At 63.4% G+C, this 451,062-nt stretch carries 431 protein-coding genes, 4 pseudogenes and 2 riboswitches (2 of these 437 running past the window's edge); of the genes and pseudogenes, 205 read left to right on the top strand and 230 right to left on the bottom strand.

From position 1 onward, the window contains the following. The 5 genes from coxB to AC0NIH_RS29280 all read right to left on the bottom strand — a co-directional run. Positions 1–1,114 carry the 5' portion of a cytochrome c oxidase subunit II gene (gene coxB, locus AC0NIH_RS29300; protein WP_473562740.1) on the bottom strand. The gene continues 227 nt to the left of window position 1, outside the view, so only the first 1,114 of its 1,341 coding nucleotides appear in the window; the start codon lies at positions 1,112–1,114; the stop codon falls past the left edge of the window. Next, positions 1,009–1,887 (bottom strand): cytochrome c oxidase assembly protein, encoded by an 879-nt coding sequence (locus AC0NIH_RS29295; RefSeq protein WP_473468487.1) that lies wholly within the window; start codon positions 1,885–1,887, stop codon positions 1,009–1,011. Before AC0NIH_RS29295 ends, coxB begins: the two co-directional genes overlap by 106 nt. Positions 1,888–1,945: 58 nt before the next feature. Then, a complete protein-coding gene (locus AC0NIH_RS29290; RefSeq protein WP_473468489.1) occupies positions 1,946–2,908 on the bottom strand; it encodes an alpha/beta fold hydrolase in 963 nt (320 codons plus the stop codon). A gap of 22 nt (positions 2,909–2,930) precedes the next feature. Then, complete coding sequence (locus AC0NIH_RS29285; protein WP_473468490.1) at positions 2,931–4,685, bottom strand: thiamine pyrophosphate-dependent enzyme; 1,755 nt, start codon at positions 4,683–4,685, stop codon at positions 2,931–2,933. 105 nt (positions 4,686–4,790) lie between these two features. Then, entirely contained in the window at positions 4,791–5,789 is a 999-nt protein-coding gene (locus AC0NIH_RS29280) for an ATP-dependent DNA ligase (RefSeq protein WP_473468492.1), read from the bottom strand. Between the two features lie 277 nt (positions 5,790–6,066). Between AC0NIH_RS29280 and AC0NIH_RS29275 the strand changes: the two genes are divergently transcribed. The 3 genes from AC0NIH_RS29275 (at position 6,067) to AC0NIH_RS29265 (ending at position 8,757) form a co-directional block, all read left to right on the top strand. Next, positions 6,067–6,621 (top strand): LysE family translocator, encoded by a 555-nt coding sequence (locus tag AC0NIH_RS29275; RefSeq protein ID WP_245272793.1) that lies wholly within the window; start codon positions 6,067–6,069, stop codon positions 6,619–6,621. A gap of 271 nt (positions 6,622–6,892) precedes the next feature. Then, positions 6,893–8,185 carry an Nramp family divalent metal transporter gene (locus AC0NIH_RS29270; RefSeq protein ID WP_473468493.1) on the top strand — a complete coding sequence of 431 codons (1,293 nt, stop codon included), beginning with the start codon at positions 6,893–6,895 and terminating at the stop codon, positions 8,183–8,185. An 80-nt stretch (positions 8,186–8,265) separates the two neighbouring features. Next, positions 8,266–8,757 (top strand): hypothetical protein, encoded by a 492-nt coding sequence (locus tag AC0NIH_RS29265; protein ID WP_473468495.1) that lies wholly within the window; start codon positions 8,266–8,268, stop codon positions 8,755–8,757. A gap of 66 nt (positions 8,758–8,823) precedes the next feature. On the opposite strand, the gene katE is transcribed toward AC0NIH_RS29265, so the two are convergent. Further along, positions 8,824–10,935, bottom strand: a complete 2,112-nt coding sequence (gene katE, locus AC0NIH_RS29260; protein ID WP_473468497.1) for a catalase — start codon at positions 10,933–10,935, stop codon at positions 8,824–8,826. A 248-nt stretch (positions 10,936–11,183) separates the two neighbouring features. Here katE and AC0NIH_RS29255 point away from each other — a divergent pair, with 248 nt between their 5' ends. After that, the gene (locus tag AC0NIH_RS29255; RefSeq protein ID WP_023768116.1) at positions 11,184–11,747 is read left to right on the top strand and encodes a sigma-70 family RNA polymerase sigma factor; all 564 of its coding nucleotides are present in this window, start codon (positions 11,184–11,186) and stop codon (positions 11,745–11,747) included. Here AC0NIH_RS29255 and AC0NIH_RS29250 read toward each other — a convergent pair whose 3' ends face one another. The 11 genes from AC0NIH_RS29250 to AC0NIH_RS29200 all read right to left on the bottom strand — a co-directional run bounded on the left by AC0NIH_RS29250 (position 11,748) and on the right by AC0NIH_RS29200 (position 20,765). Then, positions 11,748–11,924, bottom strand: a complete 177-nt coding sequence (locus AC0NIH_RS29250; protein WP_023780192.1) for a hypothetical protein — start codon at positions 11,922–11,924, stop codon at positions 11,748–11,750. Positions 11,925–12,084: 160 nt separating this feature from the next. Next, positions 12,085–12,303 carry a hypothetical protein gene (locus tag AC0NIH_RS29245; protein WP_023780191.1) on the bottom strand — a complete coding sequence of 73 codons (219 nt, stop codon included), beginning with the start codon at positions 12,301–12,303 and terminating at the stop codon, positions 12,085–12,087. A 39-nt stretch (positions 12,304–12,342) separates the two neighbouring features. Continuing rightward, positions 12,343–13,194, bottom strand: a complete 852-nt coding sequence (locus AC0NIH_RS29240; RefSeq protein ID WP_473468499.1) for a class I SAM-dependent methyltransferase — start codon at positions 13,192–13,194, stop codon at positions 12,343–12,345. Between the two features lie 109 nt (positions 13,195–13,303). After that, positions 13,304–14,296 (bottom strand): GNAT family N-acetyltransferase, encoded by a 993-nt coding sequence (locus AC0NIH_RS29235; protein ID WP_473468501.1) that lies wholly within the window; start codon positions 14,294–14,296, stop codon positions 13,304–13,306. After that, positions 14,293–15,399 carry a glycosyltransferase gene (locus tag AC0NIH_RS29230; protein ID WP_051508615.1) on the bottom strand — a complete coding sequence of 369 codons (1,107 nt, stop codon included), beginning with the start codon at positions 15,397–15,399 and terminating at the stop codon, positions 14,293–14,295. Before AC0NIH_RS29230 ends, AC0NIH_RS29235 begins: the two co-directional genes overlap by 4 nt. A 61-nt stretch (positions 15,400–15,460) precedes the next feature. Further along, positions 15,461–16,393, bottom strand: coding sequence for a glycoside hydrolase 5 family protein (locus AC0NIH_RS29225; RefSeq protein ID WP_473468503.1), 933 nt, complete (start codon positions 16,391–16,393; stop codon positions 15,461–15,463). After that, the gene (locus AC0NIH_RS29220; protein WP_023768123.1) at positions 16,386–17,147 is read right to left on the bottom strand and encodes a TIGR04290 family methyltransferase; all 762 of its coding nucleotides are present in this window, start codon (positions 17,145–17,147) and stop codon (positions 16,386–16,388) included. Before AC0NIH_RS29220 ends, AC0NIH_RS29225 begins: the two co-directional genes overlap by 8 nt. A gap of 3 nt (positions 17,148–17,150) precedes the next feature. Then, positions 17,151–17,954, bottom strand: a complete 804-nt coding sequence (locus tag AC0NIH_RS29215) for a sugar phosphate nucleotidyltransferase (protein ID WP_473468504.1) — start codon at positions 17,952–17,954, stop codon at positions 17,151–17,153. Further along, positions 17,954–19,054, bottom strand: a complete 1,101-nt coding sequence (locus AC0NIH_RS29210) for a CgeB family protein (protein WP_473468506.1) — start codon at positions 19,052–19,054, stop codon at positions 17,954–17,956. Before AC0NIH_RS29210 ends, AC0NIH_RS29215 begins: the two co-directional genes overlap by 1 nt. Before the next feature lie 14 nt (positions 19,055–19,068). Beyond that, positions 19,069–19,665, bottom strand: coding sequence for a histidine phosphatase family protein (locus AC0NIH_RS29205; RefSeq protein WP_473468508.1), 597 nt, complete (start codon positions 19,663–19,665; stop codon positions 19,069–19,071). Beyond that, positions 19,662–20,765 (bottom strand): inositol-3-phosphate synthase, encoded by a 1,104-nt coding sequence (locus tag AC0NIH_RS29200; protein ID WP_031258385.1) that lies wholly within the window; start codon positions 20,763–20,765, stop codon positions 19,662–19,664. The genes AC0NIH_RS29205 and AC0NIH_RS29200 overlap by 4 nt, the downstream gene beginning before the upstream one ends. Positions 20,766–20,921: 156 nt before the next feature. On the opposite strand from AC0NIH_RS29200, the gene AC0NIH_RS29195 reads away from it, so the two are divergent. Continuing rightward, positions 20,922–22,664 (top strand): hypothetical protein, encoded by a 1,743-nt coding sequence (locus tag AC0NIH_RS29195; protein ID WP_473468510.1) that lies wholly within the window; start codon positions 20,922–20,924, stop codon positions 22,662–22,664. Between the two features lie 9 nt (positions 22,665–22,673). Here AC0NIH_RS29195 and AC0NIH_RS29190 read toward each other — a convergent pair whose 3' ends face one another. The 9 genes from AC0NIH_RS29190 to AC0NIH_RS29150 all read right to left on the bottom strand — a co-directional run bounded on the left by AC0NIH_RS29190 (position 22,674) and on the right by AC0NIH_RS29150 (position 31,890). Beyond that, positions 22,674–22,859 carry a hypothetical protein gene (locus AC0NIH_RS29190; RefSeq protein ID WP_031250531.1) on the bottom strand — a complete coding sequence of 62 codons (186 nt, stop codon included), beginning with the start codon at positions 22,857–22,859 and terminating at the stop codon, positions 22,674–22,676. Between the two features lie 86 nt (positions 22,860–22,945). Beyond that, on the bottom strand, positions 22,946–23,992 hold the full coding sequence (locus AC0NIH_RS29185; protein ID WP_473468512.1) for a UDP-glucuronic acid decarboxylase family protein: 1,047 nt from the start codon (positions 23,990–23,992) through the stop codon (positions 22,946–22,948). A gap of 23 nt (positions 23,993–24,015) precedes the next feature. Then, positions 24,016–25,119 (bottom strand): CgeB family protein, encoded by a 1,104-nt coding sequence (locus tag AC0NIH_RS29180; protein ID WP_473468514.1) that lies wholly within the window; start codon positions 25,117–25,119, stop codon positions 24,016–24,018. Beyond that, complete coding sequence (locus AC0NIH_RS29175; RefSeq protein ID WP_473468515.1) at positions 25,116–26,210, bottom strand: CgeB family protein; 1,095 nt, start codon at positions 26,208–26,210, stop codon at positions 25,116–25,118. Before AC0NIH_RS29175 ends, AC0NIH_RS29180 begins: the two co-directional genes overlap by 4 nt. Beyond that, the gene (locus tag AC0NIH_RS29170; protein ID WP_473468517.1) at positions 26,207–27,337 is read right to left on the bottom strand and encodes a CgeB family protein; all 1,131 of its coding nucleotides are present in this window, start codon (positions 27,335–27,337) and stop codon (positions 26,207–26,209) included. The genes AC0NIH_RS29175 and AC0NIH_RS29170 overlap by 4 nt, the downstream gene beginning before the upstream one ends. A gap of 2 nt (positions 27,338–27,339) precedes the next feature. Next, complete coding sequence (locus tag AC0NIH_RS29165) at positions 27,340–28,440, bottom strand: glycosyltransferase family 4 protein (RefSeq protein WP_473468519.1); 1,101 nt, start codon at positions 28,438–28,440, stop codon at positions 27,340–27,342. Further along, complete coding sequence (locus AC0NIH_RS29160; protein ID WP_473468520.1) at positions 28,425–29,717, bottom strand: TIGR04295 family B12-binding domain-containing radical SAM protein; 1,293 nt, start codon at positions 29,715–29,717, stop codon at positions 28,425–28,427. Before AC0NIH_RS29160 ends, AC0NIH_RS29165 begins: the two co-directional genes overlap by 16 nt. Next, positions 29,714–30,787, bottom strand: a complete 1,074-nt coding sequence (locus AC0NIH_RS29155) for an NAD-dependent epimerase/dehydratase family protein (RefSeq protein ID WP_473468522.1) — start codon at positions 30,785–30,787, stop codon at positions 29,714–29,716. Before AC0NIH_RS29155 ends, AC0NIH_RS29160 begins: the two co-directional genes overlap by 4 nt. Continuing rightward, positions 30,784–31,890 (bottom strand): NAD-dependent epimerase/dehydratase family protein, encoded by a 1,107-nt coding sequence (locus tag AC0NIH_RS29150; protein WP_473468524.1) that lies wholly within the window; start codon positions 31,888–31,890, stop codon positions 30,784–30,786. The genes AC0NIH_RS29155 and AC0NIH_RS29150 overlap by 4 nt, the downstream gene beginning before the upstream one ends. 219 nt (positions 31,891–32,109) lie before the next feature. On the opposite strand from AC0NIH_RS29150, the gene AC0NIH_RS29145 reads away from it, so the two are divergent. Then, positions 32,110–32,382: a hypothetical protein gene (locus AC0NIH_RS29145; RefSeq protein ID WP_023780171.1), complete on the top strand. Its 273-nt coding sequence runs from the start codon at positions 32,110–32,112 to the stop codon at positions 32,380–32,382. A gap of 203 nt (positions 32,383–32,585) precedes the next feature. On the opposite strand, the gene AC0NIH_RS29140 is transcribed toward AC0NIH_RS29145, so the two are convergent. Next, positions 32,586–33,176, bottom strand: coding sequence for a response regulator (locus AC0NIH_RS29140; RefSeq protein ID WP_473468525.1), 591 nt, complete (start codon positions 33,174–33,176; stop codon positions 32,586–32,588). 300 nt (positions 33,177–33,476) lie between these two features. Between AC0NIH_RS29140 and AC0NIH_RS29135 the strand changes: the two genes are divergently transcribed. Further along, positions 33,477–36,617 (top strand): CheR family methyltransferase, encoded by a 3,141-nt coding sequence (locus tag AC0NIH_RS29135; protein WP_473468527.1) that lies wholly within the window; start codon positions 33,477–33,479, stop codon positions 36,615–36,617. After that, positions 36,614–36,991: a response regulator gene (locus AC0NIH_RS29130; RefSeq protein ID WP_224685885.1), complete on the top strand. Its 378-nt coding sequence runs from the start codon at positions 36,614–36,616 to the stop codon at positions 36,989–36,991. The genes AC0NIH_RS29135 and AC0NIH_RS29130 overlap by 4 nt, the downstream gene beginning before the upstream one ends. Before the next feature lie 432 nt (positions 36,992–37,423). Here AC0NIH_RS29130 and AC0NIH_RS29125 read toward each other — a convergent pair whose 3' ends face one another. Further along, positions 37,424–38,581, bottom strand: coding sequence for a zinc-dependent alcohol dehydrogenase (locus AC0NIH_RS29125; protein ID WP_473468528.1), 1,158 nt, complete (start codon positions 38,579–38,581; stop codon positions 37,424–37,426). A gap of 99 nt (positions 38,582–38,680) precedes the next feature. Beyond that, positions 38,681–39,466, bottom strand: a complete 786-nt coding sequence (locus AC0NIH_RS29120) for an SDR family NAD(P)-dependent oxidoreductase (protein WP_473468530.1) — start codon at positions 39,464–39,466, stop codon at positions 38,681–38,683. A 350-nt stretch (positions 39,467–39,816) separates the two neighbouring features. Between AC0NIH_RS29120 and AC0NIH_RS29115 the strand changes: the two genes are divergently transcribed. Together AC0NIH_RS29115 and AC0NIH_RS29110 are read left to right on the top strand one after the other, a co-directional pair. Then, on the top strand, positions 39,817–40,203 hold the full coding sequence (locus tag AC0NIH_RS29115; protein WP_473468532.1) for a hypothetical protein: 387 nt from the start codon (positions 39,817–39,819) through the stop codon (positions 40,201–40,203). Further along, entirely contained in the window at positions 40,200–40,418 is a 219-nt protein-coding gene (locus tag AC0NIH_RS29110; RefSeq protein WP_031258393.1) for a hypothetical protein, read from the top strand. Before AC0NIH_RS29115 ends, AC0NIH_RS29110 begins: the two co-directional genes overlap by 4 nt. A gap of 79 nt (positions 40,419–40,497) precedes the next feature. On the opposite strand, the pseudogene AC0NIH_RS29105 reads toward AC0NIH_RS29110, so the two are convergent. Continuing rightward, positions 40,498–42,408 (bottom strand): annotated as a pseudogene (locus AC0NIH_RS29105) (FdhF/YdeP family oxidoreductase); the annotation flags it as partial. Here AC0NIH_RS29105 and AC0NIH_RS29100 point away from each other — a divergent pair. From AC0NIH_RS29100 to AC0NIH_RS29080, 5 genes are all read left to right on the top strand, one after another. Beyond that, a complete protein-coding gene (locus tag AC0NIH_RS29100) occupies positions 42,371–42,604 on the top strand; it encodes a hypothetical protein (protein WP_473468534.1) in 234 nt (77 codons plus the stop codon). The pseudogene AC0NIH_RS29105 and the gene AC0NIH_RS29100 sit on opposite strands and share 38 nt — an antisense overlap. Positions 42,605–42,929: 325 nt before the next feature. Continuing rightward, complete coding sequence (locus AC0NIH_RS29095; protein ID WP_473468535.1) at positions 42,930–43,466, top strand: hypothetical protein; 537 nt, start codon at positions 42,930–42,932, stop codon at positions 43,464–43,466. Continuing rightward, positions 43,463–44,683: an Nramp family divalent metal transporter gene (locus AC0NIH_RS29090; protein ID WP_473468537.1), complete on the top strand. Its 1,221-nt coding sequence runs from the start codon at positions 43,463–43,465 to the stop codon at positions 44,681–44,683. The genes AC0NIH_RS29095 and AC0NIH_RS29090 overlap by 4 nt, the downstream gene beginning before the upstream one ends. Beyond that, positions 44,683–45,042 (top strand): hypothetical protein, encoded by a 360-nt coding sequence (locus AC0NIH_RS29085; RefSeq protein ID WP_473468539.1) that lies wholly within the window; start codon positions 44,683–44,685, stop codon positions 45,040–45,042. Before AC0NIH_RS29090 ends, AC0NIH_RS29085 begins: the two co-directional genes overlap by 1 nt. Before the next feature lie 2 nt (positions 45,043–45,044). Then, the gene (locus AC0NIH_RS29080) at positions 45,045–45,377 is read left to right on the top strand and encodes a hypothetical protein (protein WP_473468541.1); all 333 of its coding nucleotides are present in this window, start codon (positions 45,045–45,047) and stop codon (positions 45,375–45,377) included. Positions 45,378–45,406: 29 nt separating this feature from the next. On the opposite strand, the gene AC0NIH_RS29075 is transcribed toward AC0NIH_RS29080, so the two are convergent. The 3 genes from AC0NIH_RS29075 to AC0NIH_RS29065 form a co-directional block, all read right to left on the bottom strand. Continuing rightward, positions 45,407–45,733, bottom strand: coding sequence for a hypothetical protein (locus tag AC0NIH_RS29075; RefSeq protein ID WP_473468542.1), 327 nt, complete (start codon positions 45,731–45,733; stop codon positions 45,407–45,409). A 73-nt stretch (positions 45,734–45,806) separates the two neighbouring features. Beyond that, entirely contained in the window at positions 45,807–46,187 is a 381-nt protein-coding gene (locus tag AC0NIH_RS29070) for a DUF982 domain-containing protein (RefSeq protein ID WP_287277014.1), read from the bottom strand. 52 nt (positions 46,188–46,239) lie between these two features. After that, a complete protein-coding gene (locus AC0NIH_RS29065) occupies positions 46,240–46,671 on the bottom strand; it encodes a GNAT family N-acetyltransferase (RefSeq protein WP_473468544.1) in 432 nt (143 codons plus the stop codon). A 234-nt stretch (positions 46,672–46,905) separates the two neighbouring features. On the opposite strand from AC0NIH_RS29065, the gene AC0NIH_RS29060 reads away from it, so the two are divergent. The 5 genes from AC0NIH_RS29060 (at position 46,906) to AC0NIH_RS29040 (ending at position 50,400) form a co-directional block, all read left to right on the top strand. After that, positions 46,906–47,646, top strand: a complete 741-nt coding sequence (locus AC0NIH_RS29060) for a DUF4142 domain-containing protein (RefSeq protein ID WP_473468545.1) — start codon at positions 46,906–46,908, stop codon at positions 47,644–47,646. A gap of 22 nt (positions 47,647–47,668) precedes the next feature. Beyond that, a complete protein-coding gene (locus tag AC0NIH_RS29055; RefSeq protein WP_287277019.1) occupies positions 47,669–48,271 on the top strand; it encodes a general stress protein in 603 nt (200 codons plus the stop codon). 129 nt (positions 48,272–48,400) lie between these two features. Next, positions 48,401–48,598, top strand: a complete 198-nt coding sequence (locus AC0NIH_RS29050; RefSeq protein ID WP_287277021.1) for a hypothetical protein — start codon at positions 48,401–48,403, stop codon at positions 48,596–48,598. Positions 48,599–48,851: 253 nt separating this feature from the next. Continuing rightward, complete coding sequence (locus AC0NIH_RS29045) at positions 48,852–49,661, top strand: nucleotidyltransferase family protein (protein WP_473468548.1); 810 nt, start codon at positions 48,852–48,854, stop codon at positions 49,659–49,661. A gap of 52 nt (positions 49,662–49,713) precedes the next feature. Continuing rightward, positions 49,714–50,400 (top strand): metallophosphoesterase family protein, encoded by a 687-nt coding sequence (locus AC0NIH_RS29040; RefSeq protein WP_474025089.1) that lies wholly within the window; start codon positions 49,714–49,716, stop codon positions 50,398–50,400. Positions 50,401–50,440: 40 nt separating this feature from the next. Here AC0NIH_RS29040 and AC0NIH_RS29035 read toward each other — a convergent pair whose 3' ends face one another. The 3 genes from AC0NIH_RS29035 to AC0NIH_RS29025 all read right to left on the bottom strand — a co-directional run bounded on the left by AC0NIH_RS29035 (position 50,441) and on the right by AC0NIH_RS29025 (position 51,842). After that, complete coding sequence (locus tag AC0NIH_RS29035) at positions 50,441–50,626, bottom strand: hypothetical protein (RefSeq protein WP_023780149.1); 186 nt, start codon at positions 50,624–50,626, stop codon at positions 50,441–50,443. A 130-nt stretch (positions 50,627–50,756) separates the two neighbouring features. Next, positions 50,757–51,275: a YciE/YciF ferroxidase family protein gene (locus tag AC0NIH_RS29030; RefSeq protein WP_023780148.1), complete on the bottom strand. Its 519-nt coding sequence runs from the start codon at positions 51,273–51,275 to the stop codon at positions 50,757–50,759. Positions 51,276–51,599: 324 nt separating this feature from the next. Further along, positions 51,600–51,842 (bottom strand): DUF1236 domain-containing protein, encoded by a 243-nt coding sequence (locus AC0NIH_RS29025; protein ID WP_473468552.1) that lies wholly within the window; start codon positions 51,840–51,842, stop codon positions 51,600–51,602. A gap of 99 nt (positions 51,843–51,941) precedes the next feature. Here AC0NIH_RS29025 and AC0NIH_RS29020 point away from each other — a divergent pair, with 99 nt between their 5' ends. Both AC0NIH_RS29020 and AC0NIH_RS29015 read left to right on the top strand, forming a co-directional pair. After that, positions 51,942–52,373: a hypothetical protein gene (locus AC0NIH_RS29020; RefSeq protein WP_473468553.1), complete on the top strand. Its 432-nt coding sequence runs from the start codon at positions 51,942–51,944 to the stop codon at positions 52,371–52,373. 342 nt (positions 52,374–52,715) lie between these two features. Next, the gene (locus tag AC0NIH_RS29015; RefSeq protein ID WP_474025273.1) at positions 52,716–54,116 is read left to right on the top strand and encodes a coiled-coil domain-containing protein; all 1,401 of its coding nucleotides are present in this window, start codon (positions 52,716–52,718) and stop codon (positions 54,114–54,116) included. 350 nt (positions 54,117–54,466) lie between these two features. On the opposite strand, the pseudogene AC0NIH_RS29010 reads toward AC0NIH_RS29015, so the two are convergent. The 6 genes and pseudogenes from AC0NIH_RS29010 to AC0NIH_RS28985 all read right to left on the bottom strand — a co-directional run. After that, positions 54,467–54,670: pseudogene (locus tag AC0NIH_RS29010) on the bottom strand (DUF3363 domain-containing protein); the annotation flags it as partial. Between the two features lie 52 nt (positions 54,671–54,722). After that, the gene (locus tag AC0NIH_RS29005; RefSeq protein ID WP_224685908.1) at positions 54,723–55,361 is read right to left on the bottom strand and encodes a helix-turn-helix domain-containing protein; all 639 of its coding nucleotides are present in this window, start codon (positions 55,359–55,361) and stop codon (positions 54,723–54,725) included. A 173-nt stretch (positions 55,362–55,534) separates the two neighbouring features. Then, positions 55,535–55,984, bottom strand: a complete 450-nt coding sequence (locus AC0NIH_RS29000) for a pyridoxamine 5'-phosphate oxidase family protein (protein ID WP_224685909.1) — start codon at positions 55,982–55,984, stop codon at positions 55,535–55,537. A gap of 88 nt (positions 55,985–56,072) precedes the next feature. Further along, a complete protein-coding gene (locus AC0NIH_RS28995; RefSeq protein ID WP_013897088.1) occupies positions 56,073–56,507 on the bottom strand; it encodes a DUF2267 domain-containing protein in 435 nt (144 codons plus the stop codon). Positions 56,508–56,609: 102 nt separating this feature from the next. Beyond that, positions 56,610–57,887, bottom strand: coding sequence for a 5-aminolevulinate synthase (hemA, locus tag AC0NIH_RS28990; protein WP_473469868.1), 1,278 nt, complete (start codon positions 57,885–57,887; stop codon positions 56,610–56,612). A 504-nt stretch (positions 57,888–58,391) separates the two neighbouring features. Then, entirely contained in the window at positions 58,392–58,748 is a 357-nt protein-coding gene (locus AC0NIH_RS28985; RefSeq protein WP_352710086.1) for a hypothetical protein, read from the bottom strand. A gap of 198 nt (positions 58,749–58,946) precedes the next feature. On the opposite strand from AC0NIH_RS28985, the gene AC0NIH_RS28980 reads away from it, so the two are divergent. From AC0NIH_RS28980 to AC0NIH_RS28970, 3 genes are all read left to right on the top strand, one after another. Continuing rightward, on the top strand, positions 58,947–59,759 hold the full coding sequence (locus AC0NIH_RS28980) for a universal stress protein (protein WP_473469725.1): 813 nt from the start codon (positions 58,947–58,949) through the stop codon (positions 59,757–59,759). A gap of 207 nt (positions 59,760–59,966) precedes the next feature. Then, complete coding sequence (locus AC0NIH_RS28975) at positions 59,967–60,236, top strand: DUF6455 family protein (protein WP_473469723.1); 270 nt, start codon at positions 59,967–59,969, stop codon at positions 60,234–60,236. Between the two features lie 370 nt (positions 60,237–60,606). Beyond that, entirely contained in the window at positions 60,607–60,822 is a 216-nt protein-coding gene (locus tag AC0NIH_RS28970) for a DUF1858 domain-containing protein (RefSeq protein ID WP_473469721.1), read from the top strand. Positions 60,823–60,825: 3 nt separating this feature from the next. Here the strand turns inward: AC0NIH_RS28970 and AC0NIH_RS28965 are convergent, their stop codons facing one another. Next, positions 60,826–61,527 (bottom strand): Crp/Fnr family transcriptional regulator, encoded by a 702-nt coding sequence (locus AC0NIH_RS28965; RefSeq protein WP_023764642.1) that lies wholly within the window; start codon positions 61,525–61,527, stop codon positions 60,826–60,828. Between the two features lie 152 nt (positions 61,528–61,679). Here AC0NIH_RS28965 and AC0NIH_RS28960 point away from each other — a divergent pair, with 152 nt between their 5' ends. Further along, a complete protein-coding gene (locus tag AC0NIH_RS28960; protein WP_013897078.1) occupies positions 61,680–62,114 on the top strand; it encodes a pseudoazurin in 435 nt (144 codons plus the stop codon). Between the two features lie 118 nt (positions 62,115–62,232). Continuing rightward, entirely contained in the window at positions 62,233–63,408 is a 1,176-nt protein-coding gene (locus AC0NIH_RS28955; protein ID WP_473469727.1) for an NnrS family protein, read from the top strand. Positions 63,409–63,498: 90 nt separating this feature from the next. On the opposite strand, the gene AC0NIH_RS28950 is transcribed toward AC0NIH_RS28955, so the two are convergent. From AC0NIH_RS28950 to ccoN, 9 genes are all read right to left on the bottom strand, one after another. Beyond that, positions 63,499–63,741: a hypothetical protein gene (locus tag AC0NIH_RS28950; RefSeq protein WP_473469719.1), complete on the bottom strand. Its 243-nt coding sequence runs from the start codon at positions 63,739–63,741 to the stop codon at positions 63,499–63,501. Between the two features lie 203 nt (positions 63,742–63,944). Further along, a complete protein-coding gene (gene ccoS / locus AC0NIH_RS28945) occupies positions 63,945–64,106 on the bottom strand; it encodes a cbb3-type cytochrome oxidase assembly protein CcoS (protein WP_013897073.1) in 162 nt (53 codons plus the stop codon). Beyond that, complete coding sequence (locus AC0NIH_RS28940; RefSeq protein WP_474025088.1) at positions 64,103–66,391, bottom strand: cation-translocating P-type ATPase; 2,289 nt, start codon at positions 66,389–66,391, stop codon at positions 64,103–64,105. The genes ccoS and AC0NIH_RS28940 overlap by 4 nt, the downstream gene beginning before the upstream one ends. Then, positions 66,388–66,885: a FixH family protein gene (locus AC0NIH_RS28935; RefSeq protein WP_023764648.1), complete on the bottom strand. Its 498-nt coding sequence runs from the start codon at positions 66,883–66,885 to the stop codon at positions 66,388–66,390. The genes AC0NIH_RS28940 and AC0NIH_RS28935 overlap by 4 nt, the downstream gene beginning before the upstream one ends. After that, the gene (gene ccoG / locus AC0NIH_RS28930; protein WP_474025087.1) at positions 66,882–68,441 is read right to left on the bottom strand and encodes a cytochrome c oxidase accessory protein CcoG; all 1,560 of its coding nucleotides are present in this window, start codon (positions 68,439–68,441) and stop codon (positions 66,882–66,884) included. Before ccoG ends, AC0NIH_RS28935 begins: the two co-directional genes overlap by 4 nt. 172 nt (positions 68,442–68,613) lie before the next feature. Continuing rightward, a complete protein-coding gene (gene ccoP, locus AC0NIH_RS28925) occupies positions 68,614–69,477 on the bottom strand; it encodes a cytochrome-c oxidase, cbb3-type subunit III (protein WP_473463934.1) in 864 nt (287 codons plus the stop codon). A 2-nt stretch (positions 69,478–69,479) separates the two neighbouring features. Next, positions 69,480–69,629: a CcoQ/FixQ family Cbb3-type cytochrome c oxidase assembly chaperone gene (locus tag AC0NIH_RS28920; RefSeq protein ID WP_023764650.1), complete on the bottom strand. Its 150-nt coding sequence runs from the start codon at positions 69,627–69,629 to the stop codon at positions 69,480–69,482. Positions 69,630–69,641: 12 nt separating this feature from the next. After that, positions 69,642–70,373, bottom strand: a complete 732-nt coding sequence (gene ccoO, locus AC0NIH_RS28915; RefSeq protein ID WP_473463937.1) for a cytochrome-c oxidase, cbb3-type subunit II — start codon at positions 70,371–70,373, stop codon at positions 69,642–69,644. 11 nt (positions 70,374–70,384) lie between these two features. After that, positions 70,385–71,995, bottom strand: a complete 1,611-nt coding sequence (gene ccoN, locus AC0NIH_RS28910; RefSeq protein ID WP_140780795.1) for a cytochrome-c oxidase, cbb3-type subunit I — start codon at positions 71,993–71,995, stop codon at positions 70,385–70,387. A 207-nt stretch (positions 71,996–72,202) separates the two neighbouring features. On the opposite strand from ccoN, the gene AC0NIH_RS28905 reads away from it, so the two are divergent. Then, entirely contained in the window at positions 72,203–72,637 is a 435-nt protein-coding gene (locus AC0NIH_RS28905; RefSeq protein WP_473464374.1) for a hemerythrin domain-containing protein, read from the top strand. A 6-nt stretch (positions 72,638–72,643) separates the two neighbouring features. Here the strand turns inward: AC0NIH_RS28905 and AC0NIH_RS28900 are convergent, their stop codons facing one another. Further along, positions 72,644–73,372 (bottom strand): Crp/Fnr family transcriptional regulator, encoded by a 729-nt coding sequence (locus tag AC0NIH_RS28900; RefSeq protein ID WP_473464376.1) that lies wholly within the window; start codon positions 73,370–73,372, stop codon positions 72,644–72,646. A gap of 162 nt (positions 73,373–73,534) precedes the next feature. On the opposite strand from AC0NIH_RS28900, the gene hemN reads away from it, so the two are divergent. Further along, positions 73,535–74,884 carry an oxygen-independent coproporphyrinogen III oxidase gene (hemN, locus tag AC0NIH_RS28895; RefSeq protein ID WP_473463939.1) on the top strand — a complete coding sequence of 450 codons (1,350 nt, stop codon included), beginning with the start codon at positions 73,535–73,537 and terminating at the stop codon, positions 74,882–74,884. A gap of 50 nt (positions 74,885–74,934) precedes the next feature. Here hemN and AC0NIH_RS28890 read toward each other — a convergent pair whose 3' ends face one another. The 4 genes from AC0NIH_RS28890 to AC0NIH_RS28875 all read right to left on the bottom strand — a co-directional run bounded on the left by AC0NIH_RS28890 (position 74,935) and on the right by AC0NIH_RS28875 (position 78,492). Next, entirely contained in the window at positions 74,935–75,279 is a 345-nt protein-coding gene (locus AC0NIH_RS28890; RefSeq protein ID WP_013897062.1) for a DUF779 domain-containing protein, read from the bottom strand. A 66-nt stretch (positions 75,280–75,345) separates the two neighbouring features. Further along, on the bottom strand, positions 75,346–76,863 hold the full coding sequence (adh, locus tag AC0NIH_RS28885) for an aldehyde dehydrogenase (protein WP_473463942.1): 1,518 nt from the start codon (positions 76,861–76,863) through the stop codon (positions 75,346–75,348). A 143-nt stretch (positions 76,864–77,006) separates the two neighbouring features. Next, positions 77,007–77,975 (bottom strand): GAF domain-containing protein, encoded by a 969-nt coding sequence (locus tag AC0NIH_RS28880; RefSeq protein WP_473464379.1) that lies wholly within the window; start codon positions 77,973–77,975, stop codon positions 77,007–77,009. A gap of 379 nt (positions 77,976–78,354) precedes the next feature. After that, positions 78,355–78,492, bottom strand: coding sequence for a hypothetical protein (locus tag AC0NIH_RS28875; protein ID WP_352710408.1), 138 nt, complete (start codon positions 78,490–78,492; stop codon positions 78,355–78,357). Between the two features lie 262 nt (positions 78,493–78,754). Between AC0NIH_RS28875 and AC0NIH_RS28870 the strand changes: the two genes are divergently transcribed. Continuing rightward, positions 78,755–80,251 (top strand): aldehyde dehydrogenase family protein, encoded by a 1,497-nt coding sequence (locus AC0NIH_RS28870; RefSeq protein WP_473463944.1) that lies wholly within the window; start codon positions 78,755–78,757, stop codon positions 80,249–80,251. Positions 80,252–80,268: 17 nt separating this feature from the next. On the opposite strand, the gene AC0NIH_RS28865 is transcribed toward AC0NIH_RS28870, so the two are convergent. Further along, a complete protein-coding gene (locus AC0NIH_RS28865; protein ID WP_473463946.1) occupies positions 80,269–80,769 on the bottom strand; it encodes an ABC transporter permease in 501 nt (166 codons plus the stop codon). 50 nt (positions 80,770–80,819) lie between these two features. Here AC0NIH_RS28865 and AC0NIH_RS28860 point away from each other — a divergent pair, with 50 nt between their 5' ends. Next, positions 80,820–81,167, top strand: coding sequence for a hypothetical protein (locus AC0NIH_RS28860; RefSeq protein ID WP_473463948.1), 348 nt, complete (start codon positions 80,820–80,822; stop codon positions 81,165–81,167). Between the two features lie 228 nt (positions 81,168–81,395). On the opposite strand, the gene AC0NIH_RS28855 is transcribed toward AC0NIH_RS28860, so the two are convergent. Continuing rightward, positions 81,396–82,283, bottom strand: a complete 888-nt coding sequence (locus AC0NIH_RS28855) for a LysR family transcriptional regulator (RefSeq protein ID WP_473463950.1) — start codon at positions 82,281–82,283, stop codon at positions 81,396–81,398. A 91-nt stretch (positions 82,284–82,374) separates the two neighbouring features. On the opposite strand from AC0NIH_RS28855, the gene AC0NIH_RS28850 reads away from it, so the two are divergent. Together AC0NIH_RS28850 and AC0NIH_RS28845 are read left to right on the top strand one after the other, a co-directional pair. Further along, the gene (locus tag AC0NIH_RS28850) at positions 82,375–83,298 is read left to right on the top strand and encodes an NAD-dependent epimerase/dehydratase family protein (protein WP_473463953.1); all 924 of its coding nucleotides are present in this window, start codon (positions 82,375–82,377) and stop codon (positions 83,296–83,298) included. Positions 83,299–83,321: 23 nt separating this feature from the next. Further along, a complete protein-coding gene (locus tag AC0NIH_RS28845) occupies positions 83,322–84,041 on the top strand; it encodes an SDR family NAD(P)-dependent oxidoreductase (RefSeq protein WP_473463955.1) in 720 nt (239 codons plus the stop codon). A 31-nt stretch (positions 84,042–84,072) separates the two neighbouring features. Here the strand turns inward: AC0NIH_RS28845 and AC0NIH_RS28840 are convergent, their stop codons facing one another. The 4 genes from AC0NIH_RS28840 to AC0NIH_RS28825 form a co-directional block, all read right to left on the bottom strand. Next, on the bottom strand, positions 84,073–84,885 hold the full coding sequence (locus tag AC0NIH_RS28840; RefSeq protein WP_473463957.1) for an SDR family NAD(P)-dependent oxidoreductase: 813 nt from the start codon (positions 84,883–84,885) through the stop codon (positions 84,073–84,075). 183 nt (positions 84,886–85,068) lie between these two features. Next, positions 85,069–85,572 carry an SRPBCC domain-containing protein gene (locus AC0NIH_RS28835; protein WP_224685928.1) on the bottom strand — a complete coding sequence of 168 codons (504 nt, stop codon included), beginning with the start codon at positions 85,570–85,572 and terminating at the stop codon, positions 85,069–85,071. Positions 85,573–85,575: 3 nt separating this feature from the next. Further along, the gene (locus tag AC0NIH_RS28830; RefSeq protein ID WP_473463961.1) at positions 85,576–86,175 is read right to left on the bottom strand and encodes an NADPH-dependent F420 reductase; all 600 of its coding nucleotides are present in this window, start codon (positions 86,173–86,175) and stop codon (positions 85,576–85,578) included. 74 nt (positions 86,176–86,249) lie between these two features. Further along, a complete protein-coding gene (locus AC0NIH_RS28825; RefSeq protein ID WP_473463964.1) occupies positions 86,250–86,984 on the bottom strand; it encodes an SDR family NAD(P)-dependent oxidoreductase in 735 nt (244 codons plus the stop codon). 277 nt (positions 86,985–87,261) lie between these two features. Here AC0NIH_RS28825 and AC0NIH_RS28820 point away from each other — a divergent pair, with 277 nt between their 5' ends. Beyond that, positions 87,262–88,170, top strand: a complete 909-nt coding sequence (locus AC0NIH_RS28820; RefSeq protein ID WP_473463966.1) for a LysR family transcriptional regulator — start codon at positions 87,262–87,264, stop codon at positions 88,168–88,170. Positions 88,171–88,282: 112 nt separating this feature from the next. Here the strand turns inward: AC0NIH_RS28820 and AC0NIH_RS28815 are convergent, their stop codons facing one another. The 7 genes from AC0NIH_RS28815 to AC0NIH_RS28785 form a co-directional block, all read right to left on the bottom strand. Next, positions 88,283–89,095: an SDR family NAD(P)-dependent oxidoreductase gene (locus AC0NIH_RS28815; protein WP_023777157.1), complete on the bottom strand. Its 813-nt coding sequence runs from the start codon at positions 89,093–89,095 to the stop codon at positions 88,283–88,285. Positions 89,096–89,114: 19 nt separating this feature from the next. Next, entirely contained in the window at positions 89,115–90,092 is a 978-nt protein-coding gene (locus AC0NIH_RS28810) for a sugar phosphate isomerase/epimerase family protein (RefSeq protein ID WP_473463970.1), read from the bottom strand. A 29-nt stretch (positions 90,093–90,121) separates the two neighbouring features. Further along, a complete protein-coding gene (locus AC0NIH_RS28805; protein ID WP_473463972.1) occupies positions 90,122–90,901 on the bottom strand; it encodes an SDR family NAD(P)-dependent oxidoreductase in 780 nt (259 codons plus the stop codon). A gap of 35 nt (positions 90,902–90,936) precedes the next feature. Then, on the bottom strand, positions 90,937–92,043 hold the full coding sequence (locus AC0NIH_RS28800; RefSeq protein ID WP_473463975.1) for an ABC transporter ATP-binding protein: 1,107 nt from the start codon (positions 92,041–92,043) through the stop codon (positions 90,937–90,939). Positions 92,044–92,110: 67 nt separating this feature from the next. Then, positions 92,111–93,019: a carbohydrate ABC transporter permease gene (locus AC0NIH_RS28795; RefSeq protein ID WP_473463977.1), complete on the bottom strand. Its 909-nt coding sequence runs from the start codon at positions 93,017–93,019 to the stop codon at positions 92,111–92,113. Next, a complete protein-coding gene (locus AC0NIH_RS28790) occupies positions 93,012–93,947 on the bottom strand; it encodes a carbohydrate ABC transporter permease (RefSeq protein WP_013897044.1) in 936 nt (311 codons plus the stop codon). The genes AC0NIH_RS28795 and AC0NIH_RS28790 overlap by 8 nt, the downstream gene beginning before the upstream one ends. 66 nt (positions 93,948–94,013) lie before the next feature. After that, entirely contained in the window at positions 94,014–95,279 is a 1,266-nt protein-coding gene (locus AC0NIH_RS28785) for an ABC transporter substrate-binding protein (RefSeq protein WP_473463980.1), read from the bottom strand. A gap of 220 nt (positions 95,280–95,499) precedes the next feature. Between AC0NIH_RS28785 and AC0NIH_RS28780 the strand changes: the two genes are divergently transcribed. After that, positions 95,500–96,630 (top strand): ROK family protein, encoded by a 1,131-nt coding sequence (locus AC0NIH_RS28780; RefSeq protein WP_474025086.1) that lies wholly within the window; start codon positions 95,500–95,502, stop codon positions 96,628–96,630. Positions 96,631–96,643: 13 nt separating this feature from the next. Here the strand turns inward: AC0NIH_RS28780 and AC0NIH_RS28775 are convergent, their stop codons facing one another. After that, a complete protein-coding gene (locus AC0NIH_RS28775; protein ID WP_473463985.1) occupies positions 96,644–97,465 on the bottom strand; it encodes a substrate-binding domain-containing protein in 822 nt (273 codons plus the stop codon). Between the two features lie 43 nt (positions 97,466–97,508). Between AC0NIH_RS28775 and AC0NIH_RS28770 the strand changes: the two genes are divergently transcribed. The 3 genes from AC0NIH_RS28770 to fghA all read left to right on the top strand — a co-directional run bounded on the left by AC0NIH_RS28770 (position 97,509) and on the right by fghA (position 98,952). Beyond that, positions 97,509–97,658, top strand: a complete 150-nt coding sequence (locus AC0NIH_RS28770; protein WP_023764669.1) for a hypothetical protein — start codon at positions 97,509–97,511, stop codon at positions 97,656–97,658. A gap of 45 nt (positions 97,659–97,703) precedes the next feature. Next, positions 97,704–97,865: an FCD domain-containing protein gene (locus AC0NIH_RS28765; RefSeq protein ID WP_287270980.1), complete on the top strand. Its 162-nt coding sequence runs from the start codon at positions 97,704–97,706 to the stop codon at positions 97,863–97,865. Positions 97,866–98,106: 241 nt separating this feature from the next. Next, the gene (fghA, locus tag AC0NIH_RS28760) at positions 98,107–98,952 is read left to right on the top strand and encodes an S-formylglutathione hydrolase (protein ID WP_473463990.1); all 846 of its coding nucleotides are present in this window, start codon (positions 98,107–98,109) and stop codon (positions 98,950–98,952) included. Positions 98,953–99,256: 304 nt separating this feature from the next. On the opposite strand, the gene AC0NIH_RS28755 is transcribed toward fghA, so the two are convergent. Continuing rightward, entirely contained in the window at positions 99,257–100,540 is a 1,284-nt protein-coding gene (locus AC0NIH_RS28755) for an NAD(P)/FAD-dependent oxidoreductase (protein WP_473463992.1), read from the bottom strand. A 381-nt stretch (positions 100,541–100,921) separates the two neighbouring features. Between AC0NIH_RS28755 and AC0NIH_RS28750 the strand changes: the two genes are divergently transcribed. From AC0NIH_RS28750 to AC0NIH_RS28715, 8 genes are all read left to right on the top strand, one after another. After that, the gene (locus AC0NIH_RS28750; protein WP_352710161.1) at positions 100,922–101,695 is read left to right on the top strand and encodes an SDR family NAD(P)-dependent oxidoreductase; all 774 of its coding nucleotides are present in this window, start codon (positions 100,922–100,924) and stop codon (positions 101,693–101,695) included. An 82-nt stretch (positions 101,696–101,777) separates the two neighbouring features. Next, positions 101,778–103,100: a histidinol dehydrogenase gene (hisD, locus tag AC0NIH_RS28745; protein ID WP_473463995.1), complete on the top strand. Its 1,323-nt coding sequence runs from the start codon at positions 101,778–101,780 to the stop codon at positions 103,098–103,100. 15 nt (positions 103,101–103,115) lie between these two features. Beyond that, positions 103,116–104,177 carry a zinc-dependent alcohol dehydrogenase gene (locus tag AC0NIH_RS28740; RefSeq protein ID WP_473463998.1) on the top strand — a complete coding sequence of 354 codons (1,062 nt, stop codon included), beginning with the start codon at positions 103,116–103,118 and terminating at the stop codon, positions 104,175–104,177. Beyond that, a complete protein-coding gene (gene hutC, locus AC0NIH_RS28735; RefSeq protein WP_473464000.1) occupies positions 104,174–104,905 on the top strand; it encodes a histidine utilization repressor in 732 nt (243 codons plus the stop codon). Before AC0NIH_RS28740 ends, hutC begins: the two co-directional genes overlap by 4 nt. Before the next feature lie 108 nt (positions 104,906–105,013). Further along, the gene (locus AC0NIH_RS28730) at positions 105,014–106,306 is read left to right on the top strand and encodes a hypothetical protein (protein WP_473464002.1); all 1,293 of its coding nucleotides are present in this window, start codon (positions 105,014–105,016) and stop codon (positions 106,304–106,306) included. Positions 106,307–106,551: 245 nt separating this feature from the next. After that, on the top strand, positions 106,552–107,559 hold the full coding sequence (locus AC0NIH_RS28725) for an ABC transporter substrate-binding protein (RefSeq protein WP_023777140.1): 1,008 nt from the start codon (positions 106,552–106,554) through the stop codon (positions 107,557–107,559). Positions 107,560–107,683: 124 nt separating this feature from the next. Next, positions 107,684–108,451, top strand: coding sequence for an ABC transporter permease (locus tag AC0NIH_RS28720; protein WP_198023944.1), 768 nt, complete (start codon positions 107,684–107,686; stop codon positions 108,449–108,451). 10 nt (positions 108,452–108,461) lie between these two features. Next, positions 108,462–109,244 carry an ABC transporter ATP-binding protein gene (locus AC0NIH_RS28715; RefSeq protein WP_023764680.1) on the top strand — a complete coding sequence of 261 codons (783 nt, stop codon included), beginning with the start codon at positions 108,462–108,464 and terminating at the stop codon, positions 109,242–109,244. Positions 109,245–109,288: 44 nt separating this feature from the next. On the opposite strand, the gene AC0NIH_RS28710 is transcribed toward AC0NIH_RS28715, so the two are convergent. The 3 genes from AC0NIH_RS28710 to AC0NIH_RS28700 all read right to left on the bottom strand — a co-directional run bounded on the left by AC0NIH_RS28710 (position 109,289) and on the right by AC0NIH_RS28700 (position 113,657). After that, a complete protein-coding gene (locus AC0NIH_RS28710; protein ID WP_473464005.1) occupies positions 109,289–109,618 on the bottom strand; it encodes a hypothetical protein in 330 nt (109 codons plus the stop codon). Between the two features lie 172 nt (positions 109,619–109,790). Beyond that, positions 109,791–111,683, bottom strand: a complete 1,893-nt coding sequence (locus AC0NIH_RS28705; RefSeq protein ID WP_473464008.1) for an ABC transporter ATP-binding protein — start codon at positions 111,681–111,683, stop codon at positions 109,791–109,793. A 48-nt stretch (positions 111,684–111,731) separates the two neighbouring features. Beyond that, positions 111,732–113,657 (bottom strand): ABC transporter ATP-binding protein, encoded by a 1,926-nt coding sequence (locus AC0NIH_RS28700; RefSeq protein ID WP_473464010.1) that lies wholly within the window; start codon positions 113,655–113,657, stop codon positions 111,732–111,734. A gap of 274 nt (positions 113,658–113,931) precedes the next feature. Between AC0NIH_RS28700 and AC0NIH_RS28695 the strand changes: the two genes are divergently transcribed. Together AC0NIH_RS28695 and AC0NIH_RS28690 are read left to right on the top strand one after the other, a co-directional pair. After that, on the top strand, positions 113,932–115,278 hold the full coding sequence (locus AC0NIH_RS28695; protein WP_473464382.1) for an NAD(P)/FAD-dependent oxidoreductase: 1,347 nt from the start codon (positions 113,932–113,934) through the stop codon (positions 115,276–115,278). Between the two features lie 127 nt (positions 115,279–115,405). Next, on the top strand, positions 115,406–116,845 hold the full coding sequence (locus AC0NIH_RS28690; RefSeq protein WP_473464013.1) for an NAD(P)-dependent oxidoreductase: 1,440 nt from the start codon (positions 115,406–115,408) through the stop codon (positions 116,843–116,845). A gap of 51 nt (positions 116,846–116,896) precedes the next feature. Here the strand turns inward: AC0NIH_RS28690 and AC0NIH_RS28685 are convergent, their stop codons facing one another. The 5 genes from AC0NIH_RS28685 to AC0NIH_RS28665 form a co-directional block, all read right to left on the bottom strand. Then, the gene (locus AC0NIH_RS28685; RefSeq protein ID WP_473464015.1) at positions 116,897–118,393 is read right to left on the bottom strand and encodes an HAL/PAL/TAL family ammonia-lyase; all 1,497 of its coding nucleotides are present in this window, start codon (positions 118,391–118,393) and stop codon (positions 116,897–116,899) included. A 147-nt stretch (positions 118,394–118,540) separates the two neighbouring features. Beyond that, on the bottom strand, positions 118,541–119,644 hold the full coding sequence (locus tag AC0NIH_RS28680; RefSeq protein ID WP_473464018.1) for an alcohol dehydrogenase family protein: 1,104 nt from the start codon (positions 119,642–119,644) through the stop codon (positions 118,541–118,543). A 9-nt stretch (positions 119,645–119,653) separates the two neighbouring features. Continuing rightward, positions 119,654–121,033, bottom strand: a complete 1,380-nt coding sequence (locus AC0NIH_RS28675) for an aminotransferase (RefSeq protein ID WP_473464020.1) — start codon at positions 121,031–121,033, stop codon at positions 119,654–119,656. Positions 121,034–121,131: 98 nt separating this feature from the next. Further along, positions 121,132–122,625, bottom strand: coding sequence for an NAD-dependent succinate-semialdehyde dehydrogenase (locus tag AC0NIH_RS28670; protein ID WP_473464023.1), 1,494 nt, complete (start codon positions 122,623–122,625; stop codon positions 121,132–121,134). A gap of 129 nt (positions 122,626–122,754) precedes the next feature. Continuing rightward, complete coding sequence (locus AC0NIH_RS28665) at positions 122,755–123,246, bottom strand: Lrp/AsnC family transcriptional regulator (protein ID WP_041165110.1); 492 nt, start codon at positions 123,244–123,246, stop codon at positions 122,755–122,757. Positions 123,247–123,329: 83 nt separating this feature from the next. Here AC0NIH_RS28665 and ehuR point away from each other — a divergent pair, with 83 nt between their 5' ends. The 12 genes from ehuR (at position 123,330) to AC0NIH_RS28605 (ending at position 135,460) form a co-directional block, all read left to right on the top strand. Continuing rightward, complete coding sequence (gene ehuR / locus AC0NIH_RS28660) at positions 123,330–124,715, top strand: MocR-like ectoine utilization transcription factor EhuR (protein WP_473464025.1); 1,386 nt, start codon at positions 123,330–123,332, stop codon at positions 124,713–124,715. Positions 124,716–124,895: 180 nt separating this feature from the next. Next, on the top strand, positions 124,896–125,687 hold the full coding sequence (gene ehuA / locus AC0NIH_RS28655) for an ectoine/hydroxyectoine ABC transporter ATP-binding protein EhuA (protein WP_473464028.1): 792 nt from the start codon (positions 124,896–124,898) through the stop codon (positions 125,685–125,687). Between the two features lie 101 nt (positions 125,688–125,788). Next, positions 125,789–126,640: an ectoine/hydroxyectoine ABC transporter substrate-binding protein EhuB gene (gene ehuB / locus AC0NIH_RS28650; protein ID WP_023777129.1), complete on the top strand. Its 852-nt coding sequence runs from the start codon at positions 125,789–125,791 to the stop codon at positions 126,638–126,640. Between the two features lie 166 nt (positions 126,641–126,806). Further along, positions 126,807–127,466: an ectoine/hydroxyectoine ABC transporter permease subunit EhuC gene (gene ehuC, locus AC0NIH_RS28645; protein ID WP_140572843.1), complete on the top strand. Its 660-nt coding sequence runs from the start codon at positions 126,807–126,809 to the stop codon at positions 127,464–127,466. Between the two features lie 33 nt (positions 127,467–127,499). Continuing rightward, a complete protein-coding gene (ehuD, locus tag AC0NIH_RS28640) occupies positions 127,500–128,159 on the top strand; it encodes an ectoine/hydroxyectoine ABC transporter permease subunit EhuD (protein ID WP_013896966.1) in 660 nt (219 codons plus the stop codon). A 3-nt stretch (positions 128,160–128,162) separates the two neighbouring features. Next, positions 128,163–128,942 carry an ectoine utilization protein EutA gene (gene eutA / locus AC0NIH_RS28635; RefSeq protein WP_473464032.1) on the top strand — a complete coding sequence of 260 codons (780 nt, stop codon included), beginning with the start codon at positions 128,163–128,165 and terminating at the stop codon, positions 128,940–128,942. Positions 128,943–128,947: 5 nt separating this feature from the next. Continuing rightward, the gene (gene eutB, locus AC0NIH_RS28630) at positions 128,948–129,934 is read left to right on the top strand and encodes a hydroxyectoine utilization dehydratase EutB (RefSeq protein ID WP_473464035.1); all 987 of its coding nucleotides are present in this window, start codon (positions 128,948–128,950) and stop codon (positions 129,932–129,934) included. Continuing rightward, complete coding sequence (gene eutC, locus AC0NIH_RS28625) at positions 129,931–130,923, top strand: ectoine utilization protein EutC (RefSeq protein ID WP_473464038.1); 993 nt, start codon at positions 129,931–129,933, stop codon at positions 130,921–130,923. The genes eutB and eutC overlap by 4 nt, the downstream gene beginning before the upstream one ends. Before the next feature lie 138 nt (positions 130,924–131,061). Beyond that, positions 131,062–132,240 (top strand): ectoine hydrolase DoeA, encoded by a 1,179-nt coding sequence (gene doeA, locus AC0NIH_RS28620; RefSeq protein ID WP_473464041.1) that lies wholly within the window; start codon positions 131,062–131,064, stop codon positions 132,238–132,240. Positions 132,241–132,245: 5 nt separating this feature from the next. Then, entirely contained in the window at positions 132,246–133,247 is a 1,002-nt protein-coding gene (gene doeB, locus AC0NIH_RS28615) for a N(2)-acetyl-L-2,4-diaminobutanoate deacetylase DoeB (protein WP_473464043.1), read from the top strand. 286 nt (positions 133,248–133,533) lie between these two features. Continuing rightward, positions 133,534–134,652, top strand: coding sequence for an acyltransferase family protein (locus AC0NIH_RS28610; protein ID WP_473464046.1), 1,119 nt, complete (start codon positions 133,534–133,536; stop codon positions 134,650–134,652). 127 nt (positions 134,653–134,779) lie between these two features. Further along, positions 134,780–135,460, top strand: coding sequence for a GntR family transcriptional regulator (locus tag AC0NIH_RS28605; RefSeq protein WP_352710220.1), 681 nt, complete (start codon positions 134,780–134,782; stop codon positions 135,458–135,460). Between the two features lie 22 nt (positions 135,461–135,482). On the opposite strand, the gene AC0NIH_RS28600 is transcribed toward AC0NIH_RS28605, so the two are convergent. The 8 genes from AC0NIH_RS28600 to AC0NIH_RS28565 all read right to left on the bottom strand — a co-directional run bounded on the left by AC0NIH_RS28600 (position 135,483) and on the right by AC0NIH_RS28565 (position 142,795). Beyond that, a complete protein-coding gene (locus AC0NIH_RS28600; protein WP_352710221.1) occupies positions 135,483–135,935 on the bottom strand; it encodes a MaoC/PaaZ C-terminal domain-containing protein in 453 nt (150 codons plus the stop codon). Next, complete coding sequence (locus tag AC0NIH_RS28595) at positions 135,935–137,011, bottom strand: Gfo/Idh/MocA family protein (protein WP_473464049.1); 1,077 nt, start codon at positions 137,009–137,011, stop codon at positions 135,935–135,937. The genes AC0NIH_RS28600 and AC0NIH_RS28595 overlap by 1 nt, the downstream gene beginning before the upstream one ends. Further along, positions 137,004–137,333: an L-rhamnose mutarotase gene (locus AC0NIH_RS28590; RefSeq protein ID WP_473464051.1), complete on the bottom strand. Its 330-nt coding sequence runs from the start codon at positions 137,331–137,333 to the stop codon at positions 137,004–137,006. The genes AC0NIH_RS28595 and AC0NIH_RS28590 overlap by 8 nt, the downstream gene beginning before the upstream one ends. A 10-nt stretch (positions 137,334–137,343) precedes the next feature. After that, positions 137,344–138,456 carry a mandelate racemase/muconate lactonizing enzyme family protein gene (locus AC0NIH_RS28585; protein ID WP_473464054.1) on the bottom strand — a complete coding sequence of 371 codons (1,113 nt, stop codon included), beginning with the start codon at positions 138,454–138,456 and terminating at the stop codon, positions 137,344–137,346. 3 nt (positions 138,457–138,459) lie between these two features. Further along, positions 138,460–139,557, bottom strand: a complete 1,098-nt coding sequence (locus AC0NIH_RS28580) for an ABC transporter ATP-binding protein (RefSeq protein ID WP_473464056.1) — start codon at positions 139,555–139,557, stop codon at positions 138,460–138,462. Positions 139,558–139,561: 4 nt separating this feature from the next. Next, a complete protein-coding gene (locus tag AC0NIH_RS28575) occupies positions 139,562–140,428 on the bottom strand; it encodes a carbohydrate ABC transporter permease (RefSeq protein WP_224685970.1) in 867 nt (288 codons plus the stop codon). A gap of 2 nt (positions 140,429–140,430) precedes the next feature. Continuing rightward, positions 140,431–141,327, bottom strand: coding sequence for a carbohydrate ABC transporter permease (locus AC0NIH_RS28570; RefSeq protein WP_224729338.1), 897 nt, complete (start codon positions 141,325–141,327; stop codon positions 140,431–140,433). A gap of 148 nt (positions 141,328–141,475) precedes the next feature. Beyond that, entirely contained in the window at positions 141,476–142,795 is a 1,320-nt protein-coding gene (locus tag AC0NIH_RS28565) for an ABC transporter substrate-binding protein (RefSeq protein WP_473464060.1), read from the bottom strand. Between the two features lie 169 nt (positions 142,796–142,964). Here AC0NIH_RS28565 and AC0NIH_RS28560 point away from each other — a divergent pair, with 169 nt between their 5' ends. Further along, positions 142,965–143,750, top strand: coding sequence for an IclR family transcriptional regulator (locus tag AC0NIH_RS28560; RefSeq protein WP_224729337.1), 786 nt, complete (start codon positions 142,965–142,967; stop codon positions 143,748–143,750). 66 nt (positions 143,751–143,816) lie between these two features. Then, positions 143,817–144,656 (top strand): amidohydrolase family protein, encoded by an 840-nt coding sequence (locus tag AC0NIH_RS28555; protein WP_473464063.1) that lies wholly within the window; start codon positions 143,817–143,819, stop codon positions 144,654–144,656. Positions 144,657–144,663: 7 nt separating this feature from the next. Here AC0NIH_RS28555 and AC0NIH_RS28550 read toward each other — a convergent pair whose 3' ends face one another. From AC0NIH_RS28550 to AC0NIH_RS28515, 8 genes are all read right to left on the bottom strand, one after another. Beyond that, the gene (locus tag AC0NIH_RS28550; protein ID WP_473464065.1) at positions 144,664–145,635 is read right to left on the bottom strand and encodes an ABC transporter permease; all 972 of its coding nucleotides are present in this window, start codon (positions 145,633–145,635) and stop codon (positions 144,664–144,666) included. 1 nt (position 145,636) lies between these two features. Beyond that, positions 145,637–146,587: an ABC transporter permease gene (locus AC0NIH_RS28545; protein ID WP_473464068.1), complete on the bottom strand. Its 951-nt coding sequence runs from the start codon at positions 146,585–146,587 to the stop codon at positions 145,637–145,639. Beyond that, complete coding sequence (locus tag AC0NIH_RS28540; RefSeq protein WP_473464071.1) at positions 146,584–147,324, bottom strand: ATP-binding cassette domain-containing protein; 741 nt, start codon at positions 147,322–147,324, stop codon at positions 146,584–146,586. Before AC0NIH_RS28540 ends, AC0NIH_RS28545 begins: the two co-directional genes overlap by 4 nt. Continuing rightward, positions 147,317–148,054 (bottom strand): ATP-binding cassette domain-containing protein, encoded by a 738-nt coding sequence (locus AC0NIH_RS28535; protein ID WP_473464073.1) that lies wholly within the window; start codon positions 148,052–148,054, stop codon positions 147,317–147,319. Before AC0NIH_RS28535 ends, AC0NIH_RS28540 begins: the two co-directional genes overlap by 8 nt. Before the next feature lie 72 nt (positions 148,055–148,126). Continuing rightward, a complete protein-coding gene (locus AC0NIH_RS28530) occupies positions 148,127–149,314 on the bottom strand; it encodes an ABC transporter substrate-binding protein (protein WP_473464076.1) in 1,188 nt (395 codons plus the stop codon). A 24-nt stretch (positions 149,315–149,338) separates the two neighbouring features. After that, positions 149,339–150,484 carry an extracellular solute-binding protein gene (locus AC0NIH_RS28525; RefSeq protein ID WP_473464385.1) on the bottom strand — a complete coding sequence of 382 codons (1,146 nt, stop codon included), beginning with the start codon at positions 150,482–150,484 and terminating at the stop codon, positions 149,339–149,341. Between the two features lie 32 nt (positions 150,485–150,516). Then, the gene (locus AC0NIH_RS28520) at positions 150,517–151,677 is read right to left on the bottom strand and encodes a CaiB/BaiF CoA transferase family protein (protein ID WP_473464078.1); all 1,161 of its coding nucleotides are present in this window, start codon (positions 151,675–151,677) and stop codon (positions 150,517–150,519) included. A 2-nt stretch (positions 151,678–151,679) separates the two neighbouring features. Then, positions 151,680–152,231 (bottom strand): MaoC family dehydratase, encoded by a 552-nt coding sequence (locus tag AC0NIH_RS28515; protein ID WP_473464081.1) that lies wholly within the window; start codon positions 152,229–152,231, stop codon positions 151,680–151,682. 199 nt (positions 152,232–152,430) lie between these two features. Here AC0NIH_RS28515 and AC0NIH_RS28510 point away from each other — a divergent pair, with 199 nt between their 5' ends. After that, a complete protein-coding gene (locus tag AC0NIH_RS28510; protein ID WP_473464083.1) occupies positions 152,431–153,528 on the top strand; it encodes a lactonase family protein in 1,098 nt (365 codons plus the stop codon). A 47-nt stretch (positions 153,529–153,575) separates the two neighbouring features. Here AC0NIH_RS28510 and AC0NIH_RS28505 read toward each other — a convergent pair whose 3' ends face one another. The 3 genes from AC0NIH_RS28505 to AC0NIH_RS28495 form a co-directional block, all read right to left on the bottom strand. Continuing rightward, positions 153,576–154,556 (bottom strand): Tim44 domain-containing protein, encoded by a 981-nt coding sequence (locus tag AC0NIH_RS28505; protein WP_473464087.1) that lies wholly within the window; start codon positions 154,554–154,556, stop codon positions 153,576–153,578. Between the two features lie 73 nt (positions 154,557–154,629). Beyond that, positions 154,630–154,917 (bottom strand): TFIIB-type zinc ribbon-containing protein, encoded by a 288-nt coding sequence (locus AC0NIH_RS28500; RefSeq protein WP_352710265.1) that lies wholly within the window; start codon positions 154,915–154,917, stop codon positions 154,630–154,632. 195 nt (positions 154,918–155,112) lie between these two features. Then, positions 155,113–156,102, bottom strand: coding sequence for a zinc-dependent alcohol dehydrogenase family protein (locus AC0NIH_RS28495; protein ID WP_473464089.1), 990 nt, complete (start codon positions 156,100–156,102; stop codon positions 155,113–155,115). Between the two features lie 102 nt (positions 156,103–156,204). On the opposite strand from AC0NIH_RS28495, the gene AC0NIH_RS28490 reads away from it, so the two are divergent. Then, positions 156,205–157,107, top strand: a complete 903-nt coding sequence (locus tag AC0NIH_RS28490; RefSeq protein WP_473464092.1) for a LysR family transcriptional regulator — start codon at positions 156,205–156,207, stop codon at positions 157,105–157,107. 115 nt (positions 157,108–157,222) lie between these two features. After that, positions 157,223–158,869 carry an acetolactate synthase large subunit gene (locus tag AC0NIH_RS28485; RefSeq protein WP_473464095.1) on the top strand — a complete coding sequence of 549 codons (1,647 nt, stop codon included), beginning with the start codon at positions 157,223–157,225 and terminating at the stop codon, positions 158,867–158,869. Between the two features lie 48 nt (positions 158,870–158,917). On the opposite strand, the gene AC0NIH_RS28480 is transcribed toward AC0NIH_RS28485, so the two are convergent. The 8 genes from AC0NIH_RS28480 to AC0NIH_RS28445 all read right to left on the bottom strand — a co-directional run bounded on the left by AC0NIH_RS28480 (position 158,918) and on the right by AC0NIH_RS28445 (position 167,985). Further along, the gene (locus AC0NIH_RS28480; RefSeq protein ID WP_023764723.1) at positions 158,918–160,087 is read right to left on the bottom strand and encodes a substrate-binding protein; all 1,170 of its coding nucleotides are present in this window, start codon (positions 160,085–160,087) and stop codon (positions 158,918–158,920) included. A gap of 82 nt (positions 160,088–160,169) precedes the next feature. Continuing rightward, complete coding sequence (locus AC0NIH_RS28475; RefSeq protein WP_473464098.1) at positions 160,170–160,871, bottom strand: ABC transporter ATP-binding protein; 702 nt, start codon at positions 160,869–160,871, stop codon at positions 160,170–160,172. Positions 160,872–160,873: 2 nt separating this feature from the next. Beyond that, positions 160,874–161,578, bottom strand: a complete 705-nt coding sequence (locus AC0NIH_RS28470; RefSeq protein ID WP_023777100.1) for an ATP-binding cassette domain-containing protein — start codon at positions 161,576–161,578, stop codon at positions 160,874–160,876. Next, on the bottom strand, positions 161,575–162,561 hold the full coding sequence (locus AC0NIH_RS28465) for a branched-chain amino acid ABC transporter permease (protein ID WP_473464101.1): 987 nt from the start codon (positions 162,559–162,561) through the stop codon (positions 161,575–161,577). The genes AC0NIH_RS28470 and AC0NIH_RS28465 overlap by 4 nt, the downstream gene beginning before the upstream one ends. Beyond that, positions 162,558–163,457, bottom strand: a complete 900-nt coding sequence (gene urtB / locus AC0NIH_RS28460; RefSeq protein WP_287271084.1) for an urea ABC transporter permease subunit UrtB — start codon at positions 163,455–163,457, stop codon at positions 162,558–162,560. The genes AC0NIH_RS28465 and urtB overlap by 4 nt, the downstream gene beginning before the upstream one ends. Continuing rightward, positions 163,420–164,541 (bottom strand): class II histone deacetylase, encoded by a 1,122-nt coding sequence (locus tag AC0NIH_RS28455; RefSeq protein WP_473464103.1) that lies wholly within the window; start codon positions 164,539–164,541, stop codon positions 163,420–163,422. Before AC0NIH_RS28455 ends, urtB begins: the two co-directional genes overlap by 38 nt. An 85-nt stretch (positions 164,542–164,626) precedes the next feature. After that, on the bottom strand, positions 164,627–167,341 hold the full coding sequence (locus AC0NIH_RS28450; RefSeq protein ID WP_473464106.1) for a winged helix-turn-helix domain-containing protein: 2,715 nt from the start codon (positions 167,339–167,341) through the stop codon (positions 164,627–164,629). Next, positions 167,338–167,985 carry a GNAT family N-acetyltransferase gene (locus tag AC0NIH_RS28445; protein ID WP_473464108.1) on the bottom strand — a complete coding sequence of 216 codons (648 nt, stop codon included), beginning with the start codon at positions 167,983–167,985 and terminating at the stop codon, positions 167,338–167,340. The genes AC0NIH_RS28450 and AC0NIH_RS28445 overlap by 4 nt, the downstream gene beginning before the upstream one ends. 173 nt (positions 167,986–168,158) lie before the next feature. On the opposite strand from AC0NIH_RS28445, the gene AC0NIH_RS28440 reads away from it, so the two are divergent. Genes AC0NIH_RS28440 through AC0NIH_RS28425 form a run of 4 tightly spaced genes read left to right on the top strand, consistent with a single transcriptional unit; the run spans position 168,159 to position 172,499 of the window. Continuing rightward, on the top strand, positions 168,159–169,460 hold the full coding sequence (locus tag AC0NIH_RS28440; RefSeq protein ID WP_473464111.1) for an ArgE/DapE family deacylase: 1,302 nt from the start codon (positions 168,159–168,161) through the stop codon (positions 169,458–169,460). Then, positions 169,457–170,515 carry a phosphotransferase gene (locus AC0NIH_RS28435; RefSeq protein ID WP_473464113.1) on the top strand — a complete coding sequence of 353 codons (1,059 nt, stop codon included), beginning with the start codon at positions 169,457–169,459 and terminating at the stop codon, positions 170,513–170,515. Before AC0NIH_RS28440 ends, AC0NIH_RS28435 begins: the two co-directional genes overlap by 4 nt. Further along, the gene (locus AC0NIH_RS28430; RefSeq protein WP_473464116.1) at positions 170,516–171,832 is read left to right on the top strand and encodes an aspartate aminotransferase family protein; all 1,317 of its coding nucleotides are present in this window, start codon (positions 170,516–170,518) and stop codon (positions 171,830–171,832) included. It begins immediately after the preceding gene. Between the two features lie 10 nt (positions 171,833–171,842). Next, positions 171,843–172,499 carry a GntR family transcriptional regulator gene (locus AC0NIH_RS28425; RefSeq protein ID WP_287271099.1) on the top strand — a complete coding sequence of 219 codons (657 nt, stop codon included), beginning with the start codon at positions 171,843–171,845 and terminating at the stop codon, positions 172,497–172,499. A gap of 27 nt (positions 172,500–172,526) precedes the next feature. Here AC0NIH_RS28425 and AC0NIH_RS28420 read toward each other — a convergent pair whose 3' ends face one another. The 5 genes from AC0NIH_RS28420 to AC0NIH_RS28400 are packed head-to-tail and all read right to left on the bottom strand — an operon-like array spanning position 172,527 to position 177,250. Further along, a complete protein-coding gene (locus tag AC0NIH_RS28420; protein WP_473464119.1) occupies positions 172,527–173,831 on the bottom strand; it encodes an NAD(P)/FAD-dependent oxidoreductase in 1,305 nt (434 codons plus the stop codon). Next, positions 173,828–174,811: a branched-chain amino acid ABC transporter permease gene (locus AC0NIH_RS28415; RefSeq protein ID WP_473464388.1), complete on the bottom strand. Its 984-nt coding sequence runs from the start codon at positions 174,809–174,811 to the stop codon at positions 173,828–173,830. The genes AC0NIH_RS28420 and AC0NIH_RS28415 overlap by 4 nt, the downstream gene beginning before the upstream one ends. Then, positions 174,808–175,716, bottom strand: a complete 909-nt coding sequence (locus AC0NIH_RS28410) for a branched-chain amino acid ABC transporter permease (RefSeq protein WP_473464121.1) — start codon at positions 175,714–175,716, stop codon at positions 174,808–174,810. Before AC0NIH_RS28410 ends, AC0NIH_RS28415 begins: the two co-directional genes overlap by 4 nt. Beyond that, positions 175,713–176,459, bottom strand: a complete 747-nt coding sequence (locus AC0NIH_RS28405; RefSeq protein WP_473464124.1) for an ABC transporter ATP-binding protein — start codon at positions 176,457–176,459, stop codon at positions 175,713–175,715. Before AC0NIH_RS28405 ends, AC0NIH_RS28410 begins: the two co-directional genes overlap by 4 nt. After that, entirely contained in the window at positions 176,456–177,250 is a 795-nt protein-coding gene (locus tag AC0NIH_RS28400; RefSeq protein ID WP_473464127.1) for an ABC transporter ATP-binding protein, read from the bottom strand. The genes AC0NIH_RS28405 and AC0NIH_RS28400 overlap by 4 nt, the downstream gene beginning before the upstream one ends. A 127-nt stretch (positions 177,251–177,377) precedes the next feature. Between AC0NIH_RS28400 and AC0NIH_RS28395 the strand changes: the two genes are divergently transcribed. The 7 genes from AC0NIH_RS28395 (at position 177,378) to AC0NIH_RS28365 (ending at position 183,358) form a co-directional block, all read left to right on the top strand. Continuing rightward, on the top strand, positions 177,378–178,109 hold the full coding sequence (locus tag AC0NIH_RS28395; protein ID WP_473464129.1) for a GntR family transcriptional regulator: 732 nt from the start codon (positions 177,378–177,380) through the stop codon (positions 178,107–178,109). After that, positions 178,106–178,588, top strand: a complete 483-nt coding sequence (locus tag AC0NIH_RS28390; RefSeq protein ID WP_023777084.1) for a DUF3830 family protein — start codon at positions 178,106–178,108, stop codon at positions 178,586–178,588. Before AC0NIH_RS28395 ends, AC0NIH_RS28390 begins: the two co-directional genes overlap by 4 nt. Position 178,589: 1 nt before the next feature. Continuing rightward, positions 178,590–178,943 (top strand): TIGR04076 family protein, encoded by a 354-nt coding sequence (locus tag AC0NIH_RS28385; protein ID WP_023777083.1) that lies wholly within the window; start codon positions 178,590–178,592, stop codon positions 178,941–178,943. After that, entirely contained in the window at positions 178,940–179,995 is a 1,056-nt protein-coding gene (locus AC0NIH_RS28380) for an aldo/keto reductase (protein ID WP_023764742.1), read from the top strand. The genes AC0NIH_RS28385 and AC0NIH_RS28380 overlap by 4 nt, the downstream gene beginning before the upstream one ends. Beyond that, on the top strand, positions 179,992–180,423 hold the full coding sequence (locus tag AC0NIH_RS28375) for a DUF4440 domain-containing protein (RefSeq protein ID WP_023764743.1): 432 nt from the start codon (positions 179,992–179,994) through the stop codon (positions 180,421–180,423). Before AC0NIH_RS28380 ends, AC0NIH_RS28375 begins: the two co-directional genes overlap by 4 nt. A gap of 60 nt (positions 180,424–180,483) precedes the next feature. After that, complete coding sequence (locus tag AC0NIH_RS28370) at positions 180,484–181,743, top strand: ABC transporter substrate-binding protein (RefSeq protein ID WP_023764744.1); 1,260 nt, start codon at positions 180,484–180,486, stop codon at positions 181,741–181,743. A 214-nt stretch (positions 181,744–181,957) separates the two neighbouring features. Next, complete coding sequence (locus tag AC0NIH_RS28365; RefSeq protein ID WP_473464133.1) at positions 181,958–183,358, top strand: FAD-binding oxidoreductase; 1,401 nt, start codon at positions 181,958–181,960, stop codon at positions 183,356–183,358. Between the two features lie 79 nt (positions 183,359–183,437). Here AC0NIH_RS28365 and pcaQ read toward each other — a convergent pair whose 3' ends face one another. After that, a complete protein-coding gene (pcaQ, locus tag AC0NIH_RS28360; RefSeq protein ID WP_473464135.1) occupies positions 183,438–184,355 on the bottom strand; it encodes a pca operon transcription factor PcaQ in 918 nt (305 codons plus the stop codon). Positions 184,356–184,447: 92 nt separating this feature from the next. Between pcaQ and pcaD the strand changes: the two genes are divergently transcribed. From pcaD to pobA, 6 genes are read left to right on the top strand one after another with little or no spacing between them, the layout of a single operon-like run. Then, positions 184,448–185,257 (top strand): 3-oxoadipate enol-lactonase, encoded by an 810-nt coding sequence (gene pcaD / locus AC0NIH_RS28355; RefSeq protein ID WP_473464138.1) that lies wholly within the window; start codon positions 184,448–184,450, stop codon positions 185,255–185,257. Continuing rightward, positions 185,250–185,657 (top strand): 4-carboxymuconolactone decarboxylase, encoded by a 408-nt coding sequence (pcaC, locus tag AC0NIH_RS28350; RefSeq protein ID WP_473464140.1) that lies wholly within the window; start codon positions 185,250–185,252, stop codon positions 185,655–185,657. The genes pcaD and pcaC overlap by 8 nt, the downstream gene beginning before the upstream one ends. Then, on the top strand, positions 185,647–186,402 hold the full coding sequence (pcaH, locus tag AC0NIH_RS28345) for a protocatechuate 3,4-dioxygenase subunit beta (protein WP_473464143.1): 756 nt from the start codon (positions 185,647–185,649) through the stop codon (positions 186,400–186,402). The genes pcaC and pcaH overlap by 11 nt, the downstream gene beginning before the upstream one ends. Beyond that, positions 186,402–187,016, top strand: a complete 615-nt coding sequence (gene pcaG, locus AC0NIH_RS28340; RefSeq protein ID WP_473464145.1) for a protocatechuate 3,4-dioxygenase subunit alpha — start codon at positions 186,402–186,404, stop codon at positions 187,014–187,016. Before pcaH ends, pcaG begins: the two co-directional genes overlap by 1 nt. A gap of 19 nt (positions 187,017–187,035) precedes the next feature. Next, positions 187,036–188,088 carry a 3-carboxy-cis,cis-muconate cycloisomerase gene (locus tag AC0NIH_RS28335; protein WP_473464148.1) on the top strand — a complete coding sequence of 351 codons (1,053 nt, stop codon included), beginning with the start codon at positions 187,036–187,038 and terminating at the stop codon, positions 188,086–188,088. Beyond that, a complete protein-coding gene (pobA, locus tag AC0NIH_RS28330) occupies positions 188,088–189,260 on the top strand; it encodes a 4-hydroxybenzoate 3-monooxygenase (RefSeq protein ID WP_473464151.1) in 1,173 nt (390 codons plus the stop codon). The genes AC0NIH_RS28335 and pobA overlap by 1 nt, the downstream gene beginning before the upstream one ends. Before the next feature lie 92 nt (positions 189,261–189,352). Here pobA and AC0NIH_RS28325 read toward each other — a convergent pair whose 3' ends face one another. Further along, positions 189,353–190,024: a FadR/GntR family transcriptional regulator gene (locus AC0NIH_RS28325; RefSeq protein WP_013896893.1), complete on the bottom strand. Its 672-nt coding sequence runs from the start codon at positions 190,022–190,024 to the stop codon at positions 189,353–189,355. A 222-nt stretch (positions 190,025–190,246) separates the two neighbouring features. Between AC0NIH_RS28325 and AC0NIH_RS28320 the strand changes: the two genes are divergently transcribed. From AC0NIH_RS28320 to AC0NIH_RS28270, 11 genes are all read left to right on the top strand, one after another. Then, complete coding sequence (locus tag AC0NIH_RS28320; RefSeq protein ID WP_473464153.1) at positions 190,247–191,125, top strand: fumarylacetoacetate hydrolase family protein; 879 nt, start codon at positions 190,247–190,249, stop codon at positions 191,123–191,125. Further along, on the top strand, positions 191,122–191,901 hold the full coding sequence (locus tag AC0NIH_RS28315; RefSeq protein WP_473464156.1) for an alpha/beta fold hydrolase: 780 nt from the start codon (positions 191,122–191,124) through the stop codon (positions 191,899–191,901). Before AC0NIH_RS28320 ends, AC0NIH_RS28315 begins: the two co-directional genes overlap by 4 nt. A gap of 52 nt (positions 191,902–191,953) precedes the next feature. Next, on the top strand, positions 191,954–193,282 hold the full coding sequence (locus AC0NIH_RS28310) for a metal-dependent hydrolase family protein (RefSeq protein WP_013896890.1): 1,329 nt from the start codon (positions 191,954–191,956) through the stop codon (positions 193,280–193,282). Continuing rightward, positions 193,279–194,328 (top strand): branched-chain amino acid ABC transporter permease, encoded by a 1,050-nt coding sequence (locus AC0NIH_RS28305; protein ID WP_473464159.1) that lies wholly within the window; start codon positions 193,279–193,281, stop codon positions 194,326–194,328. Before AC0NIH_RS28310 ends, AC0NIH_RS28305 begins: the two co-directional genes overlap by 4 nt. Continuing rightward, positions 194,325–195,350: a branched-chain amino acid ABC transporter permease gene (locus AC0NIH_RS28300; protein ID WP_473464162.1), complete on the top strand. Its 1,026-nt coding sequence runs from the start codon at positions 194,325–194,327 to the stop codon at positions 195,348–195,350. Before AC0NIH_RS28305 ends, AC0NIH_RS28300 begins: the two co-directional genes overlap by 4 nt. 52 nt (positions 195,351–195,402) lie before the next feature. After that, the gene (locus AC0NIH_RS28295; protein ID WP_473464165.1) at positions 195,403–196,650 is read left to right on the top strand and encodes an ABC transporter substrate-binding protein; all 1,248 of its coding nucleotides are present in this window, start codon (positions 195,403–195,405) and stop codon (positions 196,648–196,650) included. Positions 196,651–196,672: 22 nt separating this feature from the next. After that, positions 196,673–197,458: an ABC transporter ATP-binding protein gene (locus AC0NIH_RS28290; RefSeq protein ID WP_473464168.1), complete on the top strand. Its 786-nt coding sequence runs from the start codon at positions 196,673–196,675 to the stop codon at positions 197,456–197,458. Then, positions 197,451–199,676, top strand: coding sequence for a Tm-1-like ATP-binding domain-containing protein (locus AC0NIH_RS28285; RefSeq protein WP_473464170.1), 2,226 nt, complete (start codon positions 197,451–197,453; stop codon positions 199,674–199,676). The genes AC0NIH_RS28290 and AC0NIH_RS28285 overlap by 8 nt, the downstream gene beginning before the upstream one ends. Positions 199,677–199,759: 83 nt before the next feature. Beyond that, positions 199,760–201,946 (top strand): flotillin domain-containing protein, encoded by a 2,187-nt coding sequence (locus tag AC0NIH_RS28280; protein ID WP_473464173.1) that lies wholly within the window; start codon positions 199,760–199,762, stop codon positions 201,944–201,946. A 306-nt stretch (positions 201,947–202,252) separates the two neighbouring features. After that, positions 202,253–202,690 carry an SRPBCC family protein gene (locus tag AC0NIH_RS28275; RefSeq protein WP_352710354.1) on the top strand — a complete coding sequence of 146 codons (438 nt, stop codon included), beginning with the start codon at positions 202,253–202,255 and terminating at the stop codon, positions 202,688–202,690. 9 nt (positions 202,691–202,699) lie between these two features. Further along, positions 202,700–204,214 (top strand): SRPBCC family protein, encoded by a 1,515-nt coding sequence (locus tag AC0NIH_RS28270; RefSeq protein ID WP_473464175.1) that lies wholly within the window; start codon positions 202,700–202,702, stop codon positions 204,212–204,214. 13 nt (positions 204,215–204,227) lie between these two features. Here AC0NIH_RS28270 and AC0NIH_RS28265 read toward each other — a convergent pair whose 3' ends face one another. Both AC0NIH_RS28265 and AC0NIH_RS28260 read right to left on the bottom strand, forming a co-directional pair. Continuing rightward, a complete protein-coding gene (locus AC0NIH_RS28265; RefSeq protein WP_473464178.1) occupies positions 204,228–205,511 on the bottom strand; it encodes a D-tagatose-bisphosphate aldolase, class II, non-catalytic subunit in 1,284 nt (427 codons plus the stop codon). Next, positions 205,508–206,461, bottom strand: coding sequence for a tagatose kinase (locus tag AC0NIH_RS28260; RefSeq protein ID WP_473464180.1), 954 nt, complete (start codon positions 206,459–206,461; stop codon positions 205,508–205,510). The genes AC0NIH_RS28265 and AC0NIH_RS28260 overlap by 4 nt, the downstream gene beginning before the upstream one ends. Positions 206,462–206,713: 252 nt before the next feature. Between AC0NIH_RS28260 and AC0NIH_RS28255 the strand changes: the two genes are divergently transcribed. Continuing rightward, positions 206,714–207,748 (top strand): LacI family DNA-binding transcriptional regulator, encoded by a 1,035-nt coding sequence (locus AC0NIH_RS28255; RefSeq protein WP_473464183.1) that lies wholly within the window; start codon positions 206,714–206,716, stop codon positions 207,746–207,748. Here the strand turns inward: AC0NIH_RS28255 and AC0NIH_RS28250 are convergent. From AC0NIH_RS28250 to AC0NIH_RS28240, 3 genes are all read right to left on the bottom strand, one after another. Then, positions 207,736–208,686, bottom strand: coding sequence for an alpha/beta hydrolase (locus AC0NIH_RS28250; RefSeq protein WP_473464186.1), 951 nt, complete (start codon positions 208,684–208,686; stop codon positions 207,736–207,738). The genes AC0NIH_RS28255 and AC0NIH_RS28250 overlap by 13 nt on opposite strands. 101 nt (positions 208,687–208,787) lie before the next feature. Continuing rightward, on the bottom strand, positions 208,788–209,936 hold the full coding sequence (locus AC0NIH_RS28245) for a Gfo/Idh/MocA family protein (RefSeq protein WP_473464188.1): 1,149 nt from the start codon (positions 209,934–209,936) through the stop codon (positions 208,788–208,790). Between the two features lie 263 nt (positions 209,937–210,199). Further along, the gene (locus AC0NIH_RS28240; RefSeq protein ID WP_023764767.1) at positions 210,200–210,961 is read right to left on the bottom strand and encodes a DeoR/GlpR family DNA-binding transcription regulator; all 762 of its coding nucleotides are present in this window, start codon (positions 210,959–210,961) and stop codon (positions 210,200–210,202) included. 162 nt (positions 210,962–211,123) lie between these two features. Between AC0NIH_RS28240 and AC0NIH_RS28235 the strand changes: the two genes are divergently transcribed. From AC0NIH_RS28235 to AC0NIH_RS28180, 12 genes are all read left to right on the top strand, one after another. Continuing rightward, positions 211,124–211,924, top strand: coding sequence for a beta/alpha barrel domain-containing protein (locus AC0NIH_RS28235; RefSeq protein ID WP_023756676.1), 801 nt, complete (start codon positions 211,124–211,126; stop codon positions 211,922–211,924). A 3-nt stretch (positions 211,925–211,927) separates the two neighbouring features. Further along, the gene (locus AC0NIH_RS28230; protein WP_473464191.1) at positions 211,928–212,878 is read left to right on the top strand and encodes a PfkB family carbohydrate kinase; all 951 of its coding nucleotides are present in this window, start codon (positions 211,928–211,930) and stop codon (positions 212,876–212,878) included. 89 nt (positions 212,879–212,967) lie between these two features. Continuing rightward, positions 212,968–214,113 carry an ABC transporter ATP-binding protein gene (locus AC0NIH_RS28225; protein WP_473464194.1) on the top strand — a complete coding sequence of 382 codons (1,146 nt, stop codon included), beginning with the start codon at positions 212,968–212,970 and terminating at the stop codon, positions 214,111–214,113. Positions 214,114–214,220: 107 nt separating this feature from the next. After that, on the top strand, positions 214,221–215,468 hold the full coding sequence (locus AC0NIH_RS28220; RefSeq protein ID WP_473464196.1) for an ABC transporter substrate-binding protein: 1,248 nt from the start codon (positions 214,221–214,223) through the stop codon (positions 215,466–215,468). Between the two features lie 133 nt (positions 215,469–215,601). Further along, on the top strand, positions 215,602–216,498 hold the full coding sequence (locus AC0NIH_RS28215; RefSeq protein WP_337122668.1) for a carbohydrate ABC transporter permease: 897 nt from the start codon (positions 215,602–215,604) through the stop codon (positions 216,496–216,498). A 5-nt stretch (positions 216,499–216,503) separates the two neighbouring features. Continuing rightward, positions 216,504–217,346, top strand: coding sequence for a carbohydrate ABC transporter permease (locus AC0NIH_RS28210; protein WP_473464200.1), 843 nt, complete (start codon positions 216,504–216,506; stop codon positions 217,344–217,346). 98 nt (positions 217,347–217,444) lie between these two features. Further along, positions 217,445–218,266 carry a sugar phosphate isomerase/epimerase family protein gene (locus AC0NIH_RS28205; RefSeq protein ID WP_473464202.1) on the top strand — a complete coding sequence of 274 codons (822 nt, stop codon included), beginning with the start codon at positions 217,445–217,447 and terminating at the stop codon, positions 218,264–218,266. Between the two features lie 11 nt (positions 218,267–218,277). Continuing rightward, positions 218,278–219,354: a Gfo/Idh/MocA family protein gene (locus AC0NIH_RS28200; protein ID WP_473464205.1), complete on the top strand. Its 1,077-nt coding sequence runs from the start codon at positions 218,278–218,280 to the stop codon at positions 219,352–219,354. Continuing rightward, positions 219,354–220,172 carry a sugar phosphate isomerase/epimerase family protein gene (locus tag AC0NIH_RS28195; RefSeq protein WP_473464209.1) on the top strand — a complete coding sequence of 273 codons (819 nt, stop codon included), beginning with the start codon at positions 219,354–219,356 and terminating at the stop codon, positions 220,170–220,172. Before AC0NIH_RS28200 ends, AC0NIH_RS28195 begins: the two co-directional genes overlap by 1 nt. After that, complete coding sequence (locus tag AC0NIH_RS28190) at positions 220,172–221,005, top strand: alpha/beta fold hydrolase (protein ID WP_473464211.1); 834 nt, start codon at positions 220,172–220,174, stop codon at positions 221,003–221,005. The genes AC0NIH_RS28195 and AC0NIH_RS28190 overlap by 1 nt, the downstream gene beginning before the upstream one ends. Continuing rightward, positions 221,002–221,724 (top strand): ribulose-phosphate 3-epimerase, encoded by a 723-nt coding sequence (locus tag AC0NIH_RS28185; RefSeq protein ID WP_473464214.1) that lies wholly within the window; start codon positions 221,002–221,004, stop codon positions 221,722–221,724. Before AC0NIH_RS28190 ends, AC0NIH_RS28185 begins: the two co-directional genes overlap by 4 nt. Beyond that, positions 221,721–222,740: an ROK family protein gene (locus AC0NIH_RS28180; RefSeq protein ID WP_473464217.1), complete on the top strand. Its 1,020-nt coding sequence runs from the start codon at positions 221,721–221,723 to the stop codon at positions 222,738–222,740. The genes AC0NIH_RS28185 and AC0NIH_RS28180 overlap by 4 nt, the downstream gene beginning before the upstream one ends. Before the next feature lie 120 nt (positions 222,741–222,860). Here the strand turns inward: AC0NIH_RS28180 and AC0NIH_RS28175 are convergent, their stop codons facing one another. Continuing rightward, positions 222,861–224,189: a dicarboxylate/amino acid:cation symporter gene (locus AC0NIH_RS28175; RefSeq protein WP_023764778.1), complete on the bottom strand. Its 1,329-nt coding sequence runs from the start codon at positions 224,187–224,189 to the stop codon at positions 222,861–222,863. Between the two features lie 243 nt (positions 224,190–224,432). Between AC0NIH_RS28175 and AC0NIH_RS28170 the strand changes: the two genes are divergently transcribed. The 3 genes from AC0NIH_RS28170 (at position 224,433) to AC0NIH_RS28160 (ending at position 228,205) form a co-directional block, all read left to right on the top strand. After that, positions 224,433–226,334, top strand: a complete 1,902-nt coding sequence (locus tag AC0NIH_RS28170; protein WP_473464219.1) for a sensor histidine kinase — start codon at positions 224,433–224,435, stop codon at positions 226,332–226,334. Further along, the gene (locus AC0NIH_RS28165; RefSeq protein ID WP_473464222.1) at positions 226,331–227,710 is read left to right on the top strand and encodes a sigma-54-dependent transcriptional regulator; all 1,380 of its coding nucleotides are present in this window, start codon (positions 226,331–226,333) and stop codon (positions 227,708–227,710) included. The genes AC0NIH_RS28170 and AC0NIH_RS28165 overlap by 4 nt, the downstream gene beginning before the upstream one ends. Positions 227,711–227,782: 72 nt before the next feature. Beyond that, the gene (locus AC0NIH_RS28160; protein ID WP_023764781.1) at positions 227,783–228,205 is read left to right on the top strand and encodes a GNAT family N-acetyltransferase; all 423 of its coding nucleotides are present in this window, start codon (positions 227,783–227,785) and stop codon (positions 228,203–228,205) included. On the opposite strand, the gene AC0NIH_RS28155 is transcribed toward AC0NIH_RS28160, so the two are convergent. From AC0NIH_RS28155 to murA, 9 genes are all read right to left on the bottom strand, one after another. After that, positions 228,202–229,317, bottom strand: a complete 1,116-nt coding sequence (locus AC0NIH_RS28155; protein WP_473464225.1) for an anhydro-N-acetylmuramic acid kinase — start codon at positions 229,315–229,317, stop codon at positions 228,202–228,204. The genes AC0NIH_RS28160 and AC0NIH_RS28155 overlap by 4 nt on opposite strands. A 10-nt stretch (positions 229,318–229,327) precedes the next feature. Next, the gene (locus AC0NIH_RS28150; RefSeq protein WP_473464227.1) at positions 229,328–230,326 is read right to left on the bottom strand and encodes a serine hydrolase domain-containing protein; all 999 of its coding nucleotides are present in this window, start codon (positions 230,324–230,326) and stop codon (positions 229,328–229,330) included. Between the two features lie 229 nt (positions 230,327–230,555). Then, complete coding sequence (locus AC0NIH_RS28145; protein WP_473464230.1) at positions 230,556–232,304, bottom strand: ABC transporter ATP-binding protein; 1,749 nt, start codon at positions 232,302–232,304, stop codon at positions 230,556–230,558. Further along, a complete protein-coding gene (locus AC0NIH_RS28140; protein WP_473464232.1) occupies positions 232,301–233,140 on the bottom strand; it encodes an ABC transporter permease in 840 nt (279 codons plus the stop codon). Before AC0NIH_RS28140 ends, AC0NIH_RS28145 begins: the two co-directional genes overlap by 4 nt. Then, positions 233,140–234,099 carry an ABC transporter permease gene (locus AC0NIH_RS28135; RefSeq protein WP_473464235.1) on the bottom strand — a complete coding sequence of 320 codons (960 nt, stop codon included), beginning with the start codon at positions 234,097–234,099 and terminating at the stop codon, positions 233,140–233,142. Before AC0NIH_RS28135 ends, AC0NIH_RS28140 begins: the two co-directional genes overlap by 1 nt. 91 nt (positions 234,100–234,190) lie before the next feature. Then, on the bottom strand, positions 234,191–235,708 hold the full coding sequence (locus AC0NIH_RS28130) for an ABC transporter substrate-binding protein (RefSeq protein ID WP_473464237.1): 1,518 nt from the start codon (positions 235,706–235,708) through the stop codon (positions 234,191–234,193). Positions 235,709–235,829: 121 nt separating this feature from the next. After that, complete coding sequence (murQ, locus tag AC0NIH_RS28125; protein WP_473464240.1) at positions 235,830–236,753, bottom strand: N-acetylmuramic acid 6-phosphate etherase; 924 nt, start codon at positions 236,751–236,753, stop codon at positions 235,830–235,832. 173 nt (positions 236,754–236,926) lie between these two features. Then, complete coding sequence (locus AC0NIH_RS28120) at positions 236,927–237,808, bottom strand: glucosamine kinase nucleotide-binding domain-containing protein (RefSeq protein WP_473464242.1); 882 nt, start codon at positions 237,806–237,808, stop codon at positions 236,927–236,929. Further along, complete coding sequence (gene murA / locus AC0NIH_RS28115; RefSeq protein ID WP_473464245.1) at positions 237,805–239,061, bottom strand: UDP-N-acetylglucosamine 1-carboxyvinyltransferase; 1,257 nt, start codon at positions 239,059–239,061, stop codon at positions 237,805–237,807. Before murA ends, AC0NIH_RS28120 begins: the two co-directional genes overlap by 4 nt. 205 nt (positions 239,062–239,266) lie before the next feature. On the opposite strand from murA, the gene AC0NIH_RS28110 reads away from it, so the two are divergent. Beyond that, on the top strand, positions 239,267–240,127 hold the full coding sequence (locus AC0NIH_RS28110; RefSeq protein ID WP_473464248.1) for a MurR/RpiR family transcriptional regulator: 861 nt from the start codon (positions 239,267–239,269) through the stop codon (positions 240,125–240,127). Between the two features lie 15 nt (positions 240,128–240,142). Here the strand turns inward: AC0NIH_RS28110 and fhuB are convergent, their stop codons facing one another. The 3 genes from fhuB to AC0NIH_RS28095 are packed head-to-tail and all read right to left on the bottom strand — an operon-like array spanning position 240,143 to position 245,223. Next, positions 240,143–242,140 carry a Fe(3+)-hydroxamate ABC transporter permease FhuB gene (gene fhuB, locus AC0NIH_RS28105; protein WP_473464250.1) on the bottom strand — a complete coding sequence of 666 codons (1,998 nt, stop codon included), beginning with the start codon at positions 242,138–242,140 and terminating at the stop codon, positions 240,143–240,145. Beyond that, the gene (locus tag AC0NIH_RS28100) at positions 242,133–243,008 is read right to left on the bottom strand and encodes an ABC transporter substrate-binding protein (RefSeq protein WP_352709285.1); all 876 of its coding nucleotides are present in this window, start codon (positions 243,006–243,008) and stop codon (positions 242,133–242,135) included. Before AC0NIH_RS28100 ends, fhuB begins: the two co-directional genes overlap by 8 nt. Positions 243,009–243,045: 37 nt before the next feature. Then, entirely contained in the window at positions 243,046–245,223 is a 2,178-nt protein-coding gene (locus AC0NIH_RS28095; RefSeq protein WP_473464392.1) for a TonB-dependent siderophore receptor, read from the bottom strand. Between the two features lie 343 nt (positions 245,224–245,566). Between AC0NIH_RS28095 and AC0NIH_RS28090 the strand changes: the two genes are divergently transcribed. The 3 genes from AC0NIH_RS28090 to cuyB are packed head-to-tail and all read left to right on the top strand — an operon-like array spanning position 245,567 to position 248,566. Next, complete coding sequence (locus tag AC0NIH_RS28090) at positions 245,567–246,397, top strand: substrate-binding periplasmic protein (RefSeq protein WP_473464253.1); 831 nt, start codon at positions 245,567–245,569, stop codon at positions 246,395–246,397. A 1-nt stretch (position 246,398) separates the two neighbouring features. Then, positions 246,399–247,760 carry a dicarboxylate/amino acid:cation symporter gene (locus AC0NIH_RS28085; RefSeq protein ID WP_474025085.1) on the top strand — a complete coding sequence of 454 codons (1,362 nt, stop codon included), beginning with the start codon at positions 246,399–246,401 and terminating at the stop codon, positions 247,758–247,760. Beyond that, the gene (cuyB, locus tag AC0NIH_RS28080; RefSeq protein WP_473464258.1) at positions 247,757–248,566 is read left to right on the top strand and encodes a cysteate racemase; all 810 of its coding nucleotides are present in this window, start codon (positions 247,757–247,759) and stop codon (positions 248,564–248,566) included. The genes AC0NIH_RS28085 and cuyB overlap by 4 nt, the downstream gene beginning before the upstream one ends. Before the next feature lie 238 nt (positions 248,567–248,804). Here the strand turns inward: cuyB and AC0NIH_RS28075 are convergent, their stop codons facing one another. From AC0NIH_RS28075 to AC0NIH_RS28060, 4 genes are all read right to left on the bottom strand, one after another. After that, positions 248,805–249,689 (bottom strand): helix-turn-helix domain-containing protein, encoded by an 885-nt coding sequence (locus AC0NIH_RS28075; protein WP_473464261.1) that lies wholly within the window; start codon positions 249,687–249,689, stop codon positions 248,805–248,807. Positions 249,690–249,828: 139 nt separating this feature from the next. Beyond that, the gene (locus tag AC0NIH_RS28070; RefSeq protein ID WP_287271207.1) at positions 249,829–251,184 is read right to left on the bottom strand and encodes a glutamine synthetase family protein; all 1,356 of its coding nucleotides are present in this window, start codon (positions 251,182–251,184) and stop codon (positions 249,829–249,831) included. Positions 251,185–251,614: 430 nt separating this feature from the next. Next, positions 251,615–252,313 carry a GntR family transcriptional regulator gene (locus tag AC0NIH_RS28065; protein WP_352709273.1) on the bottom strand — a complete coding sequence of 233 codons (699 nt, stop codon included), beginning with the start codon at positions 252,311–252,313 and terminating at the stop codon, positions 251,615–251,617. Positions 252,314–252,497: 184 nt separating this feature from the next. Further along, a complete protein-coding gene (locus tag AC0NIH_RS28060) occupies positions 252,498–254,549 on the bottom strand; it encodes a N,N-dimethylformamidase beta subunit family domain-containing protein (protein WP_473464263.1) in 2,052 nt (683 codons plus the stop codon). Positions 254,550–254,961: 412 nt separating this feature from the next. Between AC0NIH_RS28060 and ftsZ the strand changes: the two genes are divergently transcribed. The 6 genes from ftsZ to AC0NIH_RS28030 all read left to right on the top strand — a co-directional run bounded on the left by ftsZ (position 254,962) and on the right by AC0NIH_RS28030 (position 263,618). Next, on the top strand, positions 254,962–255,999 hold the full coding sequence (ftsZ, locus tag AC0NIH_RS28055; RefSeq protein ID WP_023764795.1) for a cell division protein FtsZ: 1,038 nt from the start codon (positions 254,962–254,964) through the stop codon (positions 255,997–255,999). Between the two features lie 210 nt (positions 256,000–256,209). Beyond that, complete coding sequence (locus AC0NIH_RS28050; RefSeq protein ID WP_352709268.1) at positions 256,210–257,601, top strand: SWIM zinc finger family protein; 1,392 nt, start codon at positions 256,210–256,212, stop codon at positions 257,599–257,601. Beyond that, positions 257,598–259,025 (top strand): DUF5691 domain-containing protein, encoded by a 1,428-nt coding sequence (locus AC0NIH_RS28045; RefSeq protein WP_473464266.1) that lies wholly within the window; start codon positions 257,598–257,600, stop codon positions 259,023–259,025. Before AC0NIH_RS28050 ends, AC0NIH_RS28045 begins: the two co-directional genes overlap by 4 nt. A gap of 31 nt (positions 259,026–259,056) precedes the next feature. After that, entirely contained in the window at positions 259,057–260,136 is a 1,080-nt protein-coding gene (locus tag AC0NIH_RS28040) for an ATP-binding protein (protein ID WP_224687483.1), read from the top strand. Positions 260,137–260,140: 4 nt separating this feature from the next. After that, the gene (locus AC0NIH_RS28035) at positions 260,141–262,390 is read left to right on the top strand and encodes a DUF5682 family protein (RefSeq protein ID WP_473464269.1); all 2,250 of its coding nucleotides are present in this window, start codon (positions 260,141–260,143) and stop codon (positions 262,388–262,390) included. Continuing rightward, a complete protein-coding gene (locus AC0NIH_RS28030) occupies positions 262,383–263,618 on the top strand; it encodes a VWA domain-containing protein (RefSeq protein WP_473464272.1) in 1,236 nt (411 codons plus the stop codon). The genes AC0NIH_RS28035 and AC0NIH_RS28030 overlap by 8 nt, the downstream gene beginning before the upstream one ends. Positions 263,619–263,645: 27 nt before the next feature. On the opposite strand, the gene AC0NIH_RS28025 is transcribed toward AC0NIH_RS28030, so the two are convergent. After that, entirely contained in the window at positions 263,646–264,371 is a 726-nt protein-coding gene (locus AC0NIH_RS28025; RefSeq protein WP_473464274.1) for an MgtC/SapB family protein, read from the bottom strand. 56 nt (positions 264,372–264,427) lie between these two features. Further along, positions 264,428–264,586, bottom strand: coding sequence for a peptide ABC transporter permease (locus tag AC0NIH_RS28020; protein WP_352709255.1), 159 nt, complete (start codon positions 264,584–264,586; stop codon positions 264,428–264,430). 241 nt (positions 264,587–264,827) lie between these two features. On the opposite strand from AC0NIH_RS28020, the gene AC0NIH_RS28015 reads away from it, so the two are divergent. The 10 genes from AC0NIH_RS28015 to AC0NIH_RS27970 all read left to right on the top strand — a co-directional run bounded on the left by AC0NIH_RS28015 (position 264,828) and on the right by AC0NIH_RS27970 (position 276,754). Continuing rightward, positions 264,828–265,802 (top strand): sugar-binding transcriptional regulator, encoded by a 975-nt coding sequence (locus tag AC0NIH_RS28015; RefSeq protein WP_023764803.1) that lies wholly within the window; start codon positions 264,828–264,830, stop codon positions 265,800–265,802. A gap of 45 nt (positions 265,803–265,847) precedes the next feature. After that, positions 265,848–267,293, top strand: a complete 1,446-nt coding sequence (locus AC0NIH_RS28010; RefSeq protein ID WP_013896838.1) for an ABC transporter substrate-binding protein — start codon at positions 265,848–265,850, stop codon at positions 267,291–267,293. 268 nt (positions 267,294–267,561) lie between these two features. Beyond that, complete coding sequence (locus tag AC0NIH_RS28005; protein WP_023764804.1) at positions 267,562–268,485, top strand: carbohydrate ABC transporter permease; 924 nt, start codon at positions 267,562–267,564, stop codon at positions 268,483–268,485. Between the two features lie 9 nt (positions 268,486–268,494). Beyond that, positions 268,495–269,352, top strand: coding sequence for a carbohydrate ABC transporter permease (locus AC0NIH_RS28000; protein ID WP_095198845.1), 858 nt, complete (start codon positions 268,495–268,497; stop codon positions 269,350–269,352). Between the two features lie 2 nt (positions 269,353–269,354). Next, positions 269,355–270,473: an ABC transporter ATP-binding protein gene (locus AC0NIH_RS27995; RefSeq protein WP_473464279.1), complete on the top strand. Its 1,119-nt coding sequence runs from the start codon at positions 269,355–269,357 to the stop codon at positions 270,471–270,473. After that, positions 270,470–271,594, top strand: coding sequence for an ABC transporter ATP-binding protein (locus tag AC0NIH_RS27990; RefSeq protein ID WP_473464281.1), 1,125 nt, complete (start codon positions 270,470–270,472; stop codon positions 271,592–271,594). The genes AC0NIH_RS27995 and AC0NIH_RS27990 overlap by 4 nt, the downstream gene beginning before the upstream one ends. Further along, complete coding sequence (locus AC0NIH_RS27985; RefSeq protein WP_473464284.1) at positions 271,594–273,147, top strand: FGGY family carbohydrate kinase; 1,554 nt, start codon at positions 271,594–271,596, stop codon at positions 273,145–273,147. The genes AC0NIH_RS27990 and AC0NIH_RS27985 overlap by 1 nt, the downstream gene beginning before the upstream one ends. A 10-nt stretch (positions 273,148–273,157) precedes the next feature. Then, the gene (locus tag AC0NIH_RS27980; RefSeq protein ID WP_473464285.1) at positions 273,158–274,198 is read left to right on the top strand and encodes a 2-hydroxyacid dehydrogenase; all 1,041 of its coding nucleotides are present in this window, start codon (positions 273,158–273,160) and stop codon (positions 274,196–274,198) included. Between the two features lie 46 nt (positions 274,199–274,244). Next, a complete protein-coding gene (locus tag AC0NIH_RS27975; protein WP_473464288.1) occupies positions 274,245–275,762 on the top strand; it encodes a glycerol-3-phosphate dehydrogenase in 1,518 nt (505 codons plus the stop codon). Between the two features lie 50 nt (positions 275,763–275,812). Further along, positions 275,813–276,754: a sugar phosphate isomerase/epimerase family protein gene (locus AC0NIH_RS27970; RefSeq protein ID WP_473464290.1), complete on the top strand. Its 942-nt coding sequence runs from the start codon at positions 275,813–275,815 to the stop codon at positions 276,752–276,754. 63 nt (positions 276,755–276,817) lie between these two features. Here AC0NIH_RS27970 and fba read toward each other — a convergent pair whose 3' ends face one another. Then, positions 276,818–277,882, bottom strand: a complete 1,065-nt coding sequence (fba, locus tag AC0NIH_RS27965) for a class II fructose-bisphosphate aldolase (RefSeq protein WP_023764812.1) — start codon at positions 277,880–277,882, stop codon at positions 276,818–276,820. A gap of 265 nt (positions 277,883–278,147) precedes the next feature. Between fba and AC0NIH_RS27960 the strand changes: the two genes are divergently transcribed. The 3 genes from AC0NIH_RS27960 to derI all read left to right on the top strand — a co-directional run bounded on the left by AC0NIH_RS27960 (position 278,148) and on the right by derI (position 280,214). Beyond that, a complete protein-coding gene (locus AC0NIH_RS27960) occupies positions 278,148–278,918 on the top strand; it encodes a DeoR/GlpR family DNA-binding transcription regulator (protein WP_473464294.1) in 771 nt (256 codons plus the stop codon). Positions 278,919–279,010: 92 nt separating this feature from the next. Beyond that, positions 279,011–279,739, top strand: a complete 729-nt coding sequence (locus tag AC0NIH_RS27955) for a triose-phosphate isomerase (protein WP_474025272.1) — start codon at positions 279,011–279,013, stop codon at positions 279,737–279,739. 34 nt (positions 279,740–279,773) lie between these two features. Beyond that, complete coding sequence (gene derI, locus AC0NIH_RS27950) at positions 279,774–280,214, top strand: D-erythrulose-4-phosphate isomerase (protein ID WP_023777010.1); 441 nt, start codon at positions 279,774–279,776, stop codon at positions 280,212–280,214. Here the strand turns inward: derI and dhaL are convergent. The 4 genes from dhaL to AC0NIH_RS27930 form a co-directional block, all read right to left on the bottom strand. After that, positions 280,211–280,846, bottom strand: coding sequence for a dihydroxyacetone kinase subunit DhaL (gene dhaL / locus AC0NIH_RS27945; protein WP_473464300.1), 636 nt, complete (start codon positions 280,844–280,846; stop codon positions 280,211–280,213). The two genes, derI and dhaL, sit on opposite strands and share 4 nt — an antisense overlap. 14 nt (positions 280,847–280,860) lie before the next feature. Continuing rightward, on the bottom strand, positions 280,861–281,868 hold the full coding sequence (locus AC0NIH_RS27940) for a dihydroxyacetone kinase subunit DhaK (RefSeq protein ID WP_473464302.1): 1,008 nt from the start codon (positions 281,866–281,868) through the stop codon (positions 280,861–280,863). 74 nt (positions 281,869–281,942) lie between these two features. Beyond that, entirely contained in the window at positions 281,943–282,416 is a 474-nt protein-coding gene (locus AC0NIH_RS27935; RefSeq protein WP_473464304.1) for a 6,7-dimethyl-8-ribityllumazine synthase, read from the bottom strand. 76 nt (positions 282,417–282,492) lie between these two features. Then, positions 282,493–282,707: riboswitch (FMN riboswitch) on the bottom strand. 57 nt (positions 282,708–282,764) lie between these two features. Next, a complete protein-coding gene (locus tag AC0NIH_RS27930; RefSeq protein ID WP_473464307.1) occupies positions 282,765–283,955 on the bottom strand; it encodes an MFS transporter in 1,191 nt (396 codons plus the stop codon). Between the two features lie 48 nt (positions 283,956–284,003). Here AC0NIH_RS27930 and AC0NIH_RS27925 point away from each other — a divergent pair, with 48 nt between their 5' ends. Further along, complete coding sequence (locus AC0NIH_RS27925) at positions 284,004–284,543, top strand: Lrp/AsnC family transcriptional regulator (RefSeq protein WP_352709232.1); 540 nt, start codon at positions 284,004–284,006, stop codon at positions 284,541–284,543. 155 nt (positions 284,544–284,698) lie between these two features. Further along, positions 284,699–285,511, top strand: coding sequence for a class I SAM-dependent methyltransferase (locus AC0NIH_RS27920; protein ID WP_473464310.1), 813 nt, complete (start codon positions 284,699–284,701; stop codon positions 285,509–285,511). Between the two features lie 18 nt (positions 285,512–285,529). Here the strand turns inward: AC0NIH_RS27920 and AC0NIH_RS27915 are convergent, their stop codons facing one another. Together AC0NIH_RS27915 and oiaX are read right to left on the bottom strand one after the other, a co-directional pair. Then, entirely contained in the window at positions 285,530–286,852 is a 1,323-nt protein-coding gene (locus tag AC0NIH_RS27915) for a four-carbon acid sugar kinase family protein (protein ID WP_473464395.1), read from the bottom strand. An 8-nt stretch (positions 286,853–286,860) separates the two neighbouring features. Next, positions 286,861–288,111, bottom strand: a complete 1,251-nt coding sequence (gene oiaX / locus AC0NIH_RS27910) for a 3-oxo-isoapionate-4-phosphate decarboxylase OiaX (protein WP_473464312.1) — start codon at positions 288,109–288,111, stop codon at positions 286,861–286,863. Between the two features lie 187 nt (positions 288,112–288,298). Here oiaX and AC0NIH_RS27905 point away from each other — a divergent pair, with 187 nt between their 5' ends. Beyond that, positions 288,299–289,012 (top strand): transcriptional regulator NanR, encoded by a 714-nt coding sequence (locus tag AC0NIH_RS27905; RefSeq protein ID WP_023764824.1) that lies wholly within the window; start codon positions 288,299–288,301, stop codon positions 289,010–289,012. A gap of 6 nt (positions 289,013–289,018) precedes the next feature. Here AC0NIH_RS27905 and apnL read toward each other — a convergent pair whose 3' ends face one another. The 10 genes from apnL to AC0NIH_RS27855 form a co-directional block, all read right to left on the bottom strand. Continuing rightward, on the bottom strand, positions 289,019–290,857 hold the full coding sequence (gene apnL / locus AC0NIH_RS27900; RefSeq protein ID WP_473464315.1) for a D-apionate lactonase: 1,839 nt from the start codon (positions 290,855–290,857) through the stop codon (positions 289,019–289,021). Further along, positions 290,854–291,888 carry a Gfo/Idh/MocA family protein gene (locus AC0NIH_RS27895; RefSeq protein ID WP_473464318.1) on the bottom strand — a complete coding sequence of 345 codons (1,035 nt, stop codon included), beginning with the start codon at positions 291,886–291,888 and terminating at the stop codon, positions 290,854–290,856. The genes apnL and AC0NIH_RS27895 overlap by 4 nt, the downstream gene beginning before the upstream one ends. Positions 291,889–291,890: 2 nt before the next feature. Beyond that, on the bottom strand, positions 291,891–292,955 hold the full coding sequence (locus tag AC0NIH_RS27890; protein ID WP_473464320.1) for an ABC transporter permease: 1,065 nt from the start codon (positions 292,953–292,955) through the stop codon (positions 291,891–291,893). Next, positions 292,955–294,550 (bottom strand): sugar ABC transporter ATP-binding protein, encoded by a 1,596-nt coding sequence (locus AC0NIH_RS27885; protein WP_473464323.1) that lies wholly within the window; start codon positions 294,548–294,550, stop codon positions 292,955–292,957. The genes AC0NIH_RS27890 and AC0NIH_RS27885 overlap by 1 nt, the downstream gene beginning before the upstream one ends. Beyond that, positions 294,547–295,209, bottom strand: coding sequence for a DUF2291 family protein (locus tag AC0NIH_RS27880; protein ID WP_473464326.1), 663 nt, complete (start codon positions 295,207–295,209; stop codon positions 294,547–294,549). The genes AC0NIH_RS27885 and AC0NIH_RS27880 overlap by 4 nt, the downstream gene beginning before the upstream one ends. Before the next feature lie 77 nt (positions 295,210–295,286). Next, the gene (locus AC0NIH_RS27875) at positions 295,287–296,228 is read right to left on the bottom strand and encodes a substrate-binding domain-containing protein (protein WP_473464329.1); all 942 of its coding nucleotides are present in this window, start codon (positions 296,226–296,228) and stop codon (positions 295,287–295,289) included. Positions 296,229–296,657: 429 nt separating this feature from the next. After that, entirely contained in the window at positions 296,658–297,485 is an 828-nt protein-coding gene (locus AC0NIH_RS27870; RefSeq protein WP_473464332.1) for a phosphogluconate dehydrogenase C-terminal domain-containing protein, read from the bottom strand. Between the two features lie 111 nt (positions 297,486–297,596). After that, a complete protein-coding gene (locus tag AC0NIH_RS27865) occupies positions 297,597–298,628 on the bottom strand; it encodes an ABC transporter permease (RefSeq protein WP_473464334.1) in 1,032 nt (343 codons plus the stop codon). Beyond that, entirely contained in the window at positions 298,625–301,099 is a 2,475-nt protein-coding gene (locus AC0NIH_RS27860) for an ATP-binding cassette domain-containing protein (protein WP_473464337.1), read from the bottom strand. Before AC0NIH_RS27860 ends, AC0NIH_RS27865 begins: the two co-directional genes overlap by 4 nt. A gap of 68 nt (positions 301,100–301,167) precedes the next feature. Next, positions 301,168–302,190 carry an ABC transporter substrate-binding protein gene (locus tag AC0NIH_RS27855; protein ID WP_287271257.1) on the bottom strand — a complete coding sequence of 341 codons (1,023 nt, stop codon included), beginning with the start codon at positions 302,188–302,190 and terminating at the stop codon, positions 301,168–301,170. Positions 302,191–302,550: 360 nt separating this feature from the next. Here AC0NIH_RS27855 and nanR point away from each other — a divergent pair, with 360 nt between their 5' ends. The 3 genes from nanR to AC0NIH_RS27840 all read left to right on the top strand — a co-directional run bounded on the left by nanR (position 302,551) and on the right by AC0NIH_RS27840 (position 305,216). Beyond that, the gene (gene nanR, locus AC0NIH_RS27850; RefSeq protein ID WP_473464341.1) at positions 302,551–303,264 is read left to right on the top strand and encodes a transcriptional regulator NanR; all 714 of its coding nucleotides are present in this window, start codon (positions 302,551–302,553) and stop codon (positions 303,262–303,264) included. 245 nt (positions 303,265–303,509) lie between these two features. Then, positions 303,510–304,355, top strand: a complete 846-nt coding sequence (locus AC0NIH_RS27845; protein WP_023776993.1) for a phosphogluconate dehydrogenase C-terminal domain-containing protein — start codon at positions 303,510–303,512, stop codon at positions 304,353–304,355. A 60-nt stretch (positions 304,356–304,415) separates the two neighbouring features. Continuing rightward, positions 304,416–305,216 (top strand): sugar phosphate isomerase/epimerase family protein, encoded by an 801-nt coding sequence (locus AC0NIH_RS27840; protein ID WP_473464343.1) that lies wholly within the window; start codon positions 304,416–304,418, stop codon positions 305,214–305,216. Positions 305,217–305,244: 28 nt separating this feature from the next. Here the strand turns inward: AC0NIH_RS27840 and mtnA are convergent, their stop codons facing one another. Both mtnA and mtnK read right to left on the bottom strand, forming a co-directional pair. After that, on the bottom strand, positions 305,245–306,339 hold the full coding sequence (mtnA, locus tag AC0NIH_RS27835; RefSeq protein ID WP_023764626.1) for an S-methyl-5-thioribose-1-phosphate isomerase: 1,095 nt from the start codon (positions 306,337–306,339) through the stop codon (positions 305,245–305,247). Next, the gene (gene mtnK / locus AC0NIH_RS27830; protein WP_023764625.1) at positions 306,336–307,610 is read right to left on the bottom strand and encodes an S-methyl-5-thioribose kinase; all 1,275 of its coding nucleotides are present in this window, start codon (positions 307,608–307,610) and stop codon (positions 306,336–306,338) included. Before mtnK ends, mtnA begins: the two co-directional genes overlap by 4 nt. Positions 307,611–307,747: 137 nt before the next feature. Between mtnK and AC0NIH_RS27825 the strand changes: the two genes are divergently transcribed. From AC0NIH_RS27825 to AC0NIH_RS27815, 3 genes are all read left to right on the top strand, one after another. Next, complete coding sequence (locus AC0NIH_RS27825) at positions 307,748–309,259, top strand: sugar ABC transporter ATP-binding protein (RefSeq protein ID WP_023764624.1); 1,512 nt, start codon at positions 307,748–307,750, stop codon at positions 309,257–309,259. Between the two features lie 82 nt (positions 309,260–309,341). After that, positions 309,342–310,337 carry an ABC transporter permease gene (locus tag AC0NIH_RS27820; RefSeq protein ID WP_473464346.1) on the top strand — a complete coding sequence of 332 codons (996 nt, stop codon included), beginning with the start codon at positions 309,342–309,344 and terminating at the stop codon, positions 310,335–310,337. 48 nt (positions 310,338–310,385) lie between these two features. Continuing rightward, a complete protein-coding gene (locus tag AC0NIH_RS27815; protein WP_023764623.1) occupies positions 310,386–311,438 on the top strand; it encodes a substrate-binding domain-containing protein in 1,053 nt (350 codons plus the stop codon). Between the two features lie 83 nt (positions 311,439–311,521). Here AC0NIH_RS27815 and AC0NIH_RS27810 read toward each other — a convergent pair whose 3' ends face one another. The 4 genes from AC0NIH_RS27810 to AC0NIH_RS27795 form a co-directional block, all read right to left on the bottom strand. Continuing rightward, positions 311,522–311,794, bottom strand: a complete 273-nt coding sequence (locus AC0NIH_RS27810) for a type II toxin-antitoxin system YafQ family toxin (RefSeq protein ID WP_023764622.1) — start codon at positions 311,792–311,794, stop codon at positions 311,522–311,524. 1 nt (position 311,795) lies between these two features. Further along, positions 311,796–312,053, bottom strand: coding sequence for a type II toxin-antitoxin system RelB/DinJ family antitoxin (locus AC0NIH_RS27805; protein WP_023764621.1), 258 nt, complete (start codon positions 312,051–312,053; stop codon positions 311,796–311,798). Between the two features lie 85 nt (positions 312,054–312,138). Next, positions 312,139–314,193, bottom strand: coding sequence for a bifunctional aldolase/short-chain dehydrogenase (locus AC0NIH_RS27800; RefSeq protein ID WP_473464350.1), 2,055 nt, complete (start codon positions 314,191–314,193; stop codon positions 312,139–312,141). Between the two features lie 83 nt (positions 314,194–314,276). Next, the gene (locus AC0NIH_RS27795; RefSeq protein WP_473464353.1) at positions 314,277–315,242 is read right to left on the bottom strand and encodes a sugar-binding transcriptional regulator; all 966 of its coding nucleotides are present in this window, start codon (positions 315,240–315,242) and stop codon (positions 314,277–314,279) included. Between the two features lie 184 nt (positions 315,243–315,426). On the opposite strand from AC0NIH_RS27795, the gene AC0NIH_RS27790 reads away from it, so the two are divergent. From AC0NIH_RS27790 to AC0NIH_RS27770, 5 genes are all read left to right on the top strand, one after another. After that, a complete protein-coding gene (locus AC0NIH_RS27790) occupies positions 315,427–317,067 on the top strand; it encodes an acyl-CoA synthetase (protein WP_473464357.1) in 1,641 nt (546 codons plus the stop codon). A 189-nt stretch (positions 317,068–317,256) separates the two neighbouring features. After that, positions 317,257–317,865 (top strand): TetR/AcrR family transcriptional regulator, encoded by a 609-nt coding sequence (locus AC0NIH_RS27785; RefSeq protein ID WP_023764617.1) that lies wholly within the window; start codon positions 317,257–317,259, stop codon positions 317,863–317,865. A gap of 54 nt (positions 317,866–317,919) precedes the next feature. Beyond that, positions 317,920–319,062: an efflux RND transporter periplasmic adaptor subunit gene (locus tag AC0NIH_RS27780; protein WP_473464360.1), complete on the top strand. Its 1,143-nt coding sequence runs from the start codon at positions 317,920–317,922 to the stop codon at positions 319,060–319,062. A gap of 238 nt (positions 319,063–319,300) precedes the next feature. After that, complete coding sequence (locus tag AC0NIH_RS27775) at positions 319,301–322,441, top strand: efflux RND transporter permease subunit (protein WP_473464362.1); 3,141 nt, start codon at positions 319,301–319,303, stop codon at positions 322,439–322,441. A gap of 195 nt (positions 322,442–322,636) precedes the next feature. Then, complete coding sequence (locus AC0NIH_RS27770) at positions 322,637–323,992, top strand: LLM class flavin-dependent oxidoreductase (protein WP_473464365.1); 1,356 nt, start codon at positions 322,637–322,639, stop codon at positions 323,990–323,992. 61 nt (positions 323,993–324,053) lie between these two features. Here AC0NIH_RS27770 and AC0NIH_RS27765 read toward each other — a convergent pair whose 3' ends face one another. Next, positions 324,054–325,763 (bottom strand): APC family permease, encoded by a 1,710-nt coding sequence (locus tag AC0NIH_RS27765; RefSeq protein ID WP_023764613.1) that lies wholly within the window; start codon positions 325,761–325,763, stop codon positions 324,054–324,056. Between the two features lie 240 nt (positions 325,764–326,003). Beyond that, positions 326,004–328,373 carry a DUF1989 domain-containing protein gene (locus tag AC0NIH_RS27760; RefSeq protein WP_473464368.1) on the bottom strand — a complete coding sequence of 790 codons (2,370 nt, stop codon included), beginning with the start codon at positions 328,371–328,373 and terminating at the stop codon, positions 326,004–326,006. 442 nt (positions 328,374–328,815) lie between these two features. Here AC0NIH_RS27760 and AC0NIH_RS27755 point away from each other — a divergent pair, with 442 nt between their 5' ends. Further along, positions 328,816–330,105 (top strand): IS4 family transposase, encoded by a 1,290-nt coding sequence (locus AC0NIH_RS27755; RefSeq protein WP_474025084.1) that lies wholly within the window; start codon positions 328,816–328,818, stop codon positions 330,103–330,105. Between the two features lie 54 nt (positions 330,106–330,159). Here the strand turns inward: AC0NIH_RS27755 and AC0NIH_RS27750 are convergent, their stop codons facing one another. From AC0NIH_RS27750 to AC0NIH_RS27685, 14 genes are all read right to left on the bottom strand, one after another. Further along, positions 330,160–330,810: a sarcosine oxidase subunit gamma gene (locus AC0NIH_RS27750; RefSeq protein ID WP_473466803.1), complete on the bottom strand. Its 651-nt coding sequence runs from the start codon at positions 330,808–330,810 to the stop codon at positions 330,160–330,162. Next, positions 330,788–333,769, bottom strand: a complete 2,982-nt coding sequence (locus AC0NIH_RS27745) for a sarcosine oxidase subunit alpha (RefSeq protein WP_473466805.1) — start codon at positions 333,767–333,769, stop codon at positions 330,788–330,790. The genes AC0NIH_RS27750 and AC0NIH_RS27745 overlap by 23 nt, the downstream gene beginning before the upstream one ends. 202 nt (positions 333,770–333,971) lie before the next feature. Further along, on the bottom strand, positions 333,972–334,247 hold the full coding sequence (locus AC0NIH_RS27740; protein WP_473466807.1) for a sarcosine oxidase subunit delta: 276 nt from the start codon (positions 334,245–334,247) through the stop codon (positions 333,972–333,974). A 10-nt stretch (positions 334,248–334,257) separates the two neighbouring features. Further along, positions 334,258–335,511, bottom strand: a complete 1,254-nt coding sequence (locus tag AC0NIH_RS27735) for a sarcosine oxidase subunit beta family protein (protein ID WP_473466808.1) — start codon at positions 335,509–335,511, stop codon at positions 334,258–334,260. A gap of 93 nt (positions 335,512–335,604) precedes the next feature. Continuing rightward, the gene (glnT, locus tag AC0NIH_RS27730) at positions 335,605–336,912 is read right to left on the bottom strand and encodes a type III glutamate--ammonia ligase (RefSeq protein ID WP_013896783.1); all 1,308 of its coding nucleotides are present in this window, start codon (positions 336,910–336,912) and stop codon (positions 335,605–335,607) included. A 61-nt stretch (positions 336,913–336,973) separates the two neighbouring features. Then, the gene (locus tag AC0NIH_RS27725; protein ID WP_010914750.1) at positions 336,974–338,302 is read right to left on the bottom strand and encodes an FMN-binding glutamate synthase family protein; all 1,329 of its coding nucleotides are present in this window, start codon (positions 338,300–338,302) and stop codon (positions 336,974–336,976) included. 6 nt (positions 338,303–338,308) lie between these two features. Continuing rightward, positions 338,309–339,040: a GltB/FmdC/FwdC-like GXGXG domain-containing protein gene (locus AC0NIH_RS27720; protein WP_473466810.1), complete on the bottom strand. Its 732-nt coding sequence runs from the start codon at positions 339,038–339,040 to the stop codon at positions 338,309–338,311. Positions 339,041–339,044: 4 nt separating this feature from the next. After that, positions 339,045–339,941: a class II glutamine amidotransferase gene (locus tag AC0NIH_RS27715; RefSeq protein WP_287271275.1), complete on the bottom strand. Its 897-nt coding sequence runs from the start codon at positions 339,939–339,941 to the stop codon at positions 339,045–339,047. Between the two features lie 85 nt (positions 339,942–340,026). Then, entirely contained in the window at positions 340,027–340,356 is a 330-nt protein-coding gene (locus AC0NIH_RS27710) for a hypothetical protein (protein WP_473466812.1), read from the bottom strand. After that, complete coding sequence (locus AC0NIH_RS27705; RefSeq protein ID WP_473466813.1) at positions 340,353–341,042, bottom strand: hypothetical protein; 690 nt, start codon at positions 341,040–341,042, stop codon at positions 340,353–340,355. The genes AC0NIH_RS27710 and AC0NIH_RS27705 overlap by 4 nt, the downstream gene beginning before the upstream one ends. 45 nt (positions 341,043–341,087) lie before the next feature. After that, a complete protein-coding gene (locus AC0NIH_RS27700; RefSeq protein WP_013896778.1) occupies positions 341,088–342,494 on the bottom strand; it encodes an APC family permease in 1,407 nt (468 codons plus the stop codon). A gap of 14 nt (positions 342,495–342,508) precedes the next feature. Next, positions 342,509–342,670: a hypothetical protein gene (locus tag AC0NIH_RS27695; RefSeq protein WP_023764600.1), complete on the bottom strand. Its 162-nt coding sequence runs from the start codon at positions 342,668–342,670 to the stop codon at positions 342,509–342,511. A gap of 33 nt (positions 342,671–342,703) precedes the next feature. Further along, complete coding sequence (locus AC0NIH_RS27690) at positions 342,704–343,081, bottom strand: hypothetical protein (protein ID WP_023764599.1); 378 nt, start codon at positions 343,079–343,081, stop codon at positions 342,704–342,706. Positions 343,082–343,092: 11 nt separating this feature from the next. Further along, positions 343,093–343,380 (bottom strand): hypothetical protein, encoded by a 288-nt coding sequence (locus AC0NIH_RS27685; RefSeq protein WP_023777959.1) that lies wholly within the window; start codon positions 343,378–343,380, stop codon positions 343,093–343,095. A gap of 285 nt (positions 343,381–343,665) precedes the next feature. On the opposite strand from AC0NIH_RS27685, the gene AC0NIH_RS27680 reads away from it, so the two are divergent. Genes AC0NIH_RS27680 through AC0NIH_RS27665 form a run of 4 tightly spaced genes read left to right on the top strand, consistent with a single transcriptional unit; the run spans position 343,666 to position 347,449 of the window. Continuing rightward, a complete protein-coding gene (locus AC0NIH_RS27680; RefSeq protein ID WP_023777958.1) occupies positions 343,666–344,799 on the top strand; it encodes an aminomethyl transferase family protein in 1,134 nt (377 codons plus the stop codon). A 41-nt stretch (positions 344,800–344,840) separates the two neighbouring features. Then, positions 344,841–345,437, top strand: coding sequence for a dimethylamine monooxygenase subunit DmmA family protein (locus AC0NIH_RS27675; protein WP_473466816.1), 597 nt, complete (start codon positions 344,841–344,843; stop codon positions 345,435–345,437). Further along, complete coding sequence (locus tag AC0NIH_RS27670; protein WP_224687535.1) at positions 345,434–346,399, top strand: PDR/VanB family oxidoreductase; 966 nt, start codon at positions 345,434–345,436, stop codon at positions 346,397–346,399. Before AC0NIH_RS27675 ends, AC0NIH_RS27670 begins: the two co-directional genes overlap by 4 nt. A gap of 9 nt (positions 346,400–346,408) precedes the next feature. Continuing rightward, positions 346,409–347,449, top strand: a complete 1,041-nt coding sequence (locus AC0NIH_RS27665) for a heme-dependent oxidative N-demethylase family protein (RefSeq protein WP_473466818.1) — start codon at positions 346,409–346,411, stop codon at positions 347,447–347,449. Between the two features lie 122 nt (positions 347,450–347,571). On the opposite strand, the gene AC0NIH_RS27660 is transcribed toward AC0NIH_RS27665, so the two are convergent. Together AC0NIH_RS27660 and AC0NIH_RS27655 are read right to left on the bottom strand one after the other, a co-directional pair. Continuing rightward, positions 347,572–347,943 carry an endonuclease domain-containing protein gene (locus AC0NIH_RS27660; RefSeq protein ID WP_023764593.1) on the bottom strand — a complete coding sequence of 124 codons (372 nt, stop codon included), beginning with the start codon at positions 347,941–347,943 and terminating at the stop codon, positions 347,572–347,574. Between the two features lie 149 nt (positions 347,944–348,092). Beyond that, on the bottom strand, positions 348,093–348,812 hold the full coding sequence (locus AC0NIH_RS27655) for a helix-turn-helix domain-containing protein (RefSeq protein ID WP_224687537.1): 720 nt from the start codon (positions 348,810–348,812) through the stop codon (positions 348,093–348,095). A gap of 258 nt (positions 348,813–349,070) precedes the next feature. Between AC0NIH_RS27655 and AC0NIH_RS27650 the strand changes: the two genes are divergently transcribed. Further along, complete coding sequence (locus AC0NIH_RS27650) at positions 349,071–350,429, top strand: NAD(P)-binding domain-containing protein (protein WP_473466819.1); 1,359 nt, start codon at positions 349,071–349,073, stop codon at positions 350,427–350,429. 23 nt (positions 350,430–350,452) lie between these two features. On the opposite strand, the gene AC0NIH_RS27645 is transcribed toward AC0NIH_RS27650, so the two are convergent. From AC0NIH_RS27645 to AC0NIH_RS27615, 7 genes are all read right to left on the bottom strand, one after another. Beyond that, on the bottom strand, positions 350,453–350,830 hold the full coding sequence (locus AC0NIH_RS27645; protein WP_473466821.1) for a GFA family protein: 378 nt from the start codon (positions 350,828–350,830) through the stop codon (positions 350,453–350,455). A 37-nt stretch (positions 350,831–350,867) separates the two neighbouring features. Continuing rightward, positions 350,868–352,847 carry an ABC transporter permease gene (locus tag AC0NIH_RS27640; protein ID WP_473466823.1) on the bottom strand — a complete coding sequence of 660 codons (1,980 nt, stop codon included), beginning with the start codon at positions 352,845–352,847 and terminating at the stop codon, positions 350,868–350,870. Then, entirely contained in the window at positions 352,844–353,923 is a 1,080-nt protein-coding gene (locus AC0NIH_RS27635) for a quaternary amine ABC transporter ATP-binding protein (protein WP_023778603.1), read from the bottom strand. The genes AC0NIH_RS27640 and AC0NIH_RS27635 overlap by 4 nt, the downstream gene beginning before the upstream one ends. Before the next feature lie 75 nt (positions 353,924–353,998). Further along, entirely contained in the window at positions 353,999–354,973 is a 975-nt protein-coding gene (locus AC0NIH_RS27630) for an ABC transporter substrate-binding protein (RefSeq protein WP_023778604.1), read from the bottom strand. Positions 354,974–355,419: 446 nt separating this feature from the next. Continuing rightward, positions 355,420–356,184 carry an SDR family oxidoreductase gene (locus tag AC0NIH_RS27625; protein ID WP_473466825.1) on the bottom strand — a complete coding sequence of 255 codons (765 nt, stop codon included), beginning with the start codon at positions 356,182–356,184 and terminating at the stop codon, positions 355,420–355,422. Positions 356,185–356,274: 90 nt separating this feature from the next. Continuing rightward, positions 356,275–357,072, bottom strand: coding sequence for a DUF427 domain-containing protein (locus tag AC0NIH_RS27620; RefSeq protein WP_245264173.1), 798 nt, complete (start codon positions 357,070–357,072; stop codon positions 356,275–356,277). A 92-nt stretch (positions 357,073–357,164) separates the two neighbouring features. Beyond that, positions 357,165–358,820: an ABC transporter substrate-binding protein gene (locus tag AC0NIH_RS27615; protein ID WP_473466827.1), complete on the bottom strand. Its 1,656-nt coding sequence runs from the start codon at positions 358,818–358,820 to the stop codon at positions 357,165–357,167. Positions 358,821–358,936: 116 nt separating this feature from the next. Between AC0NIH_RS27615 and AC0NIH_RS27610 the strand changes: the two genes are divergently transcribed. After that, on the top strand, positions 358,937–359,839 hold the full coding sequence (locus tag AC0NIH_RS27610; protein WP_473466828.1) for a LysR family transcriptional regulator: 903 nt from the start codon (positions 358,937–358,939) through the stop codon (positions 359,837–359,839). 37 nt (positions 359,840–359,876) lie between these two features. Here the strand turns inward: AC0NIH_RS27610 and AC0NIH_RS27605 are convergent, their stop codons facing one another. The 10 genes from AC0NIH_RS27605 to AC0NIH_RS27560 form a co-directional block, all read right to left on the bottom strand. Then, entirely contained in the window at positions 359,877–361,934 is a 2,058-nt protein-coding gene (locus AC0NIH_RS27605) for a dipeptide ABC transporter ATP-binding protein (RefSeq protein ID WP_473466830.1), read from the bottom strand. Next, on the bottom strand, positions 361,927–362,805 hold the full coding sequence (locus AC0NIH_RS27600; protein ID WP_473466832.1) for an ABC transporter permease: 879 nt from the start codon (positions 362,803–362,805) through the stop codon (positions 361,927–361,929). Before AC0NIH_RS27600 ends, AC0NIH_RS27605 begins: the two co-directional genes overlap by 8 nt. Next, entirely contained in the window at positions 362,802–363,755 is a 954-nt protein-coding gene (locus AC0NIH_RS27595; RefSeq protein ID WP_023764581.1) for an ABC transporter permease, read from the bottom strand. The genes AC0NIH_RS27600 and AC0NIH_RS27595 overlap by 4 nt, the downstream gene beginning before the upstream one ends. Positions 363,756–363,826: 71 nt before the next feature. Then, a complete protein-coding gene (locus tag AC0NIH_RS27590) occupies positions 363,827–365,491 on the bottom strand; it encodes an ABC transporter substrate-binding protein (protein WP_023764580.1) in 1,665 nt (554 codons plus the stop codon). A 264-nt stretch (positions 365,492–365,755) separates the two neighbouring features. Then, positions 365,756–366,940 (bottom strand): mandelate racemase/muconate lactonizing enzyme family protein, encoded by a 1,185-nt coding sequence (locus AC0NIH_RS27585; protein WP_473466834.1) that lies wholly within the window; start codon positions 366,938–366,940, stop codon positions 365,756–365,758. Position 366,941: 1 nt separating this feature from the next. Next, positions 366,942–368,048 (bottom strand): mandelate racemase/muconate lactonizing enzyme family protein, encoded by a 1,107-nt coding sequence (locus tag AC0NIH_RS27580; RefSeq protein WP_473466836.1) that lies wholly within the window; start codon positions 368,046–368,048, stop codon positions 366,942–366,944. Between the two features lie 29 nt (positions 368,049–368,077). Further along, on the bottom strand, positions 368,078–368,764 hold the full coding sequence (locus tag AC0NIH_RS27575; RefSeq protein ID WP_473466838.1) for a GntR family transcriptional regulator: 687 nt from the start codon (positions 368,762–368,764) through the stop codon (positions 368,078–368,080). A gap of 313 nt (positions 368,765–369,077) precedes the next feature. Next, positions 369,078–370,229 (bottom strand): efflux RND transporter periplasmic adaptor subunit, encoded by a 1,152-nt coding sequence (locus AC0NIH_RS27570; protein ID WP_023778615.1) that lies wholly within the window; start codon positions 370,227–370,229, stop codon positions 369,078–369,080. 15 nt (positions 370,230–370,244) lie between these two features. Next, positions 370,245–373,421, bottom strand: coding sequence for an efflux RND transporter permease subunit (locus AC0NIH_RS27565; protein WP_473466840.1), 3,177 nt, complete (start codon positions 373,419–373,421; stop codon positions 370,245–370,247). Then, the gene (locus tag AC0NIH_RS27560) at positions 373,415–373,669 is read right to left on the bottom strand and encodes a hypothetical protein (RefSeq protein ID WP_013896751.1); all 255 of its coding nucleotides are present in this window, start codon (positions 373,667–373,669) and stop codon (positions 373,415–373,417) included. Before AC0NIH_RS27560 ends, AC0NIH_RS27565 begins: the two co-directional genes overlap by 7 nt. 245 nt (positions 373,670–373,914) lie before the next feature. Here AC0NIH_RS27560 and AC0NIH_RS27555 point away from each other — a divergent pair, with 245 nt between their 5' ends. Beyond that, a complete protein-coding gene (locus tag AC0NIH_RS27555) occupies positions 373,915–374,505 on the top strand; it encodes a TetR/AcrR family transcriptional regulator (protein WP_287271296.1) in 591 nt (196 codons plus the stop codon). 350 nt (positions 374,506–374,855) lie between these two features. On the opposite strand, the gene AC0NIH_RS27550 is transcribed toward AC0NIH_RS27555, so the two are convergent. From AC0NIH_RS27550 to AC0NIH_RS27530, 5 genes are all read right to left on the bottom strand, one after another. Beyond that, positions 374,856–375,878 carry a LacI family DNA-binding transcriptional regulator gene (locus tag AC0NIH_RS27550; RefSeq protein WP_023764572.1) on the bottom strand — a complete coding sequence of 341 codons (1,023 nt, stop codon included), beginning with the start codon at positions 375,876–375,878 and terminating at the stop codon, positions 374,856–374,858. A 137-nt stretch (positions 375,879–376,015) separates the two neighbouring features. Continuing rightward, a complete protein-coding gene (locus tag AC0NIH_RS27545) occupies positions 376,016–376,807 on the bottom strand; it encodes an ATP-binding cassette domain-containing protein (protein WP_473466842.1) in 792 nt (263 codons plus the stop codon). 3 nt (positions 376,808–376,810) lie between these two features. Beyond that, positions 376,811–377,797, bottom strand: coding sequence for an ABC transporter permease (locus AC0NIH_RS27540; protein ID WP_013896747.1), 987 nt, complete (start codon positions 377,795–377,797; stop codon positions 376,811–376,813). 120 nt (positions 377,798–377,917) lie between these two features. After that, positions 377,918–378,853 (bottom strand): sugar ABC transporter substrate-binding protein, encoded by a 936-nt coding sequence (locus AC0NIH_RS27535; RefSeq protein WP_473466844.1) that lies wholly within the window; start codon positions 378,851–378,853, stop codon positions 377,918–377,920. A 286-nt stretch (positions 378,854–379,139) separates the two neighbouring features. Beyond that, entirely contained in the window at positions 379,140–380,297 is a 1,158-nt protein-coding gene (locus tag AC0NIH_RS27530) for a fumarylacetoacetate hydrolase family protein (RefSeq protein ID WP_473466846.1), read from the bottom strand. Between the two features lie 295 nt (positions 380,298–380,592). On the opposite strand from AC0NIH_RS27530, the gene AC0NIH_RS27525 reads away from it, so the two are divergent. The 5 genes from AC0NIH_RS27525 to AC0NIH_RS27505 all read left to right on the top strand — a co-directional run bounded on the left by AC0NIH_RS27525 (position 380,593) and on the right by AC0NIH_RS27505 (position 385,263). Further along, positions 380,593–381,477, top strand: a complete 885-nt coding sequence (locus AC0NIH_RS27525; RefSeq protein ID WP_473466847.1) for an ABC transporter permease — start codon at positions 380,593–380,595, stop codon at positions 381,475–381,477. Beyond that, entirely contained in the window at positions 381,474–382,340 is an 867-nt protein-coding gene (locus tag AC0NIH_RS27520; RefSeq protein WP_473466849.1) for an ABC transporter permease, read from the top strand. Before AC0NIH_RS27525 ends, AC0NIH_RS27520 begins: the two co-directional genes overlap by 4 nt. Beyond that, positions 382,325–383,404: an ABC transporter substrate-binding protein gene (locus AC0NIH_RS27515; RefSeq protein ID WP_473466850.1), complete on the top strand. Its 1,080-nt coding sequence runs from the start codon at positions 382,325–382,327 to the stop codon at positions 383,402–383,404. The genes AC0NIH_RS27520 and AC0NIH_RS27515 overlap by 16 nt, the downstream gene beginning before the upstream one ends. A 175-nt stretch (positions 383,405–383,579) precedes the next feature. Continuing rightward, entirely contained in the window at positions 383,580–384,188 is a 609-nt protein-coding gene (locus AC0NIH_RS27510; protein ID WP_473466852.1) for a cupin domain-containing protein, read from the top strand. Then, positions 384,178–385,263 (top strand): ABC transporter ATP-binding protein, encoded by a 1,086-nt coding sequence (locus AC0NIH_RS27505; protein WP_473466854.1) that lies wholly within the window; start codon positions 384,178–384,180, stop codon positions 385,261–385,263. Before AC0NIH_RS27510 ends, AC0NIH_RS27505 begins: the two co-directional genes overlap by 11 nt. A gap of 236 nt (positions 385,264–385,499) precedes the next feature. Here AC0NIH_RS27505 and AC0NIH_RS27500 read toward each other — a convergent pair whose 3' ends face one another. Beyond that, complete coding sequence (locus AC0NIH_RS27500; RefSeq protein ID WP_224687561.1) at positions 385,500–385,715, bottom strand: hypothetical protein; 216 nt, start codon at positions 385,713–385,715, stop codon at positions 385,500–385,502. 15 nt (positions 385,716–385,730) lie between these two features. Further along, positions 385,731–386,435 (bottom strand): SOS response-associated peptidase, encoded by a 705-nt coding sequence (locus tag AC0NIH_RS27495; protein ID WP_473466856.1) that lies wholly within the window; start codon positions 386,433–386,435, stop codon positions 385,731–385,733. Between the two features lie 164 nt (positions 386,436–386,599). On the opposite strand from AC0NIH_RS27495, the gene AC0NIH_RS27490 reads away from it, so the two are divergent. Beyond that, positions 386,600–386,953, top strand: a complete 354-nt coding sequence (locus AC0NIH_RS27490) for a SnoaL-like domain-containing protein (protein ID WP_023764560.1) — start codon at positions 386,600–386,602, stop codon at positions 386,951–386,953. Between the two features lie 203 nt (positions 386,954–387,156). Continuing rightward, positions 387,157–387,504 (top strand): ArsC family reductase, encoded by a 348-nt coding sequence (locus tag AC0NIH_RS27485; RefSeq protein ID WP_473466857.1) that lies wholly within the window; start codon positions 387,157–387,159, stop codon positions 387,502–387,504. 248 nt (positions 387,505–387,752) lie between these two features. Here the strand turns inward: AC0NIH_RS27485 and AC0NIH_RS27480 are convergent, their stop codons facing one another. Genes AC0NIH_RS27480 through AC0NIH_RS27470 form a run of 3 tightly spaced genes read right to left on the bottom strand, consistent with a single transcriptional unit; the run spans position 387,753 to position 390,371 of the window. Further along, a complete protein-coding gene (locus AC0NIH_RS27480; RefSeq protein WP_023778630.1) occupies positions 387,753–388,106 on the bottom strand; it encodes a DUF488 domain-containing protein in 354 nt (117 codons plus the stop codon). A 16-nt stretch (positions 388,107–388,122) separates the two neighbouring features. Beyond that, positions 388,123–389,379, bottom strand: a complete 1,257-nt coding sequence (locus AC0NIH_RS27475; RefSeq protein ID WP_352709145.1) for an aminopeptidase — start codon at positions 389,377–389,379, stop codon at positions 388,123–388,125. 29 nt (positions 389,380–389,408) lie between these two features. Then, a complete protein-coding gene (locus AC0NIH_RS27470; protein ID WP_473466858.1) occupies positions 389,409–390,371 on the bottom strand; it encodes a LysR substrate-binding domain-containing protein in 963 nt (320 codons plus the stop codon). Between the two features lie 97 nt (positions 390,372–390,468). On the opposite strand from AC0NIH_RS27470, the gene AC0NIH_RS27465 reads away from it, so the two are divergent. The 3 genes from AC0NIH_RS27465 (at position 390,469) to sbmA (ending at position 393,351) form a co-directional block, all read left to right on the top strand. After that, a complete protein-coding gene (locus AC0NIH_RS27465) occupies positions 390,469–390,693 on the top strand; it encodes a hypothetical protein (protein WP_473466860.1) in 225 nt (74 codons plus the stop codon). A 120-nt stretch (positions 390,694–390,813) separates the two neighbouring features. Next, positions 390,814–391,974: a YbfB/YjiJ family MFS transporter gene (locus tag AC0NIH_RS27460; protein WP_473466862.1), complete on the top strand. Its 1,161-nt coding sequence runs from the start codon at positions 390,814–390,816 to the stop codon at positions 391,972–391,974. Positions 391,975–392,088: 114 nt separating this feature from the next. Then, positions 392,089–393,351 (top strand): peptide antibiotic transporter SbmA, encoded by a 1,263-nt coding sequence (gene sbmA, locus AC0NIH_RS27455; RefSeq protein WP_013896731.1) that lies wholly within the window; start codon positions 392,089–392,091, stop codon positions 393,349–393,351. A 24-nt stretch (positions 393,352–393,375) separates the two neighbouring features. Here the strand turns inward: sbmA and AC0NIH_RS27450 are convergent, their stop codons facing one another. Next, positions 393,376–394,383: a polysaccharide deacetylase family protein gene (locus tag AC0NIH_RS27450; protein WP_473466864.1), complete on the bottom strand. Its 1,008-nt coding sequence runs from the start codon at positions 394,381–394,383 to the stop codon at positions 393,376–393,378. Positions 394,384–394,645: 262 nt separating this feature from the next. Between AC0NIH_RS27450 and AC0NIH_RS27445 the strand changes: the two genes are divergently transcribed. Together AC0NIH_RS27445 and der are read left to right on the top strand one after the other, a co-directional pair. Beyond that, entirely contained in the window at positions 394,646–395,311 is a 666-nt protein-coding gene (locus AC0NIH_RS27445) for a tetratricopeptide repeat protein (RefSeq protein WP_352709136.1), read from the top strand. A 63-nt stretch (positions 395,312–395,374) separates the two neighbouring features. Beyond that, the gene (gene der / locus AC0NIH_RS27440; protein WP_023764553.1) at positions 395,375–396,805 is read left to right on the top strand and encodes a ribosome biogenesis GTPase Der; all 1,431 of its coding nucleotides are present in this window, start codon (positions 395,375–395,377) and stop codon (positions 396,803–396,805) included. A 121-nt stretch (positions 396,806–396,926) separates the two neighbouring features. Here der and AC0NIH_RS27435 read toward each other — a convergent pair whose 3' ends face one another. Beyond that, positions 396,927–397,847: a LysR substrate-binding domain-containing protein gene (locus tag AC0NIH_RS27435; RefSeq protein ID WP_473466866.1), complete on the bottom strand. Its 921-nt coding sequence runs from the start codon at positions 397,845–397,847 to the stop codon at positions 396,927–396,929. A 118-nt stretch (positions 397,848–397,965) separates the two neighbouring features. Here AC0NIH_RS27435 and AC0NIH_RS27430 point away from each other — a divergent pair, with 118 nt between their 5' ends. The 7 genes from AC0NIH_RS27430 (at position 397,966) to AC0NIH_RS27400 (ending at position 403,551) form a co-directional block, all read left to right on the top strand. Beyond that, on the top strand, positions 397,966–399,264 hold the full coding sequence (locus AC0NIH_RS27430) for an MFS transporter (protein ID WP_473466867.1): 1,299 nt from the start codon (positions 397,966–397,968) through the stop codon (positions 399,262–399,264). A 145-nt stretch (positions 399,265–399,409) separates the two neighbouring features. Continuing rightward, positions 399,410–400,594, top strand: coding sequence for a cell wall hydrolase (locus AC0NIH_RS27425; protein WP_473466868.1), 1,185 nt, complete (start codon positions 399,410–399,412; stop codon positions 400,592–400,594). Between the two features lie 256 nt (positions 400,595–400,850). Continuing rightward, entirely contained in the window at positions 400,851–401,258 is a 408-nt protein-coding gene (locus tag AC0NIH_RS27420) for an AtpZ/AtpI family protein (RefSeq protein WP_473466870.1), read from the top strand. A gap of 56 nt (positions 401,259–401,314) precedes the next feature. Next, on the top strand, positions 401,315–402,073 hold the full coding sequence (locus AC0NIH_RS27415; RefSeq protein ID WP_224687032.1) for a F0F1 ATP synthase subunit A: 759 nt from the start codon (positions 401,315–401,317) through the stop codon (positions 402,071–402,073). Positions 402,074–402,160: 87 nt separating this feature from the next. Then, positions 402,161–402,385 (top strand): F0F1 ATP synthase subunit C, encoded by a 225-nt coding sequence (locus tag AC0NIH_RS27410; RefSeq protein WP_013896722.1) that lies wholly within the window; start codon positions 402,161–402,163, stop codon positions 402,383–402,385. Positions 402,386–402,449: 64 nt separating this feature from the next. Further along, positions 402,450–403,049 carry a F0F1 ATP synthase subunit B gene (locus tag AC0NIH_RS27405; RefSeq protein ID WP_013896721.1) on the top strand — a complete coding sequence of 200 codons (600 nt, stop codon included), beginning with the start codon at positions 402,450–402,452 and terminating at the stop codon, positions 403,047–403,049. Positions 403,050–403,059: 10 nt separating this feature from the next. Beyond that, a complete protein-coding gene (locus tag AC0NIH_RS27400; RefSeq protein ID WP_023778640.1) occupies positions 403,060–403,551 on the top strand; it encodes a F0F1 ATP synthase subunit B in 492 nt (163 codons plus the stop codon). A gap of 286 nt (positions 403,552–403,837) precedes the next feature. On the opposite strand, the gene AC0NIH_RS27395 is transcribed toward AC0NIH_RS27400, so the two are convergent. Together AC0NIH_RS27395 and AC0NIH_RS27390 are read right to left on the bottom strand one after the other, a co-directional pair. Continuing rightward, positions 403,838–404,533 (bottom strand): ribonuclease HII, encoded by a 696-nt coding sequence (locus tag AC0NIH_RS27395; protein ID WP_473466873.1) that lies wholly within the window; start codon positions 404,531–404,533, stop codon positions 403,838–403,840. Between the two features lie 130 nt (positions 404,534–404,663). Further along, complete coding sequence (locus AC0NIH_RS27390; protein WP_023778642.1) at positions 404,664–405,818, bottom strand: PA0069 family radical SAM protein; 1,155 nt, start codon at positions 405,816–405,818, stop codon at positions 404,664–404,666. 150 nt (positions 405,819–405,968) lie between these two features. Here AC0NIH_RS27390 and AC0NIH_RS27385 point away from each other — a divergent pair, with 150 nt between their 5' ends. Next, a complete protein-coding gene (locus AC0NIH_RS27385; RefSeq protein ID WP_352709307.1) occupies positions 405,969–406,490 on the top strand; it encodes a glycosyltransferase in 522 nt (173 codons plus the stop codon). Positions 406,491–406,506: 16 nt separating this feature from the next. Beyond that, positions 406,507–406,775: pseudogene (locus AC0NIH_RS27380) on the top strand (hypothetical protein); the annotation flags it as partial. On the opposite strand, the gene AC0NIH_RS27375 reads toward AC0NIH_RS27380, so the two are convergent. The 7 genes from AC0NIH_RS27375 to AC0NIH_RS27345 all read right to left on the bottom strand — a co-directional run bounded on the left by AC0NIH_RS27375 (position 406,765) and on the right by AC0NIH_RS27345 (position 411,117). Beyond that, positions 406,765–407,238 carry a GFA family protein gene (locus tag AC0NIH_RS27375; RefSeq protein ID WP_473466875.1) on the bottom strand — a complete coding sequence of 158 codons (474 nt, stop codon included), beginning with the start codon at positions 407,236–407,238 and terminating at the stop codon, positions 406,765–406,767. The pseudogene AC0NIH_RS27380 and the gene AC0NIH_RS27375 sit on opposite strands and share 11 nt — an antisense overlap. A gap of 102 nt (positions 407,239–407,340) precedes the next feature. After that, a complete protein-coding gene (moaB, locus tag AC0NIH_RS27370; RefSeq protein ID WP_473466877.1) occupies positions 407,341–407,895 on the bottom strand; it encodes a molybdenum cofactor biosynthesis protein B in 555 nt (184 codons plus the stop codon). Next, positions 407,882–408,781: a 4-(cytidine 5'-diphospho)-2-C-methyl-D-erythritol kinase gene (locus AC0NIH_RS27365; RefSeq protein ID WP_473466878.1), complete on the bottom strand. Its 900-nt coding sequence runs from the start codon at positions 408,779–408,781 to the stop codon at positions 407,882–407,884. Before AC0NIH_RS27365 ends, moaB begins: the two co-directional genes overlap by 14 nt. A 26-nt stretch (positions 408,782–408,807) precedes the next feature. After that, the gene (locus AC0NIH_RS27360; protein ID WP_013896713.1) at positions 408,808–408,993 is read right to left on the bottom strand and encodes a membrane protein; all 186 of its coding nucleotides are present in this window, start codon (positions 408,991–408,993) and stop codon (positions 408,808–408,810) included. A gap of 141 nt (positions 408,994–409,134) precedes the next feature. Next, positions 409,135–409,998: a S49 family peptidase gene (locus AC0NIH_RS27355; protein WP_013896712.1), complete on the bottom strand. Its 864-nt coding sequence runs from the start codon at positions 409,996–409,998 to the stop codon at positions 409,135–409,137. A gap of 79 nt (positions 409,999–410,077) precedes the next feature. Continuing rightward, on the bottom strand, positions 410,078–410,893 hold the full coding sequence (locus AC0NIH_RS27350) for a tRNA1(Val) (adenine(37)-N6)-methyltransferase (RefSeq protein WP_473466880.1): 816 nt from the start codon (positions 410,891–410,893) through the stop codon (positions 410,078–410,080). Beyond that, positions 410,893–411,117 (bottom strand): putative signal transducing protein, encoded by a 225-nt coding sequence (locus AC0NIH_RS27345; RefSeq protein WP_013896710.1) that lies wholly within the window; start codon positions 411,115–411,117, stop codon positions 410,893–410,895. Before AC0NIH_RS27345 ends, AC0NIH_RS27350 begins: the two co-directional genes overlap by 1 nt. Positions 411,118–411,331: 214 nt before the next feature. Here AC0NIH_RS27345 and AC0NIH_RS27340 point away from each other — a divergent pair, with 214 nt between their 5' ends. The 5 genes from AC0NIH_RS27340 (at position 411,332) to AC0NIH_RS27320 (ending at position 416,288) form a co-directional block, all read left to right on the top strand. Further along, positions 411,332–412,348, top strand: a complete 1,017-nt coding sequence (locus AC0NIH_RS27340; protein WP_473466881.1) for a polyprenyl synthetase family protein — start codon at positions 411,332–411,334, stop codon at positions 412,346–412,348. Positions 412,349–412,457: 109 nt separating this feature from the next. Further along, positions 412,458–413,126, top strand: a complete 669-nt coding sequence (locus tag AC0NIH_RS27335) for a GntR family transcriptional regulator (RefSeq protein ID WP_023764537.1) — start codon at positions 412,458–412,460, stop codon at positions 413,124–413,126. A gap of 188 nt (positions 413,127–413,314) precedes the next feature. Next, on the top strand, positions 413,315–413,905 hold the full coding sequence (locus tag AC0NIH_RS27330; RefSeq protein ID WP_473466883.1) for a biotin transporter BioY: 591 nt from the start codon (positions 413,315–413,317) through the stop codon (positions 413,903–413,905). A gap of 14 nt (positions 413,906–413,919) precedes the next feature. After that, entirely contained in the window at positions 413,920–414,369 is a 450-nt protein-coding gene (locus tag AC0NIH_RS27325; RefSeq protein ID WP_473466884.1) for a DUF1284 domain-containing protein, read from the top strand. Between the two features lie 143 nt (positions 414,370–414,512). After that, positions 414,513–416,288: a tetratricopeptide repeat protein gene (locus AC0NIH_RS27320; protein ID WP_473466953.1), complete on the top strand. Its 1,776-nt coding sequence runs from the start codon at positions 414,513–414,515 to the stop codon at positions 416,286–416,288. 65 nt (positions 416,289–416,353) lie between these two features. Here AC0NIH_RS27320 and AC0NIH_RS27315 read toward each other — a convergent pair whose 3' ends face one another. Then, entirely contained in the window at positions 416,354–416,815 is a 462-nt protein-coding gene (locus AC0NIH_RS27315) for a GNAT family N-acetyltransferase (RefSeq protein ID WP_473466886.1), read from the bottom strand. 209 nt (positions 416,816–417,024) lie between these two features. Here AC0NIH_RS27315 and AC0NIH_RS27310 point away from each other — a divergent pair, with 209 nt between their 5' ends. Next, a complete protein-coding gene (locus AC0NIH_RS27310; protein ID WP_473466954.1) occupies positions 417,025–417,957 on the top strand; it encodes a glycine--tRNA ligase subunit alpha in 933 nt (310 codons plus the stop codon). Positions 417,958–417,983: 26 nt separating this feature from the next. Here AC0NIH_RS27310 and AC0NIH_RS27305 read toward each other — a convergent pair whose 3' ends face one another. After that, the gene (locus tag AC0NIH_RS27305; protein WP_352709114.1) at positions 417,984–418,148 is read right to left on the bottom strand and encodes a hypothetical protein; all 165 of its coding nucleotides are present in this window, start codon (positions 418,146–418,148) and stop codon (positions 417,984–417,986) included. A 227-nt stretch (positions 418,149–418,375) separates the two neighbouring features. On the opposite strand from AC0NIH_RS27305, the gene AC0NIH_RS27300 reads away from it, so the two are divergent. The 3 genes from AC0NIH_RS27300 (at position 418,376) to AC0NIH_RS27290 (ending at position 421,604) form a co-directional block, all read left to right on the top strand. Then, positions 418,376–418,774 (top strand): endonuclease domain-containing protein, encoded by a 399-nt coding sequence (locus tag AC0NIH_RS27300; protein ID WP_473466887.1) that lies wholly within the window; start codon positions 418,376–418,378, stop codon positions 418,772–418,774. Between the two features lie 69 nt (positions 418,775–418,843). Next, positions 418,844–421,222 carry a glycine--tRNA ligase subunit beta gene (gene glyS / locus AC0NIH_RS27295; RefSeq protein WP_473466889.1) on the top strand — a complete coding sequence of 793 codons (2,379 nt, stop codon included), beginning with the start codon at positions 418,844–418,846 and terminating at the stop codon, positions 421,220–421,222. 112 nt (positions 421,223–421,334) lie between these two features. Beyond that, a complete protein-coding gene (locus AC0NIH_RS27290) occupies positions 421,335–421,604 on the top strand; it encodes an ATPase (protein WP_473466890.1) in 270 nt (89 codons plus the stop codon). Positions 421,605–421,679: 75 nt separating this feature from the next. Here AC0NIH_RS27290 and AC0NIH_RS27285 read toward each other — a convergent pair whose 3' ends face one another. Together AC0NIH_RS27285 and AC0NIH_RS27280 are read right to left on the bottom strand one after the other, a co-directional pair. Then, positions 421,680–422,069, bottom strand: a complete 390-nt coding sequence (locus AC0NIH_RS27285; protein ID WP_473466892.1) for a hypothetical protein — start codon at positions 422,067–422,069, stop codon at positions 421,680–421,682. 152 nt (positions 422,070–422,221) lie between these two features. Further along, positions 422,222–422,659, bottom strand: coding sequence for a hypothetical protein (locus AC0NIH_RS27280; protein ID WP_473466894.1), 438 nt, complete (start codon positions 422,657–422,659; stop codon positions 422,222–422,224). A 171-nt stretch (positions 422,660–422,830) separates the two neighbouring features. Between AC0NIH_RS27280 and AC0NIH_RS27275 the strand changes: the two genes are divergently transcribed. From AC0NIH_RS27275 to AC0NIH_RS27265, 3 genes are all read left to right on the top strand, one after another. Beyond that, positions 422,831–423,805, top strand: a complete 975-nt coding sequence (locus tag AC0NIH_RS27275) for an L-threonylcarbamoyladenylate synthase (RefSeq protein WP_473466895.1) — start codon at positions 422,831–422,833, stop codon at positions 423,803–423,805. Positions 423,806–423,814: 9 nt separating this feature from the next. Continuing rightward, positions 423,815–425,245, top strand: coding sequence for an FAD-binding oxidoreductase (locus tag AC0NIH_RS27270; protein ID WP_473466896.1), 1,431 nt, complete (start codon positions 423,815–423,817; stop codon positions 425,243–425,245). A 184-nt stretch (positions 425,246–425,429) separates the two neighbouring features. Next, a complete protein-coding gene (locus tag AC0NIH_RS27265) occupies positions 425,430–425,996 on the top strand; it encodes a DUF6101 family protein (RefSeq protein ID WP_352709103.1) in 567 nt (188 codons plus the stop codon). A gap of 205 nt (positions 425,997–426,201) precedes the next feature. On the opposite strand, the gene ubiA is transcribed toward AC0NIH_RS27265, so the two are convergent. Together ubiA and AC0NIH_RS27255 are read right to left on the bottom strand one after the other, a co-directional pair. Next, entirely contained in the window at positions 426,202–427,185 is a 984-nt protein-coding gene (gene ubiA, locus AC0NIH_RS27260; protein ID WP_473466956.1) for a 4-hydroxybenzoate octaprenyltransferase, read from the bottom strand. A gap of 68 nt (positions 427,186–427,253) precedes the next feature. Further along, entirely contained in the window at positions 427,254–428,165 is a 912-nt protein-coding gene (locus AC0NIH_RS27255) for a LysR family transcriptional regulator (RefSeq protein ID WP_473466898.1), read from the bottom strand. Between the two features lie 89 nt (positions 428,166–428,254). Between AC0NIH_RS27255 and AC0NIH_RS27250 the strand changes: the two genes are divergently transcribed. Both AC0NIH_RS27250 and purD read left to right on the top strand, forming a co-directional pair. Next, positions 428,255–429,076, top strand: a complete 822-nt coding sequence (locus AC0NIH_RS27250) for a phytanoyl-CoA dioxygenase family protein (protein ID WP_023764521.1) — start codon at positions 428,255–428,257, stop codon at positions 429,074–429,076. A gap of 280 nt (positions 429,077–429,356) precedes the next feature. Then, on the top strand, positions 429,357–430,634 hold the full coding sequence (gene purD, locus AC0NIH_RS27245) for a phosphoribosylamine--glycine ligase (protein WP_473466899.1): 1,278 nt from the start codon (positions 429,357–429,359) through the stop codon (positions 430,632–430,634). 20 nt (positions 430,635–430,654) lie between these two features. On the opposite strand, the gene AC0NIH_RS27240 is transcribed toward purD, so the two are convergent. Both AC0NIH_RS27240 and AC0NIH_RS27235 read right to left on the bottom strand, forming a co-directional pair. Then, positions 430,655–431,764, bottom strand: a complete 1,110-nt coding sequence (locus AC0NIH_RS27240; protein WP_473466957.1) for a glycoside hydrolase family 25 protein — start codon at positions 431,762–431,764, stop codon at positions 430,655–430,657. A 148-nt stretch (positions 431,765–431,912) separates the two neighbouring features. Then, complete coding sequence (locus AC0NIH_RS27235) at positions 431,913–432,149, bottom strand: hypothetical protein (RefSeq protein ID WP_473466901.1); 237 nt, start codon at positions 432,147–432,149, stop codon at positions 431,913–431,915. Positions 432,150–432,361: 212 nt separating this feature from the next. Here AC0NIH_RS27235 and AC0NIH_RS27230 point away from each other — a divergent pair, with 212 nt between their 5' ends. Together AC0NIH_RS27230 and AC0NIH_RS27225 are read left to right on the top strand one after the other, a co-directional pair. Next, positions 432,362–434,131, top strand: a complete 1,770-nt coding sequence (locus AC0NIH_RS27230; RefSeq protein ID WP_473466903.1) for an acyl-CoA dehydrogenase — start codon at positions 432,362–432,364, stop codon at positions 434,129–434,131. Between the two features lie 28 nt (positions 434,132–434,159). Next, positions 434,160–434,909 carry a crotonase/enoyl-CoA hydratase family protein gene (locus AC0NIH_RS27225; RefSeq protein ID WP_023764517.1) on the top strand — a complete coding sequence of 250 codons (750 nt, stop codon included), beginning with the start codon at positions 434,160–434,162 and terminating at the stop codon, positions 434,907–434,909. Between the two features lie 75 nt (positions 434,910–434,984). On the opposite strand, the gene pdxH is transcribed toward AC0NIH_RS27225, so the two are convergent. Beyond that, positions 434,985–435,602: a pyridoxamine 5'-phosphate oxidase gene (pdxH, locus tag AC0NIH_RS27220; protein WP_473466905.1), complete on the bottom strand. Its 618-nt coding sequence runs from the start codon at positions 435,600–435,602 to the stop codon at positions 434,985–434,987. Positions 435,603–435,641: 39 nt separating this feature from the next. Between pdxH and AC0NIH_RS27215 the strand changes: the two genes are divergently transcribed. The 4 genes from AC0NIH_RS27215 (at position 435,642) to AC0NIH_RS27200 (ending at position 438,710) form a co-directional block, all read left to right on the top strand. Continuing rightward, on the top strand, positions 435,642–436,103 hold the full coding sequence (locus tag AC0NIH_RS27215; RefSeq protein ID WP_473466907.1) for an RT0821/Lpp0805 family surface protein: 462 nt from the start codon (positions 435,642–435,644) through the stop codon (positions 436,101–436,103). A gap of 112 nt (positions 436,104–436,215) precedes the next feature. After that, on the top strand, positions 436,216–437,142 hold the full coding sequence (locus AC0NIH_RS27210) for a DnaJ C-terminal domain-containing protein (protein WP_287276847.1): 927 nt from the start codon (positions 436,216–436,218) through the stop codon (positions 437,140–437,142). A gap of 106 nt (positions 437,143–437,248) precedes the next feature. Further along, positions 437,249–438,070 (top strand): enoyl-ACP reductase FabI, encoded by an 822-nt coding sequence (gene fabI, locus AC0NIH_RS27205; RefSeq protein WP_023778671.1) that lies wholly within the window; start codon positions 437,249–437,251, stop codon positions 438,068–438,070. Positions 438,071–438,122: 52 nt separating this feature from the next. Then, on the top strand, positions 438,123–438,710 hold the full coding sequence (locus AC0NIH_RS27200) for a histidine phosphatase family protein (protein WP_473466908.1): 588 nt from the start codon (positions 438,123–438,125) through the stop codon (positions 438,708–438,710). Positions 438,711–438,825: 115 nt separating this feature from the next. Here the strand turns inward: AC0NIH_RS27200 and AC0NIH_RS27195 are convergent, their stop codons facing one another. Continuing rightward, entirely contained in the window at positions 438,826–439,086 is a 261-nt protein-coding gene (locus AC0NIH_RS27195; RefSeq protein WP_013896681.1) for a DUF1344 domain-containing protein, read from the bottom strand. A 183-nt stretch (positions 439,087–439,269) separates the two neighbouring features. Here AC0NIH_RS27195 and aroC point away from each other — a divergent pair, with 183 nt between their 5' ends. Next, positions 439,270–440,370: a chorismate synthase gene (aroC, locus tag AC0NIH_RS27190; protein ID WP_224687058.1), complete on the top strand. Its 1,101-nt coding sequence runs from the start codon at positions 439,270–439,272 to the stop codon at positions 440,368–440,370. A 95-nt stretch (positions 440,371–440,465) separates the two neighbouring features. Further along, on the top strand, positions 440,466–441,566 hold the full coding sequence (ribB, locus tag AC0NIH_RS27185; protein ID WP_224687059.1) for a 3,4-dihydroxy-2-butanone-4-phosphate synthase: 1,101 nt from the start codon (positions 440,466–440,468) through the stop codon (positions 441,564–441,566). A gap of 50 nt (positions 441,567–441,616) precedes the next feature. Here ribB and AC0NIH_RS27180 read toward each other — a convergent pair whose 3' ends face one another. Further along, positions 441,617–442,840 (bottom strand): MFS transporter, encoded by a 1,224-nt coding sequence (locus AC0NIH_RS27180; protein WP_473466910.1) that lies wholly within the window; start codon positions 442,838–442,840, stop codon positions 441,617–441,619. Between the two features lie 121 nt (positions 442,841–442,961). Here AC0NIH_RS27180 and AC0NIH_RS27175 point away from each other — a divergent pair, with 121 nt between their 5' ends. Both AC0NIH_RS27175 and AC0NIH_RS27170 read left to right on the top strand, forming a co-directional pair. Next, complete coding sequence (locus tag AC0NIH_RS27175; RefSeq protein ID WP_473466912.1) at positions 442,962–443,570, top strand: TetR/AcrR family transcriptional regulator; 609 nt, start codon at positions 442,962–442,964, stop codon at positions 443,568–443,570. An 89-nt stretch (positions 443,571–443,659) separates the two neighbouring features. Beyond that, entirely contained in the window at positions 443,660–444,643 is a 984-nt protein-coding gene (locus AC0NIH_RS27170) for a hypothetical protein (RefSeq protein ID WP_473466914.1), read from the top strand. Positions 444,644–444,729: 86 nt separating this feature from the next. Here the strand turns inward: AC0NIH_RS27170 and bluB are convergent. Beyond that, positions 444,730–445,389: pseudogene (gene bluB / locus AC0NIH_RS27165) on the bottom strand (5,6-dimethylbenzimidazole synthase); the annotation flags it as partial. 48 nt (positions 445,390–445,437) lie between these two features. Then, positions 445,438–445,617: riboswitch (cobalamin riboswitch) on the bottom strand. Between the two features lie 121 nt (positions 445,618–445,738). On the opposite strand from bluB, the gene AC0NIH_RS27160 reads away from it, so the two are divergent. The 6 genes from AC0NIH_RS27160 (at position 445,739) to AC0NIH_RS27135 (ending at position 450,699) form a co-directional block, all read left to right on the top strand. Continuing rightward, positions 445,739–446,665, top strand: coding sequence for a histone deacetylase family protein (locus AC0NIH_RS27160; RefSeq protein ID WP_473466916.1), 927 nt, complete (start codon positions 445,739–445,741; stop codon positions 446,663–446,665). 3 nt (positions 446,666–446,668) lie between these two features. Then, positions 446,669–446,920 (top strand): exodeoxyribonuclease VII small subunit, encoded by a 252-nt coding sequence (locus AC0NIH_RS27155; RefSeq protein WP_023764505.1) that lies wholly within the window; start codon positions 446,669–446,671, stop codon positions 446,918–446,920. Between the two features lie 99 nt (positions 446,921–447,019). Further along, positions 447,020–447,286 carry a DUF2277 domain-containing protein gene (locus AC0NIH_RS27150; protein WP_473466917.1) on the top strand — a complete coding sequence of 89 codons (267 nt, stop codon included), beginning with the start codon at positions 447,020–447,022 and terminating at the stop codon, positions 447,284–447,286. A 40-nt stretch (positions 447,287–447,326) separates the two neighbouring features. Beyond that, complete coding sequence (locus AC0NIH_RS27145) at positions 447,327–448,247, top strand: pirin family protein (protein WP_352714047.1); 921 nt, start codon at positions 447,327–447,329, stop codon at positions 448,245–448,247. Positions 448,248–448,349: 102 nt separating this feature from the next. Beyond that, the gene (dxs, locus tag AC0NIH_RS27140; RefSeq protein WP_473466919.1) at positions 448,350–450,263 is read left to right on the top strand and encodes a 1-deoxy-D-xylulose-5-phosphate synthase; all 1,914 of its coding nucleotides are present in this window, start codon (positions 448,350–448,352) and stop codon (positions 450,261–450,263) included. A 148-nt stretch (positions 450,264–450,411) separates the two neighbouring features. Then, a complete protein-coding gene (locus AC0NIH_RS27135) occupies positions 450,412–450,699 on the top strand; it encodes a hypothetical protein (protein ID WP_013896670.1) in 288 nt (95 codons plus the stop codon). On the opposite strand, the gene AC0NIH_RS27130 is transcribed toward AC0NIH_RS27135, so the two are convergent. Continuing rightward, positions 450,696–451,062: the 3' portion of a GFA family protein gene (locus AC0NIH_RS27130; RefSeq protein WP_473466921.1), read on the bottom strand. It continues 35 nt past the right edge of the window; 367 of the gene's 402 nt are visible here — the last part of the coding sequence; its start codon lies off the right edge, out of view — the gene reads right to left on this strand; it ends in the stop codon at positions 450,696–450,698. The genes AC0NIH_RS27135 and AC0NIH_RS27130 overlap by 4 nt on opposite strands.

Genomic DNA, 451,062 nt, shown 5'->3' with positions numbered 1-451,062 from the left:
AGAGCGCACAGCCGGTGGAAAGAAAGGCTTGCTGGCCACGGCGTTCTTCCTCGCCGGCAGGCGTGGATGCGGCGGTGTTTTGCCTGGATTGCCACGCGTCGAACGCTTCGCGGCTTTCCGCGATGACGGTGATGGCCATATGGGCGTGCTGATAACCGCAGAATTCGGCACACTGGCCACGATAGATGCCAGGCTTGTCGGCAATGAGCGTGAGCTCACTTGGCCGGCCCGGGATGAGATCCCGTTTGCCGGCAAGGCTTGGCACCCAGAAGCTGTGAATGACATCGAGTGAATCGAGTTCGACCTTGACCGGTTCGCCAACCGGGACATGGATTTCATTTGCCGTGACGATCGACTGCGACGGATCGTCTTTGGGATAGCGTACCTCCCACCACCATTGATGCCCGGTGATCCGCACGACAAGCGTTTCCGTTCCGCTCAGCGAAGCAATGGATTTGCCCGCGAAGAAACTCGCCGTCGTCAAAATGATGAGCACCAGAACGGTCAACGCCGTGGCGCCGCCGACAGCGTGGGTAAACCGGCGTTCCTGGCGGGGATCGATCTCATGCGCTGAGCACGCCCTGTCCGCCAGGCGGCGCCGCAAAAGCGCTGCTCCCAAGGCGAGCATGACAAGCAACCATGTGCCCGCCGCAACCGCGCTGAAGGACCAGATCAGATCAAATATCTTTCGGGCATTTGCGCCATGCGGATGGAGCGCGGATTGCCAGTCGCTGCATCCTGCCAGAACCAGCGTTGGCGCAATGCCGATCCAGCTCGAGACCTGTTTTGGATGGGCGGCCTTTGCTTCAACGCGGCGAGCCGAGCCGCCGCCGGACGGGATTTGCGTTGGGCAGGCGAAGGCAGGCGACAGCGATGTGCGTGTCCGCTTGCGAAAGCGGGCCAACGGACTCATGCACCTTGCCATAAAGGCTCCACCATCGTTGCCAAAGCCATAACGCGACTGATTGCAAAAGGATGCTTGGCAATACCGTCCGCCTGAGCGCGGCTTCAGATGTTGCGCATCGCCGACGTTTGTCGCCGCCCGCTTGTGCGAATCCAGTAAGCGGCCAAGAAGAGTGCGGCTCCGCCATAGATCAGACCGGCGGGGATCCACATCATCAGGCCTGCAAGTTGCTGATCCTCAAGCGGGCTGAGACCCCACAATTGCGAGCCCACGGCATTTTCCGGGTACCACAGCCTGGGCGACACGACGAGCAACGCCCCGAGCAGGCCGGTGTGAAGCGAGGTGAAGAAAAGATGCGCGACCGCACCGCCACCGTCTTGCTCGCGGCCAGGGCGAGGCAGCAGCACCCACCAGAACAAGAGCCCGGTGCCAAGGAAACTCGCGTGCTGGGCATAGTGCAGGAAGCCCTGCTGGAGGGCAGCCTCGAACAGCAACGGGACATGCCAAACCCATATCGCGGCTCCATGCAGGACGGTCGCGACCACAGGGCGGCTGATGAACGCCCAGATTACCCGAAGCACGTTTGCATGCCCGGCCGCGCCGAACGCCTGGCGCAGTTGCGCCGGCAGTGCCCACATCATCGCCGCCATCGGGCGGGAAGCGACCAGCAGAGGCGCTGCGAGCGCCATCAGCAATTCATGCTCGATCATATGAGCCGCAAACACACGTTCGCCCAACGCATGGATCGGGCTTACAAGTGCCAACGCCAACGCGGCCCAGCCAGCAGAAAACAGCAAGGCCTGCCTCGATCGCAACGGGCGTCCGCGCTTGCTGCTTCGACGCCACAGCCGGCTGGCACCCGCGATATAAAGGGACATGACCGCCAGGAGCGGTAATGTGATGGGGAGCGCCAGTGTCCAGCCAGCCTGGGGCGCGCCGTTGCCATAGCAAATGGAGGTCGAGAAGAGCGCGTCGAAGCTCATGGTCCGCACCCGTCACAAGGGCCGTCACAAGGAAAGGCACCGGAGCTGGACTGCCGGCTCATCTGGAAAGATCGAGGATCGCCCGCGCGAAAGCCTGTGGAGCTTCTCGCGGAACGAAGTGTCCCACATCAGGGAGAAGGCGGCGTTCATAGCCTGCGGTAAAGTATTTTTCCTTGCCTTCAGATGTGATCGGCAGATTGTCGCCGTCATCGGCACCCTGCAGCATGAGTGTCGGAACGGCAATGCTGGGAGACTCGGCCAGGCGCCGTTCCACATCCTCGTGTTCGGGGGCGCCCTTGGCGTCATGCCAGCGCTGACGATAGGCGTGGAGGCTGATCTCGGCCCAGTCGGGGTTGTCGAGCGACGTTGCCATGGCATCGAACTCGGCGTCCTGTTCCGGCCATCGCGGCGACCAGCTTTCCCAGAGATATTTGCAGAGCCGTCTGCGGTCTTCGCGGTATGCCTTTTCTCCTTGCGTGGTGGAAACAAACCACTCGTACCAATATGTTTTTGCCAGGTCGTAAGGCATCTCGGTCGGCGACATGGCGGTGGCATAGCCTGCCGAGGCGGCGACAAGGCTGGCCACGCGCTTGGGGAACAGGGCCGCGACGCCATAGCCCGCACGCGCCCCCCAGTCATAGCCGGCGAGCAGAACGTCGCTCAGGTTCAGCACTTCCAGGAATTGCGACAGATCAAGCGTAAGGGCTGCGATGGCGCCGCTACGCATGAAGGAACTCTGCAAAAATCGCGTCGGACCAGAGCCGCGAAGATAGGGCGCGTAGATACGAAAATTCCGATTGTCCAGAGTCTCGATCACTTTGTCCCAGCAGCTGATGTCATCGGGCCAGCCATGCACGAGCACAAGTGGTCTTCCATCCGTTGGTCCTGAGACCTCGTAGCCAATATCCAACTCACTCGTTCGGCAACTGAGCAGCGATCCTCGTCGCGTGTTTGCCGACCTCCCGTACGAGCCAAATCGGGCCGCTTCGGCCGTTTGCACCTTCTCGACGACTTCGGTCATGTCTCCTTCCGTGCCCTCTGCCTTAGGCATCCATCATCGACTTCGCCGGCTCCCGGGCGATATTTTCCTCGATGCGTTCGCGGCCGGGGGTCTGTGGCAACGCCTGGCGGAAATTCTTGGCGTAGTCGGGCGGCATTTTGGGCGGCATCAGCGGCTCATAGGCATCCACCACCGCTTCGATCACGACCGGACCCTCGGCGGCGAAAGCCTCGTCGAGAACCGTCTCGATCTGATCCGCGCGTTCGATGCGAAAACCCCTCGCGCCCATTGCTTCCGCCGCCTTGGCAAAGTCGATCGGCTGCAATTCGCAACCGAATTGCGGGTTTCCCAAGAACATCATCTGCTCCCAGGCTATCTGATTGAGCATGTTGTTCTTGATGACCAGAAGCTTCAGCGGGATCTTGTAGCGCACCGCCGTTGAGAATTCGCCGAGTTGCATGGCAAAGCCGCCGTCGCCGACGATCGCGGCGACCGGCCGGCCGGGAAAAGCTATGCCGGCAGCGATGGCGTAGGCGAGGCCGCAAGCCATGGATGCAAGGGATCCGGAAACACCAAACGCTTGACCGTCGCGAAGATCGACATGGCGGGCGGCAAGCTCCGTGTTCTGACCGGAATCGGTGGCCAGCACCGTGTCGTCGGCCAGTCTTTGTCCGAACGCGCGGGCAACGGCTTGCGGTTTCAACGGCTGCGCCTCCGCGTCTTCCGACTGCCTCATCATCTCGCGCCATCTCGTCATGGTCGCCTGGCACCGTTGCAGGAATTCATCGGAGGGCTTCTGTGTCAGGCGCTGGTTGAGCGCACGCAATGTCTCGGCCGCATCGCCGACAAGACCAGCCTCGACCGGAAAGCGCAGCCCGATCCGCTGCGCATCGCAGTCGATCTGGACACCACGGGCCTGCCCGGGCTTCGGATAGTATTCAATGTAGGGGAAAGTGGAGCCGACGATCAGCACCGCGTCGCAGGTCTCCATCGCCTCTTGCGACGCCAGCGTTCCCAGGATGCCGATCCCGCCGGTCGTGTAAGGATGATCGTCCGGCAGCACCGCCTTGCCCAGCAAGGCTTTTGCGACGGGCGCCTGCAGCAGGCGCGCCGTGTCTTCGAGCTCGGCGGCCGCGCCGATGGCGCCGCGTCCGGCCAGGATCGCCACCCGCGAAGCGCCGTTGAGAATGGCGGCGGCCTTGTCCAGCTCGACGTCCAGCGGCATGTTGTGGCCGGCGAACATGTCCTGCGGCGTGTGTGCCGGGCGATTGCGCTTGGAGCGCTTCGACGCAGCGTCCTGCTGCTCCTGGACGTCGCTGGCGATCGACAGATGGGCGACGCCCTTGCGCGCCAGAGCGGTTCGGCAAGCGAGACTGGCGACGTTCTCCATATGCGCAGCATCGGCAACATGAGCGTTGTAGACGGCAACATCGTTGAAGACGCGCGTCAGATCGACATCCTGTTGCGTGAAGGTCTCGATCAGATCGTGGAACTGCATGCCCGTGATCGCCAGCACCGGAGCCTGGTCGAGCTTGGCATCGTAGAGGCCGGTCAGAAGATGCGTTCCGCCGGGCCCGGAAGTCGCCAGGCAGACGCCCAGCTTGCCTGTCCACTTGGCATAGGCGCATGCCATGAATGCAGCCGATTCCTCGTGCCGGACCTGAACGAAGGCTATTTTGTCGCGCCGGGTGCGCAGCGCCTCCATGACGCCGTTTATGCCGTCTCCCGGCAAGCCGAACACAACCTCTACGTTCCAGGCGACCAGTGTATCGACGAGAATTTCTGCTGCGTTTGGCATGTCAGGATGGCTCCAGTGGATGATGTCCGAACCGGTGAATCCCGAGTTGGTTCCTTCGTCACAAGAAATCGTGACATGTTTCTGAAAGCGAGTTCCCGGGAATGTCTATTCGATCTGCTCGAACGTGCATTGCCGTGGCGCCTTGTCGGGCCGCCAGCGAAGCAGCTTGGTCCCGTGGCGGAACCGGTTGCCGGTGACGTGGTCGAAGCGAACCTCCACCACAAGTTCAGGTTTCAGAGGTTCCCATTGTCCGCTGCGCTCCGTGCTCCAGCGGCTCGGGCCGCCAGGCGCCTTGCCGGTGAATCCGGGCGCTGATCGCAGTCCCTCGAGCTGGCGCGTGAGCGCTCCTCTGTCGCTTCTGGCGATGGTCGACGTGAATCCGACATGATCGAGCTTGCCGTCGTCATTGTAGAGGCCGAGGAGCAGCGAGCCAACCTCACGGCTCTCCGCGAGGTAACGAAAGCCGCCGACAACGCAATCGGCGGTGCGCCTCGGCTTCACCTTCACCATCGCACGTTCGCCGCACAGATAATGGTCATCGAGCATTTTGGCGACGATGCCGTCGGTCGATGCATGGCCGGCTCCCTTTAGCCATCGTGCCGCCGTCGCTGCATCATAAGTGCACTTCGACAGACGAAGATCTGGATTGTTCGAGGAGGTTACGAAATCCTCGATGGCTCTTCGCCTTTCAACAAGGGGTTGGCCCGTGATGATCTCGCCGCCCGGCCTGGCAAGCATGTCGAAGAGGATCAGGGTGGCAGGCGTCTGCGAGCTCAATTTGCGGATTCTGCTTTGTGCTGGGTGAAGTCGCATCTGCAGTGCCTCGAAGGAAAGCTCACCGTCAATCTCGATGACGATCTCGCCGTCGATGACGAAATGCCCGCGCTTGAGGTCGCGCAACACCGTCGTGATCTCTGGAAAGTAGCGGCCGAGCGGCTTGCCGGATTTCGCGCGCAGCTCAACCGCATCCTCACTCTTGAAAGCCAAACAACGAAATCCGTCCCATTTGGGCTCGTATTGCCAGCGGGCCTCATCCTCGGGGATCGCGTCGGCAAGCTTGGCTTCCATCGGGGAGGTATCCAGCGGGAGTGGAAAGGCGGTCATCGCTTTATGTCCCGATCGGGCCTCCAAAACCGGTTCTGGCGGAATCCCTGCCTTTCAACTTCGAGGGTCGGCCCTGCGTTCCATGCATCGGTTCGTGCCAAAGCCTCGAAATTCTTCGCAACGGGATTTTCGATTGCCGTCGGAACCTGGTGACGGCTGACGGCTTTGATATTCGGCAGCGCGTATGGAGATGCCCATCGATCCCTCTTTATGGATAGCTTTCGTCGGAACCGTCATTCTCATGCAGGCGCCGCCAGGCCCCGACAGCATGCTGGTGATGGCTCGCGGCATCGGGCAGGGGCGCAGCGTGGCCCTGTTCACGGTGCTGGGCATGACACTGGGCGCCGGACTGGTGCAACTTCCGCTGGTTGCCTTTGGCCTGTCCTCGCTGGTCCGCGCCTCGCCGCTGGCGTTCAACCTGCTTCGATGGGCTGGCGCGGCCTATATCGTTTGGCTCGGGTTCCGGCTGCTGCTTTCATCCTCGGCAGCGATACCCGCGGATGGCGTCAGGCCGCTGCGGCCGCTTGCCGCCGCCCGCGAAGGCATGATCGCCAATCTGAGCAACCCTTGGCCTTTGATGTTCATGGTTGCGTTCCTGCCGCAATTTGTCGATCCGCATAGGGGCTTCGTCACGTTGCAACTGGTACTGCTCGGCGCGACGCAGAAGATAACCGGGGTGCTCGTATTGGGGACCTATGCGCTTGCATCGGGCGCGATCGGCGCGTGGATCATGCGGCACCCTCGTGCAAGACTTTGGCAGCAGCGCCTCGCCGGCTTTTTCATCATTGGCCTTGGCGTGCGGATGGTGATCGGTGGCAGCACGAGCCGATGACGAAACGAATGAACCGCTTTTCGCCCCCTGATTAGTGGCATCGACGCCAGCGTTCTCCAGAATAGAGGCGTGCGTTTGCCGTGATTTTCGGCGCTAACGAAAGAGCCGCGTCAGACGAGATCGCGCTCGTCGCAACAGCGCTCTCCAGGAACAAAAAGCCTGACCAAAGGTTCGAGCCTCGTCTTAACGCAGCTTCAAACCTGCTTTGTGAGCATCCGGCTGGAATGTTGGTCATGACTTTTTGCGTGCCTTTGACAAAAATGCGCTTCCAATGAGCGGGCCACCTGATGCGGGCCAAAGGGCAGGCGAACGAAAAGAAGGCGGTGTGGTCCGGGCTCTCGGGCTGGGACTGATCACCGGGGCAGCCGACGACGACTGTTCGGCCATTGGCACCTACGCAAGTGCCGGGGCTCGGTTCGGGCCCGACCTGCTGTGGACGGCACCCCTCACGCTGCCGATGATGTATCTCGTCGTCTATCTTTCCTCCAAACTTGGTCAGGTTTCCGGCCGTGGGCTTTTCAAGGCCATATCCGATTTCTACCCACGTTGGCTGCTATGGTCTGTGCTGGTGGGGGTACTGATTGGCAATACGATCGAGGCAGCCGCCGACCTTGGTGCGATGTCCGCGGCCATTATCTTGTTCGTTCCTCTGCCTGCTCCGCTGATCGTCATTGCCATTGCGATCGTCATTTTTACCCTGCAGGTGTTCGGATCGTATAAATTGATCCGCAATGTGTTCCGGTGGCTGGCATTGGCTCTGCTCGCCTATGTGGTCTCCGCAGTGCTTGCCAAACCGGATGCGGCCTCGGTCCTGCGCGGCACGCTGTTGCCAAGGATAGAGTTCAGCCGCGAATACCTGTCCATTCTCGTCGCCATCGTCGGGACGACGCTCTCCGCATATCTCTACACGTGGCAGTCCAACCAGGAGGTGGAGGAGGAGATCGCCAAGGGCCGAAAGAGCCTCGAAGAGCGCCAGGGCGCTACTGAGAGCGAACTGCGCCGATCTCGCCGCGATATTCTGATCGGCATGACTTTTTCCAATCTGATCATGTATTTCATCATCCTTTCGACGGGGTCCACGCTCTACAAGGCCGGCCAGACGCAGATCGAGACCGCGGCGCAAGCGGCCGAAGCGCTGCGGCCGCTTGCCGGCGATGCGGCGGCAATTCTTTTTGCGGCCGGCATAATTGGTGTTGGCTTTCTGGCTGTTCCGATCATGACGGCCGGCGCCGCTTTCGATTTCGCTCAGGCGATGGGATGGAAGAATGGCTTGAATGCCAAACCGCGCCAGGCTCCTAAATTCTATATGGCGATCGGGATGATCACGCTTGTGGCCGTCGGGCTCAACTTCTTCGGCTTCAATCCCATGAAAGCTTTGGTCTGGTCGGGCATCGTGCAAGGGTTTTCCACACCGCCCCTCCTGCTTCTCATTCTCATCATGACCAACAACCGCAAGATCATGGGAGACAAGGTCAATAGCACAAGCACGAACATCTTGGGCGGTGTGACGACGCTCGCGATTTTTGCGGCATCGGCGGGACTGGTGGCAAGCTGGTTCCTATAGTTCGCCGCGCGTGAAGGTTCAGGCGTGGTGGAACATCGGCGGTCAAATGTCGTTGAGATGCTTATGAAAGGACGTTGTCCATGTCAAAATTCCAGGCCGCCACTCCGGATCGTCTACGGCAACTCAAGCTTGAAGCCTCGGCTTATTTTACTCCGCTGATGCTGCACGAGGCATTGCTGCGCCTTTCCCACGCCTGTGGAGCTGAAGCCCTTGATCGGTTCGAGAAAGCCATGGTCGACCGGATCGAGGCGACGAAGGACGACCGGGCCGATTTCGAACCAATCAAGGAATTCGCGATCGAGCAGCTTTATGCCTTGGTCCGCGATGCGAAGGATTCGCCAAAAGGGAAACAGTCGCTGGAGAAGATAGACACGCGCAGAACGCCCGGTCGGTCCGAAGAGCCCCAGACGCTCGAGGATCAACTGCAATCGGGCTTGGAGGATTCTTTCCCGGCGAGCGATCCGCCCGCAGTGGTATCCACGACCATTTCAGGCGGAGCAAAGAAGCTGGTCGGAACCGACGAGGTTCTGAAGAAGCAGCGGAAACAGGCGGCTGGAAAGGACAGTCGATGATAGGTGGCCGTGGCAAGCCGTGGCTTGCAGCCCGGGTCCTGCGGACACCGCCGGCGGTCCAGCCGATCAAAGCTTGACAGCTGCCTCCCGCGCCCAGAGCCGCAGTTTCCGGCAGGCCTGCACGAACGTCTTTGCCGAGGCTGCCGAATCCAGCCGCGTCAGCCCCTCATCGGCATCTGGTGCGACACCCGCCTTGGCCATGAGCGGCTCGGCTCCCGGCGTGAAGCCGATGAACTTGCAGTGAGCGAAGGCGTCGGACACGAAGTCCTTCGCGGTCGCCTCGTTGAGCAGCAGCCCGGCGCCCTCCTCGGAGAGGAGCAGCACCACCGCGTCGAACAGGACCGATGGACCGCCGTCGATCATGTGCCTGGCCTCGATGTGGGTACCGTCGGCGGCTTCGACGCCGCCCACCTTGGGTGCAACCGCCTCCATAACGGCGCCTTCCGCTTCGATGGCGGAACGGAGTGCCTCGAACAGGGTGGTGTCGGTTCCATCGCTGAGCAAAACACCGACTTTGCGGCCTTTGAAACTGTCAGGTCCGTTTTCGATGATGCTGAGGGCCGGCGACGGCGGCAAGTCGTCACGTGTCGGAACGGCCGCCTCGGCGGGTTCGGGCATGTTGCGAATGCCGAGCTTGTCGGCAACAGTGGTCGCCAAGGTCTCATCGATATTCAGCAAATGCGAAACCATGCGTTCGCGGATCGCCGGTGCCTGGACCTTGCTCAATTCGAACGTCAACGCCATGGCGATGTGACGCTGCTCCGGCGGTGTCTGGCTGTTGAAGAATTGCCGGGCTTGGCTGTAGTGATCGGCAAAGCTCTCGGCCCGCAGGCGTACTTTCTGCCCTTCCTCGGCATCGGCGAAGGAACGGAAGCCGCGTTGCGGATCCTCGCGCGGTCCCAGTCCCCATGAATTCGGTTCGTAATTGGCCCGACCGACCGGATTGCGCATGGCCATGTGTCCGTCCTGCTGAAAATGGGCGAACGGGCACTTCGGGGCGTTGATCGGGATATGGGTAAAGTTCGGGCCCCCCAACCTTTTCAATTGGGTATCGAGATAGGAGAAGTTGCGGCCCTGGAGGAGCGGATCGTTGGAGAAGTCGATTCCGGGCGGCACATTCTGCGTCATGAAGGCAACCTGCTCGGTCTCGGCGAAGAAATTGTCCGGCATCCGATCAAGCACCAGCCGCCCGACCGGGATCGGCTCGATGACCTCTTCAGGAATGATCTTCGTTGCGTCCAGAATGTCGAAGTCGAAGCTGTCGGCAAATGCTTGATCGAACAGTTGCACCGTCAACTCCCATTCCGGGAAATTGCCGGACTGGATAGCGTCCCATAGATCGCGGCGATGAAAGTCGGGATCGGCGCCATTGATCTTGACGGCCTCGTTCCAGACCACAGACTGCATGCCGAGCTTCGGCTTCCAGATGAACTTGACGAAGGTGGATTCGTCCTTGGCGTTGACGAGGCGGAATGTGTGCACACCAAAGCCTTGCATGAAGCGGAAGGAGCGAGGGATCGCGCGATCCGACATGATCCACATCACCATGTGCATCGATTCCGGCATCAGGCTGATGAAGTCCCAGAAATTGTCATGTGCGGTCTGGGCCTGCGGGAAGTCGCGGTCCGGCTCCTGCTTGGCGGCGTGGATCAGGTCGGGAAACTTGATGGCGTCCTGGATGAAGAAGACCGGGATGTTGTTGCCGACCAGATCCCAATTGCCTTCCTTGGTGTAGAGCTTGACCGCAAAGCCGCGCACGTCGCGGGCGAGGTCGAACGAACCCTTGTTGCCGGCAACCGTCGAGAACCGTACGAAGGCCGGCGTCTTTTCACCGGCTCGCTGGAAAATGTCCGCACGTGTGTATTTGGCCAGTGACTCGTAGGTCTCGAAATAACCATGCGCGCCATAGCCGCGGGCATGAACGACCCTTTCCGGGATGCGTTCGTGGTCGAAGTGGAAAATCTTCTCGCGAAAGTGGAAGTCCTCGATCAGGGACGGTCCGCGTTCGCCGATCCGCAACGTGTTCTGATCGTCGGAGACAGGCGTTCCGAGCGCAGTGGTGAGAGTGGGCGTCTCGCTTCCAACGATCTGGTGCAGCTCCCCGCCATTTCCGCGCGCGCTATTTTGGTCCAGTCCACTTGCCGATTGACGAGCGGAGCGATGGGCGGATTTGGCCATGACATGTCCTCGATCGATGACGGAAGGTTGATGCACTTAGCTCACCAAACCGCCGATGCGAGGCTTTGTTCCCATGAAGGAATGGCCGCGCCGGACACGACCGTCGGCTGGCATCCCCGTGCTTGTCGAATTTCCGAAGAGTTGTTTCCAGCAGCCGGAACGAAGCAAACCTCCATGCATTTAGCTCTGACTTCGTTCATTCACTCTTTCTTCTGGGAGCTGGACCATTGTCATCCGGAGGCTACCTTTTGGCCGACCAGGAAACCAATGAAGTTTCCATCGTTGACCTGATACCTGCCCTGCGCGCCTTCGCGCGCACCTTCTGTCGCGTTCCAGACGACGCCGACGACCTTGTGCAGGAGACGTTGACCAAAGGGCTCGCCAACATCGACAAGTTCGAACCCGGTACACGCATGAAGTCTTGGCTCTTCACCATCATGCGCAACACTTATTACACCCGTGTCAAGATCGCTGCCCGGGAAGCGCCGGGCCTGCTCGATTGCGCGTCTTCGAGGCCGATTTCGGAAGCCACCCAGGAATGGACCGTTCAGAGCAAGGAAGTTCACGGCGCGATTCAAAAGCTGCCTGAACACCAACGCGAGGTCCTGATGCTGATTGGCGTTTTGGGAGTGAGCTATGAGGAAACCGCCGAAATATGCGGCTGCGCCGTAGGGACGGTCAAAAGCCGGCTGAACCGTGCCCGCGCCAACATTCTGGAGCTCCTTGGGGAGAGCTCATTACAGACATTGATGGAAAGGCGAAATCAGCTGTCAGATGGCCAGCTTGATATCGAGATCGACAGTCGCAGATAGTCAGTTCCTCACATCGCGCCGACGTTTCTCGACAAGCGCGTTCTGCAATTCGATCGCCAGCTTGGTCAGCCGGTCTGGAATCTTTTCCCGCTCAATGGCGGCCAGGAGGGAAGCAATCTCCTGATCCACTGCCATCTCGACATGCGGATCCGTGGTATCGTCGTTCGAACGAGACATCACATTCTCTTGATAGACAGCGGTCCCTTGATCGTAGTGTGGTGATAAGCGCCTGGCATTACAAGCCGATGTCCACCGCTGAGAATGTCACGGGCGGTCCTTGCACAGGTTATTTGTATGACCTGCATCGTTGCGGACCACGCAGAGGGCGTAAGGCCGTTTACTCCTTGGGCAAATGGTTCGCGGCGTGATCCTGATACTGATCGGACTTGATTCGATTGCCGTCCAGCCCACGTTCTTCGCTGTGCTGCTTCTTGTCGCGATTGGACAAAACCGCGTTCTCTTCGATCTTGTCCTTGGGCAGATTGGTCATTGCGCCGGCGCCGGTACCCTTACCCTGGCTGCCGCGCCCGAAATGCTTTTTGCCGTCGGATGCCATGAAAATCTCCTTCGAATTGGGGACGCTCTTAACGTGCCTTTATTCGACGTCCGAACTGGCATGGCGCTGTAATGTTCCGTCTCGCCCGGCAAGCAGGAAGGCGTCGCCATCCCATGACCGAAACGGCTTCTCACCGTCGATGAGGACCCGCAACCGGTGAGCTTGCGCCAGGCGACCGATGTCGGCGCGGTCTAAAAAAAGCGATCCCCGATAGGAATAGTTCAGCAACGCAAGCCAGCCCGGCCGTTTCAGAACGCGCGCAATTTCCTCGAAATGCCGCTCAGCCATGCCGGCCAGCACCAGATAGGGAAAGCTGTCGACCGCCAGCACGCAATCGAAACTGGCGTCGCCGAATTCTATCAGGTCGAGACCGGAGGTCTGCCGCAGCTCGACATTGCTGAGTTCGGCGCATTGCTGGGAGGCGATGGAGATCATTCGCGAGGATATATCGATGCCGACCATCCGCCCGAAGGATTTGGACAACGCGCGCTCGAAACGCCCAATGCCGCAACCGATGTCCAGAATATTTCGGTCGCTTCCGGTGAATTCTAGCGCCTCCAGCCATGCAACGATTTCATCGGTCGTCGCTGACAATCTTTCCTCATCGCCAAGAGATGCCAGTTGCACACTTGCGGCTCCCGAAATCGCTGCGGCGGCATCAAAGCTCGAGGCCAGCCGCGTGACGACGGCGGCATCCGTCTCGTCCTTGGCGCGTTCATGCCGAACGGCGCCGCCCGTCGCCCGCAACATGGTAAAAATGCCCGGCTTGCGGCGCAGCAGTCCGGCGATTTTTCGCAGTTTTTCCGCTTCGTCGGTATCCGCCGGACGGATTTTCCGCATGATCTCCGCCAATTCCGCGGCTCCAATCGTAGGCGGCAGGTAGAGCGCCAACCGGGCGAGAACAGCTTCGGCGCTGACCCCATCGCCCATGCAGTCTTCGACCGCCAGTCTTACCGATCTCCGGCGCTGCGCGGATCTCGGCACGTTTAAACCCATGGCATCAACTCCGTGTCCAGAGCTTGCGCATCGTCCACCTGTCACCGGCGCCCCAGCCATATTTGTAGGCCTCCTGGCCGCGCAGGAAATCGAACTCGCGCGCACCTTCGCGGATCGACTCCGCGATCGCGTGGCCGATCAGGATCGCGCCTGGGCTCTCCTCGGCATAGGCAGGATCGAAGCCGCCGAGATAGGCATAGGCACGGCCGCGGTGGTGAAATCCATAGTAAGCGCCGACAGTCCTGCCATCGATCGCGAAAAGCCAGCATCGCACCAGGCCGTGAGCATCGAGCAAGGGAAGCGAGAGCCGGTGGAATTGCTTAACCGCAGCATTGGCCAACACACCACCGCCATGTCCTGCCCAGCGCGCATCGTGCAGGCGGATCAGCTGGTTAAGGAAGTTTTGGTGGTCACTCCGAGGCGACGAAAACGCAATCCGGCCGCGTTTGGATGCGGCCCGGCGCGCCCGGCGCAACTGGCGCCTGCGCCGGGCGGGGACGCAGCCGGCCAATGTTTCGTCGCCGGCGACGGCGAGCACGGGACAGGCGGCATGATTTACTGGCGCGTCGATCTTCAGATCGGGATGCGCGATCGCAAGACCGACACTGTTTTGCGGCAGATCAGACAAGATCCACTGCGACCACTCGACCGAGAGGATCGCTTCGGCAATTGCGGCGACGACCGCCGCCTGGACATCCTGGACAGCCAGGACATCCAGATAGTCGCTGAGCGAAATGCCGACCGGAAGCAGCTTCGAACCGGACATCCCATGCTCGAGATAGAGCGGCGCCAGCCCGACCAGATCGCCGCCATGCCAGACCGCGACTGTCGCCAGTTCACCGGGTGCGAATGCGTGCCACCAGGGCACCAGCCAGGCGGGGGATTGAAACGGCGTCGCCGAGGAACTCTGCTCCCACAGTTTCCACCAGTGCGGCGTCAAGGCCTCGAATTGTGCGGGGTCACCGATGATTTCGCAGCGCAGCACCGCCTTGCTCACGGTGCCGCAACAAAGCGCCGGCGATCGGTGCCAAGTTCTGCCAGCGCCTGATAGGCGTCCATATAAGACGAGATCATCCGTTCCAGCGAAAAGCGCCGCCGCGCCTCGGCCCGGCATGTCTCGGCGTCCAGGCTGGACGCAGCAAGAATGGCTTGGGCCATCTCGTCGACAGTGTTGACGAGAAAACCCGTCCTGCCGTGCTCGATCACATCCGGGAGCGCACCGTTTGGAAAAGCGACCACCGGCGTGCCGCAGGCCAGGGCCTCCATCGCCACAAGCGAACTGGTCTCGGCGGCGAGGCTCGGAACGACCAGACAGCGCGCTGCGTTGAGAAAGCGCCGCTTGGCGGTAAAACCGAGCGGACCCAGGAAGCGGCGGCGGCCGTCCAGACGAGATTGGACCTCGTCGTGGAAGTAGCGCGTGTGCGTTTCATAGGGATAGACCTTGCCGCCGATGACCAGTGGCACACCCGCCTGTTTGGCCGCATCCAGCGCCAGGTGAATACCTTTTTCCGGGCAGACGCGGCTCAGAACCAGGGCAAAGTCGCGCTTCGGCTGAAGCAGGTTCAGCGCTTCGATGTCGACGCCGTTCGGAATCGGCGCCGCCAATCTGGCGCCTGGTGGCGCGGTCTTGTGCTGGGCGGCTGAGACCGCATGGAGCCATAGGTCGTCGCGCGCCGGGCGCAGCGCCTCGGCCGGATACCAGTCCAATGGCAGGTGGAGGCTCACCAAGGTCGGACCATCGTCGGGCAGATAGGCATCGAAATCGATGCCGTGCAGATGAACCACATCGATCGGCCATCGGGCGCGGGCAGCGGCGATCGCCTTGCGATGAGCCTGTTGCGCGCGATGCTTCGCCGCCTCGTCGAGGACGCCGTTTTCAGCCGGTGTTTCCACAAGAGTGCCGCTCGCGCTGGAGCCACGGCAGCCAATGACGATGGAGCGGTGACCCGCGCCAACCAGTGCCCGATCGAGCATCGACAGAACCTGTTCGGCACCGCCGACAGCGTCGGGCCCGACGGGCGCGAGAGGGTAGGCGACATTGAGGACGGTGAGTGTGGTGGCTGGTCGCGTCCCGGTGCCGTACGCGGCATCCCCACCCATCGACGGTCCCGCGAATTCGTCCAATGTGTCAGGCGCCTTGTGCATGGGCAGCATGACACTTTCACGCGGCAGACGCCGGCCGCGTCGGGAGCGAGGCGGAGGTCATGGCAGGCGCATAGCGGCGGATCATGGTTGCGCAGAATTCCGCGAATTCCTCCGGTACCAGCGGCGGGCTCGTGTGGTGGGGCATCATTCCGCGATGCCCTGGTGTGAAGCAGAAGGTGACCGTCACTTCGAAATCGACGAGTGCTTCCATCTGCCGGTCGAACCAGTCCAGCGCATTCGGCCGGAAGCTGTCCGCCCAGGAAAGCCCCGTGCGCATGTTGGTGACGCCGAGCCGCTTCATCCAGGCAATGGCATCGTCCAGCCGCGGGTCCTCGAAATGGAACCACTGCACGAGCCCCATCGCGGGTGTATAGCGCAGGAATTCCTTCAGCGCCGGTTTTGGCGTCCCGTCCTGGCGCAGCAGCCCCATGTGGAAATGACGATAATAGGAGGAGCCCTCCGCTTCGCGATGCCGCGTCGTTGCTTCCCATTCGCGAGGAAGATCATAGAGGCTGTACCACTGGATGCGAGGCGCGTTGCCGAGCAGCAAATCGGCGGTGCGCTTGAGCCCCCAGACCTGGATTTCCTCGGCGCCGAAGGTCGATACGCCGACTTCGCTGACCCAGATGGGAAGATCGGTGACGGTCGCGATCTCGCCGATCTTCTGCGGCCACTCCTGGATCTGCCACAGGTTCCAGTCGAGAGGAAAGCCGTGTACGGCGACGGCGTCGACATGGTTCAGCACGCCCAATTCCTTCATCCGCGTGATGAAGCCGGGATCGATTGGCGAGATGCCGCCAAGCACTTTTGTCAGAGCCGGGTTCTCGGACGCGATCGCGTCCGCCGACAGGATCGCCATGCTGGCAAAGCGGCTCCAATCGGGGTCGAGCTCGGGGTCCCAATGCGACTTGTTGTTGGGCTCGTTCCAGATCATCGCGGCTTCAATCATGGAGCTTTCCTTTCGACGGATAGATCGCGCCGCCTCCGCCCGGCTCGCCGGCAGCGCGGCAGAAATAGACCTCGTGCTCGGGATGCAGAACGATCTCGAAGCCGGCGCTGCGCAGCATCGCTTCGGTGCAGGCGCGGTTGGGAATCCACCAGTTGGTCGGATCATCGGCATAGCGGTGTTCGATGAAATGGAGCTTGGGAAATTCAGGCCGGTCGAACAGGTCATGCGTCCAGAAATGATAGTTCTCTTCCAGCTCGGGCAGATCCGCGCTGCCGCGTTGCATGGACTGGAAGATCATCAGGTCACCGGCGACATGCTCACGGATCAGGTCGAGCGCAAGCAAGGGATGGCGCAAGTGGTAAAGCACCCCCATGAACAGCACGACATCGAATGTCTCACGTAGGGCGCCGACGTCGTAGACCGAAAGTTTCTGGAATTCGATATCGCAATCCGCGATCTCGGCGGCAAAACGAGCCTGCGCCAGATAGGCCTCGTCGAAATCGATGCCAAGGACACGGGCAGCACCTCGACGCTTCATCTCGATGGAGTAGAAGCCGGCATTACAGCCGATATCCAGCACCGCCTTTCCTGTCAGATCAGCGGGAATGGCATCGGCGAATTTGCGCCATTTGATCAGCGGGTAATTGCCTAGAAAATGGTTGGGAGCGGTTTCGACACCGGCCAGTTCCATGTTGTGGAACCATGGCCCGAGCGCATCGATGCGGCGGCGGATTTCAGCGTCGGAGTGCAGCATGGTTCAGGCTCCTTCACCCGGAACGACGGGCACGTGCGGGTGTGCCCCAGGCACAACAATGGTGGTCCGATGTTGTTCGGATGCGGCGCCGTCCTCGAGCAGCCGAAGAGCCGTGCGGTAGCCGTTGAACGTACCGACATCGACGTAGGAGACTCCAGCCCTGACACCGTAGGCTCCACCGCCGGCAGCCAGGTAGGCGTTGATCAGGGTGCCGATATATTCGTCGCATCGGTTCCGTTCGCGCCAGAGTGCCTCAAGCTCGTGCAAGGTCCGGCCCGGCATCTTGAACGCCCCCCAGATCCAGTTTGTGGCAGCATCTTGCCGCTTGACCTGGATTTCCTTCACCCGATCTCTCTCATCGAGAACCACCGCATCGAAGAATTCGGGGCGGTCCACCGGGAAGAGCAGAAATGACAGGGAGTTGTCGGGCAGGCGGGAGAAGCCGTCCTCGGGAAACCAGATCGTGTCGGGAAGGCCGACCAGGACGACCTCGTCGGGCGCGACGAGGGGGGCTGCCCGGAAAATCGCATCGCAAAGCCCAACTGGGTTGGGCTGCACGACAAAAAGGGCCGCGGCGTCACCATAACCGGCGGCGTAGTATTCGAGGATGTCGGATTTGCCGGATCCGATGATGAAGCAGATCTTGTCGACGCCGGCGCGCACCATCCGCCGCACCAGATATTCGCTCACCGCGCAGGGACGCTCGGTCTGCCCATCCACCCGGCTGCCGACCGGCAGCAGCTCTTTCGAGAAGCCGAGTGGTTGAATGCGGCTGCCACGCCCGGCAGCGGGCACGATGCCCAACATCAGACTGCTTCCTTCATCGGTTCGCCGGGAGATTTTTGAAAGGCGTCGCTCAGGATGCGATCCAGTTCCGCCGCGCGCCGGGCGGAAGTGTGTTCGCCCAAGACCCTCTCGCGGGCACGCCTTCTAATGAGGTCGAGTTCGCGCTCCGGCAATCGCAATGCGGCGACCACATCATCCGTGTCGTGCGCCAACAGGATTTCGCGACCGGGTTCGAAGAATTCCGCGAGGCCCGGCCATGCATCGGTGACGATGGCAGCCCCACACGCGGCCGCTTCGAAGAGCCGTCCCGACGGGCACCAGCCCTTTCGCGCCATCGCTTCGCGGGTGACGTTCAGTGTCAGGCGCGACGATGAGAAGAAAGCCGGATGATCGGCGGGCGGAAGATGCCTGACAAAGAAGATGTTGTCGCTCCATGGGAATTCCTGCGGATATTGCGCGCCGCCAATGATGAAGCGGTGGTCAGGCAGGCGCGCGGCCGGGCGGACCAGCAGCTTTTCGACGCCGGCCTGGCGATCCGCTGCGTAGGTGCCGAGATAGGAAAGATCGCCGGCGAATTCGGCCCGCTTCTCTGCCGGCCGGTGTTGGTCGGGATCGACATGCCCGTAGAGCGGCACCACTTGGCGGGCGCCTAAAACCGACTTCAGCGCGTCGACCGCCGAGCCGCCGGTGTAGCTCAAGACGAGGTCGAAATCGGCAAGACCCTCTGGCCCGAAATAGGGAGGACGCTCGCCTTGTTCGATGCGGGATAGCGTGACCGGCGTGTCCAGATCGTAGAAGACACGCAGTCCGCGACCCGCCTGCTGCGCCAACCGCGAGGCCTCCACGGCGTCGGGGCAGTAGGAGGTGACGACGACCACATCCGCTTGCTTCATCGCGCCCTCAGCAACGCGGCGGATGTCTTCCCAGTCCGGGTAGATAACGACGTTGCCGCCATCGAGATGATCGAGATCACGCGTCCCGGCATAATAGGGGGTGTCGCGTTCGAAGAAGGTGATGGACCATCCCAGTCGGGCGAGGGCGCGGATCAGTCCCCTCCATAAGGTGGCATGGCCGTTACCCCATGAGGACGTGACGGTAAGACCGAAAATGACCATCTGCATCCGGCAAATCCTCGTCAGGCAATTTCGTTCAATCGGATCAGCTTCGCCCCCCAGTCACCGGATACGATCGTCGTGATCGAGGCGGGATCGATATCGAAGCGAAAGCAGTCGCCGGCTGGCAGGCCAAGGACATTGCAGACCGCGGCCTTGATCACATCGGCGTGGCTGACCAGGGCGACAGACCGATTCTGATGCCGCTCGCGGACGGCGGTAATCAGCGCGACGATGCGCTGCTGGACATCCAGCATGGTCTCGCCGCTCGGTGTCCGGGCTTCCTGCCGCTGGTTGTTCCACGCCCGCCAGCCGGCGTCGCCATTCAACTCGTCGAACGTCTTTCCCGACCAGTCGCCGAAGTCGATCTCGTCGAGTTCGGCACAGATCGCGATTTCGCCGACGCCGCAGGCAAGCGCGATTGGCACGGCCGTCTCTCGCGTTCGCTCACGCGGGCTGCAAAAGATCGCTCCAATCGGCTCCCGGGCCATGCGGCCGCCAAGCTGTGCTGCCTGCGCTTTGCCAGTGTCGCCAAGGCAAACGCCGTCCATCCGTCCTGCAAGATAGGAGCCGACATTGTCGTGTGCCGCATGGCGGATCAAAAAGAAGGTTGTCGTCATTCCGCGGCATCGAGCAGGGGCTCGTCCTTGCCGGCGATGAATGCAAGCGTGCGCTGTCGCGCTTCGGCGTCGGTGAACTGTTCTGGAGGCGACTTCATGAAATAGCTGGAGGGGCCGGTCAGCGCGCCGGCAATGCCGCGGTCGAGCGCCAGCTTTGCGCAGCGTATCGCATCGATCACCACGCCCGCTGAATTTGGAGAATCCCAGACTTCCAGTTTCAGCTCGGCGTTGAGCGGCACGCCGCCGAAGGTCGTGCCTTCCACCCGGATATAGGCCCACTTGCGATCGGTCAGCCACGGCACGTGGTCGCTGGGTCCGACATGGATATTGCCCGGTTCCAGAGGAACATCGAATTGGCTGGCCACGGATTGCGTCTTGGAGATTTTCTTCGATTCCAGCCGCTCGCGTTCCAGCATGTTGAGGAAGTCAGTGTTGCCGCCGAAATTCAGCTGATAGGTGCGATCGATGCGCACGCCGCGCTCGCGGAAGAGATTGGCGAGCAGCCGGTGAACGATGGTCGCGCCGACCTGGCTCTTGATGTCGTCGCCGACCAACGGCAGCCCGCGTTGCTCGAAGCGCCGGCGCCATTCCGGACGTGAGGCGATGAAAACCGGTATGCAATTGACGAAGGCGCAGCCAGCTTCGAGCGCACACTCGGCATAGAAGCGCGTCGCTTCCTCCGAACCAACAGGCAGGTAGGAGACCAGCACATCGGCGCCACTGTCGCGCAAGATCTCGCTGACATTGGCGACCGGCTCCGGCGCCTCCTCGATTTCGTCGCGCAAATATTTGCCGATCCCGTCAAGTGTCGGTCCGCGCTCGACGCGAGCGCCGGTCGTCGCCGCATCGGCAAAGCGGAAGGTGTTGTTCGGGGGGGCGTAGATCGCTTCCGCGACGTCGCGGCCTACCTTGCTTTTGGCGACGTCGAATGCACAGACGATTTCGATATCATCGACATGGTAGCCGCCGAGGTCGGCATGCATCAGTCCCGGGATCGGTTCGTTGCTTTTTGCGTGACGATAATAGGAGAGGCCCTGCACCAGGGAGGATGCGCAATTGCCGACTCCAACGATACCAACACGAACCTTTTTTGATCCCACGAAACTGCCGCCCTATGCTGTTCAAAGGTAAGTTCCTGGCGCCGAACCGCCAGCGTGCCGGAATGTTCCTTGGCCCGTCGAAAAATTGCGCAAACCACCATGGATCGAAGCTGCACCCGCTGCGTTGCCGCACTGCAATCCTTGGAAAACCGATCGATGATCGTCTACGGCGACCACAAGCGGACCGAAAACGCACAACGGCTTCGCCAGGCCGCGATCGAAGTGGCCGAGAGCCTTGATCGCATGCCGCATGGCGTCCGGCGCCATGCTGCGTTGGTCGGGCTATTCATCAGCGTGTCGGAACTGGTTCAGGCGCTTGCCGACGCCGATTTCGAGACGCGCGGCATCGACATCTTCTCGCCGCGGCAACAGCAAGGTGCCAACTTGCTGGTCGGACTTGCGGCAGAGGTGGCGAAGTCGTGGCGAAACGGTTTCGCCATAGGTGGTGGCATCGACCCGGGACTTCTCCGACTGCTTGCCGGGCTCGACTGTGAAGCCGAGGTTCTGACCGGTTCCGCCGAGGGCTATTCGCATTATGCGCTTTATCCCGAAAGCTATTTGGTCGCGGCGCGGGAGTCAGGTCTCGATGCGAACACATGCGTGATCGGCATCCGCAGCATCGGCCTCGGCCTTGCCGCCATGGTGGCCGCCGCGATTGGCGCGCCGGCGCCATTCAGCATTCGTCCGATCGGCCATCCCTTCCGCAGGCATGTCAACGCCGATCCACGGTCGATCGCCGCCTGGAAGGACAATCCATCGGCCCGCTTCGCCGTTGTAGACGAGGGTCCCGGCCTGTCCGGCAGTTCGATGCACGCCGTTGTCGCGTGGCTGCGAGAACTGGGTGTCGATACGGACCGGATTCACCTGTTTCCCAGCCATTCAGGCGCCCCGGGCATCGAAGCGTCGCCGGAGGCAAGGGAGACATGGTTGCGCTGTCCGAAACATGTGGCGACGGCGTTTGAGCACACCTTCTGCGAAAGCTCGAAAAGTCCCACGTTGCGCGATTGGGTGGCCGAGGCGGTCGGCAGCCCCGAATTGAGCCTGACCGAACTATCTGGTGGCGAATGGAGGAGCGTCCACTACGTCGACGAGAAGCGGTGGCCGCCGAGCCCGCGCCGCGCCGAGCGGCGCAAATTCCTGGCGTCTGCGGGACATGATCGCTGGCTCGTCAAATTCGCCGGCCTCGGCGAAACCGGCCGGCGCAAGAAACGAGCCGCGGAAATGTTGAACGAAGCTGGATTCGGGTCGCAAGTGGTCGCGCTTTGCCACGGCTTTCTGGTTGAACGATGGATTGACGGCACCACGATGGATCAGGCGCCGCTGCCCGGAGCAAGAATGATCGCGGAATTGACACGTTACCTAACCTGGCGTGCGCTTAATCTTCGAACCTGCGAGCCGGGTGCATCATTGCTCGCGCTCGCGGAAATGGCTGTTTCCAATGCATCGGAAGCCTTGGGCGAGAACTGCTCGGCGAAGTTGCGCGGTTGGTTCTCGAAACGGATCCCTGTGCAGGTGTTGCAGCGAGTTGAAATCGACGGAAAGCTCCACCCGTGGGAGTTTCTCGTTTGTGCCGACGGCACGGTGCTCAAGACAGATGCTGTCGACCATTGCCGGGCGCATGATTTGATTGGCTGCCAGCCGATAGAGTGGGATATTGCCGGCGCCCGTGTCGAATATGGACTATCCGACAGCGATGTGACGAGGTTGGTCGAAGGGATGGGGCTCGACGTTGACAATGGCCACATCGATTTTTTCGAACCTTGCTACCTGGCGTTCCAGATAGGCCTCTGGAGCACGACTGCCCAATCCGAAAACGGCGGGGAAAAAACCAGGCTGGATGAGACGGCAGATCGATACAAGCTGCGGCTGATACGGTTTCTTGACGAATGCCAGATGTGACCGTTTCGATCAGTCCAGGTTTCGCAGCATGTCTGCTTCCTGCTCGAGAATAGTGGCCACTTCCTCCCGTTGCAAATGCGTCATCATCAGGCTGACGCAGCACTCGAGATAGGTGATGGAGGCGCGCCGCAGATAGGCAGCCGTCTCTCGTTCGGCAATCTTGTCGATATCCCTCACGGGTCGCTTGGGTCGCATAGGGACGATCCTCCGTATCGGCTTCTCAAGCCAAACCAAAAGATCGGGCGGATGTTCCGCCCGATCTTGTGAGGTCCAGCGCCGCATCATGCAGGAAGATTCTGCAGCCCGCCTGATGCGGGCCTCGCACTTTTGGCAAGGCCTGTCATTTGATCGCCGATGCGGCTGCCTTCGAGCTCCGCGAAGTAATTGATCGTCAGCTTCAGCCCTTCATTGAGGGGGACCTTTGGCGTCCAGCCGAGCAGCGCTTTTGCACGCGAGATATCGGGCTGCCTGCGCCGAGGGTCGTCTTGCGGCAGCGGCAGAAATCTCAAATCCGATTTGGTGCCGGTCATCGCCTTTACCAATGCCGCCAGTCGCACGATGGTGAATTCTCCGGGATTACCCAGATTGACCGGCTTGCCAGGATTGGGGCCGACATCCATCATGCGCATCAATCCGTCGATCAGGTCGGAGACATAGCAGAAAGATCGCGTCTGCAGGCCGTCGCCGAATATCGTCAGCGGACGTTTCTCGAGCGCCTGCATGATCAAATTCGAGACGATGCGGCCGTCCGCCGGATCCATTCTCGGACCGTAGGTGTTGAAGATGCGCGCGACGCGGACGTCGGCCTTGCCGGCTCTTAGATAGTCGAAGCAAAGCGTTTCGGCGGTACGCTTGCCCTCGTCGTAGCAGGCACGTGGGCCCGTGCAGTTCACATGCCCGACATAGTCCTCCCTCTGCGGGTGCTGTTCGGGATCGCCATACACTTCGCTCGTCGAGGCCTGCAGCAGTCGCGCGTCCTTACGGACGGCGAGTTCGAGCAGGTTGAGCGTTCCGATCACGCAGGTTCGCGTGGTGTGTATCGGGTCTGCCTGATAACGCGGCGGTGAGGCAGCGCAGGCCAGGTTGAAGATGCGATCCACGGGCTCGCCGAAATCCAATGGCCGGCAGATATCCTGCTCGATTAACCTGAAACCCGGCTGGTCCATGATCGAGATGATGTTCTCCATGCGTCCGGTCAGAAAATTGTCGACGCAAATCACGCGCCAGCCACTGCGGAGCAATGCTTCGCAAAGATGCGAACCGAGGAATCCCGCACCGCCGGCAACAAGCACTGTCTTTGCCCTTCGCGCGTTTCTTGTTTGTCGCATCGCCGTTTTCTCCTGTCTGCCGGTCATGCTGCACTTCCGATGTCGAGATCGAGGGCTGCCGCTCTCGGCTGGGTCAGCGCCGCCACGAATTCGCGGGCCCTGGCCGCGCCGGTGTGGGCTGCGAGGACGAGTTCGCGGGCTCGGTCAGCCATGGCGAGGCGTGCGCGCTCGGACTCGCCGAAGAGGATCTCGACGACATCGTCGGTCCCCGCGGCGGTGTGGATCGCCGAAGCGGGAAAGAAGCTGTCGAGCCCCGGCCAGCGATCGCTGATGATGGGCGTGCCGCAAGCCGCCGCTTCGAACAGGCGCACGCTGGGCGACCATCCCGCCGCGATCATGGAACTCCGTGTGACATTCAGCGTGTAGCGCTGACGGCTGTAGAACGCGGCATGATCGGCCGGTGGCAAGTGTTCGATGCGCTCGACATTGTCCGGCCAGATAATGTCGGATGGATATTGGGAGCCGGCCACGACGAAATTGCGGTTCGGCATATGCCGTGCGGGCTCGAGCAGCAGAGCGTTCAGCGTTGCCTGCCGATCGGCGCTGTAGGTCCCGAGATAGCCGAGATCCCAGCGGATCGGATCGCCAGTCCGGTGATGGCGTACCGGATCGACCGAACAATAGAGCGGTTCGGCATGGCGCGCGCCGAAATCTCGCGCCAGATGGTCGAGCGTTGGCCCGCCGGTGAAGGAGAAATAGACATCGAAATACGGAATTTGCCGCCAACTCAAATAATCGCAATCGTCTGCCGAAAGCTTTGCCAGGGTCACAGGTGTGTCGATGTCGTAGAAGCAGAGCTGCCCCCTGCAAAGCGAGGCGACGATGTCGATGACCGAGCGTCCTTCTGGAACGAAGGATCCGATGACGATGATGTCGGCCTGCTCCAGGCCCTGTCCGTAGCCGCGTTGCAAGTCCGCGGTGGTCTCGTAGTAGCGCAGGGCGCAGAAATCCGGATCGCGCAGATCGCGGTGGTTGGCGTACCACGGCACGTCGCGCTCCAGAAAAGTCACGCGGTGACCGAGTTCGTGCAGGCCTTTCAGCAGGCCCCGAAAAGTCGTGGCGTGGCCATTTCCCCAGGATGAGGACAGCGACAGGCCGAGAAAGACGATGTCCAGTTGCTTGGTCATTCCGCTGCCTCCACGGTCCCATGTTCGAAATGACGTTTGAAGACGGCATCCGCCACGGCCGCCCGCTGCGCGTAGGTATGGTCCGCCAGCACACGGCGAAGTGCGGCCTGGCCGATTGCCTTGGCCAGCCCAGGTTTCAGGGAGCGCATGATCTCGGCGACATCGCCGCCGTCGCGGGCCACCAGGATCTCCTCGTCTGGTTTCAGGAACAGTTCCACGCCCAGCCATGCATCCGTGATGAGGCAGGCGCCGGCGCCGGCCGCCTCGAAGACGCGCGTGGCCGGTGAAAAACCGTTTACAGCCATGCTGTCGCGGCTGATGTTCAGCACCGCCTTGGGTGTGACGTTGAAGGCGTTGTGGTCGCGGGTACCGACATGGCCGAGCCAGTCGACATTGGCCGGCAGCGGCTTGTCGCCCCAGCCTGATCCGCCGAGCAGAAAACGTTGCCCGGGCAAACGGTTGGCGGGTTCGAGGAAAAACGCTTCGACACGCGCCTCGCGGTCCGGAAGCCTGTTTCCGAGAAACGCCAGATCGCAAGCAAAACGCGCGTGACCGGCCACCGGATGGTGCGTTTCGGGATCGAGCGCATTGTAGATTGGCACGCATTCCTGAGCTCCCATTGCCCGGTAAGCCCAAACGACGGGATCGCCGCCCCCATAGGTCAACACCAGGTCGATTTCTTGCAGGGCGCGGTGGAGCGGATGGTCCGGTTCGTCGCGCAGTTGAGCAAGAGTTGCCGGAGCGTCCACGTCCCAGAATACGACGAGCGCGTCGCTGCGGGCGTGGTCGAGAACGGCGCGCAGCAGCGTCTCGTCCTCGAAACCGACGCCGCTCGCCTTGACGACGATGTCGGCGCCGGCGGCGCGTGCCGCGACCTGCTTCAACGCATGCGGGGTCGCTTCATAAACGACGACAGCGCACCAGTCGGGCGGCTCGATGTCGCGGTTCTTCTGCCGGTCGTAGACGTCGGGTTCATAGAAAGTGATCTCGTAACCCAATTGCGAAAGTGCCTTGAGCAAACCGCGATAGTAGGTCGCGGCACCGTTCCAGTAGGACGACAAAAGGCTCGATCCATAAAATGCGATCTTCATGCGACGGCTTCCTTTGCGGCGGTCGGGACGACGGTGTGTTGGTTCGTGCATTCCGCAAGCACGTCGAACAACTGCTCGACGCGGTGGCGGCAGGTATGTCGGGAGCGGATAGTCTCGAGGCCCGAGGTCGCCAGGGAGGCCGCAAAGTCGTCATCGGCCAGCACGGTCCGCAGCTGTTGCCGCATTTTCGAGCCATTCTCGGCAAACAGAAAGTCGACACCGGGCCTGAACAGCTGCTCGACGTCGGACCATGGTGCTGAAACCAGCGGAATGCCGCAGGCGAGTGCCTCGAACATGCGGATCGTCGGAATTCCGGGCAGACCCTCGCGATAGGGGCGCCGTGGGATGTGGACTGTGACACGATGCGCGGCGAACGCCTTCGGCACGTCGGCATTGGCGATCCATCCCTCATAGCGAAGTCCGGCGGTTGCCAGATCCGCAAGTGCGGTCTTGGGGTAGCGTACGCCGTGAACAGCGGCATCGAGCCCAAGAGCGTGCACCGGCTCGACCAGAAATTCCTTGAGTTCGGCGGTCCGTTCGTCATCGCCCCAGTTTCCGATCCAGATCAAATCGGAGGTGGGATGGATTTCCGGGTGCGGCTTGAACAGGCGATCGTCGGCGGCTTCATGCCAGGTGAAGACGCGCTTGCCCCAGCCTGCGCGCAGATAGCTCTCGCGCAAGGCTTCGCCAAAGGCCAGGACACCGTCATAGTGCTCCAGCCGGAGCGCCGAGATTGCCTCGGTTGCCGACACCGCCCGGTGATGGGTGTCATGAAACAGAAGGACGAACTTGCCGCCAGCGGCCCGGGCACGGCCGATGCGTGCAACAAGCTCGGGATCCGTCCACTCATGGACGATTACAACGTCGGCCTCGGCGGTCCAGGCTTCGTGGTCAAACCCGGCATCGTAGGTCACCGGCATCAGTTCGGGGAAATCCCTGCGGAAGCGTTCGATGGCAAAGGATCCCTGCTCAGTCAGCAGATTCGATCGGCTCCAGCCATCCGCAGGCTCCAGTGCGATCGCCTGATGCCGGCGCGCGACCAGTTCCCGCATGACGCCGCGCAGGAAGTGGGCGTTGCCGTGATTCCAGTCGGAGACGACCGAGTGGGTGTAGAACACAAAGCGCATGTTCAGCGCTCCGCCATCGCCAGGGCCGCTTTGTCATAGACGCCGCGCATGGCCGCCGCCTGCTTGGCCAGACTAAACCTGCGGCTGCGTCGGATGGCCGCCTGGCCGAGCTCTCGCCTGAGCGCAGCATCGCTCGAGAGGCGATTGAGGCAGGCAGCGAGATCGTGCGGATCGCGCGCGTCAAAGAACATCGCGGCCTCGCCCCACAATTCGCGATAGGTTGCGATATCGGAAAGCACCAGGGGCGTAGCCGACATGGCCGCTTCCAGCGCGGCCAGGCCGAATGGCTCGTAGATTGATGGCGATACGAAAATGCCCGCGCGCGCCATCAACGAGCGCACCTCGTCGGAGGGCACTGCTCCGAGAGGAACAGCATGGCTGAAGCTGACATGGTCGCCGTTCGGGCCGTGCATCGAACCGGCGGCGAAGACCGGCCATCGCGTCAGCGAAGCCGCCTGGTCGACCATCGCCGCATTCTTGCCCTCATCCCACCAGCGGGCGGCGGCAAAGACGAGCGGTTGGCGCTTTTCGGTCTTCGGCACCGGACGGGCGCCGTTTCCGACCACAGTCAGCCGCGCGATCCGGCCATAGCATGTCTCAAGCATGTCGGCATGGCTGCGGCTCGGCGCGATGACTGCGTCGGCCCGATCCATGCCGCGCCTGTTGCGCTCCTTTTGCCAGGCCCATGCGCCATCCAACGCCTGTCCTTTGACAGCGTGGAACCATGTCGTCACGCAGGAATGCGAGACCACCACGACCGGGCACGGCGCATCGAATCCCGCTGCCTGCGTCGGCGCGTTGAAATGGACAAGGTCGATCGCGTGGTCGCGCATCGGCGCATGCAGCTCCCGCGGCAGCGCGTCGAGATCACCGCCATTGCGGGTCATCCAATCTGGCGGCGTGTTCAGCCAGATCAGCGTGGTGAAAGCCTCTGCCTCGTCGGCCTGCTGCCTGGACGGCGGTGGACCGAGGCCGGCAAGCACCACGCTGTCGCCGCCGCTGACAAGTTCGCTGGCCAGGTCAAGCGCATAGCGCCACACGCCGCCCACGGCATCGACCGTCATCAGGATGCGCCGCGAGCGCGGCGTCAGTGTCCGCAACATGTCGCCTCCAGTTCCGCCAGCGGACGCGGGCGCCTTTCCTGGATGTCGCTGAACTTCTGGAATGATGCGAGATAGTGATCATGGGCGCGCTCCCAGGCGAGGTCGTCAGGTTCGCCCCAAAGCTCGCGATAGCTGGGCGAACTCGGATATGGATAAAGCGGCACGGGTTCATTGGCCCACACGCCATTGTCGATCAGGTGGGTTCGCCAGTGGTCGACCAGGGCAGGATCATCCTCGACCACGCCTATCAGATTGGCCTGGACGAAGGGAACGTGGCGTCTGGCATTGACCAGCAGCGCGGCGAGTTCCTCGGTGCCCAGCCGGCAGCGCTTCGCCAGCATGGCCCGGCCTTCCACCGTCAGGCTTTCAAGGCCGGCTTCGATGGAGACGCAGCCGGCCGCGCCCAGCAATTCCAGCAGTTCGGGCTTCCACAGGTCGATGCGGGTCTGTACGCCGAATTTCACGTCGCGATCGATCAACGCTTCCAGCAGGGCTTTTTGCGGCAGGAAGATTTCGTCGATGAAGTAAATGTAGCCGACACCCTGGGCAATCAGCCGATCGATTTCCGCGACCACCGCCTCGTGGTTTCGGCGGCGATAGGCATCGCGGAAATCCATCTTGGCGCAGAAGCTGCAATTGTAGGGGCAGCCGCGTGACGCTTCGACCTCCGCGCCGAACCCAATCTGATTGTCGTCGAACCGGTGATGATGGTGCGAATGGGCCGCGATCCAGTCCGATGGCCATTCGAGCGGCGGATGATCGACAAACGAGCTGGCGTGGACGCCGCCGTTCGAAACCACCTCGGAATCCCGCAGATAAGCGGTCGATGGTATCGTGCTCCAATCGTCGTACCGGGCAAGCTGCTCGACGACTTCTTCGCATTCGCCGCGCACGACGATGTCGACGCCGAGCTTGCGCAAGGTTGGCGCCGGCGTCGCCGAGCCATGCGGCCCGACCGCGACCGTGCGTCCGCCGCGCCCGTCGAGGCGATTGAGGAAATCGGCCGGCACGCGCAACTCCGGCGGAGCGCAGCGCCAGAACAGATAAGTGGGCGCGGTGCTGACGACCGTCATTGCCGGCGCGAAATCAGCCACGCGGTCGCAGAGGCTGGAATTGTCGAGCTTCTGCAGCTGCCCATCCAGCATCAGCACCTCATGCCCGGCTTTTTCGAGCAGGGATTTCGAATAGCCGAGTTCCAGCGGCAGATGGGGTTGGCGGCAGCCGAAATAGATGCTGTCGTCATAGGTCCAGAACGGGTTTACCAGGGCGATCTTCATGCGACGTACCTCACGGCTTCGGGGCGAGGCTCGAGCCGATGGCGTTGCAGCCAATCCGCGAGATCGCGAATGCCTTCGCGCCATGAAACATGGGCTTTCCAGCCAAGCGTGGCTTTGATTTTACGGGTGTCGGCGACGAAGAAGGGCTGGTCGCCGGTGCGTTCGCCATCATGGCGGATCGAAAGCTCATGGCCGGTCAGGTTACGGATTTCGCTCAACAACATGCGCAGGCTGAGCGCATTTTCCGGGCCGCCGCCAAGATTGAATGCCTGGCCCTTGGTCGTGTCGATACGGTCGAGAACGGCCCTGTAGGCGGCGACCGCATCGGCGACATGCAGGATGTCGCGCACTTGTCTGCCGTCGCCGTAAATGGTGATTGGACGTCCCATGAGCGCACTCAGCAGGAAGTGCGCGACCCAGCCCTGGTCCTCGGTTCCGAACTGGCGCGGTCCATAGATACAGCTCATCCGCAGCACCGCCGTCGGCAAGCCGTAGGATTTGGCGTAGTCGAGCACATACTGGTCGGCAGCGCCTTTGGAGCAGCCATAGGGCGTGCAGAAATCCAGGCCGCGCGTCTCGTCGATGCCATTCGCTTGAATGATGCCGTCGCAAGGCAGGTAACGATCTCCATCCTTGCGAACCGCGACGTCGGGAAGGCTGCCATACACCTTGTTGGTGCTGGCGAAGACCACCGGGACAGCCCCACCGCTTAGCCGTGCCGCCTCCAGCACATTGAACGTTCCCCGAAGGTTGATGTCGAAATCCTCGCCCGGCTGGACCAGGCTTGTGGTGACGGCGGTCTGCGCGGCCAGATGGAAGATTGCCTTTGAATGCGTCAAGACACGCGCCAGGGCGTTGGCGTCCCGCACGTCGATGGTCTCCACCGTGAGGCGACTGCCGTGTTTCTGCGCCAGCCATTCAAGGTTCTGCTCGACGCCCGGACGGCTGAGATTGTCGATCACCAGCACTGGCTCGCCGTCCGACAACAGGCTGTCGGCCAGGTTCGATCCTATGAAGCCGCTGCCGCCGACGATGGCGACCGGCGCGTCGCGTCGATTCCGTGTGTTCATGATACCAGCCCGCGTTCTTCAAGTTCGCGTTTCATGTCGGCGCCGCGGTCGACGGCGGACGTGTTGCGCACCCAGGAGACGAAATCGCCGAGCGAATTCTCCAGTTGCCGCACTGGCTCGAAACCGAGCAGCTCGCGGGCCTTGGAAATATCGGCGAAGCAGTTGCGAATATCGCCAGAGCGGGCTTTGCCGAGCAGCTCTGGCGAACGCTTCGGCGTTCCCATGGCTTCGGCCAGCATTCGCGCTACGTCGCTGATTGCATAGGCTCGGCCGCTGCCGATGTTGATGACGTGACCTTTTGCCTGGCGTTGCTGCAGAGCAAGGCGAAAGGCGCGGGCGACGTCCTGCACATGGACGAAATCGCGCTTTTGTTCGCCATCCTCGAAGATCATTGGCCGTTGGCCGTTGGCGAGACGCGAAGCGAAGTTGGCCAGCACGCCGGTATAGGGATTCGACAACGCCTGACCGGCACCGAAGACGTTGAACAGGCGCAGCGCGACCGCATCGATGCCATAGGCTTCGCCGAAGATCAGCACGGCGCGTTCCTGGGCGTATTTTGTCAGCGCATAGATAGAGGCGAGATCGACCGGCTTTTCTTCGTCGGTGGGCAGCGGCGAGAGGGGTTCTCCCTTTGGCGACAGCGGGTTCCATTGCCCGCTCCTGATGTCGCTCGCCTTGCGACGGGCATTGTCGACACGACGGCCATCCGGTGTGGCGTAGAGGCCCTCGCCATAGACGCTCATCGATGAGGCGACGACAATGCGCTCGACCGGGTCTTTGATCAGCGCCTCCAGCAGCGTCGCGGTGCCGAGATCGTTGGTGCCGACATAGCGCGCGATCTCGTACATTGACTGTCCGACGCCGACTTCCGCCGCCAAATGAATGACCGCATCGACGCCTTCCAACGCCTTGGCGACTGCCTCCCGGTCGCGGACGTCGCCCTTGATTAGCTCGGCCCCGGCGGGAAGCGCGACCGCCTCTCCTGCATGCACCTGCTCCAGCAGCGCATCGAGGATGCGAACCGAATAATCCTGCTCGATCAGTTCCTGGGCGACATGCCTGCCGATGAAGCCACAGCCTCCCGTAACCAATATGCGTTTCACGATGACTCCTCAGACAAGTAACCTTGGCGCCCCGAACTTTTCGGCAAAAGGTTTGTTCCCTGCGCTTCAACAAAGTTCCTTTGGCCCGGCTGCGTTCGAAACGCGGCCCATCGGGATCAGGGCGCGGTGCCGGAACATTGCTGCCCTTGTGCTGTTAGGGCGCCCGACAGGACTGCGCTGTCCGAGGTTGGCAACGCCGACGATCAAAGGAGATTTTCAATGTCCCAGTCGCAAACGACCACCAATCACGACGAAATCCGCAAATGGGCCGAGGAGCGGGATGGGCGGCCGGCCGTGGTGCGCACCAAAGGCGAGGGCGGCATTCTGCGGATCGACTTCGGCGACCCCGAGGAAGCATTCGAGCCCATCGAATGGGACGAGTTCTTTCGGATATTCGACGAGAACGATCTGGCTTTTCTCTATCAAGCCAAGACCGGCGACGGACAAGCCAGCCGTTTCAACAAGTTCGTCGAGCGCAATCAGAAGCGCTGATGCCGCACGTCCAGTGGGCTCATTTGCCTGAACTGAATCTCAGGTAAATTTTCTCAGATGCGGTGGAACAATTGAGGGCCCAGTTGCTTCGGCCGCTGAACCAGGGCCAACGAGCTTTTAGCGGTAGGAATTACACCGGCCAGGTTTACGGCCCGGTGGGCGGTCGCGGCGGGCCTTGGCTGAACTTCCGTAGGAGGGGCAAACTAATGCATGAGTTTTGCGCCGCGGGTTTTAGCCACCTCTCGCATGATCCCGTTGAGCCAGTTTTCGGTGGACTGTCCAAGCTGTCTGCGATCGACATCCCGGATCGCCTGCTCGAGCGTCTTTTCGACGAGCCGGTCGGACGCATCGACATCTCCCAGCAAGAGACGCGCCGCAAGTCGCAGTTTGGGCAAAAGCGCGAACACGTCGTCGGAGGTGTCCAGCATGGGGCCGGGCCGCCCGGATGCCTGCGGAAAGAGGGCATTGAAAACGGCCTGATTTCCTGAGGACTTCCGCAAATTGCTGGCGTAGCGCAGATGATCGGGAATGGCGATGTGGTTGTCACCACTGAAGAATACGAAAGGCACTCCGCGGCGCATCAGTTCGTCCGCTATCGGAAACACCCTGCTGCCGTTGAGGTTGACATCGAGGATCGCGGCTTCAGCCGCCTCGGTGTGTTTGGAAGCCTGTTCCACGGTCGCTGCAGGCCCAAGAACGATAGCGCCCATATTGCTGAAGAACCGTGCAAGATCTCCGGCAATCGTCCATTCGTCTTCGACAATCAGGATACGCAGCCCGCGCAGATCGCGCACGTCGTCATCCTTTCCTCAAACGGAGTTTAGGCTGCTCCGAATTTTCTTCCAGAGTTCGGTCGTCCAAGGCGGCCTGCAATCGTTTCGCAAGCACCAGAATGCGATCCGGGACGGGCCCTGCGTCGGAGCAGCCTGGTGGTTCTGAAGCCCTAGACACCGTTGGGGCGAGGAGCCTTATATCAGAAGAGCGTTTTGTCATTGAGCCCGCCATGGATACGGCGCTCAACGTCGTTGGGGGCGACTTGTTCCATCCTATTTGCGCGCTATATGGTTATGTCCTGTCTGATCCGACCTTTGAGGATGTCGGACCAGGCGAAAGGGGGACGTGCCGTGACAGCCCAGCCGAAAAGGTTTCCCATCGTCGGCGTCGGCGCGTCCGCGGGTGGCATCCCCGCGATGGAGGGTTTGTTCAAAGGCGTGACCAGCCAGCCTGGCATGGCTTTCGTCATCATCACGCATCTCAGCCCCAAGCGGGAAAGCCTGTTGCACGAGGTCATCAGCCGCTACACCGAAATGTCAGTGATGGTGGCCGAGGACGGGATGGCCGTTGAACTCGACCACGTCTATGTGATGCCGCAAAACGTGACATTGGCCATTGAAAAGGGTGTGCTGCGCCTGCGCCGGCCCAATGGACTTACGCAGCAGCGAAAGCCGATCGATATATTTTTCAGCGCACTGGCTGAAGACCAAGCCGAATATGCCGTTGGCGTTATACTGTCCGGCGGCGACTCCGATGGAACATTGGGCGCCAAAGCGATCAAGGAGCGGGGTGGGTTTACCGTCGCGCAAGCGGCGGACGGCTACGGACCGCGCAATCCCGATATGCCGCAGAGCGCCATTGCCAGCGGGCTCGTCGACGTCGCCGTGCCCGCCGAGGAGATCGGTGCGAAGCTGGAAGCTTTCGCCCGCGGCTTCGACACGCTGGACGGGCTGGCGGACGAAGATGGCGACCATACGGCCGACATCGATAAGGTGCGAGAACAGATATACGGGATCTTGCGCAGCCACTCCGGCCACGATTTCTCGGGCTACAAGACCAAGACATTCCTGCGCCGTGTGAAGCGGCGCATGCAGATCGCCCAGGTCCATTCCATCGGCGCCTATATCGACTGGCTGAAGAAGGATGCTCGCGAGGTAATGAACCTGTTTCGCGACCTCTTGATCAATGTCACCAACTTCTTTCGCGATCCCGATGCGTTCGAATTGCTCGAGCGAAAGATCATACCGCAACTTTTCGAAGGCAAGACTGCCAGCGATACCGTCAGGGTCTGGGTTCCCGGCTGCGCCACCGGCGAGGAGGTGTTCTCCATTGGCATTCTGCTGCGTGAACACATGGGGACGCTGACGGCCGTTCCGCGCGTCCAGATATTCGCCACCGACATAGACGAGCCGGCGCTGGCGGTGGCGCGGGCGGCACGCTATCCGGAAGCCTTGCTGCAAGGTCTTTCTCCGGAACGCAAACAACGGTTTTTCAACGGCGATGGCGAAAGCTACATCATCAGCAATGAGATCCGTGAACTGTGCATCTTCTCGCCGCACAGCGTCATTCGCGATCCACCCTTCTCACGGATGGACCTGGTTTCCTGCCGCAATCTGCTGATTTACTTCGGTCCGACCATCCAAAACCGTGTCATCCCTGTCTTCCACTACGCGCTGAAGCCCGGCGGCTATCTTTTCCTCGGCACCTCCGAAAGCGTCGGGCAGCATGACAGCCTGTTCGCAACGGTCGACAAGAAACACCGGATCTTCCAGGCGCGGGAGCATGCCTCGCCGCACATCAGACTGCCGGGCCTGATCGGGGAAAGCCGTTCCAATGTCTTTCCACCCGAAAGCGCTGGCACGAAGAAGGGGCTTGTCGGCTATCCCTTACGCCAGGCGGTAGAAGCGCAGGTGCTGGAACGGTTCGCGCCACCGCACGTCCTGGTCAACGCCGAGGGCGATGTCGTCTACTATTCAGGCAGGACCGGAAGATATCTCGAGGCGCCGCAGGGAATCCCCAGCCGGCAGTTGCTGACGATGGCACGGCGTGGACTGCGGCTGGACCTGCGCGCTGCTTTGCGCGAAGCGACGACAACGCGCCGCACAGTGGTGCGGGAAAACCTCGCCGTGGAGGAAGATGACGAACGGGTTCAGCCGATCAGGCTGACGATCGAGCCGCTCGCCGAACGCGGCAATGGCGAACCCCTTTACCTTGTTCTCTTCGAGCCGTCCGGCCCGACGCTGGCCCGCTCTGACGAAGAAGGCGGCAGCCATGACAGCGATAATACCGCCGATCTTGAGCGGGAACTGCGCGATACCAGGGAACGCCTGCAATCGACTATCGAGGAATACGAGACCGCGCTCGAAGAAGTGAAGTCCTCGAACGAGGAACTCGTCTCCGTCAATGAGGAGGCGCAATCGACCAATGAGGAACTTGAAGCCTCGAAGGAGGAGATGCAGTCGCTCAACGAAGAGCTCAACACGATCAACGCCGAATTGACGGCCAAGATTGAAGAGCTCGATCATGCCAATGGCGACCTGCGCAATCTGTTCGAAAGCACGGACATCGCTACCATTTTCCTCGATCGGAACCTTGTGGTCCGCACCTTCACGCCGGCGGCGTCATCCTTTTTCAGCCTGCGCCCCTCCGATGTCGGCCGGCCGCTGACGGATCTGTCGAGCCAGCTCGACTATCCCGAGTTGAAGCAGCATATCGACAAGGTGTTCGAGACGGGCGAGGTCCTGAACCACCATCTTGCGCGCGATGCCAGGGGCCTTTTTCACATGGTCCGCATCAATCCTTACCGGGACAAGGGCAACCGAATCCAGGGCGTGGTGGTGACGCTGGTCGACGTCACCACGCTGGCACAGGCGGAAGAGCATCAGCAGGTGCTCATCTCGGAACTCAACCATCGGGTCAAGAACATGCTGGCGGTAATTGCCAGCATTGCCAGCCGCACGCGGGAAAGTTCCTCTACGAAGGATGACTTCGCCGATGCGTTGATCGGCCGCCTGCATGCCATGTCGCGGGCCTATGGGCTGCTGACCCGGGAGAGGTGGAAGGAAGCCTCTGTTAGGGAACTTCTCCAGCAGGAACTCGAACCTTTCGGCATCGAGCGCATCGAACTTCACGGCGAGGATGTGAAACTTGGCCCGCAACAGGGGCTTTCCCTCAGTATGGCCGTCCATGAACTGGCCACCAACGCCGCCAAATACGGCGCTTTGTCAAAAGCCGACGGCAAGGTCGACGTGCAGTGGTCGATCGAGCACGACAGTTTCACGTTTGGCTGGCGAGAGAAGGACGGGCCTGCCGTCAAAGCGCCCTCGAACAACGGCTTTGGTCTGACCCTGCTGCAGGGAGAGATCGGTTACAGGCTCGGCGGCCACGTCGAGACTGCTTTTGAAAGGGACGGTCTCAGCGTCCACCTGGCTTTTCCGGCCAACGGCAAGGAGCCATCGTGAGCAAGGGCGCACGCGTTCTGGTCGTCGAGGACGAATGGCTGATCGCGGAAGAAACTGCGTCTCGCTTGCGGATGGCGAACTATCAGGTGGTTGGCCCGGTTTCGTCGGTTGCCGCGGCGCTTGGGCTTGTCGACGCGAACCAGGTCGACTTAGCGTTGCTGGACATTCAATTGAACGGCGAAACGAGCCTGCCGGTCGCGGAAAAGCTGCTGGCTCGCGGCACCCCCTTCGCGTTCATGACCGGATTTGGGCCGCGTGACGTTCCCGGGCCCTTCCGAAACTGCAAATTTGTCCCCAAACCGGCGAGCGAAGCTGACCTTCTCACCGCCGTGGCTGACCTGGCATCGGTTCGCGCAGCCGGGAAACCGTCATGATTTCAGGCGGCCGACTGGCTGCGATCAATCCAGCGGCTTATCGGTAGGCCGAGGCGTGGTGCTCGCCTGGCGTGGCCGTCCCGTGTTTCGATTGGCCACAGGATTGTCCAGTGGAGCACTCGATGGTCGGGATGCACCGGCGGTCTTTGGCGTCAGCGGTTTTGCGCCGGCGTCGGTAGCGTTGGCATCCCGCCGCGGGTGCGGCAGGCCACCGACGTTCGGAGTTCGGACACCGGGCTTGGATGTGGAATTCTCGTTGCTCATGACAGCCTCTTTCCTTGCAGTGGGCAGAGTACGGCGCTCGCGTCGCCGTGGATTTATTCTGCAGGTCAACCACCGCCACTGCCGAAAGTTCCGAACCGCCTGGTAGCGGTGATTCTCACCTGTGGCGCGGACTTGCGCAAAGCAGATCCGGTGAAAGATGCCGACACCTCAGCCGTGTGGTCGCATCACCACTTTGATGCAGCCGTCCTGCTTGTCGCGGAACGTCTTGTAGAGATCTGGCCCATCTTCGAGGCCTGCCCTGTGCGTGATCACGAAGGACGGGTCGATCTCCCCGTTCTGGACCTTGGCCAAAAGTGGTTCCAGATAACGTTGCGTATGGGTCTGGCCCATCCTGACGGTCAGGCCCTTGTTCATCGCCGCACCGAAAGGGATATGGTCGACAAGACCGATGTAGACGCCGGGAACCGAAACGGTGCCGCCCTTGCGGCAGCAATAGATTGCCTCGCGCAACACATGCGGCCTGTCGGTGCCGAGGTAGACGGCAGCCTTGACCTTGTCGAGCATGGCGTCGGCACTCGCGCCGGGATCGGACTCGGTGCCGACGCAGTCGATGCAGCGATCCGGGCCGCGGCCATCGGTCATCGCCATAAGGGCATCATAAATGTCGGAATTGCTGAAATCGAGTGTCTCGGCCTTGCCATGCTCGCGCGCCATGGCCAGTCGTTCCGGAACCTTGTCGATGGCGATGACGCGTCCGGCGCCGAGCATCCACGCACTCTGGATGGCGAACTGGCCGACCGGGCCGCAGCCCCAGATGGCGACGGTATCGCCGGGCTCGATGCCCGCGTTCTCGGCCATGTCGGATAGGAACAGCACTTGCTCGTCGTCAATCCCGTCCGGCACCTTGATCGGGCCGACGTCAGCGAAGGGCACGCGCAGATATTCGGCCTGTCCGCCCCAATAGCCGCCGACCAGGTGCGAATAGCCAAACAGGCCGGCCGGCGACTGTCCCATCACTTCCGCCGCCTGTTTGGCGTTGGGATTGGACCTGTCGCAAAGCGAGAACAGCCCGCGCGTGCAGAACCAGCACTCGCCGCAAGAGATGTTGAACGGCACCACGATCCGGTCGCCCTTCTTGAACTTGGAATGGCCGCGACCGACGTCCACCACCTCGCCCATGGTTTCGTGGCCGAGCACGTCGCCGGATTCCATGGTCGGCATGTAGCCGTTCATCAAATGCAAATCCGAGCCGCATATGGCGCAGCAGGTGACCTTGATGATGACGTCACGATCATCCTCGATGGCGGGATCGGCGACCTGGTCGCATCGTATATCGCCTTTGCCGTGCCATGTGAGCGCCTTCATCATATGCTCCTGAGTTGGAAGAAGATCGACGGGCGGACGTCCCGTGCGAAGGTCGAATGCATTTCGGGAACGCAGTCGCCCCTCGGTGAAATCGAATGATCAATCCTTGGCGGCCGAACCCGGCTCGGCCATCTTGCGATGCTGTTCGGCCAGCGTGCCCGCCGGCGTGACATGCGCGGCGGCAACCTGCAGCTTGTTCTTCCAGCCGCTGACGACTTGTTCCTCGCCCGCCATCATGGCTTCGTAGCCAGTCCTGGCCACGTCGGCCGGGTTGTCTTTCTCGTCGGCGCCGACCTTGGTGTCCATCATTTCGGCTCGTTCGAAGAACCGCGTCTGCGTGGCGCCGGGCATCAGCACCGTGACCGTGACGCCGGTGCCCTGCAGTTCATGGCGCAGTGCGATCGCGAAGGAGTCTATGAACGCCTTGGTGCCGTTGTAGACAGCCTGGAAAGTACCGGGCATGAAACCGGCGATCGATCCCGTAAACAGGATGCGTCCGCGCCCGCGCCGGGCCATCCTGGCGCCAAGTTCATGCGCCAGATAGATGGTTCCTGTGATGTTGGTGTCGATGATGCGGCGGACCTTTTTCCAGTCCTGATCGACGAACCCCTCGCCAAGCCCGCGTCCGGCATTGAGGAACAGACGGTCGATGTCGCGATCGCCGATCCGGGAGATCAACTGGTCGGCACCCTCGACGGTCGCCAGATCGGCCTCGATGGCTTCGACCGTAACATTGTGCGAAGCGAGTGCCTCGGCGGCCTGCTGGATCGCGGGTTCATCGGCGGCTATGATGAGATTGTAGCCGTCCTTTGCGCATAGTTTGGCTAGTTCCTTGCCGATGCCGCTGGAGGCCCCGGTCACCACAGCCAATTTTGCGATTGCCATTGTATCCTCCGATTTTCGTCCTCGCCGAACCACCGGCGGCCGTGAATGTTCCGTGACATCCTTATGCCTCGGACGGCTTACCGCGCCTGATCGTCACTCAGTTTGGGGGGCGTGCTCGGCGATTTCGTCGACCCGTCGATACGCCAAGGATGGTGAGGGTCTCGCGCGCTTGTCGAAGTCGGTCCGCAATTAATTCTTTCAAGCTGGAACAAGCGAAGCCGATCCAAGTTCGACATCATGCGGCGTTGTTGTCCTCCCATCTCTGACGCTGCGCGATCGGGCCCGCCGCTGGCCTGATCAGCCCGCGCTGTTCCCTTTAGGGAGGCGCGGGCTTTGATGCTTCTGAGGGAATGCGTTTCTCAATCAAAGGCGGGAACATCCTGCAAAGGCGGGAACATCCTGCCGGTCCGGAAGTTCGGCGCGGAGGAGAAAAAGCAGAGATGCAATACGCGGAAGAAATCGCGCTCAGGCGCGTTAAGATGCTGGTCGAACAATACGTTCTCGCCAGAAGCAAGCGATATGATTTCGTCTCGACCGAGCTGGCCTGCAAGGCCATTCGCCAAGTGGTCCAGAGCCCGATCGAGGACATCGCCTTAGACCATTTGCTGGCCGAATTTGCTGTTAAACAGGGGCTTTCGGTGCGGTTCGACCGAATAGGTCATTTGCCAGCTGCTTCGCCCGAACTCCCAGCTGCTTCGTCCGAACTCCCCGAACTCAATGAAGGAGAATTGGCATGAGAGCAGCGTTGCTAGCATCCTTGGCGTTGCTCTTCCTGGCGGGGTGCAACAACAACACCGATCCGGTCAAATCCAAGACCGACAATGTCAATAGCCAGCCGGTTGACAAAAATCCGACGACGGACACCAATCCCACACCACAGACCACCACCGGCGGAGACCAGCAGGGCACGCAGCCAGCCCAGCCGGCGTCGCCCAAACCGAGCGGGGGCTAAACTGGCGACTGCTGCTTGTCCAACTGCCATGACGCCGACGAGATTTTAACCGCACGTCTTGCTTGAGGGACTTTTGGTCTCAACCAAGAATTCGTACGGGAACGGACTTGACGGCTGGCACGTGGGCTTTCTTGGCGCGATGCCACAGAGGCACCAAAGGATTGAGCTCCGGATAATAGCCGGCACAGTTGCCCTGAGGCACGGAATAGGGTGTCACGCGCAAGCCGCGCACGCGTCGTTCGACACCGTCATCGGCATGCGTCTCGAGATCGACTTGTTGCCCGGCGGTCAATCCGAACCGCTGGATGTCGGCCTCGTTCATCAGCAGCACCATGCGTGTGCCGTGAATGCCGCGCAGCCTGTCATTGTAGCCGTAGACGGTCGTGTTGAACTGGTCATTGGAACGCACGGTGATCAGCGTCAGCACATTGCGGCCCGAGACATCGATATCGGGGTTTGTTTCCAGCGTCGTCGGCAGCTTGAAATTGGCCTTCTTGTTCGGTGTTTCCCAGGTTCTTTTCGAAGCCTTGATATCGCGGTGAAAGCCTCCGGGTGTCAGGAAGCGTTGATTGAACTGGCGAAAATGCTGCGGAAAACAGCGCTCGATCTCGTCGCGAATGAGAGAATAGTCGGCAATCCACTTGTCCCAGGGGATCGAGCTCATGCCTGGCACGGTAGCCTTGGCAAGCTCGGCGACGATCTTCGGCTCCGAAAGCAGATTTGCCGAAGCTGGCGGGCGCGATCCAAACGAACCATGGATGCAGGCGGTCGAATCCTCCATGGAAACGGTCTGGTCGCCGCTGGCCTGCCGATCTCTTTCCAGCCGGGACAGGCAGGGCAACAGATATGTCACTGCCCCGGGGAAGAGATGACTGCGGTTGAGCTTGGTGGCGATCTCGACATGCAGGCGAAGTCCCCGCCAGGCTTTTTCGACCAGGCCGGTTTCCGGCACGGCGCGGACGAAATTGCCACCCAGTCCGACAAAGCCTTTCACCGAGCCGGCGATGACGCCTTCGCAGGTCTCGACCGTATCCAGCCCCTTCTCGCGCGGGGGTTCGAAGGCGTAAAATTCCGAGAATTTGTCGAGTGGGACGAGTTCGGGCTTCTCGGATATGCCGACGGTGCGCTGGCCTTGGACGTTGGAATGACCCCGCAGTGGTGAAATGCCGGCGCCGGGTTTCCCCATGTTGCCGCGCATCAGCAAGAGGTTGCACAACATCTGCACATTCTCGGTGCCATGCCTGTGCTGCGTCAGACCCATGCCGTAGTTGCCGATCACCGCGTTGGACCGACTGTAGACCTCTCCGACACGCTCCAGGTCCGGCCGCGCGATGCCCGATCGGGTGACGATGTCATCCCACTTGGCCGCGCGCAGATAGGCCTCGAATTCGGCAAAGCCGTGCGTATGCTCGGCGAGGAACTCGACATCGAGGACACGTGAATTTCCCTGTTCGCGGGCCGCGTCATCAAGAGCGAGCACGGCCTTGGCGATGCCGGTCATGGCGGCGATATCGCCGCCGCTGCGGACCTGGAAGAAGTCGCTGGACATCTTGGTGCCGGGCCCTGGCGATAGCATGTCAACGGGATCCTGCGGATTCTTGAAGCGCTTGAGCCCTCGCTCCGGCAAGGGGTTGAAAGTGAACACCGGTACATTGCGTTCACGAGCCTCCTGCAGCGGGTGCAACAGGCGCGGCGCCGTCACGCCGGTGTTGTGGCCGAAGAAGAACATCATGTCGCATTGGGCAAAGTCTTCGAGTTGCACGGTCCCGACCGGCGAACCGATCGATTCAGGAAGGCCGACCGAAGTCGATTCGTGACACATGTTGGAAGAATCGGGCAGATTGGACGAACCGTAGATGCGCGCGAAAAGCTGATATAGGAACGAAGCCTCCAGCGAGGCCCGGCCGGATGTATAAAAGACGACTGACTTCGGATCGAGGCGCCGAAGTTCCATGCCGATCTCGGTAAAGGCTTCGTCCCACGAAATCGGCAAACTGACGGACAATCTGTATGAACATGGCAGCCAGTTCACCGATGCGGTGGCGGATTTGCCGCGGGAGGCGGTGGAAACCGTCGACCGGTTGATGCCTTTCATCCAGCCTGAAGCGCGCGAGACAGTCAAAAGCCAGATTCTCGGCCTGATCCACGAATACAAGATCGAAGCTTCCGACCGCGGGGCCGAGTAGGATCGCCGGCCCGAATTACCCGTTCTGGTCTATCGCATGAGGCGCAGGCTGGCTCCCCACACCGTTGCTCGTCTCACGGCTGCCAAACCACAACCAGGCCGCGATGACCACGACTGCCACGATCGCTATCCAGGCTATGAGACGAGGCATTGCGATTCCTCCGGCAGTCCGTTCGCACCGATGCGGCGAGCAGGGGGTGAAGCCGGCTCGCCTCCTCCTAATCCAGCAAGCGATCCTTTGTTCCGCTTGCATTGCTTTCTGTCTTAGCCGGCTGGTACCTGTCGCGGTCCCATGTGCTTTGCATCCATGCCGTCGGATCGGGGCCTTGCGTCGACGGGCACGCGCTCTAGATCAACTTACCTCGAACATTTCTTCGTTCGGCTCAGGGGAGGCTGTTCTTGTGGCGTACCAAACGCCTGCTTTAACCTTCGGTGGCCGTCATTTCAGGCTGGTTTGTTCGTGCCTTGTGCTGTTCTTGGGCGCCTCGGCGGGATGCTCGTCTTCCGATCAGGTCGAACAGCAATCACGAACGGCGGCGTCATCTGCGCAGACCGTGTCGATGACGCTTGAAGCCTGGATGGCAGGGGCGGCGCCGTCCGCATACACGGCCGGCACACTGCGATCGATCAGCAGGACGCTGGCCGATGCCGAGGCGCAGATCCGATCAGCCGGCACGGCTGAACCCGCCGAGCAAGCTGCCTTGACGGCAGCGGTCAAGGATTTGTCCGTCGCGGTGGCCCGCGCCCAGGCGGGATTGCAGGCCGGCAACCGGACAGAGGTCCAAAATGCGCAGCAGGATCTTCGGCTGGCTTCGCGCTCGCTGAGCACGGCCTATGCCAGATATTTCGCGCCGAAGTCATGAAGAAGCTCGTGGAAATATCGCTCGGCGTCGTTACCAGCGTTGGCGGCTTCCTCGAAGTTGGATCGATGGCGACGGCGGCGCAGGCAGGCGCGACTTTCGGTTTCCAGCTGATCTGGGCGGTGGTTCTCGGCACCATCTGCATCATCTTTCTGGTGGAAATGGCCGGCCGTTTCGCGGCCGTGAGCCAGCACACGATCTCCGACGGCATCCGCGAAAGGTTTGGCTTCAATGTCTTTCTGTGGCCGCTGCTTGCCGCCTTGCTGGTCAATTTCATGGTGCTTTCCGCCGAGATCGGCGGCGCTGCCATTGCACTCGAACTTGCCACCGGCATCGGCTTCCAGTGGTGGGCGCTGCCGGTGGCTTTCCTGGCATGGCTGCTGCTCTGGAAAGGCACGTTCGGCTTCATCGAGAAAGGCGTATCGATCCTCGGCCTAGTGACGCTGTGTTTCGTCGTCGGCGCCGTGATGCTGAAACCCGATTGGACAGCGGTCGCTGCTGGCGCCGTGCCTTCGCTGCCGGCCCACGATGCCGCCAACTACTGGTTCATGGCGGTCAGCATTCTCGGCGCCTCGATATCGCCCTACCTGTTCATGTTCTATTCCTCCGGGGCTATCGAGGATCAATGGGACAAGAGCTATCTCGGGGCCAATCGGGCCATAGCGGGACTGGGGATGAGCTTCGGCGGCACCATTTCGATCGGCGTGCTGATCGTGGCCGCTCTCGTGCTGGCGACGCACGGCATCGACCAGGTGGACGACTATCACCAGTTGCCATTGATGCTGATCCCGATATTCGGCTTCTGGGGCTTCGTTCTGTTCGTGGCCTCTCTAGCCATTGCCTGCTTCGGTGCTGCCCTCGAAGTCGGACTGCAGCAGGCTTACCTGGTCGCCCAAGGTTTCGGCTGGAATTGGGGCGAGGATCGCAAGCCGCGCGACGATCCGGGCTTCAGCGCCGTCTACACGGTGTCATTGTTGCTTGCCGCCATCCCCATCACGCTTGGCCTCGATCCCCTGAGGCTCACCATCTTCTCGATGGCGCTGACGGCGGCCAGCCTGCCGCTGACGGTGGTTCCATTCCTGTTTCTGCTGAACGACGAACGCTATGTCGGCGAGCATCGAAACGGCATTATCTCGAATGCCGCGGTCATCTTCATCATCGCGCTTGGCTTCGTGCTGGCCGTGGTGACCATACCGCTGCAGATATTCGGAGGCACATGATGAAGGTGCTGCGTGATCTCCTGGACAAGCAGGTGGTCGACCGCGAGCAGGTCAAGATCGGCAAGGTCGACGGCCTGGTGGCGGAGCTGCGGCCGGGCAAACCGCCTAGGATTGTTGCGATCGAACTCGGCTCCATCACCTTGGCGCGTCGCCTTGGAGCACGGCCTGGGCGATGGATGGCGCAACTCGCGGCAAAGCTGGGTGGCAAGCGGCATGGTGAGCCGCATCGGATCGACTGGCACAAGGTCAGGGATATTGGCGTCGATATCGAATTCGACATCGATGTGCGCGAGACATCGATTTTCGCCTGGCAGGACTGGTTGCGCGATCACGTCATCGGACGCATTCCGGGAGCCTGATAATGACCGCCGTCAATCTCGAGCATCTGGCGGGACGAAGCGTACGCTCGCAGCGGGGCAAGAACATCGGCTACATCGAGGAGATTCGCGCCGAGCGGGATGGCGACGATTTCGTCGTCACCGAATTCCATGTCGGCGTCTACGCTGCGTTCGAGCGTCTTTCGGCGTCGGCCATAGGCGTGGCGATGCTGGATCTTTTTCGGCTGCGTCGCCGCGACGGCCTATACCGCATTCCCTGGGACAAGCTCGACATCTCCGACCCGACGCGGCCGCGGCTGCTGTGTCCGATGACCGAACTCTCGGGCATGAAGAGCGCACCCGATCTCGAGGACTAGACAGTCGCACTGCATCGTCGTGAACACTTTCAGCGCAACATGCTTGCCGCCAGAAAAACCGCGGCTGCTATCAAGACGACAGCCGCGATCACCAAGAGCGGCCAGTTACTGTGAGGCCGCAGCTCTGGTTCGCTCTCGACCGGCCGCATCGCATTCGCGAAGCTGGCATCGTTTTCGAATTTTGGGCGCGAGCGTGGCGGACTTGTCTTGGAAGTCGGGTTTTGGGTGTCAGCCGCCTCGGCATCGGTCTCCAGCGGGGCAATGGCGGGATCGAAGCCCGGCGTTTTGTCCCGCATCGCTCCCGCCTGAATCTCGCCTCTGCCGGAAGCGGGGGTAGGATTTGACACCTTGGCCATAGTCTCTCTTTCAGGTCGGACTCTGCCAGACTTGCAGGTGCCGGCGAAGCCTGGGCGTGCTGGCCGCCAACGGCTAAATCTGGTCGCCGAGCAGAATCCGGGCGTCCTTGGCCGCAACGATAAAGGCCTGTCGTGCGACCCTGGGAGGCTTTTCGCCTCGCATCACGGCAAGGCATGCCCTGATCGCGGCAAGACGCCTTTCGGATTTTGGCTTTGGCCAGTCCCGCAACAGCACTTCGGCCGCATCGGTTACCGAGACCACAACCCTGTCCCGGTCTATGCGGCCAGGCTGAATGACAATCGGCTTTCTGAAATGTCCCGTACGCACATGCCTCTCCAGGGAATGCACTCTATTCGCTGCAATCTGCCCATCGCTGCCAGCCCCCATCGCTGCAATACTGCCCGTGGCGACGCGCCGCTTTAACTCCGCAATCGTCGATTTGTTCCAGAGCACCTGGAGTTTGCAGTTAGCCGATGGCCATCCCATGCGCGCCCTGTCCCAATACTTACAGCAGGTCCTTGCGAAGGAAGATGCGTGCATGCCCTGGAATTGCGAACTCCACTTTGCCGAATTCCTCAAACCCGTGCCGCATGTAGAAGAGCGGTGCCTGGAAACTGCTCGTCTCCACGACGGCTTTTTTGCAGCCCCGTCTGATGGCTTCCTCCTCGATCGCGCCGAGAAGCTGCGATCCGAAGGATCGGCCACGCAATTGCTCGGGCAGGAAGAACATGTCGAGAAACAGGAGCCCGAGTTCCGTTCTGCCCCAAAGCCCGCCCCAGACCTTTCCTGAGGCGTCACGCAGCTCCGCTCCAATGACAGCCCGGTCATCGATCCCGGTCCGTGCAATGTTGTGTTGATAAAGCGCTTCGGCGGCCCGTGTCCGCGCATCCCCACTGTAGGCTAGAGCGATTGTAAATCCCTCGGATCGAGATGGCATGCGTTCTCCTCCTGTCTCGGGATGATGCATGTCGCCCAAAAGTGAGGAGACACGCATGGAGGCCCAATGCGCTTCGCTTGAATCCGTTTCGACGCGACGTGCTTCAGGCAGAGATTGAGGGCCGAGATCGTGGTGTTGGCGGGTGCGCCGGCATGTCGTCTCGGCATCGGAACAAAGGCCATTTTGGCTTGTTAGGAGGCATCGCAAATTCGCGCACCGACAGGGACAAAGCCAATGAAAACACGACACCTTCTCGCATCGCTCACAGTCGCTTCCATTGTTTTCGCAATGCCCGCCTTCGCTGCCGACAGCGCCAAGGACTTCGTCGACAAGGCTGCGGTCGGCGGCAAATTCGAAGTCGACTCGAGCCAGCTTGCGCTGAACAAGGTCCAGGACCAGAGCATCAAGGATTTCGCACAGATGATGATCCGCGATCACGGCGCGGCCAACACCAAGCTGCAGGCGGTCGCCGGCGAACAGAAATTAAAAGTGCCGGCGGCGCTCGATGCCCAGCACCAAGCCGATCTGGACAAGCTCAAGAATGGGCAGGCACCGATCGATCCAGCCTATGTCGACATGCAGCGCAAAGCGCATGACGAGGCCGTCAAGCTGTTCGAGGATTATGCCAGCAAGGGTGACAACCCGGCTCTGAAAACGTTCGCCCAGCAAACGGTCGATACGTTGAAGATGCACCGGCAGATGATCGAAAAGATCGCTGCCCGGCAAGATTCCATCACCGGAGCGACAACTCCGGCGGTGAAGACCGACAACACGCCCAACGCCGCCGCCCTCGTCCCCGGCGCAAACAGCTTCACCGAAGCCCAGGCCAAGAGCCGCATCGAGGGTGCGGGCTACACCAACGTATCGAAGCTTGCCAAGGACGACCAAGGGATCTGGCGTGGGCAGGCAACGAAGGCAGGTGAAAGCCTCGCCGTCGGCCTGGACTATCAGGGCAACGTCGTCGCCAGCAAGTGAGCACGGGATCAGGAGAAATCAGATGAAAACGGTAACTGGATTGTTCGACAACTATGACGATGCGGCCGACGCGGTCCGCGAACTGGAAGCCACGGGCGTCCCGCATGCGAACATCAGCATCGTCGCTAACAATTCGGACGACTGGTACGATGCCGACCGTTCGGAAGCTGCCGAGGATGCTGGGGCAGGCGCTGGAATTGGAGCCGTGATCGGCGGTGCCGGCGGATTGCTGACAGGGCTGGGGGTCATGGCCATTCCGGGCATAGGACCTGTGGTCGCGGCGGGGTGGCTCGCCGCCACCGCGACCGGTGTCGTTGCCGGGGCGGTGGCCGGCGGCGCGGTCGGAGGCATTGTCGGCGGTTTGACGGGGGCCGGGGTGCCTGAAAAGGACGCACACGTATACGCAGAGGGTGTACGCCGCGGCGGCACGTTGGTTACGGCCAGAGTGGACGATGAACTCGTTGCTAACGCCGAGGAGATTCTGGGACAATCCAGATCGGTCGACCTTGCCGAACGTCGCAGGGCTTACGAGGCTGGCGGGTGGACCGGCTTCGATGCCAATGCCGGCGAATATATCCCTGACGAGACCGATCGCGACAGCGCTCGGGCGATCAATCGGCCCTGATCGGGGAGGCGTGGCTGCATTTACCGAGGACGAGGCTTCACGAAGTGTTACTGCTGGGAACATTCAGCCTTCAATTTCCTTAGATTCCCGAGGCACTTGTCGCCTCGTTGAACAGTAAGGAGAAGAACAATGCCTAACCAAGGTGGTAGTCACGAGCAGCATGTGAAGGCGGGCCAGCAGAGCCACAAGAACATGGAAAACAAAGGTCGCCAGCAGCAGCAGGCAGCTGGCGGCAATCAGCGGCAGCAGGGCGATGGGTCCGGCACCCGCGGCGGCACGCATGAACAACATGTCAAAGCCGGCCAACAGAGCCATAAGAACCGCTAGCGGTAGGCACCTGCCGCAAGCCCACCCCGAGCGGGTGGGCTTTATCCTATTTCTGTGACGGTCTCGGCAAACCGTTGCAGCCGAATCGCAAGGCGCGACGCCGCGTTACGCTGAAGCGACAATCAAGCGCCAGCCGAATTCCCGATATTGAACGAGCTGAAATTCCGCCGCTCCCGGTACTGCGGAACCAGGTGGTGTTCATGTTGTTACTCAACGAGCGACTGCCGCTTGTCCGGATTCGGAGTCATCGTTCATGACCAATGATCCATTGCCTGAAAACGTTCTGGTTTCGCTTCCCAGGATCGAACCAAAGGCGGCGCCGACACTCAAGAACGCGGAGGCGGAGGTGTTCTACACGGAAGCTATCCACGAGCTTACCGCCACGGACATTCCGTTTCTGGTCGCGGGAACCTACGCGGTCAGCGCCTATACGGGCGTCATGCGGCAGACCAAGGACCTCGATATCTTCTGTAAGGCCGGCGACTATGCCCGGATCCTCGCCCATTTCAAGCAGCTTGGATATGCCGTCGAGATCGAAGATGACCGGTGGCTTGGCAAGGTGTTCAAGGGGACGCATTTCTTCGACGTCATATTCGGCTCGGCCAACGGCATGATGCCTGTTGGCGACCAGTGGCTGGAACACGCCCGCCAAGCCGAGCTGCTGGGCAGCCGGGTGAGGATAATCGGCCCGACCGAGCTCATCTGGTCCAAATGCTTCATCCAGGACAGAGGGCGGCATGATGGCGCCGACATAGCCCATACGATCCTCAAGGCGCATGACCAGGTCGATTGGCACCGGCTGCTTTCCTATCTGGAGGTTCACTGGGAGGTGCTGCTGATGCAGCTTCTCAATTTCAGATGGATCTATCCGACCGAGCGCGACCATATTCCTGCCTGGCTGCTCGACGAGTTGCTCGACCGCCTCGCCAAGCAACGGCAGTTGCCACCTCCAAGGATGAAGATCTGCCGTGGGCGCTTGCTTTCGCAAACCGATTACGAGATCGACGTCAAGGAGTGGGGTTTTGCCGGCGTCGGCGGCGCGGGAGAATTTCGCGATGGTTGACGACATCAAGGATTCCGCGGCGGACGGCGTACGCACGCTCAGAATTGCCGCGATGGGCGACCTGCATGTCAGCGAAGATGCCCAGGCGTCGTATCGCGACCTTTTCAGCGAGATATCCCGCGAAGCCGATGTTCTGGTTCTCACGGGAGACCTCACCAATCTCGGCAAGCCGCGTGAAGCGGAGCTGCTGGCGGAGGATTTGCGCAACTGCTCCATCCCGGTGGTGGGAGTGCTCGGCAATCACGACTATGAGTCCGGCGCAGTGGAAGATGTCACGAATATATTGCGCCAAGCGGAGGTTCGCCTTCTCGACGGGCAGGCGATCGAAATCGAGCAGGTCGGCTTTGTCGGCGTGAAGGGCTTTGTCGGCGGTTTCGGGGCGCGCATGCTCGGCTCCTTCGGCGAGCCGGCGATCAAGGCGATGGTCGCGGAAAGCGTGAACGAGGCGATGCAACTTGAAAATGCGATGCGCCAGGTGCGCGCGAAGCGCACGTTGGTGATCCTCCACTACGCGCCCATAGCTGACACCGTCGCGGGAGAGCCGCTGGAGATATTCCCATTCCTGGGCTCTTCACGGCTGGCCGAAACGATCGATCGGTTCAAGGTCAACGCCGTCGTGCATGGGCATGCACATCGCGGTTCTTACGAAGGTCGGACGCCCGGCGGAGCGAAGGTCTACAACGTCGCCATGCATGTCGACAAGCCGAGTGGCCGACCCTATGCCTTGCTCGAAATCTGATGCCAACGGCATGCATCTCCGACTGACATCTTGCCTGGATTCAGTCGGTCGCGTTGATCGACTTCGCCAACTCTTCTAGCTTCCTGGGGTCGTTGCCGTGACGACGCACCAGTTCGCGGGCCTGCCTGGATGGCAAATCGGTCGTCGCCGCCAGCTGTCGTACCTGCCGATCGTCGATGGCGACCTGCGGCAATGTGTGGTCGATATCGGCTGCCTTGTCTTTCATGATGGTTCTCCTCGATCTGCTGAGGCTCGTTTCTTTCTCGCGTTGGGGAGTCCTGACCCTTGACGGTGAGGCTTCGTGGCGGTGGGGCGCGAAAGTCGCCCCGGCGCTTTGGCACCGGAGCGATTTTCGGTCACGCAGCTTGCTCCAAGGCGCGTTCATTGACGCCGCCTTCACCCAGTCCGGAAAGCGCTTCGTCCGTCGCAACCTCTTCTTTCAACGTATCCTTGAGGAGCTTGACTATGTCACTTTTGCCAAGCTGTTCAGCCCACGCCACCAACGTGCCATAGCGCGCGATCTCATAGTGCTCGACGGCCTGTGCCGCGCCGACCAGTCCTGCATCCAGCGCTGGATCGCCCTTGTACTCGTCAAGGATTTCCGATCCTTCCTCGAGAATGCCATCGATCGCCGGGCAGGTCTTGCCGCGAGCCGGTTTGTCCATAAGCTCGAACACCTGCTCGAGGCGATCGACTTGGCCTTCGGTTTCGACGCGATGCTTTTCAAAGGCCGCGGCCACCTCCTCGGACTCAGCGCCCTTTGCCATCTTGGGCAAGGCTTTGAGTATTTTCTTTTCGGCGTAGTAGATGTCCTTCAGCCCATCGAGGAACAAGGCCTCCAGCCCTTTTGTCGTCGCTCTTTTTGCAGTCGCCATGGTTCTGTCTCCCTAGGTTGTCGTGAAAGCTCACCGGTGGTGTAGCCGTGGACTAACTATCCACGGAAGTGGTTGTTCCCTGCGCGCGACGCGGAAGGGCAGCACGTCAAAATCCGCCCGTCGAAATGGAGCTGATGTCAACGACCAATGGCGATCACGGGTGTGAGGTCGGCCGGCGAGGAGGCCGCAGAACAAAGGAATCGTTGCGCCACCCTGACTGTGTTCGAACTCCTGCGAAAAACAAATCATGGTCGCGAGGCAGAGCTTCGCGACCGTGATTTTGCATCCGAAATCACTTCCACCAGTCGGTGGAACCGCCAGGGTTCATTGAATGACTTTCACGATCTTACGCGTGTCGGGATCGACGAGGACCGTCTGGTTGTCGACCACCACGTAGCGGTATCGAACGTTGGGGACTTCGTGAAGTTCGACGGTGTCCGGCAACGTCGAACCCACATTGAGTTCGACGCCCGGTACTTTGACCGATGCAAGCGGCTGCTTCTTCACATATTTCTTGATAACGGTTTCCTGCTCCGGCTGGATCACCACCGTGCCCGAACTGCGCAAATGGCCATCGGTTCCAATGGGTGCGGTAAATATTAGCTGCACGTGGAACAAAGGCTTGAAAGGTCAGTTCGCTTGTTGAAGGAACAATAGGAGCAGACCATGAAACATCAGACAATCGACCAACTGCATGCCGTCGCCACGATCGAACTCTCGGCGCCGCATTCCGAAATGACACGACAGCAGCGCATCGCGCGTTGGGCTGAACTTCTCGAACAGACCCCCGAGCGATGCCTCGGCGCGTTGACAGGCACCGAACATTTGCATCCGGAAACACGGGCCATGGCGCGCTGTGAAGGATCCGCGATTACAGTTGCCTTTGAAGATCCGATCCTGCGGGAATCGGGTCTGAAGGACGACACATATGGCGAGGCAAAGCGCTTCTTCGAATTGAGCGACTGGCAACTCCACGACATCGTCTGCGATTGCCACGTCGGCGCTACCATGAAAGCGCGCTGGGCCGGCGCCCGGGTGCGCGGGAAGGTCGGTGGGGCTGGCTTTTTTGCCTGGTTGTGGCAACGGATAATGCACTGATCGCGAGGGATGGCAGCAAGCCGCCTCAGCGACCCGCTGCAGTCCCGAATGCAGGATCAGTTGTTTGTCCTAGCGGTAGAGTTGGTTGGGGGTCGCTCTCCCTGCGTTCCGCAAAGCCACGGTGACGGCCTGTAGCAATGTTAGAGCCGGAAGGTCGACCCAAGGTGCGTAGGGTGGTTCGCGCGCCTAAGAAGCATGACGCTGATCTCGTCCATGCGGCCGGCTTGGTCGGGATCGGCCATGGCAGCCGCCTCTTTCGGAATGGAAGGTGATGCGATACATTAGCAATTCGTTAAGTCTGCCCGGAGGCCAGCCTAAGGTGAGCGTAAGGGGTGTGTCGTGGTGAGTTTCAAATCTCTAATCAAGCGGGCCGAGAACGTAGACAAGGAATTTCAGGAATTCCAATCGGACCTGGCCGAAGCAATCGAGGACTGCCTTTCGACCGATGGGCAGGGTTCGGAAAGTGCGGAAGTGCCGGCAAACGAGGACACTGGCCCTGCTGAAGGCGAAAGCGCGCCGTCCGCGAGGTTGACACCGCACACACAGACCCGGCTTGCTGCCCTGGAGGCCGTCGCCGGGCTTTTCCGGGACGGGCAAGGCCACCTGGAAGAGATCGAAACCAGATTGGCCGAGATAGCCACCGCGCATCGCATGACGCGCGAGATTCTGAACGTCCTGCATCGCGATACCCTAAGGGCCAACGAGTTGGAACTGGCCAATGTCGCTTTGACCACGGAACACAAGACCTTGTCGGAACAATTGCTCGACACTGGCCGCAAGCTGCGCGAACTCGACCGTGCAGCCGAGGTCTGGCAACAGCGCGAGGCCGGCATAGTCCAGGACCGCGAGTCGCTGCGTACAGCGCTTGCGAAGGCACGGCTCGAGCTGGTGGAAATGGGCCATGAGAGTGCAAGGCGCGAAACGCAGTTCGGCGAGATCGTCAATGCCCTGACCGTCAAAACCGTGGAGGTCGACAGACGCGCAAGCGAGAACAAGCTGCTGCGCGAAAGGCAGGTCGGCCTTTCCGTCGAGCTCGAGCAGGCGCAAAAGCGGGAGACCGAGGCTCGGCATAAACTGGACGAGTTCGCGGCAACTCACGCCAACGAAAGCGCGCACATAGCCGAGCTGTTGGCGCAACTTGGCAGGCACGAGAAGGAAGGAGCCCGGCTGCAGAAGTCACTGGAGACCACGCATGCCAAGCTCGCCGAGGCAACCGAGGCGGCCCGCATCGTGGAAAGCGACAGCGCTGGCGAACGGGCGCGCGCCCACGCGGAGATGCGCGGGCTGCGTTCCGAGATAGAGGAGTTGCGATCGAGGCTGGAGAAAGAAACCAACAACAGCAGCGAAACCTCCGCCGAGATCACCCTGCTCAGAACCCAGGTTAACGATTTCGCGACCGAGCGCCGGATCGCGGAGGAAAGGCTTGTCGCCCTCAAAACCGAGAGCGAAGGCGACAAGAAAAACCTGTCGGCGGTCAGCACCAACCTATCGGAGCTTTCATTGCAACTGGCTTCAGACCAGATACAGCTCGATATCCAGAGGCAGGAATGCGAAGATCTGCGCGCCGAGATCGTGACTCTTGACGCGCGCATTAAGGAATTGCTGCCCTACGAGCGGTTGCACCGAGTGACCGACGCGAGATCGCGCAAAGACGCTGTGTTGCCCACAAATGGACATATCGTCGAAGCGGCGCCGCGCGCGAGGCGCACATCCCGACGTCAGATGCGCGCTAATGCTGGGTAGCGCAACGCCCGGAACCGGTGTCGCTGCGGGAACATCGTTGCGACGAGATATGGTCGCTCGCTGGAGGCAATGCTGAATATCACGGAAGTGCCGCGACGTGCCGGCACATTCTCAGACAGTGAGAACGGCCGAAAACATTGCGAAGTTCACGCTGGCTCGGATGAGAATACGACAAGGGGCGATCGCGAGACTTTCTTGGACGGACGCGGAGCACGCCGACTGCACTCCCCGCACATGCTTTCCTGCAAGATACACCAACTATGTCGACTCTTTACCGCAACCAGTCGCATCACAAAGCACGTTGCGCCTGATGGTCGCTGCCGGACTACCGGAATAGCCGCCACCATGGGCTAAATGCCGAGTCCTCGCTGCCGTCCCAACCGCCAGGACATCGATCCGCCCCGCACGATGCCGTTGATTTCGCGTCCGATCTGGCAGTCGGTGACCGGCCGCCACGGCACAAGGGTGAACTCGTGCGCCTGCTCGAGCACGGCGAACTTGCCGCTCGATAGCTGAACGGTCCCGGTGAGTTTGCTGCTGACGGTCTCGCCATCGAAGTCGAGGTGGCACGATGGTTCTGGCGTTCTGCCCAGCAGTTTTCGCGCGTCATCCACCCATTTCCAGCAGCATGTTCTGCTTCAGTATTTCGATGCTCCGCAAGCCGAGCAGGCGAATGGCGCTTTTGTCCTTCAGGCGGGTGAAGACCCGCGACACCGTCTCGATGGTGAGGCCGAGATAGTCGCCGATATCCAGTCGCGACATCGGCAACTCGATTTGACGCAGGCCACCCTGACGTTCCGCCATGTCGACCAGGAATGCTGCGACGCGTTCGATGGCATTCTGGCGGCCGAGGACCAGCAGATGCTCCTGGGCCCTGATCAAACCCTTGAGTGCAAGCGGCAGCAACTGACTGGACATATCTGCTGTTGAGGCGATCCGGAAAACGCGAATGCCGGTCGCACCGATTGCCTCGGCGAAGAAATGGTGTGTGGCATCGGCCTCGAAGCCGAAGGTTTCTCCGGCCAAATGAAAGGCGCTGATCTGCCGGCGGCCGTCAGCCAGCAGCCGGTATACACGAACGGCGCCGAATTCGATCTGGTAAAGAGGCCCGGCCTTTTCGCCTTGGGCGTAGATCTCTGTGCCGGCGGGGAAGAAGCTGACCGGCTGTGCCATGGCCCCATCGAGAAGCACGAACGGGCTCGGCTGCGATGGCAATTCAATCTTGGCGATTTGTTGAGCGTACATGGCTGTGTTCCCGGTTGTTCCGCGAAGACAGCAATCGCGCGATTCCGGGCCCGCCGAAATTCGGTTATATCCCTAAGGAAAACTACTTAGGTGTTCGCCGGGATGTCTGGGCCGTTGGTTGCGTGCGACCTGATAGTGTGCCGTTGCGCCCGATGGACGCCGCCCCGAGCACGCTAGCTGTCCACTGCTTCCCGCCCCGAAACCGTGGCGACCAAAATACGGAAGAAGACGTGTGGAAGATCGGTCGCAACCTCTGATTTCTCAGGTTTGAGAGCGCCAGGCTCCCACCAATCGGCGTGCTTGCTCAGCAGCGCCCAGGCATGATCGCGCTGCACCTTGTGCCCAATCCGGTCGGGCAGTTCCTCGTAACGGCCATCGGCGACAACGCTCCTCCAGCCTCGTCCTTCGCCGTGTTCGTCAATCTGAACAGACACCAGCGGATTGGCTCGCATCCATTCGATTTTCTTGCCCGGCATGGAGAACGCGTAAAGATGAGCATCCGAATAAGCGTAATGGAGGGGAACGACATAGGGCTGACCGTCCTTCGCGCATGCAAGACGGGCCACGCGGTTGGCGCCCAACAATCTGGTACATTCCAGGACGGAAAGTGTGCGGATCAGCATCGATGCGATCTCCTGTTCTTGCCTGATCTTGCATCAGAGCCAGCGATATGCCGGCCGGTCTCTAACCGCCCGGCGGTCCAGGAACTGGTCAGTCCGCTGGCCACAGCTGACGAAGCGACTTCTTCATGGACGCCCTTACCTGCACGATCTCGCCGTGCGATATATGTCGATCGAGCAGCATGAAAACCGCGTTGACCGCTACATCGAAATCCACATCTTCATCATATCCGAAGCTGTTGCGGACACTGAGAACAAAGTCGCGCTTCTTACGACCATGGGCTGCGGCCGATGGCTTCCAGCCTTCGAAGTACATGCCGCGAACCAAGACAGGCAACTGTGCTGAAAGATCAGCCATTTCCGCTTCGGACAGCCAGTCCCGCAGCGTGTGCAGAACGCATCGCAACAGTCGGCAAGCACTTGGTTCGCTCCAGCGGAGATCCCTGGCAAGCTCCTTTACCCACTGTTGAGCCTGCTGGGCGGCGTGGTTCAAATCGCCAAAAGACGTCTGGGACATGTGGCTCATGGTCTGCTCCTTGGAGGTTTGTCGTCATCCTGGAGCTACGCCGAGATCGGCGCCTTGCGCCTGATCAATGTTTTCTCTTGGAGAGTTTTTCAATTGCGGCTTTCAGCCGCCTGACTTGGGCACCAGCAGCGGCACGATCCGGTCGCTCTTGGCGACAGAAGGCCGGCCGGCGGAACCATAGGGAATGCCCAGCGCATCCCAGGTCTCGACCAGCGCATCCTGCAGTCCAGCGATCAACTCATCCGAATGGAACGGCGTCGGCGTGATGCGCAGCCGCTCGGTGCCGCGCGGCACGGTCGGGTAGTTGATCGGCTGGATGTAGATGCCGTGCACGCCAAGCAGGCGGTCGCTCGCCATCTTGCACAACTCGGGGTCACCGACCAGCAGCGGCACGATATGGGTCGGCGATTCCATCACCGGCAATCCGGCGGCCGACAGGATCTGCTTGGTCCGGCTCGCCTGCTGCTGCTGGGCATCGCGCTCGGCCTGCGAACCCTTGAGATGGCGGATCGAGGTGGTGGCCGCGGCGGCGATCGCCGGCGGCAGCGCCGTGGTGAAGATGAAGCCCGGTGCATAGGAGCGCACCGCGTCGATCACCGCACTGGTGCCGGTGATATAGCCGCCCAGCGTGCCGAACGCCTTGGCCAGCGTCCCTTCGATGATGTCGATGCGGTCGGCCAGGCCCTCGCGCTCGGTGATGCCGCCGCCGCGCGGCCCGTACATGCCCACCGCATGGACCTCGTCGATATAGGTCATGGCGTTGTGGCGCTCGGCCAGTTCGACGATCTCTTTGATCGGCGCGATGTCGCCATCCATCGAATAGACGCTTTCGAAGACGATCAGCTTGGCGCGTTCGCGGCCCGCCGCCTGCAGCAGGCTTTCCAGATGCGCCACGTCATTGTGGCGGAAGATCTTCTTTTCGGCGCCCGAACGCCGCACGCCCTCGATCATCGAGGCGTGGTTCAACTCGTCCGAGATGATCAGACAGTTGGGCAAAAGCCGGGCGATGGTCGAGATCGAGGCTTCGTTGGAGACGAAGCCGGAGGTGAAGACCAGGCCTGCTTCCTTGCCGTGCAGGTCGGCAAGCTCGTGCTCGAGCTCGACCAGCGGGTTCGAGGTGCCCGAAATGTTGCGGGTGCCGCCGGCGCCCGAGCCCATCTTGCCGGCAGCGTCCTGGAACGCGGCGATGACGTCGGGATGCTGGCCCATGCCGAGATAATCGTTGGAGCACCAGACGGTGATTTCCTCGGCGCGGCCGTTGGACCGCCATATGGCGCGCGGAAACTGGCCCGCGATGCGCTCGAGATCGGCGAAGACGCGATAACGACGCTCGGCATGGAGCTGGTCGATCGCTTCTTCGAAGAACCGCTGGTAGTTCATGTCAAACCTTCCTGAATGAAAAAAGCCGAGTGGCCGTGAGAGCATGGAAGCTCTTGGCGTCACCTTTGCAGCGGCAAGACAGGCTCGCATTGAGCCAGGTCAATTTTTGCTAGCGCGCTCGACGGTTCGGCGAAATGACTTCCTTCCTCCAGTTCGAAGAACGGACTCCCAAGCGCAAAAGCATGTCTGAGCACTGCCACGTTGGCCGGGCCCAACCCACCATTACAAATAGCATTTGGCCGCCGCGAAAATGATTTAAATCAAAGCGCTGCAGGAGTCCTTCTTTCACAGTGGCGCGATGTGGAATCCGATCGCAAGCGCGCCATATGGCCGTAGCCTCGAACTGGCCGTCATCGATGATGATGGCCTGCACACGCTCGTATTCCCCTGTGAAAAAGGTAAGGAAGGCTGGAAGGACGCCGCCACCGGTGCTCGCGTTGGCATTCGGCCGACCCACTGGCGGCACTGGAAGCCAGAACACAAGCAGACAAATTCACTTCCTGCTTAATGCGTGGAGTCGGCGATCATCGCCATGCGCACGAGGTGCGACAGGCTGCCCGCGCCCATCTTGCTCATGACATTCGCGCGATGAAAAAAGCGCTGACCCTCAAGCTCAGGCAAGGCCTCCCGCACCGGCTTTCCGATGACCTGCCGCTGACCGATCAAGCGTTGATAGGCGGCGTTGGTCAATTGGAAAACATGGCCGGGCTCGCTCAGCAAGGTCATGAACCCGGGAGCTTGCTCAAACATCAGGGCAAGAAGCTCATGTTCCGCGGCGCCGCGCTGTTCCTCGCGCTTACCATCGGAAAGCACTGCCGCCGCGGTTTCGCGGCCAGATGGGACTGGCGCCTTCTTGCTCACTCATGCAGCCCTTGGATTTGAGAACCGGCAACGCTGGCTGACGTAGCACTCCCTTCGCAGGCATACCGCTCTGGAACGGGTAGAATCGCCCCACCGCCGCGACAATCAAGACGCAGTCCTTTGACCCGCATCAAGGTGTCGGAGGTCGAAGCATGCAATTGGCAAGGCATTCCACCGTCTTCAGCGCGAGGAGTTTTCATGTCCTACAGGTCGATAATCGTCAATCTCGCGGTAGACGCGGATCCGGCGCCCATCGTGAAGCTCGCTGCGGGCCTTGCCGAGCGCTTTGACGCTCATCTGATTGGCCTGGCGGCCGCGGATGTCCCGCCACTGGTCCGAACCGGCGAGGGGTTGGTCTACGAAGGTGAGGTCATGCAGATCCAGCGGACGGAAATCGAAAAACGCCTCGCCGAACTGCGCGGCGAATTCGAGCGGCTGGTTCCGTCCGCCGTCAGCAGCGAATGGATGCAGCAGGTCTGCAGTCCGACCCGCCTGTTTAGCATTGCCGCCCGAGCGGTTGACCTGATCGTGACCGGCGGTGGTGAAGGCGGTAATGTCTTCCGCGCCGTCGATGTCGGTAGTCTGGCGCTTGGCAGCGGTCGACCCGTCTTTGTCGCAGCCGACAATGTCGAGCATGTCTTGGCAAAGACCGTCCTCGTCGCTTGGAGGGATGCCAGGGAGGCGCGCCGGGCGATCGCTGATGCCTTGCCCTTTCTGTCGAAGGCCAATGAGGTGGTCGTCGCCACGATAGAGGGCGATGCCGAAGACAGTGTCCGCAACAGCCTGGCGGACGTGGCGGTCTATCTCGAGCACCACGGCATCATGGCGAGGACGGAAATACTCACCGGCGAGGCCAAAGCAGAACGGCTCGTGGCGTTCGCGCGCTCGATCCGCGCTGATCTGATCGTCTCTGGCACCTATGGTCACAGCCGATTGCAGGAATGGGCGTTCGGCGGCATCACCCGCACACTGCTTCGGGAGAGCAGCATCAATCGGCTCATGTCGTACTGAGGCCATAACCTGGCTGCTTACAACTATAGGCACGAAGTCACAGTCCGGATCGAACCGATCCTTCAAGAGAGCCTTTGACCGTGATCACAATTGCTGGCTCGGAAATCGGAAGCGGGGGACCGGACGCCGACGAAGCAGTTTGTTGACCGAGATCAATGTCATGGCGCTGCCTGCAGGCAATGGTTGGCATGTGCAGGAGAAAACCACATGACCTTTCTCGACTATCTGATTTCGGTTGACGCCAGGACGGCGTTGATGGGCCGCATGATGCGGACACTGGGCGTCGACAGGCAATTGAAGGTCGTGCCGGATCACGCGGCTGTCACCGCCCGGGCGGCAAACCGCTGCCGTGCCTGCGGTCATCAGGACGAATGCTCGACCTGGCTCGACGATCACCACCAAGCTGACGAGCCGCCAGCCTATTGCCGCAACAGTGACCTGATCGCTCGGTTGCAACACGTGTCTGGCGACCGATAGTCTTTCAGCTCATCTGGACAGCAAAATGAAATGAATGCGGCCAGCGAAAGCCGCGAGCGATCACCGCCAGCGGCTCCAGGCACTCGGCCGGTCTGATCGCGCTGACCGCTGATCTTGTTGGCGAGCATCAGTGCTGCCGCATCGGCGACTGACGCAGACGGGTCAACCGCGCTGACCGGCGTGGTCATTATCGCTTCGGCTTGCATGGCTGCCTCCTCGGATATTTTCCCACGCATATCGAAGTCTCGCTCGCGGCGTCCTTAATCTGAATCATTTTCAGGAATCGGCAACGTCGGCGGCAGGTTGCGAAAGCGCAACGACCGCAGGTTTGCCGGGATGTATGATGACACTCTCAACTGCGGAGGCGACCGTGAAGAAGTCCGGTTCTATCAGACCCGACATGGTCGTGGACGAGATCATGAGAAAATGGCCGGCAACGGTGCCGGTGGTGCTGAGCTACAGAATGCTTTGCGTTGGCTGTCCGATCGGCGCTTTCCATACCGTGGCCGAAGCATGCCGCGAGCATCAGGTCGACGAAACCCGATTCATTTTGGACCTGGAATCGGTCGTTCGAGGAGAACGGTGAGGATCATCCCTTGCCCCGGCTCTCGGCGAGAACCACGAGGCGATGCGCATCCTTGACCGTGACTTTCTGGCGTCCGCTGACGATTATTCCGACGTCTTCCCATTTGCTTAGCAGACGGCTTACCGTGTGCAGCGTCGTGCCTGTCATTTCGGCAATATCCTGCCTGGAAATTGGGAAGTCGATTTCGATGCCGCTGTCGGTCTTTCGGCCGGTTTGGTTTGCCAAACGCAGCAACGCATGCGCGACCCGCTGCTCGACCTGCTCCGTCGACATCTCGACCACCCGCGTCTGGGTCTCCTGCAGCCTGGTACCGACGGTCTTGTAGGTGGTTGCTCCAAACGCCGGAAATCGTCGCACCAGCTCCGGCCAGAGTGCGTTGGGCCAGGCCAGCACCACGCAGTCGACCGCAGCGACGGCGCTGGCGGGATAGGTTGTCCGGCCCAGCGCGGCGGCGACGCCAAAGATCTCGCCTTCGCTGATGTATCTGGCGATGACCTGCTGTCCATCCGGCGTGGTGCGGACGACCCGTATGTGACCCGAAATCAGCACGAAAAACGAATGAGCCTCGCTTTCCTGTTCGAAGATCGCGGACTCCTTGGCATAGCGTGACGATCGAGCGCTTCTGAGGATTTCGTTTTGCTCTTCGGGAGCCATCCCCTGGAAGAGCGGCAGCTGCGATATCAGCGATCGGTCCAGCGCAGCCAAAACGAATTTCCTCACGACCCGACACGCTGCGCCAATCGCGCGGCAAACCTTTCTTAGCGCGAGTTTGCGCCAGCGCAAATTGTTCGCAGCCGCATCGGGCTAAATGACGTGGAACGGCGCAATGCCGCGAACATGAGACAAAGGATAAATCGATGAAACTCTTCCTCGCTGCTGCAATCTCCCTCCTCGCGCTCGCCGGCGGCGCAAGCGCGGAAGAGCATGTCGTGCAGATGCTCAACAAGGGCGAAAAAGGCGCCATGGTTTTCCAGCCGGCCTTCGTCAAGGCCGCACCCGGCGATACCGTAAAGTTCGTGCCGACCGACAAGACCCATGACGCCGAGTCGATCAAGGGCATGATTCCGGATGGCGCCGAGCCGTTCAAGGGCAAGCCGAGTGAGGAGATCACCGTTACGCTGACCAAGGAAGGTGTCTACGGCGTCAAATGCGCGCCCCACTATGGCATGGGGATGGTCGCTCTGATCGTTGTCGGCAAGCCGGTAAACCTGGATGCGGCGAAAGCGGTCAAGCACGTAGGCAAGGCAAAGACGGTGTTCGCCGACCTGTTCACCCAGGTTGCGGCCAACTAGCCGCAATCAGACAGCCTGCTCGCCGCAAGTCGGAGTGGGCAAGGGCCGGACGGACCGAGGGCGGCGGTTCATCCGGCCCTTTTCATTTGAGGACACAACTCATTTGGGGACACAAGTCATGGCAATTGCACGTCTGCGGCGCTATTCCGGCCCCGCCTTTCTTTCCTACGGGTTTAGGCCCTTCTTCTTCCTTGGGTCATTGTATGCCGCGCTCTCGATTCTGCTCTGGCTGCCGATCTATGCGGGCGAGCTCGAGGCCCACAGTGTATTTGTTCCGATCGATTGGCATATCCACGAGATGCTGTTCGGCTATCTGCCGGCGATCGTTACCGGGTTCCTGCTGACCGCCATCCCCAATTGGACTGGTCGGCTGCCCGTACAAGGCCTGCCGCTGCTGGCGCTGGTTGTCCTGTGGCTTGCCGGGCGCGCCGCTGTCTTCTTCTCGGCTGACATCGGCTGGCAAGCAGCCGCGGTGATCGACGGCTCATTTCTGTTTGCGGTGGCTGCCGCCGCCGCCCGCGAAATCATCGCCGGACGCAACTGGCGCAACCTCAAGGTGCTGCTGCCGCTTGTCGTGATGGCCTGCGCCAACGGCGCGTTCCACATCGAGGCCCATGTCCAGGGCACGTCGGACATCAGCCGCAGGCTCGGAATGTCCGCGGCGATCCTGCTCATTTCGCTGATCGGCGGGCGCATCATTCCAAGCTTCACGCGCAATTGGCTCGTGCGCGAAAATCCTGGCAGGCTGCCGACGCCATTCGACCGTTTCGACATTGCATCTCTGACCATTTCAGCCATCGCTCTGGGCGCCTGGACGTTCGCCCCCGACAACGATATCTCCGGGCTGCTCCTGGGAGCCGCCGCCACCAGCCAGGCATGGCGGTTGGCGCGGTGGGCTGGCGATCGCACCTTGCGGGATCCGCTTGTTCTCGTTCTTCACCTCGCATACGCCTTCGTGCCGGTTGGACTTTGGCTGATTTCGGCGTCGACTTTCTTGCCTGCGATGGTGCCGGTTGCTGCAGGACTCCATGCTTTGGGCGCCGGCGCCGTCGGCTCGATGACGATCGCGGTGATGGCCCGCGCCACGCTTGGCCATACCGGTCGGCAACTACGGGCCGGACCGCAAGCGATTGTTGTCTTCGCAGCGATCCTAATCGCAGCCCTGTTGCGCATACTTGCTGTTTTTATACCCTATGAGGGGATCGTTCATGCCGCGGGCGCTGCATGGATTCTGGCGTATGCCGGCTTCCTCCTGACCTACGGCATGGCCTTGACGACGCAGAAGGCCAGGTAGCGATGCGACGGAAGAGACTGTGACGCCAGCCCCTGCCGCTACAGTCAAGGCGGCAGGGCGGCGGCTGCGCTTTCATGACACGCATGCCCGTCAGCTTACAAATGTCTTGCTCGCAACGCCGATTGTTGGGCTCCTCGCTTCATGCCTTGGCGGCACTGTTCCCTTGGCGATCTGGTCATGCGGATGCACAAAAGGCGGTGCCACGAGCGTAATCTTTTCACGGGGCAGCCCGCGGATCTCCGCCTTTGTGACCGTTGCCGACAATGCGGGCAGTGCCGCAACGGCGGCAGCGCCGAGCGCTGCTCCGAAGAGGGCTTCGCGTCGCGTGATCATGTCAATCTCCTGTGTCTCGACCGTTGCGGATGAGAAGAAAGCTAAAGGACCTGACGCAGGGTTTCTTTGCGCTGGCGCAAATTGATGGGCGTTAGTCGGAGAAATAACAGCCTGGAATACAACGATCTCGCGCGCCACGATTGAGGTGAAGAGGTTGGTGTCTCGGTCTTCTTCCAAAGGAGAGCTGTCGCCAACGATTATCTTTAGATCAGTGGACGCTTTTTCTCTTCTGGATCGATGAGAATTCGCTCGGCTGCACCGTCGAGATCTTCATACTGGCCACTTTTCAACGCCCACAGGAAGCCGCCCAAGCCAAGCGCGCCAAGAAAGAGAGCGACGGGTATGAGATAGGTGAGGGTGGTCATGACGACCGGGCCAGTTCGTTGAAGTCGGACAGCCTGTCGCGGCGAACATTTTTGGCCTGTGAAATGGGCTCGGAGGTTCGCAGTCGCAGCGCATTTCCAATGACAAGCAGTGATGAAGCGGACATGGCAATTGCGGCTATCAAGGGCGTGACATGCCCAAGTATGGCGATCGGTACTGCCACCGCATTGTAGACGATTGCGATTGCGATGTTCTGCCGGATCAGGCTTCCTGCCTTGCGCGAGACGTCCAGCGCGAGCGGCACCGCCACGAGGCTTTCGCGCAGGAAGACGAAATCCGCGGCGTTGCGGCCAACATCGGCGGCGGTGGCCGGTGCGATCGAGACATGCGCTGCGCTCAGCGCCGGCGTGTCGTTGAGGCCGTCGCCAACCATCAGAACCTTGTGCCCAACTTTCGCGAGGGTTTCGATGCGCTCGAGCTTGCCGGATGGCAGCAGGCACGGAACGAAGTCGTCGATTCCGAGTGACTTCGCAACCTCGGCACAGGCTGCCGCAGTATCGCCCGACAGCATCTCCACGGGAACCCCGGCGTCGCTCAATTGATCGATGGCCGCTCTGGCGTCGGCGCGCAATGCATCCTCGAAAACGAAGCATGCGGCGATCATCCCGTTTCTCGTCAGCACCGTTCCGCCGTAGCCGTGTTTGCCTTCACCGCCGGTTCGAGCCTTCCAGCCAGCCCATCCGCGTCGGCCCAGTCGCCAGGTGCTTGCCGCGTCAGTGGCCTCGATTCCAAATCCCGGATGCTCGGTGACGGCATCGAATTTGAGCTGCCCGCCAGGAATGGCAAAGCCGGCTATGGCCTTTGAAAACGGATGACGCGAGTGCGCCGCCAGGTCGGCTGCGACTGTCAGCATGGCCGGATCGATCGACGGCGCGTTGACGAGCCGGGGCTGGCCAAGCGTCAGCGTTCCGGTCTTGTCGAACACCGCAATGTCCACGCTTGCCAGGCGTTCCATGGCGGAGCCGTCCTTGACCATGATGCCGTTCTCGAACAGGCGCCGTGCGGCGACCACCTGCACGATCGGCACCGCGAGGCCAAGCGCGCACGGGCATGTGATGATGAGGACGGCGATGGCGATCGTCATCGCCCGATGCCAGTCTCCGGTCGCCGCTATCCAGCCCAGGAATGTCACAAACGCCGTGAGATGGACCACCGGGGCATAAAGCGCTGAAACGCGGTCGGCAATACGGCGATATTGCGCGCGGCCGCCCTCGGCGGCCTCCATCAACCGGACCATTTCCGCCAGGAATGAATCCTTTGCGGCGGCTGTCGCCTCAATCGTCAGGGGGCCGGTAAGATTCAGCACGCCGGCCTGTACCGCTTCGCCTGGCGCCACGTTTTTCGGCGTGCTTTCGCCTGAGGCCAGCGAGCAGTCGAGATCCGACGTTCCCTGGATGATCTTGCCGTCGACGGGGATCCTCTCACCGGCCGCGATCAACATCCGCATGCCTGGTTCGATCTCGCCGACCGGCAGATAGTCGCGCGCGCCATCGCCGCGCAGCACCATGGCGCCACGCGCGGCCAGCTGAGACAGGCCTTTCACGGCAGTCCGGGCACGCTCCCGCATCACATGATCCAGCGTGCGTCCGATCAAAAGGAAGAACAGCAGCGATACCGACGCGTCGAAATAGGCGTGGTCGCCATGATTGATCGTCTCATAAAGGCTCATGGCGTAGGCGAGCGAAACACCGACCGCGATGGGCACGTCCATATTCATGCGGCCATGACGCAGGGCGTTCCAGGCCGACCGGAAGAAGATGCCGCCGGCGAAGGCGAGGGCAGGAATGGCGATCAGCGCCGAGACCCAGTGAAACAGGTCGCGGGTAGCACCTTCGGCGCCGGACCAGACAGAGACCGAAAGCAGCATGATGTTGCCCGCCGCAAAACCGGCAACAGCGACGGCGCGGATCAGTTCGGCAAGCGTCTTGTCCTTGTCGTCGATCTCGGGTGCGAACAGATGCGCCTCGTAGCCCAGCCTGCCAAGCGCGGCGACGAACGGTGGCACCTCGTCTCCACGCCACCGGACCGCGACCCGTTTCGTCGACAGGTTGACGCGCGCGCTTTCGACGTAATCGAGCTTTCCAAGTGCCGCCTCGATCGTCTGGATGCAGGCGGCGCAATGAACCGTCGGCACTGAAAGGTCGGTCTGCCGAAGATCGTCGCCAAGCGATCGGCTCGCCAACCTGATTTCCTGGCTGGATGGCAGGACCGATGTGGCGCCGTTCAGATCCAGCGCCATTTCAGCGCCCGGTGCACAACAGCTCACTGCAGCGCTCCATGAGAAATCATGATCCTGCGGACGTCGCGATAGGGTCGCGCCAGGCCGGCATCGGCGTCGACTTCGACGATCCAGACGCCGTCCTTCGGCATATGCTGCGCTGCGAATTCCTTGCCTGAGGCGAGGGCGAGCGTGACGGATTCGTCCTCTTTCTCGTAGGCGGGATGACGAAACAGCACCTTGACACCGTGCAGAGGAACCGGCTTGCCGGCTGCGTCGGAGAGGCTGTAGCGGACTTCGCCCCATGCGATGGTCAGCTTGCCGGTCCAACCGAGCGCTGCTTGGGCGCGGCCGGCCTCGGCCTCCTTGTTGAATTGCTGGCTGGCCACATAGGTGTTCTCGACGACGAGGCCGGTCCAACTCGTATTGGCGAGCGTGGCCATGGTCAGGTTGACCGCGATGACCACCCCGAAAAAGGTGAGAATGATGGCCAGCATGTGCCTGCCGGTGAATTCGCGAGGCTTTTGGGCATTGGCGGTCATTTGGCGGCCTCTGGCGCGTTGAATGTGGCGGTGTACTCGTTCGACTCGAAGCTCGCTCTATCCTCGACACGGAACTTGAAGGTCTGTGCCGGTGCGTGGATCTGGTCCGCCGGCTGGCGAACGAAGACCTTCAACGTTTTCAGGCGGTCGGGCTCGACCGGGATGGCGAACGACCGGCCGGCCGGGATGTCGTCGCCGACGACGACCATATCGGCACCCTCCAGGCCCTCCATGGTGACGACGATCGTCCTTGGCTCAGGGATCATGTTGAGCAGCTTGACGGTATAGCCGTTGCGGATGGAGCCATCGGATAGCGTGACGAATTGCGGATTGCGGTCATGCAGCACGTTCAGCTCGAGCCGATCGCGCGTCAGCAGCGAATAGAGCAGGCCCAGCCCGATCAGCGACCACAGGCCCATGTAGACGTAGGTGCGCGGCCGGAAGATCTTGCGAACGTGAAAATGCGCCACCTGATCGGAGAAGGTGCCGACGGCAGTCCTGACCAGCGACGGATTGATTGAACTGGAGCCGCCTGCGGTCGCCAGCATCATGTTGGCGTTGTAATCGGAGAGCGTCGCGTAGGAGATAAGCCCGCGCTCCTTGCCGAGCTTGTCCATGACGCCGTCGCAGGCGTCGATACACAGCGCGCAGGTAATGCACTCGAGTTGTTGGCCGTCGCGAATGTCGATCCCCATTGGGCAGACCGCAACGCAGGCATTGCAGTCTACGCAGTCGCCGACGGACTGCCCTATCGCTTGCACCTTCTTGGCGTGACGTGAGCGCGGTTCGCCGCGCCAGTCATTGTAGGTGACGGTGAGCGAGTTCTCGTCGAGCATGGCTGCCTGGATGCGCGGCCATGGGCACATATAGGTGCAGACCTGTTCGCGCATCAGGCCGCCGAACGTGTAGGTGGTCGCCGTCAACACGGCGATGGTGATGTAGGCGACAGGCGCGGCGGTACCGGTGAAAAGCTCGCCCATAAGTGTCGGTGCATCAGCGAAATAGAAAATCCAGGCGCCGCCGGTCGCCGCGCCGATGACCAACCAGACGGCGTGCTTCGATAGGCGCAGCATCAGCTTGCGGGCGGTCCAGGGGCCGGCGTCAAGTTTCATGCGGGCGTTGCGGTCTCCCTCGACCGCACGTTCGACGACAAGGAACAGATCGACCCATACGGTCTGCGGACATGCATAGCCGCACCAGGCACGGCCGACAGTCGAGGTGATCAGGAAAAGTCCAACGCCGGCCATGACCAGGAGGCCGGCCACATAGAAGAATTCCTGGGGCCATATCTCGATGAAGAAGAAGTAGAAGCGCCGATTGGCAAGATCGAGCAGCACGGCCTGGTCCGGGGCAAATGGACCGCGATCCCAACGCAGCCACGGCGTCAGGTAGTAGATGCCAAGCGTGATCGCCATCACCAGCCATTTGAAGCGGCGAAAGTTGCCCGAGGCGCGCTTTGGGAAGATTTTCTTGCGCGCAGCGTAGAGGGGCTGACGTGTCTTGGCGGAATTGACCGCCTCGGCTTCCAGCCGTTCTACCTGCGTCTTGTCCAGCACGACTATCTCCACTTGCGCGCGGACTGTGATTTTGAGCGCGCAGGGCAACATTGCCGCCGCATGGATCGACCCGCGTTGATGCAGGTCAATCGGCGAATGCCGAAAAGATCGAGGCCCGGACTGGCCGGGCCTCGTCGCTCAGGCGGCGAAGGGCAGGAATAGGGCCCCCGACCTACTCCCCACCGCCGAGCGAATGGATGTAGACCGCCAACTCCTTGACCTTGGTCTCGCCGAGACGCGCGCCCCACGCTGGCATCACGCCCTGCTTCGGTGCGCGAACCTGGTCGGCTATTGCCGTCTCGCCCGACCCATAAAGCCAGATCGCGTCGGTCAGGTCGGGGGCGCCGAGTTCCCTGTTGCCTTTCGCATTGTCGCCGTGGCAGGCGACGCAGTTTTCGGCGAAGACCTTGGCGCCGGGTTGAATAAGAGTTGCATCGCGGACCTTGCCGGACAGGCTGGCAACGTAGGCGCTGACCTGAGCGATCTGGTCGGCGGTGATGATGTCCCCGAAGGCCGGCATTTCCGACAGGCGCGTGTCCGGATCTGAAGCGAAGCGGATGCCGTGCGTGATCGTCTGCTGGATCTGCTCGGCCTTGCCGCCCCACAGCCAGTCGTCGTCGTTGAGGTTGGGAAAGCCCTTGGAACCCTGGGCGCCGGAGCCGTGGCACTGCGTGCAGTTGACCTTGAATGCGGCGCCGCCGGCCGCGACCGCGAATTCCCGCAAGGCATCGTCCGCAGCGATTTCGGAGACGCTTTTCGACTCCACCGCCGCGACGTATTTGCCCTTCGCTGCTTCCGCTGCCGCCAACTCGTTCTTGACGTCGTTGCGGCTCGAATAGCCGAGAACACCCGTTGTCGCCGAGTGCAGCAGCGGCCATGCCGGATAGGCGATCGTGTAGCCGATCGCCCAGACGATGGTGATGTAGAACGTGATGACCCACCAGCGCGGAAGTGGGTTGTTCAGCTCCCGGATGCCGTCCCATTCGTGACCCGTGGTTGAGACGCCGGAGATTTCGTCGATGTGTTCGTCGCTCATGATCACTCGTCCTCGAGGGGAATCCGGGCTGCTTCGTCCGCAAGCTTGCGGCTGCCGGGGCGCAGGGCGAAGACAATTGCCCCCGCAAAGAAAAGCGCCATGGCGACAAGACCCCAGCTGTCGGCAAACTCCCGCATAAGATTGTAATTCATGGAAAAAACTCCTCAGCGGTAGCCGGCGGCTTCGTCGTAGTTCTTGAAATCGACCAGCGTGCCCAGCATCTGCAGATAGGCGACGAGGGCATCCATTTCGGTGACCTGTTGCGGGTTGCCGTCGAAGTCGCCGATCTTGGCTTTGGGATACCGGGCCTCAAGACCTGATGTGTCGGCGTTGGGATCAGCCTGCGCCATCAGATCGACATTGGCATGTGCGACCATATCATCGTCATAGGGGACGCCGACCCGCCGGTTGGCGACCAGGTGCGTCGAGAAGTCCTTCACGTCGATCGGCGCGTCCTTCAGGAACGCGTAGCTGGGCATGATGGATTCCGGCACAACGGAACGCGGATCGGCGAGATGCGCGACATGCCATGAATTCGAATATCGGTCGCCCACCCGGGCGAGATCCGGCCCCGTCCGCTTCGATCCCCACTGAAAGGGATGATCGTACATCGACTCGGCGGCCAGGCTGTAGTGGCCGTAGCGCTCGACTTCGTCGCGGAACGGCCTGATCATCTGACTGTGGCAGAGGTAGCAGCCCTCGCGCACATAGATGTTGCGTCCGGCAAGCTCGAGCGGCGAGTAGGGCCGCATGCCTTCGACTTTCTCGATCGTGTTATCGAGGTAAAAGAGGGGTGCGATCTCGACGATGCCGCCGACGGTCACCACAAGAAGGGAGCCTACGAGAAGAAGCGTGGCGTTCTTCTCGATTAGTGCATGTCTATCCATCAAGCCCATGTTCTGGCTCCTTATTCGGCAGGCTGAAGGGCGGGAACGGAGCCCGGCATCGGTTGCTCCTCACGCTGGTGGCCGAGGATGGTCATGGTGATGTTCCAGGCCATGATCAGGGCACCCGAGAGATACATGGCGCCGCCCATGGCGCGCATGACGTAGTAGGGGTGCATGGCAGCGACGGTCTCGGCGAAGGAGTAGACCAGGAAGCCCTGCTCGTCGTATTCGCGCCACATCAGGCCCTGCATGATGCCGGACACCCACATGACCGCGGCGTAGACGACGATCCCCAGGGTCGCCAGCCAGAAGTGCCAGGTAACCAGCCGCAGCGAATAGAGCCGGTTACGGTTCCAGAGCTTCGGCACCATGTAGTAGATCGCGCCGAACGAGATCATGCCGACCCAGCCGAGCGCGCCGGAGTGCACGTGACCAATTGTCCAGTCGGTATAATGCGATAGCGAGTTGACCGCCTTGATCGACATCATCGGGCCTTCGAAGGTCGACATGCCATAGAAGGCGATGGCCATCACCATCATGCGGATGATCGGGTCGGTGCGCAGCTTGTCCCAGGCGCCGGACAGCGTCATCAGGCCATTGATCATGCCGCCCCAGGACGGCATCCACAGCATGATCGAGAACACCATGCCGAGCGTCTGCGCCCAGTCGGGCAGGGCGGTGTAGTGCAGGTGATGCGGCCCGGCCCAGATATAGAGAAAGATGATTGCCCAGAAATGGATGATCGAGAGCCGGTAGGAATAGACTGGCCGGTTCGCCTGCTTGGGCACGAAATAATACATCATGCCGAGGAAGCCGGCGGTCAGGAAGAAGCCGACCGCGTTGTGGCCGTACCACCATTGCGTCAGCGCGTCCTGGACGCCGGAAAAGGCGGAGTAACTCTTGGAGCCGAGGAAAGAAGCCGGCATCGAAAGGTTGTTGACCACATGCAGCATCGCGATGGTGACGATGAAGGACAGGTAGAACCAATTGGCGACGTAGATGTGCGGTTCCTTGCGCTTCAGGATCGTGCCAAGGAACAGGATGAGGTAAGCGACCCAGACGATGGTCAGCCAGATGTCCACGTACCATTCGGGTTCGGCGTATTCGCGGCTCTCGGTGATGCCGAGCAGGTAGCCCGTCGCGGCCATTACGATGAAAAGCTGGTAGCCCCAGAAGACGAACCAGGCGAGATCGCCGCCGAACAGGCGGGCGCGGCAGGTACGTTGCACGACGTACAATGACGTGCACAGCAGCGCGTTGCCGCCGAAGGCGAAGACGACACCGGACGTGTGCAGCGGCCGCAAGCGGCCGAAATTGAACCAAGGCTGAATGTTGAGATCGGGGTAGGCCAGCTGCAGCGCGATGACCACGCCGACCAGCATGCCGACGACACCCCAGAACATCGTGGCGATGGCGCCGTAGCGGATTGGACCGTCCATGTAAGCGGATGGGTCGATCGGAGCGGCCACTTCGAAGCTCGAGTTGCGAATGAGGATGGCGACAAAACCGAGCAGCACGAAGAACAGCACCCACATGTGCTGCCGGAACGGCTCGTCCACGCCGAAGCCGGCGGCCACCAAGGCCGCGAAAGTAAAAAGGCTCAACGCGAAGATTTGTGTGCCGAACTTCATGACATTTCCCCGACCTCGGATTCCCTGCGCGGACGCCAATCCGCGGCAACACCAATTCCGCAGCCGGCACGTCCCCGCCTTGATCCATGTCAAAGTCATGTGCATTTGGATTGGGCAGGCTTGATCCCGCGAACGATCAGGAGATTGGCGTTGAACTCGCAGACAGGAGGGGGACCGTTTCCACTGCATGCAGGCGGCAAAAATTCGATGCCGGCAGGGTCTGCTGCGGTGATGAAACGTGTACACTTGGAAAAACTGCAGCTCTGCGATGCCTTGGAAAGGATCGCGGACACGCTGCCTAAGGTCGACATTTTGGCATGCTTGGCGGTAGCAAACGCAATCGTTCCGCTGTTGCGCGACAGTCATCGATACGAAGAGACGGTCATATTCCCCGCTTACGAGACGGCGTTGGCCGGCAGTGATGCCAATCTTGATTCAGCAAGGCGATTGAGCGCCGAGCATATCGAGGACGAATGCTTTGCCGGTGAGGTGACCGAGATGTTGCTGGCGATCGGCCACGGCAAGACGGTCGACAATGCCGAGGCGGTTGGGTTCATGCTGCGCGGGTTCTTCGAAAGCCTGCGCCGGCATATCGCCTTCGAGCGCGAGCATGTCCTGCCGATGATTGGGTTTGTCGATTGAGCCTAGCTAGGCGCCGGAGCGGCGCTGCAGCCGATTCAAGCTATCGACGATTACATGCCGATTGTTCTCGATGCGGATCACGCCATCTGACCGCAGCCGGGTCAGCTGACGGCTGACGGTCTCGATCGTCAGACCGAGAAAATCGGCGATGTCGGCGCGGGTCAAAGGCAGATCGAAACGTGTCGACTGGGCGGCCGGATCAAGCGTGGGGTCGATGTTCCTGGCGATCATGAGTAGGAAGCTCGCCACCTTTTCCGAAGCACTCTTGCGGCCCAGCGTCACCATCCAGTCGCGGGCATCATCGAGTTCGTTCAGCGTCTGCTTGAAGAGACGATGCTCCAGTCCCGGCGATTCCTTCATCATCCGTTCGATGGCCGCCTTTGGGAACGAGCATAGGGAAACTGCGGTTGCGGCTTCGGCGTTGATCGCGCTTTCCACCTTGAAGGGCCTGCCCAGAAAATCGGGAGCAAATTGAAGCCCGACAATCTGCTGGCGCCCGTCCGAAAGGCTCTTCATCAGCTTGACCACGCCGGAAAGCACATTCGCGTAGCTGTCGACGGCCTCGGCGTCACCGATCAATTCCACGCCCGCTTCGACGGTATGCTTCGATGAGGTCTTGGCGAGGCCCACCAGCTGGTCCGGATCGAGCGCGCCGCAAACGCCATGATGCCGCGCTTCGCATGACTGGCAAAGCACGGGAATGCCGGCGCTGTGTACATCCTGACGCACTGTCATCGTGGTCGTCCGCGAACCGAAAGGTTCCGTCAGGATATAGCATCGACCCAAGAAAAAGCCTTGCGGCAGTTTGTCCGCAGCCGATGGGCATTGACCGAAATCAAGGCGGCTGTTGCCCACCTTGAACAATATCGCGCGAAACATTCCGGAGTTGATAGCGACATGCGGCCAGAATTAGTTGCCAGGCTTGGTGAGAACGTGCCGCGTTACACGAGTTACCCAACGGCGCCGCATTTTCATCCGGGCGTCGATGCCGCCGTCTGTCGTGGCTGGCTGCAGGCGCTCAATGAGGGCGACGAGATCTCGCTCTATCTGCACATCCCCTATTGCGACAAGCTTTGCTGGTTCTGTGCGTGCCACACCAAGCAGACACGCCACTACGAACCGGTCACGAAATATCTGAGATCGCTGCATGCGGAGATCGCCACCGTCTCAAGTCTCGCCGGAGGCAAGGGCCGGGTACGTGCCGTCCATTTCGGTGGCGGCTCACCGACGATGCTCAAACCGCAGGACATGGTGGCGCTGGCAGCCGTTCTGCGCAACAGCTTCTCATTTCTTCCCGGCGCCAAGATCAGCGTCGAAATCGAACCCAACGATATGGACGAAGCCCGCCTCGACGCGCTTGCCGAAATCGGCATGACGAGGGCCAGCCTCGGGGTCCAGGATTTCGATCCGAAGGTGCAGAAGGCCATCAATCGCGAACAGACCTTCTTGCAGACCAAGACAGTCGTCGACGGCGTTCGGTCACGCGGCGTCGAGTCGGTCAACCTGGACCTGCTCTACGGCTTGCCGCACCAGACCAGGGGGAGCGTCTTGTCCACTGTCATGCAGGCGCTGACGCTCGAGCCCGACCGGATCGCCCTTTTTGGCTATGCTCATGTGCCATGGTTCAAGAAACATCAGACCATGATCGACGAGGCCTGGTTGCCAGGCGCGGAGGAGCGGTTTGCCCAATCGCAACTGGCAGCTCGCGCCATACTCGACCAAGGATACGAAGCAATCGGGCTCGACCATTTCGCCAAACCGGGCGATGCGCTGGCGCTTGCCGCGCATTCGGGGATGTTGCGTCGCAACTTTCAGGGCTACACCGAGGATCGCTGCGAAACCTTGATCGGCCTCGGCCCGTCATCCATCAGCCAATTCCGGCAAGGCTATGTACAGAACATGCCTTCGACCGCCGAGTATGGCCGCATGGTGGATGACGGTGGGTTGGCTTCGGTCCGCGGAATTGCTTTTTCCGACGACGACCGCGCTCGCGGTTGGATCATCGAGCGGCTGATGTGCGATTCCGGCTTTTCAGCGATCGACCTGATTGAGCGCTTTGGCGAGACTGGCCAAAGGCTTCTCGGCAAAGCGAGTTCCACCGCTCTTCTTGATCCTGCCCGGATGCTTGAACTTCACGGTGACCGCTTCGTCGTGCCGGTCGAAAGCCGCCCCTTTGTCAGAAGCGTCGCGGCGAAGTTCGACAAATATTTCGAAACCGGCAAGGCGAGGCATTCCGTGGCGGTCTGAACATCGGCTGCGTCAGGAATGCTCCCGGGCCGGCAAGTCATGTGAAATGCCTATATCCCGGTCTGAACAGCGCAGATCGTCGACCGCGTCAGGAAACGCTTCTCCCTTCCATTATCCAGCGAGAACATGCCGCCGCGGCCTGGCACCACGTCGATAATGAGATCGGTATGCTTCCAGGCCTCGAATTGCGAGGCGCCGATGTAGAACGGCGCGTCACCGATATGGCCGAGCAGGACATCGTGGTCGCCGACGATGAATCCGTCCAGCGGATAGCACATTGGCGAAGAGCCGTCGCAGCAGCCGCCGGATTGATGGAACAGCACCGGACCGTGCTCGGCGACGATCTCCGCGATCAGTTCAAGCGCTGCCGGCGTTGCCGTGACCTTGGCATGCATGGATTCTCGATTTCCAGCCTGGGGCGCGGCCCCCTGCGGAGCCGCGCCTTTGAGCCAAAGAGGCGATCAGAAGAAGCCGAGCTTCTTCGGGCTGTAGCTGACCAGCATGTTCTTGGTCTGCTGGTAGTGGTCGAGCATCATCTTGTGGGTCTCTCGGCCGATGCCGGACTGCTTGTAGCCGCCGAAGGCCGCATGTGCGGGATAGGCATGATAGCAGTTGGTCCAGACGCGGCCAGCCTGGATCGCGCGGCCGAAGCGATAGGCGCGGTTGGCATCGCGTGTCCAGACGCCGGCACCGAGGCCGTAGAGCGTATCGTTGGCTATGCTGAGCGCTTCGTCGTCGTCCTTGAAAGTCGTGACCGAAACCACCGGCCCAAAAATCTCCTCCTGGAAGATGCGCATCTTGTTGTGGCCCTTGAACACCGTGGGTTGGACGTAGTAGCCGCCGGCCAGGTCGCCGGGCAGAAGATTGCGCTGCCCGCCCGTCAGCAACTCGGCTCCTTCCTGGCGGCCGACATCGATATAGGACAGGATCTTTTCCATCTGCTCGGACGAAGCCTGGGCCCCGATCATCGTTGCCGGATCGAGCGGATCGCCCTGCACGATCGCCTCGACGCGCTTGAGGGCGCGTTCCATGAACCTGTCGTAGATCGATTCCTGGATGAGCGCGCGGCTCGGGCAGGTGCACACCTCGCCCTGGTTCAGCGCGAACATGACGAAGCCTTCGACCGCCTTGTCGAAGAAATCGTCGTCTTCGGCGACGACATCCTTGAAGAAAATGTTCGGTGACTTGCCGCCGAGCTCGAGCGTCACCGGGATCAGGTTCTGGCTGGCATACTGCATGATCAGCCGGCCCGTCGTCGTCTCGCCGGTAAAGGCGATCTTGGCAATCCGCGGCGACGAAGCCAGCGGCTTGCCGGCCTCGAGGCCAAAGCCGTTGACGATGTTGAGCACGCCCGGCGGCAAGAGGTCGCCGATGAGATCGGCCCAGAGCAGGATGGCAGCCGGGGTCTGCTCGGCAGGTTTCAGGACGACGCAATTGCCGGCGGCAAGCGCGGGAGCAAGTTTCCAGCATGCCATCAGCAACGGGAAGTTCCACGGGATGATCTGGCCGACCACGCCGAGCGGCTCATGGAAATGATAGGCGACGGTGTCGTCGTCGATCTGGGAGAGGCTGCCTTCCTGGCCACGCACCGCGCCGGCGAAATAGCGGAAATGGTCGATGGCCAAAGGCAGGTCGGCCGCGGTCGTTTCGCGGATCGGCTTGCCGTTGTCCCAGGTCTCGGCGCATGCGAGGAGATCGAGGTTTTCCTCCATTCGATCGGCGATGCGGTTGAGGATGAGGGAGCGCTCGGCGACGCTGGTGCGCGCCCAGGCGTCCTTGGCGGCATGCGCGGCGTCCAGGGCCGCCTCGATGTCCTGGCCGTCCGAGCGCGCTACTTCGCACAGCAGTTGGCCATTCACCGGCGAGAAGTTCTCGAAATAACGGCCGGAGCGGGGCTCGGCCCATTTGCCACCGATGAAATTGCCATAGCGCTTGTCGAAGGGCGCCTTGACCGGGCGTGAGAATTCAACCTTGTTCATGTGTCTTCCTCCCAAAGCTGGCGTCGCGGGATGCGACGCTTCGGGAGAGACTTGCGGTTTCCGCCTTTGGTTGTCACCGCACCGGTTGCCGCGGCTGGGCAGGATGTGTCGCAGAATTGCGACAGTCACGGGATCTCGGCGTTTCAGTGAGGCCGATGAACATCCAGGCGGTTGAGTTTGCGGTGAAGCGTCGCGCGGCTGATACCAAGCGCCTGCGCCGCGGCCGAGACATTTCCGTCAGCCCGCGCGAGCGCACGCTGGAGGGCCCCGCGCTCTGCCTCTGCAAGAATCTTAGGGCCAATCTCAGCCCAGCCGAGCAGATCGGCGGCGGGCATTGGTTTGTCGAGACACTGCTGTGTAATGCCAAGCGCCAGGCGGGCCGAACGGGTAGCACCGACCACGAGATCGTCCGCGTCGATGGCGATCAGCGCGCCCGAACCCTTGTCGGTCACCGGCGCAAGCAGAATTCGTGCCTTCGGGAATGCCATCTTGAAGTTTTCGCTTTCGATCCGGCGCGCCGCGTCGACGACAGCCATCGAGATGAGATTGACAAACGCTTCGGTCAGATCGGCCCGGCAGGAGGACACGTCAAGCGCCGCCACGAGGTTTCCCTCATGGTCGTGGATCGGGGCTGTGGTGCAGCTGAGCAGGGTGTTGCGCGTGTGGAAATGCTGGTCACGGTGGATCGTCAACGCCCGGCGTTCGACCAGGCAGGTGCCGATCCCATTGGTGCCCTGGCTTTCCTCATTCCAGACGGAGCCAGTCCACAAACCCCAGGAATGAAACGTCTCATCATCGACAGGCGCGCCGCGCCGTTCGACCGGCACGCCGTCGCGATCGGCGAGCAGGACACAGCATCCGACGCCGCCTACCGCGAGATAGAGACGGTCGAGACTGGCTTGGGCAGCACGAAGGAGAGGTTCGATCCGTTGCCGGGCCTGCGCCAGTTCGGCCTCCGTCAGATAATGTGGAGGGCTGCAATCGGCTGGTTCGAGCCGATGCAAATTGGAAGACCGTCGCCAGGAGGCAACCAGGGCGGACTTCGCCGCCGCGTCCGACGCAATCGCCGCCTGGATGCGGTCGGCATGATGACCGGATAGATCTGCTCCCATACTTATCCTCCAACCCTGATGAATTTCCTCCCGGTCTGATCCGGTCTGCGGTTCGATCGGCACTTAGTCAATTCGTCGAAAGGAGCAGAAGGACAGATCTCTTGCCTGCCATTGCCATCCAATGGCTGCCCCATCGAGGAAGCCTATCAACAGAACGAATCGCGTTCATTGATCGGGAGCAAACTTCGCTTGGGCGGCTACCCACATTGCGAAACCTGGCCGGAGGCCCGTCAATGCGAGTTTTGGGGTTGTCGGAAATGCTCACGGCCGCAGTCGCGGCGTCATAGCCATCATCGCGCGGCGATGATGGTCGAAAAGGCACCCACAAATGTACCCTGACATTCAAGACCGCTTCCGGCGCGAAGAAAGGCACGGGGAGCTAGCTCGATTGCTTTGATGGATTTGAATGCGGGACCACCGCACGAGCGCCGTTGTAGATCGAGCGCATGTTGACGTTGGCGATCCGGTCGAACATCTCTTCGTCCATCGTCTCAAGCGGCAAGGGCGGCTGCGCCACGCCGGTATTGTTGACCAGTATGTCGAGACCGCCGAAGGCCGAGCACGAATTTCTTGACGATGCCTTCGCCAAATCCAGACCCGCCACCGGTGACGATGGCGACCTTCCCGGCAAGTCTCATATCTGTTCCTCCGTTGCCCGAACCATCGGGGAAGACACGCGCGTTGCACATTCCGATTATCTGAACGCCCTTTTAGCTTTCCTTGTTTGAGCTCGCCCGCGCCGGGAGTAATAGTCGCGTCCGAATTGCGAGGAGGAAAAGATGACGCTGAACTTCGACCCGAGGGCGAAGGCCGCGACGCTCTACCATGGCGAATTCCGGCCGATGTTCATTGGCGGCAAGTGGGTGGCGGCGCAGTCCGGTGAGGAGATGCAGGCGCTGAATCCGGCGACCGGCGAGGTGCTGGCGACGGTGCCGCGCGGCTCGGCCGCCGATGTCGGCGCGGCTGTGGCTGCCGCGCGCGTGGCGTTCGAAGGGCCGTGGTCGACATTCTCGCCCTATGAGCGGCAGTGCGTGCTTTTGCGCATCGCCGATCTCTTCGAGGCGCATTGGGAAGAGCTCAGTGTTTCCGACACGCTCGACATGGGACTGCCGATCACGCGCACGCTCGCCAACCGGCGTCGCGTCATCGGCATGCTACGCTACTATGCCGGCATGGCCACCGCGCTACATGGCGAGGCGATCGACAATTCCATTCCCGGCGAGATCGTCACTTTCACCCGGCGAGAACCGGTGGGCGTCGTCGGCGCGATCATTCCCTGGAACGCTCCGACCGCCGCGTCGATCTGGAAGATCGCACCAGCGCTCGCCACCGGCTGCACCATCGTGCTGAAACCGTCGGAGGATGCGTCGCTGACGCCACTGCTGATCGCGCGGCTGATGCAGGAAGCAGGCGTGCCCGACGGCGTCGTCAACATCGTCACCGGCACGGGAGCCGAGGCCGGCGCGCGGCTCGCCGAACATCCCGATGTCAACAAGATCGTCTTCACCGGCTCGACGCTGACCGGCCAAGCGATCGCCTGCGCCGGTGTCGCCAACCTCAAGCGCGTTTCGCTGGAGCTCGGCGGCAAATCGCCGATCATCGTCTGCCGCGACGCCGATATCGACAAGGCCGTCCCGGTCGCGGCCATGGCGGTGTTCGTTCATTCGGGTCAGATCTGCATTGCCGGCTCGCGGCTATTCGTGGCGCGCGAGATCCATGACGAGTTCGTGCGCCGGGTCGCCGAATTCGCCGGCAGGCTGCGCGTCGGCCACGGCATCGAGGCAGAGACGGAGATCGGGCCGCTGATCAACGCCAGGCAGGCCGGCAAGGTCGAGGGTTACATCAAGGCCGGCAGCGACGAGGGCGCCAAGCTGGTCGCCGGCGGCTCGCGGTTGACGGGCGAACTCTATGACGGCGGCAACTTCATCGCGCCAACCGTCTTCGGTTCGGTATCGGACAAGATGACCATCGCACGCGAAGAGATTTTCGGCCCGGTCATCTCGGCGATGCCTTTCGACACGCTGGATGAGGCCGTCAGGCGCGCCAACGCAACGCCTTACGGCCTGGCCGCCGGCATCTTCACCACCCATCTCGGCACCGCGCACAAGCTCGCCCGCCGCGTCAAGGCCGGCTCGGTCTGGGTCAACATGTACCATGCCATCGACCCTGCGGTGCCGTTCGGCGGCATGAAGATGTCGGGCTATGGCCGCGAGGGCGGCGTCGAGCATCTGCATGAGTATCTGGAGACAAAGGCGATCTGGATCCAGACGGATTAGCTATCGGCGCTGAATCGTCAGTGCGCCAACTCGCGCAGATTGGTGCGGATCAGGTTCATGAACTGCTCCGAGAAGCTATGATGCACATAGCCTCGGGCGGTGATGATCGGGCGCGTCGGCAGCCCGGTGGTGCGGGCCGCGTTCGGGTTGTCGCCAGTGGCATAGACCAGCCGGCCGAAGCGGGTCCTCCGCAGGAAGAAGCCCATGAGAGCGGTCACCGCCGCGAAGATGACCACCGACATCGGGATGCCGAAAATGGTGCCGTTGCCGACGAATTTCAGCCAGCCGATATCGGAGGGGGCATAGAGCACGTCGGACGCAAAGACGATGCGGCCAGAGCCGTAGACCGAGGATGCGATGGCAAGGGTGGCGAAGATAGGCGGGATTTCGGCCACCGCCACCATGACGCCGGTGAACAGGCCGATGGCCGCGACCAGGATGGCGCCGCAGATGACGGCCAGTGTGAAGTCGACACCCCAGGTGGAGATCCAAATGCTGAAGGCGACGCCGACCACCATCCACCGCCACCATGGTCAGGTCGATGCCACGCCCGACGACGATGAATCCCATGCCGACGGCCAGCGTGCCGAGGATCGAGACATTCTTGAGAATGGCAAAGGATGTTGCCCTGGCTCAGGAAATTGTTGAGCGTCGCCGAGAACACCAGGAAGAGAACGACCGAGATCGCGCCGACGACGAGTTCCTGGGACATTTTGATGCCCAAGCGCGCGGTGTCGGTTTTGCCCGAACCAGCCAAGTCACTTCCTCCCTCGCTGCCGGTTTGAACCAGCAGCGTGCCAAAGTGGCCTTGCCCCAGGGGCTTTGCCGCGACGACGTTTCCTCCACAGCCCTAAGCCGGCTGTTTCCGCAAAGACCATCGCGGCTCGGGACGGCAGGGGCAATTTCGATTTTCTGATGCGCGGTGCAGTTCGTCGTGTGGAGAAAGAGATGGGGAACAATGGCGCGAAGGCAGCGCCGAGAACTTTCTCGACTGTGTCCTCTGCGATGTAGGGTTCGATCAGGAAGTCCGGCAATGCCGCCACGCCGAACCCGGCCGGTGCCACCCATAGCGGCAACTCTTCCTGCACCGCTCGGAAGCATCCTTTGATGCCTGCTGTTCAAGCCCTCGCGGTCGGGTCGCCATTTAAAACGTATTGGAGAACCGTCCAAGCAGCCATCGGCCAGCGGGGCCTGGCAATTGATCCGCCGGATAGACTGCCTGGAAGGGCATCAAGCCTGCGGCGGGACCTTCCAACTCGATGCTCACGAGTCGACCACTCGCGAGGTCGTCAGCCACCAGCCAATGGGGCATGTGCCCCCAACCCAGCCCGGCGCGAAGAAAGGCGTGCTTGGCGCCGAGATCGGCCATGCGCCAGATGTTTTTGCCTTGCACGCCGTAATCGATCCCATCGGTCATGGAAGAGCGGTCGGTCAGCACGAGTTGAGTTTCGGTCAGCACCTCTCGAAGTGTGACCGGCCCTTCGGCCATCGCCAACGGCGAACCCGGCGCGACGACCGTCACCATTTTTTCGCTGAACAAGCGTTCGGCCGCCACTCCTGGTGGCGCGAATGGAAGCGTCCCGGTGATGCCGAGACCGCACCGGCCGTCGAGCACCATCTGCGCAACGGCACCGAGCGCCTCGACATGCAGCCGAAGCGGTGTCGACCTGAACCGCTGTTTGAAACCGGCAAGGGCATCGGTGAGGCAGCGTTGCGGGAACATCACGTCGACGACGATGGATAACTCGGGTTCAAGTCCGGCGGAGAAGTTCCGCGCCTTGGCCTTCAGCGCCTCAGCGTCGTTCACCAGCCGCCGCGCGTCGCCGAGCAGGTTGGTGCCGTGCGGCGTCAATTGCGGGAAACGGCCGAGACGCTCGAACAGCGGTACCCCCAGCTGTGCCTCTAAATTGGCTATCGATTGGCTGACCACCGACTGCGCCCGCCCTAACAGACGTCCGGCCGCCGAGAAGCTGCCTTGGTCGGCAGCAGCGACGAAGGTTCGCAGATGGTCGAGAGAGACGCCGTCGAGCATGTATCTGTCAAAACGATGGATGTCATCTACTTATATAGGCTTCTTCGAGGGGGCGGTAGCTCATATTTCTTCACCAAAGGAGACCGCGAGCTTGACCCATGTTCTTGTCTTAGGAGCCACTGGCTTCGTCGGTGGTGCCATTGCCCGCCGCTTTGTTGAGAGCGGGCATCGCGTCAGCGGGCTGGCGCGCAGCGACACCAAGGCCGCGCAACTGAGTGAGGCGGGTATCGCTCCGGTCCGCGGCGACATTGAAGCCGATCTCCCGTCGATCTTGGCGAAAACCCGCACAGCGGACGCGGTCATCTACGCTGCCCAGATCGCTCCGCCTGCCGAGCAGCAAGCGGTCGCCAGCCTGCTGGGAACGTTGGCCGACAGCGAAAAGATCTTTCTGTTCTTATCCGGGTCAGGCGTCCTCTGTCAGCGAACCAGCGGTGCCTGGAGTGCTGACAGCTTTGCCGAAGACGATGCGTTCGTGCCTGAGCCGCTCGCTATCGCGCGCGTCGAGACGGAACAACGTGTGCGCGCCGCCGCCCAGAAAGGCGTGCGGGCGATGGTCTTGCGCCCGCCGCTCATCTGGGGGCCGGGCGATCACGGACATGTCTCGATGGTCTACCAGTCGGTCTCCGTCACCGGAGCCGCCTGCTACGTGGGCGACGGCCTGGCGACCTACGGCAATGTTCATGTCGACGATATCGCGGACCTGTTTGCCAGAGCAATGCAATCGGGCAGACCGGGCGCGCTCTACCATGCGGTCGCAGGAGAAATCCCCAACCGGTGGATCGCCGAAGCCGTCGCGCGTGATCTGGGTGTTCCGAGCCGCAGCGTCACCATGACCGAGGCGGCCGAAATCTGGGGTGAATTCGGTGCCCTGGTCATGAGCGTCTCGAGCCGTGTGCGCGATGCGGCCACCCGGGCGGCGCTCGGCTGGTCCCCCCGTCACAGCGACATGCTGTCGGAAATCGGCGAGCCGCGGCTTCGCGCGCTGGCCACCTCTCAAACACAACAAGGAGCATAAGAATGAGCACTCATGAAGGAAAGGTGGCGATCGTCACCGGCGGCAGGCAGGGCATCGGTCGAGGCGTGGCGGATCTGCTTGCCAGGCGGGGCGCCAAAGTTGCCATCGTCAATCGCAAGGACGCCGCCGATGTGGCTGAAGCGATCGGCAATAGTGCGATCGCGATCGCGGCGGACGTCACGAGCGAAAGCGACTGGGCCAAGGTCGCAAGCACGGTGGAGACCGCCTTCGGCCGTGCTGACATCCTCGTCCACGCCGCCGGGGCATATCCGATGGCGACGCTTGAGCAGATGACGCCTGAGGCCTGGCGTGCAGTCATGGCGCTCAATCTCGACGCACACCTGATGGGTGCACGCGCGATCGTGCCGCTCATGCGGAAGTCGGGCGGAGGCGCTATCGTTGCGATCGGCTCAAACGCAGTCGGCATGGTGACGCCGCCCGGCTTCGGCTTCTCCCACTACATCACGTCCAAGATGGGCGTCATTGGCCTGGTTCGAGCGCTCGCCAGCGAACTCGCGGCCGACAACATCATCGTCAACGCCGTCCACCCCGGCATCACCGATACCGAGGGCGCGAGCGGGATGCCGAACGAGCAGAAGGCGCAGGTCTATATGCAGCAGGCGATCAAGAGGTTGGGCACGCCCGCCGATATCGCCGGGCCGGTCGCCTTCCTCACCAGCGACGACGCCCGTTTCGTCACCGGCCAGACGCTGGTCGTCGACGGTGGCTGGCTCCGGCTCTGAGGAAAACGCCATGAGCACCGCCCCTCATCGCCTACGCGACGAAACGGACCACGCCGCCATCCACCCGTAAAGCCGCGCCGGTTGTCGCCGAAGCCTGCTCCGAGCATGCATAGATGATCATGTTGGCCACCTCGTCGGTGGTCGAGAAGCGTTGGATAAGGGTGGTTGGACGCATTGCCTTCAGGAAGCCCTGCTCGGCTTCCTGCTGCGTGATCCCGTTTGCGTCAGCTTGCTTCGCCATGAAGTCGCCCAGGATCTCGGAGCGGGTAGGACCCGGCAAGACGGCGTTGACAGTGACGCCCGTGCCCGCGACCGCCTCGGCAAGCCCGCGCGAGATCGCGAGTTGAGCTGTCTTGGTCATGCCGTAGTCGAGCATTTCCTTGGGGATGTTGACCGCGGACTCGCTACTTACAAACACGACACGGCCCCAGCCTTTCGCCACCATCCGCGGCAGGTAATGACGGGTCACGCGTACGCCACTCATCACGTTCAACTGGAAGAGGCCGAGCCAGTCCTCGTCGGGGATTTTCGCGATGTCCTCGACGCCATTGTAGCTCCGGATGTGAGCCGTACCAACGTTGTTCACAAGGATGTCGGCGTCCGGCGCCTGCGCGATCAAGGCCTCGGCACCCTCCGCTGTCGCAAGATCGGCGGCGATGCCTGAGATGTCGCTTCCGGGAAAGGCCTGCCGCATCAGCCGCACCGCCTCGTCGACCCGGGTATTCCCACGGCCGTTGACGACGACCGATGCGCCGGCACGGGCCAGCCCCTCCGCCGTCGCGCGGCCGATACCTGCGGTCGATCCGGTGACAATCGCCTTGCGGCCCTTGAGTTCAATATTCATATCATTCATCTCCAATGGTAGGTGGTGATCATCCGCCGATCCAGGCTAGAATCGCCCGTCGCAGTTGAATACCGACAATATTTGGACGAAGGCGGGCCCAGCATTTGGACGAAGGCGGGCCCAGCTTTGTTCGGTCGAAGCGTCGCGGCCCAGGCGACGCGGCGACGGCTCAGGACAAGCACGTCAATCCGCCTTGTTCGCGACTTCCGCCTCCGCTGCGCGGGCAAGGCTTTCGACCCATTCCTGGTGATAACGGTAGAGTGCACCGGGATGCTTGCGCCCGAGTTCCTCAAGGAACCAAGGGCCCTGCTGCGTTTCTTCGGTCAGCACATGGCAGCCATCGGCTGTAGGAGTGATGACCCAGCCGTGGTACGCGCTCGATCCGGTAACGTCGCCATCGACTGTTGTCGACCATGCCAGCCTGCGGAAGGGTTCGCACTCCGTCACGACCAGACTCATCGGAAAGCCAACCGTCACCCGGGTGTATCTGGTTTCAAGCGCCAGTTCCGGCTTGCCGCCCAGGATCTTGACCTGATCCTCGGCGGGAAAGTAGCTCGACCAATTCTCGGCATCGACCAGCAGCTTCCAGACCACTTCAGGCGGCGCCTTCACGTCAATGTCGTTGAGTGCGTAGATAGCCGACGTTTTCGGATCATATCGCTCGGGCCAAATCACGTGGTCATACATCGATCACTGTTCCTTCTTGAACAGGTCCTGGAAGATGAGCTGGCCCCAAGTGCGGCCGCGTGCGTGCACCAGCGCGCCACCCTCGTTGAGCTTTCCCAGCTTGACGGGTGCGAACCCGAGTTGTTTGGCCAAGGCCGCCACGGGAGCGATCGCGTCCTCGTCGTCAGCAGACAGAAAGACGACCCGGTGCCCGCCCTCGACGATCGGATCGGCAGCCAGGGTGGCCGCAATCAGGTGATTGAACCCTTTGACGAGCTTGGCGCCGGTGAACGCCTTCGCGACGAAGGCGGAGGAGGGGAGACTGCCCAGCTCTTCAGGGACAGGGAACGCGTTCATCGCGTCGATGATTGTCTTGCCTTCCCAGCTCGGCAGGGCCTTCGCGACCTTGCGATGCTCCCCGAACGGGACCGCCAGGATGATTGTGTCGGCCTCGAGTGCATCCCGCAGCGACTTGGCGACGACCGTGGGTCCGATCGCCCGGGTCTGTGCCGCCAACGCCTCGGGCGGACGGCGGCTCGCGACGGCCACCTCGATGTTTTTACGGGCGAAGGCGTGGGCGAGGGCCCGGCCTATCTTACCGAATCCTACAATCGCATAGCTCATAATACTTCTCCGTTCCGTGTTGGTATTTGATTCCGGCGCTGGTTAATTGAATGGAGTGACCGGCCGGGCGTGGCTCAGAGTTGCGCAAGGCCGCCGTCGACGGCGACCTCGCTGGCGGTCATGAAGCTGCTGTCCGACGACGCGAGAAAGGCGGCCACGGCCCCGATCTCCGCTGGATCGGCCATGCGCTGGAGCGGCGTCATCGAGGCGAAGACCTTCTGGCCCTCCTCGCCGAGCGCTTCCTTCGCGAGTTCGGTCGCCGTCGCGCCGGGGGACAGCACGTTTACCCGTATGCCGGTGCCCTTCAGATCCTCCGCCCAGGTCCGAGCGAGGTTGCGCACCGCCGCCTTGCTCGCGCTGTAGGCGCTCATTGCCGGGGCGCCCGTGGTGCCGGCGCTCGATCCGGTCAGGATTATCGAACCGCCCTGGCCCATCAGCGGCAGCGCCTTCTGGACAGTGAAGATCGTACCCTTCACATTGGTGTCGAAGGTTTCGTCGATGTGCTCGGCGGTGATCTCGCCGAGCGCAAGCTGGCTTCCCGCCCCGGCATTGGCGAAGACGATGTCGAGCGTTCCGCGCTCGGCCTTCACCGTCGCGTAGAGTCGGTCGAGGTCGGCCTCATCCGAGACCGAGCCCGTCACCGCGCGGGCATTGGGTCCGAGTTCGGCCATAGCCGCGTCGAGCGTTGCCTGCCGGCGACCGAAGATGAAGACGAAGGCGCCCTCCTCGATGAAGCGCTTTGCCGCGGCGCGGCCGATGCCGGTAGCGCCACCCGTGATGACTGCAACCTTACCGTTTAGCTTTCCCATGACTTTGTCCTTCCAGGCTCTGCCTTTGATCGTTCGGGAAGAACCCCGAGAGCCTGGAAATAGGCCTGTCGGGGTCAGGCTTTGAGTGCGGAAGTGCGCACACCGGTGGTGCAAAATCGATCCGGCTGGGCGACTGCCCCCAGTCGCGACGACCGGTGTCCGCCGTTCGGAATTGGGCCGCGCTCGTCGACACAAGCTATGATGGCCGCCCACACTGCTGTACGACTGCATTGGATACGGGGTTTGCAAGGCGCACCGCGCGGTGCGGGATCGCACCATGATCGACTGGGATGACGTTCGCTATTTTCTGGCCGTGGCGCGCGGAGGCTCGGTGCGGGCTGCCGGCGAGCGCCTCGGTGTGAACCACTCGACGGTGCTGCGACGCGTTGCACAGCTCGAGGAACGCCTCGGGGCGCGGATGTTCGAAAAGCGGCCTTCGGGCTACCGCCTGACGGCTGCGGGCGAGGAGGTGCTCGAGCTCGCGAACCAGATGGAAGCGTCGTCGCACCAGTTGGAGACACGCGTCTTCGGGCGCGATCAGAGCGTGCGCGGGCTCCTGCGGGTGACGTTGGCTCCGACCCTCGCGACACACCTGCTCATGCCGGATTTCGCCGAGTTCGCGCGTCTGCATCCGGACATCGAGATGGACGTCTTGTCGTCCGGCGAGCTGGCAAATCTGACCAACCGAGAGGCCGACGTGGCGATCCGCGTCGTCTACGACCGAAAAACCCTGCCGCTCAATCTTCACGGCCTGAAGGGACCGGAACTGTTCGGGGCCGTCTACATATCCTGCGATCGACTAGCCGCATGGCGTGCGGGCGCCTCTGATCCCATCCGGTGGATCGTCATAAGCATTCATGGAATTCCGGATTGGGCCAGCGAAGGTGAGGTTCGCACGACCGGGGTTCCATTCAGGACCACGGACGCCGCAGCGCAGATCGTTGCTGTACGGCAAGGGCTCGGGATCACGACACTGCCCTGCTTCGTCGGGGATGCCGATCCCCTCCTGATGAGGGTGCCGGGCACCGAGCTGCACCTTTACGGAACGCTCTGGCTTCTCACCCAGGGTGAGACACGCAAGACGAAGCGCGTGCGGCTCTTCACGGAGTTCGTGTCCGGCAGGCTCGCCGCGTACGCTCCGCTTCTCGCGGGGCTGTCTATGCCTGAAGCAGACTCTCGCAGGTGACGTTGAGCACCACCATTTGGTGGGCGCGCTCGATGGGGTTCAGGTCAGTCGGCAGCCGATTCAACCTGGAAAGCCATTCAGCCTGGAAGCCCATTCAGCCTGGAAAGCCAACTCAACCTGGAAAGATAGTGAAACCGCCATCGACGCGGATGACCTGGCCGTTGATGAAGCGCGCGCGCGGACCGGCAAGAAAAGCCACCGCCTCGGCGATCTCTTCCGGCTCCGCATACCGGTTCAGCGATTTCCTGCTCGAATCCATGCGCTCCGGATCGACCACACGGGTCGCCTGGAACCGTGCCGTCTTGGTGGCGCCGGGGCTGACCGCATTGATGCGCACGCCATCGTCGATCAGTTCCTTGGCGAGGCAGCGCGTGTAATGCACGACCGCCGCCTTCAACGTCGAGTAGACGACTTCGGGCGAGCAGCCGAGATGTGCCGCCGCCGACGCGATGTTGATGACGGAGCCGCCGCCGCGCTGCTTCATGGGGGGCACGAAGGCCTGGCAGACCAGCATCGTGCCGATCAGGTTGTTCTCGGTGAGCACGCGGATGTCGTCCAGTTCGATGTCGAGGGCGTTGTTCGGGTTCGGCTTGCCGCCCTTGGCGCCGATGTCGCCGCCGGCGCAATTGACCAGCACATGCACGTCGCCGAGATCAGCCTCGATCTTGCGCTTCATCTCGGCCACCGCCTTCTGGTCGCCAATGTTGCCGGTCACCGACGTGACCTTCGTCCCATGCCGCTTCAATCGCTCGACCACCTCGCCGAGATTGGCGAACTCGCCGTATTTGGCCGGCGCCGTTTCGTCCATGTCATGGATCGCGACATTGGCGCCCAATTCCGCCAGACGCTCGGCCATCACGCGACCGAGGCCACGGCCGGAGCCGGTTACGAAGGCGGTCAATCCATCGAGTTCACGTGCCGTCATCAGATATTCTCCACTTTCATCAAACCAAATTGCGCATGTTGGCGGCGCTGCGCCGGATCATGTCGAGCTCATAGGAAACCAGGGAACCGTCGTCTTCACGTTCCCAAGGAGTACGGTAGTCGGCATCGTCGGGTAGCCGATTGCGCTGCGCTGCCCGCAGGCAAGCGGCAAATTCCCGTGCCGTCTTCGGCGGATAGCCGTGCCACCAGTCGTCGCTTAGAAAGCGGACATGCCGCGCCTCCAATGCCCCCGGTTCGAGAACGGCGGTCATGCGATCGTGGTGTTGGCCGAGAATTGCGAACAACTCGGCAAACGGCACCGCGCCATCGCCGATGGCGCAACGGATCAGCCGGTAGCCTTCGGTCGTGAACTGCACGCGGTAGTCCTTGAGGTGGACATGGCGGACATAAGGAGCGATCCGCTGCGCAAAATCGAGCGGCGCTTCGCCGACCGGGAATGTGTTGCCGGTGTCGAAGGTGACACCGACGCCTTCGCCGCCGAACGCGCAGAAATCGACGATTTCCCCGCTGGTGAAGTCCTGGTGGTTTTCGATCGCAAGGACATGGCCTTCGGCAATCGCGCGGGGACCCCATTCCCTCAATCTGTCTCGAATGATGCCGGCGAACTCGCTCCATTTCTCGCCGGCAGCGTTGCGGTCGCCACATAGAACCGGCGTCAGCGCCGTTCGGATGATCTTGGCCCGCAGCAGGCGTGCGGCCCGAAATGCCGCGTCGAGCGGTTCGCCCACCAGCAAGCCGCCGCTGACGATCGGTGTGATCCCAAGGCCGGCGAGCCTTTCGCGCAGCGCGATCACCGCGTCGTCGGAAAGTTCCGCCAGCCATGGCACCCAGATCTCCAGCACCCGCGCGCCGAGTTCGGTCGCGAGCGCAATGAAACCTTCCAGCCCTGCCGGCTCGGGATTGGCGCGGGGCGTACCGCGGGCCTGGAGCCCGAGATGATAGGTCAGACCATAGGGGTTCAGGCCGACCTTGAGCATGGTGCGATCCTTTGATTCGGGTTTTGCGGTCATCGCAGGCCGGCATCCACGGTAATCGACTGCTTGGTGATCATGCGGCTGTCGTCGGCGGCAAGGAACAGCACCGCGCGCGCGACCTCTGCGCCGAGCAGAACGCGGCGGATCATCTGCCGCTGCACGACCTGGTCGACCGATGCCTGCGTCTTGAACCAAAGCTGCCGTTGCCGGTCGGTGATGACGGCACCCGGCTCGATGGCGTTGACGCGGATGTTGTCGGGGCCAAATGCCCGCGCCAGCGCGAACGTCAACCCGACCACCGCAGCCTTGGCCGTCGCATAAGGCGCCATCTCCGCCGCGCCGAAACGCCAGGCGATCGAGGAAAAATTGACGATCGAACCAAAGCCCAACTCCTTCATGTGCGGATGCACGGCTTGCGCGGCAAAGAAGTGGTGCCTGAGGTTCACGTCCTGGGCGTGGTCCCAGTACTCCTGCGTCACGTCGGCGACCGGGTGGCGATTGTCGTCGGCGGCGTTGTTGACCAGCACCGCGACGGATCCGAGGTGGTCGCGCACCGTGCCGATCGCAGCCTGGAGAGCGGGAATATCGGTCACGTCGCAGCGCAAGAATAGTGGTGCGTGCGGTGCCGTGGCGGCGAGTTCCCGCGCGAGATCCTCGCCGGCCTCCTGCTGCAGATCGAGAAACGCGACGCGCGCGCCATTGGCGGCGAAGGCGCGGACCGTGTCGGCGCCGATGCCTGACGCGCCGCCGGTGATCAGCACGACACGATCAGTGAGGCTCGGATAGGTGGCAAAGGACAATGCGGAGCTCATTTCAGATCAGGCGTTGGTCAGATCAGGCGTTGGGGTCAGATCAGGCGTTGGGTCGTCGGGTCGAACAAGCACGCACGCGCCATGTCGATACCGAGCGTCACCGTCTCACCCATGCGTGGCGTGCTGTCGGGGTCGAAACGACCGGTGATCTCCTTGCCGCCCAGACGCAGAACGGCCATGGTCTCCGCGCCTGTCGGCTCGACCAGTTCGACCACGGCATCGATTTGCGCGATGCCTGGCTTGCGACGCTGAAGATCGGGATCGAACCGGTAGATGTGCTCCGGCCGGATGCCGAGCACGACCTGTCGCGGCGTACCGGCGGCAAGCGTCTGGATGATCGACAGGCTGGCCGGCTTGCCTTCGGCGGTCTGCAAGGCAACGGTGGGGCGACCGCCTTCCTGGCTCAGTTCGACCGGCAGGAAGTTCATCGCCGGCGAACCCATGAAGCCCGCGACGAACATGTTGGCCGGACGGTTGTAGATCGTGGCCGGCTCATCGAATTGCTGGACCTCGCCCTGATGCATCACGGCGATACGCGAGGCGAGCGTCATCGCCTCGACCTGATCGTGTGTGACATAGACCGTCGTCTTACCGACGCGGTGATGCAGCTTCTTGATTTCGGTACGCATGTCGACGCGCAGCTTGGCGTCGAGATTGGAGAGCGGCTCGTCGAACAGGAACAGTTTCGGATCACGCACCAGCGCCCGGCCCATCGCGACGCGCTGGCGCTGGCCGCCCGAAAGCTGTCCGGGCTTGCGCCCAAGCAGCGGTTCGATCTGCAGGAAAGCTGCAACCCGCTTGACGGCCTCGTCCTGCTGCGGCTTCGGCACGCGGCGGCTTTCCATGCCGAAGGTGATGTTCTCTCGCACCGTCATCGTCGGGTAAAGCGCGTAGGACTGGAACACCATGGCGATGTCGCGGTCCTTCGGCGCAACCGAATTGACCAGCCGGCCGTCGATGCGGATCTCGCCGGAGGTTACGGTTTCCAGCCCGGCGATCATCGCGAGCAGGGTGGACTTGCCGCATCCGGATGGTCCGACCAGCGCGATGAACTCGCCGTTCTGCGCCTCGAGATCGATGCCCTTCAGCACCTCGACCGCGCCGAAGTTCTTGCGCAGGGATCGGATGGTCAATGTCGACATGCGATGCCCTTCTTGCCGGTCGGAGCGATCGGCGACATGAGACAGGCTCCGCTCATTTGATCGCGCCTCATTTGATCGCACCCTGGGTCAGGCCGCGGACGAAATACTTGCCGCCGAAGAGATAGATCAGCAGCGGCGGCAGCGCGCCGATCAGCACGGCGGCGCTCATGACATCGTAGGCGCGTACATTCGTGCCGCTTGCCGTCAGCGCGACGAGCGCGGCCGTGATCGGCTGTTGCTGCCCGGAGGTGAAGACGACACCGAACAGATATTCGTTCCAGATGCCGGTGAACTGCCAGATCACCGTGACGATCAGGATCGGTGAGGAGAGCGGGAGAATGATCTTGCGGAAGATGCGCCAGAAGCCTGCGCCATCGATGCGCGCCGCCTTGATGAGATCGTCGGGGATGCTGACGTAGTAGTTGCGGCAGAACAGGGTGGTGAACGAAATGCCCTGGATGACGTGGATGACGATGAGCCCGTAGGTCGAATTGCTGAGGCCCAGATTGCCGAGGATGAACGCCCAGGGCATCAACGAAATCTGGCCTGGTATGAAGACGCCGAGCAACATGCAGGTGAACAGTGCTTCCGAACCCTTGAAGCGCCATTTCGACAAGATGTAACCGTTCATCGCGCCGACCGCCGTCGAGATGATCGTCGCCGGGATCGTCATTTTCAGGGAGTTGTAGAAGTTGCGCTGCATGCCCTCGCAGGTGCCGCCGATGCAATAGGTGCTCCAGGCCTGGCCCCAGGCTTCGAGGCGGAAGCTGCGTGGCAGCGAGATCAGCCCGTTGCGCGCGATCTCTTGCTGATCGCGGAATGAATTCAGCACCACGACCAGCAACGGGACCAGGTAGATCGCCGCGAAGACAACCAGCAGCCCATAGATGACGAAGCGGGTGAGGAAATGCCTGCGCGTCGCGACTGCGGCGGCGCGATGATCATGCGACTGGTCCAGCGCTGCGGCGTCAGCCATGGCCGGCTTCCTTGCGCCGGCGCCAAACCACCCAGAACGAATAGGGCACCAGCACGACGGCAAGAGCGGCAAGCATCATGATGGCCGCCGCCGCACCTTCGCCGATCTGGCCCCGTTGGAACATCAGGTCATAGACGTAGATGGCGGGGAAGGTGGTCGAGATCCCCGGTCCCCCTTTCGTGAGGGCCGCCACGAGGTCGAAGGTCTTGATGGCGAACTGGATCTGGATGACGGCGACCGCCAGGAAGATCGGCGCAATCGTCGGCAGAAGCACTTTGCGATAGATGCGGAAGGTCGATGCGCCGTCGATCTGCGCGGCCTTGACGAGGTCCGAATCCACCGAGCGCAGACCAGCCAGGAACAGCGCCATGGCAAAGCCCGAGGATTGCCAGACACCGGTGATGATCACCGCGTAGATCGCGTAGTGCCGGTCGCTGGCGAGTGCGAAACTGAAATTCGTCCAGCCCAATCCGCGCACCATCGCCTGGATACCGTCGGTCGGGTTGTAGAGCCAACTCCAGACCGTGCCGGTTACGATGAAGGAGACGGCCAGCGGATAGAGGAAGATCGTGCGCCAGACCGCTTCGCCGCGCACCCGCTGGTCGATCAGGATCGCCAGCAGCAGTCCCACGGCCATCGAGCCGACGATGTAGAAACCGCTGAAGAAAAAGAGGTTGTTGTAGGCGATGTTCCAGCGCCGGTTCGCCCACAGTGACGCGTAATTGTCCAGCCCGACGAAGCCATAGGTCGGAAGCAGCGAGGAGTTCGAGAGCGAGATGTAGAGCGTCCAGCCGGTGAACACGAAGACGTAGACGAAGCTCGCCACGAGGGAGGGGCCGAGCACCAGCAGGGGCATCGCCGAACCCAACCGCTGCCGCCAGGGGCGGGCGGGCGCCGGGACCGATAGGATCAGGTCGTGATTTGACATCTGGAGCGCGGGACTGGGATGGAGGATGGCCGGGTGCTGATAGAAATTGCGCCCGGCCGTTCCCGTCTACTTCTGTGCTTCTGCCGCGTCGGCCATCGCATTGGCGCCGTCCTCGGCTGACATGTCGGGCGTCGCCACGAACTCGGTGATGGAGTCCATGATCGCGCCGCGCATCTTCTGCGGGATGGTCATGTTGTGCGCCATCGAGCGGACCAGCGTGCCGTCCTTGATCGAAGCCTGCAGGTCCTTCTGCGAGAGTTGCTGGCACGGATTGAAGCCCTTCGACAGATCGATATCCAGGCGCGCGGGGATCGAGCCTTTGGCCTGGTTGAAGACCGTCTGGAAATCGGGCGACAGGATCAGGCTGGCAAGCAGCTTCTGGCCGTCGATGTAATCCTGGTCCTTCTGCTTGAAGAACACGACCGAGTCGGAGTTGAGGATGAAGCCGGGTTTGCCCCAATCGGTCGGCGCCTGGGCGCAGACATAGTCGGTGCCTTCCTTGAAGCCGGCAGCGGTCAGCAGGCCGATCGTCCAGTCGCCCATGATGTGGAACGCCGCGTCGCCCTTGCCGACGAGCGCCGACATCGAATCCCAGTCGCGGCCAACCATGCCCGGATCCATGTATTTGGTCGTCATCAGGCGCATCTGCTCGAAGGCCTTGACCATCCCCGGGCTGCGCATGGATTCGACATCGCCTTCGACGAAGGCCTTGCGATAGAGGTCGATGTCCTGGCCATAGAGCACGACTTCGAACACGGTCGAATCCGTCCAGTCGGCGGTCGAATGCGAGATGCAGATCTTGCCTGAGGCGACGATCTTGTCACAGGCCGCGTTGAACTCGGCCCAGGTCTTGGGCATTTCCGCCACGCCGGCCGCCTGCATGACCTTCGGCGAGGCCCAGAGCCAGTTGATGCGGTGGATGTTCATGGGAGCCGCGACCCATTTGCCCGTCGGCTTCATCACCGGAAGCAATTCCGGCGCCACCACTTTCTCCCATCCTTCCGAGGCCGCCAGCTCGTCGAGATCGGCGGTCATGCCGGTCTCGTTCCACTCGGCGATTTCCGGGCCTTTGAGCTGCACGGCAGGCGGCGCATTGCCGGCGATCACGTCGGCACGCAGCTTGGCCAGCGTATTGGCCGTGTGACCGGCGATCGACGTCTGTTCCCATTTGCCGCCCTTGGCGGTGAACATCTCGCCGAGCTTGGCGATCGCCTGGGCGTCCGATCCGGTCGCCCATTGGTGTAGCAGGTTCGTCTTTGGCTCGGCTAAGGCAGCCCCCGTGAAAAAGGTGCACACAGTGGCGGCCGCGAGGGCGGTCATGACGGATTTCATCGTTTCACTCCCATATGGTGTTGCACGGTTCGTATCGACCGCTTATGGCCGCGGTTTGAAGCCGCCGCCGGCGAGACGCGTTAATCTCGAGTTCTTTCCAAGATGACATATTGGCGCTATCAGTCAACGATGTTTATGTTGATCCATGACAAAACCTTCGCTTAGGACCTGGCTGATCGGCAGACCGTCCGCGTCGCCGGAGAGCATGATCGTGCGATGCTTGAGCGAGCGCGGCGTACTCTCCGCGTCGCAGATCACGCACGTCACCGGTCTGGCGCGCTCTACTGTCTCAACCGCGCTCAATGGCTTGAGAAAGTCGGGGATGGTGATCGAAGCTCCGGCCAGCCGCGATGGGATCAGGGGTATCGGCAGACCAGCTGCGGCCTTGACGCTCAATCCGACAGCGGGCACCTGCGTCGGAATTCACCTGGGTCTTCAGGAGATGCGGCTCATCCTTGCCGATGTCTCACATTCCGTCATTGCCGAACAAACTATCCCCATGGCTCTGGACTACCAGCCGCAACAGGCGGCCCAGATGGCCAAATCCGCAATTGCCCAATCTTACGAGGAAAACGGTCTGCCGGTGGCGGGGCTCCTGGGGGTTGGGGTTTCCGTCTCCGGCCCTGTCAGCCGCGATGGAGTGGTGCTGCGCGCGAGCATCGTTCCAACATGGGCCGGCGTCAACATACGAGATGTGTTCGGGCCGGTCCTGGAGCGGCCGATCTTCGCCGACAATGAAAGCAACTGCTCGGCCATTGCGGAGCTGATGTGGGGTGCGGCCATCGGCCAAGATGATTTCGTGCTGTTCAAGATCGATCTGGGCGTCGGTGGGGCTATTGTCCAGCATGGCCGGCTGGTCACGGGCATCGCCGGCGGCGCCGGCGAATTCGGGCACATCAGCATCGACCCCGGCGGCGATCTTTGCCGGTGCGGCAATCGTGGATGCCTGGAGCTCTATGCGAGTTTTGCCCGGCCACTCGAACAGATTTCGCGTATCGTGCGGCGGCAAGTCACGATGGACGATGTCATCACGATGGCCGAGCAGGGCGACATCAGGGCCTTGCGCATGATCGAGGATACCGCCGAGATCGCCGGCCGGGGTCTCGGCTTGATCGGTTCGGTGCTCAATCCGCCGCTTATCATAATCGGGGGCCACATGGCCTTGGCGGGCGACATTCTGTTGACGCCGCTGATCGCGTCCTATGAACGCCACACGCTCATCAAGTCCCGCGATATCGCTCCGGCCCTGCGCACGCGGATCATCGTTGGCAAGCACACCCAGAACGATGCATTGCTGGGCGCGGTCGGCCTCGTGCTGAGACATCAGACGAAGGAACTGTCTCTCGGCTGATCGTCAGTGTCAGTCATCGGCGGGCGACAATCCGCTGACTGCCCGCATCGGAATTGTTCCGGCTCCGATCAATGCGTTGGGAGCTTGAGTGGCGAGCAGCTTTCTCCAACCAAGCGCCGGCTGGAAAACCACGTTGCATGCGCAGTGCCTCATTGATCATGTCGGTAACCGGATGCTCGATACGGGTAAGGCGCGGCTTCAGCCCGCCTGCTCCTGCCACCGTGTCGGTCGAGGCGATCGAAACGTCCTCGGGACAGCGCAGCCCGAGATCGGCAACGCCCCGCATGACCCCGATGGCCATGACACCATTGGCGACGTAGAGGGCGGTTGGTCGGTCTGGCTGTCCGAGCAGATCGCGCGCGACCGAATAGGCGGTGTCTTCGCGGAACTCGCCGGAACGGACATGCCCGGTTTTTGGGGCAAGCCCGCGCGCCGCCATCGCTTCGAGCATGCCTTGCAGCCGGCCGCTGCCCGTCGTCAATTGCATGGGCCCGGTAATCGAACCGATATGGCGGTGGCCAAGGTCTAGGAGGTAGTTGGTCGCCTGCTTGCCGGCCGACAGATTGTCGATGGTGACGGTGTCGACGCCGGCGTCGCCGATCGAACGGCCGAGCAGGACCACCGGCATGCCCTCGAAATCCCGCCGCTGGTAATGGCTTTCGGGTCCCACCGGAACGACCACCGATCCATCGCACCCCAGTGTTCGAATGCGCGAAAGAATGCGTCTTTCGATGTCGGGCTTTTCATCGCTGTTGAACAGCACAAGCGAGTAGCCCCAGGCGGCGACCGCCGCCTCGGCCGCGGTGACGATGCGGGCATAGAACGGGTTTGCCAAGCACGACGGCGTCTATCAGCCGCTCAACAACGCTGTCGGCAGCGTGTGGGACCAGCTCAAGACCATCGACCGCATCAATACCGAGATCGGCGGCAACCTTGACCGCCTGATCATTCTTCACGATTCCGAACGCTGGAAGGGCTTGCCGGTGGTCAAGGAGGTTGAAGGATTCCGCATCGTCAAGGCGGCTTAGCAGATCGTGCAGGGGTTGAATGTTCGCATCGATCAACTGCGCTCGATGACCATAAGTTCGAGCAATCGCCGGGAACCGGCGATAGCCGAAATGACCGCGATCCTGGACGCCATCAAGTCGCGCGACCCCGACAGGGCCGAGGCCGCCGCCCGGCATCATGTCGAACAGGCCTGGTCCATCGCGCAGAAATTGCTGCGCTCGAGATGACCAGCCGTTTGTCATGAGGACCATGCGATAATTTGTCGACACCTAGCCTGTGGACGCCGCGCGATCCGTCAGTCTCGGCGCTTGGGAGCGGCATGCATGCGCCGCCACCGCATGTAGGCTTCGGTTCCCTGGGCTGGAAGGGCGCCAAAGCATGATCCAATCCATCAAGGTTGCCGTGATCCCGACCGATGCCGTAGACAGGCGGCCGTAACGACGTTTTCCAATGGTGGAGAAGAAATACATGTCGGACCAGATGAAGACCATCTCCGTTGCGAAGTCGCACGGCGGTGTGCAGGGCGTCTATTCCCACGCCTCGGATTCCTGCTCCTGCGACATGATTTTTGCCGTCTTCGTGCCGCCACAGGCCCGTGAAAAGCCTTGCCCCGTCGTATGGTACCTCTCCGGCCTCACCTGTACGCATGCCAATGCGATGGACAAGGGGGAATACAGGCGGATGGCCGCCGAGCTTGGCCTGATCGTCGTCTGTCCCGACACCAGTCCTCGCGGCGCCGACATCCCTGACGAGAAGGACAATTGGCAGTTTGGCTGCGGCGCCGGCTTCTACCTCGATGCAACGCAGGAGCCCTATGCGAAGAACTATCGCATGTATTCCTATGTGACCGAGGAATTGCCGGCGTTGATCGCGCGGGAATTTCCGGCCGACATGGCGCGCCAGGCGGTCTTTGGCCACTCCATGGGCGGGCATGGCGCGCTGACCATAGCGCTCAAGAATCCCGGGCGCTTCAAAAGCTGCTCGGCCTTCGCGCCGATCGTGCAGCCGAGCACCGCCGGCTGGTCGCGTCCGGCCTTCGAGAAGTATCTTGGCGCGGACGAGACATCATGGCGGGGCTACGATGCCACCTCGCTCATCGAGGATGGCCACCGCTTCCCGGAGTTTTTCGTCGATCAAGGAACGTCGGACGGATTTCTCAATGACGGGCTGAGGCCCTGGCTCCTGGAAGCGGCCTGCGCGAAGGCCGGCATTGCGCTGACCCTGCGCATGCAAGACGGCTACGACCACTCGTATTTCTTCATCTCGACATTCATGGAAGACCATCTGAGATGGCATGCCCAGAGATTGTCCTAGAATTATCCCCGAGATTGTTTCGAACGATGGTCACTCTCTGCTGAACGGGCATCTGGCTCTCCTTTTCGCCAATGCCGAGGGGCAACCTCGGGACCAAGATCGTTGATGGTCATATGATCTTGGTCGCCTGTTATGATTTTTGTTAATCGGCAAGTGTGCCTATAATTTGGTCGGCCACGCGGTAACGCTACCGAGCGAAAATGGCTGGCTTCGCGTTCGAATATGAAAAGGGCGCGGACCAAAAACGCCCGCAGTCCGGGGCAGGTCGCGGTCCCGGGCCGTCAGGCCGGGCGAACTCTTGGCGTCAGAGGCCGAACCGGTCCTTCAGTCGCCCCGAAAGGATCGCCGCCTTCACGCCGAGCGGCCAGAAGCGGTGAAACCGGATTGGCTTGAGCGGCGATATCGGCATGGGAAACGGCGACGTCTCATCGCCGCGCAGGCGCCGCGCCAGGGCAGCGCCCATCGCCGAGGCCATGGCGACGCCACGACCGTTGTAGCCAAGGCAGATCAGGATGCCGTCCTCCGGCTCGTGAATGTGCAGGAGATGGTCCTTGGTGATTGCGACCCGGCCGTTCCAGCCATGTGTCCAGCGTACCCCGGCAACCGCCGGCCAGAGCCGCAGCGCATAGTCGGTGAGATAGCGAATGGCGGAGGCATCGCCAATGGGCTTCATCGGTCCCCGGCCGCCCATGAGAAGGCGCCCGTCGGCATCGATGCGGTAGTACACGGTGATGTTGCCGGCTTCGTAAAGCACCGGCCTTTGCGGAAGGATCGCGGCCGCGACCGGCGGCGGAAGCGGTTCGGTCGCCGCGATGGCGCTGAACACAGGAACAAGGGACTGCTCAAGCCCTGGCCACAGGGCGCCTGTATAGCCGTTGGTCGCGATAAGCACCTTCTCGGCGCTGATAGCGCCGTTCGCGGTCTTGAGCATCCATCGTCCAGCCTCCCTCTTCAGCGAGAGAACTTCGCTGCCGCCAAATATCCGCGCACCGGCGCCCTGCGCGGCGGCTGCGAGGCCAAGGCTGTATTTCAACGGATGAAGGTCGCCGCCGCGGGCATCGAACATGCCGGATGTATATCTGTCGGTTCCGGTTCGTGCCGCCATCGCCTGTGCGTCCAGCATGTCGACCGGCATGCCTCGCCGCGCGCATTGGGCGGCCGTGGCCCGTGCGGCGGCTTCCGGCTTCGGCCGGATGGCCGCGCGTATGGTGCCGTTCTGCCGCGCCTCGCAGGCGATCGACAGGCGCTCGATGAGACCGAAGGTGAAATCCGGCGCGCCATAGGAGAAGTCGATCATCCGCGGCCCCAGTTCCGGGCCGAACATCGCCTCGATCGTGTCGGGATCGTATTTGAGGCCGGGATTGACCTGGCCGCCATTTCTGCCCGAAGCGCCCCAACCCGGCTGCTGAGCCTCGATCACGGCAACGTCGTCGCCGGCTTCCGCCAAATGCAAGGCGGTCGAAAGTCCTGTGAAGCCGCCGCCGACAATGGCGACCCTTGCCCGCTGCGCGCCAGCGAGCGTCGGATAACTGCCCGTGCCGCCTGCCGTTTCGCGGTAGAGGCTCCTGGGCGGGCTGCTCTCGGACATATTGCGGGCTCTTATGGGCTTGGTGGTGGCGTGACTGCGCCCGTGAGAAATTCCATGAGGGAACGGCAGACCCGCCAATATCGAGCCCGGGCGCGCGGCAATTCAGCATGGCTTTCGGGAAATCACAACAGTTGCGAGAGCGCTGCCATGAAGTGGTCGTTCTCCGACGGAGAGCCGATGCTGACACGCACATATGTGTCGTCATCGGCGGGTTCTCAAAAGCCAGATTTCGCTGCATCCTCTCCCCGGGCAAGCCGGTCGCCCTGCGGAGTGCACTGGTGGACGACGTCACAAATAGCCTAGCCGAAATGGTTTGTATATGCTTGTATATGTAACCTAAGGCCTGTTAGCTTCGAAGCCGAGGCTGCCCAGGAGGATCACATGCGCAATGCTTCTCTCTTCGACCTCGCCGGCAGGAAAGCGCTTGTCACCGGTGCCAGCCGCGGTATCGGGCGCAGCATCGCCGAGGCGTTGAGCGCGGCCGGCGCCGACGTCGCGGTCACGGCGCGCAGCCTGGCCTCCCTCGATGAGACGACTGCGGCCATCCGCGCGGCCGGCGGCGTTGCGCATGCCGTCGCCCTCGATGTCACCGACGTCGGCCGCTGCCGGGCGGCCACTGCCGAGGCTGCTAGCCTGCTGGACGGTCTCGACATTCTCGTCAACAATGCCGGGATGGAAGAAGTGCGGCCCTCGCTCGATGTCGACGAGGCGCTCTGGGACCGGATCGTCGATACCAATCTCAAGGGCGCCTTCTTCTGCGCCCAGGCGGCGGCGCGGCAGATGCGCGACGCCGGACGGCCCGGCGCCATCATCAATCTATGCTCGCTGACGTCCGAAGTCGGCATTCCGACCGCGGTCCCGTACGGCTCGTCCAAGTCGGGCCTGCTCGGGATGACGCGGGCGCTGGCAGCGGAGTGGGCGGATCTGGGCATCAGGGTCAATGCCATCGCCCCGGGCTACTTCAGGACGGCGATGACGGACGTGTTCTACAGCAGCGAGGCGTGGCGGCAGTCGATGTTGGCCAAGATCCCGCAGCATCGTTTCGGCGATCTCCACGACCTGCACGGCGTCGCCGTGTTCCTTGCCTCGGATGCTGCAGCCTACATCACCGGCCAGTCCATTCCGGTGGATGGCGGCTTCCTGGCATCGATCTGAGGCAGCCCGCCATAGGTTCGAAATCAAAGTCTTCCGCAATGTGACCGGCCGGCACGTTGCGTTCCAACAGAAGGAAATTTCCATGTCCGACGTCAGTTTCCGCGATCTGTCATCGCTCGATGCCACCCGGCGGGCCGCCCTTCTGAAACGCGCCGAGGGCGATCTGTCGGTCTTCGTCGAAAAGGTCCGCCCGATCATCCAGGCCGTCAAGGACGAGGGCGACGCCGCCCTGATCCGCTTCGCCAGGGAGCTCGACAAGGCCAATGTGGCCGAAGGCGGGCTGAAGGTGTCGGAAGCCGAGTTCGACGCGGCATTCGACAAGGTCGAAAAGGATGTCGTGGAAAGCATCGGCTTCGGCATCGACAACATCAGGCGCTTCCATGAGGAGCAGAAGCCGGAAACGATGTGGCTCAAGGAGGTCCGGCCGGGCGCCTATGCCGGCGATCGGTACACGCCGATCGCCTCCGTGGCGCTTTACGTGCCGCGCGGCAAGGGTGCATTTCCCTCGGTGACGATGATGACATCGGTACCGGCTGTCATTGCCGGCGTGCCGCAGATCGCGATCGTGACGCCGCCGACAGCGGATGGTTCGGTGGATGCAGCGACCTTGATCGCCGCTCGTCTCGCCGGAGTGAGCACCGTCTACAAATGCGGCGGCGCGCAAGCGGTTGCCGCCGTCGCCTACGGCACCGAAACTGTGCAACCGGCGCTCAAGATCGTCGGTCCCGGCAGCCCGTGGGTGGTGGCGGCCAAGAGCGTGCTGTCCTCGATCATCAACACCGGCCTGCCCGCCGGCCCGTCGGAAGCGATCATCTTTGCCGACGACAGCGTCGACGGTGGCCTTGCCGCGCTCGATCTTTTGATCGAGGCCGAGCACGGCCCGGATTCCTCGGCCTATCTGGTGACCCACAGCCGCAAGGTCGCCGAGGCAGCGCTTGCGGCACTTCCTGAGCATTGGTCGCGGATGACCGAACAGCGCGTCGAATTCTCGCGCGCGGTGCTGACCGGAAAGCGTGGCGGCATCGTGCTGACCGCGTCGCTGGAAGACAGCTACCGTTTCATCAACGACTATGCGCCCGAACATCTGGAAATCCTGTCGAAGGAGCCGTTCGCGCATCTCGGGCACATCACCGAGGCGGCTGAAATCCTGATGGGGCCGCATACGCCGGTGACGCTTGCCAACTTCGTCCTCGGACCAAATGCCGTGCTGCCGACCAGCCGCTGGGCGCGAACCTATGGGCCGCTCTCGGTGACGGATTTCGTCAAGCGCTCGTCGGTTGGCTATGTCACCTCGGCCGCCTATCCGGAACTGGCGCAACACGCCCGCAGGCTCGCCCGCTACGAGGGTTTCAGCTCGCATGAAAACGCGGTCTCGGAGATCCGCGACCGCTACCTTGCCGGCTGAACGGAGGCTATCGCGATGAAGGCGGCACGACTTTATGGCCCCGGCGATCTGCGCGTCGAGGATATCGCCACGCCTGGCATTCCGGATGCGGGCTGGGTGAAGCTCAGGGTCGATGCCGCCGGCATCTGCGGTTCGGACCTGCACAATTTCCGCACCGGGCAGTGGATAAGCCGCTCGCCATCGACGGCCGGCCATGAACTGACCGGCACGGTGATCGCCATCGGCGAGGGCGTCGACACCGTCGCGGTCGGCGACAGGGTGGTGGCCGATTCCCGGTTCTGGTGCGGGGACTGTGCGCAATGCCGTGCCGGCAGACGGCATCTCTGCGGGTCGCTGGGTTTCGTCGGAGAAATCTGCGACGGCGGCTTTGCCGAACAGGCCATGTTGCCCGCACGTCTGCTGCATGTCATCGATGCCGACCTTGACGAGCGGGTTGCCGCGATGGCCGAGCCGCTCGCGGTGGCACTGCACGCGGTGCGGCGCCTGCCAAAGACGACGGGCTCGGTGCTTGTCGTCGGCTGCGGCCCGATTGGCGGTCTTGCCGCGCTGCTGCTGTCGCGAACCTTCGCCGGCACGGTGCTGGTCGCCGACCGCAACCAGGCCCGCTGCGCCCGTGTGGCCCAGGTGACTGGAGCCACGATTGTCGATCTCGACCGCGATGCCATTGCCGCGGCAGCCGGCAATACTCCGCTGCTGGCGTTCGTCGAGGCGACGGGCAGCATCGCCGCATTCAACCAGTTGCTCGGCGTGCTCGATTCCGGCAGCGCGGTGGCGATGGTCGGTATCTTCCATGGTCGCCTCGACATCGATCCCAACCTTCTGGTCGAACGCGAGATCGCTTTGCTGGGATGCCATGCCTTCGCCGACGAACTGCCCGACGCGGTGCGGATGCTGGGTGAACTCAGCGAACCGCTGCTCGCCCTGATCGATCGCGAGATCGGCCTGGACGAGGTTCCGGCTGCTTATGAACGGCTGTTGGCGGGGCGCAGCGATGGCTTGAAAACGATCATCCGCATGCGGCAACCTGTTGAGCCCGCTTTGGTTTTCGATAAATTGGCGGAAAGGATTTTGACATGATCGATTTGCCCGATACGGCGAGCCCGCTCTACGAGAAGGTGAAGGATTATATCCTGACCAACATCGGAACGGGCCGGTGGGGCAAGGATCGCAAGCTGCCGTCCGAGAATGAGTTGGTGGTTTCGCTTGGTGTGTCGCGAATGACTGTTCACCGGGCCTTGCGGGAGCTGACCGCGGCGGGATTCCTGATCCGATTGCAAGGTGTCGGCACGTTCATCGCGCCGCCTAGGCCGCAGTCGACGCTGATCGAGATCAACAACATCGCGGCAGAGATCGTCGAGCGTGGCAACAGGCATCGCTCCGAGGTTCTCGTCCTCGAAACGATCATGCCGTCGAAGGAGCTCGTGCTGTCGTTCGAGTTTCCAAAGCGGGTCTCGATCTATCATTCGGTGGTCGTCAATTTCGAGAACGACCTGCCGGTGCAATTGGAAGAGCGCTTCGTCAATCCGAGCCTGATCCCAGACTACGACAAGCAGGATTTCACCAAGACGGCGACCTATGACTACCTCATGCAAAAGACCCCGGTGACCGAGGTCGAGCACATCATCTCCGCGATTCCGGCCGACAAGGAGACGGCGCGGCATCTGGGCATCGATGTCGGCAGCTGTTGCCTTCTCCTGCACCGCCGCACGTGGACGGGCGCGGTCGTCGCCACGATCAGCAAGCTAACCTACGCCGGCAGCCGCTATTCGCTCGGCAGCCGCTATTCCCCCTCCAGAACCAACTGACGTCAACGAGAAAGCACAAGCCGCGGAGCGTTCGCTGTAAATGTATATACATGTATTGATGAAAGTGGCTTTGCCTCTGGTGGACGGCCTGGCTGGAAGGGACGGCGGATGACGCAGCCACAGAGCCGCACGGCGCGTATCCGGGCTCTCGCGCAGCATGATGTCGCGGCGGCGCAGCACGCGCTATCGGCATTGCTGGGCGATCTGTTCGGGATGAACCCCGGCAATGTCCGCATTAACGTGGACAAATACAGCCTCAATTCACTGAACGGTTTCTTCGATAGCGACGGCGAGGCCTACTTCTTCAAGTTCCATCAGGAGGAACGGGAGGAAGGTATGACCGGTGAGTATTACCGGGCCGAGATCCTGTCGCGCGCCGGCCTGCCGGTCGACCAGCCCGTCCATATGTCGGCCCAGCCGGGCGAACAGATCCTTGTCTATCGCCGCCGCACGGATCCGAGATTTTCGGACGTGCTGTTCGCGCTGGATGCCGAAGATGATCCCGAGAAAAGGCGACAGGCGGTCCATGCCGAGCGCGAGCTGTCCGCCAGGTTGCTCGAGGTCTATGTCGAGACGCTGCATCCCGTGACCGTCGCGGAAGTGTCTGCGGAGCCGATCCACCGGCTGTTTTATGAGCGGCTGATCGACCCGGATACACGCGCATCGCCTGGCGGCCGGCTGGCCGATTTCTATGTCGGCAAGTCGTTTGCCTTTCCCGGCGCGGAACTCGACTGGGACCGGTTTTCGCGGCTGAAGTTCGTCATCAACGGCCAGCTTTACACCAAGGGCATCGGTGAGCTTTTCGATGCCGCGGCCGCGCGCTTGCGGCCGGATCGGCTTGCCGATGCCGGCGGCGTGGTCGCGCACGGTGACGCCCACAACGCCAATGTCTGGTACACCGAGAAAACGGGGAGGGCGGTACTGTCCTTCTTCGATCCCGCCTTTGCCGGCTCGCATATCCCGACGCTGCTGGCGGAAGTGAAGGCGACGTTCCACAACATCTTCGCCCATCCGTTCTGGCTCTACGATCCGGCCATCGCGACCGAGGCTTTTCGCGCGCAGGCGCGGCTGGACGGGAACCTGCTCCATGTCGACACGGACTGGGATCTGAGCCCGATCCGCCGCGACTTGCTGGAGGTCAAGGCGACCGCACTGTGGCGGCCATTGCTGCTGGAACTCAAGCGGCGCGGCATGCTCCCGGCGGATTGGCGATCGGTGCTGCGCTCAGGGCTCTTCCTGTCGCCAACCCTGGTCATGAACCTGCGGGCCGGTGCGCGCAGTCACACGCCGGTCTCCTCTCTCATTGCCTTTTCGGTCGCGGTCATGGTCGGCAGCGAGCCTGACACCGGAGCCGATCGGGTGAGCGATTTCCTCGACCGGATCGATCCTGAAAGAGCATGAGTGATGGCTGCGGGTGATGCGGGCGGAAGGCCTGGCCACGGCGAAAATTTGAGTCACTCCAACTTGTATATGCATGTATGTATTTTAGCCTTGACATCCGCTTCCGCTAACGCTGAAATATCCTCGCACTTCACCATGAAGTGGCGGGCAAGACGCCGAGGCACAGTGCCGCAAGAGCAGACCCCGCAGTCTCACCAGACCGGACGCCTGGTAAAAGAGCGGTCTGATCATCAAGGGGAACTCAGATGCACAAGCTAGCAGGACAATTTCGCGCGCTCGTGATGGCCGCCGCCATCGGCATCGCTGCCGCCCCGGCAGCCCACGCGGCCGATGCGGCCATTCCCACGACGCCCGAGGCCGGATCGTTCAAGATCGGCATCGAGCCCTGGCTCGGCTATGGCCAGTGGCATGTCGCCGACGCCAAGGGCCTGTTCAAGGCAAACGGGCTGTCGGACGTTCAGATCGTCAACTTCGCCGAGGACAAGGACATCAATGCCGCGCTCGCCAGCGGCCAGCTCGACGCCGCCAACATCGCCACCCACACGGCGATGGGGATGGTTGCCGCCGGCCTGCCGGTGAAGATCGTTTTGCTGCTCGATGTCTCGATGACGGCCGACGCCATCATCGCCGGCAAGGACGTCACCTCCATCGCCGACCTCAAAGGCAAGCAGGTCGCCTTCGAAGAAGGCACGACGAGCGACATCCTGCTCAAATACGCGCTCTCCAGGAACGGCATGTCGGTCGCCGATATCCAGCCAGTTCCAATGCCAGCCGCCGACGCCGGTGGTGCCTTGATCGCGGGCCAGGTGCCGGTCGCGGTCACCTACGAGCCATACCTCACTGTCGCCATGGCGCAGAACAAGGACGTCAAGCTCCTGTTCACCGCCGGCGAGGATCCCGGCCTGATCAGCGACGTGCTGGTGGTGCGCGACGAGGTGATCAAGTCACGGCCCGGCCAGGTGCTGGCCATGATCAAAACCTGGGATGCGGCACTGAAGGACTACAAGGCCGACACGCCTGGTGGCCGCGCTATCATCGCCAAGGCCGTCGGTTCGGACGTCAAGGATCTCAACACCGCCTTTGATGGCGTGCGTTACTATTCGCTCGCCGAAAACAAGACGGCGCTCACCGGCGACTTCACCAGCAAGACGTTCGCCGATGTCGAGGCGGCGGCCAAGAACGCCAAGCTGCTGCAGGCCGACGTGACGCCGGAGCAGATGATCGACCCGTCCTTCGTCAAGGCGGCGGAATGACGACGGCCGGATCGCGGTGGTGACGCAGATGTCCGCACAGCCCTCCGCGAAGACGGCCCCGGCTCGCTCCGCACCGGGACCGGTCACGAAACAGGCAAGGCGTCGCCGATCCTCCGGGATCGGGGTGCCGATCGCCAGGTCGCGTTTCCTGATGATCGCGGTGGCCGTCTTTGTCGGGCTCGGCCTTGCCTGGTGGGCGGCGACCGGACTGGAATGGGTAAAGCCCATCTTCCTGCCGTCGCCCGGCAGTGTCGCGACCCAGATCGCCAAGCTCGCGACCGAGGGTACGTTGTGGCTGGACCTCAGGGCCTCGATGTACCGTATTTCCATCGGTTTCCTCATCGCCTCGGCACTGTCCATACCGATCGGCGTGCTGATCGGCAGTTTCCGCTCATGGGAAGCGGCCATCGAGCCGCTGGTGGATTTCATCCGCTACATGCCGGTCGTCGCTTTCGTGCCGCTTTCCATCCTGTGGGCGGGCACCGGCGATACGCAGAAATTCCTGATCATCTTCATCGGCACCTTCTTCCAGCAGGTGCTGATGATCATGGACAATGTGAAGCGGGTGCCAGCCGATTTCATCGGCCTCGGCCGCACGCTCGGCCTGCCGGACCGAAAGATCCTGACGCGCATCGTCGTTCCCAGTGCCTTGCCCGGCATCTGGGATACGCTGCGCATCAGCCTGGGCTGGGCATGGACCTGGCTGGTGTTGGCTGAACTCGTCGCGGCGACATCTGGCCTCGGCTATCGCATCACCGTGTCGCAGCGTTATTTCCAGACAAACACCATCATCGGCTACATCCTGCTGCTCGGCGTGCTCGGCCTCATAACCGACCAGGTCATGAAGGCACTGGAAAAGGTGCTGTTCAGGCAAGATGGCCACTCGCAGTGAGGAACGGCCGATGAACCCTCCCAAATTGCGCATCGCCGGTCTCCACAAGAGCTTCGGCACGGGAGAGCGGCGCACCGAAGTGCTGCGCGACATCAACCTCGATCTTGCCGACAACGAATTCGTTTCTCTCGTCGGCACATCGGGCTGCGGCAAGAGCACGCTGCTGTCGATCGTGGCCGGGCTGCAGGACTTCGACGCCGGCGATCTCAGCATCGATGGCGCACCGATCCTGCAGCCGGGTCTCGATCGTGGCGTCGTCTTCCAGTCCTACACGCTGCTTCCCTGGCTGACGGCGCGGCAGAACATCGAGTTTGCCCTCAAGGCCGCGGGTTACGATCGCGCGGCCTGCCGCGAGATCGCGCTCGAGCATCTCGATCTGGTCAAGCTGTCGGACAGCGCCGAGCGCTATCCATCGGAGCTGTCGGGCGGCATGAAGCAGCGCGTCGCCATTGCGCGCGCGCTTTCCTATCGGCCCAAGATGCTGCTGATGGACGAGCCCTTTGGCGCGCTGGACGCCTTGACCCGGCACCAGATGCAGGAACTGCTGACCCAGATATGGGAGGAGCATCGGCTCACCGTGCTCTTCGTCACGCATGACGTCGAGGAGGCCGTCTATCTGTCGGACCGCATCGTCGTCATGGGGATCGGCCCGGGACGCATCATGCAGACCTTCAACGTCGACATCGAGCGCCCACGCCGGGAAGAGGTGATGGAAACTCCGGCTTTCATGGATTTGCAGCGCGGCGTGCACAAGGCGATCCGCGAGGCGTCAAGACGTCCCGAGATGGCGTAGCATCCGCGCGCTCACACTTTGCCGATCCGCTCGGCGGTCAGGACTCAAGGGCCATGAGGACTGCATATGCCGAGCGTCCATGCAATGGTTCCGCAGAAGCCGCCGACATACCCACGATAGCTGCCGTAGCCATTGTAGTAGCTGTCCATCCCGCCATTGTCGCCGGCCGAGTTGTTGCCAGCCAAACCGTCGCCAACCACCACATATTCGTGGTGAACGGCGTGCCGATGCCTGTCACCATGATGAGTTGTGGTGTGGACAAAATGGTGCCTGACCGCATGGTGCCTGACCGCGGCATCGGCGATGGAACTGAATGAAATCGCGCTCGCGGCCGCCAAGATGATGACACCGGTGAGCATGATCTGCCGTTTCATGAGGATGCCTCCTGTTCATGCGAGACATGCATGACCAGAAAACGGCCTCCGCACCCGATGCGTTCCTTCACAAAATCGGGACAGGGATTCGCCGGATGCATTGTGTCCCTGGGCAACTGCTGAGAGCGATCATCCCGCTGCTCTCCATTCCTGTCGGGCTCTGCCGCAACCCTCAGGTCGCTTTGCCGACAGCCGCGTCCATTCTCATCTCCTCCTCGGAAATGTCGTCGAACGAAGCGTAGTTCATGTTGTAGAGGCGGGCGTAGAGGCCCTTCTTCCGCATCAGCTGTTCGTGGTTGCCGCTTTCGACGATCTCGCCGTTTTGCAGGACGATGATGCGGTCGGCGCCGCGTATGGTGGCGAGCCGATGGGCAATCACCAGCCCGGTGCGGCCTTCCAGCAGCTTGATCAGCGCCTTCTGGATCAGCATCTCGGTGTAGGAATCGATGCTGGCCGTGGCCTCGTCGAGCACCAGGATCTTGGCGTCGGCCACCAGTGCGCGTGCAAAACTGATCAGCTGGCGCTGGCCGAGCGAGAGATTGCCGCCGCGCTGCTCGAGTTCGGTGTCGTAGCCATTGGGCAGGTGCTCGATGAAGTCGTGCGCGCCGACGGCTTGTGCCGCGCGCACCACTTCCTCGCGGGTGGCACTGGTCTTGTGATAGCGGATGTTCTCCAGCACGGTGCCGGAAAACAAGAACGGCTCCTGCAGCACCATGGCCACCTGGTCGCCGAGCGAGTCCTGCGTCAGGTCGCGCACGTCGTGCCCGCCGACGAGGACCTCGCCGGACCAGACATCGTAGAAACGGTGCACCAGCGCCATGGAACTCGACTTGCCCGATCCGGTCGGGCCGACAAGGGCGACGGTCTCGCCCGGATTGACGCGGAACGAGATGTTCTTCAGCACCGGCTGGTTAGGCCGGTAGCCGAAGGTGACGTTCGTGAACTCGACCGAACCGTCCATGTCGCGCGACAGCGTTACGGCATTTTCCTTGTCGCTGACATCCACCGGTACGTCGAGCACTTCGGAGATGCGCTGGCCCGAAGCCATGGCGCGCTGCATGACGCTGTACTGCATGGTGAGCGAGCGGATCGGGTCGAAGAAACGCTGGATGTAGAACAGGAACGCCACCATGACGCCGACGTCGAGGCTGTGCGACAACACCATCGAACCGCCGACGACGATGACCGTCGCCATGGCGATGCCGGTCAGCGTATCGACGATCGGCACCATCACCTGCGCGTATTTGGCCGAGCGCAGATGGGCATTGAGATTGGCCAGCACCTTCTCGTCGTAGAGGTCGAAATTGACATGCTGGCGCTCGAGGCTCTGCACGGTGCGCACGCCATGGATGCCTTCGGCGAGCGCCCCGTTGGCGATCGAGTTGGTCTCGTGCGCCGCCATGAAGGCGACCTTCGCGCGCGGCAGCCAGAACAGGCGCACGATGAACAGCACCGGCATGGTCGACAGCGTCAAGAGCCCGAGCCGGAAGTCGAGCCACAAAAGCACGCAGACGATACCGAACAAGAGCACGATGTCGCCCACCGACATCACGGACGTCTCGAGGAATTCCTGCATCGAATTGACGTCGCCCTGCAGGCGCGACATCAGGCGGCCGACCTCGGTCTTGTCCATGAAGCTCAGGGAGACCCGCTGCAGGTGGCTGAACATGGCGCGACGCAAATCGGACAGCACGTTCTCGGCCACCTTGCCGACGACGCTTTCCTGCACATGGCTGGCGGCATAGTTGATGAGGATGATCACCGCGAAGACGCCTGTCGCCGAGATCATCACCGAGCGGTCGAGCTTGCCCGCTGCCATGCCGTGGTCGATGGCGTAGCGGATAACCAGCGGGATTGCGAGCTGCGTCAGCGTGAACACCAGCACAGCGGCGACCGAGATGAAAATCCGGCCCCGATACGGCCTGACGAAGCTCCAGATACGCCTGATGATGCGCGGATCGTAAGCCTTGCCGAAAACCTCTTCCTCGTCGCGATGCGATCCGACGACGGCCTTGGTCGGCCGCCCGCTGGTGTCTTCCTTCTCATCGTCGATATGTTTCGACATCACGCGGCTCTATCTCTTTAGTTTTGACGCAATTCCCAAGGGAAAGCGCTACGCGCTTTTCCCGGGAAAACCGGTTTCCACTTTTCCTGGAATTGCTCTCACCACGGGTCGGTCCTCGTCGGGCCGCAATTGCAGGTCGTAAAGCGCGCGATAGCGTCCACCTTGCGCCAGCAGCTCCTCATGCGTGCCGCGCTCGACGATCCGGCCGCCTTCGACGAACAGGATCTGGTCGGCATGCATCAGCGAACTCAGCCGATGCGAGATGATCAGCGTCACTCGATCCCTGGCAAAGCGCTTCATCGCCGCCCGTATCCGCTGCTCGGTGCCGGCGTCGATGGCGGCCGTGGAATCGTCGAAGACCAGAACCGACGGCCGCAGCATCAGGCTGCGCGCGATGGTCAAGCGCTGCCGTTGGCCGCCGGAAAGCGACGCGCCGCGTTCGCCGACGACCGTGGTGTAGCCGGCGGGGAGCCCGATGATGTAGTTGTGCAACTGGGCATATTCGGCTGCTTGCCCGATGCGGGTCTCGCGCGCCCACGGATTGCCATAGGCAATGTTGTTCTCGATCGAGGTGGTGAACAGGAACGCGTCCTGCTGCACGACGCCGACCGCCTTGCGCAGTGATTGCAGCGTGACCTTGCGGATGTCCTGGCCGTCGATGGTGATCGCGCCCGATGTGACGTCGTAGAAGCGCGGGATCAGATGCGCGATGGTCGACTTGCCGCTACCCGGCGGGCCGACAATGCCGATGGTTTCGCCGGACCTGGCCTCGAACGAAATGCCCGACAGTGTCGGCCGGCCGCCTGAGGCCGCGTAACGGAAGCCGACATCATCGAAGCGCAGCACGCCTTCGGTGACGACAAGATCCGTGGCGTCGGGCGCGTCCTTGATATCGAGTTCGGTGTCGAGCAGTTCGAATAGCCGCGTGCCGCAGGTCGAGGCGCGCGCGAACGAGTTGACCATCAGGCCGAGCTGACGCACCGGCATCTGCAAAATGGTCATGAAGGTGAGGAACTGGGCCAGCGTGCCGACGCTGATCTGGCCTGCGATCACCTTCTGGCCGCCGAACCACAGCACCAGGCCCATGGCGGCGAGGAAGGAAAAGTTCATGGCGCTGGTGTTGCTGACGCGGATGTCGACGCGCTTATTGGCAAGGTCCAGCGCATCCTGCTTGGCACGGTCGAATTTTTTGAGCTCGTGCCGCTGCGCCGCGAAGGCACGCACGACGCGGATGCCGCCGAGATTCTCGTCCATAACCCGGCTCAGCACCGACAGACGCTCCTGCAGCGTCAGCCAGGTGCTGCGCAGCGCCAGTTGCGTCACCGATGAGCGCCAGGCGACGAACGGCACGAAGCTCAGGCTGAGCAGCCCGAGCACGAGATCGGTGCTGATCAGGAGATAGGCGCCGACGCCGATCAGCACACTGAGCAGCACCACGCGCAGGATGCCGGTGGAAAAGAACATGCGCACGCCGTCGAGATCGAGCAGACCGAGCGTGATCAGATCGCCGGTATGGACCTTGTCGTGAAAAGAGAAGCTCAGGCGCTGGATCTTCTCGTAGAATGCCAGGCGCAATTCATAGCCGGTCCGGTGGCCGACGGCCTCGCCATAGTAGTTCTGCGCCATGGTGAAGAGCCCGCGCAGGATACTGACCACGAGCAGCGTCAGCGCCGTGTTCCACAGCGCCTGCTCCGCCGCCGCGCCGGCGCCCGCGGCCATCACGCCTTGCGCCTGGTCGATGGCGCGTCCCAAGAGGCGTGGGATGAAGAGTTGCAGCGTCGCGGCGATGAAGGTCGAGACCAGGGTGATGGCGACTTGCCAGGGATGGCGCAGCGTCATGCGCACGATACGCAGCAGCGTGCTGAGGCCCTTGCCCCAGGAGGCTTCCTCCACATGGCCAAACGACTTGCCGCGCTTCGCCGCGCTGCTGGTTGCATCCGTAAGCAAGGAAAATATCCAGTCCAATCCGGACATTAGCCCGGACGAATGAAACAGACTCAGTTCTGATGGTGCGATGTTACGCGTGTCCGACTTGACCGTTCAAGGGGCCAATGGCGGCATCGCACTGTGCCTGAAGCGGCGCGGCGATTGGGTCCCATCTGCATCAACAACTTTATTGCATTGGCACGCAGATTCTCCAGCCCGGCCCAGCCATGACGGACTATCAGTTCGGTCAGGTATCGCCGACATTCCACGCAAGCGGCCAAGGGCCAGCCACCGCCGTGGAATACCAGGAGGATCGTATTCTTTGACACGTTTTCCTTTCACCGAAGCCATGCCGATCCAGTTTCAGGCGCCGTTGCCGAAGGATGCGGAGGTTGTGATCATTGGCGGCGGCATCATCGGCGTGACAACGGCTTTGTTCCTGGCGCGACGGAACATTTCGGTGACGTTGCTGGAAAAGGGGCGCATCGCCGGCGAGCAATCGTCGCGGAACTGGGGCTGGATCCGGCAGCAGGGTCGAGATGCCGATGAACTGCCGATCGTGATCGAAGCGCAACGGCTCTGGCGTCAACTGGCCGAAGAATGCGGCGAAGACATCGGGTTGAAGCAGACGGGCGTTACCTATCTCGCGCGAACCGACAAGGAGATGGCCGGTTTCGCCAAATTCCTGAAGATCGCCGAGATGCATGGCGTCGACACGCGCCTGCTTGACCAGGGCGAGACGGCCAAGCTGATCCCTTCTATGTCGCGTCCCTTCAAGGGCGCGATGACCACCCCATCGGACATGCGCGCCGAGCCTTGGGTCGCGGTGCCGGCACTTGCTCGCCTGGCCGCCCGGCAGGGCGTCACCATCATCGAGAATTGTGCGGCGCGGATGCTCGATATTTCGGCGGGACGCATCAGCGGTGTCTGGACCGAGCAGGGTCGTATCGTCACCTCGAACGTCGTCATCGCGAGTGGTGCGTGGACGTCGCTCTTCCTGCGCGCGCACGGCGTTTCCATCCCGCAGCTCAGCGTCAGGTCGACGGTCGCCGCGACCCAACCCATGCCTGAAATCCATTCGGGTGCCGTCGCCGACGAGCATATCGCATTCCGGCGCAGGCAAGATGGCGGCTACACGCTCGCATCAGGAGGCTCCAGTCAACTCTATGTCGGGCCTGACGCGTTTCGTCACGCGAGCAAATATGTTCCCGCCCTGATGGCCAATCCTCTTGGCATCCGTTATCTGCCGGCGGCGCCGCGAGGCTATCCGGACAGCTGGTCGACCCCGCGCAAATGGAACGCGGACGAGGAAAGCCCGTTCGAACGGATGCGTATCCTCAATCCCGCCCCCAAAGCCTCCGCGCTGCGCAATATCGACCGCGAATTCACTGCACTTTTCCCGCAGTTCAAGACAGTGCCGCTCAAGGCGAGCTGGGCGGGCATGATCGATGCGATGCCGGATGTCGTGCCCATCGTTGATCGCGCCGCCGAAATTCCTGGCCTCGTTATCGCCACCGGGATGAGTGGTCACGGCTTCGGCATCGGACCAGGAATGGGCCGCGTCGTGTCCGACCTCGTCCAGGGAAACGGGACGGGACATAGTCTTCACAGGTTCCGCCAATCCCGGTTCAGCGACGGCAGCCCGATCGAGCTGGGACCCAGCCTCTAGATCGTGTCGCAACTTGCGGCCGGTTTGCCGCCAGCGATCGATCTGACGCCCTTCCGGGCGGATAGGTTCTGATTCAGAGCGTGCCGCTGTACCGGCAGGCCTTTCCGTCCTTGCATGGGGAAACGACGTGACAGCGAACACCAATACACAGGCCGCGAACCCGATCGACCCGCAACGCGCCTACGCCGTGCTGATCTGCGATCTGGTCGGCCTGCGCTTCGGTCCCGACGGCAAGCCGGACGCGGGCGAAGTGCGCGCCCATATCGAAGCCAAGGGTGGCCGCTTCCATCTGTCCGCGCTTGGCGACAAAGCGGATCTTGAGCATGGCCGAGTGCATTTCTTTTACCAGCCGGACCTCAGCACCCGCGAAGAGTTGATCGAAGCCGCCGGCGACGGGGGCTATGACGCCGTCATCGCCGCCGCGACTTTCCTTCCCGCGGAAACCGTCTTTCCGCTGGCCGGCGTGCGGATCGGTGCCGGCACCGGCAATATGGGCTCGCGCTCCTGGGGTGGCGGCAGCGGCGAGGGCGGCACCGCGGTGCTGATGAACACGCCTGGCATCAACAGCCGTGCCACGGCGCAGATGGTGATGAAGGCGATCTTGAAAGTGCTGCCGGACCTCCCGGTCGACACGCTTCATGAGCGGGTGGCGCGCGGTGCCTTCGACACCGGCAGGGAACTGCGCGATTTCCCAACCGAGAAGCTCGAAGGCAAGACGATCGCGATCATCGGTTACGGCAATATCGGTCGCGAGGTCGCCAAGCTCGCCCGCGCCTTCGGCATGCGCGTGATGATCCACGCACGGCCGCGGCACCGGGACTGGGTGGAAGCCGAGGGCTTTGCCTTCGCGCCAGACCTCGGCGATGCGGCTGAAGGCGCCGATGTGCTCAGCGTTCATGTCGGTTTGGGAAAACAGGATGCGCACACCGGCCGCTACGTCAATGCCGGCCTCGTCGGCGCTGATGTCTTGCGCCGCATGAACAGTGGCGCGGTGCTGGTCAACTATGATCGCGGCGAGCTTGTCGACGTTGAGGCTCTCGATGACGCCTTGTCGTCCGGTCGGATCCGCCATGCGGCCATCGACGCCGACCTGTTCAGCGATGCCTCGACCGGAAGTCTCTCAGGCCCGATGCTGCCTTATCTCGATCTCGTCGGGAAGCATGCCGGCAAGCTTGAACTTCTGCCGCATGCGGCGGCTGATACGGACCATCCCTCGCGCGTCGCCGGCGCCAAGCAGGCCGTAGACCAGTTGTTCGACGTCATCTGCCGCAAATCGGTGACCAACGTGAAAGGCACGGTGCCGCCGGGCTATCTTTCCCTTGGGGCGACGACGCCTCCCGGCATCGGGCCGGTAACGAGGGATCACATCTTGAAACTGACCTCTGGCGAATGCTCCGAACTGGCGGATGTCTGTGACCGGCAAAGCCGCTTGTGGCAGGCCCTCTCGGACGTCGCACCTGCCGAGCGCGGCACGATCGTGGCCGAACAAGGCGAAGAGCTTGTCCGGCTGATCGACCGGCTTTGCCTCCTGGCGGAGAACCTGAATCTCCGCGGGCCGTACCAATAGTCTCGGTCTGCCGCTGCCGCGTTCAAAACCACGACGGGCTCGACCGCCGGCTCAGTACCGGGGACCAGCCACCATGCGCGCGACCTGGGTCATGTCGGCGCTCATCTCGCGATCGTCATCGAGCGGGCTGACGAGCGCGCGCACCGCGGCAAAGGTCCGCTGCGGCCCTTCGCCCATGCTGTCGACGACGCCGCGCAACTCCACGCCCGTCGCCGCGAAGATCAGCTCCATCGCAACCAGATAGCGCATGCGCTCGACGATCTCGGCGGTCTTGGCCACCACCCGCGGCGCCATCGACGACTGGTCTTCGATGCCGTCAGATACGGCAAGCGGGCTGAGCGACATCGGATTGGCCAGATGGCGGATTTCGGCTTCCAGCGCGGCCAGCGGCTTCTGCAGTTCGGCATAGCCCTGGCGGCTGCCGCCCCTGGCCGACAGGAAGCGCGGCAGTTCGGCAGTTATCGGCGACATCAGCTTCATGCCGCGGTTGGCGATGCCGACCGCGCAATGCGCCAGCGCCTGGCCAAGCTGTTCCCAGGCCAGCGTCATCGCCGTGAGATCGAAATTGCCGTTCGAGATCACCCGCTCGCACTCGGCCAGGATCACAGGATTGTCGCCTGAGTGGGTCAGTTCGATCTCCGTCGCCAGCCGCGCCTGCTCGAACGCGTGGAGCAGGCCACCCCAGACCTGGGGCACGCAGCGATAGCTGAGCGGATCCTGGAGGCGCCGTGCCGCCTTGTCCTTCCACAGGCCGCTTCCCGCCAGTTCCCTGCGCAGCCGGGCTCCGATCTCGCGCTGGCCGAAGGCCGGCCGCGCGGCCAGCGCATGCTCGTCGATCGCGGTGAGGGAAGAACGGAACGCCTCATAGTTGAGGGCGACCGCTGCCAGCGCCCAGTCGATGAGATGCGCGACGTCCTCGAGGCACAGGCAGGCCGTCCCGGTCGACAGGCTGTTGGCGACGATGATGGCGTGGCCGTCCTTCTCGCGCAGGTCGAGCGGCTCGAGCCCGGCCAGCGCGAGTGCCTCGGCGGACGGCATGATCCTGCCCCGGAATTCCGCTTCGCCGTCGCCGCCCAGCGCCCTTGCCATATGGCCGAGATGGGCAAGGTCCGCCGCCCCGATCGATCCCCAGGTGGGGATCACCGGATGGACGCCGGCGTTAAGCGCCGCCACAAGGCCCATCACCACGCGCTCGGAGGTGCCGGTGCCGCCGGCCGCCATGCCTGAGATGCGCGCGGTGATCATCGCCCGCACCGCCTCGGTCGGCAGGGCGGGCCCGATGCCCATGCTGTGGCTGAGTGGCACGCTGTGCTGGAACGCGATCAGGTCGGCCTGCGCCAGCGGTGTGTCGACACAGGCGCCCAGGCCCGTGGTGACGCCGTACATCGGCTTGCCGAGCTGCGTCAGATGCTCGATGAGGGCGCGGCTCGCCCGGATGCGGCGCATCGCTTCCTCGCCCAGCATGAGCCGGGCGTTGCGGCGTGCGATCTCGGCGACATCCGCGACGCCGAGCGGCTTGGCATCGAGCACTATCATTCGGGCTGTCATTCTCGCCTGTATCCTGTGACCGGAGGCCCGGACCAGCGGCGCGGCGGGCGTCACTGTTTGTGACGGCTTGCAGGTTGGACTGCAAGCCATTCCCGTTATGGCAGCGGTGGGAGGACGGCAGAAGCGAGGATGCCCGGATTTCGGGAACTACGTCGATCGCTCCGCGACCGCGTCGGGCACCACCACCAGCTTGCCGACGAAATCCTTGGCGATGAAATCGGCCTGCGCGCGATGGAAATCGGACAGCCTGTAGACGCCGCCGACCAGCGGCCGGATTTTTTTCGCCTCGATATATCCGACGATGCGGCGAAAATCGGCGCGCGTGCCCTGGCTCGAGCCGTGCAGTTGCAGCTGCTTGAGGTACATGGTCCTGAGATCGAGCTGCACGACCGGACCGGCGATCGCGCCTGCGGTGGTATAGCGCCCCTCGGGCCTCAGGATGCGCAGCAGGTCGTTGAAGATCGCGCCGCCGACGAGGTCGGCCACCACGTCGATCGGCTTGCCGCCGGTCGCCTCGGCCACGGCTTGCGGCAGGTTGGCGACGCCACGGGTGATGACGGCCTCGGCGCCGATGTCGCGCACCGCCTGCTCCTTGCCTTTGCCGACGACGGCATAGGGGATGGCGCCGCGCGCCCGTGCCAACTGCACGATGCCGGAGCCGACGCCGCCCGAGGCGCCCGTGACCAGCACGCGCTCGCCGGCTTTCAGGCCGGCGCGTTCCAGCATCTGTTCGCCGGTAAGGTAGGCGCAGCAGAAGGTGGCGAGTTCGACATCGCTCATCTCCGTATCGACGACATGCGCATTTTCGGCCGGCACGGTCTGGTATTCGGCGTAACCGCCATCGCGGCCGTGTCCCATATAGTCGATGTCGGCCAGTGAATCGTCGTCGCGGTTGTAGATGGAAAAATCGACCATCACCCGTTCACCGACACGATCCGGCGAGACGCCTTCGCCGACGGCAGCGATGGTGCCCACCGTGTCGGTGCCCTGGACGCGCGGAAAGGTCAGCGTGTTGCCCTGGCGCCGCCAGGTCGACACGGCGGCGGCGTCCTCTTCCGTGCCATAGGCGCCCTGGCGCACCCAGACATCGGTGTTGTTCATCCCGCAGGCGCTGACTTTCACCAGCACTTCGCCGGGGGCAGGCGCGGGCACTTTCACATCGGTGCGGTAGACGAGCTTTTCCGGTCCGCCGTGCCCGGTGAGCAGCACGGCGGCCATGGTGGCGGGAAGGGTTCTGGTCATGGCATTCATGGGTCGATTTCAGAGATTGGCAAAAACGCTGTTCACCGCATCGGCGGTCCTGGAGACGACGACGTCGGCTTCATCGCGGGTCAGGCAGAGCGGCGGCGCAAAACCGAGAATATCGCCCTGTGGCATCGCACGGCCGATGACACCGCTGGCGGCAAGTGCCGTTGCCACCTGCGGACCGATTTTCCGCGAGACGTCGAAGAACACCCGGTCGTCCTTGTCGGCGACGAACTCGACCGCCGCCAGCATGCCGTCGCCGCGCACGTCGCCGACATTTTTGTGGCCGCCGACGGCCTTGGCCAGTTCGGCACGGAAATAGGCGCCGGTCTCGCGGGCATTCGTCACCAGATCCATCTCGTCGATCAGTTCGAGATTGGCGACGCCGGCGGCAACGCAGATCGGATGCGCCGAATAGGTCCAGCCATGGCCGAGCGAACCGAGCTTGTCGGAACCCTGCACCAGCACCTGCCACATCTTGTCGGCGACGATGACGCCCGACAGCGGCGCATAGGCCGAGGTCAAGCCCTTGGCGATGGTGATCAGGTCGGGCTTGATGCCGTAATGGTCGGAACCGAACATGGTGCCCAGCCGGCCGAAGCCCGTCACCACTTCATCCGCGACCAGAAGCACGTCGTACTTTTTCAGCACGGCCTGGATCTTTTCCCAATAGCCGGCGGGCGGCGGCACGATGCCGCCGGTGCCGAGGATCGGCTCGCCGATGAAAGCGGCGACGGTCTCGGGGCCTTCGGCCAGGATCATTTCCTCGAGCTTGTCGGCGCAATGTTGCGAGAACTGCTCCTCGCTCATCGAGCGGTCGGCGCGGCGGAAGTAATAGGGCGCCTCGGTGTGCAGGATCGGCGCGCGCGGCAGGTCGAAGGCGTTGTGGAAGAGATCAAGCCCGGTCAGCGATCCGGTCATCACGCCCGAGCCGTGATAACCACGCCAGCGCGAGATGATCTTCTTCTTCTCCGGCCGGCCAAGCACATTGTTGTAGTACCAGATCAGCTTGATGTTGGTTTCGTTGGCGTCCGAACCGGAGAGGCCGAAATAGACCCTCGACATGCCCTTGGGCGAGCGGTCGATGATCATCTTGGACAGCGTGATCGAGGCCTCGGTGCCGTGCCCGACATAGGCATGGTAGTAGGCGAGGTTCCTGGCCTGGGTGGCGATGGCATCGGCGATCTTCTGGCGGCCATAGCCGACATTGACGCAATAGAGGCCGGCGAAGGCGTCGATGCTCTTCCTGCCATTGTTGTCCCAGACGGTGACCCCTTCGCCGCCGGCCATGATGCGCGTCGGCGATTCGCCCCGCGCGTGCGTGCCCATATGCGTCGAGGGATGGAAGAAGTGATCGCGATCCCAGGCGGCGAGTTCGTTGGACTGATCGAGCATTTTTTGACTCCTTAAGGGATGGCTGGACGCGACTTAAGATGTGTTGAGATTCAGGCCAGGCCATTTGCAGGACGGCATCACCTGAATATCGATACGTCTTATGCGACGTCCAGGCAGAGATATTTCAGATCGGTGAAAGCTTCGAGCCCGTGGCGCGAGCCCTCGCGGCCGATACCGGATTGCTTGACGCCGCCGAACGGGATCGGCGCGCCGGTAATCTTGACGCGGTTGACGGCAATCATGCCGTAGTCGAGCGCGCGGCCCATGCGTTGCTGGCGGCCGCCGTTCTCGGTCACGACATAGGCGACGAGGCCGTATTCGGTGGCATTGGCGCGGGCGATCACCTCGTCCTCGCTGTCGAAAGGTGTGACGGCGGCAACCGGGCCGAAGGTTTCCTCGCGCATGATCAGCGCCTCGTCGGGCACATCGGCCAGCAATGTCGGCTGGTAGAACAGCGGCCCGGCCTGATGCCGCTTGCCGCCGACAAGGCAGCGCGCGCCGTGGGCGATGGCATCGGCGACCTGCTCCTCGACCTTGGTGACGGCGCGCTCATGCATCAGCGGCCCGATGTCGGTTTCCTGAGTAAGGCCGTTGCCGGTCCGCAATGTTTCGATGCGCCTGGCGAAGGCGGCGCAGAAGCGATCATGGATCGGGCGCTGGACATAGATGCGGTTCGCGGCCAGGCAATCCTGACCCGAAGTGGCGAATTTGGCGTCGATGGCGATGCTCACCGCCTTGTCCAGATCGGCATCGGCAAAGACGATCAGCGGCGCGTGGCCGCCAAGCTCCATCACCAGGCGCTTCATCGTCGGTGCACTCTGTGCGGCGATCAGCCTGCCGATCTCGGTCGAACCGGTGAAGCTCATGGCGCGAACGCGTGGATCCTCGCACATGCGGCCGACAATCGTCGCGGCCTTGCCGGTGATGATGTTGAAGACGCCGGCGGGCAGGCCGGCGCGCTCGCCGAGTTCCGCCAGCGCCAGCGCCGACAGCGGCGTCTCCGAGGACGGATGCGCAACGATTGTGCAGCCGGCGGCCAGTGCCGCCGCCGCCTTGCGGGTCAGCATGGCCGACGGGAAATTCCACGGCGTCACCACACCGACGACACCGAGCGGTTCACGCCGCACCATCATTTCCGCGTTCGGCAGATGGCTTGTGACGCTCTCGGCGTTGAGGCGTTTTGCTTCCTCGGCGTACCACTCGACGAAGGAGGCGGCATAGTCGATTTCACCAATCGACTCCCGCAGCGGCTTGCCCTGTTCCAGCGTCATCAGCAGGGCAAGATCGTCTTTCGCGGCGATGATCAGCTCGAACCATTTCCGCAGGATTTTCGAGCGCTCTTGCGGCAGCAGCGCCCGCCAGGCCGGAAAAGCGCGCGCCGCGGCATCGATCGCTTTTGTCGTCTGGCGCGCGTCAAGCGCGGCCACGAAAGCGACGGTGGTGCCGGTGGCCGGATCGGTGACTTCGAAGCTTTCAGCGGCCTCGCTTGCCGTCCAGTGGCCGTCGACATAGGCGAGCTCGCGCAGCAGCCGGCGGTCGGCAAGGCGGTCGAGCGCTTCATGGCGATGCGAGCGGGCAAAATGCGCGGACATGGTCGAAGCCTCCCGGTTCGGTCTGATGCGAGGAGATTATCGATCGCGGGCAGACAGAGAGGCTGTTTGGGCGCATGCTGATAGAGAGAGTCTCTCTATTGCGACGGTCGGGCAGACGATCTCTCCGCGCTACGGCGATGCCGGCAAAAGGTCGGCTATCGGAAGCGCGATCTCGTCCTTCACCGTCTTGATGACGATATAGGTGAAGTAGCGATCGATGCCGATCTCGCGATCGAGCAGGCCATCGACTAGCCGCTGATAGGCGTCGATGTCGCGCGCCATCACCTTCAGCACGTAATCGACGCCGCCCCCTACCGACCAGCAGGCGACGATCTCGGGGATGTCACGGACGACGCGTTCGAAGCGGTCGAAATCGGCCTGTCGATGGCTGGCCAGCGTCACCTCCATCAGCACGGTCGCGACGGGCGCCACGACACGCATGGCGATTCGGGCATGGTAGCCCGAGACGATGCCCGCCTTCTCCAGCTTGCGCAGCCGCATCCAGCATGGCGTCGGCGACAGGCCGACCTGCTCGGCCAGCGCCAGCTTGGTGATGCGGCCGTCGCGCTGGATGGCGTCGAGGATTTTGAGATCGATCGCGTCGAGTTTCGCAGCAGTCATCACGGCCCACTTTTTCGTCGCCAGTACCATGACGGCGCATTATTTCGATTGTCAATTGCACTGATTTCGATCTCTAATAAGTCATGACATTGTGGCAACCCGATCCCACGCTCATCCGGCGGCCGGCCTATCAGTCGCTGGCCGACCAGTTCGCGCGCGCCATTCATGACGGACGCCTAGCCAATGGCTCCCGGCTGCCGACGCATCGCCGGCTGGCCGACGATCTAAAGCTCTCGGTGCAGACGGTCAGCCGCGCCTATGAGGAATTGATCCGGCGCGGCCTGATCTCGGGCGAGATCGGCCGTGGCAGTTTCGTCCAGACGCAGCGCCGAGAACCGGAGCCGCCCTATCTGCCCGAACGCCTGGGCGAGGTCATCGACCTTTCGATCCTGAAGCCGGTCTGCGAGCCGATGCATCTGGAGCGGCTGAAGCAGGCGCTGGGATGGCTGGCCGAGAACCTGCCGTCGAGTTCGGCGCTGTCGTTCCGGCCCAACATGGTGTTTCCACGTCACCGGGCCGTGGCGGTCGAATGGCTGAAGCTGTGCGGCCTCGATGCCTCGCCACAGAACATCAGCCTGACCAATGGCGCTACCGCCGGCATGACCGTGGCGCTGATGAGCGTTGCGCCGCCGGGCTCGACGGTTGCCACGGAGGCGATCGGCCACCACACGCTGGTGCCGCTGGCGCGCTATCTCGGCTTCAACCTCGAAGGCCTGCCCATCGACGGCAATGGCCTGATTCCCGAAGCGCTGGACGAAGCCTGTCGGCTCTCCGACATCCGCGCGGTGTTCGTGCAGCCCTCGGTGATCAACCCGACGGCGACCCTGATGGACGCGCGGCGGCGCGAAGAGATCGCGGCGGTCGCCCGCAAGCACGACATCGCCATCATCGAGAATGATGTGCTGGGTCCGCTGGTCGAGGATCGGCCGCCGCCGGTCGCCGCTTTCGCCCCGGAACGCACGCTTTACGTCACCTCCTTCACCAAGATCACCGTGCCCGGCCTGCGCATCGGCTATCTCGCCGCGCCCGACCGCTATGTCGCCGCCGTTGCCAACCGGCATCTGGTGTCGAACTGGATGGCGACGCCGCTGGTGGCCGAGATCGCCACCAAATGGGTGACCGACGGCACGGCGATTGAGCTCGTCCGCTGGCAGCGTGCGGCGTTGCGGCGGCGGCTGGATATCGCGGCGGAGGTGCTAGCCGGGGTCAAATATCGTGCCCGGCATGACGGGCTGCACATCTGGCTGGAACTGCCGGCCGATCGGGCCGAGGAAAGCTTTGTCGCCCAGGCGCGGCTGCGAGGCGTGGCGATTGCGCCGGGTACATCCTTCCGCATTTCGGATGCGCCGTGGCATCCGGCGGTTCGCATCTCACTGGGTTCGACCACGGAAGGGGAACTGCGCGCCGGCCTCGGCGTTGTCACAAAGCTGCTGCTTGGCGATCCGGAGCATCTGCTGCTTGCAATCTGAGCACGTCGCCCAAAAAGGGCGAGCCGTTTTGGCACGATGACGTGCACCAAAATCAGCCTCGACTGACCGGAAAACATGCGCAATCGGAATAATTGTCATGATATTATTTTCCTGATTGACATGATTTGGCGCGTTCCGCATCGTTAGGGGCACAGGCTTCTCCAACACGGGGAAATTCATTTGTCCGCATCCATACCCATCATCAAGGTCGATGCCATTTCGAAGAGCTTCGGCACCTTCAAGGTGCTGGACGGCCTGTCGATGCAGGTCATGCCGCGCGAGAAGCTGGCGCTGATCGGGCCTTCCGGCTCGGGCAAGACGACGATCCTGCGCATCCTGATGACCCTGGAACGCATCGACGGCGGCCACATCCAGATCGAGGGCGAACAACTCTACCACATGGAACGCAACGGTCAGCTGCTGCCCGCCGACGAACGGCATCTGACCCGGATGCGCCAGAAGATCGGCATGGTCTTCCAGCTCTTCAACCTGTTTCCGCACAAGAGCGTCATCGACAATGTGACGCTGGCGCCGAGGCTGACCAAGGGCACGCCGCGTGCCGCCGCCGAGAAGCGGGCGATGGAACTGCTCGATATGGTCGGCATGGCCGACAAGGCCAAGGCCATGCCGGCACAACTGTCCGGCGGCCAGAAGCAGCGTGTGGCGATCGCCCGCGCACTCGCTTTGCAGCCGAAGATCATGCTGTTCGACGAAGTGACGTCGGCGCTTGATCCGGAACTGGTCGAGGAGGTGCTCAACGTCCTGTGGCGGCTCTGCGCCGAGACCGACATGACGATGCTTCTGGTTACGCACGAAATGGGTTTCGCCCACGATTTCGCCGACCGGGTGCTGTTCTTCGATCGCGGCAGAATAGTCGAGGAGGGCAAGCCCGATGAGATTTTCCGCCATCCCAAACAGGAGCGCACGCAAGGCTTCCTGAAGAAGATCATCGCGGCCGGACATCGCGTCTGACCGTTATGCCCGGGACTGTGAAGCCGTCCCGAAATCAACCAGAAACCGGCGGCGCTGCTGCCGCAGCCAAACCAAGAAAACGAAACAAGGAGTTGGGAACAATGAAGAAACTTGGCATTCTGGCCGGCGTCGCCGGCCTTGCGCTGACCGCGGTGCTGGCGGCCTCGACCGCGGGTTCAGCCGACGATAGCAAGCTCGAGCAGCTCAAGTCGCAGGGCTTCGCCCGTGTCGCCATCGCCAATGAGCCGCCCTATACGGCCGTCGCCGCCGATGGCAAGGTTTCGGGTGCCGCGCCCGACGTGGCGCGCGAGATCTTCAAGCGTCTCGGCGTTGGCGACATCGTCGCCTCGATCTCGGAATATGGCGCCATGATCCCCGGCCTGCAGGCCGGCCGCTTCGATGTCGTCACCGCTGGTCTGTTCATGAAGCCGGAGCGCTGCGCCGCGGTCGCCTATTCCGAGCCGGTGCTGTGCGACGCCGAAGCGATGCTGGTGAAGAAAGGCAATCCGAAAGGCTTCAAGAGCTACGAAGACGTCGCCAAGGACACGTCCGCAACGATCGGCGCTCCCGGTGGCGGCACCGAAGAGAAGCTGGCGCTCAACGCTGGTGTGCCGCGCGAACGCGTCATTGTCGTCCCGGATGGCCAGAGCGGCCTGAAGATGGTGCAGGACGGCCGCATCGACGCTTATTCGCTGCCGGTTCTGTCGATCAACGACCTGATGAAGAAAGCCAACGATCCTAGCCTCGAAGTCATCGCGCCGGTGCAGGGTGCTCCGGTCTATTGCGATGGCGCCGCCTTCAAGAAGGGTGACGAGGCGCTGCGCGATGCCTTCGACGTCGAGCTCGCCAAGATGAAGAAGTCGGGCGAATTCGCCAAGATCATCGAGCCCTATGGCTTCTCGGCCGCGGCCGCGATGTCGACGACACGCGACAAGCTCTGCGCGGCGAAGTAGGGCGCACTTTTTCCTTCTCCCCGTCCACGGGGAGAAGGTGGCCTGAAGTGACGGATGAGGGGCGGCGCCATGCCTTCGTAAGTTCGCGCTGCCCCTCATCTGCCTGCCGGCATCTTCTCCCCGTGAAACAGGGAGAAGGAAGCTAACCGCTAACGTTGGAACCCTAATGACCCAGTGGTCCGGCTATTTCGGCCTGATATTGCAGGGAGCGCTTGTCACCATCGAGCTGACGCTGATGGGGTCGGTGCTTGCCCTGGTCATGGCCTTTCTTGCCGGCCTTGGGCGGCTGTCACGCTTCTTTGCGCTGCGCGCACTGGCCACCGCCTATATCGAATTCTTTCGCGGCACCTCGATCTTCGTGCAGTTGTTCTTCGCTTATTTCGTGCTGCCGCTGGTGGGTTTCGAACTGACCCCGCTGCAGGCGGGCGTGCTGGCGCTCGGCCTGAATGTCGGCGCCTATGCCGCCGAAGTTGTGCGCGGCGCCGTACAGTCGATCGGCCGCGAACAGCATGAGGCCTGCATCGCGCTCAATCTCGGCCGCTGGCAAGGCTTGCGCCACGTTATCCTGCCCCAGGCGTTTCTGGTGATGCTGCCGACCTTCGGCAACAACGCCATCGAACTGCTCAAGGCCACATCGGTCGTCTCGCTGATCTCGCTTGCCGACCTGACCTTCCAGGCGCAGGTGGTGCGCGCCCAGACCGGCAACACAATGGTGCCCTTCACCACCATCCTGATTATCTATTTCATCCTGGCGCTGCTCATTTCGTGGGGCGTGCGCTCGCTGGAGCGCCGCATGGCGCGCGGTCTCGACGGAGTGCGCGTCTGATGGCCGGGGTTCGCTGATGGCCGGGGTTTTCTGATGGAATGGGATTGGGATTTTGTCCGGCAGATCCTGCCGACGCTGATCCAGGGGGTGAAGATCACCATCCTTGCGACGCTGCTCGGCTCGGTGCTGGCGGCGATCGTCGGGCTCGGCATCGCGCTGGCGCGCCGCTCGCCCAACAAGGCATTGTCCCGCACCGTCGGTTGGGCGGCCGAATTCATCCGCGGCACGCCGCTTCTCGTGCAACTCTACTTCATCTTCTACGTGCTGCCTGACATCGGCATCCTGCTGCCGCCGCTCGTCGCCGGTGTCATCGGGCTCGGGCTGCACTACGGCACCTACACGGCCGAGGTCTACCGCGCCGGCATCGACAATGTACCGCGTGGCCAGTGGGAGGCCGCCAAGGCGTGCAATCTCAGCGGCAGGCAGACCTGGAGCCATATCATCATTCCGCAGGCCATCCCGCCGATGATCCCGGCACTGGCCAACTATTTCATCGCCATGTTCAAGGAAACGCCGCTCCTGTCGGCGATCACCGTGCTGGAACTGATGAACCAGGCGAAAAGCGTCGCCAACACCTACTATCGCTATATCGAGCCGATCACGCTGGTTGGCGCTTTCTTCCTCGCCATCAGTCTTTGCTCGGTTATCTTGCTGCGCTGGCTGGAACGTCGCTACGGCAAGATCGAGAGATAATTGATGAAGCCCTTACCCGAGATCAAGGTCGCGCCCAACCGGCCGGCGCTCGAAGACCGTCCGATGGCGCGCCGCGTCGGTCTCATCATCCTGGCCACGGATCACACCAGTGAGCCGGATTTTCGCCGCATGGTGGCGAGCGAGCGCATCGGCGTCTATGTCGCGCGCATTCCCTACGCCAATCCGACAACGCCGGAGAACCTGCGCAAGATGCAGCCGGCGCTGACGGCGGGCGCGGCATTGATCCTGCCCGACGAGCCGCTGGACGCCATCTGCTATTCCTGCACCTCGGCCTCGGTGGTGATCGGTGATGCCGAGATCGAGGTGGCGATCCAGGCCGCCAAGCCCGGCGTTCCCATCGTCACGCCGCCAATGGCTGGCGTGCGCGGGCTGCACGCGTTCGGCGCGCGCCGGATCAGTATCCTCACGCCCTACACGGTCGAAACCTCCAGGCCCATGGCGGCTTATTTCGCCGCCCGTGGCTTCGAGATCGCCAGCTTCACCTGTCTCGGTTTCGAGGACGATCGTGAGATGGCGCGCATCGCACCGGCAACGCTTGTCGAACTCGCGCGCGAAGCGACGCACGCGCGGGCGGACGCACTGTTCGTCTCCTGCACGGCGCTACGCGGTGCGCTCGCGGTCACCGGCATGGAACAGGCGATCGGCCGCCCAGTGGTGACCAGCAACCAGGCGAGTGCCTGGAACTGCCTGCGCCTTTGCGGTGATGAGACAGCCCATCCCGAATTCGGCCGTCTGATGACGCTGCCCTTGCCCCGCGATTGACGATCATGGCGACAGTCACTCTTGCAGATATCCGTGCCGCGCGTGAGCGCATTGCCGGCAAGGTCGAGCGCACCGCGACCGTGCGTTCGCCGGGTCTCTCCGAGCAACTGGGTGTGCCGGTTCACCTCAAGCTCGAGCACCGCCAGACCACCGGCAGCTTCAAGCTGCGCGGCGCCTCGAATGCTGTCGCTTCGCTAAGTGCCGAGGAGAAAGCGCGTGGCGTCGTCGCGGCCTCGACCGGCAATCATGGCCGCGCGCTGGCGCATGCAGCGAAGCTCGAAGGCATGCGCGCGGTGATCTGCATGTCACGGCTGGTGCCCGGCAACAAGCTCGACGAAATCCGCCGGCTTGGCGCGGAGATCCGCATCATCGGCAACAGCCAGGACGACGCCCAGCAGGAGGTCGAGCGGCTGGTGGCGCAAGAGGGCCTGGTCATGCTGCCGCCCTTCGACCATCCCGCGATCATCGCCGGGCAAGGCGCGCTCGGGCTGGAGATGATCGAGCAGGTTCCGGATGCCGCTCTCGTCCTCGTACAGCTCTCCGGTGGCGGCCTGGCCTCGGGCATCGCCGCGGCCGTCAAGGGAGTCAGCCCCGGTACGAAAGTGATCGGTGTTTCGATGGCACGCGGCGCGGCGATGAAGGCGAGCCTCGATGCCGGCCGGCCGGTGCCGGTGGAGGAATTGCCGACGCTGGCGGACTCGCTCGGCGGCGGCATCGGCCTCGACAACCGGCTGACCTTCGCCATGTGCCGCGACCTGCTCGACGATGTGATTTTGCTTGGCGAAGACGAAATCGCCGAGGGCATCCGCCATGCCTATGCGCGGGAGCGTGAGATCGTCGAAGGCGCCGGCGCGGTCGGTATCGCTGCTCTGCTCGCCGGCAAGGTCAAGGCGGACGGGCCGGTGCTTGTTCTGCTTTCGGGCCGCAACATCGACATGGACACGCACCGCAAGATCATCTGCGGCGACGCAATGGTGGAGCGCGCCGCATGAGCCGCATGACGATCCTCACCGAGAAAGAGCTGCGCCAGATCGTGACGCTGGATCTCGACGCCGTCGCCTGCGTCGAGAATGCTTTTCGCGCGCTCGCCACCTTGCCGGTGGCGATGCCGCCGATCCTGCGCCTCGACATCCCCGAGCATCGCGGCGAGGTCGACGTGAAGACCGCCTATGTGCCCGGCATTGACGGCTTCGCCATCAAGATCAGCCCCGGTTTCTTCGACAATCCGAAGCTCGGCCTGCCCTCCGTCAACGGCATGATGGTGCTGCTGTCGGCCAGGACCGGTCTGGTCGAAGCGCTCCTGCTCGACAATGGCTATCTCACCGATGTCCGCACGGCAGCCGCCGGCGCGGTCGCGGCCAGGCATCTGTCGCGTCCCGATGCATCTGTCGCCGCGATCTTCGGCGCCGGCGTGCAAGCCGGACTGCAACTTGAAGCGCTCAAGCTCGTGCGGCCGATCACCGAGGCGCGCATCTGGGCGCGCGATGCCGCCAAGGCAGTGGCGACCGCGGCCGCCTTTAGTGAGAAACTCGGCATTGTCGTTCGTGCCGAACCCGACCCGGCCGAGGCCGCTGCCGGCGCCGACATCATCGTCACCACCACGCCCTCGACCGAGCCGTTGATCAAGGCCGGCTTCGTTTCCGCCGGCCAGCACATCACCGCCATGGGTTCGGACGCCGAGCACAAGAACGAGATCGCCCCGGCGATCCTGCGTATGGCCGATCTCTATGTCGCCGACAGCGCGCCCCAGACACGGCGGCTTGGCGAACTCCACCATGCCATCGCGGCGGGCGTGATGGCCGCCGATGCCGAGGTGACCGAGCTTGGCCAGATCATCGCCGGCGCAATGCATGGCCGTCGCTCAGCCAGCGACATCACCATTGCCGACCTGACCGGCACCGGCGTGCAGGACACGGCGATCGCCACGCTCGCCCGCGACCGGGCGCGGACGGCCAAATCCGGCACCATTTTCGAAAGCTGATGCTGGCCGCAGGAGCATGGATCCGGAAAAGCGGAAGCCGGTTCTCCGAGAAGATCGTGCTCGAACAAAAAGTTACCTAGAGCCGGATTCAACGACGTTGAAACAGGCTCCAGGCCCAACAAACGAGGATCAAGAACAATGCAACCAAACCTGAAATTCTCGCGCGGCGAATTTGCGGAACGCCTCGCCAAGACCCGGAAAGCCATGGAGGCAAAGGGCGTCGATCTCTTGATCGTCAGCGACCCGTCCAACATGGCCTGGCTGACAGGCTACGACGGCTGGTCGTTCTATGTGCATCAGGCTGTCATCGTGCCGCCATCTGGCGAGCCTGTCTGGTATGGTCGCGGCCAGGATGCCAATGGCGCCAAGCGCACCGCCTATCTCGCCCATGACAACATCGTCGGCTATGCCGACCACTACGTTCAGTCGACCGAGCGGCACCCAATGGATTTCCTGTCCAGCGTGTTGGCCGATCGCGGCTGGGGCAAGCTCACCATCGGCGTCGAGATGGACAATTACTGGTTCTCCGCCGCCGCCTTTGCCGCGCTGCAGAAGCATCTGCCCAATGCCCGCTTCGTCGACGCCACCGCCCTGGTCAACTGGCAGCGCGCGGTGAAGAGTTCGCCCGAGATCGCCTATATGCGCAAGGCCGCACGCATCGTCGAAGCCATGCACCACCGCATTGTCGACAAGATAGAAGTCGGCATGCGCAAATGCGATCTCGTTGCCGAGATCTATGATGCCGGCACGCGCGGTGTCGACGGTATTGGCGGCGACTATCCGGCTATCGTACCTTTGCTGCCGTCGGGCGCTGACGCCTCGGCGCCGCATCTGACCTGGGACGATCAGCCGATGAAGCGAGGCGAGGGCACCTTCTTCGAGATCGCCGGCTGCTACAACCGCTATCACTGCCCGTTGTCGCGCACCGTCTTCCTCGGCAAGCCGACGCAGGAATTCCTCGATGCCGAGAAGGCGACGCTGGAAGGTATGGAAGCCGGCCTCGCTGCCGCCAGGCCCGGCAATGCCTGCGAGGACATCGCCAATGCCTTCTTCGCCGTCCTGAAGAAATACGGCATCGTCAAAGATAATCGCACCGGCTACTCGATCGGTCTTTCCTATCCGCCGGACTGGGGCGAACGCACCATGAGCCTGCGCCCTGGCGACCGCACCGAGCTCAAGCCCGGCATGACCTTCCATTTCATGACCGGCCTCTGGCTTGAAACGATGGGACTGGAGATCACCGAATCCATCCTGATCACCGAAACCGGTGTAGAGTGCCTGGCCAATGTGCCGCGCAAGCTGGTGGTGAAGGATTGAAACCGATGTCCAGTCTTCGCCCTTCTCCGATCGCGCCGACCGTCGATTTCGATCGCGACGGCGTCCAGCATGGCTTTCTGCGCCTGCCCTACAGCCGCGACGATTCGGCCTGGGGTTCGGTGATGATCCCGATCTGCGTCATCCGCCACGGCAATGGACCGACGGCCCTGCTGACCGGCGGCAACCATGGCGACGAATATGAGGGTCCGCTGGCGCTCTACGATCTCGCCAGGACGCTCGACCCGAAAACCGTCAGCGGCACGGTGATCATCGTGCCGGCGATGAATTATCCGGCCTTCCGCGCCGGCACCCGCACGTCGCCGATCGACAAGGGGAACATGAACCGCAGCTTTCCCGGCCGGCCGGACGGCACGGTGACCGAGAAGATCGCCGACTATTTTCAACGGGAGCTGCTTCCTCGCGCGGACATCGTCTTCGACTTTCATTCCGGCGGCAAGACGCTCGATTTCGCGCCATTTTGCGCCGCGCACACTCTGCCCGACAAGGCGCTGGAGCAGAAAGCTTTCGACGCGGTGGCGGCGTTTTCCGCCCCCTTCTCGATGCGCATGATCGAGATCGATGCCGTCGGCATGTACGACACAGCGGCCGAGGAGATGGGCAAGGTCTTCGTCAGCACCGAGCTTGGCGGCGGCGGCACCTCGCGCGCACAAACCGTGCGCATCGCGCGACGCGGCGTCCTCAATGTGCTGCGTCACGCCGGCATTGTCGATGGTGCGGTCGAGAAGAGCCAAACACAGTGGTTGGACATGCCCTCGGGCGATTGCTTCTCCTTCGCCGAGGACGACGGCATGGTCGAAACCATGGTCGATCTCGGCGAGCCCGTGGAGAAGGGGGCCGTGCTGGCCCGCATCCATCCCGTTGGCCGCACCGGTGTCGCCCCGCAGGAGATCAGGGCGAAGATGTCCGGCATGCTGGCGGCGCGGCATTTTCCCGGGCTGGTCAAGGCCGGCGACTGCGCCGCCGTTGTGGCCGTGCGCGTCGATTGAGCAAAGCGATTGTGCTCGGACAGCATGTAGACCGCGACGGTCCGCACATTGCGGGAAGCCCCGGCTGAAGAGCCGTCGTACATCGACGATTTCGGTCGGCGGCCATCCGGTCGCCGATCTGTGTCGGGATTAAATTTTCCCAGCAAGTAGAAGTCTAAATTAACGAGAGGCTGGCAAGATAGGAGGCGTGGGCGAGGTATACTTGCTGCGGTGCCGTTGCTGGCTCAGGTACAGGCGAGGCAATGCGGCGACGATCGTCCAGGGCGCAGGGCGGTTGGTCTGAATCATGAAGTCTTCGACTGGAGAACATTATCCGGCGCTGGACCATATTCGCGGTCTGGCGGCTTTTCTGGTCTTCACCTGGCATTTTCTTCACCAGTCTCCCGATGGCCCGGTCCCCTATGGCTTTGTGCCGGCTCTGCCAATCTTCAGCCTTCTGGATGAAGGGATCACCGGCGTTTCGCTGTTCATGGCGCTCTCCGGCTACCTGTTCGCCAAGCTTCTTGATGGAAAACAAGTCAGCTACCTGCCCTTCTTTGCCAACCGGGCGCTGAGGCTGCTTCCGCTTCTGCTGGCCGTAATAGCCATCGAGGCTTGCCGTAGGGATCTCGCAGGTCAGCCTCCGGGCGAGTACTTCACCCGTGTCGGAAAAGGGTTGATTTTTCCCACCCTTCCGAATGGCGGCTGGTCGATAACAGTGGAAGCCCACTTCTACATTTTGCTGCCGTTCCTGCTGATGACGTCCAGGCGGTTTCCGTTCGCACCCTTGCTGTTCATCGCGGCAGCGATTTTGCTGAGGTGGGCGCTCTATGTGCACATCGGCGAGGTGCAGTCGGCGGCAGCCTGGACCATCATAGGCCACGTGGACCAGTTTTTGGCCGGCATTCTTGCTTTTCACCTCCGCGCCTATGCGAAGGATCGGCACTGGCTGGCGCTAGCCGTTCTCGTCGCATTCTCGGTCTTCTTCTGGCGGTTCGATGCCGCCGGCGGATTTTATCAGTTGGAGCATTATCCGTCGCCGCATCCGATATGGATCATCCTGCCGACCCTGGAGGCCGCGGCCTATGCTTTCGGCATCGCCTATTACGACACCAGCTTTTCGAGGAAGCGCACAAGCCTGCCGTTCAAGATCCTTGAGAAGGCCGGGGCCTACAGCTATTCGATCTATCTCCTGCATCTGTTTTTCGTCATGCAACTGGCGGCGTTTATAAACACGAACGTCATGAACATAAGCAATTTCTATGTTGCTTGCCTCTGGTCCGGCCTGTGCTTCATGGCGACGATTCCGATCGGCTATCTCAGCTACACCTGCATCGAAGCGCCGTTCCTGCGCATGCGCATGCGGTATGCGGAGCCAGCAGGCGCTGTACCGACCCCGGCCAGTGGGCGACCCGCCGCGGCATAGGCGCGCGCCACGATGCCGCTTCCGAAGCAACGGCGAGGCCAGGCTGGCTGTCCTGTACACAAGGATACTTATATCCGCAAAAGTGGTTTTCCATTAGGCTGGATATCGGATGAAGCGGGAGCATCGTTTGCGCGGATTTGTGGAAGGCCTGATCGAGAGACCGCAGACGGTGGCGGAGCAGGTAGCCAATGTCCTGCGCGAAGCCATAGCCAGCGGATCCCTGAAGGCGGGCACCGCGCTGCGCCAGGACGATCTGGCCGAACGGTTCGGCTTCAGCCGCATGCCGATCCGTGATGCCCTTCGCCAGTTGGAGGCCGAGGGCATCGTGTCCATTCACCCGACCAAGGGCGCGCATGTGGCCCGAATGGACAGTGCCGAAATCACAGAGATCTACGCGGTGCGCGAATTGCTCGAATGCGAGGCGCTCCAGCTCGCTGTTCCCGTCCTGTCGGGCGACAAGCTCGATGAGGCCGGGCAAGCACTCGACCAGATCGATGCAGAGCGCAATGTCGGCAGATGGGGGGCGCTCAACCGGACGTTTCACCTGGCTCTCTATGATGCCTGCGGCAACCGGCGTTTGCTCGGCCTGATCGAAGCGCACCACAATGCGGCCGATCGCTATGTCCGCATCCTGTTGTCGAACCTCGATTATCGCAACCGCTCGCAGGCAGAACACCGCGACCTGCTGGCCGCCTGCAGGCATCGCGACGGCAACAAGGCCGTGGGCATTCTGAGCCAGCATCTTCGCGAAGGCAGCGAAACGCTCGTCAACGCGATAGAGGGCGGCGGTATGTCGCGAGAGTCCTAGCGCACAGGAAGCGGCTTGGGTTTCAGCCCTGTGCCGGCTTGCGTTCGACGATGTAGATATGGTCGGCGGCCAGCACCACTTCATCGCGTTGGTTGATGACTTCGCAGCGCTCGATCACCCGTCCTGAGCCCGGCCTCTTTGGGTCGTTCTCTTTGGCAGCGATGGTGGTGCGCGTGCGGATCGTGTCGCCGATGAACACCGGCTTGATGAAGCGCAGGCGGTCATATCCATAGGAAAAGGCGACCGGATTGATGACGGTTGCCGTCAGCCCGATGCCGACCGAGAACACCAGCGTGCCATGCGCGATGCGCTGGCCGAACGGCGTCGTCTTCATGAACTCGGCATCCATGTGGTGCGGAAAGAAATCGCCTGTATGCCCGGCATGGACGATGAAGTCGGTCTCGGTGATGGTGCGGCCGCTGGTGATGCGCGAGGCGCCGATCTCGTAGTCCTCGAAATACTGGATCTGTTCCATCAGGGTCTTTCCGCAATCGGCGTTGCCGGCGCTGCGCTCGAACGGTAGGCCGCTTCGACCAGCGCCATGGTGCTCCAGGCGTCCTCGACCGAGCTGACCAATTCGTCGTCTTCGCCTGCGGCAAAACGCTGGACATTGGCCATGCGCCCGACGAAGGCGTCGGGGAACCACTCGCCGGCGAGCGGCACCGCGACCCAGTCCGTTCCGCCCCTGGGGTAAATCTCCAGAACGTCCGGCTCGCCCCGGGGATAATCGAGGTTGAGGCCGAGCTTGAGATAGGCCGCACCCTCGGTGCCGCAGATGCGGAATTCGCAGGCCTGGTGCCGGCGGCCGAATTTGTGATCGTGGTTGATCGACAGCGCACACCGCACCGTATCGCCATAGTCCAGAATGGCGCTGGTGCGCGTCTGCGCCACCTTATGGTTGGGGTGGCCGAGCGTCTTGGCGTGGACACCTCTGGGATCGCCGAGCACTTGCCGGATCAGGTCGAGATAGTGGATCGAATGCATGGCGATCTCGACGCGCGGCGCCTTGAGCAGGAACTCCCAAAGCTCCCACGGCGTCGCCAGCGCCAGCCAGGCATCGAAATCGACGATCTCGCCGAGCCAGCCCTTGGCGATGGCATCCTTCAGCGCCAGCATCATCGGCGCGAAGCGGAGCTGGAAATTCACCGCCGCCTTGAGCTTCTTGGCGCGACAGATTTCGAGGATCTCGGTTGCCTCGCCGAGATAGTTGCCCATCGGCTTCTGGATCAATGCGATCGCACCATCGGGCAGGGCTTCCAGAATCTCGGCATGCCGCCCCGGCGGTGTCGCCAGATCGAAAACCGCGTCGTTGATGGCTGCGGCTTCTTCCACTGAACGGAACGCTTTCACATCCCATTTCTCGGCCAGAGCTCGCGCTTTGTCCTGGTCCTGATCGTAGAGGCCGGCGACTGGAAAGCCGGCCTTCCTGTAGGCCGGGAAATGTGCGTCGCCGACGATCGATCCCGCGCCGAAGGTGACGATTGGCCAAGGCTTCGACGGCTTTGGCCAGGACTGGACGAGTGAGGCAGGGTCGAAACCGCCTTCAGTCATGATGGAAGACCTCATCCATGGAAGCCCACCACTCGCCTTCCTTGCGGGTCGCCAGCGGCTCCTGGCATGGCATGCAGACGGCCCACCATTCCTGCGTCTTCGGGTCGGCCGCCATCCTGGCCATGTCGGCGGCATAGTCGGTGCCGTGGTATTCGAAATAGGAAAACAGCAGGTTCTCCGGCCGCTTCAGGTAGATCGAGTAATTCTTGATGTTGCAGGCCGAGATCATGGTCAGCACGTCGGGCCAGACAGCGGCATGGAGGCGGACATACTCCTCGACCTTTTCCGGCTTCAGTCCCAGAACCATCCCCATCCGCTGCATATCAGTTCCCCTATTTGGTGATCGCCGTGGTGAATTCGGCGATGCTCATGGTCTTGACCGCGTCCCAGTCCCAATCGATGCCAATGCCTGGCTCGTCGGGTGCCAGCGCATGCCCATCCTCGATGCGCATGCGCTTGCCGGTCAACTCATCGAGCTGCGGAATGTACTCGACATATCGGCCGTTCTGAACAGCGCAGGTCAGGCTGACATGCAATTCCATCAGGAAATGCGGGCACACCGGAATGTCGAAGGCTTCCGCCGCATGGGCGATCTTGAGCCAGGGTGTGATGCCGCCGATGCGGCCGACATCGACCTGCACGATCGAGCAAGCGCCCTTCTGCATATATTCACGGAAATGGCGGATGGAGTAGAGCGACTCGCCGATGGCGATCGGCGTCGGCGTCGAGTTCGACAGCCGCACATGGCCGTCGATATCGTCGGCCGGCAGTGGCTCCTCGATCCAGGCGAGATCAAGCTCGCGCAGCCTTGCCGCGCGGCGGATCGCCTCGTCGACCGAGAACCCCTGATTGGCGTCGGTCATGATCTCGTAGCCGTCGCCAACCGCCTTGCGCACTGCCGACAGGCGGGCAAGATCCTCCGACCCGTGCGGCCTGCCGATCTTCACCTTCGAACCGCGAAATCCCCTAGCCTTGGCGGCCAGTGCGTCGTCGACCAGCGCCTGCGTCTCGATGTGCAGCCAGCCGCCTTCGGTCGTGTAGAGCGGGCAGCGGTCCTTGGCTCCGCCGGCGAGCTTCCACAGCGGCAGGTTCTGCTTCTTCGCCCTGAGGTCCCACAGCGCCGTGTCGATCGCCGCAATGGCGATGGCGGTGATCGCGCCAATGGTGGTGGCGTGCGTGGCGAATTCGAGATCGTGCCAGATCGCCTCGATCATGTCGGGGTCGCGGCCGATCAGCCGTGGCGCCAGATGGTCCGAGAGAAGCCGCATCACCGACGAACCGCCGGTGCCGATCGTGTAGCTGTAACCAGTGCCGACCGCGCCGTCGGAATCGGTGATGGTGACGATCGGCGTTTCCTGGCTGACGAAACTCTGGATCGCGTCGGTGCGCTTGACCTTGGGCACAAGGTCCACCATCCGCAGCTCTATCTTTTCGATTCTAGCCATCGGTCAGCTCCGCAATGTCTTTCCGGTCTCGGTGGCAAACAGATGCGCCTGCGACATGTCGAGGCTCATGGCCACTCGCTCGCCCGGCTTGAGCGGTCGCGGATTCAGCATGCGCGACACCCAGTCGCTGCCGTTGAATTCTACGAACACGAGCGTCTCATTGCCGAGCGGCTCGGTGACCGTGATCGGCAATTCGATCTGGTGGACGTCGGCCGCACTGCCGGAGCTGATACCATGTCCCGTCGGATAGATGTCGTCAGGCCGCAGCCCGAACACGACCTTGTCGCCGGTGGCGACATTGGCCTTGAACTGGCCGGGCAAAGGCAGCTTTTCGCCGCTGGAAAAAACCAACTGTCCGCCGTCGATCGTCGCCTCATGCAGGTTCATCGGCGGCGACCCTATGAAGCCGGCAACGAACCGCGTCGCCGGCCGTCGGAAAACTTCATCCGGCGTGCCGACCTGTTCTATATGGCCGTCGCGCATGATGACGATGCGGTCGGCCAGCGTCATCGCCTCGACCTGGTCGTGGGTGACGTAGATCACCGTCGACTGCACCTTGGCATGCAGCTTCTTGATCTCGGTGCGCATCTGAGTCCGGAGCTTGGCGTCGAGATTGGAAAGCGGCTCGTCGAACAGGAACACGTCCGGATCGCGCACGATGGCGCGGCCCATCGCGACGCGCTGGCGCTGGCCGCCGGAGAGTTGCGACGGGCGGCGGTCGAGCAGCGTGTCGAGCCCGAGGATCGCCGAGGCTTCGGCGACACGACGGTCCATGTCCTCCTTGGCCGCACCCGCGATTTTCAGCGAGAAGCCGAGGTTCTCGCGCACGGTCATGTGCGGGTAGAGCGCGTAGGACTGGAACACCATCGAGATGTTGCGCGAGCGCGGCGGCAAATCGTTGACGACGCGCCCGCCGATCTCGATCGAGCCGGCGCTGATCTCTTCGAGCCCGGCGATCATACGCAATGTCGTCGACTTGCCGCAGCCGGAGGGGCCGACCAGCGCGATGAATTCACGGTCGGCGATATCGAGATCGATGCCATGCACGATCCCGACATTGCCGTAGCGCTTGGTCAACTTGCTGAGGGAAACCGTTGCCATGGGATCAGCCTTTTACCGCGCCGGAGGTCAGGCCGCCGACAAGGTGTTTCTGGACGATATAGGTGAGGGTGAGCGCCGGGATGATCATCACCACGGCAAGCGCGCACATGCCGCGCCAGTCGATGGTGAACTCGGCCGTGTAGTCGAGCAGGCCGACCGGCAGCGTCTTGGCGCTGACCGAGCGGGTCAGTTGCGAGGCCAGCGCGAATTCGTTCCAGCAGGTCAGGAAGGCGAAGATCGCGGCCGAAGCGATGCCCGGCCCGGCGAGCGGGAACTCGACCTGCCAGAACGCCTGCCAGCGCGTGCAGCCGTCGATCTGCGCGGCTTCCGCGAGGTCCTTGGGCACCTGGCGGAAGAAGCCGTCGATCAGCCAGATCGTGAACGGCACGTTGAGCGCGACATAGGCAAGGATCAGCCCGAAATGCGTGTCGATGATACCGAGCCGCACATAGAGGAAGAACAGCGGCAGCGACAGCGCGATGCCCGGCACGGTGCGCGTCAGCATCAGGCCGAGGAAGACGCTCGATTTGCCGCGGAAACGATAGCGCGCGAAGGCATAGCCGCCGGCCATGCCGATGGCCACAGCGATCACCGTCGACGTCACCGAGATGATCAGCGAGTTGCGGAAATACTCGATGACCGGGATGCCGCCCTTGCCGATGCCCGAGAACATCGAGACATAGGCGTCGAACGAAATCTCCTGCGGGATCCACACCGGCGGCTTGGCCATGATCTCAACGGTCGGCCGTAGCGACGACAGCACGATCCACAGGCCGGGCAGGCAGATAGTCAGCATCGCCAGGAACAGGCCGATGCGGTAGACGATGCCCATGAGCCGGCGCTTCAGGCGGGCGGAAGAATTCTCGTCCATTCTCACCACTCCGCACCGATCTGCGTGCGCGCCGCGGCGAGCTTGTTGAAGAAATAGACGGTGAAGGCGATCGACAGCAGGATCGAGAAATAGGCCATGGCGTTGGCCATGCCCATACGGCCGTCGCTGTAGGCGGTGCGCGCCACCAGTGTCCAGAGCAGCTCGGTTCGGCCCGCCGGTCCGCCATCGGTCATGATCTTGACGATGTCATAGGCGCGCGCGACGTCGAGCGAGCGGATGGTCATGGCGATATAGGCGAAGGGCATCACGAAAGGCCACGTCACATAGCGGAATGTCTGCCACGGCGTGCAGCCGTCGACACGCGCCGCCTCGATCGGCTCCTTGGGCATGGCGAGCAGGCCGGCCAGGATCAGGATGGCGAAGATCGCCGTCGAGGACCAGATCTCGGCGACCGAAATGGCGATGAAGGCGAGATGGCCCTCGATCAGCCACGGTATGGCGTCCTGCGTGATGCCGAGCGATTGCAAGGCGTTGTTCACCAGGCCGATATTGTCGTTGAACATGAACTTGAACTGGAAGCCGACGAGGATCGGCGAAAACATCATCGGAAACATCATCAGCGTGCGCAGGATGCGTTGGCCACGTGTCGCCTTCTCGACCAGCATGGCGAGACCGAGGCCGAGCAGCATTTCGAGATTGAGCGCGATGGTCAGCAAGAGGACCGTGCGCCCGAACGCCCACCAGAAATCGGTGTTGGACAGGATCGAAAGATAGTTCCTGAAGCCGACGAAGACGAAGAACGTCTCGGGCCGCGTCAGGCGGAAGGGCGTGAAGCTGGAGTAGAGCGAGAGCAGCAACGGCACCACGACGACCGCCGCCAGCACGATCATTGCCGGAAGCAGCAGCAGGAATGGCGCGGATGGCTTGAAGCCCTTCATCAGAATCCTGTGGTGTTTGCTTTGGACGCCCGTTGTTCAGACGCGGGCCGGGAACGGAAAGTCTGTCGTCGATGGTTCAGCGCTCTCGCCGGCGAAGCGCGATCGCCTCCCCCATCCCTGATGGGAGAGGCAGCGTTGGGAGACGGTTCTAGAGCTTGCCGGCGTCCTGGAGGATTTGTGTCGCCTTGGCGGCGGCTTCGTCCAGCGCCTGCTTGGAGGTCTTGTCGCCGAGGATCGCCGCCTGCAGCTCCGGATAGACGGCGTTCGAAATCTCGATCCACTCAGGCGTCTGCGGCACGGCAAAGGCGTGCTTGGCCTCTTCCTGGAAGGCGGAGAGAACCTCCTTCTTATAGGGATCGTTCTCGGCCTGCTTCAGGTCCCAGTCCCAGACCGCGGTGCGGGTCGGCAGCGGGCCGGCGGCGGCCTCGAGCTTCTGGCTATCCTCGTTGGTCAGCCACCAGACGAGCGAAGCGGCGGCTTCCTTGTTCGGGCAGTTTTCGGTCACCGAGAAGCCATGGAAACCGGACCAGCCGGTGCGCTTGCCGGAAGACCCTTTCGGCGCGACTTTCACGCCGACATTGCCAGCGACTTTCGACGACTTCGGATCGTTGAAGAAGCCGGCCCAGCCTGGCCAGTCGAGGTTGATGGCGACGGTGCCCGAGGCAAAGCCCTGGCCGAGATCGTCCCACAGGTAGTTGGTCGTTCCGGCCGGCACGGCCTTGGCCTTGTAGAGGTTGACGAACCAGTCGAGCGCGCGGATGCCGGCCTCGGAGTTGAAGACGGGCTTGCCGTCCTTGTCGAGATATTCGCCACCCTCGGCGACCACCATCTCGTAGAAGCGGCCATTGATCGCCTCTTCCTTGCCGGCGAACTGCGTACCGTAGAAATTGGGCGGGTTGGCAAAGAACTCGGCCTGGTCGGTGACTTCCTTCCAGGTGTCCGGCGGCACCAGGTCATAGCCGTATTTCGCCTTGAACTTGGCCTTGTTGTCGGCGTTCTCGTAGAGGCTCTTCTGGTAGTAGAGCGCCGAAACGTCGAACTGGGCACGCGGCAGCATTTCCAGCTTGCCGTCGATGGTTGCCGCCTTGATCGTCGACGGCACGAAGGCGTCAATCTCTTCCTTCGGCAGCAATTTGCTGAGATCTATGTAGAGGCCGGTATATTGCGGCGCGAAGGAGGAATGGTTCCAGCCGACGCACCAGTTGGTGCTGCCCGAGGCGATGTCGGACTTGAGCTCCTTGTCGATGTCGAAGCCGTTCTTCTTGGTCAGGATGTTGACCTTGGCGCCGGTCGCCTTCTCCCATTCCGGGATCCGCTCATAGAGCTTTTCATATTGCTGACCGCCGATCAGCTTCACGTCGACGGTCACGCCCTCGAATTTGCCGGGCAGGTCGCCGGCAAGGGCGGTGCCTGCGCCGAAAGCAAGCATCAATGCGCCGGCGCACACGCCGGAAAGCAGTCTGTTCATTGGTATCCTCCCTGGGTGCGCCTCAGCGGCGACCGCAACTCGTCTGATGACAACAAGCGCTACATTCATATACAAACAAAACATTCACGGGCACGTCAAGGCGAAATTTGTTTCCGTTCGACCGCATTCCTGCGTATATGAAGAATCGATTTTACTGGAGGGATGAGCCATGGATGACAGCGAGGACGAGCGCTATCGCGCGCCGGCGCTCGACAAGGGGCTCGACATCCTCGAACTGCTGGCCGGCGTCGACGGCGGCCTGACGCAAGCCGAAATCGCCAAGAAACTCGAGCGCAGCCCCAACGAATTCTACCGCATGCTGGATCGGCTGGTGCGGCGCGGCTATGTCACGCGGCTGGACGGCGACCGCTATTCGCTGACGCTCAAGCTGTTTGGCCTCGCGCAGTTGCATGCTCCGGTGCGACGGCTGGTTTCCTACGCCACGCCGCTGATGCGCGAGCTGGCCGAAACGTCGCAACAGGCCAACCAACTCGTTGTTTTTGATCGCGGTTCCGCCGTCGTGATCGCTCAGCAGGAGGCCCCGAACTACTGGGGCATCTCGATCCGGGTGGGGTCCCACATCAGCCTGTTCGACACCGGCTCGGGGCATGTGCTGCTGGCTTTCCGCTCGGAGGAAGAACGCCAGATGATGATCTCCGAACATGTCCGCAGCACAGACAAGATGGCGCAGCCGGCCGAGTTCTTCACCCGTCTCGACCAGATTCGCGACCGCGGCTACGAGATGATGGCCTCGATGCAGACCGCCGGCGTCTTCAACCTTTCGGCGCCTGTGCGCAGTTCCGACGGCAGGGCGATCGCGGCGCTGTCGATTCCTTACATCACCGTCGTCAACGCGCCCTCCGCGCCCGACATAACCAGGACCATCGAACTGTTGCTGGCCATGGCCGAAAGGTTGTCACGCCTGGCCGGATCGGCCGTCGGTGCATCGGCGTAATTCTTATTTGAATGAAGAATTCCTCCGTGAGATGATCTGAAAAAACTCGAAGGGAGGAACCTCGCCATGATCGTCGACACCCATCTGCACCTCATCGATCGCTCGGTGCTGCGTTATCCCTGGCTTGCCGGCGTACCGGCGCTCGACCGCGATTTCTCCTACGGGGAGTATGCGGGGGAAGCGCAGAGTGTCGGCGTCGAGCGCGTGCTGCATATGGAGGTCGATGTCGATCCGGCCGACATCGAGGCCGAGACCGCCCGCGTCGAAGTTCTGTCGCGGCAACCAGGCAGCATGCTCACTGGGGCGATCGCCTCCTGCCGGCCGGAAGAGACCAGCTTTGCGGCCTATCTCGAACGCCAGCGGGCGAATCCTTTCGTCAAGGGCTTTCGCCGCGTCCTCCATGTCGTGCCGGATGAGCTGTCGGAAGGCCCGCTGTTCCGGGACAACATCAAGCGGCTTGGCGGCACCGGCCTGACCTTCGACCTCGTGGTGCTGCCGCACCAGATTCCCAAGGCGATCGCGCTGGCCGACCTGGCGCCGGATGTCCAATTCGTCCTCGACCATTGCGGCGTGCCCGACATCAAGGGCGGAGCCGAGCATCCATGGCGCGAACATATGAGCGAGATCGCGCGGCGTCCGAACGTCATCGCCAAGATTTCCGGTGTTGTCGCCTATGCCGATCCCGGCAGCTGGACGGTCGAAACGCTGCGCCCCTATGTCGAGCACACAATCGCTGCCTTCGGCTGGGACCGTGTCGTCTGGGGCAGCGACTGGCCGGTCTGCACGCTTGGCGGCGGCCTCTCGACCTGGGTGGGGGCGACCCATGCACTGCTTACAGGCTGCAGCATTTCGGAACGCGACAGGCTGTTGTCCGCGAATGCCCGCAAGCTCTGGCGGCTCGCCTAGCAACCCGTCAGATGGTCGTCGAGACGTGCCGCTCGCGGCCGTAAAGCGAGACCAGCAGCACGATGATGAGGCCCAGGGCCGCCTGCACCGCCGACGGCTGGAAGCCGAGGCCGATCAGCAGCGTGTTGATCTCGGTCAGCACCAGCACGCCGGCGATCGTGCCGAGATAGCTGCCACGCCCGCCGACCAGGGCCGCGCCACCGACGACGACCGCGGCGATGGTCTGGAACAAATAGGGCTGGCCGACATCGCCGTAGGCCGAGCCGGTGAAACCGAGCAGCAGCACGCCGGCCACGGCGGCGAAGAAGGCGCTCGCCGCGTAGGTGATGACCCACATGCGGACCGGATCGATCAGCGCCAGCGGTGCGGCGCCCGGATTGCTGCCAAGCGCATAGAGCCGGCGCCCGTAGGGCGTCCGTTCGAGCACCAGCACGACGAGCGCTGCCAGCACGACGAGGCTGGGCACCAGCCATGGCACCGGCAGCGGCCCGGCCGATCCGCCGATCGACACGAAGCTGGAAACCGCTTGCGGTGCCGAGCCCGAGGGGAAGCCGGCTGTCCACAACAGCACCAGCCCCTGCACGACCATGCCGATGCCGAGCGTGACGATGAGCGGCTGGATGTCGAGGCTGCGCGAGACCAGTCCGTTCAGCCCGCCGATGAGAAGCGCTAGCACCGCGACGAGGCCGCAGACGAGAAAGAAGTTCCAGCCGTCGCCGTAGAGCTGTGCGGCCACGACATTGGCAAAGCCGATGACGAAGGGAATGGACAGGTCGATGCCGCCCATGATGACGACCAGCGTCTGGCCGATCGAGGCGACGGCAAGCAGCGAAGCGAGCACCAGCATGGCGCGCACGGCGAACGGCGAAGAGTAACCGGGAATGAGGACTGCGCCGGCAAGATGCAGAAGGGCGGCGACGCAGAAGGCGCCGACGACGCGGGCATTGGTCGTCGCGAACAGGTTTCGCTTGGCGGCCATGTCAGCGCCCCCTCATGGCAAGACGTTCCTGCAGCGCGGTCAGCATCACCGCCAGCACCAATATGGCGCCATAGGCGATCTGCAGCACGAAGGTCGAGACGTTGAAAGTCGTCAGCACGCTCTCCAGCAGGAAGATGTCGATCGCGCCGATCGCGGCTCCTGCCACGCCGCCACGGCCTCCGGCCAGGCTGACGCCGCCGAGCGCGACGGCGGCGATGGCGATCAGCGTGTAGGTCGGTCCTATGTTGGGATCGGCCGAACCGATCAGCGCTGTCAGCATCAGCCCCGCGCATCCGCCGAAGATGCCGGTCATCACATAGGCGATGAAGCGGACGCGGGTGACATCCACACCGGCGGTATAGGCGGCACGGTCATCGCTGCCGACCGCCATCAACTGGTCGTAGTAAGGGGTGCGCCGCACCAGCCACCAGGCGATGAACATCGCCGCCAGCGGCAGCATCGACAGCGGACCGGACAGCGCCTTGAGCCAGGCCGGCGCGGGACCGATCGGCGCCGGCAGGATCGTCAGCGTGATGCCGGTGAGGATGAGGTAGGTGCCGAGCGTGGCGACGATCGGCTGGATGCGCACGATTGTCGCCAGAAAGCCGTTCGCCGCGCCGATCAGCGCGCCGATGAGCAAAGCCGCCGGGACAAGCAGCAGGGGCGAGGAGATGCCGGCTTTCAGGAAAAGCACCTGGATCACCGTGGCGTTGACGAAGCCCATCAGCGGCCCGACCGAAATGTCGATGCCGCCACGGCCGGCGAGAATGATCGGGGCCGACGCAATCGCCGCTCCGATCAAGGGCGCGGCCAGTCCGACCAGCGCGCCCCACGACCCCGGCTGGAACCGCCCCGGGCTGAGGATAAGATTGACCGCGAGCAGGACGACCAGCAGCACGACCGCGAAGCCGACATTTCGCCCAAGCGAAAGGAGGCGCGTCAAAAAGTTCATGCCGCGCGTCCGAACATGGCTGATATCACGCTGTCCGTGGTCAGCGCATCGCCGGCAATTTCCGCCGCGACTTCATTTTCGCGAAACACCAGCACACGCTGGCACAGGAGGAGAATCTCCTCGATTTCGCTGGACAGGATGACGAGCCCCATGCCGTCAGCCGCCAGCCCGCGAAAGACATCGTAGAGAACATGCCTTGTGGCCACGTCGACGCCGCGCGTCGGATCGTTGAGAAGCAGGATCGCGGGCTCCAGCGCCAGCGCCCGCGCCAAAAGTACCTTCTGCTGGTTGCCGCCCGACAATGTGGTGATCGGCGCGTCGGGCCGGGGCGCGACGATCGACAGCTTTTCGCGGTAGAGATCGTAGCGGGCCTTGCGCGCAGCCGGACTGATCAGGCCGAGGCGCGTGTCGCGCGACACTGTCGAGACGGCGAAATTATCGAGCACGGACTGCGTCGGGAAAATCCCGTTCGCACGCCGGTCGCGCGGCAGATAGGCAACGCCGCTGGCCACTGCCTTGCGGAAGCCTGTGATCTTGCGGGATGCGCCCATCTCGATCGAGCCGCCAAGTGGCGGCGCCAGGCCGGCGAGCATCTTGAGGAACAGCTCCTGACCGTGCCCGTCGAGGCCGGCAAGGCCGACGATCTCGCCCGGAGCGATGGTTTGCGTTATTGCGCTGGCGCCTTGCGCGATGACGAGGTCGCGGACGGCCAGGCCTGGAGCGGCGCGATCAACCATGCGCCAGCTCCGCCGCCGTGCGTGGCGCCATCGCCTTGAGCAATTCCGCCGGGGTCGAGGCACCACGTTCCTCGGTGCGCACCACGCTGCCGCCGCGTAGGATCGAGATGCGATCCGAAAGCGTCATCACTTCGTCCATGCGGTGCGTGATGAACAGGATGAGGCAGCCTTCGCCCGCAAGCGCGCGCATCAGCGAAAAGACGGATTCGCGATCGGCGAAGTCGAGCGCCGCGCTGACTTCGTCGAGGATCAGGATTCTTGGATTGCGCACGATCGCGCGGGCAAGAACGATCAATTGCTGGGCGGCGAGCGGCAACAGGCCGGCGGGCCTGTCGAGGGGCACGTCGGTGACGGCGAAGCGCTTGAGCGTCGCTGCCGCCGTGTCGCGGCGTTCGTTGCGAGGCACGGCGCGTCGCAGCAGGCCGTCGAGGCCGAGCAGGATGTTGTCGGCCACGCTGCGATCGGGCGCGATCAGCACCTCCTGGAACACTGTGGCAAACCCTTGCGCCTGGAAGGCCGAGGGATTGGCACCATAGAACGGTTTGCCCTGCAGCAGGATGGCGCCACTGTCCGGCTGGACGATGCCGGACAGGAGCTTGACCATCGTGCTCTTGCCCGAACCATTCTCGCCCAGAATGGTATGGATGGTCCCCGCCCGGAACGCGATCGAAGCGTCGGCGAGCGCGATCGTCTCGCCATAGCGTTTGGATATGTTGGTGATCTCAAGCATGCGGTGTTTCGAAGCTGGCAAGCCGGATCCCCGAAAGGAGCCGGCTCGCTGAAATTTTACCTGTCGCCGGCGTCACTTTGCGCAGGCATCTGGCACCTTCGAATAATCCCAGCCCTTGGTCGGCGCCGGATTCGAGAAATAGGCGTCGAGCCATTCCTCCGGCATCGGGTCCTTCGGCGGTATCGGGAAGATCGAGACGGCATCGGTCGTCATGCAGTCCTTGTACCATTGGCCGAGGTCGGCGTTGTGGACCGGCGGGATCGGGATCAGCAGCGTGTTCAGCTTCGGCTTCTGGCCATCGAGCATGCGCTCGCCGACGCGAAACAGCGTCTCGGCGGTCCAATGCGGCAGCACCGCATGGCCTTCGAAGCGGTATTTGTCGGGGTTGGCCTTCCAGTAACCCAACGCGTCGCCCGTGATCGAACCCGTGATCAATGGCGCCGGGCGGCCGGCTTCGGCGAAGGCCTCGGCAACGACGCGGCTTTCGCTGCCGGTCGTCCACACCGCATCGATCTGCGCCGGGTTGGTGGCGATCGCCTGCAGCACCACGGTCTTGGTGACGTTGGCCGTCCAGTTGCCGTTGACGGTGCGCGAAATCTTCAGCTTCGGATTTTCCGCCAGCGCCTTGTCCGCGCCTTGGCGTTCCTGGACCACGATCGGGTGACCGGCAATGCCTTCGACGAGCAGGATGCTGGCACCGTCCGGCTGCGCCTTGCCGATCGCCGTCATCATGTCGTAGCCCCAGCGCGCATAGTTGGAATCGACATTGATCGCGTTCGGGCTGGTCACCGAGCCAGCGGCGGTGATGAACGGAATGCCGGCCTTGGCGGCTGCGTCGATAGCATCGTCGAGTGCGGTGGCGGAGCCCGGAATCGAGGTGATGATCGAGCATTTCTTGTCAATGAAGGCGCGGATCTGGTTGATCTGCTGGCTGGCGTCGTTGTTGGAATCGGAAATCTCTAAGCTCGACACCGTGCCGTCGGCGATCAGCCCGTCGACGAGCCGCTTCAACTCCTTGGTGACAGTGACCCGCCAGGGATTGCCCTGGTAGGATTCCGAGTGGCACCACTTCCACGGCTTCGGCGGCGGGGTGAAATTGTCCCAAGCCGAAGGCAGCACCTTCTGCGGCGCGCCGTCATACTGCGCCTTGAGTTCGGTCGGCAGCCCGCCAATGACGCCTTGCACATCCTGCGCATAGGCAATTGTTGTGATGGATACAAATGCGGTTGCGGCCAAAAGGCCGCTTATCATTCTTGTCATCTCGATCTCCTCCGTTCGTTTCGTTCAGGCTCCTCCACCGGCAGCGCCGGACACCTGCGCGCGGGCACTCTCCCGGAACAGGCGATTGAGATCGGCAACGACCTGGGCGGCCTTGTGCCCTGAGCTCATGCCGGAAAGGATGCGGTCGGACGCTGCCTGCTGGAACGCCATGTAGCCGTCATGGCGCGGCCGCACCCATGAGCCTTCCAGCGTGGCGCGCGTATCGCGATAGAAATTGCCGGCCGCCGCGTTGACCGTCCGGTCCTCCCAGGCGGCGGCATGGCCGGGCTGTCCGCCGGCGGCGGCATAGGGACCGCGCTGGACATCGCCGCTGGCGATCCAATAGGCGAAGTCGATCGCGGCATCCCTGGCTTTGGAAAAGGCCGAGACCGCTATGCCGGTGCCGCCGAGCGCCGAACCGATCGGGCCGTTGGAGCCGATAGCCGGAATGTCGGCGAAAGCCAGCCGGTGCGCGCGAAAGCCCGCCACCGCATAAGAAACGTAGCCGTAGATCAGCGGCGCGCAGACGATGCGGGAACCGGCCTCCGCCATGCGCTCCGAAACGGCGATCGGATCCATCTCGAAGCAGGCCGGCTCGACCAGTGCCGCGATCTCGCGAATCGCCTCGAAGACTTCGCTGCCGGTCTCGATGCCGATGAGATCGCGGGATGGATCGGTCGCGCAGGAATGTCCAAGATTGCCGGCCAGCGTGTAGAACGCCATCAGCACATGGGGTGGGCGCAGCGGCAGCAGCACGCGGCCTTGCCGGGCGAGATCGAGCACCTCACCCCAGCGCGTTGGCGGTGTCTCCATTGCATCTGGTCGCCAGGCCAAAACTTGGCTGGCCGCATCGATCGGGAATGCCCATTGCCGTCCTTGCCAGTTGTAGCTCGGATAGGATTGGCCGACGCTGCCCGAGGCTAGCGCGGCGCGCTCGGCCTCACGGCCGGCGACATCCAGCGGCGCGAGGCAACGCTCCGCCGTGATCTGGCCGACATGCGGGTGGTCGATGACGATCAAATCATAGGCGCGCGCCAGTTCCTCGACCGGGAAGGACTCGAAATCCTGGAGCGAGCGCTTGTCCCATTCGATGGCGACACCGGTCTTCTGCTGCCAGAGAGCAGAGCAGGCGACCATCGGGTCGTAGCCGCGCGGATGGCTCCAGGTCATGCCGCTGAGGGTGGGCACCAGAGTGAGCGTGGTCACAGGCCGAACTCCCGGCGGATTGCGGCACTGTGCTCACCGATGCGCGGTGCCGCTCGATCGACCTTGGCCCTGATGCCATCGACCCTGAGCGGCGAACTAGTGGTGAGGATCGAGACATCGTCTTCGCGCGTCACCGTCTGCAGCATGTCGAGCGACTGGAACCCTTCGCTGGCCAGCATTTCCGGCCAGGTCAGCACCTTGGCGCACCAGATGTCGGCGGGCTCTAGGATATTAAGCCATTCGTCGATGGTCTTGGTGGCGATCCTCTGCGCGATGATCGCCTTGATGTCGTCACGCGCGGTGAACCACGATGCCGGTTTGTCGCGATAGGGCGCCAGCTCATCGAGCGACAAGAGATCAGCGAGTTTCGGGATCGGCGTCATGGCGATGGCGAGGTACCCGTCCTTGGCTGGATAGACGCCATAAGGGGCCGACAGATAGGCATGCGCGCTGCGGAAGCTGGAGCGGCGCGGCAGGCGGCGGCCGTCATTGAGATGCGTGGTCAGCACCTCGAACTGGAAATCGACCAGCGCTTCCAGAAGGCTGGTCTCGATATGGCTGCCTTGACCGGTGATGCCGCGCCGCACAAGTGCCGCCAGGATGCCTTGCGCGCAGGCCGCGCCCGCCAGCATGTCGCCGATGGCAAGCCCGAACGGCACCGGCCCCTGGTCCTCGTCGCCGTTCAGCCACATCACCCCGGAGCGCGACTGCGCCAGCAGGTCCTGGCCGGGCCGCTTGACCCACGGTCCTTCTTCGCCATAGCCGCTGATCGAGGCGTAGACGAGCCGCGGATTGATCTTGCGGACGGCTTCGTAGTCGAAGCCGAGCCGCTCGATGACGCCCGGCCGAAAATTCTGGATCAGCACGTCGGCCTGGGCCAGCAGCCCGCGCAGCACCTTCAGGTCGGCCTCGTTCTTGAGGTCGATGGCGAGGCTTTCCTTGGCCCGGTTGATGGCGTGGAAGATGGTGGAATCGCCGCCGATCTCGGTGTCGCTGAGATAGAGCCGGCGCGACAGGTCGCCGCCATCCGGGCGCTCGATCTTGATGACGCGGGCGCCGAGATCGAGCAGCCTGAGCGAGCAATAGGGTCCGGACAGGAACTGGCTCATGTCGACGACGACGAGACCGGCGAGCGGCAATTCGGCCAAAGCCGGCATTGTTATTTCTCCGTCTTGCCGGCGAAATCGGCAGGGTTGCGGTACTTCACCGTCTGCAGGTGCTCGCAATACAAAACGAGCTCGCCTTCGCCCTTGAACACTTCATAGCTGGCGCGGATCAGCCCCATTTCCTTGTAGCGGGGTTTCTTGTCGAGATTGGAGCGGATCGAATAGATCGTGTCGCCAATGAAGACAGGCTTTATGAAGCGGAGCTTGTCGTAGCCATAGGAAAAGGCGTTGACGCAGTTGGTGGCGACCAGCCCGAGGCCAGCCGAAAAGACGAAGGCGCCGGCGATCAGCCGCTTGCCGAAAATGCCTTCGTCCTCGGCAAACATCTGGTCCTGTACATAGGGGTGGATGTCGAGCACCAGCGTGTTGAAAAGGTGGCTGTCGCCTTCCGCCATCGTGCGCCGCAGCGAGCGGATTTTCTGGCCGACGGGCCAATCTTCGTAGAACCAGTTCTCGGCATTCCACACCGGCAGCGCAGCGTGATCGGCTGGCATGTTCTTGGGGTGCGTCGAGGCGACGCCGACAGTGGGCGCGAAGTCGTTCATGGCTGGCTCCGGCGGTCTCGCAGGAGCCTTCGCGCAATCGTTCGAACACGCATCGAGGCGCAGGGATGCACGACGTCTCCTCCCGTCAATCTTCTTTTGTAAATAGTATTTTCACATATGGGGTTGCGTTGCAAGCATGAACAGGCGAAATTTTGGCCGTCCCGCGGCGCTCGATCGCTGGCGGGCAGGGGAGGAAATCATGAGCAACACCCGTCTGGTCTTTGTCGGCAGCCTGAACCGGGAAGCCTCCTATTTTCAGGGCGCGCGCGGCGTCGGCCTCAGCGTCTACAGCTTTGATGAGAAAACTCTGGAAACCAGAAAACTGGCCGAGACCAATGACGTCGACAATCCGACTTTCCTGTCGGTGACGCCGGATGGCACGCGGATCTACGCCAATTCGGAGGTTTTCACCTGGCGCGAGGGAACCGTCTCTGCCTACGGCTTCGATCGTGGCTCTGGTACGCTCACCTACCTGAACAAGCAGCCATCCCTGGGCAGCATCACCGCCCACAACACCATCACCCGCGACGGCACGAAACTGCTGGTCGCCAATTACGGCATGGGCGAGGGCGGCCCGGATCGCGCTGTTGCCGTGTATGGTTTTGACAAGGATGGCGCGTTGACGCCGCCGCTGGCCAGTGTCTCGCATAACGGAACCGGCCCGAATGCGGCACGGCAGGAACGCTCGCACGCCCACAGCGTCACCGAGACCATTGCTGGCGGAACGGCCATCGTCGCCGACCTCGGCATTGACCGGCTGGTTTCCTACCGGATCGAACGGGATGGAAGCCTGAGCAAGCTTGCCGAATCCGCGTTGCCGCCGGGCGCCGGTCCACGCCATCTCGCGCTCCATCCGAACGGTCGTTTCGTCTTCGTCATGAACGAGCTGGATTCGACCGTCGTGTCGATGGCGCCGGACGGAGCTAACGGGAAACTCTCCATCATCGACGCCAGGCCGGCGGTGCCGGCCGAGGCACGCGACAGCAACCACTGCGCCGATATCCAGATCTCGCCGGACGGCCGCTTTCTCTACGGCTCCAACCGCGGTCATGACAGCGTTGTCATCATGGCGGTCGACCAGCAGACCGGGGCACTGGGCCTCGTCGGCTATGTCCCCTGCGGCGGTGCCACGCCGCGCAACCTGGCGCTGACGCCGTCAGGCGATCATCTGTTCTCGGCCAACCAGAATGGCGACCGCATCTCGATCTTTGCTCGCGACGCCGACAGCGGCATGCTGGCCGACACCGGACGCGCCATCGGGATCGGCACGCCGATGTGCGTCAAGATCGTGCGCTGAACCGCTCGCAACGACGCCTCGAAGCCTGGGACAAGACTGACCGGGGCTCAGGCCTGTTGGATGGCCGAGAGCTTCCAGTTCGAGCCGTTCTCGCGCATGAATGTCCACAATTCGGTCGTCTCCGTCGGGTGGTCATCGTCGCCCTCGACGACCTTGCCGCTGGCCCGTTCGCGCATCACGTCACGAGATTCGTAGCGCAATGCGGCCGTGGCGTAGTCGCGGTCGTCCTCACGCCAGCTTTCCGCGATGTCGGCCTGCAGCAAGGTGATGTCCGATACCTCGTTCCTGAGACCTTTCTGGGCATTGTCGGCCAACTCTTCGGATAGATAGGACACCATCTCGGGGGTCGTCGCCCGGCGCAGGGCGGCATGATCTTCGCGCCCGAATGCTTCCTGGACATCAGTCAACAGCTGCTGGAATGCGTCGAGGTCGGTCTGCGCCAGCGTGATCTCATCGGAGCCGCCGGCCAGAGAGCCACCGCCCGAACCGCCGCCAAAGCCGGGGATTGTGAAAGAGCCTGCCGATTGCTGCGGCGACGTAGCGCGGTTCTCAAACCGCGAAGCCTGGGCATTGCCGGCACCGGCGAGCGCAGGACCACGCGCGGATTGCGACCGGAAGAACCTGATGGCCAGCATGATCGCGCCGCCGATAAGCACGGCCTGCAGCAGGAAGCCGAACATGCCGGCAAGGCCGCCGAAGCCTTGGCCCAGGAGCAGCCCGATCAGGCCGCCGATCAGCAGGCCGCGCATCATCGTTCCACCGAAGCCGCTCATGAAGCCGGGCCTCTGCAGGCCCGCCTGCGGCTGCCGGGCGGCAGAGTTCACACCGGTGTTGGGTGTCATCGACCGCTCGACCGGGGCGGTCGGCGCCGGTGCGGTCCTTGTCGGCGGCGCGGATTGGAACGTACGCATGCCACGGCTGCCGAAACTGCCGCCGCGACGGGCCTCGGCATGATCGATCGCGACCATGGAGAACGCCAGGAACAGTCCTGCAAAGAGGGCGGCAAATCGGCTTGTGCGCGAAATCATCGGGATGGACCTTATCGATGTGGTTTTTGAGATTTTCAGCAAATGACGGCCCGGTACCGGGCGGCGCCATGCCTCAATCGAACAATTCTTCGAAGAACGATTTCTTCCGCTTCGGATAGCGGTGGCCCTGCGAGCGGGAGTAATCGTCGTCACGGCCATGTTGTGGCTGGGAGAATGGCGCCGGCTGCGGCGCGGGCGACGCCTCCCTGCCCGAACGCTCGATGATCTTGTCGAGTTCGCCTCGATCAAGCCAGACGCCGCGGCACTGCGGACAGTAATCGATCTCGATACCCTGGCGTTCGCTCATTGTGAGCGCGACGCGGCAGGAGGGGCAGACCAAACCAAGAAGGGAAGATGTCATATGGGGCTCCAAACCAGAAGGATGAGCCCGCTTTGACCGAAAAGGATGGAAACGGGCCCGTTAAAGCGGTCCGACATCACAATCACCAGAAGCGATCGTCAGAGGGGCCCGGCCCGCACGAGACAATTAGGAAGGCAGAGCCGCGCCTTCAAGAGCGATATCGGCCGCAAGGATGATTTGTTCGCATCCCAAGGCTCAGACCGTCACCACGATTTTGCCGAACTGCTCGTTCGACTCGAGATAGCGATGCGCCTCGACAATCTGGTCGAAGGCAAAGGTCCTATCGATGATCTGCCTCAGCGTGCCGGCCTCAAGTCCTTCCAGGATGAACGCTTTGGCTGCTTCCAGCTTGGCCGGGTTGCCGGTGATCTCGTGGACGAGGTAGCCGCGCAGCGTCAGTGTCTTGCCCAGGACGACAGCCAACGGGAACGGTGTCGGCTCGCGGCTGAGGCCGCCATATTCGATGAGAATGCCGCCCTTCGACATCGCGGCCGTCAGCGGCTCGAAGATCGGGCCGCCGACCGCATCCAACACAACGCGCACGCCTGGCGGTCCGGCGATTTCCTTTAGCCGGGCCTCCAGGTCTGCCTCGGCCAGGACCACGACGGCAGCCGCCCCGGCTTCGAGCAAGGCTTGCTTCTTCGTCGATGTGCGCGTCACCGCGATCGCCGTCGCGCCGACACTGTTGGCGATCTGGATCGCGGCAAGCCCGACGCTGCTTGATGCCGCCGTGATGACGACGACATCTCCGCTTCCAAGCTTGGCGATGTCGATCAGCGCGCCGTAGGCGGTGAGATATTGCATCCACAGCGCCGCCGCCGTTTGCCAGTCGAGCGATGGCGGGTGTTTGACGACGAGCGCGGCGGGATAGGTGACCAGTTCGCCATAGGCCGGCCAGCGAACCATCGATCGTGGTGGGATGATGCTGACGGCATCACCGGTGGCGAAATCCGTCACGCCTTCGCCCACCGCCTCGACGACGCCGGCCGCTTCCAGGCCAAGTCCGGAGGGCAGGGCCGGTGTCTCGATATAGGTTCCCGCACGCAGCAATGCCTCGGCGCGGTTAAGGCCCAGCGCCTTGACGCGGATCTGCACCTCGCCCGGGCCTGGAGCGGGAAGGTCGACATCCTCGATGCGCAGTACCTCGGGACCGCCATGCTGGTGGAAGCGGACAACACGTGCCATTCGGGATACTCCAAATCATTTGAACCGAATGAGCTATGCAGGGAACGCTCTCGCGGATAAATGGCGGTACGGATAAAGCAGTAGAAACCAGGAGTTCCGAATATGGATCGGCTCGAAAGCATGGCTGTCTTCGTTAGGGCGGTCGACCTCGGCTCTTTCGCTGCTGCTGCCGTCGCGCTCGATCTGTCCGGACCGATGGTCGGCAAGCACGTCCGCTTTCTCGAGGAGCGCCTCGGCGTGCGCCTCATCAACCGCACCACGCGCCGCCAGAGCCTGACCGATTTCGGCCGCGCCTACTATGAGCGCTGCCGGGTAGTGCTGGCGGAGGCCGAAGCCGCCGATGCGCTCGCAGCCGACCAGCTTTCGGAGCCACGCGGAAAACTGCGCGTCACCATGCCGGCGCATTTCGGCCGCCACTGCGTGGCGCCCGTGCTGCTGCAACTGGCGCGGCAATATCCGATGCTGGAACTCGATCTGTCCTTAAGCGACCGCTTCGCCGACCTTGCCGAGGATGGCTACGACCTTGCCATCCGGACCGGTGATCTGGACGACAAGGCAGGCGTGATCGCGCGGCGCGTCGCACGCCAAGGCATGGTCGTCTGCGCAGCGCCCTCCTATCTCGGAATTCATGGCGAGCCGAGGCGGATCGAGGATCTCGCCGATCATCAGTCGATTGTTTATCGCCGGCTCGGCCAGGTCGTTCAGCCGTGGCTGTTTGCGCGTGAGGGGCAGCCCATACAGGAGATCATGCCCGCTGGCCGGCTGCGGCTCGACGACCTAGATGCCATCGCCGATGCCGCGGTCGACGGCATGGGGATTGCCTGGCTTCCCTGGTGGCTGATTCGCGAGCGGATCCGGGCCGGCGCGCTGGCGGTGCTGCTGCCGGACCAGCCACGCTATCTCTACGACTGCCATGCCCTTTGGCTGCAGACGCCGCATCTGCCGCTCAAAGTGCGGCTGGCCGTTGACGCGCTGGCGGCCGCCTTGCCGAAATTGATGGCGTGATCGCCCGTCGCGGTTGGCTTTTCCTGGAGCCAATGCACACTTCCGGCCTTTGCGGCGCCGCTTTCCCTGCCATATGAAGATGGCTGGCGGAATCTACGCATCGTGGGAGAGACAGTTGACCAAAGGTTCGGATCTGTTCGTGGCGGCCCTCGAGAATGAAGGGGTCGATCGGATCTTCGGCATTCCGGGCGAGGAAAATCTCGACATCGTCGAATCGATCCGGCGCTCGTCGATCCAACTGGTCCTGACCCGCCACGAGCAGGCGGCCGCCTTCATGGCCGCCACCTATGGGAGGCTCACCGGCAAGGCAGGCGTGTGCATCACCACGCTTGGTCCCGGCGCGCTCAACCTGACGACCGGCTCGGCCTACGCGCTGCTCGGCGCGATGCCGATGATCATGATCACCGGCCAGAAGGGCATCCTGTCATCGCGGCAAGCGCGGTTCCAGATCGTCGACATCGTCGCGGCGATGAAGCCGCTGACCAAGCTGTCGCGCCAGATCGTTTCGCCGAAGATGATCCCTTCGCTGGTGCGCGAAGCCTTCCGTGTCGCACAGGAGGAGCGTCCCGGCCCCGTGCATCTGGAACTGCCGGAAGACATTGCCGCTGCGCAATGCGAGCCGGTAGCACTCGTGCCGACGCACCCGGTCGAGCTGCCTCTGGCCAGCGCCACCGCGCTCGATCGTGCCGCCCGCATGATCATGAAGGCCAAGCGTCCGCTGCTGATGTTCGGCGCGGCGGCGTCGCGGCCGCGCGTGACGCCCGATGTCGCCCAGTTCGTGCTGCGCACCCAAATTCCCTATTTCACCACGCAGATGGGCAAGGGCACCGTGCCCGGCGGCACCGAACTCTACATGGGAACGGCAGCCCTTTCGGAGCGCGACTATGTGCACGAGGCCATCGAACAGGCCGATCTGATCATCACCATCGGCCACGACACGGTCGAGAAGCCGCCTTTCATCATGGGCGCCAGAGGGCCGAAGGTCATTCATGTCGGCTATCAAACCGCCGACGTCGAGCAGGTCTATTTCCCGCAAGCCGAAATCGTCGGCGACCTCGGCCCTTCGCTGGCGCTGCTGGCCGATCGTATCGAGGGCAAGATCCCCAATGCGCAGGCCCTGTTGCCGCTGCGCGAAGGCATTTTGAGCCGGATCGCGGCGCGCGCCACCGAAGACCGCTTCACGCCGCAGCGCATCGTGCACGATGTCCGCGCCGTGATGCCGGCGGACGGGATTCTCGCCCTCGACAACGGCATGTACAAGATCTGGTTCGCGCGCAACTACCGCACGCGCATGGCAAACACGCTGCTGCTCGACAATGCGCTCGCCACCATGGGAGCCGGCCTGCCGTCGGCGATGATGGCGGCACTGCTCTATCCCAGGCGCCGTGTCATGGCCATCTGCGGCGACGGCGGCTTCATGATGAACAGCCAGGAACTGGAGACCGCCGTCAGGCTCAAGCTCAACCTCGTGGTCCTGCTGCTTGAAGACCACGCCTATGGCATGATCCGCTGGAAGCAGGCAGTCGATGAATTTCCGGATTTCGGCATGACCTTCGGCAATCCCGACTTCGTCAAATACGCCGAGGCCTATGGCGCCAGGGGGACCAGGGTTGGCGAGATCGCCGACTTGCAGCCGGCGCTGGAACGGGCCTTCACCGGCGGCGGCGTGCATCTCGTCGTCGTGCCCATCGATTATTCCGAAAACACCAGGGTGCTCGTCGACGAATTGCGCGAGCGGCTGCCGGCGCCGCAGGCGAGCTGACGGCGGCAACGCCGCCGTCAGGATTGCCTGGAGCCGTTGCCGAACCTCCTACAGCTTGCAGTAAGGCGTGACCGGAGCGATCGTCCCGAAATCCTTGACGATTTCGTAGCTGATGCCGTCTGCGGCGGCCTTGCCGACATAAGAATGGCACAGCGTGTGGTTGTTGCTGGCATCGACGCGGATCTTGCCTTGCGGCGCGTCGAACTCGATCGTCGGCAGCGCCTTGAGCACATCGTCGTCCTTCAGCGACCCGGCCTTCTCGGCGGCCAGCGCGTAGAGATGCAGGCCGTTGTAGCCGGCTTCGCCGATGCCGTTGACCATCTTCTCCTGGCCGAACTTTTCGCGGAAGCTCGCGATGAACTTCTTGTTGACCGGATTGTCGAGCGCCATCCAGTAAGGCTGCGGTGCATAGGTGCCGGCGGCGACGCCGGGCGGCAGCGCGTCCTTGTTGAAGACCTCGTCGAGTGGCGCGATCAGCGGCTGCTTGATGTCGAAAGAGCGATACTGCTTGAGCTGGGTGACGGCGTCGTTGCCGACCACCATCGACCACACGACATCGGGTTTCAGCGACTTGATCTTCTGGAATGCAGGGCCGAAATCCGTTGTGCCGAACGGATAATAGTCGGCGCCGATGATCTTGCCGCCGGCCTTCTCATAGGCCGCCGTGATCGCCTCGGTCATCTTCTGCGGCCAGGCATAGTCGGAGGCCATGACATAGATCGTCTTGCCGAGGTTCTCGGCCACCCACGGCATCATCGGGTCGACCTGCTGCATCGGGATCGGGCCGGTGGCGACGAAGTAGCGGTTGCATTCGCCGCCTTCGAAATTGGTCGGATAGAAGAACAGCTTCTTGGCCTTCGAGGTCACCGAAAGCGTAGCACTTCGCTCCGGCGAAATGATCGTGCCCATGACCACGTCGACCTTGTCTTCGTTGATGAGTTTGCGCGCCTTGTCGATGGCGCCCTTGGTCGTGGTCTGGTTGTCCTCGATGAACAGCTCGACCTGGCGGCCGCCAATGCCGTTGGCAGCGTTGAGCTCGGCCGCGGCGAGCTTGTAGCAATTGAGCAGCGTCTCGCCGAGGATCGCCTGCAGTCCGGTGATCGGGATCGACAGGCCGACCTTGACGGTGTCGGCGGCGCGCAGGATCGACGGCGCGCCGACCATGGCCAACGCGGCGGCAGCCCCGCCGGATTTCAGGATCGTTCTTCTGCTTATCATTGTTATGTTCCCTTCCAGTCCAGGCGCGCCCCATGCACGCCTTACAAAACCAACAAACCTTGGGCGCGCATCAGGCGCGCCTTTACAGGGCCAACAAATCCTTCAGCAGGGTCTCGTCGGCGAACGCTTGCGGCGTGCCCTCGTGCACGATCCTGCCCTTTTCCATCACCAGGCAGCGGTCCGCCGCCTTCAGAACGAGATCGAGATTCTGCTCGACCAGCACGATCGCGATGCAGCGTTCGCGCGCGATGCGCGGCACCAGTTCGGCGATGGCTTGTACGATGTTCGGCTGGATGCCTTCCGAAGGTTCGTCGAGCAGCAGCACCGAGGGCAGGCCGCATAGCGCCCGGCCGATCGCCAGCATCTGCTGCTGACCGCCCGAGAGCGTGCCGGCGATTTGCGCCTCGCGTTCGCGCAGGATCGGAAAATAGCCGAAGATGTCGGCCGGAATGCTGCCGTCGCCACGATCCCTGGCGGCACGCGTGCCGACCTCCAGGTTTTGCCGCACGGTCAGCTGGTTGAAGATGCCGCGCCCCTGCGGCACATGAGCGATGCCTGCCCGCGCCCTGCGAAAGGCTGGCGCGTTGGTGAGATCCTGGTCGCCGAGCACCACGGCGCCGCCGCTCGCCTTCAGGCCGCCGGCGATGACGCGCAACAGCGTCGTCTTGCCGGCGCCGTTACGGCCGAGCAGGCCGACAACTTCGCCAGGCGAGACGCTGATATCGATGCCGTTCAGCACCGGAAGCAGGCCATAGCCGGCCGAGACGGCAAGTGTCCGCAGCACGATCAGCGCCTCCCCAGATAGACGTCGCGGACCATTTCGTCGGTCTCGATGTCGTGGAAAGGACCGCTGCGCAGCCGACGCCCTTGATGCAGCACCAGCGTCTCGCAGTTCAGCGCCCGCACGAAGCGAATGTCGTGTTCGACGGCGACGATCGAGAATTCGCCCTTCAGCCGCAGCAGCATTTCGGCGGTTGCCAATGTTTCCTGCGGTGTCATGCCGGCGGTCGGTTCGTCGAGCAGCAGCAACCTTGGCTCGATCGCCAGGGCCATGCCGATCTCCAGCCATTGCTTCTGGCCATGCGCCAGTTCGCCCGCCAGCCTCGCGGCGCTATCGCCGAGCGCCACCAGTTCCAGCAACTCACTGACCGGGCGAACCGGCGAGGGTACCCCCCACCGTGCCACCTTCAGATTGTCTTCGACCGAGAGGCTCGGAAAGACCGACGGGATCTGAAACTTGCGGGCGATGCCGAGCCTGGCGATGCGGTGCAGCGGCAGACCGGCAATGTCGTGACCGAGGAATCGCACGCTGCCGCTGGTCGGGCGAAGCGTGCCGGTCAGCACATTGAGGAAGGTGCTCTTCCCGGCGCCGTTCGGCCCGATGATGCAGCGGAGCTCCTTGTCGCGCACCGTCAGGTTCAACCCTTCGAGTGCCTGCAAGCCGCCGAAGCGGATGCCGACATTTTCGGCCTGGAGCAGGACATCGCTCATTGTACGCGCCTCCGGCCCTCGAACAGGCTCTTCAACCGCGCGTAAACAGACAGGATACCGTCCGGCAGGACGAAGACGATGATGACGAAGACGCAGCCGAGCAGCAGCGGCCATAGACTCGGATTGAAGCTGGAGATCGTCTGCTGCGCACGCTGGATAAAGATGGCGCCCAGCACCGGACCGAGCAGAGTGCCGCGCCCGCCGACCGCCACCCAGACGATGACTTCGGTCGACAGCAGCAAGCCGGAAAGATCGGGCGCCACCAGCCCAGCCATGCAGACATAGAGCGCACCGGCAAGCCCGGCGATTGCGGCGGACAGGACGAAGGTGACGAGCAGCCGCAGCGGTGCGTTGTGGCCGAGCGCTGCTGCCCGGACTTCATTGTCCTGGATGGCGGTCAGCACCGTGCCCCAGCGGCCACGTCCGATCGACCACAGCGCCAGCACCACCACAGCGACGATGGCCGAGACGAAGACATAGGAGGGCAGGTCCTGGCTGAGATCGAGATGCATCCCGCCAACATCGAATTCAATCGGCGGGATGCCGATCAGGCCGCTGTCGCCGCCGGTGACGGAACTCCAGGAGACGGCGGCTTGCTGGCAGATGACACCCATGGCCACCGTGACGATGGTGAAGTAGCTGCCGCGTATGCCGCCGAAGAACAGGAAGTAACCGATGATGGCCGCGACGAAGGCTGCCCCTGCCACCGCGCCCATGATGCCGAGCAGGCTGCCGAAGGCGATGGCGTCGTTGAGCGTGATCAGCGCCATGATGTAGCCGCCGATGCCGAAGAAGGCGGCGTGGCCAAAGCACAAGATGCCGGTGCGGCCCCAGAAGAAGTCGAGGCTCGCCGCGAACAGACCGAAGATCAGCGCGTCGCGGATCACCGTCAGCTGATAGCCGTCGGCGAAGAGCGGATAGAGAACCGCAAGCACCACACAGACGGCGAAGATCAGCAGCCAGTTGCGGTCGCGGGCGATCATCGCGAAGCTCCGTTGAACAGGCCGTTGGGCCGCAGCCGCACGGCGACGATGGCCGCCAGCAGCACGATCGCCTGCGCCAGGGATGGCGAGATCTGGTAGTTGAGGATGCTGGTCAACCCGCCGACGAAGACGCTGCCGGCGACGAGGCCGCCGATCGAGCCGACGCCACCGACGATGACGACGAAGAAAGCGTTGGCGAGATAGTTCACCCCCATCTGCGGCAGCACGATCGCCAGCGGTGCGACCAATCCGCCGGCGAGCCCGGCGATGGCCGCGCCGAAGGTAAAGGCGATGGCGTAGGTGCGCCGCGTGTTGATGCCGACGCCCTCGGCCATCTCCCGGTTCTGGATGACGGTGCGGATGTCGAGCCCGAACGATGTTCGGCTGATCAGCAGCACGACGCCGAGCAGGGTCAGCATGGCGATGGCGATGAGGACCAGCCGGTAGGCCGGATAGACGGTGAAGAAAAGGTCGAACGTGCCCTCGATCGGGGGCGTCACCGGCTTGGCGCCGAGCCCGAAGGTCAGTTCCATGCCTTGTTGCAGGATCAGGCTGACGCCCCACGTGGCAAGCACGGTCGACACCGGCCGCGAATAGAGATGGCGGATGATGGCGAATTCCAGGATGCAGCCGACCACCGCGCCGGCAACGGGCGCGGCGGCGAGCCCCAGCCAGAAGGAACCGCCGATGCTCTGGACGAAATAGACAGCGAAGGCTCCGACGGTGACGAACTCGCCATGCGCCAGATTGGTCACGTTCATCAGGCCGAAGCTGATTGCCAGTCCGAGCCCGACCAGCATCAGGATGCTGATCAGCGTCAGCGCGTTGAGGAGGGTGGTGATCAGGAAATCCATCGCGTCAGGCAGCACTTGCGAGGCGTTGACGCAGGCCGGCAAGCAGGCTCTCGGCGGCGTCGATCACCGCAGCTTGATGCGGCTGCAATTCCTGCCCGGCCCATTCGTCGATATGGTCCGACAGCGGGTCGACCACTTCGGTCCGGTGATTGGCCAGCGTCTCGATGACGGCGTGACCACAGAACGGCACATAGCCTTCGGAGTAGCCGCCTTCATGGGTCATCATCAGGCGTCCGTCCGACGTCTCGGCGGCCAGGGCGACCATGCGCGCGGCAAGGCGCCGGAAGCATTCGCTGTTGAGCATCATGCGGCCGAGCGGATCGAATCCCGACGCATCGAAACCGGAAGCGACGATCACGAGGTCAGGCTTGAAGGCGCGTAGCGCCGGGGCGACGACGCGGTCGAAGCTCGCCTCATAGGCGCCGGTGCCGCTGCCGGCGGGCAGGGGAAGGTTGATGTTATAGCCTTCGCCGGCGCCCTTTCCATTGTCGGCCAGCGCGCCGCGCCCGGTCGGGTAAAGATTGTCCTGGTGCAGGGAAATGGTGAGCACCGACGGATCGGAATAGAACACCGTCTCGGTGCCGTTGCCGTGATGAACGTCCCAGTCCACTATCGCCGCGCGACCAAGCAAGCCCTCATGCTGCAGCCGGCGCACCGACACGCCGATGTTGGAAAACAGGCAGTTGCCCATCGCTTGGTCGGGCTCGGCATGGTGCCCCGGCGGCCGCGCCAGCGCATAGGCGTTGTCGACGCGGCCGGTCAGCACCGCGCGCATCGCCGCATAGGTGGTGCCGGCGGACAGGAGCGCGATGTCGAAACTGTTGAGGCCGATCGGCGCCTGCGGGCCGGCGAAACCGGAACCGCGCTCGCTGAGCATCCTGATGTCGTCGACATGGCGCTGCGTGTGCACGCGCAGCAGATCCTCGACTGTCACCGGCTCGGCGAGGATCGGCACCAGATGGCGTGCCAAGCCGCTGACCTGGATCAGGTTGTTCAGCCGGCGCTTCGATCCGGGCGATTCCAGGTGCCGGCCGGGCTCCACGAAGCGGCCGGGTGGCATCATGTCGGCGCTGGAGCCGGTGTCATGCCACATCAGCTGTTCGTGAAAAACATAACCTGTCGCCATAGGCAATCGTCCTCTAGGAGCAGGACGACGCTAGCAGGCTAACGATCCCATGGCCCGACCCCAAAGAGGGGGCTGCAGCAGATGTTCATGCCCCTCCTTTCGGAGGGGGACGGAGGTCCGCGGCGGCCTGCGCCGCGCGCACCGCCTGCACGCGGTTCGACACCGAGAGCTTGCCGAAAATGTTCTTCAAATGCCATTTCACCGTCGTCTCGCTCACCGATAGCGCACCCGCGATATCGCGGTTGGACATGCCTTCAGACAGGCAGCGCAGCAGTTCGGCTTCGCGCTGGGTGAGCTGTTCTTTTTCGGCCGTCGGTGCTGCCGGCTTGCGTGTCGCCACAGGCATCGTCTGTGCCGCGTCGATGATGCGCGTTGCATAGGCCGACAGGGCAGGGTCGGTCTTTGCCTGCGCTGCGCGCAGCCGCATCAACCCTTCCACAACAGGCCTGCCCTCGTCGACGAAGGAGCGGATGAAGCCGGAGGGCTGGGCAAGCCGCAGCGCTTCGAGGAGATGACGGTCGGTCTCGCGCTGGTCATGGACGGTGGTCTTGGCGCGCAGGATCAGCGCCAGGATGTGGCGGCGCATGCGTCCGCTGTTTTTCGTCCGCTCCAGCAAAGCGTCGAAAATCGCCGATGCGGCTGCGTGGGATTTCTCCGCGGTAAGCAGCCGGCCCTCGGCGAAGAATTCGAATTCGTTGGCGACAGTCGGCGCGGTTTCGGCGCTTTCGCGGCGATGCTCACTCAGCAGCGCGCGGGCTTCGACGACGCGGCTCTGGTCGAGCAACAGCCGGATACGATCATGCACCAATACCGAAGCGAGGCGGCGATAGACGGAGCCGCGCACACGCTGGTAGACGCGCTCCAGCATGTCGAGCGCTGCGTCTGCGCGACCGGTCAACTGCAGCACGCGGGCATAGGTCGGCACGCTGGCGAGGGGATAGACGATGACCGCGGCGCCCTCGATCAGCGGTCCGAGATTCTCGACCAGCGTCAGTGCCTCGCCGGAGGCGTTGGTCTCGTAGGCGAGTTCGGCAAGCAGCGTTCCGGCAAGGGCCTCGGCATAGGAGTTGGCGCCGATCCGAGTCCTGGCCTCGATGATCGTGTTGCGCAGCAGCCGTTCGGCGGCGGGCAGGCGGCCGGCCGAGCGTTCGATCACCGCCATGTAGCAATTGGCGATGGTGACGCCGAGCAGGCTGCCGCTTCGCTCATGCGCCTTGAGCGCAGCGTCCGCCGCCGCACGCGCGCCCTCGAGGTCGCCCAGTGCGTAGAGATTGTAGCCGATGACATTGGCCGTCGCGCCTTCCATGAACCAGGCATCGGGCGCGATGACGCGCAGGGCGGCCAAGGCGGTGTCGCGTGCGTCCTCGAACCGTTCCAGCGTGCTGTGCACGGCGGCATCCAGGACTGCTATTTCGGCCTCAATCGTGGTGCCGGTCAGCGTGCCCGGATCCTTGCCGTCCGTCGGCCCGGTCTCGATCAGCTTGCGCGCATTGGCGAGCGTCTGAAGGGCAATCTCGGGCTGGCTTGAGTGCACCGCCAGCCACAACGCGACGAGTTGCAGCCGGATGCGCTGGTCGACCAGTTTTCTCGGCAGCAGCGCCAGCAACTGGCGCACATAAAGCAGCTGGCACTGGGCGATGAGCTCGAGCGCATTGTTCTCGATGAACACCGCCGCGCGGGCCTGGTCGCCGGCGGCAAGCGCATGCCCGATCGCCTCGGTCAGCATCTTGCGTTCGCCGAACCATTCGGCGGCGGCCAGGTGCAGCGGGGCGATCATCTCGGGCGCGCGCCGTTCCATTTCACGACTGAGAAAGTCGCGGAACAGGTGATGGTAGCGGAACCAGCGCCGCTCCTCGTCGAGCGGCACGAGAAAGAGATTGCGGGTCTCGATCTCGGCGATGTCGGCCTCGGCGTCCGCCACGCGCAAGACTGCCCGGCAGGCCTCGGCGCTGAAGCGCTCGAAGATCGAACTGTGGAGCAGAAACTTCGCCAAGGCCGGCGGCAGCCCGAGGAAGACTTCGCCCATCAGGAAGTCGGCGACGTTACGGTTGGCGCCGGTGAAACTGCCGATGACGGTTTCGGGCGCATGCGCGGCACTGAGCGACAGCGAGGCGAGTTGCAGGCCAGCGGCCCAACCTTCGGTCCGCGAGCACAAGGCCTCGACGGTACCGCTGCTGACACTCAGGCCCAGCTTGTCGTTGAAAAAGGCTTCGGCTTCGGACGAGGCGAAGCGCAAATCGTCCGGACCGATTTCGAAAACGTCGCCAAGCACCCTGAGTTTGCCGAGCTGCAGGTCGGGCAGGTTGCGCGAACCGATGACGAAGGCGACGTTGGCGGGCGCCTGCCGCGTCAGGCGCTCCATGAAGCGCTTCACCGCCTCCGTTTCGATGACGTGGTAGTCGTCGAAAAACAGCGTGATCTCGGCGTCTCGCGCCGCAAAACCCGCGACAAGTGCAGAGAGCACCACCTCGAGCTGCGGGATCGGGCTCGACTGGAAGGCGAGGTCGAGCTCGGCCGGGCTCTGGACGAGGTGGCGCAGCGCCCCCACCAGATGCGACAGGAAGGCGCCTTCGTCATTGTCCGTCGCCTCGCAGGACAGCCCTGCGGTCAACCGGCCGTGGCGCGCGAGTTCCGCGGCCCATTGCGCCATCGTTGTCGACTTGCCGAAGCCGGCGGGCGCGGCGAACAGCACGATGCGTATGCCGACATGCCGCTCCAGCCTTGACAGGATGCTCTCGCGCCGCACCCACCGGCGATGATGCGGCGATGCCTGGCTGGCGGGTTGCGGAGGCTGTCTCATCTGGCGCCGGGCACCCATTCTGTTTCGATCAACGGGATTTGCGGGGCCGCTTCGCGCGGCAGGGTTCCCTTGATCCGGGGATCGTCGGTGATTTCGAAACCGGCCGCATAGGGCTCGAACCCGCAAGCGCGGTAGAAACCGATGACGCTGTGGTGATCGAAACTGCTGGTGTGCAGCCAGACGCGGCCGGGGGCGAGGCGCCATGCCTGATCGAGTGCGCCGGCCATCAGTCGCTTGCCGAAGCCTCGGCCGGTCAAGGAGGGGAACAGGCCGAAATAGGTGATCTCGATCTCGTCATCGTCGGCCACGCGGAATTCGACCATGCCGACATGGCCGCCGTCTTCATCATGGCCGTAATAGAGATGGTGGCGTGGGTCGGCGAATTGCGCGGCGATTTCGGGATCCGACATTTCGGCGGCGCGATCCCAGAGCCAGGGAGCCCCGATTTCCAGGAAGATCGTGCGGTAGGAGGCGCAGTCGGGCTCGGTGACCCGGGTCATGGCCAGCGGTTGGGCAAGGCTCGGCACCGGCGCGCGCGCCTCCATCCACGTCACCGCATTGATGATCCTGCCGGCCGGCACGCGCCGGTAACCGGTCGAGAGATCGGTGACTTCATCCGGCAATGTGCCTTCGGTGACCAGCATCTGTCCTCGATTTTCGCCGCGCGGCTTTCGCGGCATGCGCTAAGCTGATGCCAATTCCGCGCTCCTGCCAAGTGTTTCGGAATGTGGGTCATAAGTTTGCCCCACCAGTCTCTTGCATTTGTGAGAGACGGTATATGAGATATGATACACCATTCAGATGAAAGCGGAATATAATGCCTGAGCGAATTTCGGACGAGGCCATTCTGGGCGCGGTCGACGAGGGCTTCGCCCGGCAGGTCGCGTTTCTGCAGGATCTCGTGCGCTTTCCTTCGCAGCGCGGCGAGGAACATGCCGCCCAATCGTTCATGGCGGCCGCCTATGAGGCCGATGGCTACGAGGTCGACATGTGGCGCGTCGATGTCGATGCTATTCGCGACCTGCCGGGTTTTTCACCGGTTGCGGTTTCGTATGACGACGCCTTCAATGTCGTCGCCACCCACACGCCGAAAAACGCGACCGGCCGCTCGCTGATCCTCAACGGACATATCGACGTGGTGCCGACGGGACCGCTCGACCGCTGGCTGCGCGATCCCTACGATCCGGCGATCGAGGATGGCTGGATGCATGGTCGGGGCGCCGGAGATATGAAGGCCGGCCTGTCGGCCTGCCTCTACGCATTGGCCGCATTGCGCAGCCTCGGTTACCAGCCGGCCGCGAAATTATACCTGCAGTCGGTGGTCGAGGAGGAATGCACCGGCAATGGCGCGCTCGCCTGCCTGCAGCGCGGCTACCGCGCCGACGCTGCCTTCATTCCCGAGCCGTTGGAGCCCAGGCTGATGCGGGCACAGGTCGGACCGATCTGGTTCAGGGTCGAGGTCGACGGCGATCCGCAACATGCGTCGGGGGCCTTTTCCGCTGGCGCCAATGCAATCGAAAAGGCATTCCTCATCATCCAGGCGCTGAAGCGGCTCGAAATCGCCTGGAACGCGCGCAAGGTCGATGATCCGCATTTCTGCGATCATCCACATCCGATCCGCTTCAATCTCGGCAAGATCGAAGGCGGCGAGTGGACATCGAGCGTCCCGGCGCGCTGCGTCTTCGAGATGCGGGTCGCCACCTATCCCGGCCAGAAGCTTGAAGAAGCCAGGGCCGAGCTCGAAGCCTGCATCGCCGATTCTGCCCGTGCCGATCCGTTCCTCGCCAATCGCCCGCCCAGGATGACCTACAACGGCTTCATGGCCGAGGGCTATGTGCTGGAAGGCGCCGACGAGATGGAAGCCGTGCTGCGCCGCAGCCATAGCGCCGTCTGGGGCGAGCCGCTGACCGAGCACGTCACCTCGGCGACCACGGATGCACGCTTCTTCGGCCTCTATGCCGACACGCCGGCGATCGTCTATGGTCCGATCTGCCGCATGCCGCATGGCTATGACGAGGCCGTCGATCTGGACTCGGTGCGCAAAGTTACCCAGACGATTGCCTTGTTCATCGCCGACTGGTGCGGTCTTGAGCCGATCGATCCGAAGGTGAGATCATGAACGCGGCTGTACCCGATGCATTCGGCGAAACGCTCGCCGAGGATGCGCCGGACGTTTCGATCGCCGACGCGCTTGCCATCTTGCGCCGGCACTACGGCATCGCCGGCAGCGCGCGTCCGTTGCCCGGCGAACGCGATCACAATTTCCAGATCCAGACCGACGGCGAGGGCGAGTTCGTCCTCAAGGTTTCCCATCCGGCGGAAGAGTCCGGCTTCACCGATTTCCAGAACAAGGCGCTCGACCATATCGTTGCGGTCGACCCGACCTTGCCCGTTCCCTCGGTGCGTAAAAACCTCGAGGGCGAAGCGCAGTTCACGGTCAGCGTCGGTGGATCGGCACCGCGCATCGTCCGGCTGGTCACCTATCTGCCCGGTCAACTGCTTTCGCGCTCACCGACCTCAGAGACGCAGGATCGCAATCTCGGCATCTTTCTGGCGCGGCTTGGCCGCGCACTGCGCGGTTTCTTCCATCCGGCGGCCGGCAGCGACTTGCTCTGGGATATCCGCAAGGTCGCCAAGACCCGGCCGATGCTGGCGCATATCCCCGATGCGCGCCACCGGGCCATGGTCGAGCGCGTCATCGACGCCTTCGAGGAGCATGCGGCGCCGGTCATTCCAAGCCTGCGTGCGCAGATCGTTCACAACGACATGAATTCCTACAATGTGGTGATGGACGCTTCGCGGCCGGAGGTCGTCAGCGGCATTCTCGATTTCGGCGACATGATCCATTCACCGCTCATCTGCGATCTCGCCATCGGCGCCGTCTACCGCTGGCCGGCGGAAGGTCACCCGCTGGCACCCGCCGCGCGCTTTGTCGCCGGCTATCAATCCGTGCAGCCACTGGAGGGCGAAGAGATCGGCATTCTTTTCGATCTGATCCGTGCGCGCCTTGCGCTGATTGCCAACATCGCCAGCTGGCAAGCGGAACGATTCCCGGCCAAGCGCGACTATGTGCTGCGCCTCATGACCGAGGTCTGGGCGTCGCTCGAACGGCTGGACGGTCTGTCGTCCACTGAGGCCCGCCGCTATTTCAGCGACCATTCCAATCCGGAGTAGATGCTCGTGTCCCAGTCCTCGCCCGCCAATGCCTCTGCCGATGCCGGCGCTTCGGCGCAAGAGCGCGCGTTGCTCGAACGTCGCGCCAGATTGCTTGGCCCGACCTACCGCGCCTTTTACCGCAACCCGATCCATCTCGTGCGCGGCAGCGGCGTCTGGCTCTATGATGCGCAGGGCCGCAAATTCCTCGATGCCTACAACAATGTCGCTTCGATCGGACACTGCCATCCACGCGTCGTCGAGGCGCTATCGGGGCAGGCCGCCACGCTCAACACCCACACGCGCTATCTCAGCGAGATCATCCTCGACTACGCTGAAAAACTGCTCGGCATGCTTCCGGCCCATCTCGGGCACGCCATGTTCACTTGCACCGGCAGCGAGGCCAACGATCTCGCCATCCGTATTGCCCAGCATTCCAGCGGTGGCACCGGCGTCATCATCACCGACTTCGCCTATCACGGCGCCACGATTGCCACCGCGCAGCTATCGCCGGCGGCGGTCGGGGCAAAGGGCGTGCCCGCGCAGCATCGGACTGTGGCAGCGCCGGACACGTTTCGCGACCATGGCCGCGCCGCGCGCGATTTCGCCAAAAATGTCGCCGCCGCCATCGAGGACATGCGTGCGCAAGACATCCGTCCGGCGGCATTGCTTCTCGACTCGGCCTTCTCCAGCGACGGCATCTTCTTCCCCGATGCGGCCGTCATGCGCGAGGCGGCGGACCACGTCAGGAGGGCCGGCGGCATTGTCATTGCCGATGAGGTCCAGTCGGGCTTCGGCCGGCTCGGCCAGGGCATGTGGGGCTTCGCCAATTACGGCATCGAGCCCGATATCGTCACCATGGGCAAGCCGATCGGCGACGGGCATCCGATGGGCGCGGTGATCGTGCGGCCGCGGCTTGTCGCATCCTTCGGCTCGAACACCGGCTACTTCAACACCTTCGGCGGCAATCCGGTGGCGGCCGCCGTCGGTATCGCCGTGCTCGACGTGATCGAAGGCGAAGGCCTGATCGAGAACGCGCGCAATGTCGGCGCCTACACCGGGGAGCTGTTGCGCGCGCTGCGGAGCCGGCACGGCATGGTCGCCGACGTCAGGCACAACGGCCTCTATTTCGGCGTCGAGCTGACGGCGGAGGGGAACGAGCCGCTGGCCGCCACCAAGACAGCGGCGGTCGTCGAAGCCATGCGCGAGGACGGCGTGCTGATCTCGTCTTGCGGCCCGCGCGGCAACGTGCTGAAGATCAGGCCGCCTTTGCCATTTGCCAGGCACAATGCCGAGCAGCTGACCGAGACGCTCGATCGCGCCTTGTCGCAATGGTGAGCGGCCGCGCATGCTGAAGCTCGAACATCAAACCCTGAACGATCGCGCCTATGGCGCTCTCAAGCAGGAGTTGATTTCAGGCGGTTTCAGCCCGGGCCAGACACTGGTCATCCGCAAACTTGCCGAGACCTTCGGCATATCGACGACGCCGATCCGCGAGGCGCTGCAAAGGCTCGTCGCCGAGCGCCTGCTCGAAATGCAGAACAACCGCTCGGTCATCGTGCCCTTGCTGTCGGCACCCGCTTTTGAGGAACTGACGCGCATCCGCATCGCCGTCGAAGGGCTGGCGGGTGAGATCGCCGCGTCGCGGATGAGCGAAAGCGGCCTGATCGACGTACAGGCCATGCTCGCCGGCATGCAGCGCGCCATCGATGCGGGAGATGCCAGGGCGTATCTCTCGTTGAACGAGGCCTTTCATTTCGCCATCTACCAGCATGCCGGCGCGCCGATCCTGTTGAACATGATCCGGGACCTCTGGGGTCGGGTCGGGCCCTATCTGAAGCTGCTGATGCAGGCCGACCGTTACATCCCGCAGTCGAACGAGGCGCATCGCAGGATTGTTGGCGCGTTGGAGCAGCGCAATGGCCCGGCCGTTCGGGCCTCCCTTGGGCAAGACATCGCGGCGGCTGCCGCGGTTCTCTCCGAAAGTCTGCGCACGGCCGACTGATCCGCGCGTCCAGGCACGGTCGACGACCTATCCCCTCTCGTCCATCCGGTCGCGCAGCATGCTCCAGCCAAGCAGCATGTTGGGCGCGTGGCGCAGCACGGCATGGAACGGGATCGGTGCCGGCAGCGCGAACGGTAGCGGCAGGTCACGCGCATCGGCGCCGGCGGCCCAGTCGGCCAGCACCTTGCCCATAGCCGTCGTCATGGCAATGCCGCGCCCGTTGCAGGCGCGGCCGGCGATCAGGCCCGGCCCAAGGTCCAGGAGATGCGGCAGGAAATCCGGTTCGACGGCGGCCATTCCCGACCAGCTATAGGCAAGCGGCGGCAGGTCCGGCAGGTCGAGATGCCTGGCGAGCCGCCGCCAGATTGTCTGCGGCACGCGCGTGTCGGCGCCGGCGCTCAAGATGTGCATGCCGCCGCTGATCAGCCGGTTGTCGGCGTCGAAGCGAAAGGTGAAGAGATTGCGCCTGGTGTCGCCGACGCCCTGTCCTCCCGGCAGCAGAAATGTGCGGGTTTCGAGCGGCAGGGGTCCAGTCGCGATCTGGAAAACCTTCAGCGGAAAGTAGGTTCGCTGCAGCAGCGGATTGAGCGACGCACCATAGGCATTGGTGGCGATCAGCACCTTGCCGGCGCGCACCGATCCCGACGGCGTCTTCAGCGTCCAGCCATCGGCCGCCCGATCGATCGAGGTGACCGGTGTTCGTTCGAAAATCCTCGCTCCGGACTTCTCCGCCGCATCGGCCAGGCCGCGCGCATAGGCGACAGGGTTGAGCACGCCACCCGAACGATCCATCCAGCCACCGAGATAGCCGCGCACACCGGTCAGCGCCTCGACATCTTGCCGGTCCAAGGTAACCGCGGGCCTGCCGCGCCGCGCCCATTGTTCGGCGCGGGACTTGACCTTTTCCAGCGCCGCGGGCGAATGCGCCGGCTGGATCCAGCCGCTCTGCACGGCGTCGCAATCGATGCCATGTTGCCTGATCAGGCCAAACACCAGATCGGCGCTGCCGGCGGCAAAATTGATCAGTCTCTTGCCTCGCTCGGGGCCAAGATGAGCAAGGATGGTTTCCGGATCCATCTTGGCGAAGTTCGGCACGACGAAGCCGGCATTCCTGCCGGTCGCGCCCCAGGCGATGAATTCGGCTTCGAGAATGGCGACCGAGAGTCCTTTCCCGGCGGCGTGCAGCGCGGTTGAAAGACCCGAAAAACCGCTGCCGACAATTGCGAGGTCGACAATGAGCTCGCCATGCAGAGCCGGCCGCTGGCGGTGGTTTCGGCTGACGGCGTGCCAGAGCGAAACGCCTTGCGCCTCCTGCCGGGCCATCGCGTTCATGAACCTGAACTGCTCTTGGCCGCGGCCGCTTTCGCTCGCTTGCCGAAGCGCGGCCGCCGTGGCCTGTCGCCGAGCAATCCGTTCGGCCGGATCAGCAAGATCACGCAGAGCATGACGCCGATGGCGGCGATCTGCAGCGAGGCCGCGCGCGCCTGCTGCTCTGGCGGGAACAGCACGCTGGTGAGCGTGCCGGATCCAGCCCAAATCCCCCACACCAGGATGCTGCCTATCACCGCGCCGAGATTGCTGCCGGAACCCCCGACGATCAGCATCACCCAGACCTGGAAGGTCAGGATCGGCAGATAATTGTCCGGTGCGATGAAGCCGGTGAAATGCGCTTGCAACGCCCCGGCCAGCGCCATGATGGCGCCGCCGACGGCAAAGGCCTGGACACGATAGAAACGCGCGCTCTTGCCAAGCGAAATCGCCGCCCGCTCGTCCTCGCGCAGCGCCTTCAGCACGCGTCCCCACGGGCTGCGCGACAGGTGCTCCAGGGCGAGATAGGCGATCAGTGTCACTGCCGCGACCACGGCAAGGTTGGACAGGTTGAACAGCAGCGGCGTCTCGGCCAGGCTCCCGAAGGGGCGCGGAATGAAGCCGATGCCGAACGGGCCGCCGGTCAGCTTCTGTGCATTGAGCGCGACGAGCTGCACGACCACGGCGACGCCGAATGTGGTGATGGCGAGATAATCCGATCGAAGGCGCAATGTGGCCATGCCGGTCAGCGCCGCGGCAATGCCGCCGACGACCATGGCGCCCGCCCAACCGACAAGGATCGGCAGGCCGAAACCACCAAGCCGCGCGGCATCTTCCGGTGTGGTCAGCAGTGCCGATGTATAGGCGCCGATGGCGACGAAGCCGGCGAGACCCACATTGAACAGGCCGGTCAGCCCCCACTGCAGGTTGAGCCCCAGCGTGACCAGCGAAAAGATCAGCGCGGTGGTCAGGAAGAAAGCGCCGTAGCCGACGAGGTCCATCAGCGTTCCCTCACACCGAAAATGCCGATCGGCCGTACGAACAGCACCGCCATCAGGATGACGAAGGAGACCGCGGCGCGCCATTCCGCGCCGACCAGCTGCACCGCGCCGGCTTCGGCGAGACCGATGATCAGCCCGCCGAGTACCGCGCCCGGGATGCTGCCGATGCCGCCGAGGATCGCGGCGGCGAACATGGGTAACAGCATGTCGAAGCCCATGAAGGGGCGGATCTGCACCAGAATGCCGATCATCACGCCGGCCACGCAGGCCAGCGCCCCACCGATGATCCAGGTGACGCGCACCACGCTCGCAACGTCGATGCCGACCATGCGGGCCAGTGCTGCGTTCTGGCTCAGCGCCTGCATGGCGCGGCCGGTCTGCGTGCGCGTCATCAACAGATGCACGCCGAGCACGAGCACTGCCGTCAGCAACAGCAGCGCGATCTGATCGGGCGTGATGCGAATGCCGAAGCCGACCGGCATGGCGATCTGGATGGCCCGGCTGAAATAGGTCGGCCGCGAGGTGAAAGTGAATTCGAGCAAGCTTCTAAGGGCCATCGAGGCGCCGAAGCTTGCCATCACCACGATGATCGCCTGGCCTTGCGAGCGCAGCCGCGCGAACAGCACCTTGTCGAGCAGGAGCGCCAACAGCGCGGTGAATGCCATGCCGACAATCAGCGCGATGATCAGCGGCCAGCCGAAGGACAGCGGCGCGATCGGCGCCACCTTGCCGAACATCGCGCCGATGGCGCTGACCACGGCCAGTGTCGCATAGGTGCCCCAGGCCATGAAGTCGCCATGGGCGAAGTTCGAGAAGCGCAGGATCGAATAGGTCAGCGTCACGCCGATGGCGCCCAGGCCGATCATCGAACCGGTCAGCAATCCGTCGACGACAAATTGCAGGCTCATGCCGCGCCTCCTCCGGATTTGAGCGGACGCTGGCCGAGATAGAGTTCGGCCACCACCGGATCGTTCCACAGATCGGCGGCGACACCCTCGTGCCGGTCCTTGCCTTCGACCAGCACATAGGCACGGTCGCCGATGGCCAGTGCCGCCTTGGCGTTCTGCTCGACAAGCAGGATGGTGACGCCGGATTTGCGGATACCGGCCAGCATCTCGAACACCATCGAGACGAACTTCGGCGACAGTCCGGCCGACGGTTCGTCGAGCACCAGTACCTTGGGGTGGACGATCAACGCGCGGGCCACCGCCAGCATTTGCCGCTGTCCGCCCGACAGATTGCCGGCGGCGGTGCGGCGCTGGCGGACGAGGTCGGGAAAGGCTGCATACATTTCCTCGATGCGGGCAGGGATTTCGCGCCGTTCGAGGATGCCGCATGCAACCTTGAGATTGTCCTCGACCGACATCAGCGGAAAAATGTTTTCGGTCTGCGGCACGAAAGCCAGGCCAAGCCGAACCATGGTGTGGGCAGGTGCCGCGGTGATGTCCTTGCCGTCGAGGAAAACCGAGCCGCCAGTGATCGGCACGAGGCCGGCGATCGCCTTGATGAAGCTCGATTTGCCGGCGCCGTTGGGGCCGAGCACGACAACGATCTCGCCCTTGCCGACGGTGATCGAGGCGCCGCGCACGATCGGCACGCCTGGTTCATAACCGGCTTCGAGATTACGGACATCGAGGACCGCTTCGCTCATGCCGTGCCCCCGAGATAGGCCTCGATGACGCGCGGGTCGCGGGCGACCTCTTCCGCCGTGCCTTCGCTGAGCAACTGGCCGCTCGCCATGACCAGGACGCGGTGGCAGAGCCGCGTCACCATGTCGATGTTGTGTTCGATCAAAAGGAAGGTGATGCCGCGCTTGTTGATGTCGCGAATGCGGTCGATGATGACTTCGAGCAGCGTCGCATTGACGCCGGCCGCCGGCTCGTCGAGCAGGATGATCGCCGGGTCGGCCATCATGACGCGGGCAAGTTCGAGCAACTTGCGCTGACCGCCGGAAAGCACGCGCGCCGGCTCCCGTGCGAGGTGGGTGAGGGTAACGAGTTCCAGAAGTTCGAGCGCCTTGGTCCTGGCCGCTCTTTCCTGCGCCGCCACCCGCCATGGCGTGACGAAATTGGCGAGCAGCTTCTCGCCGGCCTGGCCCTGGGCTGCCAGCATGATGTTTTCGATCAGCGTCAGATTGGGAAGTGGACGCGGGATCTGGAAGGTCCGGCCAAGGCCTCGTCCGATGCGCAGATGAGCCGCTTCGCCCGAGACGCGGGCGCCGTTGAGAAGGATGTCGCCGCTGGTCGGCAATAGGCTGCCGGCGAGCAGATCGAACATCGTCGTCTTGCCGGCGCCGTTCGGGCCGATCAGGCCGAGGATTTCGCCCGCTTTGACATCGAACGAGACATCGTTGACGGCGACGAGGCCGCCGAACCGCCTGACGACATTCCTTGCCATCAGAACCGGTGCACGGTGCTCTTGCCGTTCCGCTGCCTCGCTCATCGAACCCTCTGGCCGAAGACGATTGTCGCCGTCTCCTGATTATTGATTTGTGATCACACTTGTGTTGATCACGCTATTCGGCTTTAATTTCGTCCGCAAGCCGAAAACCGGCCGAGATCGGAATTCCATGCAAAAGGCTGCCATCGAAAAGAACAACGAGGCGATCGCTGCCCAGCTTGCGCCGGTCGGCCGCGAAACCGTGCAGGATCGCGTCTATTCGGAGCTGCGTCGCGCCCTGATCGGCGGCCTGTTCGAGCCGAGCCAGGTGCTGACCATACGTGGGCTGGCCGATGCGCTGGTCACCTCGACCATGCCTGTGCGCGAGGCGCTCGGGAGGCTGATCACGGAAAAGGCGCTGGAGGCATTGCCCAACCGTTCGGTGCGCGTGCCGCCGATCACACTGGAGCGTATCGATGATCTGTTGCGGGCCCGCATCCTGATCGAGGGCGAGGCGATCGCGCTCGCCGCCGCCCGCATGGGTCCGCGCCAGATCGCCGCCATCGAGACCATTCTGGCCGAATGGGACGAGATGCGGGCACTGAAACACAAGAAGGATGTCGATCGCGAGGTGACGCTCAACCAGAGCTTCCATTTCGAGATCTATCGCTGCTGCGGCTCGGCGGTGCTGATCCCGATGATCGAGAGCCTGTGGCTGCAATCGGGACCATGCATCCGTGTCGCCATCTATGCCTTCTCGGAAGCCGGCGAGGTCGACACCGCCCACTATCACCGCCGCATCGTCACGGCGCTGGCCACGCAGGATGCACAGGCAGCGCGCGCATCGCTGGTCGCCGACATCAGCCGGCCCTTCACCTTCCTGCGCAGCAAATTGCAAACCGCCGGGAAAGACCAGACATGACTTCCATCAGGATCACCGAGCCACGCTCGAAGCTTTCCGTGACGGCGCTGCTGCTGCCTGAAAAGGCGCCGGAAAACGCTGCTTTTCTCATGGCGTATCTCGCCGCACCACGCGTCGTCCCCGGCATCCATGCCATGTGGACGGGGCCTGAGATTTCTTGTCCGGTTCCATCAGCCGATCTCGATGGCCAGTCCTATGCCAGACCCTTGCCGGGCGAGAACGCGACGCTGACGCCACAGCCGGGCGACATCGTGCTGTCTTACGTGCCGCCACGCATGTGGGGCGGCAATCCCAATGCGATCTTCGACATCGGTCTCTACTACGGTCCGGGGGCGCGCCTGCTGTTCCCGATCGGCTGGCTCGCCGGCAGTGTGGTGGCGCAGGTGCGAGCCGACGAGCGGGAACACTTCGCCGCCGCCTGTGGCGTCATCCGGCGCAATGGCGCCTGCGACGTCACCTTCAGCCTGGTGGAGGCCTGACATGGCAGATGACAGTTTCGAGCTTTTCGATCTGCGCGTCGAAGCGGTCGTCCCCGAGGGCAAGCCGATCTATTGCGGCGCCAAGGCCGGCGACTATTTCGAGCTCAAGGGCGAGATGTTGTCGATGCCCGCGGGGCAGGGTTTTTCGATCTACTCACTCGCCGCCGTGCTGCCTCTGCTGGCGGCAAAGCAGCGCCCGACCCATGCCAACGACTGGATGACATCGGATGCCGAGATCGCCTGTCCCGATCCCAATTGCGCCAGCCGGCTGCGGATCGTCAGGCTGGCAAAGCGGCGGTTCAGTCATGCCGCAACCACGGCCGTGCCGCTGCCGAAGGAGAATGACCCGACATGACCGCCAAGACCTTTGAACTCGGGCCCGGCTACACCATTTCGCGCGTCATCCGCGGCGGCTGGCAGTTGGCCGGCGGGCACGGCGCCATCGACCGCAGCCAAGCAATAGCCGACCTGATCGCCACCTTCGACGCCGGCATCTGGACCTATGATTGCGCCGACATCTACACCGGTGTCGAGGAGCTGATCGGCGCAGCGCGCCTGCGGCTGGCCGGCGAGCGCGGACTGGACGTTGCGGCGAGAATGAAGGTGCACACCAAGCTGGTGCCCGACCTCGAGCGGCTGGCCGGCATCAGCCGCGACTACATCAGGGGCATCGTCGACCAGTCGCTGCGGCGGCTGAAGACCGAACGGCTCGATCTCGTTCAGTTCCACTGGTGGGACTATGGCCAGCCTCGCTATGTCGAGGCGATGGGCTGGCTCGACGAGCTCCGGCGCGAAGGCAAGGTGCGCAATCTCGGCACCACCAATTTCGATACGCCGCGGCTGGCCGAAATCCTCGCCGCCGGCATCCCGCTGGTCAGCCAGCAACTGCAATATTCGGTTCTCGACCAGCGGCCTGCGAACAGCCTCGCTGGCCTCGCCGCGAAGAACGGCGTCAGCTTTCTCTGCTATGGTTCGGTGGCCGGCGGCTTCCTCAGCGACAAATGGCTTGGTGCCGCCGAGCCAGCCACGCCGCTCGAAAACCGATCCCTGGTCAAATACAAGCTGATCATCGACGACTTTGGCGGCTGGGACCTGTTCCAGCAGTTGCTTGCGGCGCTGAAAGCCGTCGGCGATCGTCACGGCGTCGACATCGCCACCGTCGCGAGCGCCTGGGTGCTGCAGCAGCCGCAAGTGGCGGCCGTGATCGTCGGAGCCCGCAACCAGGCGCATGCGCTGGCCAATGCCAAAATCATGGATGTCGCGCTTGACGCCGAGGATCGGGCGCGGATTGCTGCCATCATCGCGCAAAGCCCTGGCGTCGAGGGCGATGTCTACACGCTGGAGCGCGACCGCCACGGCCGCCACGGCTCGATCATGCACTACAATCTGAATGCAGGCCGGGCATGAGCGCAATCAACCAGACGCTGTTTTCCAGGGCCAGCGCCGAGGTGATCGATTTGCATCGCTTCTTCGTCGACTGGTTCGTCGCCGCCCGCGCCGACACGGTGGACTTCGCCCGCTTCGAACGCGTCATGGGCGACGGCCTCAGCATGGTCACGCCGGATGGCCATGTCCTCGATCGCGCCGCCGTGGTTGATCACGTCCGCTCTAGCCGCGCCATTTGCGACGACGGCTTTGCTATCTCGATCGAGGACATCCGGCCCGGCTGGCAGGACGCCGTCACGATCGTTGTCTTCTATGTCGAGGCGCAGTTGCGCGCGGGCAAGCACAGCCGCCGCCAGTCGAGTGCCGTCTTCACCACCAGTTCATCGGCGCCCAACGGCGTCGAATGGCGACATCTGCATGAAACCTGGCTGCAGGTGCCGGAAAGCTGAACAGGCTCCAGAGATCAAAGACAGCCAAGTAACTTAACAAGTAACTCAAGGGGAACAACAATGAGAAACACGATACTCCAACTCACCACGGCACTTGCCCTCGTAACAATGGCGGGCGCGGCACAGGCCGCGGACTGCAAGATCACCGTCGGCCTCGTCATGGAGCTGACCGGCCCGGCCGGCGAATACGGCCAGGCCGGGGCCAAGTCGGTCGAGATGGCCTTCCGCGACATCAACGCTGCCGGCGGCGTGCGCGGCTGCGATCTGGCGACCGACACGCGCGACAGCCAGAGCCAGGGCAATATCGCGGTCGATGCCGCCACACAGCTGGTTCAGGTCAAGAAGGTGCCGGTCATCATCGGCGGTATCATCTCGTCGGTGTCGATCCCGATACTGACCTCGGTCACCGCGCCGGCCAAGATCGTCCAGGTCTCGCCGGCTTCGTCCTCGCCGACGCTGACGGCGCTTGGCCGCGACGGCAAGACCAACGGCATCTTTTTCCGCACCATCACCTCGGATGCGCTGCAAGGCGTCGCCGCAGCCAAATACGCCATCGACAAGGGCTTCAAGAAGCTGTCGATCATCCACGTCAACAACGATTTCGGTGTCAACATGGTGGCCGAATTCTCGCGCGCCTACAAAGCGCTCGGCGGCACCATTGTCTCCGACACGCCCTACAACGAAAAGCAGTCTAGCTATGCCTCCGAAGTCACGGCGGCTATGGCCGGCGAGCCGGACGGGCTCTATCTCGTCAGCACGCCGGTCGATGGCGCCACGGTTGCCCGCACCTGGATTTCGCAGGGCGGCGTGCAGAAATTCCTGCTCAATGACGGCATGAACAGCCCGGACTTCATAGAATCCGTTGGCGCCGATTATCTGAAGGAAGCCTACGGCACTTCGTCGGGCACCAGCCCGACCGCCTCGACCGACTACTTCATGAAGAACTACAAGGAGTTCTCCGGCATCGAACCGTCGAACCCGGCGGCCGACCGTTCCTATGACGCGGGTGCTATCGTCGGTCTCGCCATCGCCATTGCCGGCTCCGAGGATCCTGCCAAGATCAAGGACGCGATGTACAAGGCTGTCGACCCTGCCGGCACGCCGATCTTCGCCGGCAAGGACGAGTTCGCCAAGGCGCTCGGCCTGATCAAAGACGGCAAGCCGATCCGCTATGAAGGCGTCATCGGTCCGGTCGCCTTCGACAAATATGGCGACATCACCGGCCCGTTCCGGCTGTGGAAAATCGTCGACGGCAAGGTGACCACCGATGGCGAGATGACCACTGACGACGTCAACGCCCTGCAGGCCAAGCTTCAGTAAGCTGACACAGTGCTCCGGCATCGATCGCGTCTTATTGTGATCGATGCCGGCACCGCCTGGGGCAGGCCCGATACCACTTGCACGGCACACGATCGCGAATAGGATCGGCGGGCCGCAATTGAAGGATGGCGAGCGTGCTGGACAAGGATACTCATCGGGCCATCCCGTTGGTTCATGCGGACGACGCGCTTCGCCACGCAGGCAACTAGGCCCGATGGCGCCTGAAACGGAACGACTTCTGTCCGCTCTTAGCGCTCGGCTGGGCGCGGGCGGCATCCTCGCCGGCTCCGATGTCGACCAGCGTTATCGCGACGATCCCGACGGCAAGCTCGGCGCGCTGCCCGAGCTGGTGCTGCGTCCGCGCGGCACCGAAGCTGTCGCGGCAGCTCTTGCCGTGTGCAATGAGCTCTCCCAGCCGGTTGTGATCCAGGGTGGACGCACCGGATTGGCCGGCAGCACACGCGTGCAGCCGGGCGAGGTCGTGCTGTCGCTGGAGCGCATGACCAGCCTTGCCGATCCGGACCGGCAGGCCGCCAGCATCGTTGCCGAAGCGGGCGCGACGCTGCAGGCGGTGCAAGAGGCGGCAGACGGCGCGGGGCTGATGTTCGGCGTCGATATCGGCGCACGCGGTTCGGCCACGATTGGCGGCAACATCGCCACCAATGCCGGCGGCATCCGCGTGCTGCGTTATGGCATGTACCGGGCGCAGGTGCTGGGGCTGGAGGCCGTGCTTGCCGACGGCAGCGTGCTAACCTCGCTGAAAGGCCTGCCCAAGGACAATTCCGGCTACGACCTCGGCCAGCTCTTCATCGGCTCGGAAGGGACGCTCGGTGTCGTCACCCGCGCCGCGCTCAGGTTGCACCCGAAACCTGTGTCAGAGGTCAATGCCTTCTGCGCGCTCCCTTCGCTCGAGGCGGCGATCGCCTTGCTCGGGTTGCTGCGGCAAAAGCTCGGTCCGCTCCTGTCCGCCTATGAGGTGAATTTCGCGCCGCTCTATGACGTCATGGTCGCCAGCATGGCGCTGCCGCCGCCGCTGCCGGCGGGCTCTCCGGTCTATGTGCTGGCCGAGATTCAGGGCAGCGAACCCGAGCGCGACGGCGAGCGCTTCGCCGCGGCTTTGATGCAGGCGGTCGAGGATGGCGTGATCGACGATGTGGTGGTGTCGCAGTCGCCGCGCGAATTCCGGGCGCTGTGGGACGTGCGGGAGGACGCCAACCGCGTCCTGTTCTCGATGAAGGGCCTGATCGGCGTCGATATCAGCATTCCGCTGACTCGCATGAGCGCGTTCCTGCAGGAAGCGGACGCCGCCATCCATACCGTCGACCCCGGCGCTGACATCTACGTCTTCGGCCATCTCGGCGACGGCAATCTGCATTATCAGGTCATGACCGCGGATCCGGCGGCGGCCTATGGCATTGTCTATCGCGGCGTGGCGGCGGCAGGCGGCGGCGTTTCGGCCGAGCACGGCATCGGCCTCGACAAGAAGCAGTGGCTGCATCTGGTGCGCAGCGACGCCGAAATCGCCACGATGCGGCGGCTGAAGACGGCGCTCGACCCGATGAACATCCTCAACCGAGGACGTATCTTCGATCTCGATCCGGCAGGCTTGCCCTGAGCGCGACGCCGGCCTCGACGGGCCTCCGCCCGATCAGAACCCCAGCCGGCTGGCGGGCTTGTTTGAACGGTCCAGCACCTCAGTTGCCTTGCCTTGCCGCTTCGCGAATGGTCTGCAGCAGGATGATGAAGGCGGGCGAGGGGGCAGTATCTGTGCGCATCGTCAGCCCGACGGGCCCCCTGGTCTCCTCGGTGTTTACCGGCAAGGCGACGAAGGCGCCGCTGGCGATCTCATTGGCCACCACGCCGGCCGAAATGATCCACACCGCATTGCTCTGGCGCATGAAGGAGCGGCCGAAGGAATCCGAAACCGTTTCGATCTCCGTGGCCGGAGCGGTCATGCCGCTGGTGATGAACAGGCGGTCGACAAAGGGACGGATGACGGATTCCCGGGTCGGCATCAGCACCGGGAATTCGTCGAGGCGGGCGAAGATGTCCGCGCTTGGCTCGAGCAGCGGATGTCCGGCCCGCACCACGAACAGCACCGGCTCGGAGTAGAGGTGCTCGAAGAAGAAACCGGTCATGTTCTCGGGTGCGGCCAGCCGTCCGACGACGAGGTCTAGCGCGCCGGTGCGCAGTTGCTCCAGCAGCACGGCGTTCTCGCCGGTGACGATCTTGATCGCGGCGCCGGTTTCTTCCCTCAGGAACAGGCTCATCGCTTGCGGCATGACCTTCGCCGATACCGTCGGCAGCGCGCCGATGCGGATCGGGTGGCGATTGATCGCGCCGTCCTGGCGAACGGAATCGACACCGCGCTTCAAAGCCGTGATCGCTGTGCCAGCATGGCCAAGGAAAATCTCGCCAAGCCTCGTGACCCGGATGCCGCGCCCGTCTCGCTCGACGACGGCGACACCGAGCGCGTCTTCCAATTCGCGCAGGGTTTTGGTCACCGCCGGCGCGCTGACATGCAGGAAGTCGGCGGCACGAGCCACGCTACCCTGTCGTGCGACCTCCAGAAACGCCTGCAGATGACGAAACCGGATGCGGCTTTCGGACATGGTTTGATAACCCCTGAGTTAACGAAACGGCACAAAATATCATTTTACCGAACCAAATGCCTTGTGCAATGTAGGGATGGAGGATCGAAATCGTGCCATTCGTCACCATCGGCGGCATCACGCTGCATCACCGATATGCCGGGGCAAGCGGCAAGGCGCCTTCGGTTGTGTTCATCAATTCGCTCGGCACCGACTTCCGCATTTGGGACGATGTGGTCGCGACGCTTGATGGGGAAATGGCCTTGCTCGTCTATGACAAGCGCGGCCACGGACTGTCCGACATCGGCGATATCGGCTCGATCGACGATCATGTCGATGACCTCTCGGCGCTCATCGATCATTTCGGGCTGGAGAAGGTCGTGCTGTGCGGCCTGTCGGTCGGCGGCATGGTCGCGCAAGGGCTCTATGCCAGGCGCCCCGAAATCGTCGAGGCCATGATCCTGTGCGACACGGCGCACAAGATCGGCACGGCGGAGAGCTGGAACACGCGCATCGCGACGGTCGAGAGCAAGGGCATCCAGGCCATTGCCGATGGCGTGCTGAAAGTCTGGTTCACCCCCACTTTCCACACGAAGCGAGGGCCCGAGCTGGATGGCTATTGGAACATGATGACCCGGCAGACACTGGCCGGTTACATCGGGACCTGCAAGGCGGTTCGTGATGCGGATTTCACCGACGCCGCGCGCCGCATCGCGGTGCCGACGCTTTGCATCGCCGGCGACCAGGATGGCTCGACGCCCCCCGATCTTGTCCGCTCGCTGGCCGCTCTGATCCCCGGCGCGCGCTTCGAGATCATCCGCGATGCCGGACATATTCCTTGCGTCGAGCAGCCCGAGGCGCTCACCGCGCTGATCCGCGGTTTTATCGCGTCGCTTGCCCCTGGAGCGGAAACTCATGGATGAGGCCCCCGGCAACGCCGCCAGATATCGCACCGGTCTTGCGGTGCGCCGCTCCGTGCTCGGCGACCGGCATGTCGACCGCGCGGAGAACGCCGCCACCGATTTCGACCAGCCCTTCCAGCAGTTGATCACCGAAGCGGCCTGGGGAACGGTGTGGGCGCGGCCGGGCTTCAGCAAGCGCGAACGCTCGATCGTCACGCTGGCGCTGCTGGCCGCGCTCGGCCATGATGAGGAGGTCGCCATGCATGTGCGCGCCACCGCCAACACCGGTGCCACGCGCGAGGATATCTGCGAAGCGTTCCTGCATGTCGCCATCTATGCCGGCGTGCCGGCCGCCAACCGTGCCTTCAAGATAGCCAAGGACGTGTTTTCGGAAATGGACGGAGCCAACAATGCCCGTTGAATCCGGATCGAACCGGAGGCCCGAGACCGGCGCCTTTTTCCAGCGCGACCGGACATGGCATCCGGCGCCCTTGACGCCCAACTACAAGACCTCGGTGTTACGCTCGCCGCAGAAGGCGCTGCTTGCCTTCGACAACACGCTGTCGGAACTATCGGGCCCTGTATTCGACCACGCCGTGCTGGGCGAACTTGATGCCGACCTGATCCACAATTTCGCCAGGCCCGGCGAGAGCGCGATCGGTGAGCGCATCATCGTCTATGGGCGGGTGCTCGACGAGCGCGGCGTCGGCGTGCCCGGCGCGTTGCTCGAATTCTGGCAGGCCAATGCCGGCGGCCGCTATCGCCACAAGAAGGACGGCTATCTGGCCCCGCTCGACCCGAATTTCGGCGGTTGCGGCCGCGCCATATCGGGCGATGATGGCGGCTACGCCTTTCGCACCGTCAAGCCCGGCCCCTATCCTTGGCCGAACGGGCCGAACGACTGGCGGCCCTCGCATATCCATTTCTCCATCTTCGGCCACGGTTTCGCGCAGCGGCTGATCACGCAGATGTATTTCGAGGGCGATCCGCTGATCTGGCGCTGCCCGATCGCGCGCGGCATCCCCGACAAGGCCGCCGTCGATACGCTGATCGCCGCGCTCGACATGCAGGCGACGGTCCCCTTCGACGCGCGTGCCTACAAGTTCGACATCGTGTTGCGCGGGCGGCGTTCCTCGCTGTTCGAAAACCGGCTGGAGGGCAATTGATGGCCCAGTCGCTCGACCGGCTCAGGGAAAGCCCTTCGCAGACCGCGGGACCTTACGTCCACATCGGACTGACGCCCAATTTCTGCGGCATCGGCGGCGTCTATCCGACCGACCTCGGTGCGACCATGGTCAACGACAAGACCAGGGGCGAGCGCATCGGTTTGCGCATCCGCGTGCTCGACGGCACCGGCACGCCGCTCAAGGACGCGCTGATCGAGATCTGGCAGGCGGATGCCGACGGGCTCTACAATTCGCCGGCCGAGATACGCGGTGCCGCGGATCCGAATTTCCAGGGCTGGGGCCGTTGTCCGACCGACATGGACACCGGCCTGTGCGCCTTCGAGACGGTCAAGCCGGGACGCGTGCCGTTCGGCGATGGCCGCCTGATGGCGCCACACATCACGCTCTGGATCGTCGCGCGTGGCATCAATCTCGGCCTGCACACGCGGCTCTATTTCTCCGATGAGGAAAAGGCCAATGCCGGGGATCCGATCCTGGCGCGCATCGAGCACCGCGTCCGCGTGCCGACGCTGATCGCCGAGCGCCAGGGCGACACCTACGTATTCGACGTCCATCTCCAGGGGGAGAAGGAAACGGTCTTCTTCGACAGCTGATGGTCAGGAGCAGCAGGACATGACCGTATCGCCCTTCGATCATCCCTTGCTTTCCGCCCTTCTCGGCGACGAGGAGGCGAGCCGGCACTTTTCCGTCGACGCGGAAATCGACGCAATGCTTGAATTTAAGCGAGCCTTGGCCGAAGCGGAGGCGGAAAACGGGATCATCACCAGCGATGCGTCGGCAGCAATCGTGGCTGCGCTCGGCTCGTTTCGGCCGGATACCGCCTTGCTGCGGGCCAGCGTCGCCAAGGACGGCGTCATCGTGCCGGAACTTGTGCGCCAGATCAGGGCCGCGGTCGGCGAACCGCATGGCGACAAAGTGCATTTCGGCGCCACCAGCCAGGATGTGATCGATACCGGCCTGATGCTTCGGCTGAAATCCGTCGTCGAGCACCTCGGCCTGCTTCTGACCGAGACCGTCATACGCTTCACATCGCTCGAGGAGCGCTTCGAGGGCAGGTCGCTGACCGGCATGACGCGCATGCAGCCGGCGATCCCCATTCAGGTGCAGCATCGCGTGACGGCGTGGCGGGCGCCGCTGCAGCGGCATCAGGAGCGATTGTCGGAACAGTCCAGGCGCTTGCTGGTGGTGCAGTTCGGCGGCGCCGCCGGCACGCTGGAAAAGCTTGGTGACAAAGGGGCGGCGGTACGCGCGGCACTGGCCGCGAAACTCGGTCTTGCAGACGCGCCGCAATGGCACAGCCAGCGCGACGCGCTCGCCGACTTTGCCGGCTGGCTGTCGCTGGTGACCGGCAGCCTCGGCAAGTTCGGCCAGGATATTGCGCTGATGGCGCAAGGGGGGACCGATATCGCGCTTTCCGGCGGTGGTGGCTCGTCGGCCATGCCGCACAAGCAGAACCCGGTGAAGGCTGAAGCGCTGGTGGGGCTCGCGCGCTTCAACGCCACGCAGCTTTCCGGCATGCATCAGGCGCTGGTGCATGAGCAGGAGCGGTCGGGCACGGCTTGGACGCTGGAATGGCTGCTGCTGCCGCAGATGGCTGTGGCAACCGCGGCGTCGCTGCGCCTTGCCGCCGAACTGGCCGCCCAGGTCGAAAGCCTCGGGCACTGATGCGCGCGCAGGTCGTGATCGTCGGCTCGGGACCCTCCGGCCTGCTGCTTGGGCAGCTTCTGGCCGGCATCGGCGTTGAGACGGTCATTCTGGAACGTTCAAGCCGTGAGCATGTGCTTGGCCGCGTGCGCGCCGGTGTACTCGAACAGGGTACGGTCGAATTGCTGGAAGAAGCGGGCGCAGCCACGCGCTTGCACACCGAAGGCTTGTCGCATTCCGGTATCTCGCTGGCTTTCGACGGTCGTCTGCATCGCATCGACCTGTCGGCGCTGACCGGCGGCAAGCATGTCACCGTCTATGGCCAGACCGAAGTGACGCATGATCTGATGGACAAGCGCGAGGCGGCCGGGCTCGTCACCGTCTATGAGGCCGCTGACGTCGCGTTGCACGATTTCGATGGCGCCGCACCTTTCGTCACTTATGACGGGGACGGCGTCAGCCATCGCATCGATTGCGACTTCATTGCCGGCTGCGATGGTTATCATGGTGTCAGCCGCAAATCGGTGCCCGAAAGCGCGCTGAAAACGTTCGAGCGGCACTATCCGTTCGGCTGGCTCGGCGTGCTGGCCGAAGTGCCGCCGGCCGATCATGAACTGGTCTACGCCAATCACGAGAGAGGGTTTGCGTTGTGCTCGATGCGCTCGACGCACCGCAGCCGCTACTATGTGCAGTGCCCGCAGGATGACCACGTCGAGGCATGGTCCGACGAGCGCTTCTGGGACGAGTTGCGCCGCCGCTTGCCGGCACGGACGGCGGCGAGCGTCGTCACCGGGCCATCCTTCGAGAAGTCGATCGCGCCGCTGCGTTCCTTCGTCGCGGAGCCGATGCGTTTCGGCCGGCTGTTCCTGGTCGGTGATGCCGCCCATATCGTGCCGCCGACCGGCGCCAAGGGCCTCAACCTCGCCGCCAGCGACGTGCGCTATCTCTTTGCCGGCCTGCGCGATTTCTACGCCGAGAAATCAAGCGCAGGCATTGACGCCTATTCGCAAAAGGCGCTGGCGCGGGTCTGGAAGGCGGTGCGCTTTTCCTGGTGGATGACGACCATGCTGCATCGTTTCCCCGACACCGGCGACTTCGGCCAGCGAATCCAGGAGGCCGAGCTCGACTATCTCGTCCACTCGCGGGCGGCGTCGACGGCGCTTGCCGAGAACTATGTCGGCCTTCCCTATTGAAGGCTCTTTCTTCGGCGCAATTCCAAGGGAAAACGCTATGCGGCTTTACCGGGAAAGCCGCATAGCTATCTGCGCCTCCCGATTTCCGGTTGCTACCGTCCGAGCAGATTGCGCTCGACGGTCCGCAGATGCGCCAGCATGGCCTGGCTGGCGCTCTCGGGGTCGCGGCGCAACAGCGCATCGAGAACGGTCTGGTGCTCGCTGCAATAGATGCTGCGGCGTTCCTCTGAAAAGGAACGCTTCTTCATTTCGAACCATGGCGCCTGATTGCGCAGGATGCGCATCAGGTTGTGGATCTCCTTGAGGAAGTCGTTGCGCGAGCACGCGAAGATGCGGTGGTGAAACTCCGCGTCCCAGTGCTCGAAGGTCGGCATGTCCTGCGATTCCGAAGCGATCTTGTGCGCCTCGCGCACCGCGTTGAGTTCCATGGCGCTGGCATTGGTGGCGGCGAACGCCGCCGCTGCCGGTTCCAGCAATTGCCGGATCTCCATCATGTCGGCGGGACTGGTGCCTTCCATCCGGCCGACAACCGCCGCCATCGACGCCGGATTGGTGGTGGTCAGGAACGTTCCGCGCCCGACATGCCGCACCACCGTGCCGTCATCCTCGAGGAAGGAGACCGCGCGCCGCACCGTGTTGCGCGCGACGCCGAATTCGCTCGCCAGATCGCGCTCCGGCGGCATGCGGCCATTCTCGATCCATTCGCCGGAAGAGATCCGTTTCTTCAGCGCCGTGGCGATATCGTTGGCGACGAGCTTTGGCATGCCTGGCAACTTTTATCTGATCCAATATTGAACCATCGTTAGCAGTTTCCGGTGCTGTCGTCCACCGTGCCGCGTCATCGGCATCCCAGCGGAGCCGCCCGCAACAGCCGCATTCCTTTTGGCATGACCAGCTTAGATTCCGCTTGCGGCCTAAACCAATCGGCGATAGCGTGTAACAAAAGAGCGAAGAATTGGCTCAGTATTGGTTCAGGGAGGATGGGAATGCGGGTCGCGACTTTTTCGATCGCCGGCGAACGTCGCGTGGGTCTTGTCGATCTTGATGCTGAGACAATCGCGCCTTTCGATATTTCCGTCGACCAGGCCAGATCCGGCATCCTGGCCCTGATCGAGCGCAATGGCGCCGGCATGCCGCGCACCCTGTCGCCGATCCCGTTGGCGCAGGTCGAGATCGAGGCGCCGATCCCGCAGCCGCGCCGCAACATCTTCTGCGTCGGCAAGAATTATCACGAGCATGCGCATGAGTTCGCCCGCAGCGGCTTCGATTCCAGCGCCGGCGCCGGCGCGATCCCGAAGCATCCGATCATCTTTTCCAAAGTGCCTGAATCGGTCGTCGCCAACCATGCCAGCGTGCTGATCGATCCGTCGGTCTCGACGGCCATAGACTACGAGGCGGAGCTGGCCGTCATCATCGGCAAGGGCGGGCGCGGCATTTCCAGGGAAGAGGCGCTCGACCACGTCTGGGGCTATACCATCGTCAACGACGTCACCGCGCGCGACCTGCAGGGCAAGTACAGCCAGTGGCTGATCGGCAAATCGCAGGACACATTCTGCCCGATGGGGCCATGGGCGGTGACCAGGGACGAGCTTGACCTGTCGACCGCCGGCATCAGGTGTTTCGTCAACGAGGACCTACGCCAGGATTCCCGCATATCGCTGCTGATCTTCGACATCCCGACCATCATCGCCACGCTGTCGCAAGGCATCACGCTGAGGCCCGGCGACATCATCGCTACCGGCACGCCGGTCGGTGTCGGCATTGGCTTCGATCCGCCGAAATACCTCAAGGCCGGCGACGTCGTGCGCATCGAGATCGACGGCATCGGCACGCTGGAAAACCGCTTTGCGGAGCATGTGCAATGACGACGGTGACGGTTGGCCAGGTCGTTGCGGAAGTCGTGGGCGAAGGCACTGCCGTGGTGATGATCCATGGTCTCGGCGGCACGTCCAACATGTTCCAGCCGCAGATGGCGGCACTTTCCGGCTACCGCGTCATCCGGCTCGACCTGCCGGGTTCGGGCCGTTCGCCGCGACCGATCGAACCGCTGACCATTGAAGGCATGAGCGAGGCCGTCATTCGCGCCATGGCCGGCATGGGGGTCACATCGGCGCATTTCGTCGGACATTCGATGGGCACCATCGTTTGCCAGCAGATTGCGGCAGCGCAGCCTTCACTGGTCGCCTCTCTGGCACTGTTCGGCGCCCTGGCGGAACCGACCGAGGCGACCAGGCAAGGGTTCGGCAACCGGGCCCGGTTGGCGCGCTCGGGCGGCATCGCCGACATCGCCGACCAGATCGTCGCCAATGCGATTTCGGCGCACACCAGGGAAACTTCACCGGCCGCCGTCGCCTTCGTGCGGGAATCGATCACCCGCCAGGATCCGGAATCCTATGCCCGCACCTGCGAGGCGCTGGCCAAGGCAACCGCTGTCGATGCGAGAAGGATTTCGGCGCCGGCGCTGCTCGTCACCGGCGACGCCGACACCGTCAATCCACCCGGCGTCGGCCAGGCGCTTGCCGACAAGATCAAGGGGGCCATATTCTCCTCGCTTGATCGGTGCGGGCACTGGGCCACGGTGGAAAGCCCGCGCGAAAGCAGCTCGAAGCTCGCCGATTTTTTGAGACGGGTTGATAGGTGAGGATTTCTGATCGGGCGTAGAACTACGCGCTCGGCAAGTTGGGAGGCTTGTTATGGCAGACGACAGCTGGAACGCAAACGGCTCGGGCAGTACGCTCTTCACCAATGTGCGCGTGCTCGACGCGACAGGTGAATATCCCTACACCGGCGAAGTGCTGGTGCAGGGCAACCGCATCAAGCAGATCACCAAGGGCTCATCGCGCTTCGGCGCGCCTTCGTCTTCATCCTATGGTGGTGGTGCTACGGTGATCGACGGCATGGGCGCCACCCTGATGCCGGGTATGATCGACGCCCATCTGCATCTGTCCTGGAACAACGCGCCTGGCATCGATCCCATCCAGATGATGGAGGTCGAGGAGCACATGCTGGTCACCATGGAGATGGCCAAGCTGGTGCTCGACGCCGGCTTTACCGCCGGCCGGGGTGCCGCCGCCGCCAAGCCGCGCCTCGATGTCGTCGCCAAGAAATTCATCAACCAGGGTCGTTTCCCCGGACCGCGCTATCTCGCGGCGGGGCCGGAGATCACCACGGTCGGCGGCCTCGGCGATTCCGCGCCGTCGCACATTCCGCATGAGGGGCTCAATCTCGGCCTCGTCGTCTCCGGTCCGGAGGAAATCCGCCGCACCGTGCGCCAGCTGATCAAATACGGCGTCGATTCCATCAAGTTGAACCTGTCGGGCGAGAGTATCACCGGCATGGGGGCCGAGGAGACGCCGATGTCGGAGGAGGAGGTCGCCATGGCCGCTTCCGAGGCGCGCTGCCGTAACAAGGTGCTGTCGGCGCATGCGCGCTCGTCCGGCTCGGTCAAGCAATGCGTCCGCCACGGCATCCAGAACATCTACCACGCCTCCTTCGCCGACGAGGAAGCGCTCGACATGCTCGAGGCGGTCAAGGACAAGCACTTCGTCGCGCCGGGCATCGCCTGGCTGATCAACACCGCGCGCCATGCCGAGCAATGGGGCATCAAGCCGGGCTCGCCGCTGTCGCTCGAATATGAGCGCGAACTCGAAATGTGCGTAGAGACGATGAAGAAGATGCACCGGCGCGGCATCCGCGTCTGCATCGGCGGCGACTACGGCTTTGCCTGGACGCCGCAGGGCACCAACGCCAAGGACATCCAGACCTTCGTCGAAATGCTCGGCTTCTCGCCGATGGAGGCGATCCAGGCCGGCACCAAATATGGCGGCCAGATCATGAACATGGGTGACGAGCTCGGCCTGATCAAGGAAGGCTATCTCGCCGACATCCTGCTGGTCGATGGCGACCCGATCTCGGATGTGCGCATCCTGCAGGACAAGAACCGCATCCTCGCCATCATGAAGGACGGCAAGTTCCACAAGGCGCCGCGCATGAACGAGCAGCGCCGGCGGCTGACTGCATGAGCCTGCTCGACCAGCCAACTTCGTCGTCGCTCTCAAGCGGCGGCATGACGCGCAGGCAGGCCTGGAGCCTCGTCGGCCTGCTTGCCGCGGCGATCGTCGCGTGGCTGGTCTTTGCTGTCTGGCCGGATTGGCTGAACGCGATCCTGATCTCGAAGAAAGCTTTCGTCAGCGCCATCCTCAACGGCATCACGCTGGCCGGCCTCTATTTCCTCGTCGCCAGCGGCTTCACGCTGATCTTCGGCCTGATGCGCAACGTCAATCTCGCGCATGGCTCGCTCTATCTGCTCGGCGCCTATATCGGCTACGAGGTCACCAACCGCACCGGCTACTGGCTGCTCGGCGTGGCCGCCGGTTTCGCCGTGCTGGCCATCGTCGGCGTCGTCATGCAGGTCTTCGTCTTCCGTCGCCTCGAAGGCGACGATCTTCGCCAGACCTTGGTCTCGATCGGCATTTCGATCGTCGCCGCCGATTTGATGCTCGCGGTGTGGGCCGGCGGCACGTACCAGATCACCACGCCGGAATGGCTTGACGGTGCCTTGACCTTGCCCGTCATCACCGCGGTCCGCTCCAACGGCGCCTCGGTCTTCCTCACCTATCCGCTCTACCGCGTCGTCGTGCTGGCCGCGGCGATCGTTATCGGCGTCGGCCTCTGGCTGATGCTGCACAAGACACGCGTCGGCATGATGATCCGCGCCGGCGTCGACGACCGCGCCATGCTGCAGGCATCCGGGGTCAACGTGCACGCGGTGTTCGCCATCGTCTTTGCCGTCGGCGCTGGCCTCGCCGGCTTTGCCGGCGTCGTCGGCGGTTCGGCGCTTTCGGTCGCGCCGGGCGAGGACGTCCGCTACCTCCTGGCCTCGCTGGTCGTCGTCATCGTCGGCGGCATGGGCTCGATCACTGGGGCCGCCATCGGCGCGCTGCTCATCGGTCTCGCCGAGCAGATCGGCCTCGTCTACTTCCCGACCTACGGCATCGTGCTGACCTTCGTCATCATGGTGGTGACGCTGGCGGTGCGCCCGCAAGGCATCATGGGGAAGGCGCGATGAGCCTGGCCATCGCCACCACCAGCGCCACGCAGCCGAACTGGCTGGAGAAGCTCGGCGCCGGCCACATCATCCTTGGTGTCGCACTGGTGCTCTATCCGCTGGTGGCATCCGATTTCTTCCTGACGCAGATCGGCGGCTATTCGCTGATCTTCGGCATGCTGGGCCTGTCGCTGATGCTGCTCGCCGGCTATGGCGGGATGGTCAGCCTGGCGCAGATCACGGTCGCCGGCATCTCCGCCTACGCCATCGCCATCCTGGGCAACAACAATTCCAGCATACTCGGCCTCGGCTGGCCGTGGTGGCTCGCGGTGCCGTTCGCGGTTCTGGCGGCGGCACTGGCATCGGCGTTGATCGGCTGGATCTCGGTGCGGACCGAGGGCATCTACACCATCATGATCACGCTGGCGATCGCCACCGCGACCTACTATTTCGCGCAGCAGAACTACGCCATCTTCAACGGTCATTCCGGCTATGCCGGTATCCGTGCGCCGGTGTTCTGGGGCATCGGCTGGCGTGACGCGAAACCATTCTACTACCTTTGCCTTGGCCTCGCGGTACTGTCCTATGCGGCGGTGCTCTACGGCTCGCGCTCGACCTTCGGCATTACCTTGCAGGCGATCCGCGACAACCCGCGCCGCATGCGCGCGCTTGGCTATCACGTCACCGCGCACAAGGTCGTCGCTTGGGCTCTGGCGGGCGTCATCGCAGGACTGGCGGGCGTGCTGCTGGTCTGGTTCAACGGCCGCGTCTCGCCCGGCACCATTGGCGTCGACGCGGCGATCGACGTGCTGATCATCGCCGTCATCGGCGGCCTGCGCCATCCGATCGGGCCGTTCCTTGGCGCGCTCGTCGTCGTCCTGATGCAGACCTTCGCCATCGACATCGTTGGTGCGGAGCGTTTCAACACGCTGATCGGCCTGGTGTTCCTGGTGATCGTCTTCGTCTCACCGGATGGAATTCTTGGGTTGTGGGGGAGGATCAAGCCACATCTTGCCCAGGAGTCCTTGCGTCCCGGCCCCTAGCAACCGGGATGGAATGAACCACTGCAAAACGAAATCAACGGGAGGAAAAATCATGAGGATGCATAGACGTACATTGCTCGCTTTGGCGGTGTTCACCGGGCTGACCGCGCCTTCGATGGCGCTGGCTGCCGACGACACCATCAAGATCGGCCTGCTCGCCACCTTCGAGGGACCGTTCACGGTGCTCGGCGAGGACGGCGAGCGCGGCGCCATGACCGCGATTGCGGAGATGAACGGCACCGTCGCCGGCAAGAAGATCGAGATCGTCAAGGGCTCGTCCGACGCCTCGCCCGACAGCGCCGTGCGCGCCGCACGCAAGCTGGTCGAGCAAGACGGCGTCAAGGTTCTGGTCGGCCCGCTCTCGGGCGACGAAGGCATTGCCGTCAAGGATTACGCCAAGACGCAGCCGAACGTGACCTTCATCAACGGCACCTCGGCCGCGCAGGACACGACATTGCGCGATCCGGCCGAAAATTTCTTCCGCTTCTCGACCGATGGCGCGCAGTGGATGGCCGGTCTCGGCACCTATGCCTTCAAGGACAAGGGCTACAAGAAGGTCGCCACCGTCGCCGAGGACTATTCCTTCCCCTACACGCAGGTCTTCGGCTTCATGGCCGAATTCTGCAAGGCCGGTGGCCACGTGCCGTCGAAGTCCTGGGTGCCGATCGGCAACAAGGACTTTTCCTCGGTCATCGCCGCCATTCCGGAAGATGTCGATGCGATCTATGTCGCGCTCGGCGGCGCCGATGCGGTCAACTTCCTGACCCAGTACCAGCAGGGCGGCGGCACCGCGCCGCTGATCGGCGGCTCGATCACCGTCGACCAGACGGTGCTGACTTCGAAGGGCAAGTTGAAGGACGTGCTGGAGGGCACGCCGTCGGCCGGCCCGACCGCCGATACCAACGATGCGCCGGCCTGGAAGGCCTTCGTCGAAGCCTACAAGAAGCAGCCGGGCGCGTTTCCCTCGCCCTCGCTCTTCGCCCATGGCTACTATGTCGACATGAAGGCGACGCTGCTTGGTCTCGACCAGGTCGGCGGCGATGTCTCCGACGGCGGCAAGAAGCTGCGCGAGGCGCTGTCGAAACTCTCCTTCGACACGCCGACCGGCAAGGTGTCGCTCGACAAGAACCGCAACGCCATCGCCGACATCTTCCTGACCGAAGTCACCGAAGGCGCCGACGGCAATCTCCTCAACAAGCTGGTCAAGGTCGTGCCGCAGGTCAACCAGACCCTCGGCATTCCCGAAGACGAGTTCATGAAGCTCGGCGCGGTCAACCGCGACAATCCGAGCTGCCCGTAACCGACGCCGAGTGCAGCCGCCAGTGACCGAAAGCTTCGCAGCAAACCGTCTCCAGAGCACCGGCGCCTATGCGCTGGAGCTCGATGGCGTGGCGCGGCATTTCGGGGCGCTGGTGGCGCTCTCGGGCATCACCATGAGGATCGCGGCCGGCGAGCGGCGCGCGGTCCTCGGCTCCAACGGCGCCGGCAAGACCACCCTGTTCAACGCCGTGACCGGCGATTTCCTGCCGACGGCGGGACGTATCCGCTTCTTCGGCGAGGACATCACCGACCTGCCGCCGCACGAGCGCATCCGGCGCGGCCTGCGCCGTACCTATCAGATCTCGCAATTGTTCAAGGGCCTGTCGGTCCTCGATTCCATCTTCCTCGCTTGCCGCGGCGTCTCGCGCCGACGCTTTTCGCTGCTGCGCCCGGCAACGACCGACGTCAACATGGTGCAGGCAGAATCGATCCTCAACGCCGTCCATCTCGAGGCCCTACGCGACACGCTGGTGGCGACGCTGAGCCACGGCCAGCAGCGCCAGCTGGAGATCGCTCTGGCGCTCGCCGGTGCGCCGCGTTTCATCCTGTTCGACGAACCGGCAGCCGGTCTTTCCCCGACCGAACGCCGCGACCTCGTCGCCATCCTCAGCGCACTGCCGAAGCATATCGGCTACATCATCATCGAGCACGATCTCGACGTGGCGCTGCGTGTCTCGGAATATGTCTCGATGATGCACAATGGCCGCCTGTTCAAGGAAGGCACGCCGCAGGAGATCGAAGCCGATCCCGAGGTGCAGGAGATCTATCTCGGGGGCAAGCATGGCTGAGCGTCCAGCCTCCTCCGGCAAGCCAACCAGGGCCATCCTCAGGATAGAAGACCTGCAGGTCTTCTATGGCGAGAGCCATGCGCTGCAGGGCGTCTCGCTGACGCTGGAAAGCGGCGTGCTGTCGGTGGTCGGCCGCAACGGCATGGGCAAGTCGACGCTCTGCAACACCATCGTCGGCCTGAAACGGGCGAAGTCAGGCTCGATCCGCGTCGATGGCCGCGAGATCACGTCACTCGAGCCGCACGAAATCCATCGCCTCGGGGTAGGCTATGTGCCGCAAGGCCGCCGCGTCTGGCCGAGCCTGACGGTCGACGAGCATCTGCGTCTCGCCGCCGGCAATCGGCGCGACGCCAGCTGGACCGTCGAGCGTGTCTACCAGACCTTTCCGCGTCTGGCCGAACGCCGCGGCAATGGCGGCTCGCAACTATCCGGCGGCGAACAGCAGATGCTGGCGATCTCGCGCGCGCTGCTCAGCGACCCAAAACTGCTGGTCATGGACGAGCCGACCGAAGGCCTGGCGCCTGTCATCGTCGACCAGGTCGAGCGCATGCTCGTCGATCTCGCCGCCGAAGGCGAGATGGCGGTTCTGGTGATCGAGCAGAACATCGGCGTGGCGACCGCCGTGTCGGACCAGGTCGCCATCATGGTCAACGGCCGCATCAACAGGCTGATGGACGCCAAGGCGCTCGCCGCCGATCGCGAATTGCAACAACGCCTGCTCGGTGTCGGACGCCATGCCGAGGAAGCGCAGGTCACGCCGGCGGAAGCCGCGCAAGCCAAGGAGCAACTGGCGGAAGTCTATCGCGTTGACCGCGCCGCCAACGGTTCGACCGAAGCGGTGCTACAGATTGGCGTCTATCGCCCTGTCACCGAATTGCCCAACCGCTGGAACGTGCCGGTGACCGAACTGCGCCAGGCGGCGGTCGAGAAAGCCTCGCCGCAGGACGATCTGAAGAAGGTCTTCGCCATCCCCTTTGCCGAGCGCATCGGCAGGACGGTGCTGGTCGCCGGCACCTTCGACACCAAGGGCAAGGAATTGCGCTTCGTCGCCGACCGGCTGAAGTCGCTCGGCCTGCCGGTACGCACCGTCGATCTGTCGACCTCGGGAAAACCGACCAGCGCCGATGTGCCGGCCATGCAGGTGGCCGGCATGCACCCGCGTGGCTCATCCGCCGTCTTCACCAATGATCGCGGCGGATCGGTCAGCGCCATGGCGGAAGCCTTCGCGCGCTGGATCGAACGCGAACCGGGCATCGGCGGCGTCATATCGGCCGGCGGTTCCGGCGGCACCACGCTGGCAACCGCGGGCATGCGGGTGCTGCCGGTCGGCATTCCCAAGCTGATGGTCTCGACGGTGGCAGCCGGCGATGTCGCCAAATATGTCGGCGGCGCCGATATCATGATGTTCCATTCGGTCGCCGATGTGCAGGGGCTGAACTCGATCACCGAACAGGTGCTCTCCAATGCCGCGCACGCCATGGCCGGCATGGTCGCGCAATTGCCCAACGCCGAGGCGTGGGAGGCAAAGCGCAAGCTGGCGCGGCCGGCCGTCGGCATCACCATGTTCGGCGTCACCACGCCTCTGGTGCAAGCTGTCACGAAACGACTTGAAGCCGACTATGACTGCCTGGTCTTCCATGCCACAGGCATCGGCGGGCGGGCCATGGAAAACCTCGGTGATTCCCGGCTGCTATCGGCCTTTCTCGATCTCACCACCACGGAAGTGGCCGACATGATCGTCGGCGGCGTCTTCCCGGCGACCGAGGATCGTTTTGGTGCGGCGATCCGCACCGGACTGCCCTATGTCGGCTCGGCCGGCGCACTCGACATGGTCAATTTCGGTCCTCGCGACAGCGTGCCGGAGAAATTCAGCAGCCGCAAATTCGTCATCCATAATCCCAACGTCACGCTGATGCGCACCACGCGCGACGAGAACCGCGCCTTCGGCGAATGGATCGGCGCGCGGCTCAATGCCATGAACGGCCCGGTGCGCTTCCTGCTGCCGGAAGGCGGTGTCTCGATGCTCGACGCGCCCGGCCAGCCCTTTCATGACCCGGAAGCCGACAACGCTTTGTTCGAGGCGATCGAGAAGACGGTTCGCCAGACACCTTTGCGCCATGTCGAACGGGTGCGGGCCAACATCAACGACACGCCTTTCGTCGACGCGGCGGTCGCTGCCCTCCACGCGATCACGCCGAAGCTGCAGAGGCGGGCATGAAGAATTGGACTTCGCCACCGTGCGGGTGGATGTTTGAAATCGGTCGCCTCGCGCCGGCCGCATCGTCTTGGGGAGGATAGATCATGGACGCGCAGACCTTTGGCGCTTTCCTGTTGTGGCTGATCGTTGCGGCGGTCGTCGTGGTGATCGCCGTCTACATCTTGCGGTGGCTCTACCGCCGCTCGACCAAGGAGACGGCGTTCGTGCGCACCGGCTTCATGGGCGAGAAGGTGGTGGTGAACGGCGGCGCCTTCGTCATCCCGGTGCTGCACGACATCACTCCGGTCAACATGAACGTGCTGCGCATCGAGGTGCGGCGCGAGGATGCTCTTGCGCTGATCACCCGCAACCGGATGCGCGTCGACCTGATCGCCGAGTTCTTCGTGCGCGTCGGCGCCAGCCGCGAACTGGTCGCCGCCGCCGCGCAGACGCTTGGCCGCCGCACGCTGCAGCCAGACAGCCTGCGCGAGCTGCTCGAAGGCAAGTTCGCCGGCGCCCTGCGCACGGTCGCCGCCCAGATGACGCTGGAAGAGATGCATGAACTGCGTGGCGACTACGCCGCCAAGGTGCGCCGGCTGGCCGAGGAGTCGCTCGCCGCCAATGGGCTTGAACTGGAAAGCGTCGCCATCGTCGATCTCGACCAGACCAGCCTCGAATATTTCGATCCGTCCAACGCCTTCGACGCCGAAGGCCTGACGCAGCTGACGGAATCGATCGAGACAAGGCGCCGCATGCGCAACGAGATCGAGCAGCGCACGCTGGTCGATATCCGCAACCAGAATCTCGACACCCAGCGCAAGGTGCTGGAGATCGACCGCGACACCGAATATGCCCGCCTCGAACAGGAGCGCGAGGTCGAGATCCGCCGCGCCGCGCAGCGGTCTGAACTCGCCATCGAGCGTGCGTTGCGCGACCAGGAATCCGAGCAGGCGCAGCTTTCGTCGCGTGAAGCCGTCGAGAAATCGCGGCTGAACCAGGAGCGCAACATCACCGAGGAGCGCATCAAGAGCGAAGAGGACACGCAGCGCCGCGAGATCGCGCGCCGCCGTTCGCTCGACGAGACCGAGATGAAGATGCGCGAGCTGACCGAGCGTGAGCAGATAGCGCTCGAACTGTCGCTGGAAAAGGCCCGCATCGAGCGCGAGGGCGCGCAAAGCAAGCTCGAGATCGAGCGCAAGAAACTGCTCGAGGTTGCCGAACTGGAGCGCCAGATTACGCTGGCCGAAAAAGCGCTGGAAGTGACCAAGGCCGAGGCCGAGAAGCGCCGCGCCGAGATCGTCGAGAACCAGGCAACCGAGACGGCGCGCATCGCGCAGGAACGCGTCGTCGACGAGGTCCGTATCGAACGCGAGCGTCATCTGGAAGCGCTGCAGATCGCCAAGCGCCAGGCTTTCGAGGAGGCCGAAATTTCGGCCAGCGAGGAGGTCGAGCGCGCCCGCATCACCACCGAACGTGGCATCGAGGAAGCGCGGCTGATCAAGGAGCGTGACATCAGGCAGCTCGGCGTCGACCGCGACCAGAAGATCGAGATCGCCGAGATCCAGAAGGCGATCGACATCGCCAAGAAGACGCAGGAACGCTCTTCCGCGATCGCGGCTTCCGAAGCGGTTCGCGCCAAGGCCGTCCAGGCAGAGGAACAGGCCTTTACGGCCCGCGAACGCGAGATCGCCGAGCGCCGCAAGCTGACCGACCTGATCGGCGCGCAACGCGAGGCCGAGCGCGAGGCGCTGCGCATCGTCTCCGCCGCGGATGCCGAGATGAAGGCGGCGAAGAGCCTGGCCGAGGCGCAGAAGATCGCCGCCGTCGCTTCGGCGGAGGCCGAGAAGATCCACGCCCTTGCCGCCGCCCAGCGCTACGAGGTCGATGCCGCTGGCCATCGCCAGCTCAACGAGGCCGAGAACATCCTTTCCGAGGCTGCGCGGGCAGGGCGTCTGCGCGGCAAACTGCTCGACCACATGGAAGGCATCATCCGCGAGAGCGTCAAGCCGATGGAGAAGATCGACGGCATCAAGATCCTGCATGTCGACGGCATCAACGGCGGCGCCGGCGGCAACCGCAACGTCACCGACGAGGTGATCGATTCCGCGCTGCGCTACCGCGTGCAGGCGCCGATGATCGACAATCTGATGAAGGAAATCGGCATCGAGGGCGGCTCGCTCGGCCGCATGACCGACGTGCTTCGCGACGCCAAGGATATTTCCAGCCTGACCCGCGACAAGAAGGGCAAGGGCAAGGCCGCCAAGGACGACGATGACGACCGCGATCACTGAGGTGAGGGCGGTGTTTCCTCGCGCTTCATTGGGCCGTGCGAGACGATGCCTTGCGCCTGATTGCCATGCTGCGTCGGTTCGCGATGATTGCCAAGTGGTTCCCCCACTCCGTCGCTGCTTCGCAGCGCCACCTCTCCCCGCTCCGGAGGGAGAGGAAGGGAGCCCGCCGTGGACGGTTCGCACCCTTCCTCTCCCCCGTCGATCGGGGGAGAGGTGTCGAGCGAAGCTCGACGGAGTGGGGGTCGATCTGGCGCGGCGCGAGACAATGCATACGCGGACTGCCATGCCCACCACCGGCCCGCAAGCATGACCAAGGTCTATGTCTCCTCTGTCATTCCCGCACCGGCAGCGGAGGTGTGGAAGCTCGTCCGCAACTTCAATGCACTGCCAAGCTGGGCGCCGTTCGTTGCCGACAGCCGCATCGAACAGAACGCGCAGCCCGACCAGATCGGCTGCATCAGAAGTTTCACGTTGAAGGACGGCGGGCGCATCCGCGAAAGACTGCTGGCGTTGTCCGACTACGATCTGTCCTGCAGCTACGCGATCCTGGAAAGTCCGATGGCGGTGGAGAACTATGTCGCCACGCTGTCGCTGACGCCGATCACCGACGGCAATTTGACGCTCGCCGAATGGCAGGCGGAGTTCGACTGCGCGCCGGATCGCGAGGCAGCCCTGATGCAGCAGATCGGCAATGGCGTGTTCCAGGCCGGCTTGACCGCGCTGAAGCACCGGTTCGGGCGCTGACGCCGGCCGATGGTCCAGGTCCGCCAGAGCACGATCATCGATGCGCCGGTCGACGAGGTCTGGGCGATCTTGCGCGATTTCAACGGCCATGATCGCTGGCATCCGGCGATCGCCTTCAGCGAGATCGAGGGCGGCGAGCCGGTCGATGCGGTAGGCTCGGTGCGCCACTTCAGGCTGAACGACGGCGGCGAGCTGCGCGAGCAATTGCTGGCGTTGTCCGACAAGGACCGCCGGCTGAGCTATTGCCTGCTCGAAGCGCCGCTGCCGCTGATGGGTTACGTCGCCTCGCTGCGGCTGAAGCCGGTGACCGACGGCAATGCCACCTTCTGGGAATGGAATTCCGAATTCCACCCGCCGGCGCATCGCCGCGACGAACTGGTCAAGCTGGTCACCGAAGGCATCTATCAGGCCGGCTTCGCGGCGGTGCGCAATCTTCTGCGGCGCGCAAACACAGGCTCGCCGGTCGAGACAAGGACGCTTCGGGTCGCGTCGCCACCATCCGTGGAGATGCCGCGTGCCGCCCCAATGGTCACATCCGGCCAGGCCGCAACGACCCGTGCGATCGTGGTCGAGCGCTATGGCGGCCCGGAAGAATTGCAGCTGCGGGAAATCGGCCTGCCACAAGCCGCGCCGAACGAGGTGCGGATCCGCCACACGGTGATCGGCGTCAACTTCATCGATGTTTATTGCCGCACCGGCTTTTTCGACCTCCTGCAGCTGCCTGGCGTGCCGGGCATGGAGGCCGTCGGCATCGTCGAAGCAGTTGGCTCGGCGGTGTCGGGTTTCTCCGCCGGCGACCGCGTCGCCTATGCCTGTCCGCCGGTTGGCGCTTACAGTGAGCGGCGCAACATGAGGCCCGAACTGCTGGTTCATCTCTCGGACGATATTCCGGACGAGATCGCCGCCGCCGGCCTGCTCAAGGGCGTCAGCGCCAGCTTCCTGCTGCATGATGTCCACGCCGTGAAACCGGGCGACATCGTCCTCATCCATGCGGCAGCCGGTGGCATCGGCCAGCTGCTGGTGCAATGGGCGCGCCACCTCGGCGCGACTGTCATCGCCACCGTGTCGAGCGACGACAAGGCGCGCATCGTCGAGCGTCTTGGCGCGCACCATGTCATCGTCTATTCCCGTGAGAATTTCACCGAGGCCGTCATGCGACTGACAGGGGGCAGGGGCGCCGATGTCGCCTATGATGCGGTCGGCAACGACACATTCGGCGGCTCGCTCGCGGCCCTTGCCGTGCGCGGCCATCTCGTCAGCTTTGGCCAGGCTTCGGGGCCGGTCGGCAATTGGGATATCGGCCGCTTCGCCTCCAAATCGCTCACCCTGTCGCGGCCCAACTACGCGCATTACACCGACACACCGGAAAAGCTCGCGCCGCACGTCGCCAGGTTCTTCCAGGCGCTTCGGCAAGGCGTGGTCAGGGTCGAGGCGCCGACCCGCTACACCCTTGCCGAGGCCGCCGATGCGCATCGCGATCTGGAATCCCGCCGCACCACCGGCGCGCTGGTTCTGCTGCCGTAATCTGATCGGCTGGTCAGCCGGTCGCGCTGGCGTAGATGTCGAGAACCTCCGTCACGCCAGCGACCAGCAATTCCCTGGCTTTGGGCGCCACGGATCCATTGGCCACCGCGCCGTAGAGATGGCCAAGGTACTGGCTGATGAGGGGAGAGGGGATGTCGCGGTCGCCAAGCGCCTGCATCAGCGCGCCCACGGCCTGTTGGGCGCCCGGCGCTGGCCAGTAATAGCGGATACGATCGCTGTAGGAGAAATGCCGTTCGATCCGCTGCTCGGCCTCGGTGCCGTGATAGTAATTCTTCCAGTTGCCGGGTGCCGCCAGCATCACGCGCTCCATCGCTGCCGGCAGGCTTTCCCGCGAGGCGTCGGGAGCGAGAATGTCGGCGATGTGGCTCAGGCCATAGAGCGCCTCGCGCAGCGCGAAGGTCAGCCACGGCCCGACCTTGAGGATGGCGAAGCCGTCATCGACCAGCGCGCTCAGTGCCGCCATCGGCTGGTAGTCGGTCGAATGGGCCTCGAAGACGAATTGCGGCAGGTCTCGCAACGTGCCGGCCAGCGCCCGCGCGCGCTCCGGTTGATAGGCGATAACGTCGGCATTGCCGAATTCGACACCAGGTTGCACGACGACGCCGATCGCCCGCGAAAAAGCCTGGTCGAGGCCGCGCTGGGCGAAAGCATCGCGGTGGATGCGCACCGTCTCGCGTGCCGCCTCCGGTGTGGTCACCGCCAGATGGTCCATCGCCTCAAGAGCGCCACCAGGCACCGGCACCTCCGTGCCGATGACATAGACCGGCTTGGCACGTTCAGTTCGTTCTGTGGCGGCCTCCGCCACCGCGGCCAGCTCGGCCGCACGCGCGGCAATCGTCGCGTCGGGCGGTGCGGCACCTTCGCCGGCGCAGCCCATGCTGGTGTCCAAATGGAGCTTGGTGAAGCCGGCCTCGGCATAGGCATCGACCATGCGCGACGCTTTCGCCATGGCTTCGGCTGCCGGCAGGTGTTTCCACGGATTGGGACCGAGATGGTCGCCGCCGAGCACCAGCCGGTCCAGCGGGAAGCCGACCTTTCCGGCGATCGCCTCGACGAAGCGGCGGAAATCCCCGGGTGTCATGCCGGTATAGCCGCCCTCGTGGTTCACCTGGTTGCAGGTGGCCTCGATCAGCACGTCGGCGCCGCGCGCCTTGCCATGGCGCAGCGCCGCCTCGATGACCAGCGGGTGGGCCGAGCAGATCGAGGCAATGCCGCAGCGCTCACCGGCCGCGCGACGCGCCGCGATCGCCGCCAGCCTGTCCGTCGCCTGGCTCATGCCGGCGCTCCGGTCTTGGCGGTCTCGATGAAGGCTTCGACGGCGGCAAGTGAGGCGATGCCCTCCATCGGTCCCTTCTTCGTCACCGCCAGCGCGCCGCAGCCATTGGCTATGCTGAGCGCTTTTTCAGGTGTCGCTCCACGCAGCCAGAAGGAGACGAAGGCGGCGGCAAAACAGTCACCGGCGCCGGTCGGATCGATTTCATCGACGGCGAAGCCGGGCGAAACGGTCCGCCCGGTCCGGTCGTAGTGAACGGCACCGTCAGCGCCTTTCTTGACCACCACGGTGGAAATGCCGCGTCCCAGCATCTCGCGCACCGCGCTTTCCTCGTCGGTCGCCTTGGCGAAGATGAACAGTTCCGGCCCGCTCGGCAGGAAAACGTCGGTCTTCGAGAGCACGAAGTGCAAGGCATCGCGCATGCCCGGCAGATCGAGCATCTCCTTGCGGATGTTGGGATCGAAGGAGACCGTGCCGCCGCGCGCCTTGACAGCCTCGATCCCGTTGCGCGCCACCTCGATCACCTCGGGCGAGAACAGCGAGGTGCCCATGACGTGAAAATGATCGGCGCCGGCCAGCAACGCGCGCGCCTCGGCGCCGATCTCGATCAGGCCGGCGGCACTTTGCTTGATGTTGTAGACGAAATGCCGGCTGCCATCCGCCTCGTAGGTAACGAAGGCGGTTCCGGTCGCCGCACCTTTATGCACCTTGATGGCTGAGATGTCGGCGCCGTCGGCACGCAGGCGCTCGATGTTCAAATGGCCGAAATCGTCATCGCCGACCGCCGCGATCAGCCCTGCCGGCTGGCCGAGCCGCGCCGCCTGGTCGATGAAGATCGCCGGCGCGCCGGATGGAAACGGGCCAACCAGCGGCCCGGGGGCAAGAAAGCTCTGGCCGATCCGCTCGGCCATGATCTCGACCAGGATCTCGCCGGCGCAAACCAGTTTCTTCATATCCTCACCATTCGCCGGCGGCGGGTTGCCGAATGCCATCCCTATTGCCATGCGCGCAAAACCTAGGTTGCCAATTTAAGAGCGTCAATAAATAATTTGACGCGCGCAATGGTTCTGCGTTGTACTGCAAACGCGAAAATTTGACTGATAAATTCGGTCAAGCAATGCTGCCTCACGGCAACGGTCGCAAGACTGATTCTGGCCAGACCGAAAAAGGACTGGCGAGCAAGGACGAGGGGGCCTGGAATATCGATGGCGGAGAAGACCCACCGTACCATGGATGATTTCGCCAGGGCGTCCGGCGTGTCGCGGCCGACCCTGTCGAAATATTTCGACGATCCGGCGAGCGTGAAGCCGGCGACGCGGGCGCGCATCGAGGCGGCATTGCGGTCGTCGGACTACCAGCCCAACGTTTTCGCGCGCAATCTCAATCGCAAGCGCACCCGCAATGTCGGCATCATCGTGCCGGCGCTCACCGATCCATTCTATGCCGAAATGGTCAGCCGCATCGAACTGCGCTGCCGCGACGAGGGCTTCTGGCCGATCGTCATCTCCTCGCACGGTTCGCCGAAACTGGAGGCGGAATCGGTCAGGACGCTGATGTCGCTGAAGGTCGCCGGCGCCATCGTCGCTCCCCTCGGATCGGTCTCCGAACCCGGCGTCTTCGAGCGGATGAGCGAGGACATTCCGATCGTCTATTTCGACACCTATATCGAGGGCGACACGCCGTTCGTCGGCAACGACAATCATCAGAGCACCTCGACCATCGTCGACTATCTCTGCCGGTCCGGCGAACCGCCTGTTTATGTCGACATCCCGCACGTCAATCACAATTCTCGCGAGCGCCTGCAGAGCTATATCGACACGATGCGAACCACTCGTCTGGAGCCGATCGTGCTCAAGGCGGCGGCCGACTACAGCTGGGATTTCGAGCGCATTGGCCATGAATGGATGGACAAGACGCTCGAGAATGGCGGCCTGCCGGCCCGCACGCTGCTCTGCGCCAATGACCGCCTCGCCTTCGGCGTCATGGCGGCCGCCTTTTCGCGCGGGCTGAAGATCGGTCGCCGGCCCGATTGCGACTTCCGTGTCGCCGCCCATGACGACCATCCGCTGAGCCGCTACACCTGTCCGGCGCTGACCACGATGGCGCAGGATTTCGCCACCATGGCCGGCCGCAGCGTCGAGATCTTGCTTGCCCTGCTGGACGAGGCCGATCCGCCCGGACAAGGCCTGGCACGCAACGTCAAGCTCGGCGCGACCTTGGTGATGCGTCAATCGGCCTGATCGGGCGTCTGCAACTGCAGCCAGGCCGCCGCCTCGCTCACCGCTTGCCGCGCGGCTTTGATGTGGCGACCCATCGAGACGAAGCCATGGATCTGCCCCGGCCACTGCCGCAAGACCAGCGGCACGCCGTCGGCCCGCAGGCGTTCGGCATAGGCTGTGCCTTCATCGGCAAGGATGTCGTGGCCGGCGACGGCGACAAACGCCGGTGCCGCGCCGGCAAGGCTTGACGCGAGCAGCGGCGAAACCCGCCAGTCCACGATGTCGTCGGGCGTTCGCACATAGTGGTCGCGGAACCAGGCCATGGTGGCGGCGGTGAGCCCGAAGCCGTTGCCGAAACGCCGGTAGCTGTCGGCCGTCTGGCGGGCATCGGTGTTGGGGTAGATGAGGACCTGGGCGGCAAGCGGCGGCGCCAGGCCGTCGCGGGAAAGCAAAGCCAGAACAGCGGCGAGGTTGCCGCCGGCGCTGTCGCCGGCCACAGTGATGCGGGCTGGATCGATGCCGAGTTCCCCGGCATTCTGCGCCATGAAGCGGAGCGTTGCCGCGCAATCGTCGAGCCCGGCCGGAAACTTGTGTTCCGGCGCCAGCCGGTAATCGGGGCAGACCACGATTGCATTGCCCAGATTGGCCAACCAACGGCAGATCTCGTCATGCGAGGAGAGATTGCCGATGACCCAGCCGCCGCCATGCAGATAGAGCATGGCGCGCGCTGCGGTCAGTGGCGCGCCGATGCCGCGATGGATGCGGATCGTGACCGGGCCGTTCGGCCCGTCGACCGTCAGCTGCACGGTTGATGCGACTGGCTCGTGCTCGCCTTGTTGCGCCGGGAACGAAGCGTTGTAGGCTGTCCGCGCGGCAGTCACGCTGCCGTTTTCAAACGGCTCGCCGGCGGTCGCACGGCCGATTTCGAGGGCGCGCAAGGCATCGGGGTCGAGCGTCATCGTTATCTCCGTGAAGCATTCCAGGAAAAGTGTGAAACGGTTTTCCGTCCGGATTTGCGTCAAAACAAGGATCATCGTTTCGGTGAAACGATGATCCGAGTCTAGGCGAGCAGGCTGCTTGCTTCGTCCTCGGTCAACAGCGCCGGCTGGGCGACATCGCCGGCAATGGCAACCGAGCTTTTCGTTTCGCCCGACTGCAGGATCGCCTCCATGATCTCCAGCACATGCAGTGCCAGATTGCCGGACGCGCGAGGCGTCGCACCAGTCGCGAGCGAGCGCACCAGGTCGGCGACGCCCAGCATGCGGTAATTGGCGCGGTCGGGCGCGGCGTAGGGCCAGTTGCGGGCGCCGTAGAGCTCGCCTTCGCTGGCGAAATCCTTCCACTCGGCGCCGCGTTCGGACAAGGAGACGGTGCCACCGAACGTGTCGGGATCGGGCAGGCGCAGCGAGCCTTCCGTGCCGTGCAATTCGATCGGATGGTTGGAGTGCTTGAAGACGTCCCACGAGGCACCGAAGGTGACGGTGGCGCCCGAGCGGAATTCGAGCAGCGACAGCACATTGGTCGGCGTACTGACCTTGAACGTCGTGTTCTTGAACGGTCCCTCGGCGGTGATCAGCCTTTCCTCCTGGCCCCGCGTTGCCATCGCCATGACGCGCGCGACCGGACCAAGCAGGTTGACCAGCATGGTAAGATAATAGGGGCCCATGTCGAACACCGGGCCGCCGCCCGGCTGGTAGTAGAATTGCGGGTTGGGATGCCAGTGCTCCATGCCGCGCCCCATCATGAAGGCGGTGCCGGTGACCGGGCGGCCAATGGCGCCCTCGTTCATCAGCCGGCGCGCGCGGCGTCCGGCGGCTCCGAGGAACGTGTCCGGCGCCGAGCCGAGCAGCACGCCGCGTTTGGCCGCCTCCGCCACCAGCCGGCGCCCGTCGCTGGCCGAAATCGCCAGCGGCTTTTCGGTGAAAACGTGCTTTCCGGCCGAAAGCGCCGAAAACGAAATGTCGAAATGCGCGGCGGGAATGGTCAGGTTGAGGACGAGATCGATCTCGGGGTCGGCCAGCAGCGCATCGACGCCGAGTGCCCGAATGCCATATTCCTTGGCCCGCAAACCCGCCATGTCGGCCGAAATATCGGCGCAGGCGCGCAACTCGATGCCACCGAAGAGGGCGGCATTGCGCAAATAGGTCATCGAGATGTTGCCACATCCGATGACACCGATTCCGAGTTTTTCCCTTGATCTTGCCTGCATTTAGATCGGTCCTCCCGATGCGGTTATGGTCTGCCGGATCCGCTGCGCCGGCAACGGATCGCTTTCGAAAGCGCTATACAACGTTTTAAATATTGACGCGCGTAAAATTTTTATAGAACATGCGAAAACGCTGGCGACATTGGGAGGCTGCCAGCCCTAAGAGGAGGAAATGACAGACATGAAAAAACGGCCGACCGCCGATGCGGATCCCGTGGGCTTGCGCGCATCGGACGTTTCCGTCGCGGCCAGGGACCGCGATGGGGTCAGGCATAGATCACCTTGGCTCCGGTTCTATCAAGCTGGCTGCGTATTGGGTCGGAAAGGCCATCGTCGGTGATCACGACATCGACGCTCGACAGCGAAAACGCTTTGGAGGTTCCGCTGACGCCCCATTTGCTCGAATCCGCAAGCAGCACAACGCGCCGGGCCATGCGCACGAGGTTTCGCTTCGTTCGCGCCATGTCTTCGTTCACGTCGACCACATCCAGTGACGAGTCAATCGCATGCGCTCCAACAAGGACTTGATGCGCCACCAGGCCGCCGAGAGCGGTGTCGGCATCGGTGATCAGCGTGCTCACCGTGTCCGGATAGACCCGGCCACCGATCATGTGAACGTCGAGCCCGGGCCGATGCATCAGATGCTGCACGATATTCATCGCCGTGGCCGCGACCACGACATTGCTGAGCGGTGGTAGCAGCATGGCAACCTGCATCAACGTCGAGCCGCCGTCGAAGATGACCGATTGGTTGTCCTCGAACAGGTCTACCGCTGCCCGGGCGATGCGTTTCTTTGCATCGAGGTTCGTTTGCATCCGCCGGGCAAACGCGGCCGTGGTCGAATCCGTCGTCCGGGTCACCGCCCCTCCACGGGTCTTGGTCAGCAGTCCCTTGCGGTCCAGTATCTCGAGGTCGGAGCGCACCGTGACTTCCGACACGCCAAATTCGTCCGACAGGTCCTTGATGCGGACCTGTCCGCTGCGTTGCACTTCACCCAGGATCGATTGGCGTCTCTGCTCCGACAACATTGCCCTGTCCTTGCCTCCATGCGCCAAGCGATCGCACTGGCCTCGGTTCACTCTACCAAAAATACGCGAATTCGAAAGCTTTCGAAAGATTGCATTTATCTTTTCTTTCGCAAACACTGGATCCGGGATTTTGAAACCAATCGATTGGAGAGTTTTAGACTCATGAGCCTCGGAACCAAGGTGCGCCTGGCGCGCCTCTTCTCACATCCATCGGGCAATCTTTTTGGCGGCGCGGTCGACCACTTCGTCGGCTATGGCGACGTGCGCAAAGGAGGTCTTGCCGACCTGCCGGGCGCGCTTGCACGCGTCATGGTGGGCAAACCCGACTATGTCAGCATACAGCCCGGCACCGCGCGCCATTTGTGGCCGCAATATGCGGGCAAGGCCTCCCTGGTGATCCAGGCAGGCTGCTTCACCCCGGACGATCGCATCAGCGAACTGATTGCAACGCCTGAGGATGCGGTGCGGGCCGGCGCCGATGCGTTGGCCGTGGCCATTCCGGTGCGCGGCGCGACCGAGGGCAAATACATACGCTGGCTGACCGATTCGGTGAACGCTGCGGCCCGCTACGGCATGCCGGTGGTGGCGCATATCTACCCTCGTGATTTCACCGACGGGGCAAAAATCGTCTTCACCCCCGACGAGATCGCCTATGCGGCACGCATCGGCTACGAGTCTGGCGTCGATGTGATCAAGATCGGTTACACGGGCGATTTCGAGTCGTTTCGAGAGACCGTTCGGACCTGCCCGGTGCCGGTTGTGATCGCCGGTGGTCCGAAGACCGACACGCTGCTCGGCGCCCTTCAGCAGACGGCGGACGCCATCCGTGCCGGCGCGCGCGGTGCCGTGGTGGGCCGCAATCTCTGGGGGCATGGCGATCCGGAAAAGGCCGCGATTGCCTTTCGGGGCGTCATCCATGACGGCCTTTCGGCGCAAGACGCCTTGGCCAAGGCGGGTGCCTGAACAATGCCCACCGTCCCTTCAATCCTTGGCTTCGGAGCGATTGCGATCGACGACATCGTCTATGTCGATCAGCCGTTGTCGGCGGGCAAGGGGAAGGTTCTGCAAAGTGCCCGAGCTTTCGGGGGAAATGTCGCGACGGCACTTGCCGCCGTCGCGCGGCTTGGCGGCACCGCCGGGTTCGTCGGATGGCTGAGCGATGCCGCCGACGACGCCGTGTTGTGCGACCTCGTTGCAAGCGGCGTTGAAACCGCGTTCGCGCCGCGCCACCCGCACGCGCGCCCGGTGCGTTCGCGGATCACCGTCGGTTCGGATGGGGAGCGGTTCATCGCGTATGACGACGAAGCGATGCTGGGCACCGCGACGGATTTTCCGGACGAGGTCCTCAGCCGCGCGACCGTCCTGATCGTCGATAGTTACGGGATTGGGTCGCTGGATGTCGTGGCTCGGGCTCGCGATCTTGGCCTTGCGATCCTCGGCGATATCGAATGGAGCCACGGCTCAGCCACCGACACACTGATCGGGCTCTGCGACCATCTCATTCTTCCGCTCGGCTTTGCGCGGACCGCCACGGGCCTCCAGTCGCCGGCCGAGATACTCGATGCATTGTGGTTGCCGTCGCGGTCCGCCGTGGTTCTGACGGATGGCGGCAGGGGCGTCTTCTATCGCGGACGCGACGAGACAGGGCTCTGGCACCTGCCTCCGCACCGGGTTGCCGTCGTCGACTCGACCGGTGCCGGCGACTGCTTTCATGGCGCCTATGCCCTTGCCTTGACGCGCGGGGCCGACACCGCGGGCCGGGTTGCATTCGCGGCCGCGGCGGCGGCCCTTTCGATAACGGGGCGGGGCGGGCGCGAAGCGCTTCCGACCGCCGACCAGGTCACGGAATTCCTGGCATCGACGAACGCGCCGTCGGCGGTCGAACTGACCTACGCGCGGCTCGATACCGGAACATAGCCCGAATTATACGAGGAAAGATTTCGCAGGTGAACATAAGCCGAGGACCATCATAAGAATCAGTGGCTTGGACTTGTGGAGGGAGGAATATGGCAGAAGTCGTTCTTGAGAATATCTGCAAGACATACGGGAACAATTTTCACGCAATCGACCAATTGAACCTGTCGGTCGAGGACGGCGAGTTCTTGATTCTCGTCGGGCCGTCCGGCTGTGGCAAATCCACCGCGTTGCGGATGATCGCGGGGTTGGAGGACGTCACCAGCGGCAGCCTTCGGATCGGCGGAATAGACGTCGTCGACATGCCGCCCAAGGATCGCGACATCGCGATGGTCTTCCAGAGCTACGCCCTCTACCCGCATATGACGGTGTCCGAAAACATCGCCTTTTCGATGCGGCTGGCAGGCAAGCCGAAAGCCGAGCGCAAGAAGCGCGTGGACGAGATCGCCAAGACCCTTCAACTGACATCTCTGCTGGACAGCAAACCCGCGAACCTTTCAGGCGGACAGCGTCAAAGGGTTGCCATGGGCCGCGCCATGGTGCGCGAGCCGGCAGCCTTTCTCATGGACGAACCCCTTTCCAATCTGGACGCGAAACTGCGTGTCCAGATGCGCGCCGAGATCACCAGTTTGCAAAAGCAGCTCGGCGTAACGACCATATATGTGACCCACGACCAGACCGAAGCCATGACGATGGGTGACAGGGTCGCGGTGTTGAAAGGCGGCGTGCTGCAGCAGGTCGACACACCCAAGAGGCTCTATGAATCGCCGGTGAACGCCTTCGTTGCCGGCTTCATCGGATCCCCTTCGATGAACCTTTTCGAGGCGACCCTGACGGGCGACGGACTGACGTCCGGCGCGTTTGCCATCCGGCTGCAGGATGCAGCCTTCGTGCGCAGGCCAGGCTTGAGGTCGTATGCGGGTCGCAAGGTCGTGTTCGGGATACGACCGGAGGATCTCTATGACAGCAGCCTCGAATCCGGCCGCAAGTATCAGACGATACCGGCAAGGGTAACCTCGATCGAAGAACTCGGATCCGAACATATCGTCCATCTCAACATCGACGCGGTCCGGGTGGACTCCGGCGACCCTGACGCGGTGCAGGATTTCGGCCTGGCGTCGAATGCGGTGGCAAGATTCGAACCGGTCAGCACAGTCCGCTCCAGCGCGGAAATCAGGTTGGCGCTGGACGACGCCAAGCTCCATTTCTTCGATCCCGAGACGCATCTGGCGATCTGAATATACGCGACAGACGCGGGTGAGGGTGAGGCACCTGCATAAGGAGACTTCTTAATAACCAGACGATCGGGCGCATTGTGCGGTCGATCCTAAAGAAGGAGGAGAAAATGATGTTTCGCATAAAACCCGCGATGCTGAAAATAGCCGCGGCCGCATGGTTGCTTGGAGCAACCGGCGCCTTGGCGGATACGACGCTGGAATTCACCCAATGGTGGGAGCCCGAATTGCCGGCTGGCTCGCTCAGGTCAATCATGGATGAGTTCGAGGCGGCAAACCCCGGAATCAAGGTGACGCTGGTCAGCGGCCCCTACGCCACCACGCGAGACCAGATCTCGGTTGGCGCTGCAACCGGAACGCTCAGCGACGTCGTCGGTCTCGACGGCGCCTGGGTGAACAATCTGAATGCGCAGGGCGCGCTGGCCGACATGAACCCGATGATGGAGGCGAGCAAGTTCGACAAAGCCCAAGTCGCGGACATCATCAAGGTGGACGGCAAGGCGGTGATGTTCCCCGTAGCTTCCTTCGTCTATCCGGTCTTCGTGAATTTGGACCTCGCCGCCAAGGCCGGCGTGACCAAGCTGCCGTCGACCCGTGCGGAGTTTCTCGAAGCCGCCAAGAAGATGACGCACGCCGACCAGAACCAGTATGGCTGGGTGCTGCCCCTGTCGCTGCAAACGCCGTCCGGCGTCCAGAACGACATGATGTCGTGGGTCTGGGCTTCCGGCCAGTCGATGATGGCGAACGGCAAGCCGGACCTTGAGGGCAAGCCGGTGGTGGATATGCTCACCTTCGTCAAATCGCTCAACGACGCCGGCACCATCTCGCCCGGCATCGCTACCAAGACCGAGCAGGAAAAGGTCGAGGAGTTCGTCAACGACCGCGTCGGGATGATGATCGACTCGCTCGCGCATGTGAACCTCATCCGCAAGCGCAATCCGAAGCTGAACTTCGACCTCATCCCGGTCCCGGTCGTGGAAAACTATACCGGCAAGCGCGGCCTTCCCTATGCCTCGTGGGGCATCGGCATCTCGGCTTCGTCGAAACATCAGGAAGAAGCCTGGAAACTCGTCCAATATCTGATGAGTGAAAAGGTGAACGCCAAGCTCGTGTCGCTTGCAAACGCCTTCCCGGGCAACGTCAACGCCAAGCCCGATTTCGTGACCTCGGACAAGGCGTTCGGCAAGGCTTTTGAAATCTTCAAGACCGGTTATCTCGCCAATGAGTTCACGGGCCTGCCGGTGGCTGAAGACCTGATGACCCAGTTCGACGTGCAAGCCCAGAAGATGCTGGCCGGCGAACAGTCTCCCGAACAAGCCGCAGCCGCCGCTCAGCAGGGCTGGATGGCGAAATTCTGATCGGCCCGTTCCCAGTTGCTTCGACCGGGTGGCCTGACTTCGGGCTGGCCACCCGGCAACAACGATCGGCAATTTGAGATGGACCTGTTTTTGAAGCTCACCTTCTCTTGAAGGCGTATCCCAAGGTTGGCACATGACCCGGCAAAAGCGCTCCCACCACAAGCTGAAACGAGCGGTCGCACCCTACCTCTATCTGTCGCCCGCGCTGCTCATAATCGGGCTTCTGATGCTGCTGCCGATGGTGACGGTGATTGCCTACTCGTTCCAGAACAGCGCGGTGCTGCGTCGCGACCCATCCTTTGCCGGACTGAAACACTACCAGGCGATCTTCGACGACCCGGTGTTCTGGGCTTCGCTGTGGCACACGCTCTACTTCACATGCATGAGTGTCATTTTCCACATGACAATCGGCATGGTCTTCGCGCTCATGCTGAACAGCGACCGCATCAATCCGACGCTGCGCAATATCCTGCGCGTGCTCTACATACTGCCCTGGCTGTTCACCGCGGTGATCATCGCCGTGATCTGGCGCCTCCTGCTTGAGCCGAACGGTGTCGTGAACAGCATTCTCATGCAAATCGGCATCATCGGCTCCAAGGTCGAATGGTTTTCCTCGCCCGAGACCGCGCTGCACGCCGTCACCTTCGCCAATATCTGGGCGGGCTATCCGCTCTTCATGGTCAGCCTGCTCGCGGGCCTGCAGGGCATTCCCAAGGATTTCTACGAGGCGGCCGATATCGACGGGGCGAAAGCCTACCAGAAGCTGATCTTCATCACGATCCCGCAGCTAATGCCGATCATCATCAGCATCTCGCTGCTCGACTTCATCTGGACCATGCAGGTCTTCCCGTTGATCTGGATAACGACGGGCGGTGGCCCGATCTACTCGACCGAGGTCCTCAGCACCTACACGTACAAGCTGGCGTTTTCGAGCTACAACCTGTCGCAGGCTTCGGCGAGCGCTGTGGTCATCTTGTTGATCTCTCTCGGCCTGACGCTGTTCTACATCCGCTATCAAAAGGCTCGGTAGTCACCATGAGGAAAAGGCATACGCCGAAAGACAGGCTGATCACCGTCGCGCTCCATGCAGCGCTTGCAGCGGGGCTCTTTTTCGCGGCATTCCCGATCTACTGGATGCTGAGCAGTTCGTTCAAATCGAATACCGAAATCTTTGCCCTGCCGCCAACCATCCTGCCAAAGGCCTTCACCCTGGAAGCCTATGCAGCCATCCTTGGCGACCCGGTGAAACTGCGCTTCTTCTTCAACAGCTATTTCGTGGCGGGAGCGGTGACCGTGCTGACGGTGCTGATCGCCTTGCTGGCTGCCTACGGGTTCAGCCGCTTCAACTTCCGCGGCAAGGGCAGCCTGAACACAATCATCATCAGCACGCAGACGATTCCGCCGATCACACTTTTGATCCCCTTCTTCGGGCTTGTCGTCTCATACGGTATCTTCGATACCTACGTCGCACTGATCCTGACTTACCTGGTGTTTACGCTGCCGTACGCGATCCTGCTGATGACGGGATATCTGAACACCTTGCCCCGCGATCTCGATGAAGCCGTGGCCGTCGATGGCGGCACCAGTTGGACAGCGCTTTGGCGGGTGATCGTCCCGATTTCACTGCCTGGTATCGTGGCGACGTCGGTCTACACCTTCCTGTTGTGCTGGAACGAATTTCTCTTTGCGCTGACGCTGACGAAGTCGACGTCCATGCGCACCGTCCCGATCGGCATCCAGCTGTTGATGGGCCAGCACGCCTTCGAATGGAACCAGATGATGGCGATGAGCGTGCTCGGCTCGCTCCCGCTCTTGCTTATCTACCTCGTTGCCCAGAGGTACTTCCTCGCCGGCATGACCACGGGCTCGGTCAAGTAGGATGTCCATCCCAAGGAGAAGGAGCGGGGCCCGCGTATCCGCGCCACAGCGTCGAACGGCTGACGCAAGGCGCATCAGGAATATCAAGGAATGAAAGGATGAACGTGAAAGACCTCAAAGTCGGCTGCCAGACCTTCACCTGGGAAATGCTGGGAGACCGGTTCACCGACGGTCCCGACGATCTGCTGAAGGCGATCGCCGATGGCGGCTATGCCGGTATCGAGATCACCGACACCATGATCGGCCACTACGCGGATCGGCCGTCGGAGTTCGCCGCCGCGCTGAATGCGTCCGGGCTGACGCTGGTCTCCTTCGCCTTCGGCTCGGACAGTGGCTTTACGTTGAAGGAGAAGATCGGCGCCGATCTCGAAACTGCCAAACGCTGGATCGATTTCGCCGCCGCCCTTCCGAACGCCCTGGTGTCGATGGGGTCGGCGACCGTCGTGTCCGACGGTCCGCGCGGCGACAAGTTCGCCATCGCCGCCGAAGTCTACAACAAGGCCGGCGAACTTGGACGCAAGGCCGGCGTCCAGGTCGCGGTGCATCCGAGTTCGCACCACAACACGCTGCTGTTCGATCGCGCCGACTACGACACGATCTTCGCGCTTCTCGACCCCGATCTGGTCGGCTGGGTGCCCGATACCGGCCACATCCTGCGTGGCCACAAGGACATGGCCGACACGCTGCGCACCTACCGCGACCGCATCCGCTACATCCATTTGAAGGACGTCGACGCCAATGGCACCTGGGCAATGCTCGGCAAGGGCGTCTGCGACACCGCCCAAGTGATCGAGATTGCCGGCACCGCGCCGCGCTTCAACGGCTGGCTGGTGCTCGAAGAGGAATCCGACACCGCCGCCGCCGATCCCGCCGGCGCGGTCAAGACCAACCGACAAACAATGCGCGGCTACGGCGCCTGAAGAACGAGACGATGATCAAGAAACAAGACAGACGCCTCAGGGTCGGTGTGCTCGGCTGCGGCCCCATCGCGCAGTTCGCGCATCTGCAATCCTGCGTGAAGGCCGGAAATGCCGACCTCTACGCCATCTGCGACGCGGCCCCCGATCTGCTCGCCCGCATGGGCGCCACCTACGAGCCGCAAAAGATCTATGCCGACTATGACGCCATGCTCGCCGATACCGAACTGGAAGCGGTGATCGTCGCCACGTCGGATGCCTATCACGTGCCGATGTCGATCAAGGCGCTCGACGCCGGCAAGCATGTTCTCTGCGAAAAGCCGATCGGTACCTCGGTCGAGGAAGGCGAGGCACTGGCGCAGGCGGTCAGGCGCTCGGGCAAGGTTCTGCAGGTCGGGCACATGAAGCGCTTCGACCCGGCGCTGGAGGCTGCGCGCGACTTCGTCCGCGACGAGATGGGCGAGGTGCTGGCGCTGAAGGCCTGGTACTGCGATTCCACCCATCGCTACACCAACACCGACGCCATTCAGCCGCTGCCGGTCACCAGCAAGCTGGCGAAGAAACCGGCGGGCAATCCAAAGGCTGATCTCAGGCAATATTTCATGCTGGCGCATGGCTCGCATCTCGTCGACACGGCCCGTTTCCTTTGCGGCGAGATCACGGCGGTCCGCGCCCGCCTCAACGAACGCTTCGGCGCCTATTGCTGGTTCGTCGAAACCGAGTTCGCCAGCGGCGCGCTCGGCCATCTCGACCTCACCGTCGCCGTGCGCATGGACTGGCACGAGGGCTTCCAGCTCTATGGCGAGAACGGTTCGGTCATCGCCAAGACATTCAACCCCTGGTATTTCCGGGCCAGCGAGGTCGACATTTTCCACGAAAAGGACGCGACCTCGCGAAAGCCGCTTGGCGCCGACGGCCATTTCTTCCGCCGCCAGCTGGAAGGCCTCGCCGACACGGTGCTGAATGGTGCCCCGATGCGTGGCGCCAATGTCGACGACGGCATCGCCTCGATCCGCGCCATGGTCGCCATTGCCCGCTCGGTGGAAACTGGCGAACGGGTCGAGCTCGCCTCGGTTTCGGGTGCGGTCTGATGCGTCTCGGCATTTTCGCCAAGACGTTTGCGGCCACCGAGCCGGCCGCCGTGCTAACGGCGGTACGGCAAGCGGGCTATGAGACGACGCAGTTCAATCTCGCCTGCGCCGGCCTGCCGTCGATGCCCGATGCCGTGCCGGCGGATGCTGTTGCGACCATCCGGGTCGGCGCGCAAACGTCAGGCGTTGCGCTCGCTGCTCTCTCGGGCACCTACAACATGTCGCATCCCGACAAGGCTGTGCGCGACGACGGTCTTCGCCGTCTTGCCGTCGTCATCGAGACGGCCGCCGCCCTCGGCATTCCACTGGTGACGCTCTGCACCGGCTCGCGCAACGCCGCCGATCAATGGGCGTATCATCCGGACAATGCGACGCCTGCCGCCTGGTCAGACATGGCCGCCGAGATGGCGAAGGCGCTGGCGCTGGCCGAGACTGCCGGCGTCGATCTCGGCATCGAGCCGGAACAGGCCAACATCGTCACCTCGGCCATGGATGCAACACGGATGATCGCCGACATGGGCTCCAGGCGTCTGAAGATCGTGCTCGATCCGGCGAACCTGTTCGAACACGCGAGCCCGGACGAAGCGCGTACCGTCGTCGCCGCCGCGATCGATGAGGCGACGGGCCACATCGCCATGGCGCACGCCAAGGACCGGCATGGTGACGGCCGCTTTGCCACAGTTGGGCAAGGCATCGTCGATTTCCCGGATTTCATCGCGCGTCTTAAGGCCGTGGGCTTCGACGGGGCGCTTGTCACCCACGGGCTGTCCGCCGACGAGGCCCCCGGCGTCGCCGCCTTCCTGCGCGGGCTGCTTTGATGAGCGCGGCGCCGACGATCATGCTTCGCAACGATGCCGCGCTTCGTGTTTTCGATATAGGGCAGGGCAGGCTTCCCGTTAGCTTCCAGCATGGACTTGGTGGCAATGAAGAGCAGGTGGCGCAGAATTTTCCCGACGGCCCGTTCCACCGCCGGCTGACAGTCGAGTGCCGCGCCCATGGCGATTCCGGCGCCGGCAGCAAGCGCCCATTCTCGATAGCGATGTTCGCCGACGACGTGCTGGCTGCCGCCGATGCGGCCGGGCTCGACCGTTTCGTCGCCGGCGGCATCTCGATGGGCGCGGCGATGGCGCTGCACCTGGCTTCTCGCCACCCCGAGCGTGTCATCGGTTTGGTGCTGGTGCGGCCTGCCTGGACCTTCGACGCGGCGCCACGGAACATGCGTCCTTACGCGGAGGTGGCGCAACTCATCCACGACCGTCCGCTCGATAAGGCGCGCGACGCCTTCGCAGCCTCCGCGACTGCGGCCCGCTTTCGCAGCGAGGCGCCGGATAATCTCGCCTCGCTGCTCGGCTTCTTCGAGCGTGAAAATGCCACCGTCTTTGCCGAGGTGATGCAGGCGATCGCAGCCGACGGGCCCGGCGTCTCGCGGGCTGCCGCGGGCGCGCTTGCCATCCCGACGCTCGTCATCGGCTGCGGCCTCGATCTCGTCCATCCCTTGGCGACCGCACGCGAGCTCGCTGAAACCATCCCCAACGCGGTCTTCGCCGAAGTGACACCAAAGGCGACCGACAAGGACCGCCATTTCGCTGAGATCCGTGCCGCCATCGGCGGCTTTCTCGACATGAATTTCAACAACCAGGACCCATCATGATCTCGAAACCACTCTCTGGCCCGGCCGCCATCGCCGCACTGCCGCGCGACCGCATGATTGCGGAATTCTCGTCGTGGTCCGCGGACCTCGTCAATATCGAGAGCGATCTCAGGCGGATCGAACCCTATGTCGACCTTCACCATGTCGATGTGGCGGATGGTCATTTCGCGCCATCTTTCCTGTTCTTTCCCGATCTCGTCGCCCGCATCGCCAAGCTGACGGCGAAACCCATCCATGTCCATCTGATGGTCGATGATCGGATCGTGGAGGCGCAGACGCGCCAGTTCGTCGAGGCCGGCGCCGACATGATCAGCGTCCACGCCGAAAACGGCGAGGCGGGGTTGCGCGCCGTGCGGCTGGCGCGTGAACTCGGCGCTGAAGCCGGCGTGGTGCTCCGGCTGGAGACACCGGTCGAGGCGGTGGCGCCTTTCGTCTCCGAGGTCGCCTTCGTCACGCTGCTCGGCACCGCAATCGGCGTCAAGGGCCAGAGCCTGTCTGAGAAAGCCTGCGACCGGCTGCGCGCCGCCCGTGCCATCCTGGCAGAGGCCGGCCGTGAGGCAGCCGTGGTTCTTGCCGCCGACGGTGGCATTCGCCACGAGACCGTGCCGCTGTTGCGCGCCGCGGGCGCCGAGACCGTGGTTCTGGGTTCGCTCGCCTTTGGTGACAAGGATCTGGCCGGCCGCATTGGCTGGCTGCATGGGCTGAAGGTTGCGGCATGACCACCGAAGCCGCCCTCGCGATCGATCTTGGCGGCACCGAGCTTCGTGCCGCGCTGGTCGACCGTGACGGCAAGATCCTGGCCTTCTCGGCCGTGCCGACGCAGGCACAGGCCGGTCCCGACGTGGTGATCGGGCAGATCGAGGCGCTGGCCGCGACCGTTCACGCCGAGGCGCCTGCGATTACCGTCGTCGGTGTCGGCGTCGGCGCGCCGGGGCCGCTCGATCCGCTGGCCGGTATCGCGGTCGGACCGCCGACGCTCGCCGGCTGGCAGGACGTGCCGCTGGCCGACATCCTCGAGCGCCGGCTCGGCCTGCCGGTGCGGCTGGAGAACGACGCCAACGCGGCGGCACTTGGCGAATGGCGCTTCGGTGCCGGCCACGGCGCACGCTCGCTGGTCTTCGTCACCGTTTCGACCGGCATCGGTGGCGGCGTCGTGGTCGACGGGCGCATCCTGCACGGACGTCGCGGCCTTGCCGCCGAGATCGGCCACATGACCATCACCAATGAGGGCGAACGCTGCGTCTGCGGTGTCGTCGGCTGCTTCGAGGCCATTGCCTCGGGCACGGCGCTTGGCCGCCGCGCCAATGCCGCGACATCGGCGTTCGATGGCTCGACGCTGCGCCGTCTTTCGGCCAACGCCGAGGTCACGGGCCGCCACGTCGTCGAGGCGGCACGGCTGGAGGACGATCTCGCTGTGGCCCTGCTGGAGGAAGAGGCCCGCTGGCTGGGCATCGGCTTCACCAACCTCTTGCATCTCTATTCGCCCGACGTGCTGGTTGTCGGCGGCGGCATCGCCAATGGCCTCGACCTGATGGCGCCTGTGATCGAGGCGACCATCCGGCAGCGTGCCATGCGCGCCTACCGTGAGGTGCCGGTTGTCGAGGCGCAGCTCGGCCGCCACGCCGGTCTGGTTGGCGCGGCCAGCCTTGTCCTGTTCGATGATGGCAGCCTGGCGGCGCGCATGCCTGTCGGTCCAAGCACTTATCCGGACATCAGGAGGGACTTCAAGGGCTGAGCTCAAGCTGCGCGGCGCGCTCGCTCCGCATGGCAAAACCGCCTGACGTTGTCAGCGCATGAAAAAATGGCCGGAGGCATCGCTGCCTCCGGCCATTTGCATTGTGATGCGCCGTTCGGATTACTCGGCGGGAACGATATCCGCCGGCAGGCTGTCGTCGGCTGTTCCAGCCAATGCTCTCGCCAGCTTGGCCTCGTCGAGTTCGCCTTCCCAGCGCGCGACCACCAGCGTGGCGACGGCGTTGCCGACGAAATTGGTCAGCGCCCGGCACTCCGACATGAAGCGGTCGACGCCGAGGATCAGCGCCATGCCGGCGACCGGCACCGAAGGCACCACCGAAAGCGTCGCGGCCAGCGTGATGAAGCCCGCCCCGGTGATGCCGGCGGCGCCCTTCGAGGAAAGCATCGCCACCAGCAGCAGCAGGATCTGGTCGCCGATCGACAGATGGATGTTCGTCGCCTGGGCGATGAACAGCGCGGCAAGCGTCATGTAGATGTTGGTGCCGTCGAGGTTGAAGGAATAGCCGGTCGGAATGACCAGCCCGACCACCGAGCGCTTGGCGCCGGCCTTTTCCATCTTTTCCATCAGCGAGGGGAGCGCGGCCTCCGACGAGGAGGTGCCGAGCACCAGAAGCAGCTCTTCCTTGATGTAGCGGATCAAGGACAGGATGGAAAACCCGTTGTAGCGGCAGACGGCACCCAGCACGACGAACACGAACAGCAGCGACGTCGCGTAGAAGGTGCCGACCAACATGGCGAGATTGATGACCGAGCCGATGCCATATTTGCCGATGGTGAAGGCCATGGCGCCGAACGCGCCGATCGGGGCTGCCTTCATGAGCACGCTGACCAGCTTGAACATCGGCGCCATCAGCGCTTGCAGGAAGTTGAGCACCGGTGCGCCGCGGTCGCCAACGAGCGCCAGCGCGATGCCGAACAGCACCGAGAAGAACAGCACCTGCAATATGTCGCCATCGGCGAAGGCGCCGACGATCGTGCCGGGGATGATGTTCATCAGGAAGCCGGTGACCGACTGGTCATGCGCCTTGGCGGCATAGGTGCTGACGGTCGAGGCATCGAGCGTCGCCGGGTCGATGTTGAAGCCGGCGCCCGGCTGCACGACATTGGCCACGACAAGGCCGATGATCAGCGCCAGCGTCGAGAAGGTGAGGAAATAGAGCATCGCCTTGCCGGCGACGCGGCCGACCTTCTGCAGGTCGCTCATGCCGGCGATGCCGGTCGCGACCGTCAGGAAGATGACCGGGGCGATGATCATCTTGACCAGCTTGATGAAGGCGTCGCCGAGCGGCTTCATGCTCTCGCCGATCGACGGATAGTAGTGGCCGAGCAGGATGCCGACGGTGATCGCCACCAGAACCTGTACGTAGAGTTGGGCATAAAGGGGCTTGCGCTGCGCGGCAGGCGCGCCCGATTGATCTGCGATGTGCATCGAACTCTCCCTGGCCGGATGGACGGAACCCGCCCTGCGTGACTTCTCCCATCGCGGCGCTCCGGTCGCACGCCGCTGGAGAGAGTTTTGCAAGCGCCGTGCCAGATCGCGGAAAGCCCGGAAACCCCGGATTTCCAGCGTTGTTCGCAGCCATGCGGCAATTACCTGTGCGGATTTCCGCACAAGGATCGTTTGCCTGGGCGGAATTTCGCATTTACACTGGCGGCGAAGACCTGAGGACAAATGGACAAGCCAGCGCCGGAAGCAGGCACCGATAGCGGCAACGCGGGGACCGTCGGCCGTGACCTGCTGCGCGAGGCAGCAGTGCGGCTGCGCGATGGCCGCTGGCTTGTCGTCGTCATTGCCCTTGTGGTTCTGGCCGGCGCGATCGCCATTGCCGGGCGCATCGCCTCCGACCAGGCGGCCGACAATCTGCGCGACACAGCGCTTGCCGCCCTGCCGCTGGCGGCCGGGACACTGACCGGCGAGATCGAGAAGCAGCGCCTGGTGCCGTTGGTGCTGGCCCGTGACGATGCTGTGCGCGGAGCGCTGCGCCGGGCCGGAAAGATGCAGGAAGCCGCCCTCAACGACAAGCTCAAGGCGATTGCCCGCGATGCCGCGGCGTCCGCCATCTATGTCATCGACACGGCCGGCATCGCGATATCGGCCAGCAATGCCGGCGAGCCGGCGAGCTTTGTCGGCATCGACTACAATTTTCGGCACTATTTCCAGGAAGCGATGGCGAAGGGCGCCGCCAGCCAGTATGGCCTTGGCACGGTCAGCGGCAAGCCCGGCCTGTACCTTGCCAGCCGCGTCGACGACGGCGGCAAGCCGCTTGGCGTCGCGGTGCTCAAGGTCGAACTCGACGGCGTCGAAGCCAATTGGCGCTCCAGCGGCTTCCTCGTTTTCGTCACCGACGAACGCGGCGTCGTGCTGGCCACCAGCCAGCCCGAATGGCGCTTTCACGCGCTGGCGCCGCTCTTCGCTGGCGCTGCCGCCGCCGCGCATGAGCAGCTTCAGCTGGCCGATGCGGGCTTCGAACCACTGCCGATACGGCGTGGTGCCGGTGACGGCCTGGCGACGATCGACGGTTCTGGAAAATCGCGCCAGTTCGTCGAAGTGGTGCAGGACCTGCCCGGTGCGGTCCCCGGCTGGCGCCTCTGGCTGCTGACGCCGGCCGATACCGCCCTCTCGTCCGCCGCCAACACGGCGCGCCTGACAACGCTGCTGGGGCTGTTGCTGACAGGCTTGCTTGTCTACGTGCTCACCCGGCGCCGCCGTACGCGCCGGTTGCGGCAGGAGGCCTTGGCGCGCATGAATGCAGAGCTTGAGAGCCGGGTCAGCACCCGGACGGCCGAGCTGACGCGCTCCAACACGGCACTCGCCGAAGAAATCTCCGAGCGTGAGAGCGCCGAAGCCAAGGTCCGCCGGCTGCGCGACGATCTCGCCCAGGCCAACCGCCTTTCCATCCTTGGCCAGATCGCCGCCGGCGTGGCGCATGAGATCAACCAGCCGGTCGCCGCGATCCGTACCTATGCCGAGAATGCCGGGCGCTTTCTCGAAACCGGCAAGACCGAACCGGCGACCGGCAATCTGGCGTCGATCATCTCGATGACCGAACGCATCGGCGCCATCACCAACACACTGCGCACCTTCGCCCGCCGGCCCGGTGTCGCAGCCTCGCCGCTGCCGGTGCGCGAGGCGATCGACGGCGCGCTGTCGCTTCTGTCCGGCCGCATCCGCGATTCCGGCGTCACCATCGTCAAGCCGCTCGGCAACGCCTCGCCGATGGTCATGGCGAGCCGTATCCGGCTGGAGCAGATCCTGGTCAATTTGTTGCAGAATGCGTTGGACGCCATGAAGGATCGGTCCGATCCCCGCATAGAGATCGAACTCGCCGAGCGGGACGACCGGGTGCTGATTTCGGTGCGCGACAACGGTCCCGGCCTCGGTCCTGAAGCCGCCGGCAATCTGTTCATGCCGTTCCAGACCACCAAGGAGAAGGGGCTTGGGCTGGGGCTGGTGATCTCGCAAGAGATCGCCCAGGAACTGGGCGGCACGCTGCGGCTCGATCGCGGCAACGCCGGCGGCCCCGGCAATGGCACCGGCGCATCCTTCACCATCGACTTGAGGCGGATCGAATGACGCAGAAACAAGGATTGGTGGCACTCGTCGACGACGATGCGGACCTGCTTCACGCCACCACGCAATTGCTCGATCTTGCCGGCTTCACGGTGGTCGCGCTCAAGGCGGCCGAGGCAGCGCTTGCTGTCGTCGACCGGGATTTCGACGGCGTGGTCGTCAGCGACATCCGCATGCCCGGCATGAACGGACTGCAACTGTTCGACCGCATCAAGGCGATCGATCCCGACATACCGGTGATCCTGGTCACCGGGCATGGCGACGTCGACCTCGCGGTGGCCGCGCTCAAGGACGGCGTCTACGATTTTATCCCGAAGCCCTATGCCGGCGACCGCCTCGTCGAGGCGCTGAGACGGGCGAGCGAGAAGCGGCGGCTGGTCATCGAGAACCGGCGGCTGCGCGAAGCCGCGGCCCAGGCCGCCGACGGCCTGCCGCTGATCGGCGAAGCGCCCGCCATCAGCCGGTTGCGCGAAACCTTGCGCCAGATCGCCGACATGGATGTCGACGTGCTGGTGGAAGGAGAGACCGGGACCGGCAAGGAGGTGGTGGCCGACCTGTTGCACCGGTGGGGCCGGCGCCGCGCAAAACCCTTCGTGGCGCTGAACTGCGGCGCTCTGCCGGAGACCGTCATCGAAAGCGAGCTGTTCGGCCACGAGGCGGGCGCGTTCACCGGAGCGCAGCGGCGGCGCATCGGCCGGATCGAACATTCCAGCGGCGGCACGCTGTTCCTCGACGAGATCGAATCCATGCCGCCGGCCCTCCAGGTCAAGCTGCTGCGGGTGCTCGAAACGCGCAGCCTCACCCCGCTCGGATCGAACGAGACCCGGCGCATCGATTTGAGGGTCGTCGCGGCGACCAAGGTGGATCTCGGCCAGTCGGACCGGCGCGGCGATTTTCGCGAGGATCTCTATTTCCGCCTCAACGTGGTGACGCTGCGCATCCCGCCGCTGCGCGAGCGGCGCGGCGACATCCCGATGCTGTTCGGTCATTTCCTCGGCAAAGCCGCCGAACGCTTTGGCCGGCCGGTCGCCAGGGTGAATGCCGCAGTGAGCGATCATCTCCAGTCGCATGCCTGGCCAGGCAATGTGCGCGAACTCGCCCATTTCGCCGATCGCGTCGCGCTCGGTCTGGGCCCGGACGATGAGGCGAGGGCGGCTTCCCCGCGATCGCCGGAGCCGGCGGCCCCGTTGCCCGAACGCGTCGGCCACTACGAGGCACAGCTCATCCGCGAGGCGCTGCGCGACCATGGCGGGGATGTGCGCGGCGCCATCGACGCGCTCGGCGTGCCGCGCAAGACTTTCTACGACAAGCTCAAGCGCTATGGCATTGCCGCGTCGGACTTCCGCAATGGCGGCGACCCGCAAGCTGTTCGAGAGTAGACATAGAAATTGCGCCAGGGCCTTACGCCCGTAACGCTTCAAGCCCACCCAGTCGAGCATTTCGGAAGAGCCATGAACACGACACTTGAAACGACGGCTAAGCCTTTGCCGGAAGACCTCGCCTTTCTCGGCGAACAGCTGACGGCGTTCAACGACGGCGATGTCGGGGCTTCCGAGAGAAAGGCCCTGGCGGTGTTCGTGCGCGACGAGGACGGCGCGGTCGTCGCCGGCATTTCGGGCTACACCGCCTGGGGCTGGCTTTACGTGCAGTGGCTGTGGGTCGACGAAAGACTGCGCGGCCAGCACATGGCAGGCCAGATGCTGGACGCGGCCGAACAGGAAGCCGTTGCACGCGGCTGCGGGAACGCCTGGATCGACACCTTCAATCCGAACGCCGCCAAGGTCTACCAGCGCCAGGGATACCAGCCCTTCGGCACGCTGGCCGATTTCCCGGTCGGCCGCAGCCGCATCTTCCTGCAGAAGAAACTGGCTTAACCGGCGAGCTTTCCGCCGCGCATCGGTTGCGGCGCGCCGGTGGTGCTCGGAAAGCTGATCGGCAGGCCGCGCAGGACGCGCACGGCGAGGAAGGCGAAACACTCGGCCTCCACCGCGTCGCCGCTCCAGCCGAGGCTTTCCGCCTGCACCACCTCGACGCCGGCGCGGCTGGCCAGCATTGCCATCATGGTCGGGTTGTGACGGCCGCCGCCGCTGACCACCAGTTTTTTCGGCCGGCTTGGCAAAAGGTCGAGCGCCTTGCCGACGGCCGCCGCAGTGAAGGCGGTGAGCAGGGCCGCGCCGTCCTCGGCGTCCAGCCCGTCCGCCATCGCAGCGCCAAAATCGAAACGGTCCAGCGACTTTGGATAGGGCTTAGTCAGATAAGAATGCTCCAGCAGCTTGGCGAGCCGGGCCTCGTCGACCTCGCCAGCACGGCCGAGCGCGCCGTCGCGGTCCATTTCGCCGAGCCCCTTCGATTTGATGAAATCGTTGAGCGGCGCGTTGGCGGGGCCGGTGTCGAAGGCAACGACATTGTCGGCGCCGTCCCACCAGGTGACGTTGGCGACGCCGCCGAGGTTGAGCACGGCCACCTCGCCGCTGGCGCCGGCGCTGCGCATCAGCGCGGTGTGATAGGCGGCGGCAAGGGGCGCGCCTTGCCCGCCGGCGCGCATGTCGGCCGAGCGGAAATCATAGGCAACCTTGGTGCCCAGCAAGGCGTGCATGAGTTCGCCGTCGCCCAGCTGCCGGGTCTGGCCGAGCCTTCCGGCCTGGGGCGCGCGATGCAGCACCGTCTGGCCGTGGAAGCCGACGACGCCGATATCGGCCATCGTCATGCCATAGCCTTCGACCAATTCCTTGACAGCCGCCGACTGGGCGCGCGTCAGCGCTTCCTCGGCCTCGCGGAAGATCGCCGGTTCCGGTCCGACAAAATTCCAGGCTCGCGCCTCCTTCAGCGTCTCTTCCAGCAGCGAGCGGATCGAGGCGGGATAGGGCATCAGCCGGTAGGTACCGAAATCGTCGATGCGCTCGCCATCGGTCTTGATGAGCGCGACGTCGATGTTGCCGTCAAGCACGGTGCCGGTCATCAGGCCGACGGCCCAGATTGGTTCCATGGTCGCTTCCTTAGTCGCTGTTGATGAGATCGCCGACCGCTTGCCGAAGCGCAACGATTCCACTGTCGAAATGACGTGTCGGATGGATCCGGTTGGTGAGCAAGGTCCAGGCCTTGCCTCTCTCGAAATCGATCCAGAGTCCCGTGCCGGTGAAGCCGGTGTGGCCGACGGTCCCCTCGCTGCACAAGGTGCCACCGGACCAGCCCTCATAGGGGCGCTCCCAGCCATGCGTGCGGGTGGCGGACAAGGGCGTGCGCATCAACGTGGTCGAAGGTTCGGAAGCGTCGGTCAGCAGCCCTTGCGCGAAGTCGAGTATCGACGCCGCCGTTCCAAACAGGCCGGCATGACCCGCGCCCTGAAGCGCCGAGCAATTGTCGTCGTGCACCTCGCCGGAGAGCACGCGATGACGCCAGGTGCAGTCCTCCGTCGCGGCTGACGCGTCGGGTTCGGCGGACCAAGCAAATCCAGGGCCGGGATCCATGTCACGGATGGTCTTGCCCGACAGCCGCTCGAGCGCGAAGCCGAGCAGGATGAAATTGATGTCGGAATAAACAGGATCGCGAGCCCGCCATTCGCGCTGCAGGATGAAGGCACGCAGCAGGTCGGGATCGCGCCCGTAAGTGTAGATCGGCTCGACCGCCGGAAACGGCGTCTGGTGGCCAAGGCACTGGCGAAACGTCACCTTCCGCTCCCAGGCCGCCGCGTCATACTGGCGGAGGTCCGGCAGCACCGAGATCAGCGGCGCGTCGAGGTCGATCAAACCGGTTTCCGCCAGCGCCAGGATGCGCGGCGTGGTGAAGATGATTTTGGTCAGCGACGCCAGGTCGAACCAGGTGTCGACATGCATCGGTCGCTGCTTCGGCACGAGCTGCGCGGAGCCGATTGAGCGGGTGATGCGTTCGCCATTTTCGTCGACAATGCCGAGCACGCCGCCGGGAATGCGCCTGGCAGCCACTGCGGCTTCCAACGGTTGGAATGCTCGGTCGAAGAGTTGGGCGAGGGCGGTCAAGGCCGGCCTCCACTCGAAAGTTGGCGCTCTACGGCGCCCCCCTCTGCCCTGCCGGGCATCTCCCCCGCAAGGGGGGAGATTGGCAGCTTTGGCCTTCCGCTCCCCTTCCAACGCAGGAGATTGGCGAAAGCGGTGGCGGCATCCAATCTCCCCCCTTGCGGGGGAGATGCCCGGCAGGGCAGAGGGGGGTGCTGTCCCGCCGAGTTTGGATATTTCTGCAGCACAGGCATCACGCCTCCACCCTCGCCATATGATCCCCGCCGAACTCCTCCCACCGCGCCGGCGCCGGCTCGAACCCCTGCGGGCGCACCAGCGAGGGAACCTGCCGCGTGTCGAGCTCGAAATGCTCGCGCCGCCGCTCGATGGTCGGAACGGCGGCGATCAGCTTTTTCGTATAGGAATGCCGTGGCTTCGACAGCACCGAGGTCGCGTCGCCGATCTCGACGATCTGGCCGGCATAGATGACGGCGATGCGGTGGGCGATCCGCTCGACGACCGCCATGTCGTGCGAGATGAACAGATAGGCGAGCCCGAACTCGCGCTGCAGGTCGACCAGCAATTCCAGCACCTTGGCCTGTACCGAAACGTCCAGCGCCGACACCGCTTCGTCGAGAACGACGACGGATGGGTTGAGCATCAGCGCCCGCGCTATGCACAGCCTTTGCCGCTGGCCGCCGGAGAATTCATGTGGATAGCGCTCCAGGCTGTTCTTGGGCAGGCCGACGCGTTCCAGCAGGCTCGCCATCCTGGTTCGGGCTTCGGCATTCGCGCGGCCGCTGGTGGCGATCACCGGCTCGGCCAGGATGCTCTCAATGGTCAGCCTTGGGTTGAGCGAAGCGTAGGGGTTCTGAAACACCATCTGCACGGGCTTCGCGCTGTGCCCCGCCGATGCCTTTCGGGTGCCGGCCGAGAAGCTGCCACGCGTGGAACGTACCAGCCCAAGGACCGCCTTTGCCGTGGTCGACTTGCCCGAGCCGCTCTCACCGACAATCGCCAGCGTCTCGCCCGGCATCAGGTCGAAATCGACGCCGTCGACGGCATGCACCGCACCAGTCGCGCGGCTGAAGAAATTGCTCTTGAGCGGAAACCGCACGACGAGACCATCGACCTTCAAGGCCGGTTCTGCCCTTGCATCCTCCTTGCGCTGTCCGTCGGCACGTGTCGCCCTGCCGTTGGTGAAATGCGGCACGTCCTGCAGCAGATGCTGCGTGTAGGGATGCTGCGGCCTGTCGAGGATCTGGTTCAGCTCGCCCTGTTCGACGGCTTGTCCGTTCTGCATCACCATCACCTTGTCGGCGATGCCGGCAACCAGGCCGATGTCGTGGGTGATGAAGATCATCGACATGCCGGTCTCGCGCTTCAGCTCGGCCAGTAGCGCCATGATCTGCGCCTGCACGGTGACATCGAGCGCGGTCGTCGGCTCGTCTGCGATCAGCAGGCGCGGATTGCAGGCCAGCGCAATGGCGATCATCACCCGCTGCAGCATGCCGCCCGACAGCTGGTTGGGCGTGTATTTCAGCCGCCGCGCGGCATCGGGAATGCGCACGCGGTCGAGTGCATCCCTGGCTGCGGCAGTGGCTTGCCGGCCGGTCAGGCCGCGATGCAACCGGAACGATTCCTCGATCTGCGTGCCAATGGTCAGCACCGGATTGAGCGAGGTCATCGGCTCCTGGAAGATCATGCCGATCTCGGCGCCCCGAATGCGGGTCAGTTGCGGCTCGGTGGCGTCCATCAGGTCGAAGAGGCTGCCGTCGGCGCGCTTCAGCTTCATGGCGCCGCCGGTGATGCGGCCGCCGCCGAAATCGATAAGCCGATTGATCGACAGCGCGGTGACGGATTTGCCCGAGCCGCTTTCGCCGACAATGGCCAGCGTCTCGCCATCGGCGAGATCGAAGCTGACGCCGCGCACCACCTCATTGGCTTGCGGGTTGCGGCCGAAGCCGACGCGCAGGTCCGATACCGACAGCAAGGGGCTCATGCCGGCGCCCTCCGCATCTTCGGGTCGAGGATGTCGCGCAGCGCGTCGCCAAGCAGGTTGAAGCCGAGGATGCTGATCATAATGGTCAGACCGGGGAAGATCATCAGCCAGGGCGCGGTCTCCATCAGGTTGCGGCTGTCGCTCAGCATCAGGCCGAGCGACGCGGCCGGGGGCTGCGTGCCGAGCCCGAGGAAGCTGAGGCCTGCTTCCGTCAGCAGCGCCCAGGCCAGCGCCAGCGTCACCTGGACGGTCAATGGCGCCACCAGATTGAGCAGCAGATGCCGCGTCACGATGTAGCTCGAGCTGCTGCCGAAGGTGCGCGCGGCGTCGACGAATTCGCGTGCCTTGAGCGACAAGGCCGGGCCGCGCACCACGCGGGTGAAGATCGGCGTGTAGACGATGCCGATGGCAACGACGCTGGTCCAGGTGCCCGGCCCGGCAACGGTGACGATGAGCAGCGCCAGCAGGATCGCCGGAAAGGCCAGCAGCACATCCATGATCCGCATCACCACGCCGTCCCAGCGGCGGCCGAGCCAGGCGGCGGCTAGGCCCAGAACCGTACCGGCAAGGGCGGCGAAAGCGACCGAGAAGAAGGCGACCGTAAAGGACTGGCCGATGCCCGCCATCAGCCGGCTGGCCACGTCGCGGCCGAACAGGTCGGTGCCCATCCAGTAGGCGGCTCCCGGCGCATGCAGCCGGTCGACGCGGAACTGCGTGATCGGGTTGTGCGGCGTCAGCCCAAGCAGGCCGAGGATAGCGAGTACGAGATAGATGCCAACTATGACACCGCCGATGCGGCCACTGCCGTGCCCGAAAATGGCGCGCGGAATGCGCATCATTGCTCTCCCAGCCGGATGCGCGGATCGAGCGCGACATAGGCGAGATCGACCAGGAGGTTGACGATCATGAAGTTGAAGGCGATGAACAGCACGGCTCCCTGCACCAGCGCGTAGTCGCGCTGCAGGATCGCGTCGAGCACCATGCGTCCGAGGCCGGGCAGGGCGTAGATCTGCTCTACGATGACGGCGCCGCCCAGGAGATAGCCGAACTCGATTCCGCTCAGCGTCACCACCGGGATCAGCGCATTGGGCAGCGCATGCCGCCAGATGACGCTGCGTGCCGACGCGCCTTTGCTGCGGGCGGTGCGCACATAGTCGTCGCTCAACACGTCGAGCATGGCCGAACGCGCGATGCGGGTGACCGACGCCGCAAAGGCGAAGCCGAGCGTGATGGCGGGCAGGATCAGCTGGCTGAGATTGCGCAGCGGATCCTGCCAGAGCGGCGCGAATTCGCCCATCGCCGGCAGCACGCCGAAGCCCGCCGACAGCGTGTAGATGATCAAAAGGCCAAGCACGAAGCTCGGCGTCGACTGGCCGACCATGGCGACGATGCGCACCCCGAGATCGGACGGTTTTTCGCTATGCGTGGCGGCGTAGATCCCTGCCGGCAGGCCGACCGCCAGCGCGATGACCATCGACAGCACGGCCAGCTCGAGCGTCAGCGGAAAGCGATCGAGGATGACGTCGAGCACCGGCCTGCCATAGGTGACGGAGATGCCGAGATTGCCGTGCAGGATGCCGCCTATCCAGCGCCAGTACTGGACGAACCAGGGCTGGTCGATGCCGAAATAGGCGGCGAGCGAATCCCGTTGCGCCGGCGTCAGCAGGCCGGCTTCGGTCCCCAGCATCGCCGTGATCGAATCGCCCGGCACCATCCGGATCGCGACGAAGACCAGGATGGACACGCCAAGCAGCACGAGAGGAAACATCGCCAGTCGCCGCATCAGATAGTTCACGCGAAGGATACCTCTCGTCTAGAGCATGATGCCGAAAAGTGTGAAGCGGTTTTCCGACGACATCACGCTCTATCTGCTGATCTGGAGGCGGCTACTGCTGGATGGTAACCTTGCTCAGGCTGAACAGCGTGCCCGTCGGTGTCGGCACGAAGCCGGCGACGGTCTTCTGCTGGGCCGTGTAGCTGTAGGACGTGTAGAGCCAGATCCATGGCGACATCTCGGCGAGGTGCTTCTCGAACGCGGCGAAGATCGCCTTGCGTTTGGCCGGATTGGTCTCGGCGCGGCCCTGCTGCATCTGGCTGTCCAGCGTGTCGTCGATGTAGTTCGCCACCTTCTGCAGATTGCCTGCCTTGGTCCAGTAGCGGTTGTACATCGTATAGGGGTCGGCGCGGCCGCCATTGAGCGCGATCGCCATGTCGAAATCGCCCTTCAGCCAGGCGTCGACATAGACGTTGAGCTCCATCATCTTGATGTCGAGCTTGACGCCGATTTCGGCGAGCTGCGACTGGATGACCTGGGCCTCCGCCGCCGCCGTCGGCGGTTCGCCGGTAGCGCCGATCACCGTCGCCGAAAAGCCGTCGGCAAAGCCGGCCTCTTCCATTAGCTTCTTGGCCTTCTCGACGTCGCGCTTGTAGCAGAACAGCTGGCTTGGATCGGTCGCGAGTGCGGGGATGGTCAGCGGGCCGGTGACCTTGCCTTCGCCGAGCGCGGCGGTGTCCAGCACCTCCTGCCGGTCGATGGCGCAGGAGATCGCCTGGCGCACCTTGAGCTCGGTCATCGGCTTGCGCGACGGATTGAGCTGCAGCACGTTGTAGGCGAGCACCGGCGCGCGGTTGAGCTGCAGGCTGGCCTCCTTCGGCACCAGCGTGGCGACCAGCGGATCGTTGAGCAGCGCGAAATCGATCTGCTTGCTGCGCATGGCGGCCAGGATCGCCGCTTCATCGGGCAGCACGCTGATCTCGATCCCGTCGACGCCGGTAGCACCCCCGGCCCAGTCCTTGTTGGCGCTCAAGACTTCCTTGGCGTTAGGGTCCCATTTGTCGAGCTTGAACGGACCGGAGCCGAGCGCCTTGGTGCCGATCGAGCCGGCCTTGATCTCGCTGGCCGGGACGATGGCCGCGTTGACGTCGCTCATCGCCGTCAGGATCGGCACGTCGGGCTGCGACAGATGGAACACGACGGTTGCCGCGTCGGGCGTGTCGATGCTGGCGATCGACAGGAAATTGGCGCGGGCGGCCGCCCCCGTCTTCTCGTCGAGGATGCGCTCGAACGATGCCTTGACGTCGGCCGAGGTGACGGCCGTGCCATCCTGGAATTTCGCCTTGGGATCGAGCTTGAAGGTCAGTTCCTTGCCGTCTTGCGAAAACTGCCAGGACGTGGCGACGGCAGGGATGATCTGCAGGCTGGCATCGACCCGCACCAGCGGCTCATAGATCAGTTCCAGCAGCCGCAGCGACGAAAAGGCCGTCTGCTTGTGCGGATCAAGCCCGGTGGCGTCCTGCGACCAGGCCATGTGCAGCGTTGCCGCCTGGGCCGAGGCCGCTGCCACGCCGAGCATCGCCGCAACTGTGATTCCCGACAGCAGGGTTCTCGTGAAATGCCTTGTCATTTTCGTCTCCCATTATGATTTGACTTGATGCCTTGCAGTTTCAGCCGACCGCTTCCAGACACACATGCTTCGGAGTATCGGCCCAGTCAATGCGGCCTGACGCCGTCTGTCCCATGCGGCTTCATGCCTTCCCGTTGCTGATTGCCTTGCGCAGGAATCCTCCAGCCTTGCCGAGCGCTGTCCGCGCCTCCTCGACGCCCATGCCGGTGATCGTCACCAGGATCGCCAGCTTGACGTCGTTACCGGTCTGGGTGAGCGCCTGTCTGGCCTGCTGCGCCGGGCAGCCGGTTGTCTGCATGACGATCCTGATGGCCCTTGCCACCAGCTTCCTGTTGGACGGGTTGAGGTCGACCATCAGATTCTCATAGCTCTTGCCGATTCGGATCATCGAGGCCGTCGTCAGCATGTTGAGCACCAGCTTCTGCGCGGTTCCCGATTTCAGCCGCGTCGAGCCCGTCAACACCTCCGGGCCGACGACCGGTGAGATGGCGATGTCGGCGATGCCGGCAATGGTGGACGCCGGATTGCAGGACAGGGCAACCGTGGTTGAGCCCACCTGCCTGGCATAGGTCAACCCGCCGACGACGTAGGGCGTGCGCCCGCTGACCGCGATGCCGACCACAACGTCGTCCTGTGTAAGGCCGATCTCCTGCAAGGCCCTGGCGCCCATTTTCGGATCGTCCTCGGCGCCTTCCAGCGATCGCACCAGCGCATCGGGACCGCCAGCGATCAGACCGACGACCATGCCTTCGGGCACGCCGAAGGTGGGTGGGCATTCGGAGGCGTCGAGAACGCCAAGCCGCCCGCTGGTGCCGGCGCCCAGGTAGATCAGCCGCGCGCCTTTCTGGAAGGCGAGCACGATACAATCGACCGCGGCGGCGATTTCCGGCAGCACCTTTTCGACAGCCGCCGGCACAACCCTGTCCTCGTCATTGATCTTGTGCAGCACGTCGATGGTCGGCAGCAGGTCGATATCGACAGTTCGAGGATTTCGACCCTCGGAAACCAGCCGATCCAGCTCAGACATCAACCCTTGCTCGGTCATTCCAGTGCTTTCAAACCATACGGCGGAGCCAGCGGCGAGGCAGCGCTCTTCGCCTGAAACGCCGCGTACCGCCTATAAGGTCCGTGCTGGCCGCCGTGCTCGCCTATGTTAACTTTTTAGAATTGAATATTCCTACCGTCAACACATATCTGGAATAGATTATTCCTACGGGGTCAGACGCTAAGCGCCCTTTTGGCAAGGATGATCGCGCCGGATACGGCGTCCCCGTCGGCGGGTTTCAGCCGGCGCCGCACATCGGGAGAAAGCCAGGGCTCGAGCGGACTGGCGAGGCCGCCCAGCAAGGTCACGCGCGGCGCGCCTTTTTCGAACAGCACCCGCACCAGCCTATCGATCTGCTCGGCCGCGCCTTGCACGATACGCCGCCCGGCCGGGTCGCCCTGGTCGGCATGGCGCATCACCATCGGCGCCAGCACGGCGTAGTCCGTGGCGCTGGCGCGGTCCATCCAGGCGACCGCTTCCATGGGATCGCCCTCGAAGCGCTGCATCACCTCGGCCAGCAACGGCGTCCGCTCGTGCCGGTCGTCATGGGCGCGCAGCGCCAGCTGCACGGCTTTCAGGCCAAGATCGGCGCCGCTGCCCTCGTCGGAAATCGGAAAGCCGTAACCGCCGACGCGCAGGTCGCGGCCCTCGACAAAGCCCAGACCGATCGAGCCCGTGCCGGCAATGACGATGGCGCCGTCCTGGCCGGAATGCGCGCCGAGGCAGGCACCGACGCCATCGCTGACGAAATCTATGCTGGCAAAGGGATGCGCGATCGCCCGCAACGCCTCCAGCGCGCCCTTGCGGCCGATACCGGCAAGGCCGATGCCGGCGCTGACACGAGCGGTTTCGTCCGGGCCGAAACCGGCCTCCTCGACCGCCGCGTCAAATGCTCTGGAAATCGAGACCCAGGCAGCATCGATGCCGAGCCGCGTCGTCGCCGGGCCGGACAGGCCCTGTCCCAGCACGGTTCCGTCAGCGTCTTCGATGCGGGCCCGGCATCCGGTGCCGCCGCCATCGACGCCGAGGAAATAATCGGGGCGGCCGCCGCTCATGCGCTCAGCCGCTCGATATCGGCGCCGCAAAGGCGCAGCTTGCGGTCCAGTTGCTCGTAGCCGCGATCGAGGTGATAGACGCGGTTGATGATGGTCTCGCCCTGGGAGACCAGCGCCGCCAGCACCAGCGACACCGAAGCGCGCAGATCGGTGGCCATCACCTGCGCGCCGTGCAGTGTCTCGCCGCCGCGCACCAGCGCCATGGTTCCCTGCAACTTGATGTTGGCGCCGAGCCGCATCAGCTCGGGCACATGCATGAAGCGGTTTTCGAAGATGGTCTCGCGCAGCAGCGATGCGCCCTGCGCACAGCACATCAGCGCCATGAACTGCGCCTGCAGGTCGGTTGGAAATCCCGGATAGGGTTCCGTCGTGAGGTCGACCGCCTTAAGCGGCTGGTCGCGCGAGACGATCAGCCCACGGTCGCCGGGCCAGACGCTGACGCCGGTGGCCTCGAGCAATTGCACCACCGAAGCCATGTGTTCGAGCCGGGCATGGGTGAGCTCGAGCTGGCCGCCGGTGATCGCCGCGGCAATGGCATAGGTGCCGGCCTCGATGCGATCGGGGATGATGTCGTGCCGGGCCGCGCGCCAGGAAGTGTCGCCGGCGATCAGGATACGGTGCGTGCCGGCGCCCTCGACGCGCGCGCCCATGGCGTTGAGGCAAGCGGCGAGATCTGCAACCTCCGGCTCGCGCGCCGCGTTGAGGATCTCGGTTTCGCCCTTGGCCGTGGTTGCCGCCATCATGGCGGTTTCCGTTGCCCCGACCGACGGCGAACTCAAGACGATGCGCGTGCCGGTCAGCCCGTTCGGCGCCGACGCGACGATCGAACCGTTTTCGATGGCGATCGTGGCGCCCAAGGCTGCTAGCGACGAAACATGCATATCGACCGGCCGCGCGCCGATGGCGCAGCCGCCCGGCAGCGAAACCCGCGCATGGCCGAAGCGGGCAAGCAGCGGCGCCAGCACCAGCACCGTCGCCCGCATCTTTCGGACCGTGTCGTAGGACGTTTCCTTGGACACGGCGGTACTGGTATCGATCGTCGCGGCATGCGCCGATCGGGCGACTTCGGCGCCATGAAGCCGCACGACGCCGAGCATGTTCTCGACGTCGGTCACATCGGGCAGGTTGGTCAGTTCGAGCGGGTATGGGCTGAGCAGGGCGGCCGCGATCTGCGGCAGAGCGGCGTTCTTGGCGCCGGATATGGTGACCGCGCCTTGCAGCCTGTGCCCGCCGACGATCCGCAATCTGTCCATGGCTGAAACCTTGTGCGACGAAAGCCGGGGCGTTCGGGTCTGTTCAGAATCCGGATTTCAACCCGATCCCGTTCGAAAATTAATTCTGCATTCTCGGCTGTCAATCGAAATTGGAATAATTTATTCCTTGGTTCCATAGGCTGCCAGCCAGGAGCGATGACAAATGGCTGTCGGCGTGCGGGACCGAAAAGCGCGAGGCAATCCCTTGTCCATTCTGAACAAGATCAATGCGAAGCTCGACGGCATGGCGACCGGCGATCGCGAGATTGGCCGCTACATCGTCGACAATCCCGACCAGATGCTGCGGCTCTCGACGGCGGCACTTGCGGCCGAGATCGGGCGCAGCCAGTCGAGCGTCGTCAAGTTCAGCCAGAAGCTCGGCTATGCCAGCTACCAGGAACTCAAGCTCGCGGTCAGCGAGGCCAAGGCGCAGGAGTGGCAGGTGCCGGCCGGCGTCATCCACGGGTCGATCGAGGTCGGCGACGGCTACCAGGTGATCCTGAAGAAGCTGATCGGCAGCAAGCTTCTGTCGATGCAGCAGACCGTCGCCGCCAATACAGAGCGCATCATCACCAGGACGCTGGAATTGCTGGATGGCGCGCGCCGCGTCCATCTGGCCGGCGTCGGCGCCTCCTCGCTGGTGGCGCGCGATTTCTCCTACAAGCTGATGAAGCTCGGCCGCAATGTGCTGCATGACAGCGACAGCCACATCCAGATGGCCAATGCCGCGACGCTCGGACCCGGCGACGTGCTGTTCGCGCTCTCCTATTCCGGCGCCAGCATCGAAACCTTGCGCATCGCCGAGCTGGCCCGCAAGCGCGGCACGATGGTGATCGCCGTCACCGGCCTCCACGACAATCCGCTGAGCCGCGTCGCGGACATCTGCCTCTACACCATCGCCGACGAGGAGCGTGCGCGCTCCTCCTCCATCACCGCGCGCGACGCGCAGCTGGCGTTGACCGACCTGTTGTTCATCCTTTTGGTGCAGAGGCAGCCGGACGCCAACGACTATGTCCACAACAGCGAGGCGGCGGTCTCGGTGCTGAAGGCCGAGCGGTCCTCCTAGGATCACGCAATCAGCTCACCTTTGGTGCGGCACGCCCCTGGCGAGCAGATAGACGAGGTACGGCCCGCCGAGCAACGAGGCGAACAGGCCGGCGGGCAGTTCGTAGGGAAAGGCCGCCATGCGCGACAGCCAGTCCGAGACGATCATCAGCAGGGCGCCCAGAAGCATCCCTCCGGCAAGATGGACGCGTGCACGCGAAAACCCGATGAGCCGGGCAAGATGCGGCGCGATCAGGCCGACGAAGCTCAGGGGCCCGACGACCATGGCGGCGAGCGCGGTCAGCAGCGCGGCGACGAGGATCAGCATCAGCCGTCCGCCGGCGACCGGCACGCCCAGCCCGCGCGCGCTGTCCGGCCCGAGCGGCAGGATATCCAGCCAGCGCGCGGCGAGGAATAGCGGCAGCGACAGTGGCGGCAGGCAGGCTAGCGCAACCCAGGTGTCGAGCGCGGTCGCCTGGCCGGTCGAGCCGCTCAGCCAGCGCAGCAGGATGTAGGACTGCGCATTGCCCATCGCGATCGTCGCGGTGATGACGGCGCTGCACAGCGCGCTCATGGCGATGCCCGCAAGCAGCAATCGTTGCGCGCCGAATTTCGCCCGTGCGGCTATTGCAAGCATGACGGTCAAGGCCGCCAGCGCGCCAAGGGCCGAGCCAGCGAGTTGCCAGCCGAGCCCGGCCGTGGCGCTCACCGTCAGCACGCCGGTCAGGCCGGCGCCTGCGCCGGTGCCGACGCCAAGCACTTCGGGGCTCGCCAGCGGATTGCCGGTGACCCGCTGGATGACCACGCCCGCCGCCGCGAGCATGGCGCCGGCGGCAGCGGCCACGCCGATCCGTGGCGCAAGCCATGCGGCGAGATCGGCCAGCAGATCGCCGCTGGCGAGCGACCAGCCCGTGGGGCCGCGCCCGACGACGAGCGCCAAGGCGGCGGCGACAAGGGTGAATGCAAGCAAGAGCAGGATGATGACCCATGGCCGGCTCGCTCTGTGCGGTGTCGGCCCGTTGGAGCCGAGATGCGGCCATTCGAACAGGCGCAGCCGTGGCAACAGCCAGAGCAGCAGCGGACCGCCGAGAAGCGCTGTGCCCGCGCCGGTCGGAATGCGCTCGCCACCGGTACCGGCAGCGAGCTGCACCAACCCATCGGTCAGCCACAGCAAGATGGCGCCGATCAGCGGCGCGGCGATCAGCTTCTGCCGCAAGGTGCGGGCGCCGGAAAGCGTGGCCAGTGCTGGCGCGGCGAGGCCGACGAAGCCGATGACGCCGACCTCGGCGGCAACGGTCGTCGCCATCCACACGGCAAGTGCGATGACGAGAAAGCGGCTGGTATGACGGGCAACGCCCAGCCCGCGCGCCGAGGCGTCGTCGAGGCCGAGGATGATCAGCGGCCGCAGCACCATCAGCGCCGCGACGGCGCCAGCCGACAGCCGGATCGTCAGCGCAATGGCCGGCTGCCAATCCTGCTGGACCAGCGACCCGCCGCCCCAGATGAACAGCGAGAACAGATACTCGCCATTGGCAAGGATGAGCGCAGCGCTGACGGAGCTCGCAGTCAGTGCCACCATCATTCCGGCGAGCACGACCGACACCGGTTCGAGCCCGCGCCGCCATGTCAAGGCCAGCACCAGCAGCACCGCAATGGCGCCGCCGGCAAAGGCGACCAGGCCTTGCGACCGTTCCATGAGCAAGGGCGCGTGGAGCGAAGCGACGGTCATGGTCAGTTGCGCGCCAGCCGAAATGCCGAGCGTTGACGGTTCAGCCAGCGGGTTGCGCAGTACGTTCTGCAAGAGGAGACCGGAGAGGCCGAGCACGGCGCCCGCCAGCACCGCCACCGCCGCGCGCGGCAGCGTGCTGTAGAATAGGATGACATGGTCGAGATTGCCGGCCGCCGGCGCGGTCGGCCATTGCGTGCCGACGCGCCATGCAAACAGAAGTGCTGCCATCGCAGCCAAGACACCCCATAGCGCGATCGGCGAGAGACGGGCAGCCATGGCGCCTTGATGGATAGTGCGCTCAGCCATGGGCCTGCCGGGCAAGTGCCGCCGTCGCCAGGCGTGCGAAGCGGCGCGCCGACGGCAGGCAGCCGAAATGGTTGACGGCTTCGAGCACAGCAATGCGGTTCCGGCGCACGGCCGGCATGGCATTCCACAAGGCGTTTGTCGGAAGCGAGCGCCCGACATCGGCCGGCAGCGGCGAGACGATCAGGATCGAGGCGTCGGGCACGCGTGCCAGTGCCTCCAGCCCGACCGGTGCCGCCGCGCTGTAGCTTGTCTCGTCGGTCCACGCGTTGACCAGGCCGAGACGCGTAAGCACGTCGCCGAACATGGCGTCGCGGCCGAAGGCACGGAAATGCCTGCTGTCGCCGAGGCTGATGACGAAGACGGGCCGCCCGGAAGGCGGCAAGCCGCCGCGAAGCCGTGCGATATCGTCCGATGTCTCGTCGACATAACGCTTCGCCTCTGCCTGCCGGCCGAGCTTTTCGCCAAGCGCCAGCGTCGCCGCCTCGGCCAGTGCGTAGGGCGGAACGCCGGCCTCGTAGACCGTTTGCGCAAACACCGGCGCGATGCGTTCGAGCATCGGGCGCTGGTATTCGTAGAAATTGGAGATGACGATCAGGTCAGGCGCGATGATGCGCAGCAGCTCGTAATTGGGCGCGCCACGCAGCCCGAGATCGGTTACGGATCCCGGGACCGCCGGCTGGATCGCGATTTTGCGGAACTGGATCAGTTCGGTTGCCGCCGCCGGCTCGATGCCGAGCGCCAGCAACGTCTCCAGCATGCCCCAGTCGATCGCGGCGACGCGCGGCGCCGCTGCCTTGGCGGTGACGGGGGGCAACAAGGCCGCGGCCGCGAGTGCAAGCACCTGCCGTCTGGTGGGCGGATGGGTCATCGCCAGCGGCGTCGGCAAGCTGTAACCAAGTGGCGGACTACCAAGTCGTGTGCACCTTCAGCTTGAACGAACGGCCTTCGCCGTAGGAACAGGTCAGCGTCGTCTGGCAACTGGCGACATAGGTCTTGTTGAACAGGTTGGTGACGTTGAGGTCGACGCCCCAATTTTCCTTCTCGTAGCCGAGTTTCAGGTCGGCCAGCGTCACGGCCGGCACCTTCGCCGTGTTCGCGTTGTCGGCCCAGGAGGAGCCGAGATAGCGCAAGCCGCCGCCGATCGAAATGCCGTCATACCAGTCGCCGCGGAACGTGTAGTCGGCCGATGCGGAAGCCATGACCTCCGGCACGATGAAGGGCGTCTTGCCGACGAATGCCGGATTGGCGTCCTTGGTGATCTTCAGATCGTAAGCGGTGAAGGCGCCGGTTATCCGGAAATCGTCGGTGATGTTCACCTTGCCTTCCAGTTCCACGCCGCGCGAACGCACCTCGCCGGTCTGATACTGGGCGAAAGGATTGGCGGCGGTCGCGGTCGCCACATTCTGGCGCGTGAGGTCGAACAGCGACAGCGTGAACAGGCCGTCGACCAAGGTCGGCACATATTTGACGCCGACCTCGTATTGCTGGCCGGTCTCCGGAACGAACAGATTGCCGTTGGCGTCGGTGCCGATGATCGGGTTGAAGAAGGTGGCGATGCTGGCATAGGGCGTTACGCCGTTGGCGAACTCATAGGCCAGGCCGGCGCGGCCGGAGAAGTCGCCGACGGTCTGGCTCTGCGTGCTGGAACTCGCCGAGTAGTAGGTCGGGCGGTTGTCGGCATCGAGCCAGCCACGGTCGTAGCGGCCGTTCAGCGTCACCAACCAGCCATCGCCGAAGCGCAACTGATCCTGCGCGTAGATACCGAGCTGCTTCTGCGTCAGGTTCTGGTTGAGGTAGCTGACGCGCGGCGTCAGCGGCGAGCCATACACCGGATGGAAGGCATCGATGGGATTGTCGTAGTTGGGATCGTACAGGCCGGACGACTGCACCTGGTCGATGTTGTAATACTTGAAGTCCAGACCGGCGAGGATCGTGTGCTCGATTGGACCGGTCGTCGCCTTGCCTTCGATCTGGTTGTCGAGAAGGAAGGTTTTCGCCGTCGTGTCATGGTCGAAATTGATGCGGGCGAGATCCGTGGGGCCTCCAATGGTTGACCAGCCGTTCGGATAGACGTTGACCTCATTGATGTCGGCGGCGGTGAAGCGGGCGTTGGAACGCACCGTCCAGTCATTGTCAAAATCATGCTCGAATTCGTAGCCGATCGAACCCTGCTCGCGCTTGTAGAGATCGATGCCCGGTTCGGTGAAATTCGCGTCCGGATCGATGCGGCCATAATTCACCCCGCCGACGATATGGTCCGACACCGTGCCGTCATAGGGCAGGAAGCCGCCGCCATTGTGGTTCTCGTCGATGTGGCTGTAATTGGCCAGGATGGTCAGCGTGGTTGCTTCATCCGGTTTCCAGGTGATGCTCGGCGAGATGAAACCGCGCCAGCCGTTCTGCCGGTCGCTGTAGGTGTCGCCGCCGGCGACCTTGCCGGTCATGCGGTAGCTGACCGTGTCGTTGTTGGCGACGTCGCCGATGTCGAAGCCGAGATAGACATTGCCGGCATCGTTGACGCCGGTTTCGACGTAGCGCTTGCGCTCGAACTCCGACCGCTTGCTGACATAGTTGACCATGCCGCCGGGATTGCTGCCGCCATAGAGCACCGAGGCCGGGCCTTTCAGCACTTCGACGCGCTCGAGCCCGAAACTGTCGACATAGAAGCCGCCGAAGCCGTAGCTGAACAGCTGCAGCCCATCCATGTAGGTGCCGGTGGCCGTCGCCTGGAAACCACGGATGAACAGCCAGTTGGTATCGCTGTCGGGACCGAAGGGCTGGGCAAAGACGCCGGCCGTGTAGCGCAAGGCTTCATCCACCTTCTGCGCGCCCTGGTCGTCGATCTCCTGCCGGCCGACCACCGAGACGGATTGCGGAATTTCCTTGATGGTGGTTGCCGTCTTCGAGCCGGTCGTGGTCTTCTTGGCGACGACACCGTCGACCCGCCCGGTGGCACCGCCTCCAGCCTCGCCCTCGACCACGACAGGCTCAAGTTGAGTGCTGGTTTGCACGGCCTGCGCGAAGGCGGCCATCGGCGGGACCATCGCGGTCGCGGCGAAACTGGCCGCCAGAAGCGCGTTCATCCGGTAAAATCTGCTCATCAGGAAATTCCCGTCTGTTATCGTTGAGATACTTGATCGTTTACCTCAACTTATCTGCGGGTCATTGGACGGATTTGGGCGACTTGTCCATTCTTGTCCAAACGAGGGGACATCGCGGCGTCATGTTGCGGAAATGTCACTGGTGGCCGGTGCTGCTCGGTTAGGCGCGCCGGCGTCAGTCCAACCGCCGGCGTTATGTTGTGCTGCTTTGTCCGCTATGTAGAAAGAGCACAATGTAAAATATACCCTTACTTAACCTCCGCATGCATACTGCGAACAGGGCAGACTTGTTTATCTTGCTCTTCCGCACGAATTGAGAATGCGCATGTCGGTTACGCGTCGTACGCTGCTTATGGCCGGACGCGGTGGGTTGCTGATCTCGCAGGCTCAGGCGGCCGGCACTCAGGCGCAGAACGCCCCAAAGCCCGTCGCGAGCGGCGATGCGCTGCGTATCGCTATGCCGTCCTTCGCTTCCAATCCGTTCTTCCCGGCTGACGGGCAGGGCGACAATGGCATAGACATGGAACTGGCCCACGGCATCGCCGCGCAGCTTGGCGTGGAGCCGGTGTTCGACCGGTCAGCCGCAACGTTCGACGGCATGGTGAACCTGGTGAGTTCCGGCCAGGCGGACCTGGCGATCGGCAAGCTCAGCCGGACCCTTCTGCGCGGCCGGTCGATAGTCTATTCCCGGCCCTACGCCATGCTGCGCCAGGGGCTGATCGCCAACCGCCTTAACCTGGCGCGTATCGCGCAAGGCAAGCCGCCCGAGCAGATCGTCCGCGATTTCTCGGGTGATCTCGGCGTCATCGAAGGCTCTTCATTCGCCACCTATGCGCCGACAACCTTCCCGCACGCACAAATCCGCCGCTTCGCGAGTTGGAATTTGATCATCGATGCGATCCGCAACGGGACGCTCGACATGGCCTATCGCGACGATTTCGAGATCAAGAAGCTGATGGTCGACGACCCGTCGATGACGGTCGTCGCACGCTCGATCACGCTGACGGACAAGGTCGACACCATTGCGGTCGGTGTGCGGCCGGACAATCCGCATCTCGCGGCTTTTGTCGACCTCTATCTCGATCTCGCCCGGGGTCAGCAGGTGCTCAACACCGACGAGATCATCGCCCGCTATCGGCAGGGAAGCAAAGCCTGACATGGCCATCTCCGACGTAGCCGGCTCCGTGCCTTTCGATTGGCGCCTCGCGGCAAGGCGTATATTGCGCTCGCCCGTGACGACGCTCGCGATGATCGGGGCAGGGATACTGTGCGGTCTCTACTATCCGGACTTTGCCCATGCCATCAGCCCGATCGCACAGCTCTACCTGAATTTCCTCAAGATGGTCGTCCTGCCTTACCTGGTGTCGTCGGTCATCTTCTCCATCACGTCGATGGTCCAGGACCCCAAATCGGTCCGTTACCTGGGCAAGGTGGGCATGGCCGTGCTGGTCGTGTCGTTCCTGGGCGTGCTGGTGAGCGGCACCTTGTCGCTGATCCTTCAACCGGGCCAGATCGAGAACCCGCAGTCGCGCATCGAGCTTGGCGAGTTCATCAATTCGCAGGGCAGCGTCTCCACCGATCTCGCCTTCCCGTTCCAGCCCCCATCCAATGAGGGCGCTGACGGCGGGCATTCGATCCTGCTCGATCTGGTGCCGAACAACGTCTTCAACGCGCTGGCCTCGGGCCAGACCATCCAGGTCCTGCTGTTCTGCCTGCTGTTCGGGCTCGCCATGGGAAAAATTCCCCAGCCCACGTCCATGAGCCTTTCTCAGGCGCTCAACGCGGTCTACCGGGCCTGTACGGTCCTCACCAACTGGTTCATCTGGGGATTGCCCTTCGCAACCTTCATCCTGATCGCGGACCAGACCGCGTCGACCGGAACCAAGCCGCTCATGCTGATGGGCGGTTACCTGCTGGTCATGGGACTTTCCTGCCTCATATTCGTCGCCGGCGCCTTCGCCATTATCGCCATCCGGTCGCGACGAAGCTACTGGACGACGATCAAGACCTGCCAGCCCCTGCTCATGGTGGCCATCACCACGCGTTCCACCGTCGCTTCGCTTCCCTGGGTCATCAACCTGTTGAGCGAGCGCCTTCGGTTCAGCCTGGTGGTCGTCGAACTGCTGGTGCCGCTGCAGGCGGCATTGCTGCGCACCGGCCCGGCGCTGCTCTACACCTCGGGCACGCTGTTCATCGCTCAGCTCTACGGCCATCCGCTCGGCGTGCCAGACCTCGTGCTCGTCGGCATCGCCTCCGCGCTTCTCGCGCTCACGACCGGCGGCATGGGCAGCCTGCTCATCCTGTCTCAGATGTCCATCGTGTGCGGCTACCTGAAGCTTCCCTTTGAAGCGGCGTTCGCCCTGTTCGTCGCGGTGGATGCGGCCGTGGACACGTTCATGACGCTGGCCAGCGTCTGCACCGTCGCGGCGAGCACCGCAATGATCGCTCCCAGCCACAGGGAGACGACGCAGCCGGTCGAAAACGGCTCGGGAGAGCTCGAAGCCGAGCCCGCCCGATGATCGACGACAGCATCCGTCCCCAGCTCGGCATCATCGGCGGTCTCGGGCCGCTTGCATCGGCCGACTTCTACTTCAAGCTGACCCGAATGACCAAGGCGGTGAGGGACAACGACCATGTGCCTGCCGTCATCCTCAGCGTGCCACAGCTGCCCGACAGGACCGAAGCGATCCTCGGCAACCACGACGGACCGCTGGCGGCTCTAATCGCCGCGGTCTCGACGCTCAATGCGCTCGGCGTCAGCTGTATCGCGGTACCGTGCAACACTGCCCATCATTGGTACGACCAACTGGCGGCGAATTCGCAAGCGCGGATCCTCCATATCGGCGACGCGGTGGTGGCGGAAACACGCCGTAGCTTGGACCGGGGCCGGGTTGCGATTCTCGCAACGCGGGGCACGCTGGTTTCCGGCTTCTACCAGGACAGGATGTCGGCGGCGGGGTTTGGGCTCTGCCTTCCCGCGAACGCCGAGTTTCAGCAGTGCGTCGACAGCGCGATCAGCCTCGTCAAGGCTGGTTCGATCGCGGACGCGGCGATCGAGACCGAGCGCGCGCTCGATATCGCGCAAGCGGCCGGCGCCGATGCTGCCCTTCTCGGCTGCACCGAACTCTCGGTGGTGGCCCCCAGCCTCAACGATGTCGGCGGATTGGCCGTCATCGACAGCAATGCGGCGCTGGCGCGAGCCTGTCTGACACGGTTGGGCTTCGGTGCGCAGGACGCCCGGGGCCTGCCGACCGTATCGCGGCTGTCGGGACATGACCGGTCGTTGCGTGCCAGTCCGGTCCGGCTGGCTCAGCCCTACGGATAGATGCCAGCCGATCGATGTCGGCCGCGGTGAGACGGGTGCTAATGCATGTCGCCCAAAAGTGAGCTCGGTTTTGGGAGAACGACATGCAAAAACAAAGACCTAAAGCGCGTCGCATGAATCCGTCTCAGCGCGACGCGCTTTAGAACGCGCTGTCCGCTCCTTTTAAGATGTGTTCGAACTTAGCTGATCGAGCCTGTTCGCGCAGAGGTCGATGCCCGGTTCCGGGAATGTGCAAATGTCACGGCTTGTCGGCGCTCTTCGCCCATGCGCCGGGCGTCACGCCGACCACCGACTTGAACACGCGCGTCAGATGCGCCTGGTCGAAGAAGCCGGTCGCCTCGGCGATGTCGGCGAGCGAGGCGGCACCATGCGCCATCATCGCCTTGGCCCTGTCGATCCGCGCCTGCATCTGCCAGCGGTGCGGCGGCACGCCCGTTGCCGCCTTGAAGGCATGGCTCAGCGCGGTTTCGGAGAGGCCGGTCAGCGCAGCGAGATCGGCAAGCCGTATCCTGTCCAGGCAATGCGCATCGATGTAGTCGGTGACGAGGCGCAGTTTGCGGCGGGAGAGAGGTGACCGCCGTCTGGCGGCACTTGGCGGGTCGATCTGGAACAGGCTGGCGAACAGGGCGTTGAGCAGCCCCTCGCCATAGAGATCGTGCAGGGGCTGGTCACTGCTGCACTCGGCAGCGATCAGCCCGGCCAGCATGGCGATGCGGTCGTCGCGAAACTGGAAGCGAGACATCTGCAAAGCCTCGCGATCGAGGCTGCGGCCGAAGCGGCGCGTCAGCGTCGCCGTGTCGAAATGCAGGTCGAGATGCCTGATGCGGCGCAGGCCTTCGACCCGGCCACGGATCGGCACCCCGGCCGGAATGTAGGCCATGGAGAGGGCACTGTCGTGGCGAGACCGTTCGCCCTTGGCGCCTTCGACGAAGAAGGCGCCCTCGCCATCCACATCGAGCGTGACAAACAGCCTGGGGTCGGGAGAGACATAGGAGCCCTCGGCGTTGTCATCGCACGAGACATCCCAGAGGTCGGCGACCGCGCCGTCCCACAGGTGCCATTTCAGGCCACCAATGACCGAAAAGCCCTCGATCCGGCTTTCCATGCGCGCAACGAAGGTCAAGTCCTGTGCATCTCCGGGCATAAACATGATGGAAATTATCATGTATTATGCAAGGTTGACCACCGTATCGCAAGTCCCTGCTTGGCAGGCTTCCGGAACGTTGCCCGGAACGGGTGCCGTAGCGGCCGGTCAGCGGGGCCTAGACGCTTTCGAGATAGGTCTCGATCTCGAAGTCGCTGACATTGAGGGCGAACGTGTTCAGCTCCTGGCGTTTGCAGGCGATGAAGGAGTCGCGCAGGATCGTCGGGAAGATCTCCGCCACATGCGTTCCGCTTTCGAACGTCGCGATCGCCGACGCCCAGTCCGGCGGCAGCTTGGCTGGGACAACGCCTTGTCCGTCGCTGCCTGTCGGCTCGCCCGGCGACATCTGCCTTTCGATGCCGATCAGCGCCGCGCCCAGTATGGCGGCCAGCACGAGATAGGGATTGGCGTCCGCTCCCGACACGCGATGCTCGATGCGGCGCGCGGCGGTCGGGCCGCCGGGAATGCGGATCGCGACCATGCGGTTCTCGTAACCCCACGCGACAGCGGTCGGCGCATAGGAGCGCGGGCGAAGCCTGCGGTAGGAATTGAAGTGCGGTGCGAACACCAGCGTGCTCTCGGCCATTGCCGCGAGCAGCCCGCCGACCGCGTGGCGCATGGTTTCCGAACCCTGATCGGTGCCGTCGTCGAACACGTTGCGCCCTTCGGCATCGACCACGCTGAAATGGACATGAAAGCCGTTGCCGGCCCGGTCGCCATAGGGTTTTGCCATAAAGCAGGCGGCAAAGCCGTGCTTGCGGGCAATGCCCTTCACCGTGCGCTTGAACAGCACGGCGTCGTCGGCCGCCCGCAACGCGTCCGCGACATGGTTCAGATTGATCTCGAACTGGCCGACGCCGTTTTCGGCAATCGCCGTATCGACGGGAATGCCTTGCGCCCGGCAGGCCTCATAGACGTCGTGGATGAAGGCCTCGAAGTCGTCGATCTCGTCGATCGACAGCGCCGCGTCGGAATCGAGGCGGCGCCCGGTGACCGGCGAGACAGGCCCGACCGGCCGCTGCGATTGCGGATCGACCAGGTAGAACTCAAGTTCTGTTGCCGCGACCGGGGTCAGGCCGAGCGCCTTGTAGCGGTCGAGGATGCGGGCCAGCGCCCTCCGGGGATCGCCGAGATAGGGCGCACCGTTTTCGTCGGCGAGCCAGAGCGGGACGAGCGCCGTCGGATGCGCCGTCCATTCCACCGGCAGAATGCCGCGTCCCGTCCATTGGCAAAGTCCATCCGCGTCGCCAGTCGAGAAAACCAGCGTGTTGCCCTCGATGTCCTCGCCCCAGATGTCCAATCCGATCAGCGAATAGGGCATGCGCAGCTTGCCCTCCAGCGCCTTGCGCGCCTGCTCGACGGGGATGCGTTTTCCGCGCATGACGCCGTTGAGGTCGCACACCGCCGCCCTCAGGCTCTGTATGTCGTTTCTGCTTTCAAGCCAGCTCAACACGTCCGCAATTGCATCGCTCAATTTCAAACCCCTGGTTTTTCAACGTGCCCAAGCCCGGCTGGCTACGCTATCCCTGGTAAAAATGCTTGTGAGTTTTCGGGAAGCATATCCGGCAGCTGCCGGATAGCTTTCCTTATTTTTTCAACTCATTAGCGGGGATGTCGGGAGGCATTTCAAAAACCAATTGCGCGATCTGCGATCGCAACATAGAGGCAAGAAGGTGGAAAGCCAAGGGGCATTTCTAGGCCCGCAGCTCTTGGGTGGATGCTGGTCCTTCGGCAGGAAGTCTTGATCCCCTTGCGTTGATGGACCGCATGCCTTGCGATTAGCGGAAACATCAACGATTTCGTCATCCACGGGCGGAGCTCCTTGCTCCGCCATAGGATGACGAGAGGCTTCAGCCAATCTCCAAGGTGGAAAGAACCATAGCCGCCTATCAGAAGTCCCAATCCTAGCTCCTGGATTCCGGAAACCTGGCTTGCCGCAGGATGTGGGCGGCGCCTTCGTCGATGTCGCGAACGATGGCCGCACGGGCGCGCGCCCCGTCCAGCGCCTCGATCGCCGCGACCACCTCCTCGTGATAGTCGATGTCGAGGATGGAGGAGAGGTCGTCCTCGAAGCCCATGGCGAGATTCCTCAGGAAGGGGCCAACCTGCATCCAGACGGTCTCGATCAGGAAGATCATCTGCTCGTTGCCGCAATGGCGATAGATCGAGAATTTGAAGGCGTGGTTTTTCCTGAGATAGTCGTCGATATTGCCTTCGCGCGCCGCGAGAGTGAGTTCGCTGCAATGGCGTCGGATCGCGCGCAGATTGTTGCCGTTGATGCGTTTGGTCGCAAGTTCGGTCGCCGAGCCTTCGAGGATCGTGCGCACGGCGGTCAATTGCGAGAACCGTTCGGCTGAAATGAGCGGCACCTCGACGCTGCCGTTCGGCATCGGGCTCAACGCCCGCAGCGCCTGCAGCCGCATGAAGGCGCTGCGCACCGGCATGTCGCTGGTGCCGAGCTCCTTGGCGAGCTTGCGCGAGGTCAGCCTCTGGCCGGGTGCGAACTGGCCGGACATCAGGGCCCGCACGAGCTCCAGATAGACCTTCTCGTGCAAGGGGACGGTGTCGACGGCGGTCAACCCGAATTGTGTTCTGTCGGCCATTGGCGGGGGCGCTACTTCGCTCGTTCTGAAATCTGGCCTGACGACAACAGCCGCGGACGGGGCATGATAGACGCTTCGATCATCGACCGGCAAGCCAACCCGCGATGCCGCGGGCGGATGAGGTCGCGGTTCTCGGCCGCCAATGACGCGACTTCCGTGATGCCGCTCGCAGGCGCGAGAACGCTCATCGATCAGGGTTCGCCGGGCCCTTTGCCGCAGCCAGATGCGTCAGCAAATTCTTCGTGATCCTGCCGACGTCGTTCATGGCGTCGCCGGCAGGCAAGGCGCCGCACCAGGCGACCGAACTTGCGCAGAAGATCAGACCGCCCGAATGCAGATGGCGCAGCGTCATCTCCGCGCAGCGCCGAGACGCGCGTTCGTCCGCGCCGCCCTCGTACCAGCGCGTCGCGTCGTGGACGAAGCTGTCGGGGAAGCCGGTCGCGCGGGCAATGAATATTGTATCGGGAGAGGTGCCGAGATGCGGGTCGGTGGCGTCGACCTCATAGCCGGCCGCACCGCCCAGCACGATGCCCTCGTCGCCGAAGGTCTCGCTGGCGACGCCGTCGAACAACCATGCCGCGGAAGCGTCATGGCTTTCCGGCGTGCGCGTAAAGGGCTGCGCGGCATCGAAACCCATCAGCGAAATGGCGACGCCGGTCAGCGAGAATTCGCCGAGCCCGCTGGCGCGGAGATAGCCGCCCGGCTGGTTGGTGATCGACAGCGATTGTTCGGCGATCGGCCCGTCCCAGGTCCGGGCCGCCTCGAGCGGCGAGCGGCGTAGTTCCATCAGATCGTCCTGGAACGCGACCTTGCCGGCAAAGCCATTGCCGCCGAGATAGGCGATGCTGCCGCCAGCCGCCGCGAACTGGCGCAGCGCATGTTCCATATCGACCGACATGTATTCGGGATGGCTGCCGGTGATGACCGCCCGGTATTCCTCAAGGCCCGCAACGCCCCGCTCATGCAGGTCGCGGTCGGTGATGAGATCGAAGGCGATGCCGTTACTGTGGCAGAAGCGCAGAAAATGCAGGTCGACGGGCAGATTGTGCGGGCAGCCACACAGCGGATAATTGTAGTCGCCGCGCAGCGTCGCCTTCGGCTTTTTGTAGGACGAGATCGACACGCCGCTGAGGTCGCAGTGATAGTCGTAGAGCGATTTCAGATTGTTATCGATGGCGAAGCGATGGCCACGGTCTTCGCACATCCATTCGTAGAGATGCGCCGGCAGGAATTCATCGGCATAGGCGAGATAGGTGGCGGTCGGCACCAGGAACAGCAGCGGCGCCCGGCGTGTTGTCGAAGTGATGAAGAAGACGATGCGCTCCGATCCACCCCCATGCCCGACCTCGAAAGCATAAACGCCGGCAGACGCTTCCGCCGGGATCTGCAAATGGTAGGAGGCGGGCCACTGCAGGGCGCCCATATCGTCGTCATGGCAATGCACCGCGTCGTAGTGCGACGGCACCAGCCTTGGATCGAAGCTTGACCCGTCCCAGCGGCGCGAGGTCATGCAGAACGCCGGCTGGTTGAGCGGTTCCAGCAAGAGGGCGCTATCGCCACCTGTCGAGGCGACCGGGCCGCTCGGCAGCAGGGTGGGGAAGGTCCAGCCGATGCGCCCGGTTTCGCTTTGCAGCGCGATCGACGAGAATTTGGCGTTGAGCGACCTGACATCGTTTGCCGCGCTGGCGCCGAAGGCCATATCGCCGGACACGGACCAGGGCCGGTCGAATTGACGATGCAGGCGAAACGGCGCCAGGAGATCGTCCGAGCTGATCTTCAACGCCGTCCCGCTCCTATCGGTCGAAATCTCGACCATCAGCCAGGTGTTTGCCGGCAAGATCGTTTCGAGCAGCTTGCCGTCATGGCCCCACGTCAGCCGTCCGTCCTGCAAGCCGAGACGCAGGTTTCCGCTTTCGAAGAGCACACGGACGCCGTCATTGCGGGTCAAATACACTTCGAAGGCGACGCCAGTGATTTCCGCAGCCTTGGCCAGTTCCGACGCTGCGATCTTCAGGAAGGACCCATGATCGAAGTCGCGATGCGACGGGGCATTGCCGGTCGGTTCGACATGCCAGTCCATGAACTCGGGCGTGGGCGTGTCGAGCCGCACGATCCGCACATCACGCACCTGCCGTGATGAGGAGACATGGAGAGCGATAGGCGTCCCGGCCCCCGTGTGCCAGGGTACCGTGTAGCCTGAAACGGCCATGGCGCCATGATCGACGGGACGTTTCATTTCCGCGATCCCGGCCTATGTACTTCCTCGGAGGGCATATTGGACAAATCGCTCGCATCCCTGCTTTTCGCAAGCAGCTTTTACGACAATGCGGCTTTCATCGCAGGTGGAATTGTTCGCGCTCGTGCCGATCATGGAGCGGGCGACCCAGCCACGTTTCCGAGCGCAAGGCGTCCTGAAAAGCCACCGGACCGCGCCCGATCGCCGGGGCCGGACAGGTCGGTCGCGCGAGGTCGGCCCCTTCATCATAAATCTTGAGCTTGCGCGGTCTTGCACCTCTGGCCGCTCTCTGGCTTTTTGGGGTACCCACTTGGGCGGACTGATTCGCGTCGTGCCGCCCGGTTGCATTGCCCCCAAAGGACATGTGCGGGTGGGCCGTGAAGCGCGCGCAATTGGCGAAGGAGAAAGCGGCATGGCAGAGTTCACAAAGCCCGAGATCTCCGAGATGAGACCGAAGATCACCGTCATCGGCGTCGGCGGCGGCGGCGGCAACGCCATCAACAACATGATCGCGGAGCAGCTTCAGGGGACCGAGTTCATTGCCGCCAACACCGATGCGCAGGCGTTGACCATGTCGAAGGCGACGCGGCTAATCCAGCTTGGCGCTCACGTCACCGAGGGGCTGGGCGCCGGATCGCTCCCCGAGATCGGCCGTGCCGCGGCCGAGGAATCGCTCGACGAGATCATGGATCATCTGGCCGGCACGCATATGTGTTTCGTCACCGCCGGAATGGGCGGCGGCACCGGAACCGGCGCTGCGCCGATCATTGCGCAAGCGGCGCGCAAGGCCGGCATCCTGACCGTGGGCGTCGTCACCAAGCCCTTCACCTTCGAGGGCAGGCGCCGCATGCAGATGGCCGAAGAGGGCATCGAGCGGCTGCGCGAAGCCGCCGACACGGTGATCGTGATCCCCAACCAGAACCTGTTCCGGATCGCCGATGCCAAGACCACCTTCGCCGACGCCTTCGTCATTGCCGACCGGGTGCTCTATTCCGGCGTCAGCTGCATCACCGATCTCATCGTCAAGGAAGGCCTGATCAATCTCGACTTCGCCGACGTCAAATCGGTGATGCGCGGCATGGGCCGCGCCATGATGGGAACCGGCGAGGCGTCCGGCGACAGCCGCGCCATGAAGGCGGCGGAAGCCGCGATCGCCAATCCGCTGCTCGACGAGGTGTCGATGAAGGGCGCCAAGGGCGTCCTGGTCTCGATATCGGGCGGCAGGGACATGACCCTGTTCGAGGTCGACGAGGCCGCCACCCGCATCCGCGAGGAAGTCTACGAGGACGCCGATATCATCGTCGGCGCCATCTTCGATAAGAGCATGGAAGGCCGCTTCCGGGTTTCGGTGGTGGCGACCGGTCTCGACCGCGCACTCGGCGTCGGCGACGCCGATGCCGGCATCCAGCATGACCATTCCATGCCGCCCGCCGCGCGGATCTTGCAGTGAGCTGCCCTTTCGGACGTATCCTAGGCGAGACTTGTTTTCCGTGGGGGGAGGCCGCTAAACAGTAGCGTGCATTGCATAGGATCAGTTGGCCGACGCAAAATTAATGCGGCCGGCAGTATCGATCTATAGCCCGCTGCTGCTACAAGAATCCGTCACGGATGGCCGTCTATACTGGCGACCGGCATTCGTTCGAGCGACGAGGGGCGCGGCTTGGAATTTGACCTGAAAACCATCGAGGCGCTTGCGCCCGATCAGGCGTCGTTGAGCGCCGCTTCCAAGTTGACCAAGCAATCGAACTGGCCACGGCTTGAAAAGAACGAGCAGCTGGCGCTCATCTGGGGCGAATGCCAGGGCTCCGGTTCCAATCCCTATCGCGTCGTCGTCGACACCGGCGACCACGGCTACAAATGCACCTGTCCGTCGCGAAAATTTCCCTGCAAGCACACATTGGCGCTGATGTGGATCGCCGCCACCACGCCAGCCAGTTTCGCCGCTGCCGGCTCGACGCCCGAATGGGTGAATGACTGGCTCGGCCGTCGCCGGAAAACCACCTCGCAGGCACCAGCGCCCGGTGCGGGAGGCAAGAGCATCGGCGAGGCCTCGCGCGACGAAGAAAACGATGTTGTCGAGGACGCGGCCTCGGTCGAGCGCCGCGAAGCCGCGCAGCGCAAGCGCGCCCAGGATACGCGCTCCGCGGTCTCGGCGGCTTTGGACGAACTCGATCAATGGATATCGGATCAGTTGCGGCTCGGCCTTGCCGGTTTTGTTGATAACAGCAGTGATCGTTGCCGCCGCATCGCTGCTCGGCTGGTCGACATGAAGGCGACAGCGCTTGCCGGCCGCATCGATGAAATTCCATCCCGGCTGATGGGGTTGCGCAGCGAGGAGCGCCCGGACGCGGCGATCCGCGAACTCGGCAAGCTCGTACTGCTGGCCAAGGCTTGGCGATTGACGCCTGATGACGCTGAGCTGAAGCGGCTGGTATCGAGCTCCGAAAGCCGCGAGCAGGTTCTGGCCAATCCGGATGCGATGCAGATCGAAAGCTCCTGGGAGGTGCTCGGCGAGAAGATCGAAACTCGCCGTGATGGTCTCGTCAGTCACTCGACCTGGCTGCTCGACCTGAACAGCGCCAGTCCGCGATTTGCACTCCTGCTCGACTATTTTCCGGCCTCTGCCGGCCGTCGTTCCAACGCTTTCACACCGGGGGATCGCTTCGATGCCCGGCTGGTCTTTTATCCGGCACGCCAGCCGCTGCGGGCGCTCGTGGTCGATCGCAAAGGCGATATCTCGTCGGGCGAATGGCCGGATTTCGGCTTTGACATAGCCGATCCGCTCGCGGCCCATGTCGCTTACCAGGATATGGCCCCCTGGCTCACCGACTGTCCTGTCATGCTGCCGCCCGGCGCGATCCTGAAGGATGATCGGGGCGATGCCTGGTGGCAATCCGCCGATGATCCGCACGGCATCGCCTTGCCGATTGCCGATACCGTCAGCCCGACGTTGCTTGGGCTGGACCTCACGGCGACGGCCGCACTTTGGAGCGGCAGCCGGCTTCATTTGCTGGCGGCGCAAAGCGGGTTCGGGAGGCTTGATCTGTCGTGAACGAGATCGAGCAGACAGGGCTCGCGACGATGCGCGACAGCTGGATCACCGGTGGGACAAGCGTCGACCTGGCTCCGGCCGCGTGGAAGGAGATTGCCGGCAGTGCAAACCCCGACGAGCGTGAACGCCGGCTGTTGGCGATCGCCGCGCAAGCCCTAGAAATCGCCTTGCGGCCGGCCGCGCCGAAGACGCTGAAGCGGCGCCCGCCGTTGCCCGAGCTTGCCTTGCCGATGCTGCCTGAGCGGCTGCGACCGGTTTTGCGGGCAGCGCTGAAACACGCCGCCGACGCCAGAACCAAGTCGCGTGTGGTGGCCCTCGTCGCCAGCCGCGGCTTCGTGCTGCATCCGATGGACTGGATGCCCGCCGCGTCGGATCAGACCAGCCCGGATGTCTATGCGCCCTGGATCGATTGGCAGGCCGGGGTGGATGGCGAAAAACACACAAGCCTGGAGCAACTGACGGCGCAGAACTGGGACGATTTCTATCCGGTCGCGCGCCGCAGTGCGCTGGCCGATATGCGCCGCACCGCGCCAGCCTCGGCCCGGCAGTTGATCGAAACCAAGGGCCCAAGCGAGCCGGCGGAGGTGAGGCTTGCACTCATCGAACTCATGCACTTCGGCCTCGGATCCGATGACGTGCCCTTCCTGAAAAGCCTGTCCGCCGATCGCTCCGGCAAGGTGCGCGAATTGGCCGGCCGGCTGCTGGCACGGTTGGGCGAGCACGGCCAGCCAGGCGATGGCGGACCGGAAGATCCAGTGGCGGAGCTCGCGGCCTTCATTGCTGAGGGCAAATCCGGCTTCATCCGCCGCCGTACCACCTACACGCCGGCAAAGCTGAAGTCCCCGGCGCAGGAACGCCGCCGCGCCGAACTGTTCGAAACCTGCAATATGGTTGATCTTGCCGCGCGCTTCGGTGTCACCGAATCCGACTTCATCGGGGCATGGCAGTTCGGCGCGGACAACAATGCCGATATCCTTGTCGCGCGCATGGCCGCGGCGTCAGGCAGCGATGCCGTGGTCACGCACATGGCAGACACGCTTGTCGCCGAAGGCGGCAAGCCTGCACTCTTCGTCCTCCATTTAATGCCGCGTCTGGACAGAAGCAGGAAGCGTGTCCTGGTCAGGCTGATCCTGAAGGACACGCAGCATCTTGGCGCGCTCACCCAAGTCGAAGGCGTCGAAGCAGGCTGGCTGGAATGGGGAGACCTGATAAACGGCAAGACGCTCCCGGCACTTCGCGCCGCCGTTGCGGGAAACGATGACGCCGTGAAGCGATGCGTTGATCAGCTCCTGGAAATGCTGGGCTTTCTCACTACCGCGGAGGCGGCGGAAAAGTTGATCGGCGATGTCGTCGCGGCCGGCATGGCGGCGGCAGCACCTTCGCTCGGCCTTTTGCGTCTCAACGCATCCTTGGCCGGGCTTTGAACCAACACATGATCCTTGCGGAGAACAGCAAATGAACGCAGCCATCCGTCTTCCGGTCGAGCAGGCCTACGCTGCCGAATTGCAGGCGCTCGCGCGCAATGACGACAGGCAGAAGCCCGCCGGCTGGAGCCTGTCGCCAAAGGCGGTGCTGACTTATCTGCTCGGCGGGAAGGCCGACGACGGCACGCTGATAACACCCAAATATGTCGGCCGCCGCCGGCTGATGGAAACCGCCGTGGCGACGCTCGCGACCGACCGCGCGCTGTTGTTGCTCGGCGTTCCCGGCACCGCCAAATCCTGGGTGTCGGAGCATCTTGCGGCTGCCATCATGGGGGATTCGACGCTGATCGTGCAGTGCACGGCCGGCACCGACGAGAACCAGATCCGCTATGGGTGGAACTATGCGCAGCTTCTCGCCAAAGGCCCCAGCCAGGAGGCGCTGGTGCCGACGCCGCTCTACCGCGCCATGCAGGACGGCAAGCTCTGCCGCCTCGAGGAACTGACGCGCATGGGCTCGGACGTGCAGGACACGCTGATCACCGTGCTGTCCGAAAAGATGATGCCGATCCCCGAACTCAACACGTCGATCTATGCCCAGCGAGGTTTCAACATCATCGCCACCGCCAACAACCGCGACAAGGGTGTCAACGAACTGTCCTCGGCGCTGAAGCGCCGCTTCAATGTCGTCGTGCTGCCCCTGCCGGAAGACATGGCGGAGGAAGTGGCGATCGTCTCCAAGCGCGTCGGCGAGATGGCAGGCGGTCTCGACCTGCCGGTGCCGAAAAATGTCGGCGAGGAGATCGCCCGCGTGCTGACCATTTTCCGCGAGCTTCGCTCCGGCGCGACATCGGACGGCAAGGTGACGTTGAAGACGCCGTCCGGCTCGCTATCCACGGCCGAAGCGATCGCGACCATGGTCGGCGGCCTCAGCCAGGCGGCCTGGTTCGACAGCGGTAAGCTTGGCGCTGAAGGCCTCGCCGCCAGCCTTGTCGGTGCGATCGTGAAAGACCCGGTGCAGGACAAGCTTGTGCTTGAGGAATATCTGGAGACCGTGCTCAAGAAGCGGCCGGATTATGCCGGCTATTACGCGGCATTGAACGCCGCGATCTGACGCCATGGCAATAGGCGACGTTTCCTATTTCGGCATCCGCCATCACGGCCCCGGCTCCGCCGCGAGCCTGGTGCAGGCGTTGCAGGAGTTGAAACCGGTCGCCGTGCTGATCGAGGGGCCGGCCGACGCCTCGGCGCTGCTGCCATTGCTCGCCCGCCCCGAAATGCAGCCGCCGGTGGCACTGCTTTGCTATCCCGAAGACGATCCGGCCTCGACCAGCTTCTGGCCCTTCGCCGAGTTCTCGCCAGAATATCAGGCGACGCTCTGGGCGGTCGCCAACAACGCGACAGTTCGCTTCGTCGACTTGCCCTCCTCGGCACGGGTCGCACCGGCTGAGGCCAAGGAAGAGGCCGTTACCGATGAGACGAAGGCCGAGGTCGAGTCCGAGCTCGCACCGCATTTGCGTGACCCGATCGGCACGCTGGCGCAAGCCGCCGGCTACGAGGATGGCGAGAGCTGGTGGTCCGATATCATCGAGCAGAATCCGCAACCCGGTCCCATTTTCGCGGCAATAGCCGACGCGATGACGACGCTGCGCGAAGGCGAAGGTCCGCTTGCCGAATTCGAGGCAAAACGCGAGGCGCATATGCGGCTTGAAATCGCTGCCGCGCGCAAGGAATTCGACGGACCGATCGCTGTCCTCTGCGGCGCCTTCCATGTGCCGGCACTGCAGGCGATGCGCCCGCAGAAGGAGGATCACGCCCTGCTCAAGGGGCTTGCCCGGCGCAAAAGCACGATGACCTGGGCGCCATGGACGGGTCCGCGTCTGGCGCTCGGCTTCGGATATGGCGCCGGTGTCGTTGCTCCCGGCTGGTGCAAGCATCTGTGGCGCACCCGCGGCCGGCATGACGCGGCGACCCTGTGGCTTGCCATGATCGCGGCGGTGCTGAGGGCGAAGGGGCACATGGTCTCGACCGCCTCGCTGATTGAAGCCGAAAGGCTGGCCCGCACGCTGGCCGTGATTCGCGACCGGCCAAAGCCTGGTTTCGAAGAATTGCGCGATGCGGCAATCGCTGCCCTGTTCAACGGCGAAGCGGTATTGTGGGCGCTGGTCGAAGCCGAGCTGCTTTTGGGCGCCGATGTCGGTGAAATTCCGCCGGATACACCGCTGGCGCCGCTGATCGAGGACCTGCAGCGCAATCAGAAGGTCGCGCGGCTGAAGCCCGAGGCGCTGGGGCGCGAACTGTCGGTAGACCTGCGTAGCGAAAGCGGGCTGTTTCGCTCGACCCTGCTGCACCGGCTGAATGTGCTTGGCGTGCATTGGGGAAAACTGACCGACAGCGGCCGCAGCCGCGGCACCTTTCGCGAGCGCTGGTCCCTGTCATGGGAGCCGGAATATGCCGTTCGCCTGGTCGAGAACCTGGTCCATGGCCCGACCATCGAAAAAGCCGCTAACGGCCGGCTGATCCAGATGATCGGCGCGGCGAGCTCGCTCGATGCGCTGGCAGGACTGGTTCAAGGCGCCATCACGGCAAACCTGTCGGAGGCCTCGATCGCCGGTTTGGCGGCACTGGAGGAACGCGCGGCGCACAGCAGCGAATGCCTCGAGATCCTGGCATCGGTGCCGCCGCTTGCAGATATCATCCGCTACGGTGAAGCCCGCAAGACCGAGACCGCACGCTTGTCCGGCCTGCTGGAGCGGCTGATCGTCGAAGGCGCCATCGCGCTTCCCTATGCCGCCCGCGATCTCGATGCCCAGGCTTCGACGGCCTTGGTCGATGCGATGCGCAGGGCCGATGAGGCAATCAAGCTGGTCGAACCTGGACAGGACGTTCTGGACGCCTGGCGCGGTGGGCTGGCAGCCGTGCTGGACGGATCGCGATCGACCGCACTGGTGGCGGGCTGTGCCGCGCATCTGCTCTACGAGGCCGGCCATCTGTCCGCCGATGCGGCGGCCGCCCTGATCGCGCGGCGCCTGTCGCCGGGCACGCCTGTCATCGAGGCCGCGGGGTTCTTCGAGGGGTTCTTCAGCACCGCCGGTCAACGGCTGATCTATGACGAAAGCCTGCGCGGCGCAGTCGATGCCTGGCTCAAATCCCTCGATGAAGACGCCTTCATTGCGCATCTGCCACTGTTGCGCCGGGTCTTTTCCCATCTGGACTCGATGGAGCGGCGGCGGCTGATCCAAGCGGTGCTCGGCCGTGTCAGACGCCTGCCGGCAGGGCTGACGCCGACGCCAGATGGTGGTGAGGCCTGGCGCCGGCATCTGGAACGGCTTGGGCCTTTGCTGATGAGCGGGAACGGCAATGGATGACGAGGCTGATATCGGCGAAAACGAACCTGCCGTCGACGGACGGGAGCGCCGCTGGCGCCTGGCGATCGGTGCCGATGACGAAACCTCGTCGGCGCTGTCCGACACCGACAAGCGGCTGTCGGCAGCGCTCGATGCACTCTATGGCGATGGCGCCGGCGATACGGCTGCCGATCCGCGCAAGCGCCGCGGCGGGCTTGGCCGATCGGCGCCACGAGTGGCGCAATGGATGGGCGATATCAGATCGTTCTTTCCCGCGCAGGTCGTGCAGATCGTTCAAAAGGATGCCTTCGAACGGCTCAACCTGAAGCAGATGCTGATGGAGCCGGAATTCCTCAAGGCGATCGAGGCCGACGTCAACCTCGTCGCCGACCTGATCTCGCTGCGCTCGGTCATGCCGTCCAAGACCAAGGACATTGCGCGAACGATCATTGCCGAAATCGTCGCCAAGCTGATGCAGCGGCTGGAACAGAAGACCGCCGAGGCGATCCGTGGCGCGCTCGACCGGTCGCAGCGCACCAACCGTCCGCGCCAGCGCGACATCGACTGGCAGCGCACCATCTCGGCCAATCTCCGTCATTATCAGCCCGAGCACAAAACTATCGTCCCGGAGAAGCTGGTCGGCTTCATGCGCAAGCAGCGAAGGCTGGTCGATCTGGATGAGGTGGTGCTGTGCGTCGACCAGTCGGGCTCGATGGCAAGCTCGGTGATCTACGCGTCGATATTCGCCGCCGTGATGGCCTCTTTGCCGGTGGTCCGGACCAAGCTGGTCTGCTTCGACACGGCCATCGTCGACTTGACCGAGGAGCTCAGCGACCCCGTCGAAGTCCTGTTCGGCGTGCAGCTCGGCGGCGGCACCGACATCAACCAGGCCGTCGCCTATTGCGCTGATCGCATCGAGCGGCCGACCAAGTCGCATATGGTGCTGATCACCGACCTCTATGAGGGCGGCAACGGCCAGGAATTGCTGCAGCGACTGGCGGCACTCATCCGCTCAGGCGTCAATGTCGTGGTGCTGCTGGCGCTGACCGACCAGGGCAGGCCGGGTTATGACCCCCAGATGGCCGGGTCGGTGGCGGGACTCGGCATCCCGGTCTTCGCCTGCACGCCGGACCTGTTTCCAGACATGATGGCGGCCGCCTTGCGACGGGAAGATGTCGGCGCATGGGCGGCAGGTGCCGACATCAAGCTGGTTCGCGCCGAGGTAGACGGCTCCCCGGCCGGCGCGTAGGCGCGTCGGCCAGCAACGCTCGGCCACTCAGGACGCCTTCTCGCCGATCAGTTCAAACCGCTCGACCTCGCATTGCCGGGCGACCAGCGCCAGGATTTCCGTCGCCGGTTCGATCGCATCGGGCTGTTTCCACTCGATATTGAACGAGTACACGAAGCGGTCGCGGCCGGGATCGTGCTCCATCATGGCGAGACGCGCGCCATAGCCAAGCGGTCGCACCATCTCCTGAAGGTCGGGCGGGGATCCATGCGCCCAGGAGACCGACAGGATCGCATGGTGGTTGCGCGCAATCCTGAGGTCGACCCATTTCAGCGCCTGAAGCGTTATCAAGGTCAGCAGGGTCGCAACTCCCGCAAGGCCGAACTGGCCGCCGCCAAACGCCAGTCCGATCATTGTCATGATCCACATGGTGGCGGCGGTGGTGACGCCGGTCACAAGGTCGCCGCGGCGAAGGATGGCGCCGCCGCCAATGAAGCCGACGCCCGTCAGGACCCCGAGCGGAAGACGCAGCACATCCATGCGGGCGAAGAAGTCCGCTCCCTTGCCCGTCGTGTCGAGCAGCAGGTTGGCCTGGATCATGGCGATCGCGGCCGCAAGGCCGACCAGGATCGTCGTTCGAAGCCCGGCGGTGTGGCCGCGCGCTTCCCTGTTCAGGCCGATCAGGAAGCCGGCGGCCATGGTGAGCAACAGGCGTGCGGCGAGATCGGGCCAGGTCGGGTGAAGCGGCATATCGCAGCAAAACGGCTCGAACATTGTTGGTTCCTTGCGGCGGGATGCTTCCCGCCCTCAGTCAACACCTCGCGTACCGGTCACCGGACGGCGAAAGTCAGCACCAATGCCAGCACGACGATGCCGACCAGGCCGGCGATGAAGAGGATGCGCTGCGTGCGCGTGCGCAGGATGATTTCGCCTTGCCGTGCATTTTCTCCGGAAAAAACCGGTCCTTCCCTGCCACGATCCTTGTCCATGACATGCTCCTTCCTGGCCCCGTGCCTTCTGGCCCGAGCCTTCCTGGGCCCCGTGCCTTCCTGGCATGCCGCGACACCGGGATGTCTGTCTAAAAAACCTTTTCTCGCTCCCGAAGTTCCGGGCGGGACGCCCGGGCTGCTCGGCAAAACCACGCCGCTACGATTTGAACGGCGACGCTTGACTCTGGCGAAGCCTTGTGAAAAATTTTGCAGCAACTGATAAAAATATCATAGGGTGGAAATGGTAGGGTTCGGCAACGGTCTCCTGCGCGACGATGAAAGCAGCATGGCGGCGCGCGCCGCGTGGCTTCATTACGCCGGCGGCATGACCCAGTCCGAGGTTGCCAAGCGCCTGGGGCTGACCAGTCTCAAGGCCCATCGCCTCATCACCAAGGCCAACCAGGAAGGGCTGGTGAAGGTCTATATCGACGGCGAAGTTTCGGAATGCGTCGAGCTCGAGGACGAACTGTCCCGCCGCTACGGCCTCGACTACTGCGAAGTCGTTCCTGATTTTGACGCCGAGGATCTGCCGCTCAAGGCGCTCGGCATCGCCGGCGCGCAGTTCCTCAAGCGCGAGATCGAACGTGGCGAGCAGGCGCTGATCGGCGTCGGCCATGGCCGCACGCTGGCCGCCTGCGTCGAATATCTGCCGCGCACCTCGACAGACCGGATTCGCTTCGTTTCGCTGCTTGGCGGCCTGACGCGGAAATTCTCGGCCAATCCGCATGATGTCATCCACCGCCTCGCCGAGCGCACCGGCGCCGAAGCCTATGTGATGCCGGTGCCGATGTTCGCCAATACGGCCGAAGACCGGACTGTCCTGCTCGGCCAGAAGGGCATCAGCGAGGTCTTCGATCTCGCCAGATCCGCCGACCTGTTGTTTGCCGGTGTCGGTACGGCCGAACGCGAGGCGTCCCTGGTCGCCACCGGCATGATCGAGAAAGGCGAGATGGAGGAGATCCGCCGCAATGGCGGCGTCGGCGAATTGCTTGGCCATTTCTTCGACGGCGCCGGCAATGCGGTGGCGACGACCGTTTCCAACCGGGCGCTGGCTTTGGCGCGTGAGGACATTGCCAGCCGCCGGATCGTCGCCGTCGCCGGCGGCAAGATCAAGGTTCGTGCCATCAAGGCGGTGCTGGAAGGCCGCTATCTCAAGGGCCTGATAACCGACGAGCGGACGGCACGATCGCTCGTGGAAGAGACGCCGGTCGGGTAGCCGGCAACCGTTCAGTTGAAACTACCCTGTGGAGGAGAAGACGAAATGCATGAGAAAGAGAAAGACCTCATTGACGCCTTCCTGCGCGGACAAGTTGACCGTCGCGGACTGATCAAGGGCCTGGGTGCGATGGGCCTTGCCGCCGGCACCGCCGGCACACTGCTCAATCTGGGGCAGACCCGGGCGCTGGCCGCCGACTTCGACTGGCAGGCGCACAAGGGCAAGACCATCAAGCTCCTGCTCAACAAGCATCCCTATGCCGATGCCATGATCGCCGATCTGGAGAACTTCAAGCAGCTGACCGGCATGAACGTCGTCTATGACGTGTTCCCCGAAGACGTCTATTTCGACAAGGTCACGGCGGCACTGTCGGCAAGCTCACCCGAATACGATGCCTTCATGACCGGCGCCTACATGACCTGGACCTATGGTCCCGCTGGCTGGATCACCGACCTCAACGAATGGATCAAGGACCCGGCCAAGACCAACCCGAACTATGCCTGGGACGACTTCCTGCCCGGCGTCAGGAATTCCTGTGCCTGGAACGGCAAGCCGGGCGGCGCGCTGGGTTCGGAGGACGCCAAGCAGTGGTGCATTCCGTGGGGCTTCGAGCAGAACAACATCACCTATAACAAGGGAATGTTCGACAAGGCGGGCGTCAAGGTCCCCGGCAACATGGACGAGATGGTGGCCGCCGCGGCCAAGCTCACCAAGGATGTCGGCGGCGGTGTCTACGGCATCGGCGTGCGCGGCTCGCGCTCCTGGGCGACGATCCATCCGGGCTTCCTGTCGGCCTACGCCAACTTCGACCAGAAGGACCTGAATGTATCGGCCGACGGCAAATTGTCGGCCGCCATGAACACCGCGCAATCCAAGGCTTTCCACAAGCAGTGGGTTCAAATGATCCAGGAGAGCGGCCCCAAGGACTGGTCGACCTACACCTGGTATCAGGTCGGAACCGATCTCGGCGCCGGCGCCTCGGCCATGATCTTCGACGCCGACATCCTCGGCTACTTCATGAACGGCGGCGACAACAAGATGGCCGGGAAGCTTGCATTCGCCTCCTTCAAGGCCAACCCGGACGCCAAGGCGCCGACGCCGAACATCTGGATCTGGTCGCTGTCGATGTCCAACTTCTCGAAGGACAAGGACGCTACCTGGTACTTCATGCAATGGGCCTCGGGGCCGGAGCATGGGCTGTTCGGCGCCACCAAGATGGACTTCGTCAATCCGGTCCGCCAGTCGGTCTGGAAGGACGAGATGTTCCGCGAGAAGCTGAACAAGAGCTATCCCGGCTACGTCGAGATGTTCGACGCTTCGGCGCCGGGCGCCAGCATCAAGTTCACCGCGCAGCCGCTGTTCTTCGACCTCACCACCGAATGGGCGGCAACGCTGCAGAAGATGGTGTCCAAGGAGGTGCCGGTCGACGAAGGCCTCGACAAGCTGGCCGAAAGCATCAACGGCCAGCTCAAGGAAGCCGGTCTCGGTTAGGTCGCAACGAGGACCGGCCTGCTTGGCGGGCCGGCCCTCATAACACTTTTTCTTGTTTGCGATGCGGTGCCTTGAGCATCGGACCCAAAAGTGGAATCCGGTTTTGGGAAAATCCGATGCTCGAGAAAAAGCGAGCATCGGACCCAGAAGTGGAATCCGGTCTTGGGTCCGATGATCAAAAAAAAAGCCCGCCATTTCGCCCGACCGGTCGCCTTGCTCCCTTGGGCGGCCGGCAGGGGCGAAGCGACAGTAACAACGGAGCAGCTCGATGACTGCGGTGGTATCGCAAAGGCACAAGCCATCCGGCTTCAGGATCAGCAAAAGGGTGCTGCCCTATGTGCTCAGCCTGCCGGCCTTGCTCGTCTGCATCGGCATCCTGATCCCGTTCCTGACCTCGGTGGTCTATTCGTTCCAGCGCTACCGGCTGAGCCAGCCCTGGGCGCGCCAGTTCAACTGGGGCGACAACTACATCTCCTTCTTCACCGACCCGAAGTTCTGGAACACGCTCAAGGTCTCGCTGCTCTATGCCGGCACTACCGTCGTGCTGGAGCTGCTTCTGGGCCTTGCCATCGCCCTGCTGCTGCAGAAGCGCTCGACGCTGAACAATTTCATCTCGATCATGCTCTTGATGCCGCTGATGACGGCACCCGCGCTTGCCGCGCTGATGTGGAAGCTGATGACCAATCCCGGCTTCGGCGTGCTGAGCTATCTCGCCAGCCTGATCGGGCTGCAGGATTTCCGCTGGGCCTCCTCGCCGTCGACGGCACTGTTCACCGTCGTGCTCGTCGACATCTGGGTCTACACGCCGTTCATCATGATCCTGTTGCTCGCCGGCCTGCGCAGCCTTCCGACGCAGCCTTTCGAGGCAGCCGCGCTCGATGGCGTGCCGCGGAGCTTCGTCTTCTTCCGCATCACGCTGCCGATGCTGACGCCCTACATCCTGACGGCGACATTGTTCCGGCTGCTCGATTCCATCCAGCAGTTCGATATCATCTATGCGATGACGCAAGGCGGACCGGGCGACACGCTGACCGTCTTCCAGGTCGAGGCCTATCTCAATTTCTTCCAGTCGACCAATGTCGGCCGTTCGGCGGCGCTGATGATCATCCTTTGGGCGATCACCTATTTCCTCTCCAACATCTTCATCAAGAACTGGCTGCGGCTGCGCGAACGCGCCCGTGGACAGGCATAGGAGGCGGCGATGGAACACACCTCGCTTCTCGAACGCATCCTGCGCGGCGTGGCGCTGACGCTGGTCGTGATCTTCTTCATGTTCCCGATCGTCTGGATCTTCATGATGTCGTTCCAGACCAACGAGACCATCCTGCGCATTCCCCCGCAGCTGATCTTCGAGCCGACGCTCGCCAACTACACCGCGCTGATCACCGGCAAGCTGATGACCGCCGCAGGCACGCTCGACATCGCCTTCATGCGCAATTTGGGGAATTCGGTGTTCCTGTCGGTGACATCCGTCGCGGTCTCGCTGCTGCTCGGCGTGCCGGCGGCCTACGCCTTTGCGCGGCACAAATTTCGCGGCTCGGAGGACATCGCCTTCACGCTGCTGTCGTTCAAGTTCGCGCCGGCGCTGCTGGTGCTCCTGCCGCTCACCCTCTATTTCCAGAAGCTGGGGCTCGCCAACACCTATATTGGGCTGATCTGGGTATACCAGCTGATCTGCCTGCCGTTGATCCTGTGGATCGTGCGTGGCTATTTCGAGGATATTCCGGCCGACATCGAATATGCCTATCGCATCGGCGGCCATTCCTGGTTCGCCACCTTCCGCAAGATCGCGCTGCCGCTCGCCGGTCCCGGCATCGCCGCCGCCGGCCTGCTCGCCTTCATCTTCGCCTGGAACAATTTCGTCTTCGCGCTGGTGCTGGCCTCGGCCGACAAGCAGCCGGTGACGGTCGGCGCGCTTGCCTTCATCACTTCCTCGGGCATCCAGTACGGCCAGATTTCGGCGGCCATCGTGCTCTCGATCACGCCGACGCTGGCGCTTGCGCTGTATGCGCAGCGCTATCTCGTCGAAGGCCTGTCGCTTGGCGCGGTGAAAGGATAGATATGGCCAGCCTCGAACTGAAAAATGTCGTCAAGCGCTACAAGAGCCAGACCGTGCTCGACAATCTGTCGCTGACGGTTGCCGACGGCGAGACCCTAGTGCTGTTCGGACCCTCTGGCGCCGGCAAGACGGTGCTGCTGCGGCTGGTTGCCGGCGTCATCGACCCGGACGAAGGCAAGATATTCATCGGCGGCGACGACATGACCGATGTCGATGCGGAGTTCCGCGGCGTCGGCATGGCGTTCCAGAATTTCGCGCTGTTTCCGCATATGACCGCCTTCGACAACATCGCCACGCCGCTGGCGGCCAAGCGTTCGTCGCAAGGCACGATCAAGGCCGGTGTCGAGAGTGTCGCCAAGCTGTTGAAGATCGGCCATGTACTTTCCCATAAGCCGCGTGCGCTCTCCAATGGCCAGAAGCAGCGTACGGCACTTGCCCGCGCTTTGGTCGGCTCGCCGCCGCTTCTGCTGCTCGACGATCCCTTGCGCAATGTCGACGCCAAGCTTCGCTTCGAGATGCGGCTCGAACTTCCGAGGCTGCTCGCCGATCGCGGTGCTACCGTCGTCTACGTCACCCAGGACTACAAGGAAGCCATGGCGCTCGGCGACCGCATCGCTGTGATGTCGCAAGGCGTTATCAGGCAGCTCGGCACGCCCGAGCAGATCTATCGCGAGCCGGCCAATATCGAGATCGCGCGGCTGTTCGGCGATCCCACCATCAACCTGCTCGACGTCAAGCCCGCGCGCGACGCCAAGGGCATCTATGTCGGCCTGTCCAACGTCCAGGTCCATCTGGCCGGGGCCTATGAAACGGCGGTCGGCCGTGACTGCGTGATCGGCCTGCGGCCCGAAGCGCTTGGCTTCGTCGAGGAAGGCGCGCCCGGCGCCATTCCGGTGACGGTCGAGGCCGAGACGCCGCTCAACGAGAAGATCGTCACGCTGGTGCGCACCGTGCGCGGCCGCGAGATCCTGGTCTCGCGTCCGGCCGGAACGCCGGGCCGCAGCGAAGGCAAGGCCCACATCGCTGTCGACGGCAAGAGTGCCTTGCTGTTCGATCAGGCGAGCGGCGACCGCATCGGCTCCAAGAACGTCCTCAATTTGCGCAGCGGAGAAGCGGCATGAGCCCGAGCGCACTCACCATTTCCGGTGTCGACAAATTCTATGGTCCGATCGACCGGGGCGTTCATGCCGTCAAGAAGCTGACGATGGAAATCGGTAAGGGCGAGATCGTCGCCCTGCTTGGCTCGTCGGGTTGCGGCAAGACCTCGACGCTGCGCATGATCGCCGGCTTCGAAGAGGTGTCGCGCGGTGCGATCTCGGTCGGTGGCCGGCAGGTGCACACCTTGCCGCCGGTCAGGCGAAACGTGGCGATGGCCTTCGAGGGTTATTCGCTTTATCCGCCGCTGACCGTGCGCGAGAACATGGCCTTCGCGCTCAAGGCGGCGAGGCTGCCGAAAAGCGAGGTCGACGCGAAGGTCGCCAGCATCGCCAAGCTGCTCGAGATCGAGGACATATTGGAGCGCTATCCGAGCTCCATCTCCGGCGGCCAGCAGCAGCGCGCCAGCCTTGGTAGGGCGCTGATCCGCGAGGCCGACCTGCATCTTCTGGATGAGCCGATGGGGCAGCTCGAACCGCAGCTTCGCGCCGTGCTGCGCGGCCGCATCAAGCACTTCATCAAGGAGCGCGGCCTGACCGCGATCCTGGTCACCCACGACCAGACCGAGGCCAATGCGCTTGCCGACCGCATCGCGGTGATGGAGGGCGGCGTGCTGCAGCAGTTCGACACGCCGGACCAGATCAAGGAGCGTCCCGCGAACCTGTTCACCGGCACCTTCGTCGGCGAACCGCCGATGAACGTCTTCGAGGCCTATGTCGGCGCCACTGCCGGCCGCATCAGCCTGCGGCTGCCCGACGGCCTGTCGCTCGACTACGACAAGGACGCCTTCAGCGCTCCGGTCCGCGATCAACTGCTTAGCCGCGAGCGGGTCGTCATCGGCATCAGGCCCTACGCCGTGCGGCGCTCGAAGGAGGGCGTTCCCGCCAGGGTCTCGGCCAACCAATGGCTCGGCGACCAGACCCATATCGCGGCCGACTTCGCCGGTGGCTCATTGGTTCTGGTCGAGCACGACCGCACGCGCTTGGATCTGGGTGCGCCGATCAACGTCAGCATCGATCCTGGGAACCTGCACGTCTTCGATCAGGCGAGCGGCGAGGCCATTTCGCACGGCGGGGAGCTTGCGTGATGGGTGATGTCCTGATCGGCATCGATGCCGGCACGTCGATCATCAAATCCATCGCCTTCGACACGGCGGGCCGGCAGATCGCCGCCGCCGCGCTGCCGAACCACTATGAGACGTTGCCGGGTGGCGGCGCCGAACAGGATTTGGCGCGAACATGGAGCGATGCCGCCACAACCCTGCGCCAGCTCGCCGACAAGGTGCCCAATCTCGCCAGCCGGACCGTGGCAATCGCGGTCACCGGGCAGGGCGACGGCACCTGGCTGATCGACGGCAAGGGCGAGCCGGTGGCGAAGGGCTGGCTCTGGCTCGACGCGCGCGCGGCGGCAATCGTCGAGGAAATCCGCGCGCGTCCCGAGGATCGGCTGCGCTTCGAAAAGACCGGCAGCGGGCTTGCCGCTTGCCAGCAGGGCTCGCAGTTCGTGTTCATGAAGCGCAACATGCCCGAAATGCTCGGCAAGGCGGCAACCGCGTTCCACTGCAAGGACTGGCTCTATTTCAAGCTGACCGGCGAGCGCGCTACCGACCCGTCCGAGGGAACGTTCACCTTCGGCGACTTCCACACCCGCGACTACAGCGACGAGGTGCTCGACGTGCTCGGCGTTACCGATCTCAGGCACCTGCTGCCGCCGATCGTCGACGGCACAAGGCACAGCACCGGCCTGTCGCAGGCGGCGGCCGATGCCACCGGCCTGCTGGCCGGCACGCCGGTGGTGCTCGGCTATGTCGACGTCGTCTGCACCGCGCTCGGCGCCGGCCTGCTCGACCGCGAGCGCAAGCCCGGCTGCTCGATCATCGGCTCCACCGGCATGCACATGCGGCTGGCCGAGACCCCGGACGATGTGCAGCTCAATGAAGCGGCAACCGGCTATACGATGGCGATGCCGGCGCCCGGCGTGTTCGCCCAGATGCAGTCGAACATGGCGGCGACGCTCAACATCGACTGGGTGCTCGGGCTCGCCTCGGGCATCCTCGCCTCGCAAGGCATTACCCGCAGCAATGGCGAGATGATCGCGCTGGTCGATGCCTGGATCACGGCCTCGCAGCCGGCCTCGCTGCTCTACCAGCCCTATGTGTCGGAAGCCGGCGAGCGCGGGCCGTTCGTCGATGCCAATGCGCGGGCAGGCTTCGTCGGCATTTCCTCGCGGCACGGCTATGCCGATCTCGTCCGCGCCGTCTTCGAGGGGTTGGCGTTCGCCGCGCGCGACTGCTACGCCGCCATGGGGCCGCTGCCGCGCGAGGTCCGCCTCACCGGCGGCGCCGCCAGAAGCCCGGCGCTGCGCAAGATATTGGGAGCTGCTTTGGGCGCCGATATCCGCACCAGCGCGCGTGAGGAGGCGGGTGCCGCGGGTGCGGCGATGATCGCCGCGGTCGGCGTCGGGCTCTACCCGTCGATGGACGCGTGCGTCGGCGAATGGGTGACGCCGCTGCTCGGTGATGCCGAGCCGAGCGACCGAAGCCTCGCCGCGATCTACGACAAGATGACCCCATCCTACATGTTGGCGCACCAGGCTTTGCGGCCGGTCTGGCGCGCGATGGCTTCAGTGCAGGCAAATTGAGAAGTCGAGTATGCCCAGGAAAATAGCGATCATTGGCGACAACTTCATGCTTCCGGAGGTGTTTCGCGCCAAAATCGAGAAGGTCGCGAGTGGCGACCTCGATATCCGCACATTGCAGACGGCCTGGCCCGACGAGCCGATGGAGTTCGGCAATCCGGCGCTCGGCCTCGACAAGGTCAAGGAATATTTCGGCCATCCCGACGAGGTCGTCGATTTCATCGGCGATGCCGAGATCCTCGTCACCCAACTCGCGCCCTTGTCGGAGGACATGATGCGGCGCCTGCCGGGGCTCAAGCTGATTGCGGTCTCGCGCGGCGGCCCGATCAACATCGACATGGCCGCGGCGAGGGATCACGGCATCACCGTGGTCAACGTGCCCGGCCGCAACGCCACTGCCGTCGCCGAGTTCACCATCGGCGCCATCCTGGCCGAGACGCGGCTGATCAGGGTCGGCCATGAGGCCTTGCGCAAGGGAGAATGGCGCGGCGATCTCTACCGCGCCGACCGCACCGGCCGAGAACTCGGCGAAATGACCGTCGGCGTCGTCGGCTATGGCAATATTGGCACCAAGGTGGTCCGCCTGCTGCGTGCCTTCGGCTGCCACGTCCTGGTCAGCGACCCCTATGTGCAGTTGAGCGCGGAGGATCGCAATGCCGGCGTCGAACTGGTTGGGCTGGACGATCTCCTGTCCCGCTCCGATGTGGTCACGCTGCATCCCAGGGTGACCGAGGAGACGCGCGGCCTGATCGGCAAACACACCATCGCGCGGATGAAGCCCGGCGTGATCTTCGTCAACACCGCGCGCGGGCCGCTGGTCGATTATGACGCGCTCTACGAGGCGCTGGTTTCGGGGCAGATCGCCAGCGCCATGCTGGAGACGTTCGCGGTCGAGCCGGTGCCATCGGACTGGCCTTTGCTGCAGCTTCCCAACGTGACGCTGACGCCGCACATCGCAGGCGCCTCGGTGCGCACCGTGACCTATGCCGCCGAGCAGGCCGCCGAAGAGGTGCGCCGCTACATCGCCGGCCTTCCTCCCGTCAATCCGTGCTGAGGGTGGCGGCCATGGCATACCAATGCGGCATCGAGGCCAAGGTGGGATGAGCGGCGGCACCGAAATCGTCGACCTCTTCGTCGTCGGCGGCGGCGTCAATGGCGCCGGCATCGCGCGCGATGCTGCGGGCCGCGGCCTTTCCGTCATCCTGTGCGAAAAGGACGATCTTGCCGAAGGCACCAGCTCCCGCTCGGGCAAGCTCGTCCATGGCGGCCTGCGCTACCTCGAATACTATGAATTCCGCCTGGTGCGCGAGGCGCTGATCGAGCGCGAGGTGCTGCTGGAATCGGCGCCGCACATCATCTGGCCGATGCGCTTCGTGCTGCCGCACAGCCCGGACGACCGGCCGGCATGGCTGGTGCGGCTCGGCCTGTTCCTCTACGACCATCTCGGCGGCCGCAAGCGGCTGCCGCCGACCCGCACGCTCGACCTGCGGACGGCGCCCGAAGGCGCGCCGATCAAGGACGCGTTCAAGCGCGGTTTCGAATATTCCGACTGTTGGGTCGACGATGCCCGCCTAGTCGTCATCAACGCGCTCGACGCCGCCGAGCGCGGCGCGAAGATTTTCACCCGCACCGCCTGCACCGCCGCCCGCCGAGAGAACGGCCTCTGGGTCGTCGAGATGCGGGATGGCAGGACCGGCGCCAGGACGACGGTTCGGGCACGCGCCCTGATCAACGCCGCCGGCCCCTGGGTCAACGACATCGTCAACCGCGTGGCCGGTCAGAACTCGAAGCGCAACGTCAGACTGGTCAAGGGTAGCCACATCGTCGTGCCCAAATTCTGGGAGGGACGGCATGCCTATCTCGTCCAGAACAGCGACAAGCGCGTCATCTTCATCAATCCCTATCAGAACGATCTCGCTTTGATCGGCACCACCGACATTCCCTACGAGGGGCGGCCCGAGGACGTGACGGCGGAGGAGAGCGAGATCGATTACCTGATCAGGGTGGTCAACCGCTATTTCAAGCGCGGCCTTGCGCGCAGCGATGTCGTCTATTCGTTCTCCGGCGTCAGGCCGCTCTATGACGACAATGCCGACAACCCAAGCGCGGTGACCCGCGACTATATTTTCGAGCTCGACGCGCCGGACGCGCAAGCGCCGCTGCTCTCGGTCTTCGGCGGCAAGATCACCACCTTCCGCAAACTGGCCGAGCACGCGCTGGACAGGATCGCCCCGTTCTTTCCCGGGATGGGCAAGCCCTGGACAGCGAAGGTGCATTTGCCCGGCGGCGACATCGTCAACGCCGATTTCGAACAGTTCCTCGGCGACCTTGGACGTGAGTATCCGTGGATGCCGGCCTCGCTGATCAAGCATTACGGGCGGCTTTACGGCACCAGGACCCGTCTTCTGGTCGGCGCCACGGGATCGCTCGCCGGATTGGGGCGATGCTTCGGCAAGGACTTCTTCGAGCGCGAGGCCAATTATCTCTTCGAACAGGAGTGGGCGGCGACATCAGCCGACATCCTGGAACGGCGCACCAAGCATGGGCTGCATCTGTCGGTCGAGGAAAGGGCCGCCTTCGAGCATTGGTGTACGAACCGGCTGGCGAGGGCAGGCTGATGGCCGCCATCGCCAATGTCCCGCGACAGCGCTGAGGAGGGATCGCGACCTTGGCCTTCACGCTCTCCCTCAACACCAATCCGCTGGTCAACCGCTTCGCCGAGCCGGACGACCTGATCGATACGATTGCCTACGACATCGGCATCAGGGACGTTCAGCTCACGCATGAATTCGTCAATCCGGGTTGGCCGGCGGCGACGATCGTCAAATTCGTCCGGCTGTTTCGCGGCGCGCTCACCCGCACCGGCGTACGCGTCACCTCGGGCATGACCGGCCCTTACGGCCGGCTCAACCATTTCGGCCATCCCGACGCGGATGTGCGCCGCTACTATGTCGACTGGTTCAAGACCTTCGCCGACATCTCCGCCGAGCTTGGTGCCAGCGGCATGGGCACGCAGTTCGCCATCTTCACCCATCGCGACTTCGACGACCCCGAGCGCCGTGCGCGGCTGTTCGATATCGCACTGGAGTGTTGGCGCGAGGTCGCCGAACATGCCCGCGCGGCTGGGCTGAGCTATTTGTTCTGGGAGCCGATGTCGGTTGGCCGCGAATTCGGCCACACCATCGAGAACTGCCGGCAGTTGCAAAGCGCGATCGACGCCGCCGGCATGGCCATTCCGCTGGAGATGATGGTCGACATCGACCATGGCGACGTCACCTCCAGCAATCCGGCCGACATCGATCCCTATGCCTGGGCCGAAGCCTTTCCAAGGAAGTCGCCGATCATCCACATCAAGCAGTCGTCGATGAACAAGGGCGGCCACTGGCCGTTCACAGCGGCTTACAACAAGGACGGTCGCATCACGCCGGAAAAACTGCTGGAGACGGTGCGGCGCGGCGGCGGCACGGACAATGAGATTTGCCTCGAACTGTCGTTTCGTGAACGCGAGCCGGTCGATCACCATGTTGTCGCAATGATCCGGGAATCGGTCGACTACTGGGCGCCCTTCATCGAGACAGGCAGATCCGGCCTCGTGCCGAAGGCCGGATAGAAAAAACGGGCGGGAGCCGATAGGCGCCCGCCCGTTGAACCGGATCGTCCCGGTCGGATGTACTCAGCCGAATTTCGGATCGAGGCTGCCCGACTTGTAGCGCTTGGCCATTTCCGAGACCGGCAGCGGCTTGATCTTCGGTGCGTTGCCGGCGGTGCCGAACTGCTCGAACCGCTCCTTGCAAAGCTTGCGCATGGCAGCCATCGCCGGCGTCAGGTATTTGCGCGGATCGAACTCGCTCGGGTTCTCGGTCAGCACCTTGCGGATGGCGCCGGTCAGCGCCATGCGGTTGTCGGTGTCGATGTTGATCTTGCGCACGCCGTGCTTGATGCCGCGCTGGATCTCTTCCACCGGCACGCCCCAGGTCGGCTTCATCTGGCCGCCATATTTGTTGATGATCTCCTGCAGGTCCTCCGGCACCGAGGACGAGCCGTGCATGACCAGATGCATGTTGGGCAGGCGGCGATGGATCTCCTCGATGACGTTCATGGCCAGCACCGCGCCATCGGGCTTGCGCGAGAATTTATAGGCGCCGTGGCTGGTGCCCATGGCCACCGCCAGTGCATCGACATGGGTGTCGCGCACGAACTGTTCGGCCTGCACCGGATCGGTCAACAGCTGGTCGTGGCTGATCGCGCCTTCGACGCCGTGGCCGTCTTCCTGCTCGCCGCCGCCGCTCTCGAGCGAGCCGAGCACGCCGATCTCGCCTTCGACGGAAACGCCGCCCCAATGCGCCATGTCGACGACGCGCTTGGTGATGCCGGAATTATAGGCGTAGTCGGCCGGCGACTTGCCGTCTTCCTTCAGCGAACCGTCCATCATCACCGAGGTGAAACCATGCTGGATCGCGGTGACGCAGGTGGCTTCGTTGTTGCCATGGTCGAGATGCATGCAGACCGGGATGTCGGGATGGATTTCGACCAGCGCATCGATCAGCTTGGCCAGCACCACGTCATTGGCATAGGCACGCGCACCGCGGCTTGCCTGCAGGATGACAGGCGATTTGGTCTCTTCCGCCGCCTCCATGATGGCGAGGCCCTGTTCCATGTTGTTCATGTTGAAGGCCGGCACGCCATAGCCATATTCGGCGGCGTGATCGAGCAATTGTCTCAGTGTGATGCGAGCCAACGATTAGTCTCCCGTATCTGGTTTCGAACCTGTGGTTGCGGACTGTCCGCGCATCGTTCAGCCCGTCGATGCTTCTGGCCGGATTTCGGCGCGACCGCAACCGCCAGAGACCATCCCAGCCGCAATTCTTGTTACAGTGCCGTGATGAAAGCTGTGGGCATATCCCATGAAAATATCTCATTATAACAAAAATCCTGATACTTTTGCGACGATACCTGCTATCTATTAGGCTCGATCAAGGAGCACCATTCGGCGGTCGGCTGCGATGAAGAGCGATACCAGGCGGCAAGGCATCATGGATTTCCTGATGGACGCCGGCGCGGCGAGCGTCGAGGATCTCGCCTTGCGCTTTGGCATCTCGAAGATGACCGTGCACCGCGATCTCGACGAACTTGAGGAAAGCGGCTTCCTGCGCAAGGTGCGCGGCGGTGCCTCGATCCAGCCGAGCAGCCTCTTCGAAAGCGATTTCCGCTACCGGCAGAAGCAGGCTACCGAGGAAAAGCAGCGCCTGGCGGCAGCGGCGGTCGCGATGATCGAACCCGGCCAGACGGTGATCATCGACGACGGCTCGACCGCGGGCGGCATTGCGCGGCATCTCGCCGATTTGCGGCCGCTGACGGTGATCTCCAACAATCTGGCTGTCATCCAGGAACTGGCCGGCACTGGCGGCATCAACCTGATCGCGCTCGGCGGCCAGTACAGCAAGAAGTTTCACGGCTTTTTCGGCCTGCTTGCCGAGGCCTCGCTCAAATCGCTGCGCGCCGACGTCGCCTTCCTGTCGTCGTCGGCCATTCACGGCGTTTCCGCCTTCCATCAGGACCAGGAGGTGGTGCAGTCCAAGCGACTGATGATGGCGGCCGCCACCCGCAAATATCTGCTGGTCGATCACGGCAAGTTCGACCGCACGGCGCTGCATTTCCTGACGGATCTCAGCGCGTTCGACGCCGTCTTCACCGGACGCGAGCCGGGGCCTGGAATGCGCGAGGCATTGGCGGCCGGCGGCGTTTCGCTGACGGTGATCGACAAGGGACCATGATCCCAAAAAGCGGAGCTTCTCGTCGGGAGCTCACGGTCAAACTAGGGTAAGGAGCGGTAAGCGTGGTTTACTGGGTCGGTACAAGCTGGAAGATGAACAAGACGCTCGCTGAGGCGATGGATTTCGCCGCGATCCTGGCCGGGTTCGTCCCTGGTTTCGATGACCGCATCCAGCCCTTCGTCATCCCGCCGTTCACGGCGGTGCGCGAGGTTGGGCAGGCGCTGTCCTCGACGCGGGTCAAAATCGGCGCCCAGAACATGCATTGGGCCGATGCCGGCGCCTGGACCGGCGAGATTTCACCTGTGATGCTGACCGATTGCGGGCTCGATCTGGTCGAACTCGGCCACAGCGAACGGCGCGAGCATTTCGGCGAGACCGATCGCACCGTCGGCTTGAAGACGGCGGCGGCCGTGAAGCACGGATTGATACCGCTGATCTGCGTCGGCGAGACGCTGGCCGAGCGCGAAAGCGGCGAGGCCGATGCGGTGCTGGCCAGGCAGGTCGAGGAGGCGCTGCAATTCCTCGAAGAGGAAGGGAAGGGCGCGAAAATCCTGTTCGCCTACGAGCCGGTCTGGGCGATCGGCGACAAGGGCATTCCGGCCAGCTCCGACTATGCCGACAAGCAGCAGGGACTGATCAAGACTGTGGCCGGGGGCCTGCTGCCGTCCATCCCGCCGGTGCTCTACGGCGGCAGCGTCAATCCCGGCAATGCCGCCGAGCTGATCGGCCAGCCGAATGTCGACGGGCTCTTCATCGGCCGTTCCGCCTGGCAGGCGCAAGGCTACATCGACATCCTCGGCCGCGCCTCGGCCGCGATCTGAATCAAAACGCATCCAGTCAAGAAAGGACACGATCATGAAAATAGCCATTGGAGCCGACAGCGCCGGCAAGCCGCTGCTCGATGTCATCGCCGCACATCTGGCGACCAAGCCCGGGCTCACCGTCAGCGACCTCAGCCAGGCCGGCTATTATGCCGACCTGTCGCAGAAACTCGCCCAGACGATAGTCGACGGCGACAACGATCGCGGCATCCTGTTCTGCGGCACTGGCATCGGCGTCTCGATCTCGGCCAACAAGGTGCCGGGTATCCGCGCCGCACTCACCCACGACACCTATTCGGCCGAACGCGCCGCCAAATCCAACAACGCGCAGATCATCACCATGGGCGCGCGCGTCATCGGCCCGGAACTGGCCAAGGCGATCGTCGACACGTGGCTGGCTTCCGAGTTCGACGAGAAGGGGCCGTCGGCCGGCAATGTCCAGGCGATCAACAGGCTCGATGCGGCTAAGGCTTAAGCCAAAGCCTTCGTCATCGCAGCGATGACGGTGACGGCGGACGCCGCACCCGGGTCCATGTGCCCGAGCGAGCGTTCACCGAGCCGGGCCGAGCGGCCCTTGGTCGCGACCATGTCCTTGGTCGCTTCAGCACCAGACTCAACCGCGGCAAGGGCGGCGGCCAGGCTTTCGGACAGCGTCTTGCCGGCAGCATGCGCGGCCCCGGCCGCTTCGGCCGCTGGCTGCCAGGCATCGATCATCGTCTTTTCGCCAGGTTCGGCCTTGCCGCGATCCTTGATGCCCTGTGCCATGGCCTGGAACAGGGCGATGAATTCGGCGTCCGTCAGCGTCGCCTTGCCCTTGACGGCGGCAGCCGCACGCATGAAGGCCGTCGCATAGAGCGGGCCTGAGGAAGCGCCGACCGCATTGAGGAACGACTTCGCCGCGCCGTTGAGCAGCGCGGTCGGCTCGACAGCGGCGAGGTCGAGCGATGCCAGCGCATCGCGCACGGCGCCGAAACCAAGCGCCATGGCGATGCCGTGATCGGCGTCGCCAATGACACCGTCGAGCCGGCAGAGCCGGTCCTTGTCGGCCTCGATCGCCGTTGCGATCTCATCGAACATTCTTTTCAGGTCGGCGGCATCGATGGTCACGGATCGCTCTTTCGTCAGCCGGCGCGGAACATGGCGCAGTCGCAAGGATGGTCGAGCATCGTCTGCAGTTCGCCGTCGAGATGCATCAAGGTCACCGATGCGCCGGCCATTTCCAGCGACGTGCAGTAATTGCCGACCCAGGTCGCGTGGATGGAAACACCGATGTCATCAAGCCTCTGCTTGACCCGGCGGTTCATGATGTAGAGCTCCATCAGCGGCGTCGAGCCGAGCGAATTGACCAGCACCGCGACCTTGTCGCCACGCGAAGGCGACATCTCGGCAAGGATCCTGTCCAGCATCTCGTCGGTGATCTCATCGGCGGTCCGGAGCTTGCCGCGCGCGATGCCGGGTTCGCCATGGATGCCCATGCCGATCTCCATTTCGTCGGCGCCGATCTCGAAATTCGGCCGCCTTGTCTGCGGCAGCGAGCAGGGCGACAGCGCCACGCCCATGGTGAAGGTGCGGTCGTTGGCCTTGCGCGCGATGCGCTCGCATTCGTCGAAGGAGAGCATCCGGTCGCAGGCCGCGCCGGCTGCCTTGAAGATGAAGAAATTGCCGGCGACGCCGCGGCGCTTGTCCCGCTGATCGCGCGGCGCCGAAGCGACGTCGTCGGTGGTCAGCACGGTGCGGACCTCGATGTCGTCCATGCCGGCCATCTCGGCCGCCATGTCGAAATTCATCACGTCGCCGGCATAGTTGCCGTACATGAACAAGACGCCGGCGCCGCCGCTCACCGCCTTGGCGCATTCAAGGATCGGATCGGGTGGTGGCGAGGCAAAGACATTGCCGGTGGCCGCCGCGTCCGCCAGTCCCTTGCCGACAAAGCCGAGAAAGGTCGGCTCGTGGCCCGAGCCGCCGCCGATCACCAGCCCGACCTTGCCGGGCCGCGGCCCGTCGCGGGCGACGATCGAGCGCGGGCTGCCGTCCGCACTCCTGAGGTGGCGAGGATGCGCGGCGAGGATCCCTTCGAGCATCTCCTCGACGGCTCGGTTGCCGTCATTGATGATCTTCTTGGTCTGCACCGGCATCCTCCCGAATTCGGCATTTCGCAAATACTACCGGGTGTTATCGCGATTTCCACCCGGCTGCGAACATTTCATGCCGCGATCTTTTCCCGGGCCGCCAGGATCTGGACGCAGGCATTGGCCGCTTCCTTGCCCTTGACGGTGAAGTGCTCGAAGAAGAAGCGGTGATGCTCGGCGCTGTCATGATAGTTGTGCGGCGTGAGCACCGCCGAAAGCACCGGCACGCCGGTCGACAGCTGCACGTTCATCATGCCGTCGATGACGGCGCCGGCGACGAACTCATGCCGGTAGATGCCGCCATTGACGACGAACGCCACGCCCAGGGTCGCCGCATAGCGGCCGGTCTGGGCCAGGGTCTTGGCGTGCAGCGGGATCTCGTAGGCGCCGGGCACGTCGAAGACATCGACGGCAAAGCGTCCGTCGCCAAGCGCGGAAAGCTCCGCCTCGAAGGCCGCGACGCACTGGTCGACGATATCGGCATGCCAGCGCGCGCGAATGACGGCGATGCGAACAGTTTCATAGTCTTTGTGGGAATGCTGATTCATGGGTCCATCCTTCCGTTTCGAACCAGAATCAGGACGCACGATACAAAATCCGGCCCGCCGGGGCGGTCCGTCTTTCGTTCGTTCTCTTTCATCCGGACTATACCGTCGGCTCCGGAATCAGACCGGATCTGCTGACCTTTCCACTGGAGCGCCACGCGTCCTCTTGGACGCGTAAAGGACGCTCTAGCACCTAGGAATCCACGCATTGGCGCGTGGACTGGAAAGCGCTCGCGGGCTCGGGTCGAAACCCCTACCGCCGGTGGGGACTTTCACCCCGCCCTGAGAACATTAACGGCTTTGTATGAAAGGGCAGGGCGCGGCTGTCAACCGCGCCAACGCGCTGGCCTATCAGGTGCTGCTCGAGTGGCGCGTGCGCCACGCCGCCGCCGAGGCGGCAACCAGCATGAGCAATGCCGCGATCATAGCGCAGGTGGCAAAACCGAAGGTGGCATAGAGCGGGCCAAAGCCGGTTGTGCCGACAAAGACCGCCAGATAGGTTACCGCGCTGTTCAGGCCCATGATCGTGCCGCGCCGCGAGGGATCGAGCGCGGAGAGGCGCATCACCAGGACATTCAACCCGAAATGGTTGGCAAGTCCCCACACCGCAACCATGGCTATGGTCAGCCCGAAACTGTCGCTCGTCGCGGCAATGGCGACGTAGACGATGGCGACAAGCAGATAGGCGAACGGCATGACGCGACGGGCGCCGAGGCGATCGATCACGCCATCGAGGAGAGCAGCCGTGCCGAAGCCGATGCCGTAGGCGAGCGCGGCCCAACCGTTGGCGCTCACCGGCTTGCCCAACCCGCTGTGCAGGTGGTCGCCGAGATAGCCGTAGACGCCGTAGAAGGCGGTCATGAAGGCCGCGCAGGCGACGAGAAGCGGCACGATGCCGGGAATGCCGAGCGCGGCCAGCGGCGCCGGCGCCTGACCGCTCTTCCTGATGTCGCTCAGCGACGTCATGGTGAGGCCGGCCAGCGCAAGCATCGCGAGGAGCGCGACGGCTGCGAAGACGGCGCGCCAATGCACGAGATCGGCAAGCACGGCCGACAGCGAAACGCCGGCCACCATGCTGAGCGTCCATCCGGTGAGCACGACGCCGATCGTCCCGCTTTCACGGCCGGGCGGCGCGATCGCCGCCGAACTGGCGTAGATTGCCGGCATGGCGACGCCGGCGGCGATGCCGGCTAGCAGCTGTGCCGCGACCAGCATGATCACCGTCGGCGCCGCCGCGCTCGCGACAAGTGCCAGCGCCAGCAGCAGCAACGCTCCCTGCAGCATCCGGCGTGCGCCGAGCCGGTCGATATAGCGCGCCAGGAACAGGGCGCTTGCCGAGGTGCCCAGGCCAAACGCGGCCGCAGCAGCCATCACGGCCGGTACGCTGGTTGCGAACGACACGGCCACGGCCGGCGCAATCGGACCCAGCACCAGCGAGTTCGAGCCGATCACCGCGATGCACCCGGTCAAAAGATAGGCCAGCGCCGGGATCGGCGGCCGGGCCTCGGCTGCGAAAGTCGTGGCTTGATCACTGTTCGACATATCAACATAATGGCCGTATTGAATTCTGTAGCAATCGGGATTGTCGATATGGATGAAGAAACAGATGGCATTCGGCGGAACAGGCCAGCACCCCGTGATGTCGACGCGATCGACCGAAAGATATTAGGTGTTCTCGTCGAGGACGCCACGGTCAGCTACGCCGAACTGGGTGACCGTGTCGGCCTTTCGCCGCCCGCCGCCCATGAGCGGGTCAAGCGCCTGCGGCGCAGCGGCGCCATCCGCGGCACGGCTGTCATCATCGACCCCAATGCGGTGCGAAAGCCGCTGCTCGCCTTCGTGCATATCGACACCAAGGGTTGGGGCAAGACGCCGGAACTGATGGCGATCTCGCAATATCCGGAAGTCGAGGAGATCCACACCGTCGCCGGCGACACCTGCGTGCTGCTCAAGGTGCGTACCGAGGATCCGAGGGCGCTCGAAGGATTGCTGTCGCGTCTTTACGAAACGCCCGGCGTCACCTCGACGCGCAGCTATGTGGTGCTGTCGACCTATCTCGAGCGGCCGGTGCAGCCCGGCGTCACCACGCAATGGCCAACGCCCCAACATCTGAGCCGTCCGCTATATTAGGTGGCTCGTTGACGCCCAGGCGCAAGCCTGTCGCGACCAGGTCGCGAGCGTGGTAAAGACAAGGGCTGAAGCAGGTCGGCTCCCAGCGATTGCGCCTCAGAGGGACAATCGCATGCCGGTCTCGCGAGGTTTCAAACCGACGGCGGGGGATGGCAATGTTGGAAACGGACAAGGCCTTTACCGGTTCAATACCGGAAAACTACGACCGCTATATGGTGCCGTTGATTTTCGAACCGTTCGCCGCCGATCTCGCACGGCGGGCAGCGGCCCTGTCGCCCGGCGCGGTTCTGGAAATCGCCGCGGGCACCGGGGTGGTCACGCGCGCATTGGCGCCAAAACTGTCCCCCGACGCAAGCTATGTCGTGAGCGACCTCAACCAGCCCATGCTCGACTACGCCGCTTCGCGACAGGCTCCCGACAGTCGCATCACATGGCGCCAGGCGGATGCCATGGCGCTGCCGTTCGAGGATGCGGCCTTCGATGTCGTCTGTTGCCAGTTCGGCGCGATGTTCTTTCCCAACCGTTCAACCGCCTACCGCGAAGCGAGGCGGGTGCTGAAGCCCGGCGGACACTTCCTGTTCAACGTCTGGGATCGCATCGAGGAGAACGTATTTGCCGATGATGTGACGAATGCCCTCGCAAGGTTTTTTCCGGACGATCCGCCGCGCTTTCTGGCGCGCACGCCCCATGGCTATCACGATACGGCCCTGATCCGCGGCGATCTGGAAGACGCGGGTTTCACCCATGTGGTGATCGAGACGAGAGCCGAACAGAGCCGCGCATCCTCGCCGCGCCTGCCGGCCGTCGCCTATTGCCAGGGGACGGTCCTTCGCAGCGAGATCGAGGCCAGGGACGCCGGAAAACTCGAAGCCGCTACCGACTATGCCGCAGCCGCGATCGCGGAAAGGCATGGCAGCGGCGAGGTCGCCGCCAAAATCCAGGCTCACGTGGTCGTGGCCCTGGCTTAGTCTGCCATCGAGCGTGTCCTAGCTTCCCAGCCGGATCGTCTCGAAATAGGCATCGGTGCCGACCTGGCCGCCCTTCAATGCGATTTCGAGCCCGTCGATCTCGCCGCCGCCATGGGCGAGACAGAGCGGCGAGCCGGGCGATTGCGGCAACGGCATGCGCACGGTCAGCGCATCGATGGACAATTGTCCCAGCGCGTGGCTCGACGTATCGCCGCCGGCGATCACCGCGCGCTTGAGTTTCTCTGTCGCCACCAGCCGGCGCAGGATGGTTCCCAGCGCCCGTCCCAGCCTGTTGCGTGCGCCTTCGATATGATCGATCTCGGCGCTGCGATCGGCTTGGGGACCAAGTGCTGTGTAGAGGATCACGCTGCGCCCCGCCGCCAGGCTCGACAATCCGCTGGCGACGGCACGCTCGATCGCCTCGCCGGCGCCCTCCGAGACAAGCTGCATGGCGTCCATCTGAATGCCGTCGAATCCACGCGCAAGCGCGAAGCGGATCTGCTTCTCCGTGGTCGGCGACACACTGCCCGAGACCACGGCGAGCCGGTCGACCGGACCGGGCGGTGTGAAGGACGCGTGCCCCGTGGCAATGCCTTTGTCGGCCCATTCGGCAAGCAGAGCATATTCGACGCCCGAGGATCCGACGACGAAACCATGGCCTTGTTCGCACATGCGCCAGACCTGTTCGCCGACGCGCTTCTGCGTTTGGCGGCTCTCGACGTCGAACAGGACGATTGCCCTGTTTTGCACGGCCTGGTCGACCCGTTGGGGAAGATCGTCGGCCTGCAATGCCGCCAGGTCGACAAGGCCGGAAGCGAGACCGGTCTGGTGAGACAGATGGAGGAGCAGATCCGCCTCGTTCATCGGCGTCACCGGATGCCGGCTCATGACGGGGTGCCGGTCGATGCGGAAATAGTCGCCACGGAATGCAGCGAAAAGGTTCCCGAACGCTGTATAGCGCTTGAGTTGCGGCGCCCCGACAACCACCGGCACGGCCTTCTGGCCGAAGACACCCCTGCCGATTTCTATGGCGCGGCCGATGCTGCCGATCGTCGGGCTGGAATCGAAGGTCGAGCAGATCTTGTAGTGGCAAACCGCCGCCTCGAGCCCTCTCAGCCACTCGAAGGCCGGCGCCAGGTTCTCGTCCATCCATTGCGGCCTTTCGCTGCGGCTCGTGCCCGCCAGTCCCATGGCGCGGCAATGCGAAAATCGCGCCAGCAAGGGCTGGTCGGGCCGTCGCATGAACAGCACCGTCGGCACGCCGCCGAGTTCGAGTGCCTCCATGACGTCGGTCGAGCCGGTGAGGTCGTCGCCATAATAGCTGAGCAGCAGCTTCTGCATGGCCTCGCTCACGCGGCCTTGCCGTCGCCGAACTTCTCGATCGAGCGCGCCAGTTCGACATGGCTTCGTGCATAGTCCGCCAAGGAAATGCCGTCGACGGCGGCTTGCCAGGCCTGCTGGACGGCGCGCACGCCGGCACCCGGGCCGTCCGGATGGCTGACGATGCCGCCGCCGCAGAGATAGAGTAGGTCGACCGTGCGCCCGGTGCGCTCGTAGGTCTCGGGCGCCTGTCCGCCCCACTGGCCGGAGCCGGCGACCGGCAGGGCGCAATCTTCAGGCGAGAACAGCGGCGTCGTCACCGCCTCGAAGGAGGCGATGAAAGATGCGTCCGGCTCCCAGTATTTCGAGGCGATGCCGTTGATCTGGAACTGGTCGACGCCGAGCAGCCGCCAGAACTGCTGCCAGACCTTGAAGTCCATGCCGAGGCCGGGATGGCGGGTCAGGATGTCCCAGCCGTTGCGGTGGGCATGCAGCACCAGGCCGGAGCGCTTTCTTAGGTAAGCCATGCCGCCGAAGCCGATGGAGTTGATGTTGATGACCGCGCAATTGCCGCCGGCCTTGAGCACCATATCGTGGTTGCGCATCACCTCGTCCGGGTCGGCATGCGAGATGCCGAAGGCGTACATCACCTTCTTGCCGGTCTTCTGCTCGTGATCGAGGATCAGCGGCATGATCGCCTTCACCCGCTCCGCCAGCGGCGAATAGGCCGGGCTCATCAGCTTCTCGTCGTCCTTGATGAAATCGACGCCGGCGGCGATCAGTTCGCCGACCATGGCGGCCGTCTCGTGCGGTCGCAGGCCCAGCGCCGGCTTGACGATGGTGCCGATGATCGGACGGCCCTCGACACCGGTCAGCCTGCGGCTGCCGACGACGCCGAATTGCGGCCCCGGATGGGCGCCCTTGAATTCTTGCGGCAGCTTCATGTCGACGACGCGGATGCCCGACAGACCCTTGATCGAGTACGTGCCGCCGATGGCGATGGTCATCAGCGCCGAAAGATCGGTGCCGATGGCATCGAACGGAAAGGCGATGTCGACATCGGCGCGTCTGAAAGGTCCGGTGCCGGCCTCGGGAATGGATGGCTGCTCCGCATCGGGCAGGTGCCGGATCGCCGTCACCCGTGCCGCCACGCGCGCCTTCAGCTCTTCGGTTTCGCCGGGCAGCGCAACGAAGGTGCCGGTCGATTGGTCGCTGGCGATCTTGGCCGCCAGGGCTTCTATGCTGCCTGAGGTTTCGATGCGATAGGTGAGGGTGATCATGATGGATGGACCGGGTCGATAGGGTTCGAAAAAAGTTTCGTTGCGAATGAAATCTGGTATAATGAGTACATAAGTATTGCAAGCAAATACCCCGGCTGCCGCGACGGGCGTCGGTTAAGGGCAGGCATTCCGATAGTCCTGCCCGGAATGCTACACAGGAATCGGGGCAAGGGAGTGATTCGCGGCGATGAACCGTTCGGAACCGATCGTCCGGCGCAAGCTTTCCGACGAAGTCTTTGCAAGGCTGAAGCGGCTGATCACCAGCGGCGAATTGCAGCCGGGTGATGACATGCCGTCGGAGCGCGAATTGATGGAGCGCTTCGAGGTCGGCCGGCCTGCGATCCGCGAGGCCATGCAGGCGTTGAGCAATATGGGCCTTGTCGCCATCTCGCATGGCGAGCGGGCCAAGGTGCTGCAGCTGACCGCCAAGTCGATCATCAGACAGGTCGACGGTGCGGCCAAGATCATCCTGTCTTCGTCGAAGGACACGCTCGAGCATCTGAAGAGCGCGCGCATCTTCTTCGAGCGCGGCATGGTCAAGGAGGCCGCCGAAAGGGCCACCGCCGAGGATGTGCGGCAGCTCAAGGAAACCGTTGCCGAGCAGCGCGGCGCACGCGGCAATTCGGAAGCCTTCATTTCCGCCGACATGAAATTTCACAGCCGGATCGCGGCGATTTCGGGCAACCCGATCTATGTCGCCGTCAGCGAGGCGATGCTCGGCTGGCTGAAGGAATACCACACCGAGATGCTGATCTGGACCGGCAAGGAAAAGTACACGCTGACCGAGCACGAGGAGATCATCGACCGCATCGAGCACAAGGATGCCGACGGCGCCGAGAAGGCGATGATCAAGCATCTCGAGCGCTCGCGCGCGCTCTATGTGATGAATTCCGAGAAGTAGGCTTGCCTAACCAATCCTGGCAATCGCGTAGGGCGACATGATGAGACGGCCCCCGCGAAGCGCGGCAGCATCGACCCGGACATCGCCCGCCGTCAGATTGGCCAGCCATGCGATGGTCTCGCCCGAGGTGGAGCGCCCGGCCAGCGCCAGCACCCGCGTCTCGTCGCTTGTTTTCGCGGCAACGTGCGCGAGCCCAGCCAATCCGCAAAGCGCGGAGATAGCCTGGAAGATCGGCCGCGGCGATCCCTCGGCGGCAGGTTCCCCGGATGCCGCCAGCACGCCGAACGGCCCGGTGAAGCCGGACAGCGTCAGCATCTCCAGTCCGGCCGGCGCGACGCGCGCGCCATAGCCGATCGTCCATGCGGCGGCGAACTGGGCGGCATGACGCGGGTCGCGATTGGCCATGGCGATGCGCTGGCCATCAAAATTGTCCTTCGTCGCGCCGCCATAGGGGTTCTGCCGCATGGCGATGGTCGACGGTCCGATCCGGTAGGGCCTGTCTCCGAAGATCGCCCGCGCCGACCGGGTGATGAACGGCAATGCCTCCAACGACTGCATGACGCTGAGATCGTCGGCCGCATGCACGATCGGGCAGGTGCAGTGGGTGACGAAATCGAGCAGCCCGGCCGGAACGCGCTTGCGGTTGAGCTCGGTGAAATAGCTGAACATGCCGCCGCCGAGACGAATATCGGGAAAGGCGCGGCGCGCGGCGGCGTAGACATCCTCGAGCGGCGGGCATTCCGGCCAGGCACTGCCCGGCGGCGTCGACTGCCGGTCGACCGAAGGCGATACCGCGACGGCGTCGAGCCGCAGGCCCGCCTGGCGCACCATGTCGGCGACCGCGGCGAGTTCGGCATCGAGATCGCCGGTGCAGGCGACAACGCATTCGAGCGTCGTTGCAGCGGGGCAAGCGGCGGCAAGCCGGGCATGGGCGCGCAAGGCGTCCAGCCCGTGGCCGCGCGTCGGGTCGAAGTGGAGCAAAAGCTGCTGCGGGCCGAGCTGCGACAGCATCGGCAGGTCCGCCAGCGTTGCCTCCACATCCTCGGGATAAATGACCACGCCGATATCGGGCAGTCTTGGTCCGGCTTCGCCAAGCTCGATGCGGACCGGTTCATGGCCCGAAGCCGTGGCCGAAGGCCTGGCGTCGCCCGCAATGCGCAGGGTAATGGTCTGGCGCAAGGGTTCGCCGGCCGGCAGCACATAGGGCCAGGGCAGCGCCAGCGGCCGCACATAGGTCTTGTAGGAGGCATCGGACCAGTTGCGCTGGTCCTCCATCTCGAAAATGTCGCCTTCCATCCGGCACTCGGCGGTGAGGCCGGGCCGCACCGCATGCGTGATGGCGCGCAAATCCTTGAAAGGCTGCCAGGGGTCGATCAGCTCCGGCAGTGTCGTATCCACCACGCTGCCGTCGGTATGCTCGACGGTCACCGGGCTGCCGGCAAGCTCCGCGATCGGATGCAGGATGCAGAAGCCGCAGCGGTTGGTCTCGAAATCGCTTTCGGGCAGCGCGCTGACGTCGAACACCAGCCGGCCGTCAGCCGATCCCTTGATGGTGGCGCGGAAGGCGAGCCGGCTTTCGCCCGGCCCGGTGCAGCTTGCCGTGTAGCTGACGCAGAAAGCATCGGCGCCCTGGTCGACGGTCAAGTCCGCCAGAACGGGTTCGTAGGTGCCCCAGTCGCGGTCCCGCACGATATAGGCGATGGCACGCAGCACCTCGGTGCCGCCATGGCGGATGGTGCGCAAATTGCCGTTGACGAAATCGGCGCTGAGCGGGCCGGCGCGGAGCCGGACCGGTCTGGCTTCCGCCGCGCGTGTGCCGCAGAGGAGGAAGCCATCCACGCTCATTTCAGCAGCTCGTCTAACCGCAACGGTTCGCGGCTCGCGGCGCCGGCATAGGCAGCCTCGACCAGCGCGAACGTCTTGAGATTGTCGGCGCCCGAGGTCGCCGGCTCCTTGCCGCCGACAAGGCAGTCGACCCAGTGCCGCTGGATCGCCAGCACGCTTTCCTGGATGTTGTGCCATGGCCGCGATGCCCAGGCGAGCAGCGGCGGCGAAATGTCCTTGACCGTCGTGCCGCTCTTGCCGGTGACGGTGAGCTGGTAGCCTTGAGCCAGCCGGATCGTGCCGTCGCTGCCATCGATCTCGATCAGCGTTTCGGGAAACGGCTCGACGGCGAGCCTTGTCGCATAGCTGCAGTCGACCACCGATGTGGCGCCGCTCTCGTGGTCCATCAGCATCGTGGCGACATCCTCGCCGGCAATGGCGGGATTGATGCGCGCGGTGCGGGCAGTGAGGCTCGATACGTCGCCCAACAGGAAGCGGGCGATGTCGAGGATGTGGATGCCGAGATCCTCGATGATGAAGCGTTTTCCGGTCGCCAGGTAAGGCTGGCCGGAAAACACGTCAAAGGCGGAGCGGAAGGAGATGCGTCCGAAGAAGGGCGTGCCGATCTCGCCGCTGTCGAGCACGGCGCGCACCGCCTGGATCGGCGATTGCCAGCGAAAATTCTCGTGCACCATCAGCGGCACGTCGGCCTTGGCGCAGGCCGCGACCATCGCCTTGGCGTCGGCGAGCGTCGGCGCGAATGGTTTCTGGCAGATCACAGGAACGCGGTTGGCGGCCGCCATCTCGACCAGCGGCCGGTGGCTGCCGACGGTCGTGGCGATGTCGACGAAGTCGAGCGTCTCGCCAGCAAACATCGCCGCCGCATCGGTGTAGCGCCTGGAAATGCCGAACTGGTCGCCGACGATCCGGAGCCGTTCGGGATCGCGATCGCAGATGGCGACAATCGAGGCGCCCTCGATGTCGCGCCAGGCATGCATCTGGTTGACGGCGAAGAAGCCGCAGCCGATCAGCGCTCCACGCAATTCCGTCATGATCAGCCCGCCTTTGCCATCTGCATCAGCGTGACGCGCTGCTGAAGCCGGCGCTGCGCTTGGTCGACGACCACGGCGACGATGATGACGAGGCCCTTGATCACCATCTGCCAGAAGGAACTCACACCCATCATCACCAGCCCGTCCGACAGGATACCGATGACGAAGGCACCGACGATGGTGCCGCCGATGGTACCCCGCCCGCCCGACATCGAGGTGCCGCCAAGCACCGCCGCGGCGATGGCATTCAACTCGAAGCTTTCGCCGGTCGCCGGATGCGAGGCCATCAGCTCCGACGAGATGATCAGGCCGACGATCGCCGCGCAGAAGCCGGAGAACATGTAGACGAACATCTTGACCATGTTGACGCGCACGCCCGAGATCCGTGCCGCGCGCTCGTTGCCGCCGACGGCGAAGATGTGGCGGCCGAGCGGGGTGTATCTGGCGAGATAGGCGGCACCCAGCGCCACCACGATCAGGATCCAGATCGACACCGGCAGGCCGACGAGCCGGCCGGCGCCGAGGAAGCCGAAGCCCGTGGTGCCGAGTTCCGGCTTGCCGACCAGATTGGGGAAGGTGCGCCCGTCCGACGACAGCAGCGCCAGGCCGCGCGCCACATAGAGCACGCCCAGCGTGGCGATGAAGGGCGCGACGTTCAATCTGGTGATCAGCAATCCGTTGACGGCGCCGATCAGGATGCCGACCGCCAGCGTGATCAAGGCGATCTCGAGAACGTTGAAATAGATGGTGTAGCCGATCTGCAGGTCGATGCCGTTGAGCACGAGATAGCCGGCCACCATGCCGCACAGGCCGACGATCGAGCCGACCGAAAGATCGATGCCGCCGGTGATGATGACGAAGGTCATGCCCATGGCGAGGAAGGCGTTGAGCGCAACGTGCTTGGCCATCAGGATCAAATTGGCCGCCGACAGGAAGTTCGGCGCCGCGATGGAAAAGAACACCAGCACGGCAATCAGCGCGATGAAGGTCCTGAGCTTCATCAGCGTCAGCAGTGCGGAACCGCTGGTGGCCGACGACTGCGCCGCCCTGGCCGGAATGTCAGTCATCAGCGTTGCTCTCCATGTGTGGGGGCAAGATGTGCGGGGGCAAGATCTGCGGGGGCAGGATGTGCGGGGACAGGTCCGTGGCCGAGCGCCGATGCGGCGACGATCGCGGCCTCGGTCGCCTCGGCGCGCTCGAACATGCCGGTCAGTTTGCCATTGCTCATCACCGCGATCCGGTCGGACAGCGCCATCACCTCGTCGAGGTCGGATGTGGCGAAGAGGATGCCGAGCCTATCGCGCGACAGTTTGCGCATGGTGCGAAAGACGTCGGCCTTGGCGCCGACATCGATGCCGCGGCTGGGCTCATCCATCAGAAGCACCTTGGGTCCGGTGAGCAGCGCCTTGCCGATCACCACCTTCTGCTGGTTGCCGCCGGACAGCGACGAAACCTCCTGCGCCGGATCCGCGACCTTGATTGCCAGTTCCCGCACCATCTGCAGCACGGCCTGGCGTTCGGCGGCGCCGCGGATGTGGAACAGGCTGACGAAGCGCGACAGGCTTGCCAGCGTCAGATTGCTGGCGACGGAGAGGATCGACACCAGGCCCTCGCGCTGCCGGTCCTCCGGGATCAGCGCCAGACCCCGCCGGATGCGGCGCGTCGTATCGCGTTCCCGGACCTGTTTGCCGTCGATGAAGATATTGCCGCTGGCATGGCCGTGGCGGCCCATGATGCAGTCGAACAACTCACTGCGCCCGGCGCCCATCAGCCCGTAGATGCCGAGGATCTCGCCGGCGCGCAGCGACAGCGAGACGTGGTCGACCGCCAGTCCGCCGGTGGCGCGCGGCAGGCAGATGTCCTCGGCGCGGAAGATTTCCTCGCCCGGCGCATGGTCGTCGGCCTTGGCGAAATCCTTGGCGTCCGAGCCGATCATCTGCCGCACGATCCACTGTGTGTCGACGTTTTTCATCTCCTCCTGGCCGGTGATGCGGCCGTCGCGCAGCACGGTGATGTAATCGCCGATGCGGATCAACTCCTCCAGCCGGTGCGAGATATAGACGATCGCCACGCCGCGCGACTTGAGGTCGGCGATCACCTTGAACAGGATCTCGACTTCGGCGGCGCTCAGCGCCGAGGTCGGCTCGTCCATGATCAGGATGCGCGCGTCGAGCGAAACTGCCTTGGCGATCTCGACAAGCTGCTGCTGGCCGATGCGCAGATCCTCGACCAGCATATCCGGCCGTATCCCGGCCTCGAGCCGCTCGAGGAATATGCCCGCGCGCCTTTCCTGCTCCTTGCGGTCGATCTTGCGAAACCGGTTGGTGATCTCTCGGGTGGCGAAAATGTTCTCGGCGACGGTCATGTTGCCGAACAGGTTCAGTTCCTGGAACACCATGCCGATGCCGCGGTTCACCGCGTCACCGGAGGACGAGAACGAGGCCTCTTTTCCGTCGAGGAGGATACGCCCGACCGTCGGCTGCTCGACGCCGGCGATGATCTTCATCAACGTCGATTTGCCGGCGCCGTTTTCGCCGACCAGAACATTGACCGCACCCTTGCGCACCTCGAAATTGGCCTGCTTGACCGCGACGGTTCCGGCATAGACCTTCGAGACGTCTTCCAGCTTCAGGATGATTTCGTGACCGGCCGCCGTGCTCATGGCTTGGGCCCGATCTCGACCTCCGCCGGAGTCACCAACGGCAGGTCCTGGCTGCTTTCGATCGTATAGGCGCCGAGCACCTTGGCGATACGGCCTTCCAGCGCCTCGCGCGGCAGCTTGGAAAGCACGGTCTTGTCGGCATGGGCGTTGAACGCCTTGCCGAACTGGGCGAAGTCGATCTGGTTGGTGAAATCGTTGAACTGTACGAAATCGAGGCTGTCGCGCAACGCCGTTCCGCGCATTGCCGGCCCGATCTGGACGCGTGCATCCGCCTTGCCGTCGCCGTCGACGTCGATATCCATCGTGCCCGCGCGGGACTGCGTGTTGGCCGCGACGATCTTGCCTTCGACGCGGACCGCGAAGGTCCATGGCGAATTCGCCTGCTTCTTGGGGTTGCCGTATTTGGCGCCGGCCGCCGCCTGATCCGTCTTCGCCAGCGCATGGACTTCGGCGAACGGCCCGGCCTTCTGACTGAGATAAGGGATGACCTTCGAAGCCCAGATGTCTTCGACCATCTTGTCCGGGTTGAAGGCCGACGCGTTGGCGTCGCCTCGCGCCGACGGCGTCGGCAGGATCTTGCAGGCGCCGAGGCCAATGCTGGCGGTCAGGGCAAGGATCGGCCAGATCGCCTTGACTGGCCAGGTCGGCTTGTTCAGCATCGCGGTCAAGCATCCCAGTGAAATGAAGGCGAGGGACGAACCTTAGGCTCGCCCCTCGCTGTTTGCGTTGCGCCGGCTCAGTTCTTCAGAGCGAATGTCTCAAGCTTGGCGGCATTGTCGCCATTGACGAGAACGCAGTCCATCAGCTGCTTTTCCTTCTCGGGCGACTTCTTGTTCTTGATGAGGTCGTTGGCCTGCTCGACCGCCATCTGCGCCTGGGCGTAGGCCGGCTGCAGCACCGTGGCCTTGATGCCGCCGGAGGTGATGGAGTCGCGCACGTCGTTCGAGCCGTCGAAGCCGACGACGATGACATCCTGGCGGTTCGCCGCGGCCAGCGCCGCATAGGCACCCATCGCCATCGTGTCATTGCCGGAGATGACGCCCTTGATGTCCGGATTGGCCTGCAGGATCGATTCCATCTTGGAATAGGCTTCCGTCTGGCTCCAGTTGGCCGACTGCTGCGCAACCATCTTCAGGTCCGGATAATCGTCGATCACATCATGATAGCCCTTGGAGCGGATGCCGGCATTGGTGTCGGATTCCTTGCCGACCAGCTCGACGAAATTGCCCTTCTCGCCCATCAGCTTGACGAATTCCTGCGCGCCGAGCTGGGCACCCTGGTAGTTGTTGGAGACGATCTGCGCCACGGCGACGCCGGTGGCGTTGATCTCGCGGTCGATCAGGAAGGAAGGAATGCCCGCGTCCTTCGCCTTCTGCACGGCGGCGACGGTGGCGTCGGCGCCGGCATTGTCGAGGATGATCGCCTTGGCGCCACGGCCGATCGCGGTGTCGATCAGCTCGGACTGCTTGTTGGCGTCGTCATCATGGACCAGCACCAATGTGTCATAACCAAGCTCCTTGGCCTTTGCCTCGGCGCCGACGGCCTCCGCCTTGAAGAACGGATTGTCATGCGAGGGAGTGATGATGGCGATCAGGTCGGCCGCGAAGGCCGGTGCCGCGGTGCCAAGTGCCAATACGCCGGCGAAAGCCGCAAGCGTCATTCTGCGTGTAAGTTTCATGAAGTCCTCCCGTTGAAAAACCGTGCCTCGATCGAGGCCATCGTCTGCATTTGAATTCGTCTTGGCGATGCAGGCCGCCGCCCGGGTTCAAAGCCGTTTGCCGGCTGTCATCCGAACTCCTCTCGCTCCCCGCCGTCCTCCACTCGCACCGGCTTCGAATTTTCAGCGAAGCATGATCGATCCGAGCCCACGAACAGCTAAAGCCAACTGGTATGATGAGTCAACCACTAATTCAGGTGATCTGTATCTAAGCGGTCGCCCCTTTTTCCTTCTCCCCTTGTGGGAGAAGGTGGATCGCCGCGCTAGCGGCGAGACGGTTGAGGGGTGTTCCAGCGAAGTGAGACGTAGCGTTCCTTGGAGCACCCTCATCCGACCTCGCTTAGCGAGGCCACCTTCTCCCGCAAGGGGAGAAGGGAAAACAGCGCCCTCTCAGGTGATGCGCTGGATGCTGGCGGCGATCTCCTGCGGTTCGAAGACCCGCTTCCAGTCGTCGCGCATCAGCACCGGCTTGCCGAACTCGATCGCCTTGTTGCAGGCATCGGAGAACACGCCCTTGGTCTCGCCGAAGATGACGGCACCGAGCACATTCATGTGGCCGAGCAGGAAATCGAGCGCCGCCTGCCGGTCGACGCCGCGCGCCACGACCTCGTCGAGGGCTTCCTTCATGACGACGAGCAGCGAGGCGCATACCGTCTCTGAAAGGCCCGGCTCCAGCAGCGCCATCTGTTCGACCGTCACGCGGTGCGAGCGCATCACCGGTGCCCAGATGATCTGGGCGATCTTTTCGCCCTTGGCGTAGTCGGCCTCCGGCCCTTGCATCAGGGCGCTGACGAAATGCTGCTTGGCCTTGACGCCGCCGAAAAAGTCCTTCTTTGCGGCCATGTCGGTCTCGTCGTTGAAGATCGGCGGATGGCAGGGATGGGTGACGAAATAGGTAAGATCGGCACGATCAGGCAGGTGCCCGGCGAAGGGGGCCGCGGCATCGAGTACGATCACCATCGTGCCTGGAGCAAGCTTGCTTTCGATGCCGGTGGCGACCTTGCCGATATGCGTGTCCGGCACCGCCAGGATCACGACCTCGGCACCATCGAGCGCCTCGTCGACGCCGATCGTGTCGATGCCCAGCCCTGTCTTCAGGCGCTCCTTGCCGGCCTCGCTGATCTCGACATGGCGGATCGTGTAGTCCGAACCGCGAAAATTTGTCGCCAGGCGGTAGCCCATTTTCCCGCCCGCACCGAATAGCGCAATCGTCGTCATCTGGCCCTTGCTCCTTGATCAAACAGGCGACCGTCGCGCGATCGTCATCTTACATACTGGTATGATCACTCTACCACAATTTGGCAAGAGAAAATCATTGGTCTGTGTTGGTCACTTCGGCAGGGGTGTGGCGGCGCCTGGTTGTGTGTTCGCTGCCGCGCCATCGGTGACATCAACGGAAGTGCGCCGTGCCAGGGCCTGTCGGCCAGCCAGCGCCAGCACGAAGATGACGACGATGCCCTGGACGATGTCCTGGGCGCCGGGAGGCAACCCGATGATCTGCATGGTGGTAACGATCAGGATCAGCAGGATGCTGGCGAACAGGGTGCCGAGCGCGGTCGCCGAACCGCCGAAGATCAGCGTGCCGCCGAGCACGACAGCGGCGATCGACTGCAGCAGATAGGGTTGGCCCATTTCAAGGAAAGCGCCACCGATATAGGCGCCGAGCAGCAGTCCATCGAGCGAGGCCAGCACCGACGAGATGATGAAGGCCGCCGCGATCACCCGGCCGTTCTTGATGGCGGCGAGCCGGGCGGCGGTCCGGTTCTGGCCGACCGCCGACATGACCTGCCCGAACACCGTGTAGCGCAGCACGAAGGAGGTGGCCATCACCCCAAGGATGGCAATGATGGCCATGATCGGAATGCCCGAAATGCGGCCCGTCGCCAGGCTCTTCAGCGCTGGGCTGACGGCAAAGCCGGGGATTGCCTTGTTCGACAAGAGCGTCGCAGTCGCCAGCACATAACCGGTCGCCAGCGTGGCGATGATGGCCGGAATGCCGAGGCCGACGACGAGCAGCGAATTGAGCAGCCCGACCGCGAGGCCGAGCAGGACGGCGGCGACCACGCCAATGGCAAGGTTGGCATCCTGCCCCTTGATGGTGAGCAGCGCGACGAAGGCGCTGAGCGTGATCACCGAAGCGACGGAAAGGTCGATGTTGCCGCGTCCGGTGGTGACGACGAACATCTGGCCGATGCCGACGACCGCCAGGAACGATGCCGACAGTATGATGCCCGACAGGCTGGAGAGGCTGAACCGGTTGGTGACCACCGAGAGCACCAGCCAGAGCAGCAACACCCCGATCGCCGCCCAGATCCAGCGATTCCTCTGCGCCCAGAAGGTAAAGGCGGACAGCGCGTTCATTGTTCGCTCCTGCGATCCGCGGTCAGGCCACGCAGCGTCAACAGCGCGATGAGGATCAGCCCTTGCGTCGCGGCGTTGTAGTCGCTGCTCACATTGAGCGTGCCGAGCAGCGCGCCGATCAGCGACAGCGTCACCGCGCCGGCGATGGCACCGACCGGGGAGACGATGCCGCCGAGCAGCGAGCAGCCGCCCATCACCACGGCGGCGACGCTGAGCAGCGTGAAGGAATTGCCGGAATTGATGTCGCTCGCCGTGTTGATCGCCGTCAGCGACAGCCCTGCGGCGGCCGCGAACAACCCGGCGATGAGATAGCGCACCAGCGCGTAGCGCGTCGGCGACCAGCCAGAGCGGATCATCGCCGTGGGATTGTTGCCGAAGCCGCGCAGCACCACGCCGAGCGGCAGCCGGTCGATCACCAAGACCACCAGGGCGACCGCGGCGATGAGGATGATGGACGTTGGCAAGAAGTCGAGAGACCAGCCGAACAGAGCGGTCAGCCATTCAGGGCTGGCGCCGCCAGGCGTCGGCTGCAGCGCATAGCCCAGCCCCACCCAGATGAAGGACGCGCCGAGCGTGACGACGATGGCCGGGATCTTGCGCGCCTGGATCAGTCCGCCGAGACCGGCATAGGCGGCGACCGCCGCCAAAAGCGCCAGCGCACCGAGCCACGGCTGATCGTAGAGCAGCGTGGCGCTGAGTACGCTGACCAGGCCGGCGAAAGCGCCGACGCCGAGATCGATTTCGCTGCCGCCGACGATGAACATCTGCGCTGCCGTCACCAGCACCAGAGACAGCGCCGGCATCAGCAGCAGGTCGAGCCCGAAGATCGAGGCGACCGCCGGGTTGGCCGAGATCATCACCGCCAGCACGGCGGCGAGACCGATGAAGGGGGCTGCGTTCACCAGCCTGCGGGCAAGCCCGGCCGCGCCGGCACTGCTCTGCGCGGCGTCGGTGCACTTGTCGGCTTGCTGGACGAAGGATGCCCCGACGATCGCCGCCTCAGTGATCGCCGCGCCGGTCAGTTCCTTGACGATCCGCCCGCCGGCAAAGACCAGCACGCGGTCGCAGGCCAACAGCTCGGCGTCCTCGGTCGTGTGCCAGACGAGGGTCCGTCCACTGCGCGCGATGTCGTTGCAGAGCCGGTAGAAATCCTGCTTGGTGGCGATGTCTACGCCGCGCGTAGGATCGTCGAGCAGGATGATCGGCGTGTCGGCGACGAGAGCGCGGGCCACCAGCGCCTTCTGCTGGTTGCCGCCGCTCAGCTCCAGTATGTTGGACCCGAAGCGGCTTCCGTCGAGCCGCAGCCGGCCGGCGGCGTCGGCCGCGGTTTCGCGGTTGAGCCGATCCGAGACCAGGCCCAGCGCCGGGCGCCGCGCGAGGCTGCCGATGGAAATATTGCCCAGCACGCTCCAGAGGGGAAATACGCCTTCCTTCTGGCGGTCGCCGGCAATGAAGCCGGCTTCGCCTGTCCTGGTGACGGCGCCATCCTTTCCGGGCCTGAAGATGGCATGCAGCAGCTCCTTCTGGCCGCTGCCCTCGAGCCCCGCCAGTCCGACGATTTCACCGCGCGCGATCTCGATGTCGCGGCCGAGCTCGGATGTCAGGTCTCCGGACAGGCACACCAGCGCGCCCCCGCTGCGGACGGCGGCAGCGCCGTGCTGGTGGACCGGATTGGCATCGCCGCCCATGAGCTGCACCAGGCGGTCGATCGAGGTATCCGCCACATCGCCGCGCCAGGCGGTGCGCCCGTTGCGCAGCACCACCACCTGTGTGGCGATGTCGATGATTTCCTTCAGCTTGTGGCTGATGAAGATGAAGGCCAGCCCCGCCTTGGCCCGCTCGCGGATGAAAGCCCGCAACTGCTTGGAGCGATCGAGATCGAGCGAGGAGGTCGGTTCATCGAGAACGATGAGCCTGACGCCGGGAGTGGCGGCGGCGCGGGCGATCTCGACCATCTGCCGCTCGGCGATGGAGAGCTGGCCGATTTCGGCATCCACATCGATGCCGTTGCCGGGAAACACCGCATCCAGCGCCGAGCGCGCGCGGGCCCTGTAAAGCGTCCGCCAGCCTGGCCGGCTCGCCGCGTCCGCGGGTGTTTCCAGGAAGAAGTTCTCGGCCACGGAGAGGTTGGCGCACAGCGACAGTTCCTGGTGCACCATGCGGATGCCGCGCCGCTGCGCTTCCGCCGTGTCGTAGCCGGCGAAGCTCAGCGTCTGGCCGGCGAACGAGATCGAGCCCAGCGTCGGCCACATCGTGCCGCAGAGAATGCGCATCAGCGTCGACTTGCCGGCGCCGTTGCCGCCGACGAGGCCGATGATCTCGCCGGCCGAAATGGCGAGGTCGATCTCGGCATTCGCCAGCGTCGGCCCGAAACTCTTGGTGATCTGTGAAAGCGAGACGATTTCCTGCCGGATCGAGGCGGCGGGCGCCATGGCGGCACCCTTCTGATCGGCAACGGCAAGATGGGACATTCGTCCTCCGTTTCTTCACGGCCATGGACCGGGCGACCTTCGGCGCCCGATCCATTGTGCTGGTCGCGTTACTTGCTCAAGAGGTTCTGCTTGACCCAGTCGAGCGAATAGCTGGGGCTGATGATCTGGCCGCCCGGCAGCTTGGCATACTCCTTGAGATTGCTGGCGTCGACTGTCGCCACCGGCATGATCATCATCTTGGGTGCCTTGGCGCCCTTGAGCAGCGACAGTCCGAGCCAGAAGGCGGCGCCGCCGATGCCGGGCGTCGTGTTCATCGAGACCGTCTGGTAGCCGTTCTTGGCATTCTCGTCGGCCCACCATTTGACGAAATCGGTGCCGCCGCCGCCTTCGATGATCGGCATCTTGCCGGCATAGTCGCCACCATATTGGACGAAGGCCTGGGCGATGCCGACATCGTCGCTGCCGCCTTGGCCGAGCACCGCATCAACATGCGGCAGCGAGGGCAGGACATTGGCGATGGCTGCCTGCGCGACCGAGGCGGTCGCCTGGCCATAGACTGTGGCGACAACCTTGATATCGGGATATTTCGCCAGCACCGACTGCTGGGCGTTGAACATGTCGTTGTCGGGGGCCGAGCCCTTGACGCCGCGCACCTGGATGACGTTGCCCTTGCCGCCGAGCATCTTGAAGACGGCCTCGGCCTGGGTTGCCTTGTAGCCCTTGAAGTCGAAGTTGAGCTGGTAGTTGCAAGGCGCCGAAGCGACGGAATCGAAGGACACGACGATGATGCCGGCCTTGCAGGCTTTCTCGATGATGCCGTTGACCGCGGTTTCCGAGGCTGCATCGACCGCAAGCACGTCGACCTTCTTCAGGATCAGTTCGGCGATCTGGCTGTTCTGCTGCGCCACCGAGCCGTCGCCATTCATGACGATGTAGTCGGAAATCTGTCCAGCGGCCTTTGCTTCCTTGGCCGAGGCCTCGAAAGCCTCCACCATCTGGTGCCGCCAGGTGTTGCCGTAATAGGCGTTGGTCAGTGCGATCACCGGTGCGTCCGGAGACGCCATTGCCGGCAGTGCGAACACGCTCCCCAGCGCGGCGCTGGCAAGCGCCGCTACGATTGCAAACTTCATGATACTTCCTCCCAAAAACACCGGCCAGCATGGTCGGCTTGCATGCCATTCCGTAACGGCGTCCCACCCTCGGAAAGACACCATACCATCTACATGTTATACCAGCATACCAAATAGGCAAGCCGGTAGCGGGACTCATTTGTTTGCGCTGACGAGAGCGAGAGTGGCCTGTCGGGTTTCTTGCCTTTGGCCAATTGGGACGGCTCGCTCCGGCAACTCTTTTGGCCGGTCGCTTGGCATACTGGCGCCGGTCACGAGTGGACGTTAGGTCATCATATATGTAATGTCAAATGATTGCGAGGCCTTGCCTGCCGGTGCGACTCGGGATCGATATGCCGGGGAATGATCGCGGAGGGATTCATGGAACCGGTCCAGAAGAAAAAGTTGTATGTGGAGGTGCTTGACCGGCTGATGGCGGCGATCTCGACATCCGAATTTCCGCCAGGCTCTCAATTGCCGTCGGAAAAGGAATTGATGACGATGATCGGCGTAGGGCGCCCGTCGATCCGCGAAGCCATGCTGACGCTGCAGCAGATGGGCCTCATCAAGATTTCCCACGGCGAACGTGCCCGCGTCATCAATCCGACGCCCGAGGTGATCGTCGATCAGGTTTCCGCGGCGATGGTCATGATGCTGGCGACCAACTCCCGTGGCCTCGAAGAACTCAAGGAAGTCAGGCTCTTGCTGGAAACCGGCCTGGTGCGGATAGCCACGCGGCGCGCCACGGCCAAGAGCCTGGAACGACTTGCCGAGACCCTGCGCCACCTGCGTGACGCGAAGGGCGACCAGGCGCGATTTGTCGCCGCCGACATGGAATTCCACGCCGTGATTGCCGAGATGAGCGGCAATTCCATGATCGCCGCCGTGGCGAAGGGAATGCTCGAATGGCTATCCCGGTTCAAGCGCGACCTGGTGGCGGTCAAAGGTGCCGAACGCCTGACCGTCGAGGAGCACGAACGCATCTACAAGGCGGTCGCCAGCGGGGATCCGGAAGGCGCGAGCGTCGCCATGGCCGAGCATATCGGCCGCGCCAATGAGCTGTATTCGAAACTGACCGGCGGCGAGACTGGCTGACTCTCCGGATTGGGCAAAAATTTTTGAGCGCCAAACTCATGTGATGACATGATATCTTTTTGATGCTAACGATCACCTCCATGGATGTCCGTCCAGCGCGGGCGCGGCATGGACCGGTCGTATCTCCACAGCCTGCAAGATGGCTGCGGCAGGTGCCGCACATCCGGAGATCAGGCCGCGCCGCAAGGGTTCGGCTGAATCGGCGCGCCACGGGCGCACCGTCAAGGCAATTGGGAGAGAAGCGAATGACGATATCCGTGGCGTTGCTTGGAGCTGGAGGCAAGATGGGCTTCCGTGTCGCGCGCAAGCTGATCGAAGCGGGCTACGATGTCCGTGCCGTGGAAGTCGGCGAGGCCGGCCGCAAGCGGCTGTCGGAGGCCGGCATCAGCGCCGTCTCGATGGAAGAGGGCGTTCCCGGCGCCAAGGTCGTGGTCATGGCCCTGCCGGACAATATCATCGGCCAGGTCGCACGGCAGATATCGCCGATGCTCGCCAGCGGCGCGATGCTTCTCATTCTCGACGCCGCCGCACCTTACGCCGGCGACTTGCCGAAGGATCGGCCCGATCTGACCTATTTTGTCGGCCATCCCTGCCATCCGCCCCTGTTCAACGAGGAGACGGAATGGGCCGCCCGCCGCGACTATCACGGCGGCATTGCCAGGCAGTCGATCGTCTGCGCCCTGATGCAGGGCCCAGAGGAGGACTATGCGCTTGGTGAAGAGGTGTGCAAGGCGATGTGGTCGCCGATCATCGACAGCCACCGCGTCACCGTCGAGCAACTGGCAATCCTCGAGCCAGGCCTTTCCGAAATGATCGCCATGCCCTTCGTCGACACCATGGTCGAGGCCGTCGAGGAATGCGAACGCAAATACGGCATTCCCAGAAAGGCCGCGCTCGACTTTCTGATTGGCCACCTCAATGTCGAGATCGCCATGTGGTTCGGCTTCTCTCCAAAGGTGCCGTCCGATGCGGCGCTGCGCCTGATGCGTTTCGCCAAGGGTGTCGTGGTCCGCGACGACTGGCGCGAGGCCTTGTCCCCGGCCAAGGTGAAGGAAGCCTCCGAGCTGATCGTCTACGGCAAGGGAGCCTGAGCGCTGCCTCCGACGCCACGGATAATCTCGGTATCGACCGCGCTCTTCGATGGCTATCCCATGGAATTGGCCATCGAGGAGATCGCGGCTGCTGGTGCCAGCCATATCGAACCGGCCTTCATTCGCGGCTATGTCGATTTCGATGAAGGCATGTTTACCCACACCAAGGGCTCGAAGCTTCGCCAGACGGCTGGCAGTGCCGGGCTGGGCATCAATGCCGTCTCGGCTCATCTCGACCTGTCGGGACCTGATGCGGTGGACGCGCTGTTGCGGCGTGTCGCCTTTGTCTCCGGTCTCGGCGCATCGTTCCTGATCACCAATGCCGGCCCAATGACGAACCGGGCGAGTATCCGCCGGACGATCGATGCCGTTCTGCCGGGGCTGGAACAGGCCGACATCGTCCTGGCACTCGAGAACCCCGGGCATGGCAAGGGCGATTTGCTTGGCAACGCCCGATCGGGGGCGAGCTTCATCCGCGAAATCGGATCGCGGCATGTCCGCCTGAACCATGACGCCGGCAACGTCTTCACCTACAGCGATGAGGCCACGCAGCCTGCGGAAGACATCGCGACGGCTCTCCAAGCCGTTGGCCATGCCCATTTGAAGGACATTGTCAGTGCCGGTTCGGGGTGGGCATTCTGTGCCGTCGGCGACGGCTCGATCGATTACGAGCCGTACTGGGCGATGCTTCCCCCGACGCTGCCGGTCAGCATCGAACTGCCCTTGCGCCTGGAGCGCCCGCAGCGCCGCGATCCCCAGCGACGAAATGAACCTGTCGACATGGCAATCATTCGTCGCGCCCTGCAGCGCTCGCTGCATTTCGTGAACGCGCTGGAGATCGCGGGCAACAGCGCTTCCTGAACCGGGAAGTTTGGATTCCGCGCTTGCGCTATCCCCGTTCGGGGAACATCGCCTTCAGGCCGTCGCGCGATGCCTTGGCGACACCGCGTTCGGTGATCAGCCCGGTCACCAGTCGTGCCGGCGTCACGTCGAAGGCCGGGTTGGCCGCCGGCGTCGCCTCGGGCGAGATGCGCACCTGCGCGATCTCGCCGGCGGCGTTCTTGCCCCATACCAGGGAGACTTCGTCGGCCGAGCGCTGCTCGATCGGGATCTCGGCCAGCCCGTCATGCACCGTCCAGTCGATGGTCGGCGAGGGCAGGGCGACATAGAACGGCACGTCATTGTCGGCGGCGGCCAGCGCCTTGAGATATGTGCCGATCTTGTTGCAGACATCGCCGTCGGCGGTGGTGCGGTCGGTGCCGACGATGACCATGTCGATTGCGCCGCGCTGCATCAGATGGCCGCCCGCATTGTCGACGATCAGCGTGTGCGGCACGCCATGGCCGGCCATCTCCCACGCGGTGAGCTGGGCGCCCTGGTTACGCGGCCGCGTCTCGTCGACATAGACATGGACCGGAATGGCGGCCTCGACAGCCAGGTAGATCGGCGCGGTGGCGGTGCCATAGTCGACGGTGGCCAGCCAGCCGGCATTGCAGTGGGTGAGGATGTTGACCGGCTCGCCAGGCTGTTTGCGCGCGGCGATCGCTTTGATGATGGCAAGTCCGTTCTCGCCGATGGCGCGGTTCAGCCCAACATCCTCGTCGGCGATTTCACCGGCGCGCCGATAGGCGGCTTCGGCACGTTGTTCTGTTGGCAGCGGTTTGAGGAAGCGCCGCATCTCATCGAGCGCCCAGCGCAGGTTGATCGCCGTCGGGCGCGTCTCGTGCAAGGTCTCCCATACCGCATCGAGCGCCTGGTCGGACGCATCGTCAGCCATCTGCATGGCGACGCCATAGGCAGCGGTGACACCGATCAGCGGCGCGCCGCGCACCCACATGTCGCGGATGGCGGTGGCGATGCCGGCGACGGTGTCGACTGTCTCGATGCGGAAATCATGCGGCAGCCAGCGCTGGTCGATGATTTCGACCGAACGCCCGTCGTCGCTCAGCCAGATGGTCCGATAGTGGCGATCGCCGACGTTCAAATTCCGTTCTCCTGTTCGATCAGCACGGCCAGCTTGTTGACCTCGTCGATGCTGTGGATCTGCCGCCGGCTGACGGCGATGTGGCGGCCAAATTTCAGTGCCTTCGCCTCACAACTGGCGCGCAAATCTTCATCGGCAATGGTCTCGAAATCGGCATTGTGGGCGAGGCCGAGGATGCGCCGGTGCACCTCGATGCCGGCAAAACCGAGCAGATCGGTCCAGATCTGGTGCAGCACATGGTCGAGCGCCTGCTCGGCGGCGAGTATGTCGCCCTGGTCCTCGAACAGACTTTTTTGATAGAGCATGCCGGTGCGCTCGGTGCGCCACAGATGCGAGAATTCGGCGCGGAACACGGCCCAGGTCTCCGTCGTGACCTCAAGCAGATAGGCGCGCATGGCATCGCGCTTGCCGTTCTGCTCCTGTCCGCGCTGCGAAAAGAACGACATCCAGAAATTGGCGAGCAGCATGCCGACGTCGAACGCCATCGGACCATAGAAGGCGAACTCCGGATCGATCATCCGTGTTTCTTGGTCGGTGACCATGATCGAGCCGGAATGCAGGTCGCCATGCAGCAGCGTTTCGGCATTGGCGGCGAAGATGTGCTTCAGCCGCTGCGCCTCGACCTTCAGGTCCCGGTCGGCGCGCAGTTCGGCGACGAGGGCGTCGAGCTGCGGCGAGGTATGCCGGTTCAGTTTGGCGTCGAAATAGGGATCGGAGAACACCAGGTTCTCGGTGATGTCGCAAAGCTCGACATTGTCGGCGAACAGCGCCAGGTCGGCCTTGCGGTCCTTGGTCACCATCGACAGGTCGGAGCCGCGAAACAGCGTGCGGGCCATGAACAGGCCGATGTCCCTGGCGATGTTCGGCAACTGCCGTCCGTCGATCAGGGCGCGGCGTAGGATGATGTGCGGCGGCGCCAGATACTCCATGATGATCAGCGCCTGGCCTTCATCGAAATAGTAGATCGCCGGAACGGAGCCAGGCGCGCGCGCCTCTTGCCTCGTCAGCGCGTGGTATTCGAAGAACGAACGTTTCAAGGGCAGCGGCCAGCTGTCGCCCACGAGGCGGACATAGGGCAGGGCCTGCTTGACGACGGCAGCGCCCAAGGCGCCCTCGACGATGAACACTAGGTTGAGATTGCCATCGCCAACCTCGCGCACCTTCCATGCGTTGGCGTCCTTGCCGATCCTCGCGCACAACGCCTCGTTCGTGCCGAGGCGCATCGCAAGCGTCTCCACGGACAGTGCTTCGAACGGCAATTTTCCGGTCATTCTTCTCCCTCCCGCCTGTGCGCTCCGATCATAGGGGAGCCTTAGCGGCTGGGCCAAGCTAGGAAGCTATCTGGCAATTGTCAATCGTGTTGACAATTGCCGGCATAGACCCTAGCGTCACGGTCAGGGAGGAACGCATGGTCGGCAGTGCCGTGTTCCGCGTAGAGGGACTGAGGAAATCCTTTGGCCGCAACGAGGTGCTTGGCGGCGTCTCGCTGGAGCTGCACGCCGGTGAAGTGACGGTGCTGATGGGCGCCAACGGCGCCGGCAAATCCACCCTCGTCAAGATCGTCAGCGGCGTCTACGAAAATGGCGGCGGCACCATGACGCTGGCCGACCAGGATTTTGCGCCGAACACACCCGCCGAAGCGATCCGCTCCGGCGTCGTCACCGTGCACCAGAACATCAACGATGGCGTTGTCGCCGACCTCGATGTCGCCACCAACCTGACGCTCGACAGGCTGAGCGGCCGGGGCGTGCCGACCCTGTTCAATCCGGTGCGCGTGCGCCGCGAAGCCAAGGCGGTTGCCGACCGCATGGGATTGGCCATCGATCTGAAGGCGCGGGTCAACGATCTTTCGCTGGCCGATCGCCAGATGGTGGCGATTGCGCGTGCCCTGGCGCACCAGCCGAAAGTGCTGATCCTCGACGAGCCGACCTCGTCGCTCTCCAGCGCCGAGGCCGACCGGCTGTTCGCGCTGGTCGACAGGCTGCGCGAGCAAGGCGTGGCGATCCTCTATATCTCGCACCGCATGTCGGACATCCGGCGGCTGGCCGATCGCATCGTCTCGATGCGCGATGGCGTCGTCTCGGGCGCCTTCGACACCAAGCCGCTCGACTATGAGGGCGCCGTCAACGCCATGCTCGGCCGCAAGATCCGCCTCGACCAGATCGTTGCCAGGAGTTCAGCTAAGCCGGTTCTGACGGTCGAAAACCTTCGCATCGCGAACGGCGCCAAGCCAATCTCGCTGACGCTTGGCGATGGCGAGGTCGTTGCCATCACCGGTCTCGTCGGTGTCGGCAAGACGGCGCTTGCCGAAACGCTGTTCGGTGTGCGCAAGCCGTTCGCGGGCACCATGACGATGAACGGCAAGCCCTATATGCCGCGCTCGGCCGGCGATGCGATTGCCGCCGGCGTGTTCCTCGTCGCCAAGGACCGCGCCACCAGCGGCATCGTCGGCGGCTTCAACATCGAGCGCAATATCAGCCTGCCGTTCCTGAAGCGGATGTCGAACTTCAGCGTGCTCAGGCGCCGCCGCGAACGCGCCACCGCGCGCCGGCAGATCGAGGAGTTGGGCATTGTCTGCCGCTCCGAGAAGGACGAGATGTCGGCACTGTCCGGCGGCAACCAGCAGAAGGTGATGGTCGCCCGCTGGATGGCGCAGGATGCGGCGCTGTTCATTCTCGACGAGCCATTCCAAGGGGTCGACATTTCGGCCAGGCGCGATATCGCCGCCAAGCTGAGAGCCAGCGCCAATGGCCGCGCGACGCTTTTGTTCGTCACCGAAATCGACGAGGCGCTGGAGACGGCCGATCGCATCCTGGTGATGTCGGAGCACACAATCGTCGGCGAACACCGCAATGCCGATGTCGATCTCGATCGCCTGCTGGCCGAGGTCGCCGGCGGACCGCTTCACAGCGCGGCTTGAATGTGGCGGCGAATGGAAATTGGAATGGCGAGATCATGAGTTGGAGTTGGGTGAAGATGGCAACCGCGCGGGGAAGCGCTGAATGACGCTTCGCGACTACGCCATCCGTTACGGATTCATCGTCCTTCTGTTCGGGCTGGTCGCCTATTTCGCGATCGCGGCCGACGGGTTCGTCTCGCCGCAAAGTGCCGTCTTCATCTTCCAGTCGGTCGCCATCACCGGCGTGCTGGCGCTGGGCGTCACCGCCACGCTGGTCGTCGGCGGCTTTGATCTCTCGATCGGTTCGGTCGCCACGTCGGCCATGATGGCTGCCGCCTATGTCATGGTGGTGCTGGAGCAGAACGTGGTCGTCGCGGTCGTCGTCTGCCTGCTCATCGGCGCCATTGTCGGCCTGATCAATGGCTGGCTGATCGTCTATATGCGCGTGCCGGATTTGTTGGCGACGCTTGGCATGATGTTCCTGCTCGTCGGCCTGCAGCGCATCCCGACGGAGGGCCGCTCGATCGCCACCGGCATGACCATGCCCGATGGCTCGGTCGCCAACGGCAAATTCTCCGACGCCTTCCTGGCGCTCGGCCGCCACCGCTTCGACTTCTTCATTCCGAACCTCATTCCGGTGTCGGTCGTGGTGCTGCTGGTGCTCGCCGTGCTGATCTGGTTCTTCCTCGAATACACCCGTTTCGGCCGCATGATGTATGCGGTCGGCTCCAACCAGCGCGCCGCCGAACTCGCCGGCGCGCCTGTCAAGGCATACAAGATCTGGGCCTACGTTATTTCAGGAGTTTTTGCCTCGATCGGCGGCATTTTGCTCGCCGCCCGGCTTGGACGCGGTGACATCGCCTCGGGTAATAGTCTGCTGCTCGATGCGGTTGCCGCGGCGCTGATCGGCTACGCGGTGCTGGGCGCCGCCAAGCCGAACGCCTTCGGCACCGCTGTCGGCGCGCTGTTCGTCGGCATCTTGCTGCAAGGCCTGACGATGATGAACGCGCCTTACTACACGCAGGATTTCGTCAAGGGCGTGGTTCTGGTCGTCGCCCTTGTCTTCACCTTTGCCCTGTCGGGCAGGGGCAGGGGGTAATTTAGACCGGACAGGATTTTGGGTTCAACAAGAGTGGAGGAAAACAAGGTGAACATCACAAGAAGACTTCTGGGGAAGGTGGCGCTCGGGCTCGCCGGCGCAACCATGCTGATGCAGGTCCCCGCGCTGGCCGCCGACAAGCCGGCGCCGTTCGACAAGCCCGGCGTCAAGATCGCGCTGGTGCGCTACCTCTCGACCGGCGACTTCTTCCAGGCCTATCTTTCGGGCGTCGAGGCACAGTCGAAGGCGCTGGGCATCGACCTGCGCGTCCTCGACAGCCGCCAGGATGCAGCGCTTCAATCGGACATGGTCGACCAGGCCATCGCACTTGGCGTTCAGGGGATCATCATCCAGCACGGCCTGACGGAATCGATGAAGGACGCCGCGCAGCGCGCGGTCGACGCCGGCATCAAGGTGGTGGCCTTCGACGTCAATGTCGAAAATCCCAAGATCCCGCAGATCGAACAGTCCGACAAGGATCTGGCGCGCCTGGCACTTGAACAGGCGGTCAAGGACAATGGCGAGAGCTGGAATGCCGGTTACGTCTATGTCGCCGGCATCGCGCCGCTCGACCGCCGCAACGAGACCTGGGTCGACGTGAAGAAGAAATATGCCGGCATCAAGGAAGTCGCGATGTTCGGCACGCTGGACAATCCGATCGCCAACTCGGTCGCCAACCAGGCGCGCTCGGTGCTGTCGGCTCACCCCGACATCAAGGTGATGTTCGCCCCCTATGACGAATTCGCCAAGGGCGTGAAAATCGCTGTCGACGAAGCCGGCCTGAACAAGGGCATCAAGATCTATTCGGCCGATATCTCGACCTCCGACATTGCTGCCATGCGCGAGTCCGACAGCGCCTGGGCCGCAACCGCGGCCACCAACCCGGCCGTCGTCGGCCAGGTCTCGGTGCGTGCGCTGGCGCAATTGCTGGCCGGTGAGGATCCCGGCCACAACGTCATTGTGCCACCGACGCTGATCACGCAGAAGGAGCTGATCGACAAGGACATCAAGAACATGGAAGACCTGTCGGCCAAGCTCCCGCAGTTCGCCCATGCCGATGTCGCCATGCCGGCATGGATGCCGAACCCGAACGCGAAGTAGGCCAAATCCGATACCTGGATTCGCTCACAATTAGAAACCGAAAGCCGCTTGCAGCGCCTGTTGCAGGCGGCTTTTTGTTGGTTTCACTCGTTGAATAAATCGGAGTGGGAGCCGGTGCGGGCAAGCCGCAGTTCATCGTCGGCAATGCGGTAGATCAAGAGCCAATCCGGTTCCACGTGCGCGTCACGATAGCCCTTCCAATCACCTTTCAGAGGGTGATCCTTGTAAATCGCCGGCAGTTCCTGCCCGGCGACCAGTAGGGCCAGCAGCTCGCGCAACTTAGCAAGGTCTTTGCCGCGTTTCTCCATACGCTTCACATCCCTGCGGAATTGCCCGGAGCGAACGGGCGTCAGCATGTCAGATGCCCAAATCCTTGAACAACTCATTGGCCGAGGCGAAACGCTCGCCCTTGCCTTTTTCCAATTCGGCCATTGCCTTCCGAGTGGTCGCGTTCGGCACCTTCACCGGAAAGGGAAATTCCTTGTCGGCAGCGACGCGGACCAGCAGTAGACGAATGGCGTCGGAAACCGATAGTCCCATGGCCGCCAAGGCTTCCGTAGCTTGATCCTTTGTCGCCGTATCGATCCGAGCGCGCACCACCGTATCCGTTGCCATATTGTGACTCCTTGATATCTGAGCCACAATGTAGCTACAAAATGGTGTTCATGCAAGCGACTGTCGTGCGCTGTACGTGATTGCCCTACCGCATGGCCGCCGCGATGTTGCCGCCATCGACGGTCGTCACGTCGGCGGTGGTGCGTTCGGCCAGCGCGTGGTGCAGGAAGGCTTGCGCCACGTCCTGCGCCGTCACTTCCTGGCCGAGCAAATTGCCGGACATGTATTCCTTCTCCGACACGCCGCGCGCGCCCGAGCGGCTGGCGATCATGGCGTCGGTCAAAAGCCCCGAGCGGATGCGATCGGCATTTACGGCGTTCGAGCGGATGCCCTGGGCGCCATAGTCGAGCGCATACTGCCTGGACAGGAACAGCGTCGCCGCCTTCGGCACGCCATAGGCGCCGAACTTCGGACCTGGATTGACCGCCTGCTTGGAGGTGTTGAACAGAAGCACACCGCCAGTGCCCTGTTCGAGCATGATGCGCACGGCGTTCTGCGCCACCGACTGGTGAGCGAAGAAGTTCAGCTCGAAGCTTTTGCGCAACAGCGTGTCGTCAAGCTCGCCGATCCGGCCTTCCCACGCCGCGCCCGCATTGGAGACGAGAATGTCGACGCCGCCGAAGACAGCGACCGCCTTGTCGAAGGCGGCACGCACTTGGCTTGGGTCGGTGATATCGGCGGCCACACCGATCGAATTGTTGCCGGCCTTCTTCGCCGCATCGGCGGCCTTGTCGCCATCGAGATCGACGACGACGGCATGGGCGCCATTGTCGGCGAACAGTTTTGCCGTCGCCGCGCCGATCGCGCCGGCACCCCCGGTGATCAGCACCACCTGGCCGGTCAGTGGCTTCGGCTTGTTGGAGGCGAGCTTGGCCTGTTCGAGCGACCAGTATTCGAGCGGGAACAGGTCGGCCTTGGACAGCGGATGGAAACGGCCGACAGCTTCGGCGCCACGCACCGCCTCGATCCACATCTCGCCGACATCGGAGGCGATCCTGGCATCCTTCAGCGTGCGGCCGTGGCCGAACATGCCGAGCCCCGGCACCAGCGTCAGCCGTGGCATCGGGTCGAGCATGGTGCGCTTGACGTCGTCGAGCGCGTCATTGGTCTCGAAATAGGCGCGGTAATCCTTGGCGAAGGCGTCGACATGGCTCTTGATGACGGCCTTGTAGTCGCCGGCCTTGTCGGCATCGGGCGCCGGCACCGCCATCGGACCGGTCTTGATGCGGATCGACAGATCCGGCGTCGACACGCCGCGTCCCGCATAGTCGGCGATCTCCGCCGAATTGATGAAATCGACAATGGCGTCTGAGGTGCGGAAATCGGAGATCATGCGGTCGAAGCGGCCTTCGCCGCGCGCAAACGCTACAGCACCACGCAGCATCGGTGCGATGGAAGCCGGCGTCGCGAGCCTTGCCGGCAGCGCGGCCTTTGCCGCCTTCGGCTTGGCGTGCTTGGCCACATAATCCTCGGCGATGTTCACATAGTGGATCATTCGGTCGTAGGCCTGCTTGGCATCGTCGCCGAAGGTGAAGATGCCATGCTTGTCGAGGATCAGGCCCTCGACCGTCGGGTCGGCGTCGAAGACGTCGGCTGCCGCCTTGGCAAGATCGAAGCCAGGCATGATGTAGGGCACGTAACCCATCTTGCTCCCGAACACCGTCTTCACCAACGGCTTCGAGTCTTCCTGGTCGACGATGGCCAGGATGGCGGTCGAATGGGTGTGGTCGACGAATTTGTGCGGCAGGAAGGCATGCAGCAGCGTCTCGACCGATGGGTTGGGCGAGGCGGGGTCGATCAGGTTCGCCCGCTGCAGCGCGACCATGTCCTCGTCGGAGAGCTTTTCCAGTGCGCGGGCCTTGAGCAGGGCACTCATCTTGACCGCCGGCAGGCCTTGCGGCTCGATGACCGCCATGTCCCAGCCGCTGCCCTTGACGCACAGCACATCCCATTCATCGCCGACCAGGTCGGTCGCCTTGATCTTGCAGGAGGTGTTGCCGCCGCCATGCAGGACCAACTGCGGCACGCCGCCCAAAAGCCGCGTCGTATAGACACGCAAGGCGAGGTCGCGACCGACACCCTTCTTGGCATAGTCGGCAACGAGTTTCTCGGCCGTGTCGTCGTTCCACAAATTCTTCATGTTCGGTTCGTCCAGTTGCTTTGGTGGTGAAACAGGAATGCCGCGACGCCTTGATGACAATGCGCCGGCGAAAGGTTGTTTTCTCAGGATGCTTTTTGTAGCGCCGCTCCGGCATGATCGAGCAGCCGCTGCGCCATATGGGCGCCGACCACCAGATGCGTGCAAAGCCCCCCAGCGATCGCCGCGAGCAGCGGTTCGAATTTGCTGTCCTCCTGCACCACCATCAGCCGCTTGGTGATGGCGCGCAGCGAGGCAAGTTCGGCCGAGATCACGCGGCGGTTATAGCTGCAGTCGAGCACCTTGCCCCCAGCGTCGATGATCTGTCCGGCAATGACCCCGGCGGCACCTTGGTCGCGCAGCTCCGCCATCTCGCCCGATGTCAGCGCACCGCATTTGACCAGATGGCTGTCCGCGTCGACCGCGCCGACCGAGTAGAGCGCCAGGTCGCAGTCCCCGATTCCCGACAGCTGCTCACGGATCACCGGTTCGGCCCGCAGCGCGCGCGCCAGCTCTTCCGTCGACAGCACCAGCGGCGCGTAGAAATTGAGGCCCCTGGCGTTGAGCCGCCGCGCGATTTCCATCGTGCACTGGTCGGGCCGGTAGGAATAGGGGGCGCCGAGATTGCCGCAGAGCTGCACCACGGTGACGTCCTGCAGGTCGGCATAGGACATGATGTCGGCGATCGTGTAGACGGTGCGGCCCCAGGCGACACCAATGCGGTCGCCCTTCTTGACCAGTTCGAGAAAGACGCTCGCCGCCAGCACGGCGATGTCGGTCGATGGGTCCGGGATATGGCCGTTCTCCGGCGCGATCCAGACGGCGTCGAGACCCAGCGCATCCTCGAGCTTGCGCGCCATCACGTCGTCGGTGAACAACTGCGTCGAGGTCGAGATGTTGACGATACCGGTCTCGCGCGCCTTGCGCAGATACATGGCCACCGACGCACGGGAAATGTTAAGCTGGCTCGCAACCTGGTCCTGTCGCAGGCCGTGCGCATAGTAGAGCCAGGCGGCCTTGTGAATGAGCTGTTCTGCCGGTCGGATTGCCATGCCGTCTCCTCGGCTGACATTATTCACGGCTCTCGACAAAAGTCAAACCAGAGCGAAGGTTCAGGATACCTGCTCGGCCCCTGAATCTGGATGATCATTGTGCCAAATGGGCTCTGACGTGGCATCCTTGGTGGTGACGCGGGCCTAGCCTGTGGTTAGAAGTCTTCGATAAAGGGAGAACGGGATGGGCAATCCTTACGAACAGGATCTCGACAAGAACGCGGCCAACCATCAGCCGCTGACGCCGCTCACCTATCTTGAGCGCGCGGCGAAAACCTATCCCGACCACATTGCCATCATCCATGGCCGCCAGCGCATCAGCTATCGCGATTTCTGGCGCCGCTCGCTGAAGCTCGCCTCGGCGCTGCAAAAGCGCGGCATCGGCAAGGGCGATACCGTCACTGTCATGCTGTCGAATACGCCGCCGATGCTGGAGGCGCATTTCGGCGTGCCGATGACCAAGGCGGTGCTGCATTCGCTGAACACGCGCCTCGATGCCGCTGTGATCGCCTTCCAGCTCGACCATGCCGAGACAAAGGTGCTCATCGTCGACCGCGAATTCTCTGGCGTCGTCAGGCAGGCCCTGGAACTGGCCAAGGTCAGGCCGCTGGTCATCGACTACGACGATCCCGACTACGCCGCCGACGCACCCTATGCGAAGGGCGAACGCATCGGCGCGCTCGACTATGAGGATCTTGTCACTGGCGGTGACGAGGATTTCGCCTGGTCGATGCCCGACGACGAATGGGATGCCATCTCGCTCAATTACACGTCCGGAACGACAGGCAACCCCAAAGGTGTCGTCTATCACCATCGCGGTGCCGCCCTGATGGCCTACACCAACACCATCCATGCCGGCATGGCCAAGCACGCCGTCTATCTCTGGACGCTGCCGATGTTCCACTGCAACGGCTGGTGCTTCCCCTGGACGCTGGCCGTGCAGGCCGGCACCCATGTCTGCCTGCGCTGGGTGCGGCCGAAGCCGATCTACGACGCCATCGCCGATCATGGCGTCACGCATCTCTGCGGTGCGCCGGTGGTCATGTCGGTACTGATCAATGCCCGCGACGAAGACAAGCGCGCCTTCGCGCAGACCGTCACCTTCAACACCGCGGCCGCGCCGCCGCCTGAAGCCGTGCTATCGGGCATGGCCGATGCCGGCTTTGCCGTCACCCATCTCTACGGCCTGACCGAGACCTACGGCCCGGCGGTCGTCAATGAATGGCACGGCGAATGGGACGGTCTGGCAAAGGGCGAGCGCAGCGCCAAGAAGGCACGGCAGGGCGTGCGCTATGCAGCACTTGAGGGCCTGACCGTCATGGATCCCGAGACGATGCGGACGACGCCGGCCGACGGCGAAACCATTGGCGAGGTCATGTTCCGCGGCAACATCGTCATGAAGGGCTATTTGAAGAACCGCAAGGCGAGCGACGAAGCCTTCGCCGACGGCTGGTTCCACTCCGGCGATCTCGGCGTCATGCACACTGACGGCTATATCCAGCTCAAAGACCGCTCCAAGGACATCATCATCTCGGGCGGCGAGAACATTTCCTCGATCGAGGTCGAGGATGCGCTCTACAAGCATCCATCCGTTGCCTCGTGCGGCGTGGTGGCCAAGGCAGACGACAAATGGGGCGAGGTGCCCATCGCCTATGTCGAACTGAAACCGGGCAAGTCGGCGACAGAGGCCGAGATCATCGAGCATTGCCGCGGGCTGCTTGCCCGCTTCAAGGTGCCGAAGGCGGTGATCTTCGCGGAAATCCCCAAGACCTCGACCGGCAAGATCCAGAAATTCCGACTGCGGGAAATGGCTAAGATCGCCTGACGTCCAGAAGGACCTCCTCCAAAAATTATTTCGGGTGCCCGCATCCTTTGGCCGCCTCGTCGCGTCTGTTGGATGTCACCATCTGTCACTATTTTGTACGTGTACGTCGATTTCGTGTTGACACCTCCTTCTTTTCAATTTACGAGTGACGAAAATTGAAATTCGTCACTCGTAAATCGACAGAGAGCCATGTCCGAAGCTGCCAACATCACGGCCGATGCCGCCAGACAGGAGAATGTGACGCGCATTCTCGACTGCGCCGAACGCCTGTTCCGGCACTATGGCTATGGCAAGACCAACGTCGCCGACATTGCTCGCGAACTCGGCATGTCGCCGGCCAACATCTATCGTTTCTTCGCCTCCAAGGTTGAAATCCACCAGGCCGTCTGCGGCCGCATGCTCGGCGCCAGCTACAAGATGGCTTACGAGATATGCCATTTGCCGATCAGCGCCGAGGAACGGCTGCGGCGTTATGTGCACGCACAGTACAAGATGACGATGGAAGTCATGCTCGACGACCAGAAGGTGCACGAGATGGTCATCGTCGCCCTCGAGCGCGACTGGGGTGTCATCGACAAGCATGTCGACAGCATCCACGACCTGTTCGCGGAGGTGATCCGCGAGGGCATCGAAGCCGGCGAGTTCGCTAAGCAGGATCCGGTAATCGCGTCGCGCTGCTTCGGCGCCGCCACGGTCATCCTGTGCCATCCGCAGATGGTGGCGCAGTGCCTTGCCAAGACCAACCGGGCGATGCCCGACGACCTTATCGATTACGCGATCAAAGCCTTGAAAAAATAGCCGCCGCCCGCCGGGCGCCGGTGTCGGCCACTCATCTCCAGTCGGAGTTCCAAGATGTCGTTGTCCAGTTCCACCTTTCGCAAGCTGCCAGTTGCCGGCCTGATCGCCGCCACTCTCGGGCTCGCCGGCTGCTCGCAGGAGAAAGCCGAAGTCAAGGATATCATCCGCCCGGTCAAGGTCGTCGAGATCGCGCAGGCGCATGACACCCGCATGCTCTCCTATTCCGGCTCGGTGCGGGCCCGCACCGAGAGCGCCCTGGCTTTCCGGATCAACGGCAAGATCACCGAGCGTCTCGTCGACATCGGTCAGCATGTGGCGCCGGGCGATGTGCTCGCCCGCATCGACCCTTCCGATTACGACCTTTCGGTCAAGAGCGCGCAGGCCGCGCTCGATGCCGCCGAGCGGCAGGTCGAGACCGTCGACCTCGCCCGCAAGCGTGCCCAACAGCTTTTTACCAAGAACTTCGCGCCGAAGTCGCAGCTCGAACAGGCGACACTGACCTATGACCAGGCGGTCGCCACGCGTGACTCCGCCCGCTCGACACTTGACCAGGCCAAGAACCAGGTCGGCTATACCGACCTCAAGGCCGACAGGGAGGGCATCGTCACATCGGTCAACGCCGATGTCGGCCAGGTGGTTGGTTCCGGCACGCCCGTCGTCACCGTCGCCGTCGACGGCGAGAAGGAAGTGCTGATTGCGGTGCCGGAAATGGAAATCGCCGAATTCAAGCCGGGCAAACCAGTCAAGGCCGGTTTCTGGTCCGACAATACGCTGGCGCTCGAGGGCAAGGTCCGCGAAGTCGCCGGCAGCGCCGACCCGCAGTCGCGTACCTTTGCCGTCCGCGTCAGCCTGCCCAACGACCCGCGCGTGCTTCTCGGCATGACCGCCAACATCGAGGCGTCAGCGGCCAACGAAAAGCAGCTCGTCTCTATCCCGCTGAGCGCGCTGGCGCAGAAGGACAGCCAGTCGATCGTCTGGACCGTCGATCGTGGCGCCGACACCGTGCATGCCCGCTCGATCAAGGTCGCCGAGTTCGCCGCCGATGGCGTGCGCGTGGCGGAGGGACTGAAGCCCGGCGACGTCGTCGTTGCCGCCGGCACGCAGTTCATGACCGAGAACCTGAAGGTGAAACTTGCCGGCGGGGTGGCGCAGCAGTCCGCCTCCGCCGACGGTGATGACGCCGGCCGGCTGCGCTGACGACAGACAGATCGGCCGCGCGTTCCGCGGCCACAGGTTTCCGGGCGGCGTGCGCCCGAAGGTCGAGACGTCTAGGCCGATGTACCCCCGCATCGACCTTCGCGTCCCACCGCGATGAGTGTCTCTCCGCTCGGAAAGCCTCGCCGCCCGGAAGCCATTATCGAACGCAGATGATTTCGTTCCGTGTGCCGCGCTTTCGCGGCACCAGGCGCCAACCAAGCAAAGTGGACCAGCACCGATGACGACCTCCACTGAAGAAAAGCGGCCCTTCAACCTTTCGCGCTGGGCCATCGGCCATCCCTCGATCGCGCGGTTCCTGTTCGGCCTGATCATCATCGCCGGCGGGCTCGGCCTGATGCGCATGGGACAGAAGGAAGATCCCGACTTCACTTTCCGCGTCATGGTCGTCCAGGCGATCTGGCCGGGCTCCTCGATCCAGGAGATGGAAGACCAGGTCGTCAACAAGATCGAGCGTAAGCTGCAGGAAACGCCGCATCTCGATTTCGTCCGCTCCTTCACCCGCGCCGGCAGCGCCATCATCACGGTGCAGATCAAGGGCGACACCAATACCGCCGAGGTGACGGACGCCTTTTATCAGGTGCGCAAGAAGGTCGGCGACATATCGGGCGACCTTCCGCAGGGACTGCTTGGCCCGTATTTCAACGACGAGTTCGGTGACACCTTCATCACGCTGCATTCGATCAGCGGCGACGGGTTCTCCTATCCCGAGCTGAAGAAATTCGCCATCCAGGCCCGTGACATGCTTTTGACGACGCCCGGCGTCGAGAAGGCCGTCATCATCGGCGATCAGCCCGAAAAGCTCTACATCGACGTCTCGTCCAAGGCGCTGGCCGAACGCGGCCTGACGCTGACCGACCTGCAGAACGCGATCAAGGGCCAGAACAATGTCGATCCGGCCGGTTCCGTCGACACCGGCGTCAATTCGGTGCGAATCTCGGTCGAAGGCGACGTCACCAAGGCCGCCGACATCCGCGAATTGCGCCTGCGGGCCGGTGGCCAGGTCACCCGGCTCGGCGACATCGCCAGCGTCACCTCGGGCCTGCAGGATCCGTACCAGCGCAAGTATCGCTTCAACGGTCACGACAGCGTGCAGCTTGGCGTCGTCATGGCCAAGGGCTTCAAGGTCACCGATGTCGGCAAGGACGTCGAGGCAACCTACAAGCGCTTCGAGGAGGCGCTGCCCTATGGCGTCTCGGTCGACCAGATTTCCGACCAGCCGGGCGTCGTCACGGATGCGGTCAGCGAGTTCATGCATGCGCTTGGCGAAGCGCTGCTGATCGTGCTTGTCGTCTCGTTCCTGTCGATCGGCTGGCGCTCGGGGCTGGTCATCGCGATTGCCATTCCGCTGGTTCTGGCCGCGACCTTCGCCATCATGTACGAGCTTGGCATCGACCTGCAGCGCATCTCCCTCGGCGCCCTGATCATTGCACTCGGCCTGCTGGTCGACGACGCCATGATCGTCGTCGAGATGATGGAGCGAAAGCTGGAGGAGGGGCTGGTCAAGATCGAGGCGGCGAGCTTCGCCTATTCATCGACCGCATTCCCGATGCTGACCGGCACGCTGATCACCACCGCCGGCTTCATCCCGGTCGGTTTCGCTGCCTCCACTGCCGGCGAATATGTGCGCACCTTGTTCTATGTCGTCGGCATCGCATTGGTCGTGTCGTGGTTCGTCGCGGTCTATTTCACGCCGTGGCTCGGCTATATGATCCTCAAGCAGCGCCAGCATGCCGGCAGCCATCACGATGCCTTCGACACGCGCTTCTACCGCCGGCTTCGCTCGACCGTCGGCTGGGCGGTGCGCCATCGCATCATCGTGCTTGTCATGACGCTGGTGACTTTCGGCACCAGCCTGTGGGCATTCCAGTTCATTCCGCAGAATTTCTTCCCGCAATCGTCGCGGCCGGAAATCCTTGTCGACCTGTGGTTGCCGGAAGGCACCAGCATCAAGGAGGTCGAGACGCAGGCCAAGGCGCTCGAGGCCAAGATGATGGACGACAAGGACAAGCGCTTCATCGCCACCTATATCGGCGAGGGCGCCCCGCGCTTCTTCCTGCCGCTCGACCAGCAGCTCAGCAATCCGAACTTCGCCCAGATGCTGGTGATGGCCAATGACGAACCGGCGCGCGAGCGGCTGATCGTCAAGCTCCGCACGGTCCTGGCCCAGGACTTCCCCTCGATCCGCGCCAAGGTCGACCGCCTGTTCCTCGGGCCGCCGACCGGTTGGCCGGTGCAGATGCGCGTCATGGGTCCGGATCGGCAGGAGGTGCGCCGCATCGCCGACCAGGTGAAGGCGAAATTCCAGGAGAACCCGCTGCTCGGCGCTGTTCATGACGATTGGCTCGAGCCTGTGCCGGCCATGAAGCTGGTCATCGACCAGGATCGCGCCCGCGCGCTCGGTGTCACCTCGCAGCGCATCCGTCAGATACTGCAGGCATCGATGTCCGGCGCGCCGCTCGACGACTTCCGTGACGGCGAGGAGACAGTGTCCATCGTCGCCCGCGAGCCGGACGCGAGCCGCAGCCTGCTGTCCTCGGTCGATTCGGTCTACATTCCGACCGACTTCGGTGGCTTCGTGCCGCTGTCGCAGGTGGCCAAGGTGGTGCCGGTGCTTGAGCAAGGCATCGAATGGCGCCGCGAGCGCCTGCCGACCATCAGCGTGCGCGCCACGTTGCCCGACGGCGTGCAGTCCAACGACGTCGTCACCAAGATGTACAATGACATGAAGGACCTGCGTGCGGGTCTGGCACCCGGCTACAAGATCGAAATCCAGGGCGGTGCGGAGGATTCGGCGGAAAGCCAGGCTTCCATCGCCGCCAAGGCGCCGATCATGCTGGCCGTTATCGTCGTGCTGTTGATGATCCAGCTGCAGAACTTCGGCAAGGCGATGCTGGTGCTGGCCACTGGTCCGCTCGGCATCATCGGCGCTGCCGCGGCATTGCTGATCAGTGGCGCGCCGTTCGGCTTCGTCGCCATCCTGGGCGTCATCGCGCTGCTCGGCATCATCATGCGCAACTCGATCATCCTGGTCGACCAGATCGACCAGGACATCGCCAGAGGCATGGAACGCTCGGAGGCGATCATCGGCTCGGCCGTGCGCCGCTTCCGGCCGATCGTGCTGACGGCGATGACGGCGGTGCTGGCGCTGATCCCGATCTCGCGTGGCGTGTTCTGGGGCCCGCTCGCCTACGCCATGATGGGCGGCATCCTTGTTGCCACCGTACTGACCATCCTGGTGCTGCCCGCGGGCTACGCCCTGTTCTTCGGCCGCGAGCCCAAGAAGCGTGACGTCGACGCCGCCGAAGCAGCCGTGACGGAACAGCCGGAGAGGCCGCAACTCGCGCTGGCGGCCGAATAGAGCGGCTCCGGGTCATCCGTCTCGCCACCGGTCGATGGCGGGTGACCCCGACGTGGCGGATGGGGCCGCCGCGGCGATCAAAAATGCTCTCCGGCAAGGGTTTCGCAAAACAGAATTCCTTCCCAGGGCCATGAAGCGGTCCCATCCTGAGCGACACCGGAGCGGCAACGCTTCTCATCATCAGGATGTCTTCCCATGACGGAAAAACGGCAATTGCGGCTCGGCGCCTTCATGCGCCCTGTCAGTCTGCACACCGGCGCCTGGCGCTATCCGGGCGCCTATCCCGACGCCAATTTCAACTTCGCGCATCTGAAGCGCTTCGCACAGACGCTTGAGGCGGCGAAGTTCGACGCCTTCTTCATGGCCGACCATCTGGCCGTGCTCAACATGCCGATAGAAGCGCTGCGGCGCAGCCACACGGTGACCTCGTTCGAACCGTTCACGCTGCTGTCGGCACTGGCCGCCGTCACCGATCACATCGGTCTCATCGCCACCGCGTCGACGACCTTCGACGCGCCCTATCACATCGCCCGCCGCTTCGCGTCGCTGGACCACATCAGCGGCGGGCGCGCCGGCTGGAACATCGTCACCACGTCAAACCCCGATGCGGCGCTCAATTTCGGGCTGGACGACCATGTCGAGCATGACGAGCGCTATCATCGGGCGCGGGAATTCTACGATGTCGTGACCGGCCTGTGGGACAGTTTTGCCGACGACGCTTTCATCCGCGACGCCGACAGCGGGCTCTATTTCGATCCGGCGCGGCTGCATGTGCTGGATCACAAGGGCGAACATCTTTCGGTGCGAGGTCCGCTCAACATAGCCCGCCCGGTGCAAGGCTGGCCGGTCATCGTGCAAGCCGGCGCTTCGGAGGCGGGACGGCAGCTGGCCGCCGAGACGGCCGAGGTGATTTTCGCCGCGCATAGTGATCTTGCCGCCGGGCAGCGCTTCTTTGCCGATGTCAAAAGCCGGGCGGAAAAACTCGGCCGCTCGCGCGACGACATCAAGATCCTGCCCGGCGCCTTCGTCATCGTTGGCGACAGCGTCGAGGAAGCGCGGGACAAGCGCGCCAAACTTGACAGTCTGGTCTACTACGAGAGCGGCATCGCCTCGCTGTCGATCGCTCTCGGGCATGATGCATCCGGCTTCGATCCCGATGCGGCCTTGCCCGAAATTCCCGAGACCAACGCGAGCAGAAGCAGCCGCGAGCGTGTCATCGAGCTGGCACGCACGGAAAACCTGACCGTGCGCAAGCTTGCCCAGAGGCTGGGTGGCTATTCCGGCCTTGCCTTCGTCGGCACGCCGCAAACCATCGCCGACGAGATGGAGGAATGGCTGGTCGCCGAGGGATCGGACGGCTTCAACATCATGTTCCCCTATCTGCCCGCCGGGCTCGACGATTTCGCCAAGAAGGTGGTGCCCGAGTTGCAGCGGCGCGGCATTTTCAGGCGCGAGTATGAGGGATCGACGCTGCGCGAGAATCTCAGTTTGAAGCGGCCGCCAAACCAGTTTTTCGGAGGCTCCGAAGCGGCCATTCGCAAGGCCGGCTGATGTCTCGGCGCAAGGAAAAACGGGCGCGCCGAAGCGCGCCCGTTTCTATCGGTTGGTGATGTCAGATAACAAAGTACCAGTTGGCGATCAGCATCACCGCCACGCCGGCGACCAGCGTCAGATAGGGCAGCATGCCTGCCTTCTTCACCGAAAGGTCGGCGCCCGTCATACCGAGGTCGGCCAGCATGTGGTCGGGGAACTTGCCGCCGTCCTGGATGTAGTGGCGGAAGCAGAAAACCGGGATGATCAAGGCCGCGGTGATCAGGCCGGCCCACAGCGCCATCGGGTTCCACACCTTGGCGCCGGCGCCCATGAAGATCGCGTTGACGTAGGCGAAGATCGCCCCGATCCCCAGCAGCCAGCTCGGCGCCTTCCAGGGGCGCGCGATATGGCCGTTGTCGATGCGATGGATCCAGCCGGCATTGAGGTTGAGGAAGTTGAAGATGATGTAGCCGCAGTTCGACACGGCGAGGATAAAGAAGAAGCTCGTCGCGTCGGCGGAGGCAATCGCCAGCACGATCAGGTTGAAGACGAGATCGGTCCACATGGCTCGCGTCGGCGCGCCGTGTTCGTTGACGTGGCTGAGGTAGCGCGGCAGCCAGCCATCGACCGAGCCCTGGTAGAGCGTGCGCGACGAGCCAGCCATCGCCGTCATGATGCACAGCACCAGCGCCAGGATCATCAGCATCACCAACAGGCTGTGGATCAGCGCGCCCCCACCGACCATGCCGGCCAGCGCGTCGGCCACGCCGGAGCCGTCGACGATCGGCGTTGCCAGCATGCCATTCAGGCCGAGTACGCCCTGAAAGGTGAAGGGCACGAGGATGAACAAGAGCATGCAGAGCAGGCCGGAATAGAAGATCGCCTTGAACGTGTCGGTGCCCGGGTTCTTGAACTCGGAGGTGTAGCAGACGGCGGTCTCGAAGCCGTAGGTCGACCAGGCGGCGATGAACATGCCGCCCAGCACCAGCGTCCAGCCGGCGATATTCCAGGCGCCGGGCTCGGGCGCGTAGGCGGCGGCCAGCGGCACCAGCGGCGAGAAGTTGGCCCAGTTGATCTGCCCGGTGACGATCGGCACGACGCCGACGATCAGCATCGGGATGATGACCAGCAGGCCGATATACTTCTGCACGTTGGCGGTACCCAGGATGCCGCGATGCTGGATCGAGAAGATGATCAGCATCAGCACCGCGCCGATGAAGAAGGTCGCATTGAAGGTGAAGGAGACCGGACCCAGCGTGTGGCTGTACAGCGTCCAATTGCGGATAGCCGGTGTCGCGGCCGCGGTCACCGCGGTGATGGCGTCGGCGGGTGCCGTTCCGGCATGCGCCGCGATATAGGCGACGACTTCCGCCGAGGCCTCGGTGAACAGCGGCACCGGCGCCAGCGCGTTGAGGATATAGGCGGCGGCGATCGAACAGCCGAGCGACAGCACCGGCGACCAGGCGAACCAGTTGCACCATACAGACAGCGGCGCGATGAACTTGGAATAACGCAGCCAGGCCGTGGCGCCGTAGATCGAGGCGCCGCCCGACTTGTTCGGGAACAGGCCGGCGATCTCGGCATAGGTGAAGGACTGCAGGAAGCCCATGATCATGGACACCGTCCAGATCAGGAAGGCCAGCGTCCCGGTCGTGCCGGCGATGCCGCCGATCGAAAACAGGACCAGCGCCGGAACGCCGCTCGCCACCCAGAAGGCGCCGCGCCAGTCGATATGCCTGAGCAGCTTGCTTTCGGCAGGCTGGTCCAGGACCGTGCTTATCGTGCTCATGTCAGTGACTTCCCCTTTTTGTAAGTGTTCCCCGCCGGCGATGCCTCGGCTCTGCGAAGCTTGCTCCCGGCACAATGATCGCACGACTGCGGTGTTTCCACTCAGTCGCATTTTTTTCTTAAGAGTGAAGATTGATCCGGCGCGCTTTCAGGTCAAGCGTTTTGTGAAGCCATGCACATCACGCTTGCGAAACAGGCTCTTGCCTTCTCCCACAAGGGGGGAAGGCAAGGGTTGCAATGCTCAGGAGCGTGGTCTGGTCTTCTGCGGATCGTAATGGGCGAAGGCAACGACATGTGCCGGCAGCCTCTTGGCATGACCGTCGAGCTTGCCGATCTCGACCTCCGTACCGATGGCGGCGTGGGTGACGTCGAGCCGCGCCAGCGCGATGTTCTTGTTCAGCACCGGCGAACGCATGCTCGATGTGACGACGCCGATCTGGGCGCGTCCGACATGGACGCAGTCGCCATGGCCGACCGCGACATTGCTGTCGATTTCGAGCCCGACCAGTTTGTTCTGCGGGTTTTCCTTGCGCCGGATCAGCGCCTCGCGGCCGATGAAATCGTCGGTCTTGGTCTTCAGCGGCACGGTAAAGCCGATGCCCGCCTCGAAGGGGTCTGTCTGGTCCGAGAATTCGTAGCCGGCGAAGATCAGCCCGGCCTCGATGCGCACCATGTCAAGCGCCTGCAGCCCCATCGGTTTCAGCCCATGGGGCTGGCCGGCTTCCCAGATGGCGTCGAACACTTTCTCGGCGTCGCGCGGATGGCACCAGATCTCGTAGCCGAGCTCGCCGGTATAGCCGGTGCGCGAGACGACGACCGGAATGCCGTTGCCGCCGCCGATGCGGGCGACGGCGAAGCGGAACCATTCCAGTTCGTCGATCGACGGTTGCAGCGGCGAGGTCCAGATCACCTCGCGAAGGATGTCGCGGCTCTTCGGCCCTTGCACGGCGACATTGTGCATCTGGTCTGTCGACGAGCGCACCAGCACGTTGAGGCCGAGTTTTTTCGCCGTCTCGCGCAGCCATTCGCCGGACAGATCATCGCCCCCGACCCAGCGGAAATTGTCCTTGCCGAGCCTGAGCAGCGTGCCGTCGTCGATCATGCCGCCATGCTCGTAGCACATCGCCGAATAGACGACCTGGCCGACGCCGAGTTTCTTGACGTCGCGGGTCAGCGTGTATTGCAGCAGCGCTTCGGAGTCCGGGCCGGTGACCTCGAACTTGCGCAGCGGCGACAGGTCCATGATCACCGCGTCCTGGCGGCAGGCCCAGTATTCGGCGATCGGCCCTTCCTTGGCGAAGGAATTGGCCAGCCAATAGCCCCTGTATTCTGAGAAGTCGCGGGTGTGCTTGGCGAAGCTCGAATGAAAGGCGGTCTCGCGGGTCATTTTGGGTTCCGAATCGGGCGTCATGCGTCTGGCGATCGCTCGCGAGAATTTGTGCTGGCCGGAATAGGTCCGCACGTGGATGTCGGTCGGGTCCCAGCCATTGGCCGGCGTCGTATCGTCAGGGCAGGCGGAGGAGACGCAGACGATGTCGGTCAACGCCCTGAGCAGGACATAATCGCCGGGCCGCGACCATGGCTCGTCGGACACCATGACGCCATGCGCGTCGATCGCCGTGTTGAAGAAGAAGTTGATCGCCATCCAGCCCGCGCGGGGATTGACGCCCTTGTCGGCCAGCGCGCGGTTGAAATTCTCGGAGCAATTGGTGTGCCCGGGGTAGCCGATATCGTCGTAGTATTTCGCGGCGCAGGCGAGTGCGAAGGCGTCGTGCCGGCCACAGGTGTCCTGCACCACTTCGACCAGCGGTTCCATATCCTGGTCGTAGTATTTCGAATGCAGCCCTGGCATCGGATAGCTCGCGCCCATCAGCGTGCGGGTCGTCGTCACGTCGAGCGGATGGTCGAGGCCCTTGTCCAGCTTGCGCGCCGAAAAGCACTGGAAGTCGGTGCACTGGCGCCCGTCGACATCGACGATCTGCAGATAGTCACCAGCCCTAACGAAATAGGATTCCGCCGTCGCCGAATGGACGCGAAGGTCAAGCACCGGATCGGCGAGCGGATCGGCAAGTTCGGACTTCGACTTCAGGCGGATCATGTTGCGCCGCACGATGACGGTGAGCGGCGTCGCCGTGTCGTTGCCGTCGGCCAGCATTGGCCCGCCAGGTGCGGCAATCAGCACCGCACCATCGCGGGCCACGGTAAAACCTTGCTCCGTACCTGCGGGTGTCGCGCCGCCGAACACGCGAACCGCCTTGGGTTGATCAAGCTGCACATGGCGGCGCTCGAGCCCGCGACGCACTGAAGCGAGGCTGTCATCGCCCTCGGCCAGCAACGCCTTGGTGCCGGCGGCATTGCTGTTGGATTTTTCGCCGAGGATGCCGGGATCGATCGCGCCGGTGCTGTCCCACGCCAGCAGTTCGCAAGCCTGCCCGCCTTCGACGTTGCGCACGCTGATCGTGTCACCGGCCTCGATGTCGATGAGCACCGCGCCATTGCCCTGGATCGTATAGCGCTCCATGCCCGGCGGCAGCGCGATCTGCCCCGGCCTCAAGATGAGGCTGGGCCTGGGCGGTCCGGCGGCGATGGCAGGGTAGGGCGACTGGCTCATCTCAGCCTTGCGGTTCGAGAAACAAGTTTGCCTGTGCGTGAAATTATTTTAGCGGTAAGAATAGCAGGGGCGTCACGTTTGGCAAGGCAATGGTGGCGTAAGCTCCCCCTTCTCCCCCTTGCGGGAGAAGGCGTCGCCGAAGGCGACGGATGAGGGGTGTTCCAGCGGAGTGAGGCGTTGGCGTTCCCTGGAGCACCCCTCATCCGTTTCGGCGCTATCGCGCCGATCCACCTTCTCCCACAGGGGGCTAGCGTGCGCACACATTTGCTTCGTGCTTTGATCAAGCGTGAAGAAGCGACGCCGGAAAATGGCTTGAAGCGTTTGAATCGTATGTGATTCTGTAGCTGCCATTGTTGATTCTGGAGGCTTCGACGATGGCTTTGCTGCTTGGATACTTCGGCGACCTGCGCTTGCAAAAAAGGGGAGCATGGTTCTGGAGCGCATGTTTGCGCGTGTCAGCGCGGGCATGCGCCGGCTGGCCGACACGCGCGCCGAGAAGGTCGCGTTCACGCGCCTGTTTCGCAATCGCCACGTGAGCAAGCAAGAGATCATCCGCACGGCGGCGGCGCGCACCGCCGAAATGGCCGCCGGCCGCCACGTGCTGATCATCGAGGACAGCAGCGAGATCAACTATGAAGCCAAGGCTTCACGCAAGCGTGGCCTCGGTCGTGTCGGCAATGGCAAGGATATCGGGCTGTTCGTGCATCCGGCGCTGGCCGTGGATGCCGGGGACGGCTCGGTCCTGGGCCTTGCAGGCGCCACGATCTGGCGGCGCGAGGCAAAGAAGGCGCATGACTACCAGGCGCTGCCGATCGAAGCCAAGGAAAGCCACAAATGGATCGGCACCGCCAAGGCGGCATGCCAGGCGCTGACCGACACGCCGCAGATGACGGTGGTCGGCGACCGCGAAGCCGACATCTACGAAGTGTTTGCAAGGCTTCCCGGCGAGCGCACCCATGTGCTCATCCGCGCTGTACGGGATCGGGCTTTGGGCACGCGGGGCGAGCGCCTGTTCAGCGCGATCGCCAAGACGGCGGAAGCCGGCCGCATTGCCTTCGAGCTGCAGGCACGCCCTGGCCGGCCGGGTCGCACCGTCGAACTGGCCGTTCGCTTCACCGCGGTGAGCTTGCGCCAGCCCCGCCTTGGCGCCGACAGCCGCGATCCGCGCGAACTCACGCTCAACATGGTGGAAGTGCGCGAGATCGATCCACCTTCGGCCAAGGACGCGGTGATCTGGCGGCTGTTGACCACCCACAGCGTCGAAACACTCGCCGATGCCTGCCGCATCGTCGAGATGTATCGCTCGCGTTGGATCATCGAGCAGTTGTTCCGGACCGTGAAGTCGCAGGCCATCGATCTGGAGGAAAGTCTCATCGCCGATGGCGATGCACTCGAACGCCTGGCCGCCGCCGCTCTGGTCGTCGCCACCAGGGTCATGCAACTCGTGCACGGGCGTGGTTCGCCGGGCCAGGGCTTCCAGGCCGCGCGCCTCTTTGATCCCACCGAGATCACCGTCCTGGACGTGCTCATCGCCAAGCTCGAAGGCAAGACCCAAAAGCAGAAGAACCCTCACCCCACGCACACGCTCGCCTGGGCCGCCTGGTGTATCGCCAGGCTCGGAGGCTGGAACGGCCACGAAAAGGAACGCCCGCCAGGGCCCATCACCTTCACCCACGGCCTCAGACGCTTCAACGCCATCGTAGACGGCTTCGTTCTCGCCTCACAAAAATGAGCCCGAAGCAAATGTGTGCCCACGCTAGCCCACAGGGGGAGAAGGAAGAGCCGCTCACAAACGCTGCGCTAGTTCCTCTGAATGCGCGATCGCCACACCATATTCCGCAGCCGAATCCAGCATCGTGTGCCAAAGGCTCTCGGCAAACGTCGCGAACACCAGAACGCTGAACACCGCCTGTCCATCCGCCCGGTCTGCGCCGCGCCAAAACGTGACACTGGTGTGGTCCATCGAGGTCGCTGCAGCCGCGCCAACTGGGAACGCGGTTGGGTGCAGATCGATCGAAGACAGTTTCGCCAGGATGGTGCGAGCCTTGTCCCCAGAAATGTTGATCAAGACCCGTGCATGCGATTGGTCCGACAGCGAGGCGGAGCCGGACAATGCCGGCGCCAGCATCTGCGTCGTGTGCTTGCCACCCGTCGACAGCACGAAAAACTGATCCAGTCCCGACCAGATCAGCGTGGCGTCCGAGGCCTGGACAACCGTTGGCGAATTCGGGGCCGTGACGCCAAAATGGGCTTTCGCATCCTTCGCCAGCTCCGCCGCCTTGCCGCGCCGCGCCATCACCTGGACCAGGTCGAAATTGCGGATCTCGGTCAGCGACACGCCGGCTTCGCCCTTCACGCCATACGGCCCGGCAACGAGCGCATGCTCCAGCGGACTGCGGACCTCCCAGAAAAACTCAACCACGCTGGCGCCCTCCATCTGGATCGTAGAAGACGGGATTGCAGAGTTCGACATCATAGTTCTCGCCGCGCAGCGGATCGTGCGCATGGACGATCTCGCCGATGCGCTCGCGGCCGCGTTCGACCAGACCGAGCCCGATCCACTGGTCCAGTGTCGGCGAGAAGCAGACCGAGGTGACATAGCCTTGGTCGTTGTCCGGTCCGGGCGTCTGCCCCTTCGGGATGATATGCGCGCCGGAGCGCAGCCGGCGTGCCTTGTCGGTCGGCGTGATGCCGATCACGACCTGCCGGTCCGGCGCCACCAGCGCCTCGCGGCCAGCCATCACCCGGCCGATGAAATCCTTCTTGGTCGACATCATCTTGCCCAAGCCAAGATCGGCCGCTGTCGTCGTGCCGCTCAGCTCCGGACCGGCGACATGGCCCTTTTCGACACGCATCACGCCAAGCGCTTCGGTGCCATAGGGCGTCACGCCAAACGGCTTTCCGGCCAGCACCAGATTGCGCGCCATGGCCTCGCCAAAGCGCGCCGGCACCGAAATCTCGAATGCCATCTCGCCCGAGAACGAAATGCGGAACAGCCGCGCCTTGATGCCGCCGCGCAAGCGGACTTCGCGTGCGCCCATGAACGGAAAACCTTCGTTGGACAGGTCTTCGGCGGGGTCGACGATTTCCTTGAGCAGGTCTCGCGTCTTCGGTCCGGCAATCGAGAACTGCGCCCATTGGTCGGACACCGACGTCAACTGAACGTCGAGTTCGGGAAACAGCACCTGCCGGCAGAATTCGAGATGCTGCATCACCAGCCCGGCCTTGGCCGTGGTTGTGGTGAGGAAATAGTGGTCCTCGGCCAGCCGTGAAGTCGTACCGTCGTCATAGACGATGCCGTCCTCGCGCAGCATCAGCCCGTAACGCGCCTTGCCGACGGCGAGGTTGGAGAAAGTGTTGATGTAGACGCGGTCGAGGAAAGCGCCGGCATCCGGGCCATGCACGTCGATCTTGCCGAGCGTCGAGACATCGCAGAAGCCGACGCCCGAGCGCACTGCCTTGACCTCGCGCGTCACCGATTCCAGCCAGTCCCTCTCGCCGGCGCGAGGGTACCATTGCGCGCGCTTCCAGAGGCCGGTGTCGACGAAGATGGCGCCCTGTTCGGCGGCCCAGTGATGCGACGGCGTCAGCCGCGTCGCGTGGAACGTCTCGTCGCGGTGATGGCCGGCGAAGGCGCCGATGGCGACGGGTACGTAAGGCGGCCTGTAGATCGTCGTGCCGGTCTCCGGAATGGAGCGGCCGCTCACCGCCGCCATGATGGCGAGGCCGGCGACATTCGAGGTCTTGCCCTGGTCGGTCGCCATGCCGAGCGTCGTGTAGCGCTTCAGATGCTCGACCGATTCGAAACCCTCGCGCTGGGCGAGTTCGATATCGGAGGCAGTGACATCGTGCTGCTGGTCGACGAACGCCTTGCCCTTGCCACCAACATGCCAGAGCGGTGTCAGCGAGAAAGCCTCGTCGTCGGCGATCGGCGCGGAGCCTGGCTTGCCGCTGCGCCCGGCGTCGAGTGCGGCCGTTGCGCCAGCGGCGAACCCTTCGGCCAGACAGGTCCCGAGCCCGAAGGCGCCGGCAGCCGCGCCGGCGGCGACCATGCCGGGAGGCGCGCCATCGGGTACGAAGGCAGCAATGTCATCGCGCCATTTCGGCCGGCCGCGATGATAGGAGGTCAGCCCGACCGCCGGGTTCCAGCCGCCGGAAACAGCGAGCCCGTCCGCCTCCACCTCGGCGCGCGCGCCGCCGGTCAGCGATACCATGATTTTCCGCACGCCATCCTTGCCGCCGTCGACGCCACTGACAGCGCCATGCAGCACCGGGAAGCCGCCCTTGGACGCCAACGAACGATGGGCTGGAGATACATCTGGCCGTGCGTCGATCACCGCCGCGATCTGCAGTCCGGTGCCGAGGGCCGTCTCGACCGTGCGCCAGCCATCCTCATTGTTGGTGAACAGCGCGATGCGCTTTGCCGGTGCTGCCGCGTAGCGCGTGACATAGGTCCGCACCGCGGAAGCCATCATCACGCCAGGCGTGTCGTTGCCGGCAAAGACGATCGGCCGTTCGATGGCGCCTGCGGCGACAACACAGCGTTTGGCCACGATCCGCCACAAGCGCTGGCGCACCTCATGCTCCGGCGGGGAGGGCAGATGATCGTTGACTCGCTCGATCGCGCCATAGGTGCCGCCATCATAGACGCCGAACAGTGTCGTGCGGGTCATGATGCGGACGTCGGGCATGTCGGTCAGTTCGGCCAAGGTGCGCGACAGCCACTCGGCCGCCGGTACGCCATCGATCATGCCGCCATCCGACAGCAGGCGGCCGCCGGGGACAAAATCCTCTTCGCACAGGATGACGCGGGCACCAGCGCGGCCGGCAGCCAGTGCCGCCGCCAGGCCGGTCGGGCCGGAACCGGCGATCAGCACGTCGCAATGCGCCCAGGTCTTGTCGTAGTGGTCGGGATCGGCAATGCCGGCTGCGCGCCCGAGGCCGGCGGCGCGGCGGATCGCTGGCTCGTAGATCGCTTCCCAGAACTTGGCCGGCCACATGAAGGTCTTGTAGTAGAAGCCGGCGACGAAGATCGGCGCGAACAATTGGTTCACCGACATCACATCGTGGCGCAGCGACGGCCAGCGGTTCTGGCTGGCGGCCTCGAGCCCTTCATAGAGTTCGGCTGTCGTTGCCTTGGTGTTCGGCTCGCGGCGTGCGCCCGTGCGCAGTTCGACCAGCGCATTGGGCTCTTCCGAGCCTGCAGTGAGTATGCCGCGCGGACGATGATATTTGAAAGAGCGGCCGACCAGCTTGACGCCATTGGCGACCAGCGCCGAGGCCAGCGTGTCGCCCTGGAAGCCGGAAAAGCTCTTCCCGTCGAAGCGGAAATGCAGCGACGCCGAGCGGTCGATGAGGCCGCCGGATGAGAGGCGATGGGATTGGCTGGAGCTCACGATTGCCGGCCTTCCGTGAGTTCGATGAAATGCGACAGGGCTGCGCCTTCCCTTACCCTCCCCCCTGTGGGGAGGGTCGCTGCGCAGCAGCCGGGTGGGGGTGCGGCGCTGACCCCCACCCGGACCTGCGGTCCGACCTCCCCACCAGGGGGAGGTAGGGGGCTGGCGATTCTCGCGACGGCTGGTGTCTCGACAGAAAAATTCATTTCGCAGCCAGCCTCGCACCAACACCCGCCGCCGGCTCCACGGCCGAAATCTCGTGCGTCAGCGTGTTGCGGGTGATCTTCAGCCAGGCCCGGCAGCCACCGCCGTGGTACCAGTACTCGCTGGTATCACCGGCGATGTTGTTACGCAGATAGACGTAATCGAAGACCTCGTCTTCCGAAGCGCCGGCCACTGGGCGCACTGGCTTGGCATCGCCGAGATAAGTGAACTCGCCGAGTTCGCGGTCACCGCAGAAGGGACAGACAATACGCATGTGACCGTCCTCAGTGAAGGTTCGGTTGGGCGCCCTGGCCCTTCTCGTCGATCACGGCACCAGTCCGGAACCGGTCGAGGCGGAACCGTGCCGCCTCCTTGTGGGATTCTTCGCGAGCCAGGAGGTGTGCAAAGACGAAGCCCGAGCCCGGCGTCGCCTTGAAGCCGCCATAGCACCAGCCGGCATTGAGATAGAGCCCGTCCACCGGCGTCTTGTCGATGATCGGCGAACCGTCCATCGACATGTCCATGATGCCGCCCCACTGGCGCAGCAGGCGCACGCGGCCGATCATCGGCATCAGCGCCATGCCGCCCTCGCAGACATCCTCCATCACCGGCAGGTTGCCGCGCTGGGCATAGGAATTATAGCCATCGATGTCGCCGCCGAAGACCAACCCGCCCTTGTCCGACTGGCTGACATAGAAATGGCCGGCGCCGAAGGTCATGACCCCGGGGATGAGCGGCTTGATCGCCTCCGAGACGAAGGCCTGCAGCACGTGGCTTTCGATCGGCAGGCGCAAGCCGGCCATCGCCGCGACGCGCGAGGAGGAACCGGCCACCGCCATGCCGACCTTGCCGGCGCCGATCTTGCCGCGCGAGGTCTCGACGCCGGTCACCTTGCCGTTGCCGTCCCGGACAAAGCCCGTCACCTCGCAGTTCTGGATGATATCGACGCCGAGCGCGCTTGCCGCATGGGCATAGCCCCAGACCACGGCATCGTGCCGTGCCGTGCCGCCGCGCCGCTGCAGCAATCCGCCCTGCACGGGAAAACGCGCATTGTCGTAGTTCAGGAACGGGATCATCTTCTTGACGGCGGCGAGGTCGAGCAGTTCGGCATCGATGCCGTTGATGCGCATGGTGTTGCCGCGCCGCGCATAGGCGTCGCGCTGTGCGTCGGAATGATAGAGATTGATGACGCCGCGCTGGCTGACCATCGTGTTGTAGTTGAGGTCCTGCTCCATCCGCTCCCAAAGCTTCATCGACAATTCGTAGAAGCCGGTATTCCCGGGCAGGCCGTAATTGGAGCGGATGATGGTGGTGTTGCGGCCGGCATTGCCGGAGCCGATCCAGCCCTTTTCGAGCACGGCGACATTCCTGATGCCGTATTCGCTGGCGAGGAACCATGCGGTCGCAAGGCCATGGCCGCCGCCGCCGATGATCACCACGTCGTAGCGATCCTTCGGCGTGGCATCGCGCCAGGTGCGCTGCCAGTTCTTGTGGCCGGAGAGGGCGGCGCGGGCGAGCGAGAAGATCGAGTATTTCATTGCGTCATTCCAAGGCCGCTCGCCCTACGCCGGATTCTTTTTGACGCATCGGATTTACCCGAAAACCGCTTCACACTTTTCGGTCCGATGCTTCTAGATGTCCAGCGTGTGGTCGCGCTCCCATTGCGTGAAGTGCGAAGCATAGGAATTCCATTCCTGATGCTTCAGCTTTAGGTATGCCGACGAAAATTCCTCACCCAGCGCCGCCTTGAGCGATTTGTCGTTGTCGAACTCGCGCAGCGCGTCGAGCAGGTTGAGCGGCAGCTTCGGTGCGTCCGTGACGGTATGGCCGAGCTGGTACATGTCGATGTCGTAGCGCTTGCCCGGATCGGCCTTGGAGCGGATGCCGTCGAGACCGGCGGCGATGATGACGGCTTGCAGCAAATAGGGGTTGGCCGCGCCGTCGGGCAGGCGCAGTTCGAAGCGGCCGGGTCCCGGCACGCGCACCATGTGGGTGCGGTTGTTGCCGGTCCAGGTCACCGTGTTCGGCGCCCAGGTCGCGCCCGAGATGGTGCGCGGCGCGTTGATGCGCTTGTAGGAATTGACCGTCGGATTGGTGATCGCGGCAAGCGCCGAGGCGTGCTTCATGATGCCGCCGAGGAAGTTTTTGCCCTTGGCCGACAGGCCGAGTTCCATCGAGTTATCGGCGAACACATTGGTCTTGCCGGTCTCGTCCCACACCGAGATATGTGCATGGCAGCCATTGCCGGTCAGCCCCTGGAAGGGCTTTGGCATGAAGGTCGCGCGCAGGCCGTGCTTTTCCGCGATCGACTTGACCATGAACTTGAAGAAGGAGTGCTTGTCGGCGGTCGCCAGCGCATCGTCGAAGGCCCAATTCATCTCGAACTGGCCGTTGGCATCCTCGTGATCGTTCTGATAGGCGCCCCAGCCGAGCGCCAGCATGTGATCGCAGATCTCGGCAATGACATCATAGCGCCGCATCACCGCTTGCTGGTCGTAGCAGGGTTTTGACGCGGTATCGTATTCGTCGGAAATCGTTTTACCGTCGGGCGAGATCAGGAAGAACTCGGCCTCGACGCCGGTCTTCACATGCATGCCGTCGCTGGCGGCCTCGGCGATCAATCGCTTCAGCGTGTTGCGCGGCGCCTGGTCGACCTGCTTGTCGTCCATGATGCAGTTGGCGGCGACCCAGGCGACTTCGGGCTTCCACGGCAGCTGGATCACCGAGGCGGGATCGGGAACCGCCAGCATGTCGGGATGCGCTGGCGTCAGGTCGAGCCAGGTGGCGAACCCGGCAAAGCCGGCGCCATCCTTCTGCATGTCGGCGATTGCCTGCGCCGGCACCAGCTTGGCGCGCTGCCCACTGAACAGGTCAGTGTAGGAAATCATGAAATATTTGACGTTTTTCGCCCTTGCGAATTCTGCAAGATCAGCTGTCACGGAAGTTCCCCATTTTGTCGGTTGTTGGCCCTAGAGCATAGGGCCTTCGGCCCTTCGTTGATTAGAAGCCGTTCTTCCCCGGTATCCAGTTGGTGCCGGCCAGCGGCACGCCGGCCATGGCGGCTGCCTCGATCGTCAGAGCGACGAGGTCCTCGGGTTCGAGATTGTGCAGGCTGTTCTTGCCGCAGGCGCGGGCGATGGTCTGAGCCTCGAGCGTCATCACCTTGAGGTAGTTCGCCAGCCGACGGCCGGCGGCCACCGGATCGACCCGCTTCATCAGTTCCGGGTCCTGCGTGGTGATGCCGGCCGGGTCGCGACCCTCATGCCAGTCGTCATAGGCGCCGGCCGTCGTGCCGAGTTCGTTGTACTCCGCCTCCCAGCGCGGATCATTGTCGCCGAGCGCGACAAGCGCTGCCGTGCCGATCGAGACCGCATCGACGCCCAATGCGAGCGCCTTGGCGACATCGGCGCCGTTGCGGATGCCGCCCGAGACGATCAGCTGCACCTTGCGGTGCATGCCGAGATCCTGCAGCGCCTGTACCGCCGGCCTGATGCAGGCAAGCGTCGGCTGGCCGACATTTTCGATGAACACTTCCTGGGTTGCCGCGGTGCCGCCCTGCATGCCGTCGACCACGACGACATCGGCGCCGGCCTTCACCGCAAGCGCTGTATCGTAATAGGGCCGGGCGCCGCCGACCTTGACGTAGATCGGTTTTTCCCAGTCGGTGATTTCGCGCAATTCGAGGATCTTGATCTCGAGATCGTCGGGGCCGGTCCAGTCGGGGTGACGCGAGGCCGAGCGCTGGTCGATGCCTTTCGGCAGCGTGCGCATCTCGGCGACGCGATCGGAAATCTTCTGGCCAAGCAGCATGCCGCCACCGCCCGGCTTGGCGCCCTGGCCGACGACGACTTCGATAGCGTCGGCGCGGCGCAGGTCACGCAGGTTCATGCCGTAACGCGACGGCAGATATTGATAGACCAGCTGCTTGGAATGGCCGCGTTCCTCCTCGGTCATGCCGCCGTCGCCTGTGGTGGTCGACGTGCCGGACAGCGTCGCGCCGCGCCCAAGCGCTTCCTTGGCCGGACCGGACAGCGAACCGAAGCTCATGCCGGCGATGGTGATCGGGATTTTCAGCTCGATCGGCTTCTTGGCATGACGCGAACCCAGCACCACGCTGGTGTCGCAGCGCTCGCGATAGCCTTCGAGCGGATAGCGCGAGATCGAGGCACCCAGGAACAGGAGGTCGTCGAAATGCGGCAGCTTGCGCTTGGCGCCGGCGCCCCGGATGTCATAGATGCCCGTCGCCGCGGCGCGGCGGATTTCGGAAAGCGTGTAGTCGTCGAAGGTCGCGGATTTGCGCGGCGTCGTCGGCGGGTTGCGATAGGTCATGCTGCCTCAATACGCGTCGGCGTTGTCGATATTGAAATTGTAGAGGGTGCGCGCCGAGCCATAGCGCTTGAACTCAGACGGCTTGACGCCGGTGATGCCGGCGCGGTCGAGCAGCCCCTGCAGCAATTGCAGATGTTCGGGCCGCATCTCCTTGGCGATGCAGTCGGCACCCAGGCTGCCGACCTTGCCGCGCACGAACAGGCGCGCCTCGTAGATGGAATCGCCCAGGGCGTCGCCGGCATCGCCCAGCACCACCAGATTGCCGGATTGTGCCATGAAGGCCGACATGTGGCCGATATTGCCATGCACGACGATGTCGATGCCCTTCATCGAGATGCCGCAGCGCGACGAAGCGTTGCCCTCGATGACCAGCATGCCACCCTTGCCGGTGGCGCCGGCATACTGGCTGGCATCTCCCTTGATGGTGATCGAGCCCGACATCATGTTCTCGCCGACGCCGGGGCCGGCCGAACCATGCACGGTGATGGCGCTGCCGGAGTTCATACCGCCGCAATAGTAGCCGACGCTGCCGCGCACATCGATGGTGACCGGCTGATCAACGCCGACGGCGACCGAATGGCTGCCTTTAGGGTTCAACACTTCCCAAGCGGTCTCGTTGGAGCCGGGAGCCAGATTGTGCAGCGCCTGGTTGAGCTCGCGCAGTGACATCTGGTCGAGATCGAACACCCGAGAGGCGTGGTCGCTCGCCGCCGTCTTTGAAAGGTTAATTGCCGGCATGAATTCAATGCTCCCAGAAATAGACGGTTGCGGGTTCCGGTTCCCAGACCCTCGCATTGTCTATGCCGGGCAGTTTGGTCAGCGCGCGGTATTCCGAGCCGAAGGCGACATACTGGTCGGTCTCGGCCATCACGGCGGGCTTGCAGGCGATCGGATCGCGCACCACGCCAAAGCCGTTCTTGGTGCCGACGACGAAGGTGAAGAAGCCGTCGAGGTCGGAGAGCGTGCCCTCCAGCGCCTCGCCGAGGTTCTTGCCATGCGCCATCTGCGATGAGAGATAGGCGGCTGCCACCTCGGTATCGTTCTCGGTCTCGAATTTCATGCCTTCGCGGATCAGCTCGCGGCGGACATTGTTGTGGTTGGACAGCGAGCCATTGTGCACCAGGCACTGGTCGGCGCCGGTCGAGAATGGGTGCGCGCCCATCGTCGTCACCGCCGATTCCGTCGCCATGCGGGTGTGGCCGATGCCATGCGTGCCGGTCATCGTGCGGACGTCGAAGCGGTCGACGACCGCTTCCGGCAGGCCGACTTCCTTGTAGATCTCGACGACGTCGCCGGCGCCCATGATGCGAATATCGGGACGCAGGGCCTGGATGGCCTCGCGTGCTTGGTCGATCTTGGCGGGCTCGGTCCTGACGACGGCGTGAGTCGATTTCACGGCGATCTTCACAGGCGCGCCGATAGCCTTGGCAAGGTCGGCTTCAAGGCCGCGGAAATCATGTTCCGGCTTCGCCGACTGGATGGTGATCTTGGCCTCGTTGCCTGACGGCGCGCCATAGATTGCAATGCCTGCGCTGTCGGGGCCGCGATCGCTGAGCGAGACCAGCATTTCCGACAGCATGGCGCCGAGCTTCGGCTCCAGCGCCTTGTCCTTCAAGAAAAGTCCGACGATTCCGCACATGTCAGCCTCCCGACGTTTGTGGCTCCGAAATGATGTATCGAATGAATGTCCTAAATTCAATCGTATGAAAAAAATTTTCCTCTAGTTACATATGCGGCGCAATGCCGCCTTGTGGGTCATCGCCTCTGTCGTGGGTCTTGTGGACCCAAAGCGCATGGCGGACCCGGGCGAGTTTGTAAGCGTCGAGGATGGACAGCGCGTAGATCAGGACGCCGCCGGCATGGCGACCGATGAAGCTGGCGTCGGCTGGCGCGATCTTGGCGGTCACCCACGCCAGGATCACCATGAAGAAGAGAAACTGCAGGCCACGCACCGGCACGCCGAGAATGACATGGCCACTTGCCGGCAACAGGATTGCGGCGCCGAGGACAAGATAGGGATTGGTCGGGGCGGATATCGTGGCGGAGTCGGTCATGCGGCCTGCCGTTCATGTCTGTTGATGGCATCGCGAAGCGCCGACATCGACACCAGCAGCCTTCCGATCAGCGCCGGATCGAGTAACGCGCCGCCAAATTCGGCTTGCCGGAAAACACCGTAACGGGCGCGCTCTGCCTCGGCCAGCAGCCAGACGATGCGCACCCCGTTCGGCGTGATCAGCAATTCCTTGGCGCGTCCTTCAGTGAAGATCTCGATATGGCTGGCGATGAGGCTCTGCGGAAACCGTGCGCCTCTCTTGTCGGTGCGCAGGATTGCCTCGGCCGGAAATCCAGGAGCCTTGGGCAGCGTATGCTCGAGGTGATCGAAATTGGAGAACGTCGTCGGCGAGCCCGGCCGCATCATCATGTCGAAAATGGCTGGAACCGCGACCTGTTCGATGAGCGAGACGCTGAGCCAGCGCGCCGGCAGCTTTCTTGTCGCCAGCGTATCGACAATGGTGCGCAACTGAACGCGCTGGCCGTTCCACGAGCCTTCCCACGTGATGACGCCGACGGTGCCGTCCGAGACATTGGCCGCGTCGGCAATGACGGCGCGAACGCGGGCCTCTTCGCCGGCGAGCGCCGCTAAATCTCTCTTGCGGCTGCGGCGCGCCAGCCACGCAAGGTGAAGGACGAGAGCCAGGACAATTACCCCGGCGAGCAGTGCTGACGTCACCTCGGACATGTTGTCATGCCAGGTCCGCCCGGGATCCGGACGGACCGTCTCCCATCAATAGCCCTGCGGTTTTGGCCACGGCATGGTGAACTGTTCGCCGCGCCGCACGAATTTGTAGCGGTAGAAATGGAACCACAGCGAGATCAGGAAGTAGAAGGCGACCATGGCGATCAGCTGCGAGCCGAAGCCGAGGAAGATGGCGAAGAAGGTCACCACGCACAGGCAGAACAGCACGATCGCCGGCAGCGGATGGAAGGGGTGGGTGTAACCGCGGCGGATCGAACCCAGCGGCCACTTCTTGCGGAACATCATGATGTTGATGCTCATGAAAGTGTATTGCAGCACGCCCGACAGGATCGAGAAGGTGATCGCCTGGTTGAGGTCGGCGATGAAGGCGAAGGCCAGCGCGATCGGCAGCAGGAACAGGATCGAACGGTAGGGTGTGCGGTATTTCGGATGCACGGCCGAGAACCAGCTCGGCAGATAGCGGTCGCGCCCAAGCGAAAACCAGGCGCGGGCAGCATCATTGATGCACCCATTGGCCGATGCCAGTGCCGCCAGCAGCGTGGCGACGAACAACAGGTTTTCCAGCAGCGGGCTGCCGGTCAGCTTGCCCGCGTCCCACAGCGGGTAATAGGTGATGCCGAGATACTCCCAGGGCATCAGCGAGGCGCAGACATACCAGGTCATGGCGGCCGCGATCAGAAGCGTGATCATGCCGGCCATGGTTCCGTAGGGCAGCGAGCGGGCCGGCGAGCGCACTTCCTCGGCGGCCTGCGTGGTGCCCTCGATGCCGAGATAATACCAGATGCCGAACTGGAAGGCGGCGATGACGCCGATCCAGCCATAGGGCAGCGCATTGCCGGGCGTGACCAGTTCGTTGAGCTTCAGCACGGCCCCTTGCGTCCACGGGCTGACCGAGAAGAACAGGATGACGATCGAGATATAGGCGATCGCCGTGATGACGAAATTGACGTTGAGCGTCATCAGCACGCCGCGGTAGTTGAGCCATGCCAGCACCACGATGGTGGCGGCGATGAAGGAATTGTGGGTGAGCCCTTCGACGCCGGCCTTGGCGACGATGGTGTCGCCGAGCAGGATGGCATCGGACACTTCCAGCATCGTATAGGCAAAGACCAGGAACAGCGCGACGTTGAAGGCCATCAGCGGTCCCACGATGTGCTTGGCCTGCGCGTACTGGCCGCCGGCGGCGGCGACTGTCGACGTCACCTCGGAATCGATCATGGCGACCGAGGTGTAGAGCAGCCCGACCACCCAGCAGACGATCAGGGCTGCCAGCGCGCCGCCCTTGTCGGCCGAGAAGTTCCAGCCGGTGAACTCGCCGACCAGGACGATGCCGACCCCGAGCGCCCAGACATGGGCCGGGCCGAGTACCCTCAGCAGCGATACCCGGTCGCCGTGAATGGTGGTGGTGATGGTATTCTCAACCGCGGCGGTCATCGATCAATCCCCACTCAGATCCGGTGTTTTTCGGAGGCGGCTTCAAGCTCGCCTTCGCGCGACGAGGTCAGAACGTCCTCGGAGTAGGTCGTATCGACCTTGAACCAGTCGTAAAGCATCCACAGCGCGAGCACGATCGAGATGCCCCAGCATGCGTAAGAGAGTGCCACCCACATGATCTTGCCCCCGATTGCGCGTCGTCGAAACTTTTATTTGTCTTCGAACTTCTCGTTGATGACATCGCGATATTCACGGTCGGATGCCCGGAACAAGAACACGAAATAGCCGATCAGGACCGCCGCCATGACGATCAGCGTCGGCCAGTCGATGATGTAGTGGAAGCGGTTCTGGATGATGTCGTGCGCCGTCTCCGGCGTATAGCCGAGCTTTTCCCAGATCGACGCCATGGTCGGATTCTGGCCGAGCGCTTCCCATGTCTTGGCGTCGAGCGCGTCGATGGATTTCGCGGCACCGGCAAGGCCGAGCTTCAGCGGCAGCCACAGGGCCACGAAGATGGCGACCACAACGACGGCGATATCGAAGACTTGCCCGGCCTTGCTCTGCTCCGGCGGCGTGTAGCGCGGCATGTTCTTGATCCTCAGGAGTTGCTGTTGCGGGCCGCGTCGGCGTTCTTGATGTCGAGCCCGTAGATGAATTCCTTGTCTTCCTTGTAGTGTTTGACCATCGCCAGGATGGCGGCCGTGTTGAAGATCAGCACGGCGGCGGCGGCAATCGCGACGACGGCCTTGATGCCGCCATGCGGAATGTATGGCCATGTCATGAAGAGGACGAAGAGGATCGTCGCCCACAGGCAGATGATCAGCAGCGCGGAGCCGCGCAAGTCGGAACGATACAGCGCCTCGATGCGCTGCTGCAAGTCTGACATCGGTTTTCCCCTTTTTCCGGCGAACGGTCTTGAATCCTCCGCGCGCCGCTCTCTTTCAAGAGAGTGAAATTTTTTTCATAAATTCAGACCGATTTCCGCAATTGTCAAGACGAATTTACGCAGAGTTAACCGTTTGGTTGAGGCGATCGATTTTGCCTGACAATGAAATTATTTGCATTCAGGGGATTGCGGCTCTCTCGCGTTTGCGGTCAATATTCAACCCAAAGCTCCGGCCTCCGCGCCAAGGAGCAGGGAACAATGGATTTTTGAACGGAGGACGAGCGGATGACGGCATCCTGGAGATTTTCGACCCTGGCGGATCGCCATCGCGCGCTGGGTTCGAAGCTCGAAGACTGGAGCGGCATGGGGACCGCCTGGACCTACGACAAGGACGCCGACGAGGAATACATCGCCATCCGCACCAAGGCCGGGCTGATGGATGTGTCGGGCCTCAAGAAGGTCCACATCACCGGGCCGCACGCCTCGCATCTCATCGATCTTGCCACCACGCGCGATGTCGAAAAGATCTATCCCGGCAAATCGGCCTATGCCTGCATGCTGAACGAGGCGGGGAAATTCACCGACGACTGCATCCTCTACCGCACCGGACCGAACGCCTGGATGGTGGTGCACGGCTCGGGCACCGGCCATGAGGAATTGCAGCGCGCGGCGATGGGCAGGGATGTGTCGCTGCGCTTCGACGACAATCTGCATGATCTGTCGCTGCAGGGGCCGGCCGCGGTCGACTATCTCGCCAAGCATGTTCCGGGCATCCGCGATCTCAACTACTTCCATCACATGCAGACGCAGCTGTTCGGCTTTCCGGTGATGATTTCGCGCACCGGCTACACCGGCGAGCGCGGCTACGAGATCTTCTGCCGTGGACAGGATGCGGGCACGATCTGGGACAGAATCCTCGAGGAGGGCAAGAGCGCCGGCATCATTCCCTGCCGCTTCACCACGCTCGATATGCTGCGGGTGGAAAGTTATCTGCTCTTCTACCCCTACGACAATTCGCAAAAATACCCGTTCGAGAACGAAGGTCCCGGCGACACGCTGTGGGAACTCGGCCTCGACTTCACCGTCAGCCCTGGCAAGACTGGTTTCCGCGGCGCCGAGGAGCACTATCGCCTGAAGGGCAAGGAGCGCTTCAAGATTTATGGCGTGCTGCTCGACGGCAAGGAGCCGGCGGACGAGGGCGCGCCGGTCTACCGCGACGGCAAAAAGGTCGGCGTGGTGACCTGCGCCATGTATTCGCCGCTGGTCGAGAAATCGATGGGCATCGCCCGCCTCGACGTCGACTGCGCCGTCAAGGACACCAGGCTCGAGATCCGCAACAAGAGCGGATCGATCAAGGCGACGGCGCAGCCATTGCCGTTCGATGATCCCAAGAAAACCAAGCGCACGGCGAAAGGCTGAGGCACAATCAACAGCGAGGGGTTCGAGGCACGAAGACGTAAATGGCAGCCAAAAGCATCATCAGCCGGCCGGTCTACGGAACGCTTTCTCCGCAGCCCGGCAAACACCATCTTTTCATCGCCGATGCCGAAGGTGCGCTCGCTATTTCAGACATGGCTGAGAAAGCCCCGGCCGGGTTTTTCGACGATGCCGAGATCGTCTTCATCCCCGGTCCCGATGGCAAGCATGTCGCCGTCCTCGAAGCGCTGAAGCCGGCGCAGTTTCACCAGGCGCCGTCCTTCGCCAGCCTGCTGCCGAGGCTCAGGCATACCTTGGCCAACGCCCATATGGGCCTGCGCCTCTACCTCGCCGGCACCGAAGGCCTGATCGGCCAGGCGATGCAGGTGGCGCTGGAAGCCGGCATCGACCACACCTCGATGCAAACAGAACATCGCGGTTCGCTGGCACGGCGCATGCAGTGCGTCCATTGCAAGGGCATCACCGAGAATGTGACGACGCAGCCGGCGACCTGCGCGCATTGCGGCCTGCTGCTTCTGGTGCGCGATCATTATTCCCGGCGCCTCGCCGCCTTCCAGGGCGTCTGCATCAATGCCGAGGACCGCAGTGAAATTCCTCCGATCGAGGAGGCCTTCCCATGAGCACCGGCACCACCAAGCTCGATGTCGTCGTCAGCGATGTCGTCCCGGTCAACGACCTCGTCACTCGTTTTCATTTCCGCCGGCGCGACGGTGAATTGCTGCCGACCTTCTCCGGCGGCGCCCATGTCGTGGTCGAGATGCGCGATGGCGAGCGCACAAGGCTCAATCCCTATTCGCTGATGGGCTCGCCGCTCGACACCAGCGAATACACGATCTCCGTGCGCCGCGATGATGTCGGCCGTGGCGGCTCGCTGTTCATGCATCGCAATGTCAGGCCCGGCCTGGAGATGGTGATCAGCTATCCCGTCAACTTGTTCTCGCTCGACCTCAGGGCGAAGAAACATCTGATGCTGGCCGGCGGCATCGGCATCACGCCCTTCATGGCGCAGACCGCGCAACTGGCGGGAGAGGGCGGCAATTTCGAGCTGCACTACACCTGCCGCACGGCCTCGCTCGGCACCTATGCCGATGTCCTGCGGCAGCGCTACGGTCGCAGGGTCCAGCTCTATCATGACGACCGCGAGGAGCGCATCGATCTCGACCGGCTCTTGTCCTCGCAGCCGCTCGGTACGCATCTCTACGTCTGTGGCCCGGCCGGCATGATAAACTGGGTGCGCGACCGCGCGGCAAGCCTGGGCTGGCCGTCGGAAACCGTGCATTTCGAGCATTTCGCTGCACCACAGCCCGGGCTGCCTTTCGACGTGACGCTGGCCGTCAGCGGCAAGGCGATCCGGGTCGGCGAACAGCAGAGCCTGCTCGAGGCGATCGAGGCGGCCGGTGTCGATCCGCCCTATCTCTGCCGCGGTGGTGTCTGCGGCCAATGCGAAACCAATGTCATCTCATCCGATGGCAAGTTCATCCACAACGACCACTGGCTGAGCGAGGAAGACCACCGCTCCGGCTGCAAGATCATGCCGTGCGTGTCTCGCTTCGAGGGCCGGTCGCTGGTCTTGGAAAGATAGGAGGCGAAGATGGGCATCACCTTTCGCAAGGAAACCTTCCGCGGCGACTTTACCTTCAAGAACAGCCCTGAGCACATCAGGCGGTTCCCGTTTCCGTTCCACGAAGACAGCTACATGTACGCAGTCAACATCGAGCCGCATGTCGTGGGTCCGAAGGGCAGTGTGCTGGAGAACCTGATCGACGTCGACGAGCACTATGTCGCCGAGATGCAGGACCGTGCGCTGGTGCTGGCCGAGGATCCGCTGCGCTGCCAATCGCTGCCGCACATGACGCTCGCCGGCTGGGACCTGCTGGAACTCCTGATGGAGCAGCAGGCGCTGGGCTATCCCGAACATTTCACGCTGACCCGCGATGGCGACCGCTGGCGTTGGATCAACCGGCCGCTCGGTATCGACGACACCTTCACCTTCGGCGACACCTCGACCTTGCCTTACGGGCCGATGGAATACATCACCCGCCAGAGCCAGGGCGATTTCTGCATCCTCGACCAGCGCGACGGCAATCTGTGGATGGATGCCGGCATGGTCACCACCCAGGCCGACTGGTCGCTCGACTTCGACATCGGCATGAATTTCTTCGAGTGGCACGCGCCGGTGCCGCTGGCACACGAGAAGGGGATTTTCGTCAGGGCGCTGAAGTTTCTCACCAACATCCAGCAAGGCAAGCCGGCAAGGCGGCTGAACTGGACGATGACCATCAATCCGCGCCTCGACACCAGCCCGGAGAACTACCACAAATGGGGTCCGGACCGGGCGACGGTGACGCCGGAGAATGTCGGCGACAAGGTGCATCTGCGCGTCGAACTGCAGAGCTTCTGGCGGCTGCCACGCTCGAACGGCATCGTCTTCCCGATCCGCTGCTATCTGATCAAGATGGACGAACTGGTGACGCAGCCGAAATGGGCACGCCGCCTGCACCGCGTCATCCGCGACCTGCCCGATGAGCTGGCCAACTACAAAGGCCTGACGCGGTATAGGCCGACACTGGTGGAGTGGCTGTCGAAGCTTGATGATGGCAGCCCGACGAGCGCGGGGTTTGGCCCGGAATGAATTACTGATGTCGGCGCTGCCCCAAAGCAGCCAATCTCCCCCCAAGAGGGGGAGATGCCCGGCAGGGCAGAGGGGGGCGCCGTAGAGCGCCGGCCCTGCCCAATGTCCCGCTTCCGCGATGCTCACGACGCGTCGCTTAGCCCAGCCACAATCACGACGTGCTGGCAGACATTGTCGATATCGCGAATGACATCGTCGTTCCAGAAGCGCAGGACCGTCCAGCCAAGCGCTTCAAACTTGGCGGTTCTTGCAGCGTCCGATTCCGACGTTTCCGCCTGGCCATGCTGGGACCCATCAAGCTCGATGATCAGCTTTTTATCCGGGCATGCAAAATCGGCGATATGGCCAGCGATAGGCATCTGGCGCCGAAACCCCAGTCCCATCAGCCTGTGTGCCCTGATCGCATTCCAAAGCTTGAGTTCGGCATCGGTCATCACCTTGCGCATCCTGCGTGCATTGCGGCGATTGTTGGCGGACACCAGATTATGCGTCATCGCGGTTCGCCCCCCTCTGTCCTGCCGGACATCTCCCCCTCAAGGGGGGAGATCGAATGCCACTTCGGCATTCGCCAACCGCCAATGCTGCAAAAGAGACCGTCGCGAGCCGCCGATCCTCCCGGGACCATGGGAAGATCGAGCTCCGCTCAACCCGCGCTGTTCTGTGGATAACAAATAATCGACAAATACCGCATCGGCAGCTTCGTCAGCTGCTCCGGCCCATGCGGCGCGTCGGCATCGAAGAACAGGCTGTCGCCGGGCTTCATCGGGTAGAGGTTGCTGCCATGGCGGTAAACGACCTCGCCCTCCAGCATGTAGAGGAACTCCATGCCCTCGTGCTGGAAGGTCGGGAACACATCGGAATCCTCGGTCAGCGTGATCAGATAGGGCTCGACGACGACGCCGCTGGTGTTCGAGCCGATATGGCCGAGCAGATTGTACTGGTGGCCGGCGCGGGTGCCGCGGCGCTCGACGTCCAATCCCTGGCCGGCCTTGACGAAGACCGCACTGCGCTCCTCCTCGAAGCGGCGGAAGAAGGCTGTCACCGGAACGCCGAGCGCGCGTGACAGCGCCTGCAAGGTGGTCAGCGACGGCGAGGTGATGCCGTTCTCGATCTTCGACAGCATGCCGAGCGAAATGTCGGTGGCGACCGCCAGATCGGCAACCGTGATGCCGAGCTTCTTGCGGAACGCCCGCACCTCGCGGCCGATCGCCACCTCAAGCACTTTCTCGCGGGTGTCGCGAATGGCATGCGGATTCTGCGTCAGCGGCGCCCGGATGGTCTTGCCGTCCGCCGAAACCTTGGGCGACGGTTTTGCCTTTGCGGGTCCTGGACCGGCCTTGGAATCGGAAATTGTCTTCGCCATCTCGCCCCCCGAACCAGAAGATTTATTTCACTCAAGGTGAACATGTCAGGTGCCGATACAGGAGCGCAACCAGGACGGCAAGCCATCTTATGTCGCACGCGTCAGTCCGGCGATCGCGGCCGCCGCAGGTTTTTCGCCAAGAATTCATTGTGCGCAAATGCAGTTCCCGCAGATGTCTGTTGACAGCACCGAAGGGCCAATTACTGTCCTGTCAGTGAAATTTGTTTCGCTGGGGAAATCAAGAAGAGGAGGCCCGGAATGAACACTCGCGTTGCCGTCATCGGAGCCGGCCCGTCCGGTCTGGCCCAGCTCAGGGCCTTCAAATCGGCCGAAGACAAGGGCGCCGAAATTCCCGAAATCGTTTGCTTCGAAAAGCAGTCCGACTGGGGCGGCCTGTGGAACTACACCTGGCGCACCGGCCTCGACGAGCATGGCGACCCGGTGCACGGCTCGATGTACCGCTATCTCTGGTCGAACGGACCGAAGGAGTGCCTGGAGTTCGCCGACTACACTTTCGAGGAGCATTTCGGCCGGCCGATCGGCTCCTACCCGCCGCGTGCAGTGCTGTGGGACTACATCAAAGGCCGCGTCGAGAAGTCGGGCCTGCGCAAATGGGTGCGCTTCAACAGCCCGGTGCGCATGGTGACTTTTTCGGAAGAGACGAAGAAATTCACCGTCACCGCGCATGACCGCACCAACGACGTCACCTATTCGGAAGAGTTCGACAATGTCGTCGTCGCCTCCGGGCATTTCTCGGTGCCCAACGTGCCGTATTTCGAAGGCTTCTCGACCTTCAACGGCCGCATCCTGCATAGCCACGACTTCCGCGACGCCATGGAATTCAAGGGCAAGGACATCCTGATCATCGGCCGCTCCTATTCGGCCGAGGACATCGGTTCGCAATGCTACAAATATGGCGCCAAATCGATCACCTCCAGCTACCGCTCCAAGCCGATGGGCTTCAAATGGCCGGAGAACTGGAAGGAGGTGCCGCTCTTACAGAAGGTCGTCGGCAAGACCGCACATTTCAAGGACGGCTCGACCAAGGATGTCGACGCCATCATTCTTTGCACCGGCTACCTGCATTCCTTCCCGTTCCTGACCGACGATCTGAAGCTCAAGACCGCCAACCGCATGTGGCCGCTCGACCTCTATGAAGGCGTCGTCTGGGAGAAGAACCCGCAACTCTCCTACATCGGCATGCAGGACCAGTTCTACACCTTCAACATGTTCGACGCGCAGGCCTGGTTCGCCCGCGACGTCATCATGGGCCGTATCAAGCTGCCGTCGGCCGAGGCGATGGCCGAGCACGGCGCCAAATGGCGGGCGCGAGAGGAGACGCTCGAAGACGCCGAGCAGATGATCTGGTTCCAGGGCGACTACACCAAGGAGCTGATGGACCAGACCGATTATCCGGGCTTCGACGTCGAGGCGGTCAACCAGACCTTCATGGAATGGGAGCACCACAAGGCGGAGAACATCATGGGCTTCCGCGACCATGCCTACCGCTCGCTGATGACCGGCACCATGGCACCGCTGCACCATACGCCTTGGCTGCAGGCGCTGGACGATTCGATGGAGAGCTATCTCGAGGTGAAAGGCGTCGCGGCCGAGTAGTGGCCCACGAGGGGGCTTTGGTGTCAGTCCGGCACCACGACCCAGCCGTGGCGGCGCTTGTCGTAGACTGACTTTGTCGGCGCCGGGAAGGACGGATCGGCGAAGCAGCCGACGGCCACGGCGACCGCCTCCGGTTTTCGTGACGGATACCAGAACACGGTGGACCCGCACGTTCCGCAGAAATGGAAGCTGATCGGGAAGCCGCTGTCGGAATCGCGTTGGAATGTCTTAGACTGGCCCCGGATCTCGGTCGCGGCGGCGTCGAAGAAGGCCGCGATGCCAAACGGGCTGCCGGTCCGCCGCTGACAGTCGAGGCAATGGCAAAGCGACACCAGGATCGGCTCTTGCGGGCAATGTATCTGCGATTGTCCGCAGGTGCAGCTGTCTACCCTGCTGGTCATTCTCTTCTCTCCTTTTGGCGGTATTGACGGTTGAGTATTATCCCAGTCTCGCCCGTGCCTTCGCCGTCCACGCATTGAACAGCCGGTCGGCGACGATGCCGATGAAGGCGATGGCGAGGCCGGCGACGATGCCGCGGCCGGAATCGGCCTTCGACAGCGCGATGAACACCTCCTGGCCGAGGTCGCGGGTGCCGACCATGGCGCAGATGATGATCATCGCCAGCGCCATAAGGATCGTCTGGTTGACGCCGAGCATGATTTCGGGAAGCGCCAGCGGCAATTGCACACGGAAAAACGTCTGGCGCGGCGTGCAGCCCGAAACCTTGGCCGCCTCGATCAGCGCCGGCGGCACTTGCCTGATGCCGTGATTGGTGTAGCGGATGGCCGGCACCACGGCGAAGGCGATCGTTGCAATCATCGCGGTGACGTCGCCGACGCGGAACAGCATCACCACCGGAATGATGAAGCAGAAGGACGGCAGCACCTGCAGCGTGTCGATGATGGGTGTGACGATCTTCTCGAAGCGGTCGCTGCGCGCGGCCATCAGACCGATCGGAATGCCGATCAGGCAGGCGATGAAGGCTGAGATACCGCAAAGATAGACCGTTGCCATGGTCTTCTCCCACAGGCCGGTGACGGCGCAGAAAGCGGTCAGCCCGGCGACCAGGGCAGCCAGCCTCAAGCCTGAGAGCTGATAGCCGGCAAGGCCGAGCAGGAACACCGCGCCAAGCCACGGAAAGCCTTCGCAGAAGGCACGCACCGGGTTCAGCACGTTGAGGATCAGCGCCACGCGAAACGCTTCGATCGTGTCGAAGAAGTTGATGGTGACCCAGTTCACCGCCGCCTTCCACAACGGCGCCGTGGTGAAGGTGATCGCCTTCGGCACCGTCGCGAAGGCCGGCACGAACAGGCCGATCAGCGTGGTGACGGCAAGGATGCCGATCGCCAGCGTCAGATTGGGGTAGCGCCGCCAGAAGCTCGGGCTCGCCTCCTGGTGGACATTGCCCTTCGCCTGCTTGTGGGCGATGGCCTGGCTCAGCCGGTCGAGCGCGATGGCCAGTGCGACGATGGCCAGACCGGCTTCCATCGCCTCTCCGACCTTCAGCGCGCGCAACGCCAGGAGCACATCGTAGCCAAGGCCGCCGGCGCCGATCATCGAGGCGATGATCACCATGTTGAGGGCCAGCATGATCACTTGGTTGACGCCGACCATCAGCGTCGGCCGCGCCGAGGGCAACAGCACGCGCCACAGTTTCTGCCGCGCCGTGCAGCCGGCCATCTCGCTGAAATCGTCGATCTCGGACGGCACCCGCGACAGGCCCAGCATCGTCGCCCGCACCATCGGCGGCGTGGCGAAGATAGCGGTGGCGATCATCGCCGACACCGGGCTATTGCCGAACAAAAGCAGCATCGGGATGAGATAGGCGAAGGTCGGGATCGTCTGCATCAGGTCGAGGGCAGGGGAGACGATGAGCCTCTCGGCCCACGGCTTGCGCCACGCCCAGATGCCTGCGAACAGCCCGGTGACGATGCAGAACGGCACGGCGATGGAGATCAGCGCCAGCGTCAGCATGGCGCTGGTCCATTGGCCGAACAGCGCGATGTAGAGAAAGCAGCCGCCGACCAGCAAGCCGAGTTTTCTGCCGCCGGCGGCATGCCCGGCGATGAAGGCGGCAGCGCACACGCCAACCCAGGACAGCCGCGGCAGGACATAGGCGTCCGCGCCGTGGCCGATCTTGAAACTCTTGGCGAGCAGATTGAGCGCGAAGTCGAGCGGTACGCCGAGCACGGCGGTGATCGAGCGGGTCAGCCACGACAGGTTCGACTTGATCCAGCGCATCAGAGCGCTGACCCAGTCGGCGACCGGAACGATGGCGCTGGCCGGGTAATTCACCGCCCAGGGCAGGCTGTCCTGCAGCAGGAACAGCACCAGCACGGCGGCCAGTGCGAGCGCCCAGATCGCCAGCCACAGCTGAACCGGCGGTCTTGCCTCGCTGGCGCTGGCCGTGACGGTCATACGCCGACCCCGGAACGCTCGATGCCGGCCAGCAGCTCGATCACCGCTTGCGGCGTCACTTCGCCGATCGGTTTGCCGGTGCCGTTGACCACCGCGAACGGCTTGCCGGAGGACACGATGTCGGCCGAGAAGCTGGCGATCTTGGCTTCCGGCGCAACCGTGCCGCCGTGCTCCGATCCATCGCAGGCGCGCATCAGGCCGCGGGCCGAAATCACCTTGGCACGGTCGACGTCGCGCGTGAACTCGGCGACATAGTCGGTGGCCGGATTGACCACCAACTCCTCCGGCGTGCCGATCTGGATGATCTCGCCGTCCTTCATGATGGCAATGCGGTCGGCCAGCCTGATCGCTTCGTCGAAATCATGGGTGATGAAGACGATGGTCTTGTGCAGCATGGTCTGCAGCCGCATCAGCTCATCCTGCATCTCGCGGCGGATCAGCGGATCGAGTGCGGAAAACGGCTCGTCGAGGAACCAGATTTCCGGTTTTGTCGCGAGACTCCGGGCGATGCCCACACGCTGCTGCTGGCCGCCGGAAAGCTCGCGCGGATAGAAATGCTCGCGGCCGCGCAGGCCGACGAGCTCGATCACCTCGCGCGCCCGCACCTCGCGCGTTGCCCGGTCCTGCCCCTGGATGCTCAAGGGAAAGGCGATGTTGTCGAGCACGTTGAGATGCGGCAGCAGCGCGAAATTCTGGAACACCATGCCCATGCGATGGCGCCTGAGCTCGATGAGGGCCGCGTCGGAAATCTTGAGCAGGTCCTTGCCCTCGAATTCGACCTTGCCATGGGTCGGCTCGACCAGCCTCGACATGCAGCGCACCAGCGTCGATTTGCCGGAGCCCGACAAGCCCATGATGATGAAGATCTCGCCCTGGCGGATTTCGAGATCGACGGCGCGCACGGCGCCGACCAATCCGGCGGCAGTGACGTCGGCCATGCTGGCTTTGCCGTCGCGCTCGCGGATGAAATTGGCCGCGTTCGCCCCGAACAGTTTCCAGACATTGCGGCAGGCAAGTTTGACCGGGCGGCCATCCGTACCCGGTTGAACCGCCTGCTGTTCAGTCCCGTCCGTCATCCAATCGTCCTTCTGGAACATCGACCATGAAGACCCGGCCGATCGGACGGCCGGGTCTTCTTCCAGTCGGAACGGTCACTGCGCCCAGGCTTTCCAATCTGCCTCATGGGCCGCGATCCAGGCGGCGGCGACATCTTCGGGCGTCTTGCCGCCGAGGTCGATCTCGCCGCTCATCTTGTTGAGCTCGTCGGTGTCGACCGTGTAGGCCTTGGCCACCTTGTAGGCGACCGGCCATTTGTCCTTCATGCCGGACCAGGAGTATTTCCAGATTTCGCCATGCGGCTTGCCGCAATCATATTTGGCGTCCGGGTTCACGCCCCATTTCGGGTCGTTGTAGCATTCGGGCGTGTATTCGGGGAATTGCACCCACTCGCCCTTGTACTTGGCCGGTGCCCAATGTGGCGAATAGATCCACAGCATGATAGGCGCCTTGCGCTGATAGGCTGAATCCAGTTCCGCGAACATCGCCGCATCGGTGCCGGCATGGATGACGGTGAAGGGCAGCTTCAACGCCTCGACGCGTTCGTCGTCAAAGCCTTCCCAGGTCACCGGGCCGCCGACATAACGGCCCTTCGGCGCGGTCTCTGCCGTCGAGAAGGCTTCGGCGCATTTCGGGTCCTTCAGCGCTTCCCAGTTGGGCAGGCCGGGGCATTTCTCCTTCATGTATTCGGGGAACCACCACTCTTCCTTGGCCTTCGGACCGAGCTTGCCGAGCCGTTCGGTCTGGCCGGTCGCATCGGAGGCCTTCATGGCTTCGCCGGCGGTCGTGTCCCAGAACTCCAGGCCGACATCGAGGTCGCCGTTGGTGAGGCCGGTGGTCAGGCTGGAGAGGTAGTCGGCGGTCGGATATTCGACGGTGTAGCCGAGCTTTTCGAGAATGCCGCCAAGGATCTTGGCGTTGAGGTTGACGCTGGTCCAGTCGAACAGCGCGATCTTGATCGGGTCGTTGGATTCCGGTGCCGCGGCTTTGGCGGAAGGCGTCAGCAGGCTCAGTGTCGCCAGCGCCACGGCGCCCAGCGATAGTTTCGAAATTCTACTGTGAGATGACATGCTTGTTCTCCTTCAAGCTGTGACGGTTATCATTCGTTCCCTTCTTGCGTCTTTTTCTGCCGTTCTGGGTCTTTCCCTGATTGTGTTGGAAAGACCTGTCGTTGCGCAAGGCCGTTGCCGCTCTGACGCGGCCAAAGCCGGCGCAGGCGAGATTGTGCTGAATTGGGAGTGATGAAATATGCCGGGAGGGTCAGCGTCATGGCTGCCGACGGATCGCTGCGGGAGCGATCACCTGCGGATCAATTGCCACTCCAGCGGCGCCCTGCACGGTGCAAGCCATCAAGGTCCCATGATCTCGGCTGTCGGCGCGGCAAGCCCCTTCTCGCCACGGCCGTTTCATAGGATGAAATTATATATACCAACGTTTATCGCGCGCAACGACTAAGGCTTCGCGAGATGCATAAATTCAGACCGCAGGCGAAGACCGACCTGACCGCCGGGCATTCCTACCAGCAGACGTAGCCGCCATCGACGATCAGGTCGAGGCCGGTGACGAAGCTCGATGCGCGACTGGCCAGGAACACTGTCGGCCCGACCATTTCCTCTGGTGTCGCCATTCGACCCATGGGCGTGTCCCGCTTGAAGATCTTGATCTCTTCAGCGACCTCCGGCCGCCTGTTCATCGGCGTCAGCGTGTAGCCCGGGCTGACGGCATTGACGCGCAGGCCGCGATCAGCCCACTCCATGGCGAGGCTCTTCGACATGTGGATGACGGCGGCTTTCGAGGAATTGTAGTGCGCCTGCGTCAGCCCGCGATTGATGATGGTGCCCGACATCGAGGCGATGTTGATGATCGACCCCTTGCGCCGCGTCAGCATCTTGCGCGCCTCGGCCTGGCAGGACAGGAACACGCCGGCGACATTGACCTCGTGCACTTTCCGCCACGTCTCCAGCGACAGTGTTTCGGCTGGTTCAGAACCGGCAATGCCGGCATTGTTGACCGCGACCGTCAGCGCACCGAGTTCAGCCTCGACACGATCGATCGCCGCCGCGAGGTCGCTCTCCGATGTCACCGTGCCGGTCAATACCAGCGCCTTGCGGCCAAGTGCGGTGATCCGCTGCGCTGTTTCGTCCAGCCCGCCCTTCGACGCATGGCCGAAACAGGCGACGTCGGCGCCTGCCTCGGCCAATCCGATCGCGATTGCCTGGCCAATGCCGCTGCCCGCGCCCGTAACCAGCGCGACATCGCCGTCCAGCTTGAAAAGATCCATCATACCCTCCCTGTCTCAGGGAAGGTATGCGTTGCACCATGCTTCGATCAAGCGTCCTGTGGGCCCAAGCGGATTGCCAGTTCGCGAGGCTCAGAAATATCCGTCCGAAGCGGCCGTGGCCTCCTTCGGGATTTCGACGCCGTCGACCAGGATCTTGTCGACCAGTTCGTGGTGAAAGCAGACCAGCCCCTTGATGCGTTCGGCCTCGTGCACCGGCTCCGGATAATACCAGACCATGTTCTCGTGCCGCTTCTTTGGTGTCGTCACGTGATAATAGTTGGAGAGGCCCTTATAAGGGCAGCGCGAGATGTAGCGGCTGGGCGCGAACATATCGAGCCGCGTGTCGGAGATCGGCAGGTAGTGGCGCACCGGATGGCCGGTCTCGAACAGGAACACGCCACGGCGTGAATCGGCGACCTGCTCGCCGTCGAGGATGACCTGCACACGCCGCGAGGAGGGCAGGCAGTCGACGCGGCGGAACGGATCGCGGGCGTGCACGAAGATCTCCTCGTCTTCCTCATACCAGTGCGTCATCTTGGGCCAGTAGAAGGACATGTAATCCGAGAGCAGCGGCGATCCCTTGACCGGATCGAGATAGCGCCAGGCGGCATCCTCGACCAGGGTGATGCCGGTATTGAGCGAATAGTGCGTCGCCACACCCTTGAACGGGCTTTCGGTTGTCGTCGCGCTCGGCAGCAGGAACTCCTCGCGCACGTCGCTCATCGGGAAGTAGTAGACCGGCAAATGGTCGCTCTCGTAAAGCACCAGCGCCTTGGTCGTGTCGGCGACGATCATTGATCCGACCTGCACCCGCAGTCGCTTCTGCATCGGCATGGTGAAGGCGACGTAGCCCGGCTCGAACTCATACTGCACGATGGTGTCGAGCAAGGGGAAATGCGGTCCGCGACCGCGCAAATGAGGCTTGCGAATGGTAGTCTCCCGTTTTCTTGTCTTGGCGGCCGCGCGATTGGACACGGGCGTCAGCCTATGGATACTCGATCGAGCAGCAGCCCGGCGGCGATCGGCGGCAGGCCGCTGACATTCTTGCGCACCGGCACCAGCAGGTCTGGGAAGTAGCTGAAGATCACCGGCGTCTCGTCGAGCAGCAGCTTCTGGATCTCGGATGCCGCCGCGCGCTGTGCGCCGATGTCCAGCGCCTTCAGGTAACTGGTGACCATGCCGTCATAGGCCGGGCTCTTGAAATGCGCCGCGTTCCACGGGCCGTCGCTGACCAGCGGGCTCTTGAGGAACACATTCGGCACGCTGCGATGCGCGTAGTCGGTGATCCCCAGCGGGCTGTCCAGCCAGTCCGATTGGCCGAACACCGCCTTACCGTAATATTTGTCCTGGTCCTCGATGTTGAGCGCGATGCGGGCGCCGATCTCCTTGGCGAAGTTCTGGAACAGCTGCGCGTAGCCCGGAATGTCGGAATAGCGCAGCGTCGTCAGCGTGATGTCGAAACCGCCAGCAAGGCCCGCCGCCTCGAGCAACTGCTTGGCCTTGGCGATGTCCTGGACACGCTGCGGCACAGATTTGTCTGTCGCGGGGAAGGCCGGCGCGAACGGGCTGTCATTGCCGGTCGCCGCCATGCCGCGGCACAGACCGTCGACCAGCTTGGAACGGTCGATGCTGAGCGCCAGCGCCTGGCGCACACGCTTGTCGGTGAACGGGCCGGTGTCGCAGCGCATGTGGAGCTGGCGATGCGCGGTCGAGGCGACACGCAGCACGGTGATGTCGGGACTGTTCAGCACGACCTGGCTGACATCGAGCGGCACCGCGTCGAGGATGTCGACCTCGCCGGCCTGAAGCGCCAGGATGCGCGGCTGCACGTCGCCGTAGAATTTGAACTCGAGCCGGTCGGGCAGAGCCTTCTCGCCCCAATAATCGGGGTTGCGCACGAATGTCGCGCCGACCTTCGGCGTGTAGCTCTCCAGCCGGAACGGTCCGGTGCCTTCAAAGGTCTTCTCGTAGTCGCCCTTGTAGCTCGCCGGCAAGATGACGGCGTTGTAATTGTCGATCGACACCGAATAGGGAAAGCTGCCGTTCGGCGCGTCGAGATGGAAAGCGACGGTGTGGTCGTCGACCTTCCGCGTGCCACCCTTCGACAGCAGGCCCTTGAACACCGAAAGTGCGTTCGAGGCACCATTGGGATCGGCCAGCCGGTCGAAGGTCGCGACGACGTCGTCGGCCTTGAAGTCCTCGCCATTGTGGAATTTCACGCCCTTGCGCAGCTTGAAGGTCCACACGCTGCCGTCTTCGTTCGGCGACCAGCTTTCCGCCAGCACCGGCTTCAGGGTGAGATCCGGCTGCGTGATGCAGAGAAATTCGGCGGTCTGGAAAACCAGTTGGTAGCTGCCGCTGTCATAGTAGGTGACGGGATCGATGGCGCCGCCGGGCGTGGCGACGCCGGCGCGCACCGTGCCGCCCGGCTTGCCCTCGGCGCGGGCTTTCTGCGTGCCGAGGCCGGCAGCGGCGACAAGGCTGCCCAGGAACGGCAGGGAAAGGCCGAGAACGCTGCCATGGCGCAGGAAATCGCGTCGGTCGAGCCTGCCCGCCAGCAATTCGTCAACAGCGGAATTTTCGATTGCTGTCAGGTTTTTGCGAGCGGCGTCGATCGTCATGAAATGCTTCGGCATGGCTGCATTCCTCGCTTGCCCTTGGGGGATCGGCCATTTAGGTCATTGTTGACTGCAGCCGGAAAGCGATATTTTCTGATGGGGTCCATCGAAATTTTCGATGCAGGAGCAAAGTCATGGATACCGAAAACCTGCGCAGTTTCCTGGAGGTTGCCGAACATGGCAGCTTCACCGTCGCCGCCAATCGGCTGAACCTCGCCCAGTCGACCGTCAGCGCGCGGATCAGGGGGCTGGAGGAGCAGTTGGGGCGGCGGCTTTTCGTGCGTGATCGCGATGGTGTCACGCTGACGCCGGCCGGCCGGCAGTTCCTGCCGCATGCCTCCTCCATCACCCGAACCTGGGAGCAATCGAGGCAGGACATCGCCGTTCCCGATGGGTACGAGACATTGCTGCGGCTGACCGCCCCCGCCTATCTGTGGGATTTGATCACCTCGCCATGGGTCGAGTGGATGCGCGCCAGGCAGCCCAATGTGGCGCTGCGGCTCGAGGGCAGTTTTCCGGATCTGGCGATCGACCAGCTGGCGGAAGGACTGCTCGACATCTGCATCCTCTATTTGCCCCGGCCGCATCCCGGCATCATCTATGAGACACTGGCCGTCGATCAGGTCGTGCTGGTCCAGCATGCCGCGCAGACGAAGCCGTGGACCGAGAACTACATCCTGATGGACTGGGGCTTGGAATTCCGCATCGAGCACGACCACGCCTTCGCAGGCATGGTCAAGCCCGCCATTTCGGCCGGGCTGGTCTTCATCGGCCTGCAGCATGTGCTGTCGCGGCGAGCGGCGGCCTATCTGCCGCTCAGTGCCGTCAGCGGCCATATCGAACGCGGCGAGATGCGGCGCATCGACAACACGCCGGTGTTCCAGCGGCCGATCTACCTCGCCTATCCCTCCAACCCGGTCTCCTCGGATGTCCTGGATGTCGCGTTGACCGGGCTGCGCTCGTTGGCCAAGGACTGGACCAGCGATCAGGGTTTCTCGGAAGGCGACCGCTCCTTCAGCATGACCGGCCGGACGTAACCGGCCAGGCAAATGCGATCCCCCACGTGACGCCTTGCTATGCCGGTTCGGCCACCGGCGCCTTCTGCAGCCTCGCCAGTTCCGCATAGGGAATGTGGCATCGGATGGAATGCCCGGGCTGTGCTTCGGCGAGCGGCGGCTCCTGCTGTTCGCAGATCGGGCCGATCTTGCGCGGGCAGCGCGTGTGGAAGACGCAGCCCGAGGGCGGATTGGTGGCGCTGGGGATTTCACCGTCGAGGCGAATGCGATCCGTCTCCGTCTGGTCCAGTTTTGGAACCGCCGACAGCAGCGCCTCGGTATAGGGATGATGCGGCCCGGAGAACACTTCTTCCGATGGCCCTAGCTCCATGATGCGGCCGAGATAGAGCACGGCGATCTTGTCGGAGAGGTAACGCACCACGCCAAGGTCGTGCGAGATGAAGATGTAGCTGACGTCTTCCTTCGATTGCAGGTCGGCGAGCAGGTTGAGGATGGCGGCCTGCACGGAGACGTCGAGCGCCGAGGTCGGCTCGTCGCACACCACGATGCGTGGATCGCCGGCGAAGGCGCGCGCGATGGCGACGCGCTGCTTCAGGCCGCCCGAAAGCTGGCGCGGCTTGACCGCCAGATGCCGCTCGGTCAGCCGCACCGAACGGACGAGCTCGTTGAGACGCGCCTCCAGCGCCTTGCCGCTCAAGCCCGCCAGCCGCTTCAGCGCCCGGCCGATCAGGTGGCGGATCGAATGCGAGCGATTGAGTGCCGAATCCGGGTTCTGGAAGACGATCTGCATCGCCTTGACCTCGTCATCGCCGCGGTTCTCCAGCCGTGGCGCCAGCACCTTGCCCTCGAGCTCGATGGTGCCGCCGTCGTCGGGTGGCACAAGGCCAAGCAGCAGCCTGGCGAAGGTGGTCTTGCCGCTGCCGGATTCGCCGACCAGCCCGAGCGTTTCGCCTGGACGAAGATCGAGCGAGACGTCCTTGACGGCGCGCAAGGCATGGCCATGGCTGGCATAGGTCTTGTTCAGCCCCGTGACGCGCAGCACGGGTGCTGCCGCCGGTTTTGGCGCCGGCGCCACATCGCTTGGCGTCGCGCGCGGCAGCGACTGTGCCTTGTCGTGATGGAAGCAACGCGACAGCCGCTTGCCTCGCTCGTCGCTCAGATCATAGAGCGGCGGTAATTCGGTGCGGCAGCGGTCGTCCGCGAGCGCGCAGCGGTCGGCGAAGGCACAGCCCTTGATGTCGGCGCCAATGCCCGGCAGGAAGCCTGGAATGGTGTCGAGCCGGCCCTGGTCCTTGCGTTGGCCGCCGCGCGGCAGGCAGCGCAAGAGCGCCACCGTATAGGGGTGGCGCGGATCGTTGAACACGATTTCGGTCGGTCCTTCCTCCACCAGCATGCCGGCATAGAGCACGCCGACGCGGTCGCACATGTTGGAGACGACGGCGAGGTTGTGGCTGATGAACAGGATCGACGCCGACAGCTCCTGCCGGAGCTGCGCGATCAGGTCGAGCACCTCGGCCTCGACCGTCGCATCGAGGCCGGTGGTCGGCTCATCGAGGATCAGCATCGAGGGGTCGTTGGCCAGCGCCATGGCGATCGCCACGCGCTGCTGCATGCCGCCGGACAGCTGGTGTGGGTAACGCTGCATGACGCTCATCGGATCGGAGATGCGCACCCGGTTGAGCATGGCGACGGCGCGATCGGTGGCTGCCTGGCCGGTGATGCCGCCAAGCTCGAAGATCTCGGTCAGCTGGCGGCCGATGCGGATCGACGGGTTCAGCGCCTTGCCGGGGTCCTGATAGACCATCGAGACGCTTTCGGCGCGAGCGCGCCGCAGGGCCTCGCCGTCGAGCTTCATCACGTTCTGACCGTCGAGCGAAATCGCGCCGCCGGTGATCGAACCATTCCTTGGCAAATAGCGCACGACGGTGAGCGCCACGGTGGATTTGCCGCAGCCGGATTCGCCGACCAGCCCGTAGGCCTCGCCTTGCCTGATGTTGAGGCTGAGATCACGCAGCACGGCGCGGTTGCGCCCGCCAACGCGGTAGGCGACCGACAGATCGTGCAGTTCGAGGGCGTTTTCCGCCTTTGTGTTTTGGGCCTTGGCGAGGTCAGTCATTGAAGGCTCCATGGACGCCGTCGGCGGCCAGGTTGACGCCGATCACCAGCGAGGCGATGGCGAGTGCGTCGAACAGCACCGTCCACCAGAAGCCGCCGCCGATCATGCCGTAATTGCTGGAGATCGAGAGCCCCCAGTCGGGAGATGGCGGCTGGATGCCGAAACCCATGAAGGAGAGCGTGGCGACCGCGAAGATGGCATAGCCGAGCCGCACGGTGGTCTCGACCAGGATCGGTGGGATGACGTTGGGCAGGATCTCGACGAACATCGTATGCAGCGCGCTTTCATGCCTGAGCTGGGCTGCGGCGACATAGTCGAGTTCGCGCTCCGCCAGCACCGCCGAGCGCACGGTGCGGGCAATGATCGGCGCGAAGCTGAGGCCAATGACGACGATGACGGTGGTCTTGGAGGTGCCGAGCGCGACAATGGCGAGCAGCGCCACGATGACCACGGGAATGGCCATGAAGGCTTCGAGGATGCGGCTGACGACATCGTCGACAATGCCGCGGAAATAGCCGGTGAGCAGACCGAGCGCGGTGCCGGCTATCGTCGCCAGCAAGGTGGCCAGCGGGGCGACGGTCAGGATGTCGCGCGAGCCGACGATGACGCGCGAAAAGACATCGCGGCCGATCTGGTCGGTGCCGAACCAATGTTCGGATGAAGGCGGCGCCAGCGCGTTGATGATGTCGTCGGCAAGCGGATCGTAGGGTGCGAAATGTTCGCCAAACAGCGCGCAGGCGACCCAGAACACGACGATGGCGAAACCGACGAGGAAAGTCCGCGAGCGCAGCAGGGAGAAAAAGACCTCCGCCACCGGGCCGCGCCGGCGCGTATCGTCCTGTGCGGGGGAGGTGGTCTGGACGACGCTCATTGATCTGACCCCAGCCGGATGCGTGGATTGAGCACGGAATAGAGGAAGTCGGCGATCAATGTGGCCACCGCATAGACAATGCCGATAGTGAGGATGCCGGATTCCAGCATCGGGAAATCCTTGCCGCGCGCGGCGGTGAAGATCAGCGAGCCGATGCCCTGGTAGCGAAATAGCGTCTCGATCACCACCAGGCCGCCGATGAGATAGCCGGTTTGCGTTGCAATGACGGTAATGGTCGGCAGCAGCGCATTGCGCAGCACATGGCGCCAGATCACCGTGCGCCAAGGCAGGCCCTTGAGCACCGCCGTTCGCGTATAGTCGGAATCCAGCGCCTCGATCATGCCGGAGCGCGCCATGCGGGCGATATAACCGAACAGCACCAGGAACAGCGGCAATGACGGCAGGATCAGGTAATAGAGCTGGGTGAAGAAGCCGGCATCCTTCGGCCATGCCGCCGAGATCGGCAGCCAGCGCAGCCAGACGCCGAAGATCAGGATCAGGATGATGCCGGTGACGAACTCCGGCAGCACCGTCACCGAGAGGCCGCCAAGGCTGATGATGCGGTCGAGCGGGCGGTTGAGGTTGAGCGCGGCCACCACCCCGCCCAGAATGCCGATCGGCACCACCAGCACGAAGGCGACGGCAGCCAGCTTCATCGAATTGCCCAGCGCATCGATGACGAACGGCGCCACTGGCGAGCGGAAAATGTAGGACGTGCCCATGTCGCCTCGGATAAAGTTCCAGATCCAGGTCGCATATTGGGTGAGCAGCGGGCGATCGACGCCAAGCGTGTGATTAAGCGCGTCGACCGCGCGCTGGTCGGCGAACGGCCCCAATATGGCGCGTCCGACATTGCCGGGCAGAACCTGGCCACCCAGGAACACCATGATGCTGAGCAGGAACAGCGTCACCAGCGACAGCGAGACACGCCGGGCAAAGAAGGAGAGAATGGCTATGACTCCTTGTGGCGCCAGCCCCCTTGCAGGAGCTGGCTGTCAGACGATTGGCTTTCCCTTGCCGGTCAGGCCTTCGATGCCTTCTCGAGGAACAGCTGCGACATGGCGGTCGGCTGCACGCCGGCCACACCCTTCGCCGTCGCCGTCAGGTAGTCGTAGAAATAGCCGAAGATGACCGGCGTTTCCTCGAGCAGCAGCTTCTGGATCTTGCCGGCATCGGCCTTCTGCGCTTCGAGATCGAGCGCGGCGATATAGCTGGTCGCCAGCGCGTCGTAGTCCTTGTTCTTGAAATGCGCTGCGTTCCAGGTGCCGTCGCTCTTCAGCGGTGCGGCGAGATAGACATTGGGCACGCCGCGATGACCGTAATCGGTGATGCCCATGACCGAATCCAGCCAGTTCGATTTGCCGAACACCGCGTCGCCATAATAGCCGCTCTGGTCGAGGATGTTGAGCTCGAGCTCGATGCCGATCTCCTTGACCCAGTTCTGGATGAGCTGGGCATATTCGGGGATTTCGAGATAGCGCTCGGTGGTCAGCGTGATCTTGAAGCCCTTGCCGGCACCGGCGGCTTCCATCAGCTGCTTGGCCTGCGCGATGTCTTGCTTGCGCTGCGGCACGCTCGTATCGGTTGACGGATAGACCGATGCGAACGGGCTGTCATTGCCAGCGACGGCGCGACCCTTCATGAGACCCGCGACCAGCTTGTCGCGGTCCATGCTGAGCGCAATGGCGCGGCGCACGCGGGCATCCTTCAGCGGGCCGTCGTCGCAGCGCAGATGCAGTTGCTGATGGGCTGAAGACTTCAGGCTGATGATGTCGACGCTCGGATCGTTGAGCAGGGCGACGCCGGCGAGTACCGGCATCTGATTGATGATGTCGACCTGGCCGCCTTGCAGCGCCAGGATCATCGGCTGCACGTCGGTGAAGAAGGTGAACTCGGTGCGCTCCGGCAGCGCCTTCTCGCCCCAGTAATTGTCGTTGCGGACAAAGGACGCGCCGACCTTCGGCGTGTATTTCTCGACCTTGAACGGTCCGGTGCCGTCGAAGCTCTTCTCGTAGTCGCCCTTGTAGTCAGCCGGAATGATGACGGCGTTGTAATTGTCGGACGACAGCATGTAGGGGAAGTTGCCGTTCGGCGCGTCGAGGTGGAATTCCACCGTGTAGTCGTCGACCTTCTTGCTGGCGCCCTTCGACAGGATGCCGGTGAACACCGACAGCGCGTTGGACGAATTGGCCGGATCGGCGAGGCGGTCGATGCTCGCCACCACGTCCTCGGCCTTCATCTCGCCGCCTGAGTGGAATTTTACGCCCTTGCGCAGCTTGAACGTCCACACCGAGCCGTTGTCGTTCGGCTTCCAGCTTTCGGCCAGTGCCGGCTTGAGCACGAGGTCGGGGCCGTCCACGCAGAGGAATTCGGCAACCTGCTGCATGATCAGCAGGCCGCCGGCGTCGGCGATGGTGACCGGGTCGATGGCCGCTGCCGGCACGCTGCTGGCGACGCGGATGGTGGCGCCGGGAGCGCCCTGGGCGCGGGCGAGCGACGGCATGCCACTGAGGCCGGCGGCCGTGGTGATGCCGCCCAGAAGCGGCAGCGACAGGCCGAGCAGGCTGCCATGGCGGATGAAGTCGCGGCGGCTGACGCGGCCGTCGACAAGACCGTCGATCAGGTGATTTTCAAGCGGCGAGCGGTTGCGCCGGATCAGGTCGAGAATGCGGTAGTTCTTGCTCATGGGTTTAACCCTTTCCCCTGTTTCTTATGGCTGAAGAATGCATTTCCAGTTGACGAAATTCCGTGGAGTTCTCCTGTCCAGGTCGTCAATGATGTCGGTCGACGGAACTGTAGCACGCGGTTTTCCCCGGTCCATCCGATCCTCGCGGCGGAGGGGTCAGATTTTCTTGAGGCAATGCTTCCACCCGTCCGGTCTTGCCGTCGCGACACGATCGCGGCGACGAACCGTTGTTCTTGAACACGCCTCCTTTTCGTCCTCATTCTCCTAGTTCAGCGGCAAACGGCGGTATGTCCCGGGCGCAGCCGGGTCGTGATATTTGTTGCAGGGGCCGTTCTCGGTGAAATCGCGATGGCAGGCCGCGAGGGCTTCCCGCGACAAGGTGACGCCGAGACCGGGGCCTTCCGGCACGCGCACGACATTGTTCCTCGGCGAAAACGGCCCTTCCTCGGTGATATCGGTCGGCTGCATGCGAAACAGCGACTGGTTCGGCTCCCGGATCCAGCCGAGTGCGGCGCACAGATGCAGGTAGGCGGCGCTGCCGATGCCGCTGTCGCCGCTGTAGCACCAGAAATCGATGCCGGCGTGCTCGCAGGCGCCGACGAAGCGCAGCATGCGGCCGATGCCGCCATGGGCGGTCGGGTTGCCGACGAAGGCGTCGGGCACCTTGAGGTCCATGGCGCGCGCGATGTCGATGTTGTGGGTCGAGAACGGGATCGAGCAATGGCGCCGCAGCTCCCGCATCTCCTCGATGGTCGCCACCGGATCCTCCCAGTTGCGCACGCCGAGATCCTCCAGCGGCCGCGCCAGGCGCCGCGCGGTGCTGAGCGAATAGGCCTGGTTGGAATCGATGCGGATCATCGCGTCGTCGCCAAGCTTCCTGCGGATCAGCTCGACCATTCTCAGCGAGACCTTTGGGTCTTGCGTCGAGAATTTGCCTTCGAAGAAGGTCGTTCCATAGGTCTCGTGCAACTCGACGCAATAGTCGGCGACTTCCTCCGGCGTCGTTTCGCCTTTCACCGTCGGCCCGTCGCCGCGCAGCGAAAAATAGTCGGTGAATGGGATGTCCTTGCGCACGGCGCCGCCAAGCAACTGGTAGAGCGGCTGGTTCCACGCCTTGCCGCGCAGATCCCAGAACGCCATCTCGATGGCGCCGAACGCCATGATGCGGGTGCGGTCGTTGATCGACTGCACGCCGGTCCAGAAGGGAAGGCAGACATGCTCGGCGCCGGCGATGTCGAAGGCGTCGCGGCCGACCAGGCGTTGTGCCAGGACATCATTGATGATTGCGGCGGCCGCCGGCGTCGGCGCCTCGCCGAGGCCGATCAGCCCGTCCTCGGTTTCGACCTCGACGATGGTCTGCGAAAACCCGTCGAGCTCGCCGAATACCCAGCCGTAGGGGGCTTCGAGGCGCAGATTGATCGGCGTGGCCCTGATGCCGCGGATCTTCATTTCAGCGGCCGACTTCGAAGAACGGTGCGCCAAGCAGGTCGGGGACGACATCGATGCCGAGGCCCGGTCCGTCCGGGATGCCCATGCGGCTGCCCGTGACCGGCGGCATGTTCGAAGCCGTGCGTACCGTCACCCACTCATGGAAGGCGATAGCGTGCAGACGGCGCTCTTCCGGCGTCGACAAAGACAGGTGCGCCATGGCGGCTGTGTCGATCTCGGCACCGCCGGTGTCCTCGACCGTGATCATGAAGCCGAGGTCGACGGCAACGTCGCGGATCAGGCGCGTCTTCGTCACGCCGCCGAGCCGCGAGATCTTCAACGTCAGCCCATCGGCCGCGCCCCGGTGATGGATCTCCAGCATTTCATCGAGCGAGGTGACGGATTCGTCGAGCACCATCGGCTTGTCGAGCATGCGGCGCACCGACATGTTCTCGTCGATCGTCGTGCAGGGCTGCTCGAACGTATAGTCGATGGCGCGCGTGGCATCGGCGAACTGGCGCGCCTGGTAGGGCGTCCAGCCGGCATTGGCGTCACAGAATATGACCGTGCCTTTCGGCACCGAGGCGGCGACCGCGGTGACGCGCTCGATGTCGTCATGGACATTGCCGCCGACCTTGACCTGCAGCCGGTGGAAGCCACCCTTGACGATCCGCTTGGCCAGTGCCGCCATGGCGTCGACGCTGCCATGGGTGACGACTTTGTAGAGTTCCGCCGTGTCGCTCTCCTTGCCGCCCAGCAGCGTGACCAACGGCACGTCGGCGGCGCGCGCGGCGAGATCCCAGCAGGCCATGTCGAGCGCCGACTTGATGTAGGGATGGCCCTTGAACACCGTGTCCATCAGCCGGCCGATGCTGGCCAGCCCACGCGGGTCGTGGCCGATGAGGTGCGGCGCGATTTCCGGCACGCCCGCGCGCGCTCCCATCGGAAACGCGGGCGAGTAAAAATTGCCGAGCGGCGCCATCTCGCCCCAGCCGGTCAGTCCGTTGTCGGCGGTGATGGCGACAATCACCGCGTCGAAGGCGTCGGCCTCACGCCCCTTGGACATGCGGTAGGGCCCGTCCACGAAGGGCTGTATGACGTGATAGGCTTTGACGGTTTGGATCTGCACGTATTTGTCCGCTGGTTGGAATGTCTGGATCAGGCGCCCGGGCGCTTTTCGAGGCCGCGCGCGTAGGAGAGCAGCTCTTCGAAGTCGAGGTCGATATGTTCGCGGGCATGACGCTGGGCAGCGCGCATGTCGCTGCCCTTCATCAGTTGCACGTAGGTCTCATGGACGTCTTCGGCCGGCACCGGCTCCTTGCGGGCCTGCTGGTGCAGCGCGAAATACATCTGCAACCGGCTGATCAGCCGCTGCCAGGTTTCCAGCAGCACCGAATTGTCGGCCCACTCGTAGATCAGGCCATGCAGTTGCAGCGCCGTTTCGATCTGCCTTGTGGTGTCTAGGTCGCGTGTCGCCTGCTTCACCGCTTCATGGCGGCGGTCGAGCTCGTCGAAGAAACGCTGGTCGCGCTGTGGCCATGTCTGTTCGATCGCGAACTCGTCCAGCACCTTGTTGAGTGAATAGGCGTCGTCGATGTCCTTGGCGGTGACGTCGATGACGAAGGTGCCGGCATAGGGAATGCTGGTCAGGATGCCTTCCTGCACCAACTCGCGCATCGCCTCGCGCAATGGCGCGCGGCTGACCCGCATCTGTTCGGAGATCCTGAGCTCGTTGAGCTTCTGGCCGGGCTCCAACTGCCCGGTCAGGATCGCGCGCCTGAGCAGCGCCACGATTTCGGCGCGGCGCGTCGTGTCGGCAATCGGACTGAAATCCGTCTTCCCCATCCGGCCCCTCCAGCGAGAACAGAAGGCAAGACAATCAGATTGTCGACAATCTAACAAGACGCCATTTTCGGATTTTTCATTTTCGCCAGGCAACTGGTCCGTGATGCGGGGCGCAGGCCGATCTGGACGCAGGCCGCCTGATCGCGCTGTCGCCGGTCTCGGTGCGCCTCGGTCACCCCGTTGCGCTTTCATTGTCGTCGGTCAAGGCCGATCGCGCCGACGTGGCCGCTCTTGTCGGCCTGCTCGTGAAAACGGCGCCCGCGACCTGAGAAAAGGTCGAGGGCGCCGCGCGGAAACCGGGCCTGCGGGGGTGTCAGGTAGCCGGTTTCTGTGGCAGTGGCGAGATCGGCATTCCAGGTCCGATCTTCTGCAGATTGCCTGTTATCACCTGGTCGCCTTCGGAGACGCCGCTCAGGATGGCCACCAGGTCGCCGCTGGTCGGCCCGAGCGAGACCAGCCGCTGGTCGACCGTGTTGCCCTTGCCGACGATGTAGAGATATTTACCGAGCTGGCTCGAACCCAGCGCCGTCTGCGGCACCATCAGAGCATCGGGCTGCTGCTTGATATGCAGCCGGACGCGAACATATTGGCCAGGCTTGAGCGTGAACTTGGCGTTGCCGATCGTGGCGCGCGCGGTGATGGTGCCGGTCGAGTGGTCGACCGTGTTGTCGATGAAGGTGAGTTCGCCCTTCTGGCTGGTCTCGGTCTCGCCCGGAAGGAGCACCTCGACCTCGATCGGGCCGGCCGCGCGGGCCTGTTCGATCTCGGTCAGGTCCGTCTCGCTCGGATTGAAGGTGACGTAGATCGGGTCGAGCTGCACCAGCGTGTTGAGCACCGTGCCGGCGACGCTGACCAGCGTCCCGACCGAGGCCTGGTTGCGGCCCAGGCGCCCGTTGAACGGCGCGTGGATTTGCGAGTAGCTGAGGTTGAGTTGCGCCGTGCGCACCGCCGCCTGATTGAGCGCCAGCGACGCTTGTGCCTCGCGCAGGGTGCTGGTGCGCTGGTCGAAGCTGTCCTTGGCCAGATAGCCACTCTTGGCAAGTTCGCTACCACGTCCGAGATTGGATCGTGCATAGTCGAGCGTCGCCGTGTCGCGCTGGACCTGGGCTTGCGCCTGGTCGAGAGCGGCCTGGAAGTCGTCGGGCGAGATCTTGTAGAGAAGGTCGCCCTGCCGGACATCGGCGCCGTCTTGCGCCGTCTGTTCCTGCAGGTAGCCAGGCACACGCGCCTGCAGCGTGATGCTGCGGATCGGTTCGATCCGGGCGGCATAGTCGAGATAGATCGGGATCGTCTTCTTGACGACGCTTGCCACCGGCACCGGCATGACGAACGCCGCCGGGGCGGGCGCCGCTCCGGCCGTGCCGGCATTGAGGCTCAAATTGCCCATGTCGAGCAGGTGAACGCTCGCCACCGAGATCGCGCCCAGCGCGACAGCCGTTCCCAAAGCGATTTTCCATTTACGCATGATCAGTCTCCAATCTTATTCGGCCGCTTCCGCCAGGGGAGGGAAGGCGGTTTCGGCAGTTGGTTCAGAATGTTGTGAGGCCGGCTCGCCGCTTTCGCGGCGTTCGCGCAGCTGTTCGATGACCGCGTAGAAGACCGGCACGAACACCAGCGACAGGATGGTCGCGGCGACCATGCCGCCAAACACGGTGGTGCCGATCGACTGGCGGCTCGAGGCACCGGCGCCGGTCGCGAACATCAGCGGCAGCACGCCGAGGATGAAGGCGAAGGCCGTCATCAGGATCGGCCGCAGCCGCAGACGCGCGGCTTCCATCGCCGCCTCGACGATGCTCAAGCCCTCCTCGCGCCGCCGTCTGGCGAACTCGACGATCAGGATGGCATTCTTCGCCGCCAGTCCGATCAGCATGACGAAGCCGATCTGCGAATAGACGTCGATCTGCATGCCGCGCACCGAGAGCGCCGCGAAGGCGCCGAACAAGGCCAGCGGCACCGCCAGCAGCACCATGAACGGCATTGCCCAGCTCTCATACTGCGCCGCCAGGATCAGGAAGACGAAGACGATGGCGAGACCGAAGACGACCGATGCGATCGATCCTGCCTTGAGTTCCTGGAAGGTGATGCCGGTCCATTCGAAACCGAAATCCCTCGGCAGGGCCGTTGCGGCGGCCCGTTCCATGGCGGCGACCGCCTGGCCCGAGGAGAAGCCCGGTGCGGCACCGCCATTGATCGAGGCCGACGCATTGTTGTTGTAGTGCGGCACGGTTTCCGGCCCGACGAACGGCACCAGCTTGCCCAGTGTCGAGAGCGGCACCATGCCGCCGGAAGCATTGCGCACATAGAGCCGAGAAATATCGGCGGCACCCGCGCGTGCGTCCTTGTCGGCCTGGATGGTCACCCGGAAGGTGCGGCCAAACAGGTTGAAGTCGTTCACGTAGAGCGAGCCGAGATAGATCTGCAGCGTGTTGAACACGTCAGGCAGGTTGAGGCCGAGCAGCTTCGCCTTGGAGCGGTCGAGGTCGTAGTTGAACTGCGGCGTCGACGTCGAGAACGGCGAGAACAGCTGCTGCGGATTGATTTCCGGCTGCTTGCGCGCCTCGGCGATCACGGCTTGCGTCGCGTCGTTGAGGGCCGTGCTGCCGCGGCCGGTCAGATCCTCGACCACGAATTCGAAGCCGCCCGTGGTGCCGATACCGGGGATAGAAGGCGGATCGAAGCTCAGCGCAAAGGCCTCCGGAATCTGCATCAGCTTGCCGCGCACGTCGGCGACGAGCTTGGAGGCGCTCTGGTCGGGACCGCGCTCCTCCCAGGGTTTCAGGATGGCGAACTCGACCGCCGAGTTCGACTGCGCCGCACTGGTCAGGAAGTTCAGGCCGCTGATCGAGCCGACGATGTCGACGCCGGGCGTCGCCTGCAGGATGTCGCGCGCTTTCTGCGCCACCGCGTCGGTGCGTTCCAGCGAGGCGCCGTCGGGCAACTGGATGACGACGAAGAAGTAGCCCTGGTCCTCGACCGGAAGGAAGGTCGAGGGCAGTTTCTGCCAGACGAAGTAGGTGGCGACCAGTCCGGCCGCGAACAGGCCGAGCATGACCCAGCGCAAGCGGATGAGGAAGCGCACGCCATGGGCGTAGGCATGCGACAGCTTGTCGAAGCCGCTGTTGAACCAGCGGAAGAGCACGAACTGCGTGCCCTGGCGATGGCGCAGGAAGGCAGCACTCAGTGCTGGGCTGAGCGTCAGCGAGTTGAAGGCGGAGATGCCGACCGAAATCGCCACCGTCAGCGCGAACTGGTTGTAAAGCCGGCCCGAGACACCGGGGATGAAGGCGACCGGCACGAACACCGCCATCAGGACTGCGGTGGTGGCGATGATCGGGCCGGTGACTTCGGCCATGGCGGCCTTGGTCGCCGCCAGCGGTTTCAGCCCAGCCTCGAGCTGTCGTTCGACGTTCTCGACCACCACGATGGCGTCGTCGACGACAAGCCCGATCGCCAGCACCATGCCGAGGAGCGAGAGCATGTTGAGCGAAAAGCCGAGCATCTCCATGACCACCAGCGTCGCCACCAGCGAAACCGGGATGGCGATGGTGGGAATGATGGTCGTGCGCCAGCTCTGCAGGAAGACGAACACCACGGCGACGACCAGCACCAGGGCTTCACCGAGCGTGATCAGCACGTCATGCATCGACGCCGAGACGAAGCGCGTCGTGTCGTAGTGCATGGCGTAGGAAACGCCCTTGGGGAAACGGCCGGACAGCTCCTGCATCTTGTCCTTGACGCGCTGCTGCAGATCGAGCGCGTTGGAGCCGGGCATCTGGTAAACGGCGAGCACCACGGTCGGATCCTTGCCGAAGAAGGCCGACGATGAATATTGCAGCGCGCCGAGCTCGATGCGGGCAACGTCGCGCAGCCGCACCAGCGAGCCGCTGTCGGTGTTGGCGCGCACGACGATGTCGCCGAATTCCTTCGGGTCGCTCAGGCGGCCGACGGCGTTGACCTGCATCTCGAAGGCGGTGCCGGCCGGGGCCGGCGACTGGCCGATCTTGCCGGCCGCCACCTGGACGTTCTGTTCGGCGATGGCATTCTGGACGTCGACGGCGGTGATGCCGAGATTGGCGAGCTTGTCCGGGTCGAGCCAGACGCGCATCGAATAGCGCCGCTCGCCGAAGATCTGCACGTCGCCGACGCCTTGCAGCCGCTTCAGCGGATCGACGACCTGCAGATAGGCAAGGTTCGAGAGCGCCACAGGATCGACGGAACTGTCGGGCGAGGTGAGGTTGACGATCAGAACGAAATTCGGGTTCTGCTTCTTGATCGTCACGCCGCCCTGGTTGACGATCGCCGGCAGCGACGAGGCCGCCTGCGAGACGCGGTTCTGGACGTCGACGGCGGCAGTGCTCAAGGAATAGCCGACATCGAAGGTGATGGTGATGGTCGAGGAGCCATCATTGGAGCTCGTCGACGACATGTAGGTCATGCCTTGCACGCCGTTGATCTGCTGTTCCAGCGGCGTCGTCACCGTATCGGCGACGACCTGCGCGCTGGCGCCCGGATAATGGGCGCTGACCACGACCTGCGGCGGTGTGATGTCGGGGAACTGCGAGACCGGCAGCAGGAAATAACAAATCGTCCCGGCGAGCACCATGATGATGGCGATCGCCGAGGCGAAGATCGGACGATGGATGAAAAAGTTTACCACGACACACATGCCTCGCCGGCTGCTCTTGCCCTGCCGAAGGCACTGGCAAGCCTGGACAGTTTTTGGCCGCGCTCGTCGCTGGACGCTTCCAGCGAACGCAGCAGCGGCACCTTGCGACGCTGCCCATTGGCGAGCGAGCGAAGCATTGTCTCGAAGGCGCGGGGATCGACCCCATCTGCTTTCATGACCAGCCGGATCATCGGATCCCGGACGGCCTCATCTATGGTAAGATCGCGGCGCTGTGGCATTGGCCGGCTCCTTGTCTGTCGATTCGCAGCCCATGCTCGCGAACCGTTTTTTCATCTCTTCACCGGCCGAGGCCGCATGATTGGCAGTTTTTCCACCCCTCGATCTGGCAGGACCAGTTCACGGTCTTGTTATTGACGACGGGCGACATAGGTGTTACCAGTAAGTAACATTTGCATAGTTACAGACCGGTAACACCCTAGTCAAGAGGTGGCCGAGGGTTTTTAGGAAACGAAAGGAGATCATGATGACAGACGGCGTCGTGGAGCGCCCTCGTCCCCGGGATCGGATCCTGGAGACGGCGCGTGACATGTTCCACAAGCACGGCATCAAAGGCGTTGGCGTCGACGCCATCACCGAAGCTGCCGGCACGAACAAGATGACGCTTTATCGTCACTTCGAATCCAAGGACGATCTGATCGTCGAATGCCTGCGCGCCAATGCGTCCAAGGCCGGCGCGATGTGGGAAACCTTCGAGGCAGAATTTCCGGGCGACAAGCTCGCGCAGCTTCACGCCTGGGTTCGCAAGGCGGCCGCCATGCTCAATGCCGATGGTCGCGGCTGCGACATGGCCAATGCCGCGGCCGAGCTGACCGAGCCCGACCATCCGGCCCGACGCGTGATCAAGGAACTCAAGGAAGCCCAGCGCGAACGTCTTGTGGCGCTGTGCCGGGATGCCGGCATCGGTCAGGCCGAACTGCTCGCCGATACGCTGTCGCTGCTGTTCGAGGGCGCGCGTGTCAGCGTGCAGACCGTGGGCGCCGAAGGGCCGAGCGCACAATTCGTGCGCATGGCCGAGGGGCTGATTGTTTCCTTCCGGGGCACTGCCGCCAGCTGAAGTGATCGGCCGCGTGCTCCATTCAAATTGTCGTGCGATCTAGGCGATGCCTGGTGCCCTTTGGCGCCGGGCAGCACTGCAATTCCCAATTCCTGCCGGCGGAACGAAAAAAGCCCGCTGCCGGGAGGAGGTGGCAGCGGGCTCGATTTCGAATGTGGTGCGGGAGGAGGTGCACCCCACTCAGCGTCGGCATCGCATCTGGGAGGAGTAGATGGCCGACAACCAGAACCTACGAGTTGCCCAATGATTCGGCAACCATAAAAGTTGCATAGCAGGTGTGCAGAATTGCCGCAGCACCCGTCAATCCTCCTACAAATCCGAACAAAGCAGCCTTGCGCAAGCGCGCTAACCTATTGAACCGGAACATTTTCCCTGAAGATCAGGCGCGGTTCGATGAATTTCCGGGTGAGATAAGGCGCCGATGACGCAATCGAGCCAAGCAGGCGGATGACCGACTGTTCGGCGATCAGCCTGGCGTTCTGGTCGATGACGACGTCGGCGAGGTCATCGACGAGATAACCGCGTGTTTCCTTGGTCAGATCGTGGCAGATGAACACCGGCTTGCGATTTGGCCTGGCCTCCCGGATGGCTTTCGCAACGCCGGAGCGTCCGGCCCCGACACAATAGATGCCGAGCAGTTCCGGCTCGTTGCGCAGCGCCTTCATCGTCTCGGCATAGCTGACATCGGGCTCGTCATTGATCTCGACAGCGCTGCTGATGATCAGGTTGGGAAACTCCTCGCCGAGCACGGAGCGGAAGCCCATTTCGCGTTCCTCATGGCCGCGATAGGAGCGCGAGCCGACGACCATCGCCAGCCGGCCCTCGCGGCCGCCGAGGAAGCGCCCCATCAAAAGCGCCGCCGTCCGTCCCGCCACGCGGTTGTCGATGCCAACATAGGCCGAGCGGGGAGCGGCCGGAATATCGGACACCAGCGTCACCAGGCGGATGCCGGTGTCGACGATGTCGCGCAGGATGTTGCGGGTTCGTGGATGGTCGATGGCGATGACACCGACGCCATTGGCCCGCAGCGACAGGTTCTCGACGGCTGTCTGCAGCGCGTTCGGCGATATGCCGGCAAGGTTGTGGATCCGGCAGGAAGCGACGAGCGGCAGGCGCGAAGCATAGTCTTCGATGTATCTTGCCAGATCCTGCATGAAGGCGTTCCTGCCGATCGGCAGGAAGAATTCGAGGTTTGCGGGCTTGGAGGGAAGCGTCACCTGGTCGGCGACCGGCAAATAGCCAAGCTGCTTGGCAGCCTCCATGACGCGCTGCCGGTTGGCGGCGCTGGCGCCCGGCCGATTGTTGAGCACCCGGTCGACCGTTGCCGTCGAAAGCCCGCAGGTTCTGGCGATATCGGAGACGGTGGCCTTCATGCCGCAATCCTATGCGCCGATGCCATGGCGCGCCAGACAGGTGACGTGGCGGGCGATGCGGTCTGAGTGGCGGGTGATCGCCTCCCATCACCGCTATGTCCGCTCGGCTGCTTCGGCATGACGGCTTCCGCCCGTCCTCAGTGCGGCGGCTTGCCGTCGGCGACGGCGTCGCGGATTTCCTTGTCCGACATGCCGGTTATGATCCGTTCGACTTCCGCCACGGTTGTCGTCTTCGGGTCGATGTCGTCGGCAACCACCTTGCCCCTGCGCATGACGACGATGCGGTCGACCACCTGGAAGACATGATGGATGTTGTGCGCGATGAAGATGCAGGAATGGCCGGAATCGCGCGCGCTGCGCACGAAGCTCAGCACGCCCTGCGTTTCGGCGACGCCGAGATTGTTGGTCGGCTCGTCGAGGATGATGAGGTCGCTGTCGAAATGCATGGCGCGCGCGATCGCCACCGCCTGGCGCTCGCCGCCGGAGAGCGAGCCGATCGGCGTCGTCGGCGGGATGTTCTTCGAAATGCCGACTTGCTTGAGCAGGTCGCGGGCAACGGTGTTCATCGCCTCCTGGTCCATGCGGTTGAGGAAGCGCGGTGGCTTGATCGGCTCGCGCCCGAGAAACAGATTGCGTGCAATCGACAGCTGCGTGACCAGCGCCGAGTCCTGGTAGATGGTCTCGATGCCGTGGGCGATGGCATCGCTTGTGCTGCGCAGGGCGACTTTCTTGCCACGGATGAAGATGTCGCCGCTGGTCAGCGGCACGGCGCCCGAGAGAACCTTGATCAGCGTCGACTTGCCGGCGCCATTGTCGCCGAGCAGGCCGACGATCTCGCGTTCGTTGACATGAAAGTTGGCCTCCTCGAGCGCCTGCACGCGGCCATAGGATTTGCGGATGTTCTGCATGCGGATCAATGGCTCGGCCATGGTTCAAGTCCCTGCCTGGTGCCGGCGTTCCAGCCATGAATGAAGCGCCATCATGCCAAGGATGATCGCACCGATGAAGATGTTGTAGGCAAGGCCGGGCACGCCGATCAGCACGATGCCGTTGCGCATCACGCGCAGGATCAGGATGCCGAGCACGGTGCCGATGATGGTGCCGCGCCCGCCGGTCAGCGCCGTGCCGCCGATCACCACCATGGCGATAACTTCGAGCTCGTAACCGGTGCCGCTGTTGGGGTTGGCGGCGGACGTGCGCAGCGAGGAGATGACGCCGGCAAGCGAGGCCATGACCGATGACAGCACGAACAGGCCGATCTTGACGCGGTTGACGTTGACGCCGCGGGCGCGCGCCGCGTTGGGATTGCCGCCCGCCGCCTGGATCCAGTTTCCGGTTCGGCTTTGCGTCAGCACGTAGCCGAGCGCGATCGCCGCGGCGATAAACCAGAACAGCGACATGTAGATGCGGAACGGCCCGATGAAGAAGTCGCCGACCAGCGCTTCCGCCAGCCAGCTGCCCTCGGCGCTCCAGGTGCGCTGTGGGAAGCCGTCGGTGATGAAAAGGGCGCTGCCGCGCACCACCAGCAACATGCCGAGCGTGACCAGGAAGGACGGGATCTTGAGCTGCGTGACGAACCAGCCGTTGACCAGTCCGATCAAGGCTGCGACCACCAGCGCGACGACGAAGCCCATCTCCAGCGAGGTGACGCCGGCATTGAACAGCGTCCACATCAGCACCGGCGAGAAACCGAATAGGGAACCGACGGACAGGTCGAATTCGCCCGATGTCATCAGCAATGTCATCGCCAGCGCGATCAGGCCGAGCTCGACCGTGAATGCCAGCGTATTGGAGATGTTCTGCGGCGACAGGAAGTCGTGATTGAAGCTCCAGAAAACGCCGATTTCGACGACCAGGAGCACGAAGGGACCGAATTCCGGCCGCGCGATCAGGCGTTGGACGAGCGAATGATTTTCCACTGATAACCCGCGACATGATTGGAAAGGCGGAGCGCTGCACCGGAATCCAGCCAGGCTCGGCGAATGGACAGGCAGTCGCGACCGTGGGTGCGCGGTCGCGACTGTCTGGGGTCTCGGATTTTATTTGCCCGACAGGATCTTGTCGTAGACCTCGGCGGTGTCCTTTTCATAGAGCGCGCCGGTGATGACGTTGAAGCCCGGAGGAATGCCTGACGCGGCCATATTGGCGAGCGAGAGCGCGACATAGCTGGTTGCCTGCGGGTCCTGCCACTGGCCGGCATTGACATAGCCGTTCAGCACTTCCTGCGTTGTGTCGAGCGAGTTGCCCCAACCGACGACCGGAATTTCACCGGGCTTGACCCCGACCTGGTCGAATACCCGCTTGATCGAGCCGGTGACGAGGTCGCCAAGGCCGATGATCGCCTTCACCTTGCCCTTGTGGGCGGTGAGGTAGTCGACCATGCGGTTGATCACCTCGGCCTGGTCAAGCGTCGCTTCGGTCACTTCATAGGTGATGCCGAGCGGTCCAAAGACGCTCTTGATGCCTTCCTCTTCCTGGACGCCATAGGTGGCGCCGGGAATCTCGACCGGCATCCAGACGAAGTCGCCCTTCTTCACCAGGCCCTTGTCGACCAGATACTGCGCCCAATGCTTGCCGAAGGTGACGTTGTCGCCGCCGACATAGGCGTTGAAATTGGCCTTGGGATCGGGCGTGTTGAAGTTGATGATCGGGATATTGGCCGCGCGGGCCTCCTTGACGATCTCGACAAGGCTGCCCGGATCGGGGCTGGTGGTGACGATGCCGTCGGCCTTGGCGGAGAGGGCGGCGCGAACCGCTTCCTGCTGCGAGGCGACGTCGCCATTGTGGAACGAGGTGTTGACGGTGTTGCCGGTGTCCTTGGCCCATTGCTTGGCGCCGGCCAGGAAGTAGGTCCAGACCGGATCGGCTGGGCCGCCATGTGAAATCCAGTAGAACGTCTTGGCCTGCGCCGCTGCCGGAATGAGCGTCAGCGCGACCAGCAGGCCGTAGAGCACAAGTCTCAGTCTTGTCAGCATTTGATTTCCTCCCGGTTGAAGATGATCCGTCCCTTGTTCCGGCGTAAGCCGGATTGCGTCTTTTGCCAGCGCCGCTCGGATGCCTCAGAGCATTCCCTTTTTCGACGGATGGCAAGCCTCCATCTGCAGATGTAGTTGTCGGCTGACGCGGCGCCATCAGCGGTCCCATCAGATTGCATCAGTTGGGACGGTTTTCCCGGGCAGCCGGATGATTGGCGTCGTGGCTCAGCCGAGTGGCCCCACAAGCGATAGCTGCCTTTCAGGACCAGGCCGCTTGAAGAAACCGCTAGATCAGGCCGGCCTTGGCGAGGTCGCGCATCAAATGGCTGGCGCCGTAGGTCCAGTGCGGGCAATCGGGCGACAGCCGCACCCGGTTGACCAGCGCGCCGAATTTCTCCGACGAGATGGTGACGATGTCGCCGACCTTGTGGGTAAAACCCTTGCCCTTTTCGCCTCGGTCCTTCGAGGGCACGAACATGGTGCCGAGATAAAGCGCCAGCCCGTCCGGATACTGGTGGTGCGGGCCCATGGCGGCGGCAACCAGTTCTTCCGGCGAGCGGCTGATCTCGGCCATCGAACTCGCGCCCTCCAGCGAGAACCCGTCCTCGCCTTCGACCTTCAGGCGCACGACCGCGTTCTTCACGTCGGCGATCGTGAACGTGTCGTCGAACAGGCGGATGAAGGGGCCGAGCGACGCGGAGGCGTTGTTGTCCTTGGCCTTGCCGAGCAGCAGCGCCGAACGCCCTTCGACATCGCGCAGATTGACGTCGTTGCCGATGGTGGCGCCGACGATCCTGCCGCTCGAGGCGGCGATCATGGCGATCTCCGGCTCCGGATTGTTCCAGGTCGATACGGGGTGCAGCCCGACATCGGCGCCGAAGCCGACCGAGGCCATCGGCTGGCACTTGGTGAAGATCTCGGCATCGGGGCCGATGCCGACTTCCAGATATTGCGACCAGGCGCCGCGCGCGATGAGCTTGGCCTTGATCTCCATGGCCTCCGGCGAACCGGGCTTGAGCTTCGAAAGGTCGTGGCCGATCAGCCCGGCAATGTCGGCGCGGATGGCGTCGGCCTTTTCCGCCGAGCCGCGCGCCTGTTCCTCGATCACCCGTTCGAGCAGGCTGACGACGAAGGTCACGCCCGACGCCTTCACCGCCTGCAGGTCGGCGGGAGACAGCAGATACGGCTTGGCCGGGTCGCGTGCGGTCTCGAAACTATTGGCGGCGATGTCGTCGAGCGAGCCGATCGGCTTGCCCTTGGCCGAGCGCACGTGCTTTGCCGGATCGGCCATTTCGCAGACATCGCGCACGGTCGGCGCCGTGCTCGACGTGATGTCGAAGACGGTGCCGTCACGCACCGTGACCACCATGGGATGCGAGGCATCGCGGCTGCCGGCGCGCCCGACAAACAGGCCTTCGGCCGGCAGATGTGTCAGGTTGGTCATGGCGTTGGGTCCTCCGAATGGTCGAAAATGCGCTTGGCCGGATCGGCGCGGCACTTTCACCGGATTCCTCTCAAAGGTCTATCCCGTCATTGGCAATCCAAGGTGCCGCGTTCGGTTGTGAGAGTTTCAACTCTCCAAGGCCGCGTCTTATGCCGTGAAAAAGCGCTTGTTCAAGAGTGTGAAATGCACGCGGCCATGAAGAACGGAAGCCCTGCCAAAGCTCCCGCCGGGATTTCGCTTGACAGTTTCATGAATATGAAAAAGTCTCAGTTAATTTCAAAAACCAGGCAGGTCGATGTCGACCCTTGTTGCAAACCAGATGCCAAAGGCTCGGTCTTCATCGGGCTTCAGCTTCGCCATGCTGCTGCCGGGCGCGGCCGTCACCTTTCTGCTGATCCTGTTTGCGCTTGGCCTCGTGCTTTTCCTCGCCTTCCGCAACAATGATGGCTCTCTTCTGGGCGCCGGCTTCAGCCTATCCAACTTCGCCATCGTCATCTCCGATCCGCTCTACTGGACGGTGACGCTGCGCTCGCTGGTGATTGCCGCGCTGGTCACACTGGCCACGGTCGTCACTGCCTATCCCGTGGCCTACTATCTCGCCTTCCACGCCGGGTGGCGGCGCGGTCTCCTGCTGTTTCTGGTGACGCTGCCGTTCTGGACCAGCTATCTCCTGCGGGTCTTCGCCTGGAAGATCGTGCTCGCCTACAATGGCGTGTTGAACTCGGCGCTGATCGAAAGCGGAATCTGGTCCGAGCCGACGCTGGCCTTTCTCAACACGCCGGCCGCCGTCGTGGTCACGCTGGCCCACGCCTATGCGCCCTTCGCCATCCTGCCGATCTATGTCGCGCTGGACACCATCCCGAAATCGCTGAGCGAGGCTGCTTCCGATCTCGGCGCCAGACCTTTCACGTCCTTCCGCCGGGTCGTGCTGCCCAATTCGATGCCGGGCGTGCTGGCCGCTGCCCTCGTCGTCTTCGTGCCGACCGTCGGCGACTATGTCACGCCGGCGCTCGTCGGCGGCCCGGCCTCCACGATGATCGGCACACTGATCCAGGCTGAGTTCGGCAAGGCCAATGACTGGCCGTTTGGGGCAGCACTCTCCGTAGCCGTCATGCTGGTGATCCTGGCCGTGGTGCTGGTCGCGCGCTTCACCGACCGCAGATTTGGCAGTCGCACATGAGCGCGCGCACGCAAGGTGGCGGCCGCTGGCTTGGCGTCTACGTCGTCGCCTATCTGGTGTTTCTCTATCTGCCGGTGCTGCTGATCCCGCTGTTTTCCTTCAACCACTCGATCCAGGCGGCGTTTCCGCTGCAAGGCTTCACCTTGCAATGGTACACGACGCTGATCGGCAATTCGGCTTTGTCCGGCGCGCTCGTCAACAGTCTCGTCATCGGCATCATTGCCGCCACGGGCGCCACGCTGTGCGGCATCACCGTTTCCTACATGGACCTCTATGGCCGCTCGCCGCTGGCCGCCACCATCAGCGCCATCGCTCGGCTGCCGATCCTGATACCGGGCGTCATCATCGGCATATCGCTGCTGATCCTGATCAACCTCATCGGCCTCGGACCGTCGCGTATCGCCATCGTGCTCGGCCACATACTGGTGGCGCTGCCGACGACTGTGGTGATCATGCGCAGCCGCTTCGCCGCCATCCCGAAAACCATTCGCGAGGCCGCCCTCGACCTCGGCGCGTCCGACTGGACGACCTTCCGGCGGGTGATGCTGCCGCTCAGCCTGCCGGCCATCGTTTCGGCCTTCATGCTGGCCTTCCTGATCTCTTTCGACGAATTCATCGTCGTCTTCTTCCTTGCCGGCACCGAGCCGACGCTGCCGCTCTACATCTGGAGCCAGCTGCGGTTTCCGAAGTCGCTGCCGACGGTCATGGCGCTGGGCACATCGATCCTGGCGGTGTCCTTCGTCATCGCCGGCCTTGCCGAAATCCTGCGCCATCGCGGCCTATCCGCGACCGCGCCACGACCCGCGAATCCATCACAAGCAAAACAAACCAAGAGAGGAGAACTGCAATGGCATTCGACCTGATATCCGGCAACCTGATATCCGGAAAGACGGCCCGGGCCGGCCTCGCCGCCCTGGCGTTGGCGCTGTCGTCGACCGTCGCTTTCGCCGGCGACAAGCTGCAATATTTCACCTGGTCGGGCTATGAACTGCCCGACTTCAACAAGAGCTTCCTCGCCGCGCACCCCGATGGGGTCGAGGCTTCCATATTCGGTGACGACGATGACGCCTTCACCAAGGTCAAGGCCGGATTCCGTCCCGATATCGCGCATCCCTGCTATGACAAGGTGGCGCGCTGGAACAAGGAAGGCCTGCTGCAGCCGATCGACACCAAGCGCATCAAGAACTGGGATTCGATCTTCCCGGTGTTCAAGAACCTGCCCGATCTGCAGGCCGGCGACGGCAAGGTCTGGATGGTGCCGTGGGATTGGGGCAACACCTCGATTCTCTACCGCACCGACCTGGTGAAGAACCCGGAAGCGAGCTGGAACCTGCTGTGGGACAAGCAGTATGCCGGCCGCATGGCGACCATCGACGCCGTGCATGACACGCCGATCGTTGCCGCCCTTCTGGCCGGCGTCAATCCGTTCGACATGACGCCGGAGCAAATGGACAAGGTGGCGGAGAAACTGCGCGAGCAGCGCCCGCTGCTCTCCAATTATACAACCGACATGACTTCGGTCGAACAGGCGCTCGCCAGCGGCCAGTTGGTCGCCGCCATGACCTGGAATGCGTCGGCCACCTCGCTGAAGAAACAGGGCGTGCCGGTCGAGTTCATGAAACCGAAGGAAGGCATGCTGACCTGGGCTTGCGGCTTCGTCATGCTCAAGGACGCCAAGAATGTCGACCTTGCCTACGATTTCATCAACAGCCGGCTGGATGCCGAGTCCGGTAAATACCTGATCGAATCGTACGGCTACGGCAGTTCGCTCTCGACCGCTTTCGCCGGCGTGCCGAAGGAAGAGCTGGACAAGCTGCAACTGCCGTCCGATCCGGAAGTGATGCTGAAAAGCACGATCTTCACCGGGCCGATGAAACAGAATGACGATATGGCCAAGATGTTCGAAAAGGTGAAGGCTGGCGGCTGAGGCTGGTTCTTCCTTCTCCCCTTGTGGGAGAAGGTGTCGCCGAAGGCGACGGATGAGGGGTGCTCCAGCTTGGCGCCGACGGCGACCTGTCACCCACCCCTCATCCGTCTCGGCGCTACGCGCCGATCCACCTTCTCCCACAAGGGGAGAAGGGGAAGAAAATGAGGACCCACACATGGACATGCTGGACGAAGCAACCGAAAAGCCCAAGGACGATGCCGACGTGCGCGTCGGCCGGCGGGTGCGGGCGTTGCGGCTGGAGCGCGGCCTTTCGCTGGCCGAACTGGCGGCAAAAACCGGTGTGTCGATCGGCGCGCTGAGCCAGATCGAGCGCGGCATGTCATCGCTGCGTGTCAAGGTGATCTGGCCGCTTGCAGCAGCACTCGACATCGAGCCGTCGGCGCTGATCGCCGACGGCAACGACGCAGTCAATGATCTCTATTGCGTGCGCGCCAACAGCCGCCGCGCGATTCCCGTCAAATCCGAAGGCATCGCCAAGGCGCTGCTGTCGCCGCCGGGCGCGACGCTGACCGGCATGCTGGTGACCGTGGAGGCCAATGGCGGCACGGCGGAAGCCTATGCGCATGCCGGCCATGAATTCGGCTATGTGCTGGCGGGCGAGGTCGAACTGGTGGTGGATTCGACAAAATACGTGCTGAAGCGCGGCGACAGCTTTGCCTTCAAGAGCACGCTTTTGCATGCCTTTCGCAATCCCGGCGCCGAGCAATGCCAGATCCTCTGGGTCAATACCACGAAACCGTCCGAGGTTCGCGATGGCGCCTGATCGTCTTGTGCGGCTGCAGGCGATCTCGAAGATCTTTCCCGGCGGCATCGTCGGGCTCGACGCCGTCGATCTCGACATTGTCAGCGGCGAGTTCATTACGCTGCTCGGGCCATCGGGTTGCGGCAAGACCACCAGCCTGCGCGTCATCGCCGGCTTCGAAAGCCCGTCGAGCGGCAAGGTGCTGCTTGACGGGCGCGACATCACGGCGCTTCGGCCTTTCGACCGGCCGGTCAACACCGTGTTCCAGGATTATGCGCTGTTTCCGCACATGAACGTCGCCGAAAATGTCGGCTTCGGCCTGTCGCTGCGCAAGCTCTCCGGTAGCGAGCAGGCAAAACGCGTCGGCGAAGCCTTGGACATGGTCGGTCTCGCCGACAAGCTTCGCGCCCGCGTCTTGGAATTGTCGGGCGGCCAGCGCCAGCGCGTGGCACTTGCCCGTGCCATCGTCTGCGAGCCGCGCGTGCTGCTGCTCGACGAGCCGCTGTCGGCACTCGATGCACATCTGCGCGAACAGATGCAGGTGGAATTGAAGCGGCTGCAATCGCGGCTCGGCACCACCTTTGTCATGGTCACTCACGACCAGACCGAGGCGCTGTCGATCTCCGACCGCATCGTCGTCATGAACAAGGGCCGCATCGAGCAGATCGCGCCGCCGGCGACACTCTATGACCGGCCGGCCACGAAGTTCGTGGCGAGCTTCATCGGCACCATGAACCTCCTGCAGTCGCGGTTTGTCGGCCGCGATGGCGATCGCCTGCGTTTCACCGCCGGAACGCTGGCGCTGGAAGCCATTTCTGAAGCCGGCCAGTCACCCGGAGAAGGCGATGTGCGCACCATTGGCGTGCGTCCCGAGGATTTGCTGGCGACGACCGAGGCCGCGCCGGGCACGGCGCCGGCGCGCGTCAACAGCATCGTCTTTCACGGCCGCACGCTGCGCCTGCACGCCGAACTCGGGCAGGGCGCTCCTGTTGTCATCGATGCGCCACGCCAGGCAGAGGGTTTTCAATTCAAGGTCGGCGACATGGCTCACATCAGCCTGCGCCGTGGCGCCAGCTGCCCTATGCTCTCGAGCTAGCCTCTTCCACCTTCGCAAGGTCGCTGCACGGTGCGCGCGGGGCGGTCGAACGACATGTGAATAAATGGCCATGGAACTAATCGGCAATTGACTAAAATAGGAAGATACTCCTAGTTTGGTTGATGCCGGAATTGAGCAGCCGACCGCGCCGAAATGTGCAAACGCTATGCCTCGCGCACGAAGTGGGGCAACTCATTCGTGTCCGATGCCGGCACTGCAACATCACCCGGCACTATCTACCCGGCGACCTTGCAAAGCTTGTCGGTGACATTCCCTTTTGGGACGTCGAACGGCATATGCGGTGCGAGCGCTGCAAGCTCCGCGAGCTTGATGCCGACATAGTCTTGCCGAGCGCTGCTGAGCGCCTGAAAATTCGTGTTAGACGTCTTGTCGAAATTCGCATGGTTCGCCGAGTGATCTGGCGAGACGACGATTGAAGAGGCTGCTGCCAAGCCCGATCCTGTAGCCTAGAACAGAGACCCTTGGACCGGAGCCTGTTGCGGAAACTTGATTTGTGTGGCTGGCTTCTCGACGATCATCAATGCATCGTCTGGCGCGGTCCGCTGCAAATACCGTGCTTCTGACCACGGCGCTGTCAGCCAAGCCTCCGTCTCTTCCGACGTCGTAAGGATCACGGGCATAGCCTTCTCGTGAATTGGCGCGACGATTGCATTGGGCTTGGTGGTCATGAATGCGTACAACTCGAAGTCACCAGGACCATCCTTGACCTTCCGAACGCCCTGCCAAGGGGTCCAGAAACCAGCGAAGAAGAATAAGGGTCGGCTTTCGTCACGGGCAAACCAAAAATTGCGCTGGATCCCTGTTTCCGGGTCCTTGTCGCTCGGGGTAGGGCTGGGTTCGGCAAAGCTGGTCACCGGCACGACGCATCGATTCTCGACGCTCACAAACTGTTGCCAGTGCGAGTATTGCGGATTGCGAACGTTCGTGGTGCCATAGTCTGCCTTGCCTTTCATGCGCTCAGGCGGCGTTGGCAAACCCCAAAGCAGCTTAGCTAACTCACGCTTCCCATCTGGCGTGTTGCGAACGACCGGGCCGGCCTGATTTGGATGGATGTCGACCGAAGGTTCAAGGTTGCCGATGACGTCGCGCAATGTGCGTGTCCATTGGCGGACCGCCTCTTGCGTTGTGGTGATGTTGTAGAGGTTGCACATCCAACTAGAATTACGGAATTGGCTTCTGTCCGCAACCAGATGTGCGAGAGCCACTCTGCCCGGCATCACCGTCCTGACACGGATTGTCAGCTACGACTGGGCCGGCAGTGGCAGGTCACCAGGCTGTCCCCTATTTGCTATGCGTCGGAACAGGAGGAACACAAATGACTATCGCGGAAATTGCCAAGGACTTCACCGAACGCCTCAAGCAGGGTGACAATGAGGGTGCTGCCGAAAAGTACAATGCCGACGACATCGCCAGTTACGAAGCCATGGAGGGACCGATGGCCGTCAGCCACGGCAAGGAGGCTCTCAGGCAGAAGAGCCAGTGGTGGCAGGAGAACAACGAAGTGCATGGCGGTTTAGTCGAGGGCCCCTATGTCAACGGCGACCAGTTCGCAGTGCGCTTCAAGTTCGACATAACGCCCAAGGCCACTGGCGAGCGTGTCACCATGGATGAGGTTGGTCTGTACACGGTCAAGAACGGCAAGATCACCGAAGAGCGTTTCTACTATTGACGCCGAAAATGGCTTCCGGGAGCCCGCTCTCTTCGCGGCAGGGTTAAATATGGCGGCCTGGACGACGCCCTGGCCGCCATGTGCATCCGTCCACACCAGGCGTTCGTCGAGATAGCAGCAATGGCGGTCGTTGACTTCTTTGCCGCCGGGTGACTGCATGCGCCGCGGGACGGATTCGACGGTCAGCCCAAGGGAAGCACGCTTTGACGATCACCATGTACGGCATCACCAACTGCGACACGATCAAGAAGGCGCGCGTCTGGCTGGAGGGCCATGACGTGTCGTACCGGTTCCACGACTACCGGGCCGAAGGGATCGAGGCGGGCAAGCTAGACGGCTGGGTCGGCAAGGTCGGCTGGGAAAAGCTGCTCAACAAGGGCAGCACGACGTTTCGCGAACTGCCGGATAAGGACAAGGAATCGCTCGACGAAAAGAAGGCCAAGGCGCTGATGCTGGCCAAGCCGACGATGATCAAGCGCCCGGTGCTGGAGGTGGGGGATCGGGTTCTGGTCGGATTCAAGCCTGATGTTTATGAGCAGGCGGTGAAGTAAGCAGCGAGACGGCAACGCTGCCAATCTCCCCCCTTGCGGGGGAGATGGCCGGCAGGCCAGAGGGGGGTGTGAAGGATCGCCACCCCAACGAGTTTCGTTCTTACGAAAACCTATCTCGAGTCGCTGCGATTGATTGATAGGCTGGAGGGACAGCACCCCCCTCTGCCCTGCCGGGCATCTCCCCCGCAAGGAGGGAGATCAGATGTCGCCTCGGCTTTCGCCAATCGCCAACGCTGCAAAACGAAGCCTCAACCCGCGCGCAAATACCCCGCCAGCGCCACCGCATTGTTATGCGCCTCATCATGCGCGCCGTAGAGCAGCGTCACCTTGCCGTCGCCAAGCAGTCCACGCAGTTGCGCCACCGCCTCGCCATTGCCGTCCAGCTCGGCGCGATACCGCTTCTGAAACTCGGCCCAGCGCGCCGGCTCATGGCCGAACCATTTGCGCAACTCGTCGCTCGGCGCGATGTCCTTCAGCCACAGCGTCAGCGCGGCGTCCTTCTTGCTGACGCCGCGCGGCCATACCCGATCGACGAGAACCCGCTGCCCGTCATCGGAAGCGGGTGGTTCATAGATCCGCTTGACCTCCAGGTCGAAAGCCATCCGACCCTCCGTGCCTTCAGGCCCACTCGCCCTTGCGCATCACCGGCACGCGGGCACCGTCCTTGTGGACGCCGTCGATGTCGATCTTGTCCGAGCCGATCATCCAGTCGATGTGGATGAAGCTCTTGTTGCCGCCGCGCGCGGCGATCTCGTCCTGGCTGAGCGATGCGCCGTCGACGAAGCACTTCGAATAGCACTGGCCGAGCGCGATGTGGCAGGCGGCGTTCTCGTCGAACAGCGTGTTGAAGAACAACAGGCCGCTGGCGGAGATCGGCGATGAATGCGGCACAAGCGCCACCTCGCCGAGGCGCCGCGCGCCTTCGTCGGTGTCGAGCACCTTCTTCAGCACGTCCTCGCCCTTCGACGCCTTGGCCTCGACGATCCGGCCTTCCTCGAAACGCACCGAGATCTCGTCGATCAGCGTGCCCTGGTAGGACAGCGGCTTGGTCGACGAGACATGGCCCTCGACGCGCCTGGCATGCGGCGTGGTGAAAACCTCCTCGGTCGGGATGTTGGGATTGCAGGTGATGCCGTTCTTGGCGGTCGAGGCGCCGCCCATCCATTCGTGGCCGTCCGCCAACCCGACAGTGAGGTCTGTGCCCGGTCCCGTGAAATGCAGCGCGTGGAAATTGTGGCCGTTGAGCCATTCGGTGCGGCCGCGCAGCGCCGCATTGTGCGCCTTCCAGTTGCCGATCGGGTCCTCCACATCCACCCGCGAGGCGGCGAATATGGCGTCGGCGAGCTTGGCCACCGCGACATCGTCGGCGTCGTCCGGGAAGACCTGCTTGGCCCAGGCGAGGTCCGGATAGGCGACGATGTTCCAGTTGATGTCGAAGCCGGTGATCTTTTCCAGCGCCGGCTGGTAGGCCATCGAGTTTGCCTTGTTGGCACGCGCCACTTTCGCCGGATCCTGCGCCGACAACAGCGAGGGATCCTCGCCACGCACGGCCAGCCGCGCCGCATTGTTCGAAAAGGCTTTCGCCATGCCTTCATAGAGCCAGCCGGCAGCGCGGTCGAAACCCGCATCGGCGCCGAAGCGGTAGCGCGCCAGCGTCATCTCGTCGTCGTTGAAGATCGGCGTCACCAGTCCGGCGCCGGCCTTGTAGGCATGCTCGACGATGCGCCTGGTCAGCGGCAGGGCCGCGATCGACGAGGTCAGCACCAGATCCTGACCGGGCTGCAGTTGCAGTCCGACCTTGATGGCGACTTCCGCCAGCCTGTCGAGCTTCACCGGGTCGATCGATGCGGAAACGCCGCGCGAATGTGTGGTCATGATCCTGCCTGCCGTCGTTGTTGGATTTCTCAATCTACATAGACCGACGACACTGCGCTTTCCACCGCGATCGCGCCGGTCGGGCGTGTGGTCGCCGATCCGAACTGCGCCATCGTCGCCGCGATCTCCTCCTTGATCCAGGCCTTGAAGTCCCGGACCTTGCGGCTCTCGGTCTTCTCCGCCGAAGTCACCAGCCAGTAGCCGAGCCCGCTCTGGGCGCGGATTCCGAATGGCGCCACCAGCCGCCCGTCGGCCAGCGCATCGGCCGCCAGCAATTGCCAGCCGAGCATCACGCCATGGCCGGCAATGGCCGATTCCAGGCACAGCATCGGATCGGTGAAGCGCGCGCCCTTCTGGAAGGTGACGGGTTGGACACCGGCCGCGGCAAACCAGCTTTCCCAGTTGATCATCGCCCGCTCGTCGGTGATGGCGCATGTCTGGGCAAGGTCCTCGATCGATCTCAATTTCCGGGCGATGTCGGGTGCGCAGACCGGGAAGACCTCCTGCGCCAAAAGCAGTTCTGCCCGCCCGCCCGGCCATTTGCCGTCGCCGAGCCGAATGGAGATATCGATGTCGGAATGATCGAGATTGGCCAGCCGCACCGAGGCATCGATGCGCAGCAGCACGTTTGGATGCCGGTCGAAGTGACGCGATAGCCTGGGCAGCAGCCATTTCGAGGCGAAGGCCGGCGCCACCGAAACCACCAATGTGCATTGTGTCGCCTCATCGGCCAGCGCCACTGCCTGGGCCAGTTCGCGGAACCCCGCGCCGAGCCGGGTCGCGAACACGGTGCCGAATTCGGTCAGCACAAGGCCGCTCGTCGTGCGCTCGAACAGCGCCTTGCCGAGCTGCTTTTCGGTGCGGCTTATCTGCTGGCTGACGGCGCTGACGGAAACATTGAGTTCGCTCGCCGCCGCTGCGAGCGATCCGAGACGGGCTACGGTTTCAACGGCGCGAAGGCCGTTGAGGTGGATGCGGTTGAGCACGCTCATTTGAGATTTTCTAAACCGATCCGGCTGAAATCTCAATTGAAAGGCACATCGAAACGGCGGATTTTATCGATGGGAGACCGACCGGCGGAGCCGAAAAATGCCAGGGATATTGTCATCGCTGAAGGTCTTGTTCGCCGCGGCCTCGCCATACGAACCAGGCCGCGAGGGCGACACGCAGAGGTGGCTGACCGATCCGCTTTCGCATCCTGTGCTGAACACCATGTCGGAGCGCGAACTCGGCGATGTGCCGTTCAGGCTGACGGCGCGGCGGACCGTGCATGAAACCGCTTCGTTGCACGCCAGTTTCGGCGGGCGCTGCTGAGCGTAAGCGCCGTGCTTTCCGGTTTCAGGACAGGTCGACCACGACCTGGCATTCCGCGGCCGCACTGGCCCAACGGATGGCGGATTGTTTCAGCGATCCCTGCATTTATTGTGCGCTGCAATGACATCAGCCAATTCGACAGCGCTGCGCTACGCCTTCGCCGGCATGATCGCCATGGCCGTCGCCATGGGCATCGGCCGTTTCGTCTACACGCCGATCCTGCCCGGCATGATGGAAGAACTGCATCTGTCGCCGGCCAATGCCGGCTGGATCGCCTCGGCCAACTATCTCGGTTATCTCCTCGGCGCGCTTGCCGCGGCGGGCGGTTGGGCGCATGGGCGCGAGCGTCAGCTGATGCTGGTCGGCCTCGGCGCCAGCACCATCCTGGCCGCGCTGATGGGGCTGACCGACGCCATGGACGCCTTTCTCGCCATCCGCTTTTTGGCCGGCCTGGCCAGCGCCTTCGTCATGGTCTTCATGGCCAGCATCGTCTTCAGCCACATCGCGGCGGCCGGACGCGGCGACCTGCAGGCGTGGCATTTTGGCGGCGTTGGCCTCGGCATCGCGATCTCGGCGGCGATGATGGCGGTGCTGGTCGCCGAACATGCCGGCTGGGCGGCGGGCTGGTTGTGGTCGGCGGCAATTTCGGCATGCGGTTTCGTGGTCGTCGCGCTGTTGGCGGATGAAGGCCCGCTCACCGATGGCGAGGGCGCACGCGAGCCGGCGCTGCCGAAAGACCGGTCGCTGATGAAGATCATCGTCGCCTACGGCCTGTTCGGGTTTGGCTATGTGGTGACCGCGACATTCCTGGTCGCCATCGTCCGGCAAGGCGGCGGCAGCCGCGTTTTCGAGGCCATGGTGTGGATGGTCGCTGGCCTTGCGGGCTTCCCCTCGATCTGGTTCTGGCAGAAGATCGCGGCATGGATCGGGCTACACGCCGCCTATGCGCTGGCCTGCTTCATCGAAGTGATCGGGGTCATCGCCAGCGTGGCACTTGGCGGACATTCCGGACCGCTGCTTGGCGGTCTGCTGCTCGGTGGCACATTCATCGCCATCACGGCGTTTGGCCTGCAGGCCGCGCGCCAGCAGGCGCCGAGGGCGCCCCGGCGTGTCTTTGCCTTGATGACGGCATCCTTCGGTTTTGGCCAAATCATCGGCCCGATCGCCGCCGGGCTTTTGGCGCAGGCGTCGGGCAATTTCTTCCTCGCTTCGATCGTTGCCGCGGCCATGCTGCTGGTCTCCGGCGCCGTCACATGGTCGGCTGCGCCAAAATCGCCATGATTTGTGGTCTTGCTCTGCGCCGGGCATCGGGCAGGCATTTTCTTTCCCCCTAATGTGTGACCTTATGCCCGCCAAACCCCGCTGATTTGCGCATAGATCGAGGAATTCGCCACAGTGTTCGTATCTTTCTTCCCGCAGCCGAAGCTGTTCTTCACTTCGGCCGCCGTCTGGAGCCTTGCGGCCGTTCTATTCTGGTTTTTTGGGGGCGAACAGTTAGGTGCCGTTTTTGGATTGCCGCCGTTGGGTGATGGCACCGATAAGATTGTTGGTGTTGCACTTTTTTGGTCAAAGCCATTTCTGTGGTTCTATGTGTATTTTTCTGCTGTTGTTTTTACTTTTTATATATTTTGGGCCTTGTATCGGCCGCATCCTTGGCAGAATTGGTCAATTCTCGGGTCGTCATTAATACTTTTTGTCATATACTATCAAGTTCAGGTAAGCGTGGCTTTCAACGATTGGTACGGTCCATTCTATGATCTTATTCAGAAGGCACTGGGCACTCCATTTTCGACAACGCCGTGGGATTTTTACGGACAGTTATTGACAATAATGTGGATTGCACTTCTGGCAGTTTTTATCGGGGTGCTTAACAGGTTTTTCGTTAGCCATTGGATATTTCGTTGGCGCACTGCGATGAACGATTATTACATGGATAATTGGGAGAAATTGAGACCGATCGAAGGTGCGTCGCAACGCGTGCAGGAAGATACCATGCGTTTCTCCACCACGATGGAAGATCTCGGCGTAAGCTTGGTCGGGTCGGTCATGACACTGATAGCGTTTCTGCCTGTGCTGCTGCATCTCTCTCGAGACGTAACAGAGTTGCCCATCGTCGGTGCCGTGCCATACTCACTAGTCGTTGTAGCAATTCTATGGTCGCTCTTCGGAACGACGTTCTTGGCGCTTGTTGGTATCAAGCTTCCCGGGTTGGAGTTTCGTAATCAGCGGGTCGAAGCCGCCTACCGCAAGGAACTAGTCTATGGTGAGGATGACACTAATCGCGCGCAGCCTCCTACCGTAGCGGAGCTATTTAGTAATGTCCGGAAAAATTATTTCCGCTTATATTTTCACTACGTCTATTTCAACGTAGCGAGGATATTTTACCTCCAGATCGATAACATTTTTCCATATATCGTTCTTGTTCCGACGATGGTTGCCGGAAAGATCAAGCTCGGTGCTCTGAATCAGATTCTAAATTCTTTTGAACAAGTTCGATCGTCGTTTCAGTATCTGGTAAATTCCTGGCCAACGATCGTTGAGCTACTTTCAATCTACAAGCGTCTACGCGCCTTTGAGGCGAGGATTCACGGTGAGCCGCTGCCGGCCATCGACAGACGCTTCATGGAGCGTCAAGGCTACGGAGGTGATCCAGCCTGATATTTCGGCGAACGGGTTGGCGGCTCAGCCGCCAACCGACGCTTGTCTCTCGCCGTCGCGTTGCCGCGAAATATAGTCGCGAAAGCTGATGCACTCGACATCCGCTTTGACGCAGACCTCACCGGCAAAGCGCTCCAGCGCATTCCAGTAGGCGCCCTCATTCATCAGTGTGAAGTGGAAACCGAGTTCGAGCGGAATGCGCTTGCCCTGGTATTGTGCATCGAAGGCGGCGCGAAAGGCTTCGTAGGTCCGGTTGGCGAACTCGTCCGCCTTGCTTGGCCGCTCGAAGCCGCCGGAATGCCTGACATAGAGGTTGTAATCCATGGCGATCACCGGCCGTGATTTCGGTCCCTCTGGAATCTGCGGCAGTGAAAAATGCATGATGCCGTTGCTGGCCGTCGGCAAAGCAGGGCCTTGCGAGACGCCGCTGGCGTCGAACTGGTAGCCGGCGGCGGGAAGTGCCTCGTAGAGCGCTTTGCTCGCCGACAGATACGGCGCGCGGAAGCCGGCAACCGCATGCCGCGCGAAATCGCGCCAGCCCTTGGGTTCGGGCGCGATGCCGTTGATCGAATAGGCGTTCTCGAGAATGCGTTCGAATGAGCCGAACTCCTTCAGCCAGTCGGCCTTGCTCCAATCCTTGCCGTCGAAATGGCCGCAGGCGTGGCTGGCGATGTCGTGGCCCTCATGCGCGGCGAGGCCGATCTGTTCGAGCCGCTCGGCCACTTCCTGTTTCGAAGCGGCAAAGCCGATGTTGGATTTGCCCGCTGTCTTGCCTGGCGCGGTGTATTCCTTGCGTGTCTCGGGCGACAGCAGGAAGACGCAGGAGACAAAATAGGTGAAATGCGCGCCGGTGCGCTGTGCCAGTGCCCGGCTGCGCTTCCACTGCGAGACGTCGCGCGCGCTGTCGAAGGAGACGATGACGACCTGCCTCGGCTTTGCCGGCGTCGGCGGCGCGGGCGGATCGGCCAAAGCCACGCCGGCAGGCGCGAGCAAGGCAAGCGAGAACGCAACAATACGGGACGAGCGATACATAGGGCAGGGGATCCAGGCTTCGGGCGGTCAGCAAGCCGGCTATCGCCTAAATGTGGCGCCGGTGCGATTGGGCTTTTCGCCGGTTTACCCCCAGGGCAAACATCGGTTTGCCCTGGAGCAAACACCCGTTTGCCCAAGCCAAACATCCGATTGCCCTGGGGAATAGGCGATTTTCCGGCCGAACCCCTTCCATGCCGACAAAATTTCGCTAAAACGCGGGCTCATGAACCGCCCCGGCCCGGGGCAGGAATGGTTTTGATTGATGTCCGACGACAGTTTTATCCGTGAAGTCAACGACGAGATGCGCCGCGACCAGGCGCAGAAGCTGTGGGACCGTTTCGGCCCGGCGTTGCTTGTCGCTGCGATCCTCGTGGTGCTCGGCACCGCCGCCTTCGTCGGCTATCGCTACTGGGACGAGACGCGTGCCAACCGCTCCGGCGACGCTTTCTCGCAGGCGCTCAAGCTTGCCAATGACGGCAAGAACGACGAGGCGCTGGCCGCGCTCGATCAATTGGAGAAGGACGGCTACGGCGCCTATCCGCTGCTCGCCCGCATGCGCGCCGCGACAGTCAAGGCAAGCAAGGGCGACGTCGACGCCGCCGTCAAGGACTTCGACGAGGTCGCCGCCGATAACGCCATCCCCCAGGGCATTCGCGACATGGCGCGGCTCAGGGCGGCGCTCCTGCTCGTCGACCACGGCTCCTTCGCCGACGTGTCCAGCCGCGTCGAGGCGCTGACCTCGGACACCAACACGCTGCGCCACACGGCGCGCGAGGCGCTCGGCCTTGCCGCCTGGAAGGAAGGCAAGACACAGGACGCTCTGAAGCTGTTCGATCAGATCGCCTCCGATGACGGCGCCCCGCGCAACACCCGCGAGCGGGCAACGCTGATGTCCGAGCTGATCCGTGGTTCGGGCAATGCGTCGTAAATGGATGTCGCCCAAAATTGTGCAGCGGTTTTGGGACAACGACATGCATCATTGTAGGACCGTATGACCTTCAAAGTCGCCATCATCGGCAGACCTAACGTCGGCAAATCGACCCTTTTCAATCGGCTGGTGGGAAGGAAGCTGGCGCTTGTCGACGACACGCCGGGCGTCACCCGTGACCGGCGCGTCCATGCCGCCAAGCTTTACGACCTGCATTTCGACGTCATCGATACCGCGGGCTTCGAGGACGCGGCTGCCTCGACCTTGCCGGGCCGCATGCGCGCGCAGACCGAGATCGCCATTCGCGAGGCGGACCTGATCTTCTTCACCATCGATGCCAAATCCGGCCTGCTGCCCGACGACAGGACCTTTGCCGAGATCGTGCGAAAATCCGGCAAGCCGGTCGTGCTGGTCGCCAACAAGGCCGAGGCCAAGGGCGCGCAGGGCGGCATGCTGGAGGCATGGGAGCTCGGGCTGGGCGAGCCGATTCCGGTTTCGGCCGAACACGGCCAGGGCATGCCCGATCTGCGTGATGCGGTGATCGCGGCACTTGGCGAGGCGCGCGCTTTCGGCGAGGACGAGGAAGACGACCAGGAGATCGCTACCGGCGAGGTGCTGATCGGCGAGGACATCGCCGATCCGGACGCCGAGCCTGCCTATGACGACACCAAGCCGATGCGCATCGCCGTCGTCGGCCGCCCGAACGCCGGCAAGTCGACGCTAATCAACGCGCTGATCGGCGAGGAGCGGCTTTTGACCGGACCCGAGGCCGGCATCACCCGTGATTCGATCTCGGTCGACTGGGATTGGCGCGGCCGCCGGATAAAGCTTTTCGACACGGCCGGCATGCGCCGCAAGGCCAGGATTCACGAGAAGCTGGAAGTGATGTCGGTGCAGGACGGCTTGCGCGCCATCCGTTTCGCCGAGATCGTCATCATCGTACTCGACGCCACCATTCCCTTCGAGAAGCAGGATCTGCAGATCGCCGACCTGATCATCCGCGAGGGCCGGGCGCCGGTGATCGCCTTCAACAAATGGGACTTGATCGATCATCCGCAGGAACTCCTGGCGGAACTGCGCGAGAAAACCGAACGGCTGTTGCCGCAGGCGCGCGGCATCCAGGCGGTGCCGGTCTCGGCCGAGACCGGTCGCGGCCTCGACAAGCTGATGGATGCGGTACTGAAGACGCACAAGGTGTGGAACAGCCGTGTTTCGACCGGCAAGCTCAACCGTTGGCTTGAAGCCATACTGGCGCATCATCCGCCGCCTGCCGTCGCCGGGCGCCGGCTCAAGGTCAAATATGTCACCCAGGCCAAGACGCGGCCGCCGGGCTTCGTGGTCCAGTGCTCGCGGCCGGATGCGATGCCGCAATCCTACGTCCGTTATCTCTCCAACAGCCTGCGCGAAGCCTTCGACATGCCGGGCGTGCCGATCCGCATCGCGCTGCGCACCTCGGATAATCCATTCGCCGGCCGGGCCAAGAAACGCGGCTGAGCCTCGTTCAGGTAGGCTGCGCGTTTGCTCATTTTAGCGCTGGCGGGACAGCACCCCCCTCTGGCCTGCCGGCAGGACAGAGGGAGGTGTGCGGGAACTCGACGCCGGATGGCCATCGCGTCTAAGCAACGGCCCTTAGCCCCTCAGTCCCCCGCACGCCCTGAGACAGCGCCTGCCGCGCCGCCTCCAGCAGGATGTCGCCAAGGCGGGCCGCCACCGGCTCGGGCTCGGCATCCCTGCGATGCAGCAACAGCGCCATCTTGGGCAGCGCTGGCAGCCCGGCGATCTCCGGCGTCATCGCGCTGACGCTGGCCGGCAGGCCGATATTGGTGCGGATCGTCAGCCCCAGCCCCGCGGCGACCGCCGCCCAGATGCCGCCAAGGCTCGGGCTGGAGAAGGCCATGCGCCAGGGCAGGCCGGCACGGTCGAGCGTTTCGGTCGCCACCGTGCGCAGCAGGCAGGGCGCTTCGAGCGCTACCAGCGGCAGCGGCTCACCGTCACGCAGGCTGGTCTCGATGCGCTTTGCCGGACCGATCCAGCGCATTTGAACATCGGCGACGTGCTGGCTGTAAGGCAGCGTCTCCCCGCTGTGCCAGGCCAGCGCGATGTCGAGACTGCCGGACATGATCCGTTCGGCAAGCTCGTGGCTGCGCGCGATCCTGGCTTCGATCTTCACCTTGGGGTGGGCGCGGGCGAAGCGGCCGAGCACCTCGGGCAGCACCGCCTCGCCGAAATCCTCCTGCAGGCCGAGCCGCACCCAGCCTTCCAGCTCGACGTCGTGGATGGCTGCAGCCGCTTCATCATTCAATTCGAGCAGCCGGCGCGCATAGCCGAGCAAAGTCTCGCCGGCCTCAGTCAAGGCGAGGCCGCGTCCCGACTTGCGGAAGATCGGCGTCGCCGCCTGCTCTTCCAGTTTCTTCAACTGGGCGCTGACCGCCGAGGTCGAGCGGCCAAGCCGGTCGGCCGCCTTGGCGAAGCTGCCCAGCTCCATGCCGGTGACGAAACTGCGGAGAACGTCCAGGTCGAATGTGACGCGTCGCATGCAATTGTCCCGAATTTTCGAATCGAATGTCAAAAACTTCCCGATTTTAAGGACTGATTTATGGCGGTAGATGGAGCCCGTCAAGGCCGGCAGCGCTGGCCACCACGGGAATAGAACCATGTCCGCCATCGTCGACTGCGCCGATCAACAGCCAGCGCAAATCCTGAAGGACAGGGCTGCCGGTCCCGCGGGGAGGGTATTCGGTCCCGGTCATCGCTGGAAGGTTCTGGGCATCGGCGTCGCCGCGAATGCCAGTTTCTCGGCGATCTTCTCCGGCATACCGGCAACGGCCGTCGTGCTCCGCCAAGGCTACCATTTGAGCAACGCGCAACTGGGCGTGGCGCTCGGTCTTCTCGGGCTGGGCGTTGCGCTCAGCGAGCTGCCATGGGGTCTGCTCACCGACCGCTGGGGCGATCGCCGCGTGCTTCTGATCGGTCTCGGCGCGACGGCTGCATGGCTGTTTGCCATGGCGATGCTCGTCGTGCCGACCAGAACCGGCATCCCCGACGTCATGCTTCTGTCGGCGAGCCTGCTCTTCGCGGGATTGCTCGGCGGCAGCGTCAACGGTTCGAGCGGCCGCGCCATCATGGCCTGGTTCCGGGAAAGCGAACGCGGCTTTGCCATGAGCGTAAGGCAGACGGCGGTGCCGCTTGGCGGCGGCCTCGGCGCACTGGTGCTGCCCTCGCTTGCCCTGGCGTTCGGCTTTGCCGCGGTGTTCGGGCTGCTGGCGACGGCATCCGCTCTTTCCGCCCTGTTCGCCTGGCGCTGGCTGCACGAGCCGCCGACAACGGATGCGGGCCACACCTCTTCATCGGCTGGGGCCGGACCGGCGCCATTGCGCAACATCGAGGTCTGGCGGATCGCCACCGCCATTGGCCTGCTCTGCTTCCCGCAGGTGGCGGTGCTCACATTCGCCTCGGTGTTCCTGCACGACTTCGCAGGGCTACGAACGGCAGCGATCAGCGCCAGCCTTGCCGCGGTGCAGACTGGTGCCATGGTCATGCGCGTCTGGAGCGGCCGCTTCACCGACCGCCATGGCAACCGCCGCCGGTTTCTGCGCTCATGCAGTGCGCTCAGCGCGCTCGCCTTCGTGATCCTCTGGGTGCTGGTCCTGGTCAGCCCCGCCGTGCCAGATGGCCAGTCCTTCCGGATCGCTGTCCTTCCCCTGGTGCTGATTGTCGCGGGCATCTCGGTTTCGGCCTGGCATGGCGTCGCCTACACCGAGCTTGCCACGCTGGCCGGCGCCGGCCATGTCGGAACAGCACTCAGCCTAGCCAACACCTTTGTCTTCGTCGGCTTCTTCCTGGTGCCGGTGGCCATTCCCGGGCTGCTGCATCTCTGGTCATGGTCCGGCGTCTGGCTGTCGGCCGCCATCTGCGCGCTGATCGCCTGGCCGATCTTCCTGCGGCAAACTTGAGGAACGCCCGCCGCAAAACCGCCCGACTTCGGCGCCACGACCTGGGCCGACTGGGACAACCCGATCGATCCCGTTAACGTCCCATCAAGGTTAATGCATCATTTTGCTCTCCAGTGGGGTCAGTAGCGTTCCTGGAGAGAGTTCCGTGCATCGACGTCTGTTGAAGCGGCTGGCAGCCGTCGCCGGTGAGAAAAAACGCAGCCTCGTGTCTCCGTGCATCATCGGTCTCGGCATCTGGATCGGCTTCCCGACCGTCGCCGCCTACCAGGACATGACAAGCCTTGTGTCCGGCCTCGAAGCGCCGACCGCGCGCTGGAATTCCTACGTCGAAAAATCCGTCGCCGGCTCGGTTCACGCTGCCGAGATGCCGTTCATCGATTCCGACGTCACCGGTTCGATCTCCGGATCCGGTATCCATCTGGCCGGCGTCGGCAACGTGTCGTTTCGCGGTAAGGGCGGCAAGGTCGGCGCCACGCCCGACGAAGCTCGCGTCGTGCGTGGCGACAAGAAGGGCCGTATCGTCCAGGTCTCTCCCGTTGCCCCGCCGAAGAACTTCAACGCCGGGTCGATCTTCCAGCGGACCTCGTCCTTGATGCGGCCCAGCATGGACAGCGGCCTGAAGATGGCCTTCGCCAAGCCGCAGATCAAAGGCAAGGAAATCCAGATCGCCGCGGCGTTCCATGCGCGTGAGGACAAGAAGCCTGATCCCGGCGTGCCGACCATGCTTGCCGCCCTGGTCAACAACGATCATCCGGATGTGCTGGCGACGGCCTATGCGCAATCCGAGCCCGACTATGCCAAGGCCTCACCCTTCGAAGCCCTGCTGCAGGACGAGCAGCCCAACAGCGGCCGCTTCATCCCACCGATGGTCAAGGGTGACCACTCGTGGATCCAGAACCCGCTGCCTGAGAGCGTCTTTTCCAAGCCGGAGCAGAAATGCCTGGCCAACGGCATCTACTTCGAGGCGAGGAGCGAATCCGTGCGCGGTCAGGCTGCCGTCGCCCAGGTCATCCTCAACCGCGTCCGCAACCCGGCCTATCCGAATTCGATCTGCGGGGTCGTCTACCAGAACGACAGCTGGTTCAACCGTTGCCAGTTCTCATTCGCGTGTGACGGCAGGAAGAAGCGCATAGACAGTCCTGCCGCCTACAAGACCGCCCAGGACATCGCCATGGCCGTCACCGCCGGCAAGATATTCATCCCGGAGGTCGGATCGTCGACCCACTACTACGCCCAGTACGTCCATCCCGGCTGGGCGCGCACGATGCAGAAGATGACCAAGATCGGCCTGCATATCTTCTACCGCACCTATAGTGGCGGCTGGAGCTGAGTGGCGTCGGTCGCCGGTCTTTTTCGGGCGGCCACGCGATCGATCAGGGACCCATTGCCGGGGGGATTCGCGCAATGCATCCCCATCCTTGCGGCGGGCACGATGTCGCACCTCGCTAATTGCTTGTTTTTATTGCCTAAAATACATGGCAATGAACTTCCGCCCGTGGCTTGACGGGCGCAAACCCTCTAACTATGTTGCCGGCGACTTTACAAGCGGACGGACGGTGACGGTCTGACCGGGCAGGGGGGTTACGATGGCCAATAAAAATAGGCCAGACGGAACCGGAGAAACCGGCCGCGGCAAGCAGCATGAACCTGACATCCGTGACGACGATCTTGAGCGACGTCGGCGTGAACTTGAAGCATCGCTTGCGACAAGGCTGCCGAACCGGCTCGAGGGGAAAGACGACGCGAAAGCGGGCAGTGCGGCCGGATACGGCCAGGCGGTCAAACTCTCCAGTGAATTCATCGCTGGCGTGGTGGTGGGCGCCGGCATCGGCTGGATCATCGACCGTATGGCGGGGACATCGCCGTGGGGTCTGATCGTTTTCCTGCTGCTTGGGTTTGGCGCCGGCGTGCTCAATGTCATGCGGTCCGCGGGCGTTGTGGCCGAATTCGGAAAGGGCAACCAATCGCGCCCTGGCCGAGACGACAGCAAATAGCCGGGCTCGCGCGGCAATGGTAATTTGGCCGTACGCGGCATTGACGGGGTTAGAACGTGGCAGCTGACAAGGTCGATCCGATCCACCAGTTCAATATCATCAAGCTGGTTCCGATTAACATCGGCGGCTATGACCTGTCTTTCACCAATTCGGCACTGTTCATGGTCGCGACCGTGGTCGTTGCCGCGGCCTTCCTGCTGCTGACGACGTCGAGCCGCAGCCTGGTTCCCGGCCGGCTGCAGTCGATCTCCGAAATGGCCTATGAGTTCGTCGGCAATATGTTGCGCGACGCCGCCGGCACGCAAGGCATGAAGTTCTTCCCCTTCGTGTTCTCGCTGTTCATGTTCGTTCTGGTCGCCAACCTGCTCGGCCTGTTCCCCTATTTCTTCACCGTCACCAGTCACATCATCGTCACCTTCGGCCTCGCCGCATTGGTGATCGGAACCGTGGTGGTCTACGGCTTCATGAAGCATGGCCTCGGTTTCCTGAAACTGTTCGTGCCGCATGGTGTGCCGGTGTTCCTGTTGCCGCTGGTGGTGTTGATCGAGGTCATTTCCTTCGTATCGCGCCCGGTCAGCCTCTCGGTTCGTCTGTTCGCCAACATGTTGGCGGGCCACATCACGCTCAAGGTGTTCTCCGGCTTCGTCGTCAGCCTCTCCGCGCTCGGCGCGGTCGGTGTCGCGGGCTCGGTCCTGCCGCTGGCCATGGCGGTGGCGCTGACGGCGCTTGAATTGCTGGTCGCCTTCCTGCAGGCCTACGTCTTCGCGGTGTTGACCTGCATGTATCTCAACGACGCCCTGCATCCCGGGCACTAAGGCCCCAAGAGTTTCCGGTCCAAGGTTTCCAACATTGGCGCCGGATGGAAATCGCAACGGAATTTCAGATCCAAAGGAGTTGAACAAATGGACGCAGAAGCAGCAAAGTACATCGGCGCCGGCATCGCTTGCCTGGGCATGGGTGGCGCGGGCATTGGCCTGGGCAACATCTTCGGCAGCTACCTCTCGGGCGCACTGCGCAACCCGTCGGCTGCCGATGGCCAGTTCGGCCGCCTGATCTTCGGCTTCGCCGTGACCGAAGCTCTGGGCATCTTCTCGCTTCTCATCGCGCTTCTGGCCCTGTTCGGCTGAGAGCACTGGGAAGATTGGACAGGCCGGCCGCGCAAGCGGCGGGCCTGATATCTGGGGATAGCCCATGTTCGTGACATCTGCCTTCGCGCAAGAGTCCGCGCCATCAGCCGATACCAGCCACGCTGCGACGGAAGGCGACACGCATTCCGGCACCAGCGTGCCTGCGGAAGCGCACGGCACATTTCCGCCGTTCGATCCTGCGACCTTCCCGTCGCAGCTTCTGTGGCTGGCGATCACTTTTGGGCTGTTCTACCTCTTCCTGAAGCGGGTCGTGGTGCCGCGCGTCGGCGGCATCATCGATGTCCGCAACGACCGCATCAGCCAGGATCTCGACCAGGCCGCCAAGTTGAAGGGCGAGGCCGACGCCGCCGTTGCTGCTTACGAGCAGGAACTGGCGGAAGCCAAGAAGAACGCCAACTCGATCGGCCAGCAGGCCGCCGATGCGGCCAAGGCGGAAGCCGACACCGCGCGCAAGAAGATCGAGGCCGCGCTCGACGAGAAGCTCGGCGAGGCCGAGGCGCGCATTTCTTCCATCAAGGCCAACGCCATGAAGGAAGTCGGCAGCATCGCCGAGGACACCGCTTCGGCGATCGTCGAAGCATTGGTCGGCGGCAAGGCCAGCAAGGCCGAGATCGCGGCCGCGGTCAAATCCGTGGCCCGGTAAGGAGCGCATCATGGACGCTACATCTCTCGCGACGCTCTGGGCAACGATAGCCCTTGTCATCTTCCTGGCCATCGCCGTCTACATCAAGGTGCCCCGCCTGATCGCCAAGGCGCTCGATGCCCGCGCCATGCGCATCAGCAGCGAACTCGACGAGGCACGCAAGCTGCGTGAGGAAGCCCAGCAACTGCTCGGCCAATATCAGCGCAAGCGCAAGGAAGCCGAGCAGGAGGCAGCCGATATCGTCGCGGCCGCCAAGCGCGAGGCCGATCTGCTCGCCGCCGAAGCGCACAAGAAGACCGAAGACTATGTTACCAGGCGCACCGCGCTGGCCGAGCAGAAGATTGGCCAGGCCGAGCGTGACGCCATCAGCGAAGTCCGCGCCAGCGCCGTCGACATTGCCGTCGAGGCCGCCCGCGCGCTGCTCGCCGCCAAGGTCGACGTCAAGGCCGGAGCCGATCTGTTCAAGGCTTCGCTGGCGGACGTGAAGGCAAAGCTCAACTAGACTTTAGCGAACGCAGTCCAATCAAAGCCGCTTGGGAAACCTGGCGGCTTTTTTGTTGTGCGTCGATGCCAACGCTGCCGATCTCCCCCCTCGTGGGGGAGATGCCCGGCAGGGCAGAGGGGGGCGTGAAGGAACGCCAGCAGTTCGATTTTCATCGGTTGCGTCGGGTGCGAATTATCCGGGGAACCTGGGCGCAACTGGCTGATAGGCTGGCGGGACAGCGCCCCCCTCTGTCCTGCCGGACATCTCCCCCTCAAGGGGGGAGATCAGCTACCGTCGCGGGCGCTCAATCCAACCCGTCGAAGCTCTCTTCTTCAACCACCTCGGCGCCACCAAGCCTGAACGGAGAAAACGACACGCGATGCAGGCGCGCGACCGGGCCGTGCGCCTCGATGGCCGTGCGGTGCCGGGCCGTGGCGTAACCCATGTGCACCTCGAATCCGTAGCGGTCGTTATGGCTGCCGCAACGGCACATCATGCGGTCGCGCATGACCTTGGCGACGATGGAGGCAGCGGCGATCGATTGCGAGCGTTGGTCACCCTTGATCAATGCGCGGCCCTCGCACGGCAACCCCGGCGGCACGTCGCGTCCGTCGGCAAGCGCGAGCTTAGGCCGAACCGACAGCCCGACCAGCGCGCGTCGCATCGCCTCAAGGCTCGCCTTGAGGATATTGCTGCCATCGATGCCCTCGGCACTGATCGAGGCCATCGAGATCGCCTGCGCGGAGCCCAGAATGCGCAGGAACAATGCCTCGCGCTGCAAATGGCTGAGCCGTTTGGAATCATCGAGGCCTTCGGGAATGTTGGCTGGGTCGAGCACCACCGCCGCAGCGACCACCGGCCCGGCCAGCGGGCCACGGCCAGCCTCGTCCATCCCTGCCACTGGCCACAGGCCATCGGCCATCGCCTTTGTCTCGAAGGAGAAATCGGGTTTCTCGACAATTTCGAAGAGAAGCGGAGAATCGGAACGCGCGCGAGCCATGTTGCGGCGAGGTTCGCATCGGTTCCGATTCTCCGCAAGTCCCTCCGGGTCGGGTGGGGCGCCGGACCGGGAGGGCACCGTCTGCTGGCCGGGGCAGGCCGGACGGGATTTCACAAGCGAAAAAGGAAGATCAAAGCAGCATCAACTGCTCCTGGTCCTTTCCGGCTGCAACGAACTGGTCGGTTCGCAGCGTGCGCCGTTCGGCATTGAGGCCGAGCCGCTTGGCGGTGATCTCGAAGCGCCGGCCGATCTGCCAGGCATAGGGTCCGGCGCCCTTCATGCGCTTGCCCCATTCCGAATCGTAGTCCTTGCCGTCGCGCATCGAGCGGATCAGCGACATCACGTGGCGATAGCGGTCGGGATAGTGGCGCAGCAGCCAGTCCTTGAAGATCGGGCTGACCTCCAGCGGCAGGCGCAGCACGACATAACCCGCCTCGCGCGCGCCGGCGGCACTCGCCGAATCGAGGATCCGTTCCATCTCCTGGTCAGTCAGGCCGGGGATGATCGGCGCCACCATGACCGAAGCCGGAATGCCGGCATCGGAAAGCTGCCTGATCGCTTCCAGCCGCTTGGTCGGCGTCGATGCGCGCGGCTCCATCGTGCGCGCCAGCATGCGGTCGAGCGTCGTCACCGACAGGGCCACCTTGGCGAGCCCCCGCTCGGCCATGCGCGACAGGATATCGATGTCGCGCGTCACCAAAGCGGATTTGGTGACGATGCCGACCGGATGGCCGCGCGCCTCCAGCACTTCCAGGATCTCGCGCATGATCCGGTACTGCTTCTCGATCGGCTGGTAGGGATCGGTGTTGGTGCCGATGGCGATGGTGCGCGGCTGGTAGCCGTCCTTCGACAGCTCCTTGTCGAGCAGCCGCGCCGCGTCCGGCTTGGCGAACAGCTTGGATTCGAAATCCAGGCCCGGCGACAGGCCCATGAACGAATGGGTCGGCCGCGCGAAGCAATAGACGCAGCCATGTTCGCAGCCGCGATAGGGGTTGATCGAGCGGTCGAAGGAGATGTCGGGCGATTCGTTGCGGGTGATGATGGTGCGCGGCTTTTCCACCTGCACCTCGGTCTTGAACGGCGGCAGTTCCTCCAGCGAACTCCAGCCATCATCGAAGACATGCCGAGTGACCGGCTCGAACCGGCCGGACGGATTGATGCCCGCCGACCGGCCGCGGTTGCGATCCGGACGGATACGCATGCCACTCTGCTCGATCATCGCATTGGCCATCTCGGCGCGTCCTGCTCCGAAAGCCGCAATGTCGGCGCGCATGATCGGTTCCATCTTGGCCCGCTCCCAGGGACTGTCCATGTTGTGTCGAATCGCTCTGCTCATGAAATTATTCCTATTTCCTTGATGAGAACAAAGCAAGAACTTTCTATGGTGCGCTGCAAAAACTGGCGTCGCGTCCGCCTTTCCGCTATTCGGCTGATGATGCTCAGTGTTCTCATCGAAACCCGCAATGACGAGGAGGCTCTCGCCCGCACGCTCGGTTCGCTGATTGGCGGCGCCGTCGAGGGCGTGGTGCGCGAGGTCGTCGTCTGCGATATCGGTTCCACCGACCAGACGCACCATGTCGCCGAACATGCCGGCTGCCATTATGTGGCGAGCGGCGGTGTTGCCGCCGGCATCAGGCAGGCCAAGGGCGACTGGCTGTTGCTGCTGGAGCCGGGCGCCAGGCTGGTGGATGGCTGGACCGAAGCGGTCGTCGCCCACACGGCCCGGCAAACGATGGCGGCGCGGTTCTCGCGCTCACGCGGCAGCCGTGTGCCGTTCCTGGCGCGGGTGTTTTCGGGAAATCGCGCGCTGGCCGACGGACTGGTGATCAGCAAGCGGCAGGCAGCGTCCTTGTCGAAGCACGCCGGCAGTGCCGAGGCGCTTGCACGCGGCCTGGCGACAAAGAAGCTCGACGCCGAGATCTGGGTAGCGCCGGCGAAGCGGGAATCGCGCAAGTGATTCTTTTGCAGCTGCTGTCTACGTCAGGGGCAGGCATAATCGCCGCGCCCCCAAACATCAGCTGACCCTGCTGGTCGGCCATCCCGCCATGGAGGTCCTGGACGTCTATGGCGAGCAAAGCCCGGTGACGCTGACCGGCGAAGCTGGCCTCGGCTTCGTCGAGGACCCGTCGGCTTGCACATGGGCACCGTGCCGGCGCGCACGCCGCGGCTGATGACGGAAGTCGACATCGGCGTATCCGCGCCTTCGCGCCGGCGGTTTCACGGCGAACCGGTCATCCGCTGAAAGCGGACAGGATCTCCACAGGCATCCAGCGTGCCTGTCGCCGGGCAATGCGGCCTTGCCTGCTCTCGGCATCATAGTCCATGGCGGCTGGCTCGCGGCTGAACCGCAGCCGGTCGTCCAGGGCATTGACGATGACGATCGCCCTTGAATCCCCACCGTCGGTGGTGACCGCCGCGACATAGACGCCGCAGTCCCGGCAGATCAAATAGTCGGCGGTGCGCAATCCGAACCGGTATCTGTGCAACCGGGCGTCGTCCTCGACCGAGACGATCAATTGGCCGTTCGGATCGGCAACGGCGCGCGAGCCATGTTTGATGCAAAACGCGCATTGGCAAGCACGGACTTCGATTTGCGACGGGTCGAGCTCGGTTGAAAATTGAAGGCGTATGTTGCCGCAATGGCATCCGCCGGCGTGCACAGTCATCGCTTCCGCCTCGTCGTCAACGGCAAGGGCCGCCGCCACGAAGGGTACTTCCTCCGGCATCGGGTTTGGAATGGTCTTTCGAAGGCGAGGGCAGCCTTTTGCCTGGCAAACGCGACGTGAAACCAGCGCCTGGCCTCGGCTTTACGGAGCTGATTTGCCGCGCCGCAGGTGCTCGTCGAGGCGCGGCATGATCTCGACGAAGTTGCAGGGCATATGCCGGTAGTCGAGCTGCGCCTTCAAGATGCCGTCCCATGCGTCCTTGCAGGCGCCGGGCGAACCCGGCAGTACGAAGACGAAAGTGGCATTGACGACGCCGCCGGTCGCCCGGCTCTGGATCGTCGAGGTGCCGATCTTGTCGTAGGAGATGCGGTGGAACACTTCCGAAAAGCCGTCCATGCGCTTTTCGAAGATCGGTTCCAGCGCCTCCGGCGTCACGTCACGCCCGGTAAAGCCCGTTCCACCGGTGGTGATGACGACGTCGATCGCCGCGTCCTTCGACCAGCCGAGCACCTTGTCGCGGATCTTGTCGCGGTCGTCGGTGACGATGTCGCGGGCGGCCAGGATGTGGCCGGCCTCGGTGATGCGGTCGGCCAGCGTCTGTCCGGATTTGTCGTCGGCGAGGCTGCGTGTGTCGGAAACGGTCAGCACCGCGACACGCACCGGAACGAAGGAACGGCTCTCGTCAGTTCTGGCCATCAGCGCCCTCCGATGCGATGCTGCGCGTCGCCGCGACGAACCAGTCGGGCTGGCGGCCGCGGATCTCGGCCGCTGCGCGCTTGGCGACATTGCCGGTCTCGAACAGGCCGAAGCACGTCGCGCCCGAACCGGACATGCGTGAAAAACCCGATCCAGCCTTATCGAGCCATGAAAGCGCCCGGCCTATGGCGGGCTGTATCGCCAGCGCCGCCGGTTGGAGATCGTTGCGGGTGAGTTCCAGCCAGTTGCGCAGGCTGTGAAAATCGATGCCGCGCGGCAACGGCGGCAACGGCTCGTTGTCGCGGCGGGAAAGCGCTGCGAAGACATCCGCCGTCGAGACCGGCATGCCCGGATTGACCAGCACCAGCCCCAGCGCCGAGACGTCCGGCACCATCGATAGCTCGTCACCAATGCCGCGCGCGACCAGCGGCCTGGCCGCCAGGCACATCGGCACATCGGCGCCAAGCGAAAGACCGATCCGCGCCAGCCCGGCGCCATCGATGTCCAGACCCCATGCCTGCGCCAGGCCGCGCAATACCGCCGCCGCGTCGCTGGATCCGCCGCCGACACCGGAGGCGACGGGCAGGTTCTTTTCAAGCTTGATGGCGACAGGCGGGGTCTTGTGCGGTCCGGCCTCTCCTCGCAGCGCATCGCGCGCCTTCAACACCAGATTGCCGGCGTCGAGGGGAACCTCCGGCGCATAGCGCCCGGACACGGTGAAATCGTCGCTGTCGGCGAGCGCGACCTCGACCCGGTCGCCAAAACGCGTGAACACCGCCAGGCTTTCGATCAGGTGATAGCCGTCGGCGCGCCTTCCCGTGACATGCAGCGCCAGGTTGATCTTGGCGGGCGCATGCCAGGTACGCGAACCGATGTCGGTGTCCACGGCGTCAGTCGTTTGGGAGATGATGCTCAGTCCTTGGCCAGCCGGTATTCGCCGGTCTTGGGATCCTTGACCAGCGTTCCCATCGCGCCGTTGGCCGCCTGCTTTTCGGTGCGCCGCACCTTGGCCGTCACGCGCTCGGCTTCGCGCACGAATGTGCGGTAGCCGAAATAGGCGGCGACGCCAACGACGGTGAAGAAAATGATCTGCGGCATGTCAAAACTCCTCCCACGCTGGGCCGGCGAAGGCGGCCGGTCGGGTCGGTTAATGCATGTCGCCCAAAAATGTGTTCGGCTTTGGCAAAACGACAGGCACGAGACTTCAAGGCACCTATGCTAGACGGTTTTACGCGGTTTTCAAAGCCCGAACCGAGCCCACAACGCGCGCTCTTCCGCCGCATCGATCACCCCGCTGGCAGCGGCGGCGGCGATATCGGGCGCGGAAAAGCCCTGGCTCGAGCCGAACAGGCCGAAGCGGCCGAGGAAGCCGCGCGGCGCGGTGATCAGCCTGAGCTGGGTCTTCGCCCCGAACCGGGTCTTGAGCACCGTGCGCATGTCGCTGAGCGCGTCGACAAGGCCAAGCTCCAGGCCCTTCTTGCCGGTCCAGAACAGGCCGGTGAACAGGTCCGGATCGTCCTTCAGCTTGGTGCCTCGCCGCTCCTTGACCAGATCGATGAAGGTCTCGTGCACCTCGAGCTGCAGTGCCTTCAGCCGTTCGACGTCCTCCTTCTTCTCCGGCTTGAACGGATCGAGCACCGCCTTGTTCTGTCCGGCGGTGTGGACACGCCGCTCGACGCCGATCTTCTTCATCAGCTCCGGAAAACCGAACGAGGCCGAGACCACGCCGATGGAACCGACGATCGAGGACGGATCGGCGAAAATCTCGTCGCCGGCGACCGCGATCATGTAGCCGCCCGAAGCCGCCACATCCTCGACGAAGACCAGCACCTTTTTGTTCTTTTCGGTCGCCAGGTCGCGGATGCGCTTGAAGATCAGCCGCGACTGCACCGGTGAGCCGCCAGGCGAATTGATCGAGATGGCGACAGCGGGCGCTTCGAAGGAGAACGCCTTCTCGATCAGGCCGGCAGTGGAGGCAAGCGACAGGCTCGGCCGGAACGGACCGCCGCCGGCCATGATGGTGCCGTGCAGCCGGATGACCGGAATGGTGACGACGGTGGAGCGCCAGGATTTCGGCAGCAGGCGGTTGAAAAGACGTTTCACGTGGGTGGGCTCTCCGGTCGATGGGTTGCAGGCATGTAGGGATTCCCCGGCCAACGGCAATGTGGTGGCCAGGAATAGCTCAATCTCCGAACAGCGAGGCGAGACCGTTGGTGATCATTTCGCTGCGCTCGTCGGGACCATTGCCCGATAGCGAGTGAAGCATCAGCGGCGGGCGGATGGCAAGCTTCCCCCGCGCCCCGAGCGCTGCCCGAACGACGACGCGGATCGCCGCCGCGTCGGGGCGAGGATGGACGGCCAGCATCTCGGCATCGCCGAAACGGCCTGACATCGCATCGAGGATGGCACCGAGCTGCTCGGGCCGCGCAATGACCGCGAGCCCCCCGCGCGGCCTGACCACCGCCGCCGCACTTCTGATCCAGCTTTCGAACAGCCCGTCCTCCATGACATGGGCTTCCTTCCTCAGGGGGGCGGGTGTCGCCCGGTCCCGGGGGGCATTGAAGGGCGGGTTCATGATGACGAAGTCGAAATCATTGTCGGCGAGGCCGGACGCCGCCCGTGCCCGGCCCGACATCGTCACATCGGCGACAAGCACCGACGCGCGATCGCTGAGATGCGCATTGCCGGGATGGGCAAGGGTGGCCGCCGCGAAGGCCGCCATTTCCGGCGCGCGCTCGACAAGCACGGCCGCCGCACCCGGACAGCGCGACAGCACGGCGAGGCCCGCAGCTCCCGCTCCAGCGCCGAAATCGGCGAGGCGTCCGCCAAAGGAGGATGGCACGGATGCCGCCAGCATCATTGCATCCATGCCGGCGCGATGGCCGCCATGCTTGGGCTGCACGAGCCAGAACCGGCCGCGATGGAAGGCGTCGACCGTGTGGGCCGGTGTGTCCGGACCAAGGGTGTCAAGGGCAGGGGCGGCTGGGGCTGCCGACATTATTTTCCGCGTATCTCGTTGGCGATGCCGGCATCGGTCAGGATGCGCCGTGCCGCGTCGGCCTTTTCGGCGTCGACCATGACGCGCCGCGGCAGGATGCCGAGCGAGCCGTCGAGCACGCTCATGTTCTGGTCGGCGACGAAACAGCCGATGCCGGCATCGCGCATCAGCGATTCGACAAAGGAGATGATGACGGCGTCGTTGGTGCGGATCAGCTCTATCATCGGGCGAAACTCTCAGTTTGCGGCGCCGATGTAAACGGCCACGCGGATTCCATGGCACACTCCGGCTCGGTGTCGGCCCAATCGGTATCGGTTGACAGCCTGTCATCGACGCCGCGCCAATTCGCCACTTGCCGTGGCCGTATCCGCCGCCCTAGAGTCCATACGGGACTAAGGGTGCCGTCGCACGCGTTATACCAAGACGGGAGTGATTGTCGTGGGTGTCGTTCTCAACATCGAAAATGGGAAGCGGGAACCCGCGTCCATCAAGGATCTCATCGACCTGACGGCAGCCGACATGGGGCGCGTCAACGAATTGATCCTGTCCAAGGCCGGCTCCGACGTCGAGATGATCCCGGAGGTCGCCAACCATCTGATCTCGTCCGGCGGCAAGCGGCTGAGGCCGATGCTGACGCTCGCAGCCGCCCAGATGTTCGGCTATTGCGGCGAGGGCCACGTCAAGCTCGCCACCTCTGTCGAATTCATGCACACCGCCACGCTGCTCCATGACGACGTCGTCGACGAGAGCGGCATGCGCCGCGGCAAGAAAACCGCCCGCATGATCTGGGGCAACCAGGCGAGCGTGCTGGTCGGCGATTTCCTGCTCGGCCAGGCCTTCCGCATGATGGTCGATGTCGGCTCGCTGGAAGCCCTCGACATCCTGTCCAGCGCAGCCTCGATTATCGCCGAGGGCGAGGTCATGCAGCTTGCCGCCGCCAAGAATCTCGAAACCACCGAGGATGAGCATTTCGCCGTCATCAAGGCCAAGACCGCTGCCCTGTTTTCGGCCGCTGCCGAGGTCGGTCCCGTCATCGCCCAGGCAACCCGCAACGACCGTGCGGCCCTGCGCTCCTACGGCATGAATCTCGGCCTTGCCTTCCAGCTGATCGACGATGCGCTCGATTACGGCGGCACCAGCAAGGACCTCGGCAAGAATGTCGGCGACGATTTTCGCGAGGGCAAGGTAACCCTGCCGGTCATCCTCGCCTACCGGCGCGGCAGCAAGGCCGAACGCACCTTCTGGAAGCGCGCCATCGAGGACAATGTCGTCGATGACGCCGGCCTCGAAAAGGCGATCGGCCTGATGACCCGCCACGGCGCCATTGCCGACACGATCGGACGCGCCCGCCATTTCGGCGAGATCGCCCGTGATGCCCTGGCGCCGCTGGAAGAGACGCCGCAGAAGTCGGCGCTGATCGACGTCATCGATTTCTGCATCAGCCGGGTGAATTGAGCGACAGTCTTTCACGGAATTCCCTCTGGCTCGTGCCTGAGGGGGAGAATCTGTGAAAGCCGTTCCCGCCGTCTCGACAAACCGCCCCGTCGCAAATTATCTATAAAACATGGCAAAGGGCACGGACGACACCATCGCGGTGCGCATCGGCAAGGCGTTGGCGGACCGCATCATCTCCGGCGCGATCGAGCCGGGGGCAAGGCTTCGGCAGGATCATATCGCCGAGGAATTCAACACCAGCCATGTTCCCGTGCGTGAGGCTTTCCGCCGCCTGGAGGCGCAAGGGCTGGCCGTCAGCGAGCCGCGCCGAGGGGTGCGCGTAGCGGCTTTCGATCTCGGCGAGGTCAAGGAAGTCGCCGAAATGCGAGCCGCTCTCGAAGTGCTGGCGCTGCGCCATGCCGCGCCGCATCTGACGTCGGCCATTCTCGATCTCGCCGAGGAAGCGACAAAGGCAGGCGACAAATCCCGCGACGTAAGGTCGTGGGAAGAAGCCAACCGTGCCTTTCACCGGCTGATCCTGGCGCCATGCGGCATGCCGCGCCTGCTCGCCACCGTCGACGACCTGCACGCCGCCAGTGCCCGTTTTCTGTTCGCGGCATGGCGCTCGGAGTGGGAGACGCGGACCGATCAGGACCACAGGGCGATATTGGCCGCCTTGCGGCAGGGAAACACCGAATCCGCCGCCGCGACGCTCGGGCGGCATGTCCAATGGATTGGCCGCAAGCCGGTCAGGACGGCCTCCGGCGCGACGCGCGAAGCCTTTGCCATCGTCGGCTGAAGCACGTCGCCCAACGGGCCCCGGTTTGGTGAACGACATGCATAAAGACAAACAGGCCTGAAGCACGCCGCGGCATGCTTTTGGCTGCCTTTGCACAGCGAAGGCTTGCTATCCCCGAGGAAATGTGGATTCGATAATAGATCGAAAACAGAAATTATCTATAATTTCAATCGGTCGAAGGAATTCTCATGACAGACATCGCGTTCGCGTCCCGCAAGCCGTCTTTCAGCCCGCTCCGGCTCCAGGATTGCTCGCTCGCCTGGCAGGTCGGAGCCGTCGTGCTCGGCACGCTGTTCCTGGCGCTGTCCTCCTACATCCAAGTGCCGATGGTGCCTGTGCCCGTGACCATGCAGACCTTCGCCGTGACGCTTATTGGTGCGCTCTACGGCTGGCGGCTCGGTGCGATCACCATTGCCGCCTGGCTGGTCGAAGGCGCGGCCGGCTTCCCGGTTCTGGCCGGAGGGGCTGCCGGGCTGCAGCATTTCGTTGGGCCGACTGGCGGCTATCTCTTTGCTTTTCCGGTCACCGGCGCGCTTGTCGGCTGGCTGGCCGAACGCGGCTGGAACGGCAACAGGGTGGTGCTCGCCTTCGCCGCCATGCTGCTCGGCAACCTTGCATGTCTGGTGCTCGGAACGGCATGGCTCGCTATCATGATCGGCACCGAACAGGCCATCACATTCGGCTTCCTGCCGTTCATCGTTGGTGGCTTGCTCAAATCGGCGCTCGGTGCCGCGACGCTCATGGCGCTTCGCGGCAAGACCAAGCCCGCCAATCCGTGACGATCAGCCAATCCGTGACGATAAGACTGCGCGCCCATCACCTCCTTTGCCTGCTCACCTATGTGGGCAAGGGATACAGCCCCGCTTTCACCGCCAACTATGACGGGATCGCGGAGCGCCTGAGCCGGGGCGAGGACATCCTCTTCGTCTCCGGACCGGACGACATCTGCGCCCCGTTGCTCGACGAACCCGAGCCGCACTGCCTGCGCGACAGCGCGTCCGCACGCGACCAACTGGCCGCGCGGGACCTCGAGGATCTGCTGGCCCGGCCGATCCACGCCGGCGCCCGTCTCGATCTCGACGCTGCCACGCTGGTACGGATGCGGCAGGCATTTTCGACCGGCCTCGTGCGCAAGGCGTGCGAAGGCTGCGAATGGAGCGAGCTGTGCAGCACCGTTGCGGCCGGCAATTATCGCGATGCGCGGCTGCAGCGGTCCGCCGAGACGGAAAACTGTCCTTTCTAGCCATGGTTTGTTAATCGGGTGACCCGATTGTGAATTTCAGGCGGATTGAAGCGCGACCCCAAAAAGGACATGCTTTGCCCGGAAAGATCGAGTCTACGCCGATTCCGCTGATGCGGTGACGGCGCGTGGCTGAAAGGGATACGATGCAGCAAGGACGTGCGCGCTGGCTGACAAGGCTGGCAATTGTGACGGGCATGGCGCTCTCGGCTTTGCCGGCCTATGCCAAGCAATCCACCGAGCCGGTCAAGATCTCGTCATTCTCTGGCGCCTATCTGGCGGCCCGGATCGCCGAAGGCGACAACGACCTCGACAGCGCCATCGCCTACTACAAGCAAGCCCTGGCCTTCAATCCAAGCGACACCGCGCTGCAGCAGAGCCTGATGCTGTCGCTGATCGCGCAAGGCCGCTTCGATGAATCGCTGGTCTATGCCGACAAGCTCAAGGAAGTGCCCGACGTCGAGCGTTTCTCGCGCCTGGCGCTGGCGGTCGATTCCTTCCACAAGAAGGACTTCACCAAGGCGCAGTACTGGCTCAAGCTGTCGCTGGAATCCGATCTTGATCGGCTGATCTCGGGCGTCATGTCCGGCTGGGCCGAACAAGGTGCCGGCCAGCCCGCCGACGCAATGGCCGCGATCGACAAATTGCAGGGGCCGGACTGGTTCGGCCTGTTCAAGTCCTTCCACCGCGCGCTGATCGCCGATGCCTCCAACATGCCCGAGAAGGCCGAGGCGATCTACGCCGCGACGATGCAGGATACGGCCGCCGGCGGCGCGGCTCCCGAAACCTGGATGCGCAACGCACAGGCCTATGCCTCGTTCCTGGCCCGCAAGGGCGACAAGGACAAGGCGATATCGGTGCTCGATCAGGCCGAGGCGTTCTCGCCCGGCAAGCTGGAAATCGTCACACTGCGCGACAAGATCGCCAAGGGTGACAAGATTGCGCCCTTCGTTTCCGGCCCGTCCGACGGTGCTTCCGAAATCCTGCTTGATCTCGCCACCGCACTCAACCGTGGCGGCGGCGAGCCGTTCGTGCGCCTCTATTTGCAATATGCCCTGGCTCTGAGGCCTGACAGCGACGCGGCTCTGGTGCAACTCGCCGCCGTCGCCGAGCAGTTGAAGGACGGCGAGGGCGCCATCGCGCTCTATCGGCGCATCCCCGACTCTTCGCCGCTGAAGCAGCTTTCGGACCTGCAGCTTGGCCTCAACCTTGCCGATCTCGACCGTCATGACGAGGCGATCACGCATCTCAAGGCCTTCGTCGACGCCCATCCCAACGACATGCGCGCCTATCTGGCACTCGGCGGGGTCTATTCCTCGAAGGAGGATTTCCGCTCGGCCGCCAACATCTACGACAAGGCCGTCGACGCGCTGAAGACGCCGACCGCAGCCAATTGGAACATCTTCTACCAGCGCGGGATCGCCTATGAGCGCCTGAAGGAATGGCCGAAAGCCGAGCCGAACTTCCGCAAGGCGCTGGAATTGCAGCCGGACCAGCCGCAAGTCCTGAACTATCTCGGCTATTCCTGGGTCGACATGAACACCAACCTCAAGGAAGGCCTGGCGATGATCCAGAAGGCCGTCGATCTGAGGCCGAGTGACGGTTACATCGTCGATTCGCTGGGCTGGGCCTATTTCCGCCTCGGCAGGTTCGATGACGCGGTGCGCGAAATGGAACGCGCCGTGTCGCTGAAGCCGGAAGATCCGGTTCTCAACGACCATTTGGGCGACGCCTACTGGCGCGTCGGCCGCAAGCTGGAAGCCACCTTCCAGTGGAACCAGGCCCGCGACCTGAAGCCGGACCCGGATGTCCTGGCCACCTTGCAGCAGAAGCTGATGAAGGGCCTGCCGCCGATCGAATCCAACACGGCGCAGGAAACCCCGAAGGTGAAGCCAGAGCCGGTTCCCGCCCCGAAAGGGTGACGTCGACCATCTTGATTGCGAGAGGGCTCCGATTTGGAGCCCTTTTTCATTTGCAGCGACGCGCTTTAAAACAGCTTCCGGTAGACGACGAAGCCGGAGCGCTCGCCAACCTTGTCGTAGAGCTTCATTGCCGTGTGGTTGGTCTCATGCGTCAGCCAGTATACCCGACCCGAGCCGGCGGCCTGGGCGCGCTCATAAACGCCTTCGATCAGGGCCCGGCCGATGCCTTTTCCCCGCGAGGCCTCCGTGGTGAAAAGATCCTGCAGATAGCAGTTCGGCGCGATCGCTATGGTGCTGCGGTGAAAAAGATAATGCACGAGGCCGAAAAGCTGCCCGTCGCTTTCGGCAACCAGCGCATGGACCGGCTCATAGGCGTCGAAGAAACGCGACCACGTCATCGCGGTGATATCGGTCGCCAGTGCCGTTTCGCCTGACCGGCCATAGAATGCGTTGTAACCATCCCACAATGGCAGCCATCGGTCGAAATCCTGGCGTGTGACCGGGCGGACTATGATGGAACTGGGCATGGCTGGGACCTGTCGTGGATGTGAGGGGTCGAACAGATCGCAGCTTCTCGAGGCCGACAATGGGCCAGCACCCGGCAAAGTTCTCAACATCGCGCGGTACATCCAGGACAGCCCAGCCTCGATCCGCCTTGCTTGACGCTTCGCCGCCGTGTCTCTAGGACGTGGCGCTAAGCTAGCCTTTGCTGTCGAGGCCACCCGTGACGATTGAAATGCCTGCCCATATGCATCCCAGCCGCTCCTTCCAGGGGCTGATCCTGACCTTGCACAATTACTGGGCGGCCTATGGTTGCGTCATCCTCCAGCCCTATGACATGGAGGTCGGCGCCGGTACCTTTCACCCGGCAACGACGCTGCGCGCGCTCGGCCCCCGGGGCTGGAATGCCGCCTATGTCCAGCCCTCGCGCCGCCCCAAGGATGGCCGCTACGGCGAGAACCCGAACCGGCTGCAGCATTATTACCAGTACCAGGTGATCCTGAAGCCGAACCCGCCGAACCTGCAGGAACTCTACCTCGGCTCGCTCGCCGCGATCGGCGTCGACCCGTTGCTGCATGACATCCGCTTCGTCGAGGACGACTGGGAAAGCCCGACGCTGGGTGCCTGGGGACTTGGCTGGGAATGCTGGTGCGATGGCATGGAGGTCTCGCAGTTCACCTATTTCCAGCAGGTCTGCGGCATCGAATGCGCGCCGGTGGCGGGCGAACTGACCTACGGGCTGGAACGGCTGGCCATGTATGTGCAGGGCGTCGACAACATCTATGACCTCAATTTCAACGGCCGTGAAGGCGCTGAAAAGGTAACCTATGGCGACGTCTTCCTGCAGGCCGAGCAGGAATATTCGCGTTACAATTTCGAATACGCCAACACGGCGATGCTGCTCAGGCATTTCGTGGACGCCGAGGCCGAGTGCAAGGCCCTGCTCGACGCCGGTGCGCCGGCATCGAACGACAATTTGCCGATGCACAGGATGGTCTTCCCCGCCTACGACCAGTGCATCAAGGCCAGCCATGTCTTCAACCTGCTCGACGCGCGTGGCGTGATCTCCGTCACCGAGCGGCAGAGCTACATCCTGCGCGTGCGCAATCTGGCGAAGGCCTGCGGCGAGGCGTTTTTGAAGACGCAGGCGGGTGGATTGGCGGCTTAAAGAAAATTCCGGGAACCGCTCTGGTTTCAGACTTCTGTCATCATTTCGATCGGCGACAGGATGTGGTTGCTGGCACCAGCCATGGTCCGCAGCGCCTGCCGCACACCTGGCATCGAGAAGGCGCCGTGGGCCTGCGCGGTGAAGCAGGCGCTCAGCGCGAGGATCTGCAGAAGTCTGGATGCCGTTTTCATGGTCGTTCAGCCAATAGTTTCCTGCCTGAGCGTGGGTCGCTTCAGCGCTGCGTTCGGTTCATGGAAATCTTTGATCCAAGGACGGGCGGGATCGCCTCGTTCCGACAGGGCTGCCAAAATTTCTGCAGGGGTGACAGCGGCCAGCCGAGTTGCTATGCCCTTTTACCTCCCCCTTGATGGGGGAGGTCGCCGCGAAGCGGCGGGTGGGGGTGATAGCGCGATTTCTCATGCCGAAGCTCGATCGGTTCAAGCTGCAGTCCGCCCAACGGCTTCGCGCGGCAATGACCGAAGAGGAGCGCATCTTGTGGCGGCATCTGTGGCGCATTCCAGTTGAAGGCACTCATTTCCGCAGGCAGGCGTCGATCGGGATTTACTTCCCCGACTTCATCTCACACCGGCTGAAACTGATCATCGAGGTCGACGGCGCTCACCACAGTTTCGACGGCCAACAGCGGCACGACGAGCGTCGGACAAAATGGTTCGAGAGCCAGGGTTATCGCGTCGTCCGCTTCTGGAACCATGAAATCAAAAACGAACTGGATTCCGTGCTCGATACGATCTATGCGGCGGTGGAAGAACGAAAATCACACCTTGGCCTGCGAGACACCGAAGGCGCTCGATCCTGAGATGCCGCCACCCCACCCCGGCGCTGACGCGCCGACCCTCCCCATCGAGGGGAGGGTGAGGAGCTACCGATGCCTGACCTGCTTCTAGAACTTCGCTCGGAAGAGATTCCCGCGCGCATGCAGCGCAAGGCGGCGGGTGATCTGAGGAAAATGCTGACCGACGGTCTGGTCGAAGCGGGTCTGACCTACGAGGCGGCGCGCGAGTATTGGACGCCGCGGCGGCTGACGCTCGATGTCAGGGGGCTGACCGCGCGCTCGAAGGATATAAGCGAAGAGATCAAGGGCCCGTCGACGACGGCGCCGGAGCAGGCGGTCCAGGGCTTCCTGCGCAAGGCCGGGCTGTCTTCGATCGCGGAGGCGCATGTCCATTCCGACCCGAAGAAGGGCGACTTCTATGTCGCCCACATCTCAAAGCCGGGGAGGGCTGCCGAACGGATCATCGCCGAACTGGTGCCCGGTATCATCCGCAATTTCCCCTGGCCGAAATCGATGCGCTGGGGGCCGGCCTCCGCGAAACCGGGCTCGTTGCGCTGGGTGCGGCCACTGCAATCGATCCTGTGCACATTCGGACCGGAAACCGAGGAGCCGGTGGTGGTCGATTTCGAGATCGACGGCATCCGCTCCGGCAACGTCACCTACGGCCACCGTTTCCTTGCGCCCGGCGAAATCACCGTGCGTCGCTTCGACGACTATGTGAGCAAGCTGGAGACGGCGAAGGTCGTTCTCGACGCCGATCGCCGCAAGGAGATCATTCTTGCCGATGCCCGCAACCTCGCTTTCGCCAACGGGCTCGACCTGGTCGAAGACGAAGGATTGCTGGAAGAGGTCTCGGGGCTGGTCGAATGGCCGGTCGTGCTGATGGGCGAGTTCGAGCAGGCTTTCCTCGCCATCCCCGCCGAAGTCATCCGGCTGACCATCCGCGCCAACCAGAAGTGCTTTGTCACGCGCCCGCAAGGCGAGGGTGAGACACTTTCCAACCGCTTCATCCTTACCGCCAACATCGAGGCCACGGACGGCGGCAAGGAGATCGCCCACGGCAACGGCAAGGTGGTGCGCGCGCGCCTCTCCGACGCGCTCTATTTCTGGACGACCGACCAGGGCGATTTGCCTGATCTTGGCCAGCTCGAGACATCGGCGGAAAAATTCGGGCTCGATCTGAAAAAGCCGCTCGACCAGCGCATGGCCCGCCTCGACCATCTCGATGTGACGTTCCACGCCAAGCTCGGCACGCAGGGGGAGCGCGTGGAGCGGATCAAGGGATTGGCCAGGGAATTGGCGCCGATCGTCGGCACTGACCCCGCGCTGGCAAGCCGCGCCGCCATTCTCGCAAAGGCAGATCTGACCACCGAAGTCGTCGGCGAGTTCCCCGAACTCCAGGGCGCCATGGGCCGCAAATATGCGCTGCTGCAGGGCGAACATCCGTCCGTGGCAGCGGCCATCGAGGAACATTACAAGCCGCAGGGCCCGTCCGATTATGTGCCGAGCGATCCGGTGTCGGTCGCTGTGGCACTTGCCGACAAGCTGGATACGCTCGTCGGCTTCTGGGCCATCGACGAAAAGCCGACTGGATCGAAGGATCCGTATGCGCTGCGTCGAGCGGCGCTGGGCATGGTCAGGGTCATATTGGAAAACAAGCTCAAGCTTTCGCTGGGCATCGCCATCGCGGCCGCAGTCTCTTCGGCCCTCGCCGTATATGAACAAAAAGGCGAGGGAACGGAGAGCCGTGGCGTCGTCGCGATGCTCGATTTCAGCATTCGCGACTACAAGGGCGCAAGCCAGCTGTTGTCGGAAGCAGGCTTGATTTCCAACCTGTTGAAAGGTGGACTGGCCAAGGCAAGTTCGGAAACTTTTGGCTCTGCCGATCAGGAGCGGGAGTTCTCTGACGGCCAGCGTCTGATGGAGCTTGAAGCGTCGCTGTCGCCATTGATCGCCGATCTTTTGTCCTTCTTCCACGACCGCCTCAAGGTCTACCTCCGCGACCAGGGCGCGCGCCACGATCTGATCGATGCCGTCATCACGCCGCAGTCCGACGATCTCTTGCAGATCGTGCGCCGCGTCGAGGCGCTGGGCTCCTTCCTCGACACCGAGGACGGCAGAAATCTGCTCGCCGGCACCAAGCGTGCGGCCAACATCCTGGCTGCCGAGGAGAAGAAGAAAACAGCGATCGCGCCAACCGTTGAGCCGGCCTTGTTCCGGCAGGATGCCGAGAAATCGCTGTTTGCAGCGGTGAATCAGGCCGAGAAGCAAGCCGGCGAAGCGATTCAAAACGAAGACTTTTCCGCCGCCATGCTGGCGCTTAGCGCGTTGCGTGAACCGGTTGATTCATTCTTCGAGCATGTTCTCGTGAATGATGAAGATCTGGCCGTGCGCGCCAACCGCCTGGCGCTGTTGGCTCGCATCCGTTCGGCCACCGGTCAGGTAGCGGATTTCGCGAAAATCGCTGGTTGATCGGCCCCGAAAAATATCTTCCAACCCGCCGTTCGAGCCGGCTTACAGTCATACGGCGATGATCTCTCCGTGGCAAAAGGGACATGTTCCCCAACGCCCCACGGAGGCTTCCATGAATTCCGATCACGAAATCGAAGTGACAGAAGAAACCCCGGCCGCCGCCGAGGTGATCGAATCCGCTTCCGAAACCGCCCTCGATCATGCTGCCGCCGCCACGGTCGAGGCCGCCGATCTGTCGGATGACGACGAAGAAGGCGATGACGAAGACGGCGAAAAGTCTGATGAAGACGCCGCCACGCTCTCGGGCGACGACGACGAGGACGAAGAAGAATCCGAAGACGGCGAGGCCGAAGACGACGACGACAAGGAAGAAGCGGCCTGAGATTTCAATCCGGTTCTGTCGAGAAGAAAGGGCGGCGCATCAGCGTCGCCCTTTCTGTTCCCGGCAACTGACTTGTCAGTCCTCCAGGATGCTGACGCGCACGCTGTTTTCGTAGACGTCGACCTGGATCAGCGGCTCGCCATTGACGATAGCCCGCCTGGTCGAGGAACTCATCGCGCCGGGGCGCTCCAGCATGCGCTGCAGATCGGCGCGCTGGTCGTTGGTCCTGAACCAGCCATCAGCCTCGTCGTCGCGGTCGCGGCGATGGAACTTGTGCCAGTTGGCGCGATCCTGCCGCACCATCTGTGCCGCGCCGTCCAGCGCATAGCCATCGTTCGCCTGGTGGTCGCGGTCGGAGATACGCGCGACATAGGATCCCAACATGTCATCAGCTCGCGCTGCATTGGCGCCGAGCAGCGACGCCAGCAGAAACCCGGCCATGGTGACGGTTTTGGATTTTCTCATGATCAACCCCCTTTGAATGATGAATCCCGCGCCGCTTGACTAAATTCATGCGGCAGCGTCGACCGGCGGAATATGCCAGGACGAATTCGCGCGGCGATGGTGCGCAGGGCGCCGGCGCGCCGTCAAGCTGCCGGTTGACTGGCGGGCGGCCGCTACTTGACCTTGCCTACCCCGGGGGCGGGCATCGATGCGGCTGCAGGCGCGGCGGGTTTCTTTTGCGTGTCCGGCGCGGGCGCGGCCGAGGCGGTCGCGCTTGCAGGCGCAGCAGCAGGTGCGGTGGCCGCGGCCGGCGTCGTTGCTTGCACCGGTGCCGAGAAGGCGTCGCCGACGACGCCGCCACGAATGATCATCGGGTTCCGCATGAAACCATGGCGGACTTCAGGCGCGTTCGGGATCGCGGCCACCTTTTCATAAGTGACGTCGGGCTCGCCGAGCGCAACCACGGACACCACGTCGCTCGCCTTGGCGTCGGCTGCCATCATGATGACGGAGGGCGTCGAGGCCGGCGCGCCGGGAAAAACCAGCGAAGAGGCCTGAGCCCCGCATGTCAAAGCTGACAGGGTGATCCCCAGTACGATACGCACAGACACTGATATCGCTCCCCTTTTGCCCTGGCCGCGATGATAGCGGACCGGAATTGATACCGGCTTTCGCGGAAACATAGCATTTTAGGGATTGATAAATCGCCAAGCCCATTCTCGGCCCGGCTTGCTCAACAGCCGCCATCGTACTACGCAGCCGGCATCTGCGAGGTGACGAGAGTGGCTGAGATAATTGGCGCCGGCGAGGCGTTGGAGCGGGCGCTGGCACTGCTCCAGGGCGGCGACGTCGTCGCCATCCCCACGGAAACGGTCTACGGGCTTGCCGGCGATGCCACCAACGGCATCGGCGTGGCGCGCATCTTCGAGGCCAAGGGGCGTCCGCGTTTCAATCCGCTGATCGCCCATGTCGCCGACATGGCGATGGCCGAACGCATCGCCTTGTTCGATCCGCTGTCGAAGAAACTGGCCGTTGCGTTCTGGCCGGGCCCGCTGACCCTGGTGTTGCCGCAACGGCCCGGCAACGGCATTCATCCGCTGGTCACGGCCGGGCTCGATACGATCGCCCTGCGCATGCCTAGGGGCTTTGGCGGCGACCTCATCGCCCGTCTCGGCCGGCCGCTTGCCGCACCCAGCGCCAACTCGTCCGGCAAGATCAGCGCGACGACGGCGCAAGCGGTGGCGGCCGATCTCGGTGCGCGCATCAAGCTGGTGGTCGACGGCGGCGCGACGCCGGTTGGGCTGGAATCGACCATCGTCAAGGCCGAGGCGGGACGATTGCGGCTGCTCCGGCCCGGCGGCATCGCCGCCGAGGACATCGAGGCGGCCGTCGGCATGGAACTGTTGCGCGGTGGCGGCGCCGGCGTCGAAGCGCCCGGCATGCTAGCCTCGCACTATGCGCCAGGGGCCGCGGTGCGGCTCAATGCCGGCACCGTCGCCGAGGGCGAAGCCCTGCTCGCCTTCGGCAACCGGCGGGCCCAAGGCTGGCAACGCGCCACCGCCTTCCTCAATTTGTCCGAAACGGGCGACCTGCGCGAAGCGGCGAGCAATCTCTTCGCCTACATGCAGGATCTCGACCGCAGCGGCGCGCGGACCATCGCCGTCGAGCCGATACCCTTCGATGGGCTGGGCGAAGCCATCAACGATCGGCTTTCACGCGCCGCCGCCCCTCGTGACAACACTCAGCCCACGACATAGTTTTCCCACATGACCGAAATTTCGCAGACACTCGATCCCGCTCTCATCGATCGCTTCGCGGCGATCGTCGGTGAAAAATATGCGCTGCGCGACGCGCGGGACATCGCACCGTTTCTCGTCGAACGGCGTGGGCTTTGGCACGGCGCGACGTCGCTGGTGCTGCGGCCGGGCAGTGTCGACGAGGTCAGCCGGATCATGAGGCTGGCGACCGAGACGGGAACACCGGTCGTGCCGCAGAGCGGCAACACCGGGCTTGTCGGCGCCCAGGTGCCGGACAGGTCCGGCCGCGAGATCATCCTGTCGCTGTCGCGGCTGAACCGCATTCGCGAGATCGACCTCCTGTCCAACACGGTGACGGTCGAGGCCGGCGTCATCCTGCAGACGCTGCAGGAAGCGGCCGATGCCGCCGGCCGGCTGTTTCCGCTGTCGCTGGCCGCGCAAGGCTCCTGCCAGCTAGGCGGCAATCTCTCGTCCAATGCCGGCGGCACCGGGGTGCTTGCCTACGGCAATGCGCGCGAACTCTGTCTCGGCGTCGAAGTGGTGCTGCCGACCGGCGAGGTGTTCGACGATCTGCGCAAGCTGAAGAAGGACAACACCGGCTACGATTTGAAGAACCTGTTCGTCGGCGCCGAAGGCACGCTCGGCGTCATCACCGCCGCCGTGCTCAAGCTGTTCCCGAAGCCGAAGGGGCGGGAAGTGGCCTTTGCCGGCCTGTCGTCGCCAGAGGCCGCGCTCTCCCTGTTCGGCTTGGCCATGGACCGCGCCGGCGCTTCGCTCACCGCCTTCGAACTGATCGGCAAACGGCCGTATGACTTCACTTTGAAGCATGCGAAAGGCGTGACCCGGCCGCTGGCCGAGGACTGGCCCTGGTATGTGCTGATGCAGGTGTCCTCGGGCCGTTCGGAAGAGGACGGCAAGGCGCTTGTCGAGGAGGTGCTGTCGGCCGCTCTGGAGCAGGGCATCGTCGGCGACGCGGTGATCGCGGCAAGCCTCGCCCAGGCCGATGCCTTCTGGAATTTCCGCGAGGTGCTGCCCGAGAGCCAGAAGCCCGAAGGAGCCTCGATCAAGCACGACATTTCCGTGCCGATATCGTCGATCCCCGAATTCATCGGCAAAGCCGCCGGTGCTGTCGCTTCAGTCAGCCCCGCCGCGCGGGTCGTCTGTTTCGGCCACATGGGCGACGGCAATTTGCACTACAACATCTCGCGGCCGGAGGACGCCGACGACGAGGCTTTCCTGGGCCTCTACCACGCCATGAACAAGGCCGTGCACGATGTCGTCCGCTCCTTCCATGGCTCGATCTCGGCCGAGCACGGCATCGGCCAGTTGAAGCGCGACGAACTGATCGCCACCGCGCCGCCGATGGCGATCGATCTGATGCGCCGGGTGAAGGCTGCCTTCGATCCGGCCGGCATCATGAATCCGGGTAAGGTTATCTGATCCTTTCTACATCTTCCGGCTGGTGGCATTCCGATAACCATCCCTGAGATCAGCAAAATTTAACCGACTTTCTTAAGCGCGGCGGTAAGGAGCCAGCGCTAATGTTTCCCCATAACGAGGCCGGGAAAACTGGCCCGGAGAGAACCGGACACCGGCTCTCAGGAGACAGACAGGAAGGCACTCTATGAACACCGGACTTAAGCCAGTCTGGGCGGGACGCAACATGCGCCTCGACCCATTCCGACTGCCCCAGATGGTCAGCTACGCCACGCGCGACGATTATGGCGACGTGACTTTCACCATCGACCATCGCGGCGCCGTGATCCGCCGCCTGCTCGAGATGAGCGGCGTGCCGGCGATCATCGCTCTGCCCGCCAATGCGTTCCGTGGCGTTGCCGCCCGCGCAATGGAGGATCCGGACGGCAATGTCACGGTGACCCTGGAACTCCTGCACAACGATCCCATGCTGTCGGTGCCGCTGCTGGTGGCCGACGATCTTGAAGACGTCGCCGCCGACTGGCGCGCCTGGGCCGATGCCTACCGCCTGCCGATGCTGTTGATCGAATCGGACGGCGTCGCCCGCACTTTGGAAGAATCGCTCGGCGCCGCCATCAAGACGCTGCCGCCGCAGGATCGCCGGAAGGGCCGCGTTTCGACCATGCGCCGTCCGCGCTTCCTCGCCCGTCGCCGGGCCGGCGACCTCGGTCTCAGGCTGGTCATCGACGGCCAGGAGATCATTTCAAGGGATTAGCTTCTTCTCCCCGTCACTATACGGGGAGAAGTGCCCGGCAGGGCGATGAGGGGCAGCGCTGACCAAAGTGTTTGGCTACCACCTCAAGACTTGGTTGAGTGTGCGTTGTGTCGCGCTGAACCTCTCGCCTCGCCTTCAAGGTTGGCGCTGCCCCTCATCCGGCTGCCGCCACCTTCTCCCCGTATAGTGACGGGGAGAAGGAAGACTACACCAGCGGCTTCAGCGCCACCCATAGCGCGCCGCCGATCAAGCCGAGGAAGATCAGCCAGCCGACCTGGTTGTTCGAGCGGAACAGCCGCAGGCATTGGTCGGGATTGTCGATGTCCAGAACCGTGATCTGACGGGCCATGTGCGCGCCGGCGGCGATCAATCCGGCCAACGCCACCACCGGAGCTTGCGCCGAGGCGAAGGCGATGGCGAAGCAGATCAGCGTGCCGCCATAAAGCCCTGCCAGCCACGCCTTGGTGTTGTCGCCGAACAGCCGCGCCGTCGAGCGCACGCCGACAATGGCGTCGTCTTCCTTGTCCTGGTGCGCATAGATCGTGTCGTAGCCGATCACCCACAGGATCGAGCCGATATAAAGCATGATGGCGGGGCCATCGAGATCGCCGAACTCGACCGCCCATCCCATCAGCGCGCCCCAGGAAAAGGCAAGGCCGAGAAACAGTTGCGGCCAATTGGTTATCCGCTTCATGAATGGATAGACGGCAACGATCGCCAGCGAACAGACGCCGAGCAGAATGGCGAAGCTGTTGAACTGTACGAGCACCACAAGGCCGGCCAGGGCTTGCAGGACGAGAAACAGCCAGGCCCGCCGACGCGTCGTCTGGCCCGAGGGCAGCGGACGCGAGCGGGTGCGTTCGACCTGGTTGTCGATGTCCTCGTCGACAAGGTCGTTGTAGGTGCAGCCGGCGCCGCGCATGGCGATGGCGCCGATGAGGAACAACACGAGATACAAGGGCGCCGGCAGCAGCGAGAGCAGCGGGTCGCCCGGGCGCGGATAGGCGCTGGCCGCAAGCGCCGCCGACCACCAGCATGGCCACAAAAGCAACTGCCAGCCGATCGGCCTGTCCCATCGTGCAAGCTGCGCATAAGGCCAAATCGAGCGCGGCAGCACGCGGTAGACCCAATGGCCGTTCGGCGCATCGGCGACACGGCCCTGGGCCACTTTCGACTGGATAGGTTCCATGCGCATGGAGTGGCAGCAGCCGCGGAAACCGTCAAGCGGCAAGCAGTCGGTCGGCGACCGCCAATCCGTCAGGCGGTGAAGATGTCGCGCGTGGAGAACCATGCCTTCGCCACGTCGACGAATGCCAGCGCTGCGTTCGATACCCGCTGGTGCGTGTCATAGGTGAGAATGATGCGCTGCATGGGCAGCGGATCCGACAATGGCCTGCAGACGAGAGGCAGCCCGTCATAGCTGCGGTCGCCATGCGGGCGGGTGTAGCTGACCGCGACCCCGAAGCCGTTCGCCACCATGCTGCGCTGGAGTTCGAACGAACTTGTCGCCCTGTCGGCCACCGGCGAGAGACCCCGGCCGCGGAACAGATCGAGCATGTGCTGCCAGCTGTGCGGCTGGTCCGTCGTGATCAGCGGATAGGCGGCGAGGTCCGCCAGGCTGACAGATGGTTGGTCCGCCAGGGCATGGCCCGACGGCAACAGCGCGTGCGGGCGAAGTTCGTGCAGCAGGATGCGGGCGAAATGGGTTGGCAGGCTCAGATCATAGGTGAGACCGAGATCGATGGCCGCGTCGCCGAGTCGCCGCCCCAGCGTCTCGAAGGTCTCGTCGCGAACGACGATTTTCACCGCCGGATGGCGTTCGGAAAAAGCACGGATCAGCGCAGGTGCGAAGAACGGCGCCAGATCCTCGAAACATCCAAGCACCAACTCTCCGCCGACGGCCGAGTTGTCGGCACCCAGGCTCATAAGTTCGTCCGTCTCGGCAAGGACCTGTTTTGCCTTCACCGCCACGGTGCGGCCGAAGGAAGTCAGCGAAACGCCGCTTCCGCGCTGGCGCACGAACAGTTTCTGCCCGAAATCCTTTTCCGCGGCGTCGATCGCCACCGAAATAGACGGTTGCGAAATGTTCAGCGCCCTGGCCGCGCCGGTGACGCTGCCGTGGCGGGCGACGGCGACCAGATAGCGCAATTGCGTCAGGGTAAGACTCATAGCTAAGGCCTATGTGTCGGATGAGAAGTTATTATTTTACCGAATGAAGGAGGGCTGCGATAGTCGTCTCGATCCTGAAAGGAGAACCCATGGCTTCCCAGACTGCCGCCCGCCCAATCGACACCGACCTGATCGATGCGGAGACGATTGCCGACTATCAGCGTGACGGCGCGGTTTGCATCCGCGGCGCCTTCAAGGGCTGGGTCGATACGATCGCCGCCGGCATCGAGCGCAACATGCGGAACCGCAGCGCCACCGCGTCTGATATCGCCAATGGCCGCGGCAGTTTCTTCGACGATTATTGCAACTGGGAACGCATCCCCGAATTCGTCGAGGTGGTGCGGGAATCGCCGGCCGCCCAACTGGCGGCGGCGGTGATGCAATCGCGCACCGCGCAATTCTTCCATGACCATGTTTTGGTCAAGGAACCCGGCACGCAGAAGCCGACGCCCTGGCATCAGGACATCCCCTACTACTTCGTCGATGGCCAGCAGACGGTCAGCTTCTGGATCCCCATCGACCCGGTGAAGGAGGCGACGCTGCGCCTGATCGCCGGCTCGCACAAATGGGACAAGATGATCCTGCCGGTGCGCTGGCTCGACGACAGCAATTTCTACGCCGGCGAGGGCGACTACCTGCCGGTGCCCGATCCCGACAAGGATCCGTCGATGAAGGTGCTCGAATGGGAGATGGAGCCGGGCGATGCCATCCTGTTCGACTTCCGGACCGCGCATGGCGCGCGCGGCAACCTGACCGCGGCACGGCGCCGGGCGCTCTCGCTGCGCTGGGTCGGTGACGATGCCCATTATGTCGAGCGGCCGGGCCGCACCTCGCCGCCATATCATGGCCATGGCATGCAGCCAGGCCAGAAATTGCGCGAAGACTGGTTTCCGGTCGTCTTCCCTGGCTGAGCGGGCCAGAATATGGGTGCGGGAATTCGGCGCCCATATTCGGCAGGGGATAACGTTCCCGTGCGCAAATCGGATCAAAACATCTTGATGCCTTGACCCGTCGCCCAGAGAGCAATAGCGGGTGCTCTCCAAGAGACTGTTTCGAAATTCGCTCTGGCGAGTCATATGGTGGTGGTTTCGAGAACCGTAGCGGAGCGGATATTTGGTCCGTGAGCAACGGAAGCGCAGAAAACGCCGCCAGATGGCCGCCAGAGCAGAATTTCGGCATCAAGAGGTGGCCATGAACGTTCTTCTTCTGGGCTCCGGCGGCCGCGAACATGCGCTGGCCTGGAAGATCGCGGCGTCGCCGCTGCTCACCAAGCTTTACGCGGCCCCCGGCAATCCGGGCATCGGCAGCGAGGCCGAGCTGGTGAAGCTCGACGTCACCGATCATGCCGCCGTCGCCGCCTTCTGTCGGGAGAAAAAAATCGACCTCGTCGTGGTTGGCCCGGAAGGACCGCTCGTCGCCGGTATCGCGGACGATCTGCGCGCCGAAAACATCCGCGTCTTCGGGCCTTCCAAGGCTGCTGCGCGGCTGGAAGGCTCCAAGGGTTTCACCAAGGATCTCTGCGCCAGGTACAACATCCCGACCGCGGCCTACGGCCGCTTCGGCGATCTGGCCTCCGCGAAAGCCTATGTCGAGAAAACGGGCGCGCCGATCGTCATCAAGGCCGATGGGCTTGCCGCCGGCAAGGGCGTCACCGTCGCCATGACGCTGGACGAGGCACGGGCGGCACTCGATTCCTGCTTCGACGGTTCCTTCGGCGCCGCCGGCGCTGAAGTGGTGATCGAGGAATTCATGACCGGCGAGGAGGCGAGCTTCTTCTGCCTCTGCGACGGCACGACGGCACTGCCCTTCGGCACCGCGCAGGACCACAAGCGCGTCGGTGACGGCGACGTCGGCCCCAATACGGGCGGCATGGGGGCCTATTCGCCGGCCCCGGTGATGACGCCGGAAATGGTCGAGCGCACCATGCGCGAGATCATCCAGCCGACCATGCGCGGCATGGCCGATCTCGGCGCGCCCTTCGCCGGCATCCTCTTCGCCGGGCTGATGATCACGGACAAGGGGCCGAAGCTGATCGAATACAACACCCGCTTCGGCGACCCGGAATGCCAGGTGCTGATGATGCGGCTGAAGGACGATCTGCTGGTGCTGCTCAACGCCGCAACCGACGGCCAGCTCGCACACACCTCCGTGCGCTGGCGCGACGAGGCGGCGCTCACCGTGGTGATGGCGGCGCGGGGCTATCCCGGCACGCCGGAAAAAGGCTCGGTCATTCGCGGCGTCGAGGACGCGGCGGCTGACGGCGTCCAGATATTCCATGCCGGCACCGCCATCAACGGCGGCGCACTGGTTGCCAATGGCGGCCGCGTGCTCAATGTCACGGCGACGGGCGCGACGGTCGGCGAGGCGCAGGCGCGGGCCTATGCCGCGCTCGACCGCATCGACTGGCCTGACGGATTCTGCCGCCGCGATATCGGTTGGCAGGCCGTGGCGCGCGAGCAGGCGCGCTGAAGCTCGGGTGTGGACGGCAGCTACCGCTGGCCGCGATCGCTTTCGGTCGAAGCGGTGCTGACCGGGTCGGCCGCGGCGAAGGCGGCATCGACTTGCGCGGGTGAACGCTGCTCGGTCCGCTTCCAGGCAACATATTCGACGATGCCGAAGCTCGGCCGTCGCGGCACGGTCTTCACGACAGGCATGCGAAAACCACTGCGGAATCTTGACCAGCGCGTACCGAGCACCGCGACCAGTTCCTCGAACGTCGGCGGCGTCGCGACATCGGCATAGATGAGGGTGGTCTTGCCGGCCAACGCTGCTTCGCGCGACAGCGGTACCGGTACGCTGGCGAGATAGTCTGACGGCACGTCGATCAGCCCGCCAAAAGGCCATTGCTGGTGCAGCGTGGCGGCGTCTGTTGGCGCGACGTTGACATCGATATCGTCAGGTGTGCCGGCGACCCTGTAGGGGCAACGGAAATGGCCGCAATTGGCCTGCGCCGAGAATTGCCAGAGTGCATAGCCCTGCCAGTTGCCCATTGGAAAATGCACGTCGATGTCAGGCTTGTAGCGCGCGTACCAGAGCGGCAGCCGCGACAGGAGCCGGTATTTGTAGCGGTTGTCGGCGATGAATTGTGCGGTCTTGCCATTGGTGTAGAGCACCGGGAAACGGCCGACGCGCCTGTGCACCTGGCGCACGAACTCCTCGGCATCGTCGAGCGACATCCATTGCGTGGGATCGTTGCCCTCGATGTCGAGAGCCATGAGATCGTCGGGTGCCGGTTCGGCGAAGTCGAGGAAATTGTTGGCCTGCTCGACCGGATTGCCGGGGCGGGCGAGATGATAGGCGCCCCATTTCATGCCGAGCGCCTTGGCCACGATCCTCCGCGTCTGGAACAGCTCGCGCGTCACCGCATGGCGCTTCCACAACGCCTTGCAGAGCTTCACCTCGGTGTCGCTGCCAAAGCAGAAATAGGGCGGCGGCATGCCGTCCGACGCCTTGTTGATGAAGGCGACGACGCGTTTGTCGGTGGCAAGTTGCGCCCAGTCGATGGAATTGTATTCGTAGGCATCGACCACCAAAGCGCGGTCGGCATTCTTCCACGGCTCGGAAAAATCCGAGGCCCTTGCCGCCGCCGACAGCGTCATCGTCGCCACAAGAGCGAGAAGCGCTGTACGGCGAAGGAGGCGCACCGTCCTTTTCAAAACAGGGAACCCCCGTTGATCAAAGACAGATGCTGGACCGCTATGGTTAAGGAAGTGCTTCTCTAGGACGATGCCGGCCAATGCCGGGAAGTCAGCGCCGGCTGAATGGCTGGAATTCAAACGGATCCGGCGCCGGCTCCTGCTGCAGCGTGCCTTCGGCTGCGCGTTTGCGGTGGTGGGCGAGCGAGCATTTCGGCGAGCACAAAATGCCGCGATCCGACCAATAGGCGGCGCCGTTTTCCAAGTCGCCATGATAGTAAGAGAACCCAGCCGCCCGGTAGGGCAGGCCGCATTCGATGCAACGGTAGGTGTCAGGTCTGGCGAGCATGGGGTTGGTTCCAGTCGGCTGGTTCTGGTCTGTCGCCGGTCGAATTGATCCGGCATCGATCGAATCTAATACGTGCCGGGACGATTGCAAAATCCGCGTGACAAAATTTGACGTTTACGTAAAAAGGAAAGCGGAAGATCGCCCAAAGGCGGATGGTTTTGCGGCTTCGCGAGCCATAGGGTCCGTTGGCGGAAGGTGAGGAGGAAAGCGGCATGTATCGGGCACCCGTCGAGGATATCGCGTTCACGCTGAAGCACGTGGCCGGCATGAAATCCGCTCTCGAAGCCGGCTCGTTCGGCGATCTCGGCGAGGATCTGGTCGACGCCGTTCTCGGCGAGGCAGGCCGTTTCGCCACCGAGGAAGTCGCTCCGCTTTACAAGATCGGTGACCAACACGGTGCCGTGCTCAAGGATGCCGCCGTCACCACCCCGCCCGGCTGGAAGGAACTTTATCGACGCTGGATCGATGGCGGCTGGAATGCGCTTTCCGGTCCGGAAGCGTATGGCGGCCAGGCCCTACCGACCATGCTTGGCGTCGCCGCGCTCGAAATGTGGAACTCCGCCGCCATGGCTTTCGGCATCGGCCCGACGCTGACCATGGGCGCGGTCGAAGCGCTCGACAAGCACGCCTCCGAAGACCTCAAGGCGAAATATCTGGAAAAACTCGTCTCCGGCGAATGGATGGGTACGATGAACCTGACCGAGCCGCAGGCCGGCTCGGACCTCGCCGCCTTGCGCGCCCGCGCCGAGCCGGCCGGTGACGGCACATACCGCATCTTCGGCCAGAAGATCTTCATCACTTATGGTGAGCACGATTTCACCGACAACATCGTTCATCTGGTGCTGGCGCGGCTGCCGGATGCGCCTGCCGGCACGCGCGGCATCTCGTTGTTCCTGGTGCCGAAATTCCTGGTCGGCGACGACGGCTCGCTCGGCGCGCGCAACGACGTCTTCTGTTCCGGCCTCGAACACAAGCTCGGCATCCATGCCTCGCCGACCTGCACCATGATCTATGGCGACGGTTTCCAGGGCGCCAAGCCGGGCGCCATCGGCTGGCTGGTCGGTGAGGAGAACAAGGGCCTCGCCTGCATGTTCACCATGATGAACAATGCGCGGCTTTGCGTCGGGATGCAGGGCGTGGCGGTCGCCGAAGCCGCGACCCAGAAGGCGATCGCCTATGCCAATGAGCGCCGCCAGGGCAAGGCGGCGAATTATGCCGGCGCCGGCATGGCGCCGATCGTTCATCATCCCGATGTGCAGCGCAATCTCCTGACCATGAAAGCGCTGACGCAGACCGCACGGGCGATCAGCTATTCCTGTGCGCACGCCATCGACATGGCGCGTGTGTCGTCCGGGGAAGAGGCGGCGCATTGGCGCGACCGCGCCAATCTTTTGACGCCGCTGGCCAAGGCGTTTTCGACCGATGTCGGGGTGGAAGTGGCCTCGCTTGGCCTCCAGGTCCATGGCGGCATGGGTTTCATCGAGGAGACCGGCGCGGCTGCCCTTTATCGCGATGCCCGCATCGCGCCGATCTATGAGGGCACCAATGGCATCCAGGCGATCGATCTGGTCACCCGCAAGCTGCCGCTCGGTGGTGGCGAGCATATCCATGGCTTCATCGGCGAACTGGCCGCGGTCGCCAATGCCGTGCGCACCTCCAACCTGCAGGGGTTCGGCCGCACCGCCGATGCTCTCGACGCGGCACTCGACGACCTGACGCAAGCGACCTGCTTCCTGCAAAAAATGTCGGCGGAGGGCCGGTCGGAAGAGGCGCTGGCGGGTGCCACACCTTATCTGCGGCTGATCTCGTTGGCAGCCGGCGGCGCCTGTCTGGCGCGGGGCGCTCTGGCCGATCCCGGGCGCATCGCGCTTTGCCGCTTCTTCGCCGAAAATCTGCTTGGCGAGGCGCGCACGCTGAAAGAGCGCGTTATCGACGGTGCCGAAAGCCTCGCCATCGCCGGCAAGGCGCTGATTTCTGCCTGACGTTCACAGGGCCTAACAAGGAAGAACCGTGACAGACCACATCCTCGTCGAGCGCCAGGGCGCCATCCAGATCATCCGCATGAACCGCCCGGACAAGAAGAACGCACTGACGCGCGCCATGTATGCCAAGATGTCGCAAACATTGGCCGAAGGCGATGCCGATCCGGCCATTCGCGTCCATGTGTTCCTGGGGGTGCCCGGCGCCTTCTCCTCCGGCAACGACCTTGCCGATTTCATGGTGGTGGCCACCGGCGGCGACGGCGGCACTGAAGTCTGGGATTTCCTGATGGCGCTGGCCAGGGTCGAAAAACCCATGGTCTCCGGCGTCGATGGCATCGCCGTCGGCATCGGCACCACGCTCAACCTGCATTGCGACCTGACCTTCGCCACGCCTCGCACCGTGTTCCGGACGCCCTTCGTCGACCTCGGCCTGGTGCCGGAGGCGGGATCGAGCCTCTTGGCGCCGCGCGTGCTGGGGCAGCAGGCCGCTTTCGCGTTGCTTGCCCTTGGCGAGGGCTTTTCGGCCGAGCGCGCCAAAGCCACCGGCCTGATCTACGAAATGGTCGAGGAAGGAGCGCTGGAGGCCTCGGTGCTGGCGGCGGCGGGCCAGATCGCCGCCAAGCCGCCGCAGGCGCTGAAGATCGCGCGCGACCTGATGCGCGGCTCGCGCGAAGACCTCATTGCTCGCATCGGCGAGGAAAGCGAGCACTTCCGCGAGCGGCTGAAGTCGGACGAGGCGCGCGCCGCGCTGACGGCGTTCATGACCAGGAAGAAATAGCTCGACCTCCTACCGCCCCTCGATGGGGAGGTCGGCCCGCAGGGCCGGGTGGCGTGAAGCGCCGACTTACCGCGTTCAGGGATAAAGCCGCGTCTTGTCCCAACCGCCCATGGCGTTGCGGGAAAAGACCACACGATCATGCAGCCGGAACGGCCGGTCGTGCCAGAACTCGATCGTCTTCGGCACGATGCGGAACCCGGACCAGTGTTTCGGGCGTGGAATCTCGCCGATTGCGTAACGGGCCGTGTATTCGGCGACAGCTTTCTCCAGCGCGAACCGGCTTTCCAGCGGCCGCGACTGTTTCGAGGCCCAAGCGCCGATGCGGCTGCCGCGCGGCCGCGTCGCATAATAGGCGTCGGCTTCGGCATCGCTGACGATCTCCACCGGACCGCGAATGCGCACCTGGCGGCGCAGCGATTTCCAGTGGAAGCACATCGCCGCCTTCATGCTGCCCAGAATCTCCTGGCCCTTGGCGCTCTCGAAATTCGTGTAGAACACAAAGCCGCTCTCATCGAACCCCTTCAGCAGCACCATCCGCACATCCGGCATGCCTCCGGCATCGACGGTCGCCAGCGCCACGCCGTTGGCATCGTTGATTTCGCTCTTCGTGGCGTCGTCCAGCCATGCGGCAAAGAGGCGAAACGGCTCGCCGGCCTCGGTAAAGTCACCGCTTGTTAACTCAGTGTCACTCATAGTTTTCTCAAATTGTCACGGATCATGGGAGGTTGCCGATTGTCGCGTATCGCGCAAGCTTTTGACAGCAGGCAATGGAGCGTTATCGCTTCGGCCAGCGCGAAAGCCGCGATCGTGGTCGTCAGCCTGCCACTGGCTGCCTGTGGAGCGGGTGGCTTCAGCCTGGAAAAGGCCGAGGTCGACCGCTCGATCCTGACCAGCAGCACGTCTGCTTCCGCGGCGCCGGTCGATGCTGATCGAAATTCCGACCAGACGACGATCGGCAATGCCGTGTCCTCCGCCGACATCGAGCAGCTCGGCGGGCAGGCCGTGCCATGGGCGAATGCCGGCACCGGATCGCGCGGCTCCATCACCGAGCTCGCCGAATTGAAGGACAGCGGCCAGACCTGCCGCCGCTTCAAGGCGTCGCGCGAAAGCTTTGATGGCGTTGCAATGTTCGAGGGTGAATTGTGCCTCGCCAGCGCCGGTGGCTGGCGCATGCAGGGCTTCAAGCCGCTCTAACTTCCGCGCTCGATTTCCGCCCTTGATATGACGGTCCGGCACTGGAATTTCTTCCTATGCGAGCGCATATAGGAGGCAAGTATGGACTCAACTCATTTCCAGGGCAGGACGCATGCGCGACCCGTATGAGGTGCTGGGCGTTGCAAAGAACGCATCGGCCAAGGACATAAAATCGGCATACCGGAAGCTCGCCAAGAAACATCATCCGGACCAGAATCCGAATGATCCCAAGGCGAAGGATCGTTTTGCCGCGGCCAACCAGGCCTATGAGATCGTCGGCGACGAGAAAAACCGTGCCGCCTTCGATCGAGGCGAGATCGACGCCGACGGCAAGCCACGTTTCCAAGGTTTCGAGGGCGCCGCCGGTGGCGATCCCTTCGGCGGATTTCGTCGGCAGCAAGGGGCGGGTGGTTCGCGATTCGAATTCCGCTCGGGTCGTCCGGGCGGCGATCCGTTCGACGGCAACAGCGATATTTTCAGCCAGATTTTCGGCGACGCCTTTTCGGGCGCGCGCGGTCCCGGCATGGGCGACCGCCGCCAGCCGGCGACCGCTGCCGATCTGAACGTGACGCTCGACATCACCATCGAGGAAGCGGCGAATGCCGAAAAAGTGACGGCGATGTTCCCGGATGGCCGCAAGGTGGCGGTCAAGCTGCCGGCCTATGTCGAGGACGGCCAGACCATCCGGCTGAAGGGGCAGGGCGAGCAGGGACCGGGTCAGCCCGGTGACGCGCTGGTCAAGATCCATATCCGCCGGCATCCGCGTTACCGTATCGAGGGCCGCGACCTGCACGCCGACCTGCCGGTGTCGCTGGCGGACGCGGCACTGGGCGCCAAGGTGCCGGTCGAGACGCCGACCGGCAGGCTCGCGGTCAACGTTCCTGCCTGGTCGAGCTCGGACAAGGTCCTACGCCTCAAGGGCAGGGGCCTGCCGGAAAAAGCCGGCGGCCATGGCGATCTCTATGTCCATGTCCGCATCATGCTGCCGGAGAGCGGCGACAGCGCGCTCGAAGCGCTGCTGCGAAGCCAAAAAGGCTGATCGACGGCTTTTGTCCCCCGAACTGTCCGGTTTGAACGCTTGAAGGGGCTTTGTGCCTGTGCGATAGGCACTCCACAAAGCAGAAGATCTTGCGGAGAGCACGCACATGGCGGGTGGACAGGGCCTGATGGCCGGCAAACGCGGCCTTATTCTCGGCGTCGCGAACAACAGGTCGATCGCCTACGGCATCGCCAAGGCGTGCGTCGACCACGGCGCGGAAATCGCGCTGACCTATCAGGGCGAGGCCTTCAAGAAGCGCGTCGAGCCGCTGGCGGCGGAACTGGGCGCCTTTGTCGCCGGCCATTGCGACGTCACCGATCCAGCGAGCCTCGACGAGGTTTTCGCCAATGTCGCCAAGCATTGGGGGGGCAAGCTCGATTTCCTCGTCCATGCCATCGCTTTTTCCGACAAGGACGAGCTGACCGGCCGCTATGTCGAGACGACGCGCGACAACTTCCTGCGCACCATGGACATTTCGGTCTATTCCTTCACCACCATCGCCAAGCGCGCCGAGGCGCTGATGACCGATGGCGGATCGCTTTTGACGCTGACCTATTACGGCGCCGAGAAGGTGATGCCGCACTACAACGTCATGGGCGTAGCCAAGGCAGCACTCGAAGCCAGCGTGCGCTACCTGGCCGTCGATCTCGGCTCCAAGAAGATCCGTGTCAACGCCATCTCCGCCGGCCCGATCAAGACGCTGGCCGCTTCCGGCATCGGCGACTTCCGCTACATCCTGAAGTGGAACGAATACAATTCGCCGCTGAAGCAGACAGTCACGCAGGAAGAGGTCGGCGATTCCGGCGTCTATTTCCTGTCCGACCTGTCACGTGGCGTCACCGGCGAAGTGCACCACGTCGATTCCGGCTATCACGTTGTCGGCATGAAGGCGGTCGACGCGCCTGATATTTCGACGGTCAAGGACTAATTCCCTCCGACCATCCTCCGCCCAGGCCCAGGCCCGACCTCCGGAAGACCTGATGTACCCGCTGGCTTATATCGTGCGCCACGGCCAGACCGCGTGGAACGCCGAGTTCCGGCTGCAAGGGCAGGCCGACACAGATCTCAATGCCCTTGGCCGCGAACAGGCGACCGGAAACGGACTTCGGCTGGCCGAACTTGTCCATGATCCGGAGAATTTCGATTTCGTCGCCAGCCCGATGAAGCGGACGCGCGAAACGATGGAGCGTATCCGCGCCGCGATGCAGATCGATCCGGATGCCTACCGGACCGATCCCCATCTCGTCGAGGTCAATTTCGGCGACTGGCAGGGATCCACCTTTGCCGAACTCGAGACCGGGTATCCCGGCGCGAGCAGGACGCGCGCTTTGGACAAATGGAACTTTCAGCCACCGGGGGAAGGCGCCGAGAGTTACCGGATGCTGCTTGAGCGGGTCAAACCATGGTTCGATGCGCTGAACCGGCAAACCGTCTGCGTGACGCATGGCGGCGTCATGCGCACCTTGTTTCGCCTTGTGCTCGATATGGCCGAGGACGAGGCAGCGAACCTGGAGATACCACAGGATCGCGTGCTCAAGCTCGAAGGCAAGAGCCTGGAGTGGCTTTAGGTCACCTGATCTCTAATGCATGTCGCTCAAAAGTGGCCCCGGTTTTGGCAGAACGACATGCTTAAAAGCAAAGAACCAAAGCGCGTCGCCTGAATCCGTTCAAACGCGACGCGCTTTAGTTCGTGTCGCTGTCCGGCAACTGCATATCGGTGACGACGTTTTCGCCATTGGTCACATCATAGGCGATCACGATGTCCATGCCGGGCTTCAGCGCGTCGAGATCGGTCTCGGCATTCAGCTTGTAGGATTTGCCGTCGTCCAGCGTCAGCGTCAGCGCGTCCTTGTCGATCTTCTTGATCAGGCCTTCGGTCTGGCCGGCGAAAGCAGCGGTGGAAAGCAGCAGCGTGGCGGCAACAGCGCCAATCAGGGTACGCATCATCGTCCTCTTTGGTCATTGCGCCGGCACGGTGGCGGCGGATCCTCAACGGCGAATGGAGCAGAGCAGAAACCAACCGAATGTGTCAAAACTAAATCCGCCGGATCACAGTTTGACCCCTGTGGAAAACGCCAATAGAAGGCAGGCTTCAACCGGCTCGGCTGCCGATCAGGGCACTTTTCCATGTCTCACAACACGTTCGGCCATCTTTTCCGTGTCACCACCTGGGGTGAAAGCCATGGCGCCGCACTCGGCTGTGTGGTGGACGGCTGCCCGCCCGGCATCCGCTTCACCCGGCTGGAGATCCAGGCCGAACTCGACAAGCGCCGGCCGGGCCAGTCGCGCTTCGTCACCCAGCGCCGCGAACCCGACGAGGTGAAGGTGCTGTCGGGTTTCGTCCTCGACGAGGACGGCGAGACCATGATCACCACCGGCACGCCGGTCTCGATGCTGATCGAAAATGTCGATCAGCGTTCGAAGGACTATGGCGAAATCGCCCGCCAGTACCGGCCTGGCCATGCCGACTACACCTATGACGTCAAATACGGCATACGCGACTATCGTGGCGGCGGTCGGTCCTCGGCCCGCGAGACGGCCGCGCGCGTGGCGGCCGGCGCGCTCGCCCGCAAGGTGGTGCCAGGGATGGTGGTGCGCGGTGCGCTGGTGTCGATGGGTGAAAAGTCCATCGATCGCGCCAACTGGAACTGGAACTTCATTGGCGATGCGGAAAATCCGTTCTTCACGCCCGATCCCGCTTCCGTTCCCGTCTTTACCCAGTATCTCGACGGTATCCGCAAGGCCGGTTCCTCGGTCGGCGCGGTGATCGAGATCGTCGCCGACGGCGTTCCGCCAGGGCTCGGCGCGCCGATCTATGCCAAGCTCGACCAGGACATTGCGTCGGGTCTGATGTCGATCAACGCCGTCAAGGGCGTCGAGATCGGCAACGGCTTCGAGGCCGCCCGCATCACCGGCGAAAAGAATGCCGACGAGATGCGCATGGGCAATGACGGCAAGCCGGTGTTCCTGTCCAACAATGCCGGCGGTATCCTTGGCGGCATCTCGACGGGCCAGGCGATCATTGCCCGCTTCGCCGTCAAGCCGACTTCGTCGATCCTGACGCCGCGAAAGTCGATCGACAAGGACGGCAACGATGTCGAGGTGATGACCAAGGGCCGCCACGATCCCTGCGTCGGCATCCGCGCCGTGCCGATAGGCGAGGCGATGGTAGCCTGCGCCATCGCCGATCATTATCTGCGCCATCGGGGACAGACGGGAAGGGAGTAGGCAGTAGGCAGTAGGGAATAGGCAGTAGGCCTTTTTTTCTTTCCCCTACTGCCCTATTGCCTACTCCCTATTCCCGCGAGCAAAGCGAGCACTCCATGCCTTACGACCAGAAGAAGATCGTCGAAGCCCTGCGTGCCTTCGAACGCGGCGAGATCGTCGTCGTCATGGACGATGACGGGCGCGAGAACGAGGGCGACCTGATCGTCGCCGCCGTTCATTGCACGCCGGAGAAGATGGCCTTCATCGTGCGCAACACCTCCGGCATCGTCTGCACGCCGATGCCGCGCGAGGAAGCCAAGCGCCTCAACCTGCAGCCGATGGTCGCCGACAATGATTCGGCCCACACCACCGCCTTCACCGTTAGCGTCGATTTCAAGCACGGCACCACGACGGGCATTTCGGCTGACGACCGCACGCTGACCGTCCGCAACCTCGCCAACGGCAATGTGGGCGCTTCCGATTTCGTCCGCCCCGGCCACATTTTTCCGCTGATCGCGCGCGAAGGCGGCGTGCTGATGCGCTCCGGCCATACCGAAGCGGCAGTCGACCTGTGCAAGCTCGCCGGCCTGCCGCCGATCGGTGTGATCTCGGAACTGGTCAATGACGACGGCACCGTCAAGCGCGGTCCGCAGGTCGCGGCCTTTGCCGAGGAGCATGGTCTCAAGCAGGTGTCGGTCGCCGATCTCATCGCTTATCGGCAACGCAAGGAAACACTGGTCGAACGCGTGGCCTGCTCGGAGATCGACACACTCGGCGGCAAGGCGCAGGTCTTCACCTACACACTGCCCTGGGATTCCATGCATCATGTCGCAATCGTCTTCGGCGACATTCGCGATGGGGAAGAGGTGCCGGTGCGGCTGCATTCCGAGGATGTGGTGACCGACGTCTTCGGCACAAGCCACCGGCTGGACGCCATCATGAAGACGATGGGCGAGCGCAAGCGCGGCGTCATCGTCTATCTGCGTGAGGGCTCTGTCGGCGTCGCGCACCAGGAGCGCAAGCGCCCGGCGAGCGGCGAGCGCGAGGACCATGAGGAGGCCCGCCGCCGCGAGAATGAATGGCGCGAAATTGGCCTTGGCGCACAGATCCTCAAGGATCTCGGCATTTCCTCGATCAATTTGATCGCTTCGCGCGAGCGCCACTATGTCGGCCTCGAAGGTTTTGGCATCCATATCGCCAAGACCGAAATCATCTGAACTGCCGGTGATGATAGCGCCCGGTCCGTTCAAACCGGGCGCTTCGTGGATCATTCAGCAGGAACGACCGCCGCTTCGCATCCATCCAGTTCGCAATTGTGGGTGGCCAAGCTGCGCTGGCCGAGCAGCACCGTGACCAGTGCAATGGCGCCTGATGCCACCGAAACCCAGAACCCGTTCTGGGCGCCGAACGCATCCACCACCGCGCCGGCGGCGAACGACCCCAGCGCCATGCCGATGCCGATGCCTGTCATCACCCAGGTGATCCCCTCGGTCAGCATCGCTTCCGGCACATGCCGTTCGATCAGGCCGAACGCCGTGATGAAGGTCGGCGAGATCGCGACGCCGCTGATGAAGACGGTCAGCGCCAGCAGCGGCACGCTGTCGGCGGTGAGCGGCAGCAGCGTGCCGAGCGCGACCAGGGCGACCGCAATGGCAAGTTGGCGTTGCAGCGGCGCCTTGAGGTTGAACGCGCCGACGACGATGCCCAGCGCGAACGATCCCAGCGCATAGACGCCGATGACCAGGCTCGCGGCACCCGGCTGGCCGAGTTCCCTGGTGATCGCCACGGTGCTCACTTCCGTCGTGGCGAACGTCGCGCCGATGAAGATCAGGGCGAAGGTGATGATCTGCACCGGCCGCAGGCGGATCGCCGAACCGCTGGAGCCATTGGCTACCGGTCGCACTTTCGGCTCGGTCGAGCGCTGCAGGATGAAGGCCATCGATCCGACGGCGAGAAAGAACGTGCTCGCCAGCATGCCCGCCTCCGGGAACAGGCCGGCACTGAGGCCCACCGACAGGGATGCTCCGGCGATATAGACCAACTCGTCCGCCGCCGATTCGAAGGCGAACGCGGTGTTCATCTGAGGCCGGCCCCGGAAAATCTCGGTCCAGCGCGCCCGCACCATTGCCGGCATGCTGGGCATGGCTGCCGCCAGCAGCGCCGACACGAACAGCGTCCATATAGGCCAGTCCTGATTGGCGGACGCAATCAGTATGATGAAAGCGAGCACGGAGATGATGGTGGTGGGCACGACAATTGGGGTCTGGCCAAGACGGTCCACCAGCCTTGATATTTGCGGCGCCAGGAAAGCGTTGGCCAACGCGAATGTCGCCGAGACGGCGCCCGCCAGCCAGTACTCGCCGCGTGTCTGCGACAACATCGCCACGATGCCGATCGGAGCCATGGCAATCGGCAGGCGCGCCATGAAGCCGGCAGTTGCAAAGCCCTTGGCGCCAGGGGCGCGAAAGATTTCCGAATAGGGGTTCTGCATGATCCTGTTCCTCGACAAAGGACAATTCGACAATTACATACGAAGCGTATGAGTGTTAGATAGACCATACGTCGCGTATGTCAATTGGCATACGAGACGTATGTGAATGGGGCCAGACGGAATGCACAGACCTCGCAAGGAGATGATCGCGCAGACGCGTGCCAAGCTGATCGCCGCGGCCCGCCAGGCTTTCGGCACCATCGGTTACGCCGAGGCCTCCATGGATGATTTCACCGCGTCGGCCGGGCTGACGCGCGGCGCCCTCTATCATCACTTCGGCGACAAGAAGGGACTGCTGGAGGCGGTTATCGCCGAAATCGACGCCGAGATGGCGGCTCGGGTGAATGAGGTCGCATCGAGAGCGCCGAACCGCTGGCAACACTTCGTCGACGAGTGCACGACCTATATCGAAATGGCGTTGGAGCCGGAGATCCAGCGTATCATGTTCCGCGACGGTCCGGCCGTGCTGGGCGATCCGGCACAATGGTCGAATGCCAATGCCTGCGTCGGTTCAATGACCGATCATCTGACCGCGCTGCAGGGGGAGGGAGTGGTCGTCCCGAGCGTCGACCCCGAGACCGCCGCACGGCTGATCAACGGCGCCAGCAGCCAGGCGGCGCAGCGGATCGCCAATTCGAACGATCCCGAAGCGACATCGAGGAAGGTGGTGGCGGCGTTTAAGCAACTGCTCGAAGGCCTGCTCAGGAAACCGGGTTCGCAGCCGAACTGACATCCCGTCCGCGGTCCGGGATCCGCCCGCGATTGACAATCTTCGGGTTGAGCGCATCCTTCCCAGCCATCTCTGAGGGGATTCGGGGCATGTGGGATTTCGATATCGGCAGGTCGGTGTCCATCATGATGCGGACCTGGCCCTTCATTGTCTTTCGCATGGTCGTCTATTTCGGTATCACGCTGGCCTACATCATGGCGACCGGCACCGGTGCCTCGGTCGGCTATGGCGTCGGCCATATCTCCACAGATCCCGACGGGCCGATGTCCTTTGCCCTATGGGGCGGCGTGGTTGGCTTCGGCGTCGTCTCGATCGCCGTCTACTGGATCCGGGAATACATCCTCTACGTCGTCAAGGCCGGCCATATCGCCGTCATGGTCCATCTGATCGACGGCCAGGACGTCCCCGGCGGCCAGAACCAGATCGCCTATGCCAGGCAAGTCGTGACCGAGCGGTTCGCCGAGGCCAACATCCTTTTCGTCGTCGACCAGCTGGTCAAGGGCGCCATTCGCACCGTCACCGGCCTGCTCGGAGGCATCGCCGCCTTCCTGCCGATTCCGGGCCTGAGCGGTCTTGTCTCCTTCATCAACACGGTGATCCGCCTTTCGCTGACCTATGTCGACGAGATCATCCTCGGCTATAATATCCGCATCAATTCGTCCTCGCCCTTCGAGACGGCCCGGCAAGGCGTGGTGCTCTATTCCCAGAACGGCAAGACCATGGTCAAGAACGCCGTCTGGCTGGCGGTGATCATGTGGGGCGTGTCCTTCGTCATCTTCCTGTTGATGCTGGCTCCTGCCGCCGCAATTCTCTTCATCATACCGGGGCAACTGGCTGGTTGGGCCTTCGTGCTCGCCATCATCTTTGCCTGGGCGTTCAAGGCGGCTTTCATCGAGCCTTTCGCCATCGCCTGCCTGATGCAGGTCTATTTCAAGACCATCGCCGGCCAGGTGCCCGATCCCGCCTGGGACGCCCGGCTCGCCGAGGCATCGTCGAAATTCAGGGAACTCAAGGACAAGGCGCTGGCCTCCTCCGGCGGCTCGCGCTGGGACACGGCCGGCGCGACACGCTGATCGGCGGGGCTTACCGCCACCGCATCGACGGCGTTGAGGCGCGCCACCGTCGATTTGAGCCGCATCTCGCCTTGGCCGCAAAAAGTCTCGCTCATGATCAGTTCGGGCAACGGTAGGCGTCGGCCCCAGCCATGCGTTTCAAGGTCCGGTTTGGGCGCAAATTCGGAGACCCGACCGACGCAGAGATAGGCGACCGGCGTTACGTGATCGGGAATGGACAACAGGCTTTTCAGCGCCCCGGCCTCGATGATGCTGACCCAGCCGACGCCGACGCCCTCGGCGCGCGCGGCCAGCCAGAAATTCTGCACCGCGCAGACCGTGCTGTAGAGGTCCATTTCCGGATTGTGCCAGCGTCCCAGCGGTGAGCCCTGCGAGCGTTGTCGGTCACAGGTGATGCAGATGTTGAGCGCGCTTTCGCAGATGCCTTCCAGCTTGAGCTTGCGGTAGAGCGCCTGCCTTTCCTCTTCGATGGCCGGCAATTCCTGCTCGCGCGCGGCCAAGAACAGGTCGCGCACCTCCGCTCGTCGTGCGGCATCGCGAATGACGATGAAGTTCCATGGCTGCATGAAGCCGACCGACGGCGCGTGATGGGCGGCAAGCAGCAGCCGCGCCAGCACCTCGTCGTCGAGCGCGTCGGGCAGGAAGTGGCTGCGCACGTCACGCCGCGTGAACATGGCGCGGTAGACCGCGTCGCGCGCCATCTGGTCAAATCCGTCGCTACCAGGAGCGGTCATGTGTTCCGGCATCGCTTGTCCCCTTGCGATTGCTATCGATGCCAGCCGCCTGACCATGCGGATGACGATGTCTGCCAGGCCGGTCTTCTGGCTTGGGATCAACCCGCGTCCGGCGCCTTCCCGTCATCGACAGTGGCATTCACCGGCGCGGTCCCCCTCACAGCGTTGGGCACGCCACGGAATTCAACCGTGTTCCCGATTCTCCCGCTTGCGGCGGGCACCAGGCAGTGCCGGCGACCTTACGCCGAACCGCTGAGGGCGCCAATCCCCGCAGCGACGCCAATGGACGCAGGCGTGATTTTCCCCAGCGATCGAGCCGCGATGCATGGCCATCGCGGCGCCGGGGCACTAGATAGGGAGCATGGCCACTCGTCTCTACACGCATCCGATCTTCCTCGAACACATCACGCCGCCTGGCCACCCCGAGCGGCCGGATCGCTTGCGCGCCATCGAGCGCGTGCTCGACGACGAGGCCTTTGCCGCGCTCGATCGTGTCACGGCGCCGGAAGGTGACGAGGCCACCATCCTCTACGCGCATCCCGCCGATTTCGTCGCCCGCGTGCGCGCCGCCATCCCTGACCAAGGCATCGCCCGCATCGATGCCGACACCACCGCCAGCCCGAAGAGTTGGCAAGCGGCGATCGCGGCGATCGGCGCCGCCAATGCCGCCGTCGACGATGTCTTTGAGGGCCGCGCCGACAATGTCTTCGTCGCAGCGCGGCCTCCCGGCCACCATGCCGAAAAAACCACGGCCATGGGCTTCTGCCTCTTCAACACGGCGGCCATCGCCGCGCGTTATGCGCAGAAGAAGCATGGCATCGAGCGCGTGGCGGTCGTCGACTGGGACGTGCATCACGGCAACGGCACGCAGGACATTTTCTGGGATGATCCCTCGGTGCTCTACTGCTCGACGCATCAGATGCCGCTCTACCCCGGCACCGGCGCGAAGGACGAGACCGGCGCCGGCAATATCGTCAACGCGCCGCTGGCGCCGCAGACCGGCAGTGAGGTGTTTCGCGATGCCTTCCTGTCGCGCGTGCTGCCGGCGCTCGACAATTTCGCGCCGGAATTGATCGTCATTTCCGCAGGCTTCGATGCGCACCACCGCGACCCGCTGGCCGAGATCAACCTGACCGAGGACGATTTCGACTGGGCGACCGGCCAGCTGATGCAGCGTGCCGCGCGCCACAGCGGCAACCGGCTCGTCAGCCTGCTCGAGGGCGGCTACGATCTGCAGGGATTGGCATTTTCGGTCGCCGCCCATGTCGGGCGACTGATGAAAGGATGAACGATGGCTGGTGAGACCAACGAAGACGTCAAGGCGATGAGCTTCGAACAGGCACTCGACGCGCTGGAGAAGATCGTCGATGATCTGGAGCGTGGCGACGTGCCGCTCGACCAGTCGATCAAGATCTATGAGCGCGGCGAGGCATTGAAGGTGCATTGCGACCGGCTGCTGAAGGCTGCCGAGGACAAGGTCGAGAAGATCAGGCTGTCGCGCGACGGCAAGCCGGTCGGGACGGAGCCGCTCGACCCGGACTGAGGCGCGCAGCCGTCTCACCGGTTTTTGGACACGATCGTGATTGAGTATAGAGTTCGTCTCGATTGAAATGGCTCCAGGACAAGAGGAGATACGGAAGCGATGTGCAGAAACATCAAGACCCTGTTCAATTTTGATCCGCCGGCAACCAACGACGAAGTCCGCGACGCTGCACTTCAGTTCGTCCGCAAGCTGAGCGGAACGACGCGGCCCTCGAAGCAGAACCAGCACGCGTTCGACCGTGCGGTCGAAGTCATCGCGGCATCGGCGCGCGAGCTTCTCGATTCGCTTGAAACCAACCAGCATCCGCGCAATCGCGAAGAGGTTGCGGCCAAACTGCGGGCAAAGGCGGCGATCCGCTTTGCCTGATGTGGCCAGGGCGGTCCTTGGCCGCTGACAAGGAGAGTTCATGAGCTTCTTCCCAGGGAAAGACCCTGAAGCCGGCGACGCCTTTGCCAGCGACCAGATCGAGCTGATGGTCATCCCGAATGCCAAGGACATTGGCGGCTTTGAAGTCCGCCGCGCCTTGCCGACCGCCAAGAGACGGCTGGTCGGTCCGTTCATCTTCTTCGACCGCATGGGACCGGCGATCCTGCGCGCCGGCCAGGCGCTCGATGTCCGCCCGCATCCGCATATAGGCCTGTCGACGGTGACCTATCTGTTCGACGGCAAGATCCGCCATCGTGATTCCCTGGGCACCGAAATGGTGATCCAGCCCGGCGACGTGAACCTGATGACCGCCGGCCGCGGCATCGTGCACTCCGAGCGCACGCCGGAAGAACTGCGCGGCGCGCCGATGTCGATCTCCGGCCTGCAGACATGGCTGGCGCTGCCCGACGACAAGGAAGAGGTGGCGCCGGTGTTCGAGAACACCGCTGTCTTGCGGCTTCCCGATGTCGACGCCGAAGGCGTCAGCGGCCGCATTGTCATCGGCGATTTCCAGGGACTGCGCTCCCCGGTGCGCACCGACTCCGAGACGCTCTACGCCGATCTCAGGCTAGCGCCGGGCGCCAGCGTGAAAATCCCAGCCGATGCGGAAGAACGCGCCATCTATACGCTGGAAGGCGAGGTCGCGATTTCAGGCGACGTCTTCCCGGCCGAACGGCTGCTGGTGTTCCGGCCCGGTGACGACATCATCGTATCGTCGCAAACCGGTGCGCATTTCATGCTGTTCGGCGGCGCCTCGCTCGGTTCGAAGCGGTATATCTGGTGGAATTTCGTCTCGTCGTCCAAGGAGCGCATCGAACAGGCCAAGCAGGAGTGGAAGACGGGCCGCTTCGATATCGTTCCAGGAGATGAGGAAGAGTTTATTCCGCTGCCCGAAAGCTGAAGAAGGTCGGCGAGGGGACCTGATCGATCCGCGTCACCGACACGCATTTACTTTCGCCGGCCGGCGGCCTATCCCGCCGTTGAACAGAAAGCCCGAGCACCCGTGAACGCAACGCCGCATACGCCGCTTCTCGACAAGGTCCGTATTCCGGCGGACCTGCGCGCACTTGCCGAGAGCGAGCTGCCGCAACTGGCGTCCGAACTTCGCCTCGAACTGATCGACGCCGTGTCACGCACGGGCGGTCACCTGGGTGCCGGCCTCGGCGTGGTCGAACTGACGGTGGCGCTGCATTATGTCTTCGACACGCCGGATGACCGGCTGATCTGGGATGTCGGCCACCAGGCCTATCCGCACAAGATCCTGACCGGCCGCCGCGACCGCATCCGCACGCTGCGCCAGGAAGGTGGTCTGTCCGGCTTCACCCGCCGCGCCGAGAGTGAATACGATCCCTTTGGCGCCGCCCATTCCTCGACATCGATATCGGCTGGCCTCGGCATGGCCGCCGCGCGCGACCTCTCCGGTGGCCGCAACAACGTCATCGCCGTCATCGGCGATGGCGCCATGTCGGCCGGCATGGCCTATGAGGCGATGAACAATGCCGGCGCGCTCGATGCCCGTCTCATCGTCATCCTCAACGACAACGACATGTCGATCGCCCCGCCGACCGGCGCCATGAGCGCGTATCTGGCGCGGCTTGCCTCCGGCAAGGCCTATGCCGGCCTGCGCGACTTCGGCAAGAAGCTGACCTCCTACCTTGGCAAGCGCGCCGACCGCGCGATCACAAGGGCGGTCGAGCATGCACGCGGCTACGTCACCGGCGGCACGCTGTTCGAGGAACTCGGATTCTACCATATCGGCCCGATCGACGGTCACAATCTCGAGCATCTGATCCCAGTGCTGAAAAACGTCCGCGACAATGGCGAAGGGCCGGTGCTGATCCATGTCGTCACCCAGAAGGGCAAGGGCTATGCGCCGGCCGAAGCCGCCGCCGACAAATATCACGGCGTCAACAAGTTCGACGTCATCACCGGCGCTCAGGCTAAGGCGCCGGCCAACGCGCCGGCCTACACCAAAGTGTTCGCCGAAAGCCTGATCCAGGAGGCCCGCGAGGACGACCGTATCGTGGCCGTCACCGCCGCCATGCCGAGCGGCACCGGCCTCGACCAGTTCGGTGAGGTGTTCCCGGCCAGGACGTTCGATGTCGGCATTGCAGAGCAGCACGCGGTCACCTTTGCGGCCGGCCTCGCGACCGAAGGCTACAAGCCGTTCGTGGCGATCTATTCGACCTTCCTGCAGCGCGCCTACGACCAGGTCGTCCACGACGTCGCGATTCAGAAACTGCCGGTGCGCTTCCCGATCGACCGCGCCGGCTTCGTCGGTGCCGACGGCGCCACCCATTGCGGCGCTTTCGACACCACCTTCCTGGCAAGCCTGCCGGGCTTTGTCGTGATGGCCGCCGCCGACGAGGCGGAGCTGCGCCACATGGTGCGCACCGCGGCGAGCTATGATGACGGCCCGATCGCCTTCCGCTATCCGCGCGGCAACGGCGTCGGCGTCGACATGCCGGAGCGCGGCTCGGTTCTCGAACTCGGCAAGGGCCGCATTATCAGGGAAGGCACCAAGGTCGCCCTGCTGTCCTTCGGTACGCGTTTGCAGGATTGTCTGGTCGCCGCCGAGGAACTCGGCGCGGCCGGGCTTTCCACTACGGTCGCCGATGCCCGTTTCGCCAAGCCGCTCGACCAGGATCTGATCCGGCGGCTCGCCCGCTCGCACGAGGTTCTTGTGACGGTGGAGGAGGGGGCAGTGGGCGGCTTCGCCAGCCACGTGCTGCAGTTCCTCGCCCATGAAGGATTGCTGGAAAGCGGCCTCAAGGTGCGCCCGCTGGTGTTGCCCGACACCTTCACCGACCACGCCAAGCCGGAAAAAATGTATGCCGATGCCGGTCTCGATGCCGACGGCATCGTGCGCACCGTGTTCACCGCGCTCGGCCATACCGCCCACGCCCAGCGCGCCTGACTCGACATATCAAGCGCTTGAATCGGTTTGCCGGCCTGATTTCATAACCCATTGTTAACACTGTCATTTGGCGTTTTGCTTACCGTATCCCTTGGCCGTTTTTCAACGACGCCCTGCTAGATCGGTGCCAGGCAGGGAGACAATGGGAATGAAGACGCTTTTGTGTGGCGCGGCGTTTCTGGCCGTCATTGCGGCACCCGCGGCGGCCGAGACCAGCTATGACCGCAACCTCGAAAAGGCGGCGGTGGGCATCGTCGCCGGCAAGATGGGCGATATCAGGGGCGGCTTCTCCTACAAGCAGGTGCCGCAATTGGTGGTCGTACCCGATCCCGCGCCTGCGCCCCCGGCTGAGCATCCGCGTGAACAGGCCTCAGGTGGGCGGGGTGACGGGCTGTCTCCAGCCGTCGACCGGCAAGTGCCCCGCACCATATTCTAGAACCACATATCGCGTACGCAGCGGCCGTCTCGCGGCAGGTCCTCAAAAGTGTCGAGGCCGTCGAAATGGTCGATCGGCAAGTCGGCGACTGCCTCTGGCGGCGCCAGCCGCACATTGACGGCGATGCGCATTCGCCCGGAGGCATCCGCGCGCAATCCGCGCCAGGCCAGCACACAGGCGCAGGTCGGGCAGAACAGGATTTCGAGCGATGGCGTGTTCTTTCCGGCGCGCGTATAGCTGCCCGCCGGTCCCGATACGCGGATACGTTCGTCGACATAGTCATAGGCCCAAAGCACGCCGTAGCGACGGCAAAGCGTGCAGTTGCAGGCCGTGATCGGCCCGGGATCGCCTTCCAGGGTCCAG

Source organism: Mesorhizobium sp. WSM1386, assembly GCF_055901595.1.
Note: the sequence above shows the minus strand (reverse complement) of the source record. Positions and strands in the feature narration are given on the sequence as shown.

What these genes read in the sequence shown, in the direction of transcription:
- AC0NIH_RS29295 (WP_473468487.1), bottom strand. Translation starts at nt 1,887, where the DNA reads ATGAGCTTCGACGCGCTCTTCTCGACCTCCATTTGCTATGGCAACGGC.
- AC0NIH_RS29290 (WP_473468489.1), bottom strand. Translation starts at nt 2,908, where the DNA reads ATGACCGAAGTCGTCGAGAAGGTGCAAACGGCCGAAGCGGCCCGATTT.
- AC0NIH_RS29285 (WP_473468490.1), bottom strand. Translation starts at nt 4,685, where the DNA reads ATGCCAAACGCAGCAGAAATTCTCGTCGATACACTGGTCGCCTGGAAC.
- AC0NIH_RS29280 (WP_473468492.1), bottom strand. Translation starts at nt 5,789, where the DNA reads ATGACCGCCTTTCCACTCCCGCTGGATACCTCCCCGATGGAAGCCAAG.
- AC0NIH_RS29275 (WP_245272793.1), top strand. Translation starts at nt 6,067, where the DNA reads ATGGCTCGCGGCATCGGGCAGGGGCGCAGCGTGGCCCTGTTCACGGTG.
- AC0NIH_RS29270 (WP_473468493.1), top strand. Translation starts at nt 6,893, where the DNA reads ATGAGCGGGCCACCTGATGCGGGCCAAAGGGCAGGCGAACGAAAAGAA.
- AC0NIH_RS29265 (WP_473468495.1), top strand. Translation starts at nt 8,266, where the DNA reads ATGTCAAAATTCCAGGCCGCCACTCCGGATCGTCTACGGCAACTCAAG.
- katE (WP_473468497.1), bottom strand. Translation starts at nt 10,935, where the DNA reads ATGGCCAAATCCGCCCATCGCTCCGCTCGTCAATCGGCAAGTGGACTG.
- AC0NIH_RS29250 (WP_023780192.1), bottom strand. Translation starts at nt 11,924, where the DNA reads ATGTCTCGTTCGAACGACGATACCACGGATCCGCATGTCGAGATGGCA.
- AC0NIH_RS29245 (WP_023780191.1), bottom strand. Translation starts at nt 12,303, where the DNA reads ATGGCATCCGACGGCAAAAAGCATTTCGGGCGCGGCAGCCAGGGTAAG.
- AC0NIH_RS29230 (WP_051508615.1), bottom strand. Translation starts at nt 15,399, where the DNA reads ATGGGTGGGGATGCCGCGTACGGCACCGGGACGCGACCAGCCACCACA.
- AC0NIH_RS29225 (WP_473468503.1), bottom strand. Translation starts at nt 16,393, where the DNA reads ATGATTGAAGCCGCGATGATCTGGAACGAGCCCAACAACAAGTCGCAT.
- AC0NIH_RS29220 (WP_023768123.1), bottom strand. Translation starts at nt 17,147, where the DNA reads ATGCTGCACTCCGACGCTGAAATCCGCCGCCGCATCGATGCGCTCGGG.
- AC0NIH_RS29215 (WP_473468504.1), bottom strand. Translation starts at nt 17,954, where the DNA reads ATGTTGGGCATCGTGCCCGCTGCCGGGCGTGGCAGCCGCATTCAACCA.
- AC0NIH_RS29210 (WP_473468506.1), bottom strand. Translation starts at nt 19,054, where the DNA reads ATGCAGATGGTCATTTTCGGTCTTACCGTCACGTCCTCATGGGGTAAC.
- AC0NIH_RS29205 (WP_473468508.1), bottom strand. Translation starts at nt 19,665, where the DNA reads ATGACGACAACCTTCTTTTTGATCCGCCATGCGGCACACGACAATGTC.
- AC0NIH_RS29195 (WP_473468510.1), top strand. Translation starts at nt 20,922, where the DNA reads ATGATCGTCTACGGCGACCACAAGCGGACCGAAAACGCACAACGGCTT.
- AC0NIH_RS29190 (WP_031250531.1), bottom strand. Translation starts at nt 22,859, where the DNA reads ATGCGACCCAAGCGACCCGTGAGGGATATCGACAAGATTGCCGAACGA.
- AC0NIH_RS29185 (WP_473468512.1), bottom strand. Translation starts at nt 23,992, where the DNA reads ATGCGACAAACAAGAAACGCGCGAAGGGCAAAGACAGTGCTTGTTGCC.
- AC0NIH_RS29180 (WP_473468514.1), bottom strand. Translation starts at nt 25,119, where the DNA reads ATGACCAAGCAACTGGACATCGTCTTTCTCGGCCTGTCGCTGTCCTCA.
- AC0NIH_RS29175 (WP_473468515.1), bottom strand. Translation starts at nt 26,210, where the DNA reads ATGAAGATCGCATTTTATGGATCGAGCCTTTTGTCGTCCTACTGGAAC.
- AC0NIH_RS29170 (WP_473468517.1), bottom strand. Translation starts at nt 27,337, where the DNA reads ATGCGCTTTGTGTTCTACACCCACTCGGTCGTCTCCGACTGGAATCAC.
- AC0NIH_RS29165 (WP_473468519.1), bottom strand. Translation starts at nt 28,440, where the DNA reads ATGTTGCGGACACTGACGCCGCGCTCGCGGCGCATCCTGATGACGGTC.
- AC0NIH_RS29160 (WP_473468520.1), bottom strand. Translation starts at nt 29,717, where the DNA reads ATGAAGATCGCCCTGGTAAACCCGTTCTGGACCTATGACGACAGCATC.
- AC0NIH_RS29155 (WP_473468522.1), bottom strand. Translation starts at nt 30,787, where the DNA reads ATGAACACACGGAATCGACGCGACGCGCCGGTCGCCATCGTCGGCGGC.
- AC0NIH_RS29145 (WP_023780171.1), top strand. Translation starts at nt 32,110, where the DNA reads ATGTCCCAGTCGCAAACGACCACCAATCACGACGAAATCCGCAAATGG.
- AC0NIH_RS29135 (WP_473468527.1), top strand. Translation starts at nt 33,477, where the DNA reads ATGTCGGACCAGGCGAAAGGGGGACGTGCCGTGACAGCCCAGCCGAAA.
- AC0NIH_RS29125 (WP_473468528.1), bottom strand. Translation starts at nt 38,581, where the DNA reads ATGAAGGCGCTCACATGGCACGGCAAAGGCGATATACGATGCGACCAG.
- AC0NIH_RS29120 (WP_473468530.1), bottom strand. Translation starts at nt 39,466, where the DNA reads ATGGCAATCGCAAAATTGGCTGTGGTGACCGGGGCCTCCAGCGGCATC.
- AC0NIH_RS29115 (WP_473468532.1), top strand. Translation starts at nt 39,817, where the DNA reads ATGCGTTTCTCAATCAAAGGCGGGAACATCCTGCAAAGGCGGGAACAT.
- AC0NIH_RS29110 (WP_031258393.1), top strand. Translation starts at nt 40,200, where the DNA reads ATGAGAGCAGCGTTGCTAGCATCCTTGGCGTTGCTCTTCCTGGCGGGG.
- AC0NIH_RS29100 (WP_473468534.1), top strand. Translation starts at nt 42,371, where the DNA reads ATGCCGATCTCGGTAAAGGCTTCGTCCCACGAAATCGGCAAACTGACG.
- AC0NIH_RS29090 (WP_473468537.1), top strand. Translation starts at nt 43,463, where the DNA reads ATGAAGAAGCTCGTGGAAATATCGCTCGGCGTCGTTACCAGCGTTGGC.
- AC0NIH_RS29085 (WP_473468539.1), top strand. Translation starts at nt 44,683, where the DNA reads ATGAAGGTGCTGCGTGATCTCCTGGACAAGCAGGTGGTCGACCGCGAG.
- AC0NIH_RS29080 (WP_473468541.1), top strand. Translation starts at nt 45,045, where the DNA reads ATGACCGCCGTCAATCTCGAGCATCTGGCGGGACGAAGCGTACGCTCG.
- AC0NIH_RS29075 (WP_473468542.1), bottom strand. Translation starts at nt 45,733, where the DNA reads ATGGCCAAGGTGTCAAATCCTACCCCCGCTTCCGGCAGAGGCGAGATT.
- AC0NIH_RS29065 (WP_473468544.1), bottom strand. Translation starts at nt 46,671, where the DNA reads ATGCCATCTCGATCCGAGGGATTTACAATCGCTCTAGCCTACAGTGGG.
- AC0NIH_RS29060 (WP_473468545.1), top strand. Translation starts at nt 46,906, where the DNA reads ATGAAAACACGACACCTTCTCGCATCGCTCACAGTCGCTTCCATTGTT.
- AC0NIH_RS29055 (WP_287277019.1), top strand. Translation starts at nt 47,669, where the DNA reads ATGAAAACGGTAACTGGATTGTTCGACAACTATGACGATGCGGCCGAC.
- AC0NIH_RS29050 (WP_287277021.1), top strand. Translation starts at nt 48,401, where the DNA reads ATGCCTAACCAAGGTGGTAGTCACGAGCAGCATGTGAAGGCGGGCCAG.
- AC0NIH_RS29045 (WP_473468548.1), top strand. Translation starts at nt 48,852, where the DNA reads ATGACCAATGATCCATTGCCTGAAAACGTTCTGGTTTCGCTTCCCAGG.
- AC0NIH_RS29040 (WP_474025089.1), top strand. Translation starts at nt 49,714, where the DNA reads ATGGGCGACCTGCATGTCAGCGAAGATGCCCAGGCGTCGTATCGCGAC.
- AC0NIH_RS29035 (WP_023780149.1), bottom strand. Translation starts at nt 50,626, where the DNA reads ATGAAAGACAAGGCAGCCGATATCGACCACACATTGCCGCAGGTCGCC.
- AC0NIH_RS29030 (WP_023780148.1), bottom strand. Translation starts at nt 51,275, where the DNA reads ATGGCGACTGCAAAAAGAGCGACGACAAAAGGGCTGGAGGCCTTGTTC.
- AC0NIH_RS29020 (WP_473468553.1), top strand. Translation starts at nt 51,942, where the DNA reads ATGAAACATCAGACAATCGACCAACTGCATGCCGTCGCCACGATCGAA.
- AC0NIH_RS29005 (WP_224685908.1), bottom strand. Translation starts at nt 55,361, where the DNA reads ATGTACGCTCAACAAATCGCCAAGATTGAATTGCCATCGCAGCCGAGC.
- AC0NIH_RS29000 (WP_224685909.1), bottom strand. Translation starts at nt 55,984, where the DNA reads ATGCTGATCCGCACACTTTCCGTCCTGGAATGTACCAGATTGTTGGGC.
- AC0NIH_RS28995 (WP_013897088.1), bottom strand. Translation starts at nt 56,507, where the DNA reads ATGAGCCACATGTCCCAGACGTCTTTTGGCGATTTGAACCACGCCGCC.
- hemA (WP_473469868.1), bottom strand. Translation starts at nt 57,887, where the DNA reads ATGAACTACCAGCGGTTCTTCGAAGAAGCGATCGACCAGCTCCATGCC.
- AC0NIH_RS28980 (WP_473469725.1), top strand. Translation starts at nt 58,947, where the DNA reads ATGTCCTACAGGTCGATAATCGTCAATCTCGCGGTAGACGCGGATCCG.
- AC0NIH_RS28975 (WP_473469723.1), top strand. Translation starts at nt 59,967, where the DNA reads ATGACCTTTCTCGACTATCTGATTTCGGTTGACGCCAGGACGGCGTTG.
- AC0NIH_RS28960 (WP_013897078.1), top strand. Translation starts at nt 61,680, where the DNA reads ATGAAACTCTTCCTCGCTGCTGCAATCTCCCTCCTCGCGCTCGCCGGC.
- AC0NIH_RS28955 (WP_473469727.1), top strand. Translation starts at nt 62,233, where the DNA reads ATGGCAATTGCACGTCTGCGGCGCTATTCCGGCCCCGCCTTTCTTTCC.
- AC0NIH_RS28950 (WP_473469719.1), bottom strand. Translation starts at nt 63,741, where the DNA reads ATGATCACGCGACGCGAAGCCCTCTTCGGAGCAGCGCTCGGCGCTGCC.
- ccoS (WP_013897073.1), bottom strand. Translation starts at nt 64,106, where the DNA reads ATGACCACCCTCACCTATCTCATACCCGTCGCTCTCTTTCTTGGCGCG.
- AC0NIH_RS28935 (WP_023764648.1), bottom strand. Translation starts at nt 66,885, where the DNA reads ATGACCGCCAATGCCCAAAAGCCTCGCGAATTCACCGGCAGGCACATG.
- ccoP (WP_473463934.1), bottom strand. Translation starts at nt 69,477, where the DNA reads ATGAGCGACGAACACATCGACGAAATCTCCGGCGTCTCAACCACGGGT.
- AC0NIH_RS28920 (WP_023764650.1), bottom strand. Translation starts at nt 69,629, where the DNA reads ATGAATTACAATCTTATGCGGGAGTTTGCCGACAGCTGGGGTCTTGTC.
- ccoO (WP_473463937.1), bottom strand. Translation starts at nt 70,373, where the DNA reads ATGGGCTTGATGGATAGACATGCACTAATCGAGAAGAACGCCACGCTT.
- ccoN (WP_140780795.1), bottom strand. Translation starts at nt 71,995, where the DNA reads ATGAAGTTCGGCACACAAATCTTCGCGTTGAGCCTTTTTACTTTCGCG.
- AC0NIH_RS28905 (WP_473464374.1), top strand. Translation starts at nt 72,203, where the DNA reads ATGCCGGCAGGGTCTGCTGCGGTGATGAAACGTGTACACTTGGAAAAA.
- AC0NIH_RS28900 (WP_473464376.1), bottom strand. Translation starts at nt 73,372, where the DNA reads ATGACAGTGCGTCAGGATGTACACAGCGCCGGCATTCCCGTGCTTTGC.
- hemN (WP_473463939.1), top strand. Translation starts at nt 73,535, where the DNA reads ATGCGGCCAGAATTAGTTGCCAGGCTTGGTGAGAACGTGCCGCGTTAC.
- AC0NIH_RS28890 (WP_013897062.1), bottom strand. Translation starts at nt 75,279, where the DNA reads ATGCATGCCAAGGTCACGGCAACGCCGGCAGCGCTTGAACTGATCGCG.
- adh (WP_473463942.1), bottom strand. Translation starts at nt 76,863, where the DNA reads ATGAACAAGGTTGAATTCTCACGCCCGGTCAAGGCGCCCTTCGACAAG.
- AC0NIH_RS28880 (WP_473464379.1), bottom strand. Translation starts at nt 77,975, where the DNA reads ATGGGAGCAGATCTATCCGGTCATCATGCCGACCGCATCCAGGCGGCG.
- AC0NIH_RS28870 (WP_473463944.1), top strand. Translation starts at nt 78,755, where the DNA reads ATGACGCTGAACTTCGACCCGAGGGCGAAGGCCGCGACGCTCTACCAT.
- AC0NIH_RS28865 (WP_473463946.1), bottom strand. Translation starts at nt 80,769, where the DNA reads ATGGTGGTCGGCGTCGCCTTCAGCATTTGGATCTCCACCTGGGGTGTC.
- AC0NIH_RS28860 (WP_473463948.1), top strand. Translation starts at nt 80,820, where the DNA reads ATGCCGACGGCCAGCGTGCCGAGGATCGAGACATTCTTGAGAATGGCA.
- AC0NIH_RS28855 (WP_473463950.1), bottom strand. Translation starts at nt 82,283, where the DNA reads ATGCTCGACGGCGTCTCTCTCGACCATCTGCGAACCTTCGTCGCTGCT.
- AC0NIH_RS28840 (WP_473463957.1), bottom strand. Translation starts at nt 84,885, where the DNA reads ATGAATATTGAACTCAAGGGCCGCAAGGCGATTGTCACCGGATCGACC.
- AC0NIH_RS28835 (WP_224685928.1), bottom strand. Translation starts at nt 85,572, where the DNA reads ATGTATGACCACGTGATTTGGCCCGAGCGATATGATCCGAAAACGTCG.
- AC0NIH_RS28830 (WP_473463961.1), bottom strand. Translation starts at nt 86,175, where the DNA reads ATGAGCTATGCGATTGTAGGATTCGGTAAGATAGGCCGGGCCCTCGCC.
- AC0NIH_RS28825 (WP_473463964.1), bottom strand. Translation starts at nt 86,984, where the DNA reads ATGGGAAAGCTAAACGGTAAGGTTGCAGTCATCACGGGTGGCGCTACC.
- AC0NIH_RS28820 (WP_473463966.1), top strand. Translation starts at nt 87,262, where the DNA reads ATGATCGACTGGGATGACGTTCGCTATTTTCTGGCCGTGGCGCGCGGA.
- AC0NIH_RS28815 (WP_023777157.1), bottom strand. Translation starts at nt 89,095, where the DNA reads ATGACGGCACGTGAACTCGATGGATTGACCGCCTTCGTAACCGGCTCC.
- AC0NIH_RS28810 (WP_473463970.1), bottom strand. Translation starts at nt 90,092, where the DNA reads ATGCTCAAGGTCGGCCTGAACCCCTATGGTCTGACCTATCATCTCGGG.
- AC0NIH_RS28805 (WP_473463972.1), bottom strand. Translation starts at nt 90,901, where the DNA reads ATGAGCTCCGCATTGTCCTTTGCCACCTATCCGAGCCTCACTGATCGT.
- AC0NIH_RS28800 (WP_473463975.1), bottom strand. Translation starts at nt 92,043, where the DNA reads ATGTCGACATTGACCATCCGATCCCTGCGCAAGAACTTCGGCGCGGTC.
- AC0NIH_RS28795 (WP_473463977.1), bottom strand. Translation starts at nt 93,019, where the DNA reads ATGGCTGACGCCGCAGCGCTGGACCAGTCGCATGATCATCGCGCCGCC.
- AC0NIH_RS28790 (WP_013897044.1), bottom strand. Translation starts at nt 93,947, where the DNA reads ATGTCAAATCACGACCTGATCCTATCGGTCCCGGCGCCCGCCCGCCCC.
- AC0NIH_RS28785 (WP_473463980.1), bottom strand. Translation starts at nt 95,279, where the DNA reads ATGAAATCCGTCATGACCGCCCTCGCGGCCGCCACTGTGTGCACCTTT.
- AC0NIH_RS28765 (WP_287270980.1), top strand. Translation starts at nt 97,704, where the DNA reads ATGACCATAAGTTCGAGCAATCGCCGGGAACCGGCGATAGCCGAAATG.
- fghA (WP_473463990.1), top strand. Translation starts at nt 98,107, where the DNA reads ATGTCGGACCAGATGAAGACCATCTCCGTTGCGAAGTCGCACGGCGGT.
- AC0NIH_RS28755 (WP_473463992.1), bottom strand. Translation starts at nt 100,540, where the DNA reads ATGTCCGAGAGCAGCCCGCCCAGGAGCCTCTACCGCGAAACGGCAGGC.
- AC0NIH_RS28750 (WP_352710161.1), top strand. Translation starts at nt 100,922, where the DNA reads ATGCGCAATGCTTCTCTCTTCGACCTCGCCGGCAGGAAAGCGCTTGTC.
- hisD (WP_473463995.1), top strand. Translation starts at nt 101,778, where the DNA reads ATGTCCGACGTCAGTTTCCGCGATCTGTCATCGCTCGATGCCACCCGG.
- AC0NIH_RS28740 (WP_473463998.1), top strand. Translation starts at nt 103,116, where the DNA reads ATGAAGGCGGCACGACTTTATGGCCCCGGCGATCTGCGCGTCGAGGAT.
- hutC (WP_473464000.1), top strand. Translation starts at nt 104,174, where the DNA reads ATGATCGATTTGCCCGATACGGCGAGCCCGCTCTACGAGAAGGTGAAG.
- AC0NIH_RS28730 (WP_473464002.1), top strand. Translation starts at nt 105,014, where the DNA reads ATGACGCAGCCACAGAGCCGCACGGCGCGTATCCGGGCTCTCGCGCAG.
- AC0NIH_RS28725 (WP_023777140.1), top strand. Translation starts at nt 106,552, where the DNA reads ATGCACAAGCTAGCAGGACAATTTCGCGCGCTCGTGATGGCCGCCGCC.
- AC0NIH_RS28715 (WP_023764680.1), top strand. Translation starts at nt 108,462, where the DNA reads ATGAACCCTCCCAAATTGCGCATCGCCGGTCTCCACAAGAGCTTCGGC.
- AC0NIH_RS28710 (WP_473464005.1), bottom strand. Translation starts at nt 109,618, where the DNA reads ATGAAACGGCAGATCATGCTCACCGGTGTCATCATCTTGGCGGCCGCG.
- AC0NIH_RS28705 (WP_473464008.1), bottom strand. Translation starts at nt 111,683, where the DNA reads ATGTCGAAACATATCGACGATGAGAAGGAAGACACCAGCGGGCGGCCG.
- AC0NIH_RS28700 (WP_473464010.1), bottom strand. Translation starts at nt 113,657, where the DNA reads ATGTCCGGATTGGACTGGATATTTTCCTTGCTTACGGATGCAACCAGC.
- AC0NIH_RS28685 (WP_473464015.1), bottom strand. Translation starts at nt 118,393, where the DNA reads ATGACAGCCCGAATGATAGTGCTCGATGCCAAGCCGCTCGGCGTCGCG.
- AC0NIH_RS28680 (WP_473464018.1), bottom strand. Translation starts at nt 119,644, where the DNA reads ATGAATGCCATGACCAGAACCCTTCCCGCCACCATGGCCGCCGTGCTG.
- AC0NIH_RS28675 (WP_473464020.1), bottom strand. Translation starts at nt 121,033, where the DNA reads ATGCTCGATCAGTCCAACGAACTCGCCGCCTGGGATCGCGATCACTTC.
- AC0NIH_RS28670 (WP_473464023.1), bottom strand. Translation starts at nt 122,625, where the DNA reads ATGTCCGCGCATTTTGCCCGCTCGCATCGCCATGAAGCGCTCGACCGC.
- AC0NIH_RS28665 (WP_041165110.1), bottom strand. Translation starts at nt 123,246, where the DNA reads ATGACTGCTGCGAAACTCGACGCGATCGATCTCAAAATCCTCGACGCC.
- ehuR (WP_473464025.1), top strand. Translation starts at nt 123,330, where the DNA reads ATGACATTGTGGCAACCCGATCCCACGCTCATCCGGCGGCCGGCCTAT.
- ehuB (WP_023777129.1), top strand. Translation starts at nt 125,789, where the DNA reads ATGAAGAAACTTGGCATTCTGGCCGGCGTCGCCGGCCTTGCGCTGACC.
- ehuC (WP_140572843.1), top strand. Translation starts at nt 126,807, where the DNA reads ATGACCCAGTGGTCCGGCTATTTCGGCCTGATATTGCAGGGAGCGCTT.
- ehuD (WP_013896966.1), top strand. Translation starts at nt 127,500, where the DNA reads ATGGAATGGGATTGGGATTTTGTCCGGCAGATCCTGCCGACGCTGATC.
- eutA (WP_473464032.1), top strand. Translation starts at nt 128,163, where the DNA reads ATGAAGCCCTTACCCGAGATCAAGGTCGCGCCCAACCGGCCGGCGCTC.
- eutB (WP_473464035.1), top strand. Translation starts at nt 128,948, where the DNA reads ATGGCGACAGTCACTCTTGCAGATATCCGTGCCGCGCGTGAGCGCATT.
- eutC (WP_473464038.1), top strand. Translation starts at nt 129,931, where the DNA reads ATGAGCCGCATGACGATCCTCACCGAGAAAGAGCTGCGCCAGATCGTG.
- doeA (WP_473464041.1), top strand. Translation starts at nt 131,062, where the DNA reads ATGCAACCAAACCTGAAATTCTCGCGCGGCGAATTTGCGGAACGCCTC.
- doeB (WP_473464043.1), top strand. Translation starts at nt 132,246, where the DNA reads ATGTCCAGTCTTCGCCCTTCTCCGATCGCGCCGACCGTCGATTTCGAT.
- AC0NIH_RS28610 (WP_473464046.1), top strand. Translation starts at nt 133,534, where the DNA reads ATGAAGTCTTCGACTGGAGAACATTATCCGGCGCTGGACCATATTCGC.
- AC0NIH_RS28600 (WP_352710221.1), bottom strand. Translation starts at nt 135,935, where the DNA reads ATGGAACAGATCCAGTATTTCGAGGACTACGAGATCGGCGCCTCGCGC.
- AC0NIH_RS28595 (WP_473464049.1), bottom strand. Translation starts at nt 137,011, where the DNA reads ATGACTGAAGGCGGTTTCGACCCTGCCTCACTCGTCCAGTCCTGGCCA.
- AC0NIH_RS28590 (WP_473464051.1), bottom strand. Translation starts at nt 137,333, where the DNA reads ATGCAGCGGATGGGGATGGTTCTGGGACTGAAGCCGGAAAAGGTCGAG.
- AC0NIH_RS28585 (WP_473464054.1), bottom strand. Translation starts at nt 138,456, where the DNA reads ATGGCTAGAATCGAAAAGATAGAGCTGCGGATGGTGGACCTTGTGCCC.
- AC0NIH_RS28580 (WP_473464056.1), bottom strand. Translation starts at nt 139,557, where the DNA reads ATGGCAACGGTTTCCCTCAGCAAGTTGACCAAGCGCTACGGCAATGTC.
- AC0NIH_RS28575 (WP_224685970.1), bottom strand. Translation starts at nt 140,428, where the DNA reads ATGGACGAGAATTCTTCCGCCCGCCTGAAGCGCCGGCTCATGGGCATC.
- AC0NIH_RS28570 (WP_224729338.1), bottom strand. Translation starts at nt 141,327, where the DNA reads ATGAAGGGCTTCAAGCCATCCGCGCCATTCCTGCTGCTGCTTCCGGCA.
- AC0NIH_RS28565 (WP_473464060.1), bottom strand. Translation starts at nt 142,795, where the DNA reads ATGAACAGACTGCTTTCCGGCGTGTGCGCCGGCGCATTGATGCTTGCT.
- AC0NIH_RS28560 (WP_224729337.1), top strand. Translation starts at nt 142,965, where the DNA reads ATGGATGACAGCGAGGACGAGCGCTATCGCGCGCCGGCGCTCGACAAG.
- AC0NIH_RS28555 (WP_473464063.1), top strand. Translation starts at nt 143,817, where the DNA reads ATGATCGTCGACACCCATCTGCACCTCATCGATCGCTCGGTGCTGCGT.
- AC0NIH_RS28550 (WP_473464065.1), bottom strand. Translation starts at nt 145,635, where the DNA reads ATGGCCGCCAAGCGAAACCTGTTCGCGACGACCAATGCCCGCGTCGTC.
- AC0NIH_RS28545 (WP_473464068.1), bottom strand. Translation starts at nt 146,587, where the DNA reads ATGAACTTTTTGACGCGCCTCCTTTCGCTTGGGCGAAATGTCGGCTTC.
- AC0NIH_RS28540 (WP_473464071.1), bottom strand. Translation starts at nt 147,324, where the DNA reads ATGGTTGATCGCGCCGCTCCAGGCCTGGCCGTCCGCGACCTCGTCATC.
- AC0NIH_RS28535 (WP_473464073.1), bottom strand. Translation starts at nt 148,054, where the DNA reads ATGCTTGAGATCACCAACATATCCAAACGCTATGGCGAGACGATCGCG.
- AC0NIH_RS28530 (WP_473464076.1), bottom strand. Translation starts at nt 149,314, where the DNA reads ATGACAAGAATGATAAGCGGCCTTTTGGCCGCAACCGCATTTGTATCC.
- AC0NIH_RS28525 (WP_473464385.1), bottom strand. Translation starts at nt 150,484, where the DNA reads ATGACCTGGAGCCATCCGCGCGGCTACGACCCGATGGTCGCCTGCTCT.
- AC0NIH_RS28520 (WP_473464078.1), bottom strand. Translation starts at nt 151,677, where the DNA reads ATGCCGGCTTTGGCCGAATTGCCGCTCGCCGGTCTCGTCGTCGTCGAC.
- AC0NIH_RS28515 (WP_473464081.1), bottom strand. Translation starts at nt 152,231, where the DNA reads ATGAACGACTTCGCGCCCACTGTCGGCGTCGCCTCGACGCACCCCAAG.
- AC0NIH_RS28510 (WP_473464083.1), top strand. Translation starts at nt 152,431, where the DNA reads ATGAGCAACACCCGTCTGGTCTTTGTCGGCAGCCTGAACCGGGAAGCC.
- AC0NIH_RS28505 (WP_473464087.1), bottom strand. Translation starts at nt 154,556, where the DNA reads ATGATTTCGCGCACAAGCCGATTTGCCGCCCTCTTTGCAGGACTGTTC.
- AC0NIH_RS28500 (WP_352710265.1), bottom strand. Translation starts at nt 154,917, where the DNA reads ATGACATCTTCCCTTCTTGGTTTGGTCTGCCCCTCCTGCCGCGTCGCG.
- AC0NIH_RS28495 (WP_473464089.1), bottom strand. Translation starts at nt 156,102, where the DNA reads ATGGCACGTGTTGTCCGCTTCCACCAGCATGGCGGTCCCGAGGTACTG.
- AC0NIH_RS28490 (WP_473464092.1), top strand. Translation starts at nt 156,205, where the DNA reads ATGGATCGGCTCGAAAGCATGGCTGTCTTCGTTAGGGCGGTCGACCTC.
- AC0NIH_RS28480 (WP_023764723.1), bottom strand. Translation starts at nt 160,087, where the DNA reads ATGATAAGCAGAAGAACGATCCTGAAATCCGGCGGGGCTGCCGCCGCG.
- AC0NIH_RS28470 (WP_023777100.1), bottom strand. Translation starts at nt 161,578, where the DNA reads ATGAGCGATGTCCTGCTCCAGGCCGAAAATGTCGGCATCCGCTTCGGC.
- AC0NIH_RS28465 (WP_473464101.1), bottom strand. Translation starts at nt 162,561, where the DNA reads ATGATCGCCCGCGACCGCAACTGGCTGCTGATCTTCGCCGTCTGTGTG.
- AC0NIH_RS28455 (WP_473464103.1), bottom strand. Translation starts at nt 164,541, where the DNA reads ATGGCGACAGGTTATGTTTTTCACGAACAGCTGATGTGGCATGACACC.
- AC0NIH_RS28450 (WP_473464106.1), bottom strand. Translation starts at nt 167,341, where the DNA reads ATGAGACAGCCTCCGCAACCCGCCAGCCAGGCATCGCCGCATCATCGC.
- AC0NIH_RS28445 (WP_473464108.1), bottom strand. Translation starts at nt 167,985, where the DNA reads ATGCTGGTCACCGAAGGCACATTGCCGGATGAAGTCACCGATCTCTCG.
- AC0NIH_RS28440 (WP_473464111.1), top strand. Translation starts at nt 168,159, where the DNA reads ATGCCTGAGCGAATTTCGGACGAGGCCATTCTGGGCGCGGTCGACGAG.
- AC0NIH_RS28435 (WP_473464113.1), top strand. Translation starts at nt 169,457, where the DNA reads ATGAACGCGGCTGTACCCGATGCATTCGGCGAAACGCTCGCCGAGGAT.
- AC0NIH_RS28430 (WP_473464116.1), top strand. Translation starts at nt 170,516, where the DNA reads ATGCTCGTGTCCCAGTCCTCGCCCGCCAATGCCTCTGCCGATGCCGGC.
- AC0NIH_RS28425 (WP_287271099.1), top strand. Translation starts at nt 171,843, where the DNA reads ATGCTGAAGCTCGAACATCAAACCCTGAACGATCGCGCCTATGGCGCT.
- AC0NIH_RS28420 (WP_473464119.1), bottom strand. Translation starts at nt 173,831, where the DNA reads ATGAACGCGATGGCCCGGCAGGAGGCGCAAGGCGTTTCGCTCTGGCAC.
- AC0NIH_RS28410 (WP_473464121.1), bottom strand. Translation starts at nt 175,716, where the DNA reads ATGAGCCTGCAATTTGTCGTCGACGGATTGCTGACCGGTTCGATGATC.
- AC0NIH_RS28405 (WP_473464124.1), bottom strand. Translation starts at nt 176,459, where the DNA reads ATGAGCGAAGCGGTCCTCGATGTCCGTAATCTCGAAGCCGGTTATGAA.
- AC0NIH_RS28400 (WP_473464127.1), bottom strand. Translation starts at nt 177,250, where the DNA reads ATGAGCGAGGCAGCGGAACGGCAAGAGCACCGTGCACCGGTTCTGATG.
- AC0NIH_RS28395 (WP_473464129.1), top strand. Translation starts at nt 177,378, where the DNA reads ATGCAAAAGGCTGCCATCGAAAAGAACAACGAGGCGATCGCTGCCCAG.
- AC0NIH_RS28390 (WP_023777084.1), top strand. Translation starts at nt 178,106, where the DNA reads ATGACTTCCATCAGGATCACCGAGCCACGCTCGAAGCTTTCCGTGACG.
- AC0NIH_RS28385 (WP_023777083.1), top strand. Translation starts at nt 178,590, where the DNA reads ATGGCAGATGACAGTTTCGAGCTTTTCGATCTGCGCGTCGAAGCGGTC.
- AC0NIH_RS28380 (WP_023764742.1), top strand. Translation starts at nt 178,940, where the DNA reads ATGACCGCCAAGACCTTTGAACTCGGGCCCGGCTACACCATTTCGCGC.
- AC0NIH_RS28375 (WP_023764743.1), top strand. Translation starts at nt 179,992, where the DNA reads ATGAGCGCAATCAACCAGACGCTGTTTTCCAGGGCCAGCGCCGAGGTG.
- AC0NIH_RS28370 (WP_023764744.1), top strand. Translation starts at nt 180,484, where the DNA reads ATGAGAAACACGATACTCCAACTCACCACGGCACTTGCCCTCGTAACA.
- AC0NIH_RS28365 (WP_473464133.1), top strand. Translation starts at nt 181,958, where the DNA reads ATGGCGCCTGAAACGGAACGACTTCTGTCCGCTCTTAGCGCTCGGCTG.
- pcaQ (WP_473464135.1), bottom strand. Translation starts at nt 184,355, where the DNA reads ATGTCCGAAAGCCGCATCCGGTTTCGTCATCTGCAGGCGTTTCTGGAG.
- pcaC (WP_473464140.1), top strand. Translation starts at nt 185,250, where the DNA reads ATGGATGAGGCCCCCGGCAACGCCGCCAGATATCGCACCGGTCTTGCG.
- pcaH (WP_473464143.1), top strand. Translation starts at nt 185,647, where the DNA reads ATGCCCGTTGAATCCGGATCGAACCGGAGGCCCGAGACCGGCGCCTTT.
- pcaG (WP_473464145.1), top strand. Translation starts at nt 186,402, where the DNA reads ATGGCCCAGTCGCTCGACCGGCTCAGGGAAAGCCCTTCGCAGACCGCG.
- AC0NIH_RS28335 (WP_473464148.1), top strand. Translation starts at nt 187,036, where the DNA reads ATGACCGTATCGCCCTTCGATCATCCCTTGCTTTCCGCCCTTCTCGGC.
- pobA (WP_473464151.1), top strand. Translation starts at nt 188,088, where the DNA reads ATGCGCGCGCAGGTCGTGATCGTCGGCTCGGGACCCTCCGGCCTGCTG.
- AC0NIH_RS28325 (WP_013896893.1), bottom strand. Translation starts at nt 190,024, where the DNA reads ATGCCAAAGCTCGTCGCCAACGATATCGCCACGGCGCTGAAGAAACGG.
- AC0NIH_RS28320 (WP_473464153.1), top strand. Translation starts at nt 190,247, where the DNA reads ATGCGGGTCGCGACTTTTTCGATCGCCGGCGAACGTCGCGTGGGTCTT.
- AC0NIH_RS28315 (WP_473464156.1), top strand. Translation starts at nt 191,122, where the DNA reads ATGACGACGGTGACGGTTGGCCAGGTCGTTGCGGAAGTCGTGGGCGAA.
- AC0NIH_RS28310 (WP_013896890.1), top strand. Translation starts at nt 191,954, where the DNA reads ATGGCAGACGACAGCTGGAACGCAAACGGCTCGGGCAGTACGCTCTTC.
- AC0NIH_RS28305 (WP_473464159.1), top strand. Translation starts at nt 193,279, where the DNA reads ATGAGCCTGCTCGACCAGCCAACTTCGTCGTCGCTCTCAAGCGGCGGC.
- AC0NIH_RS28300 (WP_473464162.1), top strand. Translation starts at nt 194,325, where the DNA reads ATGAGCCTGGCCATCGCCACCACCAGCGCCACGCAGCCGAACTGGCTG.
- AC0NIH_RS28295 (WP_473464165.1), top strand. Translation starts at nt 195,403, where the DNA reads ATGAGGATGCATAGACGTACATTGCTCGCTTTGGCGGTGTTCACCGGG.
- AC0NIH_RS28285 (WP_473464170.1), top strand. Translation starts at nt 197,451, where the DNA reads ATGGCTGAGCGTCCAGCCTCCTCCGGCAAGCCAACCAGGGCCATCCTC.
- AC0NIH_RS28280 (WP_473464173.1), top strand. Translation starts at nt 199,760, where the DNA reads ATGGACGCGCAGACCTTTGGCGCTTTCCTGTTGTGGCTGATCGTTGCG.
- AC0NIH_RS28275 (WP_352710354.1), top strand. Translation starts at nt 202,253, where the DNA reads ATGACCAAGGTCTATGTCTCCTCTGTCATTCCCGCACCGGCAGCGGAG.
- AC0NIH_RS28270 (WP_473464175.1), top strand. Translation starts at nt 202,700, where the DNA reads ATGGTCCAGGTCCGCCAGAGCACGATCATCGATGCGCCGGTCGACGAG.
- AC0NIH_RS28265 (WP_473464178.1), bottom strand. Translation starts at nt 205,511, where the DNA reads ATGAGCCAGGCGACGGACAGGCTGGCGGCGATCGCGGCGCGTCGCGCG.
- AC0NIH_RS28260 (WP_473464180.1), bottom strand. Translation starts at nt 206,461, where the DNA reads ATGAAGAAACTGGTTTGCGCCGGCGAGATCCTGGTCGAGATCATGGCC.
- AC0NIH_RS28255 (WP_473464183.1), top strand. Translation starts at nt 206,714, where the DNA reads ATGGCGGAGAAGACCCACCGTACCATGGATGATTTCGCCAGGGCGTCC.
- AC0NIH_RS28250 (WP_473464186.1), bottom strand. Translation starts at nt 208,686, where the DNA reads ATGACGCTCGACCCCGATGCCTTGCGCGCCCTCGAAATCGGCCGTGCG.
- AC0NIH_RS28245 (WP_473464188.1), bottom strand. Translation starts at nt 209,936, where the DNA reads ATGCAGGCAAGATCAAGGGAAAAACTCGGAATCGGTGTCATCGGATGT.
- AC0NIH_RS28240 (WP_023764767.1), bottom strand. Translation starts at nt 210,961, where the DNA reads ATGTTGTCGGAGCAGAGACGCCAATCGATCCTGGGTGAAGTGCAACGC.
- AC0NIH_RS28235 (WP_023756676.1), top strand. Translation starts at nt 211,124, where the DNA reads ATGAGCCTCGGAACCAAGGTGCGCCTGGCGCGCCTCTTCTCACATCCA.
- AC0NIH_RS28230 (WP_473464191.1), top strand. Translation starts at nt 211,928, where the DNA reads ATGCCCACCGTCCCTTCAATCCTTGGCTTCGGAGCGATTGCGATCGAC.
- AC0NIH_RS28225 (WP_473464194.1), top strand. Translation starts at nt 212,968, where the DNA reads ATGGCAGAAGTCGTTCTTGAGAATATCTGCAAGACATACGGGAACAAT.
- AC0NIH_RS28220 (WP_473464196.1), top strand. Translation starts at nt 214,221, where the DNA reads ATGATGTTTCGCATAAAACCCGCGATGCTGAAAATAGCCGCGGCCGCA.
- AC0NIH_RS28215 (WP_337122668.1), top strand. Translation starts at nt 215,602, where the DNA reads ATGACCCGGCAAAAGCGCTCCCACCACAAGCTGAAACGAGCGGTCGCA.
- AC0NIH_RS28210 (WP_473464200.1), top strand. Translation starts at nt 216,504, where the DNA reads ATGAGGAAAAGGCATACGCCGAAAGACAGGCTGATCACCGTCGCGCTC.
- AC0NIH_RS28205 (WP_473464202.1), top strand. Translation starts at nt 217,445, where the DNA reads ATGAACGTGAAAGACCTCAAAGTCGGCTGCCAGACCTTCACCTGGGAA.
- AC0NIH_RS28200 (WP_473464205.1), top strand. Translation starts at nt 218,278, where the DNA reads ATGATCAAGAAACAAGACAGACGCCTCAGGGTCGGTGTGCTCGGCTGC.
- AC0NIH_RS28195 (WP_473464209.1), top strand. Translation starts at nt 219,354, where the DNA reads ATGCGTCTCGGCATTTTCGCCAAGACGTTTGCGGCCACCGAGCCGGCC.
- AC0NIH_RS28190 (WP_473464211.1), top strand. Translation starts at nt 220,172, where the DNA reads ATGAGCGCGGCGCCGACGATCATGCTTCGCAACGATGCCGCGCTTCGT.
- AC0NIH_RS28185 (WP_473464214.1), top strand. Translation starts at nt 221,002, where the DNA reads ATGATCTCGAAACCACTCTCTGGCCCGGCCGCCATCGCCGCACTGCCG.
- AC0NIH_RS28180 (WP_473464217.1), top strand. Translation starts at nt 221,721, where the DNA reads ATGACCACCGAAGCCGCCCTCGCGATCGATCTTGGCGGCACCGAGCTT.
- AC0NIH_RS28175 (WP_023764778.1), bottom strand. Translation starts at nt 224,189, where the DNA reads ATGCACATCGCAGATCAATCGGGCGCGCCTGCCGCGCAGCGCAAGCCC.
- AC0NIH_RS28170 (WP_473464219.1), top strand. Translation starts at nt 224,433, where the DNA reads ATGGACAAGCCAGCGCCGGAAGCAGGCACCGATAGCGGCAACGCGGGG.
- AC0NIH_RS28165 (WP_473464222.1), top strand. Translation starts at nt 226,331, where the DNA reads ATGACGCAGAAACAAGGATTGGTGGCACTCGTCGACGACGATGCGGAC.
- AC0NIH_RS28160 (WP_023764781.1), top strand. Translation starts at nt 227,783, where the DNA reads ATGAACACGACACTTGAAACGACGGCTAAGCCTTTGCCGGAAGACCTC.
- AC0NIH_RS28155 (WP_473464225.1), bottom strand. Translation starts at nt 229,317, where the DNA reads ATGGAACCAATCTGGGCCGTCGGCCTGATGACCGGCACCGTGCTTGAC.
- AC0NIH_RS28145 (WP_473464230.1), bottom strand. Translation starts at nt 232,304, where the DNA reads ATGAGCCCCTTGCTGTCGGTATCGGACCTGCGCGTCGGCTTCGGCCGC.
- AC0NIH_RS28140 (WP_473464232.1), bottom strand. Translation starts at nt 233,140, where the DNA reads ATGCGCATTCCGCGCGCCATTTTCGGGCACGGCAGTGGCCGCATCGGC.
- AC0NIH_RS28130 (WP_473464237.1), bottom strand. Translation starts at nt 235,708, where the DNA reads ATGACAAGGCATTTCACGAGAACCCTGCTGTCGGGAATCACAGTTGCG.
- murQ (WP_473464240.1), bottom strand. Translation starts at nt 236,753, where the DNA reads ATGACCGAGCAAGGGTTGATGTCTGAGCTGGATCGGCTGGTTTCCGAG.
- AC0NIH_RS28120 (WP_473464242.1), bottom strand. Translation starts at nt 237,808, where the DNA reads ATGAGCGGCGGCCGCCCCGATTATTTCCTCGGCGTCGATGGCGGCGGC.
- murA (WP_473464245.1), bottom strand. Translation starts at nt 239,061, where the DNA reads ATGGACAGATTGCGGATCGTCGGCGGGCACAGGCTGCAAGGCGCGGTC.
- fhuB (WP_473464250.1), bottom strand. Translation starts at nt 242,140, where the DNA reads ATGGCTGAGCGCACTATCCATCAAGGCGCCATGGCTGCCCGTCTCTCG.
- AC0NIH_RS28100 (WP_352709285.1), bottom strand. Translation starts at nt 243,008, where the DNA reads ATGACCCATCCGCCCACCAGACGGCAGGTGCTTGCACTCGCGGCCGCG.
- AC0NIH_RS28095 (WP_473464392.1), bottom strand. Translation starts at nt 245,223, where the DNA reads ATGAACGCGCTTCTGGCGGCCAGTTTCGCCGCGACCGCGATGGTCCCG.
- AC0NIH_RS28090 (WP_473464253.1), top strand. Translation starts at nt 245,567, where the DNA reads ATGTCGGTTACGCGTCGTACGCTGCTTATGGCCGGACGCGGTGGGTTG.
- AC0NIH_RS28085 (WP_474025085.1), top strand. Translation starts at nt 246,399, where the DNA reads ATGGCCATCTCCGACGTAGCCGGCTCCGTGCCTTTCGATTGGCGCCTC.
- cuyB (WP_473464258.1), top strand. Translation starts at nt 247,757, where the DNA reads ATGATCGACGACAGCATCCGTCCCCAGCTCGGCATCATCGGCGGTCTC.
- AC0NIH_RS28065 (WP_352709273.1), bottom strand. Translation starts at nt 252,313, where the DNA reads ATGGCCGACAGAACACAATTCGGGTTGACCGCCGTCGACACCGTCCCC.
- AC0NIH_RS28060 (WP_473464263.1), bottom strand. Translation starts at nt 254,549, where the DNA reads ATGAAACGTCCCGTCGATCATGGCGCCATGGCCGTTTCAGGCTACACG.
- ftsZ (WP_023764795.1), top strand. Translation starts at nt 254,962, where the DNA reads ATGGCAGAGTTCACAAAGCCCGAGATCTCCGAGATGAGACCGAAGATC.
- AC0NIH_RS28040 (WP_224687483.1), top strand. Translation starts at nt 259,057, where the DNA reads ATGAACGCAGCCATCCGTCTTCCGGTCGAGCAGGCCTACGCTGCCGAA.
- AC0NIH_RS28035 (WP_473464269.1), top strand. Translation starts at nt 260,141, where the DNA reads ATGGCAATAGGCGACGTTTCCTATTTCGGCATCCGCCATCACGGCCCC.
- AC0NIH_RS28030 (WP_473464272.1), top strand. Translation starts at nt 262,383, where the DNA reads ATGGATGACGAGGCTGATATCGGCGAAAACGAACCTGCCGTCGACGGA.
- AC0NIH_RS28025 (WP_473464274.1), bottom strand. Translation starts at nt 264,371, where the DNA reads ATGTTCGAGCCGTTTTGCTGCGATATGCCGCTTCACCCGACCTGGCCC.
- AC0NIH_RS28020 (WP_352709255.1), bottom strand. Translation starts at nt 264,586, where the DNA reads ATGGACAAGGATCGTGGCAGGGAAGGACCGGTTTTTTCCGGAGAAAAT.
- AC0NIH_RS28015 (WP_023764803.1), top strand. Translation starts at nt 264,828, where the DNA reads ATGGTAGGGTTCGGCAACGGTCTCCTGCGCGACGATGAAAGCAGCATG.
- AC0NIH_RS28010 (WP_013896838.1), top strand. Translation starts at nt 265,848, where the DNA reads ATGCATGAGAAAGAGAAAGACCTCATTGACGCCTTCCTGCGCGGACAA.
- AC0NIH_RS28005 (WP_023764804.1), top strand. Translation starts at nt 267,562, where the DNA reads ATGACTGCGGTGGTATCGCAAAGGCACAAGCCATCCGGCTTCAGGATC.
- AC0NIH_RS28000 (WP_095198845.1), top strand. Translation starts at nt 268,495, where the DNA reads ATGGAACACACCTCGCTTCTCGAACGCATCCTGCGCGGCGTGGCGCTG.
- AC0NIH_RS27995 (WP_473464279.1), top strand. Translation starts at nt 269,355, where the DNA reads ATGGCCAGCCTCGAACTGAAAAATGTCGTCAAGCGCTACAAGAGCCAG.
- AC0NIH_RS27990 (WP_473464281.1), top strand. Translation starts at nt 270,470, where the DNA reads ATGAGCCCGAGCGCACTCACCATTTCCGGTGTCGACAAATTCTATGGT.
- AC0NIH_RS27985 (WP_473464284.1), top strand. Translation starts at nt 271,594, where the DNA reads ATGGGTGATGTCCTGATCGGCATCGATGCCGGCACGTCGATCATCAAA.
- AC0NIH_RS27980 (WP_473464285.1), top strand. Translation starts at nt 273,158, where the DNA reads ATGCCCAGGAAAATAGCGATCATTGGCGACAACTTCATGCTTCCGGAG.
- AC0NIH_RS27975 (WP_473464288.1), top strand. Translation starts at nt 274,245, where the DNA reads ATGAGCGGCGGCACCGAAATCGTCGACCTCTTCGTCGTCGGCGGCGGC.
- AC0NIH_RS27960 (WP_473464294.1), top strand. Translation starts at nt 278,148, where the DNA reads ATGAAGAGCGATACCAGGCGGCAAGGCATCATGGATTTCCTGATGGAC.
- AC0NIH_RS27955 (WP_474025272.1), top strand. Translation starts at nt 279,011, where the DNA reads ATGAACAAGACGCTCGCTGAGGCGATGGATTTCGCCGCGATCCTGGCC.
- derI (WP_023777010.1), top strand. Translation starts at nt 279,774, where the DNA reads ATGAAAATAGCCATTGGAGCCGACAGCGCCGGCAAGCCGCTGCTCGAT.
- AC0NIH_RS27935 (WP_473464304.1), bottom strand. Translation starts at nt 282,416, where the DNA reads ATGAATCAGCATTCCCACAAAGACTATGAAACTGTTCGCATCGCCGTC.
- AC0NIH_RS27930 (WP_473464307.1), bottom strand. Translation starts at nt 283,955, where the DNA reads ATGTCGAACAGTGATCAAGCCACGACTTTCGCAGCCGAGGCCCGGCCG.
- AC0NIH_RS27925 (WP_352709232.1), top strand. Translation starts at nt 284,004, where the DNA reads ATGGATGAAGAAACAGATGGCATTCGGCGGAACAGGCCAGCACCCCGT.
- AC0NIH_RS27920 (WP_473464310.1), top strand. Translation starts at nt 284,699, where the DNA reads ATGTTGGAAACGGACAAGGCCTTTACCGGTTCAATACCGGAAAACTAC.
- AC0NIH_RS27915 (WP_473464395.1), bottom strand. Translation starts at nt 286,852, where the DNA reads ATGCAGAAGCTGCTGCTCAGCTATTATGGCGACGACCTCACCGGCTCG.
- oiaX (WP_473464312.1), bottom strand. Translation starts at nt 288,111, where the DNA reads ATGATCACCCTCACCTATCGCATCGAAACCTCAGGCAGCATAGAAGCC.
- AC0NIH_RS27905 (WP_023764824.1), top strand. Translation starts at nt 288,299, where the DNA reads ATGAACCGTTCGGAACCGATCGTCCGGCGCAAGCTTTCCGACGAAGTC.
- apnL (WP_473464315.1), bottom strand. Translation starts at nt 290,857, where the DNA reads ATGAGCGTGGATGGCTTCCTCCTCTGCGGCACACGCGCGGCGGAAGCC.
- AC0NIH_RS27895 (WP_473464318.1), bottom strand. Translation starts at nt 291,888, where the DNA reads ATGACGGAATTGCGTGGAGCGCTGATCGGCTGCGGCTTCTTCGCCGTC.
- AC0NIH_RS27890 (WP_473464320.1), bottom strand. Translation starts at nt 292,955, where the DNA reads ATGACTGACATTCCGGCCAGGGCGGCGCAGTCGTCGGCCACCAGCGGT.
- AC0NIH_RS27885 (WP_473464323.1), bottom strand. Translation starts at nt 294,550, where the DNA reads ATGAGCACGGCGGCCGGTCACGAAATCATCCTGAAGCTGGAAGACGTC.
- AC0NIH_RS27880 (WP_473464326.1), bottom strand. Translation starts at nt 295,209, where the DNA reads ATGCTGAACAAGCCGACCTGGCCAGTCAAGGCGATCTGGCCGATCCTT.
- AC0NIH_RS27875 (WP_473464329.1), bottom strand. Translation starts at nt 296,228, where the DNA reads ATGAAACTTACACGCAGAATGACGCTTGCGGCTTTCGCCGGCGTATTG.
- AC0NIH_RS27870 (WP_473464332.1), bottom strand. Translation starts at nt 297,485, where the DNA reads ATGACGACGATTGCGCTATTCGGTGCGGGCGGGAAAATGGGCTACCGC.
- AC0NIH_RS27865 (WP_473464334.1), bottom strand. Translation starts at nt 298,628, where the DNA reads ATGAACGCGCTGTCCGCCTTTACCTTCTGGGCGCAGAGGAATCGCTGG.
- AC0NIH_RS27860 (WP_473464337.1), bottom strand. Translation starts at nt 301,099, where the DNA reads ATGTCCCATCTTGCCGTTGCCGATCAGAAGGGTGCCGCCATGGCGCCC.
- AC0NIH_RS27855 (WP_287271257.1), bottom strand. Translation starts at nt 302,190, where the DNA reads ATGAAGTTTGCAATCGTAGCGGCGCTTGCCAGCGCCGCGCTGGGGAGC.
- nanR (WP_473464341.1), top strand. Translation starts at nt 302,551, where the DNA reads ATGGAACCGGTCCAGAAGAAAAAGTTGTATGTGGAGGTGCTTGACCGG.
- AC0NIH_RS27845 (WP_023776993.1), top strand. Translation starts at nt 303,510, where the DNA reads ATGACGATATCCGTGGCGTTGCTTGGAGCTGGAGGCAAGATGGGCTTC.
- AC0NIH_RS27840 (WP_473464343.1), top strand. Translation starts at nt 304,416, where the DNA reads ATGGAATTGGCCATCGAGGAGATCGCGGCTGCTGGTGCCAGCCATATC.
- mtnK (WP_023764625.1), bottom strand. Translation starts at nt 307,610, where the DNA reads ATGACCGGAAAATTGCCGTTCGAAGCACTGTCCGTGGAGACGCTTGCG.
- AC0NIH_RS27825 (WP_023764624.1), top strand. Translation starts at nt 307,748, where the DNA reads ATGGTCGGCAGTGCCGTGTTCCGCGTAGAGGGACTGAGGAAATCCTTT.
- AC0NIH_RS27820 (WP_473464346.1), top strand. Translation starts at nt 309,342, where the DNA reads ATGACGCTTCGCGACTACGCCATCCGTTACGGATTCATCGTCCTTCTG.
- AC0NIH_RS27810 (WP_023764622.1), bottom strand. Translation starts at nt 311,794, where the DNA reads ATGCTGACGCCCGTTCGCTCCGGGCAATTCCGCAGGGATGTGAAGCGT.
- AC0NIH_RS27805 (WP_023764621.1), bottom strand. Translation starts at nt 312,053, where the DNA reads ATGGCAACGGATACGGTGGTGCGCGCTCGGATCGATACGGCGACAAAG.
- AC0NIH_RS27800 (WP_473464350.1), bottom strand. Translation starts at nt 314,193, where the DNA reads ATGAAGAATTTGTGGAACGACGACACGGCCGAGAAACTCGTTGCCGAC.
- AC0NIH_RS27795 (WP_473464353.1), bottom strand. Translation starts at nt 315,242, where the DNA reads ATGGCAATCCGACCGGCAGAACAGCTCATTCACAAGGCCGCCTGGCTC.
- AC0NIH_RS27790 (WP_473464357.1), top strand. Translation starts at nt 315,427, where the DNA reads ATGGGCAATCCTTACGAACAGGATCTCGACAAGAACGCGGCCAACCAT.
- AC0NIH_RS27785 (WP_023764617.1), top strand. Translation starts at nt 317,257, where the DNA reads ATGTCCGAAGCTGCCAACATCACGGCCGATGCCGCCAGACAGGAGAAT.
- AC0NIH_RS27780 (WP_473464360.1), top strand. Translation starts at nt 317,920, where the DNA reads ATGTCGTTGTCCAGTTCCACCTTTCGCAAGCTGCCAGTTGCCGGCCTG.
- AC0NIH_RS27775 (WP_473464362.1), top strand. Translation starts at nt 319,301, where the DNA reads ATGACGACCTCCACTGAAGAAAAGCGGCCCTTCAACCTTTCGCGCTGG.
- AC0NIH_RS27770 (WP_473464365.1), top strand. Translation starts at nt 322,637, where the DNA reads ATGACGGAAAAACGGCAATTGCGGCTCGGCGCCTTCATGCGCCCTGTC.
- AC0NIH_RS27765 (WP_023764613.1), bottom strand. Translation starts at nt 325,763, where the DNA reads ATGAGCACGATAAGCACGGTCCTGGACCAGCCTGCCGAAAGCAAGCTG.
- AC0NIH_RS27760 (WP_473464368.1), bottom strand. Translation starts at nt 328,373, where the DNA reads ATGAGCCAGTCGCCCTACCCTGCCATCGCCGCCGGACCGCCCAGGCCC.
- AC0NIH_RS27755 (WP_474025084.1), top strand. Translation starts at nt 328,816, where the DNA reads ATGTTTGCGCGTGTCAGCGCGGGCATGCGCCGGCTGGCCGACACGCGC.
- AC0NIH_RS27750 (WP_473466803.1), bottom strand. Translation starts at nt 330,810, where the DNA reads ATGGAGGGCGCCAGCGTGGTTGAGTTTTTCTGGGAGGTCCGCAGTCCG.
- AC0NIH_RS27740 (WP_473466807.1), bottom strand. Translation starts at nt 334,247, where the DNA reads ATGCGTATTGTCTGTCCCTTCTGCGGTGACCGCGAACTCGGCGAGTTC.
- AC0NIH_RS27735 (WP_473466808.1), bottom strand. Translation starts at nt 335,511, where the DNA reads ATGAAATACTCGATCTTCTCGCTCGCCCGCGCCGCCCTCTCCGGCCAC.
- AC0NIH_RS27725 (WP_010914750.1), bottom strand. Translation starts at nt 338,302, where the DNA reads ATGACCTATCGCAACCCGCCGACGACGCCGCGCAAATCCGCGACCTTC.
- AC0NIH_RS27720 (WP_473466810.1), bottom strand. Translation starts at nt 339,040, where the DNA reads ATGCCGGCAATTAACCTTTCAAAGACGGCGGCGAGCGACCACGCCTCT.
- AC0NIH_RS27715 (WP_287271275.1), bottom strand. Translation starts at nt 339,941, where the DNA reads ATGTGCGGAATCGTCGGACTTTTCTTGAAGGACAAGGCGCTGGAGCCG.
- AC0NIH_RS27710 (WP_473466812.1), bottom strand. Translation starts at nt 340,356, where the DNA reads ATGACCGACTCCGCCACGATATCCGCCCCGACCAATCCCTATCTTGTC.
- AC0NIH_RS27705 (WP_473466813.1), bottom strand. Translation starts at nt 341,042, where the DNA reads ATGTCCGAGGTGACGTCAGCACTGCTCGCCGGGGTAATTGTCCTGGCT.
- AC0NIH_RS27700 (WP_013896778.1), bottom strand. Translation starts at nt 342,494, where the DNA reads ATGACCGCCGCGGTTGAGAATACCATCACCACCACCATTCACGGCGAC.
- AC0NIH_RS27695 (WP_023764600.1), bottom strand. Translation starts at nt 342,670, where the DNA reads ATGTGGGTGGCACTCTCTTACGCATGCTGGGGCATCTCGATCGTGCTC.
- AC0NIH_RS27690 (WP_023764599.1), bottom strand. Translation starts at nt 343,081, where the DNA reads ATGCCGCGCTACACGCCGCCGGAGCAGAGCAAGGCCGGGCAAGTCTTC.
- AC0NIH_RS27685 (WP_023777959.1), bottom strand. Translation starts at nt 343,380, where the DNA reads ATGTCAGACTTGCAGCAGCGCATCGAGGCGCTGTATCGTTCCGACTTG.
- AC0NIH_RS27680 (WP_023777958.1), top strand. Translation starts at nt 343,666, where the DNA reads ATGACGGCATCCTGGAGATTTTCGACCCTGGCGGATCGCCATCGCGCG.
- AC0NIH_RS27675 (WP_473466816.1), top strand. Translation starts at nt 344,841, where the DNA reads ATGGCAGCCAAAAGCATCATCAGCCGGCCGGTCTACGGAACGCTTTCT.
- AC0NIH_RS27670 (WP_224687535.1), top strand. Translation starts at nt 345,434, where the DNA reads ATGAGCACCGGCACCACCAAGCTCGATGTCGTCGTCAGCGATGTCGTC.
- AC0NIH_RS27665 (WP_473466818.1), top strand. Translation starts at nt 346,409, where the DNA reads ATGGGCATCACCTTTCGCAAGGAAACCTTCCGCGGCGACTTTACCTTC.
- AC0NIH_RS27660 (WP_023764593.1), bottom strand. Translation starts at nt 347,943, where the DNA reads ATGACGCATAATCTGGTGTCCGCCAACAATCGCCGCAATGCACGCAGG.
- AC0NIH_RS27655 (WP_224687537.1), bottom strand. Translation starts at nt 348,812, where the DNA reads ATGGCGAAGACAATTTCCGATTCCAAGGCCGGTCCAGGACCCGCAAAG.
- AC0NIH_RS27650 (WP_473466819.1), top strand. Translation starts at nt 349,071, where the DNA reads ATGAACACTCGCGTTGCCGTCATCGGAGCCGGCCCGTCCGGTCTGGCC.
- AC0NIH_RS27645 (WP_473466821.1), bottom strand. Translation starts at nt 350,830, where the DNA reads ATGACCAGCAGGGTAGACAGCTGCACCTGCGGACAATCGCAGATACAT.
- AC0NIH_RS27640 (WP_473466823.1), bottom strand. Translation starts at nt 352,847, where the DNA reads ATGACCGTCACGGCCAGCGCCAGCGAGGCAAGACCGCCGGTTCAGCTG.
- AC0NIH_RS27635 (WP_023778603.1), bottom strand. Translation starts at nt 353,923, where the DNA reads ATGACGGACGGGACTGAACAGCAGGCGGTTCAACCGGGTACGGATGGC.
- AC0NIH_RS27630 (WP_023778604.1), bottom strand. Translation starts at nt 354,973, where the DNA reads ATGTCATCTCACAGTAGAATTTCGAAACTATCGCTGGGCGCCGTGGCG.
- AC0NIH_RS27625 (WP_473466825.1), bottom strand. Translation starts at nt 356,184, where the DNA reads ATGGATCTTTTCAAGCTGGACGGCGATGTCGCGCTGGTTACGGGCGCG.
- AC0NIH_RS27615 (WP_473466827.1), bottom strand. Translation starts at nt 358,820, where the DNA reads ATGCCGAAGCATTTCATGACGATCGACGCCGCTCGCAAAAACCTGACA.
- AC0NIH_RS27610 (WP_473466828.1), top strand. Translation starts at nt 358,937, where the DNA reads ATGGATACCGAAAACCTGCGCAGTTTCCTGGAGGTTGCCGAACATGGC.
- AC0NIH_RS27605 (WP_473466830.1), bottom strand. Translation starts at nt 361,934, where the DNA reads ATGACTGACCTCGCCAAGGCCCAAAACACAAAGGCGGAAAACGCCCTC.
- AC0NIH_RS27600 (WP_473466832.1), bottom strand. Translation starts at nt 362,805, where the DNA reads ATGAGCGTCGTCCAGACCACCTCCCCCGCACAGGACGATACGCGCCGG.
- AC0NIH_RS27590 (WP_023764580.1), bottom strand. Translation starts at nt 365,491, where the DNA reads ATGAGCAAGAACTACCGCATTCTCGACCTGATCCGGCGCAACCGCTCG.
- AC0NIH_RS27585 (WP_473466834.1), bottom strand. Translation starts at nt 366,940, where the DNA reads ATGAAGATCCGCGGCATCAGGGCCACGCCGATCAATCTGCGCCTCGAA.
- AC0NIH_RS27575 (WP_473466838.1), bottom strand. Translation starts at nt 368,764, where the DNA reads ATGGGGAAGACGGATTTCAGTCCGATTGCCGACACGACGCGCCGCGCC.
- AC0NIH_RS27570 (WP_023778615.1), bottom strand. Translation starts at nt 370,229, where the DNA reads ATGCGTAAATGGAAAATCGCTTTGGGAACGGCTGTCGCGCTGGGCGCG.
- AC0NIH_RS27560 (WP_013896751.1), bottom strand. Translation starts at nt 373,669, where the DNA reads ATGCCACAGCGCCGCGATCTTACCATAGATGAGGCCGTCCGGGATCCG.
- AC0NIH_RS27555 (WP_287271296.1), top strand. Translation starts at nt 373,915, where the DNA reads ATGACAGACGGCGTCGTGGAGCGCCCTCGTCCCCGGGATCGGATCCTG.
- AC0NIH_RS27550 (WP_023764572.1), bottom strand. Translation starts at nt 375,878, where the DNA reads ATGAAGGCCACCGTCTCCGATATCGCCAGAACCTGCGGGCTTTCGACG.
- AC0NIH_RS27545 (WP_473466842.1), bottom strand. Translation starts at nt 376,807, where the DNA reads ATGGCCGAGCCATTGATCCGCATGCAGAACATCCGCAAATCCTATGGC.
- AC0NIH_RS27535 (WP_473466844.1), bottom strand. Translation starts at nt 378,853, where the DNA reads ATGCTGACAAGACTGAGACTTGTGCTCTACGGCCTGCTGGTCGCGCTG.
- AC0NIH_RS27530 (WP_473466846.1), bottom strand. Translation starts at nt 380,297, where the DNA reads ATGACCAACCTGACACATCTGCCGGCCGAAGGCCTGTTTGTCGGGCGC.
- AC0NIH_RS27525 (WP_473466847.1), top strand. Translation starts at nt 380,593, where the DNA reads ATGTCGACCCTTGTTGCAAACCAGATGCCAAAGGCTCGGTCTTCATCG.
- AC0NIH_RS27520 (WP_473466849.1), top strand. Translation starts at nt 381,474, where the DNA reads ATGAGCGCGCGCACGCAAGGTGGCGGCCGCTGGCTTGGCGTCTACGTC.
- AC0NIH_RS27515 (WP_473466850.1), top strand. Translation starts at nt 382,325, where the DNA reads ATGGCATTCGACCTGATATCCGGCAACCTGATATCCGGAAAGACGGCC.
- AC0NIH_RS27510 (WP_473466852.1), top strand. Translation starts at nt 383,580, where the DNA reads ATGGACATGCTGGACGAAGCAACCGAAAAGCCCAAGGACGATGCCGAC.
- AC0NIH_RS27505 (WP_473466854.1), top strand. Translation starts at nt 384,178, where the DNA reads ATGGCGCCTGATCGTCTTGTGCGGCTGCAGGCGATCTCGAAGATCTTT.
- AC0NIH_RS27495 (WP_473466856.1), bottom strand. Translation starts at nt 386,435, where the DNA reads ATGTGCAACCTCTACAACATCACCACAACGCAAGAGGCGGTCCGCCAA.
- AC0NIH_RS27490 (WP_023764560.1), top strand. Translation starts at nt 386,600, where the DNA reads ATGACTATCGCGGAAATTGCCAAGGACTTCACCGAACGCCTCAAGCAG.
- AC0NIH_RS27480 (WP_023778630.1), bottom strand. Translation starts at nt 388,106, where the DNA reads ATGGCTTTCGACCTGGAGGTCAAGCGGATCTATGAACCACCCGCTTCC.
- AC0NIH_RS27475 (WP_352709145.1), bottom strand. Translation starts at nt 389,379, where the DNA reads ATGACCACACATTCGCGCGGCGTTTCCGCATCGATCGACCCGGTGAAG.
- AC0NIH_RS27470 (WP_473466858.1), bottom strand. Translation starts at nt 390,371, where the DNA reads ATGAGCGTGCTCAACCGCATCCACCTCAACGGCCTTCGCGCCGTTGAA.
- AC0NIH_RS27465 (WP_473466860.1), top strand. Translation starts at nt 390,469, where the DNA reads ATGCCAGGGATATTGTCATCGCTGAAGGTCTTGTTCGCCGCGGCCTCG.
- AC0NIH_RS27460 (WP_473466862.1), top strand. Translation starts at nt 390,814, where the DNA reads ATGACATCAGCCAATTCGACAGCGCTGCGCTACGCCTTCGCCGGCATG.
- AC0NIH_RS27450 (WP_473466864.1), bottom strand. Translation starts at nt 394,383, where the DNA reads ATGTATCGCTCGTCCCGTATTGTTGCGTTCTCGCTTGCCTTGCTCGCG.
- AC0NIH_RS27445 (WP_352709136.1), top strand. Translation starts at nt 394,646, where the DNA reads ATGTCCGACGACAGTTTTATCCGTGAAGTCAACGACGAGATGCGCCGC.
- der (WP_023764553.1), top strand. Translation starts at nt 395,375, where the DNA reads ATGACCTTCAAAGTCGCCATCATCGGCAGACCTAACGTCGGCAAATCG.
- AC0NIH_RS27435 (WP_473466866.1), bottom strand. Translation starts at nt 397,847, where the DNA reads ATGCGACGCGTCACATTCGACCTGGACGTTCTCCGCAGTTTCGTCACC.
- AC0NIH_RS27430 (WP_473466867.1), top strand. Translation starts at nt 397,966, where the DNA reads ATGTCCGCCATCGTCGACTGCGCCGATCAACAGCCAGCGCAAATCCTG.
- AC0NIH_RS27420 (WP_473466870.1), top strand. Translation starts at nt 400,851, where the DNA reads ATGGCCAATAAAAATAGGCCAGACGGAACCGGAGAAACCGGCCGCGGC.
- AC0NIH_RS27410 (WP_013896722.1), top strand. Translation starts at nt 402,161, where the DNA reads ATGGACGCAGAAGCAGCAAAGTACATCGGCGCCGGCATCGCTTGCCTG.
- AC0NIH_RS27405 (WP_013896721.1), top strand. Translation starts at nt 402,450, where the DNA reads ATGTTCGTGACATCTGCCTTCGCGCAAGAGTCCGCGCCATCAGCCGAT.
- AC0NIH_RS27400 (WP_023778640.1), top strand. Translation starts at nt 403,060, where the DNA reads ATGGACGCTACATCTCTCGCGACGCTCTGGGCAACGATAGCCCTTGTC.
- AC0NIH_RS27395 (WP_473466873.1), bottom strand. Translation starts at nt 404,533, where the DNA reads ATGGCTCGCGCGCGTTCCGATTCTCCGCTTCTCTTCGAAATTGTCGAG.
- AC0NIH_RS27390 (WP_023778642.1), bottom strand. Translation starts at nt 405,818, where the DNA reads ATGGAACCGATCATGCGCGCCGACATTGCGGCTTTCGGAGCAGGACGC.
- AC0NIH_RS27385 (WP_352709307.1), top strand. Translation starts at nt 405,969, where the DNA reads ATGCTCAGTGTTCTCATCGAAACCCGCAATGACGAGGAGGCTCTCGCC.
- moaB (WP_473466877.1), bottom strand. Translation starts at nt 407,895, where the DNA reads ATGGCCAGAACTGACGAGAGCCGTTCCTTCGTTCCGGTGCGTGTCGCG.
- AC0NIH_RS27360 (WP_013896713.1), bottom strand. Translation starts at nt 408,993, where the DNA reads ATGCCGCAGATCATTTTCTTCACCGTCGTTGGCGTCGCCGCCTATTTC.
- AC0NIH_RS27350 (WP_473466880.1), bottom strand. Translation starts at nt 410,893, where the DNA reads ATGTCGGCAGCCCCAGCCGCCCCTGCCCTTGACACCCTTGGTCCGGAC.
- AC0NIH_RS27345 (WP_013896710.1), bottom strand. Translation starts at nt 411,117, where the DNA reads ATGATAGAGCTGATCCGCACCAACGACGCCGTCATCATCTCCTTTGTC.
- AC0NIH_RS27335 (WP_023764537.1), top strand. Translation starts at nt 412,458, where the DNA reads ATGGCAAAGGGCACGGACGACACCATCGCGGTGCGCATCGGCAAGGCG.
- AC0NIH_RS27330 (WP_473466883.1), top strand. Translation starts at nt 413,315, where the DNA reads ATGACAGACATCGCGTTCGCGTCCCGCAAGCCGTCTTTCAGCCCGCTC.
- AC0NIH_RS27320 (WP_473466953.1), top strand. Translation starts at nt 414,513, where the DNA reads ATGCAGCAAGGACGTGCGCGCTGGCTGACAAGGCTGGCAATTGTGACG.
- AC0NIH_RS27315 (WP_473466886.1), bottom strand. Translation starts at nt 416,815, where the DNA reads ATGCCCAGTTCCATCATAGTCCGCCCGGTCACACGCCAGGATTTCGAC.
- AC0NIH_RS27310 (WP_473466954.1), top strand. Translation starts at nt 417,025, where the DNA reads ATGCCTGCCCATATGCATCCCAGCCGCTCCTTCCAGGGGCTGATCCTG.
- AC0NIH_RS27305 (WP_352709114.1), bottom strand. Translation starts at nt 418,148, where the DNA reads ATGAAAACGGCATCCAGACTTCTGCAGATCCTCGCGCTGAGCGCCTGC.
- AC0NIH_RS27300 (WP_473466887.1), top strand. Translation starts at nt 418,376, where the DNA reads ATGCCGAAGCTCGATCGGTTCAAGCTGCAGTCCGCCCAACGGCTTCGC.
- glyS (WP_473466889.1), top strand. Translation starts at nt 418,844, where the DNA reads ATGCCTGACCTGCTTCTAGAACTTCGCTCGGAAGAGATTCCCGCGCGC.
- AC0NIH_RS27290 (WP_473466890.1), top strand. Translation starts at nt 421,335, where the DNA reads ATGAATTCCGATCACGAAATCGAAGTGACAGAAGAAACCCCGGCCGCC.
- AC0NIH_RS27285 (WP_473466892.1), bottom strand. Translation starts at nt 422,069, where the DNA reads ATGAGAAAATCCAAAACCGTCACCATGGCCGGGTTTCTGCTGGCGTCG.
- AC0NIH_RS27270 (WP_473466896.1), top strand. Translation starts at nt 423,815, where the DNA reads ATGACCGAAATTTCGCAGACACTCGATCCCGCTCTCATCGATCGCTTC.
- AC0NIH_RS27265 (WP_352709103.1), top strand. Translation starts at nt 425,430, where the DNA reads ATGAACACCGGACTTAAGCCAGTCTGGGCGGGACGCAACATGCGCCTC.
- ubiA (WP_473466956.1), bottom strand. Translation starts at nt 427,185, where the DNA reads ATGGAACCTATCCAGTCGAAAGTGGCCCAGGGCCGTGTCGCCGATGCG.
- AC0NIH_RS27255 (WP_473466898.1), bottom strand. Translation starts at nt 428,165, where the DNA reads ATGAGTCTTACCCTGACGCAATTGCGCTATCTGGTCGCCGTCGCCCGC.
- AC0NIH_RS27250 (WP_023764521.1), top strand. Translation starts at nt 428,255, where the DNA reads ATGGCTTCCCAGACTGCCGCCCGCCCAATCGACACCGACCTGATCGAT.
- purD (WP_473466899.1), top strand. Translation starts at nt 429,357, where the DNA reads ATGAACGTTCTTCTTCTGGGCTCCGGCGGCCGCGAACATGCGCTGGCC.
- AC0NIH_RS27240 (WP_473466957.1), bottom strand. Translation starts at nt 431,764, where the DNA reads ATGACGCTGTCGGCGGCGGCAAGGGCCTCGGATTTTTCCGAGCCGTGG.
- AC0NIH_RS27235 (WP_473466901.1), bottom strand. Translation starts at nt 432,149, where the DNA reads ATGCTCGCCAGACCTGACACCTACCGTTGCATCGAATGCGGCCTGCCC.
- AC0NIH_RS27230 (WP_473466903.1), top strand. Translation starts at nt 432,362, where the DNA reads ATGTATCGGGCACCCGTCGAGGATATCGCGTTCACGCTGAAGCACGTG.
- pdxH (WP_473466905.1), bottom strand. Translation starts at nt 435,602, where the DNA reads ATGAGTGACACTGAGTTAACAAGCGGTGACTTTACCGAGGCCGGCGAG.
- AC0NIH_RS27210 (WP_287276847.1), top strand. Translation starts at nt 436,216, where the DNA reads ATGCGCGACCCGTATGAGGTGCTGGGCGTTGCAAAGAACGCATCGGCC.
- fabI (WP_023778671.1), top strand. Translation starts at nt 437,249, where the DNA reads ATGGCGGGTGGACAGGGCCTGATGGCCGGCAAACGCGGCCTTATTCTC.
- AC0NIH_RS27200 (WP_473466908.1), top strand. Translation starts at nt 438,123, where the DNA reads ATGTACCCGCTGGCTTATATCGTGCGCCACGGCCAGACCGCGTGGAAC.
- AC0NIH_RS27195 (WP_013896681.1), bottom strand. Translation starts at nt 439,086, where the DNA reads ATGCGTACCCTGATTGGCGCTGTTGCCGCCACGCTGCTGCTTTCCACC.
- aroC (WP_224687058.1), top strand. Translation starts at nt 439,270, where the DNA reads ATGTCTCACAACACGTTCGGCCATCTTTTCCGTGTCACCACCTGGGGT.
- ribB (WP_224687059.1), top strand. Translation starts at nt 440,466, where the DNA reads ATGCCTTACGACCAGAAGAAGATCGTCGAAGCCCTGCGTGCCTTCGAA.
- AC0NIH_RS27180 (WP_473466910.1), bottom strand. Translation starts at nt 442,840, where the DNA reads ATGCAGAACCCCTATTCGGAAATCTTTCGCGCCCCTGGCGCCAAGGGC.
- AC0NIH_RS27175 (WP_473466912.1), top strand. Translation starts at nt 442,962, where the DNA reads ATGCACAGACCTCGCAAGGAGATGATCGCGCAGACGCGTGCCAAGCTG.
- AC0NIH_RS27170 (WP_473466914.1), top strand. Translation starts at nt 443,660, where the DNA reads ATGTGGGATTTCGATATCGGCAGGTCGGTGTCCATCATGATGCGGACC.
- AC0NIH_RS27160 (WP_473466916.1), top strand. Translation starts at nt 445,739, where the DNA reads ATGGCCACTCGTCTCTACACGCATCCGATCTTCCTCGAACACATCACG.
- AC0NIH_RS27155 (WP_023764505.1), top strand. Translation starts at nt 446,669, where the DNA reads ATGGCTGGTGAGACCAACGAAGACGTCAAGGCGATGAGCTTCGAACAG.
- AC0NIH_RS27150 (WP_473466917.1), top strand. Translation starts at nt 447,020, where the DNA reads ATGTGCAGAAACATCAAGACCCTGTTCAATTTTGATCCGCCGGCAACC.
- AC0NIH_RS27145 (WP_352714047.1), top strand. Translation starts at nt 447,327, where the DNA reads ATGAGCTTCTTCCCAGGGAAAGACCCTGAAGCCGGCGACGCCTTTGCC.
- AC0NIH_RS27135 (WP_013896670.1), top strand. Translation starts at nt 450,412, where the DNA reads ATGAAGACGCTTTTGTGTGGCGCGGCGTTTCTGGCCGTCATTGCGGCA.